This is a genomic window from Streptomyces sp. NBC_00080, from assembly GCF_045041255.1.
Classification (GTDB): Bacteria; Actinomycetota; Actinomycetes; order Streptomycetales; family Streptomycetaceae; genus Streptomyces; species Streptomyces coriariae.
In genome coordinates this window covers 1,432,979-1,885,860 of record NZ_CP108235.1, presented here as the reverse complement: position 1 = coordinate 1,885,860, position 452,882 = coordinate 1,432,979, and the positions used below count along the sequence as shown (strand labels likewise).

The following is a 452,882-nucleotide window of genomic DNA, read 5'->3' as shown; positions in this document are numbered from 1 at the left end:
GTCCCCGCGCGGGCTGCCGGTAGAACTGTCCGCCCGCCTCGGCGGCGGAGTCGATCAGGACCACGCGCACGCCACGGGCAGCGGCCGCCAGGGCGGCGGCGAGGCCGGCCGGGCCGGCGCCGATCACCCCAAGTACCGGGCGATGCGAGGTCATCGTGGCTCCGCCCCTCCGCCATCCGCTTGCTCGGGACCCGCTTCCTCGTGGCCCGTCCCCACCTGCGTACGGACGTCCGCGCCCGGCACCGCCGCCACCAGGCAGGCCCGTCGGCCGGACCGGCCGTCGACGGTCACCAGGCAGTCGAAACACACGCCGATCCCGCAGAAGACCCCGCGCGCCCGTCCCTCGCCCCGCGTGGTGCGCCAGGCCGTGACACCGGACGTCCACAGTGCGGCGGCGATCGTCTGACCGGGCAGCGCCTCGATCTCCCGGCCGTCGAAGGTCACGGTGAACGGTGCGCCGGGGCTGGCGCGGGTCAGCTTCAGGGGATCCATGGCGGGGCCTCCTCGGCGAAGCGGTCAAGGGGGTCGGGACGGTCGAAACGGTCGGGGCGAAACGGTGCCAGGTCCAGCTCCGGGCGTCGGCCGGTGAGTGTCTGCGCGATGAGGTGGCCGGTGCCGGTGGCGAGCCCGATGCCCGCGCCCTCGTGCCCGCAGGCGTGGAACAGCCCGGGCACACGAGGGTCGGGTCCGACGGCGGGCAGATGGTCGGGCAGGTAGGGGCGGAAGCCGAGGTAGGTGCGCATCGCCCGTACGTGTTCCAGGAAGGGGAACAGGCGCGTCGCGCCCGCCGCCAGGGCGCGTACGACCGGCAGCGAGAAGGACCGGTCGAAGCCGACCCGTTCACGGCTCGCGCCGATCAGCACGGGCCCGGCGGCGGTCCCCTCGACGACCGGTGAGGTCTGCAGGGCGGCGGAGTCGCTCGCCACGTCGGCCACATAGTCCGCGGCGTACACCTTGTGCCGTACCTGGCGCGGCAGCGGCTCGGTGACCAGGACGAAGCCGCGACGGGGGAGTACGGGCAGCCGGACCCCCGCCAGCGCGGCGACCTCGGCCCCCCAGGTCCCGGCCGCGTTCACCACGGCCGGCGCCAGGACGTCGCCCCGGTCGGTACGTACGCCCCGAACGGCACCCGCAGTGTCGCGCAGTACCCGTATCACCGTGCGGCCCGTCTCCAGGCGGGCGCCCGAGGCCCGTACGAGGTGGGCCGCGGCCAGGGTGGGCATCACCTGGGCGTCCTGCGGGTACAGCACCCCGCCCGCGAGGCCGCGTGCCAAATGCGGTTCCAGCTCGTGGAGTTGATCCGCCCGGACATGGCCCGCCGACACCCCGGCCGCGCGCTGACCGGCCGCCAGCCCCGTGAGGGCGGTGAGCGATGCGGGCGTGGAGGCGACGACGAGACCGCCCTTGGGTTCGTACTCGACGGCCGGGCCCAGCTCTTGCGCCAGCTCGCCCCACAACCGAGCCGACAGCAGAGCCAGTTGGAGTTCGGGCCCCGGCTCCTTGTCGGAGACCAGGATATTGCCCTCGCCCGCGCCGGTCGTGCCGCCGGCCACCGGACCCCGGTCGACCAGGATCACGTCCAGTCCGGCACGGGCCGCGTACAGCGCGCAGGCGGCGCCCACCATGCTGGCGCCGACCACCACGACGTCACCGCTCGGTCGCTTGGTCACGCCAGTAATATGTCACATGGCGCAGAGGTGGGGAAGAAGGCCGGAGCAGCGGGACACGCCCGGTCGAACCGGCTCGCTCAGTCGAACTCACTGGGCTCCGGCGCCGGCGTGCGGCCCTCCTGTACGTCCTTGAGCCGTGTGGTGCCGTGGCTGACCGCGTCCTCGGTGCTGTCGTGGTCCGCTCCGTCGGTGCCGCCGTTGGTGACCGTGATCGCGTCGTCCCCGACCCGCACGACGGCGACGTCCATGGTGAGGGTGACCGGGGTGCCGCCGGAGGGGCCCGCCACCGTCACGGTGAGGCCCTGCCGGGCGTCGCCCGACTTGGGCAGGGAGGCCTCGACGACCTGCACGGTACGGGTCGAGCCGTCGGAGCCGACCGCGTTGAACTGGTCGCACGCGGTCGGCAGGGTCTTGAGCCAGTCGAACGACTGGTCCAGGCTCGCCGGTTGGTAGGCGGCGACCTGGTAGAGCAGCCGGGAGTTTCCCTCGGTGAAACCGGTGAGCGCCGACGGGCCGGGCGGGGGCCCCAGGAGGTCTTCGTCGTAGAGCCCGTCGAGCAGGCGCTGGCAGTCGGCGGCCTGCGTCTTGCCGGTGAGGAACTGCGCGGCGTCGACCGTGCCGATGAGCATCCGGTTCCGCCAGCTCGCCGCGGTCTTCACCTGCGTCCAGTTGTCCTCGAGGTCTCCCGCGGTGATCAGCGCCGTCTGGGCGCCGGCCGAGGTGAGCGGCGTGATGGTGGGGGACGCGGTGGCGGTCCGTTGGCCGGCGGACGAGGTCGCGGTGCTCGAGTCGGTCGACGCGCTGTCGTCCCCGTCGTCGGAGCAGGCCGCCGTGGCCAGCAGCGTTCCGACGGCCAGGGCGACGGCCAGCACACGGACCGGACGGCCGGGACGCGTCGGCCCGGCCGGACCGGACGGCCCGGCGGGACGGGGTGGGGTGGACGGTCGGGACGACAGGCGAGGGCTGGTCACTAATTCCTCCTGAGGACGGTTCGGGGACGGGGCGGGGCGGGGCCGGTCCCCGCGTGGGCGCGCCCCGGGCGGGTTCCCGAGGGATTCCTCTCGTCGACCTGGGTGCTTCCCGGGCACCTTGTGGGCTCTTGTGGTGCTGCCTCTGCCCCTACACGGCACCACCGGCCGGGCCGCTCGACCAGCGCACTGATCCGTACGGGTGAAGCGGCCGACGGGAGGGGGCGCCGGGCCGAGCACGGGCGGAGCAGGCCGGCCGGCCGGAAAATTCGAGGTGGGCCGGGCCGGAGCCGGGGCATCATGGCGGTTCTGCCGCCCGGCCACGGGGGCAGGTGATCACCACCAGGGAACGACCGGGGGCTCCTGTGACCGTCACCAACCTCCTGCTGTCCGGAATCGTCGGCTCGACCGCGTACGGGCTCGCCCACGAAGGCTCCGACGTGGACCGCCTCGGCATGTTCGCCGCCCCCACCGAGGACCTGCACGGCCTGAGCCGGCCGAAGGAGTCGCACGTCAGCACGGCACCCGACCGCACCCTGCACGAGGCGGCGAAGTGGTGCCGACTCGCCCTCGGCGGCAACCCGACGGTGATGGAACTCGTCTGGTTGCCGGACGAGTTGTACGAGGTGCGCACCCCCCTCGGTGACGAACTCATCGACCTCCGTGTGACGTTGCTCAGCGCCCGCCGGGTCCGGGACGCCTACCTCGGCTACGCCACACAGCAGTTCCGGAAACTGCAGAACCGCAGCCAAGGCCCCCTCGCCGCGGAAACCCGCAAACGGACCGCCAAGCACGCCCGTCACCTCAAGCGACTGTGCACCCAGGGCTACGAGCTGTATGCCACCGGGTGGTTGACGATCCGCGTCGACGATCCCGACAGCTACCACGCGTTCGGTGAGCAGGTCGCGGCCGATCCCGAAGCCGCGCTGCCGCTGCTACGGGGCTTCGAGGAGGCGTTCGCCGAGACGCGCAGCGTGCTGCCCGAACAGCCCGACGAGACGGCCGCCGACGCATGGCTGCGCCGGGTGCGCAGGCAGTTCTACACGGCGACGCAGGCCATGCCCGGATGACCGACGGACCCGCTCGCCCCGCGCCGGGAGGCGGAGCCAAGCCGGCACAGCCGCGGGGCGCGTGCGATAAATGGGGTGCGGCGCGGGCCCGTTCACCCCTACACTCGCCGGAACCGAGCGCGGCCCACGACACGGGCAGCGCGGTACCGAGACGAACGAGGGGAGCCCGGCCATGCGTGACCACACCGCTGTCGTCGCTCCCCGCTCCCGCTACGAGGTGATCCTCGTGTCTCCGTCCGTCCGGTGCTCGCTGCGCGGCCGGCACCGGATGTCCTGACGAACGCCTGAGTTGGACAATGCGCCGCTGATGTGCGGTATCTGACGGCACATCAGCCTATGTGCGCATCGGCACGTCCCACACGTGTCCCGACGTACGTCCGGAAATCGCGCTGCCCGTTCTCGGAAACACCCCGAAAGGCCAAGGGCCGTGCGCAACCACCTCGACCGTCATCTCTCCGCCGTGCGCAACCTGGGCATCCTCGCCCACGTCGACGCCGGCAAGACCACCGTCACGGAGCGGATCCTGTATGCCACCGGGACCACGCACAAGCGCGGCGAGGTCCACGACGGCACGACCATCACCGACTTCGACCCCCAGGAGCGGGACCGTGGCATCACCATCTTCGCCGCGGCCGTCAGCTGTGACTGGGACGGTCACCGCATCAACCTGATCGACACCCCCGGGCACGTCGACTTCGCCGACGAGGTGGAGCGATCCCTGCGGGTGCTCGACGGGGCGGTCGCGGTGTTCGACGCCGTCGCGGGCGTGGAACCGCAGAGCGAGTCCGTGTGGCGGCAGGCCGACCGGCACGGCGTGCCGAGGATCGCGTTCGTCAACAAGCTGGACCGGGTGGGCGCCGACCTCGATGCCGCGGTGGCGTCGATCCGCGAACGTCTCCATCCGGTCCCGCTGGTCGTGCAACTGCCGATCGGCACGGAGGACGGCTTCACCGGCGTCGTCGACCTGCTGCGCATGCGGGCGCTGACCTGGAGCGACGGCGGCGAGACGGCGGTCGAGGACGATGTGCCGGAGGGCCTTCGGGAGGAGGCGCTGCGCCGGCGCCGGCTGCTGGAGGAAGCCGTGGCGGAGCGGCACCCGGCCGCGCTGGAGGAGTTCTGCGACCGGGAGACACTCTCCGTCGAGACCCTCTCCGGTGCCCTGCGCGAGCTGACCGGGACGGGCGACGCGGTGGTCGTGCTGTGTGGCTCGGCCTACCGCAACCGCGGGATCGAACCGCTGCTCGACGCCGTCGTCGCCTATCTGCCGTCGCCGTCGGACGTGCCGCCGGTATGCGGTACGCCGGGTGGCGTCGCCGGTATGCGAAATACCAAGGGCGGTATGCGTGACGCTGCCGACGGTATGCACGGCACTGTCCACGGTATGCACGAAACCGCCGACCGCCAGCGCGAGAGTGCCGACCGTCAGCACGAAACCGCCGACCGTATGCAGGATGCCGTAGGCGAACAACGCCCCGCCGACCCCGCCGCACCGTTCGCGGCGCTCGCGTTCAAGGTCGCCGCGACCCCCACGGGCCGGCTCACCTATCTGCGGGTGTACTCGGGCACGATCGAGAAAGGAGACGCGGTATGGGAGTCCGGCGCGCGGCGTATCGAGCGGATCGGCCGGATCCTGCGGGTGCAGGCCGACCGGCACGCCCAGCTGGAGCGCGCGGTCGCCGGGGACATCGTGGCCGTGATCGGGCTGAAGTCGGCCCGTGCCGGTTCGACGCTGAGCGCGCCGGGGGCGCCCCTCGTGCTGGAACCGCCGGGGGTGGCCGACCCGGTGGTCTCCGTGGCGGTCGAGGCACGCACGAGCACCGACGCCGACCGGCTGGTCTCGGCGCTTGCCCGGCTGGCCGAGGAGGACCCCTCGCTGGTCGTCCGGACCGACCCGGAGACCGGTCAGACGGTGCTGTCCGGCATGGGGGAACTGCACCTGGAGGTGGCGGTGGAGAAGATCCGGCGCAGCCTCGGTCTGGACGTCAACGTGGGTCGTCCGAGGGTGACCTACCGTGAGACGGTCGCCCGCGGGGTGTCGGGTCTGCTCTTCCGGCATGTCAAACAGGACGGTGGGGCCGGGCAGTTCGCGCAGATCGTGCTCGATGTCGAGCCACTCGACGCGGAGGAAGCGGGAGACGGTGCCGAAACCGGTTTCACATTCCGGTCTGCGGTCGTCGGTGGACGGGTGCCGCAGGAGTACGTCCGCGCGGTCGAGGCCGGCTGCCGGGACGCCCTCGCCGAGGGCCCCGTGGGCGGGCATCCGGTCACCGGGCTGCGGGTCACCCTGACCGACGGGGCGACCCATGTGAAGGACTCCTCGGAGATGGCCTTCCGCACGGCCGGCCGGCTCGGGCTGCGGGAAGCCCTGCGCGGCTGCGCGATGGTCGTGCTGGAACCCGTCGTAGAGGTCACGGTGACCGTTGCCGAGGACGCCGTCGGCGGAGTCCTCGGCGACCTGGCGGCACGGCGCGGGCGGGTCACCGACTCGGCTGTGCGCGGCGGTTCGGCGGTGGTCACCGCCACCGTGCCGCTGGCCGAACTGTTCGGCTACGCGACCCGGCTGCGCAGCCGGACCCAGGGCCGGGGGACCTTCTCGGCCCGGCCGACGGGGTACGCCCCGGCGCCGGCGACGGCGACGACGCGGTAGGCCCAGGCCTTCCCGCGAGGTCGCAGGCCAAGGCCGCCTCGGTGGTTCGTGCCACGAACACTGACGTTCGTGGCACGAACCGAAGGCGCGGGTCACCCCTGCGGTGTGTGCGGCGCGGGCCGTGTCCGGTCAGGGTCGTCCACGCCGCACGGACAGGTCAGGGATACGACACCACGGTCGACGGCACCGTCGACGTACCGGAGGTCGGCGCCCCGAGGTCGTTGATGACGTGCTCGTACTGGCCCTGTCCGCACAGGGAGACCACCAGCAGGTCGTGGAACTTCACGCCCGGGGCCTTCGGGGCGGCGAAGCCGTGGTGCTGGACGATCGTCGGGTCGACGTTGTAGTAGCAGTAGCTGCCCAGACCCCAGCCCTCGTGCGAGGTGACGTGGGCACCGACCTTGTAGGCGGCGTAACCCTTTACCGAGCCGTTCTGGATCGACGCCTGGTTCGGCGCGTCGTAGGCCTTCTCGTTCTGGAAGAAGATCGTGCGGCCGCGCTGGCCGTTCCACTGCACGTCGTACTTGTTGAAGTGTTCCACGAACAGGCCCGTGGCCAGCACGTCGTGGCCGTTGACGACGACGCCGTAGTCGGCCCGGTTGGTCTCCCAGCCGACGCCCTCGCCGTGGTCGGCGCGCCAGACCCAGGTGTGGTCGACGATCGTGTGACGGTTGTTGATCACCATGCTGGTGGTGGCCTTGCCGGCGCCCGCCCCGCCGATCCGGACGAACACGTCCTGGACGGTGGTGGGGTTGGCGGAGTGGTCGCGCGACGCGCCGGACGGACCGACTTCCAGCAGGACCGGGGAGTTGACCGGTCCGGCGTCGACGAGGAAGCCGGCCAGCCGGACCCCGTCGACGTCGGCCACCTTCAGCGCTCCGACGCCGTTGTCCGGGATCAGGGTGGCGTAACCCAGGCCCAGCACGACGGTGTCGGCGCGGTTCACCTGAATCGGCCGGTCGAGGTGGTAGATCCCCGGCGTCAGCAGCAGGTTCAGGCCCTGCGCGAGTGCCTGGTTGAGCGTGGCGGCGGAGACGCCCGGCTTGGCGACGTAGAACCGCGACAGGGGCAGTGAGCTGCCGCGCGGTGTGCCGTTGCCCCAGGTGACCCCGCGCGCGTTGGTGCGCTTGGCGGGCAGGAAGACGCGGAAGGCACCGGCGCCGTCGACGTACAGGAACGGCTTCTCACGTGAGACCGGGGTCGTGTCGAGCGTGGTGTACGGCGGGTTGGGGAAGCTCTGGGCGGGCGCGCCCTCCACCCCCGAGAACACCATGTTCCAGACGCCGTTGAGCCAGCTGCCGATCGCGCTGTCCCGGGTGTACCACTGCTGCTGCGAGTAGGGGCCGATCTCGCCGTCGACACGGCTGTCGGCGATGTAGCCGCCGCTGGCCCAACCGTAACCGGACGGGGCGAGGTCGAGGCCGCCGCGGATGTGCATGCGGCGGAAGGGTGCGGCCTGCGCGACGGCCCACCGGTTGGTGCCGCTGACCGGGACGAGCGCGAGGTTCTCCGCCGAACGCCAGAAGTTCTGCGTGGCGTTGCCGCCGAACCAGCCCGCGTCGACGGTCACGTCACCGTTGATGGTCGTGTCGTCGGGGGAGAGGCCGAGGCCGGCGATCGAGGTGTAGAAGCCGAGTTGGGCGTTGAGGCCGTGGTAGGTACCGGGCCGGAACAGCAACGCGTAGCGGCCGGTGCCGAACTGGGCCGACTCCTGCTGCCGGAACACCCCGTCCAGCCGGGCCTGGATGTCCGGGGTCGACGGGTCGAAGACCAGGACGTTCGGTCCGAGGTCGCCACCGCCCGGAAGGGCGCGCAAGCGCTTTCCGCGCGGGGCGGCGGAGGCCGGCGCGGCGGCGAGTCCGGCGAGGGCGGGGGCTGCGGCGGCCGTGGCGGCTGCGGCGAGGACTGTTCTGCGGCGCACGGCGGGCGGTTGCGACGACGGAGTGTGGGGCACGGGCGGCTCTCCTCGGTCCAGGCCGCTCCAAGTGAACGGCTGATTTAAGGAAGTGAACGGTCGCTGGGTTGAGAGCGCTCTCTCAGCGCTGAATGCTTCAACTACCTGAACGTGCGCGTCAAGTGGTGGGACCGGAGTTCCCCGGACTGTGCCGGAACACTTGACGCGGCCCTTTTCCGAGGTTTAACTCACGTCCTAAATTAAGCCCTGATGACACCGGGAGCCGACCCATGCGCACCATCCGAGCCGCGGCCACAGGCGCCGTCGTCATGTCACTCGCCCTCGCGGCCACGGCCTGTGGCGGCGGCACCTCGACGGACGGCGAAGGCTCCAACGACTCGCCGAAGACCCTCACGTACTGGGCCTCGAACCAGGGCGCGAGCATCGAGGTGGACAAGAAGGTCCTCCAGCCGGAACTCGACAAGTTCGAGAAGCGGACCGGGATCAAGGTGAAGCTGGAGGTCGTCCCCTGGTCGGACCTGCTCAACCGGATCCTCACGGCGACCACCTCCGGCCAGGGCCCCGACGTCCTCAACATCGGCAACACCTGGTCTGCCTCGCTCCAGGCCACGGGCGCGCTGCTGCCCTGGGACGAGGCGAACCTGGCGAAGATCGGCGGCAGAAACCGTTTCGTCGAATCTGCGCTCGGCTCGACCGGAGCACAGGGCAAGGACCCGGCCGCTGTGCCGCTGTACTCGATGGCCTACGCCCTGTACTACAACAAGCAGATCTTCGCCGATGCCGGTATAGCCCAACCACCTGCCACGTGGGCCGAGTTGGTGGCCGACGGCAAGAAGATCCAGGCGAAGGGCAAGCAGGTCCTGGGCGCCGAGGGCGCGAACGTCTCGGAAAACGTCCATCACGTCTTCGTCTTCGCCAAGCAGCACGGCGCCGACTTCTTCACCGCCGACGGAAAGCCCGACTTCACGTCCGACGGCGCGGTCTCGGCGGTCAAGCAGTACGTCGACCTGATGGCGAAGGACAAGGCCATCCCGCAGGGCAACGCCGAGTACGCGCAGAACCAGTCCGTGAGCGACTTCGCCAAGGGGAAGACGGCGATGCTGCTGTGGCAGACCGCGTCCGCCAACCTCAAGTCCCAGGGCATGAGCGAGGACAAGTACGGCATCGCCCCGGTGCCCGTGCAGTCCGGCACCCCCGGCCCCGGCGCCCAGGTCAACTCGATGGTCGCGGGTATCAACCTGGCGGTCTTCAAGAACACCGACAACCTCGAGGGCGCCACCGAGTTCGTGAAGTTCATGACCGGCGACGAGGAGCAGAAGATCCTCAACAAGGCCTACAGCACCATCCCGCCGGTCGCCTCCGCCCAGTCGGACCCCGGGTTCAACTCCCCCGCGAACGCGGTGCTGAAGGACACCCTCGCCAAGAGCGCCGCAGCGCTGCCGCAGGTCGCCGACGAGTCGCAGTTCGAGACGGTGATCGGTACGGCCGTCAAGGAGCTGTTCGCCGACGCGGCGGCCGGCCGTGCGGTGACCACCGAGTCGGTGAAGGCCAAGCTCGCCAAGGCCCAGCAGCAGATGCCGACGAAGTGAGCCGGACGAAGTGAGCCAGATGACCACCACAGCCGAGGTCGAAAAGCCTCGGACAGAGCCTGGATCCGAGCGGGCCCCGCGCCCGCGTCCCGGCCGGATCCGTCGCATCGGACTGCCCTACCTGCTGCTCCTGCCCGCCCTGGTTCTCGAACTCCTCGTCCATCTGGTGCCGATGGTGATCGGCATCGTGATGAGCTTCAAGGAGCTCACCCAGTTCTACATCCGTGACTGGGGCACGGCGCCCTGGTCCGGCCTCGACAACTACAAGGTGTCGGTGGACTTCGACGCCCCGGTCGGCGAGGCCCTGCTGCACTCGTTCCTCGTCACCGTCGGCTTCACCCTGCTCTCGGTGGGCCTGTGCTGGCTCATCGGCACCGCTGCGGCGATCTTCATGCAGGACACCTTCCGCGGCCGGGGCCTGCTGAGAGCGCTGTTCCTGGTGCCGTACGCCCTGCCGGTCTACGCGGCCGTGATCACCTGGGTCTTCATGTTCCAGCACGACAACGGCCTGGTGAACCATGTCCTGCACGACCAGCTGCACCTCACCGACAAGCCCTCCTTCTGGCTGATCGGCGACAACAGTTTCTACGCGTTGCTCACCGTGTCGGTGTGGAAGGGCTGGCCGTTCGCCTTCCTCATCGTGATGGCCGGCCTCCAGAACATCCCCGGCGAGCTGTACGAGGCGGCAGCACTGGACGGCGCGGGCAGGTGGCAGCAGATCCGCCGCATCACCCTTCCGTCCCTGGGCGCGGTCAACCAGGTCCTGCTCCTCGTCCTGTTCCTCTGGACGTTCAACGACTTCAACACGCCGTTCGTCCTGTTCGGCAGGGCCGCACCGGAGGCCGCCGATCTCATCTCGGTCCACATCTACCAGGCCTCCTTCGTGACCTGGAACTTCGGCACCGGATCGGCGATGTCCGTCCTGCTGCTGCTCTTCCTGCTGGCCGTGACGGGTGTCTACCTCGCCGTCACCTCGCGCGGACGGAGGGCTTCACATGCGCGCTGACTCCCCGATGGCACCACCGCGCTCGTTCCTCTGGTCCCGGCGGATCTTCCTCACCCTGCTCACCGGTTTCGTGCTGTTGCCGGTGTACGTGATGGTCTCCAGCTCCCTGAAGCCGCTTGCCGACGTCACGGGCAAGTTCCGCTGGCTGCCCAGCGGTCTGACGATCCGCCCGTACATCGACATCTGGTCGACGGTCCCGCTGGCCAGGTACTTCGTGAACTCGCTGGTCGTGGCGGGCGCGGCCACGGTCTGCTCCGTGGTGATCGCCGTGTTCAGCGCCTACGCGGTAAGCCGTTACGACTTCCGTGGGAAACGGGTCTTCACGGTCACCGTGCTCTCGACACAGATGTTTCCCGGGATCCTCTTCCTCCTCCCGCTGTTCCTGCTCTACGTCAACATCGGCAATGCCACCGGCATCGCACTGTTCGGCTCGCGCGGCGGCCTGATCCTGACGTATCTGACCTTCTCCCTCCCCTTCTCCATCTGGATGCTGATCGGCTACTTCGACTCGGTGCCGCGCGACCTCGACGAGGCGGCGCTGGTGGACGGCTGCGGTCCGCTCGGCGCGCTCTTCCGGATCGTCGTACCGGCCGCGATCCCCGGCATCGTGGCGGTCGCCGTCTACGCCTTCATGACCGCCTGGGGCGAGGTGCTGTTCGCCTCCGTCATGACCAACGACACCACCCGCACGCTCGCCGTCGGACTCCAGGGCTACTCCACCCTCAACGACGTGTACTGGAACCAGATCATGGCCGCCTCGCTGGTGGTCAGTGTGCCGGTGGTGGCCGGCTTCCTGCTGCTCCAGCGCTATCTCGTCGCCGGACTGACGGCCGGAGCCGTGAAGTGAGCAACCACCCCGATTCCGAGAGGACTTCAGTGACCATCGACTTTGCCGCCCTGCCCCAGGACTTCCTGTGGGGAACCGCCACCTCGGCGTACCAGATCGAGGGAGCCGTGGCGGAGGACGGCCGTTCGCCGTCGATCTGGGACACCTTCTCGCACACACCCGGAAAGATCGCGGGCGACGACCACGGCGACGTCGCATGCGACCACTACCACCGCTGGCGCGACGACATCGGCCTGATGCGTCAACTCGGTTCCAATGCTTACCGTTTGTCGATCGCCTGGCCCCGGGTGGTGCCGGGCGGCGACGGTCCGGTGAACCCCAAGGGCCTCGGCTTCTACGACAAATTGATCGACGGCCTGCTGGAGGCGGGCATCACCCCGTCCGTCACCCTCTACCACTGGGACCTTCCGCAGGTGCTCCAGGACCGCGGCGGCTGGCCCGAGCGGGAGACCGCGGAGCACTTCGCCGCGTACGCGTCGGTCGTCGCCGAGCGGCTGGGCGACCGCGTCACCCACTGGGCCACCCTGAACGAACCGCTGTGCTCGGCCTGGATCGGCCACCTCGAAGGCAAGATGGCCCCCGGCCTCACGGACCTGACGGCGGCGGTCCGTGCTTCCTACCACCTGCTTCTCGGCCACGGACTCGCCGTCCAGGCCATCCGGGCGGCGGTCCCGCACGCCGAGATCGGCATCGTCAACAACCTTTCCACCGTCCACCCGGCCACCGACCGTCCCGAGGACATCGCCGCCGCCCGCCGCATGGACGGTCACACCAACCGCTGGTGGCTCGACCCGGTACACGGCCGAGGCTTCCCGGCCGACATGCGGGAGGTGTACGGAGTCGAACTTCCGGAGCAGCCAGGCGACTTGGCGACGATCGCCGCGCCGCTGGACTGGCTGGGCCTGAACTACTACTTCCCGGCCACGGTGAGCGACGACCCCGACGGGCCCGCCCCGCGCGCCCGTTCCGTCCGCCGGGACGGCGTCCCGCGCACCGGGATGGACTGGGAGGTCGACGCGAGCGGCATCGAGACACTGCTGCTCCGCCTGACCGACGAGTACGGAGCGCGACGGCTGTACGTCACGGAAAACGGTTCCTCGTACCCCGACATCGTCCGTCCGGACGGCACCGTCGACGACCCGGAGCGTCAGGCCTACCTGACGGGCCACCTCGCCGCCTGTGCCTCCGCCGCCCGCAAGGGCGCCCCGCTGGCCGGCTACTTCGCCTGGTCCCTGCTGGACAACTTCGAGTGGGCGTACGGCTACGACAAGCGCTTCGGCCTCGTCCACGTCGACTACCGCACCCAGGCCCGCACGATCAAGGGCACCGGACGCCACTACGCGGAGATCATCCGTAGCCACCGGGAAGGGGTGGTGAAGGCCGCCTGAGGGCGCGGGGCACGGCGGGCGCGGGTGTGGGAGCGCGCGCCCGCCACGCCCCAGGTCCCTGAATGTCATGTGCATGACAGTCCGAACGCTCCTGCCACCTGTCGTCCACCGAGGAGACCTGACTTCCACCGAGGAAACCGTCTGTACCGAGGAGAGCCGCATGTCATCACGTACCGCTCGCACTCCCCGCACCCTCCTGACCGCCGTCGCCGCCCTGGCCCTGCTGGGCGCGGGACCCGCCGTCGGGGCACCGGTCGCTGCCGACGCACCCGCCTGGGACGCCGACCGCGCCGCGGCCGCGTACGCCGCGAACCCGGCCGCCGTCACCGCCTCCGGCAGTGAGAACGGCGGTACCGCCCCCGGCCTCGCCTTCGACGGCAACGCCGCCACCCGCTGGTCCAGCGACTTCGCCGACGACGCCTGGATCCGCCTCGATCTCGGCACGACCCTCCGGGTCGACCGGGTCGTCCTGGACTGGGAGGCCGCCTACGGCAAGCGCTACGTCCTGGAGGTGTCGAAGAACGGCACCGACTGGACGCCGTTCTACACGGAGACCGCCGGCACCGGAGGCTCGGTCACCGCGCACGCGTACCCCCAGGAGGTGACGGGGCGCTACCTCCGGCTGCGCGGCCTGGAGCGCGCCACGCCGTACGGCTATTCGCTCTACTCCCTCAAGGTCTACGGCGGCGAACCGGCCCCCGCCTCCACCGTGCGTGCCAACCTCGCCCTGAACCACCCGGCCTACACGAACTACTACCAACACGCGGGCAATTCACCGGCGTTCGTCACGGACGGCGGCCACCCGGCCAACCTGAAGGACGACGCCACCCGTTGGTCGAGCGACTGGAACGCGGACCGCTGGGTCGGTGTCGACCTCGGTGCGACGTCGACGATCGACACGGTCGAGCTTTACTGGGAGGTGGCCTACGCCGTCGACTACCAACTCCAGGTCTCCGACGACAACCGCACCTGGCGAACCGTGTACCAGCCGTCCGCCGCCGAGGTCGCCACGCGCCGGGCGAACGTGACATCCCCGTCCGAGGCGGTCGGCGTGCACGACAGCGTGCGGCTGCCCCAGCCGGCGACCGGGCGTTACGTCCGGATGCTCGGCAAGGAACGCCGCTCCTTCCACAACCCGGCCCCCGCCACCGCGCAGTTCGGCTATTCCCTCTACGAGTTCGAGGTCTGGGGCACGGGCGGCAGCGCCTCAGCCGCCTACCCCGCCCTCCCCGGCGAGCAACAGGGCACCTACCGGACGACGTTCTTCGACGACTTCACCACCGTCTCCCTCGACCGCTCCAAGTGGCGTGTCGTACGCACCGGCACGGAGATGGGCTCCGTCAACGGAGAGGCGCAGGCGTACGTCGACTCGTCCGAGAACCTCCGCACCGAGAACGGCGCTCTGGTCCTGCGGGCCAGATACTGCAAGGGCTGCACCCAGGCGGGCGGCGGCACCTACGACTTCACCTCCGGCCGCGTGGACACCCACACCAGGTTCGACTTCACCTACGGCCGGGTCAGCGCCCGGATGAAGCTGCCTGTCGGCGACGGATTCTGGCCCGCCTTCTGGTTGTTGGGCAGCAACGTCGACGACCCTTCCGTGTCCTGGCCCGCCTCCGGCGAGACCGACATCATGGAGAACATCGGTTACGCCGACTGGACCAGCTCCGCCCTGCACGGCCCCGGCTACTCCGCGGACGGCAACATCGGAGCCCGCCAGACCTACCCGAACGGGGACCGGGCCGACGCCTGGCACACGTACGCCGTGGAGTGGACGCCGACCGGCATGCGCTTCTACGTCGACGACCGCCTCGTCCAGGAGACGACCCGCAACAAGCTGGAGTCCACCCGCGGCCCATGGGTCTACGGCCACAACCAGTACGTGATCCTCAACCTCGCCCTCGGCGGCGCGTACCCGGCCGGCTGGAACCAGGTCACGACCCCGTACTGGGGCCTGCCGCAGTCGAGCGTGGACCGGATCGCCGGCGGGGGAGTGCAGGCGGAGGTGGACTGGGTGCGGGTGGAGCAGAAGGGGTAGCTGCGGTCGACACCGGACGACGGCAGTGGCGGGATCGGCGGGAGATCGCGTGGCGGATCAGCGGAAGGGGGTGACCGTCCTGCCTACTCCGCCCGCTCGCACCTCCAGCGCAGGCAGGCCCCCGTGACGAGCAGTGCGGCGGCGAGGGCGGACGTGACGCAGCCGGCCAGGAACACGTCGGACTTCTCGTCCGCGAACATACCGGCGGCGGTGAGGGCGAGAAACACCCCGAAGGCCTGCGGGCCCGTCCCCGAGGGCATCGGGCGGTGTACGAGGGGCGGGTCTCGGCTCCCCTGCGTACGCGGCCGAGGGCGCCTTCTCCCCGGCTGCCGCCCGCGCGGCGCCGGCCGCCTTCCCGTCGCCGGTCCTGCTCCTGGCGGGGGAGACGGACCTGGCGGCTCCCCTCCCACGCGTGATGGGGGAGCGGAACCGTTCCCGAAAACGGAACTGGTCGTGCAGCCGGGAGCGAGCCCCTGTCCCTGGAGACGATTCCGTGCGGTCCGTGTCGATCGTGAGGCCACCCGGTGGCAGTTCTGGAAGGCCAGGGTCACGCCGAAGTGGCGTTCCAGGCCGCCGCGGATGGCGTCGCCGGCGAGGGCGCGCAGGAGTCGGCCGCGCTCCTGCTCGGACGGGGGAGGAGTCCGGCTGTCGGTGAACTCGCCGATTCCCGCGTGCAGTTCGGTGGCGAGGCGGGCGATGAGGTCGTAGGCGTAGGGGAGGGACGTGCGGACCGTGTCCACGAAGTCCTCCTCGCGGATGTCACCCGCCTCGACGCGCGCGGGGTCTTCGCGGGGTCCTCTCAGGCCAGTGACACCGGGCCGGGGACGAACTCCGGGTCCACCTGGGCGGCCAGGTCCTCACCGGTCGCCGCGTCCGCCCAGGCGCGGGCGTTGCGCAGGTGGAACTCCACGGCGTGGCGGTGCAGGGCCGGCCAGTTCTTCTCGCGGGCGTCGACCGTCTCGCGCAGGAGGCCGATGGCGTGGCGGTTGACGTCCTCCAGCTCGCCCTGGGGATTGCCCCGTTCGGCCGAGCGGACCCAGGGGGAGACGACGAGGTGGGTGAGGAGGTCGTCGCCCACCTCCTCCTTGAGGAAGAGCAGGTCGTCCTCGCCGGTGACCTTGTTGCCGACCACGGCGAGGGGGATGCCGAACTCGCGGGCGTGGTCGCGGTACTGGCGGTAGACGGAGACCCCCTTGCGGGTGGGTTCGGCCACCAGGAACGTCATGTCGAACCGGGTGAACAGACCGGAGGCGAAGGCGTCCGCACCGGCCGTCATGTCCATCACCAGGTACTCGCCCGGTCCGTCCACCAGGTGGCTCAGGTAGAGCTCCACCGCGCCCAGTTTCGAGTGGTAGCAGGCCACCCCCAGGTCGCTCTCGTCGAACTCGCCCGTCACCATCAACGGCACGCCGCCGACCCGCTGGACGTGCCGCGTGTGCAGTGGGTCTTCGCCCAGCAGACGCAGCAGCCGGGAGCCCCGGCCGGGCGGGGTCGTCTTGACCATCGCCGCGCGGGAGGTGATCCGCGTGTTCGTGCCGCGCAGCAGGTCCTTGATGTCACCCAGATGCGCGGCCAGGGGCGGGGCCTCGAAGGGCGCCGTGTCCGCCGCGGGGTCCAGCGTCTGGGACAGATGCTGGTTGATGTCGCCGTCCACGGCCAGCACCGGTGCGCCGGATCGCGCCAACTGCCGGGCGAACAGGGCCGACAGGGTCGTCTTGCCGCTGCCGCCCTTCCCCACGAACGCGACGCGCATCACAGCACCCCCTTGTTGAAAATGAAAGTCATGTGGCTAGATTTAGGGGCGCGCTGTGATCTCTGTCAAATCCGGGAGGGATGGTTAAGTGATCAACTTGCTCCGCTTAATGCATATGATGCGCAAGTGCGTGACTACTGCATCAGGCCCGCGGGCCCCGAGGACCTCGACGGCGCCCGAGCCGTCATGCTCGACACCGTCTACCGCGATTTCGGCACCGGTTACGTGCCCCGCTGGCACGGCGACATCATCGACCCCGTCGCCGCGTACCTCGTCCCGGCCCGCCACGCCCTGCTGGTCGCGCTCGACGGCGAGAACGGCGAGGTGGTCGCCACGGCGGCGCTGGACTCCCGAGGTCCCGCGCACCCGCCGAACCCACGCCATGTCGCCGACCGCTACCCCTGCGGCACGACCGCGCAGCTGCGCCGCGTCTACGTCCGCCGGGAGCACCGCCGACGCGGCCTGGCCCGGCGCCTGGTCGCCGAACTCCTCGCCTTCGCGGTCGCGGACGGCGGCTACGGGGCCGTCTATCTGCACACGGACCCGGCCGTGGAGGGGGCCGAGGGGTTCTGGCGCTCGCTCGGCACGGTCGTGCACGACGAGCGGGAGGGAGTGACCGACGGCCAGGGCATCGTGCACTTCGATGTCCCCCTCGATGTCCCTCTCGGCGTCCCCCGCGAAGTCCTCCTCCCCGCTGCTCCCTCCCCTGTCGCCCCCTCCGCACCCGCTGCCTCTTCCTCTTCCTCCTCCCGCCCTCGTCCCACAGGCCGGTAACTCCATGCGATTCCCCCGCCGTCCCCGCCCTTCCCGCGGTCCCCGGCCTCCCCGGCTTCTCGCCGCGGTCTTCCTCACCCCGCTGCTCGTCGGCTGCTTCGCCTCCTCCGGTGGCGACGACGATGCGGACTCCGGCGCCGACGACGGCTCCCGGCTGCGCGTCGCGCTCGCCTTCCCGCCCGCCGAGAACCTCTCCCCCTACGGCGCCGACGCGACGATCCTCAGCCGACTCGGGGTCACCGAGGGGCTGACCGCGCTCGACGCCAACGGCGCCGCCGCTCCCGCACTCGCCGCGTCCTGGCGCCGAGTGGACGACCGCAGCTGGCTGTTCACCCTGCGCGAGGCCGCTTTCCAGGACGGTACGGAGGTCACGCCCGCCGCTGTCGCCGCCTCCCTCACGCACGCCACCGAGGCCCAGCCGGTCCCGGCCGCGCTCTCCGGCGTCACCCTCACGGCGAAGGCGGAGGGCAGAACCGGCGTGCGCGTCACCACCGCCGCCCCCGACCCGGTCCTGCCCCTGCGCCTGTCGAGCCCCGGCCTCGCCGTCCTCGCTCCGAAGGCCTACGGGAAGAGGGGGGCCGTCGATCCGGTCGGCACCGCCACCGGACCCTTCGAACTCACCGAGGTCACCGGCGCCACCGCCGCCGACCTGGACCGCTTCGACGACTACTGGGGCGGCCGGGCGCAGGCCTCCGGCGTCGAGGCGCGCTTCATCGCCGACGGCACCGCCCGCGCCAACGCCCTGCGCACCGGACAGGTCGACCTCGCCGAGGCGATACCCGTCGCCCAGGCGGCCACCCTCGACGCGGACACCCGCCGTGAGACCGCCACGACCCGCACCACCAGCCTGCTGCTCAACGCGAAGTCGGGTGTCTTCAAGGACCCGGCCCTGCGGGCCGCCGCGCGGGCGGCCGTCGACACCTCGGCCCTCGCCGAGGGTGTCTACGAGGGGCACGCGGACGCCGGCGCCGGCATCTACGGCCCCGCCGTCACCTGGACCGAGGGCAAGCGTGTCCAGCCCACCGGGCGGGCGAGGGCCGGTCGTCCCGGCGGTGACTCGCTCACCCTCGCCACCTATGACAACCGGCCCGAACTCCCGGAAGCCGCACAGGTGTTGAAGCAACAGCTGGAGAAGGCCGGCTTCAAGGTGAAGTTGGAGGTGCGTGAGTACTCGAGGCTGGAGAGCGACGCGCTCGCGGGGAAGTTCGACGCCTTCCTCGGCGCCCGCAACAGTCTCCTCGACACCGGCGACCCCGTCTCCCTCCTGGCCAGTGACTTCACCTGCGGCGGCGGCTACAACCTCGCCCTGCTGTGCGACAAGGGTGTCGACCGGGCGGTCGCCGAGGCGCAGACGGTGGCCGACACCGGTGAGCGGCAGGATGCCGCCCTGGCCGCCGAGGCCGCGATCCTCGGCACCGACGCCGTCGTCCCGCTGGTCCACCAGCGCGTCATCACCGGCGTCGGCGCCGAGGTCGAGGGGGTGCTCCTCGATCCGTACGAGCGCACGCTCGTAGGTGCCGGGACCCGGCGCTGACGGCATGAGGAGCAGGCTGGGCGCGCTGCTGTGGCGTGCCGTGCTGGCCGCACTGCTGGTGTGCGGCATCGGGCTGCTGCCCTGGCTGTCGCACACCGACCCGGCGCTGACCGTGTTGAAGGCGCGGTCCGCCGACCGTGACGCCACACCCCAGGTTCTCGCCGACATCCGAGACCAACTCGGGCTGGACGAAGGCCCGTTGCGCCTCCTCGGGCAGTGGCTCGCCGGGTTGCCGCGCGGGGACGCCGGACGGTCGTGGATCTCCGGTGCCGATGTGCTGCCCGGGGTCATCGAGGCGCTCGGCGCGTCGCTGCTGCTGATGGCGGTGGCGTTGGCGGTCGCCCTGGTCACCGCCGCCGGCGTATGTGCCCGCACCCTGTACCTCGGCGCCCGGCGGCGGCTGGAGGGCCGCCCCGCCGGCGGCTCCGGTTCCGCGGTGCTCGCCGCGCTGCCCGAGTTCCTCACCGCTTCCGTGCTCGCCACCGTTGTCGGCGTGCAGTGGGGATGGCTGCCCGCTCTCGGCTGGTACGGCCCGCAGTGGACGGTGTTGCCCGCGCTGGCCCTGGGCCTGCCCGCCGGCGCGGTGCTCGGACGCCTTCTCGACGACCAGTTGCCGGCCGCCTTCGCCGAGCCCTGGGCGGTGGCCGCCGCCGCGCGCGGACTGCCCGGCCGGAGCATCGCCCGCAAGGCGCTGCGCCGCTGTGTGCCCGGACTGCTGCCCAACCTCGGGCTGTTCGTCGTGGGGCTGACCGGCGGATCCGTCGCCGTGGAGCAGATCTTCGACATCCCCGGGCTCGGCCGGACCACCCTCCAGGCCGCGATCGCGCAGGACCTGCCCGTCCTCCAGGCCGGCACCCTCGTCCTCGTCGTCCTCGCCGCCGTCACCACCGTCGGCGCCCGGCTCGCCGCCCGGCTGCTCATCGGCCCCGCGCTGCGCGACGGCGCATTGCATACGCTCCACCGGCCTTCGCCGCCCGTCCGCAGGATCCTGCCTATTGCATACGGTCTTCTGCTGTCCGTCGTCATCTCCCTCGGTCTGCCCCGCGATCCGCTCGCCCTCGACACCGCGACGCGCCTGCGACCCCCCTCCGCCGCCCATCCGTTCGGCACCGACGCGCTCGGCCGTGACGTCCTCGCCCGGGTCGCGCACGGCGCCCTCGACACCCTGCTCCTCGCCCTCGCCATCAGCGCGGTCGCACTGACGGCCGGAGTGCTGCTCGGGCTGCTGCCCCGGTTGTCCGGGCCGCTCGTCGACACCGTGAACGCCGTACCGCCGGTGCTCGCGGCGCTCCTCGTCGCCGCGGTCTGGGGGAGCGGGTCCGCCACGCCCGTGCTCGCCGTGGCCGTCGTGGCCTGGGCGCCGCTCGCCGCGCACACCTCCGCGCTGCTGCGCCAGGAACGGGCCACCCTCCACCTGACCGCCACCCGCGCCCTCGGCGCAGGCCCCGGATATCTGCTGAGGAGCGAGCTCCTGCCCGCCGTCCTCCCGCCCGTGGCCCGGCACGCCCTCCTCCGGCTGCCCGGCATCGCCCTCGCCCTGGCCTCGCTCGGCTTCCTCGGCCTCGGCGCCCAGCCGCCGTCCCCCGAGTGGGGCCTGCTCCTCGCCGAGAACCAGCCCTACGCCGAACGCGCACCCTGGGCCGTCCTGGCCCCCGCGACCGTCCTCGCCGTCCTCGGCGCCCTGGCGGTGACCGCGGCCGGCGGACTGCGACGACCGAGGCCACGGCGACCTCGTACGGCGGACCCGATCGCCGAGGAACGGCCTTCCACGCGACCGGAGTTGGTGGGAGCCGGATGACGGCGACACGGCTTTCCGCGCGTCGCGGCGCGAAGGGGGCGGCTGCGCTCTCCCCCCTCCTGCGCCTGCTGATCCTGAGCCAACTCGCCTTCAACATCGGCTTCTTCGCCGTCCTGCCGTTCCTCGCCGGGCATCTGGGCGACACGGTCGGCATGGCGGGCTGGCTGGTCGGGTTCGTGCTGGGGCTGCGGACCTTCAGCCAGCAGGGGCTGTTCGTGGTCGGCGGGGCCCTCGCCGACCGCTACGGCGTCCGGCCCGTGGTCCTTGCCGGGTGCGTGCTGCGCATCGCCGGGTTCGGCTGGCTCGGACACGCCGAACAGACCTGGACGGTCATCGGGGCGGTGCTGCTGATCGGGTTCGCGGCCGCGCTGTTCTCACCGGCCGTCGAGTCCGAGGTGGCGCGGCAGGCCGTCGTGCACGAGGAGTCGGGCGGTGGGCCGCGGACCCGGGTGCTCGCGCTGTTCACGGTCGCCGGACAGGCCGGGGCGTTCGTCGGGCCGCTGCTCGGCGCACTGCTCCTCGCCGTCGACTTCCGCGCGGTGTGCATGGCCGGAGCCGGCGTCTTCGTCCTCGTCCTGGCCGCTCACGCCCGGCTGCTGCCGCAGCACATCCCCGGCCGCTCCCGGATCCAAGTGCGCGGCGGAACAGGCCCGTTGCTCCGCAACCGCCGCTTCCTCGCCCTGTGCTGCGCGTACGGCACCCATCTCCTCGCCTACAACCAGCTCTACCTCGCCCTGCCCGCCGAGGTGGAGCGGGCGGCCGCCTCGCAGGCACCGCTCGCCTGGCTGTTCGCGCTGTCGTCGCTGCTGGTCGTGACGGCCCAGTTGCCGGTCACCCGGTGGGCGGGGGAGCGGATCGACCTGCGCCGCTCGATGGCGGCCGGGCTCGTGCTGATCGCCGTGGGATTCGCGGTGGTGGCCGTGGCCCGGCCCGCCGGACGGACCGGGACGGCCGGGCTGCTGCCCGCGGCCTGCTTCGTCCTGCTGCTCACGCTCGGTCAGATGCTCGTCGTGCCCGCCACCCGTGCCTGGGTGACCGACCTCGCCGAGGAGGGCCGGCTCGGCCTGTACACCGGGGCACTGTCCTCGGTCTCCGGGCTGGTCGTGCTGCTCGGCAGCGCGGCCACCGGCACCCTCCTGGACGCCGGGCTGCCCCCTGCCGTCCCCTGGCTCCTCCTGGCCGCCGTACCGGCCGCGGCCATCGGGCTCCTTCCCCGGCGGACGTGAACCCGGGAACCCGAAAACCCGGGAGACGCGGAAACGCGGGAAACGCGTGAGCACGCGAACGCGGTGGCGGGGAAACGCGGTGGCGGGGGAACGCGTGAACGCGGGCGCGCAGGAACCGGGAGAACGTGAACACCGCGGCGGCGGTCGACGTATCGGTCGAGCGTGGGAGGATCCCTCACCATGAGTGCGTCCCCGGGCGTCCGGAGTCTGCGCGCCGCGGTGTTCGCCGCGGTGTGCGTGCTGCTGGCCGCCGCCGGGCACGGGCTCGCCACGGGTGACACACCGCCGCCGTGGGCGGACGGCGCCGGATTCCTGGCCGTTTTCACCGCCGGGTGGCTGCTCGGCGCCCGGGAACGCGCCCTGCCCGGGATCGGCGCGGCCATGCTGGCCACCCAGGCGGGCCTGCACGTCGCCTTCGACGCGGCCCGCTCCCGTACGGCCGCGCGGACCATGCCCGCGATGCCCATGACGTCCGCGCACGGTACGCATGCGCACGGTATGCACCTGCACGCCCACACCGCCTCGGCGATGACCGCGCACGCGACGGCGGCCCATGTCCTCGCGGCGCTCGCCGCCTCCTGGTGGCTGCGGCGCGGTGAGGCCGCCCTGTGGTCGCTGCTGCGCTGGGCGGCCGCCTTCCTGCCGGGCCTCGGGGCCTGGTCGCGGGTGACCCCTGCCCCGCCGCCCGTGCCGTCGGTCCGTCCCGCAGCCTCGGCGCCCGTCCCGCTCCGGCAGCTGCTGCTGCGCCATGCGGTGAGCCGCCGCGGACCGCCCGCCCCGATCCCGTACGCCATCTGACCCCGAGCCGGCCCCGAGCCGGATCCCCATCCTTCCTGTACGGAGATCACCTACTCATGTCCACGACACACCCCGCCCTGCGCCGCGCCGGTCTCGGCACCGTGCTCGCCGCCGCCGCGGTCCTCGCCGCCGCCGGTGCCGCCTCCGCGCACGTCACCGTGCACCCCGAGAGCTACGCCGAGGGCGCCACGGACGGCGTCCTCAGCTTCCGGGTCCCCAACGAGGAGGACACCGCGAGCACCACCAAGGTCCAGGTCTTCCTCCCCACCGACCACCCCGTGCTCGGCGTGCTGGTCCATCCGCAGGACGGCTGGACCGCCAAGGTGACGACCACGAAGCTCAAGACGCCCGTCAAGACGGACGACGGCACGATCGGCGAGGCCGTCTCCGAGATCACCTGGACCGGCGGGAAGATCGGCGCCGGCCAGTACGAGGACTTCGACGTCGCCTTCGGCCGGCTTCCCGACGACGCGGCTCAACTGGCCTTCAAGACCCTCCAGACCTACTCCGACGGCAAGACCGTCCGCTGGATCGAGGAGGCCGAGGCGGGCGCGGACGAACCGGAGGACCCGGCGCCGGTGCTGAAGCTGACAGCGGCTGCGGCGGACGACAGCGACGGCACCTCCGACGCGGCCTCCAAGAGCGCGGACGGTGCGAGCGGCGCGGACGGCACCCAGAGCGGCACGGTCCAGGTCACCGCGGCCGACGCCGGTGACTCCACCGCCCGCGGACTGGGCGTCGCGGGGCTGGCCGTCGGCGTGCTCGGCCTCGCGGCGGCCGGCTTCGCCGTCGTACGGACGCGGTCGGCTCGGTCGTAACCACGCGGGAAGCCCATGGGGCAGGGCCCGGACCGTGAACCCGGTCCGGGCCCTGCCCCATGGGAGAGGGGGAGCTACACGAGCTCCAGGACCTTCGGCGCCGGAGCCTGCGCGGCGATCCGCGAGGTCCGCCACAGCCACAGCACGTCCCGGCCGAAGGACCACACCAGCGAGCCCAGCGCCAGCAGGACGACGGCGAAGTTGGCGGCGTACGGCAGCAGGTTCGCGCCCGCCAGCAGCAGCAGGACGCCCTGGAGCGCGGCGACCGTCTTGCGGGCGGTGCTCGGCGGGAGCGGGGCATTGAGCCAGGGGGCGACGCGGGCCGCCGCGACGAACACGTAGCGCATGCCGCCGATCAGCAGGACCCACGGTCCGAGCGCCATCGAGACGTACACGCTGAGCACCAGGATCAGGAACGCGTCGACCTCCATGTCGAAGCGCGCTCCCAGCGCCGTCGAAGTGCCGGTGCGGCGGGCGACCTTGCCGTCGACGCCGTCGAGTATCAGGGCCACGGCCGTCAGGCCGACCAGCAGCGTCACGGGCGGCGTGCTCTCGAAGGAATCCGCGACCAGCGCGGTCACCCCGCCGACCAGCGTCGCCCGGCCGAGCGTCACCCGGTTGGCCGGGCCGAACGAGCGCAGGCTGGAGCGGTGCAGCGCCCGGGAGAGCACCCCCCAGGTGGCGATGGCGAAGACGAGACCGGTCACCCAGCCCGCCGGCCCGAGGCCGATCGCCGAACCGAGCAGAGCCAGCAACAGGATCTGAACGCCCGCTCCCACAGCGGTCTCCTGCTGGACCAGCCTTGCGTCGTAAGTGTTGTTCAGGGCCACCGCACATTCCTCCGGCCAGATGACAAAGATGATCAGTGCCGCGTACTGTGCGCGGACTGTGCACACCTCGGTACGTGGGCCGGTTGCCGATCGTTCAGGAGGATGCCGATGTCTGTCACCGCTCGTGCGTTCTGGGTCAGCTCTCCGGGTGAAGGGGAGATCCGCGAGATCGTCCTTCCCGACCCGGCCGAGGACGAGGTGCTGGTGCGCTCGCTGTGGTCCGGTGTCAGCCGTGGCACGGAGACCCTCGTCTTCCGCGGCGGGGTGCCCGAGAGCCAGCACGCGGCGATGCGGGCGCCGTTCCAGGAGGGCGACTTCCCGGCGCCCGTGAAGTACGGCTACCTCAACGTCGGGGTGGTGGAGAAGGGACCGGCGGCGCTCGTCGGACACACGGTCTTCTGCCTCTACCCGCACCAGACCCGGTACGTCGTCCCGGCGTCGGCGGTGACGGTCGTACCGGACTCGGTGCCCGCGCCGCGGGCCGTCCTCGCCGGCACCGTCGAGACGGCCGTCAACGCGCTGTGGGACGCGGCGCCGCTGGTCGGCGACCGGATCGCGGTGGTCGGCGGCGGCATGGTCGGCTGCTCGGTGGCCGCGCTGCTGGCCCGCTTCCCCGGCGTCCGCGTGCAGTTGGTGGACGCCGACCCGGCACGGGCGAAGGTCGCCGAGGCCCTCGGTGTCGACTTCGCCTCCCCCGAGGACGCCCGGGGCGGTCTCGACCTCGTCGTGCACGCCAGCGCCACCGAACAGGGCCTGGCCCGCTCCCTGGAGCTGCTGTCCGCCGAGGGCACCGTCCTCGAACTGAGCTGGTACGGCGACCGGAAGGTCTCCCTCCCGCTCGGCGAGGACTTCCACTCCCGGCGGCTGGTCATCCGCAGCAGCCAGGTCGGCACCGTCTCCCCGGCCCGACGCTCCAGCCGGACGTACGCCGACCGGCTCGCGCTCGCCCTGGAGCTGCTGGCCGACCCGGCGCTCGACGCCCTCGTCACCGGAGACAGCGCTTTCGAGGAGTTGCCGGACGTGATGCCGAAGCTCGCGGCAGGCGCGATTCCGGCCCTGTGTCACCGCGTCGGGTACGGGCAAGAGCGCCTGACCTGAGAAAAGAGTGAGATCGGGCTGAACACGGGGAAGTGAAGGTCCGTACTACACGGCATCCCCCGGGCGGCCAACGGCCGGGGGGAGCAGAGGCGCCGCACCTGGAGGGTCGTCCGTTGTTCAGTGTCACCGTCCGCGATCACATCATGATCGCCCACAGCTTCCGCGGCGAGGTCTTCGGACCCGCGCAGCGCCTGCACGGAGCGACGTTCCTCGTGGACGCCACTTTCCGCCGTGAGCAGCTGGACGACGACAACATCGTCGTCGACATCGGGCTGGCCACGCAGGAGCTCGGCGCCGTGGTCAGCGAGCTGAACTACCGCAACCTCGACAACGAGCCCGACTTCGCCGGGGTCAACACCTCGACCGAGTTCCTGGCCAAGGTCGTCGCGGACCGGCTCGCGGAGCGGATCCACAAGGGCGCGCTCGGCGAGGGCGCCCGGGGCATCGCCGCCATCGCGGTCAGCCTGCACGAGTCGCACGTCGCCTGGGCGAGTTACGAGCGTGCGCTGTGACCGACGTGACCATGGAAAAGGCGGCCGTGCCCAAGGCCCCGCTCGCGTACGTGCCCGCGCAGGCCGCGCTTCCCAAGATCGGCGGGATCATCCCCATGTCCCTGCGCTCCGTGCAGTTCGTGATGCCCGGCGGTGTCGACGACCCGGCGAACCCGAGCGGCGGCAACGCCTACGACCGGCGCCTGTGCCTGGATCTGCCCGGCTTCGGCTGGCAGGTGCACAAGCACCAGGTGTCCGGTTCCTGGCCCCGCCCGGAGGCGGCCGCCCGCGCGGAACTGGCGCGGACGCTGCGGGAGTTCCCCGACGGCACGGTCGTCCTCCTCGACGGGCTGGTGGCCTGCGGGGTCCCGGAGATCATCGCTCCCGAGGCGGAGCGACTGCGGCTCGTCGTCCTGGTCCACCTGCCGCTCGGTGACGAGCGGGGCCTAGCCCCCGAGGTGGCGGCCGAACTCGACGCCAAGGAGCGGGCCGTGCTGCGGGCCGTCCCGGCCGTCGTCGCGACCAGCGAGTGGGCGGTGCGCCGCCTCGTCTCCCACCACGGACTCGCCCCCGAGCGCGTGCACGCCGCCGCCCCCGGCGCCGACATCGCCCCCCTCGCCTCCGGCACCGACGGCGTGTCGCGCCTGCTGTGCGTGGCCGCCGTGACCCCGCGCAAGGGCCAGCACCGGCTGGTGGAGGCACTGGCCGCGGCGAGAGACCTGCCGTGGAGCTGCGTGTGCGTGGGCGGACTCGGGCAGGACCCTGAGTACGTCGCCCATCTGCGCGGCCTGATCGCCCGTTACGGCCTTCAGGACCGGCTGGAGCTGGCGGGCCCGAAGGCCGGCGCCGAGCTCGACGCCGCCTACGCCTCCGCCGACCTGATGGTCCTCACCTCCTACGCGGAGACGTACGGCATGGCCGTCACCGAGGCACTCGCCCGCGGCATCCCCGTCCTCGCGACGGACGTCGGCGGGCTGCCCGAGGCGGTCGGCCGCGCCCCCGACGGCGGTGTCCCCGGCATCCTCGTCCCGCCGGAGGACCCGGCCGCCCTCGCGGTCGAACTGCGCGGCTGGTTCGGCGAGGCCGACGTGCGACGTCGTCTCAAGGCCGCCGCGCGGGGCCGCCGGGCGGCCCTGAACGGCTGGGCGACCACCGCCCAGAGCCTGGCCGGCGTCCTGGGCCGGCTTCCCAGCGAACCCCGGAGGGCTGCATGAGGAAGACGACGGCGACGCCGGCCGACGTGGCACGACGCGTGGGCGGCATTCCGGCACAGCCGGTCCGGAAGGAGGCTGGTTCCGTGATGGAGTCCCTGATCCCCGACGGCGGCTCCGCGGCACACGCGGTGACACCGGGCGCGGAGTCCGCGGCGCGGTCGGCGGGCTCGGGCCCGGTGATGCAGGCGGCGGCCTCCGGTACGGGTTCCGGTTCCGTGCCGCACGCCGTGGCGGCCGGTGCGCAGTCCGCGGTGGAGTCGCCGGGTTCCGGTGCCGACGATGCGGTGCTCGGCGTGATAGCGGGCGCCGGACCGGTGAGCCGGACCGGGGAGCGGCCCACCGTGCGGCTGCGCGACGTCGGGCCGGACGAGCAGCCCCGTTACGCCCCCGAGTGGCTTGAGCTGCGCGAGCCCGCCGACGCCGCCGCCCGGTCGATGGAGCTGCTGGACCCGCTGCGGATCCGGCTCGCCAACCTGCCCGGACGCGGCGGCCTCGCCATCCACGACCTGGGATGCGGCACCGGCTCGATGGGCCGCTGGCTGGCGCCCCGCCTGGACGGTGCCCAGCACTGGATCCTGCACGACCGTGACCCCTACCTCCTGCACTTCGCGGCCGTCGCCTCGCCCCGGGCGGCCGGCGACGGCAGCCGGGTCACCGTCGAGACCCGGCGCGGCGACGTCGCCCGCCTCACCCCGGACGCCCTGCTCGGCGCCTCGCTGGTCACCGCGTCCGCGCTGCTCGACGTCCTCACCCGCGAGGAGGTCGAGACGCTCGCCGCGGCCTGTGCCGGCGCCGGCTGCCCGGCGCTGCTGACCCTCTCGGTCGCCGGACGCGTCGAACTCAGCGCGCCGGACCCGCTGGACGACGAGATCGCCGCCGCCTTCAACGACCACCAGCGGCGCGGAGGTCTCCTCGGCCCCGACTCGGTGACCGTCGCCTGCGAGGCGTTCGCCGCCCACGGCGCGACCGTCAAGGTGCACCCGAGCCCGTGGCGGCTCGGCCCCGAGAACGTGGGCCTGACCGCCCAGTGGCTGCGCGGCTGGGTCGGCGCGGCCGTGGAGGAGCGCCCCGAACTGGCCGAGCGCGCCGAGGCCTACCTGGCCGCCCGGCTGGCGGCCTGCGCGGCGGGCGAACTGCACGTCACCGTCCACCACAGCGACCTGCTGGCACTGGCCCGGCCCACGGGCGGCCTGTGATGAGCGCGGAGACGGTGAGCCCCCGGGTGACGGTCGCGCCGCCGGCCGACTGGACGGAGGGAGCCAGGACGGTCGCGCGCCGGCCCCTGCGCAGCCCCTCGGTGGCCCGCACCGGCGCCGCCGTGTCGGAGGCCCGGATCGGTGTCATCGTGACCGGGCCGCGGGCGTCGAAGCCCTCCCGGCTGCGCGCCCTGCTCGGCAACCGGGCCGTCCGCACGCACTTCGGGACGGTCGCCGGAGTCGCCATCCTCAGCGTGCTGCTGTGGCGGCTGGGCACCGGCGTCTTCATGGACGGACTGCGCCGGATCGACGGGCCGACGCTGCTGGTGGGGCTCGGGATCGGCGCGGTCACCACGGTGTTCAGCGCCTGGCGATGGGCGCTGGTGGCCCGCGGGCTGCGCATCCGGCTGCCGCTCGGCCCGGCCGTCGCCGACTACTACCGGGCGCTGTTCCTCAACGCGGCCCTGCCCGGCGGCGTCCTCGGCGACGTGCACCGCGCGGTACGGCACGGGCAGAGCGCCGGTGACGTCGGACGCGGCGTGCGGGCCGTGGTCCTGGAGCGCACCGCGGGACAGCTCGTGCTGGCCGTCGCGGGCGTAACGGTCCTGCTGACCCTGCCCTCCCCGGTCATGCAGGACGTACGGCACATCGCCCCGCTGGGCCTGCTGGCCGGCGTGGGCGCGCTCGCCGTCGTCCTCGCCGTCCGGATGAACTCCTCGGCACCGCGGCGCGGCGGCCGGCTGCGGGCGGGACTGGCCGAGGCACGCGAGGGACTGCTGTCGCGGCGCAACGGGCCGGGCGTCGCCGTGTCGTCGGCGGTCGTACTGGCCGGGCACCTCGGGATGTTCGTCGTGGCCGCGCGGGTCGCCGGCTCCGACGCCTCGGTCCTCGAACTGCTGCCGATCGCCGTCCTCGCCCTGCTCGCCATGGGCCTGCCGCTGAACGTCGGCGGCTGGGGCCCGCGCGAGGGCGTCACCGCCTGGGCGTTCGGCGCCGCCGGGCTCGGCGCGAGCACCGGTCTCGCCGTCGCCGTCGTGTACGGCGTGCTCAGCTTCGTGGCGGCGCTGCCGGGGGCGGTCGTGCTGGTCGCCCGCTGGTACGCGGGGCTGCGGGCCGGGGCCGCCGCGAAGACGGGCCCCGGGCTCGACGAGCGGCGTCACGACGACGTCGCGGCACCCGCTCCGGAGTCGTCACCTGCGCCGGACTCACCGGTCGCGGCGGTACGGATTTCGGTTCCCGAAGCCGTCGGAGTTGCCGTGGTCAGCAAGGAGAAATACGCACCGAAGGAATCCGCCAGGCTCGCCAGGAGTTCCTTCCCCTTTTCCGCGGACCCCAGGGAAGGACGGCCGATGACGCCCGAATCGGTATAGGCGGACATTCCCAGCGTGAGCAGATGACGGCGGTCGTCCGCGACGAAATCGGCCGACTCATAACCGGGCCGGACGAGTTCGGGGTGGGCGTGCAACAGGATCGACGTCTCGATCTCCCCGGCGTGCATGTCGGTGAGCAGCGAGGTCGACACCCCGGACCGCTCCAGCGCCGCCTCCCAGTCCTCCGGGGCCGGGAAGAGGGCCATCCGCTCACCCGCGGCGGAGGACTCCTGGACGACGTTGCCCAGGACGTAGTTCCCGCCGTGTCCGTTGACCAGCACCAAGGCCTCGACGCCCGAGCGGCGCAGCGACGCCGCTATGTCCCGTACCACCGCGTGAAGGGTCACGGAGGAGATGCTGACGGTTCCCGGCCAGGCCGCGTGCTCGTGCGAGCAGGCGATGGTCACCGGCGGGAGGAGGTGCACCGGGTACGCCCCGGCGATCTCCCGGGCGATGGCACAGGCGACCAGTGTGTCGGTGGCCAACGGCAGGTACGGTCCGTGCTGTTCGAAGCTTCCGACGGGCAGGACCGCCACCTGTGTCGAGACGCCGGCGCCCCGGGTCCTCACGTCTTCGGACGTGTCCGTCGGCACCAGTCCGTACGCCGCCGACCGTATTTCCGAACCACTCATTTCTTCCCGGCCCTTCGTCTCTGCTTAGGAACCAGATCATGACAGAAAAAATTGGCGTACTCGGCACGAAGACCCCGCAGCGCACCGGTGTGGAACGCGTGGTGAATGCACCCCTGCCCACCGTGTACGGGAAATTCCAGGCGGTCGGCTACATGGACCACGACCGCGGTGACGAGCAAGTCGCCCTGGTCTACGGCGAGATCGGCACCGAGGACGTACTGACCCGGCTGCACTCGGAATGCCTGACCGGCGACGCGTTCGGCTCCCAGCACTGCGAGTGCGGCGACCAGCTGGCGTCCGCGCTGCGGGCGGTCGTCGCCGAGGGCCGCGGCGTGGTCGTCTATCTGCGCGGGCACGAGGGCCGGGGGATCGGGCTGCTCGGCAAGCTGCGGGCGATGGCGTTGCAGGCGGAGGGCCTGGACACCGTCGAGGCCAATGTCGCGCTCGGCTTCCCGGTCGACGCCCGCGACTACAAGGTGGCCGCCGACATCCTGCGCGACCTGGGCGTCGACTCCGTCCGTCTGATGTCGAACAACCCGCGCAAGCGCGAGGCGCTGGTGGACAACGGCATCCGGGTCGCCGAGGAGGTCCCGCTGCTGATCGAGCCGTGCGAGAACAACATCACCTACCTGCGTACCAAGCGGGAGCGCCTGGACCACCGGCTGCCCCACCTGGACGCGGTGGCGCACTGGTCCTGATCGGGCGTGGGACCGCCGCCCCGACGGGTAGGGATCACGGCGGCCATGGCGTACGACAGCCCCGGTCCCGGCGTACGGGCCGGTGCCGCCGTGACAAGGAGCCGCTCGGGTGAACACGCATGCCTCGGTAGTCGTCATCGGCGGCGGGGTGATGGGCACGAGCATCGCCTACCACCTCGCCGCCGCGGGCGTCCATGACGTCCTGCTGGTGGAGCGCGACGAACTCGCCGCGGGCTCGACCTCGAAAGCCGCCGGCGGGGTGCGCGCCCAGTTCTCCGACGAGCTGAACATCCAGCTCGGGGCGCGCAGCCTGGAAAGCTTCGGGCGGTTCGAGGAGGAGACCGGGTACGACATCGGGCTGCACCGCGTCGGCTACCTGTTCCTGCTGTCCACGCCGCAGGAGGTCGCCTCCTTCGAGGCGGGCGTGCGGCTCCAGAACGCGCTCGGGGTGCCCAGCCGCATGATCGACCCGACCGAGGCGCGGCGCCTCTCCCCGCTGATCCGCACCGACGGGTTACGCGCGGCCGCGTTCTCGCCCGACGACGGGCACTGCACTCCGGAGGCCGTCGTCCACGGGTACGCGGCCGCCGCCCGCCGGTACGGGGCGCGCATCCTGCGGCACACCGCGGTCACCGGCATCGAACGGCGGGGCGCCACGATCACCGCCGTGCAGACCACCCTCGGCCGCGTCACCACCGACACGGTGGTCTGCGCGGCCGGCGCCTGGTCCCGGGCCGTCGGCGCGATGGCCGGCGTGGAGCTGCCGGTGCAGCCGCTGCGCCGCCAGATCGCGGTCACCGAACCGGTCCCCGGCCTGCCGCCGGACCTCCCCATGACCATCGACTTCACCAGCAGCCTCTACTTCCACGGCGAGGGCCCCGGTCTGCTGGTCGGCATGTCCGACCCCGACGAACGGCCGGGCTTCGCCACCGACACCCACGACCGGTGGATCCCCCGGCTCGCCGCGGCCATGGAGCGCCGCGCCCCCGCCCTTCTCGACCTGCGCCGCACGGGTGGCTGGGCGGGGCTGTACGAGGTCACCCCGGACCACAACGCGCTGATCGGCGAAGCGTCTTCGGTATCCCGCTTTCTGTATGCGACCGGCTTCTCCGGTCATGGTTTCCTCCAGGGGCCGGCCGTCGGCGAGGTCGTCCGCGACCTGTGTCTCGGCCGCGTACCCTTCGTGGACGTCACCCCCCTGAGCGCCGACCGTTTCGCGGCCGACGCCCCGCGTCCGGAGGCCAATCGCGTATGACCGAACTGCACCTGTGGCTGCGGCACGAGGTCCGCACCACCGAACGGCGCACCCCGGTCGTCCCCGACGACGCCCGCCGCCTCGTCGAGGCCGGTGTGGAACTGACCGTCGAGGACTCCCCGCAGCGCGTCTTCCCGGCGCGGGAGTACGAGGCCGTCGGTGCGCGGATCGCTCCAGCCGGCTCCTGGGTGTCCGCGCCGCCCGAGGCGGTCGTCCTCGGCCTGAAGGAACTCCCGGACCGACCTGCGCAGCTGAGGCACCGTCACATCTTCTTCGGGCACGCGTACAAGCAACAGCCGGGTGCCGAGGAGCTGTTGCGTCGGTTCGCCGCCGGGGGAGGGGCGCTCCTGGACCTGGAGTACCTGGTCGACGACGACGGTCGCCGGCTCGCCGCCTTCGGTTTCTGGGCGGGCTACCTGGGCGCCGCCCTGGCGGTCCTCCAGCACCGGGGCCGGCTGACCGCCCCCCTGCTTCCCACCGGCAAGGACGCGTTGGACGAGACGCTGCGTCCGGCAGTCGGGGACGAGGAGTTCACCGCCCTCGTCGTCGGCGCCCTGGGCCGCAGCGGCCGGGGGGCGCGGGCCGCGTTCGCCACGGCGGGAGCCGAACCCACCTGCTGGGACCTGGCGGAGACCGGCGACCTGGACCGCCCCGCCCTGCTGGCCCACGACGTGATGGTCAACTGCGTCCTCGCCACGGCCCCGGTGCCGCCGTTCGTCCGTGAGCAGGACCTCGACGACCCGGCCCGCCGGCTGCGCACCCTCTCCGACGTCACCTGCGACGTGGGCTCACCCCTCAACGTCCTGCCGGTGTACGACCGCACCACCGAGTGGGCGGACCCCGTGCGCCGGCTGCGCAAGGAACCCCCGCTCGACCTGATCGCCATCGACAACCTGCCGTCCCTGCTGCCGCGCGAGTCCAGCGTCGACTTCTCGGCGGACCTGACGCCCCGGCTGATGGACTTCGGCGTCGGCGGACCGTGGGGCCGCTGTCTGGACCGCTTCGAACGGGCCTCCCGTGAACTCGGAGTGGGAGAAGAGGAGTTCGGTCGTGACTGAGCTGGTTCCGGCGACGGGCACCGTCCACTGGATCGGTGCCGGCCTCTCCACGGGCAGCGGTCTGGCCGCCCTGTGCGAGCACACCGACGGCGTACGGCTGTGGCACCGCACGGTGGAGCGGGCGGCCGAGGCCCTGGACCGGCTGGGTCTGACCGGACGCGCCGAGCCGCTCGCCTACACCCTCGACGCGCTCACCGGGCGACTGGCGCCCGGGGACGTCGTGGTGTCGATGCTGCCCGCGTCCGAGCACGCGGCGCTGCTGGCGGCGTGCGTGACCCGGCGGGCCCACTTCGCGTGCTCCAGCTATGTCTCCGACGCGGTGCTGGAGCAGGTGCCCGCGGCCACCGGGGCCGGGCTCGTCGTTCTCACCGAGGCCGGGCTCGACCCGGGCATCGACCACCTCTTCGCGCACAGCCTGGTGGCGCGCGCCCGGCGGGCGATCGGCGACGACACGGCGGCCACGTATCGCCTCACCTCGTACTGCGGAGGCGTCCCGGCCGTTCCCGACGACTTCAGGTATCGCTTCAGCTGGGCACCCTTCGGCGTCCTCAACGCCCTTCGCTCGCCCGCGCGTTACGTCGAAAACGGCACCGAGACCCTGGTCGGCCGGCCCTGGGAGGCCACCCGGGAGCACCTCGTCGAAGGCGAGACCTTCGAGGTCTACCCCAACCGCGACAGCGTTCCGTTCATCGAGCAGTACGAGCTGCCGCGGGCCTGGAAGCCGCGGACCTTCGTACGCGGCACCCTGCGCCTGGACGGCTGGCTGCGGGCCTGGGACGCGGTCTTCGAGCGGCTGAGGACGGACGACGACGCCGGTATCGCCGCGCTGGCCCAGGAGTTGGCGGCGGCCCACCCGACCACGGACACCGACCGCGACCGCGTGGTCCTCGCCGTGTCGCTGGAGGTGCGGGTGCCCGGGAGCGGTACGGGTGACGGCGGCGACGCTGGCGATCAGGCCGACGGCGCAGGCAACGGCGCGGTGTGGTCAGGGAGTTACCTCCTGGACCTGGAGGGCGACGAGGAGGAGAGCGCGATGGCACGCTGCGTCTCCCGACCGCTCGCCCTCGGAGTCCGGCACATCCTGGACGGCTCCCTGTCACCCGGGCTGAGCCGCGCGGCCGAGACGGCACCGCGCTCCGAGGAATGGCTTCGTGAACTCAGGTACCAGGGGATCGAGTTCACGCTGCGGGTCGCGGGCTGACGGGCCCGTCAGTCGGTGATCGCCTCGTGGACCAGTCGCTTGAGCTCGGGGTAGAGCTTCAGGGACTTCCGCGGCCTCAGCTGGGTCAGGAACTGGACGCTCAGATCGCGGCTCGGGTCGATCCAGAACGTGGTCGTGGCGACGCCGCTCCAGCCGTAGGTGCCGAGCCCGGAGGGGGCCTGGGTGCGGCTCGGGTCGGTCACCACGGACACCCCGAGACCGAAGCCGACACCGTCGTTGCCGGGTTCGTCGTGGGCCGGGCGGCTGCCGAAGGTACGCAGGTCGGCCCCGCCGGGGAGGTGGTTGCGGGTCATCAGGTCGACCGTCTCGGGCTGGAGCAGGCGCACGCCGTCGAGCTCGCCGCGGCGGCGCAGCAGCTCACTGAAGCGGTGGATGTCGTACGCGGTCGCCACCATACCGCCGCTGCCCGACAGGAACCGGGGGCGGCCGAACAGCGGCAGGCCCGGGATCCGCTCGATCCCCCCGCTGTCGGCGTCGCTGTACAGCTCCGCCAGCCGGCCGGCCTGTTCGTCCGTGACCTGGAAGCCGGCGTCCGGCATGCCGAGCGGGCGGAAGATCCGCTCGGCGATGAACTCGTCCAGCGGCCGGCCGGAGACGACCTCGATGATCCGGCCCAGGACGTTGGTGGCCACCGAGTAGTTCCACTGCGTGCCCGGCTCGAACTGGAGCGGCAGCCGCGCGTACGCCTCCACCGTCCCGGCCAGGTCCGAGCCCGGCAGCACCGCCGACTCCAGACCGGCCTCGCGGTACAGGGCGTCGACGGGGTGGCAGTGGTAGAAGGCGAAGGTCAGGCCCGCGGTGTGGGTCATCAGATGCTTCACCAGCAGGGGCTGCCCGACCGGGCGGGTGGTGAGGTCGGCGCCCGAGCCCTCCACGTACACCCGCTGGTCGGCGAAGGCCGGGAGGTGGTCGGCGACCGGGTCGTCGAGGCCCAGCCTGCCCTCCTCGACCAGTATCAGTGCGGCGACCGAGGTGACCGGCTTGGTCATCGAGTAGATCCGGTAGAGGGTGTCGGCCTCGACCGGCAGTCCGGCCGCGATGTCACGGTGGCCGTGGGCGGTGAGGTGGGCGACCCGGCCGCCGCGGGAGACGGCCACGAGGAACCCGGGCAGGCGCCCCTCGTCGACGAAGTGGGCGACGTGCTGGTCGAGCCGGTCCAGCGCCTTCGCGTCCAGCCCGACCTCGCTCGGGTCGACCTCTTGCCGCAGCAGTGCCATGGTTTTCCTCCGGTGCGCTTGTTCAAGGTGCGGTCCCGGCCTACCCCGCCCGGCCGACCTCAGACCTCATGGTCGCGTAGGGAACGCGTGTGCGGACCCCTTTCGGCACCGTGATCGGTGTGCGTTGCGTCGCTTCCACCAGCCGGGGGACCGACGGGAAGGTCGGCGGGGGCGGTCCGTGAACCGCCCGGCAGTGCCCGGCAGACCGGGAGCGCCGCCGCGGCCACGAACGCCAGTACGACCAGGGGTGAGCGCGTCGCCCCGAGGTCCATGAGCACGGTCGCCGAAGCCACCCCCAGCACCGGCCCGACGTTCATCGCGGTCTGCTGCAACCCGCCGGCGACCCCGGCCGACTCCGCGGGGGCCTGCCGTACGACGACATGGGTCGCCGCGACCATCACGGTGCCGAACCCGGCGCCCACCAGCGCGAACCCGGCGCAGAGAGCGACCGGCGCCGAGGCCCGGGCGAGGACGAGAAGACCGGCGGCGAGGACGACCATCGCTCCGGCGACCGTGGCGCGGGCCCCGGAGCGGCGCAGCAGGACGGCGGAGGCGGGCGCGGCGGCCACCAGCAGCACCGCCAGCGGAAGGCTGAGCAGCGCGCTGCGCAGCGGGGTCAGCCCCAGGTCGTCCTGGAGTACGTAGACGCAGGTCAGCAGTCCGCCGTTGAGGGCCGCGGACGCGATGACGAGGACGCCCAGCGCCCCGCCCACCGCCCGCGAACCCACGACCTCCGGTGGCAGCAGCGGGGAGCCCGTCCGGCGCTCGTGCCGTACGAAGGCGGCGCCGGAGAGGAGGGCGACCGGCGCCGACCACGTCATGCCGGGGAGGGTGACGAGGGTGTGCACCAGGCAGGCCAGGGCCACGGCGAGCAGCAGGGCGCCGGGCAGGTCGAGCGGGACGCCGGTGGCCGGACCCGAGCGGTCCCGTCGGCCCCGGCCTTCGGGGCGGTCCCGGGAGGCGAGGGCGAGCAGGCCGAACACCGGCGCGGGCACGATGTTGAGGAGGAACACGGCCCGCCAGCCGAACTCGGTGGCCAGCGCGCCGCCCACCACCGGTCCGGCCGCCGCGGCCACCCCGATGGACGCGGTGCGCACGGCGATCGGCGTCCGCAGCCGTTCGGGCGGGTACGCGGCCCGCAGCATCCCCAGTGTGGCCGGCTGCAACAGCGCTCCGAACACCCCCTGCACGATCCGCAGCCCGATCACCCAGCCGATGTCCGGCGCCAGTGCGATGCCCGCCGACGCGGCGCCGAAGCCGAGCATGCCGAGGGCGAAGGTGCGCCGGTGTCCGTAACGGTCCCCGAGCCGTCCCGCGAACACCAACAGGCCCGCCACCGCGACGAGATACCCGGTGCTGGTCCACTGGACCTGGGTGAAGGAGGCGCCCAGGTCGCGGCGCAGGGTGGGCTGGGCGACGGTGAGCACGGTGCCGTCCAGGGCGACCACCATGGCACCGGCCACGCTGCTCGCCAGCGTGAGCGGCAGGGAGGGGCGGGAACGCTTCACCGGCCGGCCTCCGGACCGAGATGCGCGTCCAGGGCGGTCCGCAGAAGGGGTACGAAGTCATCTGTGCCCGTGGCGAGTTGGAGGCTTCCCCAGCGCCAGAGCTGGGCGATGCCGTGCAGGTTCGCCCACAGCGCGCCGGCGACCGACCGGGCGTCGGCGTCGGGCCGGACCCGGCCGACCAGGTCCACCAGGACACCGAACAGAGGAAGGCTGGTGTCCCGCAGGCGCAAATGACCGCTTTCCAACAAGTCATGACGGAACATCAGCTCGTACATACCGGGATTGCCCAGCGCGAACTCCAGGTAGACGCGCGCCAGTTCGGTCAGCTGATCGCGGGGCCCGGCGGTGCTGTCGCCGAGGGTCGCCGTCACCCGGGCGCCCAGCTGGGCGAAGCCGCGGTGGGCGATGGCCGACAGCAGCTCAAGATGGGTGGGGAAGTGGCGGCGCGGTGCACCGTGCGAGACGCCGGCCCGGCGTGCGATCTCCCGCAGGGTGAGCGCTCCGGCGCCCTCCTGGGAGACCAGGTCCACGCCGACGTCGACGAGACGGGTCCGCAGATCGGGGTCCGGCTTCTCGGAGGCCGGCTCTTTGGATACCGGCTTTGCGGGGTCACTCATAGACACTGTCTACCAGGTTCGCGTAGACAGTGTCTACTCATGACCTGGCCCGGACGCCGGATCGAGGCGGGGGAAATGCGGCTCGGGGAATGCAGCCCGGGGCGGCGCCGGTTGTGTCGACATGACTCAGGACACGACGCAGAACGCGCTGCTCGCACTGCTCTCCGAGGGCCGCGGTGGGGTACTGGTCACCCTCAAACGCGACGGCCGCCCCCAGTTGTCGAACGTCAGCCACCGCTACTACCCGGACGAGGGCGTCATCCGGATCTCCGTCACGGACGACCGTGCCAAGACCCGCAACCTGCGGCGAGACCCCCGGGCGTCGTACCACGTCACGGCCTCCGACCGCCGCGCCTACACGGTCGCCGAGGGCGCCGCCGACCTCTCACCGGTCGCGAAGGACCCCTACGACGCCACCGTGGAGGAACTGGTCCGCCTCTACCGCGATATGGCGGGCGAGCATCCCGACTGGGACGACTACCGCGCCGCCATGGTCCGCGACCGCCGCCTGGTGCTGCGCCTGCGGGTGGAGCGGGCGTACGGCATCCCCAAGGGCACCAACGACGGTTAGCCGACAGACCCGTTGCGGGCGTCGCCGGCATCGCCGGCGTCGCTGCGGGCCTCCAGGGCGTGCAGGACGGCGACCATGTCCGCGCCCGCGTGACCCAGGGCCACGGTCTCCTCGAACAGGGCGTGGCAGGTGTCGAGGAGCGGTGAGGCCAGGCCGCACGCGCGTGCGGCGTCGGCGATGAGGCGGTTGTTCTTCAGGACGTCCTGCGCGGCGGCCTGTACCGCGAAGTCGCCCGTCAGCAGCTTGGGCGCCTTCATCCGCGACACCCCGCTCGCCAGCGGGCCGGCCGCCACGACGTCCAGGAACAGCCGCCGGTCCAGTCCCTGCCGCTGCGCGAAGTGGAACGCCTCGGTCAGGCCGGTCACCTGCGTGATCAGGAACAGGTTCACCGCGAGCTTCATCAGCAGCGCGCCGGGCGCCGCACCGCAGCGGAACGTCTCGTGACACATCGGGGCGAGCAGCGGCCGTACGGTGTCCACGGCCACCTCCTCGCCCGCGAGCATCGCCACCAGCCGTCCCTGCTCGGCCGGGACCCGCGAGCCGGACACGGGCGCCTCGACGTAGCGCCCACCCGCCGCGCGCACGTCCGCCTCCAGTGCGCCCGAGTACTCCGGCGAGGTCGTGCCCATGGTGACGACCACGCGCCGGTCGACCCGCGGGCCGAAGCCCGGGGTGCCGCGACCGAGGACGGAGTCGACGGCGGCCTCGTCGGCCAGCATGAGGATCACGACGTCGGCGCGGGCGAACACTTCGCCGGGGTCCGCCGCGACCTCGGCGCCGGCCGCCCGCAGAGCCTCGGCGGGAGCCGCCGAACGGTTCCACACCACGAGGGGCGTCCCGGCGCGGGCCAGCCGCAGCGCCATGGGGCGACCCATCACGCCCAGACCGATGAATCCGACCTGCATGGCGCCTGCCTCTCCCTGTGTCGTAGGACCGCGGTGCCCTATGACCGCGGTCATAGTAGCGAATCCTATGACGACGGTCATAGGATTCTCCTTTCGCAGGATGCGGCGAGTGCCCCACCCCGGAGGAGGCCGACCATGCCGGTGCCCGAACGCGGACCCCGTGAGCGGATGGTCTTCAGCGCGGCCCAGCTCATCCGCCGCGACGGAGTCGGCGCGACCGGAATGCGGGAGGTCGCCGTCCACGCCGGTGCGCCCCGGGGCTCGCTCCAGCACTACTTTCCCGGCGGCAAGCAGCAGCTCGTCAACGAGGCCGTGGACTGGGCGGGCCGCTACGCCGGCAAACGCGTGGCCCGATTCCTGGACGAGTCGGCGAGGGCCGGCCGGCCGACTCCCGCCGGGCTCTTCGCCGCGATGGTGCGCCAGTGGACGGACGAATACGCGGCGTCCGGGTTCGCCACCGGCTGTCCCGTCGCCGCCGCGACCGTCGACTGCGCGGCCTCCGGCGACGCCACCCGGAAGGCCGCGGCCGTCGCGTTCGCCGCCTGGACCGGCCCGGTCGCCGAGGCCCTGACCGGCATGGGCGTCCCGGCGGCCCGGTCCGGCCCACTCGCCACCCTCATGGTCAGCGCCCTGGAGGGAGCGATCCTGATCGCCCGGGCGGAACAGGACGTCCGGGCCCTGACGGCGATCGTGACGGAGCTGGCTCCGCTGCTGGACGCGGCCGTCGAGCGGGCCGTTCCCGGCGTTTCCCAGGGCTGAGCGTCACCTCTTGCCCTTCACCCCTCCTTGCCCGACACCCCTTGCCGGTCACCCCTGCCCGTCCTTCCACTCGTCGCCCGCCCTGCCCCACCGGCCCGCACGGCCGAGCCCCCGGCGCCGAGAAGGCGGCCGGGGGCTCGGGAGTCGCGGAACCGGGAGCCACGGAAATCCCGTTTCGGAGAGTTGTGCCGTCACGTTTCAGGGAGCGGCGACGTCATGGAGTACCGGCGGCGAATCTCCGCGGCGGACCCGGGGTCAGGCGGTAACCGTTTCCGGCTGTGACGCCTTGCGCGCCCCCCGCTCACCCAGCTGCTCCGTCGGGATCTTCGCGGTCTCCCGGGCCGACAGGGCCGCGATCACCGGCGGGACGCACAGCGCCGCGGTGAAGAGGGCCACCGAGGACCAGCCGTCGCCGTCCGGGCCGGCGATCTGCGCGGCGAAGGTGACCGCGAAACCGGCCACCGCGAAGCCGATCTGGGTGCCGATCGCCATGCCGGACAGGCGGACCCGGGTGGAGAACATCTCACCGTAGAAGGAGGGCCACACGCCGTTCGCGGCGCTGTAGACCACGCCGAAGGTGGCGATGCCCAGCAGGAGGATCAGCGGGTAGGAGCCGGTGGAGATCGCCCACAGGTAGGCGAACATCATCACCGCGCTGCCGGCCGCGCCGATCAGGTACACCGGACGGCGGCCGATGCGGTCGGAGAGCGTGGCCCACGCCGGGATGGCCGCCAGCGCGACCACGTTGGCCAGCGCGCCCACCCACAGCATGGAGGTGCGGCTCATCCCGACCGAGTCGCTGGTCGCGTAGGCCAGCGCCCACACCGTGAAGATGGTGCTGACCGAGGCGACGAGCGCGCCCGCGACCACCCGCAGGACGTCCGCCCAGTGGTCGCGCATCAGTACCGCCAGCGGCAGCTTGACGACCTCACCGGTGGCCTGCTGGGCGGCGAAGGCCGGGGTCTCCTCCAGCTTGCGGCGGATGACGTAGCCGGCGACGGCGACCGCGATGCTCAGCCAGAACGGGACCCGCCAGCCCCAGGACAGCAGCTGCTTCTCGGGGAGGGCGGCGATCGGGATGAAGACGAGCGTGGCGAGGAGCTGGCCGCCCTGGGTGCCGCTGAGGGTGAAACTGGTGAAGAAGCCCCGCCGCTCCGACGGCGCGTGTTCCAGCGTCATGGAGTTGGCGCTGGCCTGCTCCCCGGCCGCGGAGATGCCCTGGAGGACGCGGCACAGCACCAGCAGGACGGGTGCGAGCGTGCCGACCTGCGCGCGGGTGGGCAGGCAGCCGATGAGGAACGTCGAGACGCCCATCAGGATGAGCGTGAAGACCATGATCTTCTTGCGGCCCACGCGGTCGCCGAAGTGGCCGAGGAAGAGCGCGCCGACCGGCCGGGCCGCGTAGGCGACACCGAAGGTGGCCAGCGACAGCAGGGTCGCGGTGGCCGGGTCGGACTCGTCGAAGAAGACCTTCGGGAAGATCAGTGCTGCCGCGCTGCCGTAGATGAAGAAGTCGTAGTACTCCAGAGCGCTGCCGATCCAGGCCGCCGTGGCGGCTTTCTTCGGCTGGCCGGGAGGTGCGGCGGGGACGGACACGGCGTGCTCCTTCGAGGGAACTCCAACGTACGTGGAGTGGGGCAAGGGGAGTAGGGCCGGTCCCCTGGGGTGCGGGGCGGCTGCGCCGGGTGCGTGCCCGGCTAATTAACCCACTGGGTAGTTAGTAGCGGATGGCTACGGATGTTGCGCTGATGTTTCTCCGCTGTCAATAGGCGGCGCCGAAGGATCTTTGACGGAGGCCCCGCGTCGTTCCACCGGGGCCGTGGGGTCCGGGTCGGCGCCGCTCGGCACCCGGGTCGGCGCTCCGGGTGAGCCCGTGGAGGCGGCGCGCCGGAGGGTCCTCTGCCGCAGGCCGGCCTGCCGTACCGGTCTGCGGCACCGGTCGGCCGGGTCGGTCCGGCGGATAGGTCCCCCGGTCAGTCCGTCGCGCGCTCCGCCGTCAGATAGGCGATCACCATGTCGCCGAGCATGGTGCGGTAGTGCTCCCGCCGGGCCGGGTCCACCAGGTCGCGGCCGAACAGGGCGCCGAACGTGTGCCGGTTGGCCACCCGGAAGAAGCAGAAGGAGCTGATCATCGCGTGCAGGTCCACGGCGTCCACCTCGGCCGTGAACAGGCCGGACTCCCGCCCGGAGGCCAGGATGCGGCCGATCACGTCGAGTGCGGGGGAGCCGATCCGTCCGAGCTTCTCGGAGGCGGCGATGTGCTCGGCCTCGTGGATGTTCTCGATGCTCACCAGGCGGATGAAGTCGGGGTGCTGCTCGTGATGGTCGAAGGTCAGCTCCGCCAGCCGGCGGATGGCCGCGACCGGGTCGAGATGCTCGACGTCGAGCTGTTGCTCGGCCTCGCGGATCACCCCGTACGCCCGTTCCAGGACGGCGGTGAAGAGCTGCTCCTTGCCGCCGAAGTAGTAGTAGATCATCCGCTTGGTGGTGCTGGTGCGGGCGGCGATGTCGTCGACCCGGGCCCCGGCGTAGCCGACCCGGGCGAATTCCAGCGTCGCCACGTCGAGGATCTCGGCCCGGGTCCGCGCGGCGTCGCGCAGGCGCCCGTTGCCGTGGGGTCGTGCCGGTTCGTCGACGCTGGTCATCCAGGTTCCTTCGGGCGGCGTGGGTGCAGTGTCGAGATTCTAGAAGCCCGCCCCTGCCCCGTGACGTGAGAGGGCTTCCCTCAAAGTCCGCCTTGGTGTTATGACTAACTCACCAGTTCGTACATTAGTCAGCCGATCAGGAGGTCCGCCGTGGCCGTCGTCTTCAAGGACTCGTATCTCGTCGGACTGATCGGCTCCGGCGTCGGTCCGTCCCTCAGCCCGGCGCTGCACGAGCGGGAGGCCGACCGGCAGGGCCTGCGGTACCTGTACCGGCTCATCGACATCGACGTGCTGGGCCTGGGGCCCGAGGCGGTGGGCGACCTGGTGCGCGCCGCCCGTGACCTCGGTTTCGACGGGCTCAACATCACGCACCCGTGCAAGCAGCTGGTCCTCCCGCACCTCGACGCGCTCGCCCCGCAGGCCGAGGCGCTCGGCGCGGTCAACACCGTGGTCTTCGAGGACGGCCGGGCCATCGGTCACAACACCGACGTCACCGGATTCGCCGCCTCCTTCGCGCGCGGTCTGCCCGACGTGCCGCTGGAGCGGGTGGTGCAGCTGGGCGCAGGCGGGGCGGGCGCCGCGGTCGCGCACGCCACCCTCACACTGGGCGCCGGCCAGGTCACCGTCGTGGACGCGCTGGCCGACCGGGCCGCGGATCTCGCCGGTTCCCTCGACCGGCACTTCGGACCCGGCCGGGCCGCGGCCGCGACGCCCGACCGGCTGGCCGATCTGCTCGCACAGGCGGACGGCGTCGTGCACGCCACTCCCACCGGCATGGCCGCCCACCCCGGCCTGCCCTTCCCGGCCGGACTGCTGCGCCCCGATCTGTGGGTCGCCGAGGTCGTCTACCGTCCGCTGGAGACCGAGCTGCTGCGCACCGCGCGCGCGGCCGGCTGCGCCACTCTGGACGGGGGCGGCATGGCCGTCTTCCAGGCCGTGGACGCCTTCCGGCTGTTCACCGGCCGCGAGCCGGACGGCGTCGGCATGCTGGCCGACTTCGCGGAGATGGCCCGTGGCGCCGAGCGCTCGGCGGGCCATGCCGTATGACGGCCGCACGCCATTGCGTACGACGGCCGCGGGCCACGCCCCGTGACAACCGGATGTCCTGCCCATGTCCCGCCCCGCGCCCCCGACGGGTCGCGGCACAGCCCTCGAAGGAGCATGACCGTGCGTACGTCGATAGCCACCGTCTCCCTCAGCGGATCCCTCACCGAGAAGCTCACGGCCGCCGCCCGGGCCGGTTTCGACGGCGTCGAGATCTTCGAGAACGACCTGCTCGCGAGTCCCCTCACCCCGGAGGAGATCCGCGCCCGCTGCGCCGACCTCGGCCTGGGCATCGATCTCTACCAGCCGATGCGGGACATCGAGGCGGTGCCGGCCGAGGAGTTCGCCCGCAACCTGCGCCGCGCCCGGCACAAGTTCCAGCTGATGGACAGGCTCGGCGCGGACACCGTCCTGGTCTGCTCCAGCGTCTCCCCGCTCGCGGCCGACGACGACGCGCTCGCCGCCGGTCAGCTGAGCGAACTGGCCGACCTGGCGCAGGACTTCGGCATCCGCGTCGCCTACGAGGCGCTCGCCTGGGGACGGCACGTCAGCACCTACGACCACGCCTGGCGCATCGTCGAGGCGGCCGCCCACCCCGCGCTCGGCACCTGCCTGGACAGCTTCCACATCCTGTCCCGCAGCTCCGATCCGAAGCACCTCGAAGGCATCGAGGACATCCCCGGCGAGAAGATCTTCTTCCTCCAGCTGGCCGACGCCCCGCTGCTCGGCATGGACGTCCTGCAGTGGAGCCGCCACCACCGCTGCTTCCCCGGTCAGGGCGGCTTCGACGTCGCGGGGCTGGTGAGACACGTCCTGCGTACCGGTTACGACGGACCGCTCTCGCTCGAGGTCTTCAACGACGTCTTCCGGCAGGCCGAGGCCGGCCCGACCGCCGTGGACGCCCGCCGCTCCCTGCTGATCCTCCAGGAGGAGGCCGACGTCCGGGCCCTGCCCGCGCCCGCCGCCCCCACCGGGGTCGCCTTCGCCGAACTGGTCACCCACGACGCCGAACCCCTCGCCGCCCTCCTCACCGCCCTCGGCTTCGCCCGCACCGCCCGCCACCGCGGCAAACCCGTCGAGCTGTGGGAGCAGGGCGAGGCCCGCGTCCTGGTCAACACCGGTCCGGCCGTCCTCCCCCGCGTTCGGCTTCGCTCGCGCGGGGGGACCCCCGTCGACGGCACCACCCTCACCGCGCTCGGCCTGGAGTCACCGGACCCCGCGGCGGCCGCCCGCCGCGCCGAGGCACTGCTCGCCCCCGTCCTGCCCCGTCGTCGCGCCGCCGAGGACGCCCCGCTCGACGCCGTCGCCGCCCCCGACGGCACGGAACTCTTCCTGTGCGCGACGAACCGGCCCGGACTGCCCAACTGGCGCGCCGACTTCGCGGCCGTACCGCACGCCCCGGCCGCCTCGGACGCCGTCCGCATCGACCACGTGGCACTCACCCAGCCCTGGCACCACTTCGACGAGGCGGTGCTCTTCCACCGCGGTGTCCTCGGCCTCGACGCCCAGGAGAGCGTCGACGTCGCCGACCCCTACGGGCTGCTGCGCAGCCGCGCCGTCACCAACACCGACGGCAGCGTCCGCCTCCCGCTCACCGTCGGCGCGGCCCCCGGGGACGACACCGCGCACGCCCGGCACATCGCGCTGGCCACCGACGACGTGGTCGCCGCGGCCCGCCGGTTCACCGAGGCCGGCGGACGCCTGCTGCCCATCCCGGCGAACTACTACGACGACCTCGCGGCCCGCTTCGAGTTCGCCGACGGCGAGCTGGACACCTACCGCGACCTCGGCATCCTCTACGACCGGGACGCGCACGGCGTCTTTCGGCACTGCTACACGCACACCGTCGGCCGGGTCTTCTTCGAACTCGTCCAGCGCGACGGCGGCTACCAGGGATACGGCGCCGCCAACGCGCCGGTGCGGCTGGCCGCCCAGCACGCCGCGCGCTGACCTACTGCCGGCTGACCGTCCTGGTCACACCGGCGACGACGGTGGTGGCCAGGATCCAACCGGTCACGATGAGGACGTACGACAGCGTCTGGTACCAGTCCCTCGGCGCGAACGCGCTCTCCTGCCCGAAGGAGATCACGGGCAGCAGCAGGTCGAGGGTGTAGAAGACCGGGTTGAATTCGGGCGCCTCACCCGCCTTGAGCGGGGGCGGGTGGTGCCCGGCGTACGTGATCGAGCCGACCGCCAGCAGGGACAGCAGCCAGACGGCCGCGCGCAGCGGACGGAAGCCGTAGCCGACGGCCGCGTCCTGGAGGTGGCCCCACACCCGGCCGTACCAGGGCAGGGTGCCGCGATGCCGGCGCTGCTTGGCCAGTTGCACCACCCGGGCCGCACGGTCGTCGCCGATGCGGCGGTAGGCGCCCGTCAACTGCTCGTAGGCGTGCGGGTCGAACGCGCCGTCGTCGCGCTCCAGCATCGGCAGCCGCCGCTCGGCGGGCTCGTGCGGGGTGAGGAAGGTGTAGGTGAGATCCAGCAGCCGGACCTGGTCGGGCAGCATCTCCGGCTCCAGCTGGAGCTGGCCCACCTCGGCGCGCCGCAGATTGAGCCGGCCCTCGATCGGCGGGCCCTCGCGCAGCCAGAGCTCCCCTATGACGCAGCTGCTGGCCCGCAGCGCGGTGCCGCCCGGATTGGACAGCGAGGAGCGCAGCAGGTCCACCCGGCCGGGGATGCGGGAGCCGCGCAGATCGATCCGGCCGTGTGCGCGCAGCCGCCGGCCCAGCAGGTTGGCCCCCACGTCGAGGGACTCCGCGTTCAGCACGTGCGCGCCGGGGTTGTTCAGTTCGGCGTCCTCCAGGTCGATCGAACCGGTGACGGAGGCGCCGTCGAGCCGGATCAGGCCCTGGGTACGCAGCCCGCGGGCGCAGAGGTCGTCGTCGATGAAGACCTGGTTGAGCTGGAGGACGGGCTCCGAGGGGTCCGCCGCGGTGACCTCCGCCCCGTCGAGGTACAAGGCACCCGAGATCTGCGCCCTGCTGAGGTGTACTCGGCCGCCGACCCGGCAGCGGGTCAGCCGCAGGCCCCCGTCGATCCGGGTGTGCGACGCGTCCAGGCCGGGCAGCTCGGAGTCGCGCAGACTGACGTAGTTGAGCTGGGCGCCCACCAGCCGCGGGGCCTCGTCGAAGCGGCAGTGGATCATGCGGATCATGCTGTCGACGACCGCGTGGCGCAGGTCGAGGAGACCGGTGACGCGTGCCCCGGCGACCTTGAGGGCGGCTATCTCCCCCGGTTCGCGGGGGCCGTTGAGGAGCAGCGCCCGCAACACGGCCGCCCGTACGCTGCGTTCGGGACCGTTCTCCTCGCCCCGCGCCCGGAAATCGACGGTCGCACCCGTGGCGAAGGCCCGCCAGAGTCGCTGTTCGGCCGGTGTCAGATCGTTGATCTCCATCAGCCGCGACTCTGGCGGGCCTCGCCGAGCGGTGTCAACCGGCTATGGCCGGATGTTCCATTCGGCGATCACGGGCCGTCCGTGCTCCGTCGACAGACGACTGACCGTGCCCGTCGCCAGCTGGAACAACCGCCCCTCGGCGGGCGGGAGTCCCAGCCGACGTGCGGTCAGGACGCGCAGGAAGTGTCCGTGGGCGACCAGCACGGCGTCACCGCCGCAGTTCTGGAGGGCCGCGTCCACCCGCGACAGCACCCGGTCGGCGCGCCGGCCGACCTCCTCGGGCGACTCGCCGGGATGACCGTCAGGGCCGGGCGGCACGCCGTCCGTCCACAGGTCCCAGGCGGGACGGGTGCGGTGTATCTCGACGGTGGTGATGCCCTCGTAGGCGCCGTAGTCCCACTCGTGCAGGGCGGGTTCGGGTACGGCCCCGGCGACGCCCGCGAGTTCGGCGGTGCGGACCGCGCGGTGCAGCGGGCTGGTCAGGGCGAGGCAGAAGGCCCGGCCGGAGAGGAGCGGAGCGAGCGACTTGGCCTGTTCCTCACCGTGTTCGGTGAGGGGCAGGTCGGTGAAGCCGGTGTGCTGTCCCGACACGCTCCACTCGGTCTCCCCGTGGCGGACCAGCAGCAGATCCCCCACGGCCGGGCCTACTTCTCCGCCGACTCGACGGCGTGGCCGCCGAACTGGTTGCGCAGCGCCGCGATCATCTTCATCTGCGGCGAGTCCTCCTGGCGGGAGGCGAACCGCGCGAAGAGGGACGCCGTGATGGCGGGCAGCGGTACGGCGTTGTCGATGGCGGCCTCGACCGTCCACCGGCCCTCGCCGGAGTCCTCCGCGTAGCCGCGCAGCCTGTCGAGGTGCACGTCCTCGTCGAGGGCGTTGACGGCCAGGTCGAGCAGCCAGGACCGGATGACCGTGCCCTCCTGCCAGGACCGGAAGACCTCGCGCACGTTCTCCACGGAGTCCACCTTCTCGAGGAGCTCCCAGCCCTCGGCGTACGCCTGCATCATGGCGTACTCGATGCCGTTGTGGACCATCTTCGAGAAGTGCCCGGCGCCCACCTTGCCCGCGTGGACATAGCCGTACGGGCCCTCCGGCTTGAGCGCGTCGAAGATCGGCTGCACCTTGGCGACGTGCGCGACGTCGCCGCCGACCATCAGGGCGTAGCCGTTCTGCAGGCCCCAGACGCCGCCGGACACACCGGCGTCGACGAAGCCGATGCCCTTGGCGCCGAGCTCCTTGGCGTGCTTCTCGTCGTCCGTCCAGCGGGAGTTGCCGCCGTCGACGACCGTGTCGCCGGACTGGAGCAGGCCGCCGAGCTCGTCGATGACGGACTGGGTGGCCTCGCCGGCCGGGACCATCACCCAGACGGTGCGCGGCGCTTCGAGCTTGTCGACGAGTTCGGCGAGACCGCTGACGTCGGAGACCTCGGGGTTGCGGTCGTAGCCGATGACGGTGTGGCCGGCGCGGCGGATGCGCTCGCGCATGTTGCCGCCCATCTTGCCGAGACCGATCAGGCCCAGCTGCATCGATGTCATGTCAGTTCACTACTTCCTGAGTTCGCGGTAGGCGGCGACGAGAGCGGCGGTGGAGGGGTCGAGGCCGGGGACCTCGGCGCCCTCGGTGAGGGCGGGTTCGACACGCTTGGCGAGCACCTTGCCGAGCTCCACGCCCCACTGGTCGAAGGAGTCGATGTCCCACACGGCGCCCTGCACGAACACCTTGTGCTCGTAGAGGGCGATCAGCTGGCCGAGCACCGACGGGGTCAGCTCGGGGCTGAGGATCGTGGTGGTGGGGTGGTTGCCCTGGAAGGTGCGGTGCGCCACCTGCTCCTCCGGCACGCCCTCCGCCCGGACCTCCTCGGCGGTCTTGCCGAAGGCGAGGGCCTGCCCCTGCGCGAACAGGTTGGCCATCAACAGGTCGTGCTGCGCCTTGAGTTCGTCGCTCAGCTCGTCGAGGGGACGGGCGAAGCCGATCAGGTCGGCCGGGATCAGCTTCGTGCCCTGGTGGATCAACTGGTAGTAGGCGTGCTGCCCGTTGGTGCCCGGAGTGCCCCACACCACCGGCCCGGTCTGCCACTGCACGGGCCGGCCCTCGCGGTCCACCGACTTGCCGTTGGACTCCATGTCGAGCTGCTGGAGGTAGGCGGTGAACTTCGACAGGTAATGGCTGTAGGGCAGCACGGCGTGCGACTGCGCGTCGAAGAAGTTGCCGTACCAGATGCCCAACAGGCCGAGGATCAAAGGGGCGTTGGACTCGGCGGGCGCGGTGCGGAAGTGGTCGTCGACGATCCTGAACCCGTCGAGCAGCTCCCGGAAGCGGTTCGGGCCGATGGCGATCACCAGCGACAGGCCGATCGCCGAGTCGAAGGAGTAGCGACCGCCGACCCAGTCCCAGAACTCGAACATGTTGGCCGTGTCGATGCCGAAGTCGGCGACCTTCTCGGCGTTCGTGGACAGCGCGACGAAGTGCTTCGCGACCGCCTTCTCCTCACCGCCCAGCCCCTTCAGCAGCCAGGTGCGGGCCGAGGTGGCGTTGGTGATCGTCTCGATGGTGGTGAAGGTCTTGGAGGCGACGATGAACAGGGTCTCGGCGGGATCCAGGTCGTGGACCGCCTCATGGAGATCGGCGCCGTCGACGTTGGAGACGAACCGGAAGGTCAGCGAGCGGTCCGTGTAGGCCCGCAGTGCCTCGTACGCCATCGCGGGACCCAGGTCGGAGCCGCCGATGCCGATGTTGACGACATTGCGGATCCGGCGGCCCGTGTGACCGGTCCACTCGCCGGAGCGCACGCGCTCGGCGAAGCCGCTCATCCTGCCGAGCACGGCGTGGACCTGGGGGACGACGTCCTCGCCGTCGACCTCGACGACGGTGCCCGTGGGGGCCCGCAGCGCGGTGTGCAGGACCGCGCGGTCCTCGGTGATGTTGATCCTGTCGCCGCGGAACATGGCGTCGCGCAGCCCGAACACGTCGGTGGCGGCGGCCAGTTCACGCAGCAGAGCGAGCGTCTCGTCGGTGACCAGGTTCTTGGAGAAGTCGATGCGCAGGTCGCCGACGCGCACCACGTACCGCTCCGCGCGCTCCGGGTCCGCCGCGAACAGCTCCCGCAGGTCCGTCTGCCACCGGGCACGGTGGTCCTTCAGCGCGGTCCACTCGGGCCGCTGGTCGAGCCGGGGGGTGTCAGACATGGGAGGGGGTCTCCTTGGTGCCCTCGCCGCGCAGGGCGACGGCGTACATCTCGTCCGCGTCGAGGCGCCTGAGCTCCTCGGCGATGAGTTCTGAGGTGGCGCGGACCTTCAGCGCCAGGGTGCGCGAGGGCTGGCCGGGCAGCGTGAGCGTGGCGAGCGGGCCCTCGGGGCGGTCGATGACGATCTCGCCCTTCTCGGTGCCGAGCCGGACGGCCGTGACGACCGGGCCCGCGGTGACGACCCGGTCGGCCACGACGTTCAGCCGGGCCTCCAGCCAGCGCGCGAGCAGCTCGGCGCTGGGGTTGTCGGCCTCGCTCTCGACGGCCGCCGAGATGATCGGCACCTGGGCCTGGTCCAGGGCCGCCGCGAGCATCGAGCGCCACGGGGTGAGCCGGGTCCAGGCGAGGTCGGTGTCGCCGGGCGCGTACGACTTCACGCGCGCCTCCAGGGCCGTCAGCGGCCGCTCGACGGCGTACATGTCGGTGATCCTGCGCTGTGCGAGCGCGCCCAGCGGGTCCCTGGCGGGGTTCATCGGCGCGTCCACCGGCCACCACACGACCACCGGCGCGTCCGGCAGCAGCAGCGGCAGGACGACGGAGTCGGCGTGGTCGGACACCTCGCCGTACGTCCGCAGGATGACCGTCTCGCCGGTGCCCGCGTCGGCGCCCACCCGTACCTCGGCGTCGAGACGGGCGTTGGTGCGGTCGCGCGGGCTGCGGGCGTGCCGCTTGATGACGACCAGGGTGCGCGAGGGATGCTCGTGCGAGGCCTCCTCGGCCGCCTTGATCGAGTCGTAGGCGTTCTCCTCGTCCGTGACGATGACCATCGTCAGGACCATGCCCACGGCCGGTGTGCCGATGGCGCGGCGACCCCGCACCAACGCCTTGTTGATCTTGCTTGCCGTGGTGTCGGTCAGGTCGATCTTCATGGCCTGCGCCAGCTCCGTCCGTCTCGTGCGAGCATCTCGTCGGCTTCCTCGGGTCCCCAGCTTCCCGAGGCGTACTGCGCGGGCTTGCCGTGCCGTGCCCAGTACTCCTCGATCGGGTCGAGGATCTTCCAGGACTCTTCCACTTCCTGGTGGCGCGGGAACAGGTTGGCATCGCCGAGCAGCACGTCCAGGATGAGCCGCTCGTACGCCTCCGGGCTGGACTCGGTGAAGGACTCGCCGTAGGCGAAGTCCATCGTGACGTCCCGGATCTCCATCGAGGTGCCCGGCACCTTGGAGCCGAAGCGGACCGTGATGCCCTCGTCCGGCTGGACGCGGATCACGATGGCGTTCTGGCCGAGCTCCTCGGTGGCGGTGGAGTCGAAGGGGGAGTGGGGAGCGCGCTGGAAGACGACCGCGATCTCGGTGACCCGTCGGCCCAGGCGCTTGCCGGTCCGCAGGTAGAACGGCACGCCCGCCCAGCGGCGGTTGTCGACGTTCAGCTTCACGGCGGCGTACGTGTCCGTCGTGGAGGACGGGTCGATGCCGTCCTCCTCCAGGTAGCCGAGCACCTTCGCGCCGCCCTGCCAGGCGCCCGCGTACTGCCCCCGCACGGTGTGCCTGCCCAGCTCCTCGGGCAGCTTCACCGCCCTGAGCACCTTGAGCTTCTCGGTGAGCAGCGCGTTCGCGTCGAAGGCGGCGGGCTCCTCCATGGCCGTCAGGGCCATCAGTTGGAGCAGGTGGTTCTGGATGACGTCACGGGCGGCGCCGATGCCGTCGTAGTAGCCGGCCCGGCCGCCGATGCCGATGTCCTCGGCCATCGTGATCTGCACATGGTCGACGTACGACCGGTTCCAGATCGGTTCGAACATGGTGTTGGCGAAGCGCAGCGCCAGGATGTTCTGGACGGTCTCCTTGCCGAGGTAGTGGTCGATGCGGAAGACCTGGTCCGGCTCGAACACGTCGTGCACGACCGCGTTCAGTTCCTGCGCGCTGGCGAGGTCGTGCCCGAAGGGCTTCTCGATGACGGCCCGCCGCCAGGACCCCTCCGGCCCCTTCGCCAGCCCGTGCTTCTTGAGCTGCTCGACCACCTTGGGGAAGAACTTCGGCGGTACGGAGAGGTAGAAGGCGAAGTTGCCGCCCGTGCCGCGGGAGGAGTCCAGCTCCTCGACGGCGTCCCGCAGCTGCTTGAACGCCGTGTCGTCGTCGAAGTCGCCGGGGACGAACCGCATGCCCTCGGCGAGCTGCTGCCAGACCTCCTCGCGGAACGGCGTCCGGGAGTGCTCGCGCACCGCGTCATGGACGACCTGCGCGAAGTCCTGGTCCTCCCAGTCGCGGCGGGCGAAGCCGACGAGCGAGAAGCCCGGCGGGAGCAGACCGCGGTTGGCGAGGTCGTAGACCGCCGGCATCAGCTTCTTGCGCGACAGGTCGCCGGTCACGCCGAAGATGACGAGGCCGGAGGGGCCCGCGATACGCGGCAGGCGCCGGTCGCGGGCGTCCCGCAGGGGGTTCTCCCAGGCCGCGTCGAGACTGCTGGTGCTCATTCCGCGTCAACTCCCTTGCTCATCAGCGACTTCGTGACCGCGTCCAGAAGGTCCTGCCACGCCACCGCGAACTTGGCGACACCCTCGTCCTCCAACCGGGTGACGACCTCGTCGTAGGAGATGCCGAGTGCCTCGACGGCGGCGAGGTCGGCACGCGCCTGGGCGTAGCCGCCGGTGACCGTGTCACCGGTGATGTCGCCGTGGTCGGCGGTGGCGTTCAGCGTGGCCTCGGGCATGGTGTTGACCGTGCCCGGTGCGACCAGATCGTCCACGTACAGCGTGTCCTTGTATGCAGGATCCTTCACACCGGTGGATGCCCACAGCGGACGCTGCTTGTTCGCCCCGGCGCCGCCGAGCGGGGTCCAGCGGTCGCCCGCGAAGACCTCCTCGTACGCCGCGTAGGCCAGCCGCGCGTTGGCGAGGGCCGCCCTTCCCTTCAGCGCGAGGGCCGCGTCGGTGCCGAGCACGGTCAGCCGCTTGTCGATCTCGGCGTCGACACGGGAGACGAAGAAGGAGGCCACCGAGTGGATCGTGGACAGGTCCAGGCCCTTGGCGGCGGCCTTCTCCAGGCCCGCCAGATAGGCGTCGATGACCTCGCGGTAGCGCTCCAGCGAGAAGATCAGCGTGACGTTGACGCTGATGCCGAGGCCGATGACCTCGGTGATCGCCGGGAGACCGGCCCGGGTCGCCGGGATCTTGATCATGACGTTGGGGCGGTCGACGAGCCAGGCGAGCTGCTTGGCCTCGGCGATGGTGGCGGCGGTCTGATGGGCCAGACGGGGGTCGACCTCGATGGAGACCCGGCCGTCACGGCCACCCGTCGCCGTGTATACAGAATGCAGGATATCGGCTGCGGACCGCACGTCGGCGGTCGTCATCATCCGTACGGCCTCGTCCACCGTGACGTCCCGCACCGCCAGGTCGGCGAGCTGCTCCTCGTACCCTTCGCCCGAGCCGATCGCGGCCTGGAAGATGGACGGGTTGGTGGTGACGCCGACGACGTTCTTCGTCTCGACGAGTTCGGCGAGGTTGCCGGAGGCGATCCGCCTGCGCGACAGGTCGTCCAGCCAGATGGAGACGCCCTCGTTCGACAGGCGGTCCAGTGCTCCCGCGGTCGCGGTTGCTTCGGTCACTTCGATCATCTTCTTTCCGGCGGTCGGATCAACCACGCGCTGCGGCAAGGGATTCCCTGGCCGCGGCGGCGACGTTCTCGGCGGTGAAGCCGTATGCGGCGAACAGGGTCTGGGCGTCGGCGGAGGCGCCGAAGTGTTCGAGGGAGACGATGCGTCCGGCGTCCCCCACGAACCGGTACCAGGTGAGGCCGATGCCCGCCTCGACCGCGACGCGGGCCTTGACCGACGGCGGCAGGACGCGGTCGCGGTACTCACGCGGCTGCTCCTCGAACCACTCCACGGACGGCATCGACACCACCCGGACGCCGATGCCCTCGGCCTCCAGCGCCGCGCGCGCGGCGACGGCCAGCTGCACCTCGGAGCCGGTGGCGATCAGGACGACCTCGGGGGTCGCGGTCGAGGAATCCACCAGGACGTAACCGCCCCTCGCCGCGTCCGGGTCCGGCGCGTACGTCGGCACGCCCTGACGGGTGAGGACCAGACCGTGCGGGGCCGGCCGGGTGGCGTGCCGCTTCAGGATCTCGGCCCAGGCGATCGCCGTCTCGTTGGCGTCGGCCGGGCGGACGACGTTCAGGCCCGGGATGGCGCGCAGCGCGGCCAGGTGCTCGACCGGCTGGTGGGTGGGGCCGTCCTCGCCGAGACCGACGGAGTCGTGCGTCCACACGTAGGTCACCGGCAGCTGCATGAGCGCCGACATCCGGACGGCGTTGCGCATGTAGTCGGAGAACACCAGGAAGGTGCCGCCGTAGATGCGGGTGTTGCCGTGCAGCGCGATGCCGTTCATCTCCGCGGCCATCGAGAACTCACGGATACCGAAGTGGACCGTGCGGCCGTACGGGCTCGCCTCGGGCAACGGGTTGCCCACGGGGAGGAAGGAGGAGGTCTTGTCGATGGTGGTGTTGTTGGAACCGGCCAGGTCGGCGGAGCCGCCCCACAGCTCGGGCAGGACCGCCCCGAGCGACTGGAGCACCTTGCCGGAGGCGGCACGGGTGGCGACCGGCTGGCCGGGCTCGAACACCGGCAGCGCGTCCTCCCAGCCCTCGGGCAGCTGACCGGCGAGCACCCGGTCGAACAGCTGGGCGCGCCCGGGGTCGGCGCCGCGCCACTTCTCCAGCTGCTTGTCCCAGGCCGCGTGGGCCTCGGCGCCCCGGTCGAGGGCGGCCCGGGTGTGCGCGAGGACCTCGTCGGAGACCTCGAAGCTCTGCTCCGGGTCGAAACCGAGGAGACGCTTGGTGGCGGCGATCTCCTCCGCGCCGAGGGCCGAGCCGTGGGAGGCCTCGGTGTTCCGGGCGTTCGGCGCGGGCCAGGCGATGATCGTGCGAAGCGAGATGATCGAGGGGCGCCCGGTCTCGGCCTGCGCGCTCTTCAGGGCCGCGTACAGGGCGGGGACGTCGACGTCGCCGTCCTCGGTCGGCTCCACGCGCTGGGTGTGCCAGCCGTAGGCCTCGTACCGCTTCAGCACGTCCTCGGAGAAGGCGGTGGCGGTGTCGCCCTCGATGGAGATGTGGTTGTCGTCGTAGACGAAGACGAGGTTGCCGAGCTTCTGGTGGCCGGCGAGCGAGGAGGCCTCGGCGGAGACGCCCTCCTCCAGGTCGCCGTCGGAGACGATGCCCCAGACGGTGTGGTCGAACGGCGACTCGCCCTGCGGGGCGTCGGGGTCGAACAGGCCGCGCTCGTAGCGGGCGGCCATCGCCATGCCGACGGCGTTGGCGACGCCCTGGCCGAGCGGTCCGGTGGTGGTCTCGACACCGGCGGTGTGCCCGTACTCGGGATGGCCGGGCGTCTTCGAGCCGTGCGTACGGAAGCTCTTGAGGTCCGCCAGCTCCAGCTCGTAGCCGGAGAGGAAGAGCTGGGTGTAGAGGGTCAGCGAGGTGTGGCCGGGGGACAGGACGAAGCGGTCACGGCCCGTCCACTCGGGGTCCGCCGGGTCGTGTCGCATCACCTTCTGAAAGATCGTGTACGCGACCGGCGCCAGGCTCATGGCCGTTCCGGGGTGTCCGTTGCCCACCTGCTGCACGGCATCCGCCGCCAGAAGGCGTGCGGTGTCGACGGCACGCCGGTCAAGTTCGGTCCACTCGAAGTTGTTCGGTGTCTGCGTGCTCATCTTCAAGAAATCCTCGATAGGAGCGGGTCGTCTGCTCTGTTGTGTTCAAACCTAAAAGTCTGACTTTTACGAAGGAAGGTCTCCCTGTGTCAGCCTGTGGTGAAAGTGGGACACCCGTCGGCGACACATGAGCGCCACGGGTCGGCAACTGGGCGGCACGAGAAGGACATGGTGGACACAAGTACCCAAGACGGCGCCGGTGAGGGCATCAGAACCTTCCCCTTTCCCGTCGAACTCAGCGTCGGCGGCGTCGGCATGCAGGTGGGCCCCATGGGCACCGGTCGCACCTGGCACACCGACGCCCCGCTGGACCGTGTGCACCGCATCGACTTCCACGTGGTGATGCTCTTCGACGACGGTCCGGTCCGCCACATGATCGACTTCGCCGAGCATGAGGCGGCGGCCGGCGACGTGCTGTGGATCCGCCCGGGCCAGGTCCACCGCTTCTCGAAGTCGAGCGGGTACCGCGGAACGGTCCTGACCATGCAGCCCGGTTTCCTGCCGCGTGCCACCGTCGAGGCCACCGGCCTGTACCGCTACGATCTGCCGCCGCTGCTGCACCCGGACGAGCGGCAGCTCGCGGGCCTGCGCGCGGCGCTGACGTATCTGCGCGGGGAGTACGACGACGGCGGAGCCGACGGAACGCTGCCCCTGAGTCTGCACACGGCGGTGCTGCGGCACTCCCTCACCGCGTTCCTGCTGCGGCTGGCGCACCTCGCGGCGAGCAGCGCGGAGGCGGCGCGCAGCCTGGCCGACACCACGTTCACGCTCTTCCGGGACGCCGTGGAGCGGGACTTCGCCACCAACCACAGCGTCAGCGCCTACGCCGACGCGCTCGGTTACTCCCGCCGTACCCTCGTGCGCGCGGTCCGCGCCGCCACCGGCGAGACACCCAAGGGCTTCATCGACAAGCGGGTCGTCCTGGAGGCGAAGCGACTCCTGGCCCACACGGACCTGCCGATCGGCCGGGTCGGCGCGGCGGTGGGCTTCCCCGACCCGGCGAACTTCTCCAAGTTCTTCCAACTGCACACGGGAAACACCCCGGTGGCCTTTCGCGCGGAACTGCGCTGAGGCGACCGGGGTGTGTTTCGGCCGGGGTGTGGTTCGGCCGAGGGTGTCAGACCCGGGCGGTGCCCTTCCCGAAGTAGTGGCCCTCGTCCAGGTCCGCGAGGAGACCGGACTGTTCGGGCTGCCAGTCCAGCAGTTTGCGGGTCAGGGCGCTGGACGCGGGGATGTCCCGGCCGACGAGCCCGCCGAGCCAGCCGAAGTGGGCACCCGCCTCGGCGGCCGGGACCGCGACGACGGGCAGGTCCAGGTGGCGGCCGATGGCGGCGGCGATGTCGCGGAACGGCACGCCCTCGTCGTCGACGCCGTGCAGGCGACTGCCCGCCGGGGCGGACTCCAGGGCCAGCCGGTAGAGCCGGGCCGCGTCGAGCCGGTGCACGGCGGGCCAGCGGTTGGCGCCGTCGCCGACGTACGCCGAGACGCCTCGTTCGCGGGCGAGGTCGATCAGCCGCGGCACGAAACCGTGGTCGCCGACGCCGTGCACCGAGGGCGCGAGACGGACCGCGCCGACCCGCACTCCGCGCTCGGCGAACGCCAGGGCCGCCGCCTCGTTGGGCATCCGCGCCGCCGCGGGTGAGTCGTCGACGAACCCGTCGTCCTCGGTGCCCACCCGGCCCGGCGGCAGGCCCGCGGTGCCGGAGGTCACGACGAAGGGCCGGCCGGAGTCCGCGAGCTCCTCGCCCAGCGCCTCGATGGCCCGCCGTTCCGTGCGGGCGGAGGCCTCGAAGTTCGCGAAGTCGTGCTGGAAGGCCAGGTGGATCACTCCGTCGGCGGTGGCCGCTCCGCTCCGCAGGCCGTCGGGATCGGTGAGGTCACCGCGGTACACCTCGGCCCCGGCGGAGGTGAGGAACGCGGCGCCCGCGTCCGAGCGGGCGACACCCACGACCCGGTGCCCGGCGCCGACCAGTTCCCGGACGACGGCGGAACCGATGAAACCGGTCGCGCCGGTGATGAAAACGCGCACAGTGCACTCCTCGATGGATGCCGGCAAGGGGTTTCAGCAAGGCCGCCGGGCCGGGGCCGGGCGACGGCTCCATCGTCCGCAGGGGGAGCCGTCCGGGTCCAAGGCCTGTTTCGCATCGCGTCATACGTTTCAGGCATCACCACAGGTCAGAGGGTGCGGCTACGCTGCCGACCGATGCACGGGCGGATATCCTTGCCGCATGCCCGACCGCGCCCCCGACCCGAACCCCCACCCCGTCCCCGCCCCGGTGACCGACCTCGACCTGCGACTGGTGCGCTACTTCACCGTCGTCGCCGAGCAGGGGCACTTCGGTCGCGCCGCCCAGGCCCTGCACCTCACCCAGCCGTCCCTGAGCCGCCAAGTGCAGCGCCTGGAGCAGCAGTTGGGCGTACGCCTGCTGGACCGCACGTCACGGGGCACGCGGCTGACGGAGGCGGGGGAGGTGTTCCTGCCGCGCGCCAGGGCGCTGCTGGGATCGGCCGCCGAGGCCGCCGCCCGGGCCCGCGCCGCCGCCGAGCCCAGCCGGATCGTCGTCGGTTACCTCACGGCGATCATCGTCACGCCGGCCGTACGCGAACTGCGCCGCAGGCACCCGGACGCCGACGTCCGCACCCTGCACCTGAACTGGAACGAGTCGCGCCAGGCCCTGCTGGAGCGCCGGGTGGACGCCCTGGTCGCCCGGCTGCCGTTCCCGACGGACGGGCTGCACGTCACCGTCCTCTACGACGAACCCCGCGTGCTGGTCGTCCCCCTCGACCATCGGCTGGCCGGCAAGGAGTCCGTCACCGTCGACGACCTGGCCGGCGAACCCATGCCCCGGGTGCGGGACTCCGACCACGCCTGGAGCCGGTTCTGGCGTCTCGAACCGCGCCCCGACGGACTCCCGGTGCCGGACGGGCCGTATGTGGACGAGGTCGAGGACAAGTTCGAACTCGTCGCGGCCGGACAGTCGGTGCTGGTCACGGCGGCCGCCCCCGGATTCGCCCTGCGTCCCGACCTCACGAGTGTGCCCCTCCTCGGCGTCGAGCCGAGCCATGTCGTCCTGGCGACCCGCGCCGACGACCGCGGCCGCCTGGTGACCGCCTTCCGCAAGGCCGCCCGGACCCACCTCACGGGCGGCTTCGTGCCACGCGAGCAGGCCGGCCGCTGAACGTCTCGCAAGCACCCCGCGCTCGGCGCACGCGCGGCGCCGGGAGCCGACCCGCAGGCACAGGTCGGCCGCCCGGCGCCGCGCGGCCGTCGGTCAGTGGCCGAAGGTCAGCCAGTTGACGTTCACGAAGTCCGCCGGCTGGCCGCTGGTGAAGGTCAGATAGACGTCGTGGGTGCCGGTGACGGAGCTGATGTTCGCCGGGACCGTCCGCCACGACTGCCAGCCGCCGGTGTTGGCCACCGCGAAGCTGCCGACGGGCGTGGCGGTACGGCTGTCGAGGCGCACCTCGACCAGCCCGCTGACCCCGCCGGCCGCACCGCTCGCGACCCGGGCGCTGAACTGGGTCGCCGCCGAGGAACCGAAGGTGACGCCCTTGTAGAGCGCGTAGTCGCCGTTCGCGAGGGAGCCGATGTCCTGGCCGCCGCCCGTGTCCGTGGTCGTCTCGGTGACCGTGCCGGAGTGGCTGTCGTACGACTCGGCCTGGATCGTGCCGTAGGCGTCACGGCTGCCGGACGGCGGGGGCGTGGTACCGCTCCCACCGCCCGCGGCCTGGAGTACCTGCACGTAGTCCACGACCATCGGGTGGCCCGGCACGGTGTCGCCGTCCAGACCGCCGCCGAAGGCGTCCGGGAAGCCGCCGCCCATCGCGACGTTCAGGATCACGAAGTAGCCGTGGTTCGTGGCGTTGGTCCACGTCGTCGCGTCGACCTGGTTCGCCGTGACGGTGTGGTAGTTGACGCCGTCGACGTAGAACCGGATCGCCTCGGGGCTCACCGAGCGGTCCCACTCCATGCTGTAGGTGTGGAAGCCGGACTGGCAGGTGGTGTTCGGACACGCGACGGAGTTGCCGATGCCGGTGGTCTCGTTGCACGGGCCGCCCGGGTTGGTGCCGCAGTGCATCGTGGACCAGACCTTGTTCAGGCCCTGGACGTTCTCCATGATGTCCAGCTCGCCGACGCCCGGCCAGTTCTGGTAGTTGCCGCGGTAGGGCGAGCCGAGCGCCCAGAATGCGGGCCAGTAGCCCTCGGCGGCGGTGCCGGTCACGTTCGGCATCTGGATGCGGGCCTCCACCCGCAGCTTGCCGCCGGACGGGGGCTGGAAGTCGGTGCGGTTGGTCTCGATGCGTCCCGAGGTCCAGCGGCCGGCGGAGTCGCGCAGCGGGGTGATGCGCAGGTTGCCGTTGCCGTCCAGCGACACGTTGCCGGTGCTGTTGGTCATCGTCTCGACCTCGCCGGTGCCCCAGTTGGCAGGCCCGCCCGGATACGAGGTCCCGGTGCTGTACTGCCAGTTGGAGGTGTTCACCCCGGTGCCCGCGGCGCCGGTGAAGTCGTCGAGGAAGACCTGCGTCCAGCCGGACGGGGGCGTGGGCGCGGAGGCGTTCGCGGGCAGGGTGACGGCCGCCGCCGCGGCGGCCGCCAAACCGAGGGTACTGAGCACGGCGACGAGCGCGCGTCGCCGTCTGGGTATGCCGGAGGTTGCACTCATGGGGGGGTGCCTCTCGGGTACGGAGTGATGGGCGCGGGTGATTTCGAGAGTGCTTGAGAGCGCTCTCAAAGTGGGCCCAATGTGCTCTCCGTCCCGGAGGCCGTCAAGACTTAAAGCAAGGAAAGTCCTTTCGTCGCAAGGAAGTTCACGGGTTGAACCACGCAAACGTGCTAAAGCGCGCTGCCCGCGGTCCAGTCCGCCCAGGAGAGGTTCCAGCCGTTGAGCCCGTTGGCCGCCTCGACGGTCCTCTCGCCCGAGTTCTTGACGATCACCACATCGCCGAGCATCGAACTCGCGTAGAACTCGTAGCCCGCGACGGAGCTGTCGTTCGCGCCCTTGGCGTCGTGCAGGCCGACGCAGCCGTGGCTGGTGTTCTGAGTGCCGAATATCGAGGTCGAGGCCCAGTAGTTGCCGTGGATGAAGGTGCCGGAGGTGGTCAGTCGCTGGGCGTGCGGGACGTCGGAGATGTCGTACTCGTCGCCGAGGCCGACCGTGGAGGACTCCATCCGGGTCTGCTTGAAGCGCTCGCTGATCACCATGATCCCGGACCAGGTCGTGTGGTCGGAGTCGCCGCCGGAGACGGGATAGGTGGCCAGGGTCGCGCCGTCCCGCTCGACCGTCATCTTCTTGCTGGACAGGTCCACGGTGCTGATCTGTGCGCGGCCGATGTGGAACGTGACGTCCTTCGACTGCATACCGTACACACCATTCGATCCCTCGACGTCCTTCAACCGCAGACCGAGGGTGATCGTCGTCCCGGCCGCCCAGTACGTCTTCGGCCGGAAGTCCAGCCGGGTGGCGCTGAACCAGTGCCCGACGATCTCCACGGCCGGCTCGGCGGTCACCGTGATCGCCTTCTCCACGGCGGCCTTGTCGGTCACGGCGTGCGAGAAGTTGATCGAGACCGGCATGCCCACGCCGGAGGTGGAGTTCGCCTCGGGGGTGAAGTAGCCGACGAAGGTCTCGCCCGGGGACTTGGTGGTGAAGGTGGCGGTCTGCGCGGCGGCGCCCCCCGCCTGCGCGGTGACCGTGTACTTCGTTCCGGAGTACGGGTGGGCCGTGGACGTCCACGTGGTCCCGGCCTCGTCCAGGGAGCCCGCGAGCGTCGAGCCGTCGTTGCCCGTCACCGTCACGGAGGCGAGCGTGCCGTCGGTCACGGTGACCTCGACGGGGCTGGTGAAGGCCGCCTTCCTGGTGCCGTCGGCCGGGGTGACCGAGATCACCGGCTGCTTGACGGCCGGCGAGGCCTTCGTGGACACGGAACCCGAGGTCCCGGTCCCGCTCGTGTTCTCCGAGGCGTCCGCCGATCCGGAGCTGCATCCGGTCAGCGCGACGGCCGGGACGGCCCCGAGCACGCCCAGGATCCCGCGCCGGGACCAGCCCTCCGGCTGCTGTTCGGACCGGTTCGATATGTGCGAGACGCCCACGGCACGCCTTCCTGAGTTGTCCACCTTTGCGCGTGCATCCTGCGCCTCCCAGATGGGGCGATCCTTTGAATCACCGGGTCGCAACCTGAGATTCCTGTGAGGACGGCCTGAGAGACGCCGGCGCCCGCCGGGGTGACACTCCACGGAGTCGTCCGGCAGGGCCGGGCCCCGACCCTGCGCCGACTGTCCTGATCGCCCGGGGGGTGAGCGAAGGCGCGAGGGCTCGTTCGCGCGGGGGAGGGACCGGTGCGGCTCACCGGGTTTCGTGGGCGCGGAGCGGACCGCGGCCGGTGTTCCGTCCGCGGGGTGCGGCGGCTCAGCCGGGCCGGCCGTCGGGCTGCCAGCCGAGGGCCCGGGAGATCCCGCGTGCCGCGAGACGTACGGCCGGTGCCAGCACCGGTACCTGCGCGTCGGCGTGCGGGACGACGACCGACACGGCGGCCGCCACCGCACCGCCCGGTCCGCGCACCGGGGCGGCCACCGACAGGGCGTCGTCGGTGACCTGACGGCTGCTCACCGCGACCCCTGCCCGCCGGACTTCGGCCAGTACCCGGCGCAACCGCGCCGGATCGGTGATGGTGTGGGCGGTGTAGGAGGCCAACGGCCCCGCGCAGTAATCCTCTTGGAGCGCGAAGTCGCTGTGCGCCAGCAGCGCGAGCCCCACGCCGGTCACGTGCAGCGGCCAGCGGGCGCCCACCCGGATGTGCACCCCGACCGCCGAACGCCCCGACAGCCACTCGGTGTAGACGACCTCGGACCCGTCCCGCACCGCCAACTGCACGTTCTCGTGCGTGGCTTCGTACAGGTCCTCCAGGAAGGGCAGCGCGACCTGCCGCAGCGCCAGGCCGCGCGGGGCCAGCGCCGCGACCTCCCAGAGCCGCAGCCCCACGTGGTACACGCCGGACGGGTCCCGCTCCAGGGCGCCCCACTCGGTCAGGGCGCTCACCAGCCGGTGCGCGGTGGTGAGGGTCAGGCCGGCGCGGCGGCTGATGTCGGTCAGGGACAGGGCGGGGTGCGTGTGGTCGAACGCGGCGAGCACGGCCAGCAGTCGGCCGGGCGCGGAGCGGGCGGTCACGGCGGGAGTGCCCTGGTGCATCGGGTCCTCCTCACGGCATCAGGCGAGTCCGTCCTGGGCGATCCGCCGCAGCAGGGTGTGCAGCGTCTCACGGTCGGCCGGGTCGAGCGGGTCCAGCAGTTCGTTCGTCACCCGCAGGCCCGCCTCGTCGGTGCCGCGCAGGAACGCGCGGCCGTCCCGCGTGAGGGCGACGATCCGGCTGCGGCGGTCGTCCGGTGCCGGGCGGCGCTCGGCGAAGCCCAGCTTCTCCAGATCGTCGACCAGGCCGACGATCGCGCTGGGGTCGTAGCCGAGCCGGGCGCTCAGCTCCCGCTGGAGGGCGCCCTCGGAGGTGGCGAGGAAGCGCAGCACCGCGTAGTGGCGCAGCCGCACCCCCGACTCCTGGAGGAACGCGTTGAACAACTGGCCCGAGCGCAGTCCCAGGCGGTACAGCAGGTAACCCGTGTCCGCGTGCAGCCCCCGCATCCACGGCTCGTCCGCGTCGATCGGGGCGGCGTTGCTTGCGTTGTCCTGGCGGGCGATGGCGGGCTCCCTGGGCTCGGTCCCCTTCCGGGGTGGTTCTCGGTACGGATTCCAGCATGACGCACCCGTAGGACTACAACAACTATTGACGTCAACAATTATTGCTCTTAGCTTCGATCTCGTAGTCAGCGCCCGGCGCCGCACTGTGCGCACCCCATGTGAAGGGACACTGTCGTGCCCAGCATCGATCTCACCGGCAAGGTCGCCGTCGTCACCGGCAGCGGCCGGGGCCTCGGCCTCGCCTACGCCCATGCCCTGGCCGCCCGCGGAGCGTCCGTGGTCGTCAACGACGTCGACGAGGCCGTGGCCGAGCAGGCCGTGAAGTCCCTCGTCGCGGCCGGTGGCAGGGCGGTCGCCGAGGTGGTCCCGGTCGGTACGACCGAGGCCGCCGACCGGCTGGTGAACCGCGCCGTGCAGGAGTTCGGCCGGCTCGACGTCCTGGTCACCAACGCGGGCATCCTGCGCGACAAGGTGCTGTGGAAGATGACCGACGACGACTTCGACGCCGTGATCTCCACCCACCTCAAGGGCACCTTCACCTGCGCCCGTGCCGCCGCCGTACGGATGCGCGAGCAGGGCGAGGGCGGCACGCTGATCCTCGTCGGCTCCCCGGCCGGCCAGCGGGGCAACTTCGGCCAGACGAACTACGCGGCCGCCAAGGCGGGCATCGCCGCCTTCGCCCGCACCTGGTCCATGGAGCTGGGCCGCGCGGGCATCACCGTGAACGCGATCGTCCCGGTCGCCGCGACCGCGATGACCGAGACGATCCCCGCCTTCGCCCCGTACATCGAGGCCGTGAAGAACGGCGAGCCGTTCCCGGACTTCCTGCGCAAGGGCGAGGGCTTCGGCACCCCCGAGGACTGCGCGGCGCTGGTGCCCTTCCTGGCCTCCGAGGCCGCCCGGGGCATCACCGGCCAGGCCATCGGCATCGGCGGCGACAAGGTGGCACTCTGGTCGCATCCGCAGGAGATCCGCGCGGCCTACGCCGACGGCGGCTGGACGCCGGAGAGCCTGGCCGACGTCTTCCCCACCTCGGTCGGTGCCGAGCTCCAGACGGTCGGCATCCCGGCCCCCACGTTCCCGGAGGCGTGATGAGCCCCTCCACGAGCCCCGCCGCCCCGCCCGCCATGAACGTCGACGAACTGGTCGCGATCGACGTCCACACCCACGCCGAGGTGTCGTCCAAGGGCCACTCCTCGCTGGACGACGACCTGCACGACGCCTCCTCCGCCTACTTCAAGGTCGAGGGCAAGCGGAAGCCCACCCTGGAGGAGACGGCCCGCCACTACCGTGAGCGGAAGATGGCCGCCGTGATCTTCACGGTGGACGCCGAGTCCGCGACCGGCACGGCGCCGGTCCCGAACGAGGAGGTCGCCGAGGCCGCGGCCGCCAACGCCGACGTCCTCATCCCCTTCGCCTCCATCGACCCCTTCCGGGGGAGGGCGGGCGTGAAGCAGGCCCGGCGCCTGGTCGAGGAGTACGGGGTCAAGGGCTTCAAATTCCACCCCAGCATCCAGGGCTTCTTCCCCAACGACCGTTCGGTGGCGTACGACCTGTACGAGGTGATCGAGGAGACGGGGACCATCGCCCTGTTCCACACCGGTCAGACGGGCATCGGCGCCGGAGTCCCGGGCGGCGGCGGGATCAGGCTCAAGTACTCCAACCCACTGCACGTGGACGACGTGGCGGCCGACTTCCCGCACCTCAAGATCATCCTGGCGCATCCGTCCTTTCCCTGGCAGGACGAGGCCCTCGCCGTCGCCACCCACAAGCCGGGCGTGCACATCGACCTGTCCGGCTGGTCGCCGAAGTACTTCCCGCCGCAGCTCGTGCAGTACGCCAACACGCTGCTGAAGGACAAGGTCCTCTTCGGCTCCGACTTCCCCGTCCTCACCCCCGACCGCTGGCTCGCCGACTTCGACAAGCTGACGATCAAGGACGAGGTGAAGCCGAAGATCCTCAAGGAGAACGCCGCCCGTCTGCTCGGGCTGACCACACCGTAAGGGGCGTGGAAGATGCGCAACGAGGGACTCGGGTCGTGGCCCGCACGCCGGGCCCGCAAGACCCCGCACCGCACCGCGCTGGTCCACGGTGAGCAGTCGACGGACTATCGCACACTGTATACACGCACCACGCGCCTGGCCCACGCCCTGCGCGCCCGGGGTGTGCGGCGCGGCGACCGCATCGCCTACCTCGGCCCCAACCACCCCTCCTACCTGGAGACGCTGTTCGCCGCCGGCACCCTCGGCGCGGTGTTCGTCCCCCTCAACACCCGCCTCGCCGGACCCGAGATCGCCTACCAGCTCGCCGACTCCGGCGCGAAGGCGCTCGTCTACGGTCCCTCGCACGCCGGCCTGGTCGCCGGCCTGCCGGGGAACACGGACGTCCGGACGTACCTCGAGGTCGGCGCCGAGTACGAGAGCGAGCTCGCCGCCGCCTCCGACGAGCCGATCGACACGCCGGTCGCCCCCGACGACACCTGCATCATCATGTACACCTCGGGCACGACCGGCCGCCCCAAGGGCGCCATGCTCACGCACGGCAACCTCACCTGGAACGCGGTCAACGTCCTCGTCGACACCGATCTGACCGCCGACGAACGCGCCCTGGTCTCCGCGCCGTTGTTCCACACGGCCGGCCTGAACATGCTGACCCTGCCGGTGCTCCTCAAGGGTGGCTGCTGCGTCCTGGTCGAGGCCTTCGACCCGGAGGCCACCTTCGGCCTGATCGAGCGGCACCGGATCACTTTCATGTTCGGGGTGCCGACGATGTTCGAGCAGATCGCCCGGCACCCGCGCTGGGCGGACGCGGATCTGTCCAGTCTGCGGATCCTGACCTGCGGCGGCTCCCCGGTGTCGACGCCGCTGATCGCCGCCTACCAGGAACGCGGACTCACCTTCCTCCAGGGCTACGGCATGACCGAGGCGTCCCCCGGCACGCTGTTCCTGGACGCCGAGCACGCGGTCAGCAAGGCGGGCTCGGCCGGCGTCCCGCACTTCTTCAGCGACGTACGCGTCCTGCGCCCCGACCTCACACCCGTCGAGGTCGGCGAGACCGGCGAGGTCGTCGTCCGCGGGCCGCACGTCATGCCCGGTTACTGGGGGCTGCCCGAGGAGACGGCCGCCTCCTTCGCCGACGGCTGGTTCCGCAGCGGGGACGCGGCCCGGGTCGACGAAGACGGTTACGTGCATATCGTCGACCGCATCAAGGACATGATCATCTCCGGCGGGGAGAACATCTACCCCGCCGAGATCGAGGACCTGCTCCTCGCCCACCCCGACATCGTGGAGTGCGCGGTCATCGGCGTGTCCGACGACAAGTGGGGCGAGGTGCCGCGCGCGGTCGTCGTGCCCCGCGAGGGCACCTCGCTCGACCCCGACGAGGTGCTGGCCTCGCTGTCCGGGCGGCTCGCCAAGTACAAGATCCCCAAGTCGGTGGTGGTGGCGGACGAACTCCCGCGCACCGCCTCCGGAAAGCTCCTGAAGTCCCGGGTGCGCTCCCGGTTCGGCACCGACTCCTGAGCGACTCTCCTGCGAACTCTCCTGTGAGGAACGGAAATATGAGCATCACCGTCAACGGTCTCGACGAGCTGAAGAAGCTGGCCGGCAGCGACCTGGGCACCAGTGAATGGATCGAGGTCACCCAGGAGCGCATCGACACGTTCGCGGACGCGACCGGGGACCACCAGTGGATCCATGTGGATCCCGAACGGGCGGCCGCCGGGCCCTTCGGAGCGCCGATCGCCCATGGGTACCTGACGCTCTCCCTGTTCATCCCGCTCTTCACCGAGCTGCTGGACGTCCAGGGCGTCACGACCAAGGTCAACTACGGGCTGAACAAGGTGCGTTTCCCCTCGCCGGTCAAGGTCGGCTCGCGGATCCGCCTGGTGGCCGAGCTGACCGAGGTCGAGGACGTGCCGGGTGGGGTGCAGATCACCGTCGGCGGGGCGATCGAGATCGAGGGGGGCGCGAAGCCGGCCGCGGTGCTGCAGAGTCTGTCGCGCTTCTACGCGTAGGGCCGTGCGGGCCGCCGCGACTCGCCGTCGTCCGGGCGGCGCTGTGGGGAACCGCGGGACCGGTGTGGCCGGTCGCGAGGTTCCCCACGTCCGCGTGGACGCGGGAACGAATCCCGTACCTCTTCTCGGGGCGCTCAGCCGACGACGTCCACGAAGATCGGGTTGGAGTAGAACCAGGTGTCGGCCCACGGGTCGCCGTTGCCCGGCTCGTGCGGGATCGGGCCGCGCGGGTCCACCGAAGCGCCCAGGTAACCGGTTCCGTTCCGGTTGCCGTCGCTGCCGCGCAGACGGAGGTAGCAGGACTCGTCGCCCACCGTGACCGGGACGCGCAGGGTGTAGGTCCCCTTGCGGCCGCTCACGTTTGTTGTCCGGACCACCTTCGTGTCGGGAGCCCGCCAGGTGTCGCGGTCGGACACCGCGCCGCGCACCGCGCCCCGGATCACGTCCACATGGGCCAACTGCGGCAGGATGCCCTGGGGGTTGGGGCGGGAGGCAGTGGTGACGGTGATCTCCAGGGTGAGCTTCTCGCCCTTGCGCACCCGCAGCCGGCCGCCGAGCGTGACGCCCCGCCCGTTGCCGTGCTCCCGCCGCAGCCGGACCTCCAGACCGTCGAGCAGGTGCCCGTGGTCCAGCCAGACCCGGCCCTCGCGCAGGCCCGTCATCACCGCGCGGTAGCCGTAGCGGGTCACGCCGACGTGGGTGCGGCTGAACTGCCCCGGCCAGAAGTCGCTGCCTGCCTGCGTGGTGTCGGTGTTCACCGGATCGGGCAGCCTGCCGGTGTTGTCGAAGTTCTGTCCGGCGGGCCAGTCACCGTTCTTCCAGGTGTCGAAGACGGTCCGGTGGTTGTCGGAGTTGGTGGTGACCGAGAACAGCCGGCCCTCGGCCAGCATCGAGTCCCACAGGCCGCCGACGGTCGCGGTGGCCCAGTCGAAGCCGCCGTAGGTGAGGTAGGCGTCCGCCGGGTAGCCCGCCCAGGACTGGGCGGACGGCTTGTTCTCGTACTCGCCGCGGATGGACGTGGCACCGCGCCAGCCGGGGATCGCCGCGCCCTGGGCGCCCGGCGCGCCCTCCATGCCGATCATGATCTCGGGCGCGGCGTCGCGCCAGGCCCGCATCTCGTGCGGGGAGTCGATGCCGAGGCGCAGCGGGTGGTTGGCGAGGACGAGGACGTCGTCGACATAGCCGCTGCGGCGCTGCTCGGCCAGCCACTTGACCGCCTTGACGGCGTGCGCCTCGTTGCGGGCGGTGTCGGCCGCGCCGGCGGCTCCCTCGGTGTAGCCCAGCAGCTTGCCGTCGTAGGCGAGCTCGAACCGCGTGAGCAGGTCGACCTCGTGCGGGCCGGGGGCGGCGAACACCGTGCAGTGCTCGGCGGCCGGGATGTACCACTCCAGACCCTGGAAGATCAGCTGGCGCGGGTTCGCGGCGCGGGCCCGGAGGATCTCCTTGTGCTCCAGCGCGGCGCCGTGGGAGGCGTGCCCGAAGTTGGAGTGCTCGTTGAAGACCATCCAGTCGAGGCCGTACCGGGCGGCGGCCCGGGCCTGCTGGGAGAACGTGTACTTCGCGTCGTGGCTGTAGACGGAGTGGACGTGGTGGTCGCCCACCAGGTAGGCGAGCCGCGGGTCCTCACCGCCGTGGCCCCGGCCGGTGGCGGCGACGGCCGGGGTGGCCGCACCGCCGAGTGCGAACGCGGCGCCGAAAAGGCCGGCGCGGCGCAGGAGTCCGCGTCTCGACACGCCCTGGGCGTCGAGAACGGCCGGCGGGACGGACGGATCGGCCCAGGCGGGCAGTTGCTGCTCGGTCACGGTGATCCTCGTGCAGAAGGTCAGTGGTTCACGAAGGAGGTCAGTGGTTCATGAAGGAGGTCAGTGGTTCATGAAGGAGGTGACGGGCAGCGCCCGCGAGACGATCCTGACGTCACCGAGGCGGCCGTGCAGGATCTGGTCGATCTGCCCGCCGTACTCGTAGCCGCCGAGCAGCCAGGGCAGCCCGACGGAGGTGATGCCGACGGCCGCCGCCTTCGGATTGCGCACCGCCGGGCAGCCCTCGACGTACAGCGTGGTGTGCTTGCCGTCGTTGACGACGGCGAGGTGCCACCAGGTCTCCAGCGGGGTCTCCTGACCCCAGTTGGTGGCGATGCCCTGCTGGTTCAGCGGACGCATCGCCCACTGCGGTTCCCGGTCGTCGGAGAGGGAGAGGGTGGCGAGCGGCTCGTCGGGGTCGTCGCCGGTCCTGCCCGCCGCGCCGCCTGTTCCGGTCCGGCTCACCAGCCCCGACCAGGCGTGGTGCGACGGGTCCCAGTCGGCCGGGAGACGATAGAACGCCTCGATGGTGTAACCGTCCTCGAAGACGGCCGAGTTGAGCGGGGCGCCGTCGACCGTGCGCAGGTAGGCGCCCTTCAGCGGGGACTTGAAACCCTGGAACTCCAGGCTCCCGTGGCCGGGTTGGTCGGGGTGGTGGTCGGAGGACCAGGTCAGGGCGCCGCCGCCCACCGTGACGAGGGCCAGGTGGTTGCCGCGCCCGGACAGGTCACGGACGGTGCCGCCGACCGCCGTACCGTCGTCGTGGCCGTCGAACCGCCAGTAGGCGACCGTGTCGCGCACCAGCACCTTCGAGACGGGACGGGCGGGACGCGCGGGCACCGGATCGAAGCCCGCGAAGCGCGCGGCGAAGTCGATGCCGACCGTGAACCGGTCCGCGTCGCCGCTCAGTTCGATCTCCTGCCGCTCCAGCTCGTTGAGCCCCTTCGCGGCCCGGCCGAGGATCCACGGGGAGACCGTCTCCACGTCGATGACGTTCCGGTCGAGGTCGAAGCGGTAGAGGCGGATCATGGCGGCGCCGCCGAAGTAGCGGTTCTGATAGTTCGTCAGGTGCAGCTGGACGTCATGACCGGCGGCGTTGCGGCGCGTTGTCCGACCGGCGGGCCAGTAGTGCCCGTTGAGGGTGAGGAAGATCTGGTCGTGGTCCTCGATCAGCCGGTCCCACAGCTGTTGCCCGTACGTCGAAAGGGAGTCGTCCTCGGCGACCAGCTCGTGCGTGGTCAGGACGACCGGTGTCCTCGGGTGCCGGGCGAGGACACCGGCGGCCCAGGCGTACCCCTTCTCCGACAGCCGCCAGTCCAGCGCCAGCACCATCCATTCCCGGCCGCCCGCCCGGAACAGGTGGAAGGTGTTGTAGCCGTCGGGGGAGGCCCCGCCGAACGTGGGCTTCCCCCGGAAGCGCTGCGGGCCGAAGGCGTCCAGATATGGGGTCGCGCCGCGCTGGTCGGTCGTCGACGACTTCACGTCGTGGTTGCCGGCCAGCACGCTGTAGCCGATCCCGCGCCGGTCGAGCAGCCCGAACGCCTCGCTGATCGCGGCGACCTCGTCCTTCGCCCCGTTCTGGGTGAGGTCGCCGAGGTGGGACAGGAACACGAGGTTCTCGTGCTTGCCCTGGTCGAGGAGGTAGCGCAAGGACGCCTCGACCGGCGTCTTGTCGATGCTCGGGCCGTCGAAGAGGTACTGCGTGTCGGGCATGACGGCGAGCGTGAACCGGCGGCTCTCCGGGTCCGGGCGCCACCGGGCGGAGGCCGCCTCGGCCGTGGCCGGCAGCGCGAGTCCGGCCGTGGCGGCCGCGCCGAGCAGCGCGGTGGCCCGCAGGAAACCGCGTCTTCCGGCATCGGCCTGCGCGGCCTCGCCCTGTTCCTGGGCGTGCGAAGTACACACGGGTGCTCCATAGGTAAGTCCGTTGCTGACAACGGGAGTTCACAGGACGCGCAGGGTCCAGCTCCAGCGATGGACACCCGGTGCGACGAGATAGGAGGGGAAGGTGTCGGGGCCGCACGACGCCGTGCCGAGGCCGCGGTGCGCCGCGTCGAGGTGCACCACGCAGCCTGCGCGTGGGACGAGCTCGTCGTGATGGTCGACGGCCGTCAGGTCCTCGGCGCGGTAGCGCGTGACGGAGACCTGGCGCGGCTCGTCCAGAGTGACGGAGAGGCCTGTGGCGTCCGGCGCGCGGAGCGTGAAACGCCGCACACCGTGCAGGCCGCCGCTCTCCTGTGGACGCAGGTACGGGGTGAACAACGCGTCGATCCGGGCGTGGTGATGGCCGACCGGCGCGCCCGCGCTCCGGTCGGGGTACGACTCCCAGGGGCCCTGTCCGAACCAGTCCAGCCGGTCCGGTCCCGCCACCGTCTCGAAGACCGAGCCCACGCGCGCCACGTCGTCGAACTCCGCGGGCAGCTCGGCCTGTTCGTCGATCCGGATGCCGCCCTCGACCGGCGTGAAGACCTGCCGGTGCCGGACGACGCCGGTGGTGCCGGTGTACTCGGCGAGCACGGTGACCCCGTCGCCCTCCTGGTGCACGGACACCAGCCGGCGCACGAGGGTGTGCAGGCCCCACGTCCGCCAGCGCAGCGCCGCCCCGCCCAGCTCGTCGTTGTCGGTCGGCGCCCGCCACAGGGACAACGCGGGCGCGGAGGTCAGCAGCGGGTGCACGAGGAGTCCGTCGGCGTCGATTTCGACGCGGCCGGAGCCCACCGGGTCCTCGACCGGCGCCGGCGCCCGCAACCGCACCTGCGGCGCGCACACCGCAGTGCCCCGCGGAGCCCACGGCAGATCCCGGGCCGTCGTCACCCGCAGCGTCAGCCACGCCTCGCCGCCGTCGTCCGGCAACGCGAACGGCAGCGGCACCTCGACCGTGCCGCCCGGTCGTAGGTCGGGCAGCTCGGCCCGCGCGGTGAGCGTCCCGCCGTGGGCGAGCGACAGCTCCCACTCGCCCGCGAGCCACTCCAGGCCGCGGAAGTGCTGGTGGTTGGAGACCGTCACCCCCTCCGGCCCGACGCCGTGCAGCCGCACCGGAGCGGAGAGTTCCCGGTGCTCGTACATCACCGGTTTCGGGGTGCGGTCCGGGAAGACGACGCCGTCCGCGATGAACGCGCCGTCGTGGTCCTTCTCGCCGAAGTCGCCGCCGTACGCCCAGCGGTGTCCGGGCGCGGCGACAGCGTTGTCATAGAGCCCGGCGCCCCCACGCCCGACCGGTCTTCCGTCGTTCACACGCTGGAGAATGCCGTGGTCCCGGAACTCCCAGATGAACCCGCCCTGAAGACCCGGGGTGGCCTCGATGGCGGCCCAGTGGTCGGCCAGCGTGCCGTTGCTGTTGCCCATCGCGTGGGAGTACTCGCACTGGATGAGCGGCTTGGTCTGCCGCCCGGACAGCGCGTGCGCCACGCAGTCCTCCAGGGACGCGTACATCGGGCAGGCGATGTCGGAGGCGACCTGCGGATCGGCCCAGCCGAGCTTGGCGGCCCCCTCGTACTGCAGCGGCCGGGTCGGGTCGTGCCGGCGCACCCAGCCCGCGGCGGCGTCGTGGTTGGCGCCGTAGTCGGACTCGTTGCCCAGCGACCAGATGATGACCGACGGGTGGTTCTTGTCCCGCAGCACCATCCGCGAGACCCGGTCGACGAAGGCGTTCAGATAGCGCGGGTCGTCGGCGATCTCGTGGGCGTGGTCGTGGGACTCGATGTCCGCCTCGTCGACGACGTAGAACCCGATTTCGTCGGCCAGGTCGTAGAGCGTGGGGTCGTTCGGGTAGTGCGCGGTGCGGATCGCGTTGAAGCCGAAGCGCTTCAGCAGCACCAGGTCGGCGCGCATGTCGTCGTACGACACCGTCCGTCCCGTCAGGGGGTGGAAGTCGTGCCGGTTCACCCCCCGGATGAAGACCCGCTCCCCGTTGACCAGCAGATCCCGACCGACGATCGCCACGTCGCGGAAGCCGACCCGGTGGCGGGAGGTGTCGGCGACGCTGCCGTCGGCGCGGTGCAGCCGGACCGTGAGGTCGTACAGCTCGGGCGTCTCGGCCGTCCAGGTACGCACCTCGGGCACCCGCGCGCCCAGCCGTGCCTCGCCGAGGAAGGCGGAGACACGCTCCTCCTCGGCGTTGGCCAGGTCGAACTCCGCGTCCTGCGCCAGCGGCAGACCGTCCAGCTCCCCGCTCACGTACCAGCCCGCGGGCAGCGCTCCGCCCGCGTCCAGTACCTGGCAGTCGACCCGCAGCGCGCCGTCCCGCGCCGCCCGCACGCTCACGTCGGCCAGCCGCAGCGGGTCGGTGGCGTACAACAGCACCGAGCGCGTGATCCCGGCGTGCCACCACTGGTCCTGGTCCTCGATGTGCGAGGCGTCCGACCACTTGACGACCGTCAGCCGCAGCACGGACCGGCCGCCGGGGCGTACGGCGCCCGACAGATCGAACTCGGCCGCCAGATGCGAGTCCTTGGAGATGCCGACGGGCCGCCCGTCCACATGTACCAGCAGCACGCTCTCGGCGGCCCCGACCTGGAGCACGATGCGGCGCCCGGCCCACTCGGCGGGGATGTCGATCTCCCGCTCGTACACACCGGTCGGATTGTCCGCGGGCGACAGTGGGGGGAATTCTGTATACGGCATACGGACGTTCAGATACTGCGGAAGGTCGGCAGCGCCCTCGATGGTCTGCATGGTCCATGCGCCGGGCACGGATGCCGTCGACCAGGGACCGCCGACCGGCGCGTCCGGAGCGGACAGCAACCGAAACCGCCAGTCGCCGTCCAGGGAGTTTGCTCCGGAGCGCCGGTCGACGGCGTTCATGGGCAGCCGTCCCCACGAGGTCACCTCGGGTGCCTCCCAGGGGCGGAGCGCCAGCAGCGGATCGGTCACTTGATCGCTCCCTTCGCGAGGTCGCCGATCATCTGACGGGCGCCGATCGCGAACACGATGAGCAGCGGGACCAGGGCGAGCAGCGCGCCGGTCATGACCATTCCGTAGTCCGTGGTGCCGTGCGTGCCGTTGAGCTGCGACAGCGCGACCTGGAGGGTCACGTTGTCCGGGTTGGTGAGGGCGATCAGGGGCCAGGCGTAGTCGTTCCACTGGCCCATGAAGGTGAAGATGCCGAGGAAGGCCAGTCCCGGCCGGACCACCGGGAGGGCCACGTGCCAGTACTGGCGCAGGAAGTTCGCGCCGTCGATGCGGGAGGCGTCGAGGAGTTCGTCGTGGATCGCGCCCTTCATGTACTGGCGCATCCAGAAGATGCCGAACGCGTTGGCGGCGGCCGGCACGATCAGCGCCGTCATCGAGCCGATCCAGCCGAGCTTCGCCATGATGACGAACTGGGGGATGGCCTGGAGCTGGGCCGGGACCATGAAGATGAACATGAGCAACACGAACAGCAACCGTTTGCCCGGAAATTCGAACTTGGCGAAGACGAAGGCGGCCAGCGAGTCGAAGAACAGGACCAGGAAGGTCACCGATCCCGCCACCAGCAACGAGTTGAACATCGAGCCGAAGAAATCGATGTTGTCGAAAAGGCTGCGGACGTTTTCCAGGAAGTGCGTGCCCGGCAGCAGCTTGGGCGGGTAGGAGAAGATCTCCGACGACGTGTGCGTCGACATGATCACGGCCCAGTAGAACGGGAAGGCCGAGAGCAGGACGCCGAGGACGAGAGCGGCGTGCAGCCCGATCTCTCTGCGGCGGGACCCGTCGATCCCCTTGGCGCGCCGTGTTTCTTGGGTGGATGCCATGGTGTGCGGGCCTCCCTATTCTTCGCCCCGGCGCTGCACCAGCCGCCAGTTGATGATCGAGAAGAGGACGACGACGAGGAAGATGCCCCACGCCACGGCGGCGCCGTAGCCGAAGTCGTTGTTGTCGAAGGTCTGCTGGAAGAAGTAGAGGACCATCGTCCGGCCGGCGTGGCCGGGACCGCCCGAGAACGTCGAGTCGTTCGAGGTGTTCTGGAGCAGCACCTGGGGTTCGGAGAAACTCTGCAGACCGGTGACCGTCGACACGACGAGCACGAACAGCAGCACCGGCCGCATCATCGGCAGCGTGATCCGGAAGAAGGTCTGCACCGGCCCCGCGCCGTCCATGCGCGCCGCCTCGTACAGCTCGCTCGGGACGGTCTGGAGACCGGCGAGGAAGATGATCGCGTTGTAGCCGGTCCACTGCCAGGTCATCAGCGTCGCGATGGCGATCTTGATGCCCCAGGGGGTGTTCAGCCAGGCGATCTGGTCGAAACCGATTGCCTGGAGGAAGGCGTTCACCAGGCCGAAGTTGGTGGAGAACACCGAGCCGAAGATGATCGCGATCGCCACGACCGAGGTGACGTTCGGCAGGAAGTAGGCGACGCGGTAAAGGTTCTTGAAACGGACCGCCGAGTTGAGCATCACGGCCGTCACCATCGCCAGGAAGATCATGGGGAAGGTGGCCAGCGCCCAGATGACGATCGTGGTCCCGATCGAGCTCCAGAACTCGGAGTCGCTCAGCAGGTACCGGTACTGCGACAGTCCCGCCCATTCCATCGAGCCGAGGCCGTCCCAGCGATGGAAGGAGAGGTAGAGCGAGAAGCCGACGGGGATCAGGCCGAAGCAGAGGAAGAGCAGGTAGAAGGGGGAGATCGCGGCGTAGAGGTGCCAGTACTTGCGGAAGCCCTGCCGGGGCCGGGTGACGGGGACGTCCGCCACGACCGCCGGGGCCTTCTCCAGTGCGGGGAGGGTGGCCATCAGTAGCTCACCCCCAGGTGTTTCGCGATCCGCCGGCACTTGCTCATGGCGTCACTCCAGGCCTGCTCCGGGTCCTTGCCGAGGACGCCGACGTTCTTGATCTCGTCCTTGATGGGCTGCCCGAGCGCGATGTCGAACGGGCTGTTGTAGGCGACCACGATCTTCTGCGCGGCCGGACCGAAGATGTCCATCGTGACCTGACCGCCGAAGAACTCGTCCGGCTCGCGCACCTGCTTCAGGTCGTACGAGGCGGGGGTCGAGGGGAAGAGCCCGGCGTCCACGAACCCCTGCGCCTGATTGCCCGCGTCGAGCATCCAGCTGATGATCTGGAACGCCCGCTCGGGCTCCCGGCACGCCTTGGTGACCGACAGGAAGGAGCCGCCGTTGTTGGAGGGCCGCACGGGCATGTCGGCCACCCGCCAACGGCCCTTGGTCTTCGGCACGCCGTTCTTGAGGTCGCTGGTGGCCCAGGAGGCTCCCAGCTGGCTCGGCAGCTTGCCGTCCTCGACGGCCGACAGCTGGTCCGGGGTGCCGTTGACCAGGTTGGAGACGATCTTGCGCTGTTTGGCCTCCACGGCGAGCGCCCAGGCGTTGCGCACATGCTCCTGGTCGCCGATGAAGTGGCGGTCCTTGTCGACGTACCGCTCGCTGCCCTGCTGGACCACGTTCTCGAAGACGCTGTTGACGTCGGTGAGCAGCGAGGTCCCCGGTATCCGCCGCCTGAGCCGCTCGCCCGCCGCGAAGAACTTCTCCCAGGTGTCGAGCTCCTTCGACACGTCGTCGGGCTCGTAGGGCAGTCCGGCCCTGCGGAAGACGGCGTACTGGTAGAGGTGGGCCACCGGCCCGCAGTCGATCGGGAAACCGACCATCCTGCCGTCGTCCGCGATGCCCTGCTCCCACTTCCAGGGCAGGTACCGGGACTTGTACGCGTCCGCGCCGAGCGTGCGCAGGTCCACGAACTGGTCGGCGTTGGGCAGGTAGGACGCCATGTCCTCGCCCTTCAGGCCCGCGATGTCGGGGACGTGGGCGCGGCCGGCCATCGTGGTGATCAGCTTCGACCGGTAGTAACCGCCGATCTTGACGGCCTGGAGGTCGACCGAGCTGTCGTAGCGGGCCCTGGCGTTCTTGACGACCGTGTCGCCCAGGCCTCCGTCCCAGTACCACAGGACCATGTTCCGGCCGGTCGAACCGGTCGGAACGGCACAGCCGGACGCCAGGCCGCCGAGCGCCGTGGCGGCCGAGCCGGCCAGGCCCGCACGGAGCAGGCCTCTACGTGAGAGCCGCACAGCTCCCACCGCCTTTCGGATCTGTTCGCGTCTTCGCAGACGGGGTGCAATCGAGGGGCATGCGGGGGGTCGTCCTCCGGACACGGGCGCGGTCAGGGCCGCGGGGCGGGCGGGGTGACCGGCGCGTAGCGCACGGGCGGGCCGACGTCCGCCGGGATGCGGTCGGCGAGGAAGCCGTACGCCCGTTCGAGCTCGGGGTCCCGCAGCGCGCGCCACCAGCGGTCGACGCCGTACCAGCCGGGGGCCGCCAGCGCCCCGCCGTGGTGCTGCACCGACAGCCCGGCGGCGAGGACGGCGAACCGCAGCCGCTCCACCAGTGGCCAGCCGCCGAGCGAGGCCGCCACGAAGCTCGCGCCGAACACGTCACCGGCGCCCGTCGCATCCAGGACATCGATGTCGAGGGCGGAGACCTCGGCGTACTCGCCGGTCGTCTGATCGACCGCGACCGCGCCGTCGGCGCCCCGGGTGACCACCGCCACCGGCACCAGTTCCGCGAGGGTGCCGAGCGCGGCGATCGCGCTGTCGGTGCGGGTGTACGCCATCGCCTCGGTCTCGTTGGGCAGGAAGGCGTGACACAGGGCGAGCTGGTCGAGCAGGCCGGTGGACCATTGCTCGGTGGGGTCCCAGCCGACGTCGGCGTAGACCTGGGTGCCGTTCGCGGCCGCCTTGGCGAGCCAGGCGCGCGGTTCGGCCTCGAGGTGCACGAGGGCCGTGCGCGCCTCGGGCGGGTCGCCCATGAGCACGTCCTGCGAGTACGGCGGCTCCTGGCCGTGGGTGACCAGGGCGCGGTCGTGACCGTGCGCGAGAGCGACCGTGACCGGAGTGTGCCAGCCGGCGGCCGCGCGGGAGAGGGCGAGGTCGACGCCCTCCTGGCCGGCGAGCACCTCGTGGCAGTGGGCGCCGTAGAAGTCGTCGCCGAAGACCGTGGCCAGCGAGGTCCTGAGGCCGAAGCGGGACGCGGCCACCGCGAGGTTGGCGATGCCGCCGGGGCCGCAGCCCATGCCGGCCGTCCAGATCTCCTCGCCCGGGGTCGGCGGTCCGCCGAGCCCCGTGAGGACGAGGTCGTAGAAGAGCAGCCCGGTGAGCAGCACCTCGGGCCGGTCGTCGTCCACCGCACATCCTCCTCGCCGGGGGAGCTCGTCCCGTCAGGGGAGCTCGTCAGAACTCTTCAATTCGGTGACCGGAATCGTGCGCCCCTCGGCGACATTGGTCAATACCTCAGCAGAAGTGAGCATAGATTTGATTGAAGATGACGAGTAGTGTTCATGCCGTGCTGGCAGAACGACGACATCAACTCATCCTGCGGGCCCTGCGCTCCGGTGGCCCCGCGGCCGTGACCGATCTCTCCGAGCAGCTGGGTGTGAGCCCCGCCACGATCAGACGCGACCTCGTGAAACTCGAGGAGGACGGCCTGCTCACCCGGGTGCACGGCGGCGCCGTCGCGGAGGAGGGCGACCAGCCCTTCGCCGAGGTCGCCGAAGTGCGGGTGGGCGAGAAGGACGCCATAGCCGCCCATGCGGCGGCCATGGTCGCCGACGGTCAGTCGGTCCTCCTCGACATCGGCACCACCGCCTACCGCCTGGCCCGGCAGCTGCACGGACGCCGGCTGACGGTCATCACCAGCAACCTCGTGGTCTACGAGGAGCTCGCCGACGACGAGGGCATCGAGCTGGTCCTGCTCGGCGGCATGGTCCGCCGCGAGTACCGCTCCCTGGTCGGTTTCCTCACCGAGGACAACCTGCGCCAGCTGCATGCCGACTGGCTGTTCCTCGGGACCAGTGGAGTGCGTCCGGGCGGGCAGGTGATGGACACGACGGTCGTCGAGGTGCCGGTGAAGCGGGCCATGATCAAGGCCGGTGGCAAGGTCGTCCTGCTCGCCGACTCGGCGAAGTTCCCGGGCACGGGCATGGCGAAGGTCTGCGGTCCCGAGGACCTGGACGTGGTGGTGACGAACACGCCGGTCGATCCGGCGACCCGGTCCTCCTTCGAGGAGGCGGGCGTCGAGGTGGTCGTGGCAGGAAAGGTGCAAGCGTGAAACTGACGATTCTGGGCGGCGGCGGGTTCCGGGTGCCGCTCGTGTACGGGGCGCTCCTGACGGACCGCGCCGAGGGCCGGGTCACGGACGTCGTTCTGCACGATCTGGACGACAGTCGACTGTATGCGGTCGCCCGTGTACTGAATGAGCAGGCGGCCGCCGTCCCCGACGCGCCCCGGGTGACCGCCACCACCGACCTCGACGAGGCCCTGCGCGGCGCCGACTTCATCTTCTCCGCGATCCGCGTCGGCGGCCTCGAAGGCCGCGCGCACGACGAGCGGGTGGCCCTGGCCGAGGGCGTCCTCGGCCAGGAGACGGTCGGCGCGGGAGGCATCGCCTACGGTCTGCGGACGGTCCCCGTCGCCGTCGACATCGCCCGCCGGGTGGCCCGTCTGGCCCCCGACGCCTGGGTCATCAACTTCACCAACCCGGCGGGCCTGGTCACCGAGGCCATGTCCCGTCACCTCGGCGACCGGGTGATCGGCATCTGCGACTCGCCGGTCGGGCTCGGCCGCCGCATCGCCCGCGTGCTCGGCGCGGACCCGAAAGAGGCATGGATCGACTACGTCGGTCTCAACCACCTCGGCTGGGTCCGCGGGCTGCGGGTCGCCGGTCGCGACGAACTCCCGCGGCTGCTCGCCGACGCCGACCTGCTCGGTTCCTTCGAGGAGGGCAAGCTGTTCGGCGTCGACTGGCTCCAGTCCCTCGGCGCGATCCCCAACGAGTATCTGCACTACTACTACTTCAACCGGGAAGCCGTGCGGGCCTACCAGCAGGTCGAGAAGACCCGCGGCGCCTTCCTCGCCGACCAGCAGGCCCGCTTCTACGAGGAGATGAAGCGCCCCGACGCCGCGGCCCTGACCGCCTGGGACCGCACCCGCGCCGAGCGCGAGGCCACCTACATGGCCGAGAACCGGGAGACGGCCGGCGCCGGCGAGCGGGACGCCGACGACCTCTCCGGCGGCTACGAGAAGGTGGCCCTCGCCCTGATGCGGGCCATCGCCCGGGACGAGCGCACCACCCTGATCCTCAACGTCCGCAATCAGGGCACCCTCTCCGTGCTCGACGTGGACGCCGTCATCGAGGTGCCCTGTCTGGTCGACGCCAACGGCGCGCATCCGGTGGCCGTGGCCCCGCTGCCCGACCACGCCACCGGTCTGGTCTGCGCGGTGAAGGGCGTCGAGCGCGAGGTGCTGGCCGCCGCCGAGTCCGGCTCTCGTACGACGGCCGTGAAGGCGTTCGCGCTGCATCCGCTGGTCGACTCGGTGAACGTGGCCCGCAAGCTGGTCGAGGGCTATGCCGACGTCCATCCCGGGCTGGCGTACCTTAGGTGAGCCCAGGAGGGAAAGCGCTTTCCCCCGCGCTTCCCTCCGACCGGCGCGTCCCCGGCCCCACGGCCTCCCCGCCCCTCGTGGTCCCTCTCTGGAGATTCCCCATGCATGACGAACGCCGCCGCATCGAGGAGCGCGTCGAGCGCGTCCACAACCAGCGCATCAAGCCCGCGATCTACGCGGCCAGCGTGCCCTTCGAGGTCGAGGCCTGGCAGGCACCGGGGGAGCCCGTCCCCTTCACGGAGGCGGCGGCAGCCGCCTACGAGCCCTTCGCGATGGGCACCCCGTGGGGCCCGCCCTGGGGCACCACCTGGTTCCGGATGCGCGGGCAGGTGCCCGCCGAGTGGGCCGGCAAGCGCGTCGAGGCCGTCATCGACCTGGGCTTCGTGGGTGACTGGCCCGGCAACCAGGCCGAGGCCCTCGTGCACCGCACCGACGGAACGCCGCTGAAGGCGGTCAACCCGCTCAACCACTACGTGCCGATCGGCAACCCGGCGACCGGCGGGGAGAGCATCGACTACCTGGTCGAGGCGGCCTCCAACCCCGACATCCTGGCGAACGACTTCGCTGGCCCGACCCTGCTGGGCGATGTACTGACGGCGGGCGACCGTCCACTGTATACATTCCGTCGCGCCGACATCGCCGTCCTCGACGAAGAGGTCTGGCACCTCGACCTCGACCTCCAGGTGCTGCGCGAACTCATGGTCCACCTCGGCGAGCACGAGCCGCGCCGGCACGAGATCATGCACGCCCTGGACCGGGCCATGGACGCCCTCGACCTGGACGACGTCTCCGGCAGCGCCGCGGCCGTCCGCGAGGTCCTCGCGCCGGTGCTGGCCAGCCCCGCCCACGCCAGCGCCCACACCATCTCCGGCGTCGGCCACGCGCACATCGACTCCGCCTGGCTGTGGCCGATCCGGGAGACGAAGCGCAAGACCTCCCGCACCTTCTCCAACGTCACCTCGCTCGCCGAGGAGTACGACGACTTCATCTTCGCCTGCTCGCAGGCGCAGCAGTACGAGTGGGTGCGCGACAACTACCCGCAGGTGTGGGCGCGCATCCAGGAGTCGGTGAAGAAGGGCCAGTGGGCACCGGTCGGCGGCATGTGGGTCGAGTCCGACGGCAACCTGCCGGGCGGCGAGGCGATCGCCCGCCAACTGGTGCACGGCAAGCGGTTCTTCATCGAGCACTTCGGCATCGAGACCAAGGGCGTCTGGCTGCCGGACTCCTTCGGCTACAACGCCGCCTACCCGCAGCTCGCCAAGCTCGCCGGGAACGACTGGTTCCTCACCCAGAAGATCTCCTGGAACCAGACGAACAAGTTCCCCCACCACACCTTCTGGTGGGAGGGCATCGACGGCACCCGCATCTTCACGCACTTCCCGCCCGTCGACACCTACAACGCGCGGTTCAGCGGCGAGGAGATGGACCGCGCCGTGCGCAACTACTCCGAGAAGGGCGGCGGTACGCGTTCGCTCGCCCCCTTCGGCTGGGGCGACGGCGGTGGCGGCCCCACCCGCGAGATCATGGAACGGGCGCGCCGGCTGGCCGACCTGGAGGGCTCGCCGAAGGTCGTCGTCGAGCACCCCGACACGTTCTTCGCCAAGGCCCGCGCGGAGTACCAGGACGCCCCCGTCTGGGTCGGCGAGCTCTACCTGGAGCTGCACCGGGCCACGTACACCACCCAGGCCCGCACCAAGCAGGGCAACCGCCGCAGTGAACACAAGCTGCGCGAGGCGGAGTTGTGGGCGACCACGGCCGCACTGCACGCACCGGACTACGCCTACCCCTACGCGAAGCTCGACCGGCTCTGGAAGACGGTGCTGCTGCACCAGTTCCACGACATCCTGCCGGGCTCCTCGATCGCCTGGGTGCACCGCGAGGCGGAGGCCGAGTACGCGCGGGTCGCCGAGGAGCTGGAGGTACTGACGGCCGAGGCGGTCGCCGCGCTGGGCGGCGGGCGGCAGGGCGGCGCGCTCCGGGTGTTCAACACCAGCCCGTTCCGCCGTGCCGAGGTGGTCCGTACGCCGCAGGGCGCACCGGCCTACGTCGAGGTGCCCGCGAGCGGCAGCGCGCCGCTGACCGGCGCGGAGCCCCCGCGGCCGGTGACGGTCTCCGGGCATGTCCTGGACAACGGGCTGGTTCGGGTACAGGTCGCGGAGGACGGCACGCTGTCGTCCGTGTTCGATCTGCGGGCGAACCGTGAAGTCCTCGCCGACCAGGGCAACCTGCTGCGCCTGCACACCGACCTCCCGAACTACTGGGACGCCTGGGACATCGACAAGCACTACCGGAACCGGTACACCGACCTGCTGGAGCCGGACGGCGTGACCGTCGTCGAGGAGAACCCGCTCGTCGGCGCGATCCGCGTCACGCGCTCCTTCGGCAAGGGCTCGACGATCACCCAGACCATCACGCTCCGCGCCGGCAGCCCCCGCGTCGACTTCGAGACCGACATCGACTGGCACGAGGCGGAGAAGATCCTCAAGGCGGCCTTCCCGGTGGACGTCCGGGCGCCGCACTCCTCCGCCGAGATCCAGTTCGGCCACATCCAGCGCCCCACCCACACCAACACCAGCTGGGAGGCGGCCCGGTTCGAGGTCTCCGGCCACCGCTGGGTGCACATCGGCGAACCCGGCTACGGCGTCGCGGTCATCAACGACTCCACCTACGGCCACGACGTCTCCCGCACGGTCCGCGAGGACGGCGGTACGACCACCACCGTCCGCCTCAGCCTGGTCCGCGCCCCGCGGATCCCGGACCCCGAGGCGGACCAGGGCCGGCACCGCTTCAGCTACGCGCTGCTCCCCGGCGCGAGCATCGAGGACGCGGTCGCCGAGGGCTACTCCCTCAACCTCCCGCTGCGCGTGGCCGACGCGGCGGACACCACCCCCGAGCCCGTCGTCTCGGTGGACGGCGCAGGGGTCACCGTCGAGGCGGTCAAGCTCGCCGACGACGAGTCCGGGGATGTCGTCGTCCGGCTCTACGAGTCCAGCGGCGGCCGCTCCACCGGCACCCTGCGCACCGGCTTCCCGCTCGCGGGCGCCCAGGTGACCGACCTGCTGGAGCGGCCGCTGGAGCCCGCGGTCGTCGGCGAGGACGGCACGGTCGCCGTCGTACTGCGGCCGTTCCAGATCCTGACGCTCCGTCTGGAGCGTGCCGTCACCGGCCGTTAGCCGTGGCCCCGGGGCGGGCGCGACCCGATGCGCGCCCGCCCCGCCCCGAAGTTCCCTGCGCTGCGGAGGAGTTCAGTCGTGCCGATGCAACCCTGGTTCACCGATGCCAAGTTGGGGATCTTCGTCCACTGGGGCATCTACGCCGTCGACGGCGTCCAGGAGTCCTGGTCGTTCTACGACGACATCGTGCCCCACGACCGGTACATGTCCCAGCTCGACCGCTTCACCGGCGCCCACTACGATCCCCGGGCCTGGGCCGACCTGTTCGCCCGTGCCGGCGCCGGTTACGCCGTCCTCACCAGCCGCCACCACGACGGGATCGCCCTGTGGGACACGGCGTACGGGGATCTGAACCTGGGCCGCGACTATCTGACCGGCTACGCCGAGGCCCTGCGCGAGAGGGGTCTCAAGGTCGGTCTGTACTACTCGCACTCCGACTGGAACCACCCGGACTACGCCACCACCCGCAAGCCGGGCCGTCCGCCGGAGATGGAGGACAACCGCTACTCCGAGTGTTCCGCCGAGGACGAGGACCTCGAGGCCTGGGAGCGGTTCCTCGCCTACCGGGACGGCCAGGTCCGCGAGTTGGCCTCCCGCTACCGGCCCGACCTGATGTGGTTCGACGGCGAGTGGGACCGCAGCGAGGAGCAGTGGCGCATCAAGGAACTCGCCGCGCTGATCCGCTCGTACTCCCCGGACGTCGTCTTCAACGCCCGCATGCTCAGCGAGGGCGACTACGCCACCCCCGAACAGGGCGCCCCCATCGAACCCCCATCCGGGCCATGGGAGTTGTGCCTGACCATCAACGACTCGTGGGGCTACCGGCACCACGATCACCACCACAAGTCGCTCACCCAGCTGGTCCGCTACTTCGCCGAGACCATCGGCGGCGGCGGGAACCTGCTGCTCGACGTCGGCCCGATGGAGGACGGCACCATCCCGCAGCCGCAGGTCGAGCGCCTCGAAGGCCTGGGGGAGTGGATCCGCAAGCACGCGGAGGCCGTGTACGGGACGGTGCGGGGGCTGCCGGCCGGGCACCACTACGGGCCCAGCACCCTCTCCGCCGACGGCCGCACCCTCTACCTCACCCTGTTCGACGTCCCGCGTTCCGAGATCGGCGTCCGGGGTCTGGTCACGCCGGTCCGCGGGGTCACCGTGCTCGGCACCGGAACGGTACTCGCCCACCGTGTCGTCGGCGGACTGCACGAGGCGGTCGGTGTGCTGTGGATCGACCCGCCGGCCGGCTCCGACCTCGACCCGCACGCCACGGTCCTCGCCCTGGAACTGGACGGTGAACTGGAGCTGTACCGGGGGTCGGGGCGCTTCTGAGGCCCTGTCGGCCCGGCCGGAGCCGAGTGGGCCGGGCGGCCGAGCCGGCCGTGCGGCGGGCGGGGAAATGATGCGGGCCGGTCGGTCGCTCCCCGTGACAGCGGCCGACCGACCCGATCCCCCGTACCGCCGGGAATCCCCCGTCGATTCCCGGTCTTCCCCCGTTGATCCCTGTGCTTCCCCCTGGAGCCCCGTGCTTCCCCGGTTGCTCCCCCGTGGGGCCCTTCACTCTTAAGAGCGAGCCGCCCGGCTCCTGATACACCCTTCGTCGAAAAAGTCCCCCGGACCGTGGTCCGGGGGACTCTCAGGGGGCGTTCGCTCGCGTTTCCGGATGCTCAGCCGGTGAAGCCGGCCGTGATCGAGGTGAACTGCCAGGTGCTCTGGCTGATGCCGGAACAGTTGCTCACCACGCCACCGCCCGGGCAGGGCCGGTCGCGGTTGACGGCCCAGTAGGCGAGCCGGGCGATGTGGTGGCTGTTGGCCCAGTCACGGATCTGGGTCCAGATCGCCGGGGTGGTGTTCTCCTGCTGGTCCGACAGTCCGTTCATGCCGGAGATGCCTATGTGGGCGTAGGCGGTCGCGTCGTCCCAGCCGAAGGTGGACTTCAGCTTGTTCTTCAACCCCTCCGTGGCGTTCACGGTGTTGCCGTACATGTCCGACCCGCCGCCGAAGTCGAACGGCATGATGGTGAAGACGTCGATGTCGGCGCCGAGCGACTTGGCCTGCTCGATGAGACGGTTGCCGTAGTAGGTCGGCCCGGTCGTGGACGTCCCGAAGGTGACGATGGTCTTCAGGCCGGGGTTGTTGGCCTTGACCGTCTTGAGAGCGGTGAGGATCCGCGCCTGCACGGCCTCGTTCTCGAACTCGTCCGTGTTCTCGATGTCCATGTCGATCGCCTTGAGGGAGTAGGCGTCGATCACCTTCTGCAGGGCGCCCGCCAGCGCGCTCGCCGAGGAGCAGTTGGCGCCGAGCTTGCTGCCCTGCCAGCCGCCGAACGAGGGCACGATGTCACCGCCCGCCGAGCGGACCTGGTTGATGACGCTCTGGTCGACCCCGCCGGTCAGCGGCCGGTTGCTGTCCCACATGGGGTTGCACCCGCCCCCGTCCAGCATGAACGCCATCGTGAACCACTTGATGCCGGTCGAGCTCATCACCGTGGACACGCTCGGCGGGTCGCCCCAGCCCTCGAACAGGTAGGGCGCGGCCTGCTTGAACCCGGTTCCGCCACCGCCGCCCGCGCTCGTCGTGACACTCACGGAGTTGGACGCCGCGGAGGTGTTCCCCGCCGCGTCGCGCGCCTTCACGGTGAAGGTGTACCCGGTGCTCGCGGACAGTCCGCTGACCGTGGCGGACGTACCGGAGACGGTCAGCACCTTGGCGGACCCGCTGTACACGTCGTAACCCGTGACGCCGACGTTGTCGGTGGCGGCGTTCCAGGACAGCGACACGCTGGAGGACGTCTTGCCGGTCGAGGTCAGCCCGCCCGGCGCGGTCGGCGCCTGGGTGTCCGAGCCGCCCCCGCCGCCCGGCCCGTCCAGGCTGATGTCGTCGGCGTAGTAGGTGCCCTGGGCATACCAGCCGTGGACGTAGATCGTGGCGCTGGTCTGCGAGGCCCCGGTGGTGAAGGACACCGACAGACGGCTGTACGCCGACGGTGACGACGTCCAGGTGGAGGCGCCGCCGTCGACGCCGAGGTAGACGTAGGAGCCGCGCACCCAGCCGGTGAGCGCGTACGTGGTGTTCGGCTGGACCGGGACGGTCTGGCCGCACTTGGCGATGTCGCTCGAACTCACCGCTCCCGCAAGGGACTTGGAGCCACTGTGGGTGGGCGAGGAGACGACGGAGCCGAGGTTGCCGGTGCAGGACCAGGGCGAGAGGGCGCCCGACTCGAGACCGGGATTGGTGAGGATGTTGGCCGCCTGGGCGGTGCCCGGCAGGGCCACGGCCCCGGCGAGGGCGAGACCGGCGGTGCCGAGCAGGGCGAGGAACCGACGCCATGGGCGTCCGAGGGGTCTGGTGCGCACGCGATCTCCCTGAAGGAATGGGGGTGTTCGGGAGTGCAGGGGAGTGCAAGAGGGTGCGCAACAAAGTTGGTATGGACCAATCGGCCTGTCAAGGCGAGAGGCGAAATTGGTCCATACCGGTGGGGGAAATGTCCTGCTTGGCCCTTCCTGGAGCCTTGCGTCTTTCCTAGAGCGGCAGCGCCTGCGCGGCGCCCGCCGTGGTCACCTCGACGGAGTCGGCGGGTGCGGGCACGGCCGACAGCAGCGGCTCGGCGGTCTCCTCCACCCGCTGGTGCGGCAGCGTGACCGCGCGCAGCGGACGCGGCCCCGACACCACCGTGTAGTCCTGCCCCAGGAACGGCGGGACGATCTCGCCAGGGTCCTCGCCGAGTGCCAACTGCACCGCCGCCCAGGGGGCGTTGACGCCGCACAGCGACAGCTGGTGGAGTCCGCCGGCCGGGCGGGTGTTGACGTCCATCAGGACCGGCCGGTCGCCGAACATCCGGAACTGGATGTTGGACAGGTAGTGCAGCCCGAAGCCCTCAGCGATCAGACGCGCCGGCTCCAACCACTGCTCGTGCAGGGTGAACCCCCGACGGCGGCCGTTCTTCGTCCGGCCGATGGACATCCGCAGGATGTTGTCCGGGCCGGTGAGGCAGTCCACGGACACCTCCGGCTGCTCCAGGCGCGGCATGACCAGCCAGTCGATCTGCTCCTCGCCCTGCTCCGCGGCCCGCGTCAGCGCCTCGACCACCATGTCGAGCTGGACGTACGGGGTCGGGAAGCCGCTGAGGTGCATCAGGGAGAAGGGGGTGCGGGTGATCACCCGGAATCCCACCCCGCCCGCACCGGACGCCGGCTTGAAGCACGCGCGGTGCCCGGCCTCCTCCAACTCCTCGACGGCGGCGACGAGTTCGTCGGCGGTCCGGACCCGGAACCACGGCGGCACGGGCACACCGATCGCCTGCACGGCCTCGTACGCAATCACCTTGTCGTGGAAGACGGCGACGGCCTCCGGCGGCGGCGCCAGCAGGGCCGTGCCGACCGCGTCGAAGTCGGCGCGGTGCGCCACGACGGCCGCCTGGTGCAGCCGGGGCACGAACACGTCGATGCTGCGGCGCTTGCACTGCGCGAGGGCGTACTCGACGTACGCGGCCGGGGACAGGCCTTCCGGCTCCAGCTCCGCGGTGTCGGCGGCGGCCAGGACGGGGGAGTCGGCGTCACCGTGCGTGGCGTGGATCTCGACCGCGCGGTCGCTGGGATTTCGTCGCAGCTGATCCGTGAAGAACACGTTCTCCGCGTACGTGCGGTTGAGCCAGACGCGTACGCGAGAGACCATGCAGGCCGCCTTTCACGGTTCGCGGGCAGGGCAAAGCGGGCCCGGCCCGGGCAGGGGAATTGGTGGGTCACCAAACCGCCCTGCGGAAGGGTCGTCCATGGCGGTGGTGTTGGGGCGATCATACGGCTTCCCGGGGGTGCGGCGTGCAACGCCCGTGTTACGGATTTTCCGATCTTGTTCACGTGGGGCGCATGTTCGGGTAGGGCCCCGCTGCGGCGCAGGTGGGGCCGTGTCCGGGCCCGGCGGGCGGCCCGGTCCGACCTTGTACCGCGCGCGTGAATGTGTTCTCGTGGTGGCACTGGTGTATTCGTGGGAACGCGGAGAGTGTGCTCGTGAGCGGGGGCGGAAGGTGACGTCGACGGCCGGTGGCGCCGGACAACTGCTGGCCATCAGCGATCTGCACATCGGCTATCCGGAGAACCGCGCGCTGGTCGAGGCCATGGCGCCGGAGACGGACGAGGACTGGCTGCTGGTCGCCGGCGACGTCTCGGAGAACGTGGCCGACATCCGCTGGGCGCTGAAGACCCTCGCCGGCCGCTTCCGCAGGGTCGTCTGGGTCCCCGGCAACCACGAGCTGTGGACCCATCCCTCGGACCCGGTCACCCTGCGCGGAGTCGCCCGCTACGACCACCTCGTCGAGGTCTGCCGCGACCTGGGTGTCACGACGCCCGAGGACCCCTACCCGGTCTGGGAGGGCCCCGGCGGCCCGGTGGCCGTCGCCCCCCTGTTCCTGCTGTACGACTATTCGTTCCTCCCGGCCGGCTGTGCCACCAAGGAGGAGGGTCTGGCCTACGCGCAGGGCACCGGCATCGTCTGCAACGACGAGTACCTGCTGCACCCCGACCCGTATCCGACCCGCGAGGCCTGGTGCCGGGCCCGCGTCGCCGAGACCGAGCGACGGCTCGCCGAGATCCCCGACGGCCTGCCCGTCGTCCCCGTCAACCACTATCCCCTGCACCGGCACCCGATGGACGTGCTGTGGCACCCCGAGTTCGCCATGTGGTGCGGCACCGGGCTCACGGCGGACTGGCACCGCCGGTTCCGGATCGAGACCATGGTCTACGGCCACCTCCACATCCCGCGGACCACCTGGCACGAGGGCGTGCGCTTCGAGGAGGTCTCGGTGGGCTACCCCCGCGAATGGCGCAAGCGGGCGCAGCCGCCGGGCCGGCTGCGCCGGATCCTGCCCAGGGAGGCCGGGACCGAATGATCGGGGAACTGCTGCCGGAGTCGGTGGTGGCGGTGGAGGCCTTCGGCGAGGAAGGCGTCCGCGAGTTCGGGAACGCGCCGCTGTACCCGCAGGAGGAGGCGCTGGTGGCGCGAGCGGTCGCCAAACGCCGCCGCGAGTTCACCGTCGTACGCTCCTGTGCCCGGCGCGCCATGGAGAAGCTCGGCGTGCCCGCCCAGCCCGTGCTGCCCGGTGAGCGGGGTGCCCCGCAGTGGCCGGACGGCCTGACGGGCAGCATGACCCACTGCGCGGGCTACTGCGCGGCCGCCCTGGTCCGGGCCGCCGACCTGGCGTCCCTCGGCATCGACGCCGAACCCCACGAGCCCCTTCCCGAGGGCGTCCTGTCCGCCGTCGCGCTGCCCGCCGAGGCGGAGCGGATCGGCCGGCTGGCCGCGGGGCGTCCCGAGGTGCACTGGGACCGGCTGCTGTTCAGTGCCAAGGAGTCCGTCTACAAGGCGTGGTTCCCCCTCACCCGCAAGTGGCTCGACTTCAGCGAGGCGGACATCGACCTCGCCCTCGCCCCTGCCTCCGCGACCGGTCCCGCCGAGGGCACGGAGGGCGTCTTCCGTGCCCGGCTGCTCGTCCCCGGACCGGTGGTCGGCGGCCACCGGCTCGGGCACTTCGACGGCCGCTGGAGCGTCCGCCGCGGGCTGCTGGCCACGGCGGTCACCGTGCACCACGTCTGAGGCGGCGACCGCCCCCGGGAGTCACCGGCCCGGGCACCAGTGGTGCAGCAGCCGGAAGAACTCCTCCTCGTTGCCCGCCAGACCCGCGGCGGCCAGGGCCTGTTCCGCCTCGGCCAGGACGGCGGGCGGGACGACCGGGGGCAGCCGGTCCTGCGGCGGACCGTCGGCGCCGCCGCCCTTGCCGTCCCCCTCGTCGCCGAAGGCGGCACGTACGGTGTGCAGCAGCCGCAGGTAGGCCTGTACGGCGGTGCGCTCGCGGTCGGTCAGTACGGCAGTGGGCATCGGTCGGCTCTCCCCGTGTCGGCGTCGTGTCCCCCGCGCCCGACGGCGCGTACGCCCCCATGCGGTGGCGCACCCCCCAGCTTGCCGGGCACCACTGACAATCCGGCCCGACCCGGCTTCGGTTCGCCCGCTTAGCGGAGGTGAAATCTCCCTGAAATCCCCTGGCCGAAAGGGGGTCTACGCTGTTGAGAAGGGCTTTCGGCGGACCGTCGACGGCCGCGGAACAGGAGGCGATCGGGTGGTCGACGTCCCACAGCGGCGCCCTGCGCACGCCACCCGGCTGCGCCCGGTGGGCGACACGGAACTGGAGCTGCGGTACCGGGTCGTGCACGGATACCGGCGTGCGTTCCGCATGGCAGGTGAGGGCCCGGCACTGGTCCTCATCCACGGCATCGGCGACTCCTCGCAGACCTGGGCCGAACTGATCCCCGACCTCGCCCGCACCCACACCGTGATCGCCCCGGACCTCCTCGGCCACGGTGCCTCCGACAAGCCGCGCGCCGACTACTCGGTGGCCGCGTACGCCAACGGTCTGCGCGATCTGCTCAGCACGCTCGGCATCGAGTCGGCGACCCTGGTCGGACACTCGCTGGGCGGGGGAGTGGCGATGCAGTTCGCCTACCAGTTCCCCGAGCGCACCGAACGGCTGATCCTCGTCAGCGCGGGCGGAGTCGGCCGCGAGGTCAACCCGGCCCTGCGGCTGGTCTCGCTGCCGGGTGCCCATCTGGCGCTGTCCGCCCTCCGGTTGCCGGGCGCGCGCTTCCAGGTCGGCCTTGCCGTCGGCCTGATGAAGCTGCTGGACACCGATCTCGGCCAGGACGCCCCCGATCTGCTCCACCTCGTCGACGCCCTGCCGGACGAGACCGCGCGCAACGCCTTCATCCGCACGCTGCGCGCGGTCGTCGACTGGCGCGGCCAGGTCGTCACCATGCTCGACCGCTGCTATCTGACGGCCGGCATGCCGACGATGCTGCTGTGGGGCGACCGGGACAGCGTGGTGCCCGTGCGGCACGCGTACGGCGCCCACGAGGCGATGCCCGGCAGCCGGCTGGAGATCTTCGAGGGAGCCGGCCACTTCCCGTTCCACAGTGACCCCGCCCGGTTCCGCGCGCTCGTCGAGGAGTTCACCCGCACCACGGCCCCTGCCGACTGGAGCCGCGACCACTGGCGCCGGCTGCTGCGCGAGGGCGGGCCCGCAACGGGGGCGGCGGGTGCGCCGGACGGCATGGAACGGGACCTGCGCGGGGCGAGCGAGCGCAGCGCGACCTGACAGCCGTACGAGGGGGCACGAGGGAGCCCGGACGGTATCCGGCCGGGGCGCGCTCCTACGGCCCCAGATAGCCCAGCGAGGCCTCGATCCGGCCGGCCAGGTGGTCCCGCTGGCCCCGTTCCCGTGGCGTCGAACCCGACAGCCAGGTACGGCACTTGCTGGCCAGCAGCAGGCCGAAGCTCTCGGCCTCCCGTTCGTCGGTCAGGTCGAAACGGGTGCGCGCGGCGACGCTGCGCACCGTCGCCCGCAGATCCGCCCCGTCGCTGAGTAAACGGGCCGCGACCGCGGTGCCCTCGACGTGGTGGCCGCAGTGGCCCGCCTTCATGTGCCACAGCTCGTGGCCCAGGATCACCAACTGGTGCTCCGGCGCGGTGCGTTCCTCGATGACGACGAGATCCTGGTCGGCCATGTCGAGCCACAGCCCGCTGGCCGTGTCGGCCGGGAAGGGGGCCATGCGGAAGTGCACGGGGCGGCCGCGCCGTCTGCTCATCCCGTCGCACAGGGCGGTGTACAGGTCGGCCGGCACGGCGGGCGCCGGCAGGGTCAGTTCCGCGACCAACTCGCCGCTGAGACGGCGCATTTCCCTGGCGATGCTCACAGTTCTCCCCCGGATCACGACTCGGGCCGCTTCACGCTCTCCAGGAGCATGTCCAGCCACTCGGCGACCTTGTCGCGGTGCTGGTCGGTGGGCAGCTGGGCGGCCCGCCACGCGATCCCGCGCACGCCGTGGTCCTGCAGCAGCCGTTCCAGCGGGTCCTCGGCGGCCGCGGCCGCCTCCCGCGCGGCGAGCTTCTGGAGCAGCTCCTGCTCGATGTGCTGGAGGGCGCCCGCGAGCGCCTCCGGGTCCTCGGCGGTGAGGAAGCCGGCGTGCACCCGGAAGAAGCGCTGGAGGGCGTCGCAGTGCTCCATCGTGGGCCGCCGGTCGCCGTTGATGAGGGCGCCCGCCTGCTGGCGTGACATGCCGGCGCCGTCGGCGATCTCCTGCTGGGTGTACTTACGGCCGTTCGGCTTGAGCCGGGTGCGGCGCAGCAGGTCCAGACGCTGCAGGAAGCGTGCCTGCACATCGGGCTCACCGGCGGGCCGGCCGCTCAGCAGGGCCTTGACCACCGACTCCGGCACACCGCAGGCGACGGACAGCCGCCCGGTGCCGAAGACCTCCGCGTGCGGCACGCCGAGCCGGTCGGCGAGCGTGGCGACACGGGCGACGACGGCCGACATCAGCACCGTCGCCGCGGCGCCCGGAACCTCGAAGCCATCCTCCGACACCGACAGGTCTCCTAGGTCTCTCACGTCCCTCTCACAGGCACACGATCACCAATACAGACGGTCGCCGTGAACTGCGTGGAGAGTAGCGGGTCTTTCGAACTCACATCCAGGTCTCGCCACAACTGTGGCCAATTTCAGCCGTCAACCAGCACGGAATGCCACGATAGTTGACACCGATCGCGTCGGGGCAGCAGGATCGGGGCGCCGCGTGAAGGCCGCATAGGCAAGAGGGGTGACCTCCCGATGGCATATCAGGCAGGAGGGCAGCGGTCCGCACCGCGGCCCGTCCCCGAGAGTCTCGAGGCCCAGGCGTACCTGCACGACTACGCCACGTACCTGGAGGCCGTCCCCTTTCCGTCCGTCGTCCTCGACCACGGCTGGGACGTCGTTCTCTCCAACGACGCTTTCGCGTCACTTTTCCGGGAGGTGGGCCCGCATCCGACGGCCCTGCCCGGCGACAACTTCCTGCGTTTCGTCCTCTTCCATCCCGACGCCCCCTCGGTCCTCGGCGACCACGAGGCCGGCTGGTGCCTGCCGATGCTCGCCCGCTTCGCCGCGGCCGTGGAGCGCCACGGGCACGACCACGGGCTGCAGGCGATCCGCCGCGACATCGCCCAGGATCCGATCATGGAGGCCGCCTACCGCCACGGGCTGCCGCACTGGATCCGCGCGGTCGGCGAGGAGGCCGTCGAGCACGACGGGGCGGTCCGGCACCTGCTGCACCCCGATCCGCGCTGGGGCGCCACGGAGTGCCGCATCGTCGGCGACACCCCCAGGACCCTGCACGACATGGGGTACACCCGGCTGACGATGGTGCTGCGCTCCACCCGCCCGGCCCCCGTACCCCGCAGGACACGCGGCGCACGCCGCGGCGCGAGCCACCTCAGCGTGGTACCGGCCCCCGAGGCCTGACCGGGCACCGTCGGCGTTCAGGTCGCCGACGGCGCCCGGGTCGGCACCGCGTGCGCGTTCAGCGCGGCTCAGGAGCGTCCGACTTCGTGAGGCGGTCCACCGGGGTTCCTCGCTTCGCCGCCTGGATCTGCTCGTACACATGGGTCCGCAGTTCCGCGAAGCGCGGGGCCACCCGCGTGTGCAACTGGTCGCGCTCCGCCGGGAGATCGACCTTCAACTGCTCCTGGACGACCGTCGGGGAGGCGGACAGCACGAGGACCCGCTCACCGAGGTAGACGGCCTCGTCGATGTCGTGCGTGACGAACAGGATGGTGATCCCGCGCTCCCGCCAGAGTCCCCGGACCAGGTCCTCCAGGTCGGCGCGGGTCTGCGCGTCCACGGCGGCGAACGGCTCGTCCATCAGCAGGACCCGGGGCTCGTAGGCGAGCGCCCGGGCGATCGCCACCCGCTGCTGCATCCCGCCCGACAACTGCCACGGGTACGCGGAGAGCGCATCCTCCAGGCCGACCGAGCGGAGGGCGTCCGCGACCAGCTCCCGTCGACGCGCCTTGGGCAACCCCTTCTGCTTCAGGGGCAGTTCGACGTTCTCGCCGACCCGCATCCACGGGAAGAGGCTCCGCCCGTACTCCTGGAAGACGAATGCCATGTCCGGCGGCGGTCCGGTAACCCGCCGTCCCTCCAGGAGCACTTCGCCGGAGGTCGGTGCGAGCAGTCCGGCCATGCACTTCAGCAGGGTCGTCTTGCCACAGCCCGACGGGCCGACGAGACACACGAGTTCACCCGCCTCGACGGTGAAGGTGAGGTCGCGCACCGCCTCGACCCGGCGCCCGGACCCCTCGTAGACCTTGCGCAGGCCCGACACTGCAAGACGCGGGTGCATGGAACGCCCTTTCGCGAGGTTCACGGGGACCGCCGGGTGGATGCGCGCAGACCGTGGTACCAGCCGAGCACCCGACGCTCGACGAACTGGAAGAGCACCGACAGGACGAAGCCCAGGAGGCCGAGCACCAGGATTCCGGTCCACATGTCGGGGATGGCGAAACCCCGTTGGAACTGCACGATGGTGAAGCCGAGCCCGTTGCTCGCGGCGAACATCTCGCTGATGACCATCAGGATGATGCCGATCGACAGCGCCTGGCGCAGCCCCGCGAAGATCTGCGGGCTCGCCGACGGCAGCACCACGCTGCGCAACCGGGCGGGACCCGAGATGCCGTACGACCGCGCCGTCTCCGCCATCACCGGGTCCACCGCCCGCACGCCCTCGACCGTGTTGAGCAGGACCGGCCACACACAGCCGCTCGCGATGACGACGACCTTCATGGTGTCGCCGATGCCCGCGAACAGCATGATGACCGGCACCAGCACGGGCGGCGGCACCGCCCGCAGGAACTCCAGGACCGGCTCGCACACCGCCCGCACCCGGCGGTAGGAGCCGATGACCGTGCCCAGGGCGACCCCGACGACGGCCGCCGTCGCGTAACCGCCGAGCAGCCGCAGCACGCTCGGCCGCACATCGGTGCGCAGCCGCTCGACCGTCCACACGTCGGGGAAGGCCTTCACGATCGTGCGCAGCGGCGGCCAGTACACGTTCGTACTGCCGTCGGAGGCCACCCACCACGAGGTGACCAGCACGGCCGGCAGGGCGAGCGTGAAGAGCAGCCGCAGCAGGACGCGCCGCCAGGCTCCCGCCCCCGCCCGGCCGGGGGACGTCCCGGTCACACCGACACCTCCCCGCGCACCGACTGGTGCCAGGCCAGCGCGCGCCGCTCCACCGTCCGGGCGCCCACGTTGATCAGCAGCCCCAGCACCCCGGTGACCACGATCAGGGCGTACATCTCGGGTACCGCCTGCGAGGTCTGGGCGACGGCGATGCGCGCGCCCAACCCCGGTGCTCCGATGACCAGTTCGGCGGTGATGACGAGGATCAGCGCGACGGCCGCCGCGAGCCGCACGCCGGTCATGACGTACGGCAGCGCGGTCGGCCACAGCACGTGCCGGACCCGCGCCCAGGTGCCGAGTCCGTAGGAGCGGGCGGTCTCCTCGGCGACCGGGTCGACGTCCTGGACTCCGTACAGGACCTGGATCAGGATCTGCCAGAAGGAGGCGTAGCCGACCAGCAGCAGGACCGAGCGCAGTTCGGTGCCGTACAGCAGCACGGCGAGCGGGATCAGGGCGACCGACGGGATCGGGCGCAGGAACTCGATGGTGGATGCCGTCGCCTCGCGCAGGTGCGGGACGACCGAGACGATCACGCCGGCCACGATCCCGGCGCCCACCGCGATCGCCAGCCCGAGGGCCCAGCCGGTGAGGGTGTCGCCGAGCGCCGTCCAGAAGGCGGAGTCGGCGAGCTCGTCGCCCAGCGCGCCGGCGATGCGGCTGGTCGGCGGGAAGTAGGCCTCCTTGACCAGCCCGAGCCGCGGCACCGCCTCGCCCAGGGCGAGGAAGGCCGCGAGCCCGGCCGCACCGAGTGCGAGGTTCGCGCCTCTCACGGCAGCAGCTTCTCCAGGTCCGGGGTCGACTTGAAGAGTTTGTCCTGCTCGCCGAGCTTCTCCAAGGCCTCGATCGACGAACGGTCGGCCTCGGCAGGCCACTTGGGCAGCGTCACCTGTGCCAGCACCGACGTCGGGATCTTGGTGTAGGTGGTGACGATCCGGCGGACCTCGTCCGGGTGCGCGTCGGCGTAGGCGAGGGACTCCGCGGTGGCCTCCTGGAACTTCTTCACCACGTCCGGGTTCTTCTGCGCGTACTGCGTGGAGGTGAAGTACATGGCGACGGTGAGGTTCGGCGCCACGTCCACCAGCGGCGAGGCGATCTCCACACCGCCCTGGCTCTTGACGGTCGCCAGGGCCGGTTCGACGACCATCGCCGCGTCGATCTGCCCGTTGTCCAGGGCGGCGGGCATCTGGTCGAAGGCCAGCTCGACGAACTTCACCCGGTCGGGGTCGCCGCCCGCCTTGCGCACCGACTCGCGCACCGCGGTCTCGTTGATGTTCTTCAGGGTGTTGATGGCGACCTTCTTGCCCTCCAGGTCCTTCGCGGACTTGAGCGGACTGCCCTGCTTCACCGTGATCGCCCCGAAGTCCTTGCCCTGTACGCCGGTTGAGGCGATGCCGTTGGAAACGGCCTGAACGGGCACGTTGTTGGACTGGGCGACCATGAGGGAGGTCATGTTGCTGAAGCCGAACTGGAACTGTCCGCTGACGACTCCGGGCACGATCGCCGCGCCGCCCTGTGCGGTGGTGATCGACAGCTTCAGGCCGTGCTCCTCGTAGAAACCCTGTTTCATGCCCAGATAGACGGGTGCCACGTCGACGATGGGGATGAGTCCGAGTTTGACGGTCGTGGTACTTCCGGACGACGAACCACCGGTGGACGTACCGGAGTCGTCGGACGAGCCACAGGCCGCCGTGGCGAGCAGGAAAGTGCCGGCCGCGAGACCGGCGAACAGACGACGCAAGGCTCCTCCTGTGCAGACAACGGTGTTCCGACAGGCTGTGCGCACACCGCACAGTAGTGCTCAATTGGCGTGCAGGGAACGTAGAGCCCGCTGTCCGACGGGGTCAATGGGTTTGGCTGACGAAATTGTTGACAGTCTGGGAGGGCGGCATGTCCACCGTGGCCCGAGCACCGCATTTCGTGAGGTCCTTCGAGCGTGGCCTCGCGGTGATCCGCTCCTTCGACGCCGAACACCCCGCGCGCACCCTCAGCGAAGTCGCCCGCGCCTGCGGACTGACCCGGGCGGCCGCCCGGCGCCTGCTGCTCACCCTCGCCGATCTGGGATACGTGCACAGCGACGGCCGGCTCTTCCGGCTCACCCCGCGGGTACTGGAGCTCGGCTATGCCTATCTGGCCGGCCTCACGCTCCCGCAGGTCGCCGAGCCGCATCTGGAGCAACTCGTCGCACAGGTGAAGGAATCCTCGTCGCTGTGCGTCCTGGACGGCGACGACATCGTCTATGTCGCCCGGGTGCCGACCACGCGCATCATGTCGGCCGTCATCACCGTGGGCACCCGCTTCCCGGCGCACGTCACCTCGGTGGGCCGGGTGATGCTCGCCGCCCTGTCCGAAGACGAGCTCGAACTCCGCCTGGGCCGGGCGAAGTTGCGCACGCTCACCCCACGAACGCTGGTCGCGCCGGAGGATTTGCGGGCGGAACTGGCACGGGTGCGGCGCCAGGGGTACGCGCTCGTCGACCAGGAACTGGAGGAGGGGCTGCGGTCGGTGGGCGCCCCGGTGCGCGGCCGGGACGGCACGGTGGTGGCCGGCGTGAACATAGCCGTCCACGCCGGCCGCACCTCGGTGGCGGCGGTCCGCCGGGATCTGCTGCCACCCCTGCTGACGGCCGTGGCACGGATCGAGGCCGACCTGCGGGTCACCGGCCCGACTCCAGGCGCCGCCGCCCCTCGGATCACAGATCCAGGACGAGTTTCCTCCCCCGGCACCGGGACACGCAGATCATCATCGTCTCCCCGGCCTCCCGCTCCTGCGGACTGAGGACGGAGTCCCGGTGCTCCGGCGTGCCCTCGATCACGTCGGTCTCACAGGTGCCGCAGGTGCCCTCCGTACAGGAGTAGAGGACCTCGACCCCCGCCGCCCGCACGGTGTCCAGCACGGAAACACCCGCCACGACGGTCAGCGTCCGGCCGCTCCGCGCGAGCTCGACCTCGAACTCGCCGTCCTCACCGGCCGGTTGCTCCCGCGCCTGGAACCGCTCCACCTGGAGCGCGTCGGCCGGACAGCGCTCCTCCACGGCGTCCAGCAGGGGACCCGGACCGCAGCAGTAGACGAGGGTGCCCTCGGGCAGCCCGTCGAGCACGGAACCGAGGTCGAGCAGGCCCGTCTCGTCCTGCGGGGCGACGGTGACCCGGTCGCCGTACCGCGCCAACTCCCCGGCGAACGCCATGGATCCGCGGGTGCGGCCGCCGTAGAGAAGGCTCCACTCGGCGCCCGCCGCCTCGGCCGCCGCGAGCATCGGCAGGATGGGAGTGATCCCGATGCCGCCCGCGACGAAACGGTAGCGGGCCGCCGGGCGCAGTGCGAAGTGGTTGCGCGGACCGCGCACCCGTACCTTGTCGCCCGGCCTCAACTGCTCGTGCACATGGGTGGATCCGCCCCGCCCGGCCGGCTCGCGCAGTACCGCGACCCGCCACGCGCAACGGTCGGCCGGATCGCCGCACAGCGAGTACTGGCGCTCCAGCTCCGGGCCGAGGACGAGATCCACATGGGCGCCCGGCTCCCAGGCCGGGAGCGGCTCGCCCAGCGGGTGGCGCAGGGTGAGGGCGAGCACTCCTTCGGCGGCGAACTCGCGGCTCGCGACGACCAGTTCGGTTTCGGGCACGCTCATGAGTCGTTTCCTCGCGGCCGGTGTCCTTCGGGGTGGCCGAGCATCCACTCCCACATCTCGATCGGGTCCTGCGAGGTGTGCTCGGCGCCGCAGTGACAGGTGCCGTGCAGCACGTCGGTGCCCGGCAGCCAGTCGATGCGGTAGATCTCGCCGGTGGGACCGGTGCTCACAGGACCTTCTCCACGGGCTTGTCGCCCTCCTCCACCAGCCGGGCGAGGATACGGCGGGCGGCCAGGCCCCCGGTGTCGATGTTGATGCTCAGCTCCTGGTAGCCGGTGCGTTCCGAACCGAGCGTCCGCTGCAGGAGGTTGAGCGCGTCGACGTCCTGCATGACCACCGTGTGGTTGTTGCCCCGCAGGAACTCGGTCACCTCGGCGTCGTCCGTCGCCCAGTCCCGCGAGACCATCCAGAAGTCGTACACCTTGCCGTCGGCGGACGGCGTGATCGCGTAGGTGATCTCGGTGTGGAAACCGTTCGGGTCGCTGCCGTCCGCCTCGGGCAGGACGCCCACCGGCGCGATACGGCTGTGCAGCAGGTACAGACAGGGCGCGTGGTACTCGATGTCCTGCCAGCGGGTGATCCGGCCCTCGATACCGGTCGAACGGGCGTAGAACGGCGGGCACTCGGCGTCGTCCATGTGCCGGCTCACCCGCACGATCCCCGCGCCCTCGTCGACCTCGGTGGTGATCGGTGTCTCGGCGACCTCGGGGGTGCCGATGTAGCCGCCGTGCAGATACGTCTCGTGGGAGAGGTCCAGGAGGTTGTCGACGAGCAGCCCGTAGTCCGCGTCGATGGGCTCCATGCCCTGGACGGTGGTCCAGCCGGGGGCGTCGAGGTGCCGGGCGCGCGGGATCGTCTGCGGGTCGGCGAGCGACGGGTCGCCGATCCATACCCAGACCAGCGAGTCCTGCTCGACGACCGGGTAGGCGGTGACCCGGGCGGTGCGCGGGATGCGTTTCTGCCCCGGCACGTACACACAGGTGCCGGTCGTGTCGTACGTGAAGCCGTGGTAACCGCACACGATGCGGTCGCCGTCGAGCCGGCTCTCCGACAGCGGGAACCGGCGGTGCACACAGCGGTCGTGCAGCGCGACGGGCGTCCCGTCCTCCTCGGTCCGGTAGAAGACGAGCGGCTCACCCAGAATCGTCCGGCCGAGCAACTCCTCCCGCCCGACCTCGGTGCTGTAGGCGGCGACGTACCACTGGTTCCTGGCGAATGCGGTCGTGTGCGGCATGGATGCGGCTCCCGTCTGTCTGCGGTGGTCGCATCGTCGTGAAGGGCGTCACAGCACCGCAATACCTCTTCCGTCTCGCGGAAGGGGGGCAGCTTCTGTCAGGACGAAGGGCCCGGCGCGCGCCGGCGCGGCTCGGTCCCGTTCGTCATGCGGATCTGGATCCGGGCCGGGATTCGGCTTAGGTGGCGGGAGGTGGATTCCAGCCGGCCTCGGGATCGAGGGGCAGTTCCGGGTGGTCGTGCTTGAACGCCTCGGCCTGCTTTTCGAGCTTCGGCAGGGCGTGGTCGGGCGCGCCGGAGCCGCGGAACAGGGTCGCGCAGTATTCGCGGGACAGGAACGCGGCGTCCCACTGCCCGTCCGTGCGCACCCACTGGTAGGTGTGATTGTGCAGATTGAGGAACTGCAGGGTGGCCAGCCGGGGTGGCATCGCGCGGAAGGTGCCCTGGTCGACGGCCTCCGTGAGCAGCCCCGAGATCACCTGTCCGAAGTCGGAACGCTTGCCCAGCAGGGTCTTCAGTTCCGCGCCACTCGGACTGCGGTAGCCGTGCTCGTAGACCCAGATGTGGTCGAGCCTGCGGAAGATGATGCTCGGCAGCGATTCGGACAGCAGCCGCAGCCGCAACAGGGGATCCGTGTCGAGGTCCGCGATCTGGCGGGCGCGGGAGAGCAGCGGTCCCATCACCCGCGCCTGGATCTCGACGAGCAGTTCCTCCTTGGAGTCTTGGCCCGCCGCACCCCCCTCGTACCGTCGACTTTCACGCCGACGTCATCCGGGCCTTCCCTGACGTTCGGTGCCCTTGGAACACTCCTTGCGCGCGCATTGCGTCACGAACCGGCAGGCGCAGCCCCTTCCGTACGAGAGGTGCCTCACCCATGCCCGAAGTCAACCGGCGCCGATTCCTCCAACTCGCGGGCGCCACGACGGCGTTCACCGCTCTCTCCGGCAGCATCGAACGTGCCGCCGCGCTGCCCGCGAACCACCGCACCGGGTCGATCGAGGACGTCGAGCACATCGTCGTCCTGATGCAGGAGAACCGCTCCTTCGACCACTACTTCGGCAAGCTGCGGGGGGTCAGAGGCTTCGGCGACCCGCGCCCGGTCACCCTCCCGAACGGCAAGCCGGTCTGGCATCAGGCGGACGGCGCGGGCAAGGACGTCCTCCCCTTCCACCCCGACGCCGACGACCTGGGTCTCGCCTTCCTGCAGGACCTCCCGCACGGCTGGAACGACGGCCATGTCGCCTTCGACGGCGGCAGGTACGACAAGTGGGTGCCCGCCAAGAGCGCCACGACCATGGCGTACCTGACCCGCGAGGACATCCCCTTCCACTACGCGCTCGCCGACACCTTCACCGTCTGCGACGCCTACCACTGCTCCTTCATCGGCTCCACCGACCCCAACCGCTACTACCTGTGGACCGGACACACCGGCAACGACGGCAAGGGCGGCGGCCCGGTGCTCGGCAACGACGAGGCCGGCTACGGCTGGACGACGTACCCCGAACGTCTGGAGCGGGCCGGGGTCTCCTGGAAGATCTACCAGGACATCGGCGACGGCCTGGACGCGAAGGGCAGCTGGGGCTGGATCCAGGACGCCTACCGCGGGAACTACGGCGACAACTCCCTGCTGTACTTCAAGCAGTACCAGAACGCCGAGCCCGGCGACCCGCTGTACGACAAGGCCCGCACCGGTACCGACGCCCGCACGGGCGAGGGGTACTTCGAGCAGCTGAAGGCGGACGTCAAGGGCGGTCGGCTGCCGCAGATCTCCTGGATCGTCGCCCCCGAGGCCTTCACCGAACACCCCAACTGGCCCGCGAACTACGGCGCCTGGTACATCGCCCAGGTCCTCGACGCGCTCACCTGCGACCCGAAGGTGTGGGCGAAGACGGCCCTGTTCGTCACCTATGACGAGAACGACGGCTTCTTCGACCACCTGCTCCCGCCGTTCCCGCCGGCCTCGGCCGCGCAGGGCCGCTCGACGGTCGACGTGGGCCTCGACGTCTTCCCGGGCGACAGCGGTCACACCGCCGGTCCCTACGGGCTCGGCCAGCGGGTGCCCATGCTCGTCATCTCCCCCTGGAGCAAGGGTGGTTACGTCTGCTCCGAGACGCTCGACCACACCTCGGTCATCCGGTTCATGGAGCGCCGCTTCGGCGTCCACGAGCCGAACATCTCGCCGTGGCGGCGCGCGGTGTGCGGCGATCTGACCTCCGCGTTCGACTTCACCCGCCCGGACACCCGGCCGGTCGCCCTGCCGGACACCGACGGCTACGAGCCCCCGGACCGCGGCCGCCACCCCGACTACGTGCCCACCCCGCCGGCCGTCCCCGTCCTGCCGAAGCAGGAGCGCGGCACGCGGCCCACCCGCCCGCTCACGTACGAGCCCGCCGTGCACGGTTCGGTGGACCCGGCCGCGGGGACCCTCACCCTCACCTTCGCCTCCGGGGCCAAGGCGGGCGCCGCCTTCCTGGTCACCTCCGGCAACCGTGCCGACGGACCGTGGAGCTACACCACCGGGGCGGGGGCGAGCGTCTCGGACACGTGGAACTCGGCGTACTCGGGCGGCTCGCACGACCTGACCGTGCACGGCCCGAACGGGTTCCTGCGCGTCTTCAAGGGGGCGGGCAAGGCGGCCGGGGCCGAGGTGACCGCCCGGCACGTCGACGACGGTCTGGAACTGACCTTCACCCACCGGGGCTACGGCACGGTGGAGCTGACGGTGGCCGACGGTTACGGCGGGCGCCCCACGACCGTCAGGCTGAGGCCCGGCGGATCGCTCAGGCGCACCCTGGACCTGCGGGCGAGCCGCCGGTGGTACGACCTCACCGTCACGTCCGGCGCCGACCCCGCGTTCCTGCGGCGGTTCGCCGGGCACGTCGAGAACGGCCGCCCCGGGGTGAGCGACCCGGCGATCGTCACGGAGTGACCCGCTTGGGCCGCCGCCACGGTAAATGCGCGGTGAACACCGCATCGTGGGGGCTGGTCAGGTCGCGGTGGGCTCGGGGTAGTGTGCCCCGGTGACCACGCATTCGAACACACCTTCAGGCTGGTACCCGGACCCGCACGGGGCGGCCCAGACCTTGCGTTACTGGGACGGCGCCCAGTGGACCGAGCACACGCACGAGGACGGCAAGGGCCAGGCCGCGCCGCAGGTGCCCCACCAGGCGGGGCCGGACGAGCGCGTCCAGCGCCAGGTGCAGCAGCAGGCCGGGGTCGCGGCGGGCGGCCCCGGCGGCGGCACGCTGTTCAGCGAGCCGGTGCTGGTGGTGAACCAGAAGGCCAAGCTCATCGAGCTGACCAACGAGTACAAGGTCATGGACCAGCAGGGCGGTCAGCTCGGCTCGGTCGTCCAGGTCGGCCAGAGCGCGCTGCGCAAGATCCTGCGCTTCGTCGTCAGCATCGACCAGTACCTGACGCACAAGCTGGAGATCCGCGACGCCCACGGGCAGCCGGTGCTGCTGCTGACCCGTCCGGCGAAGTTCCTCAAGTCGCGGGTGGTCGTGACGCGCCCCGACGGGCAGCCGGTCGGCGAGATCGTCCAGCAGAACGTCTTCGGAAAGATCAACTTCGCCATCAACGCGGACGGCCGTCGGATCGGCGCGATCAAGGCGGAGAACTGGCGGGCCTGGAACTTCGCGATCGTCGACCACGCCGACAACGAGGTCGCCCGGATCACCAAGACCTGGGAAGGCCTCGCCAAGACGATGTTCACCACGGCGGACAACTACGTCCTGCAGATCCACTACCAGCTGCCCGAGCCGCTGCTGAGCCTGGTCGTCGCCACGGCCCTGACCGTGGACACCGCGCTCAAGCAGGACGCGCGCGGCCTGGGCTGACGCCCCCGCGCGGAGGTGACACCGCCGGGTTGTCACCTCCGAGCACCGGGGCTACAGCGGGGTGAGGTGCTCCGGCCCGGTCGTCGGCCGGGGCAGCAGGGCCGGTTCGGCCGACGCCGTCTCCGGCCTCAGGGCCAGCACCGCCGCCACGGGGTGATCCTCGTCCTGGACGGCACCGGGTTGCGGCGCGGCCCGGGACAGCAGCACCACACCCCAGCCCGCGACGCCCGCACCGGCCAGCGCCAGGAGCACCCCCGCCGCCCCGCCCTGGAGGCGTTCGCCCAGCAGCGCGAGGCCGATCGCCGCGGCGGCCACCGGGTTCGCCAGGGTCACCATCGCCAGCGGTGCGCCGAGGCCACCCCGGTAGGCGGTCTGCGACAGCAGCAGCCCGGCCGCCGCGAAGGCCGCGACCAGCAGCGCAACGCCGATCACCTGCACGCTGAGCAGCGGGCCCGACCGGTCCGTCACGGCCACCGTCACGGTCTGGGTGAGCGCCGAGGCGACCCCCGAGGCGAAGCCGGACGCGGTCGCGTGCCGCAGTCCCGGCTTGGCGCCGCGCCGGGCCAGCAGCCCGATGAGCGCAGCCGTCGCGCCCGCCACCGCCACCGCCTCCGGCACGCTCAGCACGTCCTCGGGCGCCGGACCCGACGCGGTGACCAGGATCGCCGCCAGGCCGGCCAGGGTGAAGGCGGTGCCCCGCCACTCGGCGGCGCCGACCTTGCGCCCGGCGACCCGCGCCCCCATCGGCACCGCCGCGACCAGGGTGAGCGCGCCGAGCGGCTGCACCACGGTGAGCGGTCCGTACTTGAGGGCGACCACGTGCAGCAGCGCGGCGGCGGCGTTCAGCCCCACCGACGACCACCAGGCGCCGTTGCCGAGCAGACGCAGCAGGCCCGTGCCGGGGTGTCGTGAGGCCAGCCCTTCCTGGGCGACGGCGGCGGCCGCGTAGGCGACGGCCGAGAAGAGGGACAGGACGACGGCGACCAGGGTGGCGTTCATCGGCCCGCTCCCACGAGGACCGGCTCCTCGGCCGGGACGAGGGTGCGGATACCGCGTCCCGTCGTCGTGGCCGTGCGCCGGGGGGCGTGGATCAGCGCGAGCGCGAGGCCGAGCAGGGCGCCCGCCACGATCGCGTCGAGCCAGTAGTGGTTCGCCGTGCCCACGATCACCAGCAGGGTCAGCAGCGGATGCAGCAGCCACAGCCACCGCCACCGTGACCGGGTGGCGACGACGAGGCCGATCGCGACCATCAGGGCCCAGCCGAAGTGCAGCGAGGGCATCGCCGCGAACTGGTTCGACAGATGGTCCGTCCGCGGCGGGCCGTACACCGAAGGCCCGTACACGCGCGCGGTGTCGATCAGTCCCGTTCCCGTCAGCATCCGCGGCGGGGCGAGCGGAAGGGCGAGGTGCAGCACCAGCGCGGCGGCGGTGACCGCGGCCAGCACCCGGCGGGCCCACACGTAGTGGGCCGGGCGCCGCAGGTAGAGCCAGACCAGGAAGGCCAGGGTGGCGGGGAAGTGCACGGTCGCGTAGTAGGTGTTCGCGACCCTGACCAGGGTGTCGCCGTGCAGCAGCAGTGCCTGGACGGAGTCTTCCCGGGGCAGCCGGAGCAGGCGTTCGACGTGCCACACGTCGTGTGCGTTGCGGAAGGCCTCGCCGGTGTGGCCCGCGGCCAGCTGCCGGCCGAGCTTGTAGACGAGGAAGAGTCCTGCGACCAGCAGGAGCTCTCGGACTATGGGCGGCCGCGCCGGTGTGACCGGCTCCGCTTCCCCAGGCTCGGTGCGGGCATTCATCCCCCGGCCCCTTCACTGACGGTGGTGCGTGTGGGTGGTGCTGCCGTGCTCGTGACTCGTGCATACACCATCGATACTGTGTCGTACCGATACGCCAGTGTACCGATACGCCGGCGTACCGGTACACTGGCGTATCGATGGTGTGCGCCACACTGGACAGAGAATCCCGCGGCGGCCTCGAGACGGGCCGAAGGAACGGAAGAGAAGCGAGGGGAACGGCAGATGATGTCGCAGGCAGCGGACGGACCCGAGTCGGTCGCCGCCACGAGCCGCTCCAAGCTCACGCCCGAGCGTGAACAGGAGTTCTTCGACGCCGTCCTCGACCAGGTCCGTGAATGCGGTTACGAAGCCGTCACCATGGAGGGCATCGCCGCCAGCACCCGGTGCAGCAAGTCCACGCTCTACCGGCAGTGGAAGACCAAGCCCCAGTTCGTCGTGGCCGCGCTGCGCTCGCGTCGCGAGGCGCGGCTCACCGGCATCGACACCGGCTCGCTCGCCGAGGACCTGCGCGAGGCCGCGCGGGCCACCGGCCGCTGGTCGACGAACGACACCAAGCTGCTGCAGGCGCTCGGCCACGCCGTCACCGGTGACCAGGACCTCGCGCTGGCGCTGCGGGAGGCGATCATCACGCCCGAGATCGAGGCGCTGCGGGAGATCCTGCGGCGCGGGGTCGAACGCGGCGAGATCGCCCCTGACCACCCGGCGCTGGAGTACATCCCGGCGCAGATGTTCGGCGTGATCCGCGCCCGTCCCGTCGTCGACGGGGAGTACGCGGACCAGGAGTACCTGGTCCGCTTCGTGGAGGCCGCCGTCCTGCCGGCGCTCGGTCTCACCTAGGGGCCGGCCCGGAGACCGACGCGGAGATCAGCACAGGGATCAACACATGGCTCAGGCCACCGTCCACGGGATGACTGGACGGTGACCTGTCTCGCGCCGCACCGTGGGGACGGGGGCGGCGCGCACCACCCGGCCGGGTGGGGCCCCCTTGAGCGGAGGGGTGCCCCACCCGGCCGACCGTGTCAGACGTCCTGTCCGCTGCCGCCGCCCGTCGACACCTTGATGCCCTTGGTGATGGTGTCGATGATCGACACGCTCTGATCGGCGTCGACCCCGAAGCGGAGCACGACCAGCCGCTTGGTGTCCGCGGGCGCGGGGAACGCCAGCGACTCGACATAGCCGTCCGCACCCTTGCTCGTGACCGCCTTCCAGCGCACCAGGTAGCCCTTCTGCCCGGCCACCGTCACCGCCTTGGAGGCGAGCACCTGGTGCGAGGTGATCGCGCCGTACGTCGTGCCGCCGTAGGACTCCTCGGCGTTGGCGGAGATGTCCGCCTTCGCGACCGCCTCGGCGGTCTCGCCCTTGGTCTCCAGCACCTCGACGGGCGCCGAGTACACGCCCCCCTTGGTGCAGGTCTTGGAGGTGTCGCCGGGGCACTTGTAGGAGGAGTCGGAGGTGATCTGCGCGCCCACGCTCAGCTCCTGGCCGGTCCAGCCGTCCGGAATGGCGATGCTGATCCCGTTGAGCGCGTCGGTCACCGCACCGCTCTTGATCTTCGGTGCCTCGGACTCCCCGGGCGAGGGGGAGGCTCCCCCCGAGCCCCCCGAGCCCCCCGAGTCTCCGGAGCCGCCCGAGCCACCGGAGTCGCCGAAGGGCCCGCCCTGGCCGCCGCTGCCGTCCTGGCCGCCCGTGCCGCCGGGCCCGCCCTGCCCGCCCGGTCCCTGGGCCGTGCCACTGCCGCCGCCCGAGCCGTCGTCCTTGGCCAGCGCGTACACGCCGACCCCGATGCTGGCGAGGACCGCCACGGCCGCGGCGACGGCTATGCCCGTCCGCAGTCCGCGCCGCCGGCCCGGGTCCGCCGGCGCCGCGGGATACCCCGGATAACCGGGATACGCCGGGTACGCGCCGTCCGCCGGGGTCTGCGCCGGCGGACCCCATACGGCGGCCGAGCCCGCGGCGCGGGTCTGGTCCGTCCATGCCTTGCCGTCCCACCAGCGTTCGGTGGCGGGACCGTCACTTGTCTGCCCCGGATCGGGATACCACCCGGGAGGAGTCACCTGCGTCATGACCCCACCGTATGAGGCGTCGGTGAAAGCCGGATGAGAGGGAGGGCACTCTGTTGAAATCCGTTACGGGCGCCCGCCGCCCGGCTGGCGTGAATTGGACGTCAATTCGGTGCCCGTCACTCGCCGTTGACGCGGGGGGACCACTTCCGCAGGCCCGCCGGGGCGTCCCGGACCGTCGCGTGTCACCCTGGAGGCGGGACCTGCCCGGACCGCCCTCCGCGCGAGCCCCCGGACGGCTACGCTCGACGTCGGTACGTCGTTCGGGCGACTTGGGGAGGTAGCGGGATGACGGAGGTCAGGCCGACGACGGCCGCCTCGGCTTCCCTGTGGGAGCGCGAGCGGGAAGTCACCGCCATCGCGGAGGCGGTGGAGACACTCTGCGCCGACCGGTCCTCGTCGGGTCACCTGCTGGTGCTTCGGGGCGAGGCGGGATTCGGCAAGACCGCGTTGTTGGCCGAGACCCGCCGTATCGCCGAGAGCCGCGGCTGCGCGGTCTGGTCGGCCCGCGGCGGCGAGACACTGAAATCCGTCCCCTTCAACGTGGTACGGCAGCTGCTTCAGCCCACCCTGCTGTCCCTGCACCCGGAGGAGGCCCGCGAGTACCTCGGCGACTGGTACGACATCGCCGGTCCCGCCCTCGGCATTCTGGAACCCGGCGAGGGCCACGCCGACCCGCAGGGCGTCTGTGACGGCCTCGTCGCCGCCGTGACCAGGCTGGCCAGGCGCGACTACCCGCTCGTCCTGCTGATCGACGACGCGCACTGGGCCGACCAGGAGACCCTGCGCTGGCTCGTCGCGTTCGTCGAACGCCTCGAGGAACTCTCCGTCCTGGTCGTGGTGGCCCGCCGGCCCGGCGAGGTCAAGGGCGACGCCGCCCGCCACCTCGACGCCATCGGCGTGGCCGCGGGCCGCGCCGTCACCAGCCTCAGCGCCCTGACCCCGCCCGCGGTCGCCGGCCTCACCCGGGCCACCCTCGGCCCGCACGCCGACGCCGCGTTCTGCCGCGAGGTGTGGGCCGTCACCGACGGCAACCCCTACGAGACCGTCGAACTCCTCGCCAAGGTCCGCGACAGCGAACTGGAGGCGAGCGAGTCCTCGGCGGGCGAACTGCGCGCCCTGAACCGCGCGGCCCGTGGCGGCGGCCTCGTCGACCGCCTGGAGAAACTGGGCGTCGACGCCACCAAGTTCGCCATGGCCGCCGCGATCCTCGGCGCCGACATCTCCGTCGCCCAGGCCGCCCTGCTCGCCGGACTCGGCCGCGACGACGCGGCGCGCTGCGCCGAGCTGCTGCGCAACGCCCGCATCCTCACCGAGCCCGTCCCCGGGGCTGTCCCGGCGGGCGACGGCGATCTGGAGTTCGTCCACCCGCTGATCGCCTCCGCCGTCTACGACTCCATCCCCGGAGGCCTGCGCACCGCGATGCACGGCATCGCCGCCCAGGTCGTCACCGACGCCGGCAAGGGCCTCGCGGCCGCCTCCCGGCACCTGCTCCAGGTGCACGCGGAGGGCGACGAGGAACTCGTCGAGCAGCTGCGCGAGGCCGCCCGTGAACACCTCGCCGTCGGTGCCCCCGACGCGGCCCGCCGCTGCCTGGAACGGGCCCTGAGCGAACCGCCCGCCCCCGAGGTGCACGCGCACGTGCTCTACGAACTGGGCTGCGCCACCCTCCTCACCGCCCCCGCCAGGACCATCGACCACCTGCGAACCGCACTCGCCATGCCGGGACTCGACGGCACCGAGCGCGTCGACGCCGTCTACCGTCTCTCCCAGGCCCTCCTGCACAACGACCAGCTGGAGGAGGCCGTCCGCACGGTCGAGGCGGAGGCCGCCCGGCACGCCCCCGGACCCGCGCGGCTGCGACTGCAGGCCGTGCAGTTCATGTGGGAGGGCGTGCACGCCGGGGAGGCGACCACACCGCGCCGCTCCGAGCGGCTCGCCCAGCTGGTCGAGACCTGCACCGGCCGGGACAACGCCGAGCGCGCCCTGCTCATCCTGCGTGGCTTCGACGCCATGACCCACGGCGAGAACGCCGAGGAGGTCGCCGAGTTCTGCGACCGCGCCCTCGTCAACGGCGGTCTCGCGCCCGGGCTCGGCTGGACCGACCAGGAGTGGGGCATCGAACTGCTGATGATGCTGGCCAGCTCCTACGCCTACACCGACCGGCTCGACCGCGCCGACGCCCTCTTCAACGAGGCCCTGCGCGCCTACACGTCCGCCGGCTGGAGCGGCGGCCACCTCGCGCTGGCCCACGCCTACCTCGGACTGGGCCTGCGCCGCCGGGGCCGTCTGAAGGAGGCGGAGGAGTCCCTCAGGGAATCCCTGCGGGTCGCCGAACGCGTCGGCCGCGGCCTGCCCCTGTACTGGTCGGCCACCTGCAACCTCATCGACACGCTGCTGGCCCGCGGCCATGTCGCCGAGGCCTGGGAGACCGCCGAACAGTACGGTTTCGCCCCGCCGTACCCGTCGACGATCGTGCTTCCCGACCCGCGCTCGGTGCGCGGCCGGCTGCTGCTGGCCGTCGGCCGGGTCAAGGACGGCATCAACGAACTGGAGGCGGCCGAGAAGGCGGCCGCCGCGCGCGGCCACCTCAACCCGGTGATGGTCCCCTGGGCCGTCGAACTCGCCCGAGCGCTGGCCACCGAGGACCCGGACCGGGCCAACCGGCTCGTCTCCGAGGCCCGCCGTCAGGCCGAGCGCTTCGGCACCGACACCGCGATCGGGGAGGCCCTGCGCTGCGCCGCGGCCCTGGAGACCGGCCAGCGCGCGGTCCGGCTGGCCCAGCAGGCGGTCACCTTCCTGGAGTCCTCGCCCTGCCAGTACGAACACGCGGCCGCCCGCGTCGAGTACGGCGTCCTCTCCCGCTCGGTGTCCGAACTCGGCCGGGGCCTGTCACTGGCGCGTTCCTGCGGAGCGGACGGCCTGGTGGACAAGGCCCAGCAGGCACTGCGGGGGATGGGCGCGCCGCAGGTGGGCCTGGTACCCGGACAGACCCGGAGATAGCCGCGGCAGGCCGCCGGTGGAGGTGACACCGGCGGCCTCCCGCGGCGGCCCGCGCACGGCGTGCGGGGCATCCGCCGTCAGGAGCCCAGCAGTTCCTCGGTGAGCCGCGCGAGGCGCGCCCGGACCTGCGGGTCGTACGTCGCCTCGTGCGCCCGCGCCGGACGTGTTCCGTCGAAGAAGCCGCCCGTGCCCGACTCCTGGGTGGCCAGCGCCAGGACACCCGGCGCGCCGTCGGCGACCGTGCTCCAGGGCGCGACCCCGCCCTCGCGGACCATCGCGGTGTCCATGAACGTCGCCGGATGCAGCACGTTCACCGACACCCCGCTGCCCGTCGGCTCCGCCGCCAGGGCGAACGTGTGGGCCGCCAGCGCGAACTTGGACCGGCAGTAGGCGGCGAACCCGTCGTAGCCCCGGGTGAACCCGGGGTCGTCGAAGTCGACGGGTTCCTGGCCGACCGAGCCGACGTTGACGATCCGCGCGGGCGCCCCCGCCCGCAGGGCGGGCAGCAGGGCGCGGGTCAGGGCCACCGGTGCCAAGTAGTTCACCGCCAGCCGCAGTTCGTGACCGTCGGCGCTCACCTCACGGCCCGAACCGGGCGAACCGGCGCCCACCCCCGCGTTGTTGACGAGCACATCGAGCGCGGGGTGGGCCTCGGCGACCCGCTCGCCCAGCCCGCGCACCTGCGCCAGCGAGGCCAGATCGGCGACGAACCCCGCCGCCTCGCCCTCGGCACGCAACTCGGCGACGAGCCGCTCCGTACGGCCCGGGTCACGGCCGTGGGCGAGGACGAGATGGCCGGAGCGGACGAGTTCGAACGCGACGTACCGGCCGAGGCCGGAGGTGGCGCCGGTGATCAGGATGGTGGACATGCCCCCACCGTAGGCACGGCACACCGGTTTCCGGGTGATACCGCCGGAGCCACCACCGGCAGGATCACCCTCGGCTTTCCTCGGCCGTACGCGCCTCAGCCGGCCCCGTCCTCCTCGGCCAGCACCCGCTGGGCCGTCGCGAACGCCGAGTTCGCCGCCGGAACCCCGCAGTAGACGGCCGTCTGGAGCAGTACGGCGCCGATCTCCTCGGACGTGAGCCCGTTGCGCCGGGCCGCCCGAACATGCATGGCCAGCTCTTCGTAGTGGCCGTGCGCCACCAGCGCGGTCAGCGTGATCATGCTGCGCTCACGGCGGCTCAGCGTCGGGTCGGTCCAGATCTCGCCCCAGGCGTAGCGGGAGATGAAGTCCTGGTAGCGCGCGGTGAACCCGTTCTGCCGAGCCTGCGCCCGGTCCACGTGCGCGTCCCCGAGCACCTCCCGGCGCACCTCCATGCCCCGCTTGGCGCCGCCGTCGAGATGGGTGCGCAGCACGGTCAGTACGGCCTCGGGGCACTCGGCGGGCGCGAGATGCGAGGCACCCGGGAGCTCGACCAGTGCGGCGCCGGGCACCGCGTCCGCGATCTCCCGCAGATGCGCGGGCGGCGTCGCCGGATCCTCACGCCCCGCGACCACCACGGTCCGTACGGCGATCTCCGGCAGCCGCTCGCGCAGATCGAACGCGGCCAGCGCGTCACAGCACGCCGCGTAGGCCTCCGGATCGGCGTCGCGGTGGTCGGCGACCAGCCCCGGCACGGTGAACCCGGGAGTGAACCAACGGGCGTTCGCACCCTCGGCGAGCCCCGCCAGTCCCTCGCGGCGCACCAGCGCGGCCCGCTCCTCCCAAGGCGAGGCCCCGTTGAAGTGGGCCGACGAGCAGATGACCGCCAGTGCCGACACCCGCTCCGGGTGATGCAGCGCCAGCTGCAGACCCACCGCGCCGCCCAGGGACACGCCCGCGTAGGCGAACCGCTCCAGGCCGAGCGAGTCGGCCAGCGCCAGCACCAGGTCGGCGAGGTCCCCCACGGTGGCCCCGGGACCGATCAGGTCGGCCGCCGAACCCCCGTGCCCCGGCAGGTCCCAGCGGACCACCCGGTGCGTGGCGGACAGCTCGGGCGCGACCTTGTCCCACAGGGCGTACGAGGTACCCAGCGAGGGGCCGAGCAGCAGCGCCGGAGCGGAAGTCGGACCCTCGGCGAGGTGGTTGAGCAGCTTCTCGGTCAACGTCGCTCCAGCGCACGGTCGGTGAGGATTCCGGCGGAGCCGGTGTAGCGGGCGGGATCGGTGAGGTCGCCGAGGTCGACGTCCTTCAGGTCGGGCGCCGTCGCCAGCAGTTCGGCCAGCGGACGGTCCTCGGCGTAGGTGCGCCGGGCGAGCTCGGTGAGCAGCTCCTTGGCGCGGGCACGGCCGAGCACGGCCGACAGCGCCGCGGACAGCCGCTCGGAGACGATCAGCCCGTGGGTGAGGCCGAGGTGCGCCCGCATCGCGTCCGCGTCCACCCGGAGCCCCTCGGTCAGCTCGGCCGCGTCCCGGGCCGCCCCGCCGGTCAGCCGGAGCAGCTCCCTGAGCGGCTCCCACTCGGCGTGCCACGCCCCGGCCGGCCGTTCGTCCTCGGCGGCCAGGGACCCGTACAGCGTGGCCGCGAGCTGCGGGGCACGCCGGGCGGCGGCCGCGATCAGCGTGGACCGCACCGGGTTGGCCTTGTGCGGCATGGCCGAGGAGCCGCCTCCGCCGCTCTCCGCGACCTCGGCGATCTCGGTGCGGGCGAGGGTCAGGACGTCGGTCGCGACCTTCCCCAGCGCGCCCGCGGAGAGGGCCAGACATCCGGCCAGGTCGGCGATCGGCGTGCGCAGCGTGTGCCACGGCAACAGCGGTGCCCGCAGGCCGAGTTCACGGGCGAAGGCGGCGGGCAGCGCGGTCGCGTCGGGGGCGCCGTACGCCGTGAAGGCCGCCAGCGTCCCGGCCGCGCCGCCGAGTTGGGCGGGCAGCGCGTCCCGTACCGCCGTCACCCGGTCCCGCGCGTCCAGCACCAGCGACCGCCAGCCGGCCGCCTTCAGTCCGAAGGTCGTCGGCACGGCGTGCTGGGTGAGCGTCCGGCCCGGCATCGGCGTGTCGCGGTGCGCGGCGGCCAGTCGGGCCAGTGCCCGCTGGACGCGGTCGAGGTCGGCCAGCAGAAGATCGAGGGTGCGCACCGCGACCAGCATCGTCGCCGTGTCCATGATGTCCTGGCTGGTCGCGCCCCGGTGGACGTACGGGCCGTACTCCTCGCCGACCGCCTTCGTCAGATCGGCGACCAGCGGGATCACCGGGTTACCGCCGCCGCGCGCCCGCCCGGCGAGGGAGCGCACGTCGAACCCGCCGTCGCCGGCCGCCGAGGTGACCGCCGCTCCGGCGCCCTGCGGGGCCAGCCCCAGCGCCTCCTGGGCGCGGGTCAGCGCGGCCTCCGCGTCGAGCAGCGCCCGCAGATAGGCGCCGTCGCCGGTCGCGGCGGCGGCGGGGGAGCCGGTCCACCCGGGGGCGAGCAGGCCGGCGTCGTCGTGCGCAGTTGTCACTGGAACTCCAGGAAGACCGTCTCGCCTTCGCCCTGAAGGCGGATGTCGAAACGGTAGGTCCCCAACTCGCCGCGCGTGGCGATGAGCGTGTCGCGCCGCGCCGGGTCCACCCGCGTCAGCAGCGGGTCGGAGGTCAGCGCGGCCTCGTCGTCCGGCAGGTAGATCCGGGTGAACAGGTGCACCAGCAGCCCACGGGCGAACACACAGACACTCAGATAGGGAGCGCTGTGCCCGCGCGCGCCCGGTCGCAGCGTCCGCGCCGACCAGTGACCGTTGGCATCCGTCTGAATGCGGCCCCAGCCGGTGAACTCCACGCCGTTGCGGCCGAGGAAACCGCCGCTCGACGCGTCCCGCCGCATCGAGCCGTCCACCCGCGGCAGATTGCCCTCGGGGTCCGCGCCCCACAGTTCCAGGAACGCGTCCGGCAACGGGTTGCCCTCCCCGTCGTACACATGGCCCTGGAGCGCGATCGTGTCCGGGTGGCCGAGCGGGGCGATGTCACCACCGCCGGGAAACGGCAGAGCATGGCCGTAGAAGGGGCCGACCGTGTGCGACGGAGTGGGGAGCACGGTCTCCGGACGGCTCGTGTCGATCTTCGTCATGGCAGGTCAGCGTCCTTCTTCGATCCAGGTGGCGTGCGGCCCGTCGAGCACGATGTCCCAGTGGTAGCCCATCGAGAACTCCGGCACCGACAGGCTGTGGTCGTACGTGGCGACCAGCCGCTGCCGGGCCGCGTCGTCCGTCACCGACTGGATGATCGGGTCGTAGGGGAACAGCGGGTCGCTCGGGAAGTACATCTGCGTCACCAGCCGCTGGGTGAACGCCGAGCCGAACAGCGAGAAGTGGATGTGGGCCGGCCGCCAGGCGTTGACGTGCTGACGCCACGGATAGGGGCCCGGCTGCACGGTGGTGAAGCGGTAGAAACCGCTGTCGTCCGTCAGCGTGCGGCCGACGCCCGTGAAGTTCGGGTCCAGCGGAGCGTCGTGCTGCTCACGCTGGTGGGCGTAACGGCCCGCCGAGTTGGCCTGCCAGATCTCGACCAGCTGACCGCGGACCGGACGCCCGTCGCGGTCCAGCAACCGGCCGGAAACCGTGATCCGTTCACCGATCGGCTCGCCGTTGTGCTGCCGGGTCAGGTCGTTGTCGATCTCGGTGATGTCCCGTTCGCCGAAGGCGGGGGAGACCAGCTCCACCAGCTCCGGGTCCTTGCTGACGTCGATGGCGACCGGCGGCTGTTTCGGGTGGCGCAGGACGGAGGAGCGGTACGGCGCGTAGTCGCGGCGCGGCTGGTGCTCGACCGGCGCGCCGTCGGCGATCCGCTTCTCGTACGCGGCGTGCTCGGCCGCGATCTCCTGGTCGATGTCGGCTTGCGTGAGAGTCATGGGAGTTCCTGGGTTTCTTATCGTTCGAGGACGAGGGCGAGGCCCTGGCCCACACCGATGCAGAGCGTGGCGACCCCGACGCCGCCGCCCCGACGGGCCAGCTGGTGGGCGACCGTACCGGCGAGACGGGCACCGGAGGCGCCGAGCGGATGGCCGAGGGCGATCGCGCCGCCCTGCGGGTTGAGGACCGCCGGGTCGAACTCGGGCCACTCGGCCACACAACCGAGCACCTGGGCCGCGAAGGCCTCGTTCAGTTCGAGCACCGACAGATCGGCGAACCCCCTGCCCGCCTTGGCGAGCGCGCGGTTGACGGCCTCGACGGGGGCGAGCCCGAAGTACTGCGGGTCGATCGCGGACACCCCGGTGGCGCTGACCCGGGCGAGGGGCTCACGTCCGGTCGCCCTCAACCCCTCCTCGTCCACGAGCAGCAGGGCCGCGGCGCCGTCGTTCAGCGGCGACGCGTTGCCCGCCGTCACGGTCCCCTCCTCGGTCCGGAACGACGGCCCGAGCTTGGCCATCGCCTCCAGCGAGGCGTCCGCCCGTACACATTCGTCGGCGCCGAACACGACCGGGTCGCCCTTGCGGCGCGGGATCGACACGGGCGCGAGCTCGGCGTCGAACAGACCCGCCTGCTGGGCCGCCGCGGCCTTGCGGTGGCTGGCGAGGGCGAACTCGTCCTGCTGCTCGCGGCCGATCTTGTGCTTGTCGGCGATCAGCTCGGCCGACTCGCCCAGCGGGATCGTCCACTGCGGGTCCATCCGCGGATTGACCATCCGCCAGCCCAGCGTCGTCGAGTACAGCTCGCCGTGTCCGGCGGGGAACGCCCGGTCCGACTTGGGCAGCACGTACGGTGCGCGGGTCATCGACTCCACACCGCCGGCGACGGCGACGGAGGCGTCGCCGGCCGCGATCGCCCGAGCCGCCTGGATGACCGCCTCCAGACCGGAGGCGCACAGCCGGTTGACGGTGACACCCGGTACGGAGGTGGGCAGGCCCGCGAGCAGCGCGCCCATGCGGCCGACGTTGCGATTCTCCTCGCCGGCCCCGTTGGCGTTGCCGAAGTACACGTCCTCGATGCGGGAGGGGTCCAACGCGGGTGTACGGGCGACGAGTTCACGGATGGCGTGCGCCGCGAGGTCGTCCGGGCGCACCGAGGCCAGAGCGCCGTTGTAGCGGCCGATCGGGGTGCGGACCGCGTCGACGATGTAAACGGTCCTGAAACCGTTGCTCATGACTGGACCTCCTCGGCGAGACGGACCTTGGCGGCCGTCTTCGTGACGATCTCCTCGGCGGTGACGCCCGGCGCGGTCTCCACCAGCACCAGACCCTCCTCGGTGACGTCGAGGACACCCAGGTCGGTGATGATCCGGTTCACGCAACGCTTCCCGGTCAGGGGCAGCGCGCAGTCCGTGAGGATCTTGGGGCTGCCGTCCTTGGCGGTGTGGGTCATGACGACGATCACCGTACGGGCCCCGTGCACCAGGTCCATCGCCCCACCGATCCCGGTGATCAGCTTGCCGGGGATCGCCCAGTTCGCCAGGTCGCCACGCTCGGAGACCTGCATCGCACCCAGCACGGCGACGTCGATGTGCCCGCCGCGGATCATGCCGAAGGACAGCGCAGAGTCGAAGAAGGACGCGCCCGGCAGGACCGTCACGGTCTCCTTCCCGGCGTTGATGAGGTCCGGGTCGACGGCGTCGTCGGTGGGGTAGGGGCCGGTGCCCAGGATGCCGTTCTCGCTCTCCAGCACCACCTCGACGTCCGCCGGGAGGTAGTTCGGGATCAGGGTCGGCAGCCCGATGCCGAGGTTGACGTACTGACCGTCCCGCAGCTCGCGCGCGGCGCGGGCGGCCATCTCCTCACGTGTCCAGGCCATCACTCGCTCACCGTTCCCTCTGCTCCCTCTGCCGCGGGCGCGGAGACCGTCCGCTGCTCGATCCTCTTGTCCGCCGCCTGCTCCGGGGTCAGCGCGATCACGCGCTGCACGAAGATGCCCGGCAGATGGACCGCGTCCGGGTCGATCTCACCGGGTGCGACGAGCTCCTCGACCTCGGCGATCGTGATCCGTCCGGCCATCGCGGACAGCGGGTTGAAGTTGCGGGCGGACTTGTTGAACACCAGGTTGCCGTGCCGGTCGCCCTTCGCGGCCCTGACCAGCGCGAAGTCGGTGCGGATACCGTGCTCCAGCACATACTCCGCGCCGTCGAACTCCCGGACCTCCTTCGGCGGCGAGGCCAGGGCGACACCGCCCTCGCCGTCGTAACGCCACGGCAGCCCGCCCTCGGCGACCTGGGTGCCCACGCCCGCGGGCGTGTAGAAGGCGGGGATCCCGGCCCCGCCGGCCCGCAGCCGCTCGGCCAGCGTGCCCTGCGGGATCATCTCGACCTCGAGCTCGCCGGACAGGTACTGGCGGGCGAACTCCTTGTTCGCGCCGATGTAGGAACCGGTTACCCGGGCGATCCGACCGGCGGCGAGCAGCACCGCGAGGCCCGACTCCATCGCGCCGCAGTTGTTGGAGACGACCGACAGTCCGGCGACGCCCCGCTCGTACAGAGCCTGGATGAGCACATTCGGCACGCCGCTCAGTCCGAATCCACCCACTGCCAGGGACGCGCCGTCCGGCACGTCGGCCACCGCCTCCAGGGCCGTGGCGACCACCTTGTCCATCCGTGAAGCCCCATCTCTTCCGCGCGCCCCGGCCCGTCAATTAATCAGGGCACTGATTATTTCTCCGAGGTTTCCCACACGCTGCCACCGCAGGGTGGAGCAGTCAAGACCCCAGGCCGGGGGTTCGACCAGGGTCACACGGGCACAAGACCAGGCCGGTCGCACGCGGTATCGTTCAGTGCACCGACGAAATCTCACGCTGAGGAGCGCACATGGCCGCGGTGGATCTCACCAGCCACCCCGGGCACCTGGCCCGGCGGCTCCAGCAGGCGCACTACCTGCTGTGGAACACGATGGTCTCCGAGGAGATCACCTCGCCGCAGTTCGCGGTCCTCAACGCGCTCGTCGCCGAGCCGGGTCTCGACCAGCGCACGGTGGGGGAGCGGGTGGGCCTCGACCGCTCCACCATCGCCGAGGTGATCAGCAGGCTCATCCGCCGAGGGCTGCTCGACAAGGTCCGCGACCCGCAGGACGGGCGCCGCTACCTGCTGGGGCTCACCGACGAGGGACTGCGCACCCACCGCCGGCTCACCGTCCGCACGGCCCGGATGAACCAGGTCTTCCTGTCCCCGCTCTCGGCCGCGGAACAGACCCTGTTCCTCGAGCTCATCCAGCGCGTCTCGGACGCGGCGGAGGGCCTGCGCAACCCGGGGGAGCCCCTGGTCGCGCCGTCCTGATCGAGACCTCTGGGCGCGATCGGGCCGGCGGATCAGCGTGCCTGCGCGACATCAGGGTGCCTGGGCGGCATCGGGGGCCTGTGCGAACACCACCCACACCTGGCCCTCGGCGAAGGCGACCGGGGCGCCGTCGGCGGTCGTGAAGTCCGTGCCGTCCGTGGCCGTCGCCCGCTTCCAGTTCACGTCGTGGACCCGTCCGTCGCGCAGCACCCGCGCCCTTCCCGAGCCCACCGTCTCGGTGTACGGCGTGTTGTTGCCGAGGAAGTCGTGGAAACCCGACGCGCGCACCTTCACGTACTGCACGACCACCGTCGCGGGGGCCACCTGCGTCCCGTCGGTCGTCACCGTCGGCGCGCCGTCCGTGGAGACCAGCCAGCGCGCCCGGCTCACGGACCAGGTGAAGGTGAAGCGGGCCGCCGGGTAGCGCACGGTGAGCGAGGGCTGCGCCGTACCGCCGGAGGGCGCGGTGCCGTAGCGGAACCCGGTGGTCAGCGCGGCGGAGCCCGGTGCGGAGGGCATCAGGCGACCCGGGCGCACGTAGAGGTTGTGCGGCGCGGCCCTCTTTGTGCCCCGGTAATAGGCCCCGGCGCCCGCCCCGTCCTCGGGCGTGACGGCGTCCAGCGGCGCCCGGTCGATCAGCGGCAGCAGCTTGCCCTGCGCCCCGGAGAACGCCAGCACCGGCCGCGTGAACTGGCCCAGCAACTCCAGATCGGACTCGCGGGCACTGCGCACGGGACCGACGGCCTTCGGCACCTTCGTCGCGTACACGGCCATCATCCGGCTCAGCCCGCCCTCGACCTGCTCCACGTAGACGATGTCCGCGGAGTCGAGTCCTGTCTGCGGCCGCGCGCCGGGGGCGTTGTCGATCTTCACGGCGAGCACGGAGCCGGCGACGGCGGTGGGGCTGGTGCTCCCGCTCGGGCTCGGCTTCTGCGACGCGCTCCGGCCGTCGTCCCGCGACGGCTCGCGGGACGTCGTGCAGCCGGCCGTGAGGACGAGCGCCAGCATGGCGGCCAGCAGCGCAGCGGCGACCGTGGAGGGTCCGGCACGCATCGCGCGTGCCGGACGACCCGGATGGCTCGGGCGATCCGGATGTCTTCGACGCGTCGGATGTCTCGAACGACCTGTGCCTGTCATGGCCACCCCCGTTTCGTGTATTTGATTGTGCGCTCATCCGTTCGAGAGTGGCTATGCGTGGCGGCAGGCGGCAGGCGGCAGGCGGCGGGTACAAGGGGCCGGGGGTGCGGCGCAGCCGGGGCAGGGGGCTGCGGGCGTCGTGGTTCGGGGCCGGGCGGTCGGGTACCCGGGCCGCAGCCAGGACCCGGTACCCCCGGACCAGCCGGGACGGACCGGTCGGCGGAGGGAGCGCGGCGCGATGAAGGCAGTGACCTGGCAGGGCAAGCGCGACGTACGGGTGGACACCGTGCCCGACCCGACGATCCAGGAACCGACGGATGCCGTCATTCGCATCACGTCCACCGGCCTGTGCGGCTCGGACCTGCACCTGTACGAGGTGCTCACCCCGTTCATGACCCCGGGCGACATCCTCGGCCACGAACCCATGGGCATCGTCGAGGAGGTCGGTGCCGGAGTGCCCGACCTCAAGGCCGGCGACCGGGTCGTGGTGCCCTTCCAGATCGCCTGCGGCAACTGCTGGATGTGCCTGAACGCGCTGCCCACCCAGTGCGAGACCACCCAGGTCACCGGCGAGGGCATGGGCGCCGCCCTGTTCGGCTACACCCGCCTGTACGGGGCGGTGCCCGGCGCCCAGGCGGAGTATCTGCGGGTGCCGCAGGCCCAGTTCGGCCCCATCAAGGTGCCCGAGGGACCGCCCGACGACCGCTTCGTGTACCTCTCCGACGTCCTGCCCACCGCGTGGCAGGCGGTCGCCTACGCGGACATCCCCGAGGGCGGCAGCGTCGCGGTACTCGGCCTCGGCCCCATCGGCGACATGGCCTGCCGTATCGCCCAGGTGCGTGGCGCGGGCCGGGTGTTCGGCGTGGACCTGGTCGGCGACCGGCTGCGCCGGGCCCGGGCGCGGGGCGTGGAGACGTACGACCTCCGCAGCTTCGACACCGAGAAGGAACTCATCGCCGCGATCCGCGACGAGACCGACGGTCGCGGCCCGGACGCGGTGATCGACGCCGTCGGCACCGAGGCGCACGGCAGCGCGGCCGCCCGCATGATCCAGAACGCCGCCGCCATGCTGCCGCGGAAACTGAGCGGCCCGCTCTCGGAACGCTTCAGCGTCGACCGGCTCGCCGCCCTGCACACCGCCATCGAGCTGGTGCGCCGCGGCGGCACCCTCTCGCTCGTCGGCGTCTACGGCGGCATGGCCGACCCGCTGCCGATGCTCACCATGTTCGACAAGCAGCTCCAGATCCGCATGGGTCAGGCCAACGTGCGCCGGTGGTGCGACGACATCCTGCCGTACCTCACCGACGAGGACCCGCTCGGCGTCGACGACTTCGCCACCCACCGCGTACCGCTGTCGGAGGCCCCACACGCGTACGAGATGTTCCAGCACAAGCAGGACGGTGCGGTGAAGGTCCTCATGACACCGTGAACCGTGAAAGCGGTTGGGAGCGGTGGGGACAATGGGTGAGGGCGCAACCGGTTACGGATGAGGTTGCCGCGTGAAACCGATGGTGGATCAATCTCTGCGCCGGAAACCGGTTGTGGATCAGGCTCGCACCCGAAACCGGTTGTGGATCAGGGCGCACTAGAAACCGGTTGTGGATCAGGTGGCGCCTGACACCGGTTGTGCATCAGGCGCTGTTCCCGAAACCGCTTGTGGCGCCCGATCGATCCTCCTCGGAGGCGCAACCGCTTGTGGATCAGATGGTCGCTCGTGGCCGCTCATGGCCGCTCGTGGCCGCTGGGGGATCACGTCGCGGGCGGCGCCCCGAGGATCTCCGCCAGGTCGTAGCGCACCGGTTCCTCGAGTTGCGCGTATGTGCAGCCGTCCGGGGTGCGGTCGGGGCGCCAGCGGCGGAAGCGGGCGGTGTGCCGGAACCGTGCCCCGTTCTCCATGTGGTCGTACGCCACCTCGACCACCCGTTCGGGTCGCAACGGCACCCAGGACAGGTCCTTCTTGCCCGACCAGCGGCTCGGCGCCCCGGGCAGCCGTGCCGTCTCGTGGGCGGATTCCTCCGACCAGGCCGCCCACGGATGGCCCGCCGCGTCCTCCATGCGCAGCGGCTCCAGCTCCTCGATCAGCTCCGCCCGGCGTTTCATGGAGAAGGCGGCCGACACGCCGACGTGCTGGAGAACGCCCCGATCGTCGTACAGACCCAGCAGCAGCGAGCCGACCACCGGTCCGCTCTTGTGAAGGCGGTATCCGGCGACGACGACGTCCGCGGTGCGTTCGTGCTTGATCTTGAACATGGCGCGCTCGTCCTGGCGGTAGAGCAGGCTGAGCGGTTTGGCGATCACCCCGTCCAGGCCCGCGCCCTCGTACTCCTCGAACCACTGCCGTGCCACCTCGGCGTCGGTCGTCGCCGGCGCCAGGTGCACGGGTGCCGTCACCCCGGCGAGCGCCTCGGTCAACAGCTCACGCCGGTCGCTCAGCGGCACGTCCAGGAGCGACCGGTCGGCAAGCGCGAGCAGGTCGAAGGCGACGAACGACGCCGGGGTCCGTTCGGCAAGGGTGCGCACCCGGGAATCCGCCGGGTGGATGCGCTCCGTGAGGGCGTCGAAGTCGAGTCGCCCCTCCCGGGCGATCACGATCTCCCCGTCCAGCACGCACCGCTGCGGCAACCGTTCCCGCAACGCTTCCACCAGTTCCGGAAAATACCTGGTCAGCGGCTTCCCGGTGCGGCTGCCCAGTTCGATCTCGGCACCGTCGCGGAAGACGATCGCCCGGAAGCCGTCCCACTTCGCCTCGTACTGCATACCCGGCGGAATCGCCGCCACCGACTTGGCGAGCATCGGCTTCACGGGCGGCATCACCGGCAGATCCATGCTCCGATTCTGCGCGAGGATCACGGGGACCGCCCGGTGTGCGGACCGTCCGGTGTACGGGCCGCCGCGAGCTGATGCGAGCTGTCAAAGGTGTGTCTACCGTGGCTCGCATGGGCGATGCGGTGGAACTGGAAGTGGCCGGCCGGACGGTACGGCTGTCCAGCCCCGACAAGGTCTTCTTTCCGGAGCGCGGCTTCACCAAGCTGGACCTCGCCCGCTACTACCAGGCGGTCGCGCCCGGCATCCTGCGCGCGCTGCGCAACCGCCCCACGACACTGGAGCGGTACCCGGACGGCGTGGGAGGCGAGTCCTTCTTCCAGAAGCGGGCGCCGAAGAACATGCCCGACTGGATCCCGACCGCCCACATCACCTTCCCCAGCGGGCGCAGCGCCGACGAGATGTGCCCGACCGAGGAGGCGGCCGTCCTGTGGGCCGCCCAGTACGGCACGCTCACCTTCCACCCCTGGCCCGTGCGCCGCGACGACGTCGACCGCCCCGACGAACTGCGCATCGACCTCGACCCGCAGCCCGGTACCGACTACGACGACGCGGTCCACGCCGCGCACGAACTACGCGCCGTGCTGGAGGAGTTCGGCGGCCTGCGCGGGTGGCCCAAGACCTCCGGCGGCCGTGGTCTGCACGTCTTCGTGCCGATCGAGCCCCGCTGGACCTTCACCCAGGTCCGGCGCGCCGCCATCGCCGTCGGCCGGGAGATGGAACGGCGGCTGCCGGAGCGGGTGACGATCAAGTGGTGGAAGGAGGAGCGGGGCGAGCGCATCTTCATCGACTACAACCAGACCGCTCGCGACCGCACCATCGCCTCCGCCTACTCCGTCCGTCCCCGTCCGCACGCGCCCGTCTCCGCGCCGCTGCGCTGGGAGGAGGTCGGCGACGCCCACCCCGCCGACTTCGACCTCGCGACCATGCCGGCCCGGTACGCCGAACTCGGCGACGTGCACGCCGACATGGACGACCACGCGTTCTCCCTGGAAGCCCTGCTCGAACTCGCCCGCCGCGACGAACACGACCACGGCCTGGGCGATCTGCCGTATCCGCCGGAGTACCCGAAGATGCCCGGAGAGCCGAAGCGGGTGCAGCCGAGCCGGGCCAGGCACGAGGACGCCCCCGCCCGTCACGAGGACGCCCCGGGCGGGCCCGGGGCGTCCTAGAGCGACCGTCCGGTGCCGGCCGGACGGCTGCTGTCACAACTCCTTGATGCGGATGTCCCGGTACGAGACGACGTCCGTCGTGCCGTGCACCTGGATCCCGAGGTATCCGGAGGCGAAGCGCCGTCCGTCCGTGCCCGGGTCGTCCGCGCGCGGCGGCGAGAACTCCTGGCCGCCGGTGTTGTCGAACTCGTTGATCAGCACACCGTTGCGGTAGACCGAGTAGTGCTGGTCGACCACCCTGATCTCGTAGTCGTTCCAGGTCCCCTTCTGGGTGACGCCCGCGCCCGCGAGCCCCACCCGGTCGAAGCCGTACACCGACCCGGTCTTGTACATGTCCCCGTCCGGCCGGTCCAGTACCTGGATCTCGTGCCCGTACTTGATGGCGACCCACTCCGGTCGTGACTCCTCGGCGTGGTCATGGACCCACGGGAAGCGCACGAGCACACCGGAGTTGGCGTTGCCCGTGCCCGGAGCGTCGTCGCGCCACTGGAGCTTCAGCGAGAAGTCGCCGTACTTGCGCTCGGGGAACCACAGCATGCCCAGGCCCTCGCGGGAGGTCCCGCTGGTGATCGATCCGTCGCCGTTCTGCGCGAACGATCCGCCGCCCACCTGCTGCCACTTCGCGAACGAGCCCGCGCTCCCGTCGAGGATCGTGCGGTAGCCCTCGGTCTGGCCGGGCTTGCCGATCCCGGAACGGCCGGCGGCCTCCTGTACGGCGTCGTACTCGCGCTGGTCCAGGATCCCCTCGCCGAACAGCGCGTCGAGGACCGTCTTCACATGCTTGAGGAACAGCGCGTGGGACGTCCACTCCTTCTCGTCCTCGATCAACTCGTTGATCCGGCACCGTTTGTCGGTCAGCCGGTTCGGCACCCCCGAGTCGACCGTGCCGACGATCACCGTCAATCGCTCGTCGTATTCGGGGCAGTTGGGGGCCGGAACCTGGCTCGACACCACGGTGAAGGTCACCGTGCGCGCGGTGGAGGTGTTGCCCGCCTTGTCGGTGGCGCGGTAGGCGAGGGTGTGCGGGCCGGCACGGTCGACCACCACCGGGATGGTGTATGCGATGTACGGTCCACCGTCGAGTGAATACTCGATCCGGTCGACACCCGACCCGTGCTCGTCCGTCGCGCTCACGGTCACCCTGGCGTTGCCGACGTAGGCACCGCCGGAGTTCTTCGTGCCTTCGACGCTCACGCCGGTCACCGGTGGTGCGGTGTCCTGGGGGGTCGCCGCGACCACGGTGAACCGGACGCTCTTCTCGGCGGCCGCGTTGCCCGCCTTGTCGGTGGCCCGGTACCGCACGGTGTGGGCGCCGACCTGGTGCACCATCACGGGCGCGGTGTACGGCTGCCAGGCCCCGGAGCCGACGGCGTACTCGATCGTGTTGACGCCGGATCCGGTGTCGGAGGCCGACACGGTGACGGTCGCCATGTCGATGTACGTGCCGTCGGGGTTCTGCTCGCCGCTCACCGTCCCGGAGGTGTCCGGGGGTGTTGTGTCGTCGGAGGGCGGGGCGACGACCGTGAACGCGACGGTCTTCTCCGCGGAGACGTTGCCGGCCTTGTCGAACGCCCGGTAGCGGACCTGGTGGCTGCCGACCTGGTCGACTACGACCGGTGCGGTGTACGGGATCCAGTCACCCGCAGTGCCGACCGCATACTGGATACCGTCGACCCCCGACCCGCCGTCGTCGGTCGCCCCGATCGCGACACTCGCCGAGCCGACGTACTCGCCCTGCGCGTTCTGCGTGCCGGTGACCTGCGCCGCCGTCTCGGGCGGTGTCGTGTCCTCGCCGCCGCCCTCGGTCACCACGAGGATGCCCTGCATCTGGCCATGACCCGGGATGGTGCAGTGGTAGAAGTAGCGCCCCGGGGTCAGGGTGACCTCGGCGGTGTGCCGGCCGCCGGTGTCGTCGTTCGGGTTGGCCAGGATGTTCAGCGTGACGTCGTCGTTGAACTCCGGGTCGCTGGTCGCGAACGTCAACGTGTGCGGCATGCCCATGGTGTTGCCGGTCGCCACGCTGTTCTCGAAGACGATCGTCGCCTGACCCGCCACCGCCGTCGTCGGCGCCGAAACGTACTGGGTGATGTCGTCGCCGGCGGTCCAGGTGAGCACCTGGGCGGCGGCCGCCGGTTCGGACCGTGCCGGGGTGGGTGCCGCCTGAAGCCCGAGCGTCAGCAGTACGGCGGCCAACAGGGCCGTCCAGATTCTTCGTTGTCGTGTCTGTCGTGTCTGTCGTGTCTGTCGCTTCTGCCGTGTCCGCTGTATCACTGTGCCCCCCTCGCCAGCCGGTCGGCGGCCGGCGTCGGGCCGCCGCCCTGGTAAGTGACCTTCCACAGAGCAGACTTGGCGTCCGAGGTGAAGAAGCCTCGGCCGTAGTCGAGGACGTACAGGGCGCCGTCCGGGCCGAACTTCCAGTCCATGAGGTTCTTGATGCCGTCGTTGCCGACCGGCACGATTCTTTTCAGCGACTCCGAGTGGACCGGCAGCCCGCCCGACCCTTGTGTCCTCGGGTCCATGACCACCGCGTTGCGCGGCTGATCGGCGTCGTAGAAGTCGCCGACGAACCACTTGCCGTCCCAGTACGCGGGCCACCTGGTCGTGCTCGCGCCGGCGGCGTCGTACCGGTAGACCGGACCGTTCATCGCCGCCTGCCCGCCGCCCTTGAGCCACGGCAGCCGGTACGTCGCCTGGTCCTGCCGGTAGGAGGGGATGCCGTTTGCGTCGCGCGGGTAGTCCGGTGCGCCGCCCTGGGGCGAGTACCAGATGTTGTTGCCGGTGACCGGCGGCAGGTTGACCAGGCCGTCGTTGTTCGGCGACTCGTTCTTCGGGTGGTCGCAGTCGTACCAGCCCAGCGGCTGCGACGGATCCGGCAGGTTGCGGTCCCGGTAGGGCTGCTTGTTACCCATGCAGTACGGCCAACCCCGGTTGCTCGCCTGGGTGATGACGGCGAACGTGTCGTACTTCGCCGGCCCCCAGACGGGCGAAGGCTCGCCCGCGTCCGGGCCGACCCAGCCCGCGTAGAGGATGTCGGTGGTGCGGTCGACGAAGATGCGCGCGGGGTTGCGGACGCCCATCACATAGATCTCGCCGCGTGTCTTGCCGCCGCCCTCGTCGGTCTCGCGGCCCGTGAACAGGTTTCCCGCGGGAAGCGTGTACGTTCCGTCGGGTTCCGGATGGATGCGCAGGATCTTGCCGTTGAGGTTGTGAGTGTTTCCGGCCGTACGGCGGGCGTCGGCGAAGGAGACACCCTTGAAGTTCGGCTGCGGGTTGTTTCCGGAGTAACCCCCGCTGAAACCACTGGAGTTGTTGTCACCGGTGGCGATGTACAGGTTGCCCTTCGAGTCCCAGGCCAGCCCGCCCCCGGCGTGACAGCAACTGTGTACCTGCACCGGCCACTTGAGCAGCACCTTCTCGCTGCCGAGGTCGAGCCGGTTGGTGGCGAGGTCGAGTGTGAAGCGGGAGACCCGCCGCTCGGCCATCCGGGTGTCACGGTTGACGCCCGAGTGAGGGGTGTAGTGCAGGTACACCCAGCCGTTCTGCTCGAAGCGCGGGTCGAGCTCGATACCGAGGAGGCCTTCCTCGACCTTGACGAGCTCGTCGCCGCCGCCCTTGTTGCCGAAGACCGTCACTTCCCCGGCCAGGGTGACCTTTTTGGTCGCCGGGTCGTAGACGTGGATCTGTCCCTTGCCCTTGCCCACGTCCGGGTTGTTCCAGTCGGTGATCACCGGCCGGGAGGAGTCGGCGCCGCCCCGCCCGATGTAGAGAACCCGGCCGTCGGGCGCGGTGACCAGGCCGTGCGGCTCACCGATCTGGTCGTTCTGGCCGGGCTGGTTGGCCGGGGTCAGCCGCTCGGCCTTGTAGTTCCCGGTGATGGTGGCCTTGCAGTCGGCCTGCACCAGCCGGGACGTCCAGAGCAGGGCGCCGCGCAGATGCGTACGGAAGTCCGTCTCGTCGTACGACGAGACCGTGCCGCCCATGCCGGTGTAGAAGGAGCGGCCGCCGTCGTAGTCGCGGCACCAACTCACCGGATGGTCGGCGCCGTTGGCGCTCGCGCCCGGCCGGTAGGTCGACTCGCGTACCCGGGCGACGGTGTGCACCTCGCCGGACGGGTTCTTCGCCCAGTTCGGCCACAGGTCGGGGCGCTTCCACTCCAGGGGCAGCCCTCCGGTGGCCGGATGGAGCCGGTCGCCGACCTCGACGGTGGCCCGCTGTACGGCCGTCGGGCTCGACGCGGCGGGACGGGCGCCGATCAGGCCGGTGAACCAGTCCGAGTACGGTTCCGCGCGAGCCGCGTCGTGGACACCGACGAATCCGCCGCCGGCCTCCATGTAGGCCTCCAGGCCCGCTTCCTGCTCCGGGTCGAGGACGTCGCCGCCCCCGGTCAGGAACACGACCGCGTTGTAACCGCCCAGCCGTGTCTCGCTGGTGAAGACCGAGGCGTCGTCCGTGGCCTCGACCTCGAAACGCTGGTCCGCCGGCCCGGACAGGCCGATCCGTTCGATGGCCTCGATACCGGCGTTGACGACCGGTGCCTCGTCCCCGGCCGCGGCCGACCCGTGGAAGATCAGCACCCGTACGTTCGGGCCGCCCGGTGGCGACTTGACGGACATCGTTGTCAGGGGTGGCTCGGGAGCCGGGCGCGCGTCCGCGGCCGGCGCGGAGAGCAGGCCGGCGACGAGCGTTGCGCACGCCACGGCGGTCACCCGGATTCGTCTTCTCGTACTCAACCCTCGTAAGTGCATGGGCACCTCCTCGGTCACAGCGACAGCGCCACGGAAGGTAGACCCCATTTGCATGACTCGCCAATACCTATGACCGCAATGGCATGAACTTTGTCCTGGGTGTGGAGAAACGGCGGAACGACCGGTACCGTCTCACAGGTTCATCACAGGCTCGTCTTCTTCATCGTCGCAAATTCCGTACCAGGGCGGGGAGTTCGGCATGGACAGACGCGGGTTCAACCGCCGGGTGCTGCTGGGCGGTGCAGCCGCCGCGACATCGTTGTCCTTGGGGCCGAGGGCGGTGAGCGCCGACGGACCGGCGAAGGTCGCCCCGGCGGGGGGAGCGGTCAGACACCTCAAGCTGTACGCGGAGAAGCTCGCCGACGGACAACTCGGCTACGGCTTCGAGAAGGGGAAGGCGACCGTCCCCGGGCCGCTGATCGAACTCAACGAGGGCGACACCCTGCACATCGAGGTGGAGAACACCCTGGACGTGGCGGCGAGCCTGCACGTCCACGGCCTGGACTACGAAGTCTCCAGCGACGGAACGAAGTTGAACCACAGTGACATCGAGCCCGGCGGCACGCGCACCTACACCTGGCGCACCCATGCCCCCGGTCGCCGCGCCGACGGCACCTGGCGGGCGGGCAGCGCGGGCTACTGGCACTACCACGACCACGTCGTGGGAACGGAACACGGCTCGGGTGGCATCCGCAAGGGCCTGTACGGACCGGTGATCGTCCGGCGCAAGGGAGACATCCTGCCCGACGCCACCCACACGATCGTCTTCAACGACATGACGATCAACAACAGACCGGCCCACTCGGGCCCCGACTTCGAGGCGACGGTGGGCGATCGGGTCGAGTTCGTGATGATCACGCACGGCGAGTACTACCACACCTTCCATATGCACGGTCATCGTTGGGCCGACAACCGTACCGGCCTGCTCACCGGCCCCGACGACCCCAGCCAGGTCGTCGACAACAAGATCGTGGGCCCGGCCGACTCCTTCGGCTTCCAGGTCGTCGCGGGGGAGGGGGTCGGCGCCGGCGCGTGGATGTACCACTGCCATGTGCAGAGCCACTCCGACATGGGGATGGTCGGACTCTTCCTGGTGAAGAAGCCCGACGGCACGATCCCGGGATACGAGCCGCACGGGCCGCACGGGTCATCCGGGTCTCCCGCCGGGTCTCCCGCGCCGGACGGGACCGGCGACGCGCACGAGCACTGAGGTGCGCAGGGGCGGAGAGCGCTCTCACCTCGGCCGTCCCCCGGAGTTATCCTGAGCCGCAGCCGGCCAGGAGGAGCCCCGAAGTGACCGAGACAGCGTCGCGTCCCACGCTGGAGGCCGTGGCCGCACGGGCCGGGGTCTCCCGGGCGACCGTGTCGCGCGTCGTCAACGGCGGGGACGGGGTCCGCGAGCCGCTCGTCGAGCGGGTCCGGCGGGCCGTGGAGGAGCTCGGGTACGTCCCCAACCAGGCGGCCCGCAGCCTGGTCACGAAGCGCCACGACGCGATCGCCGTGGTCATCGCCGAACCGGAGACCCGGGTCTTCGCCGACCCCTTCTTCGCGCTCCAGCTCCGCGGCATCAGCAAGGAACTGACGGCCCACGACAACCAGTTGGTGCTGCTGCTCACCGAGGGCCGTGACGATCACGCCCGGGTCGCCCGCTACCTCGCGGGCGGTCACGTGGACGGGGCCCTGGTCTTCTCGCTGCACCTCGACGACCCGCTCCCCGGGCTGATCCAGGGCGCCGGCGTCCCGACGGTGTTCGGCGGCCGTCCCGGCTGGAGCGACGGCACACGGGACGTGGTCTACGTCGACAGCGACAACCGCGGCGGTGCCCGCGAGGCCGTACGCCTGCTGGCCGGGCTCGGCCGCACCCGCATCGCGCACATCACCGGCCCCCTCGACCAGACCTCCGCGGCGGACCGGCTCGACGGATACCGGGAGGTCATGGGCGAGGACGACCCGCGGCTCGTCGTCGAGAGCGACTTCACCCCCGGCGGCGCCGAGCGCGCCATGCGGGAACTCCTCGACCAGTGTCCGGACCTGGACGCCGTGTTCGCCGCCAACGACCTCGCCGCCTCGGGCGCCCTGCGGGTCCTGCGCGAACGCGGGCGGCGGGTGCCCGAGGACGTCGCCGTGGTCGGCTTCGACGACATGCTGCCCGTCGCCGAACAGAGCGACCCGCCGTTGACGACGGTCCGTCAGGACATCGAGGAGATGGGCCGGATCATGGCCCGTCTGCTGCTGCGCCGCCTCGACCGGCGCGTCCCCGAGGAGGCACCGGGCGGTGTGGTCCTGCCGACCACTCTGGTGCGCCGAGCCTCGGCCTGACCGGGGCCACCGCCCCGCTCGCATGCGGCCTGCTCGGTCCTCGCAGGCCCGACCCAGCCCGGCCCGTCCCGGCCCCGTGCTCTTCCGGGCCGCCTCACATCTCCTGCGGCACGCTCTTGATCACGGCGAAGCGCGCCCCGTAGGGGTCGGCGAGCTTGGCGATGCGGCCGACGCCCTCGACGTCCGTGGCGGGCATCCGCACCCTGCCGCCCAGCTTCTCCGCCTTGTCCGCGACCGCGTCCGCGTCGGCGACCTCGAAGTACGGCAGCCAGTACGCGCCGGTCTCGGCCTCCGTGGGGTCGTCGGCCAGCGGCACGATCCCGCCGAACATCGCCTCCTCCCCGGCCCCGGACGGATTGACGCAGGTGTAGGTGCCGCCGGGGAAGGGGGCGGCCGAGGTCTCCAGGCCCAGCGTCGCGTTGTAGAAGGCGGCCGCCGCGGCGACGTCCGGGGTGTACAGCTCGACCCAGCACAGCGCGCCGGGTTCGTTCGCCACGTCCACGCCCACGGTCTGTCCCGGCTGCCAGAGTCCGAACGGCACGCCCGCCTGGTCGGCGAGGACCGCCATCGTGCCCCGGCCCATCACGTCCATCGGCGCGAAGAGGACCGTGCCGTGCTTCTGCTCGGCGACCTGCGCCGTGGCCTGCGCGTCTTGTGTCCGGAAGTAGACCGTCCACGAGGGCGGGCCCTGGCCCTGCGCGGTCTGCATGGCGCCCGCCACGGTCTTCCCGTCCAGCTGGAAGAAGCCGTAACCACCGGCGTCGGGTCCCGCCGACCGGAAGCGCCAGTCGAAGAGAGCGCCGTAGAAGGAGGTGGCGCCTTCGATGTCGGACGTGCCGACATCGATCCAGTTCGGAGCGCCGTTGACGAAACGGGTGGTGAGCATCGTGCCCTCCTCGAAGGGGTCCCGTTCTCTGCACTGCCGAGTCTCGCACCGCCCACTGACAATCGCTGCCGGAGCACGACCACCGGCGCGGCTTCGACGCCCGGTCACGGAAGGTGATGAACGGGCGCGAGGTGTCACGGGCGTGCGTCGTGCCTTCGTCCGGCGTGCCGAGAGTGTGCCGGGTGCACCGCGCGCCGCCGTGCGCAGGGGTGGGCGGCAGGAGCATCATCGGGCGGCCGGGGGCCTCGGGAGTCGCGTATATCCGGCGTTGATCGAACGTTTTTCGCCGCCGGGCACGATCCTGGCCATGTATACCGACACGATTCCGACACCCGACCTCGGCTGGCAGCGCGAGGCGCTGTGCGCACAGACCGGGGCGGAGTTCTTCTTCCCCGAACCCGGCAGTTCGGTGCGGGAGGCCAAGCGCATCTGCGGCATGTGCGAGATGCGTTCCGCCTGCCTCGAGTACGCCCTGGACAACGATGAGCGCTTCGGCGTCTGGGGCGGCATGTCCGAGAAGGAGCGCCTGAACCTGAGGCGCACGGCACGCTGAACCGCGCGGTCGCGGCGGCCCCGAATCCGAGTGACCGCGTCGCGGGGGTGCGGTTAGGATCCGGGGGCGTGTCCGGACGCGGCGCCAGGCGCAGGCACAACGCGCAGGCGCATCACGCCGGTTCGCATCCGGTCGTCCGGATGCGTGCGCGGTCCCGTAGAGCAGAGGCAGACTCGCCACCTTCTCAGGGTGGATACGCCGGTTCGAATCCGGTCGGGACCACGGTACGACGAGCACGGGGCGGGGACGGGGCGGGACGGCGACGGATGGGCGAGGACAGCGCAGGGGCGGCGTTCGGCCCGGCGGTCACCGAGGCGGAGCTGGCCGCCTTCCACGACGTCGTGGGCAGGCTGCGGGCGCTGCCCGTCGACGATCCCGTACGGCTGCGGGCCGAGCAGGTCGCCGCGTCCTTCGCGCGGGACGGACGGCTGCGACGGCGCAAGGAGCGAAGCGCCGAGGTGGCGGCCGCCGACGCGGCGGCGATGGCGGCGACCGCGACCGGGGCCCTGGACCGGCGCGAGGACGCGCCCCTGCCGGCCGCCGGACGCGGAGGGCGTTTCCACCGGCCGCGCAGCTGCTACGTCTGCAAGTCGGCCTATCGGGAGGTCGACACCTTCTACCACCGGCTCTGCCCCGCCTGCGCCGCGGACAACGAGGCCCGCCGCTCGCTGAGCACCGACCTGAGCGGGCGCCGTGTCCTGCTCACCGGCGGCCGGGTGAAGATCGGCTTCCAGCTGGCGCTGATGATGCTGCGGGACGGCGCGCAGACCGTCGTCACCTCCCGTTTCCCGCACGACACCGTCCGCCGGTTCCGCGCCGAGCCCGGCAGCGCGCGGTGGCTGGACCGGCTCACCGTCGTCGCCGTCGACCTGCGCGACCCGCGCCAGGTGCTGGGCCTGTGCGAGGAACTGCGCCGGGAGGGCGAACCGCTCGACATCCTCGTCAACAACGCGGCGCAGACCGTGCGTCGTCCGCCGGAGTCCTACGCCCTGCTGGCCGCCGGAGAGCGTGACGCGCTGCCCGAGGGGACGCGCCGGGCGCCCGGGTTCACCCCGATGCGGATGCTGGAGGGACTCGGCGGCTCGGTCTCCGCGTTGCCCGCGGCCCTGCGGGAGGCCGACGAGGCCGGACTGCTGCCCGACCCCTCCCCGGAGAACTCCTGGTCGGCCCGGCTGGGTGCGCTCGACCCGGCCGAGGTGCTGGAGACCCAGCTCGTCAACGCCCTCGCGCCCGCGCTGCTCTGCGACCGGCTGCTGCCGCTGCTGCTGGCCTCGCCGCATCCGCGCCGGTACGTGGTCAACGTGACGGCCGTCGAGGGCCGGTTCGCGGTGCGCAACAAGATGCCGGGGCATCCGCACACCAACATGGCCAAGGCCGCCCTCAACATGCTCACCCGCACCAGCGCGGCCGCGCTCGCCGAGCAGGGTGTGCACATGTGCGCCGTCGACACCGGCTGGATCACCGACGAGAACCCGGCGCCGAAGAAGGCCCGGATGGCGGGCGCGGGCTTCCGTACCCCGCTGGACGTCGTGGACGGCGCGGCCCGCGTGTACGACCCGATCGTGCGCGGCGAGGCCGGCCACCCGGTGTCGGGCGTGTTCCTCAAGGACTACCGGGAGGCACAGTGGTGAGTGAGGAGAACGCGACGGGGCCGCGTGCCGAGCCGGGGTCGAGGCAGGGGCAGGGGCAGGGACAGAGGTCGGAGCCGGAGCCGGGGTCGGGGTCGGGGTCGGGGTCGGAGCCGGGGTCGCTCGGCTTCGCCGGAGTGCCCCACGTGGTGCCCCGCCCCCTCGCCGATCTCGCCCCGCTGCTCGACTGGCTGCGGGCCGGACGCCCGGCGGGCGAGCGGCTGGACTTCGCCGCGGGCACCGCGCTGCCCGACGGGCGGCTCGACCTGTGCAAGCAGGGACTGGGGGCCGACGGCGCGGCCCTGGTCGCCAGGGCCCTGGCCGACGGGCCCTCGCCCGTACGGCATCTGCTCCTCGGTACCGATGCCCTCGGGGACGAGGGCGCCGCCACCGTGGCCGCCACGAGGGCGCCGGTCGAGACGCTCTACCTGGGGTGCAACGGCATCACCGCGGGCGGCGCCTGCCGTATCGCCGACCAACTGCGCGCCTCCCCCCAGGTGGTCACGGGGGTGTGGCTCAAACGCAACCCGCTGGGCCGGGGCGGTGGCCGGGCGGCGGCCGAACTCGTGCAGTCCGCCCGGACGTTGCGCACGCTCGACCTCGTGCAGACCGGACTCGACGCGGCGGGCGTCACCGTACTCGCCGACGCGCTGCTGGCCGCCGCGGGCAACGGACGGCGGGTCGAGCGGCTGTTCGTCGGCGGCAACCCGCTGGGAGAGGCGGGCGCTCAGGCGCTCGCGGCGGTGGTCGCCGCCGGGGCGATCGACGAACTGTACGTGTCCGCCGCCCGGTTGGGCGACACGGGCGCGCTCCGGCTCGCCGACGCCCTGGAGCGGGCGCCGTACGGACGGCTCACCCGGTTCTCGGTGGCCAGCAACGGCATCGGACCCTCTGCCGCGGCCCGGCTGGTCGGCGCGGCCACCGTCGCCGGTGTCACCCTGCTGGACCTCGGCCGGGTCCGGGCGGCGGCCGTGCTCGGTGCGGCGGACAACCGGCTGGACCTGGCGGCCGCCGAGAGCATGGGGCGGACGCTGGCGGCCGGCGAGCACCGCCTCGCCCACCTCGTCCTGCGCCACACGGGCCTGCGCAGCCGTGAGGCCCACCGCATCCTCGACCACGCGCCCCGCGCGGCCACCGCCACCCGCTTCGTCCTGGGCCGGGGCGTCGCCGCCACCGTCAAACGCCGCCTGGCGGCCCTCAGCGCCCATGTCCCGCCCCCGGCCGTCCCGCCCGACGTGGCTGCCGTACGCAGCGTGCACCGCACGGCGGCGCCGGAGGCACCCGCGGTGGACTGAGGCCCGTCCGCCGGGTCCCGGTCCACCCGGTCCGTCCCGCCGGTTCAGCGCCGCATCCCCGTGAACACCCCCATCCAGAACTTCTGTTGCTGCTCGGACGCGCCCACCAGGTACGTCGCCCGCAGTTTGGCCGGCAGATGCGTGACCAGGCGGGCCACCACGGTGTGATGCCTGCGCAGTTGGGACAACTCCGCGTTGGCGAGGATCTGGTGGACGACGTCGCTGTCGTCGCCGCCCTCGTCGGAGCGGGCGGCGGCGCGGCGCAGCCGGGCCTCCCACGCGTCCGCGTCCCGGGCCAACTCGCGCAGGCCCGTCACGGGGCGTCCCTTCAGGCGGTCGATCAACGCGGTCAGCGGTACCGGCGCGTACTCGCCGTCGCCGAGGTAGACCGTGGCCATCTCCAGCGGCAGCCCGCGCCGGTGCAGCTTGATCAGCCGCTCCAGGGTGCGCTTGGTGATCCAGGCGCGGCCCTCCTCGTCGATGTCGTGCTTCCACCACTCCAGCACCGTCTCGGCATCCGCCCCGTAGCGTGCCAGCAGCCACTCGTTGGCCGGGATGTCCTCGGGCGACACCTCCAGGGAAGCCGTGAACCGGGTCGCCTGCGCGATGTTGTTGCGGGACACCAGCAGCTTGCGGCCCAGGTGGTACGGCGGATTCTGCACGGCTATCTGGGCCCGCAGGTTCTCGATCCGCTTCCCCGCCAGCGACCACTCCTGGGTGATCTCCATCAGCTTGGCGAACGCGGCCTTGTCCTTGGGCCGGTTGTACTCGTCCCACACGATCGCCTTGGGCTCGGCGCCGGTGAACTTCGCCGCGAGGAGGTTGTCCAGCGTGCCGTCCGGCGACGGTACGGGCGCGCAGAGGTCCTCGACGTTGGTCACCGGCAGCGAGAAGTACAGGGCGTCCCGCCCCAGCCCCGCGCGGACCGTCTCGCGCACCAGTTCCGTCTTGCCGCACCCGTGCGGCCCATGAGGTCGAGCAGCTCACGCTCGGCGCCCGCGTGCCCGCGCCGGGCCGCCAGCAGCGAATTGAGCAGGGCGGAGGACGTCACCGCGTCGACGGTCTCCTGATCGGCGGGGACCGCGCCTGCCACCAGGTGCACGCACAGCCGCTCCTCGGGCACGGGCGGGTGACGCATGCGCTTCAGCTCGCCGTACACGCGGGTGTCGGTCCGCGTGAACGTCTCGTACGACACCGGCTCCAGCCCGTGGGCCGTCAGGTCCTCGACGTACAGGGCGTGCACCCGGCGCGGGTCGACGCCGGTCGGGCGGCCGTTCAGCAGGGGCAGTTCCTCGCGGCCCAGCCGCACCAGTGCCACATGGTTGATGGACACCTCGGCGGCCAGCTCGAACACCGGATCCTCGCGCAGCTCCGGCTCGGCGAGGAGATGCCGGTGCACGAGGTGCCGGGCCTCGTGGAAGAGGACGAACTTGACGCCGTCCAGGCCCAGTCCGACGAAGAAGTCCGGGTTGTACAGCAGCAGGCAGGTGCCGTCGCCGGAGGCGACCACGGCCGCCGTGTCCACCGCCGTCGTCGGGATCTGGTGATGGCACTTGGTGTACAGCCAGGACGCCACCGCCGACTCGGTCAGCCCGAAGTCCAGCAGCGCGGCCTCCTTCAGCCGCCGGGCCCGGGCGACCACCTCGGGGTCCGCCGGGCGGTACGCCTCCAGTGCCCTGCGGTCGGCCAGGTCGACCACGGGCGGACGTCGCCGCCCCCGCTCCCCGTACCCCATGTCGAGCCCCCCGTGCCCTTTTTGCGCGCTTCCCCCAGTGCCTCATTGGTACCAGGCCCCACCGACAACGGGCCAAGGCATTACGCTCTGGGGCAAGGGCGGGGTCGTAGCGCAGAGGCAGCCGCACCGGTCTCCAAAACTGGATCACGCTGGTTCGAATCCAGCCGCCCCGCCCCCCTTCCACACCCGGTGCCTCAGGCGATGGCGCCCGCCGTCACGACGAGCTCCGGCGTCGTCCCGTGGAACGTGCCGATGAGCTGCGCCAGCACCGCCCAGGCCTCCTCGCGCCCGCCCAGGTGGTCCCGCACGAGCGGGCGCAGGGCGTCCTCGGCGTCGCGGACCCGGGCCGGGAACATGACATGGCCCAGGGACAGCACCTCCAGGACCCGGGAGGCCGGACCGTGGGCGGTCGCGTACTGGGCCGGGCCGTCGAGTACGCCCGCCTGCCGCAGCCGGTGGGTGAACTTGGGGTGCGAGCCGAACCGGGCGCGCAGCGCGGGCGGGCAGTCCGGGCGCACCGACAGCGCCCAGCGCGGGTAACCGGGCAGCGCCAGCTCGTCGTGGGCCGCGCCGACCGTCTCCCAGTCGTCGCGGGTCAGCACCATGGAGGCGGCCGCGCGGGCGGAGGGCATGGAGTCCGCCCTGCGCAGCGCGCCGACGAGGCCGTGCCGGACGTAGCTCTCGGGGACGTCGGGCTCCTGCCGCTCGTGGATCGAGCGCACCGACAGGGGCTTCGTGCGCCCGGGGCCGAACGGCACCCCGCGGGCGAGGGCCCGGCGCAGACCGAGGTCGTTGCCGACGAAGCGCCACACGATGGAGTTCAGCGCGGGGTCGTCCTGCTCCAGGACCCAGAGCACCACCGAGGCGGGCGCGGTGGGCCAGGTCCACGCGCGGTTCAGGCTGCGCTGGAGCGTGGCCGCGTTCTCCGTGGTGGCCGGGGGCAGACCGATCCGCGCGCGGATCCGGTCGGCGGTGTCCTCGTCGGTCAGTCCGAGCAGGAAGCCGACCGCCTGCTGGACCGTGTCGCTGTCACCCATGGCGGCATGATGCCGCAGGTCGCGAACGGCCCGCACCGGGAAATCGATTCCCTGTGCGAGCCGTCGACGCGACCAGTGGGGGTGGGGCGGGTCAGCCGGCCGCGCGCGCCGCCATCCGCGCCTTGCGCGCCGCCAGCTTCTCGTCGAACTTGGACGCCTCAGAGTCGAGGCCGCCCATGTACAGGCCGATCTCCTCCTGCGCCTTCTGGCCCTCGGGGCCGAGACCGTCGACCTCCATGACCTTCAGGAAGCGCAGCACGGGCTGGATGACGTCGTCGTGGTGGATGCGCAGGTTGTACACCTCGCCGATCGCCATCTGCGCGGCGAACCGCTCGAAGCCGGGCATGCCGTGGCCGGGCATGCGGAAGTTGACGAGGACGTCGCGCACGGCCTGCATGGTCAGATCGGGGGCCAGCTCGAACGCGGCCTTCAGCAGGTTGCGGTAGAAGACCATGTGCAGGTTCTCGTCGGTCGCGATGCGCGCCAGCATGCGGTCGCAGACCGGGTCCCCGGACTGGTGGCCGGTGTTGCGGTGGGAGACGCGGGTCGCCAGCTCCTGGAAGGCGACGTAGGCGACCGAGTGCAGCATCGAGTGCCGGTTGTCGGACTCGAAGCCCTCGCTCATGTGGGACATGCGGAACTGCTCCAGCTTGTCCGGGTCCACCGCGCGCGAGGCGAGCAGGTAGTCGCGCATCACGATGCCGTGCCGGCCCTCCTCGGCCGTCCAGCGGTGCACCCAGGTGCCCCAGGCGCCGTCGCGGCCGAAGAGCGAGGCGATCTCGTGGTGGTAGCTGGGCAGGTTGTCCTCGGTGAGCAGGTTCACGACGAGCGCGATCCGGCCGATCTCGGTGACCTTGGACTGCCCCTTCTCCCAGGCCTCGCCGTCCTCGAAGAAGCCGGGGAAGTTGCGGCCGTCGCTCCACGGCACGTACTCGTGGGGCATCCAGTCCTTGGTGACCTTCAGATGCCGGTTGAGTTCGTTCTCGACCACTTCCTCCAGCGCGTGCAGCAGCTTGGCGTCGGTCCAGACGGCGGGGCTACCGAGGTGCGGGGAGGTGATCGTCACGAGAACTCCAGGGGGACGTGAAGCGGAGTGGAACACTCCGGCGAGCGAGGCCGGAACTTGCGGAATCGTAGGCTACGTATCCGTAGGTTACGAAACCGTAGGTTAAGAACAGCGTAAACATCCCTGATCAGCCGCGTTGCGTCAAGTAGATCGGGGCATGTCGAACAGCCCCGGGAACCGCAGGTCCCAGGGCTGAAAGGGTGACGGGATCACCCGCTCAGGCGTACAACTCACGCAGCCGCACCGAGAGGCATGTCACACATCCCTCGAGTTTCTCGAACTCGCCGATGTCGACGACGACCGGCTCGTGACCGAGATCGGCGAGCAGGTCCGCCGTCTTCGGCGCGGCGGCCGAGATGAGCACGTGCGGGCCGCCGAGCAGCACCACGTGCGAGCCGGCCTCCTCGGGCACCGACAGGAAGCGCGGGAACAGCGACGGCCGGTCCACCTTGGGGATGTGACCGATCACCGTGCCGTCGGGCAGCGCCGTGACCGCCGACTTCAGGTGCAGCACCTTGCTCACCGGTACGGCCACGACCCGCGCGCCCAGCGGCTCGAAGGCGGCGCGCACCTGCTGGACGCCGGCCGCGTTGGTACGGCCGCCCCGGCCGACGTAGATCGTGTCGCCGACCTTGAGCACGTCACCGCCGTCCAGGGTGCCCGGCTCCCAGATCCAGTTCACCGAGCAGCCCAGGCGGGCCACGGCCTCCTCGACCCCGAGGGTCTCGTCGCGCCGGGACTCGGCGCCGGAGCGCGCGATCAGGGCGACGTTCCTGTACATCACCACCGTGTCCTCGACGAACACGGAGTCCGGGCAGTCGTCGGCCGGGTCGACCTCGACGGTCTCCCAGCCGTGCGCCCGCAGGGCCTCGGCGTACGCCTCCCACTGCTCCAGGGCGAGCTCCACGTCGACCTTCTCCCGCTCGACGTGCGTCACCAGGCCTTCGGCGAGGCGCGGGCTGGGGCGGCGGATGAGGGCCTTCTTGCTGGGCACGTCCAGGTCTCCGAATCGGGTGGCACAGACCGGCGCCTCGGACGCGGCGCCGGTCAGCCATCATGCAGGGCGGGGCCACCAGGACAAAACCCCGCAGTAACAATGTGCTCCTCCTGAGACCATGCGAGGACGTCCGGCCTAGGCCGGATCCGCCACCTCCGCCGCCGTCGTCTCCCGCAGCTCCCCGTCCAGCAGCAGCCAGCGGGTGATGCCGAGGGACTCCAGGAACGGCAGGTCGTGGCTGGCCACGATCAGCGCGCCCTCGTAGGACTCCAGGGCGGTGGTGAGCTGGCGCACGCTCGCCATGTCGAGGTTGTTGGTCGGCTCGTCCAGCATGAGCAGCTGGGGTGCAGGCTCGGCCAGCATCAGGGCCGCCAGGCTCGCCCGGAAGCGTTCCCCGCCGGACAGCGTGGCCGCCTTCTGATCGGCGCGGGCGCCCCGGAACAGGAAGCGGGCCAGCCGGGCCCGGACCCGGTTGTTGGTGGCGCCCGGCGCGAACCGGGCCACGTTCTCGGCGACCGTGAGCTCGCCGTCGAGGATGTCGAGGCGCTGGGGCAGGAAACGCAGCGGCACGTGCGCGTGTGCCTCGCCCGCCTCCGGCGCCAGCTCCCCGGCGATGGTGCGCAGCAGCGTCGTCTTGCCCGCGCCGTTGCGCCCGACCAGCGCGACCCGCTCCGGACCGCGCAGGTCGAAACCACCGTCCACGCGCGCGCCGTACGCGAGCCGGAGGTCCTGGAGCAGCAGGACCTCGCGCCCCGGCGGCACGGCCGTGTACGGCAGTTCGACGCGGATCTCGTCGTCGTCCCGTACGGCCTCCACCGCGTCGTCGAGACGCTCCTTGGCCTTGGCGAGCTTCTCCTCGTGCATGATCCGGTACTTGCCCGCCGACTCCTGCGCCGCGCGCTTGCGCGCCCCCATCACGATCTTCGGTTCGCGCTTCTGGTCGGACATCTTCTGCCCGTACCGCTTGCGGCGGGCCAGCGTGACCTGGGCGTCGACCAGTTCGCGCTTCTGTTTCTTCAGGTCGGCCTCCGCGACGCGCACCATGCGCTCGGCGGCCTCCTGCTCGGTGGCCAGGGCCTCCTCGTAGGCGGAGAAGTTGCCGCCGTACCAGGTGACCCCGCCGGAGCGCAGGTCGGCGATCTGGTCGACGAGGTCGAGCAGCTCGCGGTCGTGGCTGACCACGATCAGTACGCCCGGCCAGGAGGTGACCGCCGCGTACAGCCGCCGCCGGGCGTACAGGTCGAGGTTGTTGGTCGGCTCGTCCAGCAGCAGGACGTCGGGCCGGCGCAGCAGCAGCGCGGCCAGCCGCAGCAGGACCGACTCGCCGCCCGACACCTCGCCGATGGTGCGGTCGAGATCGATGTGGCCGAGCCCGAGTTCGCCGAGGGTGGCCAGCGCGCGCTCCTCGACGTCCCAGTCGTCGCCGAGGGTCTCGAAGTGGCGTTCGGAGGCGTCACCGGCCTCGATGGCGTGCAGCGCGGCGCGCTGCGGGGCGATGCCGAGCGCCGCGTCGACCTTGAGCGTGGTGTCGAGGGTGACGTTCTGCGGAAGGTGTCCGACCTCGCCGGCGCGGCGCACCGTGCCGTCGGAGGGGGCGAGTTCCCCGGCGATCAGCTTCAGCAGGGTCGACTTGCCGGAGCCGTTGACGCCGACGAGTCCGGTCCGGCCGGGGCCGAAGGCGACGTCGAGCCCGTCGAAGACGGGGGTGCCGTCCGGCCAGGAGAAGGCGAGGGAGGTACAGGTGACGGAGTGAGTCAAGGCGGGCCTCGTGGTTGCGTGTGCGGTCAGGGCGACACGTGTCGAGACACCGGAAAGCGGCGACCACCCGCGGCAGCGGGGGAGCACGGAGACATGAAGGAAGTCCTGCTCCGCAAGGACGGCTCGAAGGCCGAGGTCGCACGCGGCGCACACACTCCAGAGGTGTGGCGCGGTGTCTCATGACCTCAGACGAGCAACGTCCTTCTCCTATCGACGGCAACAGAACCGTTCTCAACGGTAGGAGGGCCCGGAAGGGCTGTCAACGGATTAACAGGCGTCGCGCATCAGCTCCGCCAGGTCGTGGTCGAGGTCGAGCTGCCGGTACTCCGTGCCGGCGGGCACCAGCTCGCTGGTGGCCTGCAGGAAGTCACGGATCTCCGCCGTGTGGACGTGCACGACGGCGGTGCCCTCGGGCGCGTGGAACTCCAGCACGGTGCGGCCGTACCCGTAGGGCCGCACCCGGACGTCGCCGTGGCCCTCGGCGTCGTGCACACCCGCGGCGAGCAGGTCACGGGCGAAGGTCCAGCAGACCTCGACGCCCTCCAGGGTGGCCGGAGCCGGGAAGGTCATGCGGACGGCGAAGGGGTCCCGCCGGTCGTAGGACAGGGTGGCGGGGATGGTCTGCATCCGGGGTGCGGCGGCGACCAGACGTGCCTCTACGGACTGCTCGATGACGGTGGACAACGCCTTGCTCCCTCGTGACGGCGGGACGATCTTCCGGGCGGTGCGTCCGGACACTGGAAGAGACGCCGGAAGCGGCCGATCCGTGCACACCCTTTGCGAGTGACCTCGGTCACCGTCTTTCATGCACACGAGTGACTCACCTCTCCTCCCGCGCCTCGTGCGGCGGTTGAGGCGGTCGCGGGCATCTGGACGCGACCGAAAGCCGTGGGCTAGCTTCGCCCGCCATGAGGCGCTTGGGGAAGACGCGACGCACGGTTCGTACGGCACGGGGGAGCGGCCGGGTGGCGGCGGCGGCCTGCGGGGCGGCACTGGCCCTCCTGACCGCCCTGCCCGCCCAGGCGCACACACCGGGGACCGCGGCGCCGCACTGGGACCTCAAGGACACCGGCACGGCCTCCGTACGGTTCCGGGGCCTCGCCGCGGTCGACCGGCACACCGCCTGGGTGTCCGGCACCCAGGGCACCGTCCTGCGCACCACCGACGGCGGCGCGAGCTGGCGAAACGTCTCGCCGCCCGGCGCCGCAGACCTCCAGTTCCGGGACGTCGAGGCCTTCGACGCGCGCCGCGCGGTGGTGCTCGCCATCGGCGAGGGCGAGGCGTCGCGGGTGTACCGCACCGAGGACGGCGGGACGACCTGGACGGAGTCCTTCCGCAACACCGACGCCCACGCCTTCTACGACTGCCTGACCTTCTTCGACCGCCGTCACGGCCTCGCCATGAGCGACCCGGTGGACGGAAAGTTCCGCATCCTGTCCACCGGCGACGGCGGCCGCTCCTGGAAGGTGCTGCCGAACGACGGCATGCCGGCCGCCCTGGACGGCGAGGCGGGCTTCGCGGCCGGCGGCCAGTGTCTGGTCGCCTCCGGGACGAAGGACGTCTGGCTGGCCACCGGCGGGGCCGCACGCGCGCGCGTGCTGCACTCCTCCGACCGCGGACTGACGTGGACGGCCGCCGACACCCCGATCCCCGCAGGGGACCCCGCGCGCGGGGTCTTCGCCATCGCCTTCCGCGACCGCACCCACGGCCTCGCCGTCGGCGGCGACTACCGCGCCGACCAGCCCTCCCCGCGGGCGGCCGCCGCGACCGGCGACGCGGGCCGCACCTGGCGACCGGCCGGCACACCCCCGCCCGCCTACCGCTCCGGCGTCGCCTGGCTCCCGCACAGCCGCTCCGCCGCCCTCGCCGTAGGACCCACCGGCACCGACCTGACCACCGACGCCGGCCGGACCTGGCGCACGCTCGACACGGGCTCGTACGACACCGTGGACTGCACCGCCGATCTCGGCTGCTGGGCCGCCGGCGAGAAGGGGCGCGTGGCTCGCCTGGAGAACTGAGCCGCTTCCGGGGTACCCGGTGGGTGCGAACGCGAAAGGAGTGAGCGCCCATGCCACGCGGTTCCGGCCCCAAGCGGGAGCGCCAGTACGAGCACATCAAGGAGAGCGCGCAGGAACGGGGCGAGAGCGCCGGACGCGCGAAGGAGATCGCCGCCCGGACGGTCAACAAGGAACGCGCCCGGTCCGGAGAGTCCAAGACCGCGAGTCGCACCTCCACCCAGGACATGTCGTCCGGCAAGCGGGGCGGCCAGCGCTCCGGCAAGGGCTCCCAGGGACCCACGTACGACCAGCTCTACGAGGAGGCCAGGCGACGGGGCGTCAAGGGCCGTTCGGACATGAACAAGAGCCAGTTGCAACGCGCGCTCGGCGACAAGAACTGACGCGTCGGCGGCGGAACACGATCGCGGGTCCGTCCCCGGGAGTCGTACGCTCGTCCCCACGATGACGACCGTAGAGATTCCGGCGGGCTGGCCCGCGACCGAGGAAGCGGCCCGCGCCGTCCAGGACGAGCTGCGGGCCCGCGTGGTGCTCGACGAACCGGGTCCGCCGCCGGGCACGGGGTACGTGACGGGTGTCGACGTCGCCTACGACGACGAGCGGGACGTCGTCGCGGCGGCGGCCGTCGTGCTGGACGCGGCGAGCCTCGACGTCGTCGCCGAGGCCACCGCCGTCGGGCGGATCTCCTTCCCGTACGTGCCCGGCCTGCTCGCCTTCCGCGAGATCCCCACCGTGCTCGCCGCGCTGGAGGCTCTGCGCCGGCCGCCCGGCCTGGTCGTCTGCGACGGCTACGGCCTGGCCCACCCGCGCCGCTTCGGCCTCGCCAGCCACCTGGGCGTCCTCACCGGCCTGCCCACCGTCGGCGTCGCCAAGAACCCCTTCACCTTCAGGTACGACGATCCCGACGCCCCGCGCGGATCGGCGTCCCCGCTGCTGGCGGGCGACGACGAGGTGGGTCGTGCGCTGCGCACGAGGGCGGGTGTCAAGCCGGTCTTCGTGTCCGTCGGCCACCGCGTCACCCTGGACGACGCCTGCGCCCACACCCTCGCCCTCACCCCGCAGTTCCGCCTCCCGGAAACGACCCGGAGGGCCGACGCACTGTGCCGGCGGGCCCTTCAGGAGGCGACCACCCGCCACTGACCGACCTCCTGGTGGGCGGAGTCGTAGACCGCCGACCCGTCCCCGGCCTCCAGGGCGTAGTGCTTCAGGTTGCCACCCCAGTAGCGCAGGATGCGGCTCAGCTCACCCACCGGGTCCTGGGCCGACGCGCCCTCGTCCACGGTGACTTCGAGAACGAACTTCATACAGCTCCCCTTCCGTGCCGATCAGTCACTTCCATCGTTTCATTGAAGTGCTTGTTGGCACTTGGCGGCCGATGCGCCCTGCGGCACCGGGGGAGCGGCGCGAAAAGTCCCCAATCGGGGTACGGGCGCGGGGCGAGCGGCCGGGCACCCGCGGACGTCCGGGCGGGCCGCCCGGGTGCGCGGGCCGAGTACGTCGTCTGCGTACGTGTCCGAGTACGTCGTCTGAGTACCCGTACGGATGTGCGGCCCGTGCTCCGCTCGGCAGGCTGGGCCCATGACCACGCACCGTGCCCCCAAGCCCCTGGCCGACCCGAACCGGCCCGTCGAGCGTGCCGTGAACGCCGCGCTGATCCTCGCCGTCCTGGCGGGTGTCGGCTGGATCGCGGGCATGATCTACACGCTGGTGCAGTGGCCGGTCTGAGGCCGGGGACCCGGCACGGGGACGGTCAGCGGCGGGACGCGACGCGGAAGCGGACACCCGCCCGGGTCAACCGTCCGGTCAGCGCGTCGCCCATCGCCACGGCCGTCGTCACCTGCCCCGCCGTCGGCGGGAGGTCGTCGCAGGCCAGGGCCAGCGCCGCCTCGGCGAACATCTTCGCCGTCTCGTCGTAGCCGGGATCGCCGCCCGCCACCTCGGTGCACACCCGGCGCCCGCCGCCCTCGCCGACGAACCGCACCGAGAACCAACTCCGCGCCCGCTTCTGCGCGCTGGGCCCCTCCCCGGGCTTGAGCCGGTCCGACAACCAGCGCCGGGCGGGCGGCAGCTGGGCCGCCGCGGCGAGCGTGCCGACCGCCGCGACCCCGCCCACGGCGACGGGCAGCCGTCGTACGGCCGCGTAGTGCCGGTAGCGGAAGTCGGGCCCGTACCGCGGCAGCGCCCTCGCCGACCGCAGCACGATCTGCGGGTCGATGGTCGGCAGCGGCAGTGCCCAGGCGCCTACCTCCGGGGCGAACCGGGGCGGGCCCACCGGCGCGGCGGCCCGACGGCCCATCAGCCGCGGTTCGTGCCGGCCGCGCTCCCGCGCGGCGGCCAGCATCTGCCGGCCGCGCGCGAACTGGCCCAGCGCGGAGGCGAAGGTGCCGCCCGAGAAGGTGGCGTCCACGGACACGAAGCCGTCCACGGTCAGGGGCACGCCCTCGGGAAGCTGCCGGACGGTGAAGTACACGCCCAGGTCGTGCGGGACGGAGTCGAAGCCGCACGCGTGGAGCAGCCGCGCACCCGTCTCCCGCGCGCGTGCGTCGTGCCGGACGTACATCAGGTCCACGAACTCCGGCTCGCCGGTGAGGTCGAGGTAGTCGGCGCCGGTGTCCGCGCAGGCCGCCACGAGTTCCTCGCCGTACGACACGTACGGACCCACCGTCGTGGCCACCACGCGCGCCTGCTCGGCGAGCGCGCGCAGGGACGCCGGGTCCGAGACGTCGGCCCGCAGCACCCCGACGTCCCCGCCGAGCCGCTCGCGCAGCCGCTCCAGCTTCTCCCCGCCCCGGCCTGCGATCGCCCAGCGCAGACCGTCGGGCGCGTGGGCGGCGAGGTACTCCGCGGTGAGCGTTCCCACGAAGCCGGTGGCCCCGAAGAGCACGATGTCGTACGGACGGTCCGACCTTTTCAGCCTGCTCATGACACCCCTTCGTCGTTGCGCAGCCCGCGCCGCTGTCGGTGGCTGAGGCTAGCGTGAGCAGTGCGGAGACCGACGGCAGGTGCCCCTAAAGTGTCTAAGCGCTTGCTCGCTCACCTCTTGTGCCCACTGGAACACGTTCTTAACATCACTGGTGTTACATCGGTTGTGTCACAGCAAGGGGGCTGGATGACGACGGGACGGACGGCCGGTCACGGCCCGCTGGCGGGCGTGCGCGTGGTGGAACTCGCCGGGATCGGCCCCGGCCCCTTCGCGGGCATGCTGCTGGCCGACCTCGGCGCCGACGTCGTCCGCGTGGACCGCCCCGGCGGTTCCGCTCTGGCCATCGATCCCGCCCACGACATCACCAACCGCAACAAGCGCTCGGTGATCGTCGACCTCAAGGCACCGGACGGCCCCGCGCGCGTGCTCGACCTCGCCGCGCGCGCCGACGTGCTCATCGAGGGCAACCGGCCGGGTGTCGCCGAACGCCTCGGCGTCGGCCCCGGGGACTGCCACGCCCGCAACCCCCGTCTGGTCTACGGCCGGATGACCGGCTGGGGCCAGGACGGCCCGCTCGCCGACCGCGCCGGTCACGACGTCTCCTACATCGCCGTCACCGGCGCGCTCGGCCTGATCGGCACCCCGGACCGGCCGCCGCCCGTCCCCGCCAACCTGCTGGGGGACTACGCGGGAGGCTCCCTCTACCTCGTCGTCGGTGTCCTCGCCGCCCTGCACCACGCGCGCATGAGCGGCACCGGCCAGATCGTCGACGCGGCCATCGTCGACGGCACCGCGCACCTCTCCGCGATGATCCACGGCATGCTCTCGGCCGGCGGCTGGCAGGACCGGCGCGCCGCCAACCTGCTCGACGGCGGCTGCCCGTACTACGGCACCTACGAGACCGCCGACGGCGGGTACATGGCCGTCGGCGCCCTGGAACCGCAGTTCTACGACGCGTTCGTGGACCTTCTCGGCCTCGAGGACCTCCGCGAGGCCCGCACGGACTGGACACGCTGGGGCGAACTGCGCGAGGCCGTCGCCGCCCGCTTCCGCTCCCGCACCCGGGACGAGTGGACGGCCCGTTTCGAGGGCTCCGACGCGTGTGTGTCGCCCGTGCTGTCGCTGCGCGAGGCCCCGCGCCACCCACATCTCGCGGCCCGCGGCACCTTCACCGACCACGACGGCATCACCCAGCCGGCCCCCGCGCCCCGGTTCTCCGCCACGCCCACGGCGGTGCGCACCGGGCCCGCGCGGCCGGGCGCCGACACGCGCGAGGTGGCCCGTGACTGGGACGTACCGGAGCTCGTGACGGACCGTGTGAGGACGCCCGCCGAGACCGCGGCGGGTACCCCCGCGGAGGCGAACGCGACGACCACGGCGACCACCACCGAGACGACCCCTGTGACGACCACTGCGACGACCCCTGTGAAGGACTTCCCGCACCAGGGCGACTGACCCCGCCCCGCACGGCCCACCCTCCCGAAAGGCTTACCAGTGAGCACCGAAGCGTACGTGTACGACGCGATCCGCACCCCGCGCGGGCGCGGCAAGGCGAACGGCGGCCTGCACGGCACGAAGCCCATCGATCTCGTCGTCGGCCTCATCCACGAGCTCCGAAGCCGCTTCCCCGGCCTCGACCCGGCCGCCATCGACGACATCGTGCTGGGCGTCGTCGGCCCCGTAAGCGACCAGGGCTCCGACATCGCGCGCATCGCCGCGATCGCGGCAGGACTTCCGGACACCGTGGCGGGCGTGCAGGAGAACCGCTTCTGTGCCTCGGGTCTGGAGGCCGTCAACCTGGCCGCCATGAAGGTCCGTTCGGGATGGGAGGACCTCGTCCTGGCCGGCGGGGTGGAATCGATGTCCCGGGTGCCGATGGCCTCGGACGGCGGCGCCTGGTTCAACGACCCGATGACCAACCTGGCCGTCAACTTCGTGCCGCAGGGCATCGGCGCCGACCTCATCGCCACCATCGAGGGCTTTTCCCGCCGCGATGTCGACGAGTACGCGGCCCTGTCGCAGGAGCGGGCGGCGACGGCCTGGAAGGAGGGCCGCTTCGACCGCTCCGTGGTGCCGGTGAAGGACCGCAGCGGCCTCGTCGTCCTCGACCACGACGAACACCCCCGCCCCGGCACCACCGCCGACTCGCTCGGCAAGCTGAAGCCGTCCTTCGCCGACATCGGCGAGCTGGGCGGCTTCGACGCGGTGGCGCTCCAGAAGTACCACTGGGTGGAGAAGATCGACCACGTCCACCACGCGGGCAACTCCTCCGGCATCGTCGACGGCGCCTCCCTGGTCGCGATCGGCTCCAGGGAGGTCGGCGAGCGCCACGGGCTCACCCCCCGCGCGCGGATCGTCTCCGCGGCGGTCTCCGGCTCCGAGCCGACGATCATGCTCACCGGCCCCGCGCCCGCCACCCGCAAGGCCCTCGCCAAGGCCGGCCTGACCATCGACGACATCGACCTCGTCGAGATCAACGAAGCGTTCGCGGCGGTCGTCCTGCGCTTCGTCAAGGACATGGGCCTGTCCCTGGACAAGGTCAACGTCAACGGCGGCGCCATCGCCCTCGGCCACCCGCTCGGCGCCACCGGCGCGATGATCCTCGGCTCGCTCGTCGACGAACTGGAGCGCCAGGACAAGCGCTACGGCCTCGCCACCCTCTGCGTCGGCGGCGGGATGGGCATCGCCACCATCGTCGAGCGCGTCTGACCACCCCGGCGGAACTCAGAGACTTCTACGGAGACCCTGTCATGACACAGAGCACCACCATCCGCTGGGAACAGGACCGCACCGGCCTCGTCACCCTCGTCCTCGACGACCCCGACCAGTCCGCGAACACCATGAACGCGGCCTTCCGCGCCTCCCTCGCCGCGGTCACCGACCGTCTGGAGGCCGAGAAGGACTCCATCCGGGGCGTCATCCTCACCTCCGCGAAGAAGACGTTCTTCGCCGGCGGCGACCTGCGCGACCTCATCCGCGTCACCCCCGAGACGGCCCAGGAGCTGCTGGACGGCGGACTGGAGATCAAGCGCAACCTCCGTCGCATCGAGACCCTCGGCAAGCCGGTCGTCGCCGCCCTGAACGGCGCGGCGCTCGGCGGCGGCTACGAGCTGGCCCTCGCCTGCCACCACCGCGTCGCCCTGGACGCGCCCGGCTCCAAGATCGGCTGCCCCGAGGTCACCCTCGGCCTGCTGCCCGGCGGCGGCGGTGTGGTGCGCACCGTCCGGCTGCTGGGCATCACCGACGCCCTCCTCAAGGTCCTCCTCAAGGGCACCCAGTACAGCCCGCGGCGAGCCCTGGAGAACGGCCTGGTCGACGAGGTCGCCGACTCGCCCGACGAACTGCTCGCCAAGGCCCGCGCCTTCATCGACGCGAACCCCGAGTCGCAGCAGCCGTGGGACAGGCCGGGATACCGCATCCCCGGCGGCACCCCGTCCAACCCCCGGTTCGCCGCCAACCTGCCCGCGTTCCCGGCCAGCCTGCGCAAGGAGACCAACGGCGCCCCCTACCCGGCTCCGCGGAACATCCTCGCCGCGGCCGTCGAGGGCGCCCAGGTCGACTTCGAGACCGCGCAGGTCATCGAGGCCCGCTACTTCGTCGAACTGGCCGCCGGGCAGACGTCGAAGAACATGATCCAGGCGTTCTTCTTCGACCTCCAGGCCGTCAACTCCGGCGTCAGCCGCCCCCGGGGCGTCGCACCGCGCCAGGTCCGCAAGGTGGCCGTCCTGGGTGCCGGGATGATGGGCGCGGGCATCGCCTACTCGTGCGCCCGCGCGGGCATCGACGTCGTCCTCAAGGACGTCTCCCTGGAGGCCGCCCTCAAGGGCAGGGCCTACTCCGAGAAGCTGTGCGCGAAGGCCGTCTCGCGGGGCCGTACGACCCAGGAGAAGGCGGACGCGCTGCTCGCCCGCATCACGCCCACCGCCGACCCCCAGGACCTCGCCGGCTGCGACGCGGTGATCGAGGCCGTCTTCGAGGACACCTCCCTCAAGCACAAGGTGTTCCAGGAGATCGAGCAGGTCGTCGCCCCCGACGCCCTGCTGTGCTCCAACACCTCCACCCTGCCGATCACCGCCCTCGCCGAAGGCGTCGAGCGTCAGGACGACTTCATCGGGCTGCACTTCTTCTCGCCCGTGGACAAGATGCCGCTCGTCGAGATCATCAAGGGCGAGCGCACCGGCGACGAAGCGCTCGCGCGCGCCTTCGACCTGGTCCGGCAGATCAAGAAGACGCCGATCGTCGTCAACGACTCGCGCGGCTTCTTCACCTCGCGGGTGATCGGTCACTTCATCAACGAGGGCGTCGCCATGGTCGGCGAGGGCATCGAGCCCGCGTCCGTGGAGCAGGCGGCGGCCCAGGCGGGCTACCCGGCCAAGGTCCTGTCCCTCATGGACGAGCTCACGCTCACCCTCCCGCGCAAGATCCGCAACGAGTCCAGGAGGGCCGTGGAGGAAGCGGGCGGTGTCTGGCCCGGCCACCCCGCCGAGGCCGTCATCGACCGCATGGTCGACGAGTTCGGCCGCACCGGCCGCAGTGGCGGAGCCGGCTTCTACGAGTACGGCGAGGACGGCGGGCGGGCCGGGCTGTGGCCGGGCCTGCGGGAGCACTTCACGCGCGCGGGCGCCGAGATCCCCTTCCGGGACATGCAGGAACGCATGCTCTTCGCCGAGGCGCTCGACACCGTCAAGCTCCTCGAAGAGGGAGTCCTGACGTCCGTCGCGGACGCCAACATCGGCTCCCTCCTCGGCATCGGCTTCCCCGGCTGGACCGGCGGAGTCCTGCAGTACATCAACGGCTACGAGGGCGAAGGCGAGCTGGGCACCGGGCTCCCCGGATTCGTGGCCCGCGCGCGTCAGCTCGCCGAGCGCTACGGCGACCGCTTCACCCCGCCCGCGCTGCTGGTGGAGAAGGCGGAACGGGGGGAGACCTTCACGGACGGGCGCTGAGCCACCGGGCCGTCACGGGGAGCCGTCCGCCGGCGGCTCCCCGAGCCACTCCCGCAGCTCCTCCGTCAGCGACCGCTGGAAGGCCGTCAGCAGTGCCTGGACGACCAGGGGCTGCATGTGCGCCGACAGCGACCTCACCGCCTGCGCGTCGCGCTCCGGCACCTCCTCGCGCAGCAGCCGCGACAGCTCGTGGGCCGCGGCGCGCGCGTGGTCGAGGAGGACGGTCCGGGCCGCGAGGATCGCCTCCGGCGACAGCGGCACGTCGAGGAGCCGCACGCCCAGCCTCAGCAGCCCCGCGTCGACGCGGTACGCGTCCTCGTCCGCCGGGTCACCGGTGTCCAGCACGCCCATCGCGGCGAGCCGGTCCACGTCCTCCTCGCCGAGCGCCCGCCCGGCCCGCCGCTGCAGTTCCGCGCGCGGCACCGTCTCCACCGCGACCGGCGCCCACGAGGCCACGACGGCCCGGTGCACGGCGAGGTCGTGGGCGTCGAGACCGGGCGGCAGCCGGTCCAGATAGCGTTCGATCGCCGCCAGTGTCAGGCCCTGCCGGCGCAGCTCCTCGATCAGCGCCAGGCGCGCCAGATGCCCGGCACCGTAGTGCCCCACCCGGCGCGGACCGATGACCGGCGGCGGCAGCAGCCCCTTGGTGCCGTAGAACCGCACCGTCCGTACCGTGACGCCCGCCCGGGCGGCCAGCTCGTCGACCGTGAGGGCCGGATCCTCGGTCTCGATCGTCATGTGCAGCAGTATCGCTGTCACACCGGTGCTGTGAAACCGGTCGACTCCCGGTGGACACCGTGTGAGAAGCGACGCGCTGTGACACGGACCACCGCATGACCGCCGGTGCCTCGGGGAAGCCGCTGCCTTGGTCTGTGCCCCTACCCGGGAGCCGCGGGCCACGACCGTACGGACACCCGGGCACACCCCGCCCGGGCGCACCAGAGAGTGGTACCACCCGTGAGCAAGGACAGCGTGCGCACGGCCGACGTCGCCGCCCACCCCCGGGCGACCGCGACACCCGCGGACGCGGGCGACGCCGGCTACAGCAAGGACCTCAAGCACCGCCACGTCAACATGATCGCCATCGGCGGTGCCATCGGCACCGGCCTCTTCCTGGGCGCCGGAGGACGCCTGCACAACGCCGGCCCGGCCCTCGCACTCGCCTACCTCGTCTGCGGCGTCTTCGCCTTCCTCGTGGTCCGCGCCCTCGGCGAGCTGGTCCTCTACCGGCCCTCCTCCGGCTCCTTCGTGTCCTACGCGCGCGAGTTCCTCGGTGAGAAGGGCGCCTATGTCGCCGGGTGGATGTACTTCCTGAACTGGTCGACGACCGGCATCGCCGACATCACCGCGATCGCGCTGTACACGCACTACTGGAGCATGTTCACGAGCATCCCCCAGTGGGTGCTCGCGCTCGTCGCCCTCGCGGTCGTGCTGGCCGTGAACCTGATCTCGGTGAAGATCTTCGGCGAGATGGAGTTCTGGTTCGCGATCGTCAAGGTCGCCACCCTGGTCGCCTTCATGTGCGTCGGCGTCTTCCTGCTCGCCACCCAGCACCCGGTGGACGGCCGGACGCCCGGCCCGAGCGTGATCACGGACCACGGCGGTCTCCTCCCGCACGGCGTGATGCCCGTCGTCCTCGTCATGCAGGGCGTGATCTTCGCCTACGCCGCGCTGGAGCTGGTCGGCGTCGCCGCGGGCGAGACCGCCGAGCCGGAGAAGGTCGTCCCGCGCGCGGTGAACTCGATCATGTGGCGCGTCGGCCTCTTCTACGTCGGCTCCGTCGTCCTGCTCGCGCTGCTGCTGCCCGGCTCGGCCTACTCGGCCGACGAGAGCCCCTTCGTGACCGTGCTGTCGAAGATCGGCGTCTCGGGCGCCGGTGACGTGATGAACCTGGTGGTCCTCACCGCCGCCATGTCCTCCCTGAACTCAGGCCTGTACTCCACCGGCCGCATCCTGCGCTCCATGGCCATGGCGGGTTCGGCCCCGAAGTTCACCGCCAGGATGAACCGCAGCCAGGTCCCCTACGGCGGCATCCTGTTGACCTGCGGTGTCTGTGTGCTGGGTGTCGGGCTGAACTTCCTCATGCCCAGCCAGGCCTTCGAGATCGTGCTGAACATCGCCTCCCTCGGCATCATCAGCACCTGGGTGATCATCATGGTCTGCCACCTGGTCTTCGTCCGGCGTGCCAGGGCGGGCCTCCTCACCCGTCCCGACTTCCGGCTTCCCGGCAGCCCGGTCACCGAGATCGTCACGATCGCCTTCCTGGTCGCCGTCCTCGGCCTGATGGGGAACGACCCCGAGGTCGGTCGCAAGACGCTGCTGCTGATCCCGGTGATCGCGGCCGCCCTGGTCGGCGGCTGGTACGCGGTCCGCAGCAGGGTGTCCAGGGCGACGGACGCCGAACTGACGGAGCTGTCCCGGCCCACGGAGTGACGGACGAGGCGGCAGGCGAGGCAGCGGCTCGGAGCCACTGTCAGTGGGATCGCCTACCGTGGCGTCATGTCGGAGATCACTTACGTCCGGGGTGACGCCACCGTTCCCTCGGTGAAGGGCGTCAAGGTGATCGCCCATGTCTGCAACGACCTCGGGGGGTGGGGAAAGGGCTTCGTCCTGGCGCTGTCCCGCCGCTGGCCGGAGCCGGAGGCCGCCTACCGTGCCTGGCACCGCGAGCGCGCCTCGAACGACTTCGGCCTGGGCGCGCTCCAGCTCGTCCGGGTGAAGCCCGACGTCTGGGTCGCCAACATGATCGGCCAGCGCGGCACCCGGACGGGCAGCAAGGGCGTCCCCGTGCGCTACCCGGCCATCGACACCGCCCTGGCCCGCCTCGCCGACCACGCGATCGAACTCGGCGCGTCGGTGCACATGCCCCGGATAGGCTGCGGTCTGGCCGGCGGCAAGTGGTCCCGCGTCGAACCGCTCGTCACCGAGCGGCTGGTCGAGCGGGGCGTCGCGGTGACGGTGTACGACCACGGGGAGGGGTAGCGCCCATGAGCGCCGACGACGAGAACACCGGGAACACGAGCACCGGGAACACAGGCGACACGAGCACCGGGAACACCGAGCACGCCGAGGGCATCGACGTCCTGGTGCTGGGCGGGGCTGGCGTGGACACGATCGTGTACGTACCGGAACTGCCGCTCCCGTACGCCGACAGCTACATGATCGACAGCGGTATCCGCGCCCGTGCGGGACAGACCGGCGACTTCGTCGCCCTGGGCCTCACCGCCCTCGGTCTGCGCACCCACCACCTCGACTTCCTGGGCGACGACCCCGAGGGAGACCTGGTCCGCGCCCTGCACCGGGACAAGGACATCGCCCTCACCGCCGTCCCGCAGCCCGCCGGGACCAAGCGGGCGGTCAACCTGGTCGGCCCGGACGGGCGGCGGCTGTCGCTGTACGACAACAGCCGCGGGCGCCCGGACGACCGCTTCCCCGAGGACACCCTGCGGCGCCTCGCCACCGCGGGCCGCCACGCGCACGTGTCCATCACGCACCCCTGCGCCGAGGCCCTGCCCGTACTGCGCGAGGCGGGCGTCGGCATCTCCACGGACCTGCACAACTGGGACGGGGAGAACCCCTACCACGAGGCCTTCGCCTACCAGGCGGACGTCGTCTTCGTCTCCGTGACCGCCCTGACCGACCCGGAGACGACCATGCGCCGTATCGCCGAGCGGGGCCGCGCCGAGGTGGTCGTCGCGACGGCCGGCGCCAAGGGCGCCTATCTGCTCACCGACGGCGAGCTGACCCACGTCCCGGCAGCCGTCCCGCCCGGCCCGGTGGTGGACTCCAACGGCGCGGGGGACGCCTTCGCGTCCGCCTTCCTCTTCGGCCGGCTGGGCGGCGAGCCGCCGCACCGGTGCGCCGAGTACGGCGCTCTGGCCGGCGCGTACGCCTGCACGGTGCCGGCCACGGAGAGCGCCGCCCTCTCGCGCGACGCACTCCTGGCCCGGGCGGCTGCCACCGGGCGGTAGCACCGGTCCGGGCCAGGTGCCCCTGCGTCCGGCGGGAGTTCGGAGTTCGGGGCGGCAGCGGGCGGCGACGAGGCTCAGCGCTCGTGCGCGTCGTTCGTCGCCGCGATCTTCTTCCAGGACTTCGGCTGCGCGGGAGCGGCCGACACCTTCGCGATCGACGCCGTCCGCGCCGCGGGAGCGGCCGGTTTCGCCGGCTGGAACAGCCAGGTGTCGAACAGGGGGCCCAGTTCCTTCCCGGAGATCTGCTCGGCGTACTTCTGGAGATCGGCGACGCTCGCGTTGCCGTACGCGTGCTTCTTCGGCCAGCCCTTCAGGACGGCGAAGAAGGCGTCGTCGCCGATCTCGCCGCGCAGCGCCTGGACAGCCAGCGCGCCCCGGTCGTAGACGGCGATGTCGAACTGGTTCGCCGCGCCCGGGTCGCCGGGCCTCACCGTCCAGAACGCGTCGTCGGCCGGGTGCGAGGCGTACACGTAGTCCGCGAGTTCCTGCGCCGTGCCCTCGCCCTCGTGCTCGGACCACAGCCACTGCGCGTACCGGGCGAAGCCCTCGTTCAACCAGATGTCCTTCCACCCCGCCACGGAGACGTAGTCGCCGTACCACTGGTGTGCCAACTCGTGCACGACCACGGAGACGTTGGAGCCGTTCGCGAACTGCCGGGGGCTGTAGAAGGGCCGGGTCTGCGTCTCCAGCGCGTATCCGGTGTTCGTGTTCGGCACGTACCCGCCGAGCGCGTCGAAGGGATACGGCCCGAAGTACCCGCCGAGCCAGTCGGCGATCTCCCCGGTCCGCTCGATGCTCGCCCGCGCCGCGCCGGCGTTGTCGCCCAGGTCCTTGCTGTAGGCGTTCACGACCGGGATCCCGTTCTCGGTCGTCCCGGTGGTGATGTCGAACTTCCCGACGGCGAGGGTGGCCAGATAGGTGGCCTGCGGTTTGCTGGAGCGCCAGTTGTAGCGGGTCCAGCCCAGTCGTGAACTCGTCGACTGGAGCGTTCCGTTGGAGATGGCCTGCGAGCCGTCGGGCACCAGCACCGACACGTCGTAGGTGGCCTTGTCGAGCGGGTGGTCGTTGCTGGGGAACCACCACCAGGCCGCCTCGGGCTCGTTGGCGCCGACCCCGCCGTCCGCGGTGCGGTGCCAACTGGTGAAGCCGTATGCCTGCTTCGAGGACGGGATTCCGCTGTACCGCACCACGACCGTGACCGTCGCGCCCTTCGCCAGCGGCGTCTTCGGCGTGATCTCCAGTTCGTGCTCGCCCGAGGTCGTGAATGCCGCCACGGCGCCGTTGACCCGTACCTCGCTCACGTCGAGCAGGAAGTCCAGATCGAACCGGGACAGGTCCTGCGTGGTCTTCGCCAGGATCGTCGCCGTCCCCTCCAACTCGTCCGTGACCGGCTGGTACTTGAGCCGCAGGTCGTAGTGGGAGACGTCGTATCCGCCGTTGCCGTACGCCGGGTAGTAGGGGTCGCCGATGCCCGGGGCGCCGGGGGAGGCGCTCGCGGCCGATGCCGGGATCGCCAGCAACACGGACGCGGCAGCGAGTGCGCCCGGCGCGATGATTCTGCGGTGCACGATAACTCCAAGTCGTAGATTCACGCGGTCTGTTCGGAGCCTATTGACTCCCTGTGTCCCAGGGCCTGCCCACCGCCACCCCTGTCACACGATCGCCATTCGGCCGTCACGGGCAGCCCCTCCGCAGGGGCGATTTCCGCCACAGCTGACCCACAGCTGCCCTCTTCTGCACGGGAGTTGACCCGAGTACCGTCCCGCGCATGTCGACACGCATGCGCTTCACGATCTGGAGACCGCTCGCGACCGCCGCCATCACCCTCCTGGTGGCCTCCTTCCTCACCCCGGCCGCGGCCCACAGCTCCCCGCGCGAGAGCCGGCCCGTGTATTCGTACGAGAACGCCATCCGGGAGGCCGTCTGGGTGGACACCGGACTCGACGGCGACAGCGACGGGAAGAGGGACCGCGTCGCCGTCGACATCGTCCGCCCCCGCGAACTCGCCGCACAGGGCCGCAAGGTGCCCGTCATCATGGACGCCAGCCCCTACTACTCCTGCTGCGGACGCGGCAACGAGAGCCAGCGCAAGACGTACGACGCCGCCGGGAACGTCGTCCAGATGCCGCTCTTCTACGACAACTACTTCGTGCCGCGCGGCTACGCCTTCGTCGGCGTCGATCTGGCCGGCACCAACCGCTCCGACGGCTGTGTCGACGTCGGGGGGCGCTCCGACATCCGGTCCGCCAAGGCCGTCGTCGACTGGCTGAACGGCCGTGCCCGGGCGTACACCACCCGCACGGGCACCACGACCGCCGAGGCGGGCTGGACCAACGGCAGAACCGGCATGATCGGCAAGAGCTGGGACGGCACCATAGCCAACGGCGTGGCCGCCACCGGCGTGAAGGGCCTGAAGACCATCGTCCCGATCGCCGCCATCTCCTCCTGGTACGACTACTACTTCGCCCAGGGCGCCCCCCTCTACGACTCCGGACCCGACTGGCTCTCCGACTACGTCGACAGCCCCGAAGCCCGCGCCAGGTGCGCCGCCGTCCAGCAAGAACTCGTCGACGAGGCCCCGCGCACCGGCGACCTGACGTCGCTGTGGACCGAGCGCGACTACGTCGAGGACGCGCGCAGGGTGAAGGCGAGCGTCTTCCTCGTCCACGGCCTGCAGGACCTCAACGTCCGCACCAAGCACCTCGGCCAGTGGTGGGACGCCCTCGCGAGGAACGGGGTCGAGCGCAAGATCTGGCTCTCCCAGACCGGCCACGTCGACCCCTTCGACTTCCGCCGAGCCGCCTGGGTGGACACCCTGCACCGCTGGTTCGACCACGAACTCCTCGGCTACGACAACGGCATCGACCGTGAACCCATGGCCGACGTCGAACGTCACCCCGACCAGTGGGTCACCTCCACCGTCTGGCCGCCGCACGGCACCCGGACCGCCACCCTGCGCCCCTCCACCGGTGTCCTGCCCGGCGTCGGCACCCTCGGCCTGCGCAAGGGCACGGGCACCGCCGTCTTCACCGACGACCCGCGGCTGAGCGAGACCGAGTGGGCCGCGCAGATCGACACCCCGACCCCCGACAAGGCCGGATTCGTCACCGGGCCCCTCACCCGTGACCTGCGTCTGTCCGGCTCCTCCCAGGTCACCGTCACCGCCACGCCCACCACCGCGACGGCCCACCTGAGCGCCGTCCTCGTCGACCTCGGTCCCGACACCGTCCGCGACTACGCGGCGAGCGGCGAGGGCATCAGCACGCTCACCGACCGCACCTGCTGGGGCGCGAGCACCGCGGGCGACAGCGCCTGCTTCCGGGAGACCGCCGCCAAGGCCGTCGACGTCGGTCGGACGGTCGTCAGCCGCGGCTGGGCCGACCTCGGCACCTACGCCGACCCAGGCAAGGGCGTTGCGCTCACCCCGGGCAGGGCGTACACCCTCACCCTCGACCTGGCGGCCACCGACCACGTCGTCCCGGCCGGTCACCGGCTCGCCCTGATCGTCGCGGGCACCGACCGGGACCTCATCGACCCGCCCGCCGACACCCCCACCCTCACCCTGGACCTGTCCCGCACCTCGGCCCGCGTCCCCTTCGTCGGAGGCGCCGACGCCTTCGCCCGCGCCACGTCCGGATCGGCGGCGGCCGCGACCCCCGACGCCCGGTCCCTGGACGGCGTACGGACACCGCACCACAGGTACCGGATCCCGTAGTCCCGCAGGCGGGGTCAGCAGGCGGCCGGAAGCACCAGCCCGGCCGCCTCCTCCGCACAGCCCCACGCCACCGTCACACCCGCCCCGCCGTGCCCGTAGTGGTGCACCACCGTCCGCCCGTCCGGCAGCTCCGCCCGCTCCAGCCGAACCGTGCCCCGGACCGGCCGCAGGCCGACCCGGTGCTCCAGGACCCGCGCCCCGGCGACCTCCGGCCGCAGGGCCGCGCAGCGCCGCACGATCGCCTCGGCCACCTTCGGATCCGGTTCCAGCGACCACACGTCGTCCTGCGCCGTACCGCCCAGCAGCAGCCGCCCGGCGTGCGGGAACAGACAGGCGGTCTCGCCGTCCGGGCCGGTGGAGACGAGCCAGGTGTCGATGCCGGGGTTCTCCACGACGACGAGCTGCCCCCGTACGGGCCGCACCGACGGGTCCGCCACCAGCCGCCCGGCGTCCAGCCCGGTGCAGTTCACCACCACCGGCGCCTCGGCCTGAGCCAGGTCGGTCACCGTGCGCTCCTCGACCGTGCCGCCCGCCCGCAGCAGCCGCCGCCGGAGCCAGGGCAGATAGGCCGACATGTCGATCAGCGGCAGCCGGGCCCGCACTCCGGGCCCCGCGCCGTACTCACGCGCCGTCGTCCGGCGCAGCCCGGCCAGCCGGCCCGCCGCCCAGCCCTCGACCTCCTCCAGTTCCGTCTCGCCCAGGATCCCGTCGACCAGGCGCACCCCGGTCTCCCCGGGCCGCTCGGCGAGCTCCTCGTAGATCTCCAGTGAGCGCAGCGCCCACGCGCGCGCCCGCGCCATCGGCTCGATGCGGTACGGCCACCACAGCGCGCCGGCCACCGCCGAGGTCGTCCGCTCGACCGGGTCGCGCGTCCAGACCCGGACCCGCAGGCCGCGCTCGGCGAGCACGACGGCCGTCGCCAGCCCGATGACCCCGCCGCCCACCACGATCACGTCGCCGCTCAACCGAGTGTCCACGCCCGGACGTTAACCGACCGCACCGCCGCACAGCGAGATCGCGGGGAATCCGGCGCGACCGCACCCCCGGACGGCCACTAGGATCTACGACCTGATGACTGCCACCCTCGTCGCCAAGAACCTCGCCGCCGGCCACGGCGACCGCTCCCTCTTCTCCGGGCTCGACCTCGTCGTCGCCCCCGGGGACGTGATCGGGCTGGTCGGTGCCAACGGTGCGGGCAAGTCCACCCTGCTGAAGCTGCTCGCCGGGCTCACCGCGCCCGAGCAGGGCGAGCTCAGGCTCTCCCCGCCGACCGCGAGCGTCGGCCATCTGCCCCAGGAACCGGAGCGCCGCCCCGGCGAGAGCGTGCGGGACTTCCTCGCCCGCCGCACCGGCGTCGCCGAGGCCCAGCGCACCATGGACGAGGCCACCCAGGCCCTGGTCGACGGAGCGCCCGGCGCCGACGACGCCTATGCGACGAGCCTCGAGCGCTGGCTCGACCTCGGCGGCGCCGACCTCGACGAGCGCGCCGAGGAGGTCACCGACTCGCTCGGCCTCGGAGTCGGCCTCGACCAGCCGATGACCTCCCTGTCCGGCGGTCAGGCCGCCCGCGCCGGCCTCGCCTCCCTCCTCCTGTCCCGCTACGACGTCTTCCTCCTCGACGAGCCGACCAACGACCTCGACCTCGACGGCCTGGAGCGCCTGGAGCGCTTCGTGAAGGGTCTGCGCGCCGGGACCGTCGTCGTCAGCCACGACCGCGAGTTCCTCACCCGCACGGTCACCAAGGTCCTCGAACTGGACCTCGCCCAGCAGCAGATCAACCTCTACGGCGGCGGGTACGACGCCTACCTGGAGGAGCGGGACGTGGCCCGCCGGCACGCCCGCGAGGACTTCGAGGAGTACGCCGACAAGAGGGCGGCCCTCCAGGACCGCGCGCAGACCCAGCGCTCCTGGATGGACAAGGGCGTGAAGAACGCGCGCCGCAAGGCGGGCAACGACAACGACAAGATCGGCCGCAAGTTCCGCAGCGAGGCCAGCGAGAAGCAGGCCGCGAAGGCCCGGCAGACCCAGCGCATGATCGAGCGCCTGGAGACCGTCGAGGAGCCGCGCAAGGAGTGGGAACTGCGGATGGAGATCGCGTCCGCGCCACGCTCCGGCGCGGTGGTCGCCACCCTGCGCGAGGCCGAGGTGCGACGCGGCGACTTCACCTTCGGGCCGGTGTCCCTGCAGATCGACTGGGCGGACCGGGTCGCGGTCACCGGCGCGAACGGCGCGGGCAAGTCGACCCTCCTGGGCGCGCTCCTCGGCCGGGTGCCGCTGGACGCCGGACAGGCCACCCTGGGCTCGGGCGTCCTGGTGGGCGAGGTCGACCAGGCGCGGCAGCTGTTCCACGGCCCCGAGTCCCTGCTGGACGCGTTCCGCACGGCCGTACCCGACACCGAACCGGCCGAGGTGCGCACCCTGCTGGCCAAGTTCGGCCTGAAGTCGGACCATGTCACGCGTGCGGCGGCCACCCTGTCACCGGGCGAACGCACCCGCGCGGCCCTCGCGCTGCTCCAGGGCCGGGGCGTCAACCTCCTGGTCCTCGACGAGCCGACCAACCACCTCGACCTCCCGGCCATCGAGCAGCTGGAGTCGGCCCTCGACGCCTACGAGGGCACGCTGCTCCTGGTCACCCACGACCGGCGCATGCTGGACGCGGTCCATGTCACGCGCCGCCTGGAGGTCGCGGACGGCAAGGTGACCGAGCGCTAGGGCGCCCGAGGCGGGTCCTCGCCACCAGGACGGCCGAGGACTGCCGGGGCCCGGCGGGCCGGGCCCCGGCGTCGTGCGGCGCTGTCAGCGCCTGCCCTTCTTGGGGTCGACGAGGCCCGCTCGGCGCAGAGCGTCGGCCATCGCGCTGTTGCCCGGAGGCGGCGCCTGGCGCGAACCGCCGCCACCTCCGCCGCGCTGGCCGCCCTGCTGCCGCTGCTGCGGCGGGCGCCCGCCGCTCCGCTGCGGTCGGCCCCCGCCGGAGGACTGGCCCTGACCGCCCTGCGGGGCCGCCTCGTCGTCCAGCCGCAGCGTCAGCGAGATCCGCTTGCGCGGGATGTCGACGTCGAGGACCTTCACCTTGACGATGTCACCGGGCTTGACGACGTCCCTGGGGTCCTTGACGAACGTCTTCGACAGCGCGGACACGTGCGCCAGGCCGTCCTGGTGGACACCGACGTCGATGAACGCCCCGAAGGCCGCCACGTTGGTCACGACGCCCTCCAGGACCATCCCTGAGGACAGGTCGGAGATCTTCTCCACGCCCTCCTTGAAGGTGGCCGTCTTGAAGGCGGGCCGCGGGTCGCGCCCGGGCTTCTCCAGTTCCTTGAGGATGTCCGTGACGGTCGGCAGACCGAACGTCTCGTCCACGAAGTCCGTCGGCCGCAGTGAGCGCAGCACACCCGTGTTGCCGATGAGGGCCGCCACCTCCTGGCCGGAGGTCTTCACCATGCGCCGCACCACCGGGTACGCCTCCGGGTGCACGCTGGAGGAGTCCAGCGGGTCGCTGCCGCCGCGGATGCGCAGGAAGCCCGCGCACTGCTCGTACGCCTTCGGGCCGAGCCGGGCCACCTTCTTCAGCTCGGAACGCGAGGTGAAGGGCCCGTTGGCGTCCCGGTGCGCCACGATGTTCTCGGCGAGTCCGGTGGAGATGCCGGACACCCGGGACAGCAGCCGCGCCGAGGCCGTGTTGACGTCCACGCCCACGCCGTTCACACAGTCCTCCACCACCGCGTCCAGCGAACGCGACAGCTTCACCTCGGACAGGTCGTGCTGGTACTGGCCGACACCGATCGACTTGGGGTCGATCTTCACCAGCTCGGCGAGCGGATCCTGGAGCCGGCGCGCGATCGACACGGCGCCGCGCAGCGACACGTCCATGTCGGGCAGCTCCTGGGAGGCGAAGGCGGAGGCCGAGTACACGGAGGCCCCCGCCTCGGACACCATCACCTTGGTGAGATTCAGCTCCGGGTGCCTGGTGATGAGTTCACCGGCGAGCTTGTCGGTCTCGCGGGACGCCGTGCCGTTGCCGATGGCGACCAGGTCGACGGTGTGCTCCTTCGCCAGCCGCGCGAGCTTGGCGATCGCCTCGTCCCACTTGTTCGCCGGGACGTGCGGGTAGATCACGTCGGTGGCGACGACCTTGCCGGTCGCGTCCACGACGGCGACCTTCACGCCCGTACGGAAGCCGGGGTCCAGGCCCAGCGTCGCGCGCGTGCCGGCCGGGGCGGCGAGCAGCAGGTCGCGGAGGTTGGCGGCGAAGACGTCGACGGCCTCGTCCTCGGCGGCCGTCCGCAGCCGCAGCCGCAGGTCGATGCCGAGGTGGACGAGGATGCGGGTGCGCCAGGCCCAGCGGACGGTGTCCGTCAGCCACTTGTCGCCCGGCCGGCCGCGGTCGGAGATGTCGAACCGGCGCGCCACGATCCCCTCGTACGACGAGGGACCGGGCTGCTCGGAGGGCTCCTCCGGCTCCAGGACGAGGTCGAGGACCTCCTCCTTCTCGCCGCGCAGCATCGCCAGGACGCGGTGCGAGGGCAGCGCGGTGAACGGCTCGGCGAAGTCGAAGTAGTCGGCGAACTTCGCGCCCGCCTCCTCCTTGCCGTCGCGCACCTTGGCCGCGAGCCGCCCGCGCCCCCACATACGCTCGCGCAGCTCGCCGATCAGGTCGGCGTCCTCCGAGAACCGCTCGGTGAGGATCGCCCGCGCGCCGTCCAGCGCGGCCTGCGGATCGGCGACGCCCTTGTCGGCGTCGACGAACGCGGCGGCCGCCGCGAGCGGATCGACCGTCGGGTCGCCGAGCAGTCCCTCGGCGAGCGGTTCGAGGCCCGCCTCGCGCGCGATCTGCGCCTTGGTGCGCCGCTTGGGCTTGTACGGCAGGTAGATGTCCTCCAGCCGCGCCTTCGTCTCGGCGCCGAGGATCTGCGCCCGGAGCGCGTCGGTGAGCTTGCCCTGCTCGCCCACCGACTCCAGGATCGCCGTCCGCCGCTCCTCCAGCTCCCGCAGGTAGCGCAGCCGCTCCTCGATCGTGCGCAGCTGCGCGTCGTCGAGCATCTCGGTCGCTTCCTTGCGGTAGCGGGCGATGAAAGGCACCGTCGAGCCGCCGTCGAGCAGCTCCACGGCGGCCTTCACCTGCCGCTGCCGTACGCCGAGTTCCTCGGCGATCCTGCCTTCGATGGACCCTACTTCGATGGACCCGGGTGTCGTCACGATCCCGTACCGCCTTCTCCACTGAGGTTGCGCGGCAATTGTGGCAGGTGACACCGACACTCGGGGATCAGGGCGCGGCCATCAGGCCCTGCGGCTCCTGGTGGAGCCCGACGCACCGCCGAAGAGCCGGGCCAGCGCCCGGAAAGGCAGGGTCACCACAGTGGCGACGGCGCCACCGATCTGGCGCAGGACGTCTGCGATCGCACGGAACACGAGCTTCCCCTTTACGTTTCTCGTCTGGCGTTCTTCGTCGTCCGGCGGCTCCGGCCGACAAGGACCGGGTACCTCGAGATCGTCGGGCCATGCCGGCGGGTCGTGGCAGGAAAGGTGGGGAACCCGTCATTGCCGCCCCGCGCCCCGCCCGCGAAGAATCGTCCCCATGCCGCAGCGAACCGTTCCCACCGTTCTCATCGTGCTCTTCGACGGAGTCCAGAGTCTCGACGTGACCGGCCCCCTGGAGGTCTTCGCGGGCGCCGAGCGGCACACCCCGGGCACCTACCGGATCCGTACGGCCTCCCTGGACGGCGCTCCCGTGCGCACCTCCAGCGGGCTGACCCTCGTACCGGACGAGGCCCTCACGCGCGCGTGCGCCCCGCACACGCTGCTGGTCCCCGGCGGCCGGGGCACCCGCCGCCCGGACGCCGCGCCGCTGACGGACTGGCTGCGCGTGCACGCCCCGCGCGCGGAGCGCCTCGTCTCGGTCTGCACCGGCGCGACCCTGCTCGCCGCCGCGGGTCTGCTGGACGGCCGCCGGGCGACGACCCACTGGGCGTACTGCGACCGGCTCGCCCGCGACCACCCGGCCGTGCGGGTCGACCCCGACCCGATCTACGTCCGGGACGGGCACGTCCACACCTCGGCCGGCGTCACCTCCGGCATCGACCTGGCCCTCGCCCTGGTCGAGGAGGACCTCGACCGTGACGCGGCCCTGACCGTCGCCCGGCACCTGGTCGTCTTTCTGCGCCGACCCGGGAACCAGGCCCAGTTCAGCGCGCAGTTGGCCGCCCAGACGGCCGAGCGCGCGCCCCTGCGGGAGGTCCAGCACTGGATCACCGAGCATCCCGCCGCCGACCTGAGCGTCGAGTCGCTCGCCGCCCGCGCCCTGCTCTCCCCGCGCCACTTCGCCCGCGCCTTCCGTGACGAGACCGGCATGACGCCCGGCCGCTATGTCGACCGGGTCCGCCTGGAGCACGCCCGCCGTCTGCTGGAGGACACGGCCGACGGCGTCGAGGCGATCTCCCGCGCCAGCGGCTACGGCACCCCCGAGGCCATGCGGCGCGCCTTCGTCAAGGCGCTCGGGACGCCCCCGGCGGAGTACCGCCGCCGGTTCCGTCCCGCACCCGTCCACTGAAGCCGTCAGCCCGATGAGAGGAACCCATGCAGATCGCCGTCGTCGTCTACGACCGCTTCACCGCCCTCGACGTCGTGGGCCCGTACGAGATGCTCTCCCGCGCCCCGGGCGCCGAGATCGTCTTCGTGGCCGAGGAGAGCGGGCCGGTCCGTACGGAGACCGGCTTCCTGGCCGTCACCGCCGACCGGGCGCTGTCCGAGGTCCCCGCCCCCGACGTCGTGATCGTCTCCGGGGGGCCCGGCCAGAGCGCGCTGATGGAGCACGAGCCCCTGCTCGACTGGCTCCGGACCGCCGACGCCACCAGCACCTGGACGACGTCCGTGTGCTCCGGCTCCCTGCTGCTCGCGGCCGCCGGTCTGCTCGAAGGCCGCCGCGCCACCTCCCACTGGCTGGCCCTGGACCGGCTCGCGGAGTTCGGTGTCGAGCCGACCGGCGAACGCGTCGTCTTCGACGGCAAGTACGTCACCGCGGCCGGCGTCTCGTCCGGCATCGACATGGGGCTCGCCCTCCTCGGCCGGATCGCGGGCGACGACCATGCCCGGTCCGTCCAGCTGGGCACGGAGTACGACCCGCAGCCGCCCTACGACGCCGGCGCCCCGCACAAGGCACCCGCCCACCTCGTGGAGAAGCTGCGGGCCCGCAGCCGCTTCATCCTGACGTAGTCCAGGTGAAGCGCGGATCCCTGCGCTCCAGGAACGCGGCGACGCCCTCCGCGGTGTCGCCGCTGCCGCGCGCCTGGGCGCTCCAGTGGGCGTCCCGGTCCCCGCGGCCGTTCGCGAACTCCTTGGCGGCGGCCTGCGTCAGCTGCGAGCGGGACACCAGCACGCGGGTGAACTCCGCGACCCGTTCCGCGAGTCCGTCGACGGGCAGCACCTCGTCGACCAGACCCGTGCGCAGCGCCCGCTCGGTGTCGATCAACTCGCCGGAGAACAGCAGGTACTTGGCGGTGGCCGGGCCGACCAGGGACACCAGGCGCCGGGTGGCGGTGGACGGGTAGACGATCCCGAGCTTCGCCGGTGTCACCCCGAACTGCGCGCCCTCCTCGGCGAACCGCAGGTCGCAGGCTGCGGCGAGCTGGGCGCCACCGCCGACGCAGTGCCCCCGGACCGCCGCCAGGGTCGGCTTCGGGAACGCCGCCAGGGCCTCCTCGGCACGCACCGCCAGCTCCTGCGCCTCCTCCGGCGACTCCCGGAGCGTGGAGATGTCGGCCCCGGCGCAGAACGTGCCGCCCGCGCCGGTCAGCACCAGCGCCCGCACCGCCGGGTCGGCGGCCAGGGTGTCGAGCAACGGGGGCAGCGCCGCCCACATCGCGGCTGTCATGGCGTTGCGCTTCGCCGGGTGGTGCAGGACGACGGTGGCGACCGCGTCGGTGACGCCGTGCAGCAGATCGGGCTCCATGCTCCGGATGCTAACCACCAGCTCGTCCGCATGATCGGAAGGGCCGATGTGAGAGGCACGACACCGGCGGCAAAGGGAACCAGAGCCGACCAAAGGGAACCAATGACGGCCAAAGGGGAGGAGCGGCGCCGCCGAACCCGTACAACCCGAAGAGTGCGCGAAGTCGGCGCGGAGAGGACAGAAAACGGTCCCGCGGTCGACTCCGTCATCCGGGGCCGGTCGGAAACGTTCGATAACTGCTGACTTCTGTTCAGTCATCAGGAGGGGAGGGCCTCGGCACCAACACTTCACGTGTGGTGACAATCGAGCGCGAGGGTGGCGACCGGACGATGGACGATCAAGGGCGCGGGCCCGACCCACGCCCAGAGGGCGCCCCGGGGGACCCTTCCGAATCCTCTGCGGAAGCCGTGCTCCGGCCGCTGCCCTACGAAGGCGTCTGGCGCTTCACCGCGCCCGCCGTGGACGCCTCGGTCCCGCAGGCGCGACACGCCGTGCGGGACCTGCTGTACCGCCAGGGGGTGCCGGTCTCCGACGACCTGGCCCAGGGCCTCCTGCTGATCGTCTCCGAACTGGTGACCAACGCCGTCCGGCACGCGGCGGTGCTGTCGCCGGTGCTCGCCGTGGAGGTGGCGGTCGGGGCCGAGTGGGTGCGGGTGTCGGTGGAGGACAACCATCCCTACCGTCCGACCGCCCTGGAGGCCGACCACGGCCGCACGGGCGGCCGGGGACTGCTGCTGGTGCGGGAGATCACCCTGGAGGCGGGCGGGGTCTGCGACGTCGAGCACACCGCGGGCGGCGGCAAGGTGATCTGGGCCGCCCTGCCGCTCAAGCCCGTGCGGGTGCCCTGAGGGTCACCAGCCGGCCGAGGGCCCCGTCAGTTCTCTGACCGCCGGGCGTGCCGCGTCCAGCACGGTCATGAACCAGGACGAGAACGGGTCTCCGGCGTGCCGCTCCGTCAGCTCGGCGGGCGTCACGAAGGCCGTGGCGCCGACCTCCTCCGCGTCCGGCCGCAGTGGGGACTGCACCAGCCCCACGAACAGGTGGTTGTACTCCTGCTCGACCAGACCCGACTCCGGGTCCGGGTGGTTGTAGCGGACCGTGCCCGCCTCGGCGAGCAGCGACGGGGAGACGCCGAGCTCCTCGAAGGTGCGCCGCGCGGCCGCCGCGAACGGCGCCTCACCCGGGTAGGGGTGACCGCAGCAGGTGTTGGACCACACACCGGGGGAGTGGTACTTGCCGAGCGCCCGCTGCTGGAGCAGCAGCCGGCCCCGCTCGTCGAAGAGGAACACGGAGAAGGCGCGGTGCAGCTGCCCCGGCGGCTGATGGGCGGCCAGCTTCTCCGCGGTGCCGATCGTGACGCCGTTCTCGTCGACCAGCTCCAGCAAGATCGCGTCCGCGGTGCCGTTCGACGACGTCTGTGTCGCGGTGGCAGGTGTGATCGGCATACCCATCCTTAGCATCGGTCCTCGCGTCCCCAGTCTGCCGTACGCGTCCGGCACTCCCGGCACTTCACGCGAAAGCGCGCATGTCCCGCGCGGCAAGGGGCCCGGTAGGTGATCTTGCCCGCACCGGGAGCGGGGAACCGTCCGGAACACCTGTGCGGATCACGCGGCATGGACGGCCGGCGCACGCTCAGTGACAGAGTCGCGCCTCGTGTTCCGCGTGCCCGCTCGGCTCCAGCTGGAAGGTGCAGTGCTCCACGTCGAAGTGGTGGCCCAGGCAGCCCTGGAGCTCGTGCAGCATCTTCTCGTGGCCGATCGCGTTCAGAACGTCCGAGCGCACCACCACGTGCGCCGACAGCACCGGCATCCCGGAGGTGATGGTCCACGCGTGCAGATCGTGGACGTCCTCCACCCCGTCCAGGGCGAGTATGTGGGACCGCACCTCCGCCATGTCGACGTCCTTGGGAGCCGACTCCAGCAGTACGTCGAGCGTCTCGCGCAGCAGCTTCAGGGTGCGTGGCACGATCATCAGGCCGATGACGAGCGAGGCGATCGGGTCGGCGGTCTGCCAGCCGGTGGTCAGGATCACCACCGCCGAGATCAGCACCGCCACTGACCCCAGCGCGTCCGCCGCCACCTCCAGGAACGCCCCGCGCACGTTCAGGCTCTCCGACTGGCCGCGGATCAGCAGCGACATCGAGATCATGTTCGCGACCAGGCCGATCCCGCCGAACCAGATCATCAGCCCGCCCTCGGTGGTGGCGGGAGTGAAGAACCGCTGGACCGCCTCGTACAGGACGTAGCCGCCCACGCCGAGCAGCAGCAGACAGTTGGCGAGGGCGGCGAGGATCTCGGCGCGGGCCAGTCCGAAGGTGCGGTTCGCGCTCGGCGGCCGGGCCGCGAAATGGATGGCGAGCAGCGCCATGCCCAGGCCCAGCGCGTCCGTCGCCATGTGCGCGGCGTCCGCGACCAGTGCGAGGGAGTCCGCGAGCACCCCGCCGACGATCTCGACGACCATGACGCCGAGCGTGATCGACAGGGCGACGCGCAGCCTGCCCCGGTACGCCGCCGCGGCCGTGCCGGTGGCCGGCACGTGGGTGTGCGTATGGCCGTGGTCGTGCCCAGCCCCCATGGAAGCAGCCCTTCTGTGGTCCGTCGTGGGCCGTCGCGTTCTGCCCCGCGATCACAGTGAACTACGGGTGGGGGGTATCCGGCAACGCGGCACTGAACACCGTTGTCATGTGCCCTGACCTGCGGAAACGAAGTGCAGGTCAGGGCGCCCTCACCTGCTGCCCGGCGGGGTGCGGCTGTCGGCCCGGTGGCGCGGCGGGAAAGCGCCCGGGACGCCGACGCGCCCCCGCGGCCCGGTCGTGACCCCCGTCCTGGCGCCCGTGCGAGATACGGCCTGTGCCCCCGATGCCCCGAAGTCTGCGGTGTATCCGTTCCGGCGGGGATGAGCCGTGTCATGTCGGAAGGTCCCGTCCCGACCGGTACGGGCGCCCCGGCCCGGTGGACAATGTCCTGGATGTCGGCTCTTGGGGGCGCGGTTTGTCGCCCGGGCCGCCGATCACCGATGATGATCTCGGCAAAGGCCGGTTCAAGCCGAGTTCAAGCCTGCTGCCGGACTGCGTCGATCTGCCTGAACGGGCGGTGAACACGGCGTTCCCGGCATCCGATAGCCTCTGCCGACATGCCGCCCGCCTGGTGCGGCCACTGGTGAAGTCGCCGGTGCGTCCCAGGGGCGCCTCCATCGTGTACATGACCGGCGTGAACGCGCCGGACCCAGGGAGTGAGTTCGGTTGTCGACCGCCATCCTCACCGGCTCGCCGGTCCCCGGATCGTCGATCGAGGGCGATCTGCGGTCCCTCGGCTTCGACGTCCGGACCGCCTCCGACGCCGGTGACGCCGAGGCCCTCCTCGCCGCCGTCCCCGGTGACCAGCGCGTCGCCGTCGTGGACGCCCGCTTCGTGGGTCACGAGCACGCGCTGCGCCTCGGCCTGACCGACCCCCGCTTCCCGCTCGGCGCGATCCCGGGCGCGGTGACCGCGCAGCCGGCCGGCCGGCAGGCCCTGACCCGCGCGATGGCCAGGGAGAACTCGGCGAGCGCCGGCACCGCCCACGGCGGTGCCCTCGCGTCGGCGAGGTCGAGCGTGGAGGACGTCGACAGCCTCGCGGACCGGGTGGTCGCCGCCCTCGACGCCGACGGCGCCGACGTGCACCGCCCCGAACTGGGCAGTCTGGTCGCGGAGGTCCCGGCCGACCCGCAGGCCCGCAACGAGGCCCGGCAGGCCGTCGCCGCCGTCGACGACGAGGCCGTCCGCCTGAAGTCGGCCGTGAAGGCGCGCGACGGCTTCTTCACCACGTACTGCATCAGCCCGTACTCGCGCTACATCGCCCGCTGGTGCGCCCGCCGCGGCCTCACCCCCAACCAGGTCACCACCGCCTCGCTGATCACCGCGCTGATCGCGGCGGCCTGCGCGGCCACCGGCACCCGGGGCGGGTTCGTCGCGGCCGGCGTGCTGCTGATCGCGTCCTTCGTCCTCGACTGCACCGACGGCCAGCTCGCCCGCTACTCCTTGCAGTACTCCACGCTCGGCGCCTGGCTCGACGCCACCTTCGACCGCGCCAAGGAATACGCCTACTACGCGGGTCTCGCGCTCGGCGCGGCCCGGGGCGGCGACGACGTGTGGGCCCTGGCACTGGGCGCGATGGTCCTCCAGACCTGCCGGCACGTCGTGGACTTCTCCTTCAACGAGGCCAACCACGACGCCACCGCCAACACCAGCCCCACCGCGGCCCTGTCCGACAAGCTCGACAGCGTCGGCTGGACGGTCTGGGTGCGGCGGATGATAGTCCTGCCCATCGGTGAACGATGGGCCATGATCGCCGTTCTCACCGCTGCCACCACCCCCCGCATCACCTTCTACACGCTGCTCGTCGGCTGCGCGTTCGCGGCGACCTACACCACGGCGGGCCGGGTCCTTCGCTCGCTGACCCGCAAGGCCAGGCGCACGGACCGGGCGGCGCAGGCACTGGCGGACCTCGCCGACAGCGGCCCGCTCACCGAGCTCCTGGTCCGCACGCTCCCCGTCGGCATCCGCATCCCGGCCCCGCTCAGCGCGGTCGCCGGCGTCCTCCTGCTGGTCCTCGCGGCCTCGCTCGACGGGCCGGGCTTCTCGCTCCTCCTGGCCGCGGTCCTGTACGTCCTGCTCTCCGCCGACGCCCTCCTGCGTCCCCTCAAGGGGGCCCTCGACTGGCTGGTCCCGCCGCTCTTCCGGGCCGGGGAGTACTGCACCGTCCTCGTCCTCGCGGCCAAGGCCGATGTGAACGGAGCGCTTCCCGCGGCTTTCGGGCTGGTCGCCGCCGTCGCCTACCATCACTACGACACGGTGTACCGCATCCGCGGCAACGCCGGAGCGCCGCCGGCCTGGCTGGTGCGCGCCATCGGGGGGCAGGACGGGCGCACGCTGCTCGTCGTCGTGCTGGCCGTGCTGCTCACCGCCTCGCAGTTCACGGTCGCGCTCACGGTCCTCGCCGTGGTCGTCGCCCTCGTGGTGCTCCTCGAGAGCATCCGCTTCTGGGTCGCCGCCCACCGGGCAGGCGCCCCGTCCGTACACGATGAAGGAGAACCCGCATGATCGGCCTCGTGCTGGCGGCCGGCGCCGGACGGCGTCTGCGCCCCTACACCGACAGCCTGCCCAAGGCGCTGGTGCCGGTGGGGCCCGCGGGCATAGAGGGCGAGCCCACGGTCCTGGACCTGACGCTCGGCAACTTCGCCGAGATCGGTCTGACCGAGGTCGCGGTCATCGTCGGCTACCGCAAGGAGGCCGTCTACGAGCGCAAGGCGGCGCTGGAGGCCAAGTACGGCCTCAAGCTCACCCTCATCGACAACGACAAGGCCGAGGAGTGGAACAACGCCTACTCCCTGTGGTGCGGCCGTGACGCCCTCAAGGACGGGGTCATCCTCGCCAACGGCGACACCGTCCACCCGGTGTCCGTCGAGCACACGCTGCTCGCCGCCCGCGGTGAGGGCAGGCAGATCATCCTCGCGCTCGACACGGTGAAGTCCCTCGCCGACGAGGAGATGAAGGTCGTCGTCGACCCCGACCTGGGCGTCCAGCGGATCACCAAGCTGATGGACCCGGCGGATGCCACCGGCGAGTACATCGGTGTCACCCTCATCGAGGGCGACGCGGCACCGGCACTGGCCGAGGCGCTCAAGACCGTGTGGGAGAGCGACCCGCAGCAGTTCTACGAGCACGGCTACCAGGAGCTCGTCGACGGCGGCTTCCGCATCGACGTGGCACCGATCGGCGACGTCGCGTGGGTCGAGATCGACAACCACGACGATCTCGCCCGTGGACGGGAGATCGCGTGCCAGTACTGACCCGGCTGATCCCCTCACCGGTCGTCGTGGACATCCGCCCGGGTGCCCTCGACGACCTGGTCGGGGTCCTCGCCGACGAGCGCATCTCGCACTCGGGCAAGCTCGCGATCGCCGTCAGCGGCGGCTCGGGCGCCCGGCTGCGCGAGCGCCTCACCCCGGCCCTGCCCGGCGCCACCTGGTACGAGGTCGGCGGCGGGACGCTCGACGACGCCGTCCAGCTGGCCACCGACATAAAGGCCGGCCACTTCGACGCGGTCGTCGGCCTGGGCGGCGGCAAGATCATCGACTGTGCCAAGTTCGCCGCGGCACGCGTGGGCCTCCCGCTGGTCGCCGTGCCGACGAACCTCGCGCACGACGGTCTGTGCTCGCCGGTCGCCACCCTCGACAACGACGCGGGGCGCGGCTCCTACGGTGTGCCGAACCCGATCGCCGTCGTGATCGACCTGGACGTCATCCGCGAGGCCCCGGTCCGCTATGTGCGGGCCGGTATCGGTGACGCCGTCTCCAACATCTCCGCCATCGCGGACTGGGAGCTCGCCAACCGGATCAAGGGCGAGAAGATCGACGGCCTCGCCGCCGCGATCGCCCGGCAGGCCGGCGAGGCGGTGCTGCGCCACCCGGGCGGCATCGGCGACACCGACTTCCTCCAGGTGCTGGCCGAGGCGCTGGTGCTCAGCGGTGTCGCGATGTCGGTGTCGGGTGACTCCCGCCCGTCCTCCGGCGCGTGCCACGAGATCAACCACGCCTTCGACCTGCTCTTCCCCAAGCGGGCGGCCGCCCACGGCGAGCAGTGCGGCCTCGGCGCGGCCTTCGCGATGTACCTGCGTGGAGCCCACGAGGAGTCGGCCTACATGGCCCAGGTGCTGCGACGGCACGGACTTCCGGTCCTGCCGCAGGAGATCGGCTTCACGGTGGACGAGTTCGTCCGTGCCGTGGAGTTCGCCCCCGAGACCCGGCCCGGCCGCTTCACGATTCTCGAACACCTCGACCTCAAGACCGAACAGATCAAGGACATCTACGCCGACTATGTCAAGGCCATCGGTAGCTGAACTCAGACCGGTCGTCCACCCTCCGGGGGTGAAGGACCGGCGCAGCGGTGAGCACTGGATGGGACGCCTCTACATGCGTGAGGTGTCCCTGCGGGTCGACCGCTACCTGGTCAACACCAGGGTCACGCCCAACCAGCTCACGTACCTGATGACCGTCTTCGGCGTGCTCGCCGCCCCGGCCCTGCTGGTGCCGGGGATCACGGGCGCCGTGCTCGGCGTGGTGTGCGTCCAGATGTACCTGCTGCTGGACTGCGTCGACGGCGAGATCGCCCGCTGGAAGAAGCAGTACTCGCTGGGCGGGGTCTACCTGGACCGGGTCGGGGCGTATCTCACCGACGCCGCCGTGCTGGTCGGCTTCGGCCTGCGTGCCGCCGACCCGTGGGGCGCCGGACGCATCGACTGGCTCTGGGCCTTCCTCGGCACGCTGGCCGCGCTCGGCGCGATCCTGATCAAGGCGGAGACCGACCTCGTCGGCGTCGCCCGGCACCAGGGCGGTCTGCCGCCGGTCAAGGAGTCGGCGTCCGAACCGCGCTCCTCCGGGATGGCGCTGGCCCGCCGGGCCGCCTCGGCGCTCCAGTTCCACCGGCTGATCCTCGGCATCGAGGCGTCCCTGCTGATCCTGGTGCTGGCGGTCGTCGACCAGGTGCGCGACGACCTGTTCTTCTCCCGGCTCGGCGTGGCCGTGCTGGCCGGCATCGCGCTGCTCCAGACCCTGCTGCACCTGGTGTCCATCCTCGCGTCGAGCAGGCTGAAGTGAGCGCGCCCGGGAAGGTCGGCGCGGTCGTCATCACCATGGGCAACCGCCCCGACGAGCTGAGAGCACTGCTGGACTCGATCGCCAAGCAGGACGGCGACCGGGTCGAGGTGGTCGTGGTCGGCAACGGCTCGCCCGTCCCGGACGTCCCCGAGGGCGTCAGGACGATCGAGCTGCCCGAGAACCTCGGTATCCCCGGCGGCCGCAACGTCGGCATCGAGGCCTTCGGACCCAGCGGCCGGGACGTCGACGTCCTGCTGTTCCTGGACGACGACGGTCTCCTGGCCCACCATGACACGGCCGAGCTGTGCCGCCGGGCCTTCGACGCCGATCCGAAGCTGGGCATCGTCAGCTTCCGGATCGCCGACCCGGAGACCGGTGTCACCCAGCGCCGCCACGTACCCCGGCTGCGCGCCTCGGACCCGATGCGCTCCTCCCGGGTCACCACGTTCCTCGGGGGCGCCAACGCCGTGCGCACGAAGGTCTTCGCGGAGGTGGGCGGACTCCCGGACGAGTTCTTCTACGCCCACGAGGAGACCGACCTTGCATGGCGGGCCCTCGACGCGGGCTGGATGATCGACTACCGGTCCGACATGGTGCTGTACCACCCGACGACCGCGCCCTCGCGGCACGCGGTGTACCACCGCATGGTCGCCCGCAACCGGGTCTGGCTGGCCCGGCGCAACCTTCCCGCTCCGCTGGTCCCCGTCTATCTCGGGGTCTGGCTGCTGCTCACCCTGGCGCGCCGCCCCTCGGGGTCCGCGCTGAAGGCGTGGTTCGGCGGTTTCCGGGAAGGCTGGAGCACTCCGTGCGGACCTCGTAGGCCCATGAAGTGGCGTACGGTGTGGCGGCTGACCCGACTGGGCCGGCCCCCGGTGATCTGACAAGCTCGTCCCTGAGGGCACCCCGGGCCGTACCGCGGGCCCCCCGGCTCATGCCGGCCTCGTCAAGGCTGCGCATCCCGAAGACGAAAGTTTCCTACCTGTGAGTGAGACAACGCATGACGTCGGAGTCGCGGTGACTGCGCCTCCGTCGCCCGACGAGGGCCTCACGGCGGCACAGCTGGCCGCCAAGTACGGGCTGGCCGTGAGCGGCGCCCGGCCTGCGCTGCGGGAGTACGTCCGGCAGCTCTGGGGGCGCCGGCACTTCATCATGGCGTTCTCCCGGGCGAAACTGGCCTCCCAGTACAGCCAGGCCAAACTCGGCCAGCTGTGGCAGGTGGCCACGCCGCTGCTGAACGCGGCCGTGTACTTCATGATCTTCGGCCTGCTCCTCAACGCCGGCCGGGGCATGTCGAAGGAGGTGTACATCCCCTTCCTCGTCACGGGCGTCTTCGTGTTCACCTTCACGCAGAGCTCGGTGATGACCGGCGTCCGGGCGATCTCGGGCAACCTCGGCCTGGTCCGCGCCCTGCACTTCCCGCGCGCCTCACTGCCGATCTCGTTCGCCCTGCAGCAGCTTCAGCAGTTGCTGTACTCGATGCTGGTGCTGTTCCTGGTCGTGATCGGCTTCGGCAGCTACCCGGACGCCTCCTGGACGCTGATCGTCCCGGTGCTCGCCCTCCAGTTCTGCTTCAACTCCGGTCTGGCGCTGATCTTCGCCCGGGCCGGTGCGAAGACCCCGGACCTGGCGCAGCTGATGCCGTTCGTGATGCGGACGTGGATGTACGCGTCCGGCGTGATGTTCTCCATCCCCGTCTTCCTCGCGGACAAGCCGCAGTGGGTGGCCAACATCCTGCAGTGGAACCCGGCCGCCATCTACATGGACCTGATGCGCTTCGCGCTCATCGAGGAGTACGGCGCCGAGAACCTTCCCGCGCACGTCTGGGCGGTCGCGGGCGGCTGGGCCCTCCTCGTCGCCGTCGGCGGCTTCGTGTACTTCTGGCAGGCGGAGGAGAGGTACGGCCGTGGTTGAGCCGCTCGCGGGACAACGGATCCCGACCGTCATCGCCGACGAGGTCCACATCGTCTACCGCGTCAACGGCGCCAAGTCCGGCAAGGGCAGCGCCACCGCGGCGCTCAGCCGCATCGTCAAGCGCGGCCGCCGCGAGGGCGAGGAACGCGGGGTGCGCAAGGTGCACGCCGTGCGCGGTGTCTCCTTCGTCGCCCACCGCGGCGAGGCCGTCGGCCTGATCGGCTCCAACGGCTCCGGCAAGTCCACGCTGCTGCGCGCCATCGCCGGTCTGCTGCCGCCGGAGAGCGGCAAGGTCTACACCGACGGCCAGCCCTCGCTGCTCGGCGTCAACGCGGCCTTGATGAACGACCTCACCGGCGAGCGCAACGTCACCCTCGGCGGGCTCGCCATGGGTATGTCCCGCGAGCAGATCAAGGAGCGCTACCAGGAGATCGTCGACTTCTCCGGCATCAACGAGAAGGGCGACTTCATCACCCTGCCGATGCGCACCTACTCCTCCGGCATGCAGGCCCGGCTGCGCTTCTCCATCGCCGCCGCCAAGGACCACGACGTCCTGATGATCGACGAGGCCCTGGCCACCGGCGACGCGAAGTTCCGGGGGCGCTCCGAGGAGCGCATCCGGGAGCTGCGCGAGCACGCCGGCACGGTGTTCCTGGTGAGCCACAGCAACAAGTCGATCAGGGACACCTGTGACCGCGTGCTGTGGCTGGAACGCGGCGAACTACGGCTGGACGGCCCGACCGAAGAGGTCATGAGGGAATACGAGAAGTTCTCGGGCAAGTAGCGCGATTCGGCCAGGGCCCCGCCGGAACTGTCCGGTGGGGCCCTGCGTCTGCAAAGGAAACGTCAACTCCGGGTCAGCCTAGGAATCTTGACGCCAATCGGTGTGTTGTTGTGATGTCCCGGACACCCCCGCGAACCGCGCCGCGTTGTACAACGTAAGCTGGACCGGCCCCCGAATCGCGCCAAGTGGGGCGAAATCGCGCAGTGCCCGCCGTCGGAGGCGCTGCGCGGGCGGCTCGGCGGCGTGTCCGAAATAGTGTGTATTAGGTCGGCAGTGTAGAACGGGAGATGTGACGGCGATGGCTACGGAAACTCCCCAGGTCGACGCGAGCCGTGCCGTCCCCGCCCCAGGCGGTCGAGGATGACGGCGCCCGCCGCGTCACGCACCGGCGCCCCGGAGCGCGACACGCTCGACAAGGCCGCGGACGAGAACTTCCCGGTGGCCCCCTTCTTCCTGCCCAGGGCCTGGCGCGACGACCTGATGGCCGTGTACGGCTTCGCCCGGCTCGTCGACGACATCGGCGACGGTGACCTCGCCCCCGGCGGCGCGGACGCCCGGCTGCTCGGCGTGTCGGCCACCGCGGCCGAGGACCGCCTCGCCCTGCTGGACGCCTTCGAGGCCGATCTGCATCGTGTCTTCGACGGATCCGACGGCTCGCCCCGGCACCCCCTGCTGCGGCGTCTCCAGCCGACGGTCCGCCGTCGCTCGCTCGGCCGCGAGCCCTTTCTCGGCCTGATCGCCGCCAACCGGCAGGACCAGCTCGTCACGCGCTACGAGACCTACGACGACCTCCTCGCCTACTGCGAGCTGTCGGCCAATCCCGTGGGCCGGCTGGTCCTCGCCGTCACCGGCGCCGCCACCCCCGAACGGATCCGCCGCTCCGACGCGATCTGCACCGCGCTGCAGATCGTCGAGCATCTCCAGGACGTGTCCGAGGACCTCGGCCGCGACCGTGTCTATCTGCCCGCCGCGGACATGAAGCGCTTTCACGTCAAGGAATCGGATCTGGCCACGAACACCGCGGGCGCGTCGGTGCGCGCACTGGTCGCGTACGAAGCGGAACGCGCCCGCGAACTGCTGAATGAAGGCGCCCCCCTGGTGGGTAGCGTTCACGGCAGGCTGAGGCTGTTGCTCGCGGGTTTCGTGGCAGGGGGAAGCGCGGCGATCAAGGCGATCGCCGCCGCCGGGTACGACGTACTTCCCGGCCCGCCCAGGCCCGGCAGGCTCCGGCTGCTGCGCGAGGTGGGCGTGACCCTGCGAGGAGAGGGGTGATCCGGGCCGTGGAGCCGTCACCGCACGTGTCCGCCCCGGTACTCGCCGCCTACGGCTACTGCGAGACCGTCACCGGACAGCAGGCCCGTAACTTCGCGTACGGCATCCGGCTGCTGCCCACGCCCAAGCGCCGCGCGATGTCGGCGCTGTACGCCTTCTCGCGGCGTGTCGACGACATCGGCGACGGCGCACTGGACCGCGAGGTCAAGACCGCCAGGCTCGAGGAGACCCGGGCGGTGCTCGCCCGGGTCCGCGCGGGCGAGGTCGAGGAGGACGACACCGACCCCGTCGCGGTCGCCCTCGCGCACACGGCCCGGGCCTTCCCCATCCCGCTGCGCGGCCTGGACGAGCTGATCGACGGCGTCCTGATGGACGTGCGCGGCGAGACCTACGAGACCTGGGACGACCTGAAGGCGTACTGCCGCTGTGTGGCGGGCGCCATCGGGCGGCTCTCGCTCGGCGTGTTCGGCACCGAACCGGGGGCGCGCGGCGCCGAGCGCGCGCCGGAGTACGCCGACACGCTCGGGCTCGCGCTCCAGCTCACGAACATCCTCCGAGACGTCCGCGAGGACGCCGAGGGCGGCCGTACCTATCTGCCCGCCGACGACCTCGCGAAGTTCGGCTGCTCGGCCGGGTTCGACGGGCCGAAGCCGCCGGAGGGATCCGACTTCCCGGGACTGGTGCACTTCGAGGTGCGGCGGGCCCGCGCCCTCTTCGCCGAGGGCTACCGGCTGCTTCCCCTGCTGGACCGGCGCAGCGGCGCCTGTGTCGCCGCCATGGCGGGCATCTACCGCCGTCTCCTCGACCGCATCGAGCGCGACCCCGAGGCCGTGCTGCGCGGCCGGGTCTCGCTGCCCGGCCGGGAGAAGGCCTTCGTGGCCGTGCGCGGGCTGTCGGGCCTGGATACCCGGCATGTGTCGCGGCGGACCGTCAGGAGGCACCCCTGATGGACCCGACCGGTGACAAAGTGGGCCAAGGTGATTCCACCGGCGAAAAGCGGCACGCAACCCTCCGGTGCGGCGCGGCGTCCCTGACTGCGACGGCCAGCGGTGCAGAGTTCGAACACCATGGCCGGTCCGCACGGGAGGGTGCAGGATGAACGACGAGCAACTCGCGGACGCCTCGGAAGCGTCCGGCCCTTCGGGGCGCACCGCCGTCGTCGTCGGGGGAGGGCTCGCCGGGGTGACCGCCGCGCTCGCGCTCGCCGACGCGGGCGTACGCGTCACCCTGCTCGAAGGCCGGCCCCGGCTCGGCGGCCTGGCCTTCTCCTTCCGGCGCGGCGAACTGACCGTGGACAACGGTCAGCACGTGTACCTGCGTTGCTGCACCGCCTACCGCTGGTTCCTCGAGCGCATCGAGGGCAGCGCGCTGGCGCCCTTGCAGGATCGTCTCGACGTGCCCGTCGTCGATGTGGCCAGACCCGAGGGACGGCGGCTCGGCAGGCTGCGGCGCGACGCGCTGCCCGTGCCCCTGCATCTGGGGCGCAGCCTCGCCACGTATCCGCATCTCTCGCTCGCCGAACGCGCCAGGGTGGGCCGTGCCGCGCTCGCGCTCAAGGGGCTCGACCTCGCCGATCCGCGGCTGGACGCACAGGACTTCGGCAGCTGGCTGACCGCGCACGGCCAGTCGGCACGCGCCGTCGAGGCCCTCTGGGACCTGGTCGGGGTCGCCACCCTCAACGCGGTCGCGGGCGACTCCTCGCTGGGGCTCGCCGCGATGGTGTTCAAGACCGGCCTGCTGTCCGACCCGGGCGCCGCCGACATCGGCTGGGCCCATGTCCCGCTGGGTGAACTGCACGACCGGCTCGCCCGCAAGGCGCTCGACTCCGCGGGCGTGCGTACCGAGGTCCGTACACGCGTCACCTCCCTCTCTCCTGACGAGAACGGGACGTGGAGCGTTCAGGTTCCCGGCGAGACGCTCCGCGCGGACACGGTCGTCCTCGCCGTACCGCAGCGCGAGGCGTACGACCTGCTCCCCGACGGGGCGCTCGACGACGCCGAGCGGCTGCTGGAGATCGGCACCGCGCCCATCCTCAACGTGCACGTCGTCTACGACCGCAAGGTGCTCGACAAGCCCTTCTTCGCGGCGCTCGGCACGCCCGTGCAGTGGGTCTTCGACCGCACCGCCGCCTCCGGGCTGCGCGAGGGCCAGTACCTCGCCCTGTCCCAGTCCGCGGCGCAGGACGAGATCGACGAACCCGTGGCCGCGCTGCGCGAGCGCTACCTGCCCGAGCTGGAACGGCTGCTGCCGGGCACGCGCGGCGCCGCGGTGCGGGACTTCTTCGTGACCCGGGAGCGCACGGCGACGTTCGCCCCCACCCCCGGCGTCGGGCGCCTTCGGCCCGGCGCCCGCACCAGAGCCCCCGGCCTGTACCTGGCCGGAGCGTGGACCGCCACAGGGTGGCCCGCGACCATGGAGAGTGCGGTCCGCAGCGGTGTGAGCGCGGCGGACGCCGCGCTGAGCGCCCTGGGCCGGCCCCGCCCCCGCCGCCTCTTCGAGTTCGAGGAGGCGGCCTGATGCTCGATCAGCACGGCTCGGCACACCCCCGCACCCTCTCCAGCACCGCAACAAGAGGAGAAAACGTGCCCACTGTGCCCCCGGCCACGCCGGCCGCTCGGAGGACCGCGGTGGACGTGACCGCGCTTCTGGAGCGCGGCCGCACCCTGGCCACACCGGTGCTGCGGGCGGCCGTCGACCGTCTGGCACCGCCCATGGACACGGTCGCCGCCTACCACTTCGGCTGGATCGACGCCCACGGCAACCCGACGGACGGCGACGGCGGCAAGGCCGTGCGTCCCGCCCTCGCCGTGCTCTCCGCCGAGGTCACCGGGGCCGCTCCCGAGGTCGGCGTCCCCGGCGCGGTCGCCGTCGAACTGGTCCACAACTTCTCGCTCCTGCACGACGACCTGATGGACGGCGACGAGCAGCGCAGGCACCGGGACACCGTCTGGAAGGTGCACGGCCCCGCCCAGGCCATCCTGGTCGGCGACGCCCTGTTCGCCCTCGCGGGCGAGATCCTCCTCGAACTCGGCACGGCCGAGGCGGCCAGGGCCACCCACCGCCTGACCGTCGCCACCCGTGCCCTCATCGACGGCCAGGCCCAGGACATCTCCTACGAGCACCGCGACCGGGTCAGCGTCGAGGAGTGCCTGGAGATGGAGGGCAACAAGACCGGTGCCCTGCTGGCCTGTGCCAGTTCCATCGGCGCCGTGCTCGGCGGGGCGGACCAGCACACCGCCGAGGCCCTGGAGAAGTACGGCTACCACCTCGGCCTGGCCTTCCAGGCCGTGGACGACCTGCTCGGCATCTGGGGCGACCCGGAGGCCACCGGCAAGCAGACCTGGAGCGATCTGCGCCAGCGCAAGAAGTCCCTGCCGGTGGTCGCCGCGCTCGCGGCGGGCGGTTCCGCCTCCGAGCGGCTCGGGGAGATCCTCGCCGCCGACGCCAAGAGCAGCGACTTCGAGACCTTCTCCGAGGGGGAGTTCGCGGCCCGCGCCGCCCTGATCGAGGAGGCGGGCGGCCGCGACTGGACCGCCGGGGAGGCGCGCCGCCAGCACGCCGTCGCCCTGGACGCCCTGAACGCCGTGGACATGTCCGAGCAGGTGCGGGACCGCTTCACGGCGCTCGCCGACTTCGTCGTCGTACGAAAGAGATGATCCCTATCGGTCGAATAGCCCTCGCGTAGTCGCCGGCCGGTGTGCGAGGAGAGAGCACCGGCCGACGGCGGACCCACAGCAGACGCAAAGCCATGCACACTGCACGAAGGGGAAGCCATGACAGCGACGACCGACGGAAGCACCGGGGCCCTGCCGCCCCGCGCTGCCGCGGCCAGCGAAACCGACATCACCATCCCCGTGGCGGCCGGGGTACAAGAAGCCGCCACCCGCGCGATGCAACGCGCCACCGACTTCCTGCTCGCCGGGCAGGACGCCGAGGGCTGGTGGAAGGGCGACCTCGAGACGAACGTCACGATGGACGCCGAGGACCTGCTGCTCCGTCAGTTCCTGGGCATCCGCGACGAGGCCACGACCCGGGCCGCCGCGCTCTTCGTCCGGGGCGAGCAGCGCGAGGACGGCACGTGGGCCACCTTCTACGGCGGTCCGCCCGACCTCTCCGCCACCGTCGAGGCGTACGTCGCCCTGCGGCTGGCGGGCGACGCCCCCGAGGCGCCCCACATGCGCCGGGCCTCCGGGTGGATCCGCGAGCAGGGGGGCATCGCCTCCGCCCGGGTCTTCACCCGGATCTGGCTGGCCCTGTTCGGCTGGTGGAGGTGGGAGGACCTGCCCGAACTCCCGCCCGAGCTCTTGTTCTTCCCCAAATGGTTCCCGCTGAGCATCTACAACTTCGGCTGCTGGGCACGGCAGACGATCGTGCCGCTCACCGTGGTGTCGGCGAAGCGCCCGGTGCGTCCGGCGCCTTTCCCGCTCGACGAGTTGCACGCCGATCCCGCACATCCCAACCCGGCCAAGCCCCTCGCCCCGATGGCCAGCTGGGACGGGCTCTTCCAACGGCTCGACAAGGTGGTGCGCGGCTACCGCTCGGTCGCGGTGCGCAGGCTGCGCGGCGCGGCCCTGAACGCCGCCGCCCGCTGGATCATCGAACGGCAGGAGAACGACGGCGCCTGGGGCGGCATCCAGCCGCCGGCCGTGTACTCGGTGATCGCCCTGCACCTGCTCGGCTACGACCTCCAGCACCCGGTGATGCGGGCGGGACTCGAGTCGCTGGACCGGTACGCCGTGTGGCGCGAGGACGGCGCACGGATGATCGAGGCCTGTCAGTCGCCGGTGTGGGACACCTGTCTGGCGACCATCGCGCTCGCCGACGCGGGACTGCCCGCCGACCATCCCCAACTGGTCAAGGCCGCCGACTGGATGCTCGGCGAACAGGTCGTCCGACCGGGCGACTGGTCGGTGAGCAGGCCCCAACTGCCGCCGGGCGGCTGGGCGTTCGAGTTCCACAATGACAACTACCCCGACATCGACGACACCGCCGAGGTCGTCCTCGCGCTGCGCCGGGTCAAGCACCACGACCCGGAGCGGATGGACCGGGCCGTCGCGCGCGGGGTGCGCTGGAACCTCGGGATGCAGTCGAAGAACGGGGGCTGGGGAGCCTTCGACGTCGACAACACCAGCCCGTTCCCCAACCGGATGCCCTTCTGTGACTTCGGCGAGGTCATCGACCCGCCGTCCGCCGACGTCACCGCGCACGTGGTCGAGATGCTGGCGGTCGAGGGGCTCTCGCACGACCCGCGCACCCGGCGCGGTATCGAGTGGCTGCTGGCCGAACAGGAGCCGGACGGCTCGTGGTTCGGGCGCTGGGGCGTCAACTACGTCTACGGCACGGGGTCGGTGGTGCCGGCCCTCACCGCGGCGGGCCTGCCCGCGCAGCACCCCGCGATCCGACGGGCCGTCGCCTGGCTGGAGCGGGTGCAGAACGACGACGGCGGCTGGGGCGAGGACCTGCGCTCCTACCAGGACGCCACCCGCTGGAGCGCCCGCGGCGCCTCGACGGCCTCCCAGACCGCCTGGGCGCTGATGGCGCTGCTGGCGGCCGGGGAGAGGGACTCCAAGGCCGTCGAGCGGGGCGTCGGCTGGCTGGCGCAGACCCAGCGGGAGGACGGCTCCTGGGACGAGCCCTACTTCACCGGCACCGGCTTCCCCTGGGACTTCTCGATCAACTACCACCTCTACCGGCAGGTCTTCCCGCTGACCGCGCTCGGCCGGTACGTCCACGGAGAGCCGTTCAGCAAGCAGTCCGCCACCCACGCGGCTTCCACCGAGGCCAAGGGGGGCTGATGAGCACACAGCCCGTCCCGTCGCCGCTGCTGATCGCCTGCGCCCTCGGCATCGAGCACCTCGCCCTGCGCATGGGCGACCGCGGCGGAGCCGACGGGCCGGTCACCGTCCTGCGGACGGGCATGGGACCGAAGGCGGCGGAGCGCTCCGTCACCCGCGTCCTGTCCGACCCGGTGTTCGCCGGGGCGGCCGTGCTGGCCACGGGGTTCTGCGCCGGCCTCGCCCCCGGTATGCACCCCGGCGACCTGGTCGTCGCCGAGGAGACCCGCGACCCGCGCGGCAGCGTTCCCTGCGTCGGCACCGAGCTGCTCGTCAAGGAACTCGCCCGCACCCTGCCCGGGTGCACCGTCCACACCGGCCCCCTCACCGGCTCCGACCACGTCGTTCGCGGTCACGAGCGGGCCGACCTGCTCGCTACCGGCGCCATCGCCCTGGACATGGAGTCGGCGGCCACGCTGCTGAGCGCCGTGCGCGCGGAGCCGCGCCCGGTTGCGGCCGTCCGGGTGGTCGTGGACGCTCCTGAACATGAACTCGTCCGGATCGGCACGGTACGCGGTGGAATATCAGCCTTCCGCGTCCTTCGCTCGGTCCTGCCTGCTTTTTTCGAATGGCACCGTAATGTTCTGCTCCCCCGGAGGTGAGCCACATGGCCATGCCACTGCGCCAGTCCATCAAGGTCGCTACATACCTGGTCGAACAGAAGCTCCGCAAGCGGGAGAAGTTTCCGCTCATCGTCGAGCTGGAACCGCTCTTCGCCTGCAATCTCAAGTGCGAGGGCTGCGGCAAGATCCAGCACCCGGCGGGAGTGCTCAAGCAGCGCATGCCGGTCGCCCAGGCCGTGGGCGCGGTGCTGGAGTCCGGTGCGCCGATGGTGTCCATCGCGGGCGGTGAGCCCTTGATGCATCCTCAGATCGACGAGATCGTGCGGCAGTTGGTGGCCAAGAGGAAGTACGTCTTCCTCTGCACCAACGCCATGCTGCTGCGCAAGAAGCTGGAAAAGTTCACGCCCTCTCCCTACTTCGCCTTCGCCGTGCACATCGACGGGCTGCGGGAGCGGCACGACGAGTCGGTGGCCAAGGAGGGTGTGTTCGACGAGGCCGTGGCGGCCATGAAGGAGGCCAAGCAACGCGGCTTCCGGGTGACCACCAACTCGACCTTCTTCAACACCGACACCCCGCAGACCATCATCGAGGTGCTCAACTACCTCAACGACGACCTCAAGGTCGACGAGATGATGATCTCGCCCGCCTACGCCTACGAGAAGGCTCCCGACCAGGAGCACTTCCTGGGCGTGGAGCAGACCCGCGAGCTGTTCAAGAAGGCCTTCTCGGGAGGCAACCGGCGCCGCTGGCGGCTCAACCACTCGCCGCTGTTCCTCGACTTCCTCGAGGGCAAGGCCGACTTCCCGTGCACGGCCTGGGCGATTCCCAACTACTCGCTGTTCGGCTGGCAGCGGCCCTGCTACCTGATGAGCGACGGGTATGTGCCGACGTACCGCGAGCTGATCGAGGAGACGGACTGGGACAAGTACGGCCGCGGCAAGGACCCGCGCTGCGCCAACTGCATGGCGCACTGCGGCTACGAGCCGACCGCCGTCCTGGCCACCATGGGCTCGCTGAAGGAGTCCCTGCGCGCCCTGCGCGAGACCGTCAACGGAAACCGGGAGTGACCTCATGACCGCCGTCTCCCTGGGCGTCCCCGGGATGCCGGTCCGGCCGGTGGCGTCGCGACGCGAGTCGCGGCGGATCCAGGTCGGACCGGTGGCGGTCGGGGGCGGGGCCCCGGTGTCGGTGCAGTCGATGACGACGACGCGTACGTCGGACATCGGCGCCACCTTGCAGCAGATCGCGGAACTCACCGCGTCCGGCTGCCAGATCGTCCGCGTGGCCTGCCCCACGCAGGACGACGCGGACGCCCTCGCGACCATCGCCCGCAAGTCGCAGATCCCGGTGATCGCGGACATCCACTTCCAGCCGAAGTACGTGTTCGCCGCGATCGAGGCGGGCTGCGCCGCGGTCCGGGTGAACCCCGGCAACATCAAGCAGTTCGACGACAAGGTCAAGGAGATCGCGCGCGCCGCGGCGGACCACGCCACCCCGATCCGGATCGGGGTGAACGCCGGTTCGCTGGACCGGCGGCTGCTGCTGAAGTACGGCAAGGCGACTCCCGAGGCCCTCGTCGAGTCCGCCCTCTGGGAGGCGTCGCTCTTCGAGGAGCACGGCTTCCGCGACATCAAGATCTCGGTCAAGCACAACGACCCGGTCGTGATGATCGAGGCGTACCGGCAGCTCGCCGCGCAGAGCGACTACCCGCTGCACCTCGGCGTCACCGAGGCCGGCCCCGCCTTCCAGGGCACGATCAAGTCGGCGGTGGCGTTCGGCGCGCTGCTCTCGCAGGGCATCGGCGACACGATCCGGGTGTCGCTGAGCGCCCCGCCGGCCGAGGAGGTGAAGGTCGGCATCCAGATCCTGGAGTCCCTGAACCTCAAGCAGCGGCGGCTGGAGATCGTCTCCTGTCCGTCCTGCGGGCGGGCCCAGGTCGATGTCTACAAGCTGGCCGACGAGGTCACGGCGGGCCTCACCGGCATGGAGGTCCCGTTGCGGGTCGCCGTCATGGGGTGCGTCGTGAACGGGCCCGGCGAGGCGCGGGAGGCGGACCTGGGGGTCGCCTCCGGCAACGGCAAGGGCCAGATCTTCGTGAAGGGCGAGGTCGTCAAGACCGTCCCCGAGTCGAAGATCGTGGAGACCCTCATCGAGGAGGCGATGAAGATCGCCGAGCAGATGGAACAGGACGGCGTCGCGGCGGGGGAGCCGGCCGTCACCGTGAGTTGAACAGCACGGACCGAAGGGGGCCCGACGTGACGATCCTGGAGAACATCCGGCAACCACGCGACCTGAAGGCGCTGTCCGAGGCGGAACTCGGTGAACTGTCCGAAGAGATCAGGGAGTTCCTGGTGCACGCGGTCGCCAGGACCGGCGGACACCTGGGGCCCAACCTGGGTGTGGTCGAACTGACCGTCGCGCTCCACCGGGTCTTCGAGTCGCCGGTCGACCGCGTCCTGTGGGACACCGGACACCAGAGCTACGTGCACAAGCTTCTGACCGGGCGTCAGGACTTCTCCAAACTGCGCGGCAAGGGCGGCCTGTCCGGCTACCCCTGCCGTGAGGAGTCCGAGCACGACGTCATCGAGAACAGCCATGCCTCCACCGCCCTAGGCTGGGCCGACGGCCTCGCCAAGGCCCGCCAGGTGCAGGGTGAGAAGGGCCATGTGGTCGCGGTCATCGGCGACGGTGCGCTCACCGGCGGCATGGCCTGGGAGGCGCTGAACAACATCGCGGCCGCCAAGGACCGGCCGCTGATCATCGTCGTCAACGACAACGAGCGCTCGTACGCGCCGACCATCGGCGGACTCGCCAACCACCTGGCCACCCTGCGCACGACCGACGGCTACGAGAAGGTGCTGGCCTGGGGGAAGGACGTACTGCTGCGCACCCCGGTGGTCGGCCACACGGTCTACGAGTCGCTGCACGGCGCGAAGAAGGGATTCAAGGACGCCTTCGCGCCGCAGGGCATGTTCGAGGACCTCGGCCTGAAGTACGTCGGCCCCATCGACGGGCACGACATCAAGGCCGTCGAGTCCGCGCTGCGGCGGGCCAAGCGCTTCCACGGGCCCGTGCTGGTGCACTGCCTGACCGAGAAGGGCCGCGGGTACGAGCCCGCCCTCGCGCACGAGGAGGACCACTTCCACACCGTGGGTGCGATGGACCCCCTCACGTGCGTGCCGCTCGCGCCCGCCGGCGGCCCGTCCTGGACGTCCGTCTTCGGCGAGGAGATCGTGCGGATCGGCGAGGAACGCGACGACGTGGTGGCGATCACCGCGGCGATGCTGCATCCGGTGGGGCTCGGCGGGTTCGCCGAGCGCTTCCCGGACCGCGTCTGGGACGTCGGCATAGCCGAACAGCACGCGACCGTGAGCGCGGCCGGGCTGGCGACCGGCGGCCTGCACCCCGTCGTCGCCGTCTACGCCACCTTCCTCAACCGGGCCTTCGACCAGCTGCTGATGGACGTGGCCCTGCACCGCTGCGGGGTCACGTTCGTGCTGGACCGGGCCGGCGTCACCGGCGTGGACGGTGCCTCCCACAACGGCATGTGGGACATGTCCGTGCTCCAGGTCGTCCCGGGGCTGCGCATCGCGGCCCCCCGCGACGCCGAGCAGTTGCGCGCGCAGCTGCGGGAGGCGGTGGCGGTGGACGACGCGCCGACCCTGGTCCGCTTCCCGAAGGAGTCGGTCGGACCGGAGGTGCCGGCCGTCGGCCGGGTGGGCGGCATGGACGTGCTGCACCGCGGCGACCGCGCGGAGGTGCTGCTGGTGGCCGTCGGCGTGATGGCGCCGGTGTGTCTCCAGGCCGCCGAGCTGCTGGCGGCCAGAGGCGTCGGCTGCACGGTCGTCGACCCCCGTTGGGTGAAGCCCGTCGACCCGGCCCTGCCCGGCCTCGCCGCCGCGCACCGGCTGGTGGCCGTCGTCGAGGACAACAGCCGTGCCGCCGGGGTCGGATCGGCGGTGGCGCTGGCCCTGGGCGACGCCGACGTCGATGTGCCGGTACGGCGGTTCGGCATCCCCGAGCAGTTCCTCGCGCACGCCAAGCGCGGCGAGGTGCTCGCCGACATCGGCCTCACCCCCGTCGAGGTGGCCGGCCGGATCAGCGCGAGCCTGGCCGCCCGGGACGTCCGGTCCCTCGACGCTGCGGTGACCGGCCCAGTCAAGGAGAAAGCGGAATGACCACGGAGTTCGACCTCGGCGCCCTCCTGGCCGAGCGCGGAGCCGAGCGCTACGAGCTGCACGGCAGATACCTCAACCACCAACTGCCGCGCATGCTGCACACCATCGGCTTCGACAAGGTCTACGAGCGCGGTGAGGGCGCGTACTTCTGGGACGCGGACGGCAACGACTACCTGGACATGCTCGCCGGGTTCGGGGTGATGGGGCTGGGCCGCCACCACCCCGTCGTCCGCAAGGCGCTGCACGACGTCCTCGACGCCCGGCTCGCCGACCTGACCCGCTTCGACTGCCAGCCGCTGCCCGGGCTGCTGGCCGAGAAGCTGCTCGCCCACAGCCCGCATCTGGACCGGGTGTTCTTCGGCAACAGCGGCACCGAGGCGGTGGAGACGGCGCTGAAGTTCGCCCGGTACGCCACCGGCAGGCCGAGGGTCCTGTACTGCGATCACGCCTTCCACGGGCTCACCACGGGCTCGCTGTCGGTGAACGGCGAGTCCGGTTTCCGGGACGGGTTCGCGCCCCTGCTGGCCGACACGGCGCTCCCGCTCGGCGATCTCGACGCTCTGGCCGGTGAGCTGGGCAAGGGAGACGTCGCCGCCCTCATCGTCGAGCCTATCCAGGGCAAGGGGGTGCACGAGGCGCCGCCCGGCTATCTGCGTGCCGCGCAGGAGCTGCTGCACCGGCACAAGGCGCTGCTGATCGCGGACGAGGTGCAGACGGGTCTCGGCCGGACCGGCGACTTCTACGCCTACCAGCACGAGGACGGCGTCGAGCCGGACCTGGTATGCGTGGCCAAGGCGCTGTCCGGGGGCTATGTGCCGGTCGGTGCCACGCTCGGCAAGGACTGGATCTTCAAGAAGGTCTACTCGTCGATGGACCGGGTGCTCGTGCACTCGGCGAGCTTCGGGTCCAACGCGCAGGCCATGGCGGCCGGGCTCGCGGTGCTGTCCGTGCTGGAGAACGAGCAGATCGTGGCCAATGCGCGGGCCACCGGCGACCTGCTCAGGTCCCGGCTGGCGGCACTCGTCGACAAGTACGAGCTGCTGGCCGACGTCCGCGGCCGGGGTCTGATGATCGGCATCGAGTTCGGAAAGCCCAGGTCTCTGAAGCTGCGCAGCCGGTGGGCCATGCTGCAGGCGGCCCGCAAGGGACTCTTCGCGCAGATGGTGGTGGTACCGCTGCTGCAACGGCACCGGATCCTCACCCAGGTCTCCGGTGACCATCTGGAGGTGATCAAGCTCATCCCGCCGTTGATCGTCGGCGAGCGGGAGGTGGACCGGTTCGTCGACGCCTTCACCGCCGTGATGGACGACGCGCACGGTGGCGGCGGGCTGATGTGGGACTTCGGCAGGACGCTGGTGAAGCAGGCGGTGGCCAACCGCTGAGCCTCCCGGGAGCACGGCGACCGTGAGGACCGCCTGGGGCTGGGGGCTTTTGCCTCTGAGGCAACAAATTTGCCGCAGAGGCAATTACGGCGTGCAATGGACTCATGAGCTCGCCCGAGTCCGAGGACCCGGCGGAACACGCCGGGGCTCTTCCCGCCGTCGCCCCCCGGCTGCGCGCCCTGCGCCGCCGGGCCGCCCTCACCCTGGAGGCCGCGGCCCGCGCCGCCGGCCTGTCGGCCGCCCATCTCTCCCGCCTGGAGACCGGGCAGCGCCAGCCCTCGCTGCCGATGCTGCTCGCGCTCGCCCGTATCTACGGTACGACGGTCTCGGAACTGCTCGGTGAGACGTCCGCCGACCGGGACGCCGTCGTCCGTGCCGCCGCCATGGAGCCGACCCGCGCGGGCGGCTGGACGTACTGGCAGGCGGGCGCCTCCGGGCGCGGGATGCAGGCCCTGCGTGTCCACGTGCCCTACGGCTCCCAGGGAGACGTCGTGCGCGTTCACCCCGGGGAGGAGTGGCTGCACGTCCTGCGCGGGCGGCTTCGGCTGCGCCTCGGGGACACCACCGAACTGCTCGGGCCCGGTGACAGCGCGCACTTCGACTCGCTGACCCCGCACCGCATCGCGGCCCAGGACGACGACGGGGTCGAACTGCTCTTCGTCCACACCCTGTTGCAGAGCCCCACGGCCACGCTGTGCCTGGGCCCGACCCCTTCGGACATCGGAGAGACACCATGAAGGACATCGAGGAGAAGTTCCCCCGCACCCTCTGGATCCGGCTGATCATCTACATCGCGGTGGGGCACGCCTTCGCGGCGTTCCTCTGGCTGCTGTTCGAGGTGGGCGCCAACCAGTAGAGCCCCGGAAGCCGGTGCGGCCCCCGCGGCACGGAGCCGGACGCGGTGCCGGACGGGTGTCGGTCGCCGCGCCGGACGCGGTGTCAGTCGAGCAGCCGGTCCCGCAGCCGCTCACGGGTCTCGGGGGAGAGTCCGAGACCCTCCTCCAGATAGGCGTCGACGCCGCCCCAGGTCTCCTCGATGGTCTCCTCGGCCGCCGCGAGGTACTCCGCGCGCGCGTCGAAGAGGGGGCTGAGCAGCTCCATGACCTCGGGGGAGTAGGCCGCAGCGGAGGTGGCGCTGCGGCGGACCCGGTAGCGGCGGTGCTTGGCGTTGGACTCCAGGTAGTCGGCGAGGATGGCCTCGCGCTCCACGCCCAGGGCGAGCAGCGTCACCGCGATGGACAGGCCCGCGCGGTCCTTGCCCGCCGCGCAGTGCATCAGGGCCGGGACGCTGTCCTCGGCGAGCGAGTGCAGCACCCGCGCGTGCTCGGCCGTCCGCTCCTTGATGATCGAGCGGTAGGAGGCGATCATCCGGCCGGCGGCCTTGCCGTCACCGAGGATCCCGCGCAGCTGGTCGATCTCGCCGTCGCGGACCATCTTCCAGAACTCGGAGCCGTCCGCCGGGTCCGACAGGGGCAGGTTCACATTGCGCACGCCCGGGAGCTCGACGTCCGGGCCCTCCAGCTTCTGGTCCGCGGCATTGCGGAAGTCGAAGATCGTGTGCAGGCCCAGGCCGGAGAGGAACGCGGCGTCCTCGTCGGTCGCGTGCGCGAGATGGCCGCTGCGGAACAGCACGCCGTGCCGCACCCGTCGGCCGTCGGCGGTCGGCAGACCGCCCACATCCCGGAAGTTGCGGACACCGGCCAGTTCGGGCTCGGTCGACGGGATCTGCTGCGTCACGGGGCCTGCCTCCCTGTCGGTCGCGTCGGCGCGGCTCGTGTGGCCGACGGGACACCTCCACGACGATACGACATGGGTTCCCCGGGCAACGGGTTGTCCACAGGGCGGTACTCCGGACGTCTGACCAGGTGAAGAGTTGTCCGCCGAAAGTTGCCCGGCAGGCCGACCGCATTCGATGATGTTGGTGCTTGATCGCACCTGTTCGAATTAGTGGGGGTTTGATGCCCGAGATCGCCGACAACGGCCGTACCTGGCTCCTTTCGGGGCCGACGAGCAGCTACGCCCTCCACCTCACCGAGGCCGACGAGCTGGTCCACCTGCACTGGGGTCCGGGCATCGCACTCGGGGACGCCGAGGCGCTCGCCGCCCTCCCGCCGTCGGAGCGGGGGGCGTCCTTCGAGTCCCCGCTCGACGGCCGGGAGGAGTACCCGGTCGAGGGCGGCCCCCGCTTCGTCCGGCCCGCGCTGTCGGTGCGCACGGACGAGCGGCGCGGCACCGAGTGGTCCTACGAGGGCTTCGAGGCCGACGGCGACGGGCTGCGGCTGCGGTTCCGGGACGCCGGGCTGGCCGTCACCCTGCACTACCGGATGCGCGGCGACGTCGTCGAGCGCTGGACGACCCTGCGCAACGACGGTGAGGGGCCGCTGGAGCTGCTGCGCGCCGACTCCGCCACCTGGACCCTGCCGGAGCGCGACGACTGGCGGCTGTCGCAGCTGCACGGCCGCTGGGCCGCAGAGTCCCGGCTCACCCGGTCTCCGCTCACCTACGGCGAGCAGGTCATCGGCAGCCGTCGCGGCCACACCGGGCATCAGCACCTGCCCTGGGTCGCCCTGGACACCGACGCGACCGAGGAGCGCGGCGAGGTCTACGGCTGCGCCCTCGGCTGGTCGGGCACCTGGCGGATCGCCGTCGCCCAACTCCCGGACGCGCGCGTGCAGATCACCGGGGGTGTCGGGTACGACGACTCGGGGCTGCTGCGGCTGGCCGCGGGGGAGTCCTTCACCACCCCCGTCTTCGCCGGCCTGTGGAGCGACGCCGGCTTCGGCGGGGCGAGCCGCACCTGGCACGCCTACCAGCGCGCGTATGTCGTCCCGGACGCCGAACAGGACCGGCCGGTGCTGTTCAACTCCTGGGAGGCCACCTACTTCGACATCTCCGAGGAGCAACAGGGCGCGCTCGCCCGGCGGGCCGCCGCGATCGGCGTGGAGCTCTTCGTCGTCGACGACGGCTGGTTCGGGGCGCGCACCGGCGACCACGCCGGGCTCGGCGACTGGCGGCCCAACCCCGACCGCTTCCCGCACGGGCTGAAGCCCCTCGCCGACCAGGTGCACGACCTCGGCATGCAGTTCGGCATCTGGGTCGAGCCCGAGATGGTCAACCCGGACAGCGAGCTGTACCGGGCGCACCCCGACTGGGTGCAGTTCCAATCCGGACGAAGGCGGACGGAGTTCCGCAATCAGCTCGTGCTGAACCTCGCGCGCGAGGACGTCCAGGAGTACCTCTGGGAGCAGCTCCACGGGCTCCTCTCCAGCGCGCCCGTCGACTATGTGAAGTGGGACTTCAATCGCTGCTTCACCGACGCCGGCTGGCCGGACGAGCCCTACCCGCAGCGCCTCTGGGTCGATCACGTACGGGCCCTGTACGCGCTCCTGGACCGGTTGCGGGAGGCTCACCCCGGGGTCGCCTTCGAGTCCTGCTCCGGCGGCGGCGGGCGCATCGACCTCGGGATCATGAGCCGCACCGACCAGGTGTGGACCTCCGACAACACCGATCCGCTCGACCGGCTCGACATCCAGCACGGCTTCAGCCAGATCCACCCTGCCCGGGTCATGGCGGCCTGGGTCACCGACAGTCCCAACGCCCAGCTCAACGGTCGGGTCAGCTCGCTGCGCTTCCGTTTCGTCAGCGCCATGGCCGGCGTGCTCGGTGTCGGCGGGGACCTCTCGCAGTGGAGCGAGGAGGAGCTCGTCGAGGCGCGCCGATGGGTGGACCTCTACAAGGAGATCCGGCCGCTCGTGCAGCAGGGCGACCTCCATCGGCTGCGGCCCCCGGCGGGCGGCCTGAGCGCCGTCCAGTACGTGCGCGGTGACGAGAGTGTCGTCCTCGCCTGGCTCCAGGCGCAGCGGTTCGGCGAGCCCGTCCCGGCGCTGCGGCTGCGCGGACTCGACCCGACAGCATCGTACGAATGCCGTGAAACGGGCGAAGTCCACCGGGGGGCGGTGCTGCTTCATCACGGGCTGCGCACCGGACTGCGAGGCGACCTTGATGCGACGGTTATCCGGCTGCGTCGCATCTGAGGTTTCTGTCCGAATTGAAGCCTTAATTCCAACTCGCTCTGGAATAAAGGAACCTGGAGAGCTGTCACGTGAGCAGCGTCATATCCGTGACCGTACGTCGTCCGTCATGTTCACGTAATCCGCATGCTTTTCCAGGGTGCTTGGCGGTGAACGGGCCCCCTGTCTCACGGAGTGTGACCGGGGATTCGCACAGCGGATCAAGAGAAAGGCGTTAGCGGCGCAACCTCTGCTTGTCCCTGTGCGTCCTGGTCGCTTACGTTCCACACCAATCCGGACGGACGCCGAATCCTGCCACCGCCCGGAGTCCGCACACTCACCCGTATCTGGCAGGAGCGGGGGACCCACAGGCACAACCGCCTGTTCCGGTCTCCGGAACAGGCTTTGGGGTAAAGCCGCGCCTCGGCGCGGCCGGGCATCTCCAGTCCGCACCCGACAGCTCACCTCGCAGGCGCCGGAGAGGAATTCGCCATGCCCGCGAAGGGTAAGCACCGCCGTCCGAAGACCCAGCGCTTCACTCGTTCCATAGCCGTCGCCGGAACGGGCGGCGCCGCGCTCGCCCTCCCGCTCATAGGTGCCGCCGGCGCACACGCGGCCCCCGCGCAGTCCGTCGCGCAGTCGGCTTCCCAGGCCGTTCCGGAAAAGGCCGTGCAGTCCGTGCCGGTGGCGCAGAAGACGGCCACCGCCACGACGGCCACGTCCTACACCGTGCGCTCCGGTGACTATCTGTCGAAGATCGCCGACGAGCAGAACGTCAGCGGCGGCTGGCAGAAGCTGTACCAGGACAACCGTCAGGCCGTCGGCAGCGACCCGTCGCTGATCCACCCCGGGCTGAAGCTCTCGATCGGCAAGAAGGCCGCGAGCACCGGTTCGTCGTCCGGCTCGTCGTCCGGTTCCTCCTCGTCCGCCCCGTCGAAATCGAAGGCGTCCGGAACCAAGTCGTCGTCCTCTTCGTCCTCTTCCTCCTCGTCGTCCGGTTCGTCCTCCTCGAAGGCGGTCACCCAGGCCGCCGAGAGCGGTACCGGTTCCTCCAGCGGTTACGCGCTGCCGGTGGCGGGCGCCACCGTCGGCACCGCCTACCACACGGCCGGCAGCATGTGGTCCAGCGGCTACCACACCGGCACCGACTTCGTCGTCCCGACCGGCACCTCCCTCAAGGCCGTGGGTGCGGGCACCGTCGTCTCCGCGGGCTGGGGCGGCGCGTACGGCAACCAGGTCGTCATCAAGCTCGCCGACGGCTACTACGCCCAGTACGCCCACCTGTCCCAGCTCTCCGTCTCGGCCGGCCAGACCGTGACCGCGGGCCAGCAGGTCGGCCTCTCCGGTGCCACCGGCAACGTGACCGGCCCGCACCTGCACTTCGAGATCCGCACCACGCCGGACTACGGCTCCGACGTGGACCCGATCGCCTACCTCCGCTCGCACGGCGTCTCCGTCGGCTGACCTCCTCCGACTCCGACGACCTCCCGCCTGACAGCGGCCGAAGGCCGGACCCCGATCCCCGGGTCCGGCCTTCGGCACGTCCGGGGACGGCAGGGCCGGGCAGGCGGTGTCGGACTTTGCGCGTTCATGATCGTTCTATTGCGTTCAGTACGACCACCTGAAGACGTACTACGTCGGCTACGGCGCCAACACCAACACCAACACCACGACCCGGCTGCGCCGCTATGTCGGTGAGGCGGGGGTACGTCCGCTGATCCACGACTACACCGAGCCGCTGCTCGTCGCGAACGAGCCGAACCACGTCCGTATCGTCTCCGACGGTTCGGCCGTCCGCTGGTGGAACAACGGCCGGCTCGTCTTCGACCACACCGACCCGGAGCCCTGCACGGGCGGGCACTTCGCCTTCCGCACCACCTGGAGCCATTTCCGGATCAACGACTTCCGGGCGTGGTCCCTTATTCCCTGATTGGCGAAGTCTTTAAGGGTGTCTTATCTCACCGCCCGTCAACCCCTTCCTACGATCGCGTAGGTCACATTCGAAGGTGAATGATGAACTGCTGTGGCAGACGATTCGAAGAGTGACGACAGATCAGTGATCGGGTCGTACGTGGCGGTGGGGGACAGCTTCACCGAGGGCGTCGGCGACCCAGGTCCCGACGGGGCGTTCGTCGGCTGGGCGGACCGCTTCGCGGTCCTCCTCGCGGACCGGCGGCCCGAGGGCGACTTCAACTACACCAACCTCGCGGTCCGCGGGAAGCTGCTCGACCAGATCATGGAGGACCAACTCCCCAGGGCCGTGGAACTCGCCCCGGACCTGGTCTCCTTCTGCGCGGGCGGCAACGACATCCTCCGTCCCGGTACCGACCCGGACGAGGTCGCCGAGCGTTTCGAACGCGCGATCTCGGCCCTGACCGCCGCAGCCGGCACGGTCATGGTGACCACCGGCTTCGACACCCGTGGCGTCCCCGTGCTCAAGCATCTGCGCGGCAAGATCGCCACCTACAACGGGCACGTCCGCGCCGTGGCCGACCGCTACGGCTGTCCGGTCCTCGACCTGTGGTCGCTGAAGTCCATCCAGGACCGCAGGGCGTGGGACGGCGACCGGCTCCATCTCTCCCCGGAGGGGCACACGCGCGTGGCACTGCGTGGTGGGCAGGCCCTCGGCCTCGAGGTACCGGCCGACCCGGAGCAGCCCTGGCCGCTGCTCCCGCCGCGCGGCACCCTGGACGTACGGCGCGACGACGTCCAGTGGGCGCGCGAGTACCTGGTGCCGTGGATCGGACGGCGGCTGCGCGGGGAGTCCTCCGGCGACCACGTGACCGCCAAGGGCACTCTGTCGCCGGACGACATCAGGATGCGGATAGCCGCCGTGGCCTGAACCGCCGACCGGGTGGGCGCGGCCGGTCGCGGACGACGCACGGCCGGCCGCTCCACCAGTGAGGTGATCGCACGGGAGTGGTGCCCGGGCGGGGCCGGGCACGGGTGCTGGGATGACCGCACCCGCACCTGGCACCGCCCGACACCTCCAAGGACCGGTCCCGCATGCCCTTTCCCCGTACGCCCGTCGCCGCGGCCCTCGTCTCCCTGCTCGCCCTGGGCGTCCCCGCACTCACCGCGCCCACGGCGGCCGCGCTGCCCGCCCACCCCGCTGCGGCGGCCCGTTGGTTCGCACCGGACAGTCCCGCCACCGTCACGGTGACCGGCGAGGGCAGCGCGAGCGCGCCGCCCGACCTCGCGGTCGTCGGCGCCGGCGTCGAAGCCTCCGCCAAGACCTCGCAGTCCGCGCTGGACGCGCAGAACGAGGCGGCCGCCGCGCTGCTGGCCGCCGTCCGCGCGCAGGGCGTCGCCGACCGGGACATCCGTACGGAGAGCATCTCCCTCGACGCCGTCTACGACCACACGGGCGGCGCGGCCCGTCTGGCGGGCTACCGGGCCACGCAGTCCTTCTCCGTGAAGGTGCGCGAGGTGACCAAGGTCGGCGCGGTCGTGCAGGCGGTCACCGACGCCACGGGGGAGGCCGGGCGGATCGGCTTCGTGGCCTTCGACGTCTCCGACCCCGCCCCGCTGCGGGCCGGCGCACGCGAGGCCGCGCACGCCGACGCCCACGCCAAGGCCGAGCAGTACGCCCGCCTCGGCGGCCGCCGCCTCGGCCGGCTCGTCTCGCTCAGCGAGGACACGTCCAGCTCCCCGCGCCCGGCGCCGTCGGCCGCGGACACCCCCGGTGCGGGCCTCGGCGGTGTGCCCGTCGCGCCCGGTGAGATCCGCGCGACGGCGACGGTGACGGCGGTGTACGAGCTGGACTGAGCCGCCCGCCGGAGCCGGTCACGGGCCCGGCCGAGCACCGGACCGCCGTTCCGGCCGCGCTCGCCGTTCCGGCCGCACCCTCGCGTCGTCGCTGCCCCCTCGCGTCCCTGCCGCGCTCGCGCGGTTGCTGTGCCGCGGTCGGGTGGTGGGCAGTCCCGGTGGGTTCCGGGAACGTGGCGGGAGCCGGTCTCTCAGGACTTCTGGGTGCTCAGCGTCTCGGGGCCCAGACCGAGTTCACGGGCCAGCGCCTCGTCGACCCACTCCTGGGCGCGGGCCCGGGACACCGTGCCCGCGTAGGACGTCAGCTGTACGGCGAGTCCGTCGAGCAGGGCCGTCAGGCGCAGGGCCGTGCCGGCCGGGTCCGGGCAGCGGAACTCGCCCGCGGCCACGCCCTCCGCGATCACCTCGGCCAGCGCCGCCTTCCACTCCCTGTCGAGATCCCGCGCGACCTCCCGCAGCGCGGGCTCGCGCAGCGACACCGCCCAGCCCTCGATCCACAGCCGCCAGCCCTTGGCCTGACCCGTGGGCGCGTACCAGCGCACCGCCGACCGCAGTCGGCGCAGTGCGGTGGTACGGCGGCCGACCAGCTTGCGCAGCCGCGCCAGGTCGCCCTCGGCCGCGTAGGCGAACGCGTCGGCGACCAGCTTCTCCTTCGTCGAGAAGTGGTAGAGCACCAGGGCGTTGCTCACACCGAGGGCCGCGGCCACGTCGGCGATCCTGACCGCCGCCACGCCCCGCGCCTCGATCTGCTCGATGGCCGCCCGCAGCAGCTCCTCGCGCCGCTCGGCCACACTCAACCGGACCCTCACCACGCCGTCACCCTAATCCGTCGGCGTGCGCGGCGACGGGCCGGTCCGTGGCGGCGGACGCTCACGGAGCGGGCCGGTACCGCCCGAAGCGTTCCGCGATCACCGGCAGCCGCTGCTCGGCGATCGTGTGCGCGGCGGCCCGCGGTGTGGTGCCGTCCGTCTCGGCGCGGGCCAGCACCAGTTCCACCAGGGCGCGCATCGAGCGGCGCGTGTAGGCGAAGGCCTCCGCCGCGTCCGCGCCGATGTCGCCGAACAGCGTCCACCACCACCAGGCGTTCGTCCCGGAGTTGACGACGACGTCCGGCAGCACGCTCACCCCGCGCGCGTGCAGCAGCTTCTCCGCCTCCGGCAGGACCGGCATGTTGGCCGCCTCGGCGATCCACCGGGCGCCGATCCGCGCCTGCTCCTCGACCCCGATGGCGTACGACACGGCGGCCGGCACCAGCACCTCCGCCTCCACCGACAGCCAGGCGTCACCCGGCAGCTCGAGGTCCGCGGGGCGCAGCACGGCGCGGTCCACCGTGCCGTGGGCGTCCCGCGCGGCCAGCAGCGCCTCCACGTCGAGACCGGCCGGGCAGGCGATCGTGCCCTTGACGTCGGCGACGGCCACCACCGTCAGCCCCGCGCGCGTGAGGAACCGGGCAGTGGCCCCGCCCATGGTGCCGAACCCCTGGAGGGCGACCCGCGTCCCTGCGTACGCCACCCCGTCCCGGTCCAGCGCGGTGAGCACGGACTCGGCGACCCCGCAGCCGCCGACCAGCTCGTCCAGGCCGATGCCGTCCACCTCGACGGCGAACGCGGCGGCGAGCCGCTCGCGCGCGGCGGAGGCGTCGTCCAGCAGCGGGTAGACCGCCTGCACGGACGACACCAGCCCCGCTTCGGCGGCCGCCCGGTCCACCAGGTCCTGGGTCAGCCCCAGGTCCTCGCCGGTGGTCCAGCAGCTCTCCACGTACGGCCGCACCGCCCGCAGGTACCGCACCAGCAGTCCGTACGCCTCCGGGTCCCGGGGATCACAGTCGATGCCGCCCTTGGCTCCGCCCAGCGGGACGTAGCGGGCCTCGGGGTCGTAGTGCAGCGCCTCCTTGAGGCTCATGCCGCGGGCGAGGCCGGTCACCTCCTCCAGGGTGCAGCCCGCCCGCATCCGCAGCCCGCCGCTGCACACGCCGCGCACGAGCCGGTCGACGACCAGGTGGCCCTGGCGCCCGGTGACGTGATCGGTCCAGGTGAGCGACAGGAAGGGGGCGGTCATACGGACTCCGCGACCGGCGGGCCGGTACGGCCGAAACGGCTGGTACTGAACAGTGGGTCAGTATCGGAACGCAGGGACGCCGTGTCAAAGCAGGCTCGCGGCGGAATGGCCGGGGTGACCACCGGCGTTGTCGGAGCGGGCACCCATAATGGAATGCCTCAGCGACTCCACCTGGAGGTACCGTGTCCGGTTTCCGTTCCCTGAGCTCCGGGCTCCGCGCTCTACAGCCCGCGGCCTTCGGCGCGGATCCGAGTGGCGAGCGCCTGGCGCGCATCCGCAGATCGCCCCACTTCAAGGACGGGGTCTTCCAGAACCCCGGCGGACCGGCGCGGACCCGTCCGTCGGGTTCCACGCTCGACTTCGCCAAGGTCTTCTTCGACAAGGAACAGCGCCCCCGCCGCGCCCCCGCGGGCACCGTACCGGTGCACCCCACCACGCTCGCCGACCTCGCCAAGCCGCCGGCCACGGGGCTGCGGCTGACCTGGATGGGGCACTCCAGCGTGCTCGCGGAGATCGACGGGCAGCGTGTCCTGTTCGACCCCGTCTGGGGCGAGCGCTGCTCCCCCTTCCCCTTCGCGGGGCCCAAGCGGCTGCACCCGGTCCCGCTGCCGCTGGCCGCGCTGGGCCCGGTCGACGTCGTCGTCATCTCGCACGACCACTACGACCATCTGGACCTGCCCACGATCAAGGCGCTCGCGGACACGGACACCCTGTTCGCCGTGCCGCTCGGCGTCGGTGCCCACCTCGAGCACTGGGGCGTGTCCGCCGACCGGCTGCGCGAGCTGGACTGGCACGAGGCGACGAAGGTCGGCGGGCTCACCCTGACCGCCACCCCGGCCCGGCACTTCTGCGGCCGCGGTCTGCGCAACACCCAGCACACCCTGTGGGCCTCCTGGGTCGTCGCGGGCGACGAGCACCGGATCTACCACAGCGGTGACACCGGCTACTTCGAGGGCTTCCGGGAGATCGGCGCCGAGCACGGCCCGTTCGACGCGACCATGATCCAGATCGGGGCCTACTCGGACTTCTGGCCCGACATCCACATGACCCCCGAGGAGGGCATGCGTGCCCACCTGGACCTCCAGAGCGGTACCGGCGGAGTGATGCTGCCGATCCACTGGGGCACGTTCAACCTCGCCACCCACGCGTGGACCGACCCGGGGGAGGGCACCCTGGCCGCCGCGCGGGCCGCCGGGGCGCGGGCCGCCCTGCCCAAGCCCGGCGAGCCCTTCGAGCCCGCCGCCGAGACCGTCCCGGGCGAGCCGTGGTGGCGGGAGGTGGCACTCGCGCCGGCCGCCGGATGGCAGCCTCTGGTCGCGACGGTAACCAAGGCCAAAGCCGATACTGAGAGTGATGAAAGTCGGGGTGTCGTCGAAGGCGGCGACGCGCCGGAGGCTGTCCCGGCGGGCTGACGGGGGCCGGAGGCGTTCGACCGTGCGGGCCGGGGAGTGAAAAGCTCCCCGGCCCGCACAGTCGTTTCCGGACCATCTCCGACCAGGTCTGATCGCGTGCTTTCCGTGTTGTCCTCCGGGTGGCGCGGCCTTATCGGTCTGTCGTGCGAAGCCTCATACCAGAGCGGGACGCTCGCTGGGTGACTTTGTCAACTGCCCACCGCACCTGACACGTTGCCGACTACTGTGAGTGGCCGTCGGGCGACGCCGGGCCGAATTCTTCGGCTCTCCCGACCGACAGCCAGGCTCGACGGACCAGTACGAGGACACCGATGTCTCACCTCCGCGCACCCGCCACACGCGCCGACCGCCGTGAGGGCGGACGGCACGGGCGGCCGGTCGCCCGCCCCGCACCGGCGTCGGCCGAGACACACATACGGCCCCAGCTGCTGCGGCTCGCCGTGCTCCCGCCGACCGCGGTCGCCCTCAGCGCCTGCGCGGTCGTCCTGTTCACCGTGCGCTCCACCCACGTCCGGCCCGGCGTGACCCTGTGGGCGGTCCTCGCCGGTGCCGTCGCGGTGACCGGCGTCGGCATCGTCATCGCCGCCGTGGCCGCGGACCGCGCCGCCCGCTCGGTCAGCGACCGTGTCGCGGCCCTGCGCCGCGGCAGCGCGCGCGGCGAGGCCGAGCTGCGTGCCGTCATCGAGGCGCTGCGCCGCGGCGAGGTCCCGCCCCGGCGCACGTCGCGCGGCGGACCGCCCGGCGACGCCGACGACTTCGAGCTGCTCGCCGCCGACCTGGCCCGGGCCCACGAAGGGGCCGTCACCGCCGTCGTACAGGCCGCGCAGCTGTCCAGCCAGGCCGGCAGCGAACAGAAACTGGAGGTCTTCGTCAACCTCGCGCGGCGCCTTCAGTCCCTGGTGCACCGCGAGATCTCGATCCTCGACGAGCTGGAGAACGCGATCGAGGACCCCGATCTCCTCAAGGGCCTCTTCCACGTCGACCACCTCGCCACCCGCATCCGCCGGCACGCCGAGAACCTCGCCGTCCTCGGCGGGGCCGTCTCCCGGCGGCAGTGGAGCAACCCGGTCTCCATGACCGAGGTGCTGCGCTCCGCCATCGCCGAGGTCGAGCAGTACGCACGGGTCAAACTCGTCCCGCCCATCGACGGCGAACTGCGCGGCCACGCCGTCGCCGACGTCATCCACCTGCTCGCCGAACTCGTCGAGAACGCCACGGTGTTCTCCGCCCCGCACACCCAGGTGCTGTTGCGCGCGAACCTCGTCACCTCCGGACTCGCCGTCGAGGTCGAGGACCGCGGGCTCGGTATGCCCGTCGAGGAGCAGAGCAGGATGAACGCTTTGCTCGCCGACCCCGACCAGGTCAACGTCGGCCGTCTGCTCGCCGACGGCCGCATCGGCCTGTTCGTCGTCTCCCAGCTCGCCCGGCGGCACGGCATCCGGGTCCGTCTCCAGAGCAACATCTACGGCGGTGTCCAGGCCGTCCTCGTCGTGCCGCAGGCACTGCTGGGCTCCGCTCCGGGCGTCCCCGGGGCAGTGCCGCGCGGACCGGACACCGACGGCGGCGGCCTGCCCCTCGTGCCCGCCGCACCCCCCGCGGTGGCCGATCCGGTACGGCCGCCCCTGCCGCCCGCCCCGCAGTCCCACGCCGCCCGGACCCCCGATCCCGGACAGCCGCGCGGCCCGCGCCACACCGCGGACGTGGGCCGTCCGACGGGCTTCGCGCATCCGCAGGACGCGCCGGGCCCGGGCGGGCCCTCGGCGCCGTCCCCCGGACGGGACACCGACGGCGCCGGACGCTCGTTCGGCCCGGCGCGGGCGCAGGGCTCAGGCACGCGCCCCGGCCCCTCGGCCGGCTCGCCGGAGGCCTGGAACGTCCCGGGCACGGTCCAGAACCCCACCCCGGCTCCCGCCCCGACCCCGGCCCCGTCCCCGGCACGGGACACGTCCGGGTCCGGGGTGCCCGTGGTCGCCCCGCCCTCGCAGGGTCACCCGAGCGGCGCCGGCCCGGCCCACGCCGCCGCGCCGCCCCCGCACCCCGCCCCCGCCGAGCCGATGCCGCAGCGGCCGGGCGCCCCCGCGCCGCTGCCCGTCCGGGGCGCCCGAGCGGCACGGGCCAACCCGGCCGAGGCCGTGCCCGGCATCCGGCGCGCCGACCGGCCCGTCGTCGAGGAGCACGCCGGCATCGCGCCCACCCCGCGCGTCGGCGCGGTGCGCGGCACCATGGGCAAGCCCCAACTGCCCCGCCGCCGGGCCCAGGAGCACCTCGTGCCCCAGCTGCGCGGCGGCCCCGCCCCGCGCCAGGACTTCGAGCAGCCCGCCGGCCACGACCCCGGCCTGATGGCGGCCTTCCAGCGCGGCATCGGCCTGGCCGAGGCCCAGCAGAGCCTGGAGGCGGACGTCCCGGACCCGGTACCGCCGCGCCCGCCGGCCCCTCTCGAAGTCCTGCTCGACCCGGCCGCCCACCCGGCGTCGGACCACGGCCGGCGGCCCGGAAGCCACGGTGCCGTGGGCGACACCGCCCCGGTCGGGGGCCCGGAACAGGCCCGGCCGGCACCCCTCCCCGTCGCCGCCGACGTACGACCGCCGCACCCGTCCCGCATACCGCAGGCGCGCCCCACGCCCACCGCCGCGCCGCCCGAGGCGTACGGCGCGGGTGACGGGCCGGACCTGCCCGGTCCCGAACGATCCACCGCCCGGCACGACGGGAGCGCACCAGCCGGATGAGCACGGTCACCCCCACCCCCAGCGCTCCCGCAGACCTTCGTACCCCAAGGAGTCGATCCACCATGGCGAGCGATGCGCCGACCGGCCAGGTATCCGATCTCGACTGGCTGATGAGCGGCCTCGTGCAGCGCGTACCGCACACCACGAGCGCGGTGCTGCTCTCCTGCGACGGACTGGTGAAGTCGGTCCACGGCCTCGACCCGGACAGCGCCGACCACATGGCCGCCCTGGCCTCCGGCCTGTACTCCCTCGGCCGCAGCGCCGGCGTCCGGTTCGGCGACGGCGGGGACGTGCGGCAGGTCGTCGTCGAACTCGACTCGACGCTGCTGTTCGTCACCACCGCGGGCTCGGGCGCGTGTCTCGCGGTGCTCGCCGGCCGGGAGGCCGACGCGGCGGTGCTCGGTTACGAGATGTCGATGCTCGTCAAGAGCGTCCGGCCGTATCTCATGACCGCGCCCCGGCAGCACGCCGTCGAACCGTCGGTGATGGGGCCTTGAGCGTGGCGGCGGCCGGCGACGGGCCCTGGCTCGACGACGCGGCCGGGCGGCTGGTGCGCCCGTTCACGGTCAGCGGGGGCCGGACCAAGCCCAGCGTCGCCCTCGACCTGATGTCGCAGGTGATGGCCACCGGGGCGACCCCCCTCGGCTACCTCGGTCCCGAACACGCGACCGCGCTCCACCTGACCCGCGCGCCCGTGTCGGTGGCCGAGATCGCGGCCCATCTGAAGCTGCCGGCAGCGGTCACCAAGGTGCTGCTCTCCGATCTCCTCGACTGCGGGGCGCTGACCACCAAGCCCCCCGAGTACCACCACATCCCCACCGACCGGGCCCTTCTGGAGGCAGTGCTCGATGGACTACGACGACAGCTCTGAGTACGACGCGTACGACGAGCACCGCGAGTACGGCGCCCGCGACGGCGGCGGCTCCGACCCCTTTCCCACGGCGCTGAAGATCCTGGTCGCGGGCGGTTTCGGGGTCGGCAAGACGACCTTCGTCGGCGCCGTGAGCGAGATCGCGCCGCTCAGCACCGAGGAACTGCTCACCACGGTCAGTGCCGCCACCGACAACCTCGACGGCATCGAGAACAAGGTCGAGACGACCGTCGCCATGGACTTCGGCCGCATCACCCTCGACCCGAGCCACGTCCTCTACCTGTTCGGCACACCCGGCCAGGAGAGGTTCTGGTTCATGTGGGACGAACTGTCCGAGGGCGCCCTCGGAGCGGTCATCCTCGCCGACACCCGCCGCCTCGAGGAGTGCTTCGCGGCCGTCGACTTCTTCGAGGAACGCGGACTCGCCTTCATCATCGCCGTCAACGAGTTCGACGGCTCCCACCGCTACAACCCCGAGGAGGTGCGCGCCGCCATCGACCTCGCCCCGGACGTCCCCGTCGTGCGCTGCGACGCCCGTATCTCCGCGTCCGGGGTCCAGACCCTGCTCACCCTCGTCAAACACCTCATCGCCCACGCACCGGCCGCACCCCAGCCGAGCCGCGGCGCCCACATGTGATCCCCGCACCCGACGCCCCGGAGCCGCATATGACGTACGTCCACAGCGACGGAACCCGGCCATGAGCTACGACCCGCCGCGCCCGGCCGGTCGTCTGTTGCTCACCCCGGAGGACAGGGAAGCCCCCGCCCGTGCCCGCAGGCTGCGCAGACTCGGCCTCGGGGCACAGCCGGAGCCCGCTCTGGACGCCTTCGCGGACCGCCTGGCCGAGGTGGCCGGTGCGCCGTACGCCATGGTCAACTTCCTCGACGAGGAACGGCAGTTCTTCGCCGGGCTGCACACCCCGCAGGGCGGCCGGGCCGCGCGCGGCGGCAAACCCGAGGTGGGCCGCCGACTGCCCCGCGACTACGGCTACTGCCCGCACGTCGTCGCGCGGCGCAAGGCGCTGGTGCTCGAGGACGTGGGCGACTACCCGCGCTTCGCGGGCAACCCGGTCGTCGACGAGTACGGCATCCGCTCCTACCTCGGCGCCCCGCTCATCGACACGAGCGGCATGGTGCTGGGCACGGTGTGCGTCGCCGATCTCACGCCCCGGCCCTGGGGGAAGGCCGGCCTGGCGACGATCAAGTCGACGGCCGCCGAACTCGCCGGACACCTTCAGCGGCGGGAGACCGACGGGTTCCCGGAGCCGTGAGGTACGCGGGTCAGGGGGCCCGCCAGATGTTGTCGAAGGCCGCGTCCTCGATGGACCGACGCTGTCGTACGGCCTCGAGTTCCGCCACCGCGTCGCCGACCGCTGCCAGGACCGTCACGACCGTGTCGCCGGGGAGGTCCGGGAAGCCGTCGGCGGGCTCCTCGCGCAGACCCACGGCGGCGCCCAGCGCGGCGAGGACCGGCTCGTCCGCCGCCCAGCGCCCGGTGGCGTGGCGACGCGCCGGTGAGTCGAGCGGCTCCGTCCCCGCCGACCGGAACGGGAGCCGGCCGTGACGCGCCCGGCCGGTCAGCCCGTCCGCCTCGAACCGGGCGGAATAGGCCGCGGCCAGGCCGCTGCCGCGCCGCCACAGCCAGTCCTCGACCGACTCGTACGGCGCCGCCCGTACGAGTGACGCCGCGGCCTCGGCCAGGAGGCGGTCGTCCGGTGCCGGCGCCGTGCCGGGCACGAGGAGGTCGCCGTCGAGGGTCACCGCTCCGGTCCCGACGAGATCGATCACCTCGGCGCCCGCGAGGGCCAGGGACAGTTCGCCCTGCCCTGCGGGGCGTACGGGCGCCACGTCCATCGCGACGAGCAACAGGTCCCGTGCTGTGGTCATCGAGGGCTCCATGTCAGTCGGCCGGCCTGGTGAGGGTTGCGGTCCAGGGTGGCACGCCCCACCGTGGTGTGCGGGAAGCCGGTCCGGGCGAGCGGGCCACCCGTGTGAAGCGGAGCTGTGGCGGCGCTTAAGAAAAGCTCGATGGACCGGGCCGGTGAAGTGCGGCAGATTGCTGGGCGAATCCACATGTCTTCCCGGATGCGGGGCCCTTCGGGCTGCTCGCGCCCGGGCCCTCACCACAGGAGCCGTAGCGTGAAGGCGCTGGTCAAGGAGAAGGCGGAGCCCGGACTGTGGCTCGCGGACGTCCCCGAGCCGGCCGTCGGGCCCGGCGACGTGCTGATCAGGGTGCTGCGCACCGGTATCTGCGGCACGGATCTGCACATCCGGTCCTGGGACGGCTGGGCGCAGGCGACGATCAGCACCCCGCTCGTGCTCGGGCACGAGTTCGTCGGCGAGGTGGTCGGCACCGGCCGCGATGTCGCCGACATCCAGGTGGGGGACCGGGTCAGCGGTGAGGGGCACCTCGTCTGCGGCAAGTGCCGCAACTGTCTGGCCGGGCGCCGCCATCTGTGCCGGGCGACCGTCGGGCTCGGCGTCGGCCGTGACGGCGCCTTCGCGGAGTACGTCGCCCTGCCCGCGTCCAACGTGTGGGTGCACCGGGTCCCGGTGGACCTCGACGTGGCGGCGATCTTCGACCCGTTCGGCAACGCCGTGCACACCGCGCTGTCCTTCCCGCTCGTCGGCGAGGACGTGCTGATCACCGGCGCCGGGCCGATCGGCCTGATGGCCGCCGCCGTCGCCCGGCACGCGGGTGCCCGCAACGTCGTCGTCACCGACGTCAGCGAGGAGCGGCTGGAGCTGGCCCGCAAGATCGGTGCGAGCCTCGCGCTCAACGTGTCGCAGGAGTCCATCGCCGACGGGCAGCGTGAGCTGGGGCTGCGTGAGGGCTTCGACATCGGTCTGGAGATGTCCGGCCGGCCCGCGGCGCTGCGCGACATGATCGCCAACATGACGCACGGCGGCCGGATCGCCATGCTGGGGCTGCCCGCCGAGGAGTTCCCGGTCGACTGGGCCCGGATCGTCACCTCGATGATCACGATCAAGGGCATCTACGGCCGAGAGATGTTCGAGACCTGGTACGCGATGTCGGTGCTGCTGGAGGGCGGCCTCGACCTCGCCCCCGTGATCACCGGCAGGTACGGCTACCGCGACTTCGAGGCGGCCTTCGCCGACGCCGCGAGCGGCCGCGGCGGCAAGGTCATCCTCGACTGGACCGCGTGAGCCACCTGCGTTTCCCGCTTTCCTGCGTTTCCCGCGTTCCTGCTTCCTGCGCTTTTTAGGAGCTTCCTGATGTTCGACTCCGTGCGCGACGACGTGCGCGCCACCCTCGACGAGATCCGCGCCGCCGGTCTGCACAAGCCGGAGCGGGTCATCGGCAGCCCGCAGTCGGCGACGGTCGCCGTCACCGCGGGCGGCCGGCCCGGCGAGGTCCTCAACTTCTGCGCCAACAACTACCTCGGCCTCGCCGACCACCCCGAGGTCGTCGCCGCCGCCCACGCGGCCCTCGACCGCTGGGGCTACGGCATGGCGTCGGTGCGCTTCATCTGCGGTACGCAGGAGGTGCACAAGGAGCTGGAGGCCCGTCTTTCGGCCTTCCTCGGCCAGGAGGACACGATCCTGTACTCCTCCTGCTTCGACGCCAACGGAGGGGTCTTCGAGACGCTCCTCGGGCCCGAGGACGCGGTGATCTCGGACGCGCTCAACCACGCCTCGATCATCGACGGCATCCGGCTGTCCAAGGCCCGCCGGTTCCGCTACGCCAACCGTGATCTGGCCGACCTGGAGCGGCAGTTGAAGGATGCCTCCGACGCGCGGCGCCGGCTGGTCGTCACCGACGGCGTCTTCTCCATGGACGGCTACGTGGCGCCCCTCGCCGAGATCTGCGACCTCGCCGAGCGCTACGACGCCATGGTCATGGTCGACGACTCGCACGCGGTCGGCTTCGTCGGTCCCGGCGGTCGCGGCACGCCCGAGCTGCACGGCGTGATGGACCGCGTCGACATCATCACCGGCACCCTCGGCAAGGCGCTGGGCGGCGCGTCCGGCGGTTATGTGGCCGCCCGGGCGGAGATCGTCGCGCTGCTGCGCCAGCGCTCCCGCCCGTACCTCTTCTCCAACACCCTCGCCCCGGTCATCGCCGCCGCCTCGCTGAAGGTCCTCGACCTGCTGGAGTCGGCCGACGACCTGCGGGTGCGGCTCGCCGAGAACACCGCGCTGTTCCGCCGCCGGATGACCGACGAGGGCTTCGACATCCTGCCCGGCGACCACGCCATCGCGCCCGTGATGATCGGCGACGCGGCGAAGGCGGGCCGGATGGCCGAACTGCTCCTGGAGCGCGGGGTGTACGTGATCGGCTTCTCCTACCCGGTGGTCCCGCAGGACCGGGCCCGCATCCGGGTCCAGCTGTCCGCCGCGCACTCCACGGACGACGTCAACCGCGCCGTCGACGCCTTCGTCGCGGCGCGGTCGGAACTGCAAGCGTCCGAGCCGCAGGCGGTCTGAACACAGCGGGGCCGGGGCCGACGGCGGTCCCGGCCCGTGGCTGATCGGGCCGGGAGGCGGTCTGAGGGGCTCGGACATATTGCGATAATCGATCCATGATCGAAGCGCGGCGGCTCCACATCCTTCGTGCGGTGGCCGACCACCGCACGGTGACCGCGGCTGCCGCCGCGCTGTATCTCACCCCGTCCGCCGTCTCCCAGCAGCTGACTGCCCTGGAGCAGGAGACCGGCCATCGGCTGGTCGAGCGGAGTGCCAAGGGCGTACGGCTCACCCCGGCAGGCGAGATCCTGCTCACCCACACCAACGCCGTCCTGGCCCAGCTGGAGCGGGCCGAGGCGGAGCTGGCCGCCTACAGCTCCGGAGCGGCCGGCACGGTCACGGTCGCCGCCTTCGCGACGGGGATCGCCCTGGTCGTGGCGCCCGCGGTGGCCCGGCTGGCCGGTACCGCCCCGGGGATCCGGATCCGCGTCCAGGACGCCGAGGGCGACGCCAGTCTGCCGATGGTGCTCGACCGGCAGGTCGATGTCGCGGTCGCCGTCGAGTACCGCGGGGCCCCGGCCGCCGACGATCCGAGACTGGCGCACGTCCCGCTCTACGCCGAGCCCTTCGACGCGGTCGTCCCGGTCAGTCACCGTCTCGCCGACGCCCCCGAGGTTCCACTCGCCGAACTGGCCAAGGACCCGTGGATCGGTCCCTACCCGGGCAACCCCTGCCATGACGTGGTCGTCCTGGCCTGCGAGAACGCCGGATTCCAGCCCCGTCTGGAGCACTCCTCGGACGACTTCCGCGCGGTCGTCGCCCTGGCCTCGGCCGACGCGGGCGTCGCGCTCGTCCCGCGTTCGGCGCTGCGCGGCATGGACCTCACAGGGGTGGTCGTACGGCCGGTCGACGGGGTGGCGCCGACCCGGCGGGTCTTCGCGGCCGTCCGCCGGGGAGCGGAGGGGCATCCGCTGATCCGGCCGGTGCTGGAGGCGCTGGGCGAAGCCGCACGCGTGTGAGCCTTGTGAGCTTTCCGTAACCTCACCGTCCCATATCAGGGATAGCATCCCGGATATGGGACACGAGACAGGCGGAGCGGAGAGGGTCGGGGTGCCGGACCCCGTCGATGTGCGGATCGCCGGGCGGCTGGCCGAGTTGCGGGCCGAACGCGGTTGGTCGCTGGGGGAGTTGGCGGAACGCAGCGGGGTGAGCCGGTCGACCCTGTCGCGGGCCGAGCGGGCGGAGACCAGTCCGACCGCCGCGCTGCTGAACCGGCTGTGCCATGTCTACGGGCGGACCATGTCCCGGCTGCTCAGCGAGGTGGAGGCGGAGCCCGCGCCGCTGGTGCGCGCCGACGAGCAGTCCGTCTGGGAGGACCGGGCCTCCGGGTTCGTCCGGCGCTCCGTGTCGCCGCCGCACCCCGCGCTGCGCGGCGAACTGGTCGAGGGCCGGCTCGCCGTGGGCGCCGACATCGCCTACGACCGGCCGCCCGTGGCGGGCCTGGAACAGCACATCTGGGTGCTGGAGGGCGCCCTGGAAGTGACGGCCGAGGACACCGGGCATCAGCTCGGCGTCGGGGACTGCCTGCGCCTGCGGGTGTGGGGCCCGACCCGGTTCCGGTGCACGGGCGACGAGGACGTGCGGTACGTGCTGGCGGTGGTGCTGCCATGACCGTGACCCGGCTCGACGCCCCCCGACTGCGCGCCCGCGCGGCGGAGTTGGCCGACCTGCTGGTCGACGCGGTGGACGACGGCGCCTCGCTCGGCTTCCTCGCCCCGCTCGACCGGACGGCGGCCGAGGGCTGGTGGAAGGACCGGGCGGAGGGTGTCGCCGCCGGGCAGCTCGCGGTCTGGGCGGCGCAGGACGGGGACCGTGTCGTCGGCACCGTCGGCCTGGCCTTCCCCGACAAGCCCAACAGCCGCCACCGCGCCGAACTCGTCAAGCTGATGGTCCACCGGGACGCCCGCGGGAAGGGCCTCGGCCGCACCCTGCTGACCGCCGCCGAGGAGAGCGCCGCCGCGGCCGGTGTCACCCTGCTGCACCTGGACACCGAGACCGACAGCCCCGCCGAGCACCTGTACCGCATCGCCGGGTGGACCAGGGCCGGAGTGATCCCGGACTACGCGGCGAGCCCGGCCGGGGTCCTGCGCCCGACCACCCTGTACTACAAGAATGTCGGCGTCGGGTGACTGTCAGTGGCAGCGGCTACCGTGCGGAGCATGCCGGACGCCGAAGACGTACGCCGTATCGCCCTGTCCCTGCCGGACACCACGGAGAAGATCTCCTGGAACATGCCCACCTTCCGGGTCGCGGGGAAGATGTTCGCCACGCTGCCCGAGGAGGAGACCTCCCTCGCCGTGCGCTGCCCCAAGGAGGAGCGCGACGAACTGGTGCTCGCCGAGCCGGGGAAGTTCTGGATCGCCGACCACGAGGCACAGTTCGCCTGGGTGAGGGCCCGCCTCGCCGCCCTGGAGGACGAGGACGAGCTGCGGGACATCCTTGCCGACTCCTGGCGCCAGGCGGCCTCGCCGCGCCTGCTCGACGCGTACCCGGAGCTGGGGGCGGCCCCGGGGGGCTGACGGTGCCCGGCGGCCGGGCGCGGGAAACGGGTGCGCGACCATAGACCCGAGTGCGGTATGGTTTCCATGCGTGTTCGGCCAGGGGAAACCCCAGGTCAGGCGGGCAACGGGACGTGGCGCAGCTTGGTAGCGCACTTGACTGGGGGTCAAGGGGTCGCAGGTTCAAATCCTGTCGTCCCGACCAGCTTCATCGCAGGTCGGAAGGTCGTTTCCACGAAAGGGTGGAAGCGGCCTTCGTTGTTTTCCACGCGGTCGGCCCGGACAGACGCGGCGCAACGCGGTGACGTGTCCGCGCCGTCCCGTGCTGTGAGTCGGCCGGACCGGCTGTGGATTCCCCCAACCCCGAGTGACGACCCCCGGCCCCGCTGCCAGGATGAGGCGCCATGACCGCAGGGCACGGCAAGGCCGACAAGCATGACAAGCACCTCGGACTCCACGACTTCGCCAAGGCCGAGAGGCACCGCACACCGCACGGCGCGGCACGCGCGAAGCGGGCCGGCAAGGCGGCACCCGCCGACGAGTCGACGACCGCGCTGGCGCTGGCCGCGCGGGGCGGTGACGCGGCGGCCGTCGAGGGGTTCGTACGCGCCCTGCACCACGACGTCCTGCGGTACGTGGCCCATCTGAGCGCCGACCCGCAGGCGGCGGACGATCTGGCGCAGGACACGTTCCTGCGGGCCCTGAGCGGCCTGCACCGGTTCGAGGGGCGTTCCTCGGCGCGGGCGTGGCTGCTGTCCATCGCGCGCCGGGCGGTGATGGACAGCTTCCGGTCCGCCGCGGCCCGGCCGCGCCTGTCGGACCGGACCGACTGGCAGACGGCCGTCGAACTGGCCCAGCCACGCGGACTGCCCGGCTTCGACGACGGTGTCGTCCTGCTGGATCTGCTGGCCGCGCTGCCGGAGGACCGGCGGGAGGCGTTCGTGCTGACCCAGTTGCTGGGGCTGCCCTACGCGGAGGCGGCCGAGGTGAGCGGCTGCCCGGTCGGCACCGTCCGCTCCCGGGTGGCCCGCGCCCGCGCCACACTGGCCGGCCTGCTCACCGAGACGAGCGATCCTGCGGTCGCCGCAGCCCCCGCAGCTCGTCGACCTTCGTCAGCCGGGCCACACCGAGATAGACCAGGACGAGGGTGAGGGAGCCGGCCGCGAGGGCGGCCGCGGTCGACACGGTGCCGCCGCCCAGCGCGCTCGCGCACACGGCGTCGGCCGCCCACCCCGCGACGGCGGCGAGGCCCGCCGCCACCAGCAGCTTGGTGTACGTGCGCCGCAGCGCGCCGTCGTCCAGACGCCCGCCGGTCCGGCCGCGCAGCCGGCGCGCGGTGAGGGCCAGCCCCGCAAGGTAGGACAGCGTGTAGGCCCCCGCCATGCCGGTCACCGCCCAGCGGTCGGGCAGCAGCAGGTGGCAGGCGGTGGCCAGGGCGATGTTCACCGCCGCGATCCAGAGCGCCATGAGGAACGGCGTGCGGGTGTCCTCGAAGGCGTAGAAGCCGCGCAGGAGGAGGTACTGCGCGGAGAACGGGATCAGGCCGAGTCCGAACGCCTGGAGCATGTGGCCGAGCGGCTGCGCGGAGGCCGTGTCGGCCGCGCCGTGCGCGAACAGCAGGGTGGCGATCCGCGGACCGAGGGCCAGGAACAGGAACGCGGCCGGGACGACGACGACCCCGCTCACCCGCAGCCCGCGCGACAGATCGGCGCGCACGTCCGCGAGCCGCCCCTGGGCGACGGCGCGGCTCATGCGCGGCAGCAGCGCGGTCACCAGGGAGACGGTGACCACCGACTGCGGCAGCATCCAGATGGTCTGCGCGTAGGTGTACGCCGTGTAGCCCGCGCCGGCGTCCGGCAGCCTCTGGTCCACCGTGGTGGCGTAGTTGGTCACCACGGTCAGCGAGACGAGGTTCGTCAGGACGAGCAGCAGGGTCCACTTGGCGGCGTGCACACCGGAACCCAGGCCGGAGCCGCGCCAGTCGAACCGCGGGCGGAAGCGGAACCCGGCGGCCCGCGCGAACGGGACCAGCGCGAGGGCCTGCACCGCGATGCCGACGGTCGTCCCGACGCCCAGCAGTCGGACCTGGGCGTCGGTGACGTCGGCGACCTCCGTCGGCACGGTCATCAGCCCGAGGTAGGCGCCGAACATGCCCAGCAGCACGACGTTGTTGAGGACCGGCGTCCACATCATCGCGCCGAACCGCTCGCGGGCGTTGAGCACCTGTCCGTAGATGTTGAACAGGCCGTAGAAGAAGATCTGCGGGAGCAGGAACCGGGCGAAGACCACGGTGAGCCGGTACGCCGCGTGGTTGTCCGGGGTGTCGCGCATGTACAGCGAGACGATCTGCGGGGCCGCCCACACCGCCACTGCCGTCCCCACGGCGAGGACCGACACGACCAGGGTGACGAGCCGCTGCTCGTAGGCCCGCCCGCCGTCCGGGTGGGTCGCCCTCGCCCGCACCAGCTGCGGCACCAGCACGGCGTTCAGCGCGCCGCCGATCAACAGGGTGTAGAGGCTGGTCGGCACGGTGTTCGCGGTGTTGTACGTACTGGCCAGCAGGCCGGTGCCCAGGGCGGCGGCCTGCAGGACCTGGCGGATCAGCCCGGTCGCCCGGGACGCGATCGTGCCGAGGGCCATCAGCACCGACGAGCGCGCCGCCCCGCCCTTGCCGACCTCGTGTTGCTCGGACTGCCGCTGTGTTGTCGCCCCCATCGGGCCAACCTACGTCAGAAGGCTCCGGGAGCCCCAACCTCCTTGCTCGTAGCGGTGGTTGGCGCCTCAGGGGGTCACCTGCGGCTGCGCACCCGCTCGCCGCGCGGCGGGCTGATGAACTGGAGCTCCAGCGTGAGGGGCGGCGCCGCGATCCCCGGGCCGCCCGCCGCCGCCCAGGTCAGGATCTCCTCCGTGCAGTCGTCGTCCATGGCGAAGCCGACCCAGGTGGCCCGGCCGCCGGCCCGGCGTCCGTCGGCCGAGGGCTGGACGACGATCACGTTGGCCTGGTCGCAGGGGCCCAGGCAGTCGGTCGTGCGGACCTCGAAGGCGCCGGCGGAGTCGGCGGCGGCCGCCCGCAGCCGCTCCAGCTGCCAGGCGTGGTCGTAGCCGGGGTGTTTGCCGCCGTCGCCGCAGCAGCAGCCCCTGCACACCACGAGGGTGCAGGGACGACTGCGGGCGGCGCCCACCAGGGCGCGACGGCCGGCCGGCGCGGGGATCACGCTCAGGAGGCCGAGAGGCCGACGTGGGCCAGGGCCTGCCGCAGCAGGAACCCGTGCCCGCCCGGCATCTCGCTCTGCACCGCGAGCGAGGCGGCCTCCTGCGGGCTGAACCACACCAGGTCCAGCGCGTCCTGGCGGGGACGGCAGTCGCCGGTCACCGGCACGATGTAGGCCAGCGACACCGCGTGCTGACGGGGGTCGTGGTACGGCGTGACGCCCTGCGTGGGGAAGTACTCGGCCACCGTGAACGGCTGGAGCGAGGTCGGTACCCGGGGCAGCGCCACCGGACCGAGGTCCTTCTCCAGGTGGCGCAACAGGGCGTCGCGGACGCGCTCGTGGTGCAGGACCCGGCCGGATACCAGGGTGCGGCTGACCGTGCCCTCCGGTCCCATCCGCAGCAGCAGGCCGACGCTGGTGACTTCGCCGCTGTCGTCGACGCGCACGGGCACGGCCTCGACGTACAGGATCGGCATACGGGCGCGTGCCATCTCGAGCTCGTCGGAGCTCAGCCAACCCGGCGTGGTTTCGGTCAAGTCAGACATTGCTTGATCATACTTTCAGTGTCCGTCGGGAAGCCGGTAGGCCCGGCGGGCGTTGTCGGCTCCGGCCCAGCGTGCCAGGCGAAGCGCGTCGGGCAGGCCCAGTTCGTCGGCGTCCACCCGGTCCTGGAGCAGATCCCCCAGTCCCCTGCGGAAGGCCAGCGCGCCGAGCCCGTAGAACTCCGCCACACCATAGGCGTCCGAGCTGTACAGCAGTTTGCGGAACGGTGTGATCTCCAGCGCCTCCTCCAGGACCGCCCGCGCTCGTGGGGGACCCACATGATGCAGGGTGAGCCCCACATCCAGGTAGACCTGCTCGAACACCGCGGCCAGATAGGCGGCCTGGCGCTGGTAGGGCCAGCAGTGCAGCAGCAGGACCGGGATGGTGCCCGCCGTCAGGTGCAGCCAGTCCGTGAGACGGCTCGGGTCCACCCGGTGCAGCCGGATGTCGTTGTCGCCGAAGCCGGTGTGCAGTTGGAGGGGGAGCCCCAGGTCGACGGCCGTCCACAGCAGGTGCCGGACCAGCACCGGGTCCGCCAGCCGTCCGCCGCCCGCCAGCCAGCGCCGGGCGGCCCGGGTGACCTCGGCGTCCGGGGGCCGGGCCGGGTCGAGGTCGAAGCCGGTCCGGTAGGCGGCCACCGACTTGACCGCCACCACCCCGGGCCGCCGCACCGCGTCCAGGGCGGCCGCGCGGAACGCGTCGGCGTACCCGTCGGCCTCGACACCCCGGGTGGCCACGGCCTCCGCGACGGATTCCAGCCGGACGACCTCGTGGGCGACCGCCGGACCGCCGGCCGCGGCCGCCGCGGCCAGCTCGGCGGGCGTGGTGATGCGGTGCGGGGCGAACCCGGTGTCGACGCAGAACACGCGGGTCCGGGCGGCGGCGAGGAACCGCCGGTTCACCTCCCGCGGACCCAGTTCGGCGCGCCGGGCCAGGTAGACGTCGGCCGGGGCGTGCCGCTCCAGGTCGAGCAGCGGCGCGCAGTGGCGGCGTACGGCCACCCCGGCGGGTGTGTCGAAGGCCGAGTGGCCGGGCCACCGGTCGCCCTCGGTGAGCAACGCCTCGAAGCCAGGCCGGTCCAGGGGGTCGGTGACGACGCCGTGGCAGTGGTGGTCCACCAGCTCCAGCTCGGCGAGGGCCTCGTGGACCGGTCCGCCGGTCATGTCAGTACTTCCAGCGGTAGGCCGCGGCCACCCGCTCGTCGTCGAGCCCGTCGACGGCGTCGATCTCGCCCTGCCGTACGGCGCTCACGGCGTCGGCGAGGACCGGGCCGAGCGCGGTCCGCAGGACCTCGTCCCCGCGGAACTCGGCGAGCGCCTCGGCGAGCGAGGTCGGCAGCCGGCGCACGCCCCGGGCGGCGGCTTCCCCGGCGTCGAGCCGGGCCGGGTCCCCGTCGCTCTCCTCGGGCAGGACGGCACCCGACGCGAGCCCGGCCAGCCCGGCGGCGATCAGGCAGCCGAGGGCGAGGTACGGGTTGGCGGCCAGGTCGACCGGCTTGACCTCCAGATTCGCCTGTTCCGCGCGGCGGCCCGCCGTACCGCGCACCAGACGCAGCGCGCACTCGCGGGTCTCCAGGCCCCAGGCGGTGAACACCCCGGCCCACTGGGACGGTTTGAGGCGCAGATGGCTCGCCGGGCTGGGCGCGGTCACCGCCGTGAGGGCCGGGAGCCGGGCCAGCACCCCGGCCGCGAACGCCTCCGCGTCGGCCGTCATGCCGTGCCGCCGCACTCCGCCCGCGTGCAGGTTCGTGCCGTCCCGCCAGGCGGAGAGATGGACGTGCCCGCCGTTGCCGACGCCCTCCGCCACGACGGCGGGGGAGAAGGACACCCGCAGGCCGTGGCGCCGGGCCAGCGCGCGGATCGTCTGGCGGACGAGGACGCTGCGGTCGGCCGCCGCCACCGGGTCGAGCGCGCCCACCGAGATCTCGAACTGGCCGGGCGCGTACTCCGGATGGATCTGGTCGACGTCCACGCCCTGCGCCGCGCAGGCGGCCAGCAGCTCGACGGTGTACTCGCTCAGCTCGATCTGCCGGGTCGCGCCGTACGCCGGTCCCGTGGCCGCCGGGACGAACTCGCCCGCGGGCGCCGAGTCCAGGCCGACCGCCCACTCGATCTCGATGGCCGTCTTGAAGGCGAGCCCGTGCTCGCGGGCCGCCCGTGCGACGACACGGCGCAGAAAGGTGCGGGAGCAGCCGGGGTGCCGTTCCCCGTCCTGGGTGACGCGGTCGACCGGCGCCCAGGCCCAGCCGGGCTGCCCGGCCAGGGCCACGAGCCGGTCGAGGTCCGGGTACAGACGCAGATCACCGTCCGGGGAGCCCAGCACATCGGTCGCGACGATGTGGTCGTTCGCCAGGAACGTGTCGAACACCGGAGACATCCCGACGCCCCAGGCCGCCGCCGAGGCCAGCCCGGCCGTGGGGATCGTCTTCACCCGGCCGATGCCCGCCGTGTCGACATAGGCCAGGACGATCCCGTGCACGCCTCTCGCCGACAGCTCGCCGGCGAGCGCGCCGGCCCGCTCGACCTCTCCGGGACGCCCGCCGGGGACGGGATCGGCAAGGGTGGTCATACGTCCTCCACGGTCGCTGCGTCCGTTGCGTGCCGTACGTCCGTCAGGGTTTCACGGCCACCGCGCCGTACTGCGGCACCACCGCGAGGGAGTCGGCCTCGCCGCGCCAGCGCGAGCAGGACACCAGGCCCGGCTCCAGCACGTCCAGGCCCTCGAAGAACGCGGCGATCTCCTTGCCGCCGCGCGCGGTGATCGGCGGGGTGGCGTTCTCGTTCCAGAACTTCATCGCCGGGATCTGGCCCTCACCGCCCACCTCGCTGTCGTGGGTGGGGTGCGTCAGCACCAGGAAGCTGCCGGACGGGACGTCGGCCATCACCTTGCGGACGATGTCCCGGGCCGCGTCGAGGTCCAGGACGAAGTTCAGGATGCCCAGCATCATCACCGCGACCGGGCGGGTGAAGTCCAGGGTGCCCGCCGCGCGTTCGAGGATCTGGGCCGGGTCGTGCACATCGGCGTCGATGTAGTCGGTGACGCCCTCGGTGGTGCCGGTCAGCAGCGTACGGGCGTGCGCCAGCACGATCGGGTCGTTGTCGACGTACACGATCCGCGACTCGGGCGCGACGCGCTGCGCGATCTCGTGGGTGTTGTCGGCCGTCGGCAGCCCGGTGCCGATGTCGAGGAACTGCCGCACCCCGCGCTCCTCGGCGAGGAACCGCACCGCCTGCCCGAGGAACCAGCGGTCCGCGCGCGCGATCTCCCGGATGAGCGGGAACATCCCGGCGACATGCTCGCCGACCCGCTGGTCGACCTCGTAGTTGTCCTTGCCGCCGATCCAGTAGTTCCACACCCGCGCGTTGTGCGCGACGCTGGTGTCCAGCCTTGCCGACCCGCTCACCCGAGAGCCCCTTCTCACGTCCTGCCCGTGTCACGGGCCTGCGTCCGCCATTGTGCCGCCGGATGATCACCGTTGTCCCCGGTAGGGTGAAATCCGGTGATCCCGTACAGGAAGCAGGCCATGCCCTACTCGCACGCCCCCCGCCCGACCGCCTCCGCGTCCCCGGCGGGTCCCGTCGACATCCGGCTGGTCGTCACCGATATGGACGGCACCCTGCTCGACGACGACAAGAAGGTGCCCGAGGGCCTGTGGGAGACGCTGGCGCGGCTGCGGGAGCGCGGGGTGCTGTTCAGCCCGGCGAGCGGGCGCCAGTACGCCACTCTGGCCGCGGAGTTCGCCGAGGTCGCCGAGGGCATGGTGTTCATAGCGGAGAACGGCACCTACGTGGTTCGCGACGGGGAGGAGCTGAGCTCCGATCCGCTGGCCCCGGGAGTGGTCGCGCGGGTCATGGAGGCCGTGCGCGGTCTCACGTCCGAAGGCGTCGACGTGGGCGCCGTCGTCTGCGGGAAGCGGTCCGCCTACGTCGAGCGGGCCGACGAGGCGTTCCTCGCCGAGGTGGGCCGGTACTACGTGCGGCACCGGGTCGTCGAGGACGTCACCGCCGTCGACGACGACATCATCAAGGTCGCTCTCTTCGACTTCGGGTCCGCCGAGCGGACCACCGCACCGGCTCTCGCGCCCTTCGCGGGCACCCACCAGGTCGTCGTCTCCGGCGAGCACTGGGTCGACGTCATGAACCGCACCGCCAACAAGGGCGCCGCGCTGCGCGCGCTCCAGCGCGAGCTGGGCATCACACCCGCGCAGACCATGGTGTTCGGCGACTATCTCAACGACCTGGAGATGCTGGACGCCGCCGACTGGTCGTTCGCCATGGCCAACGCCCACCCGGAGGTCGTCCGCCGGGCCCGCCACCTCGCGCCCTCCAACAACGACAACGGGGTGCTGCGCACCGTCACCCGCCTGCTGGACCTCTGACTTCCCGGACGGCACGCCGCGAGCCCTGCCCTGCGGGCAGACGGCGCTGCTTTGCGGACACGCCCTAGGCTGCGCGGTATGACCGAACCGGCCGTTGTCGCCCGCCTGACCCGCGAGATCACCTCGGGACTCGAACCCGGCCGACTGGCTGTGTTCTACCAGGATCTGCACCGCCATCCCGAGCTGTCCTTCCAGGAACACCGCACCGCCGGGAAGCTGGCCCAGCGGCTGCGCGAGGCCGGGTACGAGGTGACGGAGGGGGTGGCCCGCACCGGTGTCGTCGGGGTGCTCGCGAACGGTGACGGGCCGGTGGTGTGGCTGCGGGGAGACATGGACGCGCTGCCCGTGCGGGAGGCGACCGGGCTGCCGTACGCCTCGACCGTCGACGGCCTGATGCACGCCTGCGGCCACGACCTGCACGTCACCTGGCTGGTGGCCGCCGCCGAGGCGCTCGCCGCCGCCCGCGGGACGTGGTCCGGGACGCTCGTCGTGGTCGGGCAGCCCGCGGAGGAGGCCGGGGGCGGCGCCCGGGCGATGGTGGCCGAGGGGATCCACGCCCGCTTCCCGCGCCCGGACGTGCTGTTCGGCCAGCACGTGGCGCCGGGACTGGCCGGGTTCTACCCGCACACCCCGGGCCTGACGCTGTCGGCCTCGGACGACGTCGACGTCGTCGTGCACGGTGTCGGCGGGCACGGTTCGCGGCCCGAGTCGACGGTCGACCCGGTCGTGACGGCCGCGTACATCGTCACCAGGCTCCAGACCGTGGTCGCGCGCGAGGTGGCGGCGAGCGAGTCGGTGGTACTGACGGTGGGGAGCTTCCACGCCGGTACGAATGCCAACATCATCCCCGCCGAGGCCCGGCTCGCGCTGAACGTGCGCACCCAGGACACCCGGGCGCGCGAGCGGGTCCTCGCCGCGATCCGGCGGGTCGTCGAGGGGGAGTGCGCCGCCGCGGGGTGCCCGGTCCCGCCCGAGGTCACGGTCCACGCCGGCTGCCCGAACACCGTCAACGACGCGGCCCTGGACGGCGAGATCGCCGCCGTGCACCGCGAACTCTTCGGCGAGCACACGGTGTTCGACTTCGGGCAGGCGCTGGGCAGTGAGGACTTCTCGCTGCTCGCCCCGGCGGGCGTGCCCTACGACTACTGGTACGTGAGCTCCACCCCGGCGCCCGTGTGGGAGGCGGCGCCGGGGGAGGAGCTGCGGGAGAAGTTCGCGGGCGTGCCGGGAAACCACAGCCCGTTGTTCGCGCCGGACCTGTCCGTGCTGGTGCCGGGAGTGCGCACGCTGGTGTCCGCGGCGCTCTCCCGGCTCACCGGCTGAGGCGCGGGCGGCCCGCGCGGGGCATCAGGGCCTGAGCGGATCGTGGCCGATCGTCATCAGACGGTGGCGTGCGCGGGTGTCCTCGGCCCCGGGCTCGTCCTCCAGGTCCGCCTGCGCGGTGACCGTGTCCACGACCCGGTACATCACCCGGACGTCGTCGTCGGTCAGGTCGATGCGCCGCTTCTGGAGGATCGCCAGCACATGCTGCCCGGTGGGGGTCCCCGCCTCCTCGGGCAGGGGCTCGGCGTTCTCGTCGGCGTCCCGCACCCGCAGCCAGGCGGCCAGCTCCTGCGAGGTCATGTTCACCACGCGGTGGAAGTCCTCCCACAGCGCGTCGAGTTCGAGTGCGTCGGTCATGACGGGTGTTCCGCTCCTTCTGTGGATCAGTGCTCGCGCGGCCAGTTCTCCGCCTCGAACATCCACCGCTGCTTCTCCAGCTCGGCGGTGATGCCGATGAGCAGGTCCTGGGTGACCGGATCCGCCTGCTCGGTCGTCGTGATCCGCTCCCGCAGCCGTGCGATGGCCGCCCCCAGCGTCTCCGCGATCACCTGGACGACGTCCTCGTCGCGCAGCCAGCCGTCCTTGGGGGAGGGCAGGGTGAACGCCGAGGCGATCGTCTCCGGGCGGCCGTCGGGCGGCAGGCCCAGCGCCGCCGCGCGCTCCGCGACCGTGTCGGCGTACGAACGGGCCGTCGAGACCACCTCGTCGAGCTGGAGGTGGATCGAGCGGAACCGGGGCCCCACGATGTTCCAGTGCGCCTGCTTCCCGATCAGGGAGAGGCCGAGAAGATCCACGAGGGTGGTCTGCAACGCGTCGAAGGTGACCTGGCGGGCCGGTTCGGGCAGGGGGCTCTTCACGACAGTCATGCGGTGCTCCTCGTCGTCGCGTCGTGTCTGGCGGTACGGAGCAGTTCCGCGCGTTCCTCCTCCCCGGTCCCGCCCCACACACCCGACGTCCGTCCGATCGCGAACGCGTACGACAGGCATTCGGCACGCACCGTGCAGCGGGCGCAGACGCGTTTGGCCGCCGCGGTGTCGCGCAGGGCGGGTCCGCTCGTGCCCACGGGGAAGAACAGCTCAGGGTCCTCGCCCACACAGGCGGCACTGCGCAACCACTCCATGCCGGCGCGGGTGCCCCGGTCACACCACCGCAAACAGCGGCATCTCCGTTCCTTCTCAGGAAGCGGGCACACCGTCCAGGAAGCGCGTCACGTCCGCGAACACCTCGGCGCGGTTCGTCTCGTGGAAGACCTCGTGCCGGGCCCCCGGGTAGATCCGCTCGGTCAGCGCGCCGCCGCTCAGCCGTTCGACGCCGGTCCAGCTGCCGGGCAGCGGGACCAGCCGGTCGTCGTCGCCGTGCAGCCACAGCAGGGGCAGCGGGCCGGTGTCGCCGCCCTCGGCCACGGTCTCCAGGGTCCGGACGAACGCCTCCAGCGTCGGCCGCTTCATCGGCCCGTGCCAGACCAGTTCGTCCGCCGCGTAGGCCGCGCCCACGGCGGGGTCGCGGGAGAGGGCGGCGGGCGAGACGGGGAGGTCGGGGATCTGCTCGTGCGCCAGCAGCCGGCCGGGAAGCTCCCAGCCGCCGATCACCGGGCCGGACAGCACGAGCGCGGCGAGTGTGCCGCCGTACCGCTGGGCGTACCGGGCCGCGATCAGGCCGCCCATGGAGTGACCGAGCACGATCAGGGGGAGGTCCGGGTGCGCGGCCCGGGCGAGCCGCGCCGCGGCGTGCACGTCGGTGACCACGTCCTCGAAGTCCTCGATCACCACGCGCTCGCCCGCCGACCTTCCGTGCCCCATGTGGTCGGGGGCGAAGACGGCCGCGCCGTGCGCCGTCAGGACATCGGCGAGCTCGCCGTAGCGTCCGGCGTGCTCGCCGTAGCCGTGCACCACAAGGACGATCCGGCGGGGCCGCGCAGGGGACCACTCGTGTACGACGATCCTGCCGCGGGTCCCGGTGAGGACGTGTTCGGTCATCGCTCCTCCAACTGCGTCGGCGAAGGCCTCCGGGGATCTTCCCAGGGGGTCGGGCCGGGGTCTACAGTCGAAAAACTAGCAGTGCTAATCAAGGAGTCCTGACGTGCGCCCCGTCCACTTCGCGGCCGCCCGCCGCACCCCCGTCGGCCGACTGCGCGGGGCCCTGTCCTGCGTACGGCCCGACGACCTCGCCGCGACCGTCATCCGCGGCCTGGTCGCCGAGGTGCCCGCGCTCGACCCGGCCCGTATCGACGACGTCTACTGGGGCGCCGCCAACCAGGCGGGCGAGGACAACCGCAACGTCGCCCGGATGGCCGCCCTGCTCGCCGGCCTCCCCGAGACCGTGCCCGGCGCCACGGTGAACCGGCTGTGCGCCTCCGGGCTCGAGGCCGTCACGACCGCGGCCCGCACGATCGCCGCGGGCGAGGCCGACATCGTGCTGGCCGGCGGCTCCGAGTCGATGAGCCGCGCCCCGTTCGTGCTGGCCCGCCCCGACGAGGCCCTCCCGCACCGCGTCGAGACCGTCGACACCCGGCTCGGCTGGCGCCTGGTCAACCCCGCCATGAAGGAGCTGCACGGCCTGCTCGCCATGGGGGAGACCGCCGAGGAGGTCGCCACCCGGTACGGCATCACGCGCGAGCGCCAGGACGCGTTCGCCCTGCGCAGCCACCGCCTGGCGGCGCTGGCCCGGGGGGACGGTCACTTCGACGACGAACTCCTGCCCGTACGGCGCCCGGACGGCGTGGTCGTCGACGCCGACGAGGGCATCCGCGAGGACACCTCGCCGGAGAAGCTCGCGAAACTGAAGCCCGTGTTCCGGGAGGGCGGCTCGGTCACCGCGGGCAACGCCTCACCCATGAACGACGGCGCCGCCGGGCTGCTCCTCGTCAGCGAGGAGGCACTGAACGAACTGGGGCTGGAATCCCTGGGCCGCTATGTCGCGGGCGCCTCCGCCGGCGTCCACCCCGACGTGATGGGCATCGGCCCGGTCCCCGCCACCCGCAAGGTGCTGGCCCGGGCCGACTGGAGCGTCGACGACGTCCAGGAGGCCGAGTTCAACGAGGCGTTCGCCGCCCAGGTGCTCGCCTGCGTCGACCAGCTCGGCATCGACCCCGGCCGGGTCAACCCCAGCGGCGGTGCGATCGCCCTCGGCCACCCGCTCGGCTGCTCGGGGGCCCGCATCCTCACCACCCTCCTGCACCGCATGCGCCGCACGGGAGCGCGGCGCGGGCTGGCCACGATGTGCGTGGGCGTCGGACAGGGCAGCGCGGTACTCGTGGAGCGGCACTGACGGGCACTGACGGGCACTGAGCGGCACCGGGACGCGCTGCGCGGCGCCGACGCCGTCGGCCGGGACCGCCGGGAGAGAGGCCGGCGGGGCGGGAACGGCCATCAGGCGAGACGGCTTCGGGCCGTCCGGTAGGTGTGCGTAGCATCGGTCTCCGCATGAACACGATGAACTTGTGGCACATCACCGGCTGGGAGTTCGCGGCGCTGGCCCTCGCGGCCCTGCTCGTCGGCTTCTCCAAGACGGCCGTCAGCGGGGCCAACACGGTCAGCCTCGCGATCTTCGCGGCGATCCTGCCCGCCCGCGCCTCCACCGGCGTCCTGCTGCCGATCCTGATCGCCGGCGACGTCCTCGCCGTCCTCACCTACCGGCGGCACGCCCACTGGCCCACCCTGTGGCGGCTGTTCCCGGCGGTCGCGGCCGGCGTGGTCTTCGGGACGGTGTTCCTGGTGTGGGCCGACGACGGGACGGTGCGCACCTCGATCGGCGCGATCCTGCTGCTGATGGCGGGCGTCACGGTGTGGCGGCGCCGCACGGCCGACGCGGACGGCGAACCCGACGCCGTGGCCACCCGGTCCGGCCGCGTCAAGGCCCGCTCCTACGGTGTCCTCGGCGGCTTCACCACCATGGTCGCCAACGCCGGCGGGCCCGTGATGTCGATGTACCTGCTCTCGGCCGGCTTCCGCAAACTCGGCTTCCTCGGCACCTCCGCCTTCTTCTTCCTGATCGTCAACGTCTCGAAGGTGCCGTTCAGCGCGAGCCTGGGACTCATCGACGGGGAATCCCTCCTCCTGGACGCGGCACTCGTCGCGTTCGTCGTCCCCGGCGCGCTGCTCGGCAAATGGGCCGTGCCCCGTATCGACCAGCGGCTCTTCGAGCGACTGGTGATCGCGGCGACCGTGGTGGGCGGTCTCCAACTCCTGCTGCGCTAGCCGTACGGCCCGGACAGCAGCTGCCGACGGGCGGCGACGAGCCCCAGGCTCGTGTGCCCGACCATCCGGTTGAACAGCTCGACCTGCATCACCGGCCAGGCGGCCCCGGCCATGTCGAGGCGCGTGTCGGAGCTCTCGACGATGCGGCGCGCGGTGTCCGCGTCCGTACCGCCGATGATCTTCGCGACGGAAGCCTCCAGCAGTGCCGAAGACGGCTGTGCCGAAAGAGCTGCCGAGCGTGCGGAAGAAGGTGACACCGGAGGTGGCGGTGCCCAGGTCGGCGTACTCGACGGTGTTCTGCACGGCGATCGTGAGCACCTGCATGGACAGGCCGGTGCCGAGCACGAACATGTACAGCGATTCCAGCCACGCGCCCGTGCCGGGACCCATACGGGACATCAGATACAGGCCGACGCCCATCACCAGCGACCCGACGATCCGGGAGGTTACTCCTGCCCCGGATTGCGGCGCAGCAGATAGGTGTCCATGATCCAGCCCTTGCGTTCGCGTGCCTCGGCGCGCAGCCGCTCGATGCGGGGGCCGGCCTCGGCGATCGGGCCGGAGACGAGGATCTCGTCCGGGGTCCCTATGTAGGCGCCCCAGTAGATGTCGACGTCCTCCTCGGCGTAGTACCGGAAGGCCTGGTGGGCGTCCAGCATCACCACCACGTCGTCCACCCCCTCGGGGAAGCCCTCGGCGAGCCGCCGGCCCGTCGTGATCTGCACCGGACGCGCCACCCGGTTCAGGCCCGTGCGGTGCCGGGCGACGAGCGCCGAGACGCTGCTGATGCCGGGGACGACGTCGTACTCGAAGGTCACCGCGCCCCGGGCCAGCACCTCCTGGAGGATGGCCAGCGTGCTGTCGTAGAGCGCCGGGTCGCCCCAGACCAGGAACGCGCCGCTCTGGTCCTCGCCGAGTTCCTCGGTGATCAGCCGCTCGTAGATCCCGGCGCGGGCGCTGCGCCAGTCGCCGACGGCGGGGGAGTAGGCGGCGCCGCCGGCCCGGCGGTCCCGCTCCGGGTCCCGGGCCTCGACCACCCGGTAGGCGCCGTCCGGCAGATGCGTGTCGAGCATGTCGTGGCGCAACCGCGTCAGGTCACTCTTCACCTCGCCCTTGTCCAGGACGAAGAACACGTCCGTGCTGCGCAGCGCCCGGACCGCTTGGAGGGTCAGCTGGTCGGGGTCGCCCGCGCCGATACCGATGACATGAATCTTTCGCACGTCACGAGTCTGCCGTACGCCACCGACAGTGACCGGGCCGGGTCAGCGCAGCCGGGGCGCCCGCGCCCTCGCGTCCACGGCGGCGCCGGTCCGCTCGACGGTGTCCGCCAGCTCCCGCGCCCAGCCGGCCAGACCGGCGAGATCCATCCCGTACGGCCGGTCCTGCCCCGCGCCCGCCGCCCACTCCTGCACCGCCCCGGCCCCGCGCCGCAGCAGCCGAGCCCCGCCCGCGAGGTTGCCCCGGGCGGCGTGCGTCAGGCCCACCGCGAGCTGCGCGAGCCCGCGCCACAGGGTCCGCTCCGACTCCGGGCCCGCCTTCCAGGCGTCCTCGAAGACCTCGTGGGCGTGGAAGGGCTTCCCGGCGTCCAGCAGGGCCTGCGCCTCGGTGACGGTCGCCTCCGGGGCGCGGACGACGCCCTCGGGCTGCCGCTCCACACCGGGCGTGCCGTACGGCAGGGGCCGGCCGAGCCCGTCCCGCGGCCGGGCGTTGCGCGCCCGCCCCTCGCCGTCCCGGTCCCGGGGACCGGCGGGCCGGCCGCCGCTCGTACCTCCTGTGCTGTCCAAACGGTCCATACGGCGATTGTCCCGCGCCCGGGCCCTCTACGGCGCACCGCCCGGTGTGGGGTAAAGTGCTGTTCGCGCGATCACACGGCGAACACCGTGTGAAGCGCACCGGGACGTGGCGCAGCTTGGTAGCGCACTTGACTGGGGGTCAAGGGGTCGCAGGTTCAAATCCTGTCGTCCCGACCAGCTTCACGGCAGGTCGGAAGCCGCTTTCTCGTCATCGAGAAGGCGGCTTCGGTGCGTTCGGGCACGTCGCCGGTCCCGTCGGCCGCCTTCGCCGCCGCGGTAAAAGCCCTTGCCCTCAAGCGCACTTCAAGGGCAAGACTCCCGTTCGAGCCGGAGGACACCGGCCGAACGGGAGGATCCAGCATGAAGTACCGCACCATAGGCACCGACCCGGCCACCCGGCGCGAGGTCAGTGTGCTCGCGCTCGGGGCGATGCTGTTCGGGTCGGTGACGGACGAGGAGACGTCCTTCGCGATTCTCGACCGGTACGTCGAGGCCGGCGGGAACTTCGTCGACACGTCCGACAACTACGCCTTCTGGGTCGACGGCGGCCAGGGCGGCCAGAGCGAGGAACTGATCGGCCGGTGGCGGCGCAGCCGGGGCGTCGGCCACGAGATCGTCGTCGCGACCAAGCTCGGCGCCCGGCCGCTGGCGCCGGGCACCAGCTACACGGACAACGCGGAGGGCCTTTCCGCGAAGGTGATCCGGGAGTCCGCCGAACGCAGCCGGGACAGGCTCGGCGTGGAGAAGCTGGACCTGCTCTACGCCCACATCGACGACCACGCCGTCCCGCAGCGCGAGACCGTCGAGGGCTTCGCGGAACTCGTCGCGGAGGGCACGGTCGGCCTGCTCGGGGTGAGCAACCAGGCCATGTGGCGGGTGGAGCGGGCCCGCGCCCTCGCCGCCGCGGCGGGACTGCCCGGCTACGAGGTGCTCCAGTACCAGCACAGCCATCTGCGCCCCCGCTGCGACGTCCCCGGCGAACTCTTCCCGGACGGCAGCCTCGGGCACGCCGGCGCCGAACTCCTCGGCTATCTGCGGGCCGAGCCCGGCCTCACCCTGGTCGCCTACTCGCCGCTGCTCGCCGGCGCCTACGTACGGCCGGACAAGCCCCTGCCGCCGGACTACGACCACCCGGGCACCCCGGCCCGGCTCGCCGTGCTGCGCGAGGTCGCCCGAGAGACCGGCGCGAGCCTCAACCAGGTCGTGCTGGCCTGGCAGTTGGGCGGGGAACTGCCGATCGTCCCGCTGGCCGGGGCGTCGTCGGTGGCGCAACTGGAGGAGAACCTGGCCGCCGTCGACCTGGACCTGACCGCGGACCAGCGCTCCCGGCTGGACGCCGCGCACTGACGGCCGGGCGCCGGCCGGGGCGCCCTGCGGCGGTCCCCCCGGGAGCAAGGGGGGAGGCTACGCTGAGATCATGCCGTCCAACCGCCGTACCGCCAGACAGGCCGACCTGCTGGAACGCCTCGTCGCGCTACTGACGGCGGAGGGGTTCTCGGACCTCACCCTGGACGACCTCGCCGAGCGGCTGCGCTGCTCCAAGACGACCCTGTACCAGCTCGCCCGCAGCAAGCAGGGGCTGGTCGTGGAGGCGGTCAAGCACTACTTCCGCGGGGCCACCGAGGCGGTCGAGAAGCGGGTGGCGCAGACCGTCGACCCCTCGGACCGCGTCCGCGTGTACCTGACCGCCGTGGCCGAACAGCTGCGCCCGCTCTCCCGCCGGTTCCTCGACGACGTGGCGGACTTCCCGCCGGCCCGCGAGGTGTACGAGGCCAACACGCGGATGGCCGCGGAGCGGGTGCGCCGGCTGATCGCCGAGGGCGTCTCGGACGGCGCCTTCCGTGAGGTGCACACGGCGTTCGTCGGCGAGGTCGCCGCCGCGACCATGCGCCAGATCCAGCAGGGCGAACTCAAGACCCGCACCGGGCTGACCGACGCGGAGGCCTACGAACAGCTCGCGTCGCTCATCGTGCACGCCGTCTCCTCCTGAAGCGTCCGAAGCGGGCCGAAGCGGGCCGGAACGGATCGAGGGGGACACTCTCCGGCCGTGGTCGGATGCCGCTCAGCGCCCCATTGCCGTACTGTGAATGATACGTTCGTACGCACTTCAGTATCACTTCCAGTACTCACCGGTACTCCTACGTGGAGGTCACCATGCCTGCCACTCGTGCCCTGCCGACCGAGGAAGCCGTCGAGCTCATCCAGCTCACGCGCACCCTCGCCGCCAAGGAACTCGCACCCCGGGTCGCCGACGCGGAGGCGGACGAGGCGTTCCCCCGGGACGTCTTCCGCACCCTCGGGCGCAGCGGTCTGCTCGGGCTGCCCTTCGCCGAGGAGGACGGCGGGGCGGACCAGCCCTACGAGGTCTACCTCCAGGTGCTGGAGGAGGTCGCCGCGGTCTGGTCGAGCGTCGCCGTGGGCATCTCCGTGCACGCCCTGTCCTGCTTCCCGCTGGCCCGCTTCGGCACCGAGGAACAGCGGCGCAGGTGGCTGCCGGACATGCTGGGCGGTGAGCTGCTCGGCGCCTACTGCCTGTCCGAGCCGCACGCCGGCTCCGACCCGGCGGCCATGCTCACCCGCGCGGTCCGCGACGGCGACCATTACGTGCTCAACGGCACCAAGGCCTGGACCACGCACGGCGGTTACGCCGACTTCTACACGGTCATGGCCCGCACCTCCGACGACCGGGCGCACGGCATCTCCTGCTTCCTGATCCCGGCCGGCACCCCGGGACTGAGCGCCGACCCGCCGGAGCGGAAGATGGGCCTGACGGGCTCGGCGACCGCGACCATGCGGCTGGAGAACGTCCGGGTGCCCGTCGAGCGCCGGATCGGGCAGGAGGGGCAGGGGCTGAAGATCGCGCTCGCCTCCCTCGACTGCGGACGGCTGGGCATCTCGGCCGTCGCCACCGGCCTCGCCCAGGGGGCCCTCGACCACGCGGTGCGCTACGCGCGGGAGCGGGAGACCTTCGGCAAGCCGATCATCGAGCACCAGGGGCTGGCGTTCGTGCTCGCCGACATGAGCGCCGCGATCGAGTCGGCGCGGGCCACCGCGCTGTCCGCCGCCCGGTTGAAGGATCTCGGCCTGCCCTTCACACGGGAGGCGTCGATCGCCAAACTCGTGGCCACGGACAACGCCATGAAGGTGACCACGGACGCCGTGCAGGTCCTCGGGGGGTACGGATACACCCGTGACTTCCCGGTGGAGCGCTACATGCGCGAGGCCAAGGTCATGCAGATCTTCGAAGGAACCAACCAGATCCAGCGCATGATCATCTCCCGTGCGCTGGACCGTGACGAGGGCGGTGTCCTCACCGTCCTCGGCAAGGAGTGATGATGCAGCTCGAGAACACCGCCGCCCTTGTCACCGGCGGTGCGTCCGGCCTCGGCGCGGCCACCGCGAAGGCCCTCGCCGAGGGCGGCGCCCAGGTCTTCGCCCTCGACCTCAAGGACGGCATCGACAAGGCACCCGAGGTGCCCGGCGTCACCTACGTGCCCGCCGACGTCACCGACCCCGAGCAGGTCGGCGCCGCCGTCGCCACCGCGGCGGGCTCCGGTGTCCCGCTGCGCACGGTCGTCAACTGCGCCGGTATCGGGCCGTCCGCGCGGATCCTCGGCAAGAGGGGCGTCCACGACCTCGGCCTGTACGCCAAGGTGATCCAGATCAACCTGATCGGCACCTTCAACGTGCTCGCGCTCGCCTCGGAGGCCATCGCCGCGACCGAGGCCGACGAGAACGGCCAGCGGGGCGTCATCGTCAACACCGCCTCCATCGCCGCGTACGACGGACAGATCGGCCAGGCCGCCTACGCCTCCTCCAAGGGCGGGGTCGTCGGCCTGACCCTTCCCGCCGCCCGCGACCTCGCGCAGTACGGGATCCGGGTGTGCACCATCGCCCCGGGCATCGTGGAGACGCCGATGCTGGCGACGGTGTCGGAGGAGTTCCGCGCCTCGCTCGCCGAGGGCGTGCCGTTCCCGCGCCGCCTGGCCCGGCCCGAGGAGTACGCCCGGCTGGCCCTGGCGATCGTCGACCACGACTACCTCAACGGCGAGACCATCCGCATGGACGGCGCGCTGCGGATGGCCCCGAGGTAGGTCCCGGGGTGTCCTCGGCGGCCCTCAGGGTCTGACCAGCAGCTGGAAGTCGAACGCGTACCGGGACGCGCGGTAGATGTGCGTCCCGTACTCGACCGGCCGGCCGGTGTCGTCGTACGCCGTGCGCTGCATGGTCAGCAGGGCCGCCCCCTTTTTCTCGGCCAGCAGCTCGGCCTCCTCGGCGGTGGCGGAGCGGGCGCCGATGGTCTGGCGGGCGCTGTGCAGGGTGATGCCCGCCGAACGCAGCAGCCGGTAGAGGCCCGTCGACTCCAGGCGTTCCGTGTCGAGGTCCAGCAGGGCCGGGGGCAGGTAGTTGCACAGGAACGCCACCGGCTGTCCGTGCGTGGCGCGCAGCCGCTCCAGCAGGGTGACCTCGCTCCCCTCGGGGACGCCGAGCGCGGCGGCCACGTCGGCGGGCGCCGGCACGTGCTCGTTGCGGACGACGTGCGTGGTGGGTCCCTGTCCGGCCGCCTCCAGGTCGTCGTAGAGGCTGCTCAGTTCCAGCGGCCGTTTCACCTGGCTGTGCACGACCTGGGTGCCGACTCCCCGTCGGCGCACCAGGAGTCCCTTGTCGACCAGGGACTGGATGGCCTGGCGGACCGTCGGGCGGGACAGGCCGAGGCGGGTCGACAGGTCGATCTCGTTGCCGAGGAGATTGCCCGGGGCGAGCGCTCCCTGTTCGATCGCCGCCTCCAACTGCTGGGCGAGCTGGTAGTAGAGCGGCACGGGGCTGGTGCGGTCCAGGGCGAAATGCAGCAGGTCGAGCGCGGAGCCTGGCACGGCACGGGATCGGTCGCCGGTCTTCGCCATCGGGGCACCTCCTCGGGTCGGTGGGATCGGGTGGAAGAGCGCGGGGGTGCGGGCGGCCCGGCTCAGCCCGGGCGGCCGGATGTGAGGCGGGCCAACTCCCGCCGGGCGAGGGCGACACGGTCCTTTTCGAACGTCTCCGTGCGTGTGAGGGGTACGTACGGTCGCAAGGGGTAGAGATCGATCCCGGTACGACCCATCGTGATCACGTCCCGTGGCTGGACCGACTCGGCCATGTGCGACGCTCCTCACGGTGATCGTGGGCCTGGCGTCCCCCAGGTGTAGGTCCAGGGGGCCCGCACTGTCAAGGGTTTGTACTTACATTCGGACCTGCTCGTGAAATGATGTCTTAACAAAGTATTGACAGTGAGCTCGGCAAGGGATTGGATCCGGCATCAGCAGCGCACGCCGGGTCCGAGACACCTGAACAGTCGCGGACCCGGCCCCATGGCCCCAATCTGAGTAGAAACGGGCCCCGGATCTTCGCGATCGCCTCCCCTTTTCCCGTCGTTTTCTCCGTCGCACAGTGAGGTGCAGGAAAGATGGACAGCTCTTCTCCCTCCCGCTCGAGCAGAATCGCCCCGGTCGTGGCCATGGCCGCGGCGGTGGCCCTGACCCTCGCAGGCTGCTCCAGCAGTTCCGGGGGCAAGAAGTCCGAGGAGAGCGCGGACGGCGCTTCCGCGGGCAAGGCGAGCACTCCGCAGATGACGGTCGCCCTGGTGACCCACCAGTCGCCCGGCGACACCTTCTGGGACATCGTCCGCAAGGGCGCCGAGGCGGCCGCCGCCAAGGACAACGTCAAGCTGGTCTACTCCGCCGACCCGAACGCCGGGAACCAGGCCAACCTGATCCAGAACGCGATCGACCAGAAGGTCGACGGCATCGCGGTCACCCTCGCCAAGCCGGACGCGCTGAAGGACGTCATAGCCAAGGCGAAGGCCGCGAAGATACCCGTGGTCGGTCTCAACTCCGGTGTCAGCGAGTGGAAGAACCTCGGCCTGATGGAGTTCTTCGGCCAGGACGAGACCGTGGCCGGCGAGGCGCTCGGCAACAGGCTCAACTCCGAGGGCGCCAAGAAGGCCGTCTGTGTCATCCAGGAACAGGGCAACATCGGCCTCACCCAGCGCTGTGCCGGTGTGAAGAAGACGTTCTCGGGCACGACGGAGACCCTGTACGTCAACGGCACCGACATGCCGTCCGTGAAGTCGACGATCACCGCCAAGCTGAGCCAGGACAAGGCCATCGACTACGTCGTCACCCTCGGCGCCCCGTTCGCCCTGACGGCGGTGCAGTCGAAGGCCGACGCGGGCAGCAAGGCCAAGATCGCCACCTTCGACCTCAACAAGGACCTGACGAGCGCCATCGACAAGGGCACGATCGAGTTCGCCGTCGACCAGCAGCCCTACCTCCAGGGCTACCTGGCGATCGACTCGCTGTGGCTCTACAAGAACAACGGCAACTACATGGGCGGCGGCGAGCAGCCGGTGCTGACCGGTCCGGCCTTCGTGGACAAGACCAACGTCGACGCGGTCGCCTCGTTCGCCGCGAAGGGCACCCGGTGATGAGCATGACCCACCATGCCGAGCCGGCGGTGACCACACCGCCGGCCCCCGGCCGCAAGGAGAGCGACGGCCGGACCAAGCAACGCCCTCTGGCCCTGCGGCTGTTGGCCCGCCCCGAGGTGGGGGTGTTCCTCGGTGCGGTCGCGGTGTACGTGTTCTTCCTGATCGCGGCGCCGCCGGTGCGTGACGGCAGTTCGATGGCCAACATCCTGTATCAGTCGTCGACGATCGGGATCATGGCGCTGCCGGTGGCGCTGCTGATGATCGGCGGCGAGTTCGACCTGTCGGCCGGTGTCGCCGTCATCACCTCGGCGCTCACCGCGTCCATGCTCAGCTACCAACTCACCATGAACGTGTGGGTCGGTGTGGTCGTCGCCCTGCTGGTGTCCCTCGGGATCGGCTTCCTCAACGGCTGGATGGTCGTGAAGACCGGGCTGCCGAGCTTCCTGATCACGCTGGGCACGTTCCTGATCCTGCAGGGTGTGAACCTCGCGGTGACCAAGCTGGTCACCACCAACGTGGCCACCGACGACATCAGTGACATGGACGGCTTCGGTCAGGCGAAGAAGGTCTTCGCCTCGTCCTTCGACGTCGGCGGCGTCCAGGTCAAGATCACCATCGTCTACTGGCTGGTCTTCGCCGCCATCGCCACCTGGGTCCTGCTGCGGACGAAGTACGGCAACTGGATCTTCGCGGTGGGCGGGAACAAGGAGAGCGCGCGGGCGGTCGGCGTGCCCGTGACGTTCACGAAGATCTCGCTGTTCATGCTGGTCGGTTTCGGTGCCTGGTTCGTCGGGATGCACCAGCTGTTCACGTTCAACACCGTGCAGTCCGGCGAGGGTGTCGGGCAGGAACTGATCTACATCTCGGCGGCGGTCATCGGCGGCTGTCTGCTGACCGGCGGCGCCGGGTCGGCGATCGGCCCGGTGTTCGGCGCCTTCATGTTCGGGATGGTGCAGCAGGGCATCGTCTACGCGGGCTGGAACCCCGACTGGTTCAAGGCCTTCCTCGGCGTCATGCTCCTCGGCGCCGTCCTCATCAATCTGTGGGTCCAGCGCACGGCCACCCGGAGGTGACCCCAATGACCACCGACGGAACCGGCACGCACGGCGCCATCCTCGCGGACACCGCCCCCGAGGGCGGTGACAGTCCACTCGTAGAACTGCGCAACGCGGGCAAGTCCTACGGCAACATCCGTGCCCTGCACGGGGTCGATCTCGCCGTCCGGCCCGGCCAGGTGACCTGTGTCCTCGGCGACAACGGCGCCGGCAAGTCCACGCTGATCAAGATCGTCTCGGGGCTGCACCAGCACACCGAGGGCGAGTTCCTCGTCGACGGCCACCCCGTGCGGTTCTCCACCCCGCGCGAGGCTCTCGACAAGGGCATCGCCACCGTCTACCAGGACCTCGCCACCGTGCCTCTGATGCCGGTGTGGCGCAACTTCTTCCTCGGCTCCGAACTCACCAAGGGCCCCTGGCCCCTGCAACGCCTCGACATCGAGAAGATGAAGCAGACCGCCGACGAGGAACTGCGCCACATGGGCATCGTCCTCGACGACCTCGAACAGCCCATCGGCACCCTGTCCGGTGGCCAGCGCCAGTGCGTCGCCATCGCCCGCGCCGTCCACTTCGGCGCCCGCGTGCTCATCCTCGACGAACCCACCGCCGCCCTCGGCGTCAAACAGTCCGGCGTGGTGCTGAAGTACATCGCCGCCGCCCGCGACCGCGGCCTCGGCGTCATCTTCATCACCCACAACCCCCACCACGCCTACATGGTCGGCGACCACTTCAGCGTCCTGCGCCTGGGCACCATGGAACTCTCCGCCTCCCGCGACCAGGTCAGCCTCGAAGAACTCACCAACCACATGGCCGGCGGCACCGAACTCGCCGCACTCAAACACGAGCTGGCCCAAGTGCGTGGCGTCGACGTCGAGGAGCTCCCGGAGGAGAAGGACCTGACCGCGCCCGTGGCGAGTCCCGGGGAGAAAGCGCCGTGACACGGCGCAGCCCGCCGGTGTACCGGAGTCGGAGTCGGAGCCGATCCTGATCGCGGAGCTGCGGCCCGGCAGCCCGGCGGCCCGGTGCAGAGCCGTTGGCGATCATGGAGCAGGACAGGTACCCGTGCGAGCCGGACCGGCCGCTGCCCGTAGCGGCGCGCACCCGGAAGTTCCTGCGCCAGTGCGGGGCCTGACCCGGGACCGGGTCGCCACGCGCGTCGCGCCGTCGCCGACAGGCGGCGGCGCGCCCGCGCTCGTATCGTGGTGGTGATGGGCCGCATGCGGCCCGTGCCCCCTGGTGCGGCTGTGGCCTGCGGCGGAAACCTCCTCATACGGGAGCGAGCCCATGACACACTCGTGCATCCGACTGCGCAGGGGGATCGTCGTCGCCGCCGCGGTGGGGGCGCTGGTGGTGCCGGCCGCGGGCGGGGCGACGGCCGTGCCGGCCTCGGCCCCCACGGCCGCCACCGGCACCGAACCGCCTTCGCCGTCCTCGTCCGGGGACGGCGTCGTCGAACTCACCCCGGCCGTACAGCAGCAGGTCGACGACGCCGTACAGCGGGTCATGAAGCAGGCGAGCATCCCCGGCGTGTCCGTCGGCATCTGGACACCCGGCAAGGGCGAGTACGTGAAGTCCTTCGGCGTCGCCGACAAGAGCACCGGCCGGGCGATGGACCCCGGGCTCTACATGCGCATCGGCAGCGAGACCAAGACGTTCACCGTCACCGCGATCCTCCAGCTGGTCGACGAGGGGAAGATCGGCCTCGACGACACCATCGGCGAGTACATCGACGGCGTACCGAACGGCGACAAGATCACCCTGCGTCAGCTGGCCGGCATGCGCAGCGGACTGTTCAACTACTCGGCGGACGAGGACTTCTTCAAGGCGCTGACCTCCGACCCGCAGCGGCCGTTCACCCCGCAGCAGCTGCTCGACTACTCGTTCAAGCATCCTGTGCTGTTCCCGCCGGGTGAGAAGTTCTACTACTGCAACACCAACCTGATCCTGCTCGGCCTGGTCGTCGAGCAGATGAGCGGTTCGCATCTCGACGACTACGTCCAGGACCACATCCTGGACCCGGCCGGACTGGACCACACCCTGTTCCCGACCGGCAACGAGTTCCCGACCCCGCACTCCCAGGGCTACACCGACCAGACCGCGACCGGGAAGGTCGAGGACTCCGCCGACTGGAACCCGTCCTGGGGCTGGGCGGCCGGCGCGATGATCTCCCGGCTGGAGGACCTGCGGATCTGGGCACGTACCGTGGCCACGGGCGTGCTGCCCGACGGTGAGCGGATGGTCAGCCCCGCCACCCAGAAGCAGCGCCTGATCACCCCGCCGACCCCCATTCCGGGCGCCGGCTACGGGCTCGGCATCTTCAACGTGCAGGGCTGGATCGGCCACAACGGCTCGCTGCCCGGCTACGAGTCCCTGACCATCTATCTGCCGTCGGCCCGGACGACCCTCGTTGTCGTGCTCAACACCGACATCAACTACAAGAACGAGGAGCCCAGCACCCTGTTCGGCGACGCGATCACCACGATCATCTCCCCGGACCACGTCTTCAACCTGCCGGCGGAACCAGCGGCGAGGTGAGGACGTTCAGACTGGTACCAGGTGTGTGCAGTCGTGGACGGGGAGGGTGAGATGCAGGAGGAAGAGCAGGCCGGCACCGCGGAGGTCCGGCGCCGGGCCCGGTTCGGCGCGCTGCCCGAGCGAGTACCCCCGCAGGACATGGTCGAGGAGCGGCCGGCCACCCCGCGTGACCCTGCCCGGGACGCCTACGACCCGGACGAGTTCGCGGTCCGCTACGGCCTGTGAGCCGGTGAGGGCGGCCGGGGAAGACCTCTCCCCGGCCGCCCTCGGGCGCAAATGCGCCGCGCTCAGGAGGCGCGGACCTCCGCGATCGTCACCGGCCGGTGCTCGCGCAGGGACAGCGTGCACGCCTCCGCGATCCAGCCCGCCTCCAGGGCGTCCTCGATCGTGCACGGGGAGGTACGGGTGCCGGCCACGACCTCGGTGAACGCGGTGAGTTCGGCGCGGTAGGCGGCGGTGAAGCGGTCCATGAAGAAGTCGTGCGGGGTACCGGCCGGGAAGGTCACGCCGGGCTCCACCGAACGCAGCGGCAACTTGTCCTCCAGGCCGACGGCGATCGAGTCCGTGAAGCCGTGGATCTCCATGCGGACGTCGTAACCCCGGGCGTTGTGACGGGAGTTGGAGACCACCGCGATCGTGCCGTCGTCGAGGGTGAGGATCGCGCCGGTGGTGTCGGCGTCGCCCGCCGCCTTGATGTAGTCGGCGCCCCGGTTGCCGCCGACGGCGTACACCTCCGTCACCTCACGGCCGGTGACCCAGCGGATGATGTCGAAGTCGTGCACGGAACAGTCCCGGAAGATGCCCCCGGAGGCGGCGACGTACGCGGCCGGCGGCGGGGCAGGGTCGAGCGTGGTCGAGCGCACCGTGTGCAGTGTGCCCAGCTCGCCCGAGGCCACGGCCGCCCGCGCGGCGACGAAGCCCGCGTCGAAGCGGCGGTTGTAGCCGATCTGGATGGGGACGTCACTGCCCCGGACGGCCTCGAGGACCTCGACGCCCTCGCTCATGGTCCTGGCGACGGGCTTCTCGCAGAAGACCGGGATGCCCGCCTCGACGGCGGCCAGGATCAGGCCCGGGTGGGCGTCCGTCGCCGCCGCGACCACGACACCGTCCACCCCGGCGGCCAGCACGGCCTCGGGGGAGTCCGCGACCTCGGCGCCGAAGCGCTCGGCGGCCTTCTTGGCGGCCTCCGCGAACGGGTCGGCCACGACGAGCGACCCGACGGCGTCGAGTCCGGAGAGGGTCTCGGCGTGGAAGGCGCCGATGCGGCCGAGGCCGAGGATTCCGATGCGCATGCGCTCCGCTGCTTTCCTGGTGGTTTTGGTTGCTGTCTGTTGCCGGGGTTCTGCCCCGGGCCCCGTCGCCCTTCGGGCTCGTCCTCGATCGCCGGACGGGCTCAGAACGCGGGCTCCGGATGCCTGGGCGGGGTCGAGATGTTCAGTCCAGCCCGCCGAGCACGTTCTGGTCCCAGTCGATCACCGATCCGGTGACCACGCCTGACCGCTCGGACAGCAGGAACACCACGAAGTCGGCGATCTCGTCCGGCTGGCCCAGCTTGCCCATCGGCAGTCGTGCGGCGGCCTGCTCACGCCAGTCGTCCCCGGCGCCGTGGAAGGCCTTCTGCGTCGCGTCCTCGCCCTCGGTGGCCGTCCAGCCGATGTTGAGGCCGTTGATCCGGACCCGGTCAAAGCGGTGCGCGTGCGCCGCGTTGCGGGTCAGGCCGATCAGGCCGGCCTTCGCGGCGACGTACGGCGCGAGAAACGGCTGACCGCCGTGGGCCGAAGAGGTGATGATGTTGACGACCGTGCCGGGCGCCTCGCGGGCCAGCATGTCCGCGACGGCCGCCTGCATGGCGAAGAACGGCGCCTTCAGGTTGATCGCGATGTGCTGGTCGAACAGTTCGGGGGTGGTGTCGAGCAGCGTGCCGCGGGTGGTCAGCCCCGCCGAGTTCACCAGGCAGTCGACGCGGCCGTAGGAGGCCACCGTCTCGGCCACCGCCCCCTTCGCCTGTCCGGCGTCGGAGAGGTCGGCCCGGACGAAGAGCGCTTTGCCGCCGGCGGCGGTCAGTTCCGCCACCAGCGCCTCGCCCGCTTCCGGTCGCCGTCCGGTGACGGCGACCAGAGCGCCCGCACGGACGGCGGCCCGGGCGACGGCCGCGCCGACACCCTGGCTGCCGCCGTTGACGAGGACGACCTTGTCGTCGAGAAGTCCCATGGAGGAGAGGTCCTTTCAGCTCGTGCGCCGCAGGGCGCGGGCCCGCAGCTCGTCCCGGAGTGCCCGCGGGGTCCACTCCTCGTGCAGCGCCCGCCGTACGAGGTCCGCCTGCGCGGGCGGGGCGAGGCCGTCGACGGGCGGGTCGCTGTCGAGGTTGGTGGGGAAGGGATAGCCCTCGGCGCTCGCGGCGACGACACGCTCCAGCCACTTCTCGTCCACGCCCCGCGCCCGGCGCTCCAGCAGCACGGGGTAGACCGCGTTCGCCACGGCCTCCCGGTCCACGGTCTCCATCGCGCGCCCGAGGGCCGAGGACACCTGGAGCAGGTTGGCCATCCGGCGTACGTCGGTGGTGCGGTTGGTGCCGGCGGCGTGGAAGACGGCCGGGTTGAAGAACGCGGCGTCGCCCTTCGCCAGCGGCAGTTGGACCCGGTTCTTCTCGAAGTACTCCTGGAACTCGGGCCGGCGCCACGCCAGGTAGCCGGGCTCGTACGTCTGTGAGTACGGCAGGTACAGCGTGGGCCCGGACTCCACGGGCATGTCGCAGTGCGCGACGGCGCCCTGGAGGGTGAGCACGGGGGAGAGCCGGTGGACGTGCGCAGGGTAGGCGGCGGCCCGCGCGTCGGAGAGGAAGCCGAGGTGGTAGTCGCGGTGCACGCTCTGCGCCTGGCCGCCCGGGTTGACCACGTTGACCTGGGACGTCATCTGGTAGCCCGGGCCGAGCCAGGCCCGGGCCGCCAGCGCCAGGATGTCGTTGGCGTAGTAGTCGGCGAACGCCTCCGGGTCACGCAGGGCGGCCTTCTCCAGGGCGTTCCAGACGCGGTCGTTGGCGCCGGGTCTCGCGAAGTGGTCCCCGGCGGTCGCGCCCGAGGCGCGCTGCTCGGCGATGAGCGCGTCGAAGACGGCGGTGGCCCGGTCGACGACCGCCGGATCGGGGAAGGCGTCACGGAAGACGACGACTCCGGGACCGTCGCTCAGGGCCCGCACCAGTTCGGCGCGGACCGCGCGGTCCGTTCCGGGGGCGCGCAGCCGCTCGCTGTCGTAGACGAGGACGTTCCCCTGTACCGCCGAGGCGTGCGGGAAGTCGGCGATGTCGGTGGTGCGTTCGACGAGCGGGCGGAAGGTGTCGAGGTCGCAGTCCTGCTCGGTCAGCCAGGCTTGACCTCGCACAGAGGTGAAGGACATCGTCGTCCCTTCGATGGCAATGGCGGCTCAGTGCTGCCATTCTTGTCATGACAAACCCGTCGAACAACCAGCAGGCGGCCATCAAAAACCCCTCAAACAGATTCCGGAGGAGCTTTCCGTGGGCCACCCCTTCCCCATCCGGGAGATCGCACGTCAGGCGGGGCTGAGCGAGGCCACCGTCGACCGGGTGCTGAACGGCAGGGGAGGGGTGCGGGAGTCCACCGTGCAGGAGGTCCAGCGGGCCATCGCCGATCTGGACCGGCAGCGCACCCAGGTCAGGCTCGTCGGGCGCACCTTCATGGTCGACATCGTGATGCAGGCGCCGGAACGGTTCACCACCGCCGTCCGGGCCGCTCTGGAGGCCGAACTGCCCTCGCTGCACCCGGCCGTGCTGCGCTCCCGCTTCCACTTCCGGGAGACCGGACCGGTCCAGGAGCAGATCGCCATTCTCGACCGGATAGCCCGGCGCGGCTCGCAGGGGGTCGTCCTCAAGGCGCCGGACGTGCCCGAGACCAACGCCGCCGTCGGCCGGCTGGTCGCCGCCGGGATCCCGGTCGTCACCCTGGTCACGGATCTGCCGGCCAGCGCCCGTCTCGCCTACGTCGGGATCGACGACCGGGCCGCCGGCGCCACCGCCGCCTACCTCATGGGCCAGTGGCTCGGTGACCGCCCCGGCAATGTGCTCACCAGCCTGAGCAGCGGTTTCTTCCGCAACGAGGAGGAGCGCGAGATGGGTTTCCGCAGCGTGATGCGGGCCCGCGATCCCGAGCGCACGCTGGTCGAGATCGCCGAGGGGCAGGGGCTGGACGCCACGCAGTACGAGCTGGTCCGGGCCGCGCTGGAACGCGACCGGGACATCCGTGCCGTCTACTCCATCGGCGGTGGCAACGACGCCACCCTGCGCGCCTTCGCCGACCTCGGCCGGGACTGCGACGTGTTCGTCGCGCACGACCTCGACCACGACAACACCCGGCTGCTGCACGGGCACCGGCTGTCCGCCGTCCTCCACCACGACCTGCGCCGCGACGTGCGCGAGGCCTGCCACACCGTGATGCGGGCGCACGGCGCGCTGCCGCCGGCCGGGCCCCCGCTGCCGTCGGCGATCCAGGTGGTCACCCCGTACAACATGCCGCCCCCGCCTGCGGCCGGCTGAAGCCGGCCGCAGGCGGGGGCGGGGCGGTGGGCTGGCCGCAGTGCACGCTCAGCGCCGTGGCGCCGGTGTCCCGGCCACCGGGGCGACGCGTGCCGCGCTGCGGTAGGCGCAGACGCCCAGGGCCAGCAGCCAGTAGCTGAGGACGGCCCCCAGCAGGGCGGTCGTGCCCCAGCCGTTCGCCGCGTAGAAGAACGTGGGGTCGTTGCCGAAGAACAGGGAGGGCACGAAGGCCAGGTTGATCCCGGCCAGGACGTAGGCCGAGCGGCCGGTCCAGCGCGGCAGCAGGCGGGCGCGGGTGACGGCCTGGCCCAGCGCGGTCAGGAAGAGCGCCAGCATCAGCTTGGAGATCGCCCCGTAGAGGATGTAGGTGCCGCTGACGTCGATGGTCGGGTCGATCGGGTGGTCGACGGCGATGACCGCGCCGGCCTCGAGGCCCATCGAGACCAGGGTGATCGTGGCGTAGACGAGGCCCGTGGCGAAGGCGAGGGAGCCGGCCCATGCGTGGGCGGGACTCACCCGGCCGACCAGTTCGCGGAACGCCGTCACGAACACGACCAGAAAGGCCAGCGCGACGATCCCGATGAGCAGCCGGGACAGGACGTTGCCGTCCGGCGGCGGGCCGTCGTAGACGAAGTAGAGCGGCACCTGGACGATGAGCGCGACCGCGGTGACGAGGGCGGCGAGGCCGGTCAGACGGCGGGCGATGACTTCGGACATGAGGGTCCCCCGAGTTCTCGGTGTGGCGGATTCGGTGCCGGCGTCCGCGGGTCAGTGGCCGCGTTCGCCGACTCCTGAAGCCTGCCGTTCCCGGGGCTCGCCGTCCCTGGGCCTGAGAACCGGACCGGGGGTGGTCCTGTCGCCACCCCTACGGGTGCACGTCCACCCAGGAGCCGCTCTCCGCGGACCGTGTCATCGCCTCCAGCACGGTCGCGCTGTGCACCGCGTCCGCGAGCGTCGCCCCGTACGGGGTGCCCTCGGCGACCGAGCGCAGGAAGCGGTAGGCCTCCACCACCTTGAGGTCGTCGTACCCCATGGCGTTCGCCGCGCCCGGCTGGAAGGCGCCGAACTCGCCGTCGCCGGGGCCGACGTACACCGTGCTGACGGGCTGGTCCTGGTACGTGGTGCCGCGGCTGACGCCGAGCTCGTTCATCCGCCGGAAGTCCCAGAACACGGCGCCCTTGGTGCCGTGCACGTCGAAGCCGTAGTTGTTCTGCTCGCCGACCGAGACCCGGCAGGCCTCCAGCACGCCCCGGGCGCCGGAGGCGAAGCGGAGCAGGCAGTTGACGTAGTCCTCGTTCTCGACCGGGCCGAGTTCGCCGCCGACGGCCAGGCTGTGGCCCGCCGTCGCTCCCGTCGGACGCGCCCGCTCGGGCACGAAGACCGCCGTGTCGGCCGTCAGGGACGTGATGTCGCCGAGCAGGAAACGGGCCAGGTCGACGCCGTGCGAGGCCAGGTCGCCCAGCACTCCGCTGCCGCCCCGCTCCCGCTCGTACCGCCAGGTCAGGGCGCCGTCGGGGTGGGCGGCGTAGTCGCTGAAGAGGCGGAGGCGGACGTGGGTGACCGTGCCGAGCTCACCGGAGGCGATCAGGTCGCGGGCGGCTTCCACGGCGGGCGCGTTGCGGTAGTTGAAGCCGACCGCGCCCTGCACGCCCGCCTCGGCCACCGCGTCCGCCACCGCCCGGGCGTCCGGGGGAGTCAGGCCCACCGGCTTCTCGATCCAGACGTGTTTGCCGGCTTCGGCCATCGCGACACCGATCTCGCGGTGCAGGAAGTTCGGCGCGGTGATGCTGACGGCCCGTACCCGTGGGTCGGCCGCCACCTCGCGCCAGTCCCGCGTGGCGGAGGCGAAGCCGAACTGCTCCGCTGCCTCGTCGGCCCGGCCGGGCACCTCCTCGGCGACGCTCACCAGCTCCGGCCGCAGCGCCAGCCGCGGGTAGTGGTGCCGCACGCGCGCGTACGCCTGGGTGTGCACGCGGCCCATCCAGCCGAACCCGACGACGGCCACTCCCAGCGCATCCACCATGACAGTCACCACAGCCCTTCCTTGGACCGCTCCATCCACTGACCAGGCCACCCTGCGGGCCGTTTCGCCAGGGTGTCAAGGGTCTCCAGGCCCTTTGACAACCCGTACGACACATGGAACGGTCCAACCATGAGACCACCCACCATCCGTGACGTCGCCGACCGGGCCGGGGTGTCCAAGTCGCTGGTCTCCCTGGTGCTGCGCGGCTCCGACCAGGTGCGTGCCGAGAAGCGGGAGGCCGTCCTGCGGGCCGTGCGCGAGCTGGGCTACCGGCCCAACGAGGCGGCCCGCAGTCTCGGTGAGCGGCGCACCGTGCCCGGCTCCCGGCCGCGCCCTGGCGGGGGGAACCCCATGGTCGGCGTCCTGCTGCACGATCTGCGCAACCCCTGGTACGTGGACCTGCTGGACGGCCTCAACTCCCTGCTGCACGCGAGCGGCCTGCACATGCTGCTGGCCGACGCACGGCTGCACCGGCGGGTCGGCCAGGATCCGGCCGGGCCCTTCCTGGACCTCGGAGCGGACGGGCTGGTCGTGGTCGGCACGCTGCCCGACCCGGCGGCCCTGGAGACCGTCGCCGCCCGGATGCCGGTCGTGGTCGCGGCGGCCCGGGAGCCGGTGCCGGCCGGGGTGGACCTGGTGGCGAACGACGACGAACGCGGCGCCCGCCTGGTCACCGAGCACCTCGTCGGACTCGGCCACCGCCGCATCGCCCACCTGGCGGGCTACGGTGCCGTCGCCGACCTGCGGCGGCGAGGCTTCGAGGCCACCATGCGGGCGGCGGGGCCGGACCGTGCGGCGCTGGTCGAGGCGGGGGACATGACCGAGGAGGGCGGCTACCGGGCCACGGTACGGCTGCTCGCCCGCGCCGACCGGCCCACGGCCGTGTTCGCCGTCAACGACATGACGGCGGTGGGGGTGCTGTCGGCGGCCGAGGAACTGGGCCTGCGCGTGCCGCGCGACCTGTCCGTGGTCGGCTACGACAACACGAGCATCTCCCGGCTGCGCCATGTGTGGCTCACGACCGTCGACGGCGCCGGCCACGAGGTCGGCCGCCGTGCCGCCCGCTGTCTGCTCGACCGTCTCGAACGGCCGGGCGGGGAGGGACGGTTGCAGCTGACCCCGCCGGTCCTGGAGGTCCGGGGGACGACGGCGCGCCCACCCGCGGTCACAGCGTGATCGCGTAGGCCTTCCGCAGCGTCTCGTGGACCGTCCAGGTCGTCCGGTCGCCCTCGCGCAGCACGGCCATGTCGCCCGGACCGACCGTCAGGGTGGGGCCGCCCTCGACCTCGATGGTCGCCGACCCGCTGATCACCACGAACAGCTCGTCCGCCTCGGTGTCGGTGACGACGCCCGGGGTGATCTGCCAGATCCCCCTGACCTGCCGGCCGTCCGCCGACTCCCAGACCACCTTGCCGGTCACCTCGGGTGTCCCGGCGACGATCTGCCCCGGATCGAGCGGCTCGGGCTCGAGGCCGGCGTCGGGGATGTGGACGACGAAACTGTGGGGCGGAGGGCCGGCGAGGCCGCTGTCGGTGCTCATGAGGCGACCCTAGCGAGGCCGTACGTCCGCCGGGCGTGGACACTGTGTGGGCTGTCGGCCCAGGTGGGAGGACACTTCGTCACGACTGGCGACCCGTGCGCGGCGGGGTGATCGTGGTGCCCATGGCGGACGACACCGTGCCGGTCCGCGAGCCGCACCGGCACGACACGCGTGAGGCTCTCCTCTTCGGCGGTGTCTACGGCGCGGTGCTCGCGAGTTCGATGGCCGCAGCGCTCAGCCAGTACGGGCACACCTCCCGCGGCAGCCGCCGCTACGACGCCGTCTGGCTGCTGGTGACCGCGTTCGCCTCGGCGCTCGCGCACGGCTACGTCCACTACATCGCCGAGCGGGGTGCGCACCGCCGAGGGGACGCACTGCGCACCCTCGCCGAGGAGTGGCCCCTTGTCGCCGCCGTTCTGCCGACCGTCCTGATCCTCGCGGGTGCCGGCTGGGGCTGGTGGCCGGCGAGCGGGGTGGAGTACGCCGCGTTCACCCTGAACATCGCCCTGCTGTTCGCCCTCGGCCTGGTCACCGCCCGCTGGGCGCGCCGCCGTTGGCCCGTCGCGGTGCTGATCGGGGCGGTCGACGCGCTGCTCGGCGTGATCGTGGTCGTGGCGAACGCGTTGATCAAGTAGCCCGCACCGCCCTGCGCCGGCCCGTCCAGTGGGAACATGGCGCGGCGGAGGCACGCGCGCAATACGGCGGACAAAATTGTTGACAATCTTGTTTCGCTAGATTTAGGTTCGACAGGCACTCACTCAGGGAGGGCAACCATGCCGAAAGAAGCCCGTCCGAGCACCGGGGAGCAGGCCAAACAGCATGCGCTCGCGCAGCTGCGGCAGGCGATCCTGCACGGCGAGATGGCACCGGCCCAGCGGCTGGTGGAGAACGAGCTCGCCGAGCAGTTCGGTGTGACGCGGGCCAGCATCCGCGCGGCGCTCATCGATCTGGAGTCCCAGGGGCTCGTCGAACGGATCCGCAACCGCGGCTCGCGGGTGCGGGTGGTGACCGTGGACGAAGCGGTCGCCATCACCGAGTGCCGCATGGTCCTCGAAGGGCTCTGTGCTTCGAAGGCGGCCGTCGCGGCCAGCGACGACCAGTTGATCGAACTGACCGATCTCGGCACGGCCATGACCAAGGCCGTCGCCGACGGCGAGCCGGTCACCTACTCCGACCTGAACCACGAACTGCACGTCCGCATCCGGGAGTTCTCCGGCCAGCAGACCGCGCAGGAGCTGCTGGAGCGGCTCAACGCCCAACTGGTGCGCCATCGTTTCCAGTTGGCGCTCAGGCCGGGGAGGCCGCAGCAATCCCTGAACGAGCACCTGACCATGATCGAAGCGATCCGGGCCAGGGACCCCCAGGCGGCCGAGACGGCCGTCCGCGCCCACCTCACCAGCGTGATCGAGGCGCTGCGCGACTGATCACGGCTGCGCGGGGCGGGCGCCCACCTGTCACCAAGGAGATCTGAGAATGACCCAGGCCAACGCGCCCGCCAGCCCACCACGATCGACCCTCGTCGTCACCGCGCACGCCGGTGACTTCGTGTGGCGGGCGGGCGGTGCCATCGCCCTGGCCGCCTCCCGCGGGGAGAAGGTCACCATCGCGTGCCTGACCTTCGGCGAGCGCGGTGAGTCCGCCAAGGCGTGGCGCGAGGGCAGGAAACTCGACGAGATCAAGGCGATACGCCGGGACGAGGCCGAGCGCGCCGCCGCCACCCTGGGCGCCGAGGTCCGCTTCTTCGACGCCGGCGACTACCCGCTGGTGGCCACCGCCGAGCTGACCGACCGGCTCGTCGCCGTCTACCGGGACACCCAGCCGGACGTGGTGCTCACCCACCCCACCGAGGACCCGTACAACGGCGACCACCCGGCCGCCAACCGCATGGCGCTGGAGGCCAGGGTCCTCGCCCAGGCCATCGGCTACCCGGGCGAGGGCGAGATCATCGGCGCGCCGCCGGTCTTCTACTTCGAGCCGCACCAGCCGGAGATGAGCGGCTTCAGGCCCGAGGTGCTGCTCGACATCACCGAGGTGTGGGACAGCAAGCGCAAGGCCATGGAGTGCCTCGGCGCCCAGCAGCACCTGTGGGACTACTACACCGACCTCGCCGTGCGCCGGGGCGTCCAGCTCAAGCGCAACGCGGGACCGAACCTGGGCCTGGCGCACAAGACCATGGCCGAGGCGTACATGCGTCCGTACCCGCAGATCGCCAAGGAGCTGTCATGAGCGGCGTGATCGTCACCGACCCGCCGAAGGCGGAGCTGAAGGACGTCGACGCGCTGGCCGGATTCGGCGTGGCCACGGTCGGCGAGGCGTTGGGCCGGACCGGCCTGCTGAGCCCGGAGATCCGCCCCGTCCAGCAGGGCGTGCGGGTCGCCGGCACCGCCGTGACCGTGCTCAGCTGGCCCGGCGACAACCTCATGATCCACGCGGCCGTCGAGCAGTGCGGCGAGGGAGACATCCTGGTCGTCACCACCACCTCCCCGTCCACCGACGGCATGTTCGGCGAGCTCTTCGCGACCGCGCTCCAGCGGCGCGGGGTGCGCGGCGTGATCACCAACGCGGGCATCCGCGACACCCAGGAGCTGCGGGACATGGGCTTCGCGGCCTGGTCGCGGGCCGTCTCCTCGCAGGGCACCGTGAAGGCCACCGGCGGCTCGGTCAACGTACCGATCGCGATCGACGGCCAGGTGATCCGTCCGGGCGACGTGATCCTCGCCGACGACGACGGCGTGGTGGTCGTCCCGCGCGAGCGTGCCCGCGCCACCGTGGCGGCGTCCGAGGCCCGCGAGGCCAAGGAGGCGCTCTCCCGTGCCGCCTTCCTCGACGGCGAACTCGGCCTGGACCGCTACGGGTTGAGGGAGACCCTGAAGCGGCTCGGCGTGGTGTACAAGACGTACGACGCGTATGCGGGGGAGTCGTCGTGACCTTCGTGCCCGAGGAGCTGCCCTGCCTGCTGATGCGGGGCGGCACCTCCAAGGGCGCGTACTTCCTCGCCGACGATCTCCCCGCCGAACCGGCCCTGCGCGACGAGCTGTTGCTGCGCGTCATGGGCAGTCCGGACGCCCGCCAGATCGACGGCCTGGGCGGCGCGCACCCGCTCACCAGCAAGGTGGCCGTGGTGTCGCCGTCGGCCGACCCGCACGCCGACGTCGACTACCTCTTCCTCCAGGTCGCCGTGGACCGGCCGGAGGTGAGCGACCGTCAGAACTGCGGCAACATCCTCGCCGGTGTCGGCCCGTTCGCCGTGGAGCGCGGGCTGGTCGCCGCGGGGGAGGAGGAGACCGCCGTCCGTATCCGCATGGTGAACTCCGGCGACCACGCGACGGCGACCTTCCCGACGCCGGGCGGTCGCGTGGACTACACCGGCGCCGCCGAGATCTCCGGGGTGCCGGGGACGGCCGCGCCCGTGGTGATCGAGTTCCCGCCGGGCACCGGCACGCTGCTGCCCACCGGCAACGTCCGCGACGAGATCGACGGGGTGGCGGTGACCTGCGTGGACAACGGGATGCCGACGGTGCTCATCGAGGCCACCTCCGTCAAGGTCACCGGCTACGAGCTGCCCAGGGATCTGGAGGAGGACGTCGCGCTCGCCGACCGCCTGCGGACGATCCGTCTGGCGGCGGGCCGGCTGATGGGCCTCGGCGACGTCTCGGACACCACCGTGCCCAAGCTCACGCTGCTCGCCGCGCCCCGAGGCGACGGCGCGGTCACCACCCGTACCTTCATTCCTGTGCGCTGCCACCCCTCGATAGGGGTGCTCGGCGCGGCCAGCGTCGCGGCCGGACTGCGAATCGAAGGCAGTGTGGGGTCGGAGCTGGCGAGGATCGACGCCGGAAGTGACCGAATTCGCATAGAACATCCCACGGGATTCCTGGATATCGAAAGTAGCCTCGGGTCAACCCCCGACGGTCTGCCCTGCACCCGTCGCACCGCCGTGGTGCGCACGGCCCGAAAGATCTTCGACGGCACCGTCTTCCCCAGGTCCGCCGAGACGGCTCCCCTCTCCCCCCGCTCCCTTGGAGGTCAACGATGACTCCGCCGCTCGGCGACATCGCCCACATCGGCCATGCCCAGCTCTTCACCCCGGACCTGGACGCCAGCGTCGGTTTCTTCACGGACTACCTGGGGCTCACCGTCAACGGGCAGCACGGCGACACGGTCCACCTGCGGACCTTCGACGACTACGAGCACCACAGTTTGGTGCTCACCGCCCGCGAGCAGCCCGGCCTCGGCCGGCTGGCCCTGCGGACCTCCAGCGAGGAGGCCCTGCAGCGCCGGGTCGCGGCCGTCGAGGCGGCGGGCGGCGCCGGCCACTGGGTCGAGGACGAGCCCGGCCTCGGCAAGCTGTACGTCACCACCGACCCGGACGGCCACGAGCACGCCCTGTACTGGGAGAGCGAGCACTATCGGGCCCCCGACGGGCTGAAGCCGGCCCTGAAGAACCAGCCGCAGGCCAAGCCCAACCGGGGCGTGGGCGTACGGCGCCTGGACCACATCAACTTCCTCGCCGCCGACGTGCTCGCCAACTCCGAGTTCCAGCAGAACCTGCTGGGCGCCCGCCCCACCGAGCAGATCAGGCTCGACACGGGGAAGGTCGCGGCGCGCTGGCTGACGTACACGAACAAGTCGTACGACGTCGTCTACACCTCGGACTGGACCGGCAGTTCCGGGCGGCTGCACCACATCGCGTTCGCGACGGACACCCGTGAGGACATCCTGCGCGCCGCCGATCTCGCGATCGACTCGGGCGTGTTCATCGAGACGGGCCCGCACAAGCACGCCATCCAGCAGACGTTCTTCCTGTACGTCTACGAGCCCGGCGGCAACCGCATCGAGCTGTGCAACCCGCTCACGCGCCTCGTCCTGGCCCCCGACTGGCCGCTGGTCACCTGGACCGAGGAAGAGCGCAAGAAGGGGCAGGCCTGGGGTCTGCGGACGATCGAGTCGTTCCACACGCACGGCACACCGCCCGTGAGCTGAGTTGGGATTTTCGGGTGCGCAGGGCGTCGGACCAGCGGATCAACCGATTGTCGATGAGATTGTTGACAAAAGTGTTGACTCTATCCGGGTCGATCCTTAGCGTCTTGCGCACACCGGGTCAGCCGCACGAGCCGCGCCGGCCCTCTTCACTTGTCCCCTCCAGGGAACGCCTCCTGGACGAGAGGAAAACAACGATGTCCTCCTCCCCCGCGCTGTCCGCCCGCGGCAGCAGACTGGCCCTCCTGGTCGTCGGTCTGTGCTGGCTGGCCGTGCTCTTCGACGGCCTCGACATGTTCATCTACGGCTCGGTGCTGCCGCACCTGCTGGAGACGAAGACCTTCGGCCTCACCCCGGACACCGCCGGTGACCTCGGCAGCTACGCCACCTTCGGCATGCTGATCGGCGCCCTGACGGCGGGCACCGTCGCCGACCGGATCGGGCGCAAGAAGCTGATGGTCGGCTGCGTGATCCTCTTCTCGCTCGCCTCCGGCGTGTGCGCGATGGCGGGCAGCGTCGAGGTCTTCGGTCTCGGCCGGACCCTGGCGGGCGTCGGCCTCGGCGGCCTGCTGCCCACCGCGATCAGCATGGTCTCCGACTACGCCCCGCGCGGCCGCGGCGCCATCATCATCGGCCTGCTGATGACCGCCCACCACGCCGGCGGCATCCTCTCCGCCTATGTCGCCAAGTGGCTCATCGACCCGGTCGGCTGGCGCGCCGCGTTCTGGGTGTGCGTGCTCCCGCTGCTCTTCGCCCCGGTGCTCGCCAAGCTGCTGCCCGAGTCCCTGAGCTTCCTCGTCGCCAAGGGCCGCACCGACGAGGCCCGCGAGCTGGCCACCCGCTACGACGTCGAACTGCCCGCCGACAAGTCCGGCAAGCAGGGCGCGACCGACCGCTGGAACGCGCTGAAGGACCTCTTCCGCGGCGGCGAGTGGACCCAGACCCTGCTGTACTGGCTGGCCTCCTTCGGCGGTCTCCTCCTCGTCTACGGCGTCGCCACCTGGCTGCCCACCCTGATGCGTGCCGAGGGCTACGAGCTCGGCTCCGCCCTGTCCTTCGTGGTCGTCTTCAACCTCGGCGGCATCGTGGGCATGCTGGTCGCCGGGCGCGCCGCCGACCGGTTCGGCGCCCCGCGCATCTCCGCCGTCTGGTTCGCGCTGACGGCCGCCGGCGTGTTCCTGCTCAGCGTCCACATGCCGATGAGCGTGACGATGATCGTCGTCTTCTTCACCGGCGTCTTCCTCAACAGCGCCCAGACGATGATCTACGCGACGGTCTCCATCCGCTCCCACGCGGACAACCGGGCCACCGCCGTCGGCTGGACCTCCGGCATGGGCCGCTTCGGCGCCGTCTTCGGCCCGTGGCTGGGCGGCCAGCTGCTCGCCTCGAACCAGGGCGACTGGGGCTTCACCGCGTTCGCGATCGCCGGCCTGTCCTCCATGGTCTTCATCGGCATCGCCGCGCTGCGCACCTCCCGGCAGGCACCGCGAGGCGCCGACCAGGAGCTGGTCGGCGCCCACTGACCAGCGGCGTCGCCGCCTGGGGCAAGGACGGACGCCGGCCGCCGCACACAGGGTGCGGGGCCGGCGTCCGGCGTTCCACGGCGGTCCGCCCGGGGTGCGCCCGGCCGCGCGGGGCGTCATCCTCGACGTATGAGCGAGCGCTGGGAGGTGCGACAGGCGGGTCCGGCCGACACCTCACACCGGGTGCTGATGATTCCGGGTGCGCTGTGCACGACCGCGTTCTACGCGGATCTGATGGCCGAGCCTGCGCTCGCGGGCCTCGGGACGATCGCGGCGACCCTGCCGGGGTTCGGCCGTACCGAGGCGCCCGAGGACGTGTCCTTGGAGCACTACGCCCGGCTGATGGCGGACTTCGCCGCCGAGAACGGCTGCGACACGGTCGTGGGCCACAGCCTGGGCGCGAACGTGGCGATCGAGATGGCCGCGGCGGGTCTGTTCACGGGGCCCGTGGTGCTGCTCTCCCCTGCCTTCTCGCGGGGGGACGAGTCGAGGCCCCTGTCCGTGCTGAACACCGTGGCGCGGGTACCCGGGCTCGGCACCGCGGCCTGGGCGGGCACGCTGAAACGGCTGCCCCGGGAGATGGCGGACGAACTGCCGCCGCGCGCACGGGCGCTGGCGGCGGTGATGGGCGACAACGATCCGGCGGCCTGCCGCCGGATCGTGCGGCAGTACTACGCCTATCTGGACCGGTATCCGTCGCTGGTCCCGAGGCTGTGCGAGGCCGGGGTCCCGGCCTGGGTGGTGCGCGGGGACCACGACGAGATCGGCCTGACCGACGCGGAGCGGCGGGGACTGGAAGCCTGCCGGAACGTCCGGACGGTCGCGGTGCCCGACGCGGGGCACTTCGCCCTGGTGGAACAGCCCGCGCTGGTCGCCGCCGTCGTCCTGGAGGCGGTGACGGCGGCGGTGCGCTGAACGCCGCGCCCGCTCCCGCCGTGCTCAGTCGTCGGAGCCCATCTGGTCCTCCGCCGACAGGTGTTCCACCGTCCGGCCGGTCTCGGTGAACGTGCGCGTCACATGGCCCGAGGAGTACACCCACAGGATCCGCAGCGGGCGGTCGCCGACGTTGCGGAACAGGTGAGGGATCGGCGACGGCACGTACGTGGTGTCGAACCGCTCCAGCCTCGTCACCTCGCCGTCCACCCACACCTCCGCCTCGCCTTCGAGGACCGTCACGTGCTCGTCGCAGTTGTGCGAGTGCAGCGGGGCCCCGGAACCGACGGGGTAGACGCTCATCCCGCTGGTGATCCGGTTCTCCCCGTTGGCCGACGCGGTGGTGACGAGCGGCGTCGTCACGACCGCGCCGCCGCGGTCGAGCAGCGGGACGGACGCGGCCTTGATGATGGTGGTCATGTCGGACGACGTTAGGTCGCCGCCCGGCGAATGGGGGGCCTCCGGCGTGCAGTTTTACGTTGCGCTCCGAGGTGGGTGAGCTTCTCGGACACGGCTGTACCTTCACCTGGCACCGCACGGATTCACGACCCGTGCACGTAATGCGCCGGAAAGAAAAGGCAGGTATCGGCCGGATGAGGCTCCCCGTTCTCGACGAAGAGGAAATGGATGCGCGGCAGCAGGAGCTGGCCGCGCGGATCGCCGGCCGCCGTGGCGCGGTGCGCGGTCCCTTCCGGGTCTGGCTGCACAGCCCGGAGATGTGCGAACGGGCCGAGTCGCTCGGCGCGTTCGCCCGCTTCGACTGCTCGCTGCCCAAGCATCTGCGCGAGTTGACCCTGCTGATGGCCGCCCGCAACTGGGACGCCCAGTACTCCTGGAACGCCCATGTGCACCAGGCCGTCGAGGCCGGCATTCCGCCGGCCGCCGTGCAGGCGATCGCCGAGAAGCGCGAGGCGGTCTTCGACAACGAGGCCGACCAGGTCTTCTACCGGTTCTGCCGGGAGATCCTCGACGATCACTTCGTCACCGACGCCACCTTCGCGGCGGCACTGGAGCACTTCGGCTCCAAGGGCCTGGTGGACACCATCGGCGCGCTCGGCAACTTCACCATGCTCGGCATGTGTCTGAACACCTTCCAGGTGGACCTTCAGGCCGACAAGGAGCCCCCCTTCCCGGACATCCGCGGCTACGGACGTGTGGCCCCCGAGGGCGACCGGCCGTGACCGCCGTACTGCGCGCCCGGGGCGTCACCAAGAGCTTCGGCGGGGCGGCCGCGCTGAAAGGCGTCGACCTCGACCTGTACCCCGGCGAGGTGCACGCCCTGATGGGCATGAACGGCGCCGGCAAGTCGACCCTCGTGCAGGTGCTGTCCGGCGTCCACCAGGCCGACGCCGGCACGATCGAGGTCGACGGGCAGGAGCAGCACGGGCTGAGTGTGCGCAGGGCGCGCAGGCTGGGCATCTCCTCGGTGCCGCAGCGCCGCGAACTGGCGATGGGCCTGAGCGTCGCCGAGAACATCCTGCTCGGCGACCTGCCCACGCGGGGGCGCGCCGTGCGGTGGAAGGCGGTCCGGGAGGAGGCCCGCACGGCCCTCGCCGCCCTGGGCATCGCCATCGACGTGGAGCGGGCCGCCGGTTCGCTCACCGTCGCCGAGCAGACCATGGTGGAGGTGGCCCGCGAGGTCCGTCGCGGTGGCCGCGTGCTGATCCTGGACGAGCCGACGGCGTGTCTGAGCGCCAAGGACGCCCACCGGATCCGCGCCCTGGTGCGCACCCTGCGCGACGAGGGTGTCGCCGTCGTCTACATCTCGCACTACATCGACGAGGTCATGGCCGTCGCGGACCGCCTCACGGTGCTGCGGGACGGGGCCGTCGTGACGAGCGCGCCCGCCGCCGAGTTGGACGACGCGGGACTGGTGCGCGCCATGGTCGGCCGGGACGTCGTCTCCACCCGCCCCGAACGTCCCACGCCGAAGGACGAAGTCGGCCTATCCGTACGGGGGTTGAGCCAGGGTCAGGCCATCCGGGACTTCACCGTCGAGGTGCGCAGGGGCGAGATCGTCGCGGTCCTCGGGCCCGCCGGGGACGCCCAGTCCCGGCTGTTCGACCTGCTGTCCGGACGGCAGCGTCCGGAGAGCGGCGATCTGCGCGTCGACGGCCGGGCCGTGCCCTTCGGCCGGGTCCCGGCCTCGCTCGCCAGCGGTCTGCGCTGCGTCACCGGCGACCGCCGCTCGCTGGGCCTGGTCCCGGGCATGTCGCTGGACGAGAACCTGATGCTCGCCGACGACCGGTTCGCGCGCCGCCGGCTGCACCGGCGCGGTCAACTGGCCCGCCGGGCCGCCCCGTTGCGCCACAGCTACGGAGTCAGGACGCTGGCCGGGAACCCGCCGGTCAGCGCGCTGTCGGGCGGCAACCAGCAGAAGGTGCTGCTGGGCAAGTGGCTGGAGACCTCCCCGGCCGCGTGCTTCCTGGAGGACCCCACCAACGGTGTGGACATCGCGGCCATGGCCGACATCCACACCCTCCTCGACGACCTCGCCTGCCGGGGAGTGGCCGTACTGCTCGCCTCCTCCTCCGCCGAGGAGGTCATGCGGCTCGCCGACCGCGTCGTCGTCGTGAGCGCCGGCCGCACGGTCGCCGAACACGACATCACCGCCATCACCCGCGACGAACTCGTCGCCACGGCCCTCGGAGGACAACCGCAGTGAGCGTCAAGACACTTACCGATGCCCCTGGCGTGTCCGACCCGCCCGAGGCGCCCAAGTCCCGTCTCTCCGTGGGCAAGGTGCGCGATCTGCCGCACGCCGGCCTGATCGCCGTACTCGTCCTGGTCGTGGTGTTCACCGCCGCGCAGAGCGAGACCTTCGCCACCGACCGCAACATCGTCAACATCCTCGGCCAGGTCAGCGTCAACGCCGTACTCGCCGCGGGGCTCACCCTGTTGATGACCGCGGGCGGCATGGACTTCTCCATGGGCAGCAATGTCGCCGTCACGGCCGCCGTGTCGGCGAAACTGCTCGCCGACGGCCAGCCCACCGGGTACGCCGTCGTCGTCGCGCTGCTGCTCGGCACCGCCATCGGACTCGTCAACGGGCTGGTGGTGACCTTCACCAACGTGGCGCCGTTCGTCGTGACGCTCGCCTCGGCCACCCTGCTCGACGGCGTCGCGCTCCTGGTCCACGACGGCTCCACCATCTCCATCGGCACCCGGATGTTCGCCCTCGGCAACGACAAGGTGCTCGGGGTGCCGTATCTGCTGATCGTCGCCGTCCTGGTGCTGATCGCGACGGCGCTCGTCATGCGGTTCACGGTGTTCGGCCGGGACGCCTTCGCCATCGGCGGCAACGAGCACGTGGCCCGCCTCAGCGGCATCAACGTCACCGCCCGCAAGCTCACCCTGTACGGCCTCACCGGCACCCTCTCCGGACTCGCCGGCCTGATGCTGCTGTCCCGCCTCGGCTCCTCCAGCCCCGGCGGCACCGCCGGCCTCTCGCTCCAGCTGGCCGTGGTCGCCGCGGTGGTCATCGGCGGCACCTCGCTGGCCGGCGGACACGGCACCGTCATCGGCACCGCTCTGGGCCTGGTGCTGCTCGGCGTGGTGGCCAACGCACTGAACCTCCTGGACTTCTCCAGCAACTACCAGCCGGTCTCCGTCGGCGCCGTGCTGCTCGTCGCGGCCATCGCCAACGAGATGCACAAGGCCCGCTCGGGCTCGCCGCGTCACTGACCTTCCCGCTCGTTCATGCCTCGTCCTGAAAGGCGTTTCCCATGAGACTCTCCGCCCGTTCGCGCAGGGCACTGTTCGCCACCGTCACCGGCTCCACCCTGGTACTGACCGGCTGCGGCAACGGCGACAGCGGCAGTGCCAGTACCGACAGCGTCTCCCTCGGCTTCGTCAACGGTGGCGACACCAACTTCCACAGCTGTCTGCAGAAAGCCGTCGAGGGCCAGGCGAAGACCGCGGGAGCGAAGGTCTACACGGCCAACTCCCACCAGAACGCCGGGACCGAGCTGTCCAACATCGAGGACATGATCTCCCGCAACGTGAGCGCGCTGATCGTGCAGACGGTCAACGTCGACGCGCTCAAGGGCGACATCGCCAAGGCGAAGGCCTCGGGCATACCGATCTATCTGACCTCGGTGTCCACCAGCGACGCCGACGACATCCTCGGCGCGGCCGTCGTCGACCTCAAGAAGGTCGGCAGCCTCGACGCGGGCTGGATCGCCCAGGACGCGGGCACGAAGCCGGTCCAGGTCGGCATCGTGGCCGGGGCCCCGGGCGCGGCCTCGGACCTGCTGGTGGGCGGTTTCAAGGGTGCCCTTCCGGCCACGGCGAAAGTCGTCGCCAACCAGCCGGGCATGTTCAATCCCGCGAAGGCCCAGGACGTGGCGGAGAACATGATCCAGGCCAATCCCGACCTGGACTACGCGTTCGTCGCCAACGAGGAGATGGCCTTCGCCGTGCGCAAGGCGTTCGACGCCGCCGGTGCGAAGGACGTCAAGATCGTCACCGTGAACGGGACCGACGAGGGCCTGACCGCCGTCAAGAGCGGCGAGTTCTCGGCCACCGTCGCGAACTCGGCGAAGACGATCGGCGAGACGGCCGTGAAGAACGCCGTCGGGCTCCTCGGCAAGGAAAAGGTTGACAAGATTGCCAACATTCCTCTTCTGTTGGTCACCGAGGACAACCTGAGCGAGGCACCCCAGTACTGCCCGAAGTGAGGGCCCCACCGGGAAGCGGTGCCTGCCGGCGCCCGGTTGTCCCGAGCCGCAGGAATGCTCCCGTTCTCGACGCCGCGGGCGGGAGCCGCAATCGGAGGAAACATGGACCGCTTGCTGCTGATGCACAGTTTCGTCACTGTCGCTCAGGCCGGAAGCTTCAACGGAGCCGCCAAGAAACTGGGCTCCTCCGGGTCACTGGTGTCACGGCACGTGGCCGAGCTGGAACGTCAGGTGGGGGTCCGCCTGGTCAACCGCACCGCCCGCTCGGTGAGCCTCACCGAGCCGGGGCTGAGGTACGCGGAATTCGCCGCCCGCATCCTCGAAGAGATCGACGCCCAGGACGCGGCACTCGCCGACTCGCACGACCGCGCCGAAGGCACCCTCAGCATCATCTGTCCGAAATGGATAGGCAGCCTGGACCTGGGTGACGCGATCGCCGCCTTTTCCGCGGCCCATCCGAAGATTCAGGTCCGTTTCGAACTCGGCGGCATGTCCGACCGCACCTACGATTTCCTGGACAGCGGATTCGACGTCGCCTTCCACACCCGCGACCTCCGCGATTCCAGCGTCCGCCTGAAGAAGATCTCCTCCCTGCCGTTCGTGCTGTGCGGCTCGGCGGACTACATCGAACGCCAGGGCGGTCTCGCGCATCCCAACGACATCGCGGGCCACGACTGCCTGGTGCACGTCAACGACCCGGTCTGGCGCATCGGCCACGGCCACGCCAGCACCCTGCACAAGATCCGCAACATCGCCTTCTCGTCCAACTCCTACCTGGCCCTCCAGAAGGCCGCCGTGCACGGCCGGGGCATCGCCCTGCTCCCGCAGCGCCCGGCCTACGACGACCTCGTCTCCGGTGCCCTGAAGGTGCTGCTGCCGGAACTCGCCGTACCCGACCGCCCGCTGTACGCCATCTACGGCCCCGGACAGGACACCCCGCGCAAGATCAGCGTGTTCCTGGACTTTCTCTCCGAATGGTTCTCGCAGAACCCGATTCCCGCGATCCGGCAGCCCTGACGGCAGGCGCAACCAAGAGTTGCGCATTTGGTCGAGCCGGGGCCATTGAGGCCCCAGCCACCCCAAACCTACGCTCACCAGGCGACCCGGAAACGAGGAATCCATGGGAATCCAGAGAATCGAATCGGTCACCTACGGCATCGACGACCTCGACGAATGCGTCCGGTTCTTCGAGGACTTCGGCCTGTTCCTGGTGGAGCGGACCGAAGAACACGCCGTGTTCGAGACCCGCACCGGGCAGACCCTTCACCTCGACACCGCCCCGAGCCCCCTGCTGCCCCCGCCGGTGGAGGACGGACCCACCCTGCGCGAGGTCGTCTGGGGCGTCGACACCCGGGAGGAACTCACCCGCCTGGCCGCGGCCGCCGGCCGCCGGCGCGCGGTGCGCGAGAGCGCCGACGGCGTCTTCCACACCGTCGACCTCAGCGGCTTCGGCGTGGGCCTCACCCTCGCCCGGCCGAGGCCGGTCACCGTCGCCGCGCGTCCCGCCAACGTGACGGGCGGCGTCCACCGGTGGAACACCGCACTGGAGCCGCTCACGCGCGCGTACCCGCTGCGCATGTGCCATGTGGCGCTGAACATCGCCAAGGCGGGCAAGGACGAGGCCGTCGCCTTCTACACCGACGTCCTCGGCTTCCGGCCGACCGACATCGTGGAGCCGATGGGCGTCTTCATGCAGGCCCCGGGCGACGACGACCAGCACACCATGCTCCTGTGCCACCGCCCGGACCGGATCGGCGTCAACCACATCGCCTACGAGGTGCCCGGCTTCGACGACGTCGTCGAAGGCGGCAACCACATGATCGAGAAGGGCTGGCGGGAGGCCCGCCGGCTCGGCCGCCACACCGTCGGCTCGAACGTCTTCCGCTTCCTGCACGCCCCGTGCGGGGGCCGCGTCGAGTACGCCGCCGACATGGACCGCGTCGACGACACCTACGAGACCCGCGTCCACGAGACCACCCCGCCGCATCACATCTGGGCGCTGCGCACGAACCGCGACCAGGACGCCACCACCGCCTCCTGAGCCGCTTCAGCCTCATCGACTCTCCAGCCTGAGAGGGCACCCACCCATGACCACCGACCACGGCTACCCCGCCGTCCGCCTCCACATCGCGGGCGAGTGGTGCCAGGGCGGCACCGGACGTACCGCCCCGATCGTGAACCCGGCCACCGAGGAGGTGATCGGGGAAGTACCCCTGGCCGACCCCGCCGACCTGAACCGCGCGCTCGAAGCCGCCGCGGCCGGCTTCAAGGTGTGGCGCGCGACGCCCGTGGCCGAGCGCACCGACATCCTGCACACCGCCGCCGGCCTGCTCACCGAGCGCGCCGCCGAGGTCGGGCGGATCATGACCCTGGAGCAGGGCAAGCCGCTCGCGGAGGCGACCGGCGAGGCCCGCCGGGTGGCCGGCACCCTGCGCTGGCACGCCGACGACGCCCGCCGCGCCTACGGCCGGATCATCCCGGCCGAGCCCGGCACGGTACTGACCGTCCGCCGTGAGCCGATCGGTCCGGTCGCCGCCTTCGTGCCGTGGAACTTCCCGGCGGGCGGCCCGATGCGCAAGATCTCCGCCGCGCTCGCCGCCGGCTGCTCGATCGTCATCAAGGCCTCCGAGGAGACCCCGGCGACCGCCATGGAACTGGTGCGCTGTTTCACCGACGCGGGGCTCCCGGCCGGCGTGCTGAACCTCGTCTTCGGCGAACCCGCCGAGGTCTCCGCCCACCTGATCGCCTCCCCGCTGGTCCGGCTGGTCGCCTTCACCGGCTCGGTGCCGGTCGGAAGGCTGCTGGCCGCGCAGGCCGGCCAGGTCATGAAGCCGTCGCTCATGGAACTCGGCGGCCATGCCCCGGTGATCGTCTGCGCGGACGCCGACCCGGTGCGGGCCGCCCGCAAGGCCGCCCGGGCGAAGTTCGTCAACGCCGGCCAGGTCTGCACCTCACCGAGCCGCTTCCTCGTCCACGAGAGCCTCGTGGCGGAGTTCACCGCCGAGTTCGTGAAGGCCGCCGAGGCGGTGGTCGTCGGTGACGGTCTCGAGCCCGGCACCACCATGGGCCCGCTGGCCAACGAACGCCGGCTGAGGTCCCTGGAGCGGCTCATCGCCGACGCCGTCGCGCGCGGCGCCAAGGTCCTCACCGGCGGCGAGCGGCCCGACCGGCCCGGATACTTCTTCGCGCCGACCGTCCTGACCGACGTACCCGAGGACGCGGAACTGCTGCACGAGGAGCCGTTCGGGCCGATCGCGCCGATCGTGCCGTTCGGCGACCTCGACGAGGCCCTCGCCGTCGCGAACGCGCTGCCGTACGGCCTCGCCGCCTACGGCTTCACCGACTCCGCCGCGACCGCGGAGAAGCTGTCCGCCGAGCTGGAGGCCGGGATCCTCTCCCTCAACCACTGCGGCGGCTCCGTCCACGAGGCGCCCTCCGGCGGCGTCAAGGACAGCGGATACGGCCGGGAGGGCGGGCCCGAGGCACTGGACGCCTACCTGGTCACCAAGCGCGTCCACCACCAGCTGGCGCCATGAGGTACGCGCGACTCTCGGTCGACGGACGGGCGCGGTGGGGCCGGGTGGGGGAGACGGACGTCGAGCTGCTGTCCGGCTCCCCCCTGGAAGGCGACGCCGGTCGGCCGGATCCCGAAGTCGTCGGGACCGTCCGGCGCGACACGGCCCACTGGCTGCCGCCCGTCGTCCCGCCCGTGTTCTACGCGGTCGGACTGAACTACCCCCGGCACATCGAGCACGCGGCCAGGCTCGGCAATCCGGCCGCCGTCCTGCCGGACCGCCCGGAGGTCGGCTACCGCGCCAACAGCGCGCTCACCGGGCACCGTTCACCGATCGTGAAGCCCGCGGAGGTCGAGGGGCGGTTCGAGGCCGAGCCCGAACTCGTCGCCGTCATCGGCCGCACGATCCGGCACGCCTCCTACGAGGAGGCCCGCGCGGCGGTCTTCGGCTGGACCATCGGCAACGACGTCAGCGCCCGCACCTGGCAGCACCAGGACCGCACCTTCTGGCGCAGCAAGAACAGTGACACCTTCAAGCCGATGGGGCCGTGGATCGAGACCGACGTCGACGCCCTGGCACAGACGACCACTTTGCGGGTCGACGGCGTGGAGCGGGCCTCGTTCCCCACCGGCGACATGGTCTTCGACCCCTTCGACTTCATCGTCGAGATCACCCGGCACATCACCATGCGGCCCGGGGACGTGCTGTGGATGGGCGCCGAGTCGACCTGCGGGATCGAGCCCGGGGACACCGTGGAGGTCGAGATCAGCGGCATCGGTGTGCTGTCCAACCCCGTTCACCTCGAAGGGAACCATCAGTCATGAGCGCGGAACCCCGCTACATCCACCACGTCAACTTCCCCACCACCGACTCCGACCGCACCGCCGAGTGGTACACGAAGGTCTTCGGCATGAAGCGGATCATGCCGAAGTCCAACACCCGGGTCGTCCTCATGACCCGCGGCAACTTCGACCTCCACTTCACCCCCGTCGAGGAGATGGAGCGCATGGCGCCCTATCACTTCGCCGTCGAGGTCGACGACTGGGACGACTTCCTCGCCCACCTCGACGAGCTGGGCATCCGGCACACCCGGACCATCGAGCGCCCCGAGAACCAGTCGAAGTTCTGCTACATCCACGACCCCGACCACACCATGATCGAACTCGTGTACCACGCCAAGCGCCCCCGCTGACCGCCCACGCTGAGGAGTTCCCTCCCATGCCTCTCGCCGACTCCGACGGCACCTCCCTCTACTACGAACGCCACGGCAGCGGTCCGGCGATCCTGTTCGTGCACGGCAGCGGCGGCCACCACGCCGCCTGGTGGCAGCAGGTCGCCGCGCTGCGCGACGAGTTCACCGTGGTCACCGTCGACCTGCGCGGCTTCGGTGGATCCGACTCGTCCATGCCCGAGTTCGACGGCCAGGACTTCCCCGGTGACGTCGTCGCCGTCCTCGACCAGGAGGACCTGACCGACGTCATGCTGGTCGGCCAGTCCATCGGCTCCGTCGCCGCCCTGCGCGCCGGCCTGCTGCGCCCCGAACGCGTCTCCTGCGTCGTCCTCGGCCACTCCCTCGGTGGCATCAGCCACCCGGAGCTCAAGGAGCTGGCCGCCGCCGACCGCGCCGAGGCGGTCAAACTCCCGGTCATCGACAGGCTGTTGACCAAGCCCTTCCAGCGGGACCGCGCCGACCTCACCTTCCTGTTCCAGCAGATGGGCACCTTCAACGTCGCCAGGATGCAGGACCTGCGCAACCTCGACACCAACGGCCCCTCCCTGGAGGAGATCGAGGCCTCGGGCGTCAAGGTCGCCTTCCTCGCGGGCGAGAAGGACGCCGTGCTGAGCGTCAAGACCGTGACCCGCGCCCACGAACTGCTCGCCGGATCGCACCTGGAGATCGTCCCGGGTGCCCCGCACTCCATGTACTGGGAGACGCCCCGGGCCTACAACGAGGCCGTGGCCCGTCTGCGCCGCACCCTCATCGCACCGAAGGAAGCCGTATGAGCAGCCTGACCCTGGCCGCCGCCGAGGAGATCATCGAGGCCGCCACCCAGCGGGCCCGGGCCGTGGGCAAGGCGGTGAGCGTCGCCGTCGTGGACGCCGGCGGCTTCCCCGTCGCCATCCGCCGCCCGGACGGGGCCCGCCCCCTCACCCCGGACATCGCCCGCGCCAAGGCGTACACCGCGGCCGTCATGCAGCGGCCCGGCCCGATGCTGAAGAAGTGGCAGGAGAGCCAGCCCGTCTTCTTCGCCCAGCTCTCCCAACTGCCGGGCGCGGCAATGCCGATCATGGCCGCCGAGGGCAGCGTCACCATCAAGAAGGACGGCGAGATCATCGGCGGCCTCGGTATCGCCGGCGGCACCGCGGACGAGGACCAGACCATCGCCGACGAGGTGCTCGCCTCCCTCGGCTACGAGCTGGAGTTCGCCGCCTGGGGCGTCGCGGGCGGCCCGGCCGGGCCCGGAAAGGACGCGTGACCCATGGCGGACACGTTCAACTACCGCATCGACCACCACGGCAGCCTGGTGCGTCCCACCGAGCTGGTCGCCGCCCGCGCGGACGGTGACCCGCAGGCACGGGCGGCCGCCGAACGAAGGGCGGTCGAGGAAGCGGTCGTCTTCCAGCGCCGGCTCCGTTCGACCGTCGTCACCGACGGCGACTTCCCCCGCGAGGACTTCCGCGGCGCCGTCCTCGACGCCGTGACCGGTTTCCGCCGTACCGACGAGGTCGGTGCGGACGGACTGGCCGGCTGGGTCGCCGAGTCCCTGCCCAAGGCGAACGGCCCGCTGCTCGCCGACGCGGCCGACCGGCTCACCGCGCTGACGGTGATCGCGCCGAAGGTGTCGCTGCCCTCCCCGGCCTACCTCGCCGCGACCACCTACCGCCCCGGCCTCGGGGTGTCCTCCGCACGCGAACTGGGCGAGGCCCTCGCGGAGATCGTCCAGGCCGAGATCGAACTGCTGGTGGCCAGGGGCGTACGCCTGATCCAGCTCAACAACCCGCTCCTGCTGGGCCAGTTGGCGACGGACCCGGCCGACCCGGGCGCACTGTCCTTCGAGGACGCTCTCGCCGTCGAGGCCCTCGCCGTACGCCTGGAGACGCGCCCCGAGGGCGTACGGATCGGGGTCGCCCCCGGCTACGCCGCCCCCGGGGCCGTGGACCGGGCGCGCGCCGAACGGCTGTACGGCGCGGTACCGGCCGACCGCTGGATCCTGCCCTTCGACCAGGGCACCGACGCCGAGCTGGACCTCGTCAGGGCGCTGCCGGAGGACCGGGACGTCTGCCTGGGCGTGGTCGACGCGACCGTGCCCGCACTCGAGGACATCGACACGGTGATGGCCCGCATCGACGCCGCCGGTGAGTTCAAGGACCTCGAGGACGCGGCGGTGTCGCCGTCCCGGGGCTTCGCCGACGTGGCGAGCCGGCCGCTGCTGACCACGGAGGAGCAGCGCAGGAAACTCGTGCTGGTGGAGACGGTCGCCCGCTACGTGTGGGGCAACGAGTTCTGACAGCGGCGGACAAGGGCCGGGCGACCCAAGGGAGTTGCCCGGCCCGGGCCGTACAGGGGCTCGCGCTGCAGCGCCTCGCCCTACAGCGCCTCGGCGAAGGTGACCGTCCGGTCCGTCAGCAGCGGCCACACGGTGGCCACGATCAGCTTCTGGAAGTGCTCGGCCGCCTTGTGCGCCTCGAACCCGGCCCGGTCGGCGTACCGCTCGTACAGCAGGAACCCGCCGGGCTGCCCCTCGACCGCGTGCACCTCGTACCCCTGGTTCGCCGGCTCGGCACGGGTGTGCTCGCGCACCCGGAGGAGCGCGGCGCGCACGGCGCCCTCGTCGGCGGGGGCGCAGCGGTAGTGGGCGACGACGGCGTAGGACATGTCCGGTTCTCCTCGGTGGGTCGGCGGAGACCGCTGTCAGGCCTCCGGCCTGCCGATTCCAGCATGGATCGGACCCGCGACCACCCGCGCGCGGCGCAATCAATGCCTGCTGCCACAGAGCTGGCGGCACCGCCCTGACGTGGTGTGTTGTCACAGTCCGCACCCTGGCCGACAAAGGAAGTGACCCGAGATGCGTACCCTGGAAACCCTCGTGGGCGGGGAGTGGGTGGCGAGCGCCGAATGGATCGACGTCCTCGACCCCGCCGACGTCCGGACCCCCGTCGCCCGTGTTCCGGCCCTCACGGCCAAGGACGTCACCCGTGCCTTCGACCACGCCGAGCGCGGGTTTGCGCTCTGGAAGCGCACCAGCCCCTTCGAGCGGGCCAGGATCTTCACCGACGCGGCCCGGCTGATCCGCGAACGGGTAGAGGAGATCGCCGCCGACGTGACGGCGGAGAACGGCAAGACCCTGACCGAGGCGACCGTCGAGACCCTCAAGTCCGCCGACTTCCTGGAGTACTACGCCGGTCTCGCCCGCCAGGGCTACGGCACCCTCCTGCACGACGTACGGCCGAACCACCGCACCCACACCCAGCGCGAGCCGATCGGCGTGATCCTGGTGATCAGCCCCTGGAACGACCCGCTGATCACGCCCGCCCGCAAGCTCGCCCCGCTGCTCGCGACCGGCAACGCGGCCGTGTTCAAGCCGGCCACCGAGACGCCCGTCTCCGGCCTGCACTTCGCCCGCGCCCTGCACGACGCCGGCCTGCCCGCGGGGGTGCTGAATGTGGTGACCGGCCGGACCGCGGAGATCGAGGAGGCTCTCCTCGACGACCCGCGGATCGTCGGCATCACCTTCACCGGCTCCAATGCCGTCGGGAACCGCATCCGTCGCCGTCTCGCCGACCGCAACGTGCGTTTCCAGGGCGAGTTGGGCGGCAAGAATGCCTCGGTGGTGCTGAAGGACGCCGATCTGCCCGCCGCCGCGAAGGCCGTCGTGGCGGCTTCGTTCGGGCAGGCGGGCCAGCGCTGCACCGCCACCAGCCGGGTCGTCGTCGAGCGGCCGGTGTACGAGGAGTTCACCCGGCTGCTGGTCGCCGAGGTCGAGGAGCTGAAGGTCGGCCCGGGCAGCGACCCGGCGACCACCCTGTGCCCGCTGTCCAGCCCCAGGCAGCGCGACAGCGTCCTCGCCCATCTGGCCGGTGCGGTCGAGCAGGGAGCCACCGTCCTCACCGGCGGCCACGCGGACACCGACGGCGAGCGGGCCCACGGCTGCCACGTGCAGCCGACCGTGCTCGCGGACGTCACCCCGGAGACGGCGATCTGGCGCGAGGAGGTCTTCGGGCCGGTCCTCGTCCTGCGCGCGGTCGACGGCTTCGACGCGGCCGTCGAGGCGGTCAACGACTCCGGCTTCGGCCTCGCCGCCGCCGTCTTCACCCGCGACCTGGCCTGCGCCCACCGCTTCGCCGACGAGGCCGAGTGCGGACAGGTCGCGGTCAATACCACCACCACCGGCTGGGACGTCCACCTGCCTTTCGGCGGGTTCCACGACTCGGGCACGGCCTACAAGGAGCAGGGAGAGGAAGTCCTGCGCTTCTCCACGCGGGTCAAGACGGTCGCCGTGCACTTCGGCGGCTGACGATCGTGAGCAGCGACTACAGAGAGAGGAGGTGCCGATGGCGGACGAGACGATCGGCATCGTCGGCGCCGGGATCGTGGGTCTGGCCACGGCCCGCGAGATCGCCCTGAGCAGGCCCGGCACCCGGGTCGTGGTCTTCGAGAAGGAGCGGGAGGTCGCGCTCCACCAGACCGGCCACAACTCGGGCGTCGTGCACGCGGGCATCTACTACACGCCCGGCAGTCTCAAGGCCGAGCTGACGGTACGGGGAGTGGCCCTGCTCCGCGCGTACTGCGAGGACCGCGAGCTGCCGTACCGCGAGATCGGCAAACTGGTCGTGGCGGTCCGCGAGGACGAGCTCGGCCGGATGAACGCCCTGTACGACCGGGCCAGGAACAACCATGTGCCCGAGCTGCGGAAGGTCTCCCGCGAGGAGATCCGGGAGATCGAGCCGAACGCCGGCGGTGTCGCGGCCCTGTACTCCCCGCGCACCGCGATCACCGACTACCCGGCGATCGCCCGTGCCTTCGCCGAGGACGTGGCCGGCTCCGGGGGAGAGGTGCGGACGGGCTTCCCGGTCACCTCCCTCACCGAGGTGCCCGGCGGCATCGAGGTGGCTTCAGGGCCGCGGCGCGAGCGGGTGGACCGGCTGATCCTGTGCGCGGGCCTGCACTCCGACACCGTGGCCGGCCTCGCGCAGGACCGGCGGGAGCCGCGGATCGTCCCGTTCCGGGGCGAGTACATGCTGCTCAGGCCGGAGAAGACGGACCTGGTGCGGGGCCTGATCTACCCGGTGCCGGACCCCCGTTACCCGTTCCTCGGCGTCCACTTCACGCCCCGCGTCGACGGCTCGGTGGAGGTCGGTCCCAACGCGGTCCTGGCCCTGGCCAGGGAGGGGTACACCCGCACCCGGATCTCCCCGAGGGACCTGCTCGGCCTCGCCGCCTACCCCGGCGTCTGGAAGATGGCGGCCCAACACTGGCGCACCGGCGTCAAGGAGTACCGCGGGTCGTTCTCGGCGGCGTCCTTCATGAAGGACGCCAAGCTGTACGTTCCCGCGGTCGGCGTCCAGGACGTCGTACGCGGTGGCGCGGGTGTGCGCGCCCAGGCCCTGGACCGGGACGGCACCCTGGTGGACGACTTCCGTATCCATCGAGTGGGCCGGGTCACCGCCGTCCGCAACGCGCCCTCGCCGGCCGCGACCGCTTCCATGGCGATCGCCGAGCACATCGTCGAAGCCGTTTTCGACCGCGCTTCCGACAACAGCTGAGAAACAGGCCGCCGACGCAGGCTGAGAAACAGGCCGCCGACGCAGGCTGAGAAGCAGGCCGGGAAACCGGTTCCGCAACGGGCCGCCGACGCAGGCCGAGAAACAGGCTGGGAAACCGGTTGCGCAACAGGCCGCCGCACCAGGCGGAGGAACCTGTTGCGCAACCGGCCGAGAAGCCTGGTGAGCAGCAGGCACGGAAACCGCTTTCGGCGACCGCTTGCGCAACCTGAAAGTGCCCTGCGAACAGCGCACTTTCACGCAACAACAGCTTGCGCTCCCAGAGGCTCCGCAAGGCCGTTGCGGCCCCCTAGCGTTCCCTCCGCAACGCCTCACCACGTGCCCTACCGAGAGAAAGAAGTACGGGACATGTTCGTCGTCGACACGCAGATCCACATCTGGCTGGAAGAGACCCCGGACCGCCCCTGGGTCCCGGGCGCCCGGGAGCGGATCCGCCTCAACGGCCACCGCGAGGACCCCTTCTCCTACGAGGAGGCCCTCGAGCTGATGGACGAGGCCGGCGTGAACCGCGCGCTGATCCTGCCGCCGTCCTGGGAGGGCGACCGCATCGACTACGCCCTGGAAGCCTGTGAGGCGCACCCGGACCGCTTCGGCATCATGGCCCGCATCCCGCAGAACAAGCCCGAAGAGGGCAAGGCCATGCTGAAGGACTTCGCGCAGAACCCGCACATCAAGGGCACGCGACTCACCTTCCACCGGCCGCAGGACCGCAACTGGATGATCGACGGCACCAACGACTGGTACTGGCCCGTCGCCGCGGAGCTCGGCATCCCCACCATGGTGCACGCCCCGATCTGGAAGCGTGAGCTCGGCGAGATCGCCGCCAAGCACCCCGAGCTGAAGATCATCATCGACCACATGGGCATCATGGCGCGCTGCGTCGACGACGCGATCGGATACTGGGTCGCGGAGACCGCGGACCTCGCGGCCCACCCGAACATCTACGTCAAGGTGTCCGCGCTGCCCGGCTACTCGACGCAGCCGTTCCCGAACAACAACATCCAGAAGTACGTGCGCGAGATGGTCGACAAGATGGGCCCGCAGCGCTGCTTCTACGGCACCGACATCACCCGCCTGCTGGGCCACGGCATCACCTACACCGACACCATCGAGCAGTTCACCAAGCACTGGGACTTCACGCCCGAGGAGCTGGAGTGGATCATGGGCCGCGGTATCTCCGAGGTCCTGAACTGGCCGATCGAGGGCTGAGGAAGCACGCGAGATGACCGACACCACCACCGCACCGGACGCCGACGGCGGAGACGCTCTCGTCACCGCCTTCAACGCCGTCGGCGCCGACTACCTGTTCTGCTCGTCCGGGTCCGAGTGGGCCCCGGTATGGGAGTCCCTCGCCCGGCGCCACCGGGACGGACTGCCCTGCCCGCGGTACCTGGACCTGACCCACGAGACCGTCGCCGTGGGCATGGCCACCGGCTACGGCCTGGTCAGCCGCCGGCCGCAAGGCGTGCTGCTGCACGCGGCCCCCGGCCTGCTCCAGGGCTCGATGGCCGTCCACGGGGCGCTGCTCGCCGGTGTCCCGATGGTGGTCAGCTCCTCGGAGTCGACCACCTACGGGGACGGCCCCGGGCAGGACCCGGGCGGCCAGTGGTACCGGAACCTGTCCATCGTGGGCGGCCCGCACGGCGTCGCGACCCCGTTCACCAAGTGGTCCACCGAGGCCGCCAGCGTCCACACCCTGCCCACCATGGTCACGCGGGCGGCCGAGCTGGCCTGGCGGGCCCCGGCCGGCCCGGCGTACCTGAACGTCCCGCTGGAGATCCTGCTGGAGGACTGGGACGGCCGCGAGGCCAAGCCCATCGTGCCGCCGGGCTCCACCCACAGCTCGCCCGAGGAGGTCGACCCGGTCGCCCGGCTGATCCGCGAGGCGAGGAACCCGGTCATCGTCACCGAGACCGCCGGCCGGGAGGCGGGCGGCTTCGAGGCGCTCGTCGCCTTCGCCGAGGCCTGGAACATCCCGGTCGTCGAACCGGACTCCGCGGTGTGCGGCAACTTCCCGCGCACCCACCCGCTGCACGCCGGCAGCGACATCGGCCCGTGGATGGACGAGGCGGACCTCATCCTCCTCGTCAACTGCCGTGCCCCGTTCTACCCGCCGTCGCGCCGCCCCTCGAAGGCACAGGTCGTCGTCATCGACGAGGTGCCCCAGCGTCCGCACGTCGTCTACCAAGTCCTTTTCGCCGACGCGTACTTGGAGGGCAACGTCGCCAACACGCTGCGCCAGCTCGCCAAGCGGGCGAAGGATCTCGACGAGGCCGCCGTCGCCGTACGGCGCACCGCGCAGGACGAGCGGCACGCCGCCGAGCGGGCCGCCGTCACCGACGCCGAGACCAGGGCCAAGGCGCAGCGGCCGACCGAGGGCGTCGACCCGGTGCTGGTCGCCGCCACGCTGCGCGAGCTGCTCGACGGCGCGGACGGCATCGTCGTCGACGAGACCATCACCCACAGCCGCGTCGTCAAGCGGCACCTGCGCACGGCCGCCCCCGACTCGTACTTCTATGTGCAGGGCGGCCTCGGCCAGGGCATCGCGGTCGCGCTCGGCGTCAAACTCGCCGCCGGGGAACGGCCGGTGGTCCTCACCATCGGCGACGGCGCGTTCGCCTACAACCCGCTCGTCCCGTCGTACGACGCGAGCAAGGCGTACGAACTCCCGCTGCTCATCGTGGTGTTCAACAACCGCGTCTACAAGTCGATGAACCTCAACCACCGCAGGTTCTATCCCGACGGAGCGGCCGCCGAGACCGGTGAATGGCTCGGCACCGACCTGCACCGCCTGCCCCGACTGGCCCAGTTCGCCGAGCCGTTCGGCATGCACACCGAGACCGTCGACACCTCGCAGGCGCTGGGGCCCGCCCTCGAGCGCGCCCTCAAGGCCGTGGCGGAGGGCACCACCGCCGTCGTCGACGTCCTCGTCACCCGCTGAACCAGGAGGCACCGCCACCATGTCCACCCCACCCACGAAGATCCTGGTGCCCGCAGAGGACCTGCGCACCTTCTCCGCGGCCCTCCTCGAGAAGGGCGGTCTGAGCGCCGAACACGCCCGCACCACCGCCGACGTGTTCGTCTGGGCCGCGCTGCGCGGCGTCGACTCGCACGGCATCGCCCGGGTCCCCGCCTATCTGGACCTGCTGGAGAAGGGCGTCGCCAACGCCGACGCCCGGATCACGGTCGAGTCCACCACCGTGGCCGCGGCCGTCCTGGACGCCGACCGCGCCCCCGGCCCGGTGGCCCTCAGTGCGGCGGCCGACGAGGCCGTGACCAGGGCGCGGACGACCGGCATCGCCGCGGTGGGCGTACGCCGCACGGTGCACACCGGCGCGATCGGCTACTACGTGTCGAAGATCGCCGAGCAGGGCCTGGTCGGCATCGGCTTCGTCGCCGGGATGCCGAACATGGGCTACACCGGCGTCAGGGGAGCGGCGGTCGCCACCAGTCCGCTCGCCATCGCCGTCCCCACCGACTCCTCGTCGGCGCATGCACCGCTGCTCCTGGACATGGCCACCGCCACCGTCGCGCTCGGCAGGATCCGGCAGGCGAAGGCGAGCGGCACCCCGCTGCCGGAAGGCGCTGCCGCCACCGAGGACGGCACCCCGACCACCGATCCGGAGAAGGCGGTCATGCCGCTCCCGCTCGGCGGGGCGAAGGGATCCGGCATGTCCCTCGCCTTCGAGCTGCTGACCAGTGTGCTGGTGGGGGCGCCGATCTTCGCGTCGTTCCACTCGGACGACGCGGCCGGCCGCAAGCACCGCCAGAACGCCCTGCTCATCGCCGTCGACCCGGCCGCCTTCGGGGGCGCGGACGTCTTCGCCGAGTCCGTGGACGCCACGCTGGACACGCTCAAGGGCCTGCCGGCCGCGGACGGCGCGCAGGGCGTGTTCTACCCGGGCGAGCGCAGTGCCGCCGTGGCCGCCGACCGCGGGGAGAAGGGCGTCCCGGTGGCGCCCAAGGTGTGGCGCGACCTGACCGAGCGTGCCGAGAAGCTGGGTGTCGCCCTGCCGGAGGCCGCCGGCTAGGGGGCTGTGGCTGCCCGGGGCGGCGACCCGGGGAGGGGGTGGTGGCCGGGCACGCCGGTGCGGCGGAGGGCGCCTTCGGACCACCCGGGCGGTGTCCGGTGCGGCGGACGCGCCCTCCCGCCCCCTCGCGGCCTCAAGAGGCCTGTGAACCACCTGCGTCGGTCGCCCGTCGAAGATGACGGGCGATCAGTGCGTAGGTGGTCCGGGCCCGTTCGTCGTCCTTGGTGTCGTAGCCGTGGTCGGCCCCGGCGAGGTCATGGTGCTCGACGAGGGCACCGGCCGCGCGCAGCCGCTCCGCGTACCGCACCGCCTCGTTCCTGAGCAGGTCGTACTCGGCCGTGATGACCAGCGCCGGAGCGATGCCCGTCAGGTCGGCGGTGTCGGAGGCGTGGGCGGGCGAGACGAGCCGGTGGGCGCGCTCGCGCGGATCCGGCACGTACGAGGTGTCGAAGATCTCGGCCATCCAGGGCCGCAGCATGGGCTTGGCGACCGCCGCCTTCTTGTCCTTCGCGCTGGTGGCGAGGTCCAGCGGCGGGTAGTGCAGCACCTGGAGGGCGATCGCGGGCCCGCCCTGTTCCAGGGCCTGGCGGGCCACGGCCGCCGTGAGTCCGCCGCCCGCGCTCTGTCCGCCCACGGTGAGCCGCCCGCCGTCCCAGCCGTGCTCCGCGCCGTGCTCGGCGACCCAGCGCACCACCTCGAAGGCCTGCGTCGGCGGGGCCGGGAACGGGTGTTGCGGGGCGACGACGTACTTCACGTTGACCACGAACACCCCCGCCTCGGCGGCCAGCCACCGGCAGAGCCCGTCGTCGAGCTCCGGCATCGACACGACGTAGCCGCCACCGTGGAAGTTGACGTGGACGGGCGCGGGCGCCGCCGTCCCGGCCGGGGGCGCGTACACCGTGACCTGTGCCGGGGCGACGGAGGTCGGCACCGTCAGCTCCCGCACCGCGCGGGGGTGCTCCGGGAAACGGGCCTGCCCCTCGGCGGTGGAGCCGGAGCCACCGGAACGGCGGCTCGCCAGCCCGGTGAGGCCCTGCATCGTCTTGGCGGCGAGGGCGGCCACCGCCGGTCTGGCCAGGAGGGACATGCGCGTTCCGTTCGTCGAGCCGTGCCGTCGATCATCAGGATTCCTGTTGAAGAGAACGGGGTGAAGCTAGCACGGCGAGACCCGCGCGCGCACCGGTCCGTCAGTCGCGCCGGGCCACGATCCGGTACGCGTTGGACACGCCGAGCCGGTGCGCGAGCGGACGCACCGCGAACCGGTCGAGCAGGGTGCCCACGATCAGCGCCGGGATCCCGGCGACCAGCAGCGCCCCGCGCAGCGTGCGGCGCAGCGCGCCCGGCGGCCCGGGCAGCCACGGCGCGTCGTCGCGCGGCGCCGCGTGGTCCAGCGCCAGCCACACGGCGGCCAGCAGGTCGACCGGGTCGTGCGGCTCGGCGTGCTGCTCCGCCACCACCGTGAAGCCGAGCCGCGTGAGCCGCTCCCGCAGATTGGCCACCGGCACGAAGTGCAGATGCTGCGGCTGGAGCCAGGGCAGCCACCAGCGGCCCAGCAGCCGCGCGTAGCGGCTCTCCGGGTCCGGCACCTCGATGAGGAGATGGCCGCCGGGGCGCACCGTCCGGTGCGCGGCGCGCAGTTCGCGGTCGGGGTCGGTGCTGTGCTCCAGGTAGTGGAACATGCTCACCACGTCGTAGCGGGCGGCGAGTTCGGGCGCCAGCTCGGGGAACGCGCCCCGGTAGCCGCGCTCCACCCGGCCCTCCCGCTCGGCGAGTTCGACGCCGTCGGTGAAGTCCAGCCCGTCGAACGTCGTCCCCGGCAGCACCTCCCGGGCGGCCGCGCAGAAGTGACCGTGCCCGGTGCCGACGTCCAGCCAGGTCTTCGGCGCGGGGTCGTGCGCCAGCATCGACCCGGCCCGCCCCCGGTACATCTTCGTCCGGCCCCCGAAGGTGTCCCCGAGCTTCTTCTCGCCCAGCCCGTCGTAGAAGTCCCGGTAGTAGAACTCCAGGCCCTCGGCGCTCAGCCGCGGGTTCTGGAAGGTGTGCCCGCAGCCCTCGCAGCGGTCCAGGACGAAGCGGCCCGGCTTGTGCTGGAGCAGGTCGGTGGTGCGCAGCCGGGTGGTCAGCGCCGCCGAGCCGCACCACGGGCAGCCGGTGCGGCGGGGCTCGAAGAAGCGGTCCAGGCCGGCGGCGATGTCCGCCCGGTAGGCGGGACGCGCCTCGGCGATCCGCTCGGCGGGCTTGCTGTCTTCGCTCATCTGAACTCCCGGGCCAGGTCTTCGAGATGGGCCGCGGCGGCGGACGGACCGCCCGCGGCGCGGAACGCCGTACGGATCCGGCCGGCGGCGGCACGGTGTCCGGGTTCGTCCAGCACGGAGTCGACCGCCGCGCCCAGTTGCCGCGCGCTGACCCGGCCGAACCGCACCCGCACCCCGGCTCCCGCGTCGGTGACCTGCCCGGCCACGACCGGCTGGTCGTCGCGGATCGGAGCCACGACCAGGGGGACCCCGTGCCACAGGGCCTCGCACACGCTGTTGTGCCCGGCATGGCAGACCACCGCGCCGGATCCCCTCTCCAGCCTTGCCAGCAGGGCGAGTTGGGGAACCGACGGCAGGATCAGCAGGTCCTTGTCGTCGCCTCGCGGCTCCAGCGTGCCGCCCGGGTCGACGATCACGCCCTGCACCCGGTCGGCCCGCTCCCGCAGCACCTCCCGGCAGACTTCGAGGAACCGTCCGCCGACGTCGGTGTTCGCGGTGCCGAGCGTGACCAGCACGGTGGCGCGGCCGCCGTCGAGCCACTCCCAGGGGAAGTCGGCGACGGACGGCCGGGCCGTGATCGACGGGCCCACCCAGCGCACGCCCCCGTGCGCGTCGCCCGCCAACTCCGGTGTGCTGAAGGCCAGGACGAGATGCGGCGAGAAGCGGGGGTCGGCATCGCCCGCCGGATCGCCGATCGCGGACCGCAGTGCGGCCAGACGCCCGTCGAGCCACTCTCTGACCTTGGGCAGCCCGGCCAGCGGATCCGTGAACTCGGCCGAGGTGGTCGCCGAGGTCGCCCACGGCAGGCCCAGCCGCTCCGCGACCAGCGCGCCGGCGAAGGCCTGCTGGTCGGCGACGACGACGTCCGGCCGGAACGCCTCGACGGCCGCCCGTACACCCGGCGCCATCGCCTCCGCGAGCGGCAGCAGGTACCACTCCCACAGGAACTTCAGCGCCTCCGGACCGCGCAGGTCGGCGGGCCGCTCTCCGGGCGGCGCCCCGCCGCAGGCGAACACCGCCCCGGCCGCGGGGCCCGCCAGCCGGCCGACCAGCTCCGGATCGGCGCAGGCCCACGCCACCCGGTGGCCCCGTGCGGTGAGTTCGGCGGCGACGCCGACGGCCGGGTTGAGGTGACCCACCAACGGCGGCACGACGAAGAGGAACCGGCTCACCCCGTCGCCTCCGCCGCCACCCGCCCGGCCTCGTCGACGAGGGACAGGATGTGTCCGCCGACCGTCCCCGAGGCCTCCACGAGGACCGAGTGCTCATGCCCCGGGATCACCACCGTGCGGCAGTCCGGCAGCACCGCCCGGAGCCAGGGCGCCAGTTCGGCCAGATCGGAGTCGGCGCCGTACAGCCCGAGCACCGGGCAGCGCACCGCGGCCATCCGCTCGTCCGTCAGCACCCGGCTGGCCGGGATGTCCCGGCCGAGGGAGGTCTCCCGCGCGAGCCGGGCCGCGCCCTTGGCCAGGCGGGCCGTGTTGTGGCCGCGGTTCGCGGTGATCCAGGCGATCGCGTCGGACTCGTGGTGGGCGAGCTGGGTCATGACCCGGTCCAGGATCCCGCCGAGCTTCACCGCCCAGGCGGCGGTGGCCGGTTCGGACTCGACGAGGCTGACACTCGCCGCCCGCTCGGGGTGACGGGCCGCGTAGCCGAACGCGATCGTGCCGCCGTAGGAGTTGCCGACCAGGTGCACCGGGCCGGTCACCCCGAGCCGGTCGAGCAGCGCCTCCAGGTCGTCGATGTTGTCGTCGAGCGTGTAGCCCGCGGCGGGGCGCTCGCTGCGGCCGTGGCCCCGCAGGTCGTACATGACGACGTCGAGGCCTGCGGCCGCGAACGCCGGGGCGACGGTGAAGTAGTAGCTGGCCAGGCTGTCGGTCAGCAGGCCGTGCACCAGGACCACGGTGGCGGTGGCCGGCCGGCCCTGCCGGGGGCCGATCCGCTGTACGTGCAACCGGACGGAGCCGGTGTCGACCATCACCATGGCTCAGCTCGCCTCCGCGGCCTTCAGGCTCGTCACGACGTACTCGACGAGCCGTCCGACGGTCAGTTCGATGATCTCGTCGAACTCCATGCCGGCCAGGAACTCGGCGAAGTTGACCCGGTCGCCGTACCGCTCCTGGAGCAGACCGGCCAGGGTGACGAGGTCGATGCTCTCCAGCTCCAGGTCGCGGTTGAAGGTGGTCTGCAGGTCGATCTCGATGTCGTCGAGCCCGTACTCGTCCTGCAGGAGTTGCGTGAGCATGGCGGTGAGATCGGCCAGGACGGACCTCTCGTCGGCGGTGACGGGGCTGCGGGGCGTGGGGGGTGTCATCGGGCGTCGTACTCCTTCGCGGTCGGGTGTCCCGTCGTCCAGGCCACCACGTACGAACGGTCTGGCAGCCGGGGCGGGTTGGCGGCCGGTGCGCAGTGCACGGGGTAGGCGCGTCCGAGGCGGCCCGCGACGGTCAGCCGGTCGCCGGCCGGTGTCGCGTCGAGCACCGTGAAGTCCCGCGGCCTGCCGTCGAATCCGGTGCCCTCCGCCTTGGCGACGGCCTCCTTCGCCGCCCAGAAACGGGTGAACCACAGGGCTTCGGAGCTGCCGGAGCCGGCCGACAGGGCGCGCAGCAGCCGTATTTCGTCCTCGCCGAGGGCGGCGGCGAGGGTCTGCGGGGTGCGGTCGGTGACCTCCTCGATGTCGATCCCCGGGCCGGGGCCCGGCGTGTGCGGCCGGACGATCGCGACGCCCGCCTCCGCGCAGTGGGCCAGCGAGACGTCCAGCGCGGGCAGGACGCGTCCGTGCACGCCGGTGACGTACGGCCGTCCGGCCTCGTCGTTGCGCACCCGCAGCTCGGCCGGGAAGACCGGGCCCTCGCCCTGGTCCCACAGCCACTGCCGTACCGCGTCCTTGACCGCGATCCGGCCCAGCAGCCACTGCCGGCGCCCGCGCGGCGCGTGCTCCGCGTACTGCGAACGCTCCGCTCCACCCAGGGAGTTGCGCATGATCAGTTCACGGGACGCCAGGTCCGGCCACCGCTCGTGCAGCAGTTGCCAGCCGCCCGGACGGGTCTCGGACAGCGTGTGGTGCTCCGGGAAGCGCTCGACGGGCCGCGTCTTCGGGTCGTTGTCGAACCGGCGGTCCTGCCAGCCGTACACCTCCGCCCACACCGTGCCCCCGACCGTCAGCTGGACGTCGGCCTCCAGGAAGGCGTCGGTGAGCGAGGTGATCCGCACCAGGCACCCCACCTCGGTCCCCGGCGCCGGATGCGGTCCGTGGAAGCGCATCTCCCGCATTCCGACCGGGAACACGACGGTCCGCTCGCTACGGGTCGCCATGATCCAGTAGCCGAGGAGCTGGCCGACGTTGTCCAGCAGGGCGCCGGGCGCGGACGGGGTGGTGATCACCCCGCGTACGTGGCGGTCGCCGATCGCGCCGAGTCCGGTGACGCCCCGGAACGCCGGGCCGTGGAACATCCAGCGCTCGTCGTAGAGCTGGGCGGCGGTGTGGTCCGGGGCGCGCTCGGCGCCGGGGCCGTCGGGCCACGGGGCGGGCGGCGGTGGGTGGGCGGCGGCCAGTTCGACGGTTGCGCGGGCCCGGGGGCCGAAGGACACGGCCAGCCGGTCGGGACCTTCGGGGGTCACGGTGACCGGCACGTCGACGGCGGGGGTGGCGGTGAGCCATTCCTCGAACCGCGCACCGTGCACGGCGACCGGCACCGTGCCGGGGGCCGAGTCCCGCGCCGCGTCCGCCGCCGCGTCCACGATGTGCTGCACGATCGTCGTCGCCGGGACGACCGGCCACCGGTCGGCGACCTCGGGCCAGCCGGGCCGCTGCGGGAAGAAGCAGTGGTCCAGCAGGTAGGGCATGGCGTCGGGGGAGACGTGGACGACGCTGTGCCACGGGCCGGTCCCCCGTGCGGCCGTGGGAGCGCCGGCCCTCGCGGTCATGAGGGCGGCCGCCGTGTCCGCCGTCTCGTGGAGCAGGGCGGACAGTTCGGCGGCCATCGGTGAACCCTCGGCCAGGGCGTCCAGCGGCGACGGGCCGACGGCGTCCGCCGCACGGACCGGCGCGCGCAGCTCGGCCCGCAGCGCGGTGAGCCGCTGCGGCGCGAGGGACACCAGGGCGCCGCCCAGGTCCAGCCGTACCGGCGGCCGTGCCGCCCGCGCGGTGGCGACGGGCGCCGGGCAGGGCCCGAGGGAGGGAGCCACCGCCGCCCCGGCCGTCCACAGCGCGGTGGCCACCCTGCGGAGCTGGGCGAGGCCCGTGCGGTGGGGGGAGTTGGCGGCGACGACCAGGTGGTCCCGGCCGCCCAGGGTGTCCCCGACGAGGGAACCGAGCTGACCCGGGCCGACCTGGACGTACACCCGGTGTCCGGCCGCGTACAGCGCCTCGGTCAGCTGCCGGAAGCGGACGGGTTCCAGCAGATGGCGGACGAACAGGGACCGTATCCCCGCCTCGTCCTCGGGGAAGGGCGCGGCGGTCGTCCCCGACCAGAGGGGTGTGTGCGCCGGATGCAGCCGGAACCGGTCGGCGGCCTCCTCGATCGGTCCGAGATGCGGTTCCAGCATCGGCGTGTGGAAGCCCGACCGGAACGGCAGCACCTGGCTGAGGACACCCTGGGCGCGGAAGGCCCGTACGAACTCCTCCACCGCCGCTTCCGGTCCGCACACCATCGACTGGCCGGGCGCGTTGTCGTGGGAGAGCACCAGTCCCGCGGTGGCCGGGCCCTCGTCCCGCAGGGCGGCCAGGACCCGCTCGGCGGACGCGCCGATCGCCCCGAAGGCCAGCCCCGGAACCGTCACCGAGTCGGGGTCGAAGTCCGCCATGAACGCGTCGACCTCGTCCCCGGAGTACAGCCCGGCCGTCGCCATCGCCGTCCACTCGCCCACGCTGTGCCCGGCGACCGCGGCCGGCACGATCCCGGTGCGGCGCAGCGCGGCGTCGAGCAGCCGGCCGACGGCGACCACACCGAAGCCGTGACGGCCCACGTCACCGGCCCGGCCCTCGCCGACGGACGGGACGGGCAGCCCGAAGTGGGCGGCCACGTCGTCGACCTGCGGGGTGAAGTCGCCCTCCAGGCCGGGGAAGAGGAACGCGGGTCCGCCCGCTTCGGCGCCCAGCAGGGGGCTGGGCCGGAACCAGACGTCGCTGCGGCCGTGCCAGGCGCGCTGCTTGCCGACCGCGCGGCGGGCCAGGGCGAGCCGCTTCGCGGTCGGGTCGACGATGCCGAGGCGGGCCGCTCCCGCGTCCGGGTGCGGATGGGAGGGGGCGAGTCCGGCGGCCCGTACGGTGTCGTCGTCGGCGTCCAGGAGGGCGGCGAGCCGCGCGGGGGAGTCGGCGGCGAGCAGCAGGACCCGCTCGGGTTCGGTGACCGCCAGGGCCGGACGGGGCGGGGCGGTCGCGCGCGGTCCGCGGACCCCGGGCGCCTCCTCCAGCACCACGTGCGCGTTGATCCCGCCGAACCCGAACGCGTTGACGGCGGCCCGGCGCACGGGCTGCCGTTCGGTGGGCTCCCAGTCGGCCGCCTTCTCCAGGGTGCGGAACCGGGTGCGGGCCAGGGCGGGGTGCGGGTCGTCGCAGTGCAGCGTCGGGAGCAGCATGCCGTGGTGGACGGCGAGCGCGGCCTTGACGAGCCCGGCCACCCCGGCGGCGGGCATGGTGTGCCCGATCATCGACTTGACCGACCCCAGCACCGCTTCAGCCTCGCCGGGGCCGAACACCGCGGCGAGGGTGGTCAGTTCGGCCTCGTCGCCCGCCGGGGTCGCGGTGCCGTGCGCCTCCAGCAGACCGATCGAACCGGGCTCGGCCGGGTCGAGCCCGGCGGCCCGCCACGCCTGCCGGACAGCCTGCGCCTGACCGCCGGGATCGGGGTTGACCAGCCCCGCGGCCCGGCCGTCACTGGCCACCCCGGTGCCCCGGATCACCGCGTAGATCCGGTCGCCGTCGCGCTCGGCGTCGGCCAGCCGCTTGAGGACGACGACGCCCGTCCCCTCGCCGATCAGGATGCCGTCGGCGTCCCGGTGGAAGGGGCGGCTGCGCTGGCTGGGCGAGAGGGCGCGGAGCTGGGAGAAGACGCTCCACAGCGTGATGTCGTGGCAGTGGTGGACGCCTCCCGCGAGCATCAGGTCGCAGCGCCCGGAGCCGAGTTCGGCCACCGCCTGGTCCACGGCGACCAGCGAGGACGCGCAGGCCGCGTCCACGGTGTACGCCGGACCGCGCAGGTCCAGCCGGTTGGCGATCCGGGAGGCGGCGAGATTGGGCACCAGGCCGATCGCCGACTCGGGACTGTCCGGACCGAGCCGCTCGGTGAACGCCGTCCGTACGCGGCCGAGTTGGTCGGAGGTGAGGTCGGGCAGCAACTCATTGAGCGTGCGCACGAGTTGACCGGCCGTGCGGACCCGCTGGTCGAGCCGGACCAGGCCGGGACCGAGATAGCCGCCCCGGCCGAGGACGACGCCGACGCGCCCTCGGTCGGGGAGCCGGTCCGGGCCGCCCGCGTCGTCCAGGGCGGCCGAGGCCACGTGCAGGGCGATCAGCTGGTCCGGCTCGGTCCCGGCCACCGAGTGGGGCATGATCCCGAACCGGGTCACCTCCACCTCCGCCAGCCCGTCCACGAACCCGCCCCGCCGCGCGTAGACCCGGTCCGCGACGGCCGGTTCGGAGGCGGTGCCGGGACGGTAGTACTCGGCGTCCCAGCGCCCCTCGGGCACCTCGCCGATCGCGTCCACGCCGTCCCGCAGATTGCGCCAGTACGCGTCCAGGTCGGCGGCGCCCGGCAGCAGGACCGCCATGCCGACGATGGCGACGGGCCGGTGAGGCGCGGTCACGGCCGCCGTCACCAGCCCGAGGCGGTGTGGACGACGGCCGTGGCGGACTCCTCGCCCCAGGCCAGCTCCCGCAGCAGCGCCGCGGTCCCCTCCTCGGGATCGATCAGCCGGATGCCGCGCCGGGCGTACTCCCGGGCCAGCTCCACCCCCACCATGCCGGCGTGCCCGGCCGCGGGCGCCCACGGCCCCCAGTGCACGGTCACCGCGCGGTGCCCGGTACGGGCGGCGAAGGCCGCGCCGAGGGTCTCCAGCGCGTCGTTGGCGGCCGCGTAGTCCACCTGGCCCCGGTTGCCGAGGACGGCCGAGATCGAGCCGAACAGCACGGTGAACGCGGGTGCGACGGGGAGTTCCTCCAGGGCGGTGAGCAGGGCGTCCGCGCCGGTCGCCTTGGTGCCGTAGACGCGCTGGAAGGACTCGGCGCTCTTCTCCGCGACGAGCCGGTCCTCGATCACCCCGGCCGCGTGCACCACGCCGTCCAGCCGGCCGTGCTCGGCGTGGATCTCCTTCACCGCCTGGAGCACCGCCCCGGGCTCGCGGAAGTCGACGGAACGGTAGCGGGCCCGGCCGCCGAGCGCCGTGAGTTCGGCGAGGGTGGCGGTGATCTCCCGCTGGGCCAGCAGGAGTTCGGCGGCACGGTTGATCTCCGTCGGTTTGCTGCCGCCGCGCGCGGCCAGAGCGGCACGCAGCTCGGCCGGGGTGCGGGCGGCAGCGGTGTCCGCGGCTTCGGGGCCGTCCGGCGCGGGGGTCCGGCCGAGCAGCTCCAGACGGCAGCGGGCGGCACGGGCGAGCGCGGCGGCGAACTGCGCGGTGATGCCCCGCGCCCCGCCCGCGAGCAGGACGACCGAGTCCCGGTCCAGTCCGAGCGCCGCCGCCTCGGCGGCTCCGTCCCCGGCCGGTCCTGCGCCCGTGCTGCCGAGCGCGCCGAGCGGCGCCTCCACCAGCTCGAAGCCGTGCCGTCCGGCCGCCGTCCGCAGGACGACCGGGGTACGGTCCGGCGCGACGGCCTCCGCGACCACGGCGTCCGCGACGGCGGACGGCGAGGTGTCGGAGAGGTCGACGACCCGGGCGATCAGCTCCGGGTACTCACGTGCCACCGTCCGGAACAGACCGCGCAGCCCGGCGGTGCGGGGGTCGGGTGTCCCGCCGTCGGCGGTGCGCACGGCCAGCAGCCAGCGCGGGCCGCGTGCCAGGGCCGCCTTCAGGACGGGGAACGCGTCCGGCAGGACGGGGCCGTCGTCGGCGCCGTCGAGGGCGCCGAGGTACAGCACGCCCTCCACCGGCCCGTCCGCCTCGGTCAGGACGTGGTCCCGGGCCCGTACGGCGACGTCGGCGCCGTGGGACACCAGCCGGGCCGCCGCCTGCGGGGCTTCCCCGAGGAGGATCCAACGGGTCCCGGAGAGCGCGCCGGAGGGGACGGCGGAGGGGACGGCCGAGGCGTCGGTGCCGACGTCGAGCAGGACCGGCCGCAGCACATGCCTGCGGGGCGGCTCGCCGTTCACCTCCGGTGGGGCCTGCCCAGGCGTTCCGGGCTCCGTGCCCGGTACCGCCACCGCTCCCGCCGCCGCCGTGTCGGGCTCGGCGGTGGGCGCGGGCGCGGCCGGTCCGCCCAGCCTGGCGGTCAGCCAGTCGGTCACCGCGGCGGCGGTCCGCGCCTTCGCCAGCTCCTCCAGCTCGTCGTCGTCCATCGACGCGAGGTCCGCGCCCGCCCCGGCACCCAGACGTCGGGCCAACTCGCCTGCGATCTCCGCCCGCTTGATGGAGTCGATGCTGAGGTCGGCCTCGAGGTCGAGGTCGGGCTCGATCATGTCGACGGGGTAGCCGGTGCGCTCGCTGATGATCTCCAGGACGACCTGCCGGACATCGACGGGCCCGGTGGCCCGGGGCGGCGCGGAATCCCCGGTCGGTTCCGTCGCCGCGGCCACCGCCGGTTGTGCCGTGGGGAGTTGGGGAACCGCCTGGATCACCTGCGGCACCGCGGCCACGGGCGCCGCCGGCGGCGCGCCCGCGGTGGCCCCGAAGTAGGTGAGCAGCACGTCCCGTTGGGCGGCGATCATCTCCCGGCTGGTGCGCAGGAATTCGGAGACGAGTGCATCCCGGTCGGACGGGCCGCCGTGCGGGGGGTTCGTCGTCACAGTCGCCACGGTCCTCTCGAGGGGTTCCACGACTCGGCGGGCCGGTGCGAGCGCACCGGGAAGGAGGGCGCCGGCGGCGGTACGGACCAGCTGTCCGTCGACCGTCCAGCCGGCCCGCTTCGGCACGGGGGTCCGTACCGCGTCGATCGCGTCCCGGCCGCGCAGCAGCCACCCGGCGCGTACCGGCAGGCCCGCGACGGCGAGCCGGGCCAGCGCGTCGAGCCAGCCGTGCAGACCGCCGCCGGGGCGGGGCTCGCAGGCCACCGTGCGGTGCGGACGGTCGCCGAGGATCTGCCCGACCAGCCGCGTCAGCACCGACCCGGGTCCGGCTTCGACGAAGATCCGCGCGCCCGCCGCGTACATCGCCTCGATCTGCTCGGCGAAGGCGACCGGGGCGCCGATCTGCGCGGCGAGCTCGGTCCGTACCCCGTCGGCGTCGGGGGGATACGGCGCGGCCGTGCGATTGGACCACACCGGGAACTCGGGCGCGTGCACCGGCCGGGCCGCGAGTGCCTCGGCGAAGCGGCCGGCGGCACCGGCGACCAGGGGGCTGTGGAAGGCGCAGGCCACGGGGATCCGCTTGGCCCCGACACCGGCCTCGCGCAGCAGCCGTACGGTGTCGGTGACGGCGTCCGAGGGGCCGGAGATCACCGTCTGCTCGGGCGAGTTGCGGTTGGCGACGACCACGGAGTCCGGCGCCCGCACCGCCTCCAGGGCCCGCGCCACCTTGTCGGCACCGGCCGCGACGGCGGCCATGGTGCCGGGATCGCCACCGGCAGACCCGGCAGACCCGGCAGACCCGGCAGACCCGGCAGACCCGGCAGAACCGGCCGCCCCGGCGGCTTCGAGGATCGCCGTCGCCCGTTCCGCGCTCAGGTCCAGCAGTGTCTCGGGGCTCAGCGCGCCGGCCGCGCAGAGGGCGACCAGCTCGCCGTAACTGTGTCCGGCGGCCATGTCCGGCCGCACCCCGGCCGCGGTGAGCACGGCGTGCGCGGCGAGTCCGGCGACACCGAGCGCCGGCTGTGCCACCCGTGTGTCGGTCAGCGCGGCATGCTGACGGTCGCGTTCCGCGTCGTCGAAGGCGGCCGGCGGATACAGGGTGTCGGCGTGGGCCCGTCCGAGTTCCAGGTAGGGCCGCAGCTCGGGGAAGGTGACGAACAGGTCCGCGAGCATGCCGGTGCGCTGGCTGCCCTGGCCGGGGAAGAGGAAGGCGACCTTGGAGTCCCCGGGGTCGACTTGGGGGTCGTCCGGTCCGGCCCGGTGGATGCCGTGTGCCGGGTCGTGCTCGGCCGGATCGGCCGACACCCGTCGCAACTTGCCGACAAGGTCGTCCACGTCCGTCGCCACGACCGCGACCCGCGCCGGTTCACCGCTCGCGTCCGACCGCCGGGCGGCGCCGAGCGCCAGGTCCCGCAGCCGCCACGGCCGGCCCTCCGCCTCCGCGGCCCTGAGGAGTTCGTCCACCGCCCGGCCGGCCGCGGCGGCGTCCCGGCCACGGAAGACGAACAGTTCGGCGGGCCAGGCGTCCGCGCCCCGTACCGGCGGCACGCCGCCGGCGTAGGCACTGAGCACCACATGGAAGTTGGTGCCACCGAAGCCGAACGCGCTGACCCCGGCGAGGCGTTCCTCGGGCGGCGCCGCCCAGGGCCGCGCCTGTGCGTGGAAGGCGAAGGGGCTGCTCTCCCGGTCCCAGGCCGCGTTGGGGTCCTTCACGTGCAGTGTGGGCGGCCGGACGCCGGTGTGCAGGGCGAGCAGTGTCTTGATCAGCCCGGCGAGTCCGGCGGCGCACTTGGTGTGCCCGATCTGCGACTTCACCGAGCCGATCGCGCAGCCGCCCGGTTGCGCCCCGGCCTCGCCGAACACCTCGCTGAGGATGCGCAGTTCGGTGCGGTCGCCGACCACCGTCCCGGTGCCGTGCGCCTCGAGGAGACCGACCTCGGCCGGGGAGACGCCCGCGTTGCGGTAGGCGCGTTCCAGGGCCGAGCGCTGGCCCTCGGGCCTGGGCGCCGTGAGTCCGAGCGAGCGGCCGTCGCTGGAGGAGCCGAGGCCCTTGATCAGGCCGTAGATCCGGTCGCCGTCGCGTTCGGCGTCCGCGAGCCGCTTCAGGACGACGCAGGCCACGCCCTCGCCGAGGGCGATGCCGTCCGCCGAACCGTCGAAGGCGCGGGAGCGGCCGGTCGGGGACAGGGCGTGCACGGAGGAGAAGAGGACGTAGTCGTTGATGCCGTTGTGCAGGTCGGCGCCGCCGCAGAGAACCACGTCGGAGGTGCCGCCGACGAGTTCCTTGCAGGCGACGTCCACCGCGGCCAGCGAGGAGGCGCAGGCGGCGTCGACGGTGTAGTTGGCGCCGCCGAGGTCGAGCCGGTTGGCGATCCGCCCGGAGATGACGTTGGCGAGCATGCCGGGGAAGGAGTCCTCGGTGAGCTGCGGGAGCTGGTCGTCCAGGCCCGCCGGGACGTTGCCGTAGTAGGAGGGCAGGACCGCCCTCAGGGTGGCCGCGTTCGACAGGTCGCTGCCCGCCTCCGCGCCGAACACCACCGAGGTGCGGGAGCGGTCGAACTCCCGCCCCCCTTCGCCGTATCCGGCGTCCTCCAGGGCGCGGCGGGCCGCCTCCAGGGACAGCAACTGCACCGGCTCGACGCTGCCGAGCGAGGCGGGCGGGATGCCGTACCGCAGGGGGTCGAAGGGGATGCGGGGCAGGAAGCCGCCCCACTTGGAGGGAGTCGACTCGCCGTGGTGGACGGCCGGATCCCAGCGGTCGGCCGGTACCTCGCCGACCGCGTCCACACCCCCGACCACGTTCGCCCAGAAGGTGGGCAGGTCGGGTGCCTGCGGGAACATGCACGCCATGCCGACGACGGCGATGTCGAGCGGGGCCGGGACGGCCGGCTCCCGGAACGTCTCCTCGCGGCCCAACTCGGCTGCCCGCCCGGTGAGATGCTCTGTCGCGCCGGTGGTCACCGACTCGTGCAGCGCGGAGACCGTGGTGGTCGCCGAGCGCAGCACGGCCACCGCCCCGGCCATGAACATCCCCTCGTCGAGCTGGCGTTGCTCGTCGACGGGGGTGAGGGAGCCGTCGGTGTCCCGGGTCACGCCCTTGCTCGCGAGGCGCAGCCGGCCGACGTTGAGGCGCTCCAGGGCCTCCCAGATCTGTCGGTCCCCGGCGCCCTCGGCCCGCAGCCGGGCCTCCTCGTCGCGGTAACCGGCGGCGAACGGGCTGGGCACGCACCGGGTGGCGTGTCCCGGCGCCGACTCCAGGAGCGTGGTGCGCTCGGCGGCCATGACCTGCTGTTGGAAGAGCGGCCGGATCGCGCCGCAGGACACGGCCTCTTCGGTGAACAGGTACGCGGTGCCCATCAGCACGCCGACGGCCGCTCCGCGCGCGGTCAGTGGCGCGGCGAGCGCGGCGACCATCGCCGCCGACCGTTCGTCGTGGACACCGCCCGCGAAGAACACCTCGACGTCCTCCGCCCGGTGGTCCTCCGACCAGTCCTCCAGGACCGCCAGTTGGGCCTCCCAGAGCGCGAAACTCGCACGCGGTCCGACGTGTCCGCCGCACTCCGAGCCCTCGAACACGAACCGGCGGGCCCCGGCCTCCAGGAACTGCCGCAGCAGCCCCGGCGACGGCACGTGCAGGAAGGTCCGGATGCCGTCCCGCTCCAGCGCCTGTGCCTGGGACGGCCGGCCGCCCGCGATGATCGCGTGCGTCGGCCGCAGCTCCCGTACGGCCTCCAGCTGTGCTGCGCGCAGGTCCTCCGGAGCGAAGCCGAGCACGCCCACGCCCCAGGGTCGGCCGGCCACCGCGTCCCGGGTCTCGGCGAGCATGGCCCGCGTCCGCGCGCCGTCCGCCAACGCCAGGGCGAGGAAGGGCAGTGCCCCGTCGGCCGCCACCGCCGCGGCGAACGGGGCCCCGTCGCTCACCCTTGTCATCGGCCCCTGGGCGAGGGGGAGCCGGGTGCCGAGCGCCCGGCTCATCGGTGACCCGGCCCGCAGGGCCCGTCCGGCCGTGTCGTCGCGTACGGCGTCCAGGACCGCGTCCCGCACCGCCCGCAGGGTCCGCCGCACGTCGCCCCAGCGTTCGGCGAACCGCGCGGCGAGGAAGCCGTCCTGGCCCACCGGGAGCAGCTGCTCGCGCGGATCCTGCGCGCCCAGCAGCGCCGCCACCGCCTGTGCTCCCGCGCCCTCCGGGAGCTGCGGGGCGTCGGGGCCGCGCCGCAGCAGGACCCGGTGTCCGGCGAGGACGACGGTCTCCGAGCCGTCCAGGGTGCGCAGCGCCGCGGCGGCGGGTTCGGGCAGCGCGGACTCGGCGAGCAGCGCGAGCTGGCTGTCCAGGACGACGCCTGCCGCACCGCCGGCCACCGCGGCGGCGGCCGTGCGCGGGCCGATGCCGCCGCACGCCCACACCGGGGCGGCGACCTCGGGCGCGGCGAGGAGCTGCTGGAGCAGGACGAAGGTGCTCAGTTCACCGATTCGGCCACCGCTCTCGGCGCCGCGGGCGATCAGGCCGTGCGCCCCGGCGCGTAACGCGTCCCGCGCGCCCGCCAGGTCGGTGACCTCGACCAGCACGCGGTAGCGGGCCGAGAGGGTGTCGATCGGCCAGGACGCCCCGTCGGTCTCCGGTGTCAGGATCACCGTGTGCGGGCCGTCGGGTTCCAGGTCGGCAGGGGTGAGCCGGCAGTGTGCGCCGACCCGGACCCCGAAGGTGCCCGGGGAGGCGCGGCGCAGGCGGGACAGGGCCTCGCGGGTTCTTCGGTCACCGGATCCCAGGTCGAGTACGCCGAGCCCGCCGGCCCGGTCGATCGCCAGGGCGAGCCCGGCATCGGGTTCGCCGAAAGGAGTGATGCCGATGATCATGTCCTCGGAACGCACAGCAGACGTCATGATTCTCCGAATCAAGGGTGAGACTGCACGGTGGGGGGTTCGGGACAGCAATGGCGGCTCACCGGATTCCCGCGGGCAGGGGTCCACCGCGGAACGCCGTTCTAAAGCGCGTGCTCGAAACGCGTTGAAAGGTAGTGCGCTTATTACTCACTGGTCAACGTTCGAACGATCGGGCGGTATCCAGCCGCAATGATTCGGTCAGCCATGGGCCGAGGGCCAGGGTGTAGGAAATCGGATGAATTCCTTTCGGGCCCGGCCTCGTTCACCCTCCACTCACACTGTAGAAACATGAACGAACGCAGGAAATGAGTTCCTCTGGACCGCTTGTCCGAATCGACACGCACATTCCCGGCGTCGGCCGGGTGGCGGGGAAAATTCTGTGTGTCGGTCCTGGAGTGACCGGGAAAGGCTTGTGCGGACGACGGTGCCCGAGCCGACCTGTGAGACGGGCCTTGACGCCGACCGGACCGCCCCGAAGACTGGAACGACTACGGAGTCGAGCCGGTCTTCGGGAGGTCGTCGACCGGCTTGACTGCGTGGTCACCCGTCCCTCGGCCCTCTCCACGAGGCCGGGCGCCTCACACGCTGTAACCACCGTCCACCCCCAGGGCCTGGCCCGTGATGAATCCGGCCCGGTCCGAGGCGAGGAAGGACACCGCCTCCGCGATGTCCGCCGCCTCCCCGAACCGGCGCAGCGGGATGTTCCGCCGGGTGACCGCGAGCGCTTCGTCGTCCAGTTCGCCCGACTCGATCAGCCGGCCGGCGATGCCGTCGGTGAGCATGCCGGGCGCGACGCAGTTGACGCGGACCCCGTAGCGCCCCTCCTCGGCGGCCAGGGCGCGGGCGACCGCCTCGACCGCTCCCTTCGCCCCCGAGGACAGTCCGTCGCGCACCGGGAAGCGCCGGGTGGCGACGGTGGTGACCGCGACGATGCTGCCCCGGCTCCGGCGCAGTACGGGCAGCGCCGGATGGACGAGATTGAAGAACGCCCCCGCGTCAGCGTCGAGTTGGGCACGGTACTCGCCCGGCGTCACCCGGCTCAGATGCCGCATCGGGACGTGCGGACCGGCGGCGTACACCAGCGTGTGGATGCCGTCGTGTGCCTCGGCGGTCGCGGTCACCGCCCGGGCCGTCGCCGTCTCGTCGGTCAGGTCCAGGGGGAGCGGTGCGAGCCCCTTCGTCTCGTCGGCGAGGGCCTGCGCCGCCTCCCGCCGGGCCCGGTAGGTGAACACCACCGCGCTGCCGCGTGCCGCCAGCGTCCGTACGACCGCCGCGCCGATGCCGCCCGTGCCTCCCGCGACGAACGCCACCCCCGGCCGACCGGAGAAGTCCTCCATGCCTCACCGTCCTCCCTGTCTCCGTGCCCGATGCCCCGCCTGCATGACCTCGCTCGTCCCGGCGTGGATGCGGGTGCTGCGCGTGTCCGCGTCCAGCCGGGCGATCGGCTACTCCAGGAGCATGTATCCCTGTTTGCCGAAGAGTTGAAGACATCGGTCGACACCGATGGTGCGCAGCTCGGTGCGGAAGGGCTTCCCTTCGCCGTGTGGGTGCCGAAGAGCCGGCCCGAGGCGAGTTCGGCGACGACACGATCGAGCAGGGTCTGTCCGGTACGACTCGGCAGCCAGGTCGGCGAGTTCGAACGACATCCTCCGGAAGGGCGCGACCGTCCGGCCCAACGCCCGGCGCTCCATGGCGTGACCGATCGCGGCGTCCGGCGCGGCCCGCGTCCTGGTCGTCGGTGAAGAGCGTGCGGCGCACGGGTGGCTCCGCGGCGAGGTCGTCGACGAGGGCGTCCGCCCGGGCCCCGGCCACCACCCCGCCGACCGGGCCGAGCCGGCGGGCCTCCTCGGCGTCGGTCGTCTCCGCGAGCAGCGCCGACCGTTTGGCCTGCCGGCAGCCGACGAGTCTCGCCGGCAGTCGGCAGTCGGCAACCACTGGCCCTCGGCAGGCGACCAGCGGTCAGCGGCGCCCCCTGCCCGGCCGGGGCCGAGAGGCGTGTGCCGGTCCGCCTCGGTCGCCGCCCGGGCGAAGCCGCGCACAGGCCGGGCCATGCGGGCTCGCGCCGCCGCCTTGCCGCCGACCCGGACGGCAGGCCCGGAAGGCGTCGGTGGTTACGACGGCGTCGGTGGTCAGGACGGCGTCGGTGGTCAGGACGGCGGCGGTGGTCCGGCCTGTGCGTCTCGACCGGTCGGGTCGACCGGACAGGGGCGCGGGAGGTGTGCCGAGGGCCGTACGGGTCCGGGGTGACGTCGCACGGAGTGTTGACCCCGTGACCGATGTGACAATCGGCCCATAGTGCCCGTATGACGCGTACCCGTACGGCGCTGCTGTGCGCCGCCGCTCTCCTCGCCTCCACCCTCCAGACGGCGGCCGCGGCCGCCACCGCCGTCCCCGATCACCAGGACCGGGCCTGCGCCGCCACCCCGAAACCGCGGGGCCAGGCGCGCGAGGTACTCGCCCTCGTCCGCGCCGCCCGCAAGGAACTCGGTCTCAAGGCCGCCCTGGTCAAGGTCACGGTCGACGGGCGTGAGCTCGTCACCGGCGCGGACGGCGAGTCCCTCACGGATGTGCCCGCCACGCCCGCGATGCACTTCCGGACCGGCTCGGTCGGCATCGCCTTCATGGGCACGGTGCTGCTCCAGCTCGTCCAGGAGCACAAGGCACGCCTCGACGACCCGGTCTCCCGCTGGCTGCCCGACCTGCCGCACGGCGACAAGATCACCCTGCGGATGCTCGGCGACTCGACCTCGGGCCTGCACGACTACGTCACCGACCCGGTGTTCCTGAAGAAGCTCTACGCCGACCCCTGGCAGCACTGGACCCCCGAGGAGGTTGTCGGGATCTCCCTCAGCCATCCCCTGTGGTACCGGCCGGGCACCAACTGGAGCTACTCGCACGCCAACTTCGTCCTCCTCGGCCGCGCCCTGGAGAAGATCTCCAAGACCCCGCTCGACCGTCTCCTGCGGCAGCGCATCATGAAGCCCCTCAAGCTGCGCAACACCCGCAGCAACGACAACGCGCTCATCCCGCCGCCCGTGCTGCACGCCTACGACGACGAACGCGGCACCTACGAGGAGTCCACCTACTTCAACCCCTCCTGGACCACCGCCCCGGGCGCCATCCTGACCCAGGACATCTGTGACCTGGCCCGCTCCGGGCAGGGCATCGGCTCGGGCGAACTTCTCTCGAAGCGCTCCTTCGACACCCAGCTGGACCCGGGTACGGTCGGCCTCGGACACCCCACCGCGAACTGCCCCGCCACGGTCTGCCTGCCCATGACCGAGGACTTCCACTTCGGCATCGGCGTCGTCGTCAAGAACGGCTGGGTGGTGCAGAACCCGTCCTTCTTCGGCTACGCGGCGGTGATGGCGTACGAGCCGCACCAGCGGCTGTCCATCGCGGTGTCCACGACGGTGGGCCCGGACGCCCCCGAGGGCAACACCGCCCAGACGATCACCGAGCGGATCGCGGACCTGCTCGCCCCGCAGTACCCGCTGTCCGGCTGACCCTCCCGTCGGGCCCGGCGCGCACGCCGTCCAGCCCGGTCAGCGCCCGGCGCGCACCCCGTCCATGGCGATGGCCAGGACGCGGTCGCGCTGGGCGTCGTCCACGAAGGCCGTCGCGGTGATCCCGGCGACCATCCGCAGCAGATCGCCGAAGTCCATGTCCGCGCGGGCCGCCCCGGCCCGCTGGGCCCGCTCGAACAGCGGGCCGCCCGCCGCGTACATCGAGTCACGGCAGGCCTGGAAGATCTCCGACTCGTCCTCCAGTGCCTCGCGCACCGCCCGCTTGGTGACCATGTAACCGGCGAACCGCTCGAGCCAGGCGGTGAGCGCCTCCCACGGCTCCAGGCCGGCGAACTCGACGGCAGACCGGCACAGCGCGTTGACCTCGTCCGCGTACACGCTCTCGAACAGTGCCCGGCGGGTCGGGAAGTTCCGGTACAGCGTGCCGATGCCGACGCCGGCGCGCCGGGCGATGTCCTCCAGGGACGCCTCGGAGCCGTGCTCGGCGAACGCCTCGCGCGCGGCGGCCAGCAGCGCGTCGTAGTTGCGGGCCGCGTCCCTGCGGACGGGGCGCTGGGCCGCGACGATCTCGCTGACGGGGAACTGCTGATCCGGCACTGCTGCCTCCTGGGCGGGACTCGGTTGAAACGGAGGGATGCCTCCGCTACAGTGGAGGGGTGCCTCCACTTTAACAGTCCGAGGCCTCTTCTCCTCTTTCCGGGTCCTTCCGAGAGGCTTGTCATGCCCCGCAAGTCCACCCGCCTCACCTTCGCGGTCCTCGCGACCGGTGCCGGCGTGTTCTCCATGCTCCAGTCGCTGATAGCGCCGGCCCTGCCGACCGTGCAGCACGCGCTGCACACCTCGCAGTCCACCGCGACCTGGGTGATGACCGCGTATCTGCTGTCCGCGTCCGTCTTCACGCCGATCCTCGGCCGGGTCGGCGACCTGATCGGCAAGAAGCGCACCCTCGTCGGGGTTCTGCTCGCCGTCCTGGCCGGCTGTCTGCTCGCCGCGCTCGCGCCGAACATCGGCGTCCTGATCCTCGCCCGGGTCGTCCAGGGCGTCGGCGGCGCCCTGTTCCCGCTCTCCTTCGGCATCATCAGGGACGAGTTCGCCCCCTCCCGGGTGCCGGGCAGCATCAGCAACCTGTCCGCCGTGATCGCCGCCGGTGGTGGCGTCGGCATGGTCGCGGCCGGACCGATCGTCTCCGCGCTCGACTACCGCTGGCTGTTCTGGATCCCCGTCGGCATCGTCGCGGCCGCCACCCTGATCGCCCTGCGCTATGTGCCCGAGTCGCCCGACCGGGCGGAGGGCAAGGTCAGCTGGCTCGGCGCCGTGCTGCTGTCCGGCTGGCTGGTCGCCCTGCTGCTGCCGCTCAGTCAGGCGGGCAGCTGGGGCTGGGGTTCGGCCCGGGTGATCGGTCTGTTCGCCGTGGCCGTGGCGCTGTTCGCGCTGTGGCTGTTCACCGAGGCCCGCTCCCGCAGCCCGCTGATCGACCTGCGCATCATGCGACTGCCGGCCGTGTGGACCACCAACCTCGCCGCCCTGCTGTTCGGCGCGGGCATGTACGCGATCTGGTCCTTCCTGCCCGGCTTCGTCCAGACCCCGAGCACGGCCGGCTACGGCTTCGGCGCGAGCGTCACCGCCTCCGGGCTGCTCATGCTGCCGATGCTGCTCGCGATGTTCGTCTCCGGTGTGCTCAGCGGCCGTCTCGAGCCCCGCGTGGGCGCCAAGGCGCTGCTCACGACCGGCGCCGCACTCGGTGCCCTCGCCCTGGGCTTCCTCGCCCTCTGGCACGACGAGCGGTGGCAGGTCGCCTTCGTGGCAGGCGTGTTCGGCCTCGGTATCGGCCTGGCCTTCGCCTCGATGGCCAACCTCATCGTCGGCAGTGTGCCCGCCGGGCAGACCGGCGCCGCCACCGGCATGAACGCCAACATCCGCACCATCGGGGGGTCGATCGGGGCCGCCGTCACCAGCGTCCTGGTCACCGGCCGCCTCCAGCCGTCGGGCCTGCCCTACGACTCCGGCTACACCCATGGATTCACCCTGCTCGCGGTGCTCTGCCTGGGCGCCGCCCTCGCCGCCCTGCTGGTCCCGGTCCGCCGCGCGAGCCGTCTGCCGGAGCCGGTCGCCCACCAGGCGCCGACCCCCGCACCCACCCCCGTACGGTAGGCTCTGCCTGTGCGTTCCCGCAGCTCACCGCCGCGGCAACGCCTCGGGACGTGGCGCAGCTTGGTAGCGCACTTGACTGGGGGTCAAGGGGTCGCAGGTTCAAATCCTGTCGTCCCGACTCTACGAATGCGTAGGGCATCGTAGGTCGTGGGTCAGAGGCTGTACCGGAGCGGTTCCGGTACAGCCTTTCGCCTCGGGACCAGCCTCAGGATCAGGATTCGAGGATCCTGCGCTTCTGCTCCTCGAACTCGGCGTCGGTGAGGACACCCTGGGCCTTGAGCTCCCCGAGCTGCTTCAGCTGGTCGATCTTGCTGCTCATGTCGGCAGGCTGGGCGGGCGGGGGAGCGGCGGCCGGCGCCGGCTGCGGCGCGGCCTGCTGATCCTCCTGCTGGGCCCAGCGCCCTTGCTGGCGGCGTGACACGCGGTTGGACACGGCGGTCGCGGTACCGGCCACGACGGCTGTGCGGGCGACCCCGCGGAGGAGACCTGGCACGGCGGTTTCCTTTCTCGCCGGAGACCTGCGGAAGAGACGACTTCTCCGGCCGGCACGCGACGGTCGGCGCGCCGGATACCCCCATTGGACCACCGCCGGATTTCCCTCGCACCTCGGCCCCTGCGCTGAACTGCGTGAATACCGGTGTTCTGCCGGTTTGTGCTTCTCGTGGCAAGCTGATATCCGGGCGACCGAACGGCCACCTGTCAGTGGCGAGATGTAAGTGGGAGGAGCCAGAAATGGCCGCGACCGGAATGCATCACGGACACGGAACGGCAAGCAGCGGCGGAGCGTGGGTGTCCGGCTGGACCGGCTTCGCCGGAGTCATGATGATCTTCGGCGGGGTGATGGCGATATTCCAGGGAATTGCCGCCATAGCCCAGGACGACGTCTTTGTCGTCACCCGTGATTACGCCTACAACTTCAATCTGACGAGTTGGGGCTGGATCCATCTCGTCCTCGGCGTTCTGGTCGCGCTCGCGGGCGCCGCCCTGTTCCGCGGCGCGGCGTGGGCACGCGTCATCGGCGTCGGCCTGGCGGGCCTGTCGATGATCGCCAATTTCATGTGGCTGCCGTACCAACCCGTCTGGGCCATCGTGCTGATCGCCGTGGACGCCTTCGTCATCTGGGCGCTGTGCGTCGGAACGGGCCGGGACGCCCGCACCGAGTAGCCGGTCCTGGCGGCCTCCGAGCAGCCCGTCGACCAGCCGGTCCGACCAGCCCGTACGACCAGCCTGTCGATCGTCCCGTCCGGCCGGCCCGTCCGAGCGTCCGCGCCGCCCGCGCCGCCCGCGCCGCCCGCGCCGCCCGCGCCGCCCGCGCGGCCCGGTCGGCGGGCAACGGGCCGTTCGGCGTGGGCGGGCACCCGCGTGGCTGACGGGAGACGTCCCGCCGTGCCCCACCGGTCCCCACGTGTTTTCGTTGTCGGGCGGATTCCTTTGAACGTCCGTCGAATGTCCGCGCCGGCACGCACAGGGAGACACGAGTGGAAACCAGCGGCAACAACGGTCGCCAGCCCCTTGCCCCGCTGCTTCTCAAAGGGCAGAAAGCGCTGGTGACGGGCGCGAATTCCGGCATCGGAAAGGCCACGGCGATCGGCCTGGGGCGAGTGGGCGCCGATGTGGTCGTGAACTACGTGGCGGGGCGGGAAGCCGCGGAAGAAGTGGTTCGCGAGATCGAGGGTTTCGGCGTCCGCGCCTATGCGCACGAGGCCGATGTGTCGCAGGAGGACCAGGTCGTCGACATGGTCGCCCGAATGGTCGAGGAGTTCGGCACCATCGACGTCATGGTCGCCAATGCGGGCCTCCAGCGGGACGCGGCCCTCACCGACATGACCATCGACCAGTGGCGCAAGGTACTGGACGTGAATCTGACCGGCCAGTTCCTGTGCGCACGTGAAGCGGCCAAGGAATTCATGCGGCGCGGTGTCGTTCCGGAGGTGTCCCGGTCCGCCGGGAAAATCGTTTGCATGAGTTCGGTCCACCAGATCATCCCCTGGGCGGGCCATGTGAACTACGCGTCGTCCAAGGGCGGGGTGCAGATGCTCATGGCGACCCTCGCGCAGGAGCTCGCGCCGCACCGGATCCGGGTGAACGCCGTCGCTCCGGGAGCCATCCGCACGCCGATCAACCGCAGTGCCTGGGAGACCCCCGAGGCCGAGGCCGAACTGCTCCGGCTCATCCCCTACCACCGCGTCGGCGACCCGGACGACATCGCGAACGCGGTGGCCGCTCTGGCCTCCGACCTCCTCGACTACGTGGTGGGGACCACCATCTACGTCGACGGCGGGATGACGCTGTTCCCCGGATTCGCCACGGGTGGCTGAGACCCGCCGCGTGTCCGCCATCCCGGACGAGCCACCGAGGACCATGTGAACAGCGCGATCGACCAACTGCTGGCGGACGGCCCCGCACAACTGCTGCCGGCCCGGGAGCTGATGGCCTTCACCCTGGGCTCCCACATCCTGCTCGTGCCCTTCGGCGTGGCCCTGCCCGCCATCACCCTCCTGATGCACTACCGCGGGCTGCGCAAGGGCGACGCCGTCGCCCTGCTGCTCGCGCGGCGCTGGTCGGCGGTCATGGCCGTCCAGTTCGCCATCGGGATCGTCACCGGCACGGTGCTCTCCTTCGAACTCGGCCTGCTGTGGCCGGGGATGATGGGCCGGTGGGGTGATGTCTTCGGCCTCGGCTTCGGGGTCGAGGCCTGGGCGTTCTTCCTCGAGGCCATCCTCATCGCCCTCTACCTGTACGGCTGGCGCCGGCTCAAGCCGTGGACGCACTTCTGGCTCGGCCTTCCCCTGCCGCTGGCCGCCCTGATGGGGGCGTTCGGCATCGTGGCCGCGAACTCCTGGATGAACACCCCGCGCGGCTTCTCGCTCGACGCGTCCGGCAAGCCCGTGGACGTCGACGTACGAAGGGCGATCTTCACCCCGATGTTCGGCCCGGAGTACTGGCACTTCGTGGTCGGAGTGGTGCTGACGGCCGGCTACGTCGTCGCCGGGGTGTACGCGGTCGGCTGGCTGCGGGGTCGCCGGGACCGCTACCACCGGCTCGGCTTCACCGTGCCGTTCACCGTCGCCGCGATCCTGACCCCCGTGCAGTTCGTGCTCGGGGACTCGATCGCCCGGTCCGTCTTCCACAAGCAGCCGGTGAAGTTCGCGGCCACCGAGATCGTCTGGAAGACCGACACCCACGTGCCGGAGTACATGTTCGGGCGGCTGCATGCCGACGGGACGATCTCCGGCGGGATCAGGATCCCCCAACTGGATTCGATCCTGGCCGGTTTCAGCCCGGACACCAAGGTGACGGGACTTTCCTCGGTCCCGGCGAGCGACCGCCCGACGGCCGCTCAGGCCACGATCGCGCACTGGGCGTTCGACATCATGGTGACCGTCGGCAGCCTGCTCGTCCTGCTCGCCCTCTGGTACGGCTGGTGCCGGCTCCGCCGCCGTGACCTGCCCGGGTCGCCGTGGTTCTTCCGGTGCGCTGCACTGGCCGGCGGCGCCTGTCTGCTCACCGTGGAGTGCGGCTGGATCACCACCGAGGTGGGTCGGCAGCCCTGGATCGTCTACCAGAACATGCGGGTCGCGGAGGCGGTGACGGACACCCGGGCCCCGACCCTGTGGACGATGCTCGGCCTCGTCGTGGTGCTCTACGTCCTCGTGTTCGGCGCCTTCCTGACCGTCCTGCTGAGGATGAGCAGACGATGGCGGCTGGCCGACGAGGGCGCCGCCACGGCAGCCGCCCCCGGGGACGTGGAGGGCGACACCCCCTACGGGCCCCGGCCGTTGTCCACGACCGGCGGAAAGGACGGAGGCGGCACATGACCGAGGACGCCGTCGCCTGGGTGCTGCTGGCCGTGGTGACCGCCTACGCGTGTGCCGGCGGCACGGACTACGGCGCCGGATTCTGGGACCTGCTCGCGGGGGGCACCCGGCGGGGCAAGCGCCCCCGGTGGCTCATCGACCACGCCATGGAGCCGGTGTGGGAGACCAACAACGTCTGGCTCATCTTCGTCCTGGTCATCATGTGGACGGGCTTCCCGGTCCTGTTCCAGACGGTCTTCACGGCCATGTGGCTGCCGCTGGCACTGGCGGCCGTCGGACTCGTCCTGCGCGGCGCCGGGTTCGCCCTGCGCAAGCCCACGCAACGGATCGCCGGGCGCAGGGTCTACGGCGCGGTCTTCGCCGTCTCCTCGCTGCTGACGCCCTTCTTCCTCGGCGCGGCGGTCGGCGGGCTGGCCACGGGCCGGGTGGCTCCCGGCACCGAGGCGTCGGCCGACGCGTGGTCCAACGGGACCTCCGTGATCGCCGGCCTGCTGACCGTCGCCGCGACCGCCTTCCTCGGGGCGGTCTTCCTGACCGCCGACGCCCGCCGCTTCGACGCCGCCGACCTGGTCGGCTACTTCCGTCTGCGGGCCTGGTGCAGCCTCGCCGTCCTCGCCGTACTGGCGTGCGTCGGCCTCGTCGTCACCCGTGATGACGCGCGCTACGTCCACGACGGGCTGACCAGCGGCATCGGTCTCGCCCTCGTCCTGGTCGCCGTCGTCAGCGCGCTGGCCACCGCCGTGCTGCTGTACCGCACCGCCACGGGATGGGCGAGGATCACGGCCGTCGGCAGCGTGGCCCTCGTCGTCGTGGCGTGGGGGCTGGCCCAGCGGCCCTATCTCATCCCCACCTCGCTGACCGTGTCCGAGGCGGCCGGCGCGACGACGACACTGCGCTGGCTGCTGCTGGTCACGGCCGTCGCCGTGGTGCTCGTCGGACCGCCCCTCGTCCTGCTCTACCGGCTGGACACCGCCGGGACCCTCCAGCCCCTCACCGAGGCGGACCTGCGGCGGACGGCGGTCGGACGGGAGCCCGAGAGCCCGTGAACGGCGGCGGGGAGTCGGTGCGCGGGGCCGGGCAGGCACCGCCGATCGTGCTGGTCCTCGGGGTGTCCGGTTCCGGCAAGACCACCGTCGGCAAGGCGGTCGCCGAGGGGCTCGGAGTGACGTTCGTCGAGGGCGACGGCTTCCACAGCGCCGCCAACATCGCCAAGATGACCGCCGGCCACGCCCTGGACGACGCCGATCGCGGCCCCTGGCTGCGGGCCCTCGCCGACCGCCTCCGGCGCTCCGCCGAGGCCGGGGAGGGGCTGGTCGTCGCCTGCTCGGCCCTCAAGCGGGCGTACCGCGACGAACTCCGGGCGGCCGCGGGCGCCCGGCTCTGGTGTCTCTACCTCGCCCTGGACCGGGACACCGCACGGGACCGGGTGTCCCGGCGCACCGGTCACTTCATGCCCGCCCGGCTGGTCGACTCGCAGTTCGCGACGCTGGAGCCACTGGAACCGGACGAGCCGGGCCTGACCCTGGACGCCACAGCAGCTCTGCCGGCCGCCCTCGCCCGGGTGCGGGCCGCCGTCGCCTCCTTCGGGCGGTCCACGGGCGGCTGACGGGTCACGCGCTCAGGAGTACGGCGAGGTCCCCCGGCCGCGGCGCCGGGCCGCCGGCCCGGGTGACGGGGAGAAGCCGGCCGTCACCGCGCACCAGGAACAGCATCCGGTGTCCGGCCGGCAGGATGCCGTCGCAGCGATGCGTCACGACCCGGGCGCCCCGGGCGTGACGACGTGCCAGTTCGGGCCCGGTCAGGTCCGGATCGAAGAGCACCTCGCCGCCCGCGTAGGGAGTGATGACGCCCTGGCTTTCCGCGGGCGGCCGCAGCCGGTGGACCGTGCCCTCGACGCTGCCCGCGAGATGCGTGGCCGCCAGCGCGTTGAAGTCGTCCTCGACGGTGAGGAGCAGGACCCCGGTGAGGCCTTCGAGCTCGGCGCCCTCGCCCGTGGCCGCGGCGAACAGTTCTCCCGGGGCGAGTTCGATCCCGGCGGCCCTGATGCTGTCCCGCTCCGTCTCGCGCCCCGCCCACATCACCACCTCCAGCCCCGCCGACCGCAGGGCCCGCCCCAGATCCACCACCCATGGATCGCCGCCCACGAGCAGTGGTCGGGAACGCGTCGAGCGCACCACGCCCAGCCGCCCGGCCACCGCCGCCGCGCTCAGCCCGTACAGCGTGACGGTGGCGACGATCACCACGAACGTGGCCGACAGGATCTTCGCCGCGCCCCCGACGCCCTGGTCCACGAGCGTGGCCGAGAACGTCGAGGCGGTGGCGGCCGCCACGATCCCGCGCGGCGCCATCCACCCGAGGAAGCCCCGTTCCCCGGCCGTCAGATCGGTTCCCCAGGCCGACACGGCCGCCGCCAGGGGGCGGGCCACGAGCACCAGGACGGCCACGAGCCCCAGCGTCGGCAGCACCACATGCCGCAGGGACTGGGGGCTGACGGTGGCCGAGATGGAGATGAACAGCAGACCGATGACCAGAGCCACGAGGGTCTCGAAGAACGGCCGCCGCGCCGTGACGCTCCCGCCGGACAGATTCGCCACCGCCAGCCCCATCAGGACGGCGGCGATGAGTCCGGTGTCGTCCCGGACGATGTCGCAGGCGGCCGCCACGCCGACCACCGCGGCGAGCTGCACCGTGGTGGCGAGCACCTCACCGAGCCGGAGCCTGCGCAGCGCCACGGTCAGTACGGCCGCTCCGACGATGCCCCCCGCCACCCCCACCGCCGTGCTGACGGCGAAGGCGCCGATCCGGCTGCCGAAGCCGCCGGGCCCGCCGGCCGTGACGGCGTGGAAGACCAGCGCGCCCAGGATGCCGCCCACGGGATCGATCAGCGACCCCTCCCAGACGAGGATCCGCCGCAGGCGCTCCGTGGGGCGGACGAAGGCGAGCAGTGGCCCGACGACCGTCGGCCCGGACACCACCAGGATCGCTCCGAGCATCACGGCCGCGCCCTGCGACATCCCGAGCAACGGCATGGCCACCAGCACCGCCGAGACGCCGCTGACCAGCGCGCCGAACCAGATCAGCCGCACCACGACCCGGCGGGTGTGGTCTCTCAAGCCCCTCAGGTCCAGGCCGAGGCCGGCGTCGTAGAGGATCACCGCGACGGCCAGCGAGACCAGCGGGGAGAAGGTGCTGCCCAGCAGCCGCTCGGGGTCGACGTCGTCGGTCAGGGCGCCCGCGGTGAATCCGACGGGCAGCAGAACGATCAGCGCGGGGATGCGCAGACGGTTCGCCAGCACCTGGGAGCCGACGGCCAGCACGATGATCAGGCCGAGGCCCAGGAATACCTGGTCTTCCGTCACGGCGACGGTGTCTCTACGTCCTCGGCGGCCGCAGGTCGTCCGTCTCGTCCAGCGCGGCCAGGACGGCCGGTACCGGGATCCGCCCGGAGGCGACCAACTGTGCGCCGCCGCGGCGCAGGGCGGTGGCGAAGGGCGCGGCCCACAGGTTCTCGTAGACCAGGATCGCCGCGGAGTTGCCGGCTCCCAGAGCGCCGCCCGCCTCCTCGATGTCGTCCTGGCCCAGCAGGCCGGAGGAGGCGCCCTCGAACACGGCCAGGTCCAGGACCCCGTCGCCGGTGAGATCGGCGATCTCCAGCCCGACCACGGATCCGTCCTCCTCCTTCCGGACGAAGAGCAGATCGAGGATCCGGATGAGGCCGCGGTCCACCAGATCGACCAGCAGGGGAAAGCCCTCGCCGGTCATGCGGTTCCCGGGGAACTCGACGACGACATAGTCGATCGGTCCCATTTCGACGAATTCATCGCTCACTGCTTCACCCCTGGGTGGTCACGGCGTTCAGCGGCCCCCTGTTTTCGGACTTCATTGCAGCATCGGACGGAGGCGGCCGCACCTCGGTACACCGCTCACCCACGCCGCTCCTACGCGCCCGCCCGGCCGCGCGTGCGGCGTTCGCTCACTCAACGACGCGGCGGTCCCCGGACCCGGCGACTCGGCGTGCGGGGGCCGGGAACCTGCCGGAGGGTGGGGGCATGCGGACGAGCGGCGAGCTGAGCGAGGCCGACTTCCGGCGTCTGTACCGGCACCTGCGCGACACGTTTCCCGGCGGCGCCGGGCGCCGGGGCGCCCTGGACACGATCACCGCGGAGCACGTGCTGGCCGCCGTACGCGAGGTGCGGTCGGGGCGTACGGTGTCGCTCGCCTCGCCTGTGAACACCCGCAGCGGACCTGACGACGCAGATCCGGCCGAACACCGGCTCACCGCCCCGGCCGACGGCGGACCCGGCCCGAGGGGACTGGAGTTCGCCCGGGACCGCTTCGCCATGAACGTGCACAGCGACGTGAACAGCCACCTCGACGCACTGTGCCACGTCGTCTACGACGGCACCCTGCACGGCGGCGTACCGGCGGCGGACGTACTGTCACCGGACGGCGCGAGCGCCCTGTCCGTCGACCTCGCCCGCGACGGCATCGTCGGACGCGGGGTCCTCCTCGACATCCCCCGGCTGCACGGCGTCCCCTGGCTCGAACCCGGAGCGCGGGTGCGGGCCGAGGACCTCGCCGCCGCCGAGGCACGGCAGGGCGTCCGGGTCGGCCGCGGCGACATCCTGCTCGTACGGGTCGGACACCGCCGCCGCCGCGAGGAGCTCGGCCCCTGGGACGTGGCCGACGCGCGTGCCGGACTCCATCCGACGGCCATGGAGTTCCTGGCCGAGCGGGAGGTGTCCGTACTCGGCGGTGACGGCAACAACGACAGCGCGCCCAGCGCGGTTCAGGGCGTCGCGTTCCCGGTCCATGTGCTGGGCATCCACGCCATGGGACTGCACCTGCTGGACTATCTGCGGTTCGAGGACCTCACGCGGGTCTGCGCGCGTGAAGGCCGCTGGTCGTTCCTCTGCGTCATCGCCCCGCTCCGGCTGCCCGAGGCCACCGGCTCTCCCGTCAATCCCCTCGCGGTCCTGTGACACGGCTCGATCGGCGCGCGTACGCGCACGAGCCGGCGGCGCCGCCCGGCGCCTCGGTTCACCCGACGGGCCCGACTCGCCGGAAGCATCGCCCGGAGATACGTTGGTGGTCGGGTCGGACGGCCCCTTCACTCGGCAGGACCGGCGCATGCTCCGAGGACGGTGGCCGGCATGACCGACGCGCAGTACTACGACGTCATCATCATCGGTACAGGTGCGGGCGGTGGCACTCTCGCCCATCGGCTGGCACCCACCGGAAAGCGGATCCTCCTTCTCGAACGCGGCGGCTATCTGCCCCGTGAGCGGGACAACTGGGATTCCACCGCGGTCTTCGTCAAGGGGAAGTACCGTGCCCCGGAGTTCTGGTACGACAAGGACGGGAAGGAGTTCCCGCCCGAGGTCAACTACTACGTGGGAGGCAACACCAAGTTCTACGGCGCCGCGCTCTTCCGGCTGCGCCCCGAGGACTTCGGCGAACTCCGCCACCACGACGGCGTGTCGCCCGCCTGGCCCCTGAGCTACGAGGAGTTCGAGCCGTACTACACGCAGGCCGAACACCTCTATCTCGTCCACGGCCGGCACGGCGAGGACCCCACCGAGGGCCCCACCAGCGCCCAGTACGCCCATCCGCCGGTCCAGCACGAGCCGCGCATCCAGCAACTCGGCCACGACCTGGAGAAGCAGGGACTGCATCCCTTCCACCTCCCGATCGGGGTGAACCTCACCCAGGACGAACGGGGCCGGGCCACCCACACCAGCGCCTGCATCCGCTGCGACCGCGTCGACGGATTCCCCTGCCTGGTCGGCGCCAAGTCCGACGCACAGGTCATCTGCGTCGACCCCGCTCTCGAACACCCCAACGTCGAGATGGTCACCCACGCGAACGTGCGGCGGCTGGAGACGGACGCGACCGGCCGGAGCGTCACCTCGGTCGTCGCCACGGTGGGGGAGCCGGGCGACCCGGACGCCGCCACCGTGGAGTTCCGCTCCGACCTCGTGGTGGTCGCCTGTGGCGCCGTCAACTCCGCCGTCCTGTTGCTGCGTTCGGCCGACGACCGGCATCCGCGGGGACTGGCCAACAGCTCGGACGTGGTGGGCCGGCACTACATGCGGCACAACAACCTGGCCCTGATGGCCGTGTCCAGGGAACCGAACGACACCCGGTTCCAGAAGACCCTGGCGCTGCACGACTGGTACCTGGGATCCGACGACTGGGACTACCCCCTCGGCGGCATCCAGATGCTCGGCAAGTCCGACTCCGAGCAGATCCACGGCGAAGCGCCCCGCTGGGCCGGGGCGGTGGCCCCCGACATGCCGTTCGAGGTACTCGCCCACCACGCGGTCGACTTCTGGCTGTGCGGAGAGGATCTGCCCGCCGCGGGCAACCGCGTCACCCTGGACCGGGACGGCGGCATCCACCTCGCCCTGGACGAGAAGAACAACGTCGCCGGACTGAACCGCCTGCGGCACAAACTCCAGGGCATGCTCGGTCACCTGGGCATGAACGAACACCATCTCCTGTCGCACAGCATCTATCTGCACAAGGGCATGCCCATCGGCGCCACCGCGCACCAGGCGGGCACGGTCCGCTTCGGCGACGACCCCGCCAGCTCCGCCCTCGACGTCCACTGCAAGGCCCACGACCTGGACAACCTCTACGTCGTCGACACGAGCTTCTTCCCGAGCATCGGGGCGGTCAACCCCTCGCTGACCGCCATCGCCAACGCCCTGCGCGTCGGCGACCACCTCGCGGAGCGGCTGGCCTGACACCTGCCGGTCCGGCCGGCGGTGTCGTCAGTGCGGGGCGGTGGGCGGGGTGTCCGTGCCGGGGTCCACGCGCGGTGGCGCCGGGGTCGTGAAGGAGAGGCCGGAGAAGTCGCGGCCCTGGAGAACGGGGCCGTTGAACGTGCCGCCGCTGATCTCGTTGTGCACATCGCCGTTGTGCGACGAGCCGGCCAGCTGGTGCCACCGCACGAGACCCGCCCGGAACTCCGCGTCCCCCGCCGCCCGCACCGCCAGTGCCGTGCTCAGCGCGCGGGCCAGTGCCGCGTCGTGCGGGTGCGCTGCCAGCCGGACCAGTTCCGGTTCCGCCGAACCCGCCGCCGGGGCCCCGGTGTTGCCGTCATTGTCACCGTCACTGTTGCCGTCACCGCTGCCGTCGCGCCGGAACGGGCGTCGGACCAGTTCGCTCAGCGTCTCCCAGGCCTGTCGGCCGGCCTCGCCGCCGGCTCCTCCTGCCAGAGCCGCCAACAGCGCCACCGATATCGGCTCCACCCCGCACCGCCCTCTCGTGTCCGATGGGTGGGGTGGCGGCGTGTGCTGCCACCCCCCGGTGCGCCGATCGACCCTCAGCGGGTCACATCATGATGCACCGGTACGTGCCGACCGCCGCCGTCGAGGTGGGCTCGGCCGCCGAGGCATTTGGCGCGGTCACGCCAAGAATAGCGAGAGTGGCGAGACCGGTGACGACGGCCAGTCGACGCATTGTGCTCACGTGAACGAGATCCCTCCATGTTTGACAATGATCTTGCGGAGGGGAACATATCTGATCGTGAGGCGATTGGTGAAATTGAATGATATTCACTGGTTGCGCGTTTAATTACCGCCTGGTTCGAACGTGAGTCCCGGTAAGGTATGCGCTGTCGAGGCGCCGCCTACCGTCCGCCGTACGTCCGTCAGGACGCTTTCCGTCCGGGCTTTCTCGTCGACGTCGTGCGTGCGCTCGGCCAGTGACAGGGCGGCCTCCAGATCCTGCCCCGCGGAGTCGAGCCGCCCGGCTGCGAAATGCGCCTGACCGAGGTGGCGCAGGGCCTGTATCTCCTGGTGGGCGGCGCCGATCAGGCGGGCGATGTCGAGGGCGTCCAGGAAGTGCCGCACGGCCCTCTCGGGTTCCCCCGCTTTCCGGTACGCCTCGCCCAGACCGATCAGCGTGTCGGCCTGACTCTTCCGGTCGGCCAGCGCGCGGAATTCCGCGAGGGTCTCCTGGTAAAGGGGGAGAGCCGCGGCGATGTCACCCGATTCCGTGAGGACATCGGCCAGGCTGCCGCGCACCGTGGCGCGGTCGTAACGGTTACCGGAATGTTCGAGGAATGTCAGTGATTCCTCGAACGAGCGGCGCGAGGATTCCAGGTCTCCGCGACGCAGATACAGATCGCCGATGTTGTTGAGCGTCTTTCCGAGCGCCGCGTGATCGCCCGCCTCGGTGAATCCACTCAGCGTCTTCTCGAAATGTTCCAGCGCACGGTCGTACTCCCCGAGAAAGAGCAGGGTGACCGCCATGTTGTTGTGCAGGCGCGCGCGGTCCAGGGAATCTCCTGACATCGCGGTGATCGCGAAGGACTTCTGGAAGAGGACGAGCGCCGCCTGATGATCGCCCACATGCCAGTTCAGGGTGCCGAGCGTGCGCAGCACCTCGGCCTCCGCCTCCTCGTCCCCCGTCGCACGGGCGATCCGCAGAGCCCGGTCGCCGCTCTCCGCCGCCTCCGGGTAGCGCGCGGTGTGCGCGTGGACGGCACTGAGATGCAGCAGGGCCCGGCACAGCGCGGCCTGCTCGCCGGTCCCGGTCCAGTGCTCGACGGCGGTCACCAGGACGGCCTCGGCGTCGACCCAGTGGCACTCCTCGTCGAGGAAACCGGCCATGGCATAGGCGAGTCGGGCGGCCGCCCCGGGACGGCCCTGGCCACGTGCCCGGCGCTCGGTGGCCAGCAGGTTCGCGCGCTCGGCGGCCAGCCAGGACCGCGCGGCCCCGGCGTCGGGCCAGTCGGGCGGCGCTGCGCCGGTGCCGCGCTCGCGCGCCGGCGCGGGCCTCGTACGGCGGGGGTACGCGAGACGGTCGGCGCGGTCGGCGGCGTCGACGTGGAAGTCCGTCAGGCGCCGCAGGACGTCGGCACGCTCCGCGTCGGTGTCGTCGGCGAGGGACCTGGAGTGGCCGTACTCGCGCAGCAGATCGTGGAACCGGTAGCGGTCCGGGGTCGGCTCGCGGAGCAGATGGCAGGCCAGCAGCGACTCCAGCACGCGCTCCGCGGCGGCCGGGCGCAGGTCCAGCGAGGCGGCCGCCGAGTCCACCGTGAAGTCCGGTCCGGAGTGCAGAGCGAGCCTGCGGAACGCGGCGCGCTGCTCCGGCGTGAGGGTCCGGTAGGTCAGGTCGAAGGCCCGCAGCAACTCCTGCTCGGCATCCCGGATCTCGCCCAGCCGTCCTTCGGTACGGGTCAGGCGGTCGGCCAGCGTGCCGAGCGTCCACGCCGGGTGGGCGCGGAAGCGGCTCGCGACCAGCTCGATCGCGAGCGGGAGATGGCCGCATAATCGAACGATCGTGGTGATCTCCCGCATGTCCAGGGTGCGTTCCTCGCCCGCGCAGGCGCGGAACAGGGCGATGGCGTCGTCGGTCGGCAGCACGTCGAGCGGGATGTGGCGGGCCTGCGGCAGACCCGCCAGCCGGCGTCGGCTCGTGATGATCGTCAGGGTGGGCGAGCCGCTCGGCAGCAGCGGGCGGATCTGGTCGGCGCTCACCGCGTCGTCCAGGACGATCACCGCCCGTCGCTCGGCCAGCATGGTCTGCCACAGGGCGGTACGGCCCTCCAGCTCGACCGGGATGGTCTCCGCAGGCGCGCCGAGCAGACGCAGCAGGGTGGCCAGGGCCGCGCCGGGACCCAGTGGTTCGCCGACGGGGGAGTGGCCACGCAGGTCCACGTACAGCTGGGCGTCGGGGAACCGCTCGGCCAGCCGGTGCGCGCCGTGCACGGCCACGCTGGTCTTGCCCACCCCGGCCATGCCGCTGACGGTGCTGACGGACTCCAGGCTGATCACCCGGCCCTGCTCCGCCGCCGCGTCGACCGCGGCGCTCAGGGCCCGCAGTTCGGCGAGACGGCCGATCAGGGGCGGCTGATGCGGCAGGTTCCTCGGCGGACGCGGGCGGGCAGGCGGCGGGGCCGCGACCGGGCGGGCCGGGCGGGGCACGGCCGGGCGGCCCCGGACGAGATCGGCGGCCGGCACCCGATCGAGGATCCCGCGATGGATGCGGTCCAGCTCGGCGCCCGGGCGGGAGCCGTACTGGGTCATCAGCATCCGGCGGGTCTCCTGGTGCAACCGCAGCGCGTCGGTGTACCGGGCGCCGCCGTAGTACGCCAGCATCAGCTGACCCGCCAGCGTCTCGTCGCCCGGATACCGGTCGACGAGGGCGGACAGCTCGGCGGTCACCGCCGTGTACCGGCCGAGCCGGAGGGAGGCGGCGATCCGGGAGACGGCGGCGCCGAGCCGCCGCTCCGCCAGCGCCCGGCGGGTGGTCTCGGCCCACAGTCCGGGCAGCCCGGCCAGTGCCTCGCCCCGCCAGAGGCCTTCCGCGCGGGCGAGGAGCGCGGCCGTCCGCTCGTCGTCGCCGTCCGCCGCGACCGCCCCGGCCCGCGCCACGAACTGCTGGAACCGGTGCCAGTCGACGGCCTCGCGGGCCGCTTCCAGCGTGTAGGTGTGGGCCCGGCTGACGATGCGTGGCGCGCTCGCGGACGACGGGTCGGCCAGCCGCAGCCGCCTGCGCAGCCGCGAGACATAGCTGTGCGCGCTCTCCCGTGCGTGCGGCGGCGGTTCACCGTCCCAGAGCCGGTCCATGAGCACGCCCAGCGCGACCGGCCGGCCCACGTCCAGGGCCAGCAGGCCCAGCAGGGTCCGCTCCTTGTCCGAACCGAGCTCCACCCGGCGGCCGTTCGCGCGCAGACCCACCGGGCCCAGTACCTGGATTTCCACCAGCGCCTCCCGCTGGTCCGGCCGTTCGACGACCACGGCACCGGGGACGGTCATGCCATGGAGCGAAGAGCATGACAGGGAGGGCAGGGGCTTCCAAGAGGGGCCGGTGTGCTGGCCGAATCGCTTCCTTGCCGGAGCCCCGGCGTCCGTGGCCTGCATCGTCGAGGGCCCGCCGGGGGTAGGACCACCTTGATCGATGTAGCGGGCAACCGGTCGGAGGGGGACGAGCGGTATGAGTGCGGCGCGGGAGGACGACCAGGGGAGAGCGAGCAGCAACACCATCGGTGGATCGGCCCGGTTCTACGGACCGACCGTCCAGGCCCGTGACGTCCACGGCGGCATCCAGGTCCGGACCGCCCCGCCGCAGCCACCACCGACGCCCCGCCAACTGCTGCCGGTACCGGCGCACTTCACCGACCGGCGGGACGAACTGGAAGCCCTGGACAGGCTGCTCACGCGGCATGTGGACGCGGGGTCACGGCAGCCGCTGATCGTGGTCAACGGTCCGGCCGGCATCGGGAAGACCACTCTGGTCTCCCGCTGGCTGCGCCGGCACGAATCAGTCGTCCCCGACGGGCAGTTGCACGCCGATCTGCGCGGGCACGCGGCGGCCGGACCGGCGGATCCGGGCGAGATCCTCGGCCGGTTCCTGCGTGCGCTCGGCGCCTGGGCGGTCCCCGTCGACCTGGCGGAACAGGCGTCCCTGTGGCGGTCCGTCACCGCGGACCTGCGTATCGCGGTGGTGCTGGACAACGCCTTCTCCGCGGCACAGATCCGGCCGTTGTTGCCGGGCGGGCCCGGCAGCCTCGTCGTCGTGACCAGCAGGCACCGGCTGACCGGGCTGCGGCTGGACGGAGCGGAGTTCCACCGGCTGCGGGCGCTGGGCCCCGCCGCCGGGGTGGAGCTGTTCCTGCGGGGTGTCGGCGAGCGCCCGGTCGCCGGGGAACTGCCCGCGGTCCGCCAGGTCGTGGACCTCTGCGCGGGTCTGCCCCTCGCGGTGTGTCTCGCCTCCGCCCGGCTCGCCGCCCGCCCCGGACAGCCGGTCGCCGCACTGGCCGACGCGCTCACACCCGACGTCGGCCGGCTGGCCGCGCTGGAAGTCGAAGGGGAGGCGACCGTGCGCAAGGCCCTGGACGCGTCGTACGCGGTGCTGGGAGCGGAGGCCGCCCGGATGTACCGGGCCCTCGGGCTGCTGCCCCTGCCCGAGTTCGACGTCCGGACGGCCGCCGCGGCCTGCGCGGAGCCCCTCGACTGGGCGGAGCGCCGGCTGGACGAACTCGTCGAGGCCAACATGCTGGAGGAGGTCGGCCCGGACGCGCTCCGCTTCCACGACCTCGTCCGCCTCCACGCCCGCGACCGCGCGGCCCTGGCCGACACCGAGGCGGACCGGGAACGCACCCTGCGGCGCGTCGCCGACTGGCATCTGGTGACCGCGACCGAGGCCCAACGCCTCATCACCCCGATCCAGTTCACCCTGCCCCGGACCTACGCGCACCCCTTCCCGCTGCCCCCGCCCTTCACCGACGACCGAGGCGCCCTCGGCTGGCTGCACGAGCGACGCGGCCACCTCATGGCGATCCTCCGCCTGGCCGTCGAGCGCGGCTGGAACGCCACGGCCTGGCAACTCGTCGACGCCATGTGGCCGTTGTTCCTGCGGCTGCGCCACTACGACCTGTGGATCGAGGCCCACCGCATCGGTCTGGAGGCCGCCCGCCGCGACGGACACCGGGAGGCCGAACGTCAGATGCTCAACTCCGGGGCCATCGGGCTGAGCGCCGCCCGCCGGCTGGACGAGGCCGTGGAGTGGTACACGGCCGCCCTGTACGCGGCACGCGACGGGGAGGACCCCCGCGACGAGGGAAAGGCGCTGCTCGGCCTCGGCAACTGCCACTTCGAGGCGGGGCGGTTCGCCGAGGCCGTGTCACGGCTGAACCGCGCCGTGGCGATCTGGGAGGAGTGCGGCTACCCGCGCGGGGTGGCGCTCGCCCGGATCACCCTCGGCGAGGTCGCTCTCGCCGAACACGACCCCGAGCGGGCCGTCACCTGTTTCGCCCGGGCCCGGCAGGGACTCGTGGAGGCGGCCGACCCGCACGACACGGCCAGGGCCCTCGCCTTCCTCGGCCGGGCCCGCGCCCGCGCCGGCGACCACCCCACGGGCATCGCCCACATGACGGAGGCGCTCGCGGTGTTCACCGCCTCCGGAGCCGTCCACTGGCAGGCCCGCACCCTGGAGATGCTCGGCGACACCGCACGGGAACGGGGCGAGGACACGGCCGGCGAGGAGTTCCACGCCCGCGCCCTCGCCCTGTACGAGACCACCAGCCCGGCGGACGCCCGCCGGCTCCGGCGCACGTAGGTGCCGACGTGCTCACCCGCCGCGCACCACGCGGATGTCGTGGATGTCCCGCAAGGTGTGCCCCGCCACCAGCCAGGCGTGCAGGCACGACGCCAGCAGGGGCTGGTCCGGGGGAACCCGGTGCGCCAGCGGCAGGACCGTGCGGCTCGTTCCGTCCACGACCGCCCAGCCGCCCCCGGTCAGCGGCGCCGCGGCCAGCCGGCATCCCGGATGGGCGGCCGTGAGGTCGCCCAGTCGGCGCACCGCCTCGGCGTACGGACGCGGAGACCTGTCGTGCAGTACATCGGCGCAGACCGGCCACCGGATCCCGGGGCACGGTCCGGCCTCCGCGGCGACGTGCTCGTCCGCGCCGGCCGCCGGCCCGCCCGTGCCGGGCGGGTCCCCGGGCGCCAGGAGACCGACCCGGGCCAGCACGTCGTGGTCGCCCGCGGCCGAGCGGACACGGAGCGACAGGTCCGCCGCCGGGGCGCCCCGCGGAACCCGGGGGCACGGCGGCGACACCCGCAGCCGTACGGAGACGAAGCGCATCACGCCGGCACCTCCCGCCGCCCGCGCGCCCAGGTGTCCAGCGGGGGCGGCTCGGGCAGCGGGACCGTCACCGGTTCGTGGGCGGGCCGGCCCAGACCCATCAGGCGGTACATGAGCCGCCGCATGTTGCGGTTGAAACGGCCGGGTTCCGAGGTGATGCGCGAGGCGATCGCCGCGTACTCCTCCCGGCGGTACTCGGCCGCCGTGTACTGGAGCTGGCCGACGAGCGGGTGGGCGGGCGAGAGCGCCGGCGCGGTCACGGCGAGCGTGGCGGCGGGCGAGGCGGGGTTGATCTCCCGGTCCGGTGAACCGGCCAGCAGGATCGGCGCACCCGTGAGCGTGCCGTACAGCGTCACCGAACCGTGGTCGCCGATGATCCAGTCCGCGGCGATCAGGACGCTGCGCCAGTCCGCCTCCGGGGGCACGAGGGCGGCACCCGGCTCGGCGCAGCGCGCCAGCCAGGCCCTGACCTGCCAGGAACCGTGCCCCGACCACACGTTGGGATGGACCAGGATGACGGACCGGAACCGTCCCGCGGGCAGTTCGGCGGCCAGCCGGGGCAGCAGCGCGTCGAACCGGCCGAAGGACGAGCGCGCGCCCCAGGTCGAGACGACCACCACCAGTTTCTCGCCGTCCGCGAGGCCGAGGGCCCGGCGGTAGCGGGCGCGCAGCGGCAGGCTCGCCGCGATCCGGTCGTGCACCGGATCGCCGACCACATGGGTGAGCGGGAGCACCTCCGGGCAGTGCCGTTCCAGGTCGGCCAGTTCGGCGTGGTGGGGCACCGCCACGGCGGCGGGCAGCCGGCCGCCGGGGACGAGATCCTGTCTGCGCAGCCCCGCCACCCCCGGCTGCCGCACCGAGACCAGCCGCTTGAGGTAACCGGCCCCGTGCGACATGGCGATCACCGGCCCGGAGATCTTCTCGACGCCCCGCGGACCGGCGGCGAGAGCCAGGTCGAACCGCATCCGCACCGCCTCGTCCCACGGCAGCACCGCGCCTCCCAGCCCTTCGAGGAAACGCGGGACCTCGTCGCCGAAGACGTGCGGCGGAGCCGTGAACACCACCTGCACCCTGAAGTCGGCCTCCAGCAGCGACAGCACCTCGACCAGCCGCTTGCCGTAGGTCAGGGTGTGCACCACGACCAGGACCAGCTTGCGTTCGACGAGCGTCAGCCACTCACGCTCCTCGACCGACGACTCCGTACTCTTGCGCAACGCCGACATCAAGACCCCCGTCGTCCGTGCGGGACCGGCTCGGCCCCGTCTGCCGGGCGTTTGCCCCGCCCGCTGGACGGAAGGCCTGCCGGGACCTTGCGGAAACCTTGCAGCGGGCGTCACGAGAACACGTGCACCACTTCGATCTCGCCCACGATATGGGCGTTGAACTCGTCCAGCTCCTCGGCCGGCACCCACAGTTCGAGGATCGTCCGGCCGCCCGCCTGCCGGACCGGATACCTGCGCAGGAACGCGGTGTCGACCTCGAACCGGGTGACATAGCCGGCGCCGTCGTGCTTGACGTTCCAGTCCCGGGCGATCCGGATGGCGTAGTCCTCGTCGAGGACCGGGTAGAAGATCGGCTGCTCGGGCAGCCGGGGCGGCCAGGCCCGCCGGCCGAGCTCACGGACCAGCTCCAGCTCCCTGGGTCCGGTGGGACGCCACAGGGTCGTGGTGGCCGGGGGGTGTCGCCTGGTCATGGGATGCGCTCTCCGGGTGCGGCGACCGCGGGCGCGGTCGGCTACGGGCCCCGACGCTACCGGGCGGTCGACGGAGTCGGCCACGGACTTTCGGCTACCGCCGCTCGAAGCGCGCGACGACCTCGGTGAGATAGCAGCGCAGCATCGCCTTCGCCTCGTCGAGGAGGTCGGTGTCGCCCTCCGGGGCGCGCCGGAAGGCCTCCTGGGCGAGGGCGTCGGCGGCGAGGATCGCCGCGTGGCAGGCCCGCCCGAGCGCCTCGTCGTCGGGGGCGACGCCGAGCGCGAGCAGCACCCGGCGGACGCCGTCGGCCATCCGCCGCTTGTGCTCACGGTCCGCGGCCCGGGTCCGCTCGGTCAGCCCGCTGCCGAACCACAGGGCACGGAAACCGTGTTCGGTGCGGTAGACGCGGGCGAAAGTGTCGAGGAGCACGCCCACGGGATCGTCCCACCGCTCCCGCGCCGCCGTCCGGACCAGCTCGTCCATGACGTCTTCGAGGCGGGCGAAGTAACCCGTGGCGAGGGCGTCGATGATCGCGTCACGGTCGGGGAGGTACTGGTACAGCGAGCCGACCGACACCTTCGCCTCGGCCGCGACCCGCGTCGTGGTGAGCGCCTCGACGCCGTCGCCGACCAGGATGCGTTCGGCGGCCTCCAGCATCAGGGCCAGACGGGCCTTGCTGCGCGCCTGCCGCGGCGTGCGGCGCAGGGGAGCGCCACCGCCCGGACCCGCGGTCGCCTGGACCAAGGACTGCCTCCAAACATGAACGTGACTTTGTTTCACGTTTACGCTACCTTCGCGCCCATGACCGCCTCAAGCTCGGCGCTGAGACAGGAGCGGGCCGCCGTCGCCGACGTCTGCCGGCGCCTGGGGGCCGAAGGCCTCCTCATCGGCACGGCCGGCAACGTGAGCGTACGCGTCGAGGACCGGGTCGCGGTCACCGCGACCGGAGCGGTCCTCGCCGAACTCACCCCGGACCAGGTGACCGTGGTCGACCTCGACGGCGAGGTGGTGGCCGGAAGTCTGCGGCCGACCTCGGAACTGGAGCTGCACCTCGGGGTCTACCGCCGCTACGGAACCGGCGCGGTCGTCCACACCCACGCCCCGATGGCCACCGCGGTCTCCTGTGTGCTCGACGAACTTCCCTGTATCCATTACCAGTTGCTCGCTCTCGGCGGCACGGTGCGGGTCGCTCCCTACGCCACGTTCGGCACCCCCGAACTCGCCGAGTCGGTACTCACCGCGCTCGACGGCCGAAGCGCCGCCCTGCTGGCGAACCACGGCGCCGTCACCCACGGGACGACCCTCGACAAGGCCGTCGAGAACGCGCTGCTGCTCGAATGGGCCTGCGGTGTCTACCAGCGCGCGGCCGCCATGGGCCGCCCCCGCTTCCTCGACGAGCAGCAGCAACTCGCCGTGATCGAGGCCGCGATCGCCCGCGACTACGGCACCACCCACCCCGTACCACCCGCGCAGGAACAGAGCCGATGAAGCCGATATGGCGACGAGGCCGATGAAGGGGGATAGCCGATGAAGATCTTCACCATGGGCGTGCATGTCCTGGACGTGCTGGTGCGGCCGGTGCAGGAGATACCCGAGGGTCAGGGCGCGACGCTGGTCGACGACATCCGGATGACCGCCGCCGGGACCGCGGGCGGCACCGCGCTCACCCTCGCCAAGCTGGGCGCGCAGGTGCGCAGCGCCGGCGCCATCGGCTCCGACCCGACCGGCGACCTGCTGGTGGGGTTGCTGGACCGGGCGGGCATCGACACCGAGTTCCTCGTCCGCCGCACGGACACCGCCACCTCCGCGAGCGTGCTGCCGATCCGGCCCAACGGAGACCGCCCCTCGCTGCACCTGCTCGGCGCCAACATCACCTACGGCCTCGACGACGTCCCCTGGGACGCCCTCGCCGAGGCCGACCATCTGCACCTGGGCGGACCGGAGTTGATCGGCGTCGAGGTCGCCACGCGCATCCTGTCGTACGCCAGGGAACACGGTGTCGTCACCTCCGTGGACCTGCTCGCCCCCGGTGTCCTCGGCAGCTTCGACCAGATCGAGGCGGCCCTGCCGTACATCGACCATCTGCTGCCCAACGAGGACCAGGTCCTCGGCTTCACCGGCGAGAGCGACCTGCTGACGGGCGCGCGCAAACTCCTCGGCGCCGGCGCGGGCGTCGTCGCCGTCACGCGCGGCGGCGACGGCGCGCTCGTGGTGACCGCGGACGGCGCGGAACCGGTCCCCGCCTTCGTGGTCGACGTCGTCGACACCACCGGGTGCGGCGACGCGTTCTCGGCCGGCTATCTGCGGGGTGTGAGCCTGGGCCGTACGCCGAGCGACGCCGCCGTCCTCGGCAGCGCCGCCGCCGCACTCGTCGCCCAGGGGCTCGGCAGCGACCACGGCGACTTCGACCTCACCGCCGCCGACGCCTTCGCCGCGGTGGCCAAGTCCCGCACCTGACGGGGATCGGAGAGTGGGAGGGGCCGGCGGCCGGGAGGCGAAGGCTGCCGGACCTCGCTTCCATGTTCACCGGAGCCCCACGGGTGGTACGCCACGAGCAGGCGGGCGCGGGTCACGACACCGGCGTCGGCCGTACCGCTCTCGCCCACCGCCCGCACGTGCTCGTCCTCGTCGAGGAGTGCGCGCCGGGTGTGCGGGCGCTGCCGACGGAGAAGAGGACATGGCGATGAGTGAGGCTTCGGACACCGCACTGCTGCTCGTACGGGTCGTGCTCGGTGGGGTGATGCTGGCGCACGGCTGGAACCACTGGCGCGGCGGAGGCGGCATATCCGGTACCGCCGGCTGGTTCGGCGGGCTCGGGCTGACCCGCCCGAGACTCCAGGCATGGCTCAGTGTCCTCACCGAACTCGGCGCGGGCGTCCTGCTGTTGGCGGGCTTCCTGACCTCGCTGGCCTGCGCGGCGGTGCTGTCCGTGATGCTGGTGGCGGGCCTGCTCGCACACCGCCGCAACGGCTTCTTCGTGTTCAAGGAGGGCTACGAGTACGTCCTCGTCCTGGGCGTCCTCGCGGTGGCGCTCGGGGCCTGGGGGCCGGGGGAGTACGCGGTGGACGAGGCCGCGGACATCGGGGTGACCGGATGGACGGGCGCCGGTGTGGTGCTCGGGGTCGGTGTCGTCGCGACGGCCGGGCTGCTGGCCGTGTTCTGGCGCCCCCGGCAGGAGAGTTGAGGAAGCTCCCCGTACGCGTCGGGTTCATCGGAGCGGACGGCCGGGAAGCGCCGATGGCCCGCCGGATCGCCGAGGCGGGCTTCGCGACCACCCTGTGGGCCAAACGGCCCGTCCGGGCCCCGAGAGCGCCACGGGCACCGTCGAGTGCGGCGGTGTCCCATGGTGCCCGCCCCGCGGCCCCCCGGCCGGGCCACCCCGACGGCGGCCCCCGGGCGTGCCCATCGGTACACGGTACGTGTGACGCCGCGGCCGCCCTCGAACCGCTCTGCGCCGCCTCGGTGACCCTCCCCCGGGTGGCGCCGGTACTCACCTGGTGGACGCCCCCTTGACGGAGGCTCGAGGCGGATCGACACTCGATCCGGGAATCCTAGTGAACGGGTAGGGAAACAATGGGGCGACCGGAGCCGACCACCGGCCGAGCGGGCCGCACGGCGTGGTCGTCACCCCTTCTCACCTCCCGCCGTCACATCGACCTGAAGCGCGTCTGCAGCGCCATCAGGTTCCAGGACTGAGCCTTTCCCGTCCCCGCGCCGAACCGCACCGGCGGTGTCCCGAGGACGCGGCCGCACCCGGCACGTGCGGACGAGGTCCGCACCTCCCTCTTCGACGTCGCATCCGCCGCGCGCACCGGTACACCGGACCCGCCCTCGCACCCGTGCTCAGCGACGACTGGTCCGGGCGGATCGTCAGCAGTCACGGCCCCGACATCGCCCGGGACCTGGCGCGGCGCTTCGGCGGCGGCCGGCCCACCCTGTACCCATCACGAACGTCGAGAGGCCGACGAGGAACAGATGTCTGCGGCCGCGTACGTCACCCGGACTTCCGCCCGGCACCAGGGCGAGCCCGAACGCCGATGAGTAGTCGGAGACGATCCACTGCACGTCCGTCGCGCCGGCGGACAACGACTGGCGCAGGGCGGGGACGGCGATGTCGAGGACCGACTGGTCCGGCGGGGTCGTCGCCCCGGCCGCCAGGCAGACCGTCAGTACCCGCCGGGCCGCGCGATCATCTCCCGGAAGCATGCCGTCATGCTCACACCGCCCGGACGCTCCTGTCCCCGTCCCGGCCGGCCTGTTCGCGCGATGGAAACACGCCGGGCGGGTCCGCCCGTGGACGGCGGACCCGGTGTGGCCGGGGACGCGTCCCCCTCCCCCGAAGGCGACGCGTCCCCGGCGCTTCCCCCGGCGCCGGACTGTGGTTCGCGGGTGACCGCACGGCTCACCAGCACATGACCGCCGTCTCGCCCGAACCCCAGCCGGAGTACAGGCGTACGCGGACGAAGTAGCGGCGGTCCCTGACGAGCCGGACCCTGATCGTGGCGTTGTGCGGAGTGCCTCCGTCGTCGTGCCCCGCGAGGAAGCGGGGCTCCCCGTCCCGCTCCTCGAAGACCACGACCATGGAGTCGCTCTCCCCGAACGTGGCGAAGGTGTACTCGCGGGTCCCGCGCGGCTCGACGGTGAAGTCGACCTGCTCGCCCGGCCCCAGCGACAGCGGCACCGAACGGAACGGCACCAGCGCCGGCGGCCGCGCCCCCTCGGGCGGCGGATACCAGCCGAGGACGAACTCCTTGTCCAGCGGCGACAGCCCGCCGGACGGATGCACACCCCCGCGGAACTGCTCCGGTTCCAGGATCAGCCCCGCCGAGAAGGGATACTCCATGACGGACTGCGAGTCCCACACCGACCCGTTCACCTCGGCCGGGTCCAGCTTGCGCAGGATGTTGAACCAGGTCCGGTCCCGGCTCCAGTGGTTGGGCGGGCCCGCGAGATCGGCGTACACGGCCTCGTCGTCCCAGTGGAGGCCGGCGAACGGGCTCTGGTGCTCGTGCTGCATCCCGAGCGCGTGCCCGATCTCGTGCAGGGCCGTCGCGCGCTCCCCGGGCGCGGTCAGGTCCCAGCCGAAGTTCATGGTCCGCTCGTTGAGACCGGCCGACAGCGCGTCCCGGCCCACCGCCGACCAGGAGCCGTCACCCGGCTGGAACCCGATGCGCAGCTCCGCCTCCGAGCGGTCGGCCACCTCGGCGAAGGACACCCCGATGCCCAGCTCCCGCCATTCGCGAAAGCAGTCCCGTACGACCTCCCGCTGGTCCTCGCCGCCGACCCAGGACACCCAGCGGGTCCCCCCGGAGCCCGGCAGGGCGATGACCGACCCGTCGCTCTCGCCGTCGAGGAAGCAGTAGTGCAGCACCGTGCCGTTGACCCACATCCGCCGCCCGCTCATCAGCGCGCCGAGCCGCTCGACGGCCAGCCCCGGCGCGAAGGCGGGGGCCGACTGCTGGGCGAGCGAGCAGTAACGGGCGGTCATGGGTTCCAGGTTGCCGTGCGGGACCGGCGGCCGGCCTGAGTCGGGGGCTACTCAAGTCACCCTGTATCAGGCGTGAGTATGCCGACTCCTCATGATGTGACGAGCTTCGAACCCCAGGACACGACCCTGCGACTGCCGTGGCCGTTCACCGGCCGGGACGAGGAACTGGCTCTCGTGCGCCGCTCGTTGGCGGTGGGCCGGCCCGGCATGGTGATCACCGGACCGATGGGCTGCGGTCGCACCAGGCTGGCCATGGAGGCGATCCGCGGCACCGACTGCGCGCGGGTGGCCGGCACCCCCGGGACCCGCGACCTGCCGTTCGCCGCCTTCGCCCACCTGCTCCCCGAGGGCGTCACCCTGCACAGGGCGGTCCAACTCCTGTCCGGTATAAGGCAATTGCTGGTCGACGACGCGCAGCTGCTGGACGACGCCTCCGCGGCCCTGCTCCACCAGTTGGCCGTCCAGGGCCGTACCCGGCTGCTGGTCCTCGTCACGGACGGGACCCGCCCGCCCGGCGCGGTCGCCCGCCTGTGGACCGGCGAACTGCTGCCCCGCCTCGCCCTGGAGCCCCTGCCCCGCGAGGACACCGCCCCACTCCTCGACGCCGGCGCCGGTGGCCCCCTGGAGCCCCTCGCCGCCAACCGCCTGCACCGTCTGTGCGAGGGCGATCTGCGCCTCCTGCGTGATCTGCTGGACGCGCTGCGCGAGCAGGGCCTGCTGACCAGGGACGCGGACACCGATGAGCGGACCTGGCGCGGCCGCGTCCCGGTGACCCCGGCCCTTCGGGAACGCGCCGCCGCCGTGCTCGCCCGCACCTGCCCCGACGAACGCGAGATCCTCGACCGGCTCGCCTTCGCCGAACCGCTGCCGCCGGCGGCGGACACCCTGGACCTGAGCATCCTCGAACGCCTGGAGGCGGACGGCCTCCTCGACGTCGGCGACGACACGACCGTCCGTCTGGCCCACCCTCTGCACGGCCCGGTCCTGCGCGCCGAGGCCGGCCGGCTGCGCGCGAGGCGGCTCACCGGCCGGCGAGGGTCCACCGCGTCCGCCCTCGACGCCGAGGCGGCCGAGCTGACCCGCCGCATCGAGCGGGCCGACGTCCGGACGACGCCCACGCCCGTGGGGGAGTGGGTCGTCGCCGAGGGGGAACCGGTACCGGCGCGGTACGCCGCCGTCCGCGCGCGGTTCTCACGGCTGCGGGGAGAACTGCGCGAGGCGGCGGCCTGGGCGCGGGAGGGCCTGGCCGCCGCCCCGCAGGACCGCGCCTGCCGCACCGAACTGGCTCTGGCCGCCGCCCAGTCGGGCGCGACGGGCGCACCGATCGAGCTCCTCGCCGAACAACCCGGCACCGCCGCCTGGCCACCGGCCGCCCGCGGAGACCTCGACACGGCCCTGAAGACACTCGAAACGGCAGCGACCGGGACCGGGACCGACGCCCCCGGCACCGGCACCGCTGACCCCGGCGAGGTCAGCGACCCCTGCAACGCCAGTGACTCCTGCAACGCCAGCGGCCCCTACAACGCTCGCGACCCCTACATCGCCTACGACGCCGTACGCCTCGGCGACCCCCGGCACGCGGTCCGGCTTCTCCCCTCCGACGGCTGCCTGGCCCGGCACGCCCGGGCGCTGGCCGACGGTGACGGACCGGCGCTGGACCTGGTGGCCGCCGAGCTGGAGGAGCGCGGATTCCTTCTCTTCGCGGCCGAGGCGTACGCCCAGGCGGTACGCGTCCACCGGGACGCCGGTGCGGCCCGCACCGCCCGTACGCGCGCCGTCGCCCTGGCCCGGCGCTGTCAGGGCGCCCGCACCCCGGCCCTGTCCGGTCTCGTCCTGGGCGAACTCACCGCACGCCAACGGCAGATCGTCACCCTCGCCGCGGCCGGCCTCAGCAACCGGCAGATCGCCGAACGCCTCACCCTGTCCGTCCGCACCGTCGGCAACCACCTCTACGGCGCCTACACCCGGCTCGGCGCGGGCGACCGCGGCGCCCTGCCGTGGCTGGTGGAGCAGCCGGCCTGAACGCGCCGGGCCCAGGGCCGCCTCACGCCGCGCCGAACGCCGTGAACGCCCATCCCGTCGCCTGGTGCAGCGCGTCGTCCGGCAGCGCGGCTCGGGCGTCCCGCAGGGCCTCGGCCAGGGAGAGGCCCGCGCTGATGCCCTTGTGCAGGGCCAGCATCAGCGGGACGACCGCCGCGTCGTTGACGGGTGCGCTGCTCGCCAGCACACCCGCCGTGCCCAGCGGCAGCAACGCCGTGACCAGGCCCAGGAGTTCGTCCGCGCCGACCGAGGCGAGCCGGGCGGTGTCGCAGCTGGAGAGGATGATCCGGTACGGGCTGCGGGCGAGCCGCTCGAAGTCGTGGACGATCAGCGGGCCGTCCGCCATCCGCAGGGACGAGAACATCGGGCTGTCGCCGCGGAACGTGCCGTGCGCGGCGATGTGCGCCAGCGCGGCCCCGTCCAACTCCTGGAGCACCCGCGACACATGGGCGTCCTCCTGCTCCAGCACGATCGGCCTGCCGTACCGCCCGGCGACCTCCGGCACCTCGGCCCCGCAGGACGCCAGCCCCGGCCCCCGTACGAGGACCTGCCGGCCGCCCGGCGGCGGTTCGGTCGCCCGCGCGCGCAGCCAGCCGCTGGCCGACGGCGACACACTCACCACCCGCTCCCGCAGCGACGGCAGCAGCGCCCACGGCACCCGGTGCAGCCGGGCCGGCGGCACCACGACCAGCGGACCCGGGCCCAGGTGCCTCGCCGCATCGCCGAGCAGCAGCTCCTCCAGCCTGCGCCCCGCCGCCTCCACCACCGGCAGCCGGGCCTCCGCGCCGGGATGGGCCAGCCGCCGCAGCCCGGCCTGTACGTGTTCGGCCTCCCGCTCCGCCTCGGCCAGCAGCCCTCCGGGGAAGCGGCGCACCCGCCCGCCCCCGCACAGCAGCACCTGAACCCGCCCGTCCAGTACGGCCAGTTCGACCAGCCGCCCGTCGCCGAGCCGCTCCAGCAGCCGGCCCGCGTCGAACCGGTCCCCGCCGAACCGGTCGCCGCCCCAGGGCGTGACCCCGCGGATGTGCAGGGTCCGGGAGCGGATCTCCCGCTCCAGGCGCCGCTGTTCACGTTCCAGCGTCGGGACCGGCCGGCCGTCCATCCGGGCGGCCTCCGCGCGGGCGGCGATCACCCGGAACGCGGTCAGTCCGCTCAGCAGCGCAGGGTCGGCCGGCGGCCGGGTGGGCGGCGTCGACAGCGCCGTGGCCCGCCACCGCTCGCTCCACACCAGCAACTGCCGCGGCCCGCCCCGTTCCAGGCTGACCTCCTGGGCCAGCGCGGCCAGCTCGGCGCCCTGCGCGGTGGCCCGGGCCCGCAGCTCCGAGGCGCCCAGCGTCGTCCGGTGGTCGTCGAGGACGTCGAGTCCGCGCCGGCAGGCCTCCAGCACGCCCCGGCCCGAGCCGGTCGCCCGCGCCCACAGCGCCTGCGCCGCCCAGCCCGTCATCCGTGCCAGCGGCGGCCCGCTGCGCCGGCTGCGGGCCGCGATCTGGAGGTACCGCTCGGCGTCCGTGGTCCAGTTCAGGTCCAGCGCGATCCGGCCCGCCAGCAGCCAGGCCTGCGGTGCCGCCGGCGCCTGGAAGGAGGCCAGCCGTTCGGCGAGTCTGGCGGCGTCCGCGACCAGTCGCCCCGAACCGCGTCCGGTGGCCACCCGCGCCTCGATCAGCACCAGCCGGGCGTGCGTCTCCCACCAGGTGCGCCGCTGTCCCGCGAAGAGCCGCTCGGCCACCGCCGCGCGGGCGATCGCCGTTCCCGGATCGCCCGCCAGCCGCGCCGCTCTCGCGGCCGTCAGCAGCAGTTCCGCCTTGCGGGTGGACTGCCCGCCGATGCCGTCCAGCACTCCGATCGCCGCGTCCGCCTCGGCCAGCGCCTCCGGGGCGAGACCGGCGGCCATCAGGACCTCGCAGCGCCGGATGTTGAGCATGAACGTCGGCGTGCCGAGCTTCGCGTACCGCTCCTCCGCCTCGTCGAGGAGCCGCAGCGCGGCCGGTACGTCCCCGGAACGGAAGGCGGCGAGGCCCCGGCTCTCCACCGCGTCCGCCTTGTCGTGCTCCTGGCCGGTGGTGTCCCACAGCGCCTCGGCCGCCGTGAAGTCCGCCTCGGCCCGCTCCACCGCCCCGAGGGCCAGGTGCACGGTGGCGCGCAGGGTGAGGGCGCGCGCCGTCCAGATGACGTCGTCGGCCTGACGCAGCACGGGGATCGTCCGGCGTACGTCCTCCAGTGCCTCGCGATGGTGGCCGAGGACCCACAGGGAGTAGGCCCGCCGGTACATCACGCGGGCGCGGGTGTGGCCGGTCCCGCGCTCGACCCCCCGCTCGAAGGCGGCGAGCCCCTGCCGGGTGCGGCCCGCGTGCACCAGCGCCACGCCGAGCGTGCCGAGGACGTCCGCCTCCCGCTCGGCCGAGTCCGCGCGCGCCGCGAGGTCGCGGGCGCGCCGCAGATGGTCCAGGGCCAGACGCATGTCGCCCCAGTCCCGCTGCCAGATGCCGATCACCTGGTGGGCGACCGAGGCGTGCAACGGCGTCGGATCGGTGTCGAGCACTCCTTCCGCCCGCGACAACGCGTCGCCCGGGGCGGCGAACACCATCGGCAGCAGTTCGAGAACCGAGTCGTTTCCCGCTGTCACTCCACGGATGGTAGTGCTCCGGCCAGCGCGCCACACCGGTTCGGCACCGTATCAACCAGTAACAATTGGACGTCGTGTCAACGGAATCGGCATCGTGAGGGGGCGCGCGGCCGCAACCGCACCACCCTCATCTGCCGTCGCACCACCTGTATCAGACGGCCGTCCCGCGGGTCTTGCTGTCGACCACCGGCTGTAGGGGAGGACACGCCATGGCACCACAGCGATTCCACGAGCAGTTCGAGCATCTCCAACGTGCGCTGCCCGACGTCCCGTTGGCGATGGGACCGGACGACTCCGCCGAGTTCATCTACGAGAAGGGTGTCGTCCTCGCACGCGACGGCGAGGAGGCCCGGACCGTCGAGGACGCCGTCCGCTCGCACTTCACCGCCACCGAGGGCCTGGTCCCCGACCATGTGCGCCGGGCGGGCCCGGAGACCAACCGCTCCGGCATCACCCGGATCCGGGTGGGCGACCCCGGCGAGGGCGGCCGGGGCGCCGACCACACCGTCGCCGGTGCCCTGCGCGCGTTGCGGGAGACGGAGGGCCGGGCCGGCCGGCGTCTGATCAGTCGCAACCACCTGGTGTCGATCGCCGTCAACGCCTGCCCCGGCGACGAACCGGTGCCCGCCCCGCGCAGCGCCCGGCCCAACCCCGCCGCGGCACCGGCGGCCCGTGCCGTGCAGGGCGCGGACGGTGCGGAGAGCTCCGGCGCCGTCGGCGTGCTCGTGATCGACACCGGCCTGACCCACGACTACCGCTCCTACCCGCTGCTGGCGCGCACCGAGGGCGACGCCCAGGTCAGGGAGACCGACGAGGACGGGATCCTGCAGCAGTACGTCGGCCACGGCACGTTCATCGCAGGGCTCGTCGCGGCCGTCGCGCCGGACACCGACGTCACCGTGCGGGGCACCCTCAACGACGCCGGCGCGATCCTGGAGTCCGAGTTCGGCGAGCGGCTCTTCGACGCCGTCGAGGACGGCTGGCCGGACATCATCAGCCTCTCCGCGGGCACCTCCAACGGCCGGGTCGACGGCCTGCTCGGCGTGGCCGCGTTCATGGAGGAACTCCGTTCCCAGGGAACTCTGTTGGTCGCGGCCGCCGGCAACAACGGCAGCGCCGCGCCCTTCTGGCCCGCCGCCTACGCCTCGCTGCCCGAGTACGCCGACGCGGTGCTGTCGGTCGGCGCGCTGCGCGGCGACGGCGAGTTCGGCGCCTGCTTCAGCAACCACGGCCCCTGGGTGAAGGTCTACGCCCCCGGCGAGCGGCTCACCAGTGCCCTCACCGGCTTCGACAGCCCCGTCCCGTACGTCTACCAGCACTCCACCTACGAGGCCTGCCGCTACGGCTTCAGCTACTCCTGCACCTGCCGCTCCCCGCGCCACACCGGGGTGTTGAGCGAGGCGCAGCAGATCACCCCGGGCAAGCCGGACCAGGTGATGTTCGAGGGGCTGGCGTCCTGGAGCGGCACCTCCTTCGCGACGCCGCTGGTGGCCGGGCTCGTCGCGGCCCACATGAGCGCGCACGGGCTGACCGATCCTCGGGCCGCCGCCCGCCGACTCCTCGCCACCGGTTCCGAGTTCGCCGAGGTGCGGGGTGCGCACGTGCCGGCACTGCTTCCGCCCACCTGGCAGCCGGCCCCGGTGGGTCCGGCGTGAGGTCGGCATGACGTCCGAGAGGTGCCCCGCCACGGCGTACGATGACAGGCCGTACACGAGGGGTGGGGCCGTGGACCGTACTGATGTCGGCGCGCTCGTCCAGTCCGCCGTCGACGGTGACACGGCGGCCTGGAAGGCGCTGGTGGACGGGCTGAGCCCATTGGTGTGGTCGGTCGTGCGCGCGCATCGTCTCTCCGACGCCGACGGGCACGAGGTGTACCAGACGGTGTGGTTCCGCTTCGCCCAGCATCTCGGGCGGATCCGCGAGCCGCACAAGGCCGGTTCGTGGCTCGCGAGCACCGCGCGCAACGAGTGCCTGAAAGTGATCAAGAGCTTGAGGCGGCTGACGCCGACCGACGATCCGCTGCTGCTCGACCGGGCCAGCGAGGATCTGACTCCTGAGCAGTCGGTCCTCGACTCGGAGGAGGCGGCCGCGCAGAGCGAGCGGGTCCGGTTCCTGTGGCAGGAGTTCGAGGCGCTCGGCGAGCGCTGCCGACAGCTGCTGCGGGTCCTGATCGCCTCGCCGCCGCCCAGTTATCAGGAGGTGTCGGCCGCCCTGGGCATCGCCGTCGGCAGCATCGGACCGATGCGCCAGCGATGTCTGCGCCGCCTGCGCGCCCGACTCGACGCACGGGGAGCCCTGTGAACGGCATGAACGGTATGAACGGCGTGAACGACGACGAGCCCGACGACATCTTCGGCGAAGTCCCCTTCGTCGACGAGGAGTTCGACCACGACCGGCTGGAGGAGGAACTCCGCCAGGCCGCCGCCATCCTGGACCCGGTCCCCGCCGAGCTGCGGCGGGCCGCCATCGAGGCCTACGCGCTGCACGACCTGGACGCGCGGATCGCCGAGCTGACGTTCGACTCGTTGGTCGACGCCATCCCGGTGCGGGGAGCGGTGGACGTGCCGCGGATGCTGACCTTCCACACGGGCGGGCTGACGGTCGACGTGGAGGTGACCGACGAGGGACTGATGGGGCAGCTGCTGCCGCCCCAGTCGGCCTCGATCGAGGTCCTGCACGGCCCCCGGGCGGGCGCCTCGCTCACCGCCGACGACATGGGCCGCTTCGCCTGCGACGTGCCTCCCGGCGGCCCGTTCGCCCTCCGGCTGCGGACCGACGCGGAGGTCGTCGTGACGGAGTGGCTGCGAGCCTGAGACCGATGACGACGGACGGCCTCCGCGGCCCCCGGACGACGGTCCTCCACCGCGGGGCACCCGGCCGTCCGGGACCGCGAGCCGCAGCCCCGGCAGTCGTCAGGCGGACAGGGTGTCCACGAGGGCCGCGAGTGCCGAGGCGAGCCGGGTGAGGCCCGGCCCGGCCGGTCCGCCCGGCTCGGTCATGTACGTGTCCCGCCGGATCTCCACCATCAGCGCGTTCACCCGCGGTTCCTTGCCGTAGTGCTCCAGGGGCACGTAGGCACCGGCGAACGGGCTGTCGAGCCCGGTTTCGCCGACCGTCTCCCCGAACGCCTTGCGCGCGGCGGCGAGCAGCTCGGGCGGGGTGTGGAAGGCGTCGGTGCCGAGGCAGACCGGCGGCCGCGGTCCCTCGCCGTGCAGCTCGTAGGGCAGCGGCTCGGTGGGGTAGGAGTGCACATCGACGACCACGGCCCGTCCGACGGCCGCCAGCCGCTCGGCGACGGCGTCGGTCATCGCCCGCGCGTACGGCCGGAAGTAGCGGGCGACGAGCGGCTCGGGGTCGGTCTCCTGCGGTCGCAGCACCTCGCGGTGCGTGGTCCGCGTGTACACGGCCCCCATGCCGACGGCCCGCATCTCCTCGCGCTCGTCCGGGAACCGCTCCGGATCGACGACCAGCCGCGACAGCCGGTTCACGAACCGCCAGGGCGTCACTCCCGCCAGCCGCGCCGCCGCCTCGGCGATCTCCGCGGTGTGCGAGTCGGTGATGTGGTCCAGCTCCCGCTCCAGCGCCCCGTCGTCCAGCACGATGCCCGCCCGCACCCCGGCCGGTATCTCCCGCGCCGAGTGCGGCACATGAAGGATCACCGGCGAGTCGGCGGCGCCGGGGAGGAAGGAGAAGGACGGTGCGTCAGAGGTCATGAGGCTGCTCCGGGGGCGTGGACGGTGGGAGTGGCGCGTGATCAAGATGCCATATCGGCCCGTCCGGGCGCCCCGTGCAGTCGTCGCCGTCACGGAAGCCGGCTTCCCGAGGGCCGACGACCGAATACCGGTGGCCGAGGGGCTTTCGAGCGGTGCCGGACACACGGCCGCCCCGGCCGGGAGGGACCCGGCCGGGGCGGAGGTGGTGTTGCGGTGCGTCAGCTCAGGGACGCCAGGGCCTCGTTCCAGGTGGCGGACGGGCGCATGAACGCCGCCGCCTTCGCCGGGTCGGGCTGGTAGTAGCCACCGATGTCGGCGGGCTTGCCCTGGACGGCGTTCAGCTCGTCGACGATGGTCTGCTCGCTCGCCGCGAGGGTCTCGGCGAGCGGGGCGAAGGCCTTGGCCAGGTCCGCGTCGTCGGTCTGCGCGGCCAGCTCCTGCGCCCAGTACAGGGACAGGTAGAAGTGGCTGCCGCGGTTGTCGATGCCGCCGACGCGACGGGTCGGGGACTTGTCCTCGTTCAGGAAGGTCGCCGTGGCGCGGTCCAGCGTGTCGGCCAGGACCTTGGCACGGGTGTTGCCCGTGAACTCGGCGTACTGCTCGAAGGAGGGCACGAGCGCGAAGAACTCGCCCAGGGAGTCCCAGCGCAGGTAGTTCTCCCTGACCAGCTGCTGGACGTGCTTCGGCGCGGAGCCGCCGGCGCCCGTCTCGAACAGGCCGCCGCCCGCCATCAGCGGGACCACCGACAGCATCTTGGCGCTGGTGCCCAGCTCCAGGATCGGGAAGAGGTCGGTCAGGTAGTCGCGCAGCACGTTGCCGGTGACGGAGATGGTGTCCTCGCCGCGGCGGATGCGCTCCACCGACAGCTTGGTCGCCTCGACCGGGTTGAGGATCCGGATGTCCAGGCCCTCGGTGTCGTGCTCCGGCAGGTACGCGTTGACCTTGGCGATCAGGTTCGCGTCGTGGGCGCGGGTCTCGTCCAGCCAGAACACGGCCGGGTTGCCGGTGGCGCGGGCGCGGGTGACGGCCAGCTTCACCCAGTCCTTGATCGGCGCGTCCTTGGTCTGGCAGGCGCGGAAGATGTCGCCCGCGGAGACCGTCTGCTCGATCAGCGCGTTGCCGGCCCGGTCGACGAGGCGGACCGTGCCGGTGGTCGGGATCTCGAAGGTCTTGTCGTGGCTGCCGTACTCCTCGGCCTTCTGTGCCATGAGGCCGACGTTCGGGACGGAGCCCATGGTCGACGGGTCGTAGGCGCCGTGGGCGCGGCAGTCGTCGAGCACGGCCTGGTAGACGCCGGAGTAGGAGGAGTCCGGCAGCACCGCGAGGGTGTCGGCCTCCTGGCCGTCCGGGCCCCACATGTGACCGGAGGTGCGGATCATGGCCGGCATCGAGGCGTCGACGATCACGTCGGACGGGACGTGCAGGTTGGTGATGCCCTTGTCGGAGTCGACCATGGCCAGCGCCGGGCCCTCGGCGAGCTCGGCGTCGAAGGAGGCCTTGATCTCGGCGCCCTCCGGCAGGGACTCCAGGCCCTTGTAGATGCCGCCCAGACCGTCGTTCGGGGTCAGGCCGGCCGCGGCGAGCGTCTGGCCGTACTGCGCGAAGGTCTTCGGGAAGAAGGCGCGGACCACGTGACCGAAGATGATCGGGTCGGAGACCTTCATCATCGTGGCCTTGAGGTGCACGGAGAACAGCACGCCCTCGGCCTTGGCCCGGGCGATCTGCGCGGTGAGGAACTCGCGCAGCGGCGCGACGTGCAGGACGGAGGCGTCGACGACCTCGCCCTCGAGGACCGGTACCGACTCGCGCAGCACCTTGGTGGAGCCGTCGTCGCCGACCAGCTCGATCCTCAGGGAGCCGGCCTCGGAGATCACGACCGACTTCTCGGTGGAGCGGAAGTCGTCCACGCCCATGGTGGCGACGTTGGTCTTGGACTCCGGCGACCAGGCGCCCATGCGGTGCGGGTGGGTCTTCGCGTAGTTCTTGACCGACGCGGGGGCGCGGCGGTCGGAGTTGCCCTCGCGCAGGACCGGGTTCACGGCGGAGCCCTTGACCTTGTCGTAGCGGGCCTGGATCTCCCGCTCCTCGTCGGTCTTCGGGTCGTCCGGGTAGGCCGGCAGCGCGTAGCCCTGCGCCTGGAGCTCGGCGACCGCGGCCTTGAGCTGCGGGATCGACGCCGAGATGTTCGGCAGCTTGATGATGTTGGCCTCGGGCGTCTTGGCCAGCTCACCGAGCTCGCTCAGCGCGTCCGGGATCCGCTGGTCCTCGGTCAGGTACTCCGGGAACACGGCGATGATCCGCCCGGCCAGCGAGATGTCCCGCGTCTGGACGGCGACACCCGCCTGCGAGGCGTACGCCTGGACCACCGGCAGGAAGGAATACGTCGCCAGGGCCGGGGCCTCGTCAGTGTGCGTATAGATGATGGTCGAGTCAGTCACCGGGTGCTCCGCTCCACGTCTGCAACATTGCTCGACATCAAGATATCTCGTGACCGGCGTCGGCTCGACAGGGGTCTCCTCACACCCCGGGATGTCCGGGTGGTCCGGCGGGGCAACCGAAGCGTCCGTTCTCGTGGTCATGCAGGTGACAGCGTCGACCTCATCCGACGGCCGGACCGACCACCCGGCCGCCCGAGCGAAAGCGGACCATGAGATATCGCAGCAGAGTGACGGCCCCGGTGGCCGCACTGATCGGCACGACGGCGGTTCAGGCCGGGGGAAACCCGGCGTACGCGGGCGTGAGGGCCGATGACGCCCCGGCCCCCGAGACCGTTCCCGAGACGGCTCCCGAGACCCTCGGCGACCCTGTCTTCCCGGCCCTCGGCAACGACGGCTACCGCGTCGACGCCTACCACCTCGACTTCTCCTACGACCCCTCGACCGCCCTGGTCGACGCCTCGGCGACCCTGGAACTGCGCACCACCCGGGCCCTCACCCGCCTTTCGCTGGACGCTCTGGGTCTGGACATACGCACGGTCCGCGTCGACGGCCGCACGGCCACCTTCGAACAGGTGGACGAAAAACTGCGGATCACCCCGGCCCGGCCGCTGCCCGCCCGGGCCCGGGTCACCGTGGGCGTGACGTACACGGCGGACCCGCGCCGTGCGCTCGCGCACACCGCGTGGGTGCCGACGGCGGACGGGTTCGCGATCTGTCCCCAGCCGGACTCGGCGCACACCGTCTTCCCCTGCAACGACCACCCGTCGGACAAGGCGGACTTCACCTTCCGCATCACCGTCCCGTCCGCCCTGCGGGCCGTCGCGAGCGGCTCGCCGGTGTGCACCGAGGATCTGGCCGGCGACCGGACCGCGTACACCTACCGCTCCCGCTCGCCGATCGCCACCGAGCTGGTGCAGATCACCGTCGGCGACTATGTCGTGAAGGAGCGTCGGGGGCCGCACGGACTGCCGCTGCGCGACGTCGTCCCGACCGCGCGGGCCGAGGCCCTGGAGCCCGCCCTCGCGCTCACCCCGGGCCTGGTCGAGTGGATCGAGGAACGGCTGGGGGCCTACCCGTTCGAGACGTACGGACTGCTGCCCTGCAACTCCGACGACCCGAGCGCCTTCGACTTCACGGGCCTGGAGACGCAGACCCTCACCCTGTACAAGCCGAACTATCTGCTCCAGGCGGAGCCGAAGATCGGCTCGCACATGATGCACGAGCTGGTCCACTCCTACTTCGGCAACAGTGTCAGCCCCGCCACCTGGGCCGACCTGTGGCTCAACGAGGGCCACGCCGACTTCTACGGGCTGCTCTACCGCTACGAGCGGGGCTGGGCGGACTCCCTGGGCCTGACCACCTTCGAGGCCCGGATGAAGGACACCTACGCGCGCGGCGACCAGTGGCGCAAGAGCTCCGGCCCGGTCGCCGCGCCGAACGCGGCCAACCTCTTCGACAGCCAGCGCTACCTGGGCGGCGTCCTCGTCCTGTACGCGCTGCGGCAGCTCATCGGCGAGGACGCCTTCCACGCGGTCGAGCGGGCCTTCCTGGCCCGCCACCGCAACTCCTCGGCGTCGACGCAGGACTACATCGCCATCGCCTCGCACACCTGCGGGCAGGACGTGTCGGGCTTTCTGCAGGACTGGCTGTACGGCACGACGACACCGAGGATGCCCGGCCATCCGGACTGGACGGTCTCCCCGGTGACGCCGTCCCTCACCGCCCCGCGCCGGCAGGCGGGCGCGCGTTGGCACGAGAACTCGGCCACGCTCTGACCCGGCGGCCGACGCCCTCGGCCGCCGTCAGTCGTGCAGGGCGGTCATCCCGCCCTGCACGAAGTCGTCGCCGGTCCGCTGCTGCGGGATGACGACCGTGCCCGACTGCAACGCCACCGTGCGGGCCGGCGCCGGGATCCGGATGCCCTCCTCGCGGTAGCGGCGGTGCAGCCGCTTGATGAACTCGTGCTTGATCCGGTACTGGTCGCTGAACTCGCCGACGCCCAGGATCACCGTGAAGCCGATCCGCGAGTCGCCGAACGTGTGGAAGCGGATGGCGGGTTCGTGGTCCGGGAGGGCGCCGTCGACGCCCGTCATGACCTCCGCGATGACCTCCGAGGTCACCCGTTCCACCTGCTCCAGGTCACTGTCGTAGGCCACGCCCACCTGCACCAGGATCGTCAACTGCTGCTCGGGACGCATGTAGTTGGTCATGTTCGTCTTGGCGAGCTGCCCGTTGGGGATGACGACGAGGTTGTTGGAGAGGGCGCGCACGGTCGTCTGACGCCAGTTGATGTCCTCGACATAACCCTCCTCGCCGCTGCTCAGCTTGATGTAGTCACCGCGCTGGACGGTCTTGGAGGCCAGGATGTGGATGCCCGCGAACAGGTTCGCGAGGGTGTCCTGGAGGGCCAGCGCGACGGCCAGACCGCCGACGCCCAAGGCGGTGAGCAGCGGGGCTATGGAGATGCCCAGAGTCTGGAGCACCACCAGGAAACCGATCGCCAGGACCAGGATCCGGGTGATGTTCACGAAGATCGTGGCCGACCCGGCGACTCCGGAGCGCGAGGAGGTCACCGACTGCACGAGCCCGGCGACGACCCGCGCCGCCGACACGGTCACCACGAAGATCAGCAGCACCGTCAGGCACTGGTTGACGGTGTGCTGGACGGCCTTCGTCAGCGGCAGCACCGCTGCCGCGGCCGCCGCGCCACCGGCGATCATCGACCACGGCACCACCGTGCGCAGCGCGTCCACGACGACGTCGTCGCCGCTCCACCTCGTGCGCTTGGCGTGCTTCGCCAGCCAGCGCAGCAGCGTGCGGGACAGGAAGGCGGCCAACAGGCCGGTGGCCAGGGCGATTCCGGCGATGACCGAGTCGTCCAGGGTCAGGGCGCGGTTCACCGGTCACCTCCGGGAAGTCGATCCGCGGCACGGGGGGTCGCCGACGGCCGGATGTGAAGTCTCGTCACGATGTCACCTGTTCGGTTCCGGGATGTGCGGTCGCGCCCGCCGTCAGCGCAGCGGGCGCGACCGCTCATCCTGCCGTATCCGGCACGGGAGTTCGTACCCGAGGATCCGGTCGCGGTGGCGGGATCCCGCAGCTCAGACGATTCCCTCGGCCAGTTCGGCCTGCTCGCGGTCCGATCCGTAGGCCGCCGTGGTGGGCGTCCCGTACGAACGGCGGGCCACGAACCACCACACCGTGGCGAGGAGCAGTACGACGGCCAGCGCCACGGACGCGTAGTTCATCGTGTCCACCGTCACCGGCGACGACTGGGGCAGGCAGAACAGGACCGTCACACAGGCCACCCACACCACGGCGACCCACCCGACCGGACGGCTCCAGCGGCCCAGATGCCACGGCCCCGGCCGGAAACGGTCCCCGGCGCGCAGCCGCAGCAGCACCGGGATGGCGTACGCGGGCGTGATGCCGATGACGTTGATGGCGGTGACCGCCCCGTACGCCGTCGCCGAGTACAGGGACGGCAGGGCGAGCACACCCGCGACCGCCACCGACAGCCACACGGCGGCGACCGGCGTCTGGGTACGGCTGCTGACCTTGCGCCACAGATCCGAGCCGGGCAGCGCCCGGTCCCGGCTGAACGCGAAGACCATCCGGCTGGCGGCGGCGACCTCGGCGTTCCCGCAGAACAACTGGGCGGTGATCACCACGACCAGCAGCGCGCTCGCGCCGTCGGTGCCCAGCCCGTCGAGCAGGATCTGCGCGGGCGGCACGCCGGTGGCGGTGGCGCGGGTGGCGGCGTAGTCCTGGACGGCGAAGGTCAGCCCCGCCAGCAGCGCGAAGCCCGCGAGCCACGACACCCAGATGGAGCGCACGATGCCCTTGGCCGCCGCCACCGAGGCGTTGGAGGTCTCCTCGGAGAGGTGGGCGGAGGCGTCGTAGCCGGAGAACGTGTACTGGGCCAGCAGCAGCCCGATCGCGGCCACGTAGACCGGGTTGTGCCAGCCGGTGTCGTTCACGAACTCGGTGAACACGAACGACGGCGACCGGTGGTGGTCCGGGACGATCCACAGCGCGCCGACGATCAGCCCCACACCCGCCAGGTGCCACCAGACGGAGACGGAGTTGAGGACGCTGACCAGGCGGACCCCGAACAGGTTCAGCACGGCGTGCAGCAGCAGGATCGCCACGAAGATCAGCATCGTCTTCTCAGGCGTCGGCTCGAAGCCCCAGCGGAGATGGGCGAACGCGCCCACGAACAGCGCGGCGCCGTAGTCGATGCCGGCGATCGCGCCGAGCAGGCCGAGCAGGTTCAGCCAGCCGGTGTACCAGCCCCAGCGCCGGCCGCCGAGCCGGTCGGCCATGTAGTACAGGGCGCCGGAGGTCGGATAGGCGCTGGTGACCTCGGCCAGCGCGAGCCCGACGCAGAGCACGAACAGGCCGACGCCCGCCCAGCCCCAGAGCATCACCGCGGGGCCGCCCGCGCCCATGCCGAAGCCGTACAGGGTCATACAGCCGGACAGGATCGAGATCACGGAGAAGCTGATCGCGAAGTTGCCGAAGCCCCCCATCCGGCGGGCCAGCACCGGCCGGTAGCCGAGTTCGCGCAGCCGCTGCTCCTCGTCGGGACCGGGTACGACGGGAGTGGCGGGTACGGCGGGAGTGGCGGGTAAGCCGGGCAGATCCGAGGGATCGGAGACGCTGGACATGACAAACCTCCGGAGAAGGACGGGCCACGGGGAGCGCGGGGCAGCTGGGGAGGGAGTGGGAGGAGTGCAGGGGGAGGGGCGGAGGGGCGGAGGGTGATGAGCGAGGGACGCGGACGGTGTCAGGAACCGGGCCTCCGCGCCGGCGGCCGGCTGCGCGTACGGGCCTGGAGGAACACCTGCACGGCCTCCGCGTGATCCCCCGGGGCCGGGGCGCGGTACGCCCAGGGAAGCGGCGTGCAGTACGGGCCGATCGCGTCGAACACCTCGGCCGCGTCGGCGAAGCGGAGCGCTCCCCACAGGGCGTGCGCCAGGTGGTTGAGGTCGAGCGGCGAGCGTTCGGCGGGACCGGCGCGGTCGAACCACCCCTCCCGCGCCCGCAGTGCCTCCCGGGTCGCGTCCTCGGCCACCCAGTGCAGGTCGAGGGCGGCGCCGCGCCCGTCACCGCGCCGGTAGCGCTCGGCCCGCACGTACAGCGGCAGGACGTGCAGCGCGGAACCGGGTGGTGCGGTGCCCGCGACCCGGTGCGCGAAGCCCGCCGCCCCGGCCAGCCGCCCGGAGCCCGCCTGCGTGTACAGGAACTGGAGCATGCGGTGGTGCGCCTCGCGGTTGTGCGGATCGCGTCGGCCGGCCTCGTCCAGCAGCCCCCACGGGCCCGGCGGGAGGCTCGGCTCGGGCGGCGCCGCCCGGTGCTCCGCCCACAGCAGTCTGCGGTCCAGCTGGGCCAGCGCCAGCAGGCACACCCACGGCACCGGGTCCGGCGGCGCCGACCGGGCCGCCGACTGGCTCAGGTCCCAGGCCTCGATCCACAGTTCGTGCGTGCGCAGATGGCGCTCGCGATGCGCCCGCAGCGCCCGCTCGACGGCGACCCGGGCCTGCATCACCGTGGCGGGCACACTGTGCGGCTCCTCGGCGAGCCAGGCCCGCACCACGTCCGTCCCGGCCGCCGCGGCGGCCAGCACCTGGGTGCGCCGCGTCCACTGGCACCACGCCGTGGTGCGCTCCAGAAGGACGCGCATCGACAGCCAGCGCCCGGTGCGGACCTCCTGGAGAGCGGCCCGCAGCTCGCCGTCGTGCCCGGCGGGGTCGTAGGCCGGCCGTGCTCCGTCTCTCGTCATCAGCCACCTGCCCGCGGGCGTGGTACCGGCACGACGGCAGAGTGGAGTAACAACAGCCCTCCTCGGGGCGGCGGATGGAGCGGCGGATGAGGAGATCGCGTCGGTCGGCCGTCACTATAGAGGCGCCGCAAACGCGTCACACTCGTTTCCCGCTCGATCCAACTCTCCTTTTGCACAACTCATTTGACTGGCCATCAGCCAGCGAACGAGGGTCGGGTCGCCGCTGGTCGGGGGCCTCTTGACGGGACCCGTGGCCCGACGGCAGGCTGGCGCCCCGTGATCACCGACCGATCACCGAGGGAGGGCACGATGACGGGTCCGGTACTCGCCGTCGACCAGGGCACCTCCGGCACCAAGGCCCTGGTGATCTGCCCCGAACGAGGCGTGATCGGCACCGGGTTCGCCGCCGTGCACCCCCGCTACCCACCCGGCGGGCTGGCCGAGGTCGACCCCGGCGCGCTGTACGACTCGGTCGTCGCCGCCGGCCGTCACGCGCTGGCCGAGGCCCGCGAGCCCGTCGTGGCGCTCGGCCTCGCCAACCAGGGCGAGACCGTCCTCGCCTGGGACCCGGCCACGGGCCGTCCGCTCACCGACGCCCTTGTCTGGCAGGACCGCCGGGCCGCCTCCGTCTGCGCCGAACTGGAGCCGCACGCAGACGAGTTGCGCCACCTCACCGGCCTGCCCCTGGACCCGTACTTCGCCGCCCCCAAGATGGCCTGGATACGACGTCACCTCACCACCGAGGGGGTCGTCACCACCAGCGACGCCTGGCTCGTCCACCGACTGACCGGCGCCTATGTCACCGACGCCGCCACCGCGGGCCGCACCCAGCTGCTCGACCTGGACCGCTCGCGGTGGTCGCCGCGCGCCCTCGACCTCTACGGCCTGTCCGGCGAACGGCTCCCGGACATCGTCGACAACGCCCGACCGGTCGGCACGACCCGCGCGTTCGGCCCGGAGATCCCGCTCACCGGCCTCGCCGTCGACCAGCAGGCCGCCCTGTTCGCCCAACGCGTCACCACCCCCGGCGTCGCCAAATGCACCTACGGCACAGGGGCGTTCCTGCTGGCGCCGACCGGCGACACGGCCCGCCGCAGCGCCTCCGGACTGGTCGGCTGCGTCGCCTGGCGGCTCGGCGGACGTACCGCCTACTGTCTCGACGGCCAGGTGTACACCGCCGCCTCCGCCGTGCGCTGGCTCACCGGCCTCGGGGTCATCCAGGGCGCCGCCGACCTCGACACCGTCGGCGCCACCGTGCCCGACAGCGGCGGCGTCACCTTCGTGCCCGCCCTCGCCGGACTGGCCGCCCCCTGGTGGCGCGGCGACCTGCGAGGCTCCCTCACCGGACTCGGCCTGGACACCACCCCTGGGCATCTGGTGCGCGCCCTGTGCGAGGGCCTGGCCGCACAGATCGTGGAGCTGGCCGAGGCCGCGGCGGCCGACCTCGGCACGCCCGTGTCCACCCTGCGGGTCGACGGCGGCCTGACCCGCTCGGCCCTGCTCATGCAGACCCAGGCCGACCTGGCACAGTGCCGCGTCGAGGTGTCCCCGCTGCCCGACGCGACCGCCCTCGGCGCGGGCGCCCTGGCCCGCCTCGGCGTCACCCCCGGTCTGAGCGTCGCCGACGCGCTGCCCGACAGCAGGCCCTCGGCCGCGTACGAGCCGCGCATCCCGGCGGCGGAGGCGGCGCGGCGGCTGGGCGAATTCCGAGGAGCCGTAGCTGTGTTGCTGGAGAGGGAGCCGGTATGACGGTGACCTCCGACGGGCCGCTGCCCACGGCGCCGTACGACGTGGTGATCGTCGGCGCCGGGGTCGTCGGCTGCGCCATCGCGCGCGAACTGGCCCGCCGGCCCCGCCTGAAGGTGGCCCTCGTCGAGGCCCAGGACGACATCGGCCAGGGCACGTCCAAGGCCAACACCGCGATCCTGCACACCGGTTTCGACGCGGTCCCCGGCTCGCTGGAGGCCCGCCTGGTCCGTGAGGGCGCCGCCCTGCTAGCCGCGTACGCCGCCGAGTCGGGCATCCCCGTCGAGCCGGTCGGCGCGCTGCTCGTGGCCTGGGACGAGGAGCAGCTCGCCGCCCTGCCCCGCCTGGCGGAGAAGGCCGAGCGCAACGAGTACCAGGACGCGCGTCTGATCGGGGCCGCCGAACTGTACGCACGCGAACCACACTTGGGGCCCGGCGCGCTCGGTGCCCTGCACGTGCCCGGCGAGAGCGTCATCTGCCCCTGGACGACCCCGCTGGCGTACGCCACCCAGGCCGTGCGGCACGGCGTGGACCTGCACCTCGACTCCCCTGTCCGACAGGTGGACCGGCAGGGCGACACGCATCTGATCGACACCGGCCGGGGCACCCTGCGCGCCCGCTTCCTCGTCAACGCGGCCGGTCTGCACGCCGACGCGCTCGACCGGCTGCTCGGCCACGACGACTTCACCGTCACCCCGCGCCGCGGCCAGCTCGTCGTCTTCGACACGTTCGCCCGCGATCTCGTCCACCACATCCTGCTGCCCGTGCCCACGGCACTGGGCAAGGGCGTACTGGTCGCCCCCACGGTGTACGGCAACGTCCTGCTCGGCCCCACCGCCGAGGACCTGGACGACAAACGGGCCACGCATTCCACGGCCGACGGCCTCGCGGGACTGCGCGCGCGGGGCGGCCGCATCCTGCCCGGCCTCCTCGACGAGGAGGTCACCGCCGTCTACGCGGGACTGCGCGCCGCCACCGAGCACGACGACTACCGCATCACCGTCCACCCCGGTCGGGCCGGTGTCACCGTCGGCGGGATCCGCTCCACCGGTCTGACCGCGTCCCTCGCCATCGCCGCCCACGTCGTGGGCCTGCTCGAGACCGGGACCGGCCTCGACGCGGGACCGGTGCGCGAACTGCGACCGGTCCGGATGAACCGGCAGCGGACCGGCCCCGAGTACGGCATCCTCGTCTGCCACTGCGAACGCGTCTCCCGGGGGGCGATCCGCGACGCCCTCGCCGATACGATCCCGCCGCGCACCCTCGACGGACTGCGCCGCCGCACCCGGGCCCGCGCGGGCCGCTGCCAGGGCTTCCACTGCGGGGCGGCCGTGCGGGCCCTGCTGGAGGAGGCGCGGACATGACCGGCCCGGAATCGACCGGAGCGCAGATGACCGACCCGGAAACGACCGGAGCACGCCGGGTCGACGTCCTGGTCGTCGGCGCGGGCCCCGCGGGCCTCGCGACCGCCGCCCGGCTCGCCGCCGCCGGAGCGGGCCGCGTCGAGATCGTGGACCGGGAGACACGGGCCGGGGGAGCGCCGCGGCACTGCGCGCACGGCGGCTACGGCACCCTGCTGCATCCCCTCACCGGCCCCGCGTACGCCCGGCTGCTGGTCACCGCGACCCGAGAGGCGGGCGCGACCGTCCGCACCGGTGTGACGGCCCTGGACTGGGCCGGCCCCCTCGCCCTGCACACCCTCGGAGCCGAAGGGCCCGGGACGATCACCGCACGGGCGGTCGTCCTGGCCACCGGTGCCCGCGAACGCCCCCGAGCGGCCCGTCTGGTGCCCGGCACCCGCCCGGCCGGCGTCTACACCACCGGCGAACTCCAGCAGGCCGTACACCTCTACGGGCAGCGGATCGGTACCCGCGCGGTGGTGGTCGGCGCGGAGGACGTCTCGTACGCCGCCGCCGACACCGTACGGGCCGCCGGAGCCACGGTCGTGGCGATGCTCACCGACCTCCCCGGCCCGCAGACCACCCCGGCCCGCGCCGCCGACTCCCGGCTGCGCCATGGCACTCCGCTCCTCACCGGCACCGCGGTCGCCGAACTGCTGGGCCAGGGCCGCCTGTCGGGAGTGCGGGTGCGGCACCGCCACGGCCGTACGGCCGTACTGCCCTGCGACACCGTCGTGTTCACCGGCGACTTCGTCCCCGAGCACGAACTGGCCCGGCGCGGCGGGCTCATCCTGGACCCCGGCACCCGCGGCCCGGCCGTCGACGGTGCCCTGCGCACCTCACGCCCCGGTGTCTTCGCCGTCGGCAGCGTGCTGCACGCCGTGGAGAGCGCGGCGACCGCGGTCCGTGAGGGCACCCACGCCGCCGGTGCCGTCCTCGACCACCTCGCGGCCACCGGTCGTCCTTCGGGCGCCGAGCGAGCCGAGCGAGCCGAGCGAGCAGACCGCGCCGACGCCGTGCCGCTCCTCGTGGACCCGCCGCTGCGCTGGGTCGCCCCGAACCGCGTCACTCCGGCGGACCGCCTCCCCTACGTCCTGCGCACCGCGACCCGACTGACCCGCCCCGTCCTGCACGTCACCCAGAACGGGCGCGTGCTGCACAGGGAACGGCTGTGGACGGCCGCCCTGCCGAACCGCACCCTGCGCCTGCCGGCCGGCTGGACGCACCGGGTCGACCCGGGGGACGGTCCCGTCCACGTGAGCGTCCGGGCGTGAGGCGGCCCAGGCCTCGCGGGTGCCTCAGATGACCTTCATCCGTACCAGCACACCGAGCGTCAGCGCCCCCGGCACCAGCGGCAGCCACACCGTGATGATCCGGTAGCCGAGCACCACGGCGGTGGCCAGGGCCACCGGACCGCCCGCCGCCACCAGTGCCACGATCAGCGCCGCCTCCACCGAACCGATCCCGCCCGGCGTCGGGACCAGCGCGACCGCCACCGTCGCCGCCAGGTACGCGACCGCCATGTGCGCCACCGGCACCGGCAGCCCCAACGCCTGCCCCACCGCGGCCAGACCGGCCGCCTGGAGCACCGGGAACGCCAGCGAGCCGCCCCACAGGGCCAGCGCCCGGGCCGGACGGGAGTGCACCGAGCGCGCCTCGCCCAGTGCGGTGCGCAGGAAGGAGCACACCGCCGACCGCAGCCGCCGCACGAGGGCGAGCGCGCCCGCCACCACCAGCACGGCCGCCCCGAGGACGCCCAGCAGCGGGCCGAGCGCCCCGCCGGGCAGCAGGGAGCCGATCCGCAGCGCGTCGGGGAAGACGAGCAGCAGCACGGTCAGCAGGCCCACCCGGGCCACGCCCTCCGCCATCAGATACAGCGCGAGGGCCGCGGAGGAGCGGGCCAGGGGCACTCCGCACACGGTCATGAACCGCAGGTTGACCGCGCTCGCGCCCAGCCCTGTCGGCAGCAGGTGGTTGGCCGCGCCGGCCGCGAACTGCGCGGCCAGCAGCCGACGTCCGGGCAGCCGCTCCACCACCGCGCCCTGCCGGGTGACGGCCGCCGCCACCCACGTCAGACAGGTCGCTCCGAGTGCGGCCAGCAGCCAGGGCCACTGCGCGCTCCGCAACTGCGCGAAGCCCTCGACGAGAACGGACCGGTGCCGCACCGCGACCACGGTGACGAGCAGGAGCGGAAGCAGACAGAGGACCTGACGCACCGGCACGCGCCGGGCCGGCCTGGCTGGGGGGAGGTGAACGGGAACAAGGGGAACGGGAACCACTGTCACACTCGGAGAGGTTCTCGGCACGGCGCCAACGGCGGGTTGCGGAAGCGGGGACGGAACATTACGTACGGTCATCGGGTCCCTCGTCTGATCCTGTGCCTGGTCCGCTGTCCGACGGGATGCGGCAAGAAGGTTGACCTCAAGGTTGCTTGAGGTCCTACGGTCACTCCCATGAGCATGGAGAGCACCGCCTGGACGCAGCTTTACAGCGTCATGAACGCCCGGCAGGAACGCCGCCCCTTCGACCGGGTGACATTGCGCCGCATCGGCGCATTCGCCCGCCCGCATCGCCGCCGGATCGCCACTTTCGTCCTGCTGGGGGTGCTGACCGCGCTGCTGGCCGTCGCCACCCCCGTCCTCGCCGGACGGGTCGTCGACGCGATCGTGTCGCACGGCGACGCGGACGCGGTCGTCCGGCTGTCGCTGCTCATCGCGGTCATCGCGGTGCTGGAGGCGGCGCTCGGCATCCTGGGCAGGAGGCTTTCGGCGACGCTGGGGGAGGGACTCATCCTCGATCTGCGCACGGCCGTGTTCGATCATGTGCAGCGGATGCCGGTCGCGTTCTTCACACGTACCCGTACGGGAGCGCTCGTCTCCCGACTCAACAACGACGTGATCGGCGCCCAGCGCGCCTTCAGCAACACCCTCTCCGGCGTGGTCTCCAACCTGGTCACCCTGGTGCTCACCCTTGCCGTCATGCTCACGCTGTCCTGGCAGGTCACCCTGCTCGCGCTGGCGCTGCTGCCGGTCTTCGTGCTCCCGGCCCGGCGGATGGGCAGCCGGATGGCGGGCATGCAGCGCGAGGCGGCCACGCTCAACGCGGCGATGGGCACCCGGATGACCGAGCGCTTCTCCGCGCCCGGCGCCACGCTGATCAAGCTGTTCGGCCGACCGGAGGAGGAGTCGGCGGAGTTCGCGGCCAGGGCCGCCCACGTCCGGGACATCGGCGTCCGTACGGCCACCGCCCAGTCGGTCTTCATCACCGCTTTGACGCTCGTCTCCGCCCTGGCCCTCGCCCTCGTCTACGGCCTCGGCGGCCATCTCGCGCTGAACGGCACCCTCGAACCGGGCGCCGTCGTCGCCCTCGCCCTGCTCCTGACCCGTCTGTACGCCCCGCTGACCTCCCTCGCCGGGGCCCGGGTTGAGGTGATGAGCGCGCTGGTCAGCTTCGAGCGGGTCTTCGAGGTGCTCGACCTGAAGCCGCTGATCGAGGAGAAGCCGGACGCCCGCGAGGTGCCGCCGGGCCCCGTCTCCGTCGAGTTCGACGAGGTCCGCTTCGGCTACCCGTCCGCCGACAAGGTCTCCCTGGCCTCCCTGGAGGAGGTCGCGGCCCTCGACTCCCGCGGCGGCGCCGAGGTCCTGCACGGCGTCTCCTTCCGCGCCGCTCCCGGGCAGACCGTCGCCCTCGTCGGCTCCTCGGGCGCCGGCAAGTCGACCGTCGCCCAGCTCCTGCCGCGCCTGTACGACGTCGACGCGGGCGCCGTCCGCATCGGCGGGGTCGACGTCCGTGACCTGAGCGCGAGCTCCCTGCGGGCCACCCTCGGCATGGTCACCCAGGACGGCCACCTCTTCCACGACAGCGTCCGCGCGAACCTGCTGCTGGCCCGTCCCGGGGCCACCGAGGACGAACTGTGGGACGCCCTGCGCCGCTCCCGCCTCGACGACCTCGTCCGCTCCCTTCCCGACGGCCTCGACACGGTCGTCGGGGAACGCGGCTACCGCCTCTCCGGCGGTGAGCGCCAGCGCATGACCATCGCCCGGCTGCTGCTGGCCCGCCAGCGCGTCGTCATCCTCGACGAGGCCACCGCGCACCTCGACAACACGTCCGAGGCGGCCGTCCAGGAAGCCCTCGCCGAGGCCCTCGCGGACCGTACGGCGATCGTCATCGCCCACCGGCTGTCGACCGTGCGCGCCGCCGACCTGATCCTCGTCGTCGAGTCCGGCCGGGTCGTGGAACGCGGCACCCACGACGAACTCCTCGCGGCCGGCGGCCGGTACGCGGAGCTGCACCGGACGCAGTTCGACCAGCCGGGGATGACGGAGGCGGCCGTGCGCTGAGGGGGTACCGGCGCGGCGCGCCGAGGGCCCCCGCTCCCCTCGGCGCCGTCCGGAAGGTCAGCGCTTGGCCAGCAGATCCGCCGGGAAGGCGCCGGCGGCGAGCGCGGTGCGTACGAAGCCCGTGCCGAGCTCGGTCAGCCGGGCCACGCCCTCCGCGCCCAGGTGTGCGTACGGGGCGCGGTCCAGCCGGTCCGTCTCCCGCTCGATCTCCTGGCGCAGCGCGCGGCCCTGCTCGGTCAGCTCCCCGTCCTTCTCCAGCAGGCCGCGCTCCCGCAGCCGGCCGGCCGCCGCGTCCCAGTCCTCCCGGCTCCAGCCGCGGGTGTCGAGCACCCACTTCGGAGACATGCCCTTGCCGGTAGCCGTGTGGGTCACCATGGCTTCCAGGCCGTCGAGTCCCGCGGCCATCAGCACGGCGAGGTGCCCGTCGCCCCGGTGCTCGCGCAGCAGCGTGGCCGCGTGCCAGTACGCCAGGTGCGGCTCCTCGGGGACCGGCAGGTCGGCGTGGGCCGAGTACAGGGGCCGGGCGCCGCGCGAGCAGGCCTCGGTGGCGCGCAGGGCGAGCCGTGCCGCCTCCGCCATCTCCGCGGACGCGACCACGTCCGCGCCCAGCTGGCGGCGCAGCGTCGAGTCGACGGCGCGCGTGCGTGCGGCCAGGACCTGTTCGGGCGTGGCCGACTCCCAGACCGCGGGCACGTGGCGGGCGACGAGTGTGTGCTTGTAGTTGTAGAAGGTCGCCGTCACCGCGCCGGCTCCCACCGGCCCCAACGCGGCCGCCCGCACGGCGAAGTTGACGGCCCGCGGGTGGGTGACGCCGAGCGCGCCCAGCTCCCGGCCCACGTCGGGGGAGAAGTAGTGCGTCGCGTGCAGCGAGTTGAGTGTGCTGTGGCAGTGGCGGCCCGCGCGCGGGTCCGGAGCGACGGTGGTCATGCCGGGCACGATACCGACCGGTCGGTAACTTTTCCAGGCCGGTGCACGAAGGTCGCACGGGGCTCCGCTCGGCCGCCGCGCCGCGCTTTTCCCCATAAAGGTCTGTCCGTTGCGGATCCGGACGCGGATTGGTCCAGGAAGAGAAATTCTCCGATCGGGTGATCGACCAATCCGTCCCGTGTTCAGGCCCGGATTCCCCACGTGACGAACAGCGAGAAGAAACAGCGCAATCCCGGTGACCGGACGCGGCCGGCGCTCGGTGCGTTCAGCGGCGTCATCGCGGGATTCGCCGCGCTCGCTGTCGCGGAACTGGTGTCGGGGTGGGTGCGTCCGCAGGCCGGTCCGGTCGTCGTGGTCGCAGGTGCGGCGATCGACCGCACGCCCGCGTCCGTGAAAACGTGGGCGATCCGGAATTTCGGGAGCAACGACAAACTCGTTCTCCAGCTCGGAATCCTTGTCGTACTCGCGCTGTTCGCCCTCGCCCTGGGGGTTCTCGCGCTGCGATATCGGCGGACCGGGTCCGCCGGAGTGCTTCTCTTCGGTGCCGTGGGCGCGGCAGCGGCGATCAGCCGCCCGGATCGCACGGGACTCACCGACACGCTGCCCTCCGCCGCGGGTGCGGTCGTCGGAGCCGGCCTTCTGTTCCTCCTTGTCGGCCGCCTCCGGATCCGGGGACCGGCGCCGAGCGGGCCCGGGGCCGCGGAAGGCGACACGTTCCGGAGGCCGCAGCGGGAACGCCGCGAGTTCGTGCTCGCGGCGAGCGCGGCCGTGGCCGCGTCCGTCGGGGCCGGAGCGCTCGGCCGGGCCCTGGTCGGGTCGAGCGGCCGCGACGCGGCCGCCTCCCGCAAGGACCTCGTACTGCCCGCCCCGGACTCGCCCGCCCCCGAGGTGCCCGCAGGCGCACAGGTGCGGATCCCCGGGGTCAGCTCCTTCACGACGCCCAACCAGGACTTCTACCGGGTGGACACCGCGCTGGTGGTGCCCAAGGTCGATGCGACCGCCTGGCGGCTGCGCATCCACGGCCGAGGGGTCGCCCGCCCGCTCACGTTGTCCTTCGACGATCTGTTGCGGCGGGACCTGATCGAGCGCGACATCACGCTCACCTGTGTGTCGAACGAGGTCGGCGGCCCGTACGTGGGCAACGCCCGGTGGATCGGCGTACGCCTGGCCGACCTGCTGGCCGAGTGCGGGGTCGAGCCTCCCTCTGCGGGAGGACCCGCCGACCAACTGGTCGCCCGGTCGGTGGACGGGATGACGTTCGGCAGTCCCGTCGAGGACGTGATGGACGGCCGCGACGCGCTGCTCGCCGTCGCGATGAACGGCGAACCGCTGCCCTTCGAGCACGGCTTCCCGGTCCGCATGCTGGTGCCCGGCCTCTACGGCTACGTCTCCGCCTGCAAGTGGATCAAGGACATCGAGCTCACCACGTTCGACGCCTACGACCCCTACTGGGTCACCCGCAAGTGGGCCCGCAGGGCGCCGGTCAAGACCCAGTCCCGCATCGACACGCCCAAGCCGTTCGCCCGCCCCGAGGCCGGCACCGTCATGGTCGCCGGGGTCGCCTGGGCCCAGCACCGAGGCATCGACAAGGTCGAGATCCGCGTCGACGACGGCCCCTGGCACCAGGCCCACCTCGCCGCCGAGGACTCCCGAGACACCTGGCGCCAGTGGTCCTACCCCTGGCAGGCCACCAAGGGCGCCCACACCCTCACCGTCCGCGCCACCGACCGCACCGGCGCGGTGCAGACCGCGGAACGCGCCCGCACGGTGCCCGACGGCGCCAGCGGCCGGCACTCCGTCGTGGTCACCGTCGCCTGACCGTCCCCGAGCCCCTCTCCGAGCCATTGTCCCCCGACCACACTCCCACCCCCCCGTAGGAACGCAGCGCTCGCTGCGGCAACCAACAGGAGAAACCCCATGAACACCCGTATCCGCCGTGTCGCCCTGACCGTGGCCGCCGCCGCCGTTCTGCCGCTGGCGCTGAGCGCCTGCTCGGACGACGGCAGCGACTCCGCCGGCGCCGACTCCGCCGGCAAGACGTCGGCCTCGGCGACCTCCTCCGACGACGGCATGGGCGGCTCCGGCAGCGCCTCCACCGCGGACCAGCCGTTCGGTCCGGCCTGCTCGTCGGTGCCCACGAGCGGGGCCGGCTCCTTCGACGGGATGGCCCAGGACCCGGTGGCCACCGCGGCGTCCAACAACCCGGCCCTGTCCACGCTGGTGACCGCGGTGAAGAAGGCGGGCCTGGTCGACACCCTCAACAACGCCCAGAACATCACCGTGTTCGCCCCGACCAACGATGCCTTCGCCAAGATCCCCAAGGCCACCCTGGACAAGGTCCTGAACGACAAGGCCCAGCTGACGAAGATCCTCACCTACCACGTGGTGGGCCAGAAGCTGACCCCGAAGGACCTGGAGAACGGCTCCTTCGACACCCTGGAGAAGTCGAAGGTGACCACCTCGGGCTCGGGCGAGTCCTACACCGTCAACGACTCCGCCAAGGTGGTCTGCGGCAACGTCAGGACTGCCAACGCCCACGTGTACATCATCGACACCGTCCTGATGCCCACCGGCTGACGGCACGTCGGCCGCCGGGCACCACACCGGTGGTGCCCGGCGGCCGAACGCTGCTCCGCCTCGCTCCGGGTTCACGGCCGCCCGCAACGACTCCGTCGGCAACTGCCGCACTCCGCAGGCACCATGCCATCACGTGACCCGGGCGCCGACTGCCGGGCCCACCACCTCGCCCCGGCTCCGTCCCCCACCCGCCGCCCGCGCGGTGCTACGGCACGCGTGACGGCTTGCCCGGGTCCTGACCGTGCGGCGCGGAGAGTTCCGCGGCGAACTGCGCCCCGGTCAGCAGCGCGAGGTTGGACAACCACAGCCAGACGAGGAAGACGACGACGCCGGCGAGCGAGCCGTAGAGCCTGCTGTACGCGCTCAGGCCCGAGGCGTACCAGGCGAAGCCCGCGGAGACCACGAGCCACAGCGCGGCTGCCAGAACGCCGCCGGGCAGACTGTGCCCGCGCAGGCGGGCCGGGGGCGGGCCGGTGTGGAAGACGACCACGACCAGGAGGGCGACCAGGCACAGCAACAGCGGCCAGCGCAGCACGCTCCAGGCCCAGGTCGCGGTGGCGTCCACGCCGACGACCCGGCCCGCCGCCTCGGCCAGCGGACCGGTGAGCAACAGGACGAGGGAACCGGCGAGGAGCAGTCCCAGCAGCGCGAGGGCGGTCAGCAGGATGCGGGGCGCCTTGCGCCAGGGCGAGCGCCGGTCCTCGGTCCGGTGCATGTGGTGCAGGGCGCGACGGAAGACGGCGAGATAGCTGGAGGCCGACCACAGCGCACTCGTCGCTCCGGCCACCAGCAGCGGCCACGCCCCCCGGTCGGCGCCCAGCGCACGGGACAGCACGGCGTGCAGGTCGGCGCCGGACTCGGCCGGGGCGTACATCGTGACGTGGCTGACGAATTCCTCCGCCGTGTCCGGGCTGATCAGCCCGAACGCGAGGACGGTGACCATCATCGCGGGGAGCACGGCGAGGATCGCGTAGTACGTCAGTGCCGCCGCGTAGTCCGTGATGTCGTCGTTCCACAGGGACACCGGTGTACGCCGCAGCGCCGGCCACCAGGCGGCGGGCACCCGGGGCCGGAAGGCGCGGCGTACTCCGCCGGCGTACGGGTCAGCGGACATGGCACCTCCGGTGCGTCCGGGTACTGCGGCGCGGGCGGGTGTGCGTGGTGCACGGCGCGGCCGTGTCCTCGGCCATGCCGCCATCATCCCTGCGAACGGTGTGCTCATGTCCCTCCACCTCTCCCCCGGATCGACTCCCGCACACCCGCGCCGAGCCGCTTGTCCGCTCGGCGTCGTCGACGGTGACAGGTCCGGGGAGGGGGTGTCTCAGGAATCCGAGGGACGGATGATCTGCCACTCCTGGTCGTCGGTGTTGGAGCAGGTGAAGAGCGTGAGGTGTTCTCCGTTGCCGCCGGTGCTGTATCCGGCGACGTCCAGGCAGGCGTTGTTGCTGGCGTAGTTGCGGATCCAGTAGTTGCCGTCGTCCTGTTTGTCGAGCCACCACAGCTGGTTGTCGGCGGTCGTTCCGGCGCAGGCGTACTCCAGGATCGGCGACCTGATGGGCTTGGCGCCGTAGTCCGGCAGATCCACGCACAGCTGGTCCTCGACGTTGCGGATCTGGAAGAGAGCCGAACCGCCGGGGCCCAGCTTCGGGTACTTCACCTCCAGGTTCCACCGCTGGCTGCCGGCGGTGTTCTCGTCGCAGGTGGCCTGTACCACCCGGCCCGCCGAGTCGGCGTCGTCGCCGGCGGGGAGGTCGGCGCACATCTTGGTGGTCGGGTTGCGCAGCATGATGGCGGACGCCGGCAGCACGCTCGGGGTCTTCTTCTTGACCGGTGGAGACGCCGCGCCGCCGCCTCCGCCGTTCTGTGCCGAGGCCGACGCGGCAGGTGTGTCCGCCGCGGCGGGCGGGGCCGACACGGCAGGTGCCGACGGCGGCGCCTGCGGAGCCGAAGGGGAGGGCGCCAGCGTGCTGACGGCGGCCTCCTGCAACTCCCGGGCGGTGCTGGTGACCTGGGGCTTGTAGGCGATCCACAGCATCACGAAGGCGATCGTGAGCGCCAGGAGGATCCCGGACAGCCTGGTGAGCCAGCCGGGCAGGAAACTCCGCTGCACATAGGTGCCCTCGACGGCGAGCGGCGTCACCCCCGACCGTTTCACCGCGAGGGTGTACGGCCGCTCCGTCTTGGACCCGAACCAGATGATCTGCCGAGGCTTCAGCGTGGCCTTGACGAACGCGGCACGGCCGGGCTCGATCTGGAAGTTGCTCGGGTGGATCTCGTACGACAGCTGGTCACCGTTGTCGCTGCCGCTCAGCGACCCGGTCAGTTTCGTGTTGCCCAGGTTGTCGACAGCCAGCTTCGGCCGTCCCCGGAAACGGCCCTTCACCGTCGGGGGGACGAGTTCGGCCCGTATCTCCGTGAAGGGCGAGATCGTCAGATTCCCCTCGGGAACGGTCGTCGACTCCGGATGCTCGGTCGGCGTGATCCGAATCGCGTACGGGTTCGGGCCGGCCGTCGCGTCGGGCGTGCGCGGCGGTGCGAAGGTCAGCTCCACCGTCCCCGTCGTGCCCGGGTACAGCCGCAGGGAAGCAGGCTCCACCGTGGTCCAGGGCGCGAGGTCGCCGACGGGCTCGAAGCGGTACTCGTCGACGACGTCACCGGTGTTGCGCAGTCGCAGCCGCACGGTCGTGCTGTCACCGGGATCCACCGTGGCCGAGGAAGGTTCGAGGGAAGTCCAAATACTCACTGCTCGACGCTACGGGGGCGGACGGCATCCGTCAGGAGCCGTCAGGGCAGGCCGAGTTGCCCCGACGGGCACCGGCGGTCCCGGAAGTACCCAGGTGAGAGAGGTGTACGAGGTCTCGATGCGCCGGCACCTCCTCCCTCCGCCGGCACGTCCGGCACGGGCCGCACCCTCGGGCGGCGGACGCCGGGCTGCGCGGCGCCTGCCGCAGGCCGTGCGCTGTCCCTGTGCGAACGGAAGGCCGGGCGCTTCGGGGCGCCGTTGTCAGTGCCGGATGGCACTATCCGGCCATGAGCGGAGAGTCTTTCAACTGGCAGGATTTCCTGGGGCGTTGGCAGGAGGAGTGGGTCCCGCGCGCGGACGAGGACGAGGAGGCGAAGGACGAGGACGACGGCGGGCGGAGCGCCTTCCACCTGGGCAGGCCCGGGGCGCAGGAGCCGGCGATCGCCGCGGCCGAGGAGCGGCTGGGGCGGCGGCTGCCGACCTCGTACCGGGAGTTCCTGGCCGCGAGCGACGGGTGGCACGTGGAACAGACGGCCGGGGTCTACCAGCTCGGCGGTGTCGCGGACATCGGCTGGTTCGAGGATCCGTACGACATGACCCCGCTGTACGAGGAGAATCTGGGCGACCACCCGCGCGAGGAGGACGTCCTGCTGGCCGGGATGTGGCAACGGGCCCTACGGCTGGAGACGGACTCCGACATGTCGTACGCCCTGCTCGACCCGGGCGACAGCGACCAGGACGGAGAGTGGGCGCTGTACGTCCACAAAGGCTGGAGCGGTGAATTCCCGGACCGCTACCCGTCGTTCCGCGCGTACATGGAGGCCATGTACCGCGGCTTCCACGCCGACCGGGCGGAGCGACCCGACTTCGTCAACGCGACCACGCGCGCCCAGGACGCCCAGGTGGAGGAGGCCCGCCTGCTGGCCCTGCGTGGACGGTACGAGGAGGCCCTGCCCCTGGTCGAGGAGGCGCTGTCCTTCGGACGGCCGCACAGCGGCGTCCTGTTGAACCAGCTCCGGCATCTGTCGGCTCCGCGCAGCTCCCGGGACTACGGCTTCCTGGTGGCCGACCCGCGCTACCTGCCCGAGATCCTTCCCGTGGCGGCCATGACGCCGGCCCGCGGCGAATGGCGGCTGGGCGGGGACGACCACTGGCTCGGGATGGTGACCGCCCGCGGGGTCCCCCGGGAGGCCGCCGAGGCCGTACTGGGCGCGGTGCGGGACGGCACGCATCGTTACGCGCCGCCCGGCCCGTGGGGCCGGGCCGTCTCCGAGGCCCGGGAGGCGGCCCGCTGGGGGGCGACCGACGCCGCGTGGCGGACCCTGCGGGACGCGCTCCCGCGGTGGGAGGCGCCCGGGCCCTCGCTGGTCGCCCCGATCGGCCTGCTCGCCGATCCGGTCCTGGGTGCGCTGATCACCCCGGAGCGTGGACGCGAGATCCTTGCGACGCCACGGGACGGGGAAGCGGGACCCGCTCCCGAGCCGGTGCCCGATCTCGACCCGCCGGGCCTCGCCTGGCTGACGGAGCCGGCGCCGAACGGCCGGTCGCCCGAAGGCTATCGCTGTGTCTGGGTGGAGGGGATCGACCCCGCCCGCCTGCCCGCACTGATAGGAGAGGAGGGCGCCGAACTGAGCGCGCCCGCGGATCCGCGCGAGGCGTCCAGGCGCGCGCCCAGGCCCCACGAACGAGAGGGCGTGGAACTCTGGGAGGACCGGGCCGTGGTGGCCGTCGGCCGCACCGCCGAAGCATGGGCCTTCGCCTTCGACGGCTGCTCCCACCACCTCGGCACGCTGTTTTCCTCCCCCGCCCGGGCCGCCTCCGCGTCCGGCCGCGCGGTGGTCGTGTGGCGCGACCCGAGGCACTCGTCCCCGGGCGACCGGCCGGCCGCGTTCCACCTGTCCGTGGCCGAACAGGGCGAGGAGCTCTACGCGTTCACCGTTCGGGGTGCGGAGATCCGGCGCTCCGGCGCGATTCCCGAGGCCCTGGACCCCGCAAGGCTGTTCCGCCCGGAGGACGGCGAACAGGACAACGAACTGCGCGTGTTGGAGGCCCTGCACACCGAACTCGGGCTTTCGCTGCCCCGCTTCGCGCTGACCCAGGGCAGGCTCCACACCTTCACCACCCGGTCCTGGACCCGGGCGCCACGCGAGGGGGAGGGGTTCGCCTACGTCAGCGTCGGGGGACGCCGGCCCTGAACCCTGCGCCGGAGATGTGGTCCCGCATCACCGACCTCGTCTCACGCGTCGACGCCGGATCCTGACGGTTCCGGCAGACGACGGCGTGGGAGAGGCGACGACAGGTCGTCTCCGCCACGGGCACCATGACCGGGCAGCCGGGTCGGCCGCAACGCGCAGGATCGCCCTCGACGCCGTGCGCACAGCCGGCTCGTCGAGCGCGGTGGTCCGGACGCATGAGGCTGGTTGCCGCGGTGCTGCCGCCCGACCCGTCCACGCCTCGGGCGGCAGCACTGAGGACGTCGGCTACGGCAACCGCTGGTCGACGTCCCGCGGGTCGAGTGCCGAGGCGAGCCTGGCGGCAGCGGCGTACGTGGGGCGGCACCCGACGCGGCCGGGAGGGTCCTTTGCCGCTCGAGGAGGCGCGGCGCTCCCCGTCGCCGGAGTCGTCACCCGCCCTGGTGCGCGGTGCCTGATCCGTCGCCTTCCGCCGCCACGGCAGCCCGCATCCGCTGGTCCTCGCGAGCAGAGCCGACGTCCCGTTCCAGGGGTGTGCGGCTCACGGCTGTCGCGAGGTCCTCCAGGGCCCGCTTCTGCAGTTCCGCCCCGCGCCGCACCACCGGACTCCGGTCCTCGGTGGCGGCGTCCTCCCACGCGTGCAGCGCTTCCTCGACGCGCCCCCAGTCCGGATTCCTGTGCTCGCGCACGTCGACTGCCGCCTGCGCGGTGTCCGCCTCCAGAGCCTCGGCGAACCGCTCCGCCTCGGGGACGGAACGGCTGTCGGCCCGCGGGACGTGGCTCTCCATGAGCATCGCCGCCCGGCCGAACCCCTGGAGCGCCTCCTGCGCCTCCTGCGCCTCGCGCGCGGTCAGGCCCCTGGGGCGGACCGGTTCCTGCCTTGCCTGGTCGTATGCCTCCTGCCAGGCGGCCCGTGCCTCCCTGCTTGCCAGGAGTGCCCTGCGCAGGTCGGCGTGATGCTCCCGGGTCGGTTCGGCGTGGTTGCGGAGCACCGCGGCCGCGTAGCGGCCGTTGGCGGCGAGCCAGTCCGCAAGCCGGCCCGCCAGCTTGGGCGTCTCCCATGCGGGGAACACCACGTACGCCAGCATTGCCAGGGCCCCGCCGAGCAGGGTGAGCACCACGCGCTCCGGGACCGTCTGCTCCCATGCCTCGCCACCCATGCCGAGCAGGAAGACGACGTACGCGGCAGTGAAGCACTGGGAGTAGGCGTAGCCGGTACGGATCAGCGTGTACGACAGGCCCGCCGAGACCACCGCCAGCGCGGCGAACACATGGGCGTCCGGGCCCAGGGCCCGCACCATCGCGGTGGCAAGCGCGACCCCCGCCAGGGTCCCGGCGAGACGGGCCACCGCCCGCGCGTACGTCCGGTGGAAGTCCGGCCGCATCACCATCACCGAGGCGATGGGCGCCCAGTAGCCGTGGCCCAGGGGGAGCCGGGTGGCGATCAGGTAGCCGAGCGTGGCCACCGCCGCCACGCGGACGGCGTGCCGGAACACGGGCGAGTCCCGCCGGAGCTCACGGCGGACCGCCCGGACGACGACCGGGACCAGCCGGAACATCGTCGGGCGCATGAGGAACTGGGTGCCCGCGGGGCCGGGCGGCGTGGGCGTCCTCCCGCGCGCGCCGCCGCAGCCGGCGATCTCCAACGCCTCGCCGAGCAGTTCCACGAGCCGCTCGGCGGCCTGCCGTGCGGGTCCCTCCAGCACCTCGTGCGCCTCGTCGACGCGCAGGACGTCCGTGCTCCCGGGCCGCACCTCGGCGGGAGTGCCGCGGCGGATCGACCGGGCGGCCGCATCGAGGACGTCGGCGGCCGCGTCGAGCAACTCCCGTGCGCGGTCCCGCCCGGGTCCCTCCGCCGGGGCGCCCACGTCCGGGTCGGCGAGCGCGGCGACGACCGGCCGAATGCGCTCGGCGAGGCCCCGGGGGCCGTGGAGGACGGAGGGACGGGTGCGAGCCTGTGACGGCGTCACGGCGGCCGCGTCCCGGGCCGTCATCAACGGCTCGGGGTCGAACGGGGCGGTCGGGTCGTGCCGCAACCGGCGAGCGTAGTCCGCCACGGCGGCCAGGGCGTCGGCGAGCGCGTCACGATGCGCTCCCCAACGCCGGATCGGGAACAGCAGGATCAGCACGGCCTGCGTCACGCCCCCGAGTGCGATGACCCCGGCGTGCTCCAGGGCTCGCCCGACGCTCGTGGGCAAGGTGATGGTCACCAGCATGCTGCCCACGGTCGTCGCTGCGACGATCCCAGCGGTGGATCCGACGGCCCACGCCATTCCCGCGGCAAAGGCCCATACGGCCAGCAGCGGGAGGAACGTCACGAGTCGCCCCGCCGCCAGGTAGCCCACGAAGGTGCTGAGCGCCAGACCCGCGCCCGCGCCGAGCGCGATCACCTTGCGTGGACGCCAGGTGCGTTGGAAGGTGGCACCACCCGCGGAGTAGGCGCCGAGGGCGGCGGACGCGGCATACGCAGGGGAGACCAGCCACAGCGCCGACCCGACGACGATCGCCACCCCAGCGGCCGTGCGCAACGCGAGCAGGGGCTCCAGCCGCGTCTCCTCGATCGTGAGCCCGGATCGCACCACCTCCCCGAAGGCCCGCAGCCACCTCACCCTTGTGAGCCTAGCCGGAACGCCCTGCCGGGGCGCGTCGCCCTGGTTGAGGTGCGGCAGCCGTCGGGCAAGGAAGCCTCCCACACGGCCCGGGAACATGACGGCGGACGCACGCACCGATCGGTCGGCGGAGTCTTCGTACGCGGACGACCACCGACCACCAACGCATCTCCGGCGCGGGTCACCAGCTAGTCGCCGCCGTCGTCCTGGAGCATGTGGCGCCGTTCCTGTTCGCGCTTGGAGTAGGCGGCCGCCCGGATCGCCTCGTCGCTCTCCAAGCCTGATCCCAGCGCCCCGCCCACCGTGGCGACCGAGGCGACGAACCAGGACAACGTCCAGTATTCCGCGGCGTCGAGCGGGGTTCCTGTCGTGGAGGCGAACACTTGGCCGTTGAGGATGAACAGGGCCCACACCAAGTTGATGACGATCAGACCCAGGTAGCAGACGACCACCCCGATACCCACCGTCATGACCGTCGAGGTGTTGTAGAGCCTCGCCCTTTGCCTCGCCTCAGGCGAGCGCTCTGCCGTTCGGTGCCACAGGTTCGCGTCCACGATCAGCCAACCGATCATGAGCACGACAGACCCGACCGTGGCGATCACGAGGCGCGGCGCGCTCAGGGACTCGGCCAGGCTCCAGATGGTGGAGTTCACGGTGGCGACGGCTCCTGTGGCCAGTGCGGCCGCCAGGGCTTTCGACAGTCCCGGCACCAAGCGCCACGGCCGGTTGGCGCGGACCATGCCGACGAGCACCCTCACGTAACCGCGCGGCCCGCTGACGACGTACCGCAGATCAGCGGTCTCCTCCGCACCGACCTGGCCCGGGTGAATAGGCGCGAAACGACTGACGAAGGGAGCCGGCAACGGCTGACTCCGGGGAGGTCCCTCCACCCCGGTGGCCCGCGGACCCGCCAGACTGAGCACGGCTTCTTCCACGGCCCGCCGGGCCCTCGTCTGCAGCCGCAAGCCCCCCAGCGTAGGAAGAGACAGCAGTGCCAAGCCGTGTTCGTGACTCAGATCCACCACGAGCTTGCGCCCGTGCGAGTGCAGCGGAAGGTCGGTGAGGGCCACGACGATGTCCCAGTTCTGCGCACTCCCACGGTCCATGATCCGGCGCATCAGGGTGGGCGGGTCCTCGGTCCCCGCGGTGAAGGGCTCACTGACCACCTCGACGTCGAACCGTCGCCCCTGGCCAGACTTGTCGGCGAGCCGAGCAGGAAGTGTCCGGGCCATGCGCTGCGCGATCTCCGTGGGCGCGTCCGGATCCGCCAGGAGAGCCACGACCGTAACGCCCTGAGACGACATCCGCGTGACTCCTTCTCGTCGGCTGCCCCCGCGATCGCCCGTGCCCACAGGATGCCCCCGTCGTATCGCCGACGCCGCGTGACACGCTGGCCCCTCCCAGCAGGTGCGGGCGGTACGGTCAGACCTCCGTCCTGTGCAGGGTCTGCTTGACGAGAACCCCGGGACGGGTGGTGTCCAGCAACGGCGCCACCTGGTCGGCATCCGCCGACAGCGGAGTGTGCGCCGCCTGAGGCCGTGTATCGAAAAATGGAGACCGGGAGGCTCCCGACGCTCGTGGGGGCGGGGCCCGGTGACGGCGCCTGTCGCGCGGTTCCCGGCGCGATCAGGTAATCAGGAACGGTGAACAAGGACGCGACCGACCTCTTCGTGCATGTCCCGGAGGCCCAGCGGCGCTACTTCGAGTCCGTGGCACCGTACGCCCGAAGGCTGTTGCAGCAGGTCGGCGCACCGCACGTACAGGAAATCACCGGACTGCCACCGGCCGTGGCCCTGCAGCAGCGACGCGGGTCGCCCAGCTCGCGCTCGACGGTCGGCACCATCACCACGCTGTCCAATCTGCTGCGCATGCTGTACTCCCGCGCCGGCACCTATCCGCCCGGGGCCGCACGGCTGGAAGCCGAGTCGTTCTCACCCAACACCGCGGCCGGCGCCTGCCCGGAGTGCCACGGACTGGGCGTCGTGCACGACGTCGCCGAGGACCTGCTCGTCCCGGACCCCTCGCTGAGCATCCGCGAGGGGGCGATCGCCGCCTGGCCGGGCGCCTGGCAGGGCGCCAACCTGCGCAGTGTCGTGAACGGCCTGGGGATCGACATCGACCGACCCTGGCGCAGGCTCAGTAAGAAGAACCGGGACTGGCTGCTGTACACGGACGAGCAGCCCTCCGTGTACATCGAGCCGGAGGAGGACCGCGTCGACTACGGCTACCAGGGCAAGTTCTGGAGCGCCCGCAAGCACGTCATGCACGTCCTCGCCGACTCCAAGAGCGAGAGGATGCGCGAACGGGCGCTCCGGTTCGTCAGGAGTGTGCCCTGCCCCGCGTGTCACGGCAGCGGACTGCGGCCCGAGGCGCTCGCCGTGACCTTCGCCGGACGTTCCATCGCCGAGATCAACGCGATGCCGCTCGCCGAGGTCGTGGCGCTGCTGCGGCCCGTCGCGGCGCGGTCCGAGGCGGGCGCCACCACGTCGACCGCCCGATCCGGGGAGACGACCGAGGTCGCGGTCCGGATCTGCGGCGATCTGGTCGCGCGGGTCGACGTACTGCTCGACCTGGGCCTCGGATATCTCAGCCTCGGGCGCCGCTCGACGACCCTGTCGCCCGGCGAGGCGCAGCGCCTGCGGATCGCCACCCAGCTGCGCTCGGGGCTGTTCGGCGTCGTCTACGTCCTCGACGAACCCTCCGCGGGCCTGCACCCGGCCGACGCGGAACCGCTGCTGGACGTGCTGGACCGCCTCAAGGCGGCCGGCAACTCGCTGTTCGTCGTGGAGCACGACATGGACGTCGTACGGCGGGCGGACTGGGTGGTCGACATCGGCCCCGGCGCGGGCGAGGGCGGTGGACGCGTGCTGTACAGCGGCCCGGTCGCCGGTCTTGAGCGGGTCGGGGAGTCGGCCACGAGCCGGTACCTGTTCGGGCGCGCCCAGCCGCTCGATCACCGCCCGCGCACACCGCACGGCTGGCTGCACCTGAGCGGCGTCTCCCGCCACAATCTGAACGACGTGTCCGTCGACGTACCGCTCTGCGTACTGACGGCGGTGACGGGCGTTTCCGGTTCCGGAAAGTCGACGCTGGTGACGCAGGTGCTCGCCGAGGTCGTCCGCGGCCACCTCGGACTCGTACCCGAGGAGCCCGACGAGGCGCAGCTGGAGGTCGACGTCCAGGACGCGTCGGGGGTCGAGTCGTTCGACCGGCTGGTCCGGGTCGACCAACGGCCCATCGGCCGAACTCCCCGGTCCAACCTGGCCACGTACACGGGGATGTTCGACGCGGTGCGCAAACTGTACGCGGCGACGGACGAGGCCGGGGCGCGCGGCTACTCGGCCGGGCGGTTCTCCTTCAACGTGCCGGAAGGGCGGTGCGAGACCTGCCAGGGCGAAGGATTCGTCGCGGTCGAACTGCTGTTCCTGCCCGGCACCTACGCGCCGTGCCCGACCTGCGAGGGCGCCCGGTACAACGCCGAAACGCTGGAAGTCACCTACCACGGCAAGAACATCGCGGAAGTGCTGGCGCTGTCCGTCGACGCCGCCGCCGAGTTCCTGTCCGCCGTCCCGGCCGCCTCCCGCAGCCTGGAGACGTTGCGCGAGGTGGGACTCGGGTACCTGCGGCTGGGCCAGCCCGCGACGGAACTCAGCGGTGGTGAGGCGCAACGCATCAAACTCGCCACCGAACTGCAGCGAGCCCGCCGCGGGCACGCGCTCTACCTGCTCGACGAGCCGACGGCGGGGCTGCACCCCTCGGACATCGCGCTGCTGCTGCGACAGCTGCACCGGCTCGTCGACGCCGGCAACACGGTCGTCCTCGTCGAGCACGACCTGGACACGATCGCCACCGCCGACTGGGTCATCGACCTCGGGCCGGGCGGTGGCGACGCGGGCGGGCGCGTGGTCGCGGCGGGCCCGCCCGCCAAGGTGGCGAGGGCCCGTCGCAGCGCCACCGCGCCCTATCTCGCGGCCCGGCTTGCGCGCTCCTGACGACGGCGCGGGGTGAAGGTTCCCGGTCTCCACCTTCCGCTCCCCGTCCGGCATCTCTGTTCCGTCCGGCGACATGCACCGGGGCGCGACTGCTACAGCAGCCGGTCGAACACCGCGGTCACACCCTCCCAGTGACCGGTCTGCGGGTTCTTGACATCCGGATACATGATTTTGAACGTCTCGGCGAGGGCGACGCTGAGACCGCCGATGATCTCGGGGTAGCGCTCTTCAGCCTCCTGGGTGGGTGTCCTGTCCAGGGGAGGGTGCGTGGCGAGCTGTTCCAGGATCGGCTTCAACTCGACCTCCTCGTCGAGCCGCCGGAACCGGTGGATGCTCTCCTGGAGGCCCTTGGTGATCGGTATGTCCCACGGTTCGACGGTATCCCTGCCGTTGGCCTTGGCCGACGCCTGGCCGACGACCAGGAGGTCGTAGAGCTTGGCGTCGACGAAGTCGCCGTACCGCTTCAGGTCGTTCTTGTCGACGTCGAGGCTTGCGGCAGCGCGGAAGAACCTCTCGAACTTCGACACACCCATCACGGTCATGCCTCTCGCCTCCTCACGGGAACGGACGGCGTCGTTCGCTTCCGCCCGCGCCGCCATCGGCTGTTACCCGGTCGAGATTCGCAGAGCCCCCCGGCTGAGCGCCTCCGCACCCCAGGCCGAAAAGGGGCACCCCCTCTTCCCCTGGCAGAGCAGCATGAAGTGCGCAGGCATCCCTCGGACGGCCGTGCGGCCGTCCGTCCGCAGGAGGATGCACGGCGTTGCACGACGAGCGGGGGCGCGCCATTGTGCCAACGCCTTCAGAGCGTCTCCAGGGGCGTGGGCCCGCTGGGCGGCGGGAACGCCTCGGCGAGAGCGTCGAGCGCTTCGGTGGGCAGGTGGAGGTCCACCGCTCCGCGGTTCTCCCGAACGTGGTCGGGTGATCCGGAACGCGGGATCGCGGTCACCCCCTGTTCCAGCACCCAGGCGAGTGCCACCTGGGCCGGCGTGGCTCCGAGGGCCCGGGCCACGGCGCCCAGGGCCTCGCCCTCCAGCAGCCGCCCCTGCTCGATCGGGGAGTAGGCCATGACCGTCACCCCGGCCTGGCGGCACCAGGGGAGCAGATCCCACTCGATGCCGCGCCGGGAGAGGTTGTACAGCACCTGGTCGACGGCCATGGCGCCGCCGCCGGGGAGGGTGGTCAGCTCGACCATGTCGGCGACGTCCAGATTGCTCACGCCCCAGTAACGGATCTTCTCCGCCTGCATCAGGTCGGTGAATCCCGCAAGGGTCTCCTCGAGTGGCCACCGGCCCCGCCAGTGCAGCAGGTAGAGGTCCAGCCGTTCCGTACGGAGCCGCCGCAGGCTGCCCTCGCAGGCGGCGACGGTGCCCTTCCGATCGGCGTGGCCGGGCAGCACCTTGCTGACGAGGAAGACCTCCTCCCGGCGTCCCTGAAGGGCCTTCCCGACGAGCTCCTCGGCTGCGCCGTCGCCGTACATCTCCGCCGTGTCGACGACGGTCATGCCCAGGTCCACGCCCAGCCGCAGTGCGGCGATCTCCTGTTCACGCCGGGCCGGGTTCTCGCCCAGGTACCAGGTGCCCTGCCCGAGCGCCGCGATCTCCTCACCGGAAGGGAGTGCGACGGTTCTGGCCGATTCCGCAGACATCTCGTGCCTCCTGTCTGCCGCGGATCCGTGTCATGCGCGCACCCGTACCGAGTGCCCGGGTCCGCGTCTCCCTGACAGCCGTGTAGGCGACCGGGCGTTCGCGGCGGCGGGCGTCGTACGCCGGGTGGCACTGGAAGTGCCCGACTTCGACAGGGGGGCGGCACTGGTCCGGCACGGTTTGGCTATCGCCTTCCGGCCCGCGTTCGCCGTTGCCCGCACCTCCGGCCTGCACGGGTGGGACGTCCACGGCACCGTGCCCCGCTGGAGCATGCATCCCGGCACGTCGTGGACCCGGCGACCCAGCTCGGCCCTACGGGCGCTGCTGGACCTGGTCGACCTGCACGTCATCGCCCTGTGACGACCGGGCCGCGGCCCGGACGTCACCCACCGCCCCGTGCGTCCCCGGCGTGAACGCAGCGTCCGGGGCGATGCCGATGTGACGCGGGCGGCGTGCCGACGGGGGTCACCCGGCGCATTCGAGGGCCTGGGAGAAGGCCGGAGTCCCGAGCGTGGTCCAGGTCAGGCCGAGCCACGGCAGAGATACCGGCAGGTGTGAGCGGGGCCTGGTGTGGAAACCCGAGGAGTCCCGACTCCAGGGAGGCGCCATGGACGCCCATGCCACTGCCCAGGGAAGCCCCATCGCCACGGTCAATCCGTACACCGGTGAAAGGGTTCGGGAGTTCCCGGCGCTGAACTCGGAGGACGTAGGGCGCGCGATCGACGCGGCGCATCGTAGCTTTCCGGACTGGCGTGCCCGGTCGACGGCCGAGCGTGGGGCCTTCGTGCAACGCGCCGGCCGGCTCATGAGGGAGCGCAAGGAGGAATTGGCGCGGCTGCTGACCCTTGAGGTCGGCAAGCTGATCAACTCGAGCCGTGCAGAGGTCGACCTCGCGTCCGACATCCTCACCTACTACGGCGAGCACGGCCCGGAGCTGCTGGAAGAGCGATTTCTGCCGGTGCCCGAGGGCACGGCCGTGCTGGTGAACGAGCCGCTCGGCGTCCTTCTCGGTGTGATGCCCTGGAACTTCCCGCTGTACCAGGTGGTCCGATTCGCGGGTCCGAACCTCGTCCTGGGCAACACGATCCTGCTCAAGCACGCGAGCAGTTGCCCCCAGTCCGCACTGGCACTCGAGCAGCTGTTCACGGACGCGGGTGTACCGGCCGGGGTCTATACCAATCTCTTCGTGCGGGGCAGGGACGTCGGGAAGATCATCGATGACTCGCGTGTGCGGGGAGCGTCACTGACCGGAAGCGAGCGGGCGGGCGTGAGCTTGGGCGAGATCGCCGGCCGCAATGTCAAGAAGTCCGTCCTCGAGCTGGGTGGCAGTGATCCCTTCGTCGTGCTGGACGCTCACAACCTCGAGCGCACCGTGTACGCCGCGTTCCTCGGCCGGATGGGCAACACCGGGCAGTGCTGCGTGGCGGCCAAGCGCTTCATCGCCCTTGCCGACGTCTACGACGCCTTCCTCACCGGGCTGCGTGACCGGATGAGCGAGGCGCAACCGGGAGATCCGATCGACCCCGCCACGACGCTCGGCCCGCTGTCCTCCGAGGCCGCGGCCGAACTCCTGATGGAGCAGGTCCGTGACGCGGTGGACAAGGGAGCCACGGCGGTGCTGGGCGGCGGGCGGCCCAACCTGCCGGGCGCCTTCGTCGAGCCGACCGTCCTCACCGACGTCACACCGGGCATGCGGGCCTACCGGGAAGAGCTCTTCGGCCCCGTCGCCGCGGTCTACCGGGTCGAGGACGAGGACGAGGCCGTGGCATTGGCCAACACCTCCCCCTACGGCCTGGGAGGCGCGGTCTTCGCCGCTGACCCGGAACGCGCTCGCGGGGTCGCGGACCGGCTGGAGGCGGGCATGGTGTGGATCAACCACCCGACCGCGTCCCGACCGGAGCTGCCCTTCGGTGGCATCAAGCGCTCCGGCTACGGGCGCGAACTCGGCGACGCGGGCCTCGTGGAATTCGCGAACCGCAAGCTCGTGCGCTACGTGGACGCCGACGCCCCGATAAAGGAGGTGCTGGGCTGACCTGTCGGCCGCGCTCGGCGGATGCCGACCGGCAGAGGCTGGAGCGCTCCTACCGAGGAAGGGACAGCTCGATCTCCAACGGCACCGAGGGCGCACGCCCGGCCGTGTCGTCGCCCGCGTCATGCGACGAATCCTCGCGATGACCGCCGCGATCCGGCACAACGACGCTCGACCGGATCGCCGCCGGCCGTCCGGCATCCACAGGGTGGGCAGATGCTCCTCCGCCGCCCGGCCACCCACTGCGGCGCTGTAGCGTTCCAGCGAGGTATCAGCCGAGTCCGCCCAGCATGATCTTCCACACCCGGGTCGCCACTTGGAGGTTGAGCCGGTCCTCGACGTTCGCGAGGTCGTTGCCGCTGATGTCGCGGATGCGCTGGAGCCGATAGCGCAGCGTGCTGCGGTGGATCGCGAGGGATTCGGCGGTCTCGTCGTAGTTGCCGCCGCAGTCGAAGTACCGGGACAGGGTCTCCACCATGGTCGCGTGGTGCCGGGAGTCGTAGTCGATGAGCTGCCCGAGCCACTCGCGGACGAACGTCTCCAGTTCCCGGTAGTCGTGGCCAGGTCCCAGAATGCGGTAGGGGCCGAGGTCGTCGAAGAACGTCGTGCCGTAGCGCTCGCGGGAGTGGCGGCGCACTTCCAGGGCGCGCTGCGCCTCCTCGTAGCGGTGGGGAATGTCGTCCAGGGAGTCGGAAGGAGCGCTCACCCCGATCGCCCCGGACCGTGTCCCGGTCTCCCGGGCGAGGGCCTCGTACAGCGCGCGGGTGTGCGGCCTGTCGTCGGCGACCAGGACCACGTGGTCGGAACGCCGGGTCAGCAGCGAGCGCATGCCCACGGCAGAGGCCGCCCGGCCCACGGTCTGCGCGAAGGAATCGTCCGCAGTCCGGTTCGACCACTGCACCACGACGACGTAGTGGCTGCGGTGCAGGTCGTACCCGACTGCCTCGGACCGGGCGTAGGCGCTCGCCTCGTCCGTCCCCGCCAGGAGCTCGTCGACCAGCTCGCGGTGCAGCCTCAGCTCCAGTTCGGCCAGATTACGCAGGTGCGCCAGCTCCAGGGAGAGCGACGTGGCGGCGTGTTCCAGCGCGAGCAGGGTGTGCTCGTCGGCCTCGTCCCGGACATCGACCAGGGCCAGCACGCCCAGGATCTCGCCGTGCGGGCGGACCAGGGTGATCAGCCGATGCTTTACCCGCACCGGCCCGACCTCCCGGGCGACGGCGTGCAGCATCTCGTCCTGGCGCATGGGGTCCGGTTCCGGATAGGGGTCGGGGCGGCCGGGGCCGGCCCAGGACCTCAGCCGACCGAAGCGGTCCTCGACCAGCGCGGGGAGCCCGGTGAGCCCGTGGAGTGCGCGGGTCACGGCTTCCTCGCCGCCGCCCGAGGCAGTGGCGTCGGCCATGATCGCGTGAGCGGCCCGCTGGTAGCCCCGCTCAGCCACGACGGAGATCAGCTGCCCCTGGAGGGCTGTGCGTTCGTCCCTCAGCCGGTGCAGTTCCAGCGTGTCCTCGTGTTGGCGGCGGTGTGCGAAGGCGACTGACAGTGCAGCGGCGGTGTGCTGGATGATCGTGGCGAGCAGGGATCGCTCGGCCGCGGTGGGCCGGGAGCGGGACGTCACCACGAGATAGCCGTGGAGTCCCTCGAGTCCGCGTAGCCCCAGGGCCCGGCCCCAGGGTCTGCCGGGTACGGTCACAGGGCCGTCCTGCCCGGCCAGCTCCCGCACCCTCCGGCCCACGGCCGAGGCATGCGTCCGCCTGTTCCTCGGGCTGGGGACCAGGTCGCCGCCCACCTTGAGGTATCCGGCCTCGGCGCTGTATGGCCCCGCGGCGGCTATGTGGTTCATGGCCAGGCGCAGGATCTCGCTTTCGTCCGGGGTGTCGAACAGGGCGCGGGAGAGAACCATCAGGTCGTGCAGGGCATGGGCGGCTTGCGTGGGAGCGGGTGGGCGGGGCCCTCTCCGCGTGGCCGTGGGGTGCCGCCCGCCGTTGCCCCGCGGGAGGCTGCCCTCCCGGTCGGAGCGGCGACGGTACAGGCGGTACAGGTTGTGCGACCGGCTGCCGGCCATGGGATCACTCCGTTCTCCCGTGCCTGTAGGGAGGTGATCGGTGCTCCGAGTACCCGCTGGGGGGCCGGCTCATCCGAGGTGTTCGGATTGTCTTTTCGTACTCGTGGGGCGACCGGACCCGTGTATTTCTGCCTCGCCAGGCGCAGGCGCGGAGCCACTCGGCTCGCCACTCTGGGGGTGTTCGAGAACCTCCGTGCGCACCGGCAGGAAGGGCGGGGCGATGACAGAGCAGCATCGCAGGCCGGTTGCCTCGTACGAGACGTACCGGGAAGCCGAACGCGCCGTTGACCACCTCTCCGACCACGAGTTTCCCGTGGAGAGGGTGGCGATCATCGGCGAGGACCTGCGCCTGGTCGAGCAGGTGACCGGCCGGATGGACTACGGCAGGGCCGCCCTTCAGGGAGCGGCGAGCGGTGCGCTTCCCGGTGCCCTGATCGGCTGGCTGTTCGGCCTTGTGAACTGGCTCGACCCCGTCGTCTCCGCCCTGCTCGTCGCCCTGTACGGGCTGATCTTCGGAGCGATCGTCGGCGCGCTGTTCGGCATGCTGCTGCACACCCTGCAGGGGGGTCGCCGGGATTTCGCATCCATCCGCTCGATGCAGCCGAGCCGGTACGAGGTCGTCGTGGACGAGCAGGTCGCCGACGAGGCTGTGCGGCTGCTCGGCGGGCTGCAGACCACCGGCGGAGGTCCCACCCGTACCTGAACGAACGTGATCCGGACAGTCGGCGCAGGCGCCGTACCGGGAGGAGTTCCCCATGGCCAAGGCAGTGGGCATCGACCTGGGCACCACCAACTCGGTGATCGCCGTGTGGGAGGGCGGCGAGCCGTCCGTCGTGCCCAACAGCGAGGGCAACCGCACGACACCGTCCGTGGTGGCCTTCACCGACACCGGGGAACGTCTGGTGGGCCAGCTGGCCCGGCGCCAGGCGATCCTCAACCCCAAGGGCACCATCTACTCGGCCAAACGGTTCATCGGCCGGCACTTCGACGAGATCTCCGAAGAGGCCAGGGCGGTGGCGTACGACGTCGTCGAGGGCGACGGCGGGGCCGCCCGCTTCAAGGTGCGCGACAAGCTGTACGCGCCTGAGGAGATCAGCGCACAGGTGCTGCGCAAACTCGCCGACGACGCCTCCAAGCAGTTGGGGGAGCGGGTCACGGAGGCGGTCATCACGGTGCCCGCCTACTTCAACGACGCCCAGCGCACCGCCACTAAGGACGCCGGACGGATCGCCGGACTGGAGGTGCTGCGGATCATCAACGAGCCGACGGCGGCAGCCCTCGCGTACGGCATGGACAAGAAGGAGCACGAGACCGTCCTCGTCTTCGACCTGGGCGGCGGCACCTTCGACGTGAGCATCCTCGACGTCGGCGACGGCGTGGTGGAGGTGCGCTCCACCGCCGGTGACAGCCACCTGGGGGGCGACGACTTCGACCGGCGTCTGGTGGATCACCTCGCGGACGACTTCCAGAAGGAGAACGGCATCGACCTGCGCAAGGACCCGCAGGCGCTGCAACGACTGTTCGAGGCGGCGGAGAAGGCCAAGACCGAGCTCAGTTCGGTGACGCAGACGCAGGTCAACCTGCCGTTCGTCACCGCCGACGCCTCGGGCCCCAAGCACCTCACCGACTCGATCATGCGATCCACGTTCGAGCAGATCACCGGCGACCTGGTGGAGCGCTGCCTGGGACCGGTGCAGCAGGCGATGGCCGACGCCAAGGTCGGCGACAGCGACATCGACGAGGTCATCCTCGTCGGCGGTTCCACCCGCATCCCCGCTGTCCAGGCCCTGGTCCGCCGGCTGACCGGCGGCAAGGACCCCAACATGAGCGTCAACCCCGACGAGGTCGTGGCCCTGGGCGCCGCGATCCAGGCCGGGGTGCTCAAGGGCGAGGTCAAGGACGTCCTGCTGCTCGACGTCACCCCCTTGTCGCTGGGCGTGGAGACGCGCGGCGGAGTGATGACGAAGATCATCGAGCGGAACACCACCATCCCGGTGCGCCGCAGCGAGACCTTCTCCACCGCCCAGGACAACCAGCCGGCCGTCGATGTGGTGGTCCTCCAGGGCGAGCGCGAGCGGGCCGCCGACAACCGGGTGCTGGGCCGGTTCCAGCTCACCGACATCCGGCCGGCGCCGCGGGGCGAACCACAGATCGAGGTCACCTTCGACATCGACGCCAACGGCATCCTCAACGTCAAGGCCCGCGACCGGGACACCGGCAAGGAACAGGGCATCACCATCAGCGAGAGCTCCAACCTGGACCGCGGTGAGGTCGAACGCATGGTCCAGGAGGCCGAAAGCAACCGGGGCCAGGACCGGGCACTCCGCGAGGCCGTCGACGCCCGCAACGAACTCGACGCCGTCGCGTACCAGGTCGAGAAGCGTCTCGCGGAACTGGGCGACGCAGCGCCCGCGCACGAGAAGGCACGCGCCGAGATGCTCGTGTCCGACGCCCGGGCGGCGGTCAAGGAAGAGGCGGGCGTGGAGCGCGTGCGGCCTCTGAGCTCCGAACTCCAGCAGGTGCTCGCGGGGCTGACGGCACATCAGGGCGCAGGCGCCACGGGCGACGGTCCCGGCCAGGACGCCGCCGCCGGCGGTCCCACGAGTGGCGGTGGCGATGACGATGATGTCATCGATGCCGAGTTCGACAAGGGCTGAGGCGCGCCATGCCCATCTACCCCCAGGGACCCGACCGGGCCGCGTCGGATCCGGTCGTACCGGTCCCGGAAGGCGCCGGACGCCCTCCGCGCGAGGATTTGCCCGAACCGGGCCCGCCCCGGTCCGAAGCGGCGAACGGCGAACCGGGACCCGACGCCGCCGGCCCCGCGCGTGCCGAGGACGAGTACACGACCGCGATCCAGGAACTGGAGGACCGCTGGCGGCGCGCACTCGCCGACCTCGACAACCTTCGCAAGCGTCACGCCAGGGAACTGGAGCGCGAACGGGCGGTGGAGCGGTCCCGCACGGCGGCCGCCTTCCTGCCCGTCCTCGACAACCTCGAACTCGCCCTGACCCACGCGGGCGCCGATCCGGGCGCGGTCGTGGAGGGCATCCGGGCCGTACGCGACCAGGCGGTGAACGTCCTCGAACTGCTCGGCTACCCGCGGCATGCGGAGACCGGCGTCGCCTTCGACCCGGCCCGGCACGAGGTGGTCGGTGTCGTCCAGGACCCCGACGCCCCACCGGGCACGGTCGTCGAGGTGCTGCGCCCCGGCTACGGGGACGGCGAACGACAGCTCAGGCCCGCGGCCGTGACGGTCGCGAAGCGGGAGTGACCGGTCATGGCACGGGACTTCTACGAGGTGCTGGGCGTCTCGCGGACCGCGAGCCAGGACGAGATCCAGCAGGCATATCGCAAACTCGCCCGCAGGCACCACCCCGACGTCAACAAGGACCCCGGGGCGGAAGAGCGCTTCAAGGACCTCAACGAGGCATACAGCGTCCTGTCCGATCCCAAGACCCGAGCCCGCTACGACCGCTTCGGCGAGGATTTCCGCAAGATCCCGGAGGACTTCGACGAACGGGTCGCGGCGGGAGCGGGCGGAGGCTTCGGCGGTCGGAGGACCGCAGGCGGTGGCGGTCCCCGTGTCCGGTACGCCACCGGCTTCGGCGACGACTTCGGCGCGGAGGGCATCGACATCGAGGACCTGCTCGGCTCCATGTTCGGAGCCGGTGCCGCCCGAGCCGGTGCCGCCCGAGCAGGCGTCCCCGGAGCGGACCAGGAGGCGGAACTGCCGCTCACCGTCGAGGAGGCGTACCGAGGCGGCCGTCGCACCGTCACGCTCGCCGGCCCCACCGGGCAGCCGCGGCGGTACGAGGTCGACGTGCCGCCGGGCGTCACCGACGGGCAGCGCATCCGGCTGGCGGGTGAGGGTGGCCAGGGCAGTGGTGACGCCGCCGCGGGCGACCTGTACCTGCGGGTGCGTGTCCAGCCCCACCCCCGGTTCCGGCTGGACGGCCGTGACGTGCACGTCCAGGTCCCGGTCACCCCCTGGGAGGCGGCCCTGGGTGCGACCGTGCCGGTGCCCACGCCCGGCGGTGGCACGGCCAAGGTCACGGTGCCCGCGGGCTCGTCCAGTGGCCGGCGGCTGCGGCTGCGCGGCGAGGGCATGCCGAACCCGCGGGGCGCGAACGGCGACCTGTACGCCGAACTCCGCGTCATGGTGCCGCCCACCCTCGGCGACCGGGAGCGCGAACTGTTCGAGGAGCTCGCCGCCACTTCCCCGTTCGACCCCAGGAGGACGTGATGAACGACCGACCCGCGGGAGCGGCAGGCATCGGCCGGGCCGGCGTGGGCGCCCGTCCGGTGCGGACGGGCGCCGACCTCACCGCCTCGACGGCTGCCCGGTACGCGCTCGTGCCCGTCCCCAGGCTTTCCCTGGCCGCCGTGGCCCTTCGCTCGGGCCTCCACCCCGATCTGATCCGTCGGTTCGTCGCCCTCGGCCTGGTCGACGCCGAACGCGACGCCGCGGGGCGCCTGGTGTTCGACCCCACGGCCCCGGCGGTCCTCGCCCGCATCCAGCGGCTGCGCACCGGACTCTGCCTCAACTACGCATCCATCGGCCTGGTGCTCGACCTGCTCGACCGCATCAGCCTGCTCGAAGCCGCCCTGCGCGGCCGCGGCACGAGGAGTGAAACACCCCCATGGACATGAACCGTCTCACCCAGAAGTCCCAGGAAGCCCTCCAGGAGGCCCAGACCGCGGCCGTCGGCATGGGGCACACCGAGGTCGACGGGGAACACCTGCTGCTCGCACTTCTCGATCAGGAGGACGGTCTGATCCCGCGGTTGCTGCAACAGGCGGGCACCGAGCCGAAGGAACTGCGCGCTGCCGTGCGTGAGGAACTCTCCCGCCGCCCGAAGGTCACAGGCCCCGGCGCGGCACCCGGCCAGGTCTTCGTCACCCAGCGCCTCTCCCGGCTGCTCGACGCCGCCGAACGGGAGGCCAAACGCCTCAAGGACGAGTACGTGTCCGTGGAGCACCTCCTGCTCGCCCTGGCTGAGGAGAGTTCTTCGACCGCCGCCGGGCGACTGCTCAAACAGGCCGGCATCACCAGGGACTCGTTCCTGAGCGCGCTCACCCAGGTCCGCGGCAACCAGCGCGTCACCTCCGCCAACCCCGAAGTGGCCTACGAGGCTCTGGAGAAGTACGGCCGCGATCTGGTCCTCGAGGCTCGGTCCGGGCGGTTGGACCCGGTCATCGGCCGGGACGCGGAGATCCGCCGTGTCACCCAGATCCTCAGCCGCAAGACCAAGAACAACCCCGTCCTCATCGGCGACCCCGGCGTCGGCAAGACCGCCATCGTCGAGGGCCTGGCCCAGCGCATCGTTCGCGGCGACGTCCCCGAGGGCCTGCGCGACAAGACGGTGTTCGCCCTCGACATGGGCTCCCTGGTCGCCGGCGCCAAGTACCGCGGCGAGTTCGAGGAACGCCTCAAGGCCGTGCTCAGCGAGGTCAAGGCCGCCGAGGGACGGATCCTGCTCTTCGTCGACGAGTTGCACACGGTCGTCGGAGCGGGAGCCGCCGAAGGGGCCATGGACGCGGGCAACATGCTCAAGCCGATGCTCGCCCGCGGCGAACTCCACATGATCGGCGCCACCACCCTCGATGAGTACCGCAAGCACATCGAGAAGGACGCCGCCCTCGAACGCCGCTTCCAGCAGGTCCTGGTCGACGAGCCGAGCGTGGAGGACACCATCTCCATCCTGCGCGGACTGCGCGAACGCCTGGAGGTCTTCCACGGCGTGAAGATCCAGGACACCTCGCTGGTCGCGGCGGCGACGCTCTCCCACCGCTACATCACCGACCGTTTCCTGCCCGACAAGGCCATCGACCTCGTCGACGAGGCCTGTGCCCGGCTGCGTACGGAGATCGACTCCATGCCCGCCGAACTCGACGAGATCACCCGCCGGGTGACCCGCCTGGAGATCGAGGACGCGGCCCTGTCCAAGGAGACCGATCCCGCCAGCAAGACCCGCCTGGAGGAGCTGCGCAGGGAACTGGCCGACCTGCGCGGCGAGGCCGACGCCAAACGCGCCCAGTGGGAGGCCGAAAGGCAGGCGATCCGCCGCGTGCAGGAACTGCGCCAGGAACTGGAGCAGGTCCGCCACGAGGCGGAGGAGGCCGAACGCGCCTACGACCTCAACCGCGCCGCCGAACTCCGCTACGGCCGACTCCAGGAGCTGGAGCGCCGACTCGCCGCGGAGGAGGAGCAACTGGCCGCCAAACAAGGGGAGAACCGGCTGCTGCGCGAGGTCGTCACCGAGGAGGAGATCGCCGAGATCGTCGCCGCCTGGACCGGCATCCCCGTCGCCCGCCTCCAGGAGGGCGAACGCGAGAAACTGCTGCGCCTCGACGAGATCCTGCGCGAGCGCGTCATCGGCCAGGACGAAGCCGTCAAACTCGTCACCGACGCCATCATCCGCGCCCGCTCCGGCATCCGCGACCCTCGACGCCCCATCGGTTCGTTCATCTTCCTCGGCCCCACCGGCGTCGGGAAGACCGAGCTGGCCAAGACCGTCGCCCGGACTCTGTTCGACTCCGAGGAGAACATGGTCCGCCTCGACATGAGCGAGTACCAGGAGCGGCACACCGTCAGCCGGCTCATGGGCGCACCGCCCGGATACGTCGGCTACGAGGAAGGCGGCCAGCTCACCGAGGCCGTACGCCGCAAGCCGTACTCGGTCGTGCTGTTCGACGAGATCGAGAAGGCGCACACCGATGTCTTCAACACCCTGCTGCAGATCCTCGACGACGGTCGCATCACCGATGCCCAGGGCCGCACCGTCGACTTCCGCAACACCGTGGTCATCATGACGTCCAACATCGGCTCCGAGCACCTCCTCGACGGCGCCACCGCCGAAGGTGAGATCAAGCCCGACGCCCGCGCCCTGGTGATGGGCGAGCTGCGCGGGCACTTCCGCCCGGAGTTCCTCAATCGCGTCGACGACATCGTGCTGTTCAAACCGCTCGGCGAGCGGCAGATCGAGCGGATCGTGGAGCTGCAGTTCGACGAACTGCGGCAGCGACTCGCCGAACGCCGCATCACCGTCGAACTCACCCCTGCTGCCCGGGAAGTGATCGCCCATCAGGGCTACGACCCGGTGTACGGGGCCCGGCCACTGCGCCGCTACATCTCCCACGAGGTCGAGACGCTGGTCGGACGCGCCCTGCTGCGCGGTGACGTCCAGGACGGCGCGACGGTCCGCGTCGATGCCGAGCACGGAGAGCTGGTGGTCACCTACGACCAGCCCGAGGACATGAAGGGAGCGCGGGCGGCATGAGCACGATGCAGGCGACGACCGTCCGTTGTCCGAACTGCGGGCGCACCAACCGGGTGCCCGTGGCCGCGGAGGGCCGCCCCAAGTGCGGCCACTGCAAGCAGCCCCTGCCGTGGATGGTGGACGCGGGCGACGCCGACTTCACCGAGGTCGCCGAGCGGGCCGACGTCCCCGTCGTGGTCGACCTGTGGGCCACCTGGTGCGGCCCCTGCCGCATGGTGAGCCCCGCGCTGGAGAAGGTCGCCACCGATCTCGCCGGCCGCATCAAACTCGTCAAGGTCGACGTCGACAGGAACCCGCGGCTGTCGCAGCGTTTCGACGTCCAGGCGGTACCGACACTGCTCGTGCTCGACCAGGGCGAGACGGTCGCCCGGCAGGCGGGGGCGGCGCCCGCCCCCGCTCTGCGCCAGTGGGTGGAACAGTCGATCACGGCCCGGGAAGGGTGATCCGGATGACCCTGCACGCAGACCCCCACCTCGCGCTTGTCCGGCCGGTCCAGCCGCTGACCCCAGAAGGGTGTCAGGAGTGTCTGCTGCTCGGCTCCCCGTGGGTCCACCTGAGGCTCTGCCTGACCTGCGGGCACGTCGGCTGCTGTGATTCCTCGCCGAACAAGCACGCGCGTAGGCACGCAGCTGCCGACGCCCATCCGATCGTGCAGTCGTTCGAGCCCGGCGAGGACTGGCGCTGGTGCTACGTACACGAGGCGTTCGTCTGATGTCCGGCGACCAGTCGTTGCCGGGCGCAGGACCGGTGCCGGAGGAAGCGGACGAGGCCGTCTTCCGGGAGACCCCGGACGTCTACGGCGCGTATCCGCGCCTTACGGAGGACCAGACGGCGCGTCTGGCGGAGCACGGGCAACGCCGGAGCATGGCTTCGAACGACGTGCTGATCCAGGAGGGGGAGCGCTGCGAGACGTTCTTCGTCGTCCTCAGCGGTACCGTCGCCGTCGTCGAGGACTACGGCACTCCCGAGGAGCACGTGCTGCGCGTGCACGGCCCCGGTCGCTTCATCGGCGAACTCGGGCTCCTGCACGGACAGGTGGCCTTCTACACCGCTGTCGCCAGGGAGCCGGGCGAGGTCCTCGTCGTCTCCTTGGACCAGTTGCGCCACCTGGTGGCCCAGGACTCCACCCTCGGGGACGTCGTGCTGCGCGCCTGTCTGGGCCGTCGCGCGCTGCTCGTCGGACAGGGCGCCGGCTTCCGCATCATCGGCTCGCGCTACTCGCCCGACACCAGGCGGCTGCGCGAGTTCGCCGTCCGCAACCGGCTGCCGCACCGCTGGATCGACCTGGAGACCGACGAGGAGGCCGAGGAGTTGCTGCGCCGCTTCGGCGTCGGCCCGGAGGAGACACCGCTCGTCATCTGGCGGGACACCACCCTGTTGCGCAACCCCAGCAACGCGGAACTGGCCCGGCTCATCGGCCTGCCGTCACTGCCCGCCGGAATCCGTCACGGCGACGTCCTCATCGTCGGCTCCGGACCCGCCGGCCTCGCTGCCGCGGTGTACGCCGCCTCCGAGGGACTGAGCACCACGGTGGTGGAGGCGATGGCCACCGGTGGCCAGGCCGGCACGTCGTCCCGCATCGAGAATCTGCTCGGTTTCCCCGCCGGCATCTCCGGCGCCGAACTCACCGAACGCGCCGTGCTCCAGGCCGACAAGTTCGGTGCCAGGATCAGCATTCCGGTGGAGGCGACCGGTCTCCATCTCACGGACGAGGACCACTACGTGGTGACGTTCGCCGATGGCAGCGAGATCGCCGCCCGTGCCGTCGTCCTGGCCACGGGTGCCCGCTACCGCCGGCTCCAGGTGCCCGGCATCGAACGCCTGGAGGGAACGAGCGTCCACTACTCGGCGACCGTCTACGAGGCCCAGCAGTGCCGCACCGACCCGGTGGCAGTCGTCGGCGGAGGCAACTCGGCGGGCCAGGCGGTGCTGTTCCTCGCCGGGTACGCGCCGAAGGTACATCTGCTGGTCCGAGGACCCAGCCTTGACGCCAACATGTCCCGCTACCTGGTCGACCAGGTCGAGCGCCATCCGCGGGTGGAGGTCATGCTGCACACCGAGGTCACCGAGGTCATCGGCCACGAGGTGCTGGAGGAGCTCGACGTGGTCGACAACCGCACGGGCGGGCACCGCCGGCTCGCGGTACAGGGCCTGTTCGTCTTCACCGGCGCCGCCCCCCACACCGAGTGGCTCGCCGGCATCATCGCCCTCGACTCCCGCGGCTTCGTCCTCACCGGTCCGGAGGCCCAGGAAGCCTGCGCCCACCCCGAGGTGTGGCACGGCCGCGGGCGCTCGTGCATGACCCTGGAGACCAGCCTGCCCGGGGTCTTCGCGGCAGGGGACGTCCGTAGCGGCTCGGTGAAGCGGGTGGCCTCGGCGGCCGGTGAGGGCGCGATGGCCATCCACTTCGTGCACCGGCACCTGGGGCACTCGGCCGCACCCGGCACCACGGGCACGTCCGCTGCCGCGGACGGCTCGGACGTCCCCGCACGCCTACGTCACAAAGTGTCCGCATGGCTCGCATGAGGAACGGCGGGCGATGAGATCACGAGAAGGAAGAAGGAGGCGATGGCGATGGCCATGCCCGTCCGGCGCCACCGCGGTGGCGGTCTGCAGGAAAGGCCCGTCTGGGCACCCACCCCTCTCAATCCCCTGGTCGAGTTCGACGATCTGCTCAACCAGATGAGCGGCCTGCTGGAGTCGACGGTCGGCGCGACACCCGCGGTCGCGTGGACGCCTCTCGCGGACGTGTCGGAGTCCGAGGACGCGTTCCACATCGAGATCGAACTCCCCGGTGTGAAGAGCAAGGACATCGACGTCGAGGCCAACGGTCCCGAACTCGTGGTCACCGGAGAGATCAAAGAGCGGGAGCGCAAGGGCGTCCTGCGCCGCAGCACCCGCCGCGTCGGAGCCTTCGAGTACCGTTTGCGCCTGCCCGGAGAGTTGGACACCCACAAGGTCAAGGCCGAGATGCGGGACGGGGTGCTCAGCATCACGGTCCCCAAGGCCGACGTCGCAAAGCCGCGGCACGTCGAGATCAGCGAGACGAGCGCTGGCACCGAGAGCAGCGGCTGAGACGCGAGCGCCGCGGTTCCGGGCACCCGTCCGGCACTGCGGCCGGGCCGGCGAGGCCGGTTCGACACCCCTCACGGCGGCGGAGACGCGCTACGTGGCTCCCCACCGTCGGTGGTTCTTCCTGCCGGTCTCGCCGGCCTTCTTCGTGGCGTACGCGGGAGCGAACTCGCCTGTCTGACGGTGAGCGAGGTCCGAAAACCGCCGACCGCACCGCCCGCCGCCGGGAGCGGGAGCGCGCCGGAGCCCGCCGCTACCGCCAGGGCACCGGACCACCGTTCAACGCTTCAGCCGTGACCTCGACGTCGTCACCGAGATCCCCTCTCCGACGCATCAGATCGTCGCCTCACTCACAGCAGGCCTGCGCGCGCGGACGGCGGACCACGCACGTCCAGACCGATCCGCTGGGAACCGGCCGCTGATGATCCCGCTGGGCGAGGGCGAGGGCGCGGAACAGGAACGGTCTGGGTCAGCGGGCGTTGCTCCAGCCGCCTGTGCCGGAGTACGAGTCGAGCAGGTCCACCACGAAGACCAGAGTCGAGCCCGCCGGGATCAACGGCGAGGGCGACTGGTTGCCGTAGCCGAGACGCGGGGGAACGACGATCTCGCGCCGACCGCCGACCTTCATCCCCCTCAACCCCCGGTCCCAGCCCTTGATGACCCTGCCGCCGCCCAGGGCGAACTTGAACGGCTGGTCACGGTCCCAGGAGGAGTCGAACTCCTTCCCGGTCTCGAAGGTCACCCCGACGTAGTGGACCCTGACCACCGTGCCCGGCTTCACCTCGGCCCCGTTCCCGACGACCAGGTCCCGGATGGTCAGCTCGGCAGGCGCAGCACCCTCCGGGACGTCGACCTCGGGCTTCGTCAGTTCACTCATCGCAGTTCCGTCACTCCCCGTCGCAGACCCTCGTGCGGGCCGACCCGGCACATGGACGCTCCATGCGGCAGAGGATCACGCTAACGCGCATGCGGGTTCTCGGAGCGCACCAGATCCAGTGGCCGCGCACGGCGGTCCGTCGCACGGCCGGCCCACGAGCCCCCGCACGCCCGGGCGGGAAGCGGCGCAGAGGGCCAAGGCCGACGCGCGCCGTTCAGTCGACTCCAGTGGCGGGTGAGGACGTCGGTGGTGTCGGTGTAGATGATCTCGCCGGCCTTGGGGCGCTCGGTGGTGCCGGGTTCGCCGAGCGGGGTGAACTCCGCGGTGCCGTCGGCATACCGGAGGTCCACGTCCCCGGTGGCGTGGTCGAGGTCGAAGGCGCCCGCGGGCAGGGCGTGCCGCACGGAGACGGCGTTGTACGAGTCGACGGCCGGGTTGATGCGCGGCAGGGTGCCCTTCTTCGCGAGTCGGCGGCCGAGGGCGTCGACGCTGGGCCGGATACGGCGGGGGTTGATGCCGAAGGACCGGTAGGCGGTGTGCCATGCCTCGATACGGGGGTCGGTCTCGTCGGCGGGCTGCCAGGTGCCGTCGGCGAGCTGTCGGGGAAGAACGTTGCCCAGAAATCCGGGCGGAACCGCTCGATCAGCGGGGAGGCGTCGGGCCGCACGGTCACTGCTGGTCGTCGTCAAGCGCCCGCCGGCCGTGAGGCGCGGCTCGGGGGCCGGTCGGGTGCGGGAGCGGGGACGCGGTTGAGGCGGAGTGCCATCACCGGGCACGCGGCGACCGCGCGTCGGGCGTGGGACAGCAGGTCCGGCGGGACCGTGGAGTCCCGGAGCACGGGGTAGCCCCATTCGTCCGAGCCGACCAGCTCGGGCAGCAGTTCGGCGCAGAGTCCGTGGCCGTCACAGGCGGCGAAATCGACGGCGAGGACGTGGGTCCGGGTACGGGTCATCGCCATTCCCCTTCCTCCGGGAGGCGGGCGTCGGGCACCGGGAGGACGAGGGGGGCGAACGCGGCTCCGCACGGTCCGGTGTGCGCATGCCGGTGGACGTCGTCGGCGAAGACCCGCAGCGCCGAGGCGGCCAGCCGTGCCGCGCCGTCGGGATGGCTGCACGCGCCGCGTCGCGGGAGCAGTCCGAGACGCTGGTGCAGCCGGTTCAGCAGCTGGGCGTCGGCGCTGCCCCGGGCGAGGGCGGCGAAGTCCTCGGCGACGGACGGCAGGCCGAACCGGCACGGCCCGCACTGCCGGGCGCTCTGCGCTGCCAGGTAGCCCAGCGCGGCTGCCGTCTCGGCCAGCCCGCAGGTGCCCTCGGGCAGTGCCACCAGCACGCCCGCGCCACGGTCCGGAGCCGTGGTGTTCAGCGGCACCGGAAGCCAGCTGCCGAAGAAGCCGCCCGCCAGCACGGCGCCGAGGCGTCCCTGCGAGCCGCCCGCACGGTTCAACGCCGCCGTCACCGTGCTTCCCGCCGGGATCTCGTACACCCCTGGCCGATGCACGGCGCCCGAGACCGTGACCAGCGTGGTGCCCGGTGCCCCGGTGCTTCCGCCCTCACGGAACCATGCGGGGCCGTAGCGGGCGATCAGTGCGAGGTGGGCCAGGGTCTCCACGTTGCCGATCAGGGTGGGCCGTTTTCCGACGCCCTTCTCGAAGGGCCGGGGCGGGGTCGACCGGGGGCGGGCGTCGCCGCCGTTCAGCCAGTTCACCAGGGACGTCTCCTCACTGGAGACGAAGTGATGAGGCAGCGCGTGGACCTGCACCGGAACCGGGTCGAGCCCGGCACGGCGCCGCTCGGCGACCGCCGCGGTGAGCTGGTCCACCTGCGCCGCCCGGGTGCGGGGCAGACACAGATGCACCGCGTTCGCGCCGACCGCGACGGCGGCCAGCGCCGCGCCGTCCAGAACGAGGTGCGGGGCGAAGGAGAGAAGTACCTCGTCCTTGTGGCTGGCCGGCTCGCTCTCCATCCCGTTGGCCACGAGCACGGCCGGGCCGCTCGCCCCGGCGACCGAGCGGAGTTTGCGGCCGGTGGGAAAGCCGCCACCGCCGCGGCCGGTGAGCCCGGCCTCCTCCACGGCGCGCACCAGTGGCATGGCGCTCCCGCGGCTGCGTGCCTGGAGCAGCGGGGGAGGGCCGTAGCGGGCGAGGTGTTCCGTGAGGTCGGCGGTCCGGCCGGTGTCGTACCAGCCGGACAGCAGGCGTTCGCCGTACGGGCCGTGGGGTGCCGCCGGATGTTCTCCGGCGAGGAGGGTCCCAGTGTCGTGGTTCATTCGCCGTCGTCTCCCTCGTGTTCGTCTTCCTGGGTGGGCTGCTGGGGCGTCGGCGACTGGTGGGGGACCGCGGGGGCGGTGGCGGGCGCAGGTGTCGGCGAGGTGCCGCCGGCGCGGTGTGCCCAGCCGGGCTGCAACGGGCCCGCGGCCAGGAAGGCGACCAGCGTCGCGGGCACCAGCAGCAGGGCCGCTGTCGCCCACCGGCGGACCCGGGCCGCCTGCGTCCCGGCCCGGACCAGCCGCCACCACACGGCGGCCACGACGGTCAGCAGACAGGCCGCGTACAGCGCCAGTTGCGGACTCAGACGGGTGTCCGTGCCGGTACCCGCCGCGTGGAAGAGCGCAACCGGCCAGGCCGCGTACGCCAGCCGGTGCACCGCCTTCCAGCGGCGCCGGCCCAGCCGCCCGCGGACCGCGCTGGTGAGAGCGACCGCCAGCAGGAGGTCGAGGGCCACCGCGCCCAGGCCCACCCACAGTGGACGGTAGGAGCCGATGAACGGCACGAAGGCCGTCGGCCAGGTGAGGTGGGCGTAGCTGTCGGCGATGGCGGTGACGATGTGCAGCGCAAGGAAGGCCAGGGTGAGCAGCGACAGGTTGCGGTGCAGCGCGGACACCTCGAACCGGCCCAGGCGCACCGGCGCGTACCGTCCCGCCGCCGCGATGCCGAGCGCGACCGTTGCGGTCAGCAGGACCAGGGAGACCGTGCCGCCGGCCCGGGTGGCGTACCAGAGCGGGCTCGGACCCGAGGCGAGCAGGACGGCGCCGTTCATCGGTCGTCTCCGTCGGCGGGCCAGGCCCCCAGGTACAGCACGCTTTTGTCGGTGCGGACGAGACGGGCCGGAAGGCCGGTGCCGCGCAGCCAGTCGGGGGCGCGTTCGCCGAGGACCAGGGCGGCGGTGGTGGCGGTGTTGGCGTCGACGCAACTGGCAGCGGCGACGCTGACGGTGTGCCAGACGGGCGGCGGGATGTCGCCGGTGGCCGGGTCGACGATGTGGTGGAGTGTCCGGCCGCCGCGCCGCCAGGTCCGCACGGTGGTGCCGGACGTGGCGAGGCCGCCGTCGCGGATCGAGACGACCGGGTGTCCGGCGCCGGCGTCCGGGGCCGCGTGGTCGTCGGCGATCGCGACCCGCCAGCCGCCGTGCGGTGGTTCGCCGGCCGCCGAGAGGTCGCCGCCGAGGTTGACCAGGACCCCGCAGCCCACCGCCGCAGCCGCCCGGTGGGCCGCCCGGTCGGCGGCCAGGGCCTTGGCCGTGGCGCCGAGGTCCAGCGTCGTGCCGGTGGGAAGGCGCAGGAGGCGCAGCGCAGGGTCCCAGCGGACGGTTCGCCAGCCCGCGGCGGGGCGCGGCGCGGTTGTCGGCCCGGTGTCCTCGGGCCGCCGTGCGGCCACCTGGGTGAAGGTGCGGTCGTAGCCGAGGGCCACGACCGCCGGGCCCACGGTGGGGTCGACGGCCCCGTCGGTGAGTTCGGCGGCGCGCAGGGCGGCCTCCACGGCCTCGGCGAGCAGAGAGCTCACCGGCACCGGCCCGGTGCACGCGGTGATGTTGGCGCGGGACAGCTCGGAGTCAGGACGGAACCGGCTGCACGCCGCGTCGATGGCGGCCAGCTCGGCCCGCAGGATCAGCAGTGCGTCGTCGGCGCGGGCCGGGTCCGCGGTGAGGAGCACGGCCGTGGTACCGAGCGCGGCGAAGACCGCGGTGGCGGGCTCGGCGTGGGCCGGACGAGCGGTGGCGGGGTGAGCCGTTCCGGCCGGGAGCGTGGTGCCCGCGGTGCTTCCGTCGCGACCGACGGCACCCGCCGGCGTGGCGTTCACGACGCACCCGACTGCGTCTGCGGGGCTTGCGGGGTCGGCGTGGGCGCCTGCCCCGAGGGCTGCAGTCCACCGGTCGTGCCGGTGGACGTGCCGCTGCCGTGACCGGCGGGTGCGGTGGTCTGGGCGATGCCAGGGATCACATGCGCGTAACCGGCGCCCAGTACGGCGGTCCCCGCGGCGGCCGCGGCCGCCGCCCAGCGGGTCGTGGCGCTCACCCGCCGCCGCCCTCGTTCACGGCGCCGGACGGCGTCCTTCACGGATCGGTCCGGATCTTCGGGCTGCTCAGGAAAAGGCATGGATGAACTCCTCGCCAGGAAGGCCGGTTGTCCCACTCACCAGGCTGCCTCGCGGCCCGTCGGGAACCGGTTCAGGAGTTCTTCACAAGAGGTTAAGATCCCGCCCGCGGGCCGCGCGACGGCCCCTGCGGCGGCAGCGCGGGAAGGTCCAGCACCACGGTCAGCCCGCCGCCGGCCGTGTCCTCCAGTCGTATGGTGCCGCCGTTGGCGGTGACCAGCCGGTGCACGATGGCCAGCCCCAGGCCGCTGCCGGACGCCTCCGGATTGCCGAACCTCCGGAACGCCGCCTCGCGCGCCGCCTCACTCATCCCGGGCCCGTTGTCCGCCAGGCGCAGCAGCACCCGTTCACGCACCGCCTCTCCCTCGATGCGTACCGCCGTGCCTTCCCCCACCGCGTCCAGGGCATTGGCCACCAGGTTGTCGATCACCTGCTCCAGATCCCCCGCCCCCAGGTACGCCGTCAGCCGGGCGCCGCAGCGCCCGGTGAGCGACACCCGCCGCTCCCGGGCCACCGGCTCCCACGCGACGACCCGGTCGTCCACCACCTGGTCCACCCGGACCGGGACCGGCCTGGGCACCGCGTTCTCCGCCCGGGACACCGCCAGCAGCCCGTCCACCAGCCGGGACAGCCGGGCGATCTCCTCCTGCGCTCCGGCGAACTCCGCCGCCGTGGAGTCGTCGGCGCCCGCCGCCAGCAGGTCGAGCCGCAGCCGCAGCGCCGTCAACGGCGTACGCAGCTGGTGCGAGACGTCGGCGACGACCGCCCGGTGCCCGTGGATCAGCGTCTCCATGCGGGCCGCCATGGTGTTGAACGTCGAGGCGAGTCTGCGCACCTCCTGCGGTCCCCGCCCGCCCGGTGCCCGTACGTCCAGCGTGCCCTCGCCGAGCCGCAGCGCGGCGGCGTCCACCGCCCGCAGCGGGCGCCCGACCCAGCGGGCCAGCGCCACCGACAGCAGGACGCCCGCGACCAGGGCGCCGACGCCGATCAGCGCCAGCCACCCCCACATCGCGGTGATCCGGTCGTGCATGCCCTCCGCCGACCGGGACAGCACGGCGACCCCGACCGGATGCACGGTGTCGCCGATCGGCTCCGCGACGACCAGCCGGTCGTCCCGCTCACGCGACACTGTTCCCGGGTGGACGATCACCTGGTGCGTCAGGTCGCCCCAGCTGTCCGCGGCCTGATCGTCCTCATCGCCCTCACCTGTGCGCCCGGGGCAATCGGTGGCCGCCACGACGCGTCCCGCCGCGTCGAAGACCGCGGCGCAGTCCCCCGCGCGCTCAGCCTGTTCCAGCAGTCGACGCATGGCGGCGGGAGACCGATGGTCCGACAGGTTCTCCTCGGCCGTGGCGGCGACCGTCCGGTTCGCCGCCTCGGTCGTGTCCCGGAAGGAGGTCTGCTCGCGCTGCGTCATGGACAGCCCCAGCGGCACCACCGCCAGCACCAGCAGCAGGACGATCAGCGTCATGAAGGTCAGTGCGATACGCCGGGTCATCGCGCACCTGAGTTCGGGTCCTGGCCCGGCTCGGGTACGCCGAGGCGGAATCCGCGGCCGTACACGGTCTCCACCAGCCCGGGTACGCCGAGCTTGCGGCGCAGCGCCGCGATGTGCACGTCCAGCACCTTGGTGGGGCCGTACCAGTGGGCGTCCCAGGCGCGCTCCAGGACCTCCTGCCGGGTGACCACCCGCCCCGGGTCGGCGGCCAGGCACTCCAGGATGTCGAACTCCTTCGGTGTGAGCGCGACTTCGTGGCTGTCGACGGTCACCTTGCGGGTCCGCAGGTCCACCGCGAGAGGGCCGTGCCGCAACAACTCGGAGTCGGACGGCTGGACGCGACGCAGCACGGCCCGGATCCGTGCCAGCAGCTCCGCCAGGCCGAACGGTTTGACCAGATAGTCGTCGGCGCCCTCGTCCAGGGCCGCGACCCGGTCGGCTTCCTCGCCGCGCGCCGTCACCACGATGATCGCCGCGTCGGAGCGGCTCCGTATCCGCCGACAGACCTCGATGCCGTCCAGGTCGGGCAGCCCCAGGTCGAGCAGCACCACATCGGGCTCCGGGACCGCCGCCAGCGCTTCCCGCCCGGTGCCCACGCCGCGTGCCTGGTACCCGGCCCGCTCCAGGCCCAGCACCAGGGAGGCGGCGATACCCGGGTCGTCCTCGACCACCAGAACCAGCACGCCGACATCGTACGGTTTTGTCGGCCTTGCCCGGATCGGCCGGTGGGGTCATGGCGTGGACCGTTCGGCCCTGCCGTCCGGCGCGGTAGGCGCGGTTCCATGGACACCCGGAGACGCTGTTGCGCCCGGGGGAGCGACGTGTCTGGAGAAGAAGCCGAAGGGTCGTTGCCGTGTCGAACAGGAGAGACACCAGGGACGGGCAGGAGCCGAGGGCCCGGGATGTCCGCAGGCTGCTCGAACCGGCGCTGCTGGTCGCGACCGCGGTCGCCCTGCTCAGCGGAGGGATCGCCTGGGCGGCCGGGAGCCAGAGCGTCGCCGACGCCTGCTGGGCGGCCGGCACGGTCCTCGCCGTCGTTCCCGCCGTGGCCTGGGTCGTGGCCGCGTTGCGGAAGGGCAGGGCCGGCGTCGACCTGATCGCCGTGCTGGCGCTGGTCGGGACCCTCGCGGTGGGGGAGTACCTGGCGGGGGCGCTGATCGCGTTGATGCTGGCGACCGGCCGGGCGCTGGACGCCGCGGCCGAGCGCCGGGCCTCCCACGACCTGCGGGCCCTGCTGGAGCACGCACCCCGCTCGGCCCGCCGCCGCACCGGCCGGAACGTGGCCGTGGTCCCGCTCGCCGATGTCGTCGTCGGCGACGTGCTCGTGGTCGGCCCCGGAGACGTGGTCCCCGTCGACGGCACCGTCCTGGCCGGTACGGCGGAACTCGACGAGTCCGTGCTGACCGGCGAGTCCGCCCAGGTCGAGCGCGGCACGCACGAGCCCGTACGCAGTGGCGTCGTCAACGCGGGCGGTGTCTTCGAACTCCGGGCGACCGCCACAGCGCAGGACAGCACGTACGCGGAGATCGTACGGATGGCTCAGCACGCGGGCGCGGAGCGGGCACCGACCGTGCGACTGGCCGAGCGGTACGCGGCGTGGTTCCTGCCCCTGTCCCTGGGGATGGCCGGCCTCGCCTGGCTGCTGAGCGGATCCGCCGAACGCGCGGTCGCCGTCCTCGTCGTGGCGACCCCCTGCCCGCTGCTGCTGGCCGCGCCGGTCGCCGTCGTCTCCGGCCTGTCGAGGGCGGCCCGCCACGGTGTCATCGTCCGGGACGGCGGGGCGCTGGAGCGACTGGGCCGGGCACGCACCCTGGTGATCGACAAGACCGGCACCCTGACCGCGGGCCGCCCGCGCGTCCTGGCGGTCGCCGTCGCCCCCGGGCGCTCCCCTTCCGAGGTGCTGCGGCTGGCCGCCTCGCTCGACCAGGTCTCGGCGCACGTGCTGGCCGACGCGATCGTCCGCGAGGCACGTACCCGGAATCTCACGCTGTCCATGCCCGCCGATGTCACGGAGGAGCCCGGGCGCGGACCCGCCGGCACCGTGGAGGGTCTCCGTCTCGCCGTCGGCAGGTCCGGCGTCCCTCAGGCGGCACTCCCCGACTGGGCCCATGCCGTGGACAACCGCGCCGTTCTCGACGGGGCCGCCATCGCCTGGCTCACCGTCGACGACGTGCTCGCCGGAGCCGTCCTGCTCCAGGACCCGCTGCGCCACGACGCCCCCCGCACCGTCCGCCGGCTGCGGTCGGCGGGGCTGACCCGGCTGCTGATGCTCACCGGCGACCGCGCGGAGCCCGCCCGAGAGGTGGGAGCGGTGCTGGGCCTCGACGATGTCCGGGCCGGTCAGCTTCCCGCCGACAAAGTGGCGGCGGTACGGGCCGAACGCGCACGGGCCGTCACCGTCATGGTCGGTGACGGCGTCAACGACGCACCCGCCCTGGCCGCCGCCGACATCGGCGTGGCCATGGGCGCCCGCGGCTCCACCGCGACCTCCGAAGCCGCCGACATCATCCTCACGACCGACCGGGTGGACCGTCTCGCCGACGCCATGGAGATCGCCGTCAGGGCCCGCCGGATCGCGGTCCAGAGCGCCGCGGGCGGGATGGCGCTGTCGCTGGTCGCCATGATCGCGGCCCTCCTGGGATGGCTGCCGCCCGCCGTCGGAGCCCTTCTCCAGGAAGCCATCGACGTCGCTGTCATCCTCAACGCCCTGCGCGCGCTGCTGCCGGCTCGCGGCGCTCGTACCGCTCTCGAACCGGACGCCGAGCACCTCATCCACCGCTTCGCCGCCGAACACGACGACCTCAGGGACGCACTGGACGCCATCCGTGAAGCCGCCGGACTGCTCTCCGCGCAGGACGGTCCGGGATCGCTGGCCGCCGTGCGCCACGTCGACCACCTGCTCACCACCCGGCTGCTCCCCCACGAACTCGCGGAGGAGCACCAGCTCTACCCCGCGCTGAACAGACAACTCGGCGGACCGGAAACGACCGAAACCATGAGCCGCGCCCACACCGAGATCGCGCGCCTGTCCCGCCGCATCACGACGCACCTGCGCATGGCGGACGAGGCGGGCGGGCTGAGGCCGGAACAGATCGACGACCTGCGGGCCTGCTTGTACGGGCTCCATTCCGTGCTCCGCCTGCACTTCAGCCAGGAGGAGGAGAGCTACTTCTCACTCGCTCCCTGATCCGGACCGCCCGGGCCCCGAGGGGGCAGTGGTCCCGGCGGGACTCAGAGGCAACTGAGAAGTCCCTGTGAAAAGGTGCGCGGGTTCCTCCGAAGATCCATTCCGCGCTTTCCGTCCGACCAACCCCCCATGGAGAAGGCCCGTATGAGTCTCACGATCGTCAACGGACTGCCCGCACACATCTTGTTCGTGCACTTCGTCATCGTGCTCGTGCCTCTGAGCGCTCTGGCACTCATAGCGTGCGCGGTGTGGCCCGGCGCGGCCCGGCGGCTCGGTCTGATCCTGCCCGTCCTCACGCTCGTGACGCTGGCTACCGTGCCGGTGTCCACCCACGCGGGTGAGTGGCTGGAACAGCACGTCGGCAGCGACCCGCTGGTGCGCAAGCACGCCGAACTCGGCGACGGCCTGCTGCCTTGGGCTCTCGGCCTCTTCGTGATCTCGGCCGTCGTCTGGTGGACGGCCCGCCGCTCGGCACCCGCGGCGGACGGCACGTCGGGTGCCGCACGGTCTCTTCCGGTACTCGTTCGGGGCGCGATCGCGATTCTTTCCGTCGCCGTCGCGGTCGGCGCCGTGGTGGACGTCTACCGGATCGGAGACTCGGGCGCCAAGGCCGCCTGGCACGACAACTACTCGAAGACGGCCACGCAGCACGGCGAAGGCTGACGGACGAGGCCTCGCGCGGTACAACGCCAGCGCGTCATTCCCGGGAGTCCGATCAGCGCGCGGCGTCCGGTGCGTGCGAAGCAAGGCGCCGGAGCGTGCGTGCCAGGCGTCGCGCGCCGGACTCCCACTTCTGTTCGGAGCTCTTCGGAGCTCTTAAGCGATCAGGCGCCCTCTCATGCGACTGGCGCGCCGTCGGAAAAGTCAGCGGCGGGTCAGTGTGAGTCCTCAAACACCCAGCGACGGCTGACCACACGTGCGAAACGTTGTAGCCTCCGAATATTGCCCTTGACCTGCAAGAAGCAGGCAGGGAGCAGACAAAACGGGAGTTTCCTCATGCTTCGTACAGTTTTCAAGTCCAAGATCCACCGTGCCACCGTCACCCAGGCCGACCTGCACTACGTGGGATCGGTGACCATCGACGCCGACCTGCTGGACGCCGCCGATCTGCTGCCGGGGGAGCTCGTCCACATCGTCGACATCACCAACGGGGCGCGGCTCGAGACGTACGTCATCGAGGGCGAGCGCGGCTCGGGTGTCGTCGGTATCAACGGGGCCGCCGCCCATCTCGTGCACCCCGGCGATCTGGTGATCATCATCAGTTACGCTCAGGTGACCGACGCCGAGGCGCGGGCCCTGGAGCCGCGGGTCGTGCACGTGGACCGTGACAACCGGATCGTGGCCCTCGGAGCGGACCCGTCGGAGCCGGTACCGGGCTCCGACCAGGAGCGCAGCCCGCAGGCGGTGTCGGTCTGACCGCAGCAGCCCTCGCACGCATCGCACCGGGAGTGCCCATGAGCGACATCGAGATCCGCGACGACCGGGCGGCGGGCCGCCTGGAGGCCCTCGGCGACGGCGGTGAAGTCGTGGGCCGCATCGAGTACTTCGTACTGGAGTCGCCCGCGCCCGCCCTGGTGCCGGTGCACACCGTCGTCGAGCCGGCCCACGAGGGCAAGGGCATCGCCGGGTCGCTCGCGCGTGAGCTGTACGCCGCCTCCGGGCGCGAGGGCATCCCCGTGGCGCCGCTCTGTCCGTACGTCGTGAAGTGGGCCGAGCGTCACCCCGACGAGGCTCCGGCCGCCGACCCCGAGCTGCTGCGCGCGGCCAAGGACTGGCTGCGCGCGCACCCGGGCCGTTTCTGATCCCGGCGACGTGCGCGGCGCCTCGCCGACGGGGGCCGACCGGGTGAGCCCACCCGGGTGAGTGGCCGCGGCCGCCCCGGGTACGCGGGGGATGAGTCCAGAGCCAAGCCTCGCATCCGGCCGGAGGACACCATGACGAACCCGTACGCCGACCCCGTCCACCCCGACCCTGTCGAGCCCGATCCCGTCCAGCCGGGGCCGCCGCCGGGGCCGGTCCCGGGCCCCCCGGAGCCGTTCCCCAGCCCGGTGCCCGTTCCCGAGCCGCCGCCGGGTCCGGACCCGACGCCGCCGCCGCGGCCCGGCCCGCCCCCGGGTCCCTCGCCGTCCCCGATCCCACCGGGTCCGGAACCTGTCCCGAGCCCGGAGCCCGGCCCGCCCCTCACCTGACGGGACCACGGTGGGCGACGCAGGACCGCCGCCCACCGTGATGTCCCGACGTCCTCGAAGGTCTACGCCTTCGTCTCCGACCGGTCGCCTCCCCACAGGGTGTGGAACGCGCCTTCGCGGTCCACCCTCCGGTAGGTGTGCGCCCCGAAGAAGTCCCGCTGGCCCTGCGTGAGCGCCGCCGGCAGCCGCTCCGCGCGCAACGCGTCGTAGTAGGCGAGCGCCGCCGCGAACCCGGGCGTCGGCACGCCCTGGAGCGTCGCGGACACCAGCACCTCACGCCACGGGTCCTGCGCCGCCGCGATCTCCGAGGCGAAGGTCTCGTCGGACAGCAGGCTCGGCAGATCCGCCCGGTTGTCGTACGCGGCGCGGATCCGGTCGAGGAATGCCGCGCGGATGATGCAGCCACCGCGCCAGATCGAGGAGACGGCGCCGAGATCGATGTCCCAGCCGTACTCCTCGCTGCCCGCGGCGATCTCGTGGAAGCCCTGCGTGTACGACACGATCTTCGAGGCGTACAGCGCCTGCTCCACCCGGTCGGCGAAGGCCTGCGCCTCCGCCTTGCCCAAAGCGGACGCGGTCGGTCCCGCCAGGCCGCGCGAGGCCTCGCGCAACTTCGCGTGCCCCGACAGCGACCGCGCGAAGACGGCCTCCGCGATGCCCGACACCGGAACACCCAGGTCGAGCGCGATCTGGACCGTCCAGCGACCGGTGCCCTTCTGTTCCGCCTGGTCGACCACCACGTCCACGAAGGGCCGGCCCGTCGCCGTGTCCACGTGGGACAGCACCTCGGCGGTGATCTCGATCAGGTAGGAGTCGAGGCGGCCGGTGTTCCAGGTGCGGAAGATGTCCGCGATCTGCGCGGGCTCGTACCCGGCGACATCACGCAGCAACTGGTAGGCCTCGCCGATCAGTTGCATGTCGGCGTACTCGATGCCGTTGTGGACCATCTTCACGAAGTGGCCGGCGCCGTCCGGGCCGATGTGCGTGACGCAGGGCGTTCCGTCCGCCGCCTTCGCCGAGATCTTCTCCAGCATCGGGCCCAGCGACTCGTACGACTGCGGCGAGCCGCCCGGCATGATGCTCGGGCCGTGCAGCGCGCCCTCCTCGCCACCGGAGATGCCCGTGCCGACGAAGTGGATGTCCTGCTCGCGCAGTTCGCGCTCGCGGCGGCGGGTGTCGGCGAAGTGCGCGTTGCCGCCGTCGATGATCATGTCGCCGGGTTCGAGCAGCGGGGCGAACTCCCGGATCACCGCGTCGGTCGGCTCACCGGCCTTCACCATGATCACCAGGCGGCGGGGCCGCTCCAGTGCCGCCACGAACTCCTTGGCGGTCTCGGTGGCGACGAACTCGCCCTCGTGGCCGAACTCCTCGACCAGGGCGTGCGTCCGTGCCGCCGTGCGGTTGTGCAGCGCGACCGTGTAGCCGTTGCGTGCGAAGTTGCGGGCGAGATTGCGGCCCATGACCGCGAGTCCCGTGACGCCGATCTGAGCTGAAGTGCTCATACGGTTGGATCCTCCAGGGGTGTGCCCGTGCATTCGGTCAGTGTCGTCCTGGACCATCTTGACGGGTTCCGCGGCCGGATTCCCGCCCGGGGCGTCCGGTGTTCGCCCGCGCGTCGGAGCGGCCGGTTGTCGCCTTGTCATGGCCTGTTCGCCGCCCTTACTTTTGCCCCTCCTGACGCATGTCGAGGGGGATCTCCATGGCCGTACGCGGCCGGCACCGCCGGTATCAGCCGAACAGGATCAACCGGGCCTCGCTCACCGTCACGGCGGGCGGCGCCGGTATGGCGCTGCCGCTGATCGGCACCGGTGCAGCTCAAGCGGCCGACGTGGACACCTGGAACAAGGTCGCCGCGTGCGAGTCGACCAACGACTGGAACATCAACACCGGCAACGGCTACTACGGCGGACTCCAGTTCACCCAGTCCACCTGGGAGGCGTACGGCGGTACGCGGTACGCGCCCCGTGCGGATCTGGCCACCAAGGACCAGCAGATCGCCGTGGCCGAGAAGGTGCTGGACGGGCAGGGCCCCGGCGCCTGGCCCGTCTGCTCGGTGCGGGCCGGACTGAGCCGGGGCGGCGACACCCCCGACATCCACCCGAACGGCACCACGACGAAGTCCTCCAAGCCGGCGTCGTCCCAGCCGTCCGCCAAGGCGGCTCCCAAGACGTCGAAGACGTCCCTGGACGACGTACGGCCGCAGAGCACACCTCAGTCCCGTGCGGGCACCGCGCAGATGTACACGGTGGTGCGCGGCGACACCCTCTCCGGCATCGCGGACACCGAGGAGGTCAAGGGCGGCTGGCGGGGGCTCTACGCCGCCAACCGGACGACCATCGGCGGCGACCCCGACCTGATCCTGCCCGGTCAGCGACTCAGCCTGGAGGGCCGGGCGGCCGCCGCGACCAAGGCCCCGAGCAGCACCGGGCCCCGGACGGAGAAGCCGAAGACCTCCTCGGGCGCCAAGGAGAGCAAGCCGGCCAAGAGCACCAAGACGAAAGACACCGGCCACAAGGCGACGACCGGCCATTCCCTCGTCTCGCCCGTCAGCGCCTCCACCGGAACGCCGTACCACGCCACGGGTTCGTCCTGGTCGAAGGGCTACCACACCGGCGTCGACTTCCCCGTGCCCACCGGCACCTCCGTGCAGTCGGTCAAGGCGGGCGAGGTGGTGAGCGCGGGCTGGGCCGGTTCCTTCGGGTACCAGGTGGTCATCCGGCACAGCGACGGCCGCTACTCGCAGTACGCCCACCTGTCGGCGATCTCCGTACGGGACGGGCAGTCGGTGAGCGGCGGACAGCGCATCGGCCGGTCCGGCTCCACCGGCAACAGCACGGGCCCGCATCTGCACTTCGAGGTGCGGACCGGGCCCGGTTTCGGGACGGACGTCGACCCGGTGGCGTATCTCCGGGCCGGCGGCGTCAGGATTTGACGCGCTCCCGATGCCGGCCCACGACCGGCATCGGGACGTACAGACCCCCGTACAGCGGGGTGTAGAACGACGGAGGCACGTCCCCGCCGGACGGGTCCTCCTCGTAGCGGTCCTCGCCGTCGGCGGTGGCCGGAGCCAGGACGAGCCGTTCCTTCAGTGCGTCTGCCGCCCGTACGTCTGCCGCCCGTGCGTCCGTCTCCCGCGCCTGCGCCGACCGTGCCTGCTCCAAGGCCGCCGACGCTCCGGCGAGCCGCAGGTCCCCCAGTACCGCTTCCGCCGACCGCACGTCCTCCGGACGCAGTGCGCGCGACTGCTCGGGGAACCGGATCCCGTCCGTCGCACCGCCGGTCTTCCCGTCCGCCGGGACGGTGGCCGACACCTCCGCCGTGCCGCTGTCCGCCGGGGTCCGCGCGTCCGGTAGAGCAGCCGCCGCCGTCTCGGGCCGAGCGCCCTGAAGACGCTCCGTCGTGAGCAGGATGAGTCCGCCCGCCGCCACCACACCGCAGCCCAGGGCGAGCACGGTGCCCGTGGTGCCGTAGCGGAAGGTCTCGCCGAACATCGTGATGCCGACCGCGGCCGCCACCACCGGGTTGACCACCGTCAGCGTGGCCAGCGGGGCCGCGAGGCCCGCGCCCCGGTAGGCGGCCTGGGACAGCAGCATGCCGGCCGTGGCGAGCACGCCGATCACGGCCAGGGACGGGATGTCGGCCGTCGAGACACCACCGGTCCAGTCGACCGCGACGGTCTTGGTGAACACCGACGACATGCCGAACGCGATGCCCGACGCGGTCGCCAGCAGCATGCTGCGGACCGCCGGGTGCCGGTGCGCGGCCCGCCCGGCCACCATCAGGGTCACGACCGCGGCCGCGGTGACCACGGCCACGCTGACCCGCTGCGGGGTGCTCAGCGACTGTGCGTCCGCCGCCCCCACCAGGGACAGCAGACCGGCGAGACCGACCGTCGCCATGATCGCGCCACGCCAGGCCGTCGCCCCGGCCCTGCGGCCGACGAACAGGGCGGCCATGGGCAACGCGAACACGATGGTCAGCGCGCCCAGCGGCTGAACCAGACTGAGGGGACCGTAGGCGAGCGCCACCACGTGGAGAACTCCGCCGAGACCGTTCAACGCCACCGCCGCCCACCAGCCCGGACGGCGCAGCGGGGCATACTCCTCGTCGGGCGAGGACAGCGCGACCTGCTCCTGCACGATCGCCCCTGCCGCGTACGCGACAGCGGAGACGAGCGACAGGACCACGGACAACGCGAGGGCGCTCATCAGCTGATCCTCTGCGTGAGGCGGGGGCGCGGGGCCCGGCGCGGCGAACGGTCGGCTCTCATAACCAACACGATGCCCTGTGGATCTGTTCCCGTCGTCGTCCCTGAGCACCCAATGGGTCCTACTACCGATGGAGTACTGAAGGCCCGCTGTCCTCCCTCAGGCGGGTGACGGACCAGGGATCCCCCTGAGCGCGGGCCCTGACGGCCTTGGTACTACTGCACTTCGTGGACCTCGACCCCGATCTCGCCGCGCTGCGCCCGCTCGGCCCCTTCTTCGCCCTGCGCACCCGACCGGGCGGCACCGGAGAGCCGGCCGCGGCGCCGCCGACCCTCGCCCGGGCCTACGGGGAGCCGGCCTGCGGGGAGACCTCCCGGAGCGCGGCACCGCACGTCCACGGGGATCCGCTGGCCTTCCGGGTCCGCAAGGTGACCCGGGCGCTGCGCGCCCCCGAGGACCGGATCGGGGCCTCGGTGGCGCAGCAGGGCCTCGCGGCCCGCCTCTGGTCGGTGACGCTGGGCTGCGCCGTCCTGTACGGGAGCACTCCCGACCTCGCGCCGGGGCTGCTGTGCTGGGACCCGGACGCCACCGCCCCGGACGACCTGTGGCTGACCGAGGTGCGGGACCGGCCGGGGGACGCGGCGACCGTGGCCGCGACGGTCCTCGACGGGCACCTCGAACCCCTCTCCGCGGCGCTGCGCGCCCGCCATCCGGTCGCGCCGGGCCTGCTGCGGGGCAACTCCGGATCCGCGCTGGCCGGGGCCGCCCGGCAGCTGGATGTGTGGGCCCGCACGCACGGCCGCCCCGATGTCGCCGCACGCGCGCGTGCCCTCACCGCGGAGCTGTTCACCCACCCCCTCCTCGCGGACACCGGGACGCTCCTCACCGACACCGGGACATCGGCCGGCACCGCGTTCCGCCGCCGCAGCTGCTGCCTGTACTACCGGGTGCCCGGCGGGGGCGTCTGCGGCGACTGTTGCTTCACACGACCCCCGCGCTCTTCCCCACGCGCCCCGTCTGGGTGACCATGAAGGGAGCCGGTCGCTGAGTGAGATGTGGGGGTTCCGGGTGCGAGTGGGACTGCTGACCCGGGAGTATCCCCCGGACGTGTACGGCGGTGCGGGCGTCCATGTGGAGTTCCTGGCCCGTGAGTTGCGGCGGCTGGTCGACCTCGACGTGCACTGCTGGGGCGAGGGCCGCACCGAGGGGGTCCAGCGGCATCGCCCCTGGTCAGCGCTGGACGGCGCCAACGACGCGCTGCGCACCTTCTCCGTCGACCTCGCCATGGCGGCCGCCCTCGAAGGCCGCGAGCTCGTCCACTCCCACACCTGGTACGCCAACCTCGCCGGCCACCTCGCCAAGGAGCTGTACGGCGTCCCGCACGTGGTGACCGCGCACTCGCTGGAGCCCCTGCGGCCCTGGAAGGCCGAGCAACTCGGCGGCGGCTACGCCCTGTCGGGCTGGGCCGAGCGGACCGCGGTGGAGGCGGCCGACGCGGTGATCGCCGTCTCCCAGGCGATGCGCGAGGACATCCTCGCCTGCTATCCGACGCTCGCCCCGGACCGGGTCCACGTCGTCCACAACGGCATCGACACCGCCCTGTACCGTCCCGATCACGGCACCGACGCCCTCACCCGGATCGGCCTCGACCCGGACCGCCCGTTCGTGCTGTTCGTCGGCCGCATCACCCGGCAGAAGGGCGTGCCCCATCTGCTGCGCGCGGTCCGGGACATCGACCCCGCGGCGCAGGTCGTGCTGTGCGCGGGAGCGCCCGACACCCCCGAGATCGACCAGGAGTTCCGCGATCTCTTCGCCGGGCTGAGCCGGGCCCGTGACGGCGTGCACTGGATCCCGAAGATGCTGCCGCGTCCCGAGGTGATCCAACTCCTCACGCACGCAGCCGTGTTCGTATGTCCCTCGGTGTACGAACCGCTCGGCATCGTCAATCTGGAGGCGATGGCCTGCGGCACTCCCGTCGTGGCCTCCCGGGTCGGCGGCATTCCGGAGGTCGTCGAGGACGGGGTGACCGGGACACTCGTGGAGGTGGACGACGAGTTCGAGGCGGGCCTCGCACGGGCGCTGGACGCGGTTCTCGGTGACCCGGCGGCCGGCCGCCGGATGGGCGAGGCCGGGCGGGCGCGCGCGGTGGGGGAGTTCGGCTGGGACGCGGTGGCCCGGCGGACGGTCGGGCTGTACGAGGAGATCGTCAAACAGGCTTAGTTCCCCCGGCCGGGGGCAACCATGGTTCAACCAGGGTGAGGGGAGCGGCCATGCGTCGTGGTGGGCCATCGGTGCTCGGAATCGTGCTGGCGGGTGGTGAGGGCAAACGCCTGATGCCTCTCACGGCTGACCGCGCCAAACCAGCGGTCACCTTCGGCGGCACGTACCGGCTCGTCGACTTCGTGCTGTCCAACCTGGTCAACGCGGACGTCCTGCGCATCTGTGTACTGACGCAGTACAAGTCGCACTCGCTGGACCGGCACATCACCACCACCTGGCGGATGTCCAGCCTGCTCGGCAACTACGTCACGCCGGTCCCGGCCCAGCAACGGCTCGGCCCGCGCTGGTACCTCGGCAGCGCCGACGCCATCCTCCAGTCGCTGAACCTCGTCTACGACGAGCGGCCCGAGTACGTGGCCGTGTTCGGCGCCGACCACGTGTACCGCATGGACCCGCGCCAGATGCTCAGCCAGCACATCGACAGCGGCGCGGGCGTGACCGTGGCCGGGATCCGGGTCCCGCGCGGCGAGTCCTCCGCCTTCGGGGTGATCACCCCGGGCTCGGACGGGCTGACGGTCGAACGCTTCCTGGAGAAGCCGGCCGACCCGCCGGGGCTCGCCGACGACCCGGAGAGCGTGTTCGCGTCGATGGGCAACTACATCTTCACCACCAAGGCGCTCATAGAGGCGCTCCAGCGGGACGCCGAGGACGAGAGCTCCGTCCACGACATGGGCGGCTCGATCCTGCCCGCGCTCACCCAGCGCGGCGAGGCCCAGCTGTACGACTTCCACGACAACCACGTGCCCGGCGAGACCACCCGGGACCAGGGCTACTGGCGGGACGTCGGCACGCTCGACGCGTACTACGACGCCCATATGGACCTGATCGCCGAGCGCCCCGCCTTCAACCTGTACAACCGCAGCTGGCCCATCTACACCCACTCGGGCCAGCTGTCCCCCGCGCGTTTCAACGCGGGCGGCATCGCCGGTGAGTCGATCATCAGTTCGGGGTGTCTGATCCGCGGACAGGTCACCCGCTCGGTGCTGTCGCCGGGTGTGGTGGTCGACCCGGGAGCGGTCGTGCAGGGCTCGATCCTGCACGACAACGTGCACATCGGACGGGGTGCGGTCGTGCGCGGGGCGGTGCTCGACAAGAACGTGGAGGTCCCTCCGGGTGCGACCATCGGCGTGAACCCGGAGCGGGACGCGGAGCTGTACACGGTGTCGAAGGGCGGCGTGATTGCCCTGGGTAAGGGCCAGCAGGTGTCCTGAACTTAATGCGCTGTTAACTGTGTGTAGCTTGATCGTACTTGACCGTAATCGCTCGGGCGCGCTTGACTGATGGCCTCCACTCTGAGCCGACGCGAGGCAAGCCCTTGACTGCTGATGATCTGCTGGCCCCCCTCGACCTGGCGTTCTGGAACCTCGAGTCGGCCGAGCACCCCATGCACCTGGGAGCGCTCGGCGTCTTCACGGCGCAGTCGCCCACCGCGGGCGCCCACGCCGCCGACCTGCTCGCGGCCCGTGCCGCCGCCGTTCCCGGACTGCGCATGCGGATCCGGGACCTGTGGCGGCCGTTCGACCGCTCGGAACCGTTCGACCTGCGCCGGTCGCTCGCCTTCGGCGGCGCGACCCGGGAGGCGGACCCCGACTTCGATCCCCTGCACCACGTCACGCTGCACGCGCCCACCGCCGACTTCCAGGCCGAGGCCGGGCGGCTCATGGAGCGTCCCCTGGAGCGCGGCCGCCCGCCCTGGGAGGCCCACGTCCTGCCCGACGAGGGCGGCGGTCGCTTCGCCGTGCTCTTCAAGTTCCACCACGCGCTCGCCGACGGACTGCGCGCCCTGGCCCTGGCCGCGGCCGTCCTGGACCCCATGGATCTGCCCGCCCCCCGCCCCCGCCCCGCCGCACCGGCCCGCGGGATCCTCCCCGACGTGCGCAGACTGCCCGGCCTGCTGCGCGGAGCCGTCTCCGACGTGGGCCGCGCCCTCGACATCGGCGCCTCCGTCGCCGTGCACACCCTGGGCATGCGCCCCACCCCCGCCCTCACCGCCGTGTCCACCGGCACCCGCCGCACCGCCGGCGTCGTCATCGACCTCGACGACGTGCACCGGGTCCGCAAGGTCGCCGGCGGCACCGTCAACGACGTGCTGATCGCGGTCGTCGCCGGAGCGCTGCGCCGCTGGCTCGACGAACGCGGCGACGGCAGCGAGGGCGTCGTGCCGCGCGCGCTCATCCCCGTCTCCAAGCGCCGCCCGCGCACCGCCCACCCCCAGGGCAACCGGCTCTCCGGATACCTGATGCGGCTTCCCGTCGACGACCCGGACCCGCTGCGCCGCCTCGCCACGGTCCGCGCCGCCATGGACCGCAACAAGGACGCGGGCCCCGGCCGGGGCGCCGGCGCCGTCGCCCTGCTCGCCGACCACGTCCCGGCCCTCGGCCACCGCCTCGGCGGCCCGCTGGTCGGCCACGCGGCCCGGCTCTGGTTCGACATCCTCGTCACCAGCGTGCCCCTGCCCGGCTTCGGCCTGAAGCTCGGCGGGAACCCGGTGACCGAGGTCTTCCCGTACGCCCCGCTCGCCCGCGGCCAGGCCCTCGCGGTCGCCGTCTCCACCTACCGCGGCCGGATCCACTACGGGCTCGTCGCCGACGCCGAGGCGGTCCCCGACCTCGACCGGTTCGCCCGCGCCCTGACCACCGAGGTGGAGACGCTCATCACGGCCTGCGGCTCTTGACGGGAACGGGTTTGGAGGAGCGGCCCGGCGCTCCGTAAAATTCCTCCTTCGAGGGCGGACTCGGTCGGAGCGCCGCACGGGTGATCAGGGAAGCGGCAGCGCGATGACGGTGACAGAGGACGGCTCGACGGCGGTCACGGAGGAGGTCGTGGACGAGGTCGTGTACGGGCCCGGCATCGACCCGGAGCGGCTCGCCGTCTGCCTCGCCGTGCTGGACGAGCTCGACAAGCTGGACGTCGACCACCCCGACGCGATCGCCGTGCGCCGGGCCACCGCCGGCGTCTACCGCACCGTGAAGCAGCGCCGCCGCCAGGACCGCCGGGCCGCCAAGACCGCCCACGACAAGGCGGTCACCGAGGCCACCGCGACCGGCTCCGCCCAGCGCATCGACGACGAGACCGAGGGCATCCTGCCGTCCTCGGTCACCGAGGAGGGCCGGATCGCCGGGATACTCCAGCGCCCGCGCTCCTGCTACACCTGCAAGACCCGGTACGTCGAGGTCGACTACTTCTACCACCAGCTCTGTCCCGAGTGCGCCCGTCTGAACCGCGACAAGCGCGACGTGCGCGCCGACCTCACCGGCAAGCGCGCCCTGCTCACCGGCGGCCGCGCCAAGATCGGCATGTACATCGCGCTGCGGCTGCTGCGGGACGGCGCGCACACGACGATCACGACCCGCTTCCCCAAGGACGCCATCCGCCGCTTCAAGGCCATGGACGACTCGGGGGACTGGATGCACCGTCTGGAGGTCGTCGGCATCGACCTGCGCGACCCGGCGCAGGCCGTGGCCCTCGCCGACCAGGTCGCCGAGGCGGGCCCCCTCGACATCCTCGTCAACAACGCGACGCAGACCGTCCGGCGGCTGCCCTCCGCGTACGCCGCCCTGGTCGACGGCGAGAGCGCGCCGCTGCCGGCCGGCGAGCTGCCCGCCCACCATGTCATCGGCGCCTTCGGCTCCGGCGCGGTCGACGGGCTGGCCGCACTGCCCGCCGGAATCTCCGGCATCGACGCTCAGCAGGTCGCCGACCTCGCGCTGGTCGCGGGCAACGCCAGCATCGCCCGGCACCTCGACGGCACCGCCATCGACGCGGGCGGTCTGGTCCCCGACGTCGTCGACACCAACACCTGGGTGCAGACCATCGAGCAGATCTCCCCGGTGGAACTCCTCGAGACCCAGCTGTGCAACTACACGGCGCCGTTCATCCTGATCAGCAAGCTCCGCCCGGCCATGGCCGACGCAGCCAGGAAGGCGGCCAGCGGCCGCGCGTACGTCGTCAACGTCTCGGCGATGGAGGGCGTCTTCGGCCGTGGCTACAAGGGCGCGGGACACCCGAACACCAACGCCGCCAAGGCCGCGATGAACATGGTGACGCGGACCAGCGGCCAGGAGATGTTCCAGGCCGACGGCATCCTCATGACCTCGGTCGACACCGGCTGGATCACCGACGAGCGCCCGCACTACGACAAGCTGCGTCTCGCCGAGGAGGGCTTCCACGCCCCGCTCGACCTGGTCGACGGCGCGGCCCGCGTCTACGACCCGATCGTGCGCGGCGAGCAGGGTGAGGATCTGTACGGGGTGTTCCTGAAGGACTACGCCCCCGGCAAGTGGTAGGGCCGTTCTGTGACGCCGGGGGTGGGGCGGGCTGTGCGGGCCGGCCGCGCCCCCTGGCCCCTCAGGTGGGGATGTGTGCCCGGCGCACCTTCGTGCCGCCGTCCACCAGCAGGTCCGCCCCGGTGATCCACTTCGCCTCGTCGGAGCACAGCCAGACCGCCGCTCGTGCCACGTCCTCCGGTTCCCCGATCCGGCCCAGCGGCAAGGCCGCCGCCATCTCCTTCTCGCCCGGCTCCCATACGAACCGTGCCATCTCGGTGCGTACCAGGCCGGGGGAGACGGAGTTCACCCGCACTCCCGGGCCCAGTTCGCCCGCGAGCTGCTGGGTGAGGTGGAGGAGGGCCGCCTTGCTGGTGCCGTAGGCGCCGACGCCGGGGCCGACGTGTCCCGCGCCCTCCGTGCAGATGTTGACGACCACGCCGCCGTGCTCGCGCATCCAGCCCCGCCACGCGCACTGCACCAGCCGCAGCGGCGCCTCCACGTTCACCGTGAAAGCCTCCCGCCAGGCGCCGGGATCGGCGTCCATGAGCGGTCCGTAGGGCTGGTTGGTCGCCGCGTTGTTGACCAGCACGTCCAGCCGGCCGAAGGTGTCCAGGCACAGCTCGGTCAGCTTGCGGGGGTGCCCGGGGTCCCCGACGTCACCGGCCAGTCCGACGCCGTCCAGTTCCCCGGCCGCGCGGCGCACCCCGTCCGGATCCCGCGCGCTGACGCACACCCGCGCCCCGGCGTCGGCGAGCGCCCGTGCCACCGCCCAGCCGATCCCGCGCGTGGCCCCCGTGACGACGGCGGCCCTGCCCCGCAACCCGTACGACGACGTCATCGGCGTACCGTCTCATGACGGCCCGTCAGTCGACAGCCCCGAGACGCGAGTTCCGTGCCGCCACCAGTTCCAGCACGGTGCGCCAGTCCTCCAGGACGCCCGCGTCGAACCCGGGCGCCCGGCTGTCCTCGTCGGCCTGGCGCAGGCTGAGCAGATCGTCGTCGGCGGTGGGCCCGTGCCAGGGGTGCAGGTGGACGAGACGGGAGACCCGGGGGCCGAGCAGGGGGCGTACGGCCCGGGCGGCCCGTTGCGGCCGGCCGCCGGCGTCGGTGGGGCACAGGAGGTGACCGATGGGGTGGACGAGCCCGGTGAGCTGGAGCTCCTTGTCGGCGGGGCGACCGCGGCGCAGCAGTGCCGCCGTCCGGAGCGCGTGATCGTGCAGGTCGACGCCGGGCGCGCCGCGGTCCGGGGTGTCCCGCACGCCCTGGCAGGCGTACAGCAGGTCCATCAGCTCCTCGACGCTGCGCAGCTCCATGCGTCAGTCCTTCCGCGAGACCGCCCTTGCCGGTCGCCAGCAGACCATGGCCTGCTTGCGACCGGACGAACGGCGCCTGAACTGCGTGACGAACGCGCGGGCGAACGCGCGGCCTCCCTGGGCCGCCACGCCCAGCAATATCGCCCGGACGGGTGAATCCAGAAGGTGCATCAGGGTGGAAAAAGGTTCAATTCACCTGCGGTGACATACGGGTGACTTGCCATGGTTACCCCAAATTTTCAGCCCTATCGAGCGGCCACCCGCTCATTTGGTTAATGTGTAGCGGACGGACAGCAGTACGGAGTGCCACCCACACCCACGGTCCGTCATGGGACAGGCCGCTTCACAACGGCTCGCCCTCCAAGAAGTTGCCGGCGCCACCGCGTCCTCGACCGACTTGAGCCAGGCCCGAGGGAGCGTCAGGCGCCGGACCGCAGACTGGCCGGCACGCCCCGAGGGTGACCCGACACATAAGGAGTGCGCGGTGACACCGGAGAAGACGAATCGCGAGCAACGTCCCAAGGAACGTCCGGAGCGGGCCGGCCGTCGGCCCGGCGAGATCGGCAGCCTCGACGTGTGGGCCCGCTCCGCCCCCATCCGCCTGGCGGGCTACGAGGAGGACCTCGCCGAGCCCCACATCCTGCCCAGCGTGGACTGACCGCTCGCGGTCGCCCGGCCTGGGTGTGCGCCAGGCACGCCCACGCCGGGTCCGCTCTCTCCGCTCAGTCGAGCGGAGCCGTCCGTCGCCACGGACGCAGGCTCTCCAACTGCTCGGCCAGCCGCAGCAGTTCGCCCTCCCGCCCGGGCAGGCTCACCAGCTGCACCGCGGTGGGAGCACCGGACGGCAGTGTGCCGAAGGGGAGCGCCATGGCCGGCCAGCCGGTCAGGTTCCACGGCGGCGTCAGCGGCGAGTAGTTCGTGTTCACCAGGACATTGCGCAGCCAGCCCCGCTCGTGCCACGGCGCCGACTTCGGTGAGCGTCGCGCCAGCGCCGGGGTGAGCAGCACGTCGTACTCCGCGAAGAACGGCTCGAGACGTCGGCGCAGTGCCTCCCGTGCCGAGCCGCCCCGCACCCCGGACAGGAAGCGCCGGCCGACGGCCGCGTGCACCCGGGTGCGCCGGGTCAGCAGCCGCGGGTCGAGGCTCGCGGCGTCCACCGCCGTGCCCGCCGTCCAGTGCGCGAGCGAGGTGACGCCCAGCGACAGCGGATACGGCGGCTCGGCCCGTTCCGCATGATGTCCCGCCCGGACCAGCACCCCGGCCGCGTCCCGCGCGGCGCCCGTGTACGGCTTGCTCACCGTGACCCCGGCCAGCGGGCTGCGCACGGAGACGGCGATCTTCAGCGCACCGGGTTCCCCGGCCGCCACGGCGTCGGTGTCCGCGAGGACCGACAGCATCAGCCGCGCGTCCTCGACCGTCGTCGCCAGCGGACCGTTCTCCGACATCCCGAACCAGTCGCCCTCGCCGATCCCGGCCGGCACCACCCCGTGGCCCGGCTTGATGGTCACCAGGCCGCAGTTGGCCGCCGGGATGCGCAGCGAACCCATGCCGTCGTTGCCGAGCGCGATCGGTACCAGGCCCGCGGCGACCGCGGCCGCGCTGCCGCCCGACGAGCCGCCCGCCGTGCGTGAGGTGTCCCAGGGGTTGCGGGCGGTGCCGTGCACGCCCTCCGTGGTGCCGAAGACGCACAGCTCCGGCACGTTGGTCAGGCCGACGACCACCGCGCCGGCCGCCCGCAGCCGGGCCACCGTCACATGGTCGGCGTCGGCCGGCGTGTCCGGCGTCGCGGCCGAGCCGACCCGGGTCGACTCGCCCCGCACCCCGAGGTTGTCCTTGACCGCCACCGGCACCCCGGCCAGCGGCAGTCCGGTCAGGTCGCCCCGGGCGGCCAGCTCGTCGGCCTCGGCCAGGGCGGCTCGGGCCCGCACCGTGCGGAACGCTCCGATCCGGCCGTCCAGCCGCTCGATCCGCGCGAGATGCTCGGCCACCACCTCACGGGGCGTGACCTCCTTCGCGCGGACGGCGGCGGCGATCTCGACGGCGGTCCGGCCGACCCAGCTGGTCACAGGCAGCTCCCTCGGTGTGCGTGCACTACTGGCGAGTACGTAGGAGAACTCTGCCCCGCCGGGACTCCCGCGTCGAGAGGCGGCCGGGACTCAGGGACCCACCTGCCCCCTGAGCCACTCCTCCACCTCGCCCACGTGGGCGGCCGCCGCCGCCCGGGCGGCCTCCGGGTCACGGGCGGCCAGCGCGCGGTGGATCGCGGCGTGTTCGCGGCGGGTCCGGGCGAAGGCGCCCTCCTCCCGGTAGCCGCGCCAGACGCGGGCCCGGAAGGTGCGTGAGGACAGGCCCTCCAGGATCGCCGCCATCGTCTCGTTGCCGGCGGCCGCCGCGATCGCCCGGTGGAACTCCAGGTCGTGCGCGAGGATCTCCTCGGGGTCGTCCGTCGCGTTCATCGCCGCCAGGTGCCCCTCCACCACGGCCAGCTGTTCCGGGGTGATGCGGGCCGCGGCCAGTGCGGTGGCCGTGGACTCCAGGATCCGGCGTACCTGGAGCAGTTCGACCAGACGCGGGCCCCGTGACAGATCGGCCACCACCCCGAACGTCTCCAGCAGGTCCCCCGCCTCCAGCGCGGTGACGTAGATCCCGGAACCGTGCCGGGCCTCCAGCACCCCCAGCACCGTGAGCGCCCGGATCGCCTCGCGCATCGAGCTGCGGGAGATGCCCAGCTCCACCGCCAGATCGCGCTCGGTCGGCAGCCGCTGGCCGGGCTCCAGCGACCCGTCGGTGATCATCGCCTTGATCCGCTCGATGGCGCGCTGCGTCACCGTGCCCTTCGGGACGCCGGTCCCGCTGCGCGGAGTGTCTTCCACGTGGCCTCTCCTGTCGCCGATGCGCCGCGATCCCGAGCGATGTGGTCGGACCACTTGGGCATGCAACTCGCCAAAAAGCTACCCGGGGGGTGTCGGTGAGCGGAAGTGGTCTGATAAATATGCGGCACAACCCGCCGGCGACTTCCGGGCCGCCGACCTCGTGATCCGGAAGGAGAAGGCGGCGTGAGCGACTTCGAAGGGCTGACGGCCCTGGTGACGGGGGGCGGCTCCGGCATCGGCCGGGCGACCGCGGAGCTCCTGGCCGAGCGCGGCGCCCGGGTCGCCGTCCTCGACCTGGACCCGTCGGGAGTGCGGAAGCCCCTGCTCGGATATCCCGCCGACGTCACCGACGACGCCTCCGTGCGCGCGGCGGTCGCGGCCGCCGTCACCGACCTCGGGGGGCTGGACATCCTGGTCAACAACGCGGGTGTCGGCGCCCAGGGCACCGTCGAGGACAACGACGACGCCGAATGGCACCGGGTCCTCGACGTCAACGTCCTCGGCATGGTCCGCGCGGCCCGCGCCGTCCTGCCCCACCTGAGGCGTTCCTCGCATGCGGCGATCGTCAACACCTGCTCCATCGCCGCCACCGCCGGTCTGCCGCAGCGCGCCCTCTACAGCGCGACCAAGGGCGCGGTGTACTCGCTGACCCTCGCCATGGCCGCCGACCACGTACGCGAGGGCATCCGCGTCAACTGCGTCAACCCCGGCACCGCGGACACCCCGTGGGTCGGGCGGCTGCTCGACGCGGCCGACGACCCGGCCGCCGAGCGCGCCGCCCTGGAGGCCCGCCAGCCCAGCGGCCGGCTGGTCGGCGCCGACGAGGTCGCGGGCGCCATCGCCTATCTGGCGAGCCCCCTGTCCGGCGCGACCACCGGCACCTCCCTCGCCGTCGACGGCGGGATGCAGGGCCTGCGGCTGCGGCCGGTGGGCCGGTGAACACGCTCGGGCGCAGCGGCGTCCCGGTCAGTCCGCTCGCCTTCGGCGCCGCCGTCATCGGCAACCTCTTCACCGAGGTCGGCGAGGAGCAGGCGCACGAGGCGGTGGCCGCCGCCTGGCAGCAGGGCATCCGCTACTTCGACACGGCGCCGCACTACGGTCTCGGCCTGTCCGAACGCCGCCTCGGCGCGGCCCTGCGCGAGCACCCGCGCTCGCGGTACACGGTCTCGACCAAGGTGGGCCGCCGGCTGGAGGCCACGGACGGGGGCGGCGACGACCTGGCCGACGGCTTCGCGGTCCCCGCCACGCACCGTCGCGTATGGGACTTCAGCGCCGACGGCGTACGACGCACCCTGGAGGCCAGCCTGCAACGGCTCGGCCTCGACCGCGTGGACGTCGTCTACCTGCACGACCCCGACGACCACGCCGAACAGGCCTTCCGGGAGGGCTATCCGGCGCTGGAGAAGCTGCGCGCGGAGGGCGTCGTCGGGGCGATCGGCGCCGGCATGAACCAGGCGGAGATGCTCACGCGCTTCGTCCGGGACACGGACGTCGACGTGGTGCTGTGCGCGGGCCGGTACACGCTGCTCGACCAGCGGGCCGGCGTCGAGCTGCTGCCCGCCGCCGTCGAGCGCGGCGTGTCGGTGGTCGTCGGTGGCGCCTTCAACTCCGGTCTGCTGGCCGACCCCCGGCCCGGCGCCACCTTCGACTACGCCCAGGCGCCGGCCGGGCTGCTGGACCGGGCCCTGCGGATGAAGGAGACCGCCGACCGGCACGGCATCACCCTGCGCGCCGCCGCCCTGGCGTTCTGCGCCGCCCACCCGGCCGTGGCGAGCGTCCTGGTGGGTACCCGCTCGGCGGCCGAAGTGCGGGACTGCGCCGAACAGTTCACGACCCAGGTCCCCGCCGCCTTCTGGCAGGAGCTGCGGGACACGCGTCTGCTTCCTTCCGAGGAGCCGTCATGAGGGTCGCCCTGCACACCAGGGTCCGTGCGGACCGCGTCGCCGCGTACGAGGCCGCGCACCGGGAGGTGCCGAAGGAACTGACGGACGCCATCCGCGGCGCCGGCGCCACCTCCTGGACGATCTGGCGCAGCGGTACCGATCTGTTCCATGTCCTGGAGTGCGAGGACTACCCGCGCCTCCTCGCCGAGCTGGAGAAGCTTCCCGTCAACGTGGTGTGGCAGGCACGGATGGCCGAGCTGCTCGACGTGGTGCACGACTACTCCGACGAGGGCGCGGGCGCCGGCCTGCCCGTCGTCTGGGAGCTGCCGTGACCGTCGACGCGCACCACCACGTCTGGGACCTGTCGGTGCGGGACCAGGACTGGATCGCCGAAGGCGGCCCGCTCCGGCGGGACTTCACCGTCGACGACCTGGCGCCGGAGGCGCGCGCGGCCGGAGTGGACCGTACGGTCCTCGTCCAGACGGTCACCGTAGCCGAGGAAACCCCCGAGTTCCTCGCCCTCGCGGCCGCGAACGACCTGATCTCGGGTGTCGTCGGCTGGACCGACCTCACCCGCGCGGACGTCGCCGACGAACTGGCCCGGCTGCGGGAACTACCCGGCGGCCGGTACCTCAAGGGCATCCGCCACCAGGTCCAGGGCGAGCCGGACCCGCGGTGGCTGCTGCGGGCGGACGTACAGCGCGGGCTCACCGCCCTCGCCGCCGCCGGTCTCGTCCACGACCTGGTGGTGCTGCCCCACCAGCTCCCGGCCTGTGTCGAGGCGGCCGCCTCCCTGCCCGGACTCACCTTCGTCCTCGACCATCTGGGCAAGCCGCCGATCGCCTCCGGCGCGCTGGAGCCCTGGGCGTCCGACGTCCGGGCCCTCGCGGCGCTGCCCAACACGGTCTGCAAGCTCTCCGGCATGGTCACCGAGGCCGACCCCGGGTCCTGGACCGTCGAGGACCTGCGCCCGTACGCGGACACGGTGCTCGAAGCCTTCGGGCCCGCCCGGCTGATGTTCGGCTCGGACTGGCCGGTGTGCACGCCCACCGCTTCCTACGGTGAAGTCGTGGACATCGCACGGCGGTTGATCGACCCGGGCGCGCACACCGAGATCTTCGAGACCACCGCCGTCCGGGTCTACGGCCTCTGAGCCGACCCCGCCAGCCGCGTCGGCGGCAGATACTCCCGCACGTGACTCCGATGCCAGTACGCGCCCGTCTCCCGCAGCTCGCGCCATGTGGTGCAGCGGTAGCGGAAGAGGCGGGCGCGGATGTGGCGCGGGGGCTCGTCCGGCGGGAACGGGGAGCGGCGCAGCAGCCTCAGCGTGTCGCGGTCGTTCTCCAGCAGCCGTTCCACGAAGGCGGTGAACCACGCCCCGGCATAGGCGGGGGAGAGCGCCGCGAACCACATCATCCAGTCCAGCCGCAGATGGTACGGCGCGAACTGACGTGGCCAGTGCCGGGGATCGCCGGGCTTGCCCTTGAACTCGTACTCCCGCCAGTCGGAGTCCTCGCGCGGCACGTCGTCGAGCGTGCCCTCGATCACCACCTCGTAGCGGATCCGGCTCACGCTGCCGAACGCGCCGTAGGTGTTGACCAGGTGCAGCGGATCGAAGGAGCGGTTCATCACCTGACGGCGGGAGAGCATGTTGACCACCGGGCGGTAGCTGAGGAACAGCAGCAGCGCGGCCACGGCGAGGACCACGATCTCGTACCAGAGCGGGCTGGCGGGGGCCGACCGGTGGCCGGTGGGCAGTTCGACCGCGGACACGGCCAGGACGACGGTGATCCAGTTCAGCCAGGCGAAGTTGCCCGACAGCACCAGCCACAGCTGGGTCAGGATCATCAGGCACCCGGCCGCCGTCGCGATCGGCTGCGGGGCGAACAGCAGGAACGGCACGACGAGCTGGGTGAAGTGGTTGGCCGCCGCCTCCACGCGGTGCAGCGGTCGGGGCAGATGGTGGAAGAACCAGCTCAGCGGGCCGGGCATCGGCTGGGTCTCGTGGTGGTGGTAGAGGCACGTCAGCTTCCGCCAGCAGGCGTCGCCCCGCATCTTGATCAGGCCCGCGCCGAACTCGACCCGGAACAGGATCCAGCGCATCAGGAAGAGCACGACGACCGGCGGGGCCACCTCGTCGTTGCCGAGGAACACGGCGAGGAAGCCGGTCTCCAGCAGCAGGGACTCCCAGCCGAACCCGTACCAGGTCTGGCCCACGTTGACGATCGAGAGGTACAGCGCCCACGGCACCAGCCACAGTGACATCGCCGCCCAGAGGGGCAGCGATGCGTCCAGACCGGCGAGCAGGGCCGCCGAGACCGCGCAGCCCGTCCAGGCGCAGCCCGCGAACAGGCGGTCGGAGTAGCGCCAGTGGAACAGGCTCGGCGCCCGCCGGAAGGGCACCCTCTCGACGAAGCGGGGCACCGGCAGCATCCCCCGTTCGCCGAGCAGTGCCCGGAACTGGAGGGCGGCCGTCAGGAACGCGACCAGGTAGACAGCGGCCAGGGCCCGCTGGAAGACCAGGCGGCTCAGCCAGTACTCGGGTGCGGTGAACCAGTCCACGGCCGTGCGCTCCTTCTCTGCGGTCGGACCATGTCACTGTGCGTGGTCGCGCCCTCCGGTTGCGTGACCCTGGCGGGTGAAGCAGACAATAGTGGGCGAATCACCTCCTGGTGAGGGATCGGGACGATGCACGAGACGATGCGGGAGAACGTGGTGCGACTACCCACTGCCACCCTCCTCACCGCCTGCGCGCTCTCGGCGGCGCTCATCGTCGCCGGACGCGGTGGTGCGGGGGAGAAGATCACGATGCCGGGCGCGGACAGCGTCGTCCCGGCGGCCGAGGGACGCGTCGTCTCCGGCGACCCCTTCGCCGGCCTCTTCGCCGACCCCTCGGCGGCCGACCAGGGCTCCGGTCCGTCCCTCGCCGACGCGGGCGCCGACCCCGGCGCGGCACCCGGCTCCGGTCCCGACGAGGACCCCGGCTCCGGCGAAGACCTCGGCTCCGACCTCGACCGCGGTGTCGACCCCGGTGAGATCGGTCCCGAGACCGTCCCGGAAGTCCCCGATCTGCCCGACGGCGGCGGGCTGATCCCCGACGGGCCCGACGAGTCCGGCGCGCAGGAGCAGTCCGGCAGCATCTTCGGCAGCCCCCTCGACGTGGTCATGGGCTGACCGTGGTCCCGGCGGGTCCCGGTTCCCCGGTCGAAGAATCGGACAAACCCTGGCAAGGTGGCCCCATGGTTGAACGGGGAGCGAGCGCCCTGTCCCTCCCGGACTACTGGCCCGCCCACCCGGATCCGATCCTGGCGCTCAACCGCATGGGCAGTTTCGACTGGGACCTGGACTCGGGGCAGTTCCACATGGACGCCCGCGCCCACGAGATCTTCGACCTGCGCCCCGACGAGTACGACGGCGATCCCGCCACCCTCGCCGTCCGGGTCCCGTCGGCCGAGGGCATCCGCCTGGACGAACTGGTCGCCCAGGCCATCAAGGACGGCAGCGAGAACTACGGCGCCTACTTCCGTATGCGGTTGCGTGACGGCACCCTGCGCTGGACCCACACCCAGGGCTACATCCGGCGCGACGGCACCGGCCGGCCGCGTCGCATCGTGGGCATCGTGCGGGACGCGACCGACGAGCTCAGCGACCTCGCCGCCCGCCGGGACGAGGCCGCCCTCGACGACGCGCGCCGCGAGCAGACCAACGTCGTCCAGCTCACCACGGCGGCCCTGGCGCACGCCCGCACCGTGCACGACGTGATCGACGTCCTCAAGGACACCCACGGCCTCACCCACCTGGGTGCGACCAGCCTCGTCATGGGACTGGTCGAGGCCGGCCGGATCCGGCTGATCGCGGAGGGGCCGGAGGGCAGCTTCGTGCCCGGCACGCTGGTCACCCGCCTCGACGAGCCCTATCCGATGAGCGAGGTGGTGCGCACCCTCACCCCGCGCTTCATCGAGTCGCCGGAGGAGTTCGCGGACGGCTACCCCGTGCTGTGGCCGCACCTCACCGACCTGAAGATCACCTCGGCGGCCTATCTGCCGCTCATCGTGCAGGCCCGCCCGATCGGCGCGATGGGCCTGCTCTACAGCGACCGCCGGGGCTTCACGCAGGAGGACCGCAACATACTCGTCGCCCTCGGCAGCAGCATCGCGCAGAGCCTTCAGCGCGCGATGTTCTACGAACAGGAGAAGGACATCGCGCAGGGCCTCCAGCAGGCCATGCTGCCGCGCACCATCCCCAGCGTGCCGGGCGCCGACGTCGCCGTCCGCTACCGCGCCGCCACCATCGGCGGCTCCCTGGGCCGGGACATCGGCGGCGACTGGTACGACCTGATCCCGTTGCCCGGCGGCCGGGTCGGCGCCGTCATCGGCGACGTCCAGGGCCACGACACGCACGCCGCCGCCGTCATGGGCCAGCTGCGCATCGTCCTGAAGGCCTACGCGGCAGAGGGCCACACCCCGGCCACCGTGATGGCCCGTGCCTCGGTCTTCCTGCACGAGCTCGACACCGACCGCTTCGCCACCTGTCTGTACGCGGAGGCCGACCTCTCCACCGGGGTCGTCCAGGTGGTCCGTGCCGGGCACATCGACCCCCTGCTGCGCGGCCTCGACGGGACCTGCCGGCGCGTCCCGGTGCCCGGCGGGCTGCCGCTCGGTCTGTCCGCCGAGTTCGGCAGCCTCGAGTACCCGGTCGGCACCGTGGAGCTCGACCCCGGCCACACCCTGCTGCTGTGCACCGACGGGCTGGTCGAGCAGCCCGGCACGGACCTCGACGACGGCATGCGGGCCCTCACCGCGCTGATCACCGCGGGCCCCGCTGACGTCCGGAAACTGGCCGACCAGCTCATCGAGGTCGCCGAGGAACGCGGCGGGGACGACGACGTGGCCCTGCTCCTGCTGCGCCGGCGCGGTCCCGACGGCCACCAGGCCGGGAGCCGGCTCCAGCAGCATGTGGCCTCCGGTGACCCGGAGGCCCTGAGCGAGGCCCGGCACATGATCCGCGCGGCCGTCCGCACCTGGGGCGCCCGGGACCGCTCCGACGAGATCGAACTGGTCGCCGACGAACTGATCACCAACGCGCTCATGCACACCGAGGGCGCCGCGATCGTCACCCTGCGGGTGCTCACCGGCACCGACCCCCTGCTGCGCGTCGAGGTGGAGGACTCCTCCAGCGCCCTCCCGCGCCGCCGTGAGGCGGGCGAGTCGGGGGTCTCCGGGCGGGGCCTGCTGCTGGTGGACCTGCTGACCGACGCATGGGGCGTGGAGGCGCGGGGCGGCGGCAAGTGCGTGTGGTGCGAGTTCGTGGTGGCTGAACGGACCTGAGCGCTCCGGTTCCGGATGGCACTCTGGACGTATGCCGGAACTCCCCGAGGTCGAAGCGCTCAAGGACTTCCTGACCGAACATCTCGTCGGCCACGAGATCGTCCGCGTGCTGCCCGTCGCGATCAGTGTGCTGAAGACGTACGACCCGCCCGTCACCGCCCTGGAGGGCCGTGAGGTCACCGCCGTGCACCGGCACGGCAAGTTCCTCGACCTGGCGACCGGTGACGGCCCGCACTTCGTCACGCACCTCGCCCGCGCGGGCTGGCTGCACTGGAAGGACAAGCTCCCGGACGGTCCGCCCCGCCCCGGCAAGGGCCCCCTGGCCCTGCGGGTCGCCCTGGAGACAGGGGCGGGTTTCGACCTGACGGAGGCCGGCACCCAGAAGCGGCTCGCGGTGTACGTCGTTCCCGATCCGCAGCAGGTCCCGGGCGTCGCCCGGCTCGGCCCCGACCCGCTCGCCGCCACCTTCGACGAGGCCCGCTTCGCCGCGCTCCTCGCCGGTGAGCGACGCCGGTTGAAGGGCGCCCTGCGCGACCAGAGCCTGATCGCTGGCATCGGCAACGCCTACAGCGACGAGATCCTGCACGTGGCGAGGATGTCCCCGTTCAAGCTGGCGGCCACCCTGACGCCGGAGGAGACCCACACCCTCTACGAGGCCCTGCGCGGCACGCTCGCGGAGGCGGTGGAGCGCTCACGGGGTTTGGCGGCGGGCCGTCTGAAGGCCGAGAAGAAGAGCGGTCTGCGCGTCCACGGCCGCACCGGCGAACCCTGCCCGGTCTGCGGCGACACCATCCGAGAGGTGTCCTTCAGCGATTCCTCGCTCCAGTACTGCCCCACCTGCCAGACGGGCGGCAAACCGCTGGCGGACCGGAGGATGTCCCGGCTGCTGAAGTAGCCCCGGCCGGTCGGCCGGACGGTACCGGCCCGAACCCGTCCCGTCCTGTCCCGCCGAGACCCGCGTCGACACCGAAGTGACCTGAACTCACTCCGTGTCGGCGTCAGTGGGCCTCGAGCGTCACCAGGTGCTCCCCGGCCGACGTGCGCAGCTCGTAGCGGGCGATCTCGTCGGGGTGCCAGGCCGCGGCGCCCTGCATGGTGTTGGGGCGGGCGTCGTGCTTGGGGACGTTCCAGCTGGTGACCGTCTGCTCGGAGCCGTCGAGGCCGACGGCGATCAGCCGGCAGGAGCGGGGGCCCGCCCCGTCCTTGACCTCGAGCTCCACATGGCTGCCCCACGCCTCGTTCTCGGTGGTGACCTGCGCCCACACCCCGGACTTCTCGTCCGTCGCGGCGACCCGTACGGCGCTCTCGCCCTCGCCGCTCGCGCTGCCCGCCATCATCGCGATCACGGGGCCGGCCAGGGCGACCACCACCGAGGCGGCCACGGCGTACAGTACCCGCCGGCGCACGGCCCGGTGGCGGGTCGCCACCTCGGCGAGCAGCCGGTCCAGCAGCTGCGGGCCGGGTCCGGCGAAGGGGTGCACGGCGCGTGGGGTGGCGCGCCGGTAGAGCATCATCTGCCGTGCGGTGGGGCCGAACTCGGTGACCTGCGCCGCACACTGAGGACACTCCATGAGGTGGTCCTCGAAGCGGAAGGCTTCCGCTTCGTCCAGCACGCCGAGCGCGTACGCGCCGACGTCGCGATGCCTTTCCAGGGACCTCATGCCGAAACCTCGTGCCTTTGAGTGCCAGTGGGGTTACTCCTTGCTCCCACCGGTACGCACCCGGCCGCCGAATCACTCAAGCCACGTACCGAATCGTGACCCAGATGTTCGGAGCGGTCCGGCCCGCGGATTGGTGTGAATCTAAAAAAGATGAATCGCCAGGTGGCCGAGGGGCAGTCCGAGCTGCCAGGCGGGTGTCCAGACCTTGGGTCCCTCGTCCTCGCCGACCACCGGCGCACCGCCGGGAACCGCGTTGAGATCGGGAGCGAGCAGCTCCGTCTCCTCCAGCCAGCGCCAGGCGGCGGCCGCCAGGTCGAGGTCGGGAGCCGGTCCGTCCGACTTCGCTGCCTCGGCCTTCAGTTGAGACATACGTTCGTCGACCCAGTCCTGCCACGGCTGGTCGTACGCCGTGAGCGAAAGCCAGGTCTCCAGCTGAGTCACGACCCGGATGCCGGGCAGTTCGCCGTCGGTGTCGGACAGGAAGATGGTGAGCGCCAGGGCGTCGCGCCCGGCGCGGAACTCGAAGGACGTCGGCGGCATGAGATCGCCGGTCCGCAGCAGTTCGTCGGCGATGTACTCGGCATACAACCAGGCCATGGGGACGGTGAGTTCACCGCCGCCGGTGCCGTCCGTGCTCTGGTGACCTCTGTGCAGCATCCCTTCCTGCCTTCCTCCGGTGCTTGCGCTCGCCCGTTGCCGGGACGCTGGGGACCCGGTCACCGGGCTCCATCCGGAACACGGATAAGGACACCCGATTACTCAAAGGGGGTCCTCGGCAAGGCGCTTTACGGAGGCTTGACCCAGTCGTGGGTTTCAGTGCAGGTCGGCCGCGTATCCCGGAAGCACCCGGCGCAGGGCGCGCAGCGCGTAGTACGCGCGGGACTTCACGGTACCGGGCGGAATTCCGAGGGCTTCGGCGGCCTCCGCCACACTGGCCCCCTGGAAATACACCAGCACCAGGACTTCACGGTGCTCCGGAGTGAGTGTCTTCACAGCCTCGCGCACATCGAGGGCGGCGGCCGCCCGCTCGGCGTGGTCGGCGCAGACGGGTGACGCGTTCTCCAGCACCGCGTCCCCGACCTCCGCGGGTCGCGCCTGCCGGGCCCGCCGCGCGTCGATCGCGAGCCGCCGGCCGACGGTGAGCAGCCAGGGCCGTACGGAGTCGAAGGCGTCGGCGCGCAGGGCCTCGGGATGCTGCCAGGCGCGTACCAGGGTCTCCTGGACGAGGTCCTCGGCGCGCTGGCGGTCGCCGTCGCACAGCCTCAGCAGCAGCGCGAAGAGCGGCCTGCCGTGCTCGCGCTGGAGTGCGGCGAGCTCGTGCTCGGCGGTCGTCTTCCGGGTGGTGAGGGTGGTTCCGGCGGTCATGGGCGTATGGCACCGCAGTGCGCCGGTTCGGGACAGTGCACGCACAAGGATCTGCGGCGGACGGTCGATCGCGTCGACGAACGGTTCGACGAACGGTCCGGGCTACGCCGATCGCGGGCATCGGCCCTGGACGAAGGGAGTGCCGGGGCGGACCACCGCCCCTCATGGATTAGTACTGACACATGGGTAAATATGACAATTCATGGGAAGTGGGGTGAACCGGTGATCGCCCGCAGACACCAGGTGGCCCTGGCCCTGACGGCCCTCCTCGCCTCGGCCGCCGCCTGCCAGGCCCACGACCACCGGGCCGCCGAGCGGCCCGGCCGCCCGGCGCCGGCCCCCGCCCGCGGCTTCACGCTCGTCGCCTCCGGCGACATCCTCCCGCACACCACCGTCATCGACCGCGCCCGCTTCGACGCCGGGGGCACCGGCTACGACTTCCGCCCGATGCTCGCGGGCATCAAACCCGTCGTCTCCGGCGCCGATCTGGCGCTGTGTCACATGGAGACCGTGTACGGCGCGAACGGCGTCTACACCGGCTACCCGGACTTCAAGTCCCCGCCGGAGATCGCCGGGGCCCTGGCCGCCACCGGCTACGACGGCTGCTCCACCGCCTCCAACCACAGCCTCGACGACGGCGCCGCCGGCGTACAGCGCACCCTCGACGCGCTCGACGCCGCCGGCGTACGGCACGCGGGCACCGCCCGCACCGAGGCCGAGGGCAACTCGGTCACGCTGCTGCGCGCGGGCCCGGCGAAGGTCGCCCACCTCGCCTACACCTACGACACCAACGGTCACCCCGTCCCGCCGGGACAGCCCTGGACCGTCGGCCTCCTCGAAGAGAACCGGATCCTCGCCGACGCCAAGGCCGCCCGGAAGGCGGGTGCCGACGTGGTCGTCGTCTCCGTGCACTGGGGTACCGAATGGCAGGACGCACCGGACGACCGCCAGCTCACCCTCGCCCGCACCCTCACCGCCTCCCGCACGGGCGGCCGACCCGACATCGACCTGATCCTCGGGACGCACGCCCACGTCCCGCAGGCCTACGAGAAGGTCAACGGCACCTGGGTCGTCTACGGCATGGGCGACCAGATCGCGGGCGAGATGTTCAACCACCAGGGCGTCCAGGACGCACGCGGCAACCAGTCCACCGTCGCCCGCTTCAGCTTCGCCCCGCCCGCCCGGCCCGGCGGCCGCTGGGAGGTGCGCAAGGCCGAGTTCGTACCGCAGCTGTTCGACATCGACGCCGGCCGGGTGGTCGACCTCGACAAGGCCCTCGCCCAGGGCGCGGGCGTCGAAGGGGTACGCGACCGGATCAAGGCGGTCGTCCTCGGCCGGGGCGCGGCGAAGGACGGGCTGGTGATGGGGAAGTGAGCCGGCCGTAGGCCCTCACGGGGTGGCCGGGGGCTAAGGCACCACCGTCACCGGCCACCGCCCCGCCTTCACCAGCCGCACCGCGACGGACCCCACGATCCGGTGGCCGGCCTGTTCGGAGGCGCCCACCACCACCGCGTCCGCCTTGAGCCGGTCCGCCGCCTTCACCAGTCCGCCGTAGGGGTCGCCGCGGAAGGTGTGGAACTCCCAGCGCACGTCGAATATCCCCCGGGTGCGCTCGGTGGCCTCCCGGATCTGCGCGACCAGGTCCTCGGCGATCTCGTCGGTCGTCTCGGCGACCGGCACCCCGAGCGCCGCGCCCGCCACCAGCACCGGCTGCACGTACACCACGGCCAGCAGCGCGTGCTGGCGACGGGCCAGCCCGCCGGCGTAGGCCGCGGCCCGTAGGGAGGAGTCGGAGCCGTCCACCCCGACGAGGATGACCTTCGGTCCGTCCGTGCCCCGCTCGAACTGGTGCGCGGGCTGCTGCGAGTGCTGTTCCGTCACGGCCAGAGGCTATCGGAAGCCGCAGGTCCGGCCGGTGCGCGGGCCGCTCGACGGGCGCTACGGGCCGGGTGTTCCTAGAGTCGGAACATGAGTGCCACCGTGCGGACCGCCACGGCCGCGGACACCCCGGGCCCGGCACGGCGGCCCGCCGGGCGTGTCCTCGGCCGGGTGCCCGAAGGCTTCGCGACCTTCTTCGGCGCCCTCGGGCTGCTCTGCGTCCTGCTGGCCCTGATCCCGCCGCTGCGCCAATTGCTGCGCCCGGTCGTCCGCTTCCTGGACCTGCTGATCGTCCCGGTCAGCGCCAACCTCGCCTACGCCGTCTTCCTCTTCCTGCTGGCCGCCGCCACCGCCGCCCGCAAGAAGGTCGCCTGGTGGCTGGTCGTCGTCTACCTCGGCCTGCTCGTCCTCACCGACATCCTCGGCGTGGCCGTCGGCCTGTACGGGCAGTCCGTCCCGTCCCTGGTGGTGTGCGCGCTCGCGCTGCTCCTCCTCGTCGTCGCCCGCGGCGAGTTCTACGCCGCCTCCCGCCGCGCGGCGGTCCGGCGGGCGCTCGCCGTGCTGCTCGTCGGGCTGGTCCTGGCGATCCTCGCGGGCTGGGGCCTGGTGGAACTGTTCCCCGGCACCCTGGCGGCGAGCCAGCGCTTCGGATGGGCCGCCAACCGGGTCCTGGGCGGCCTGGTCTCCACCCGCTCCTTCGACGGCCGCCCGCCCCGCCCCCTGTTCTTCCTCCTCGGCCTCTTCGGCGCCGTCGCCCTCCTGAACGCCGCCGCCACCCTCTTCCGCTCCCAGCGGATGGAAGCGGCCCTGCACGGCGACGAGGAAGCCCGCATCCGGGCCCTGCTCAAGGCATACGGCGACCAGGACTCCCTGGGCTACTTCGCCACCCGGCGCGACAAGGCCGTCGTCTTCTCACCCAGCGGCAAGGCCGCCGTCACCTACCGCGTCGAGGCGGGTGTCTGCCTCGCCAGCGGCGACCCCGTGGGCGACCGCGAGGCCTGGCCGCACGCCATCGCCGCCTGGCTGGACGCCGCCCGCCTGCACGCCTGGGCGCCCGCGGTCATGGGCGCCTCCGAGGACGGCGCCAAGGCCTTCGCCCGCGCCGGACTCGGCGCCCTCCAACTCGGCGACGAGGCGATCCTGCCGGTCGCCTCCTTCGACCTCGGCGGCCGCGAGATGCGGGTCACCCGGCAGGCCGTGAACCGGGTGCGCCGCACCGGGGCCTCCTGCCGGGTCCGCCGCCACTGCGCCCTCACCGAGCAGGAGATGGAGGAGGTGGTCGGCCGGGCCGACGCCTGGCGCGACACCGAGACCGAACGCGGCTTCTCCATGGCCCTGGACCGTCTCGGCGACCCCGCCGACGGCGACTGCCTCCTCGTGGAGGCCCTGGACGACGACGGCCGCCTCCTCGCGCTGCTCTCCTTCGTCCCCTGGGGCCGCGACGGCATCTCCCTCGACCTCATGCGCCGTGACCGCTCCGCCCCCAACGGCGTCATGGAGTTCATGATCGCCGACCTGTGCGCCGCCGCCCCGAAGCTCGGCGTGCGCCGGATCTCCCTCAACTTCGCCGTCTTCCGGTCGGCCTTCGAGGAGGGCGCCCGTATCGGCGCCGGACCGGTGCTGCGGCTGTGGCGCCGACTGCTGCTGTTCTTCTCCAAGTGGTGGCAGCTGGAGGCCCTCTACCGCTCCAACGCCAAATACCACCCCGAGTGGTATCCCCGCTTCCTCTGCTACGCCGACGCCGGCTCCCTCGCCCGGGTGGGCCTCGCCTCCGGTATCGCCGAGGGCTTCGTCTCCGTGCCCTCGCTGCGCAAGCTCTGGGGCAACCGCAACGCCAAGGGCGGGCCGCGCCCCGCCACCACCGAGGGCCTGCCGCCACTGGCGGCGCTCGGCCTCGACGGAGGGGACGAGGCCGGGGACACCGGTGCGGACGCGGGCCTGCCCGAGCAGGTCCGCGTCCGGCACCGCAAGCTCGACCGGCTGCGCGCCGAGGGCGTCGACCCCTACCCGGTCGGTGTCCCGCTCCGCACCCACACCCTCGCCGGGATCCGTACGGGGGAGACGGTCACCGTCGCCGGCCGGATCATGCGGGTACGCGACTTCGGCGGCATCGTCTTCGTGACGCTGCGCGACTGGTCGGCCGACCACCAGCTCGCCCTCACCCGCGAGGCGCTCGGTTCCTTCAGGTCCGACACCGACCTCGGCGACCACATCGTCGTCACGGGCACGGCCGGGACGAGCGACAAGGGCGAGCCCACCGTCTTCGTCACCTCCTGGCAACTCACCGCCAAGTGCCTGCGGCCCCTGCCCGACAAGCGGCGCGGCCTCACCGATCCCGAGGCCAAGGTCCGCATGCGCTACCTCGACCTGGTCGCGAGCCCGGCCGCCCGCGATGTCGTCCGCGCCCGCTCGCACGCCGTACAGGCACTGCGCCAAGGCCTGTTGGAGCGCGGCTACCTCGAGGTCGAGACCCCGATGCTCCAGCAGATCCACGGCGGCGCCAACGCCCGCCCCTTCACCACCCACATCAACGCCTACGACCTCGACCTCTATCTGCGCATCGCCCCCGAGCTGTACCTCAAGCGGCTGTGCGTCGGCGGCCTGGAGAAGGTCTTCGAGATGGGCCGCACCTTCCGCAACGAGGGCGTCTCCTACAAGCACAACCCCGAGTTCACGATGCTGGAGGCCTACCAGGCGTACGCCGACTACGACGTGATGCTCGACCTGGTCCGCGAGCTGATCCAGGGCGCGGCCACGGCCGCCTTCGGCTCGCCGGTCGCCCGCAAGGACGGACAGGAGTACGACATCTCGGGCCGGTGGCCGGTCCGGACGGTCCACGGCGCGATCTCCGAGGCGCTCGGCGAGCCGATCGACGCCGACACCCCGCCGGCCGTCCTGTACCGGCACTGCGACCGTGCCGGAGTCCCGTACACACCGGACGACGGCCGGGGCGACGTCGTGCTGGAGATGTACGAACGCCTGGTCGAGGAGAGGACCCAACTCCCTACCTTCTACAAGGACTTCCCCACCGACGTCTCCCCGCTCACCCGGCAGCACCGCGTCGACCCACGGCTCGCCGAACGCTGGGACCTCGTCGCCTTCGGCACCGAACTCGGCACCGCCTACACCGAGTTGACCGACCCGGTCGAACAACGCCGCCGCCTCACCGAGCAGTCCCTGCTCGCCGCCGGCGGTGACCCCGAGGCGATGGAACTCGACGAGGACTTCCTCGACGCCCTCGAGTACGCGATGCCCCCGACCGGCGGCCTCGGCATCGGCGTCGACCGCCTGGTCATGTTCCTCACCGGTCTCACGATCCGCGAGACCCTGCCGTTCCCGCTGGTGCGACACCGCTGACCCGGCCTCCTTCAACTGTTCGGACCGACCGTGACTGCGCCGGGCGGGTGGAATCGTGCCGCCGGTCCGGTGTCGGTGTGGTGGGTCGGGGGCCCGCCGGGCGACTGATGACTGCATGAAGAAGGATCAGTTGTTCACGCGCCGCCGGGCGTTGCTCGCCGGCGCCGCCGCCGTCGGAGCGGTCGGCACGGCCGGAGTGTTCCTGGGGGGCGAGGACGGGAAGCCGGTCCGGGCCGCCGCCCCCGCCGCGGGCGCCCCGGCACAGAGCCTGCCGCTGAAACCCTCCGCCTACCGCCTCCAGCCCCTGACCGGCTACGGCCCCCCGCGCACCGCCCCCGGCCGCACCCCGGTGCGCCACGAACCGCTGCTGAGGATGGCCGGCCGAGGCCGCACCATGGTGCTGACCTTCGACGACGGACCCGACCCCCGGTACACCCCCGGCATCCTCGACACCCTGGCCCACTACGACGTCCGCGCGATGTTCTTCGTGTGCGGGGAGATGGCCGCCGACAACCAGGATCTGCTGGGGCGGATGGCCGACGAGGGCCATGTCGTCGGCAACCACACCTGGTCCCACCCCCTGCTGACCGGCCTCACCCGCCGTCAGATCCGCTCCGAGATGTCCCGCACCAGCGACGTCATCGAGGAGGGCTACGGGGAGCCGCCCCGCTGGTTCCGCGCCCCCTACGGCGCCTGGAACCGTGCCGCCTTCCAACTCGGCGCCGAACTGGGCATGGAGCCGCTCGCCTGGACGGTCGACACCCTCGACTGGACCGCCCCCGGCGCCGGCACCATCGTCCAACGGGTCGAGAAGGGCGCCGCCCCCGGCGTCGTGGTGCTCTCGCACGACGCCGGGGGCGACCGCTCGCAGAGCGTGCGGGCCCTGCGCAGCTATCTGCCGCAGTTGCTGGACTCCGGCTATCACATCACCGTCCCGCACCGGCGGTACACCTGACGCGAGCTCCCCGCCCGCCCGGCCGGTGTCCGCTCAGCGGACCTCGGCCAGGCGGGCGAAGGCGACCACGTTCCCGTCGTATCCGTTCGCCTTGGAGAAACCGCCGCCGCAGGTGATGACCCGCAGTTCGGGGGAGCCCTTGGAGGCGTATACACGGTCGCCGGGGAAGTTGTTCTTCTCGAAGACCTCGATGCCGTAGATCTCGAAGACCGCCGTCTTTCCGTCCCCTCGCGACACCTCGACGCGATTTCCCTTCTTCAGGGCCCCGAGTCCGTAGAAGACGGCGGGGCCCAGTTTGTTGTCGACATGGCCGACGACGACCGCGGTCCCCTTTTCACCGGGCGAGACGCCACCGGTGAACCAGCCGGCCAGATTCGGGTCCTCCGGCGGCGGCGCGCCGACCCAGCCGTCCGCGTCCAGGCCGACCGACGTGACCGGCGCGTCCACCCGGATGGCGGGGATCCGGACCCGGTCCGGCACGGCGTACGGCAGCGCTGCCGGGGTCCGGCCGAAGGCACCGGCGGTGCGGCCGTCCGCGGCCGCCGCCGAGGCGGGTTGCGGCGGGCCGATGTCGAACTCTCCCGACCCGTTCCGGATGAGCGCGAGACCGGTCAGCAGTACAAGCGCTATCACGCCCCACGGGGCGCGCTTCCGCCGCCGCTCCTCTTCTTCCGCCACCTCGGACAGCTCGTACGCAGACATTCGCCATCCCCTTTCGACGCGGCCGTCACCGCGTCCCTTCGCGCATACGAGAACGCTAAGTCCCCGGGTGGGAACCGGCGACGGGGCAGCAGCGAACGGGTGGTCCGATGCCTTTCGGTGAGCCATCCGAGTTGCCGACGGAAGGAATTTTCTGACGGTCCGTGACCTGCGGCAATATCCGATTGTGTGCATTTCGCTCGGCGTGTCCTCTCACCAGGACGGACCATTCCCGAAATGCGGGCGCGTGCACGGCATCTGAGGGTCATTTCGGGAGGTGCTTTCTCGCCGACATGCCGGGGCCGGGCCCCGGGGCGCCTTCCGCGGAGGATCACATGCGCATCACTCGTTTTCTGGCGGCCTCGGTGGTCTCGGCCGCCGCGGTCGCCTCGCTCGGCGTCAGCGCCCCGGCCGCCGTCGCACGCGACGGCATGGGCGCCAACCCGAGCAACATCGTGGCCCTGCCCGCCGTCATCGCCCGCGGGGGTCAGATGACGGTCACCGTCGACGGCTGCCCCGGCGGCGGCACCATGACCTCGGCGGCGTTCCCGCAGGCCAACCTGACGCCGATCAACGGCGCCAACCACACCGCCAAGGGGACGGCGACCATCAACGACAACGCCCGGCCCGGCACCTACGACATCACCGTCAACTGCTCGGGCCGGACCCTGACCCGCCCGGCGGCCTTCACCGTCATCGGCGGTGTCCGCGGCGGTCTCGGCGGCAGCACCACCACCGGCGCCACCCCGACCGACATGGCCATCGGCGGCGGTCTCGTCGCGGCGGCCCTGGTCGGGGGTGGCCTGTTCTGGATGCGCCGCCGCGCGGAGCGCCGCGTCTGACGCCCGCTCCGGAGGGGATCGCACGTCGCACGTGACGCAGGCCTTCGCCCCGGTTCCCACTGGGATCCGGGGCGAAGGCCTGCGCACGGCGGAGCCGTCGGGGGCGAGCCGTCAGCCGCCGTCCTCGGCGGCGCGGCGCCGTGAGAAGTAGTACGCGGTACCGACCGAGCCCACGATGAGCGCGGCGCCCAGCCCGATCTCCTTCAGGTCGAACCCGGCGACGGTGCCGCCCTCGCCGGCGTGCACACCCCGCGGGACCGGGTAGGGCGCCGTGGGATCGACCGGACGGCCGCCGGCGATCGTCAACTCCTTGACGGCGCTGATGCCGCCGCAGGCGAACGTCACCCGGTAGGAGGCGCCCGCCCTGGCGTCCCAGTCGACCGTGACCACGGCGGACGACGAGCCCCGGGGGATGACGACCGCGTCGAAGACCCCCGAGGAGACCGTCACGGAGCTCCGGCAGCCACTGGCGTTGCGGTCCACCTGAACGGTGACCTGCCCGCCCGCCGCGATCGTCGAGGGCAGCACGCTGTAGCCGTTGGACATGACGTAGTGGTTGTCGTCGTCGCTCGCGACGGCGGCCGGTGCGGAGAAGGTCAGGGCGGTGACGCCCAACAGTGCGGCCGAAGCGACGCGTATCGCGCGCATGGTGGATCCTCCGGTCCCCGAGGAGCAGCTGCGGACCTTTTCCGCTTGCGTAATAAATGCACCTCGATGACCGAAACGCTAGGAACATGTGTGCGCTCCCGCGATCGCAGTCGCGCGAATGGGGCAAGCGTGTGGGCCGCCCAGGGGACGCCGTTGCGGCAACCGGGGGACGGCGACGGCGTGGCGGCCGTCCTCTGCCGCCGTTCCCCGGTCGCGGGAGCGTGAGGTGAGCGGACGTCAGCCCTCGATGCCGGGGAACAGATGGAGGAACGGTTCCGCCGACGCGGTGATGCCCCGGCTGTAGGGCGCGTCGAAGTCCCAGATGAGGAAGAGCAGAAAGGCGATCAGCGCGGAGAACAGCCCGGCCAGCACCAGTTCGCGGGTGGTGCGCCGGATCTGCAGCGCGAAGACCATGCCGATGGTGATGGCGGCCCCGGTCAGCAGTCCGAACCACACCACGCCCGGCATGGTCGCCCCGGTCGACTCGGCACGGGCGTTGCGTGCCTGGTCCGCGGCGGCCATCTGGTCGATCAGCGGCTGGTAGGCCTGCGCCTGGAAGTCGGACGTCGGCTCGTAGTCGGTGACGTCCACCCGGATCCGCTGGAGGAGTTCGTCGCCGCGCTCGGTCACCTCGCCGTCGTCGGCCATCGACTTCCACTCGGTGGTGACGACGTGTCCGACATAGGCGTTGACATCCTCCCGAATGCGGTCACGGGCGTCGGCCGGGTAGACGCGTACCCGCTCCGAGATCTCGTGGAGTGCCTGCGCCTCCGCCTGGACGTGGTCCTGGGCCACACTGCGCGCCTCCCAGACGCCGGCGATGGCCAGGCCCAGGACGATGGCGTACACCACGCCGATCCACATCGTCATGTACTCGATGACGTCCGGGGTCTCGGAGGGGTCCTCGTCCTCGGGCGCCCTGCGGTGCCGTAGGAGGGTGATGACGACCACCACCGCGCAGGCGGCGAGCATCGCGAGGGTGAGAACAAGCCATTCCGGCAAGAGATGCCTCCAGGGTCGGCGCTAGCGCGGTCGCAGCGCGGCGACGGCGATCACCGCGGGCACGGTGATGAGCAGGACGTAGGTGACCGGCGACTGGCCGCGGCGGACGGGCCGCTGCCGCGGCGAGGCGTGGTACGCCGGGTAGCTCACCGGGGTCGCGGACGGGCGTGGCGTGGGCTTCGGCTCGGCGGTCGGTGTCGGCTCGGGGGCCGGAGCCGGTGGCGGCGGGGGTGTGGGTGCCTGCCGCGGGGGCGGGGCCGCGGGCCGGGGCGGCGCGGGCGCCATCGGCCTGGGCCGCGGCTTCGGTGCCGTCGGCCCGGGCTCGGGAGGCGGTGGCGGCGGGGGCGTCGGCTTCGGGGTGGGGGTCGGCGTGGGTGTCGGGGTGGGGCTCGGCGTCGGCTTGGGCGGTGGCTTCGGCTTCGGCGGTGTGGGGGTCGGGGTGGGGCTCGGCGTCGGTTCCGGGCACACCGGGGGAGTCGGCCATGAGTGACTCCCCGCGACCGCCACCGCCTCGATGCCGTCCGGGCCGGTCGAGGCGTACGCGCACGCGTCGGCCGCGGCCACCCCGGCCGGGGCGGCCGCGAGGATCCAGGTCGCGGTCACCAGGGCCAGGGTCCTGGTGACGAGGGCGGATCGGGTCGGTTCGGGTCCATGCACGACGGAGATCATGCGGCGTCCCGTACCTGCCCACGCCCACGCCCGGTGGGGATTGCCCCGAACGGGGGAAGTTCACGCCCACGGGTTTGCCGGACGGTACGTTCGCGCATCCGGCTCGCCGTGCGCCTGTGCGATCCGGAGGGGTCCGCCGGGGCCGGTGTCACAGGTCCCGGAAAGTTTTTTGTGCCGTGTTTGAACACAACGACCGTCACCATGCGTACTCAGTGCCGTGCGGCGGCGCAGCAGGGCGCTGCAACACCTTGTGACGATCGGGGAGTTGTTGACGATGAAGACCACCTGGCGGAGCGCCTCACTTGCGGCGAGTGCTGTGGCCGTGCTGGCGCTGACGACGGCGTGCGGTTCTGAGAGCGGCACGTCGTCGAGCCAGAACGTCGGGGCCACGGCCCCGGCCGGTGGCATCGCGGGCGTCGGCGTGGGCAGCGGCGTCGGCAGTGGGGTCGGTTCCGGTGCGAGCGCCAGTGCGACCGGAGGGGCCGCCGCGCAGGGCAGCGCGGCCGAGCTGGCCGTCTCCGCGAACGACGAACTCGGCAAGATCCTCACCGACGGCACCGGCAAGACTCTCTACCGCTTCGACGCGGACACCGCGGAACCCCCGAAGTCGAACTGTGACGGCGACTGCGCGACCGCCTGGCCGCCGGTCTCCGCCGATGACATCGCCGCAGGCGACGGCATCGACAAGTCGCTGCTGGGCGAGGTCACCCGCACCGACGGCACCAAGCAGCTGACCGTTGCCGGCTGGCCCGCCTACTACTACGCCAAGGACGCCAAGGCCGGTGACACCACCGGTCAGGGCGTGGGCAACAAGTGGTTCGCGCTCACTCCCGAGGGCAAGAAGGCCAAGTCCGGCTCGTCCGCCGAGTCCGGCACCGAGCTGGCCGGGCTGTCCGTCCGCAAGGACGCCAACCTCGGTGAGATCGTCGTCGACAAGAACGGCATGACGGTCTACCGCTTCCTCAAGGACAAGGCCTGGCCCGAGCCGGTGTCGAACTGCAACGGTGCCTGCCTCGAGAAGTGGCCGGCCGTCGCGCCGGTCGCCTTCAACGAGACCGAGGGCATCCAGGAGAAGGGCTACATGAACTTCACCCGGTCCGACGGCACCAAGCAGCAGACGATCAACTGCTCGCCGATCTACACCTTCTCCGGTGACAAGTCGCCCGGCGACATCAACGGCCAGGGCGTGGGCGGTACGTGGTACGCCGTCGCGCCGAACGGAAAGCTGGTCGGAGCGCCGGCGCAGTAGAGATCGCCTCCCCAGGGCCGATCCCGCAGCTGCCCCATCGCGCACGACCGTTGGTCCGCCCCCTCCGCGCCGCACGGAGGGGGCGGACCGTTGTGCTTTGCGTTCCGCCGCTCCCTCGTGCTTGTCCGGCCGCCGCTTCCTGTGCGTAGACTTTCGCCGCCCCGCGGACCGCTCCGGAACGCTCCGGAACGAGCCGGGCACCACAAGTAGCCCTTCGGGGCGCGTCGAATCGGCACGTGCCGCAGGCAGTGACCGGGAACGGACGGTCAATTTCCGTTTCTACTCGCCCCTTTGGCGGGCGATCAGTAGCCTCAGCTCGAACACCGGATCGCCTACGCCTTGGAGAGATAGATGGAGCGACCCGCCTGGGCCCCTCGGAGCATCGACATCTCGGTGCCCAGCGTCTCGCGGATCTACGACCACTACCTGGGCGGCTCGCACAACTTCGAGGTCGACCGGGAAGCAGCCCGCAAGGCCATGGAGTTCCTGCCGGGACTTCCGAAGATCAGCCAGGCGAACCGCGCGTTCATGCGCCGTGCCGTGCGGTACGCGGCCGACGAGGGCGTCACCCAGTTCCTCGACATCGGCTCCGGCATCCCCACCTTCGGCAATGTGCACGAGGTCGCCCAGGCGGTGAGCCCCGGGGCCCGCGTGGTCTACGTCGACCACGATCCGGTGGCCGTCGCGCACAGCGAGGCGGTACTGGCCGGCAACGCCGACGCCGACGTCGTGGCCGCCGATCTGCGCAAGCCGCAGGAGATCCTGAACAGTCCGCAGGTCGCGCAACTGATCGACCTGGACCGGCCGGTGGCGCTGCTGCTCGTCGCCGTACTGCACTTCGTGGAGGACGCGGACGACCCGTTCGCGGCGGTGGCCGAACTCACCGAGGCGCTCGCGCCCGGCAGTCTGCTCCTGCTCACCCATGCCTCGTACGAGGGAATCCCACTGTCACCGGAGCGGGCCGGGGGCGCGGTGGACGTGTACAAGGACATCCGCAACCCGCTGATCATGCGCTCGCGTGACGAGATCGCGCGGTTCTTCGAGGGGTACGACATGGTGGAACCCGGACTGGTGCCGATGCCGCACTGGCGGCCGGACACGGCGCCTCAGGACGAGGACCCATGGGCCCTCTCCGGTTTCGCCGGCGTGGGGCGTACGGCGTGACCGCCGAGCCGGACGGGCCGGAGGACAGACTGCGGCGGTTCGCGACGATCTGGAGCCGGTCGGTGTTCCCGGTGACCTCGACGTCGCTGACCCGGTCCGAACTGGAGGAGCAACTCCTTCCGCTGGCACGACGGTTGCGCGGCGCACTGCTGGAGCGCGCCCTCGACGCCGACACGGGCAAGGCGGTCGGCGCCGCCCTCGTCGACGCGCACTGCACCGACCCCGAGGCGCTCAGCCGCTCCCTCGACTGTGTCGACGCCTATCTGGTGCTCTACTGCGGCGAGGACGGCCCCCAGGAGGATCTACGGGCCCGCGCCGCCAGGCTCCAGCACGCCATGGCGGCCGGCTACGCGCAGGCGCTGCGCGAACGCACGCTCGCCGAACAGGAGGCCATCGCCCAGGCCGCGTTGCGGGCCCAGGGCGTGGTCGCGCAGGCGCTGCACGCGAGCGAGGCCCGCTTCCGCGCGGTCTTCGAGGGGGCCGCGATAGGAATCGGCATCGCCGACCTGGAAGGCAACGTCCTCCAGGTCAACGGGGCACTGCTGCGCATGTTCGGCGGTTCGGAGCAGTCCCTGCGCGACCGCAAGGTCCAGGACCTGACGCATCCCGAGGACGCGCCCCAGACCTGGAAGCTGTACGACGAGCTGGTCCGCGGCGAACGGGAGCACTACCACACCGAGAAGGCGTTCAGCCGCCCCGACGGAACGGCCCTGTGGACCAACCTGACGGTCTCCCTGCTGCGTGACGCGGACGGCGCACCGCAGTACTCGCTGGCCCTGATGGAGGACACCACCGAGCGCCGGCTGCTCAATCTGCGGCTGCGCTACGAGGCCACCCACGACGCGCTCACCGGGCTGCCCAACCGCACCCTGTTCTTCGAACGCCTGGAGAAGGCGCTCGGCGCCGGCGCGGGGCAGCGCTTCGGTCTGTGCTACCTCGACCTGGACGGCTTCAAGACCATCAACGACAGTCTCGGGCACGCGGCCGGCGACCGGCTGCTGGTCGAGGTCGCCGACCGGCTCCAGTCCTGCGCCACCGCGCCCGGCGAGATGGTCGCGCGCCTCGGCGGCGACGAGTTCGTGGCGCTGACCACCGGCCCCGACACCCGCCGTGAGGTCGACGACCTGGCCGCGCGCATCATGAACGCCCTGATCGCGCCGGTGCGTATCGACGGCCGGGAGCTGACCGTGCGCGGCAGCATCGGCATCGTCGAGGGGCCTGCGGGGGAGCGCAGCGCGGCGGAGGTGCTGCGCAGCGCCGACATCACCATGTACCGGGCCAAATCGGCGGGCGGCAACCGCTTCGAGCTCGCCGACCCGGAGGCCGACGCCCGCGCGATCACCCGCCACGGCCTGACCACCGCGCTGCCGGCGGCCCTCGACCGCGGCGAGTTCTTCATCGAGTACCAGCCACTCGTCCACCTCGGCGACGGCAGTGTGCGCGGCGCGGAGGCCCTGGTGCGCTGGCTGCATCCGCAGCACGGGGTGCTCGGCCCCGACCGGTTCATCCCGCTCGCCGAGCACACCGGGCTGATCGTGCCGCTGGGCCGCTGGGTCCTGGAGGAGTCGGTCCGTCAGGCCGGCGAGTGGCGGGAGCGGGGCGGCGACACGGATCCCCTGCGGATCAACGTCAACCTCTCCCCGTGCCAGCTCACCCATCCCGGTCTGGTGCAGGACACCGTCGACATCCTGGAACGCGCGGGTGTCGCACCGGAGGCCCTGTGCCTGGAGGTGACGGAGTCGGCGTTGATCGGCGCCGACGACGACCTGCTCAAGCCGCTGCGCCGGCTCGCCGAGATGGGCGTCGACATCGCCCTGGACGACTTCGGCACCGGCTATTCCAACCTGGCCAACCTGCGGCGGCTTCCGGTGAGCGTGCTCAAGCTGGACCGTTCCTTCACCCAGGGCATGCAGCAGTTCCCGGCGGACCCCGTCGACCTCAAGATCGTCGAGGGGATCGTCTCGCTCGCCCACAGCCTGAACCTCGCGGTCACGGTGGAGGGCGTGGAGACCGGCGCGCAGGCCGAGCAGCTGCGGATACTGGGCTGCGACACGGCCCAGGGCTGGTACTACGCCCGCCCGGGCCCGCCGGACCGGCTCCACGAGCTGGCCCTGGTGGACGCGACGGGGTGAGCGGACAACCCGGTTGCGCGAGTGCGGGGGTCACCCACGAGGACGGCCGGGTGACCCACGAGGACGACGACGTCCACCGCGCCGCGGACGACGGCCTGCACTGCCACGCGGACGACGGCGTGGACGAGGGTGTGGACGGCGGCGTGGGCGAGGCGATCGCCGGGGAGCTGGCCCTGACGGACCCCGCCGTGCGTGCCTCCCGGGCCCTCTTCGAGCGGCTGCTCGACCCCGAGTTCGTCGAGGTCGGCTCCTCGGGCCGCCGCTGCACGTACGAGGACATGCCGGCCTGGCTGCCCGAGCACCCGGGCAGCTCGCAGAGCGGCCCTCGCTACCGGCCGTCGGCGATCGAGGGCGTCCTCCTGGCGCCCGGTCTGATCCACCTCACCTACGAGAAGGACTTCGACGGCCGGCATGACCGGCGCAGCTCACTGTGGCGCAAGCGCAGCGAGGAGACGGGCTGGCGGATGTACTACCACCAGGGGACCCCGGTGCCGCCCGAGGCCGCGTAGCGTCAGCCCGCCTCGCGCTCGCGTTCGCGGGCTTCCTCGGCCACGGAGACGGCGGCCCGCACCAGCGCCGCCGCGGCCTGTGAGCGGGACTGCTGCGGCCACGCGATGGCCAGGACGGCAGGAGGCGCGTCCAGGACCGGGCGGTAGACCACGCCCGGCCGGGGATAGCGGTCGGCGACGGACGCGGGCAGCAGGGCGACGACCTCGCCGAGGCCCACCAGCGTGAGCAGCTGGGCGAGGTCCTGGCCCCTGCCGCGTACCTCGTCGATGTGGCGGTGCGCCTCGTCCGGGCGCAGCCCCAGGTCGGCGAGGCGCAACGCGGCCCGGGCGGCGAGCGGATGGCTCACGGCGAGGGCGGCGACGCGCGGCTCGGCGGCCAGGTCCTCCGTGTCCAGGCCGGTGCGGTCGTACGGCTCGTAGACCAGGGCCACATCGGCCTCGCCCCGGCACAACAGCCGGGACTGCTCGTGCCAGGCGCACAGCCGGACGGCGACCGGCACCGCCGCGGGGTCGGACGCGTACCGGGCGAGGATCCCCTCCAGCAGCCCGGCGTCCCCGTCGGCCTTCACCGCCAGCGCGAGCTTCGGCTCGGGGGCCGCGGCCCGCCGGGCCCGTCGCCCCGCGGCCTCCAGCGCGTCGAGCGCGAACCGGGCCTCCACCAGCAGGACTTCGCCCGCCGGGGTCAGCGACACGCTGTGCGTGGTCCGCTCGAACAGGACCGCCCCCAGCTCCGTCTCCAGCTGTCGGATCGCGCGGGACAGCGGCGGCGGCGAGATGCCCAGCCGGTCGGCGGCGCGGGCGAAGTTGAGTTCCTCGGCGACGGCGACGAAGTAGCGCAGCGGGCGGGACTCCATGGGCGGCCCTCCGATCGGTATTGCTCTGAGGGTAACAACCGCGAGCCGATCGATCCTTCAGTTCCGACGCGCGGGGCAGCAGGCTCGACGCATACCGACCGCCGCGAGCTCTGGAGCAGTTCATGATCGTCATCACCACTCCGACCGGCCAGATCGGCCGCGAGGTCCTGGCCCGTGTGCTCGACGCCGGCGACGCCGCGTCACCGGTCCGGGTGATCGTCCGCGACCCCGCCCGGCTCTCGCCGCAGACCCGCGAACGCGTCGAGGTCGTCCAGGGGTCCCACGCCGACCCCGCCGTCCTGAAGGAGGCGTGCGAGGGCGCCGACCGGATCTTCTGGCTGGTGCCGCCGACGCCCGGGGCGGACGGCGTCGAGGGCCACTTCCGTGCCTTCACCGATCCGCTGCGCGAGCTGGTCGAGGGCCAGGGCGTCGAGCGGGTGGTGGCCGTCTCGACCCTCGGCCGGGGCGTCGCCGAGAACGCGGGACAGATCTCGGCTTCCCTGGCCATGGACGAGGCGATCGCCGCCACGGGCGTGCACTACCGGGCGCTGTGTCCGCCGTCGCTGATGGAGAACCTGCTCCGCCAGACGGCGTCGATCCGCGCCGAGGGTGTGTGGTCGGAGGCGCTCGCGCGGGATCGCGTGGTGCGCACCTGCGCCGTCCGGGACGTCGCCGCCGAGGCGGCCCGGCTGCTCCTGGACGACTCCTGGACCGGATACGCCGACGTTCCGCTGGTGGGCCCCGACGCCCTCAGCCCCGAGGGCATGGCCCGGGTCGTCTCCGAGGTGCTGGAGCGGCCCGTACGGGTCTGGCAGATCACCGTCGCCGACCTGAAGGCGAGGCTGACGGGCTTCGGCGCCACGGAGGCCTGGGCACAGGGGGTGGCCGACATGACGCACGCCCAGAACACCCAGGGCTTCTACGGCGCCACCCAGCCCAGCACCCCCGACACCGCGCCCACGAGCTTCCGCCAGTGGTGCGAGGAGGTCCTGAAGCCGGCCGCCCACGGCTGACACCGCCAGGGTCGCCGCCTCGCAGGTGCGGGGTCGGGCGCGGGTGCTGGTCAGCGTTCCAGCAGCATGCGCTGGAGTTCTCGGGCCGCCCTCGGCGGAGCCACATCGCTGCGGTGTGCGAGGGCGATCGCGCGGTGCAGGCCGGGGCGGGCGAGTGGGGTGACCCGTAGGCCCCGGCCCGACCGGGCGGCCACCATCCGGGGGACGACGGCCACCCCCAGCCCGGCCCGGACGAACCCGAGCACCGCGTCCATCTCCCCGCCCTCCACCGCGAAGTCCGGCTCGAACCCCTCGGCCCGGCATGCGGCCACGGTCAGTTCCCGCAGGTCGTAGCCGTGCCGGAACATCACCAGACGCTCGCCCTCCAGGTCGGCGATCCGTACGGTCCGCCGTCCGTGCCCCGGCCGGGAGGCCTCCGGGGAGGACACCACCACCAGGTCCTCGCGCAGCAGCTCCACCGTCGTCAGGGCCGGGGACGGGGTCGGCAGGGGCAGGACGACCAGGGCGAGGTCGAGGGCGCCGCGGGCCAGCTCCCGGACGAGGTCGTGCGAGCCGCCCTCCTCGATCAGCAGCCGGATGCCCGGATAGCGGTCGTGGAAGGCGCGCAGCACGTCCGGCAGCAGACCCGTGCACAGACTCGGCGTCGCCCCGAGTCGCACCCGCCCGCTGCGCAGCTGCACCAGCTCCTGCACCTCGTACCGGGCGGTCTCCGTGTCCGCGAGGATCCGCCGCGCCAGCGGCAGCAGTGCCTCGCCCGCGTCGGTGAGCGTGATGTTGCCGCGCGCCCGCAGGAACAGATCCGCCCCCAACTCCCGTTCCAGCGCCTTGATCTGCTGTGAGAGAGAGGGCTGCGCCACATGCACGAGCTCGGCGGCCCGGGTGAAGTGCCGGGTCTCGGCGACCGCCACGAAGTACTGGAGCTGCTGGAACTGCATGCCCCCAGCCTACGTCCGCGATAGGTGCTGGCTATGGAATCGAGGCGGACCATGTCTTGGACCGATGAGGTGGTCCGGCCCTAGCGTCTTGACCCATGGCTCTGGTAACGCGGACGGACCGACGACCGTCCATGGCGCGCACCGTGTGGGACTCCTCCGTCGGCAAGAAGACGGTGATGGCGGTCAGCGGCATGATCATGCTGCTGTACCTGGTCGTCCACGTCATCGGCAATCTGAAGATCTTCTTCGGCGCGGAGGAGTTCAACCACTACGCCCACTGGCTGCGCACCGTGGGCGAACCGTTCATGCACTACGAGTGGACGCTCTGGCTCGTGCGCGTCGTGCTGGTCGTCGCGGTGGTCGCCCACGCCGTCTCCGCGTACCAGCTCAGCCGCCGCGACATCAGGGCGCGGCCCAGCAGGTACGTGCACAAGAAGCCGCGGGCGAGCTACGCCACCCGCACCATGCGCTGGGGCGGCATCATCCTGGCCCTGTTCATCGTGTGGCACATCCTCGACCTGACCACCGGCACCGTGCACAGCGGCGGCTTCCAGGAGGGCCACCCGTACCAGAACGTCGTGGACACCTTCTCCACCTGGTACGGCAACGTCATCTACATCGTGGCGATGCTCGCCGTCGGACTGCACGTCCGGCACGGCTTCTGGAGCGCCGCCCAGACCCTCGGCGTCGGCAGCCGCACCCGCGACCGCGCCCTCAAGACCGTCGCCGACGTCCTCGCGCTGCTGCTCACGGCCGGCTTCCTCGCCGTACCCGTGGGCGTCATGACCGGAGTGGTGAGCTGAACATGACCGACTTCTCCGCCTACGCGGACTACCGGACCGGTGAGCCGGTCGTCGACACCAAGGCCCCTTCCGGCCCCGTCGCCGAGCGCTGGGACAAGCGCCGCTTCGAGGCCAAGCTGGTCAACCCGGCCAACCGGCGCAAGCACACGGTCATCGTCGTGGGCACCGGCCTCGCGGGCGGCTCGGCGGGCGCCACCCTCGCCGAACAGGGCTACCACGTCGTCCAGTTCTGCTACCAGGACTCCCCGCGCCGCGCCCACTCCATCGCCGCGCAGGGCGGCATCAACGCGGCGAAGAACTACCGCAACGACGGCGACTCCATCCACCGTCTGTTCTACGACACCGTCAAGGGCGGCGACTTCCGGGCCCGGGAGTCCAACGTGCACCGGCTCGCGCAGATCTCGGTCGAGATCATCGACCAGTGCGTGGCGCAGGGCGTGCCCTTCGCGCGGGAGTACGGCGGGCTGCTCGACACGCGTTCGTTCGGCGGCGTACAGGTGTCGCGGACCTTCTACGCCCGCGGCCAGACGGGCCAGCAGCTCCTGCTGGGCGCCTACCAGGCCCTCAGCAGGCAGATCGCCGCCGGCAACATCGAGATGCACCCGCGTACCGAGATGCTCGACCTGATCGTCGTGGACGGGCGGGCGCGCGGGATCGTGGCCCGGGACCTGATCACCGGGAGGATCGACACCTACTTCGCGGACGCCGTCGTGCTGGCGAGCGGCGGCTACGGAAACGTCTTCTACCTGTCGACCAACGCCATGAACTCCAACGCCACCGCGATCTGGCGGGCGCACCGGCGAGGGGCGTACTTCGCCAACCCCTGCTTCACGCAGATCCACCCGACCTGCATCCCGCGCACCGGCGACCACCAGTCCAAGCTGACGCTGATGAGCGAGTCGCTGCGCAACGACGGCCGGATCTGGGTGCCGAAGGCCAAGGGCGACGACCGTCCGCCGAACCGCATCCCCGAGGAGGAGCGCGACTACTACCTGGAGCGCATCTACCCCTCCTTCGGCAACCTGGTCCCGCGGGACATCGCCTCCCGCGCCGCCAAGAACGTCTGCGACGAGGGCAAGGGCGTCGGCCCCGGCGGACAGGGCGTGTACCTCGACTTCGCCGACGCCATCGCACGCATGGGCCGCAAGGCCGTCGAGGCCAAGTACGGCAACCTCTTCGACATGTACCAGCGGATCACCGACGAGGATCCGTACGAGGTCCCGATGCGGATCTACCCGGCGGTGCACTACACGATGGGCGGGTTGTGGGTCGACTACGACCTCCAGACCACCGTCCCCGGCCTGTTCGCGATCGGCGAGGCCAACTTCTCCGACCACGGCGCCAACCGCCTCGGCGCCTCCGCGCTGATGCAGGGGCTGGCCGACGGCTACTTCGTGCTCCCGGCCACCATCAACGACTACCTCGCCCGCAACCCGCACCAGGGCGAGGTGACCCTCGCACACCCCGTCGTCCAGGAGGTGCTGGCGGAGACCCAGGACCGCCTGAACCTGCTGCTCTCGGTCGACGGCGACCGCACCCCGGACTCCTTCCACCGCGAGGTCGGCGAACTCATGTGGGAGTTCTGCGGCATGGCCCGCACCGACGCCGGTCTGCGCAAGGCCCTCGAACGCATCCCGCAGATCCGCGAGGAGTTCTGGCGGCGCATCAAGGTGCCCGGCACCGGCGAGGAGTTCAACCAGTCCCTGGAGAAGGCCAACCGCGTCGTCGACTACCTGGAACTCGCCGAGCTGATGTGCCTCGACGCGCTGCACCGCGCCGAGTCCTGCGGCGGCCACTTCCGTGAGGAGTCGCAGACCCCGGACGGCGAGGCGGCCCGGCGGGACGAGGAGTTCGGGTACGCGGCCGCCTGGGAGTTCACCGGGACGGGCGAGGCCCCGGCCCTGCACCGGGAAGACCTGGTCTTCGAGTACGTCCACCCCACCCAGCGGAGCTACGCATGAGGCTCAACCTGCGCGTCTGGCGGCAGAAGAACGCGGACGCCGACGGCGCCATGTCCACGTACGAGGTGGACGGCATCTCACCCGACATGTCCTTCCTGGAGATGCTCGACACCCTCAACGAAGAGCTCATCCTGCGCGGCGACGACCCGGTCGCCTTCGACCACGACTGCCGCGAGGGCATCTGCGGCGCGTGCTCGCTCGTCATCAACGGCGACGCGCACGGCCCGGAACGGACCACCACCTGTCAGCTGCACATGCGGTCCTTCCGGGACGGCGACACGATCGACGTCGAGCCGTGGCGGGCCGCCGCCTTCCCGGTCGTCAAGGACCTGGTGGTCGACCGGAGCGCCTTCGACCGGATCATCCAGGCCGGCGGGTACGTCACCGCCCCGACCGGCGCCGCCCCCGAGGCCCACGCGACGCCGGTGCCCAAGCCCGACGCCGACTTCGCCTTCGAGCACGCCGAGTGCATCGGCTGCGGGGCGTGCGTCGCCGCCTGCCCGAACGGCGCGGCGATGCTGTTCACCTCCGCCAAGGTCAACCACCTCAACGTGCTGCCGCAGGGCGCGCCCGAGCGGGAGACCCGGGTGCTGGACATGGTGGCGCAGATGGACGAGGAGGGGTTCGGCGGCTGCACGCTGGCGGGCGAGTGCGCGACCGCCTGCCCGAAGGGCATCCCGCTGGTGTCCATCACCGGGATGAACAAGGAGTGGCTGCGGGCCGCTCGGAAAGTCACGAAGCGGTAGCGCCGTAGGGCGGACCGTGGGTCGGACGTTCGCCGACAAGGTGCGGACGGGCGGGGCCGGGAGTGGTGCTCATCCCCGGCCCCGCCAGGCATCCGGGGCACGGGAGGGGGCGGTGACTCCCGGGATTCAGCAGCCGCACATCCACGGGCCCCGCGCAGGTCACGCCGAGGCCAGCCGGGCGCGGAAGAAAGCAGGTGCAGATTCCCCGTGCACCGTCCCCATGCTTCTTCCGCTCGGCGCAGGAGACCTCCATGACCGCCATGCCCGTCGCACCCCCCGCTCTCGCCGTGCCGCCCGGCGGTTCCGGCTATCTCGTCTCGCTCGCTCGCGACCAGGACGACGTCCGGGCCGCGCAACGGCTGCGCCACCAGGTGTTCGCCGGGGAGCTGGGCGCCCGGCTCGTCGGCCCGGAACCGGGTCTGGACACGGACGCCTTCGACGCCTACTGCGATCACCTGCTCATCCGTGACAACGCCACCGGTGAGGTGGTCGGCACCTACCGGCTGCTGCCGCCCGAGCGGGCCGCGATCGCCGGACGGCTCTACTCCGAGGGCGAGTTCGACCTCGGACCGCTCGACGCGATCCGGGCCGGCCTGGTCGAGGTCGGCCGCTCGTGCGTGCACCCCGACCACCGGGACGGCGCCGTCATCGGGCTCATCTGGGCCGGAATAGCCCGCTACATGGTGGACCGCGGCCACGAGTGGCTGGCCGGCTGCTGCTCGATCCCGCTGGCCGACGGCGGCACGCTGGCGACGGCGACCTGGGACCGGGTGCGCGACAAGCACCTCGCCCCGCCGGAGTACCGGGTACGGCCGCTGCGGCCCTGGACCCCCAACGGCACCGGCCCGGCAGCGCGCACCGAACTCCCGGCCCTGCTGCGCGGCTATCTCCGCCTCGGCGCCTGGGTGTGCGGGGAGCCCGCCCACGACCCCGACTTCGGCGTCGCCGACCTGTATGTGCTGCTGCCGATGAGCCGGGTCAACCCGCGCTACCTGCGGCACTTCCTCTCCCTCGTCCCGGCCTGATGAGCGTCTGGCTGCCCAGCGCGCCCTGCACCCCGCGGGCGTGCGTGGAGGCGACGGCGACCCGCACGACCGTGCCCCGGGCCGTGCTGCGACTCACGGCGGTGGTCGTGCTGGTCCTGGTCGGGGTGGTGCTGGCGCCGGTCGGCGGCCGGTTCCCGTCCCGCGTGGTGCGGTACTGGAGCCGGACCGTCGTGCGGGCGGCGGGGGTGCGGGTCCGGGTGACCGGCGCGACCGCGCCCACCGGCACCGGGCTGCTGCTGGTCGCGAACCACATCTCCTGGCTGGACATCCCGCTGCTGGCCGCCGTCCGCCCGGCCGGGATGCTCGCCAAGGACGAGATCCGCAGGTGGCCGGTGGCGGGCACGCTGGTCGCGCGCGGCGGTGTCCTGTTCATCGACCGCGACCGGCTGCGGGCCCTGCCCGCCGCGGTCGCCGGGATCGCCGACGCCCTGCGCGCCGGGCGGGCGGTGGCGGTGTTCCCGGAGGGGAGCACCTGGTGCGGCCGCGCCCATGGGCACTTCCGGCGGGCGGTGTTCCAGGCCGCCCTGGACGCCCGGGTGCCGGTGCAGCCCGTACGCATCCGCTACCGGGACCGTGCGGGAGCGGCCAGCACCGTGGCCGCGTTCGTCGGCGACGATCCGCTGCTCGCCTCCCTGTGGCGGGTGGTGTCGGCGCGGGGCCTGGTGGCGGAGGTCGAGGTGCTGCCCGTGCTCGCGCCGGGCAGCCACCCCGACCGCAGGGCGCTGGCCGCGGCCGCGGGCGCCCAGGTGCTGGACGGCCCGCCCGAACGACAGGTCATGGCCCCGCCCGGTCGGCCCGGCGCCGTGCCCGGCCCGGTGCGCCGCCGCCTCCGCGGTGCGCGCGAGGTGCTCCGGGGGACCGGGGAACGCGCCGGAGTTCCGGTCCGGCACCCGGTCAGGCTTCCGGAGCGGGTACGTGCCGCGGGGGCGGGGCCCGCGGCCCAGGGCGAAGGCCGGGTCGCCGAGCCGGCCGAGTTCGCCAAGTCCGTCGATTCCGTCGGTTCCGTCGAGTCCGCCGACCGGGCCCGGTGGGGCGGGCCGTCGGACGTATTGCGTTCAAGTCGGGTGTCGTCGGCCGACCTTGATGGGATCATGACGCATCCCGACCTCTGAGGGGAGCGTGCGTGAGCGGAAGCCCGGCCGGCCGGACGGTACTCGTGACGGGGGGCAGCGGATTCGTGGCCGCCCATCTCGTACAGCAGCTCCTGGAGCGCGGCTACCACGTGCACACCACCGTGCGCGCGACGGCGAACGAGGCCAAGCGCCGGCCGCTGCGCGCGCTGGGGGACGCTCATCCCGGCCGCCTCGACCTCTTCGAGGCGGACCTGCTGACGGAGGGCTCCTTCGACGAGGCCATGAAGGGCTGCACGGTGGTCTTCCACGTGGCCTCGCCCTTCCTGATGCCGGAGAAGATCAAGGACGGCCCGCGGGACGTGGTGGAACCGGCCCTGGCGGGCACGCGCAACGTCGTGGCGGCGATCGAGCGCACCGAGACCGTCGAGCGGCTGGTCCTCACGTCCACGGTCGGGGCGATCTTCGGCGACTACGCCGATGTGCGGGAGATGGACGACCAGACCCTGTCGGAGAAGTACTTCAACACCACCAGCACCGTGGAGAACAACCCGTACCACTACGCCAAGACGGTGGCCGAGCAGGCCGCCTGGGAGGCCGAGGCCGCCCAGAGCCGCTGGCGCATGGTCTCCGTCAACCCCGGCCTGATCCTGGGCCCCTCCCTCACCCCCGGCTCGGACTCGGGCAGCCTGTTCCTTCTGGACGAGCTCTTCAAGGGCTACTTCTTCTACGGCGCCCCGGACTTCAGCTTCACCACGGCCGACGTCCGCGATGTCGCGGCGGCCCACATAGCGGCGGCCGAACACCCCGCGGCGCACGGCCGCTACATCGTCGCGGCGCAGGAGATGACCTCCTTCCACCAGATGTCGAGAGCCCTGCTGAAGCACCACCCGGGAAACCTGCGCCTGCCCCGGACCGCCCTCCCGCACTGGCCGGTGCGGATCCTCGGCCCCGCCTTCGGCCTCTCCCAGGAGTACATCCGTAACCACCTCGGCATCCGCTTCCGGGTCGACAACCGCAGAAGCACCGAGGAACTGGGCCTCACCTACCGTCCGATCGAGGAGACCTTGGTGGACCACCACCGGGCCTGGCGGGAGCAGCGAGGCTAGCGGAGCGTGCCCAGCACCCGGCGCAGATACGGCGCCGTCGCGCTCTCCTCCGACGCCGCCACCTCCTGCGGCGTCCCCGTCGCGACGATCCGCCCGCCCGCGTCGCCGCCGCCGGGCCCGAGGTCGATCACCCGGTCGGCGCCCGCCACCACGGACATGTCGTGCTCGACGACGACCACGGTGTGCCCGGCGTCGACCAGGCCGTGCAGCTGCCGCATGAGGACCTCGACGTCGGCCGGGTGGAGACCGGCCGTCGGTTCGTCGAGGAGGTAGAGCGTGCGGCCGCGGCGGCCGCGCTGCAACTCGGCGGCCAGCTTGATGCGTTGGGCCTCGCCGCCGGAGAGTTCCGTCGCCGGCTGGCCGAGGCGCAGATAGCCGAGGCCCACGTCGAGGAGGGTGGCCAGACTGCGCGAGACGGCCGGGACGTCGGCGAAGAAGTCCGCCGCCGACTCCACCGTCAGGTCCAGTACCTGCGCGATGTTCCTGTCCCGGTAGGCCACTTCGAGTGTCCCGGGGTTGTAGCGGGCGCCGCCGCAGTCCGGACAGGGCGCGTAGGTGCTGGGCAGGAAGAGGAGTTCCACGCTCACGAAACCCTCGCCCTGACAGGTCTCGCAGCGCCCTCCCGCCACGTTGAAGGAGAACCGGCCGACACCGTACTTCCTGGCCCGGGCCGCGTCCGTCGCCGCGAAGACCTTGCGGACCACGTCGAACAGGCCCGTGTACGTCGCCAGGTTCGAGCGCGGGGTGCGGCCGATCGGCTTCTGGTCGACCGCGACCAGCCGGCCCACGCCGGGCAGGTCCTGCGTGATCTCCCCGACGAGCGTCGACTTTCCCGAGCCCGAGACGCCGGTCACCGCCGTGAACACGCCCAGCCCGAACTCGGCGGTCACCCCGCGCAGGTTGTGCCGGGTCACCGGTCCGACCGTCAACCGGCCCCGGGCGGAGCGGACTTCACGTGCGGGCGCCGGAGAGCGGCCGAACAGGAAGCGTGCCGTCGCCGACTCGGCGACGGAGGCCAGGCCGGCCACCGGGCCGCTGTGCAGCACCCGCCCGCCGTGCTCGCCCGCCCGCGGGCCCACGTCCACCAGCCAGTCGGCGGCACGCATCACGTCCAGCCGGTGTTCCACCACGAACACCGAGTTGCCCGCCGCCTTCAGCCGCTCCAGCACCGTGAGCAGGGCCTCCGTGTCCGCCGGGTGCAGTCCCGCCGACGGCTCGTCGAGCACGTACACCACGCCGAACAGCCCGGAGCGCAGCTGGGTCGCGATCCGCAGCCGCTGGAGCTCGCCCGCCGACAGGGTGGGGGTGGCGCGGTCCAGGCCGAGATAGCCGAGTCCGAGTTCGAGGACGGGAGCGATACGGGTGCGGAGGTCGTCGGTGAGGACACGGGCCGTCTCGGTCGTCCCCTCGAGGAGCCGGGCGAGTTCCGCCAGCGGCAGCGCGGCCAGTTCCGCGATCGTGCGGCCCGCGAAGGTCACGGCGAGCGATTCCGGCCGTAGCCGGCCGCCGGCGCACGCCGGGCAGGGAGCGGCCGTCAGGAAGCGTTCCGCCCTGGCCCGCAGGGTCTGGCTCCTGGAGTCCGCGAAGGTCTTCATCACATAGCGGTGGGCGCTCATATAGGTGCCCTGGTAGGGGCGTTGGATGCGGTCCGCGTCCCGCACCGGGTGGACCGTCACCACCGGCTGCTCGTCCGTGAACAGGATCCACTCCCGCTGCTCGGCGGGCAGTTCGCGCCACGGGACGTCGACGTCGTGGCCGAGCGTGTCGAGGATGTCCCGCAGGTTCTTGCCCTGCCAGGCACCCGGCCAGGCGGCGATCGCACCCTCGCGGACGGACAGCGACGGGTCCGGTACCAGCGACTCCTCGGTGGTGCGGTGGACCTCGCCGAGGCCGTGGCACTCGGGGCAGGCCCCGGCCGCCGTGTTGGGGGAGAAGGCGTCCGAGTCGAGGCGCTCCGCGCCCGGCGGATAGTCGCCCGCCCGGGAGAAGAGCATCCGCAGCGAGTTCGACAGGTTCGTGACGGTGCCCACCGACGAGCGCGAGGTGGGGGTCGAGCGGCGCTGCTGGAGCGAGACCGCCGGGGGCAGTCCGGTGATCTCACCGACCTTCGGCGCGCCGACCTGGTGGATCAGCCGCCGCGCGTACGGCGCGACCGACTCGAAGTAGCGGCGCTGGGCCTCCGCGTAGATCGTCCCGAACGCCAGCGACGACTTCCCGGAGCCGGACACCCCCGTGAACACGGCCACCACGTCGCGCGGGACGTCGACGTCCACGCTCCGGAGGTTGTGCTCGCGGGCTCCGCGGACCCGGACGTACCCGTCCTTCGTGGACGGCTCGGCGCCGTGCGGCTCGGGCGGGCTCGTCATGGGGGGGAACTCCGTACGGGTCTTCGGCTGTGCGGTCGGCCGCTGCCGGGGCGGGACAAACCCCGCAATCGTATGCGCGCGGGGCGAGCGGTGTCCGCTGAGCCGCGCCCGGTGACCTGCGCGATGGCCGTGGTCAGCCGGCGCCCCGCTGCGCGTGCACGATCCCGGCGAGCCGCCGGTAGGAGTCCAGCAGCGCGGCCCGGTCGTAGGTGCTGGTGGTGACCAGGACCTCCTGCGCCCCCGTCTCCTTCAGCACCGTCTCCAGCGCGTCCGCGACCTGCTCCTCGGTGCCCGCGAGATGGCCGGTGAGCCCGGACTCGTAGAAGCCGCGCTCCTTCGCGGTCATCGCGCGCAGCCCGGCCTCCTCGGCCGGTGGCAGGGGCGGGAAGGTGCCGTGGGTGCGGGAGTACGCCATCGACCAGGCCTCCGGGACCAGGAGCCGTCGTGCCTCCTCGGGCGTCCCCGCCACCGCGATCGTGCCGGAGATGACCACATAGGGCTCCGACGCCCAGGGGGAGGGCCGGAAGAGGGCCCGGTAGCGGTCGATGCCGCGCCGCATCTTCTCGCGGCCGCGGAGGTCGCCGATCACCATCGGCAGGCCCGCGCGGGCGGCGATCTCCGCGCCCTCGCCCATGGCCAGCACGAACGGCGCCACGGTCAGGCCTTCCGAGGGCCGGGCGTGCACCCCCGTGGGCGAGCCGCCGAGGAACCAGCCGAGCAGTTCCCGGAGCTGTCCCGCGAAGTCGTCCGCGTCGTCCTTGTCCCGCCCCAGCGCCCTGCGCACCCCGTCGGTGAAGCCCACCGAGCGTCCCAGGCCCATGTCGACGCGGCCCGGGAACAGGGACTCCAGGACACCGAACTGCTCGGCCACGACCAGGGGCCGGTGGTTGGGCAGCATCACCCCGCCGGTGCCGACCCGGATCCGGTCCGTCGCGCCGGCCACGGCCGCGGCCAGCACCGTGGGCGCCGATCCGGCGACCCCGGGCACGCCGTGGTGCTCCGAGACCCAGAACCGGTGGTAGCCCAGCGCCTCCGCCTCCCGTGCCAGCCGCACCGTGTCCCGGAGCGCCTCGGCGCCGGTGTGGCCCTCGCGCGTGCGCGAGCGGTCGAGGACGGAGAAGCGGGCCGAGGCGATCACGGAGCTCATACGGGGTTCAACACCGCGGGGCCCGCTGGATTCCCCGCACGGCGTGATGCCCTGCGCGGGACCCCGCGGGAGTCGACGCGGGTCAGTCCTCGGGGAGCAGCAGGCCGCGCCGGTACGCCGCCACCAGGTGCTGGGGCACGAGACGGCGGACGCCGCCGACGGTGACCGGTACGAGCTGTGGCGTGCTCGCCTTCCACTGGGCGCGGCGGTGCCGGGTGTTGCTGCGGGACATCTTCCGCTTGGGAACGGCCATGGGAAACCTCCTCGGTGGGCTCGGGTGAGCTGCGAGGAAGCTATATGAAAATGGATCCCATGAGCAATAGGCGTCGGCCGGGACCGGCTGTCTAGGGTGGACGGCGTGACCGACAGCAGCAGGCGACCCGTCGCCGTCTTCGACCTGGACAACACCCTCGCCGACACGGCCCACCGGCAGCGGTTCCTGGAGCGCAGCCCGCGAGACTGGGACGCGTTCTTCGCGGCCGCGCCGCAGGATCCGCCGATCCCCGAGGGTGTCGCGATGGTGCTGGCCCGTGCCGAGGAGTGCGAGGTCGTCTACCTCACCGGCCGGCCCGAGCGCTGCCGACGCGACACGCTGGAGTGGCTCGCCGCGCAGGGGCTGCCGGAGGGCCGCGTCCATATGCGGCGCAACGACGACCGCAGGCCCGCCCGGCGCACCAAGCTGGAGGTGCTGCGCCGACTGGCCCGCGACCGGGAGGTGCGCGTCCTGGTGGACGACGACGAACTGGTGTGCGCCGATGCCCGACGGGCCGGTTTCGCCGTCGTCCTGGCACGTTGGACGGCTCCTTCGGGCGCGCTGAAGCAGGCGCAGGAGGGTGAGGGGCGTACCTGAGGCGCGGTCGTGCGGAAGGTGCGGCCGTACGGGAAGAGCGCGGCCCCCCGGGAGGGGTGCCGGGCCGTCAGGCCGACTCGTCCAGGCGGAAGCCGACCTTCAGGCCCACCTGCCAGTGCGCGATGTCGCCGTTCTCGATCTGGCCGCGCACCTGCGTCACCTCGAACCAGTCCAGGTTGCGCAAGGTCTGCGAGGCGCGGGTGATGCCGTTGCGGATGGCGTCGTCGACGCCGTCCGGTGAGGTGCCGACGATCTCCGTGACCCGGTAGGTGTGCTTCGACATCAGGGTGCTCCTCTCGACCGTGACGGCCTCGTCACGTGTGTCACGCGTCACTCCACCGTGCCCCAAGCTGCGGCGGAGCGCGAGGCGTCGGACCGGACGGGTCCCTTCCGCCCGGTCCCTCTTGACCCCCCGCATTGGTCCATACCAAAATCCGGGACACCCGTACGAGCGCCGCGCTCGTCCCCCACGTCGGGCCTCTCGCCCTGTCCGCCGGGCAGAACAGGACCCCCGTGAGACGTCGCCTCCTCGCCCTCCTCTGCGTGTCCGCCTGCTTCCTGACCGCCTGTGGCGTGCTGCCGGGTACGGGGCCCGACCGCCGGACGGTCACGGTGTGGCTGATGAAGGACAGTGCGTCGCAGGAGTTCCTGGACCGGTTCACCGAGGACTTCGAACACGTCCACCCCGATCTCGACCTCGACATCCGTATCCAGGAGTGGACCGGGATCGGCGGCAAGGTGGAGGCCGCGCTGGAGGCCGACGACGGGAACGGGCCGGACGTCATCGAGGTCGGCAACACCCAGGTCCCGCAGTACGTCGACGGCCGCGGACTGCTCGACCTGACCCTGGAGGCCGCCGCGAAATGGGGCCGGGACGACTGGCTGCCCGGCCTCGCCGAACCGGGGCAGCAGCGCTTCCACCAGTACGGCATCCCCTGGTACGCCGCCAACCGGGTCGTGATCTACCGCAAGGACCTCTTCGAGCAGGCCGGCATCACCGCTGCGCCCCGCACCCGCGCCGAGTGGCTGGCCGCCACCGAGAAGCTGAACGCGGACGGGAACCAGGGCATCTACCTGGCCGGGCAGGACTGGTACACGCTCGCCGGGTTCATCTGGGACGAGGGCGGCGACCTCGCCACCGAGGACGGCGGCCGCTGGGAGGGCGCCCTGGACACCCGGGCCGCCCTGCGCGGCATGGACTTCTACCGGCGGCTCCAGTCCCTCGGCGGCGGTCCCGTGGCGGCGGACGAGGAACACCCGCCCCAGGCGGGGGTGTTCGCCGCGGGCAAGGTGGCGCAGATCGTGGCCGTGCCCGGACTGGCCCGCGCGGTGGTGCAGCAGAATCCCGCCCTGGACGGCGAGTTGGGCTTCTTCCCGGTGCCCGGCAAGAGCGCGGACAGGCCCGGCGCGGTCTTCACCGGCGGCTCCGACCTCGTCGTCCCGCGCAACACCGACGTCAGACAGGGCGCCGTCGCGGTGGTCGCCGCACTGACCGGCGCGGAGTGGGACACCGAACTGGCACGCACCATGAACTACGTGCCGAACAAGGCGAAGCTGGCGAAGTCCGTGGCCGTCGAGGAGGGGGTCGCGGCCATGGCGGCGGGGGCCGCGCAGGGCCGCGCGACCCCCAGCACACCCGAGTGGGCCGCCGTCGAGGCGGACAACCCGATCAAGGACTACATGACGAAGGTGCTCACCGGCGCCGACCCGGCGACCGAGTCCCGCCGCGCCGCCCGCCGGATCACGGAGGCGCTGACGGTGACCTTCTGACGGCCTCGGCCGTCCTGCCCGGTGCTCACCACCGGGCAGGGTTCAGCGGGTGCTCGGCGGGCGGGACTCAGCGGGCGGTGCTCAGCGGGCGGTGCTCAGCGACAGCGCGAAGCGGCCCGCGCCGTCCGTCCACCAGTGACTCAACTCCAGGTCGGCGGCGGCAAGTTCCGTGCGCACTCCCTCCTCCCTGAACTTCGCCGACACCTCGGTGCGCAGTTCCTCGCCGGCCGCGAAGTCGACGGCCAGGTCGAGCGCGGGAACCTTCACGGTCTGCTCCGTACGCGAGCGCAGCCGCATCTCGATCCACTCGTTGTCCGCGTCCCAGAGGGCGACGTGGCCGAAGGCCGCGGGGTCGAAGTCGGCCCCCAGCTCACGGTTGACCACGGCCAGCACGTTCTTGTTGAACTCGGCCGTCACACCGGCCGCGTCGTCGTACGCCCGCACGAGCACCCGCTCGTCCTTGACGAGGTCGGTGCCCAGCAGCAGCGCGTCGCCCGGCGCGAGCAGCGCGCGCACCGAGGCGAGGAACAGCGCGCGCTCGGCCGGCAGCAGGTTGCCGATCGTGCCGCCGAGGAAGGCCACCAGGCGGGGCCCCGGGGTGTCGGGCAGTGCCAGTGCCGCCGTGAAGTCGGCGATCAGGGCGTGCACGTTCAGTCCCGGCCGCTCGGCGATCAGGGCCTGCCCGGCCTGGGTGAGGGCGCTCTCGCTGACGTCGACGGGCACATAGGTGTCCAGGCCGGTCAGCGCGTCGATCAGATAGCGGGTCTTCTCCGAGGAGCCCGAGCCGAGTTCGACGAGCGTGCGGGCACCGGCGGCCGCGGCGATCTCGCCGGCCCGGTCCACGAGGATCTCGCGCTCGGCGCGCGTCGGGTAGTACTCGGGCAGTTCGGTGATCTGCTCGAACAGCTCACTGCCGTGCGCGTCGTAGAACCACTTCGGCGGCAGCGTCTTCGGGGCGTCGGTGAGGCCGCGCTGGACATCGGCGCGCAGCGCGGCGTCCGTGGCGTCCTCGGGGAGGGTGCGGGTGATGCGGAACGGGCTCACGTGCCGGTCTCCTCGGTCGGTGCGGATGCCGTGTCGGTGCTCGGTTCCTTGAGCGGGGTGAGCAGGACGTCGGCGCGGCTCGCCGCGAGCAGGGTGCGGTCGGGGACCTCCTGCCAGCGCGGATCGTCGTCGTACGGTTCGGAGGCCACGACCGTGCCCCGGCCGGGCTCCGCCAGGTACCAGAGGGTGTCGCCCCAGACGGTGGCGGTGATGGACTCCCCGTCGGTGAGGAGCAGGTTGAGGCGGGAGCCGGGAGCCGCCGCGGCGACCTCGAGCACCGTGTCCGCCATCGCCTGGCTCCCCGTGTCGCCGGCGCGCAGCCGGGCGAGGACCAGGGCCCAGACGAACGCGGAGTCGTTGCGCGCCTCCATCGACAGCAGGTCCGCGGCGGGCAGCGAACCGGTCAGCGACGCCAGTGAGCCCGGCCAGCCCGCGACCGCCCCGTTGTGGCTGAACAGCCAGGTCCCGGCCGCGTACGGTGCCGCCGCGGCCTCCGCGTCGGCACCGGCCAGCGTCGCGTCCCGTACGGCGGCCAGCAGCGCCCGGCTGCGGACGACCCGGGCCAGGTCGGCGAAGGACAGGTCCGCCCAGATGGGTCCGGCCCGACGGTAGCGGGCCGGCACCGGATCCCCTTCCGCGTACCAACCCACCCCGAAACCATCGGCGTTGACCGTTCCGTAGCGCTGCCGCCGGGGCGCCCACGACTGCCGGTACAGGCTGTGCACGGGCTCCACGAGGAGCCGCCCGAGCGGCTCCCCGTGCCCCAGGTACGCGAGGTGACGGCACATCAGACGGCCCCCGAGCGGGCCGTGCGGAACCCGGAGAAGATCTGCCGCCGGATCGGGTAGTCCCAGTTGCGGAACGTGCCCCGGCAGGCCACCGGGTCCACCGCGAACGAACCGCCGCGCAGCACCTTGTACTCGGGGCCGAAGAAGACCTCCGAGTACTCCTTGTACGGGAACATGCGGAAGCCGGGGTAGGGAAGGAAGTCGCTGGACGTCCACTCCCACACGTCGCCGATCAACTGCCGTACCCCGAGCGGCGACGCACCGGCCGGGTAGCTGCCCGCCGGGGCCGGCCGCAGATGGCGCTGGCCCAGGTTGGCGTGTTCGGGAGCGGGTTCGGCGTCGCCCCACGGGTAGCGCATCGAGCCGCCGGTCGCCGGGTCGAAGCGGGCCGCCTTCTCCCACTCCGCCTCGGTGGGCAGCCGGCGTCCGGCCCAGCGGGCGTAGGCGTCGGCCTCGTACCAGCACACGTGCAGCACCGGCTCGTCGGGCGGTACGACCTCGGTGACCCCGAAGCGGCGGCGCAGCCACTGCCCGCCGTCCCGGTGCCAGAACAGCGGGGCGCGGATGCCGCTGCGGAGCACGTGCGCCCAGCCCTCCTTCGTCCACCAGCGCTCGTCGTCGTAGCCGCCGTCCTCGATGAACGCCTGGTAGGCGCCGTTCGTCACCGGGGTGGTGTCGATGTGGAAGGGGGCCACCTCGCGCCGGTGCGCCGGCCGTTCGTTGTCCAGCGCCCAGGGCTCACCGGAGGTGCCCATGGTGAACGGGCCGCCGGGCACGAGGACTTCGGCCGGACCGGTGAACAGCGGCACCGGGTCCGGATCGGGCGCGGTGAGGGCCTGCGGGCCGGACCGGAGCTGATGGGTGATCAGCATGGTCTCGTCGTGCTGCTGTTCGTGCTGCGCGATCATCCCGAAGGCGAAACCTGCCTCCGTCAGCCGGGTGCCGCCGAAGTCGGCGGACTCCAGGACGTCCATCACCCGGCCGCGTACCTCAGCGGCGTACCGGCGGGCCTCGTCCGGCGGCAGCAGCGGCAGGGAGGGCCGTTCGGCACGCGAGTGCTCGAAGGCGTCGTACAGGCCGTCGATCTCGGGGCGCATCGCCTCACGGCCGGCCACCGTGCGCAGCAGCCACAACTCCTCCTGGTTCCCGATGTGCGCGAGGTCCCACACCAGGGGGGACATCAGGGGGGAGTGCTGGGCGGTGAGGTCGGGCTCCTCGACGCAGCTCGTCAGGAGCGTGGTGCGCTCCCGGGCCGTGGTGAGGGAGGCCAGCACCCGGGTGCGGAGGGTCTCCGCGTCCGGGCCGGGGCCGTCGTCGAGGTCGGGAACGGCGTCCAGCGCCTGCCCGGTGTCCAGGGCGGGGTCGGTCATGTGCGGAGGTCCTTCCCGTACGCGCGGGTGTCCGTGCCGCGCAGGCGGTCGAGCAGGTCGTCGGCGGGGGTGCGGCCCTGTAGGACGTACCGCTCGAGGTAGTCCGACACGGCGTCCGTCACCGCCTCGGTGGCGCCGAGGCGGGGCAGCGCCCGCAGAGCCGTGGTGAAGCAGGTGACGGCGACCTCGTGCAGCTCCGGGTCGGTCAGTCCGTACCGGGCCGCGTCGATCCACAGCGGATTGTGCGGGGCCGGCAGCGGCTGGGCCCGCTCGGCCAGCGGCTTCACCGCGCGATAGACGTTCTCGGCGGCCTCCGGGTCGTCGAAGAGCGCCGTCGTCACGGCGAGCGGCACGATCCAGCCGTCGTCGCCGGGCTGCGCGTCGATCATGCGCAGTTCCAGGTGGCCGCGCGGTCTGACCGGTGGGAACAGCGTCGTGAGGTGGTAGTCGAGGTCCTCCCGGGTCGGTGCTCCCGTCCGGGTCCACTGCCGGAAGGTGAGCCGGTCGGGCACCTCCCACGGCCCGCTGTCGCGTCGGACGCACATCACCGGCGCGTCCAGTACGTGCCGGGCCCAGGCCGCGCGCGGATCGCCGTCCAGAGGGGGTCCGCCCGCGCGGCCGGCGCCGATCTCCGTCCACAGGAGCTGCCGGGTGGAACGCCAGCCGGTGGGCGCGCCGCCGAGCAGCGGGGAGTTGGCGAAGGCCGCCACCAGTACGGCGCCCAGGGTGTGCGACAGCGACCAGCGCCGTCCGTGCCCCAGGGGGCCGGGCTCCTCGTACCCGGCGTCCAGGCAGACCTGCACGGAGGCCGAGGTGCACATCATGGCGCGGCCGGCCGGGCCCGTGCGGTCGAGGCATGCCTCCATGGCGTCGTAACGGGGCTCGTGGAGGAACCGGCGGGGTGTGCGCCAGGGGTCCGTGCCGTGGCCGGAGAGGGCGAGACCCTGCTCGGCCAGGACCGCGCGGACGGCGGTCAGATCGGCGGAGACGATGCCCACGCACTCCATCAGGGAGGCGGCGGGCGGCGAGCTCAGTTCCAGCTGGCCGCCGGGTTCGACGGTGAGCGGTGAGCTCAACGGCAGGGTGCGCAGTGCGGCGTAGGCCGCTTCGAGCCGTTCGGGTGTGACGGGGAGCCGCGGTTCGCGCAGCTCGTGAACGAGCCATTCCACCTCGACCCCGACGGTGCGGGGTGGTCCGGTCTTGAAACAGATGCCCCTGACCAGGGCCTCCACCTCGGCTTCGGTGAGGGCGCTGCGGGTCGGGGTCTCGTCGGTACAGTCGCTGACTGAGTCGGACATGTCGGGATCCTCCTGAGATTCCACCATGCCACCGGTCCGGCCTCGGTGCGGCCGGACAGGCATCGCTCGTCCCACCCAAAACCCTCGAACGGATCCGCACAAGGGTACACAACCGTACATTCGGGACCGAGTTCGAGCTGTTTTCCGGGCGTTCCCGACCGGTCCGCGGGGCGTTTCCCGGCCCGGAAAACCCTGTTGCACGCGATGTCCAGGATCGCTCACGATGCGTGTATGAGCACGACGGGGGAGACGGGCGGGGCGCGGGAGACCGCGCGGCGCGCGGCCATGGAGTCCACGGGGGTGGCGCCATGAGCGCGCGGCTGCGCGGCATCGCGCGGGAGACGGAGGAGATCGTCGCGGCGGGTCGCTACGGCGCGTCCGACGGGCGCGAGGTGTCCCTCTCGGCGGCGATCGACGCCGCCCGGGCGGGGACGCGGATGGCGGGACCGGGACCGGTCGAGGTGCCGGAGGGGCCGGCCGTGGACTCCGCGGCGCGATCCTTCGGCGACATGTTCGTCGAGGTCACCGGCGAGAGCAGCCTGGAGGCGGCCCGCCGGCTGGTCGGCGGCGGTCCGGTCGCCGTGCTGAACTTCGCCTCGGCCCGCAATCCCGGCGGCGGTTACCTCAACGGGGCCCAGGCACAGGAGGAGGCCCTGTGCCGGGCCTCCGCGCTGTACACCTGCCTGCTCGAGGCCCGGGAGTTCTACGACCACCACCGCGCCCACCGCGACCCGTTCTACACGAACCGTGTCATCCACTCACCGGCCGTGCCCGTCTTCCGCGACGACCGGGGCCGTCTGCTCGACGAGCCCTACGGCGTCGGCTTTCTGACGGCCGCCGCCCCGAACGCGGGCGTGGTGCTGCGGACCGTCCCGGAGCGCGCGCCCGAGTTGCCGGGCGTGCTGGCCGTCCGTGCCGGGCGGGTCCTGGAGACGGCCGCCGCGCACGGCTACCGGCGCCTGGTGCTGGGCGCGTGGGGCTGCGGGGTGTTCCGCAACGACCCCGCGCAGGTGGCGGGGGCGTTCCGGGCGCTGCTCGGACCCGGTGGGCGGTTCGAGCGGACGTTCGAGCATGTGGTGTTCGGGGTGCTGGACCGGACGCCGGGAAGCGTGGTGCTGGCCGCTTTCGAGCGGGTGTTCGGCCGGAAGAGCCCTCAGGTCCAGCCGTAGCGCTCGTGCAGGCGGTGCCGGACCAGGTTGAACCGCATCCGGTCCAGCGCACAGGCCTCACGGCGCATGCCGTCCTCGTACAGACGCAGGACGCGGTCGACGTCCACCCAGGAGTCCCGCCCGGACCGGTCCCAGGGCCCGCTGCCGATCGGCACCCACTCGCGGTCGCCGTCGTGCCGCTTGCTCGACAGCTGTACGGCGAGGAAGGTCCCGCCCGCCTCCCGGGCGACGACGAGCACCGGGCGGTCCTTGCCCCGGCCGTCGTTCTCCTCGAAGGGCACCCAGGTCCACACGATCTCGCCGGGGTCCGGGTCGCCGTCGTACGCGGGGGAGTACTCGGTGCGCACCCGGCCCACCTCGCGGGGGTCGGCCTCGGTGGTGGCGGAGGGGCCGGAGCGGCCCGGGACGTCTTCATCGGTAAACGCGGTCACGGGGGCACCCTAAGGGTTGCCCCCGTGACCAGGTTTGTCAGCGGGTCACTTCTCCTCGACCGGCACCCGCTGCGCAGGCGGGCTCGCTACGCCGTTGAGCGGCGAAGTCCCGTTCTCGGCATGCCCGTTCTGGTTCATCGAGGCGAGCAGCTGACGGGCCAGACCGAGTCCCGTCCCGCCCATGGTGAGCGCCTTGGCGAACACGTCCGCCATACCGTCGGCGCCGTTGAGCAGCACCATGTTGTCCACGTTGCCGAAGGCGGACGCGCCCGCCTTCACGATCTCCGGCCAGTTCTCGGCGAGTTGCTGGGCGACGACCGCCTCCTGGTTCTCGGCCAGCGCGGCGGCCCGCGCCTTGATGGCCTCCGCCTCCGCGAGGCCCTGCGCCTTCGCCGCCTCGGCCGCAGCCAGACCCCTGGCCTGCGCGGAGGCCGCCTCGGCCTCACCGGTGGCCCGGGTGGCGGCCGCACTGGCCTCGCCCCGGGTCCTGGTCGCCTCGGCCTCGGCGCCGGCGGCGGCCTTGACCCGGGTCGCCTCGGCGGCGGCCGCGAGTTCCGTCTCCTTCGCCTTGGCCTGCGCCGCCGAGATCCGCGCGTCGCGCTCCGCCTCGGCCAGCGTGCGCTTCTCGTAGGCCTGCGCGTCCGCGGGCTTGCGGACGTCCGCCTGGAGCTGCTGCTCGCGCCGCTGCGCCTCGAGTTCGGCGACCCGTGTCTCCTGGACGACGACCTCCTGCCGGGAGGCCGCGTCCGCGAGGGGTCCCGCCTGACGGGCCCGCGCGCCCGCCTTGTCGCGCTCGGCCTGGTAGCCGGCCTGGAGGATCTCGCTGTCCCGGGTGGCCTCCGCCATCCGGGCGAACGAGGCCTGCTCCGCCTCCGTGGCGAGACGGTTCGCCTCCGCCTGCGCGATCCGCGCGTCCCGCTGTACGGCCGCCGCGTGCGGCATCGCCATGTTCTTGATGTAGCCGGTCGGGTCCTCGATCTCGTGGATCTGCAGCGAGTCCACGATCAGGCCCAGTTTCTCCATCTCGGTACCGCAGGCGGCACGGGTCTGCCCGGTGAGCTTCTCCCGGTCGCGGATCATGTCCTCGACCGTCAACCCGCCCACGATGGACCGCAGATGACCGGCGAAGACGTTGTGCACCCGCTCCGACATCAGCTTCTGCTGGTCGAGGAAACGCCGGGCCGCGTTGGCGATCGACACGAAGTCGTCGCCGACCTTGAAGATGACCACGCCCCGCACCTTGAGCGGGATGCCCTGGTGCGTCACGCAGTCCACGTGCAGTTCGGTCTCGTTCAGGTCGAGCGACAGCTTGCGCACCACCTGCACCCCGGGCATCACCATCGTCCCGCGCCCCGTGACGATGCGGAAACCCATGCCCGCCTCGAGGCCCTCCGTGCGGTGGTTGGAGCCGGAGATGACGAGTGCCTCGTTGGGTTCAGCGACGCGCCACATCATCTTGAACAGACCGATCAGACCGAGGACGGCGACAACCGCCACCCCCGCAACGACGCCGACAACCATCGGCATACGCCCCCTTTTGATGGTGCCCTTTCGGCACCGAACGAAGGGAGTCTGCGCCTGCCCGGGTCAGGGTTGAAGACGTCGGCGAATCCTTGTTGCAATCTTGACGCTTACGTTCCCGAAGACGTACAGAACCGCTCTCACCTGCGCCGGGACGGGCTCAACTGTCGTACGCCCGGGTGACGTAGACCGTCCTGGGCGGTAGGTGCTCCACCACCATCACCACCGTGCCGGACTCGATGCGGCCCGTGCCGTCCGCCGGGTGCGCGAGGAAGTGTTCGGCCCCGCCGCGCACCCGGACGATCACCTCGCCGACGAGTCCGGGCCCGATCGTCCCGGTGACCCGCCCCATGAGCCCGACCATCGACGCATCGTCCATGGTCACAGGGTACGGGCGGAACCCGCTCATCCGGCCGGCGAGTCCGCGACCGCTTCCCGCGGCCAGTGCTCGTGCCAGCGCAGCTCCGCCTCCAGTTGGGCGGCGAGCGAGATCAGCAGCGGCTCGCTGTTCGCCGGGCCGAGCAGCTGTGCCCCGACCGGCAGCCCGCCGGGCGCGAAGCCCGCGGGGACGTTGACGCCGGGCCAGCCCAGCACGTTCCACGGCCAGGCGTAGGGGCAGGCGGCGATCATCGCGCGGTCGGTGGCGAAGCCGCTCAGGTGCAGCATGGCCCCGATGCGGGGCGGCGGAGCGGCCGTCGTCGGCGCGAGGATCACGTCGTACTTCTCGAAGAAGCCGCCGATACGGCGGTGCAGCACGGCCTCGGCCCGCCGGGCCGCCCGCAGCGGGACCCCGCCCAGCAGCCGGCCCAGCCGGGCGGCGCCCCGGGTGCGCCGGTCGAGAAGCTCGGGGAACGGGGCCTCGGCGACCCGCTCGGCGATGCCCGCGGTCGCCCTGGGCACGAAGGTGAGGCCGATCTGCCCGTACGGCGGATCGGCCTCCTCGACGGTGTGCCCGAGGCCCGCCAGCCGCTCGGCGACTTCGAGGACGCGGGCGCGCACCTCGGGTCGCAGCCGGGCGGGTACGGCGGTGAACGGGGGCTTCAGCGACAGCGCGATCCGCAGCCGGCCGGGGTCGCACCGCACCGCCGCCGAGGCGTCGACGGCGGGCGGCCGGTGCGGGTCGTGCGCGTGGTTGCCGCTCGCCGCGTCGAGCAGCAGCGCCGCGTCCGCGACCGTACGGCCCAGCGTGCCGTTGACCGTGATGCCGTGGAAGGACTCGCCGCGTGGCCAGGTCGAGACCCGGCCGCGCTGCGGCTTGATGCCGACCAGATGGGTCCAGGAGGCGGGGA

At 72.1% G+C, this 452,882-nt stretch carries 396 protein-coding genes, 5 tRNA genes, 8 pseudogenes and 1 riboswitch (2 of these 410 running past the window's edge); of the genes and pseudogenes, 229 read left to right on the top strand and 180 right to left on the bottom strand.

All coding sequences use genetic code 11. The features are described 5' to 3' along the window. The 4 genes from OHU34_RS08410 to OHU34_RS08395 all read right to left on the bottom strand — a co-directional run. A protein-coding gene (locus tag OHU34_RS08410; protein WP_405765646.1) for an NAD(P)/FAD-dependent oxidoreductase crosses the window boundary here: on the bottom strand, window positions 1-154 show its beginning. The gene continues 1,253 nt to the left of window position 1, outside the view; only the first 154 of its 1,407 coding nucleotides appear in the window; it begins with the start codon at window positions 152-154; its stop codon lies beyond the left edge, outside the window. After that, the gene (locus OHU34_RS08405; RefSeq protein ID WP_142266977.1) at window positions 151-492 is read right to left on the bottom strand and encodes a (2Fe-2S)-binding protein; all 342 of its coding nucleotides are present in this window, start codon (window positions 490-492) and stop codon (window positions 151-153) included. The genes OHU34_RS08410 and OHU34_RS08405 overlap by 4 nt, the downstream gene beginning before the upstream one ends. Next, the gene (locus tag OHU34_RS08400; RefSeq protein ID WP_405765644.1) at window positions 480-1,670 is read right to left on the bottom strand and encodes an NAD(P)/FAD-dependent oxidoreductase; all 1,191 of its coding nucleotides are present in this window, start codon (window positions 1,668-1,670) and stop codon (window positions 480-482) included. The genes OHU34_RS08405 and OHU34_RS08400 overlap by 13 nt, the downstream gene beginning before the upstream one ends. A 77-nt stretch (window positions 1,671-1,747) precedes the next feature. Further along, window positions 1,748-2,542, bottom strand: a complete 795-nt coding sequence (locus tag OHU34_RS08395) for a hypothetical protein (RefSeq protein ID WP_142268160.1) — start codon at window positions 2,540-2,542, stop codon at window positions 1,748-1,750. A 461-nt stretch (window positions 2,543-3,003) separates the two neighbouring features. Between OHU34_RS08395 and OHU34_RS08390 the strand changes: the two genes are divergently transcribed. Further along, the gene (locus OHU34_RS08390; protein ID WP_142266979.1) at window positions 3,004-3,708 is read left to right on the top strand and encodes a DNA polymerase beta superfamily protein; all 705 of its coding nucleotides are present in this window, start codon (window positions 3,004-3,006) and stop codon (window positions 3,706-3,708) included. Between the two features lie 427 nt (window positions 3,709-4,135). Next, on the top strand, window positions 4,136-6,355 hold the full coding sequence (locus OHU34_RS08385) for an elongation factor G (RefSeq protein ID WP_405765642.1): 2,220 nt from the start codon (window positions 4,136-4,138) through the stop codon (window positions 6,353-6,355). 157 nt (window positions 6,356-6,512) lie between these two features. On the opposite strand, the gene OHU34_RS08380 is transcribed toward OHU34_RS08385, so the two are convergent. Continuing rightward, entirely contained in the window at window positions 6,513-8,309 is a 1,797-nt protein-coding gene (locus OHU34_RS08380; RefSeq protein WP_405765641.1) for a coagulation factor 5/8 type domain-containing protein, read from the bottom strand. Window positions 8,310-8,539: 230 nt separating this feature from the next. Between OHU34_RS08380 and OHU34_RS08375 the strand changes: the two genes are divergently transcribed. The 5 genes from OHU34_RS08375 (at window position 8,540) to OHU34_RS08355 (ending at window position 15,138) form a co-directional block, all read left to right on the top strand. Further along, entirely contained in the window at window positions 8,540-9,859 is a 1,320-nt protein-coding gene (locus tag OHU34_RS08375; RefSeq protein WP_142266982.1) for an ABC transporter substrate-binding protein, read from the top strand. Between the two features lie 19 nt (window positions 9,860-9,878). After that, window positions 9,879-10,865, top strand: a complete 987-nt coding sequence (locus tag OHU34_RS08370; protein WP_020125688.1) for a carbohydrate ABC transporter permease — start codon at window positions 9,879-9,881, stop codon at window positions 10,863-10,865. A 7-nt stretch (window positions 10,866-10,872) separates the two neighbouring features. Continuing rightward, window positions 10,873-11,712 (top strand): carbohydrate ABC transporter permease, encoded by an 840-nt coding sequence (locus tag OHU34_RS08365; protein ID WP_028806141.1) that lies wholly within the window; start codon window positions 10,873-10,875, stop codon window positions 11,710-11,712. Between the two features lie 29 nt (window positions 11,713-11,741). Next, complete coding sequence (locus OHU34_RS08360) at window positions 11,742-13,100, top strand: GH1 family beta-glucosidase (protein WP_405765638.1); 1,359 nt, start codon at window positions 11,742-11,744, stop codon at window positions 13,098-13,100. A 160-nt stretch (window positions 13,101-13,260) separates the two neighbouring features. Next, entirely contained in the window at window positions 13,261-15,138 is a 1,878-nt protein-coding gene (locus OHU34_RS08355) for a discoidin domain-containing protein (protein WP_405765636.1), read from the top strand. Window positions 15,139-15,653: 515 nt separating this feature from the next. On the opposite strand, the pseudogene OHU34_RS08350 reads toward OHU34_RS08355, so the two are convergent. After that, window positions 15,654-15,941 (bottom strand): annotated as a pseudogene (locus tag OHU34_RS08350) (SCO5389 family protein); the annotation flags it as partial. Next, a complete protein-coding gene (locus tag OHU34_RS08345) occupies window positions 15,938-16,891 on the bottom strand; it encodes an ArsA-related P-loop ATPase (RefSeq protein ID WP_405765633.1) in 954 nt (317 codons plus the stop codon). The pseudogene OHU34_RS08350 and the gene OHU34_RS08345, both read right to left, overlap by 4 nt. Window positions 16,892-17,017: 126 nt before the next feature. On the opposite strand from OHU34_RS08345, the gene OHU34_RS08340 reads away from it, so the two are divergent. The 6 genes from OHU34_RS08340 to OHU34_RS08315 all read left to right on the top strand — a co-directional run bounded on the left by OHU34_RS08340 (window position 17,018) and on the right by OHU34_RS08315 (window position 23,839). Beyond that, the gene (locus OHU34_RS08340; RefSeq protein WP_142266987.1) at window positions 17,018-17,665 is read left to right on the top strand and encodes a GNAT family N-acetyltransferase; all 648 of its coding nucleotides are present in this window, start codon (window positions 17,018-17,020) and stop codon (window positions 17,663-17,665) included. A gap of 4 nt (window positions 17,666-17,669) precedes the next feature. After that, complete coding sequence (locus OHU34_RS08335) at window positions 17,670-19,199, top strand: ABC transporter substrate-binding protein (RefSeq protein WP_405765630.1); 1,530 nt, start codon at window positions 17,670-17,672, stop codon at window positions 19,197-19,199. A 4-nt stretch (window positions 19,200-19,203) separates the two neighbouring features. Then, window positions 19,204-20,997 carry an ABC transporter permease subunit gene (locus OHU34_RS08330; RefSeq protein WP_405765628.1) on the top strand — a complete coding sequence of 598 codons (1,794 nt, stop codon included), beginning with the start codon at window positions 19,204-19,206 and terminating at the stop codon, window positions 20,995-20,997. Further along, a complete protein-coding gene (locus OHU34_RS08325; RefSeq protein WP_405765627.1) occupies window positions 20,994-22,223 on the top strand; it encodes an MDR family MFS transporter in 1,230 nt (409 codons plus the stop codon). Before OHU34_RS08330 ends, OHU34_RS08325 begins: the two co-directional genes overlap by 4 nt. A gap of 180 nt (window positions 22,224-22,403) precedes the next feature. Continuing rightward, the gene (locus tag OHU34_RS08320; RefSeq protein ID WP_405765625.1) at window positions 22,404-23,021 is read left to right on the top strand and encodes a hypothetical protein; all 618 of its coding nucleotides are present in this window, start codon (window positions 22,404-22,406) and stop codon (window positions 23,019-23,021) included. Window positions 23,022-23,077: 56 nt separating this feature from the next. Continuing rightward, complete coding sequence (locus OHU34_RS08315) at window positions 23,078-23,839, top strand: YcnI family protein (RefSeq protein WP_230194171.1); 762 nt, start codon at window positions 23,078-23,080, stop codon at window positions 23,837-23,839. A gap of 74 nt (window positions 23,840-23,913) precedes the next feature. On the opposite strand, the gene OHU34_RS08310 is transcribed toward OHU34_RS08315, so the two are convergent. Then, window positions 23,914-24,669 carry a CDP-alcohol phosphatidyltransferase family protein gene (locus OHU34_RS08310; RefSeq protein WP_142266993.1) on the bottom strand — a complete coding sequence of 252 codons (756 nt, stop codon included), beginning with the start codon at window positions 24,667-24,669 and terminating at the stop codon, window positions 23,914-23,916. Between the two features lie 108 nt (window positions 24,670-24,777). Here OHU34_RS08310 and OHU34_RS08305 point away from each other — a divergent pair, with 108 nt between their 5' ends. The 5 genes and pseudogenes from OHU34_RS08305 to OHU34_RS08285 all read left to right on the top strand — a co-directional run. After that, window positions 24,778-25,767 carry a zinc-binding alcohol dehydrogenase gene (locus OHU34_RS08305; RefSeq protein WP_405765622.1) on the top strand — a complete coding sequence of 330 codons (990 nt, stop codon included), beginning with the start codon at window positions 24,778-24,780 and terminating at the stop codon, window positions 25,765-25,767. Between the two features lie 113 nt (window positions 25,768-25,880). Beyond that, the gene (locus OHU34_RS08300) at window positions 25,881-26,279 is read left to right on the top strand and encodes a 6-carboxytetrahydropterin synthase (protein WP_020125703.1); all 399 of its coding nucleotides are present in this window, start codon (window positions 25,881-25,883) and stop codon (window positions 26,277-26,279) included. Further along, window positions 26,276-27,472, top strand: coding sequence for a glycosyltransferase family 4 protein (locus tag OHU34_RS08295; protein ID WP_142266995.1), 1,197 nt, complete (start codon window positions 26,276-26,278; stop codon window positions 27,470-27,472). The genes OHU34_RS08300 and OHU34_RS08295 overlap by 4 nt, the downstream gene beginning before the upstream one ends. Then, complete coding sequence (locus tag OHU34_RS08290; RefSeq protein WP_372481681.1) at window positions 27,469-28,668, top strand: class I SAM-dependent methyltransferase; 1,200 nt, start codon at window positions 27,469-27,471, stop codon at window positions 28,666-28,668. Before OHU34_RS08295 ends, OHU34_RS08290 begins: the two co-directional genes overlap by 4 nt. Further along, window positions 28,668-29,681, top strand: a pseudogene (locus OHU34_RS08285) (YbhN family protein); the annotation flags it as partial. The gene OHU34_RS08290 and the pseudogene OHU34_RS08285, both read left to right, overlap by 1 nt. A 143-nt stretch (window positions 29,682-29,824) precedes the next feature. Here the strand turns inward: OHU34_RS08285 and OHU34_RS08280 are convergent. Then, window positions 29,825-30,670: a creatininase family protein gene (locus tag OHU34_RS08280; RefSeq protein ID WP_308285874.1), complete on the bottom strand. Its 846-nt coding sequence runs from the start codon at window positions 30,668-30,670 to the stop codon at window positions 29,825-29,827. A gap of 38 nt (window positions 30,671-30,708) precedes the next feature. Between OHU34_RS08280 and ribA the strand changes: the two genes are divergently transcribed. From ribA to OHU34_RS08260, 4 genes are all read left to right on the top strand, one after another. After that, the gene (gene ribA, locus OHU34_RS08275) at window positions 30,709-31,368 is read left to right on the top strand and encodes a GTP cyclohydrolase II (RefSeq protein WP_028806143.1); all 660 of its coding nucleotides are present in this window, start codon (window positions 30,709-30,711) and stop codon (window positions 31,366-31,368) included. Window positions 31,369-31,477: 109 nt separating this feature from the next. Beyond that, complete coding sequence (locus tag OHU34_RS08270; protein ID WP_142266997.1) at window positions 31,478-32,623, top strand: FAD-binding oxidoreductase; 1,146 nt, start codon at window positions 31,478-31,480, stop codon at window positions 32,621-32,623. Further along, entirely contained in the window at window positions 32,620-33,681 is a 1,062-nt protein-coding gene (locus OHU34_RS08265; RefSeq protein ID WP_230194169.1) for a saccharopine dehydrogenase, read from the top strand. The genes OHU34_RS08270 and OHU34_RS08265 overlap by 4 nt, the downstream gene beginning before the upstream one ends. Continuing rightward, window positions 33,674-34,882: a saccharopine dehydrogenase family protein gene (locus tag OHU34_RS08260; protein ID WP_230194168.1), complete on the top strand. Its 1,209-nt coding sequence runs from the start codon at window positions 33,674-33,676 to the stop codon at window positions 34,880-34,882. The genes OHU34_RS08265 and OHU34_RS08260 overlap by 8 nt, the downstream gene beginning before the upstream one ends. 8 nt (window positions 34,883-34,890) lie before the next feature. Here OHU34_RS08260 and OHU34_RS08255 read toward each other — a convergent pair whose 3' ends face one another. The 3 genes from OHU34_RS08255 to OHU34_RS08245 are packed head-to-tail and all read right to left on the bottom strand — an operon-like array spanning window position 34,891 to window position 38,245. Beyond that, window positions 34,891-36,120: a serine hydrolase gene (locus OHU34_RS08255; protein ID WP_020125713.1), complete on the bottom strand. Its 1,230-nt coding sequence runs from the start codon at window positions 36,118-36,120 to the stop codon at window positions 34,891-34,893. A 59-nt stretch (window positions 36,121-36,179) separates the two neighbouring features. Continuing rightward, window positions 36,180-37,571, bottom strand: coding sequence for an MFS transporter (locus OHU34_RS08250; protein ID WP_230194178.1), 1,392 nt, complete (start codon window positions 37,569-37,571; stop codon window positions 36,180-36,182). A gap of 53 nt (window positions 37,572-37,624) precedes the next feature. Further along, a complete protein-coding gene (locus OHU34_RS08245) occupies window positions 37,625-38,245 on the bottom strand; it encodes a TetR/AcrR family transcriptional regulator (protein ID WP_142267001.1) in 621 nt (206 codons plus the stop codon). Between the two features lie 121 nt (window positions 38,246-38,366). On the opposite strand from OHU34_RS08245, the gene OHU34_RS08240 reads away from it, so the two are divergent. Beyond that, window positions 38,367-38,816 (top strand): TIGR03618 family F420-dependent PPOX class oxidoreductase, encoded by a 450-nt coding sequence (locus OHU34_RS08240; protein ID WP_230194167.1) that lies wholly within the window; start codon window positions 38,367-38,369, stop codon window positions 38,814-38,816. Here OHU34_RS08240 and OHU34_RS08235 read toward each other — a convergent pair. Further along, the gene (locus OHU34_RS08235; RefSeq protein ID WP_405765615.1) at window positions 38,813-39,721 is read right to left on the bottom strand and encodes an NAD(P)-dependent oxidoreductase; all 909 of its coding nucleotides are present in this window, start codon (window positions 39,719-39,721) and stop codon (window positions 38,813-38,815) included. The two genes, OHU34_RS08240 and OHU34_RS08235, sit on opposite strands and share 4 nt — an antisense overlap. Before the next feature lie 135 nt (window positions 39,722-39,856). Here OHU34_RS08235 and OHU34_RS08230 point away from each other — a divergent pair, with 135 nt between their 5' ends. Continuing rightward, window positions 39,857-40,480, top strand: a complete 624-nt coding sequence (locus OHU34_RS08230) for a TetR/AcrR family transcriptional regulator (protein ID WP_405765613.1) — start codon at window positions 39,857-39,859, stop codon at window positions 40,478-40,480. A gap of 255 nt (window positions 40,481-40,735) precedes the next feature. Here the strand turns inward: OHU34_RS08230 and OHU34_RS08225 are convergent, their stop codons facing one another. Then, window positions 40,736-42,076, bottom strand: coding sequence for an MFS transporter (locus tag OHU34_RS08225; RefSeq protein WP_230194166.1), 1,341 nt, complete (start codon window positions 42,074-42,076; stop codon window positions 40,736-40,738). A gap of 377 nt (window positions 42,077-42,453) precedes the next feature. Beyond that, window positions 42,454-43,125: a TetR/AcrR family transcriptional regulator gene (locus OHU34_RS08220; protein WP_142267005.1), complete on the bottom strand. Its 672-nt coding sequence runs from the start codon at window positions 43,123-43,125 to the stop codon at window positions 42,454-42,456. A 150-nt stretch (window positions 43,126-43,275) separates the two neighbouring features. Here OHU34_RS08220 and OHU34_RS08215 point away from each other — a divergent pair, with 150 nt between their 5' ends. Both OHU34_RS08215 and OHU34_RS08210 read left to right on the top strand, forming a co-directional pair. Further along, window positions 43,276-44,172 carry a shikimate dehydrogenase gene (locus OHU34_RS08215; protein WP_142267006.1) on the top strand — a complete coding sequence of 299 codons (897 nt, stop codon included), beginning with the start codon at window positions 43,276-43,278 and terminating at the stop codon, window positions 44,170-44,172. 120 nt (window positions 44,173-44,292) lie between these two features. Continuing rightward, window positions 44,293-46,119, top strand: coding sequence for a bifunctional sugar phosphate isomerase/epimerase/4-hydroxyphenylpyruvate dioxygenase family protein (locus OHU34_RS08210; RefSeq protein WP_142267007.1), 1,827 nt, complete (start codon window positions 44,293-44,295; stop codon window positions 46,117-46,119). 1 nt (window position 46,120) lies between these two features. Here OHU34_RS08210 and OHU34_RS08205 read toward each other — a convergent pair whose 3' ends face one another. Genes OHU34_RS08205 through tkt form a run of 8 tightly spaced genes read right to left on the bottom strand, consistent with a single transcriptional unit; the run spans window position 46,121 to window position 56,454 of the window. Then, window positions 46,121-47,563: a membrane-associated oxidoreductase gene (locus OHU34_RS08205; protein ID WP_405765608.1), complete on the bottom strand. Its 1,443-nt coding sequence runs from the start codon at window positions 47,561-47,563 to the stop codon at window positions 46,121-46,123. 42 nt (window positions 47,564-47,605) lie between these two features. Then, window positions 47,606-48,199 (bottom strand): histidine phosphatase family protein, encoded by a 594-nt coding sequence (locus OHU34_RS08200; protein WP_142267009.1) that lies wholly within the window; start codon window positions 48,197-48,199, stop codon window positions 47,606-47,608. A gap of 8 nt (window positions 48,200-48,207) precedes the next feature. Beyond that, window positions 48,208-49,089, bottom strand: a complete 882-nt coding sequence (gnd, locus tag OHU34_RS08195; protein WP_054241690.1) for a phosphogluconate dehydrogenase (NAD(+)-dependent, decarboxylating) — start codon at window positions 49,087-49,089, stop codon at window positions 48,208-48,210. A gap of 18 nt (window positions 49,090-49,107) precedes the next feature. Beyond that, window positions 49,108-50,748, bottom strand: coding sequence for a glucose-6-phosphate isomerase (pgi, locus tag OHU34_RS08190; RefSeq protein ID WP_142267010.1), 1,641 nt, complete (start codon window positions 50,746-50,748; stop codon window positions 49,108-49,110). After that, window positions 50,741-51,676 (bottom strand): glucose-6-phosphate dehydrogenase assembly protein OpcA, encoded by a 936-nt coding sequence (opcA, locus tag OHU34_RS08185; RefSeq protein ID WP_142267011.1) that lies wholly within the window; start codon window positions 51,674-51,676, stop codon window positions 50,741-50,743. Before opcA ends, pgi begins: the two co-directional genes overlap by 8 nt. Further along, window positions 51,673-53,217 (bottom strand): glucose-6-phosphate dehydrogenase, encoded by a 1,545-nt coding sequence (gene zwf, locus OHU34_RS08180; RefSeq protein ID WP_142267012.1) that lies wholly within the window; start codon window positions 53,215-53,217, stop codon window positions 51,673-51,675. The genes opcA and zwf overlap by 4 nt, the downstream gene beginning before the upstream one ends. After that, a complete protein-coding gene (tal, locus tag OHU34_RS08175) occupies window positions 53,214-54,359 on the bottom strand; it encodes a transaldolase (protein WP_142267013.1) in 1,146 nt (381 codons plus the stop codon). Before tal ends, zwf begins: the two co-directional genes overlap by 4 nt. Window positions 54,360-54,378: 19 nt before the next feature. Continuing rightward, window positions 54,379-56,454, bottom strand: a complete 2,076-nt coding sequence (tkt, locus tag OHU34_RS08170; RefSeq protein WP_142267014.1) for a transketolase — start codon at window positions 56,452-56,454, stop codon at window positions 54,379-54,381. A 168-nt stretch (window positions 56,455-56,622) separates the two neighbouring features. On the opposite strand from tkt, the gene OHU34_RS08165 reads away from it, so the two are divergent. Continuing rightward, a complete protein-coding gene (locus OHU34_RS08165; protein WP_142267015.1) occupies window positions 56,623-57,525 on the top strand; it encodes an AraC family transcriptional regulator in 903 nt (300 codons plus the stop codon). Window positions 57,526-57,571: 46 nt separating this feature from the next. Here the strand turns inward: OHU34_RS08165 and OHU34_RS08160 are convergent, their stop codons facing one another. Further along, window positions 57,572-58,483 (bottom strand): SDR family oxidoreductase, encoded by a 912-nt coding sequence (locus OHU34_RS08160; RefSeq protein ID WP_142267016.1) that lies wholly within the window; start codon window positions 58,481-58,483, stop codon window positions 57,572-57,574. A 199-nt stretch (window positions 58,484-58,682) separates the two neighbouring features. On the opposite strand from OHU34_RS08160, the gene OHU34_RS08155 reads away from it, so the two are divergent. Then, entirely contained in the window at window positions 58,683-59,633 is a 951-nt protein-coding gene (locus OHU34_RS08155) for a LysR substrate-binding domain-containing protein (protein ID WP_405765605.1), read from the top strand. Between the two features lie 93 nt (window positions 59,634-59,726). On the opposite strand, the gene OHU34_RS08150 is transcribed toward OHU34_RS08155, so the two are convergent. The 4 genes from OHU34_RS08150 to OHU34_RS08135 form a co-directional block, all read right to left on the bottom strand. Continuing rightward, the gene (locus OHU34_RS08150; RefSeq protein ID WP_142267018.1) at window positions 59,727-61,118 is read right to left on the bottom strand and encodes a glycoside hydrolase family 16 protein; all 1,392 of its coding nucleotides are present in this window, start codon (window positions 61,116-61,118) and stop codon (window positions 59,727-59,729) included. Between the two features lie 170 nt (window positions 61,119-61,288). Further along, window positions 61,289-62,545, bottom strand: coding sequence for an Ig-like domain-containing protein (locus OHU34_RS08145; protein WP_405765601.1), 1,257 nt, complete (start codon window positions 62,543-62,545; stop codon window positions 61,289-61,291). A gap of 316 nt (window positions 62,546-62,861) precedes the next feature. After that, window positions 62,862-63,641 carry an IclR family transcriptional regulator gene (locus OHU34_RS08140; RefSeq protein WP_230194161.1) on the bottom strand — a complete coding sequence of 260 codons (780 nt, stop codon included), beginning with the start codon at window positions 63,639-63,641 and terminating at the stop codon, window positions 62,862-62,864. 18 nt (window positions 63,642-63,659) lie between these two features. After that, window positions 63,660-64,085, bottom strand: coding sequence for a MarR family winged helix-turn-helix transcriptional regulator (locus tag OHU34_RS08135; RefSeq protein WP_142267020.1), 426 nt, complete (start codon window positions 64,083-64,085; stop codon window positions 63,660-63,662). A 231-nt stretch (window positions 64,086-64,316) separates the two neighbouring features. On the opposite strand from OHU34_RS08135, the gene OHU34_RS08130 reads away from it, so the two are divergent. Genes OHU34_RS08130 through OHU34_RS08115 form a run of 4 tightly spaced genes read left to right on the top strand, consistent with a single transcriptional unit; the run spans window position 64,317 to window position 68,157 of the window. Next, window positions 64,317-65,234 carry an SDR family NAD(P)-dependent oxidoreductase gene (locus OHU34_RS08130; protein ID WP_272493534.1) on the top strand — a complete coding sequence of 306 codons (918 nt, stop codon included), beginning with the start codon at window positions 64,317-64,319 and terminating at the stop codon, window positions 65,232-65,234. Window positions 65,235-65,269: 35 nt separating this feature from the next. Next, a complete protein-coding gene (locus OHU34_RS08125) occupies window positions 65,270-66,145 on the top strand; it encodes an amidohydrolase family protein (protein WP_142268164.1) in 876 nt (291 codons plus the stop codon). 12 nt (window positions 66,146-66,157) lie between these two features. Next, a complete protein-coding gene (locus OHU34_RS08120; RefSeq protein WP_054241466.1) occupies window positions 66,158-67,663 on the top strand; it encodes a long-chain fatty acid--CoA ligase in 1,506 nt (501 codons plus the stop codon). Window positions 67,664-67,701: 38 nt separating this feature from the next. Beyond that, entirely contained in the window at window positions 67,702-68,157 is a 456-nt protein-coding gene (locus OHU34_RS08115; protein WP_054241465.1) for a MaoC family dehydratase, read from the top strand. A 134-nt stretch (window positions 68,158-68,291) separates the two neighbouring features. Here OHU34_RS08115 and OHU34_RS08110 read toward each other — a convergent pair whose 3' ends face one another. The 7 genes from OHU34_RS08110 to OHU34_RS08080 form a co-directional block, all read right to left on the bottom strand. After that, window positions 68,292-69,959, bottom strand: a complete 1,668-nt coding sequence (locus OHU34_RS08110; protein ID WP_405765597.1) for a histidinol-phosphatase — start codon at window positions 69,957-69,959, stop codon at window positions 68,292-68,294. Window positions 69,960-70,019: 60 nt separating this feature from the next. After that, window positions 70,020-71,858, bottom strand: a complete 1,839-nt coding sequence (locus OHU34_RS08105; protein ID WP_230194158.1) for a LamG-like jellyroll fold domain-containing protein — start codon at window positions 71,856-71,858, stop codon at window positions 70,020-70,022. Window positions 71,859-71,897: 39 nt separating this feature from the next. Beyond that, complete coding sequence (locus tag OHU34_RS08100) at window positions 71,898-74,825, bottom strand: glycoside hydrolase family 2 TIM barrel-domain containing protein (RefSeq protein ID WP_405765593.1); 2,928 nt, start codon at window positions 74,823-74,825, stop codon at window positions 71,898-71,900. Continuing rightward, window positions 74,822-75,685, bottom strand: a complete 864-nt coding sequence (locus OHU34_RS08095; RefSeq protein ID WP_405765591.1) for a carbohydrate ABC transporter permease — start codon at window positions 75,683-75,685, stop codon at window positions 74,822-74,824. The genes OHU34_RS08100 and OHU34_RS08095 overlap by 4 nt, the downstream gene beginning before the upstream one ends. A 15-nt stretch (window positions 75,686-75,700) precedes the next feature. Then, window positions 75,701-76,663, bottom strand: coding sequence for a carbohydrate ABC transporter permease (locus tag OHU34_RS08090; protein ID WP_142267026.1), 963 nt, complete (start codon window positions 76,661-76,663; stop codon window positions 75,701-75,703). Further along, entirely contained in the window at window positions 76,663-77,949 is a 1,287-nt protein-coding gene (locus OHU34_RS08085) for an ABC transporter substrate-binding protein (protein WP_405765588.1), read from the bottom strand. Before OHU34_RS08085 ends, OHU34_RS08090 begins: the two co-directional genes overlap by 1 nt. Window positions 77,950-78,041: 92 nt before the next feature. Next, window positions 78,042-79,061: a carbohydrate kinase family protein gene (locus tag OHU34_RS08080; RefSeq protein WP_405765586.1), complete on the bottom strand. Its 1,020-nt coding sequence runs from the start codon at window positions 79,059-79,061 to the stop codon at window positions 78,042-78,044. 158 nt (window positions 79,062-79,219) lie between these two features. Between OHU34_RS08080 and OHU34_RS08075 the strand changes: the two genes are divergently transcribed. From OHU34_RS08075 to OHU34_RS08060, 4 genes are all read left to right on the top strand, one after another. Then, on the top strand, window positions 79,220-79,984 hold the full coding sequence (locus tag OHU34_RS08075) for a DeoR/GlpR family DNA-binding transcription regulator (protein WP_405765583.1): 765 nt from the start codon (window positions 79,220-79,222) through the stop codon (window positions 79,982-79,984). Next, window positions 79,981-81,318, top strand: coding sequence for a 6-phospho-beta-glucosidase (locus OHU34_RS08070; RefSeq protein WP_405765580.1), 1,338 nt, complete (start codon window positions 79,981-79,983; stop codon window positions 81,316-81,318). Before OHU34_RS08075 ends, OHU34_RS08070 begins: the two co-directional genes overlap by 4 nt. A 101-nt stretch (window positions 81,319-81,419) precedes the next feature. Next, the gene (locus tag OHU34_RS08065; RefSeq protein WP_405765578.1) at window positions 81,420-84,491 is read left to right on the top strand and encodes an alpha-mannosidase; all 3,072 of its coding nucleotides are present in this window, start codon (window positions 81,420-81,422) and stop codon (window positions 84,489-84,491) included. A gap of 78 nt (window positions 84,492-84,569) precedes the next feature. After that, window positions 84,570-85,820 (top strand): alpha-L-fucosidase, encoded by a 1,251-nt coding sequence (locus OHU34_RS08060; protein ID WP_405765575.1) that lies wholly within the window; start codon window positions 84,570-84,572, stop codon window positions 85,818-85,820. Between the two features lie 335 nt (window positions 85,821-86,155). On the opposite strand, the gene OHU34_RS08055 is transcribed toward OHU34_RS08060, so the two are convergent. Both OHU34_RS08055 and OHU34_RS08050 read right to left on the bottom strand, forming a co-directional pair. Then, window positions 86,156-87,844 carry a fibronectin type III domain-containing protein gene (locus OHU34_RS08055; protein ID WP_142267032.1) on the bottom strand — a complete coding sequence of 563 codons (1,689 nt, stop codon included), beginning with the start codon at window positions 87,842-87,844 and terminating at the stop codon, window positions 86,156-86,158. A 166-nt stretch (window positions 87,845-88,010) separates the two neighbouring features. Then, the gene (locus OHU34_RS08050; RefSeq protein WP_142267033.1) at window positions 88,011-89,162 is read right to left on the bottom strand and encodes an ATP-grasp domain-containing protein; all 1,152 of its coding nucleotides are present in this window, start codon (window positions 89,160-89,162) and stop codon (window positions 88,011-88,013) included. Between the two features lie 349 nt (window positions 89,163-89,511). Here OHU34_RS08050 and OHU34_RS08045 point away from each other — a divergent pair, with 349 nt between their 5' ends. Both OHU34_RS08045 and OHU34_RS08040 read left to right on the top strand, forming a co-directional pair. Beyond that, complete coding sequence (locus OHU34_RS08045; RefSeq protein ID WP_405765573.1) at window positions 89,512-90,372, top strand: metallophosphoesterase family protein; 861 nt, start codon at window positions 89,512-89,514, stop codon at window positions 90,370-90,372. After that, window positions 90,369-91,076, top strand: coding sequence for a 4'-phosphopantetheinyl transferase (locus OHU34_RS08040; protein WP_142267034.1), 708 nt, complete (start codon window positions 90,369-90,371; stop codon window positions 91,074-91,076). The genes OHU34_RS08045 and OHU34_RS08040 overlap by 4 nt, the downstream gene beginning before the upstream one ends. 21 nt (window positions 91,077-91,097) lie before the next feature. Here OHU34_RS08040 and OHU34_RS08035 read toward each other — a convergent pair whose 3' ends face one another. Then, the gene (locus tag OHU34_RS08035; RefSeq protein WP_142267035.1) at window positions 91,098-91,358 is read right to left on the bottom strand and encodes a hypothetical protein; all 261 of its coding nucleotides are present in this window, start codon (window positions 91,356-91,358) and stop codon (window positions 91,098-91,100) included. Between the two features lie 238 nt (window positions 91,359-91,596). Between OHU34_RS08035 and OHU34_RS08030 the strand changes: the two genes are divergently transcribed. Further along, window positions 91,597-92,628 carry an alpha/beta fold hydrolase gene (locus tag OHU34_RS08030; RefSeq protein ID WP_142267036.1) on the top strand — a complete coding sequence of 344 codons (1,032 nt, stop codon included), beginning with the start codon at window positions 91,597-91,599 and terminating at the stop codon, window positions 92,626-92,628. A 55-nt stretch (window positions 92,629-92,683) separates the two neighbouring features. Here OHU34_RS08030 and OHU34_RS08025 read toward each other — a convergent pair whose 3' ends face one another. Both OHU34_RS08025 and OHU34_RS08020 read right to left on the bottom strand, forming a co-directional pair. Continuing rightward, window positions 92,684-93,208 carry a toxin-antitoxin system, toxin component gene (locus tag OHU34_RS08025; RefSeq protein ID WP_142268166.1) on the bottom strand — a complete coding sequence of 175 codons (525 nt, stop codon included), beginning with the start codon at window positions 93,206-93,208 and terminating at the stop codon, window positions 92,684-92,686. Window positions 93,209-93,240: 32 nt separating this feature from the next. Continuing rightward, complete coding sequence (locus tag OHU34_RS08020; RefSeq protein ID WP_142268167.1) at window positions 93,241-93,846, bottom strand: helix-turn-helix transcriptional regulator; 606 nt, start codon at window positions 93,844-93,846, stop codon at window positions 93,241-93,243. A gap of 291 nt (window positions 93,847-94,137) precedes the next feature. Here OHU34_RS08020 and OHU34_RS08015 point away from each other — a divergent pair, with 291 nt between their 5' ends. After that, entirely contained in the window at window positions 94,138-94,806 is a 669-nt protein-coding gene (locus OHU34_RS08015) for a hypothetical protein (RefSeq protein WP_405765569.1), read from the top strand. A 58-nt stretch (window positions 94,807-94,864) separates the two neighbouring features. On the opposite strand, the gene OHU34_RS08010 is transcribed toward OHU34_RS08015, so the two are convergent. Genes OHU34_RS08010 through OHU34_RS07995 form a run of 4 tightly spaced genes read right to left on the bottom strand, consistent with a single transcriptional unit; the run spans window position 94,865 to window position 98,263 of the window. Further along, window positions 94,865-95,686, bottom strand: coding sequence for an ABC transporter ATP-binding protein (locus tag OHU34_RS08010; RefSeq protein ID WP_142267038.1), 822 nt, complete (start codon window positions 95,684-95,686; stop codon window positions 94,865-94,867). Between the two features lie 20 nt (window positions 95,687-95,706). Next, window positions 95,707-96,525, bottom strand: a complete 819-nt coding sequence (locus OHU34_RS08005; RefSeq protein WP_405765567.1) for an ABC transporter permease — start codon at window positions 96,523-96,525, stop codon at window positions 95,707-95,709. Further along, window positions 96,522-97,295 carry an ABC transporter permease gene (locus OHU34_RS08000; RefSeq protein WP_405765564.1) on the bottom strand — a complete coding sequence of 258 codons (774 nt, stop codon included), beginning with the start codon at window positions 97,293-97,295 and terminating at the stop codon, window positions 96,522-96,524. The genes OHU34_RS08005 and OHU34_RS08000 overlap by 4 nt, the downstream gene beginning before the upstream one ends. Further along, window positions 97,292-98,263 carry an ABC transporter substrate-binding protein gene (locus tag OHU34_RS07995; protein WP_405765561.1) on the bottom strand — a complete coding sequence of 324 codons (972 nt, stop codon included), beginning with the start codon at window positions 98,261-98,263 and terminating at the stop codon, window positions 97,292-97,294. Before OHU34_RS07995 ends, OHU34_RS08000 begins: the two co-directional genes overlap by 4 nt. Window positions 98,264-98,412: 149 nt before the next feature. Here OHU34_RS07995 and OHU34_RS07990 point away from each other — a divergent pair, with 149 nt between their 5' ends. Continuing rightward, window positions 98,413-99,300 (top strand): IclR family transcriptional regulator C-terminal domain-containing protein, encoded by an 888-nt coding sequence (locus tag OHU34_RS07990; protein ID WP_405765558.1) that lies wholly within the window; start codon window positions 98,413-98,415, stop codon window positions 99,298-99,300. Here the strand turns inward: OHU34_RS07990 and OHU34_RS07985 are convergent. From OHU34_RS07985 to OHU34_RS07970, 4 genes are all read right to left on the bottom strand, one after another. Then, window positions 99,215-100,150 carry a PDR/VanB family oxidoreductase gene (locus OHU34_RS07985; RefSeq protein ID WP_230194149.1) on the bottom strand — a complete coding sequence of 312 codons (936 nt, stop codon included), beginning with the start codon at window positions 100,148-100,150 and terminating at the stop codon, window positions 99,215-99,217. The genes OHU34_RS07990 and OHU34_RS07985 overlap by 86 nt on opposite strands. Next, the gene (locus OHU34_RS07980; RefSeq protein ID WP_020129371.1) at window positions 100,147-100,320 is read right to left on the bottom strand and encodes a hypothetical protein; all 174 of its coding nucleotides are present in this window, start codon (window positions 100,318-100,320) and stop codon (window positions 100,147-100,149) included. Before OHU34_RS07980 ends, OHU34_RS07985 begins: the two co-directional genes overlap by 4 nt. Next, the gene (locus OHU34_RS07975) at window positions 100,317-101,384 is read right to left on the bottom strand and encodes an aromatic ring-hydroxylating dioxygenase subunit alpha (protein ID WP_142267043.1); all 1,068 of its coding nucleotides are present in this window, start codon (window positions 101,382-101,384) and stop codon (window positions 100,317-100,319) included. The genes OHU34_RS07980 and OHU34_RS07975 overlap by 4 nt, the downstream gene beginning before the upstream one ends. Before the next feature lie 178 nt (window positions 101,385-101,562). Continuing rightward, window positions 101,563-102,063 (bottom strand): hypothetical protein, encoded by a 501-nt coding sequence (locus OHU34_RS07970; protein ID WP_405765555.1) that lies wholly within the window; start codon window positions 102,061-102,063, stop codon window positions 101,563-101,565. A gap of 194 nt (window positions 102,064-102,257) precedes the next feature. Between OHU34_RS07970 and OHU34_RS07965 the strand changes: the two genes are divergently transcribed. Both OHU34_RS07965 and OHU34_RS07960 read left to right on the top strand, forming a co-directional pair. Then, complete coding sequence (locus OHU34_RS07965) at window positions 102,258-104,312, top strand: phosphocholine-specific phospholipase C (protein WP_405765553.1); 2,055 nt, start codon at window positions 102,258-102,260, stop codon at window positions 104,310-104,312. Between the two features lie 91 nt (window positions 104,313-104,403). Then, on the top strand, window positions 104,404-105,222 hold the full coding sequence (locus tag OHU34_RS07960) for a phospholipid scramblase-related protein (protein ID WP_142267056.1): 819 nt from the start codon (window positions 104,404-104,406) through the stop codon (window positions 105,220-105,222). Window positions 105,223-105,273: 51 nt separating this feature from the next. On the opposite strand, the gene OHU34_RS07955 is transcribed toward OHU34_RS07960, so the two are convergent. Both OHU34_RS07955 and OHU34_RS07950 read right to left on the bottom strand, forming a co-directional pair. Next, window positions 105,274-106,221 (bottom strand): hypothetical protein, encoded by a 948-nt coding sequence (locus OHU34_RS07955; protein ID WP_405765550.1) that lies wholly within the window; start codon window positions 106,219-106,221, stop codon window positions 105,274-105,276. Beyond that, the gene (locus tag OHU34_RS07950; RefSeq protein ID WP_142267058.1) at window positions 106,218-107,015 is read right to left on the bottom strand and encodes a phosphatase PAP2 family protein; all 798 of its coding nucleotides are present in this window, start codon (window positions 107,013-107,015) and stop codon (window positions 106,218-106,220) included. The genes OHU34_RS07955 and OHU34_RS07950 overlap by 4 nt, the downstream gene beginning before the upstream one ends. Window positions 107,016-107,237: 222 nt before the next feature. Here OHU34_RS07950 and OHU34_RS07945 point away from each other — a divergent pair, with 222 nt between their 5' ends. Then, on the top strand, window positions 107,238-107,852 hold the full coding sequence (locus OHU34_RS07945; protein ID WP_142267059.1) for a TetR/AcrR family transcriptional regulator: 615 nt from the start codon (window positions 107,238-107,240) through the stop codon (window positions 107,850-107,852). 182 nt (window positions 107,853-108,034) lie between these two features. On the opposite strand, the gene OHU34_RS07940 is transcribed toward OHU34_RS07945, so the two are convergent. Then, entirely contained in the window at window positions 108,035-109,078 is a 1,044-nt protein-coding gene (locus tag OHU34_RS07940) for a DUF2510 domain-containing protein (RefSeq protein ID WP_142267060.1), read from the bottom strand. Window positions 109,079-109,363: 285 nt separating this feature from the next. Between OHU34_RS07940 and OHU34_RS07935 the strand changes: the two genes are divergently transcribed. Beyond that, window positions 109,364-112,078: an AAA family ATPase gene (locus OHU34_RS07935; RefSeq protein WP_142267061.1), complete on the top strand. Its 2,715-nt coding sequence runs from the start codon at window positions 109,364-109,366 to the stop codon at window positions 112,076-112,078. 77 nt (window positions 112,079-112,155) lie between these two features. Here the strand turns inward: OHU34_RS07935 and OHU34_RS07930 are convergent, their stop codons facing one another. From OHU34_RS07930 to OHU34_RS07895, 8 genes are all read right to left on the bottom strand, one after another. Next, on the bottom strand, window positions 112,156-112,947 hold the full coding sequence (locus OHU34_RS07930) for an SDR family NAD(P)-dependent oxidoreductase (RefSeq protein ID WP_405765546.1): 792 nt from the start codon (window positions 112,945-112,947) through the stop codon (window positions 112,156-112,158). A 95-nt stretch (window positions 112,948-113,042) separates the two neighbouring features. Next, window positions 113,043-114,167 (bottom strand): 3-oxoadipate enol-lactonase, encoded by a 1,125-nt coding sequence (gene pcaD / locus OHU34_RS07925; protein WP_142267063.1) that lies wholly within the window; start codon window positions 114,165-114,167, stop codon window positions 113,043-113,045. Further along, complete coding sequence (gene pcaB, locus OHU34_RS07920) at window positions 114,164-115,495, bottom strand: 3-carboxy-cis,cis-muconate cycloisomerase (protein WP_142267064.1); 1,332 nt, start codon at window positions 115,493-115,495, stop codon at window positions 114,164-114,166. Before pcaB ends, pcaD begins: the two co-directional genes overlap by 4 nt. Further along, window positions 115,492-116,097, bottom strand: a complete 606-nt coding sequence (gene pcaG / locus OHU34_RS07915; RefSeq protein ID WP_142267065.1) for a protocatechuate 3,4-dioxygenase subunit alpha — start codon at window positions 116,095-116,097, stop codon at window positions 115,492-115,494. The genes pcaB and pcaG overlap by 4 nt, the downstream gene beginning before the upstream one ends. A 6-nt stretch (window positions 116,098-116,103) precedes the next feature. Next, window positions 116,104-116,877: a protocatechuate 3,4-dioxygenase subunit beta gene (gene pcaH, locus OHU34_RS07910; protein WP_054241401.1), complete on the bottom strand. Its 774-nt coding sequence runs from the start codon at window positions 116,875-116,877 to the stop codon at window positions 116,104-116,106. A 17-nt stretch (window positions 116,878-116,894) separates the two neighbouring features. After that, window positions 116,895-118,109, bottom strand: coding sequence for a thiolase family protein (locus tag OHU34_RS07905; RefSeq protein ID WP_142267066.1), 1,215 nt, complete (start codon window positions 118,107-118,109; stop codon window positions 116,895-116,897). Next, a complete protein-coding gene (locus OHU34_RS07900; RefSeq protein WP_142267067.1) occupies window positions 118,106-118,753 on the bottom strand; it encodes a CoA transferase subunit B in 648 nt (215 codons plus the stop codon). Before OHU34_RS07900 ends, OHU34_RS07905 begins: the two co-directional genes overlap by 4 nt. Beyond that, window positions 118,753-119,544, bottom strand: a complete 792-nt coding sequence (locus tag OHU34_RS07895) for a CoA transferase subunit A (protein WP_405765541.1) — start codon at window positions 119,542-119,544, stop codon at window positions 118,753-118,755. The genes OHU34_RS07900 and OHU34_RS07895 overlap by 1 nt, the downstream gene beginning before the upstream one ends. 212 nt (window positions 119,545-119,756) lie before the next feature. Between OHU34_RS07895 and OHU34_RS07890 the strand changes: the two genes are divergently transcribed. Next, window positions 119,757-120,221, top strand: a complete 465-nt coding sequence (locus OHU34_RS07890; RefSeq protein ID WP_142267069.1) for a MarR family winged helix-turn-helix transcriptional regulator — start codon at window positions 119,757-119,759, stop codon at window positions 120,219-120,221. A gap of 51 nt (window positions 120,222-120,272) precedes the next feature. Here the strand turns inward: OHU34_RS07890 and OHU34_RS07885 are convergent, their stop codons facing one another. Then, window positions 120,273-121,274: a DUF3048 domain-containing protein gene (locus OHU34_RS07885; protein WP_405765539.1), complete on the bottom strand. Its 1,002-nt coding sequence runs from the start codon at window positions 121,272-121,274 to the stop codon at window positions 120,273-120,275. 322 nt (window positions 121,275-121,596) lie between these two features. Between OHU34_RS07885 and OHU34_RS07880 the strand changes: the two genes are divergently transcribed. Next, window positions 121,597-122,787 (top strand): zinc-dependent alcohol dehydrogenase, encoded by a 1,191-nt coding sequence (locus OHU34_RS07880; RefSeq protein ID WP_142267071.1) that lies wholly within the window; start codon window positions 121,597-121,599, stop codon window positions 122,785-122,787. Between the two features lie 320 nt (window positions 122,788-123,107). On the opposite strand, the gene OHU34_RS07875 is transcribed toward OHU34_RS07880, so the two are convergent. Continuing rightward, window positions 123,108-124,184: an ATP-dependent DNA ligase gene (locus OHU34_RS07875; RefSeq protein WP_142267072.1), complete on the bottom strand. Its 1,077-nt coding sequence runs from the start codon at window positions 124,182-124,184 to the stop codon at window positions 123,108-123,110. 110 nt (window positions 124,185-124,294) lie between these two features. Here OHU34_RS07875 and ligD point away from each other — a divergent pair, with 110 nt between their 5' ends. Continuing rightward, window positions 124,295-125,353 carry a non-homologous end-joining DNA ligase gene (ligD, locus tag OHU34_RS07870; protein WP_142267073.1) on the top strand — a complete coding sequence of 353 codons (1,059 nt, stop codon included), beginning with the start codon at window positions 124,295-124,297 and terminating at the stop codon, window positions 125,351-125,353. 33 nt (window positions 125,354-125,386) lie between these two features. Here ligD and OHU34_RS07865 read toward each other — a convergent pair whose 3' ends face one another. Together OHU34_RS07865 and OHU34_RS07860 are read right to left on the bottom strand one after the other, a co-directional pair. Next, window positions 125,387-127,546, bottom strand: a complete 2,160-nt coding sequence (locus OHU34_RS07865; protein ID WP_405765535.1) for an OmpL47-type beta-barrel domain-containing protein — start codon at window positions 127,544-127,546, stop codon at window positions 125,387-125,389. A 74-nt stretch (window positions 127,547-127,620) separates the two neighbouring features. Then, window positions 127,621-130,098, bottom strand: coding sequence for a ThuA domain-containing protein (locus OHU34_RS07860; protein ID WP_405765533.1), 2,478 nt, complete (start codon window positions 130,096-130,098; stop codon window positions 127,621-127,623). Window positions 130,099-130,297: 199 nt separating this feature from the next. Between OHU34_RS07860 and OHU34_RS07855 the strand changes: the two genes are divergently transcribed. Both OHU34_RS07855 and OHU34_RS07850 read left to right on the top strand, forming a co-directional pair. Continuing rightward, window positions 130,298-131,308: a multicopper oxidase domain-containing protein gene (locus OHU34_RS07855; protein WP_142267076.1), complete on the top strand. Its 1,011-nt coding sequence runs from the start codon at window positions 130,298-130,300 to the stop codon at window positions 131,306-131,308. A gap of 83 nt (window positions 131,309-131,391) precedes the next feature. Next, a complete protein-coding gene (locus tag OHU34_RS07850) occupies window positions 131,392-132,417 on the top strand; it encodes a LacI family DNA-binding transcriptional regulator (protein WP_405765531.1) in 1,026 nt (341 codons plus the stop codon). 94 nt (window positions 132,418-132,511) lie between these two features. Here the strand turns inward: OHU34_RS07850 and OHU34_RS07845 are convergent, their stop codons facing one another. Then, window positions 132,512-133,303, bottom strand: a complete 792-nt coding sequence (locus OHU34_RS07845) for a VOC family protein (protein WP_405765529.1) — start codon at window positions 133,301-133,303, stop codon at window positions 132,512-132,514. Between the two features lie 307 nt (window positions 133,304-133,610). Here OHU34_RS07845 and OHU34_RS07840 point away from each other — a divergent pair, with 307 nt between their 5' ends. The 4 genes from OHU34_RS07840 (at window position 133,611) to OHU34_RS07825 (ending at window position 136,779) form a co-directional block, all read left to right on the top strand. Next, window positions 133,611-133,856 (top strand): WhiB family transcriptional regulator, encoded by a 246-nt coding sequence (locus OHU34_RS07840; protein ID WP_020129424.1) that lies wholly within the window; start codon window positions 133,611-133,613, stop codon window positions 133,854-133,856. Between the two features lie 150 nt (window positions 133,857-134,006). Next, a tRNA-Glu gene (locus OHU34_RS07835) sits at window positions 134,007-134,078 on the top strand. Window positions 134,079-134,122: 44 nt separating this feature from the next. Next, window positions 134,123-135,487: an SDR family NAD(P)-dependent oxidoreductase gene (locus OHU34_RS07830; protein ID WP_142267079.1), complete on the top strand. Its 1,365-nt coding sequence runs from the start codon at window positions 134,123-134,125 to the stop codon at window positions 135,485-135,487. 143 nt (window positions 135,488-135,630) lie between these two features. Then, window positions 135,631-136,779, top strand: coding sequence for a ribonuclease inhibitor (locus OHU34_RS07825; protein ID WP_405765525.1), 1,149 nt, complete (start codon window positions 135,631-135,633; stop codon window positions 136,777-136,779). Between the two features lie 44 nt (window positions 136,780-136,823). Here OHU34_RS07825 and OHU34_RS07820 read toward each other — a convergent pair. Continuing rightward, a pseudogene (locus OHU34_RS07820) lies at window positions 136,824-137,747 on the bottom strand (AAA family ATPase); the annotation flags it as partial. Further along, window positions 137,657-138,514 carry a DUF2201 family putative metallopeptidase gene (locus OHU34_RS07815; protein WP_405765522.1) on the bottom strand — a complete coding sequence of 286 codons (858 nt, stop codon included), beginning with the start codon at window positions 138,512-138,514 and terminating at the stop codon, window positions 137,657-137,659. The pseudogene OHU34_RS07820 and the gene OHU34_RS07815, both read right to left, overlap by 91 nt. Window positions 138,515-138,612: 98 nt before the next feature. Between OHU34_RS07815 and OHU34_RS07810 the strand changes: the two genes are divergently transcribed. Beyond that, window positions 138,613-138,688 (top strand) — tRNA-Trp (locus OHU34_RS07810). 20 nt (window positions 138,689-138,708) lie between these two features. On the opposite strand, the gene OHU34_RS07805 is transcribed toward OHU34_RS07810, so the two are convergent. The 5 genes from OHU34_RS07805 to OHU34_RS07785 all read right to left on the bottom strand — a co-directional run bounded on the left by OHU34_RS07805 (window position 138,709) and on the right by OHU34_RS07785 (window position 144,056). Continuing rightward, window positions 138,709-139,551: a hypothetical protein gene (locus tag OHU34_RS07805; RefSeq protein WP_200839861.1), complete on the bottom strand. Its 843-nt coding sequence runs from the start codon at window positions 139,549-139,551 to the stop codon at window positions 138,709-138,711. A 91-nt stretch (window positions 139,552-139,642) separates the two neighbouring features. After that, window positions 139,643-140,617: an acyl-ACP desaturase gene (locus tag OHU34_RS07800; protein WP_230194102.1), complete on the bottom strand. Its 975-nt coding sequence runs from the start codon at window positions 140,615-140,617 to the stop codon at window positions 139,643-139,645. 217 nt (window positions 140,618-140,834) lie between these two features. After that, window positions 140,835-141,611 (bottom strand): dimethylargininase, encoded by a 777-nt coding sequence (ddaH, locus tag OHU34_RS07795; RefSeq protein WP_142267082.1) that lies wholly within the window; start codon window positions 141,609-141,611, stop codon window positions 140,835-140,837. 138 nt (window positions 141,612-141,749) lie between these two features. Then, window positions 141,750-143,372 carry an ABC-F family ATP-binding cassette domain-containing protein gene (locus tag OHU34_RS07790; protein WP_405765518.1) on the bottom strand — a complete coding sequence of 541 codons (1,623 nt, stop codon included), beginning with the start codon at window positions 143,370-143,372 and terminating at the stop codon, window positions 141,750-141,752. Between the two features lie 267 nt (window positions 143,373-143,639). After that, window positions 143,640-144,056 (bottom strand): SsgA family sporulation/cell division regulator, encoded by a 417-nt coding sequence (locus tag OHU34_RS07785; protein WP_142267084.1) that lies wholly within the window; start codon window positions 144,054-144,056, stop codon window positions 143,640-143,642. A 224-nt stretch (window positions 144,057-144,280) separates the two neighbouring features. On the opposite strand from OHU34_RS07785, the gene OHU34_RS07780 reads away from it, so the two are divergent. The 3 genes from OHU34_RS07780 to OHU34_RS07770 all read left to right on the top strand — a co-directional run bounded on the left by OHU34_RS07780 (window position 144,281) and on the right by OHU34_RS07770 (window position 146,527). Beyond that, window positions 144,281-145,390 (top strand): WD40/YVTN/BNR-like repeat-containing protein, encoded by a 1,110-nt coding sequence (locus OHU34_RS07780; RefSeq protein WP_405765515.1) that lies wholly within the window; start codon window positions 144,281-144,283, stop codon window positions 145,388-145,390. Between the two features lie 50 nt (window positions 145,391-145,440). Further along, window positions 145,441-145,770, top strand: coding sequence for a plasmid stabilization protein (locus tag OHU34_RS07775; RefSeq protein ID WP_230194099.1), 330 nt, complete (start codon window positions 145,441-145,443; stop codon window positions 145,768-145,770). 61 nt (window positions 145,771-145,831) lie between these two features. Continuing rightward, entirely contained in the window at window positions 145,832-146,527 is a 696-nt protein-coding gene (locus OHU34_RS07770; RefSeq protein ID WP_405765512.1) for an endonuclease V, read from the top strand. Here the strand turns inward: OHU34_RS07770 and OHU34_RS07765 are convergent. Further along, entirely contained in the window at window positions 146,503-146,691 is a 189-nt protein-coding gene (locus tag OHU34_RS07765) for a hypothetical protein (RefSeq protein WP_020129437.1), read from the bottom strand. The genes OHU34_RS07770 and OHU34_RS07765 overlap by 25 nt on opposite strands. A gap of 274 nt (window positions 146,692-146,965) precedes the next feature. Here OHU34_RS07765 and mmpA point away from each other — a divergent pair, with 274 nt between their 5' ends. After that, window positions 146,966-147,112 carry a morphogenic membrane protein MmpA gene (mmpA, locus tag OHU34_RS07760; RefSeq protein ID WP_020129438.1) on the top strand — a complete coding sequence of 49 codons (147 nt, stop codon included), beginning with the start codon at window positions 146,966-146,968 and terminating at the stop codon, window positions 147,110-147,112. Between the two features lie 25 nt (window positions 147,113-147,137). On the opposite strand, the gene OHU34_RS07755 is transcribed toward mmpA, so the two are convergent. Beyond that, complete coding sequence (locus tag OHU34_RS07755) at window positions 147,138-148,310, bottom strand: trans-acting enoyl reductase family protein (RefSeq protein ID WP_142267087.1); 1,173 nt, start codon at window positions 148,308-148,310, stop codon at window positions 147,138-147,140. 186 nt (window positions 148,311-148,496) lie between these two features. On the opposite strand from OHU34_RS07755, the gene OHU34_RS07750 reads away from it, so the two are divergent. Genes OHU34_RS07750 through OHU34_RS07740 form a run of 3 tightly spaced genes read left to right on the top strand, consistent with a single transcriptional unit; the run spans window position 148,497 to window position 153,256 of the window. Beyond that, window positions 148,497-149,765 carry a CaiB/BaiF CoA-transferase family protein gene (locus OHU34_RS07750; protein ID WP_142267088.1) on the top strand — a complete coding sequence of 423 codons (1,269 nt, stop codon included), beginning with the start codon at window positions 148,497-148,499 and terminating at the stop codon, window positions 149,763-149,765. Between the two features lie 39 nt (window positions 149,766-149,804). Next, the gene (locus OHU34_RS07745; protein WP_405765509.1) at window positions 149,805-151,019 is read left to right on the top strand and encodes an acetyl-CoA C-acetyltransferase; all 1,215 of its coding nucleotides are present in this window, start codon (window positions 149,805-149,807) and stop codon (window positions 151,017-151,019) included. Window positions 151,020-151,060: 41 nt separating this feature from the next. Next, a complete protein-coding gene (locus tag OHU34_RS07740) occupies window positions 151,061-153,256 on the top strand; it encodes a 3-hydroxyacyl-CoA dehydrogenase NAD-binding domain-containing protein (RefSeq protein ID WP_230194097.1) in 2,196 nt (731 codons plus the stop codon). Window positions 153,257-153,268: 12 nt separating this feature from the next. On the opposite strand, the gene OHU34_RS07735 is transcribed toward OHU34_RS07740, so the two are convergent. Beyond that, complete coding sequence (locus OHU34_RS07735) at window positions 153,269-153,994, bottom strand: MerR family transcriptional regulator (RefSeq protein WP_142267090.1); 726 nt, start codon at window positions 153,992-153,994, stop codon at window positions 153,269-153,271. Window positions 153,995-154,213: 219 nt separating this feature from the next. On the opposite strand from OHU34_RS07735, the gene OHU34_RS07730 reads away from it, so the two are divergent. From OHU34_RS07730 to OHU34_RS07720, 3 genes are all read left to right on the top strand, one after another. Then, complete coding sequence (locus OHU34_RS07730) at window positions 154,214-155,689, top strand: amino acid permease (protein ID WP_405765506.1); 1,476 nt, start codon at window positions 154,214-154,216, stop codon at window positions 155,687-155,689. A 66-nt stretch (window positions 155,690-155,755) separates the two neighbouring features. Next, window positions 155,756-156,238: a macro domain-containing protein gene (locus OHU34_RS07725; protein WP_020129445.1), complete on the top strand. Its 483-nt coding sequence runs from the start codon at window positions 155,756-155,758 to the stop codon at window positions 156,236-156,238. Window positions 156,239-156,243: 5 nt separating this feature from the next. Continuing rightward, complete coding sequence (locus OHU34_RS07720; RefSeq protein ID WP_405765503.1) at window positions 156,244-157,227, top strand: adenosine kinase; 984 nt, start codon at window positions 156,244-156,246, stop codon at window positions 157,225-157,227. A gap of 74 nt (window positions 157,228-157,301) precedes the next feature. On the opposite strand, the gene OHU34_RS07715 is transcribed toward OHU34_RS07720, so the two are convergent. Then, a complete protein-coding gene (locus OHU34_RS07715; protein ID WP_200839862.1) occupies window positions 157,302-158,795 on the bottom strand; it encodes a M1 family metallopeptidase in 1,494 nt (497 codons plus the stop codon). Window positions 158,796-158,995: 200 nt separating this feature from the next. Here OHU34_RS07715 and OHU34_RS07710 point away from each other — a divergent pair, with 200 nt between their 5' ends. Next, on the top strand, window positions 158,996-160,942 hold the full coding sequence (locus OHU34_RS07710; protein ID WP_142267093.1) for a Xaa-Pro dipeptidyl-peptidase: 1,947 nt from the start codon (window positions 158,996-158,998) through the stop codon (window positions 160,940-160,942). Between the two features lie 14 nt (window positions 160,943-160,956). On the opposite strand, the gene OHU34_RS07705 is transcribed toward OHU34_RS07710, so the two are convergent. Continuing rightward, the gene (locus OHU34_RS07705; RefSeq protein ID WP_230194093.1) at window positions 160,957-161,919 is read right to left on the bottom strand and encodes an FAD-dependent oxidoreductase; all 963 of its coding nucleotides are present in this window, start codon (window positions 161,917-161,919) and stop codon (window positions 160,957-160,959) included. Between the two features lie 94 nt (window positions 161,920-162,013). Between OHU34_RS07705 and OHU34_RS07700 the strand changes: the two genes are divergently transcribed. Then, window positions 162,014-163,654 (top strand): ABC-F family ATP-binding cassette domain-containing protein, encoded by a 1,641-nt coding sequence (locus OHU34_RS07700; protein WP_142267095.1) that lies wholly within the window; start codon window positions 162,014-162,016, stop codon window positions 163,652-163,654. Between the two features lie 84 nt (window positions 163,655-163,738). On the opposite strand, the gene OHU34_RS07695 is transcribed toward OHU34_RS07700, so the two are convergent. Together OHU34_RS07695 and OHU34_RS07690 are read right to left on the bottom strand one after the other, a co-directional pair. Beyond that, window positions 163,739-166,138 carry a Tex family protein gene (locus OHU34_RS07695; protein WP_142267096.1) on the bottom strand — a complete coding sequence of 800 codons (2,400 nt, stop codon included), beginning with the start codon at window positions 166,136-166,138 and terminating at the stop codon, window positions 163,739-163,741. Window positions 166,139-166,219: 81 nt separating this feature from the next. After that, entirely contained in the window at window positions 166,220-166,351 is a 132-nt protein-coding gene (locus OHU34_RS07690; protein ID WP_020129452.1) for an LPFR motif small protein, read from the bottom strand. Window positions 166,352-166,517: 166 nt separating this feature from the next. Here OHU34_RS07690 and OHU34_RS07685 point away from each other — a divergent pair, with 166 nt between their 5' ends. Further along, on the top strand, window positions 166,518-167,489 hold the full coding sequence (locus OHU34_RS07685) for a GlxA family transcriptional regulator (protein ID WP_405765497.1): 972 nt from the start codon (window positions 166,518-166,520) through the stop codon (window positions 167,487-167,489). Between the two features lie 26 nt (window positions 167,490-167,515). Next, window positions 167,516-168,151, top strand: coding sequence for a DJ-1/PfpI family protein (locus OHU34_RS07680; protein ID WP_142267098.1), 636 nt, complete (start codon window positions 167,516-167,518; stop codon window positions 168,149-168,151). Here OHU34_RS07680 and OHU34_RS07675 read toward each other — a convergent pair. Beyond that, a complete protein-coding gene (locus OHU34_RS07675) occupies window positions 168,138-168,887 on the bottom strand; it encodes an enoyl-CoA hydratase/isomerase family protein (RefSeq protein WP_142267099.1) in 750 nt (249 codons plus the stop codon). The genes OHU34_RS07680 and OHU34_RS07675 overlap by 14 nt on opposite strands. 329 nt (window positions 168,888-169,216) lie before the next feature. Here OHU34_RS07675 and OHU34_RS07670 point away from each other — a divergent pair, with 329 nt between their 5' ends. Then, on the top strand, window positions 169,217-169,735 hold the full coding sequence (locus tag OHU34_RS07670; RefSeq protein WP_142268172.1) for an ATP-binding protein: 519 nt from the start codon (window positions 169,217-169,219) through the stop codon (window positions 169,733-169,735). A gap of 3 nt (window positions 169,736-169,738) precedes the next feature. Here the strand turns inward: OHU34_RS07670 and idi are convergent, their stop codons facing one another. Together idi and OHU34_RS07660 are read right to left on the bottom strand one after the other, a co-directional pair. Continuing rightward, window positions 169,739-170,332: an isopentenyl-diphosphate Delta-isomerase gene (idi, locus tag OHU34_RS07665; RefSeq protein ID WP_405765494.1), complete on the bottom strand. Its 594-nt coding sequence runs from the start codon at window positions 170,330-170,332 to the stop codon at window positions 169,739-169,741. A gap of 187 nt (window positions 170,333-170,519) precedes the next feature. After that, window positions 170,520-171,461 carry a cation diffusion facilitator family transporter gene (locus OHU34_RS07660; protein WP_142267101.1) on the bottom strand — a complete coding sequence of 314 codons (942 nt, stop codon included), beginning with the start codon at window positions 171,459-171,461 and terminating at the stop codon, window positions 170,520-170,522. A gap of 667 nt (window positions 171,462-172,128) precedes the next feature. On the opposite strand from OHU34_RS07660, the gene OHU34_RS07655 reads away from it, so the two are divergent. From OHU34_RS07655 to OHU34_RS07560, 20 genes are all read left to right on the top strand, one after another. Beyond that, a complete protein-coding gene (locus OHU34_RS07655) occupies window positions 172,129-173,967 on the top strand; it encodes a DUF5941 domain-containing protein (RefSeq protein ID WP_405765491.1) in 1,839 nt (612 codons plus the stop codon). Continuing rightward, a complete protein-coding gene (locus OHU34_RS07650) occupies window positions 173,964-174,716 on the top strand; it encodes a sugar phosphate nucleotidyltransferase (protein WP_054241363.1) in 753 nt (250 codons plus the stop codon). Before OHU34_RS07655 ends, OHU34_RS07650 begins: the two co-directional genes overlap by 4 nt. Next, window positions 174,704-175,765, top strand: a complete 1,062-nt coding sequence (locus OHU34_RS07645; RefSeq protein WP_020129461.1) for an iron-containing alcohol dehydrogenase family protein — start codon at window positions 174,704-174,706, stop codon at window positions 175,763-175,765. Before OHU34_RS07650 ends, OHU34_RS07645 begins: the two co-directional genes overlap by 13 nt. Continuing rightward, a complete protein-coding gene (locus OHU34_RS07640; RefSeq protein WP_142267104.1) occupies window positions 175,743-176,522 on the top strand; it encodes a CDP-alcohol phosphatidyltransferase family protein in 780 nt (259 codons plus the stop codon). Before OHU34_RS07645 ends, OHU34_RS07640 begins: the two co-directional genes overlap by 23 nt. Further along, complete coding sequence (locus tag OHU34_RS07635; protein ID WP_020129463.1) at window positions 176,519-177,403, top strand: glycosyltransferase family 2 protein; 885 nt, start codon at window positions 176,519-176,521, stop codon at window positions 177,401-177,403. Before OHU34_RS07640 ends, OHU34_RS07635 begins: the two co-directional genes overlap by 4 nt. A 100-nt stretch (window positions 177,404-177,503) precedes the next feature. Then, entirely contained in the window at window positions 177,504-178,433 is a 930-nt protein-coding gene (locus OHU34_RS07630) for an ABC transporter permease (protein WP_142267105.1), read from the top strand. Further along, a complete protein-coding gene (locus tag OHU34_RS07625; protein ID WP_020129465.1) occupies window positions 178,426-179,217 on the top strand; it encodes an ABC transporter ATP-binding protein in 792 nt (263 codons plus the stop codon). Before OHU34_RS07630 ends, OHU34_RS07625 begins: the two co-directional genes overlap by 8 nt. Window positions 179,218-179,577: 360 nt before the next feature. Then, entirely contained in the window at window positions 179,578-180,489 is a 912-nt protein-coding gene (hpnC, locus tag OHU34_RS07620) for a squalene synthase HpnC (RefSeq protein ID WP_405765487.1), read from the top strand. Then, a complete protein-coding gene (gene hpnD / locus OHU34_RS07615) occupies window positions 180,486-181,436 on the top strand; it encodes a presqualene diphosphate synthase HpnD (RefSeq protein ID WP_200839863.1) in 951 nt (316 codons plus the stop codon). The genes hpnC and hpnD overlap by 4 nt, the downstream gene beginning before the upstream one ends. Further along, entirely contained in the window at window positions 181,436-181,588 is a 153-nt protein-coding gene (locus OHU34_RS07610) for a DUF6380 family protein (protein ID WP_372481679.1), read from the top strand. Before hpnD ends, OHU34_RS07610 begins: the two co-directional genes overlap by 1 nt. Next, a complete protein-coding gene (hpnE, locus tag OHU34_RS07605; RefSeq protein WP_142267107.1) occupies window positions 181,585-183,006 on the top strand; it encodes a hydroxysqualene dehydroxylase HpnE in 1,422 nt (473 codons plus the stop codon). Before OHU34_RS07610 ends, hpnE begins: the two co-directional genes overlap by 4 nt. Before the next feature lie 110 nt (window positions 183,007-183,116). Then, the gene (locus OHU34_RS07600) at window positions 183,117-184,145 is read left to right on the top strand and encodes a polyprenyl synthetase family protein (protein ID WP_020129469.1); all 1,029 of its coding nucleotides are present in this window, start codon (window positions 183,117-183,119) and stop codon (window positions 184,143-184,145) included. A 117-nt stretch (window positions 184,146-184,262) separates the two neighbouring features. Next, entirely contained in the window at window positions 184,263-186,284 is a 2,022-nt protein-coding gene (gene shc, locus OHU34_RS07595) for a squalene--hopene cyclase (RefSeq protein ID WP_142267108.1), read from the top strand. Continuing rightward, complete coding sequence (locus tag OHU34_RS07590; protein WP_405765483.1) at window positions 186,284-186,925, top strand: 1-hydroxy-2-methyl-2-butenyl 4-diphosphate reductase; 642 nt, start codon at window positions 186,284-186,286, stop codon at window positions 186,923-186,925. The genes shc and OHU34_RS07590 overlap by 1 nt, the downstream gene beginning before the upstream one ends. Before the next feature lie 5 nt (window positions 186,926-186,930). Further along, complete coding sequence (gene hpnH / locus OHU34_RS07585; protein ID WP_142267110.1) at window positions 186,931-187,953, top strand: adenosyl-hopene transferase HpnH; 1,023 nt, start codon at window positions 186,931-186,933, stop codon at window positions 187,951-187,953. A gap of 4 nt (window positions 187,954-187,957) precedes the next feature. Then, window positions 187,958-189,115, top strand: a complete 1,158-nt coding sequence (gene ispG / locus OHU34_RS07580; protein WP_142267111.1) for a flavodoxin-dependent (E)-4-hydroxy-3-methylbut-2-enyl-diphosphate synthase — start codon at window positions 187,958-187,960, stop codon at window positions 189,113-189,115. Window positions 189,116-189,141: 26 nt separating this feature from the next. Beyond that, window positions 189,142-191,064 (top strand): 1-deoxy-D-xylulose-5-phosphate synthase, encoded by a 1,923-nt coding sequence (gene dxs / locus OHU34_RS07575; RefSeq protein ID WP_405765479.1) that lies wholly within the window; start codon window positions 189,142-189,144, stop codon window positions 191,062-191,064. Then, on the top strand, window positions 191,061-192,446 hold the full coding sequence (locus tag OHU34_RS07570; protein WP_142267113.1) for an aspartate aminotransferase family protein: 1,386 nt from the start codon (window positions 191,061-191,063) through the stop codon (window positions 192,444-192,446). The genes dxs and OHU34_RS07570 overlap by 4 nt, the downstream gene beginning before the upstream one ends. 104 nt (window positions 192,447-192,550) lie before the next feature. Beyond that, complete coding sequence (locus OHU34_RS07565; protein WP_142267114.1) at window positions 192,551-193,183, top strand: helix-turn-helix domain-containing protein; 633 nt, start codon at window positions 192,551-192,553, stop codon at window positions 193,181-193,183. Beyond that, window positions 193,180-193,302 (top strand): DUF6126 family protein, encoded by a 123-nt coding sequence (locus tag OHU34_RS07560; protein ID WP_142267115.1) that lies wholly within the window; start codon window positions 193,180-193,182, stop codon window positions 193,300-193,302. The genes OHU34_RS07565 and OHU34_RS07560 overlap by 4 nt, the downstream gene beginning before the upstream one ends. Window positions 193,303-193,385: 83 nt before the next feature. Here the strand turns inward: OHU34_RS07560 and OHU34_RS07555 are convergent, their stop codons facing one another. Further along, window positions 193,386-194,183, bottom strand: coding sequence for a tyrosine-protein phosphatase (locus OHU34_RS07555; protein ID WP_142267116.1), 798 nt, complete (start codon window positions 194,181-194,183; stop codon window positions 193,386-193,388). A 221-nt stretch (window positions 194,184-194,404) separates the two neighbouring features. Between OHU34_RS07555 and OHU34_RS07550 the strand changes: the two genes are divergently transcribed. The 5 genes and pseudogenes from OHU34_RS07550 (at window position 194,405) to OHU34_RS07530 (ending at window position 200,224) form a co-directional block, all read left to right on the top strand. After that, window positions 194,405-196,480: an alpha-galactosidase gene (locus OHU34_RS07550; RefSeq protein WP_142267117.1), complete on the top strand. Its 2,076-nt coding sequence runs from the start codon at window positions 194,405-194,407 to the stop codon at window positions 196,478-196,480. 304 nt (window positions 196,481-196,784) lie between these two features. After that, a riboswitch (cyclic di-AMP (ydaO/yuaA leader) is annotated at window positions 196,785-196,944 on the top strand. A 4-nt stretch (window positions 196,945-196,948) separates the two neighbouring features. Beyond that, window positions 196,949-197,920, top strand: coding sequence for a peptidoglycan DD-metalloendopeptidase family protein (locus OHU34_RS07545; RefSeq protein WP_405765474.1), 972 nt, complete (start codon window positions 196,949-196,951; stop codon window positions 197,918-197,920). Between the two features lie 145 nt (window positions 197,921-198,065). Then, window positions 198,066-198,386 (top strand): annotated as a pseudogene (locus tag OHU34_RS07540) (DUF6250 domain-containing protein); the annotation flags it as partial. A gap of 126 nt (window positions 198,387-198,512) precedes the next feature. Continuing rightward, window positions 198,513-199,298, top strand: coding sequence for an SGNH/GDSL hydrolase family protein (locus OHU34_RS07535; protein ID WP_142268175.1), 786 nt, complete (start codon window positions 198,513-198,515; stop codon window positions 199,296-199,298). Between the two features lie 164 nt (window positions 199,299-199,462). Continuing rightward, window positions 199,463-200,224, top strand: coding sequence for an SIMPL domain-containing protein (locus OHU34_RS07530; RefSeq protein ID WP_142267119.1), 762 nt, complete (start codon window positions 199,463-199,465; stop codon window positions 200,222-200,224). 191 nt (window positions 200,225-200,415) lie between these two features. Here the strand turns inward: OHU34_RS07530 and OHU34_RS07525 are convergent, their stop codons facing one another. Both OHU34_RS07525 and OHU34_RS07520 read right to left on the bottom strand, forming a co-directional pair. After that, window positions 200,416-201,036, bottom strand: a complete 621-nt coding sequence (locus tag OHU34_RS07525) for a TetR/AcrR family transcriptional regulator (protein WP_230194082.1) — start codon at window positions 201,034-201,036, stop codon at window positions 200,416-200,418. A gap of 58 nt (window positions 201,037-201,094) precedes the next feature. Next, window positions 201,095-202,282, bottom strand: a complete 1,188-nt coding sequence (locus OHU34_RS07520) for a Glu/Leu/Phe/Val dehydrogenase dimerization domain-containing protein (RefSeq protein WP_142267121.1) — start codon at window positions 202,280-202,282, stop codon at window positions 201,095-201,097. Window positions 202,283-202,464: 182 nt separating this feature from the next. On the opposite strand from OHU34_RS07520, the gene OHU34_RS07515 reads away from it, so the two are divergent. The 6 genes from OHU34_RS07515 (at window position 202,465) to OHU34_RS07490 (ending at window position 208,562) form a co-directional block, all read left to right on the top strand. Then, window positions 202,465-203,694, top strand: coding sequence for an MBL fold metallo-hydrolase (locus OHU34_RS07515; protein ID WP_405765470.1), 1,230 nt, complete (start codon window positions 202,465-202,467; stop codon window positions 203,692-203,694). A gap of 311 nt (window positions 203,695-204,005) precedes the next feature. Continuing rightward, window positions 204,006-206,420: an ATP-binding protein gene (locus OHU34_RS07510; protein ID WP_405765468.1), complete on the top strand. Its 2,415-nt coding sequence runs from the start codon at window positions 204,006-204,008 to the stop codon at window positions 206,418-206,420. Between the two features lie 62 nt (window positions 206,421-206,482). Continuing rightward, window positions 206,483-206,917 carry a roadblock/LC7 domain-containing protein gene (locus tag OHU34_RS07505; RefSeq protein ID WP_020129489.1) on the top strand — a complete coding sequence of 145 codons (435 nt, stop codon included), beginning with the start codon at window positions 206,483-206,485 and terminating at the stop codon, window positions 206,915-206,917. 2 nt (window positions 206,918-206,919) lie between these two features. Continuing rightward, complete coding sequence (locus OHU34_RS07500) at window positions 206,920-207,291, top strand: DUF742 domain-containing protein (protein ID WP_020129490.1); 372 nt, start codon at window positions 206,920-206,922, stop codon at window positions 207,289-207,291. Next, on the top strand, window positions 207,269-207,928 hold the full coding sequence (locus OHU34_RS07495; RefSeq protein ID WP_142267124.1) for an ATP/GTP-binding protein: 660 nt from the start codon (window positions 207,269-207,271) through the stop codon (window positions 207,926-207,928). The genes OHU34_RS07500 and OHU34_RS07495 overlap by 23 nt, the downstream gene beginning before the upstream one ends. A gap of 61 nt (window positions 207,929-207,989) precedes the next feature. Beyond that, complete coding sequence (locus tag OHU34_RS07490) at window positions 207,990-208,562, top strand: GAF domain-containing protein (protein WP_142267125.1); 573 nt, start codon at window positions 207,990-207,992, stop codon at window positions 208,560-208,562. Between the two features lie 10 nt (window positions 208,563-208,572). Here OHU34_RS07490 and OHU34_RS07485 read toward each other — a convergent pair whose 3' ends face one another. Further along, window positions 208,573-209,178 carry a GPP34 family phosphoprotein gene (locus OHU34_RS07485; protein WP_020129493.1) on the bottom strand — a complete coding sequence of 202 codons (606 nt, stop codon included), beginning with the start codon at window positions 209,176-209,178 and terminating at the stop codon, window positions 208,573-208,575. Between the two features lie 252 nt (window positions 209,179-209,430). Between OHU34_RS07485 and tdh the strand changes: the two genes are divergently transcribed. From tdh to OHU34_RS07445, 8 genes are all read left to right on the top strand, one after another. Beyond that, window positions 209,431-210,459, top strand: coding sequence for an L-threonine 3-dehydrogenase (gene tdh, locus OHU34_RS07480; protein WP_020129494.1), 1,029 nt, complete (start codon window positions 209,431-209,433; stop codon window positions 210,457-210,459). 69 nt (window positions 210,460-210,528) lie between these two features. Beyond that, a complete protein-coding gene (locus tag OHU34_RS07475) occupies window positions 210,529-211,740 on the top strand; it encodes a glycine C-acetyltransferase (protein WP_142267127.1) in 1,212 nt (403 codons plus the stop codon). A gap of 95 nt (window positions 211,741-211,835) precedes the next feature. Next, entirely contained in the window at window positions 211,836-212,738 is a 903-nt protein-coding gene (locus OHU34_RS07470) for a LysR family transcriptional regulator (RefSeq protein WP_057604307.1), read from the top strand. 55 nt (window positions 212,739-212,793) lie between these two features. Next, window positions 212,794-213,390, top strand: a complete 597-nt coding sequence (locus tag OHU34_RS07465) for a helix-turn-helix domain-containing protein (RefSeq protein ID WP_142267128.1) — start codon at window positions 212,794-212,796, stop codon at window positions 213,388-213,390. After that, window positions 213,387-213,908 (top strand): GNAT family N-acetyltransferase, encoded by a 522-nt coding sequence (locus tag OHU34_RS07460; RefSeq protein ID WP_405765464.1) that lies wholly within the window; start codon window positions 213,387-213,389, stop codon window positions 213,906-213,908. Before OHU34_RS07465 ends, OHU34_RS07460 begins: the two co-directional genes overlap by 4 nt. Window positions 213,909-213,938: 30 nt before the next feature. After that, window positions 213,939-214,298 carry an MmcQ/YjbR family DNA-binding protein gene (locus tag OHU34_RS07455; RefSeq protein WP_230194074.1) on the top strand — a complete coding sequence of 120 codons (360 nt, stop codon included), beginning with the start codon at window positions 213,939-213,941 and terminating at the stop codon, window positions 214,296-214,298. Between the two features lie 107 nt (window positions 214,299-214,405). Next, window positions 214,406-214,482 (top strand) — tRNA-Pro (locus tag OHU34_RS07450). Between the two features lie 199 nt (window positions 214,483-214,681). Then, entirely contained in the window at window positions 214,682-215,428 is a 747-nt protein-coding gene (locus OHU34_RS07445; protein ID WP_142267131.1) for a sigma-70 family RNA polymerase sigma factor, read from the top strand. Here the strand turns inward: OHU34_RS07445 and murJ are convergent. From murJ to OHU34_RS07415, 6 genes are all read right to left on the bottom strand, one after another. Then, window positions 215,334-216,917, bottom strand: a complete 1,584-nt coding sequence (gene murJ / locus OHU34_RS07440) for a murein biosynthesis integral membrane protein MurJ (protein WP_405772181.1) — start codon at window positions 216,915-216,917, stop codon at window positions 215,334-215,336. The genes OHU34_RS07445 and murJ overlap by 95 nt on opposite strands. A gap of 149 nt (window positions 216,918-217,066) precedes the next feature. After that, window positions 217,067-217,492 carry a (2Fe-2S) ferredoxin domain-containing protein gene (locus OHU34_RS07435; protein ID WP_235034592.1) on the bottom strand — a complete coding sequence of 142 codons (426 nt, stop codon included), beginning with the start codon at window positions 217,490-217,492 and terminating at the stop codon, window positions 217,067-217,069. A gap of 2 nt (window positions 217,493-217,494) precedes the next feature. Next, entirely contained in the window at window positions 217,495-218,034 is a 540-nt protein-coding gene (locus OHU34_RS07430; protein ID WP_107095599.1) for an NUDIX hydrolase family protein, read from the bottom strand. A gap of 15 nt (window positions 218,035-218,049) precedes the next feature. Beyond that, window positions 218,050-219,195: an amidohydrolase family protein gene (locus OHU34_RS07425; RefSeq protein WP_142267133.1), complete on the bottom strand. Its 1,146-nt coding sequence runs from the start codon at window positions 219,193-219,195 to the stop codon at window positions 218,050-218,052. A 1-nt stretch (window position 219,196) separates the two neighbouring features. Next, on the bottom strand, window positions 219,197-220,600 hold the full coding sequence (locus OHU34_RS07420) for a glutamine synthetase (protein WP_405765459.1): 1,404 nt from the start codon (window positions 220,598-220,600) through the stop codon (window positions 219,197-219,199). Between the two features lie 43 nt (window positions 220,601-220,643). Next, window positions 220,644-221,435 carry an SAM-dependent methyltransferase gene (locus OHU34_RS07415; RefSeq protein ID WP_230194070.1) on the bottom strand — a complete coding sequence of 264 codons (792 nt, stop codon included), beginning with the start codon at window positions 221,433-221,435 and terminating at the stop codon, window positions 220,644-220,646. Window positions 221,436-221,555: 120 nt separating this feature from the next. Between OHU34_RS07415 and OHU34_RS07410 the strand changes: the two genes are divergently transcribed. Next, a complete protein-coding gene (locus tag OHU34_RS07410; protein WP_142268177.1) occupies window positions 221,556-222,410 on the top strand; it encodes a Cof-type HAD-IIB family hydrolase in 855 nt (284 codons plus the stop codon). 78 nt (window positions 222,411-222,488) lie between these two features. Next, window positions 222,489-223,733 (top strand): amidohydrolase, encoded by a 1,245-nt coding sequence (locus OHU34_RS07405; RefSeq protein ID WP_142267136.1) that lies wholly within the window; start codon window positions 222,489-222,491, stop codon window positions 223,731-223,733. A gap of 24 nt (window positions 223,734-223,757) precedes the next feature. Here OHU34_RS07405 and OHU34_RS07400 read toward each other — a convergent pair whose 3' ends face one another. From OHU34_RS07400 to OHU34_RS07385, 4 genes are read right to left on the bottom strand one after another with little or no spacing between them, the layout of a single operon-like run. Further along, on the bottom strand, window positions 223,758-224,090 hold the full coding sequence (locus OHU34_RS07400; RefSeq protein WP_142267137.1) for a DUF3140 domain-containing protein: 333 nt from the start codon (window positions 224,088-224,090) through the stop codon (window positions 223,758-223,760). Between the two features lie 26 nt (window positions 224,091-224,116). After that, window positions 224,117-224,599, bottom strand: a complete 483-nt coding sequence (locus OHU34_RS07395; RefSeq protein ID WP_054241322.1) for a Dps family protein — start codon at window positions 224,597-224,599, stop codon at window positions 224,117-224,119. Further along, entirely contained in the window at window positions 224,596-224,853 is a 258-nt protein-coding gene (locus tag OHU34_RS07390) for a WhiB family transcriptional regulator (protein WP_057604293.1), read from the bottom strand. Before OHU34_RS07390 ends, OHU34_RS07395 begins: the two co-directional genes overlap by 4 nt. A 55-nt stretch (window positions 224,854-224,908) precedes the next feature. Beyond that, window positions 224,909-225,709, bottom strand: a complete 801-nt coding sequence (locus OHU34_RS07385; protein ID WP_405765454.1) for an alpha/beta hydrolase — start codon at window positions 225,707-225,709, stop codon at window positions 224,909-224,911. A gap of 103 nt (window positions 225,710-225,812) precedes the next feature. Between OHU34_RS07385 and OHU34_RS07380 the strand changes: the two genes are divergently transcribed. Together OHU34_RS07380 and OHU34_RS07375 are read left to right on the top strand one after the other, a co-directional pair. After that, the gene (locus OHU34_RS07380; RefSeq protein ID WP_142267139.1) at window positions 225,813-227,000 is read left to right on the top strand and encodes a thiolase family protein; all 1,188 of its coding nucleotides are present in this window, start codon (window positions 225,813-225,815) and stop codon (window positions 226,998-227,000) included. 155 nt (window positions 227,001-227,155) lie between these two features. Next, window positions 227,156-227,929, top strand: coding sequence for a sulfite exporter TauE/SafE family protein (locus tag OHU34_RS07375; RefSeq protein WP_142267140.1), 774 nt, complete (start codon window positions 227,156-227,158; stop codon window positions 227,927-227,929). 17 nt (window positions 227,930-227,946) lie between these two features. Here OHU34_RS07375 and OHU34_RS07370 read toward each other — a convergent pair. From OHU34_RS07370 to OHU34_RS07360, 3 genes and pseudogenes are all read right to left on the bottom strand, one after another. After that, window positions 227,947-228,457 (bottom strand): annotated as a pseudogene (locus OHU34_RS07370) (hypothetical protein); the annotation flags it as partial. Next, on the bottom strand, window positions 228,376-229,149 hold the full coding sequence (cobF, locus tag OHU34_RS07365; protein WP_405765450.1) for a precorrin-6A synthase (deacetylating): 774 nt from the start codon (window positions 229,147-229,149) through the stop codon (window positions 228,376-228,378). The pseudogene OHU34_RS07370 and the gene cobF, both read right to left, overlap by 82 nt. Window positions 229,150-229,191: 42 nt before the next feature. Further along, on the bottom strand, window positions 229,192-229,722 hold the full coding sequence (locus OHU34_RS07360; protein WP_142267142.1) for a DUF309 domain-containing protein: 531 nt from the start codon (window positions 229,720-229,722) through the stop codon (window positions 229,192-229,194). A 100-nt stretch (window positions 229,723-229,822) separates the two neighbouring features. Between OHU34_RS07360 and OHU34_RS07355 the strand changes: the two genes are divergently transcribed. From OHU34_RS07355 to OHU34_RS07335, 5 genes are all read left to right on the top strand, one after another. Beyond that, window positions 229,823-229,899: transfer RNA gene (locus tag OHU34_RS07355), tRNA-Pro, on the top strand. 183 nt (window positions 229,900-230,082) lie between these two features. Continuing rightward, window positions 230,083-231,069, top strand: a complete 987-nt coding sequence (locus OHU34_RS07350) for an aldo/keto reductase (RefSeq protein ID WP_142267143.1) — start codon at window positions 230,083-230,085, stop codon at window positions 231,067-231,069. Window positions 231,070-231,139: 70 nt separating this feature from the next. Continuing rightward, entirely contained in the window at window positions 231,140-231,712 is a 573-nt protein-coding gene (locus OHU34_RS07345; RefSeq protein ID WP_054241316.1) for a TetR/AcrR family transcriptional regulator, read from the top strand. A gap of 164 nt (window positions 231,713-231,876) precedes the next feature. Further along, complete coding sequence (locus OHU34_RS07340; protein WP_020129520.1) at window positions 231,877-233,055, top strand: acyl-CoA dehydrogenase family protein; 1,179 nt, start codon at window positions 231,877-231,879, stop codon at window positions 233,053-233,055. Window positions 233,056-233,057: 2 nt separating this feature from the next. Beyond that, window positions 233,058-233,816 carry an SDR family NAD(P)-dependent oxidoreductase gene (locus OHU34_RS07335; RefSeq protein WP_028806784.1) on the top strand — a complete coding sequence of 253 codons (759 nt, stop codon included), beginning with the start codon at window positions 233,058-233,060 and terminating at the stop codon, window positions 233,814-233,816. Between the two features lie 24 nt (window positions 233,817-233,840). On the opposite strand, the gene OHU34_RS07330 is transcribed toward OHU34_RS07335, so the two are convergent. After that, a complete protein-coding gene (locus OHU34_RS07330; protein WP_142267144.1) occupies window positions 233,841-234,626 on the bottom strand; it encodes a GntR family transcriptional regulator in 786 nt (261 codons plus the stop codon). A 539-nt stretch (window positions 234,627-235,165) separates the two neighbouring features. Between OHU34_RS07330 and OHU34_RS07325 the strand changes: the two genes are divergently transcribed. The 6 genes and pseudogenes from OHU34_RS07325 to OHU34_RS07300 all read left to right on the top strand — a co-directional run bounded on the left by OHU34_RS07325 (window position 235,166) and on the right by OHU34_RS07300 (window position 240,003). Next, window positions 235,166-236,185, top strand: a complete 1,020-nt coding sequence (locus OHU34_RS07325) for a sugar ABC transporter substrate-binding protein (RefSeq protein WP_142267145.1) — start codon at window positions 235,166-235,168, stop codon at window positions 236,183-236,185. Continuing rightward, window positions 236,185-237,261: an ABC transporter permease gene (locus OHU34_RS07320; RefSeq protein WP_142267146.1), complete on the top strand. Its 1,077-nt coding sequence runs from the start codon at window positions 236,185-236,187 to the stop codon at window positions 237,259-237,261. The genes OHU34_RS07325 and OHU34_RS07320 overlap by 1 nt, the downstream gene beginning before the upstream one ends. Window positions 237,262-237,266: 5 nt before the next feature. Continuing rightward, on the top strand, window positions 237,267-238,181 hold the full coding sequence (locus tag OHU34_RS07315) for an ATP-binding cassette domain-containing protein (RefSeq protein WP_142267147.1): 915 nt from the start codon (window positions 237,267-237,269) through the stop codon (window positions 238,179-238,181). Window positions 238,182-238,279: 98 nt separating this feature from the next. Further along, window positions 238,280-238,375 (top strand): annotated as a pseudogene (locus tag OHU34_RS07310) (2-keto-myo-inositol dehydratase); the annotation flags it as partial. A gap of 152 nt (window positions 238,376-238,527) precedes the next feature. Continuing rightward, window positions 238,528-239,778 (top strand): serine hydrolase domain-containing protein, encoded by a 1,251-nt coding sequence (locus OHU34_RS07305; RefSeq protein ID WP_405765443.1) that lies wholly within the window; start codon window positions 238,528-238,530, stop codon window positions 239,776-239,778. A 51-nt stretch (window positions 239,779-239,829) separates the two neighbouring features. Next, complete coding sequence (locus OHU34_RS07300; protein ID WP_200839866.1) at window positions 239,830-240,003, top strand: hypothetical protein; 174 nt, start codon at window positions 239,830-239,832, stop codon at window positions 240,001-240,003. A 62-nt stretch (window positions 240,004-240,065) separates the two neighbouring features. Here OHU34_RS07300 and OHU34_RS07295 read toward each other — a convergent pair whose 3' ends face one another. From OHU34_RS07295 to OHU34_RS07285, 3 genes are all read right to left on the bottom strand, one after another. After that, on the bottom strand, window positions 240,066-241,070 hold the full coding sequence (locus OHU34_RS07295) for a Gfo/Idh/MocA family oxidoreductase (protein WP_142267149.1): 1,005 nt from the start codon (window positions 241,068-241,070) through the stop codon (window positions 240,066-240,068). 142 nt (window positions 241,071-241,212) lie between these two features. Further along, complete coding sequence (locus OHU34_RS07290) at window positions 241,213-241,989, bottom strand: SDR family oxidoreductase (protein WP_230194065.1); 777 nt, start codon at window positions 241,987-241,989, stop codon at window positions 241,213-241,215. Window positions 241,990-242,004: 15 nt separating this feature from the next. Further along, on the bottom strand, window positions 242,005-243,171 hold the full coding sequence (locus OHU34_RS07285; RefSeq protein WP_405765440.1) for a phytanoyl-CoA dioxygenase family protein: 1,167 nt from the start codon (window positions 243,169-243,171) through the stop codon (window positions 242,005-242,007). 118 nt (window positions 243,172-243,289) lie between these two features. On the opposite strand from OHU34_RS07285, the gene OHU34_RS07280 reads away from it, so the two are divergent. Continuing rightward, complete coding sequence (locus tag OHU34_RS07280; protein ID WP_142267152.1) at window positions 243,290-244,324, top strand: LacI family DNA-binding transcriptional regulator; 1,035 nt, start codon at window positions 243,290-243,292, stop codon at window positions 244,322-244,324. A 48-nt stretch (window positions 244,325-244,372) separates the two neighbouring features. Here the strand turns inward: OHU34_RS07280 and OHU34_RS07275 are convergent, their stop codons facing one another. Both OHU34_RS07275 and OHU34_RS07270 read right to left on the bottom strand, forming a co-directional pair. Further along, window positions 244,373-245,041 (bottom strand): hypothetical protein, encoded by a 669-nt coding sequence (locus OHU34_RS07275; protein WP_142267153.1) that lies wholly within the window; start codon window positions 245,039-245,041, stop codon window positions 244,373-244,375. A gap of 148 nt (window positions 245,042-245,189) precedes the next feature. After that, window positions 245,190-246,347: a Gfo/Idh/MocA family protein gene (locus tag OHU34_RS07270; protein ID WP_405772177.1), complete on the bottom strand. Its 1,158-nt coding sequence runs from the start codon at window positions 246,345-246,347 to the stop codon at window positions 245,190-245,192. A 129-nt stretch (window positions 246,348-246,476) separates the two neighbouring features. On the opposite strand from OHU34_RS07270, the gene OHU34_RS07265 reads away from it, so the two are divergent. Next, window positions 246,477-247,523 carry a LacI family DNA-binding transcriptional regulator gene (locus OHU34_RS07265; RefSeq protein ID WP_405765438.1) on the top strand — a complete coding sequence of 349 codons (1,047 nt, stop codon included), beginning with the start codon at window positions 246,477-246,479 and terminating at the stop codon, window positions 247,521-247,523. Here OHU34_RS07265 and OHU34_RS07260 read toward each other — a convergent pair. Then, window positions 247,513-247,887: a cupin domain-containing protein gene (locus OHU34_RS07260; protein WP_142267156.1), complete on the bottom strand. Its 375-nt coding sequence runs from the start codon at window positions 247,885-247,887 to the stop codon at window positions 247,513-247,515. The genes OHU34_RS07265 and OHU34_RS07260 overlap by 11 nt on opposite strands. Before the next feature lie 122 nt (window positions 247,888-248,009). On the opposite strand from OHU34_RS07260, the gene OHU34_RS07255 reads away from it, so the two are divergent. From OHU34_RS07255 to OHU34_RS07220, 8 genes are all read left to right on the top strand, one after another. Continuing rightward, the gene (locus tag OHU34_RS07255) at window positions 248,010-248,522 is read left to right on the top strand and encodes a hypothetical protein (RefSeq protein WP_405765435.1); all 513 of its coding nucleotides are present in this window, start codon (window positions 248,010-248,012) and stop codon (window positions 248,520-248,522) included. Between the two features lie 138 nt (window positions 248,523-248,660). After that, window positions 248,661-249,311 (top strand): GntR family transcriptional regulator, encoded by a 651-nt coding sequence (locus OHU34_RS07250; RefSeq protein WP_020127395.1) that lies wholly within the window; start codon window positions 248,661-248,663, stop codon window positions 249,309-249,311. Window positions 249,312-249,360: 49 nt separating this feature from the next. Beyond that, window positions 249,361-250,113, top strand: coding sequence for a PIG-L deacetylase family protein (locus tag OHU34_RS07245; protein WP_142267158.1), 753 nt, complete (start codon window positions 249,361-249,363; stop codon window positions 250,111-250,113). Next, complete coding sequence (locus tag OHU34_RS07240; protein ID WP_142267159.1) at window positions 250,110-250,814, top strand: 4-carboxy-4-hydroxy-2-oxoadipate aldolase/oxaloacetate decarboxylase; 705 nt, start codon at window positions 250,110-250,112, stop codon at window positions 250,812-250,814. Before OHU34_RS07245 ends, OHU34_RS07240 begins: the two co-directional genes overlap by 4 nt. Continuing rightward, window positions 250,811-251,923 carry a 4-oxalomesaconate tautomerase gene (locus OHU34_RS07235; RefSeq protein WP_405765431.1) on the top strand — a complete coding sequence of 371 codons (1,113 nt, stop codon included), beginning with the start codon at window positions 250,811-250,813 and terminating at the stop codon, window positions 251,921-251,923. The genes OHU34_RS07240 and OHU34_RS07235 overlap by 4 nt, the downstream gene beginning before the upstream one ends. Beyond that, window positions 251,920-252,870, top strand: coding sequence for a VOC family protein (locus OHU34_RS07230; protein ID WP_142267160.1), 951 nt, complete (start codon window positions 251,920-251,922; stop codon window positions 252,868-252,870). Before OHU34_RS07235 ends, OHU34_RS07230 begins: the two co-directional genes overlap by 4 nt. A gap of 194 nt (window positions 252,871-253,064) precedes the next feature. Further along, window positions 253,065-254,390, top strand: a complete 1,326-nt coding sequence (locus tag OHU34_RS07225) for an aromatic acid/H+ symport family MFS transporter (protein WP_142267161.1) — start codon at window positions 253,065-253,067, stop codon at window positions 254,388-254,390. A 129-nt stretch (window positions 254,391-254,519) separates the two neighbouring features. Next, window positions 254,520-255,305 carry an alpha/beta fold hydrolase gene (locus OHU34_RS07220; RefSeq protein ID WP_230194061.1) on the top strand — a complete coding sequence of 262 codons (786 nt, stop codon included), beginning with the start codon at window positions 254,520-254,522 and terminating at the stop codon, window positions 255,303-255,305. Window positions 255,306-255,329: 24 nt separating this feature from the next. On the opposite strand, the gene OHU34_RS07215 is transcribed toward OHU34_RS07220, so the two are convergent. Then, window positions 255,330-255,743 carry a cupin domain-containing protein gene (locus tag OHU34_RS07215; RefSeq protein WP_142267163.1) on the bottom strand — a complete coding sequence of 138 codons (414 nt, stop codon included), beginning with the start codon at window positions 255,741-255,743 and terminating at the stop codon, window positions 255,330-255,332. A gap of 203 nt (window positions 255,744-255,946) precedes the next feature. Here OHU34_RS07215 and OHU34_RS07210 point away from each other — a divergent pair, with 203 nt between their 5' ends. The 12 genes from OHU34_RS07210 (at window position 255,947) to OHU34_RS07155 (ending at window position 267,026) form a co-directional block, all read left to right on the top strand. After that, window positions 255,947-256,504 carry a carboxymuconolactone decarboxylase family protein gene (locus OHU34_RS07210; protein WP_142268179.1) on the top strand — a complete coding sequence of 186 codons (558 nt, stop codon included), beginning with the start codon at window positions 255,947-255,949 and terminating at the stop codon, window positions 256,502-256,504. Then, window positions 256,501-257,988 carry a sugar ABC transporter ATP-binding protein gene (locus OHU34_RS07205; protein WP_405765426.1) on the top strand — a complete coding sequence of 496 codons (1,488 nt, stop codon included), beginning with the start codon at window positions 256,501-256,503 and terminating at the stop codon, window positions 257,986-257,988. The genes OHU34_RS07210 and OHU34_RS07205 overlap by 4 nt, the downstream gene beginning before the upstream one ends. Before the next feature lie 29 nt (window positions 257,989-258,017). Continuing rightward, the gene (locus tag OHU34_RS07200) at window positions 258,018-259,007 is read left to right on the top strand and encodes an ABC transporter permease (RefSeq protein WP_405765424.1); all 990 of its coding nucleotides are present in this window, start codon (window positions 258,018-258,020) and stop codon (window positions 259,005-259,007) included. Between the two features lie 41 nt (window positions 259,008-259,048). Further along, complete coding sequence (locus OHU34_RS07195) at window positions 259,049-260,002, top strand: sugar ABC transporter substrate-binding protein (protein ID WP_142267166.1); 954 nt, start codon at window positions 259,049-259,051, stop codon at window positions 260,000-260,002. A gap of 102 nt (window positions 260,003-260,104) precedes the next feature. Next, on the top strand, window positions 260,105-261,019 hold the full coding sequence (locus OHU34_RS07190; protein ID WP_142267167.1) for a LysR family transcriptional regulator: 915 nt from the start codon (window positions 260,105-260,107) through the stop codon (window positions 261,017-261,019). Window positions 261,020-261,122: 103 nt separating this feature from the next. Further along, window positions 261,123-262,043 (top strand): VOC family protein, encoded by a 921-nt coding sequence (locus OHU34_RS07185; protein ID WP_142267168.1) that lies wholly within the window; start codon window positions 261,123-261,125, stop codon window positions 262,041-262,043. A gap of 46 nt (window positions 262,044-262,089) precedes the next feature. Then, complete coding sequence (locus tag OHU34_RS07180; protein ID WP_405765419.1) at window positions 262,090-263,538, top strand: NAD-dependent succinate-semialdehyde dehydrogenase; 1,449 nt, start codon at window positions 262,090-262,092, stop codon at window positions 263,536-263,538. After that, entirely contained in the window at window positions 263,535-264,341 is an 807-nt protein-coding gene (locus OHU34_RS07175; RefSeq protein WP_230194055.1) for a fumarylacetoacetate hydrolase family protein, read from the top strand. Before OHU34_RS07180 ends, OHU34_RS07175 begins: the two co-directional genes overlap by 4 nt. Continuing rightward, entirely contained in the window at window positions 264,338-264,709 is a 372-nt protein-coding gene (locus OHU34_RS07170) for a VOC family protein (RefSeq protein ID WP_142267171.1), read from the top strand. Before OHU34_RS07175 ends, OHU34_RS07170 begins: the two co-directional genes overlap by 4 nt. 26 nt (window positions 264,710-264,735) lie before the next feature. Further along, window positions 264,736-265,521, top strand: a complete 786-nt coding sequence (locus OHU34_RS07165) for an alpha/beta fold hydrolase (protein WP_142267172.1) — start codon at window positions 264,736-264,738, stop codon at window positions 265,519-265,521. Then, window positions 265,518-265,994: a heme-binding protein gene (locus OHU34_RS07160; protein ID WP_142267173.1), complete on the top strand. Its 477-nt coding sequence runs from the start codon at window positions 265,518-265,520 to the stop codon at window positions 265,992-265,994. The genes OHU34_RS07165 and OHU34_RS07160 overlap by 4 nt, the downstream gene beginning before the upstream one ends. A 3-nt stretch (window positions 265,995-265,997) precedes the next feature. Further along, window positions 265,998-267,026, top strand: a complete 1,029-nt coding sequence (locus OHU34_RS07155; RefSeq protein WP_405765415.1) for a methionine synthase II (cobalamin-independent)-like protein — start codon at window positions 265,998-266,000, stop codon at window positions 267,024-267,026. Between the two features lie 80 nt (window positions 267,027-267,106). On the opposite strand, the gene OHU34_RS07150 is transcribed toward OHU34_RS07155, so the two are convergent. Further along, window positions 267,107-267,394 (bottom strand): putative quinol monooxygenase, encoded by a 288-nt coding sequence (locus tag OHU34_RS07150; RefSeq protein WP_142267175.1) that lies wholly within the window; start codon window positions 267,392-267,394, stop codon window positions 267,107-267,109. Between the two features lie 190 nt (window positions 267,395-267,584). Between OHU34_RS07150 and OHU34_RS07145 the strand changes: the two genes are divergently transcribed. The 5 genes from OHU34_RS07145 to OHU34_RS07125 all read left to right on the top strand — a co-directional run bounded on the left by OHU34_RS07145 (window position 267,585) and on the right by OHU34_RS07125 (window position 274,331). Next, complete coding sequence (locus OHU34_RS07145) at window positions 267,585-269,033, top strand: aldehyde dehydrogenase (protein WP_142267176.1); 1,449 nt, start codon at window positions 267,585-267,587, stop codon at window positions 269,031-269,033. Between the two features lie 37 nt (window positions 269,034-269,070). Beyond that, entirely contained in the window at window positions 269,071-270,282 is a 1,212-nt protein-coding gene (gene lhgO, locus OHU34_RS07140) for an L-2-hydroxyglutarate oxidase (protein ID WP_142267177.1), read from the top strand. A gap of 366 nt (window positions 270,283-270,648) precedes the next feature. Beyond that, window positions 270,649-271,509 (top strand): amidohydrolase, encoded by an 861-nt coding sequence (locus OHU34_RS07135; protein ID WP_054241279.1) that lies wholly within the window; start codon window positions 270,649-270,651, stop codon window positions 271,507-271,509. A 13-nt stretch (window positions 271,510-271,522) separates the two neighbouring features. After that, complete coding sequence (locus tag OHU34_RS07130; RefSeq protein ID WP_230194052.1) at window positions 271,523-273,241, top strand: thiamine pyrophosphate-dependent enzyme; 1,719 nt, start codon at window positions 271,523-271,525, stop codon at window positions 273,239-273,241. A 19-nt stretch (window positions 273,242-273,260) separates the two neighbouring features. Further along, on the top strand, window positions 273,261-274,331 hold the full coding sequence (locus OHU34_RS07125; RefSeq protein WP_405765410.1) for an Ldh family oxidoreductase: 1,071 nt from the start codon (window positions 273,261-273,263) through the stop codon (window positions 274,329-274,331). Window positions 274,332-274,464: 133 nt separating this feature from the next. On the opposite strand, the gene OHU34_RS07120 is transcribed toward OHU34_RS07125, so the two are convergent. From OHU34_RS07120 to OHU34_RS07085, 8 genes are all read right to left on the bottom strand, one after another. Next, complete coding sequence (locus tag OHU34_RS07120; RefSeq protein ID WP_142267180.1) at window positions 274,465-275,418, bottom strand: alpha/beta hydrolase; 954 nt, start codon at window positions 275,416-275,418, stop codon at window positions 274,465-274,467. Between the two features lie 100 nt (window positions 275,419-275,518). Next, complete coding sequence (locus tag OHU34_RS07115; protein WP_200839867.1) at window positions 275,519-276,586, bottom strand: class I SAM-dependent methyltransferase; 1,068 nt, start codon at window positions 276,584-276,586, stop codon at window positions 275,519-275,521. Beyond that, the gene (locus OHU34_RS07110; protein ID WP_405765407.1) at window positions 276,583-277,758 is read right to left on the bottom strand and encodes a glycosyltransferase; all 1,176 of its coding nucleotides are present in this window, start codon (window positions 277,756-277,758) and stop codon (window positions 276,583-276,585) included. Before OHU34_RS07110 ends, OHU34_RS07115 begins: the two co-directional genes overlap by 4 nt. Further along, a complete protein-coding gene (locus OHU34_RS07105) occupies window positions 277,755-278,570 on the bottom strand; it encodes an alpha/beta fold hydrolase (protein ID WP_142267182.1) in 816 nt (271 codons plus the stop codon). The genes OHU34_RS07110 and OHU34_RS07105 overlap by 4 nt, the downstream gene beginning before the upstream one ends. Before the next feature lie 3 nt (window positions 278,571-278,573). Next, window positions 278,574-278,900, bottom strand: a complete 327-nt coding sequence (locus OHU34_RS07100; protein WP_142267183.1) for an acyl carrier protein — start codon at window positions 278,898-278,900, stop codon at window positions 278,574-278,576. Next, the gene (locus tag OHU34_RS07095; RefSeq protein WP_405772175.1) at window positions 278,897-283,357 is read right to left on the bottom strand and encodes a beta-ketoacyl synthase N-terminal-like domain-containing protein; all 4,461 of its coding nucleotides are present in this window, start codon (window positions 283,355-283,357) and stop codon (window positions 278,897-278,899) included. Before OHU34_RS07095 ends, OHU34_RS07100 begins: the two co-directional genes overlap by 4 nt. Before the next feature lie 44 nt (window positions 283,358-283,401). Further along, entirely contained in the window at window positions 283,402-290,406 is a 7,005-nt protein-coding gene (locus OHU34_RS07090) for an SDR family oxidoreductase (protein WP_405765404.1), read from the bottom strand. A 578-nt stretch (window positions 290,407-290,984) separates the two neighbouring features. Then, complete coding sequence (locus OHU34_RS07085) at window positions 290,985-291,743, bottom strand: SDR family NAD(P)-dependent oxidoreductase (protein ID WP_142267186.1); 759 nt, start codon at window positions 291,741-291,743, stop codon at window positions 290,985-290,987. 966 nt (window positions 291,744-292,709) lie between these two features. On the opposite strand from OHU34_RS07085, the gene OHU34_RS07080 reads away from it, so the two are divergent. Further along, the gene (locus OHU34_RS07080) at window positions 292,710-293,912 is read left to right on the top strand and encodes a serine hydrolase (RefSeq protein WP_142267188.1); all 1,203 of its coding nucleotides are present in this window, start codon (window positions 292,710-292,712) and stop codon (window positions 293,910-293,912) included. A 39-nt stretch (window positions 293,913-293,951) separates the two neighbouring features. Here OHU34_RS07080 and OHU34_RS07075 read toward each other — a convergent pair whose 3' ends face one another. Further along, a complete protein-coding gene (locus tag OHU34_RS07075) occupies window positions 293,952-294,530 on the bottom strand; it encodes a TetR/AcrR family transcriptional regulator (protein WP_020127431.1) in 579 nt (192 codons plus the stop codon). Window positions 294,531-294,653: 123 nt separating this feature from the next. Between OHU34_RS07075 and OHU34_RS07070 the strand changes: the two genes are divergently transcribed. Beyond that, entirely contained in the window at window positions 294,654-296,084 is a 1,431-nt protein-coding gene (locus OHU34_RS07070; RefSeq protein ID WP_142267189.1) for an MFS transporter, read from the top strand. A gap of 44 nt (window positions 296,085-296,128) precedes the next feature. Next, a tRNA-Pro gene (locus tag OHU34_RS07065) sits at window positions 296,129-296,202 on the top strand. A 93-nt stretch (window positions 296,203-296,295) separates the two neighbouring features. Here OHU34_RS07065 and OHU34_RS07060 read toward each other — a convergent pair. After that, entirely contained in the window at window positions 296,296-296,577 is a 282-nt protein-coding gene (locus tag OHU34_RS07060; RefSeq protein ID WP_142267190.1) for an SHOCT domain-containing protein, read from the bottom strand. A gap of 239 nt (window positions 296,578-296,816) precedes the next feature. On the opposite strand from OHU34_RS07060, the gene OHU34_RS07055 reads away from it, so the two are divergent. The 5 genes from OHU34_RS07055 to OHU34_RS07035 all read left to right on the top strand — a co-directional run bounded on the left by OHU34_RS07055 (window position 296,817) and on the right by OHU34_RS07035 (window position 301,508). Continuing rightward, window positions 296,817-297,248, top strand: a complete 432-nt coding sequence (locus OHU34_RS07055) for a hypothetical protein (protein ID WP_142267191.1) — start codon at window positions 296,817-296,819, stop codon at window positions 297,246-297,248. A gap of 314 nt (window positions 297,249-297,562) precedes the next feature. Beyond that, a complete protein-coding gene (locus tag OHU34_RS07050; protein ID WP_142267192.1) occupies window positions 297,563-298,402 on the top strand; it encodes an SDR family oxidoreductase in 840 nt (279 codons plus the stop codon). A 111-nt stretch (window positions 298,403-298,513) separates the two neighbouring features. Continuing rightward, entirely contained in the window at window positions 298,514-299,902 is a 1,389-nt protein-coding gene (locus tag OHU34_RS07045) for a cytochrome ubiquinol oxidase subunit I (RefSeq protein ID WP_235034648.1), read from the top strand. Further along, complete coding sequence (locus OHU34_RS07040) at window positions 299,899-300,948, top strand: cytochrome d ubiquinol oxidase subunit II (protein WP_142267194.1); 1,050 nt, start codon at window positions 299,899-299,901, stop codon at window positions 300,946-300,948. Before OHU34_RS07045 ends, OHU34_RS07040 begins: the two co-directional genes overlap by 4 nt. Beyond that, complete coding sequence (locus tag OHU34_RS07035) at window positions 300,945-301,508, top strand: gluconokinase (protein ID WP_142267195.1); 564 nt, start codon at window positions 300,945-300,947, stop codon at window positions 301,506-301,508. Before OHU34_RS07040 ends, OHU34_RS07035 begins: the two co-directional genes overlap by 4 nt. Window positions 301,509-301,512: 4 nt before the next feature. On the opposite strand, the gene OHU34_RS07030 is transcribed toward OHU34_RS07035, so the two are convergent. Together OHU34_RS07030 and OHU34_RS07025 are read right to left on the bottom strand one after the other, a co-directional pair. Continuing rightward, on the bottom strand, window positions 301,513-303,261 hold the full coding sequence (locus OHU34_RS07030; protein ID WP_405765397.1) for a cation:proton antiporter: 1,749 nt from the start codon (window positions 303,259-303,261) through the stop codon (window positions 301,513-301,515). Between the two features lie 13 nt (window positions 303,262-303,274). After that, window positions 303,275-303,709 (bottom strand): DUF6325 family protein, encoded by a 435-nt coding sequence (locus OHU34_RS07025; RefSeq protein ID WP_142268181.1) that lies wholly within the window; start codon window positions 303,707-303,709, stop codon window positions 303,275-303,277. Window positions 303,710-303,951: 242 nt separating this feature from the next. Between OHU34_RS07025 and OHU34_RS07020 the strand changes: the two genes are divergently transcribed. Next, window positions 303,952-304,884 carry a cyclase family protein gene (locus tag OHU34_RS07020; RefSeq protein WP_405765394.1) on the top strand — a complete coding sequence of 311 codons (933 nt, stop codon included), beginning with the start codon at window positions 303,952-303,954 and terminating at the stop codon, window positions 304,882-304,884. A gap of 171 nt (window positions 304,885-305,055) precedes the next feature. Then, the gene (locus OHU34_RS07015) at window positions 305,056-306,651 is read left to right on the top strand and encodes a GMC oxidoreductase (protein ID WP_142267197.1); all 1,596 of its coding nucleotides are present in this window, start codon (window positions 305,056-305,058) and stop codon (window positions 306,649-306,651) included. 27 nt (window positions 306,652-306,678) lie between these two features. Here OHU34_RS07015 and OHU34_RS07010 read toward each other — a convergent pair whose 3' ends face one another. The 3 genes from OHU34_RS07010 to OHU34_RS07000 form a co-directional block, all read right to left on the bottom strand. After that, window positions 306,679-307,158: a hypothetical protein gene (locus OHU34_RS07010; protein ID WP_405765392.1), complete on the bottom strand. Its 480-nt coding sequence runs from the start codon at window positions 307,156-307,158 to the stop codon at window positions 306,679-306,681. A gap of 82 nt (window positions 307,159-307,240) precedes the next feature. Continuing rightward, window positions 307,241-307,378 carry a hypothetical protein gene (locus tag OHU34_RS07005; protein WP_160160019.1) on the bottom strand — a complete coding sequence of 46 codons (138 nt, stop codon included), beginning with the start codon at window positions 307,376-307,378 and terminating at the stop codon, window positions 307,241-307,243. 101 nt (window positions 307,379-307,479) lie between these two features. Next, window positions 307,480-310,674: a tetratricopeptide repeat protein gene (locus OHU34_RS07000; RefSeq protein WP_142267199.1), complete on the bottom strand. Its 3,195-nt coding sequence runs from the start codon at window positions 310,672-310,674 to the stop codon at window positions 307,480-307,482. A 178-nt stretch (window positions 310,675-310,852) separates the two neighbouring features. On the opposite strand from OHU34_RS07000, the gene OHU34_RS06995 reads away from it, so the two are divergent. Beyond that, on the top strand, window positions 310,853-312,976 hold the full coding sequence (locus OHU34_RS06995; RefSeq protein ID WP_405765388.1) for an ATP-binding protein: 2,124 nt from the start codon (window positions 310,853-310,855) through the stop codon (window positions 312,974-312,976). Window positions 312,977-312,988: 12 nt separating this feature from the next. On the opposite strand, the gene OHU34_RS06990 is transcribed toward OHU34_RS06995, so the two are convergent. The 4 genes from OHU34_RS06990 to OHU34_RS06975 all read right to left on the bottom strand — a co-directional run bounded on the left by OHU34_RS06990 (window position 312,989) and on the right by OHU34_RS06975 (window position 315,942). Continuing rightward, window positions 312,989-313,504 carry a hypothetical protein gene (locus OHU34_RS06990; protein WP_160160020.1) on the bottom strand — a complete coding sequence of 172 codons (516 nt, stop codon included), beginning with the start codon at window positions 313,502-313,504 and terminating at the stop codon, window positions 312,989-312,991. Further along, window positions 313,504-314,727, bottom strand: a complete 1,224-nt coding sequence (locus tag OHU34_RS06985; RefSeq protein ID WP_142267202.1) for a hypothetical protein — start codon at window positions 314,725-314,727, stop codon at window positions 313,504-313,506. Before OHU34_RS06985 ends, OHU34_RS06990 begins: the two co-directional genes overlap by 1 nt. A gap of 110 nt (window positions 314,728-314,837) precedes the next feature. Beyond that, window positions 314,838-315,197: a hypothetical protein gene (locus OHU34_RS06980; RefSeq protein ID WP_142267203.1), complete on the bottom strand. Its 360-nt coding sequence runs from the start codon at window positions 315,195-315,197 to the stop codon at window positions 314,838-314,840. Window positions 315,198-315,291: 94 nt separating this feature from the next. Beyond that, a complete protein-coding gene (locus OHU34_RS06975) occupies window positions 315,292-315,942 on the bottom strand; it encodes a TetR/AcrR family transcriptional regulator (protein ID WP_142267204.1) in 651 nt (216 codons plus the stop codon). A 57-nt stretch (window positions 315,943-315,999) separates the two neighbouring features. On the opposite strand from OHU34_RS06975, the gene OHU34_RS06970 reads away from it, so the two are divergent. From OHU34_RS06970 to OHU34_RS06950, 5 genes and pseudogenes are all read left to right on the top strand, one after another. After that, on the top strand, window positions 316,000-316,686 hold the full coding sequence (locus tag OHU34_RS06970; RefSeq protein WP_142267205.1) for a class II aldolase/adducin family protein: 687 nt from the start codon (window positions 316,000-316,002) through the stop codon (window positions 316,684-316,686). A 39-nt stretch (window positions 316,687-316,725) separates the two neighbouring features. Then, window positions 316,726-317,655, top strand: a complete 930-nt coding sequence (locus OHU34_RS06965) for a carbohydrate kinase family protein (protein WP_142267206.1) — start codon at window positions 316,726-316,728, stop codon at window positions 317,653-317,655. A gap of 62 nt (window positions 317,656-317,717) precedes the next feature. After that, window positions 317,718-317,885, top strand: coding sequence for a hypothetical protein (locus tag OHU34_RS06960; protein ID WP_160160021.1), 168 nt, complete (start codon window positions 317,718-317,720; stop codon window positions 317,883-317,885). After that, window positions 317,882-318,382 (top strand): DoxX family protein, encoded by a 501-nt coding sequence (locus OHU34_RS06955; protein ID WP_230196656.1) that lies wholly within the window; start codon window positions 317,882-317,884, stop codon window positions 318,380-318,382. The genes OHU34_RS06960 and OHU34_RS06955 overlap by 4 nt, the downstream gene beginning before the upstream one ends. 619 nt (window positions 318,383-319,001) lie before the next feature. After that, window positions 319,002-319,142, top strand: a pseudogene (locus tag OHU34_RS06950) (glutathione S-transferase family protein); the annotation flags it as partial. 458 nt (window positions 319,143-319,600) lie between these two features. Here the strand turns inward: OHU34_RS06950 and OHU34_RS06945 are convergent. Then, window positions 319,601-320,686: a M12 family metallopeptidase gene (locus OHU34_RS06945; protein WP_230196651.1), complete on the bottom strand. Its 1,086-nt coding sequence runs from the start codon at window positions 320,684-320,686 to the stop codon at window positions 319,601-319,603. 78 nt (window positions 320,687-320,764) lie between these two features. Between OHU34_RS06945 and OHU34_RS06940 the strand changes: the two genes are divergently transcribed. Continuing rightward, window positions 320,765-322,708 (top strand): LuxR C-terminal-related transcriptional regulator, encoded by a 1,944-nt coding sequence (locus tag OHU34_RS06940; RefSeq protein ID WP_405772171.1) that lies wholly within the window; start codon window positions 320,765-320,767, stop codon window positions 322,706-322,708. Between the two features lie 22 nt (window positions 322,709-322,730). On the opposite strand, the gene OHU34_RS06935 is transcribed toward OHU34_RS06940, so the two are convergent. Further along, on the bottom strand, window positions 322,731-325,310 hold the full coding sequence (locus tag OHU34_RS06935) for a CHAT domain-containing protein (RefSeq protein ID WP_142268184.1): 2,580 nt from the start codon (window positions 325,308-325,310) through the stop codon (window positions 322,731-322,733). Window positions 325,311-325,558: 248 nt separating this feature from the next. Between OHU34_RS06935 and OHU34_RS06930 the strand changes: the two genes are divergently transcribed. From OHU34_RS06930 to OHU34_RS06920, 3 genes are all read left to right on the top strand, one after another. Continuing rightward, the gene (locus OHU34_RS06930) at window positions 325,559-327,004 is read left to right on the top strand and encodes a S8/S53 family peptidase (protein ID WP_230196649.1); all 1,446 of its coding nucleotides are present in this window, start codon (window positions 325,559-325,561) and stop codon (window positions 327,002-327,004) included. 70 nt (window positions 327,005-327,074) lie between these two features. Continuing rightward, entirely contained in the window at window positions 327,075-327,650 is a 576-nt protein-coding gene (locus tag OHU34_RS06925; RefSeq protein WP_020127476.1) for an RNA polymerase sigma factor, read from the top strand. Window positions 327,651-327,664: 14 nt separating this feature from the next. Next, on the top strand, window positions 327,665-328,162 hold the full coding sequence (locus OHU34_RS06920) for a hypothetical protein (RefSeq protein WP_142268185.1): 498 nt from the start codon (window positions 327,665-327,667) through the stop codon (window positions 328,160-328,162). Window positions 328,163-328,261: 99 nt separating this feature from the next. Here the strand turns inward: OHU34_RS06920 and OHU34_RS06915 are convergent, their stop codons facing one another. Then, complete coding sequence (locus tag OHU34_RS06915) at window positions 328,262-329,062, bottom strand: N-formylglutamate amidohydrolase (RefSeq protein WP_405765382.1); 801 nt, start codon at window positions 329,060-329,062, stop codon at window positions 328,262-328,264. A gap of 218 nt (window positions 329,063-329,280) precedes the next feature. Further along, on the bottom strand, window positions 329,281-331,500 hold the full coding sequence (locus OHU34_RS06910; protein WP_142267217.1) for an NADP-dependent isocitrate dehydrogenase: 2,220 nt from the start codon (window positions 331,498-331,500) through the stop codon (window positions 329,281-329,283). A 209-nt stretch (window positions 331,501-331,709) separates the two neighbouring features. Here OHU34_RS06910 and OHU34_RS06905 point away from each other — a divergent pair, with 209 nt between their 5' ends. Further along, window positions 331,710-333,275, top strand: a complete 1,566-nt coding sequence (locus OHU34_RS06905) for a M1 family metallopeptidase (RefSeq protein WP_142267218.1) — start codon at window positions 331,710-331,712, stop codon at window positions 333,273-333,275. Between the two features lie 27 nt (window positions 333,276-333,302). Here OHU34_RS06905 and OHU34_RS06900 read toward each other — a convergent pair whose 3' ends face one another. From OHU34_RS06900 to OHU34_RS06890, 3 genes are all read right to left on the bottom strand, one after another. Then, entirely contained in the window at window positions 333,303-334,400 is a 1,098-nt protein-coding gene (locus tag OHU34_RS06900; RefSeq protein WP_020127481.1) for a mechanosensitive ion channel family protein, read from the bottom strand. Between the two features lie 201 nt (window positions 334,401-334,601). After that, complete coding sequence (locus OHU34_RS06895) at window positions 334,602-336,170, bottom strand: amino acid permease (RefSeq protein WP_230196646.1); 1,569 nt, start codon at window positions 336,168-336,170, stop codon at window positions 334,602-334,604. 119 nt (window positions 336,171-336,289) lie between these two features. Then, window positions 336,290-337,285, bottom strand: a complete 996-nt coding sequence (locus tag OHU34_RS06890) for a hypothetical protein (protein ID WP_142267219.1) — start codon at window positions 337,283-337,285, stop codon at window positions 336,290-336,292. A gap of 309 nt (window positions 337,286-337,594) precedes the next feature. On the opposite strand from OHU34_RS06890, the gene OHU34_RS06885 reads away from it, so the two are divergent. Genes OHU34_RS06885 through OHU34_RS06875 form a run of 3 tightly spaced genes read left to right on the top strand, consistent with a single transcriptional unit; the run spans window position 337,595 to window position 341,705 of the window. After that, window positions 337,595-339,034 (top strand): FGGY family carbohydrate kinase, encoded by a 1,440-nt coding sequence (locus tag OHU34_RS06885; protein ID WP_405765377.1) that lies wholly within the window; start codon window positions 337,595-337,597, stop codon window positions 339,032-339,034. Then, window positions 339,031-340,395 carry an FAD-dependent oxidoreductase gene (locus OHU34_RS06880; protein ID WP_142267221.1) on the top strand — a complete coding sequence of 455 codons (1,365 nt, stop codon included), beginning with the start codon at window positions 339,031-339,033 and terminating at the stop codon, window positions 340,393-340,395. Before OHU34_RS06885 ends, OHU34_RS06880 begins: the two co-directional genes overlap by 4 nt. After that, complete coding sequence (locus OHU34_RS06875) at window positions 340,392-341,705, top strand: NAD(P)/FAD-dependent oxidoreductase (RefSeq protein ID WP_405765375.1); 1,314 nt, start codon at window positions 340,392-340,394, stop codon at window positions 341,703-341,705. The genes OHU34_RS06880 and OHU34_RS06875 overlap by 4 nt, the downstream gene beginning before the upstream one ends. Before the next feature lie 24 nt (window positions 341,706-341,729). Here the strand turns inward: OHU34_RS06875 and OHU34_RS06870 are convergent, their stop codons facing one another. Next, window positions 341,730-342,653 (bottom strand): lysylphosphatidylglycerol synthase transmembrane domain-containing protein, encoded by a 924-nt coding sequence (locus OHU34_RS06870; RefSeq protein WP_142267222.1) that lies wholly within the window; start codon window positions 342,651-342,653, stop codon window positions 341,730-341,732. A 231-nt stretch (window positions 342,654-342,884) separates the two neighbouring features. Between OHU34_RS06870 and OHU34_RS06865 the strand changes: the two genes are divergently transcribed. Continuing rightward, window positions 342,885-344,771 carry an ABC transporter ATP-binding protein gene (locus OHU34_RS06865; protein ID WP_142267223.1) on the top strand — a complete coding sequence of 629 codons (1,887 nt, stop codon included), beginning with the start codon at window positions 342,885-342,887 and terminating at the stop codon, window positions 344,769-344,771. 57 nt (window positions 344,772-344,828) lie between these two features. On the opposite strand, the gene OHU34_RS06860 is transcribed toward OHU34_RS06865, so the two are convergent. Beyond that, complete coding sequence (locus tag OHU34_RS06860; RefSeq protein ID WP_200839871.1) at window positions 344,829-345,698, bottom strand: SCO6745 family protein; 870 nt, start codon at window positions 345,696-345,698, stop codon at window positions 344,829-344,831. 201 nt (window positions 345,699-345,899) lie between these two features. On the opposite strand from OHU34_RS06860, the gene OHU34_RS06855 reads away from it, so the two are divergent. Both OHU34_RS06855 and OHU34_RS06850 read left to right on the top strand, forming a co-directional pair. After that, a complete protein-coding gene (locus tag OHU34_RS06855; protein WP_230196642.1) occupies window positions 345,900-347,516 on the top strand; it encodes a molybdopterin-dependent oxidoreductase in 1,617 nt (538 codons plus the stop codon). 99 nt (window positions 347,517-347,615) lie between these two features. Further along, a complete protein-coding gene (locus tag OHU34_RS06850; RefSeq protein WP_142267226.1) occupies window positions 347,616-348,275 on the top strand; it encodes a fasciclin domain-containing protein in 660 nt (219 codons plus the stop codon). A 205-nt stretch (window positions 348,276-348,480) separates the two neighbouring features. Here OHU34_RS06850 and OHU34_RS06845 read toward each other — a convergent pair whose 3' ends face one another. Together OHU34_RS06845 and OHU34_RS06840 are read right to left on the bottom strand one after the other, a co-directional pair. Then, complete coding sequence (locus OHU34_RS06845; protein ID WP_142267227.1) at window positions 348,481-349,389, bottom strand: YihY/virulence factor BrkB family protein; 909 nt, start codon at window positions 349,387-349,389, stop codon at window positions 348,481-348,483. 207 nt (window positions 349,390-349,596) lie between these two features. Then, a complete protein-coding gene (locus OHU34_RS06840) occupies window positions 349,597-351,018 on the bottom strand; it encodes an RICIN domain-containing protein (RefSeq protein ID WP_142267228.1) in 1,422 nt (473 codons plus the stop codon). A 287-nt stretch (window positions 351,019-351,305) separates the two neighbouring features. Between OHU34_RS06840 and OHU34_RS06835 the strand changes: the two genes are divergently transcribed. After that, window positions 351,306-353,213: an SMI1/KNR4 family protein gene (locus OHU34_RS06835; RefSeq protein WP_405765368.1), complete on the top strand. Its 1,908-nt coding sequence runs from the start codon at window positions 351,306-351,308 to the stop codon at window positions 353,211-353,213. 428 nt (window positions 353,214-353,641) lie between these two features. Here the strand turns inward: OHU34_RS06835 and OHU34_RS06830 are convergent, their stop codons facing one another. Beyond that, window positions 353,642-355,819 (bottom strand): FUSC family protein, encoded by a 2,178-nt coding sequence (locus OHU34_RS06830; RefSeq protein ID WP_230196639.1) that lies wholly within the window; start codon window positions 355,817-355,819, stop codon window positions 353,642-353,644. Window positions 355,820-356,007: 188 nt separating this feature from the next. Beyond that, window positions 356,008-357,123 (bottom strand): hypothetical protein, encoded by a 1,116-nt coding sequence (locus tag OHU34_RS06825; protein WP_200839872.1) that lies wholly within the window; start codon window positions 357,121-357,123, stop codon window positions 356,008-356,010. 339 nt (window positions 357,124-357,462) lie between these two features. Here OHU34_RS06825 and uvrA point away from each other — a divergent pair, with 339 nt between their 5' ends. Beyond that, window positions 357,463-359,811, top strand: a complete 2,349-nt coding sequence (gene uvrA, locus OHU34_RS06820) for an excinuclease ABC subunit UvrA (protein WP_405765366.1) — start codon at window positions 357,463-357,465, stop codon at window positions 359,809-359,811. Between the two features lie 92 nt (window positions 359,812-359,903). On the opposite strand, the gene OHU34_RS06815 is transcribed toward uvrA, so the two are convergent. Further along, window positions 359,904-360,353, bottom strand: a complete 450-nt coding sequence (locus OHU34_RS06815) for a DUF1931 family protein (protein ID WP_142267232.1) — start codon at window positions 360,351-360,353, stop codon at window positions 359,904-359,906. A 257-nt stretch (window positions 360,354-360,610) separates the two neighbouring features. Beyond that, window positions 360,611-361,456 carry an aldo/keto reductase gene (locus OHU34_RS06810; RefSeq protein ID WP_230196638.1) on the bottom strand — a complete coding sequence of 282 codons (846 nt, stop codon included), beginning with the start codon at window positions 361,454-361,456 and terminating at the stop codon, window positions 360,611-360,613. Between OHU34_RS06810 and OHU34_RS06805 the strand changes: the two genes are divergently transcribed. The 3 genes and pseudogenes from OHU34_RS06805 to OHU34_RS06795 form a co-directional block, all read left to right on the top strand. Further along, complete coding sequence (locus tag OHU34_RS06805; protein ID WP_327486749.1) at window positions 361,386-361,814, top strand: LysR substrate-binding domain-containing protein; 429 nt, start codon at window positions 361,386-361,388, stop codon at window positions 361,812-361,814. The genes OHU34_RS06810 and OHU34_RS06805 overlap by 71 nt on opposite strands. Before the next feature lie 247 nt (window positions 361,815-362,061). After that, the gene (locus OHU34_RS06800) at window positions 362,062-363,486 is read left to right on the top strand and encodes an NAD-dependent succinate-semialdehyde dehydrogenase (protein ID WP_142267234.1); all 1,425 of its coding nucleotides are present in this window, start codon (window positions 362,062-362,064) and stop codon (window positions 363,484-363,486) included. A gap of 58 nt (window positions 363,487-363,544) precedes the next feature. Further along, window positions 363,545-363,739 (top strand): annotated as a pseudogene (locus OHU34_RS06795) (hypothetical protein); the annotation flags it as partial. 15 nt (window positions 363,740-363,754) lie between these two features. Here OHU34_RS06795 and OHU34_RS06790 read toward each other — a convergent pair. Next, window positions 363,755-365,545 (bottom strand): PucR family transcriptional regulator, encoded by a 1,791-nt coding sequence (locus tag OHU34_RS06790; RefSeq protein ID WP_405765361.1) that lies wholly within the window; start codon window positions 365,543-365,545, stop codon window positions 363,755-363,757. A gap of 220 nt (window positions 365,546-365,765) precedes the next feature. On the opposite strand from OHU34_RS06790, the gene OHU34_RS06785 reads away from it, so the two are divergent. Genes OHU34_RS06785 through OHU34_RS06740 form a run of 10 tightly spaced genes read left to right on the top strand, consistent with a single transcriptional unit; the run spans window position 365,766 to window position 375,903 of the window. Next, a complete protein-coding gene (locus OHU34_RS06785; RefSeq protein ID WP_142267236.1) occupies window positions 365,766-366,248 on the top strand; it encodes a general stress protein in 483 nt (160 codons plus the stop codon). A 52-nt stretch (window positions 366,249-366,300) separates the two neighbouring features. After that, window positions 366,301-368,202: a molecular chaperone DnaK gene (gene dnaK, locus OHU34_RS06780; protein ID WP_405765358.1), complete on the top strand. Its 1,902-nt coding sequence runs from the start codon at window positions 366,301-366,303 to the stop codon at window positions 368,200-368,202. An 8-nt stretch (window positions 368,203-368,210) separates the two neighbouring features. Next, window positions 368,211-368,819 carry a nucleotide exchange factor GrpE gene (locus tag OHU34_RS06775; RefSeq protein WP_142267238.1) on the top strand — a complete coding sequence of 203 codons (609 nt, stop codon included), beginning with the start codon at window positions 368,211-368,213 and terminating at the stop codon, window positions 368,817-368,819. Window positions 368,820-368,825: 6 nt separating this feature from the next. After that, window positions 368,826-369,791 (top strand): DnaJ C-terminal domain-containing protein, encoded by a 966-nt coding sequence (locus OHU34_RS06770; RefSeq protein WP_142267239.1) that lies wholly within the window; start codon window positions 368,826-368,828, stop codon window positions 369,789-369,791. Then, window positions 369,791-370,198 (top strand): chaperone modulator CbpM, encoded by a 408-nt coding sequence (locus OHU34_RS06765; RefSeq protein ID WP_142267240.1) that lies wholly within the window; start codon window positions 369,791-369,793, stop codon window positions 370,196-370,198. The genes OHU34_RS06770 and OHU34_RS06765 overlap by 1 nt, the downstream gene beginning before the upstream one ends. Then, window positions 370,189-372,828 (top strand): ATP-dependent chaperone ClpB, encoded by a 2,640-nt coding sequence (gene clpB, locus OHU34_RS06760; RefSeq protein WP_142267241.1) that lies wholly within the window; start codon window positions 370,189-370,191, stop codon window positions 372,826-372,828. Before OHU34_RS06765 ends, clpB begins: the two co-directional genes overlap by 10 nt. Then, on the top strand, window positions 372,825-373,271 hold the full coding sequence (trxA, locus tag OHU34_RS06755; protein WP_142267242.1) for a thioredoxin: 447 nt from the start codon (window positions 372,825-372,827) through the stop codon (window positions 373,269-373,271). The genes clpB and trxA overlap by 4 nt, the downstream gene beginning before the upstream one ends. 5 nt (window positions 373,272-373,276) lie before the next feature. Continuing rightward, entirely contained in the window at window positions 373,277-373,540 is a 264-nt protein-coding gene (locus tag OHU34_RS06750) for a UBP-type zinc finger domain-containing protein (protein ID WP_142267243.1), read from the top strand. Continuing rightward, complete coding sequence (locus OHU34_RS06745) at window positions 373,540-375,354, top strand: FAD-dependent oxidoreductase (protein ID WP_405765352.1); 1,815 nt, start codon at window positions 373,540-373,542, stop codon at window positions 375,352-375,354. Before OHU34_RS06750 ends, OHU34_RS06745 begins: the two co-directional genes overlap by 1 nt. Before the next feature lie 48 nt (window positions 375,355-375,402). After that, on the top strand, window positions 375,403-375,903 hold the full coding sequence (locus OHU34_RS06740) for an Hsp20/alpha crystallin family protein (RefSeq protein WP_142267245.1): 501 nt from the start codon (window positions 375,403-375,405) through the stop codon (window positions 375,901-375,903). 466 nt (window positions 375,904-376,369) lie between these two features. Here the strand turns inward: OHU34_RS06740 and OHU34_RS06735 are convergent, their stop codons facing one another. The 9 genes from OHU34_RS06735 to OHU34_RS06695 all read right to left on the bottom strand — a co-directional run bounded on the left by OHU34_RS06735 (window position 376,370) and on the right by OHU34_RS06695 (window position 383,327). Next, window positions 376,370-376,777, bottom strand: a complete 408-nt coding sequence (locus tag OHU34_RS06735) for an FKBP-type peptidyl-prolyl cis-trans isomerase (protein ID WP_405765349.1) — start codon at window positions 376,775-376,777, stop codon at window positions 376,370-376,372. A gap of 80 nt (window positions 376,778-376,857) precedes the next feature. Beyond that, entirely contained in the window at window positions 376,858-377,466 is a 609-nt protein-coding gene (locus OHU34_RS06730) for a B3/4 domain-containing protein (protein WP_405765346.1), read from the bottom strand. Then, complete coding sequence (locus OHU34_RS06725; RefSeq protein WP_142267248.1) at window positions 377,463-377,729, bottom strand: ferredoxin; 267 nt, start codon at window positions 377,727-377,729, stop codon at window positions 377,463-377,465. Before OHU34_RS06725 ends, OHU34_RS06730 begins: the two co-directional genes overlap by 4 nt. Continuing rightward, window positions 377,726-379,042, bottom strand: coding sequence for an NADH-ubiquinone oxidoreductase-F iron-sulfur binding region domain-containing protein (locus OHU34_RS06720; RefSeq protein ID WP_230196631.1), 1,317 nt, complete (start codon window positions 379,040-379,042; stop codon window positions 377,726-377,728). The genes OHU34_RS06725 and OHU34_RS06720 overlap by 4 nt, the downstream gene beginning before the upstream one ends. Beyond that, window positions 379,039-379,812, bottom strand: a complete 774-nt coding sequence (locus OHU34_RS06715; RefSeq protein ID WP_142267250.1) for a ferric reductase-like transmembrane domain-containing protein — start codon at window positions 379,810-379,812, stop codon at window positions 379,039-379,041. Before OHU34_RS06715 ends, OHU34_RS06720 begins: the two co-directional genes overlap by 4 nt. After that, the gene (locus tag OHU34_RS06710) at window positions 379,809-380,852 is read right to left on the bottom strand and encodes an FAD:protein FMN transferase (protein ID WP_405765341.1); all 1,044 of its coding nucleotides are present in this window, start codon (window positions 380,850-380,852) and stop codon (window positions 379,809-379,811) included. The genes OHU34_RS06715 and OHU34_RS06710 overlap by 4 nt, the downstream gene beginning before the upstream one ends. Next, the gene (locus OHU34_RS06705) at window positions 380,849-381,067 is read right to left on the bottom strand and encodes a hypothetical protein (RefSeq protein WP_142267252.1); all 219 of its coding nucleotides are present in this window, start codon (window positions 381,065-381,067) and stop codon (window positions 380,849-380,851) included. Before OHU34_RS06705 ends, OHU34_RS06710 begins: the two co-directional genes overlap by 4 nt. A 173-nt stretch (window positions 381,068-381,240) precedes the next feature. Then, a complete protein-coding gene (locus OHU34_RS06700; RefSeq protein ID WP_405765337.1) occupies window positions 381,241-382,644 on the bottom strand; it encodes an ATP-binding protein in 1,404 nt (467 codons plus the stop codon). Further along, window positions 382,641-383,327, bottom strand: a complete 687-nt coding sequence (locus tag OHU34_RS06695; protein WP_142267254.1) for a response regulator transcription factor — start codon at window positions 383,325-383,327, stop codon at window positions 382,641-382,643. The genes OHU34_RS06700 and OHU34_RS06695 overlap by 4 nt, the downstream gene beginning before the upstream one ends. A gap of 170 nt (window positions 383,328-383,497) precedes the next feature. Between OHU34_RS06695 and OHU34_RS06690 the strand changes: the two genes are divergently transcribed. The 4 genes from OHU34_RS06690 to OHU34_RS06675 all read left to right on the top strand — a co-directional run bounded on the left by OHU34_RS06690 (window position 383,498) and on the right by OHU34_RS06675 (window position 387,633). Continuing rightward, window positions 383,498-385,831 (top strand): heavy metal translocating P-type ATPase, encoded by a 2,334-nt coding sequence (locus tag OHU34_RS06690; RefSeq protein WP_372481797.1) that lies wholly within the window; start codon window positions 383,498-383,500, stop codon window positions 385,829-385,831. A gap of 144 nt (window positions 385,832-385,975) precedes the next feature. Further along, window positions 385,976-386,494 (top strand): DUF2231 domain-containing protein, encoded by a 519-nt coding sequence (locus tag OHU34_RS06685; protein WP_200839873.1) that lies wholly within the window; start codon window positions 385,976-385,978, stop codon window positions 386,492-386,494. 333 nt (window positions 386,495-386,827) lie between these two features. Next, window positions 386,828-387,247 carry an aspartate 1-decarboxylase gene (gene panD, locus OHU34_RS06680; protein WP_142267257.1) on the top strand — a complete coding sequence of 140 codons (420 nt, stop codon included), beginning with the start codon at window positions 386,828-386,830 and terminating at the stop codon, window positions 387,245-387,247. A 38-nt stretch (window positions 387,248-387,285) separates the two neighbouring features. Continuing rightward, complete coding sequence (locus OHU34_RS06675; protein ID WP_020127502.1) at window positions 387,286-387,633, top strand: GNAT family N-acetyltransferase; 348 nt, start codon at window positions 387,286-387,288, stop codon at window positions 387,631-387,633. A gap of 449 nt (window positions 387,634-388,082) precedes the next feature. Here the strand turns inward: OHU34_RS06675 and gndA are convergent, their stop codons facing one another. Further along, the gene (gene gndA / locus OHU34_RS06670; RefSeq protein WP_142267259.1) at window positions 388,083-389,522 is read right to left on the bottom strand and encodes an NADP-dependent phosphogluconate dehydrogenase; all 1,440 of its coding nucleotides are present in this window, start codon (window positions 389,520-389,522) and stop codon (window positions 388,083-388,085) included. Between the two features lie 197 nt (window positions 389,523-389,719). On the opposite strand from gndA, the gene OHU34_RS06665 reads away from it, so the two are divergent. Beyond that, the gene (locus OHU34_RS06665) at window positions 389,720-390,952 is read left to right on the top strand and encodes a transglycosylase family protein (RefSeq protein ID WP_142267260.1); all 1,233 of its coding nucleotides are present in this window, start codon (window positions 389,720-389,722) and stop codon (window positions 390,950-390,952) included. Here the strand turns inward: OHU34_RS06665 and OHU34_RS06660 are convergent. Further along, complete coding sequence (locus OHU34_RS06660; RefSeq protein WP_405765330.1) at window positions 390,942-392,228, bottom strand: DMT family transporter; 1,287 nt, start codon at window positions 392,226-392,228, stop codon at window positions 390,942-390,944. The two genes, OHU34_RS06665 and OHU34_RS06660, sit on opposite strands and share 11 nt — an antisense overlap. Window positions 392,229-392,455: 227 nt before the next feature. On the opposite strand from OHU34_RS06660, the gene OHU34_RS06655 reads away from it, so the two are divergent. The 5 genes from OHU34_RS06655 (at window position 392,456) to OHU34_RS06635 (ending at window position 398,794) form a co-directional block, all read left to right on the top strand. After that, complete coding sequence (locus tag OHU34_RS06655) at window positions 392,456-393,253, top strand: (2Fe-2S)-binding protein (RefSeq protein ID WP_142267262.1); 798 nt, start codon at window positions 392,456-392,458, stop codon at window positions 393,251-393,253. 43 nt (window positions 393,254-393,296) lie between these two features. Further along, window positions 393,297-394,448, top strand: a complete 1,152-nt coding sequence (gene glgA, locus OHU34_RS06650) for a glycogen synthase (RefSeq protein ID WP_142267263.1) — start codon at window positions 393,297-393,299, stop codon at window positions 394,446-394,448. A 50-nt stretch (window positions 394,449-394,498) separates the two neighbouring features. Next, complete coding sequence (glgC, locus tag OHU34_RS06645; protein ID WP_230196625.1) at window positions 394,499-395,719, top strand: glucose-1-phosphate adenylyltransferase; 1,221 nt, start codon at window positions 394,499-394,501, stop codon at window positions 395,717-395,719. A gap of 104 nt (window positions 395,720-395,823) precedes the next feature. Continuing rightward, entirely contained in the window at window positions 395,824-397,182 is a 1,359-nt protein-coding gene (locus OHU34_RS06640; RefSeq protein ID WP_142267265.1) for a wax ester/triacylglycerol synthase family O-acyltransferase, read from the top strand. 103 nt (window positions 397,183-397,285) lie between these two features. Beyond that, entirely contained in the window at window positions 397,286-398,794 is a 1,509-nt protein-coding gene (locus OHU34_RS06635; RefSeq protein ID WP_230196624.1) for an SDR family NAD(P)-dependent oxidoreductase, read from the top strand. 61 nt (window positions 398,795-398,855) lie between these two features. Here OHU34_RS06635 and OHU34_RS06630 read toward each other — a convergent pair whose 3' ends face one another. Both OHU34_RS06630 and OHU34_RS06625 read right to left on the bottom strand, forming a co-directional pair. Next, window positions 398,856-399,614: an SDR family oxidoreductase gene (locus OHU34_RS06630; RefSeq protein WP_142267267.1), complete on the bottom strand. Its 759-nt coding sequence runs from the start codon at window positions 399,612-399,614 to the stop codon at window positions 398,856-398,858. A gap of 25 nt (window positions 399,615-399,639) precedes the next feature. Beyond that, complete coding sequence (locus OHU34_RS06625; RefSeq protein ID WP_142267268.1) at window positions 399,640-400,089, bottom strand: inositol oxygenase family protein; 450 nt, start codon at window positions 400,087-400,089, stop codon at window positions 399,640-399,642. Window positions 400,090-400,573: 484 nt separating this feature from the next. Here OHU34_RS06625 and OHU34_RS06620 point away from each other — a divergent pair, with 484 nt between their 5' ends. After that, window positions 400,574-400,747, top strand: coding sequence for a hypothetical protein (locus tag OHU34_RS06620; RefSeq protein ID WP_020127513.1), 174 nt, complete (start codon window positions 400,574-400,576; stop codon window positions 400,745-400,747). A gap of 64 nt (window positions 400,748-400,811) precedes the next feature. On the opposite strand, the gene OHU34_RS06615 is transcribed toward OHU34_RS06620, so the two are convergent. Next, entirely contained in the window at window positions 400,812-402,155 is a 1,344-nt protein-coding gene (locus tag OHU34_RS06615) for an amidase (RefSeq protein ID WP_142267269.1), read from the bottom strand. A 90-nt stretch (window positions 402,156-402,245) separates the two neighbouring features. Beyond that, window positions 402,246-402,962: a FadR/GntR family transcriptional regulator gene (locus tag OHU34_RS06610; protein WP_142267270.1), complete on the bottom strand. Its 717-nt coding sequence runs from the start codon at window positions 402,960-402,962 to the stop codon at window positions 402,246-402,248. Between the two features lie 183 nt (window positions 402,963-403,145). Here OHU34_RS06610 and OHU34_RS06605 point away from each other — a divergent pair, with 183 nt between their 5' ends. Genes OHU34_RS06605 through OHU34_RS06590 form a run of 4 tightly spaced genes read left to right on the top strand, consistent with a single transcriptional unit; the run spans window position 403,146 to window position 405,998 of the window. Further along, window positions 403,146-403,901 (top strand): SDR family NAD(P)-dependent oxidoreductase, encoded by a 756-nt coding sequence (locus OHU34_RS06605; protein ID WP_054241209.1) that lies wholly within the window; start codon window positions 403,146-403,148, stop codon window positions 403,899-403,901. Further along, window positions 403,898-404,866: an aldo/keto reductase gene (locus OHU34_RS06600; RefSeq protein WP_405765321.1), complete on the top strand. Its 969-nt coding sequence runs from the start codon at window positions 403,898-403,900 to the stop codon at window positions 404,864-404,866. The genes OHU34_RS06605 and OHU34_RS06600 overlap by 4 nt, the downstream gene beginning before the upstream one ends. Next, the gene (locus OHU34_RS06595; protein WP_142267272.1) at window positions 404,863-405,177 is read left to right on the top strand and encodes an L-rhamnose mutarotase; all 315 of its coding nucleotides are present in this window, start codon (window positions 404,863-404,865) and stop codon (window positions 405,175-405,177) included. The genes OHU34_RS06600 and OHU34_RS06595 overlap by 4 nt, the downstream gene beginning before the upstream one ends. Beyond that, window positions 405,174-405,998 (top strand): amidohydrolase, encoded by an 825-nt coding sequence (locus OHU34_RS06590; protein ID WP_142267273.1) that lies wholly within the window; start codon window positions 405,174-405,176, stop codon window positions 405,996-405,998. Before OHU34_RS06595 ends, OHU34_RS06590 begins: the two co-directional genes overlap by 4 nt. On the opposite strand, the gene OHU34_RS06585 is transcribed toward OHU34_RS06590, so the two are convergent. Continuing rightward, a complete protein-coding gene (locus OHU34_RS06585) occupies window positions 405,986-407,407 on the bottom strand; it encodes a lipase maturation factor family protein (protein ID WP_405765318.1) in 1,422 nt (473 codons plus the stop codon). The genes OHU34_RS06590 and OHU34_RS06585 overlap by 13 nt on opposite strands. 126 nt (window positions 407,408-407,533) lie before the next feature. Here OHU34_RS06585 and OHU34_RS06580 point away from each other — a divergent pair, with 126 nt between their 5' ends. The 3 genes from OHU34_RS06580 (at window position 407,534) to OHU34_RS06570 (ending at window position 411,067) form a co-directional block, all read left to right on the top strand. Continuing rightward, window positions 407,534-408,019 (top strand): hypothetical protein, encoded by a 486-nt coding sequence (locus tag OHU34_RS06580; protein WP_142267275.1) that lies wholly within the window; start codon window positions 407,534-407,536, stop codon window positions 408,017-408,019. Between the two features lie 65 nt (window positions 408,020-408,084). Beyond that, window positions 408,085-410,172, top strand: a complete 2,088-nt coding sequence (locus tag OHU34_RS06575) for a SpoIIE family protein phosphatase (protein ID WP_142267276.1) — start codon at window positions 408,085-408,087, stop codon at window positions 410,170-410,172. Window positions 410,173-410,203: 31 nt separating this feature from the next. After that, a complete protein-coding gene (locus OHU34_RS06570; RefSeq protein ID WP_230196618.1) occupies window positions 410,204-411,067 on the top strand; it encodes an Fpg/Nei family DNA glycosylase in 864 nt (287 codons plus the stop codon). Window positions 411,068-411,170: 103 nt separating this feature from the next. Here OHU34_RS06570 and OHU34_RS06565 read toward each other — a convergent pair whose 3' ends face one another. From OHU34_RS06565 to OHU34_RS06555, 3 genes are all read right to left on the bottom strand, one after another. Continuing rightward, window positions 411,171-411,833, bottom strand: a complete 663-nt coding sequence (locus OHU34_RS06565; RefSeq protein WP_142267278.1) for a zf-HC2 domain-containing protein — start codon at window positions 411,831-411,833, stop codon at window positions 411,171-411,173. Between the two features lie 141 nt (window positions 411,834-411,974). Next, the gene (locus tag OHU34_RS06560) at window positions 411,975-412,490 is read right to left on the bottom strand and encodes a hypothetical protein (protein WP_020127525.1); all 516 of its coding nucleotides are present in this window, start codon (window positions 412,488-412,490) and stop codon (window positions 411,975-411,977) included. 156 nt (window positions 412,491-412,646) lie between these two features. After that, window positions 412,647-413,198 carry a sigma-70 family RNA polymerase sigma factor gene (locus OHU34_RS06555; RefSeq protein WP_230196616.1) on the bottom strand — a complete coding sequence of 184 codons (552 nt, stop codon included), beginning with the start codon at window positions 413,196-413,198 and terminating at the stop codon, window positions 412,647-412,649. A gap of 222 nt (window positions 413,199-413,420) precedes the next feature. Here OHU34_RS06555 and OHU34_RS06550 point away from each other — a divergent pair, with 222 nt between their 5' ends. Further along, a complete protein-coding gene (locus tag OHU34_RS06550) occupies window positions 413,421-414,572 on the top strand; it encodes a CapA family protein (protein ID WP_405765313.1) in 1,152 nt (383 codons plus the stop codon). A 33-nt stretch (window positions 414,573-414,605) separates the two neighbouring features. Here OHU34_RS06550 and OHU34_RS06545 read toward each other — a convergent pair whose 3' ends face one another. Then, on the bottom strand, window positions 414,606-415,079 hold the full coding sequence (locus tag OHU34_RS06545) for a universal stress protein (RefSeq protein ID WP_142267281.1): 474 nt from the start codon (window positions 415,077-415,079) through the stop codon (window positions 414,606-414,608). A gap of 87 nt (window positions 415,080-415,166) precedes the next feature. Here OHU34_RS06545 and lysX point away from each other — a divergent pair, with 87 nt between their 5' ends. Both lysX and OHU34_RS06535 read left to right on the top strand, forming a co-directional pair. Further along, window positions 415,167-418,433: a bifunctional lysylphosphatidylglycerol synthetase/lysine--tRNA ligase LysX gene (gene lysX / locus OHU34_RS06540; RefSeq protein WP_405765310.1), complete on the top strand. Its 3,267-nt coding sequence runs from the start codon at window positions 415,167-415,169 to the stop codon at window positions 418,431-418,433. A gap of 115 nt (window positions 418,434-418,548) precedes the next feature. Beyond that, complete coding sequence (locus tag OHU34_RS06535; RefSeq protein WP_142267282.1) at window positions 418,549-419,388, top strand: polysaccharide deacetylase family protein; 840 nt, start codon at window positions 418,549-418,551, stop codon at window positions 419,386-419,388. Between the two features lie 33 nt (window positions 419,389-419,421). Here the strand turns inward: OHU34_RS06535 and OHU34_RS06530 are convergent, their stop codons facing one another. Next, complete coding sequence (locus OHU34_RS06530; RefSeq protein WP_054241194.1) at window positions 419,422-420,090, bottom strand: class F sortase; 669 nt, start codon at window positions 420,088-420,090, stop codon at window positions 419,422-419,424. A gap of 332 nt (window positions 420,091-420,422) precedes the next feature. Between OHU34_RS06530 and OHU34_RS06525 the strand changes: the two genes are divergently transcribed. Beyond that, on the top strand, window positions 420,423-420,929 hold the full coding sequence (locus OHU34_RS06525) for a hypothetical protein (protein WP_200839874.1): 507 nt from the start codon (window positions 420,423-420,425) through the stop codon (window positions 420,927-420,929). Window positions 420,930-421,040: 111 nt separating this feature from the next. On the opposite strand, the gene OHU34_RS06520 is transcribed toward OHU34_RS06525, so the two are convergent. The 3 genes from OHU34_RS06520 to OHU34_RS06510 all read right to left on the bottom strand — a co-directional run bounded on the left by OHU34_RS06520 (window position 421,041) and on the right by OHU34_RS06510 (window position 423,236). Beyond that, a complete protein-coding gene (locus OHU34_RS06520; RefSeq protein ID WP_230196612.1) occupies window positions 421,041-421,577 on the bottom strand; it encodes a hypothetical protein in 537 nt (178 codons plus the stop codon). 237 nt (window positions 421,578-421,814) lie between these two features. Beyond that, a complete protein-coding gene (locus OHU34_RS06515) occupies window positions 421,815-422,549 on the bottom strand; it encodes a DUF4239 domain-containing protein (RefSeq protein WP_200839971.1) in 735 nt (244 codons plus the stop codon). Window positions 422,550-422,600: 51 nt separating this feature from the next. Then, window positions 422,601-423,236, bottom strand: coding sequence for a hypothetical protein (locus OHU34_RS06510; protein WP_405765307.1), 636 nt, complete (start codon window positions 423,234-423,236; stop codon window positions 422,601-422,603). 286 nt (window positions 423,237-423,522) lie between these two features. Here OHU34_RS06510 and OHU34_RS06505 point away from each other — a divergent pair, with 286 nt between their 5' ends. From OHU34_RS06505 to OHU34_RS06490, 4 genes are all read left to right on the top strand, one after another. Further along, the gene (locus OHU34_RS06505; protein ID WP_142267287.1) at window positions 423,523-424,497 is read left to right on the top strand and encodes an SCO0930 family lipoprotein; all 975 of its coding nucleotides are present in this window, start codon (window positions 423,523-423,525) and stop codon (window positions 424,495-424,497) included. A gap of 351 nt (window positions 424,498-424,848) precedes the next feature. Beyond that, window positions 424,849-425,661, top strand: a complete 813-nt coding sequence (locus tag OHU34_RS06500; protein WP_142267288.1) for an SAM-dependent methyltransferase — start codon at window positions 424,849-424,851, stop codon at window positions 425,659-425,661. Next, window positions 425,658-427,793 (top strand): bifunctional diguanylate cyclase/phosphodiesterase, encoded by a 2,136-nt coding sequence (locus OHU34_RS06495; RefSeq protein WP_230196662.1) that lies wholly within the window; start codon window positions 425,658-425,660, stop codon window positions 427,791-427,793. Before OHU34_RS06500 ends, OHU34_RS06495 begins: the two co-directional genes overlap by 4 nt. Before the next feature lie 95 nt (window positions 427,794-427,888). Further along, window positions 427,889-428,302, top strand: coding sequence for a DUF4440 domain-containing protein (locus OHU34_RS06490; RefSeq protein WP_235034652.1), 414 nt, complete (start codon window positions 427,889-427,891; stop codon window positions 428,300-428,302). A gap of 2 nt (window positions 428,303-428,304) precedes the next feature. Here the strand turns inward: OHU34_RS06490 and OHU34_RS06485 are convergent, their stop codons facing one another. Then, window positions 428,305-429,156 (bottom strand): LysR family transcriptional regulator, encoded by an 852-nt coding sequence (locus OHU34_RS06485; RefSeq protein ID WP_405765303.1) that lies wholly within the window; start codon window positions 429,154-429,156, stop codon window positions 428,305-428,307. 122 nt (window positions 429,157-429,278) lie between these two features. Here OHU34_RS06485 and OHU34_RS06480 point away from each other — a divergent pair, with 122 nt between their 5' ends. Continuing rightward, window positions 429,279-430,169 carry an NAD(P)H-binding protein gene (locus OHU34_RS06480; RefSeq protein WP_405765300.1) on the top strand — a complete coding sequence of 297 codons (891 nt, stop codon included), beginning with the start codon at window positions 429,279-429,281 and terminating at the stop codon, window positions 430,167-430,169. Between the two features lie 50 nt (window positions 430,170-430,219). Here OHU34_RS06480 and OHU34_RS06475 read toward each other — a convergent pair whose 3' ends face one another. Beyond that, window positions 430,220-431,104: a LysR family transcriptional regulator gene (locus tag OHU34_RS06475; RefSeq protein WP_230196664.1), complete on the bottom strand. Its 885-nt coding sequence runs from the start codon at window positions 431,102-431,104 to the stop codon at window positions 430,220-430,222. 131 nt (window positions 431,105-431,235) lie between these two features. Here OHU34_RS06475 and OHU34_RS06470 point away from each other — a divergent pair, with 131 nt between their 5' ends. The 6 genes from OHU34_RS06470 to OHU34_RS06445 all read left to right on the top strand — a co-directional run bounded on the left by OHU34_RS06470 (window position 431,236) and on the right by OHU34_RS06445 (window position 437,839). Continuing rightward, window positions 431,236-431,907 carry a succinate dehydrogenase gene (locus OHU34_RS06470; protein WP_142268190.1) on the top strand — a complete coding sequence of 224 codons (672 nt, stop codon included), beginning with the start codon at window positions 431,236-431,238 and terminating at the stop codon, window positions 431,905-431,907. A gap of 2 nt (window positions 431,908-431,909) precedes the next feature. Then, window positions 431,910-433,868 (top strand): fumarate reductase/succinate dehydrogenase flavoprotein subunit, encoded by a 1,959-nt coding sequence (locus OHU34_RS06465; RefSeq protein ID WP_230196665.1) that lies wholly within the window; start codon window positions 431,910-431,912, stop codon window positions 433,866-433,868. Further along, complete coding sequence (locus tag OHU34_RS06460; RefSeq protein WP_230196666.1) at window positions 433,865-434,614, top strand: succinate dehydrogenase/fumarate reductase iron-sulfur subunit; 750 nt, start codon at window positions 433,865-433,867, stop codon at window positions 434,612-434,614. The genes OHU34_RS06465 and OHU34_RS06460 overlap by 4 nt, the downstream gene beginning before the upstream one ends. A gap of 260 nt (window positions 434,615-434,874) precedes the next feature. After that, window positions 434,875-435,639, top strand: a complete 765-nt coding sequence (locus OHU34_RS06455; protein ID WP_405772166.1) for a GNAT family N-acetyltransferase — start codon at window positions 434,875-434,877, stop codon at window positions 435,637-435,639. Beyond that, window positions 435,639-436,772 (top strand): lysophospholipid acyltransferase family protein, encoded by a 1,134-nt coding sequence (locus OHU34_RS06450; RefSeq protein WP_405765296.1) that lies wholly within the window; start codon window positions 435,639-435,641, stop codon window positions 436,770-436,772. Before OHU34_RS06455 ends, OHU34_RS06450 begins: the two co-directional genes overlap by 1 nt. An 11-nt stretch (window positions 436,773-436,783) precedes the next feature. Further along, window positions 436,784-437,839, top strand: a complete 1,056-nt coding sequence (locus tag OHU34_RS06445) for an NAD-dependent epimerase/dehydratase family protein (protein ID WP_405765293.1) — start codon at window positions 436,784-436,786, stop codon at window positions 437,837-437,839. Here OHU34_RS06445 and OHU34_RS06440 read toward each other — a convergent pair. From OHU34_RS06440 to rpmF, 3 genes are all read right to left on the bottom strand, one after another. Further along, window positions 437,836-440,205 (bottom strand): excinuclease ABC subunit UvrA, encoded by a 2,370-nt coding sequence (locus tag OHU34_RS06440; RefSeq protein ID WP_142267298.1) that lies wholly within the window; start codon window positions 440,203-440,205, stop codon window positions 437,836-437,838. The genes OHU34_RS06445 and OHU34_RS06440 overlap by 4 nt on opposite strands. A gap of 133 nt (window positions 440,206-440,338) precedes the next feature. Continuing rightward, complete coding sequence (locus OHU34_RS06435) at window positions 440,339-441,352, bottom strand: LLM class flavin-dependent oxidoreductase (protein WP_405765289.1); 1,014 nt, start codon at window positions 441,350-441,352, stop codon at window positions 440,339-440,341. A gap of 82 nt (window positions 441,353-441,434) precedes the next feature. Then, window positions 441,435-441,605 (bottom strand): 50S ribosomal protein L32, encoded by a 171-nt coding sequence (gene rpmF, locus OHU34_RS06430; RefSeq protein ID WP_142267300.1) that lies wholly within the window; start codon window positions 441,603-441,605, stop codon window positions 441,435-441,437. Between the two features lie 105 nt (window positions 441,606-441,710). Between rpmF and OHU34_RS06425 the strand changes: the two genes are divergently transcribed. Then, the gene (locus tag OHU34_RS06425) at window positions 441,711-442,202 is read left to right on the top strand and encodes a hypothetical protein (protein ID WP_142267301.1); all 492 of its coding nucleotides are present in this window, start codon (window positions 441,711-441,713) and stop codon (window positions 442,200-442,202) included. A gap of 67 nt (window positions 442,203-442,269) precedes the next feature. Here the strand turns inward: OHU34_RS06425 and OHU34_RS06420 are convergent, their stop codons facing one another. Beyond that, window positions 442,270-442,485: a dodecin gene (locus OHU34_RS06420; protein WP_020127554.1), complete on the bottom strand. Its 216-nt coding sequence runs from the start codon at window positions 442,483-442,485 to the stop codon at window positions 442,270-442,272. Between the two features lie 230 nt (window positions 442,486-442,715). Between OHU34_RS06420 and OHU34_RS06415 the strand changes: the two genes are divergently transcribed. After that, window positions 442,716-443,972 (top strand): extracellular solute-binding protein, encoded by a 1,257-nt coding sequence (locus tag OHU34_RS06415; RefSeq protein ID WP_405765284.1) that lies wholly within the window; start codon window positions 442,716-442,718, stop codon window positions 443,970-443,972. Between the two features lie 81 nt (window positions 443,973-444,053). On the opposite strand, the gene egtD is transcribed toward OHU34_RS06415, so the two are convergent. From egtD to egtA, 4 genes are read right to left on the bottom strand one after another with little or no spacing between them, the layout of a single operon-like run. Beyond that, on the bottom strand, window positions 444,054-445,016 hold the full coding sequence (gene egtD / locus OHU34_RS06410) for an L-histidine N(alpha)-methyltransferase (RefSeq protein ID WP_230196671.1): 963 nt from the start codon (window positions 445,014-445,016) through the stop codon (window positions 444,054-444,056). Then, window positions 445,013-445,804 carry an ergothioneine biosynthesis protein EgtC gene (egtC, locus tag OHU34_RS06405; RefSeq protein WP_142267304.1) on the bottom strand — a complete coding sequence of 264 codons (792 nt, stop codon included), beginning with the start codon at window positions 445,802-445,804 and terminating at the stop codon, window positions 445,013-445,015. The genes egtD and egtC overlap by 4 nt, the downstream gene beginning before the upstream one ends. Continuing rightward, window positions 445,804-447,174 (bottom strand): ergothioneine biosynthesis protein EgtB, encoded by a 1,371-nt coding sequence (gene egtB / locus OHU34_RS06400; protein WP_142267305.1) that lies wholly within the window; start codon window positions 447,172-447,174, stop codon window positions 445,804-445,806. The genes egtC and egtB overlap by 1 nt, the downstream gene beginning before the upstream one ends. Continuing rightward, window positions 447,171-448,472, bottom strand: a complete 1,302-nt coding sequence (gene egtA, locus OHU34_RS06395) for an ergothioneine biosynthesis glutamate--cysteine ligase EgtA (RefSeq protein WP_142267306.1) — start codon at window positions 448,470-448,472, stop codon at window positions 447,171-447,173. Before egtA ends, egtB begins: the two co-directional genes overlap by 4 nt. Window positions 448,473-448,780: 308 nt before the next feature. Here egtA and OHU34_RS06390 point away from each other — a divergent pair, with 308 nt between their 5' ends. Continuing rightward, a complete protein-coding gene (locus OHU34_RS06390; RefSeq protein WP_142267307.1) occupies window positions 448,781-449,641 on the top strand; it encodes a TIGR02452 family protein in 861 nt (286 codons plus the stop codon). Here the strand turns inward: OHU34_RS06390 and OHU34_RS06385 are convergent. From OHU34_RS06385 to OHU34_RS06370, 4 genes are all read right to left on the bottom strand, one after another. Continuing rightward, window positions 449,626-450,072, bottom strand: coding sequence for a type II toxin-antitoxin system PemK/MazF family toxin (locus tag OHU34_RS06385; RefSeq protein WP_142267308.1), 447 nt, complete (start codon window positions 450,070-450,072; stop codon window positions 449,626-449,628). The two genes, OHU34_RS06390 and OHU34_RS06385, sit on opposite strands and share 16 nt — an antisense overlap. 45 nt (window positions 450,073-450,117) lie before the next feature. Next, on the bottom strand, window positions 450,118-451,599 hold the full coding sequence (locus OHU34_RS06380) for a flotillin family protein (protein ID WP_405765277.1): 1,482 nt from the start codon (window positions 451,597-451,599) through the stop codon (window positions 450,118-450,120). Between the two features lie 154 nt (window positions 451,600-451,753). Continuing rightward, window positions 451,754-451,972, bottom strand: a complete 219-nt coding sequence (locus OHU34_RS06375) for a hypothetical protein (RefSeq protein ID WP_020127564.1) — start codon at window positions 451,970-451,972, stop codon at window positions 451,754-451,756. 26 nt (window positions 451,973-451,998) lie between these two features. Next, window positions 451,999-452,882, bottom strand: partial view of an amidase gene (locus OHU34_RS06370; RefSeq protein WP_230196673.1) — the 3' portion only. The gene runs 538 nt beyond the window's last position; 884 of the gene's 1,422 nt are visible here — the last part of the coding sequence; its start codon lies off the right edge, out of view; the stop codon is at window positions 451,999-452,001.

What these genes read in the sequence shown, in the direction of transcription:
- OHU34_RS08125 (WP_142268164.1), top strand. Translation starts at nt 65,270, where the DNA reads ATGAACGTCGACGAACTGGTCGCGATCGACGTCCACACCCACGCCGAG.
- OHU34_RS06720 (WP_230196631.1), bottom strand. Translation starts at nt 379,042, where the DNA reads ATGAACCACGACACTGGGACCCTCCTCGCCGGAGAACATCCGGCGGCA.
- OHU34_RS06380 (WP_405765277.1), bottom strand. Translation starts at nt 451,599, where the DNA reads ATGCCGATGGTTGTCGGCGTCGTTGCGGGGGTGGCGGTTGTCGCCGTC.
- OHU34_RS07325 (WP_142267145.1), top strand. Translation starts at nt 235,166, where the DNA reads ATGGACAGCTCTTCTCCCTCCCGCTCGAGCAGAATCGCCCCGGTCGTG.
- OHU34_RS08335 (WP_405765630.1), top strand. Translation starts at nt 17,670, where the DNA reads ATGCGATTCCCCCGCCGTCCCCGCCCTTCCCGCGGTCCCCGGCCTCCC.
- OHU34_RS08115 (WP_054241465.1), top strand. Translation starts at nt 67,702, where the DNA reads ATGAGCATCACCGTCAACGGTCTCGACGAGCTGAAGAAGCTGGCCGGC.
- OHU34_RS07040 (WP_142267194.1), top strand. Translation starts at nt 299,899, where the DNA reads ATGACCGAGGACGCCGTCGCCTGGGTGCTGCTGGCCGTGGTGACCGCC.
- OHU34_RS07750 (WP_142267088.1), top strand. Translation starts at nt 148,497, where the DNA reads ATGACGACGGGACGGACGGCCGGTCACGGCCCGCTGGCGGGCGTGCGC.
- OHU34_RS07935 (WP_142267061.1), top strand. Translation starts at nt 109,364, where the DNA reads ATGACGGAGGTCAGGCCGACGACGGCCGCCTCGGCTTCCCTGTGGGAG.
- OHU34_RS07090 (WP_405765404.1), bottom strand. Translation starts at nt 290,406, where the DNA reads ATGACGTCTGCTGTGCGTTCCGAGGACATGATCATCGGCATCACTCCT.
- OHU34_RS07260 (WP_142267156.1), bottom strand. Translation starts at nt 247,887, where the DNA reads ATGAGCACCGACAGCGGCCTCGCCGGCCCTCCGCCCCACAGTTTCGTC.
- OHU34_RS07780 (WP_405765515.1), top strand. Translation starts at nt 144,281, where the DNA reads ATGAGGCGCTTGGGGAAGACGCGACGCACGGTTCGTACGGCACGGGGG.
- OHU34_RS07135 (WP_054241279.1), top strand. Translation starts at nt 270,649, where the DNA reads ATGTTCGTCGTCGACACGCAGATCCACATCTGGCTGGAAGAGACCCCG.
- OHU34_RS07445 (WP_142267131.1), top strand. Translation starts at nt 214,682, where the DNA reads ATGACCGCAGGGCACGGCAAGGCCGACAAGCATGACAAGCACCTCGGA.
- OHU34_RS06965 (WP_142267206.1), top strand. Translation starts at nt 316,726, where the DNA reads ATGAAGATCTTCACCATGGGCGTGCATGTCCTGGACGTGCTGGTGCGG.
- OHU34_RS08290 (WP_372481681.1), top strand. Translation starts at nt 27,469, where the DNA reads ATGAGGAAGACGACGGCGACGCCGGCCGACGTGGCACGACGCGTGGGC.
- OHU34_RS07295 (WP_142267149.1), bottom strand. Translation starts at nt 241,070, where the DNA reads ATGCGCATCGGAATCCTCGGCCTCGGCCGCATCGGCGCCTTCCACGCC.
- OHU34_RS06525 (WP_200839874.1), top strand. Translation starts at nt 420,423, where the DNA reads ATGCGCATCACTCGTTTTCTGGCGGCCTCGGTGGTCTCGGCCGCCGCG.
- OHU34_RS07210 (WP_142268179.1), top strand. Translation starts at nt 255,947, where the DNA reads ATGGATGCGCGGCAGCAGGAGCTGGCCGCGCGGATCGCCGGCCGCCGT.
- OHU34_RS08255 (WP_020125713.1), bottom strand. Translation starts at nt 36,120, where the DNA reads ATGGCACTGCTGCGGCAAGAGGTCGACCCGAGCGAGGTCGGGCTGGAC.
- OHU34_RS06555 (WP_230196616.1), bottom strand. Translation starts at nt 413,198, where the DNA reads ATGACCGCCGGAACCACCCTCACCACCCGGAAGACGACCGCCGAGCAC.
- OHU34_RS08010 (WP_142267038.1), bottom strand. Translation starts at nt 95,686, where the DNA reads ATGCACCCGCGTCTTGCAGTGTCGGGCCTGCGCAAGGTCTACGAGGGG.
- hpnH (WP_142267110.1), top strand. Translation starts at nt 186,931, where the DNA reads ATGGCCATGCCACTGCGCCAGTCCATCAAGGTCGCTACATACCTGGTC.
- OHU34_RS07250 (WP_020127395.1), top strand. Translation starts at nt 248,661, where the DNA reads ATGCCGAAAGAAGCCCGTCCGAGCACCGGGGAGCAGGCCAAACAGCAT.
- OHU34_RS06740 (WP_142267245.1), top strand. Translation starts at nt 375,403, where the DNA reads ATGGCCATGCCCGTCCGGCGCCACCGCGGTGGCGGTCTGCAGGAAAGG.
- OHU34_RS07160 (WP_142267173.1), top strand. Translation starts at nt 265,518, where the DNA reads ATGAGCAGCCTGACCCTGGCCGCCGCCGAGGAGATCATCGAGGCCGCC.
- OHU34_RS06675 (WP_020127502.1), top strand. Translation starts at nt 387,286, where the DNA reads ATGAGCGACATCGAGATCCGCGACGACCGGGCGGCGGGCCGCCTGGAG.
- OHU34_RS06860 (WP_200839871.1), bottom strand. Translation starts at nt 345,698, where the DNA reads ATGACCACCGTCGCTCCGGACCCGCGCGCGGGCCGCCACTGCCACAGC.
- OHU34_RS06520 (WP_230196612.1), bottom strand. Translation starts at nt 421,577, where the DNA reads ATGCGCGCGATACGCGTCGCTTCGGCCGCACTGTTGGGCGTCACCGCC.
- OHU34_RS06685 (WP_200839873.1), top strand. Translation starts at nt 385,976, where the DNA reads ATGAGTCTCACGATCGTCAACGGACTGCCCGCACACATCTTGTTCGTG.
- OHU34_RS06790 (WP_405765361.1), bottom strand. Translation starts at nt 365,545, where the DNA reads ATGGCCGGCAGCCGGTCGCACAACCTGTACCGCCTGTACCGTCGCCGC.
- OHU34_RS07290 (WP_230194065.1), bottom strand. Translation starts at nt 241,989, where the DNA reads ATGGGACTTCTCGACGACAAGGTCGTCCTCGTCAACGGCGGCAGCCAG.
- OHU34_RS08235 (WP_405765615.1), bottom strand. Translation starts at nt 39,721, where the DNA reads ATGCAGGTCGGATTCATCGGTCTGGGCGTGATGGGTCGCCCCATGGCG.
- OHU34_RS07560 (WP_142267115.1), top strand. Translation starts at nt 193,180, where the DNA reads ATGAAGGACATCGAGGAGAAGTTCCCCCGCACCCTCTGGATCCGGCTG.
- OHU34_RS08355 (WP_405765636.1), top strand. Translation starts at nt 13,261, where the DNA reads ATGTCATCACGTACCGCTCGCACTCCCCGCACCCTCCTGACCGCCGTC.
- OHU34_RS07425 (WP_142267133.1), bottom strand. Translation starts at nt 219,195, where the DNA reads ATGACCGGCGGACCGGTCCACGAGGCCCTCGCCGAGCTGGAGCTGGTG.
- OHU34_RS07190 (WP_142267167.1), top strand. Translation starts at nt 260,105, where the DNA reads ATGGACCGCTTGCTGCTGATGCACAGTTTCGTCACTGTCGCTCAGGCC.
- OHU34_RS07590 (WP_405765483.1), top strand. Translation starts at nt 186,284, where the DNA reads ATGAGCACACAGCCCGTCCCGTCGCCGCTGCTGATCGCCTGCGCCCTC.
- OHU34_RS06785 (WP_142267236.1), top strand. Translation starts at nt 365,766, where the DNA reads ATGACAGAGCAGCATCGCAGGCCGGTTGCCTCGTACGAGACGTACCGG.
- OHU34_RS06595 (WP_142267272.1), top strand. Translation starts at nt 404,863, where the DNA reads ATGAGGGTCGCCCTGCACACCAGGGTCCGTGCGGACCGCGTCGCCGCG.
- OHU34_RS06745 (WP_405765352.1), top strand. Translation starts at nt 373,540, where the DNA reads ATGTCCGGCGACCAGTCGTTGCCGGGCGCAGGACCGGTGCCGGAGGAA.
- OHU34_RS07405 (WP_142267136.1), top strand. Translation starts at nt 222,489, where the DNA reads ATGACCGAACCGGCCGTTGTCGCCCGCCTGACCCGCGAGATCACCTCG.
- OHU34_RS06700 (WP_405765337.1), bottom strand. Translation starts at nt 382,644, where the DNA reads ATGACCCGGCGTATCGCACTGACCTTCATGACGCTGATCGTCCTGCTG.
- hpnC (WP_405765487.1), top strand. Translation starts at nt 179,578, where the DNA reads ATGACGGCGCCCGCCGCGTCACGCACCGGCGCCCCGGAGCGCGACACG.
- OHU34_RS06535 (WP_142267282.1), top strand. Translation starts at nt 418,549, where the DNA reads ATGAAGAAGGATCAGTTGTTCACGCGCCGCCGGGCGTTGCTCGCCGGC.
- OHU34_RS06920 (WP_142268185.1), top strand. Translation starts at nt 327,665, where the DNA reads ATGAACGGCGTGAACGACGACGAGCCCGACGACATCTTCGGCGAAGTC.
- OHU34_RS06850 (WP_142267226.1), top strand. Translation starts at nt 347,616, where the DNA reads ATGAACACCCGTATCCGCCGTGTCGCCCTGACCGTGGCCGCCGCCGCC.
- dnaK (WP_405765358.1), top strand. Translation starts at nt 366,301, where the DNA reads ATGGCCAAGGCAGTGGGCATCGACCTGGGCACCACCAACTCGGTGATC.
- OHU34_RS06940 (WP_405772171.1), top strand. Translation starts at nt 320,765, where the DNA reads ATGCCGACTCCTCATGATGTGACGAGCTTCGAACCCCAGGACACGACC.
- OHU34_RS06515 (WP_200839971.1), bottom strand. Translation starts at nt 422,549, where the DNA reads ATGCTCGCCGCCTGCGCGGTGGTGGTCGTCATCACCCTCCTACGGCAC.
- OHU34_RS08205 (WP_405765608.1), bottom strand. Translation starts at nt 47,563, where the DNA reads ATGGAGATCAACGATCTGACACCGGCCGAACAGCGACTCTGGCGGGCC.
- OHU34_RS06770 (WP_142267239.1), top strand. Translation starts at nt 368,826, where the DNA reads ATGGCACGGGACTTCTACGAGGTGCTGGGCGTCTCGCGGACCGCGAGC.
- OHU34_RS08305 (WP_405765622.1), top strand. Translation starts at nt 24,778, where the DNA reads ATGTCTGTCACCGCTCGTGCGTTCTGGGTCAGCTCTCCGGGTGAAGGG.
- OHU34_RS07755 (WP_142267087.1), bottom strand. Translation starts at nt 148,310, where the DNA reads ATGAGCAGGCTGAAAAGGTCGGACCGTCCGTACGACATCGTGCTCTTC.
- OHU34_RS06775 (WP_142267238.1), top strand. Translation starts at nt 368,211, where the DNA reads ATGCCCATCTACCCCCAGGGACCCGACCGGGCCGCGTCGGATCCGGTC.
- gndA (WP_142267259.1), bottom strand. Translation starts at nt 389,522, where the DNA reads ATGAGCACTTCAGCTCAGATCGGCGTCACGGGACTCGCGGTCATGGGC.
- OHU34_RS07485 (WP_020129493.1), bottom strand. Translation starts at nt 209,178, where the DNA reads ATGACCACAGCACGGGACCTGTTGCTCGTCGCGATGGACGTGGCGCCC.
- OHU34_RS07890 (WP_142267069.1), top strand. Translation starts at nt 119,757, where the DNA reads ATGGCCGCGGTGGATCTCACCAGCCACCCCGGGCACCTGGCCCGGCGG.
- egtB (WP_142267305.1), bottom strand. Translation starts at nt 447,174, where the DNA reads ATGACCGACCCCGCCCTGGACACCGGGCAGGCGCTGGACGCCGTTCCC.
- OHU34_RS07320 (WP_142267146.1), top strand. Translation starts at nt 236,185, where the DNA reads ATGAGCATGACCCACCATGCCGAGCCGGCGGTGACCACACCGCCGGCC.
- OHU34_RS06845 (WP_142267227.1), bottom strand. Translation starts at nt 349,389, where the DNA reads ATGTCCGCTGACCCGTACGCCGGCGGAGTACGCCGCGCCTTCCGGCCC.
- OHU34_RS06455 (WP_405772166.1), top strand. Translation starts at nt 434,875, where the DNA reads ATGCCCGTCGCACCCCCCGCTCTCGCCGTGCCGCCCGGCGGTTCCGGC.
- OHU34_RS06800 (WP_142267234.1), top strand. Translation starts at nt 362,062, where the DNA reads ATGGACGCCCATGCCACTGCCCAGGGAAGCCCCATCGCCACGGTCAAT.
- OHU34_RS06530 (WP_054241194.1), bottom strand. Translation starts at nt 420,090, where the DNA reads ATGTCTGCGTACGAGCTGTCCGAGGTGGCGGAAGAAGAGGAGCGGCGG.
- OHU34_RS06635 (WP_230196624.1), top strand. Translation starts at nt 397,286, where the DNA reads ATGACGGTGACAGAGGACGGCTCGACGGCGGTCACGGAGGAGGTCGTG.
- OHU34_RS06930 (WP_230196649.1), top strand. Translation starts at nt 325,559, where the DNA reads ATGGCACCACAGCGATTCCACGAGCAGTTCGAGCATCTCCAACGTGCG.
- OHU34_RS07505 (WP_020129489.1), top strand. Translation starts at nt 206,483, where the DNA reads ATGGCGAGCGATGCGCCGACCGGCCAGGTATCCGATCTCGACTGGCTG.
- OHU34_RS07390 (WP_057604293.1), bottom strand. Translation starts at nt 224,853, where the DNA reads ATGGAGTGGTTGCGCAGTGCCGCCTGTGTGGGCGAGGACCCTGAGCTG.
- idi (WP_405765494.1), bottom strand. Translation starts at nt 170,332, where the DNA reads ATGCCGATCACACCTGCCACCGCGACACAGACGTCGTCGAACGGCACC.
- OHU34_RS07550 (WP_142267117.1), top strand. Translation starts at nt 194,405, where the DNA reads ATGCCCGAGATCGCCGACAACGGCCGTACCTGGCTCCTTTCGGGGCCG.
- egtC (WP_142267304.1), bottom strand. Translation starts at nt 445,804, where the DNA reads ATGTGCCGTCACCTCGCGTACCTGGGGCACGGGGAGCCGCTCGGGCGG.
- OHU34_RS06500 (WP_142267288.1), top strand. Translation starts at nt 424,849, where the DNA reads ATGGAGCGACCCGCCTGGGCCCCTCGGAGCATCGACATCTCGGTGCCC.
- OHU34_RS07840 (WP_020129424.1), top strand. Translation starts at nt 133,611, where the DNA reads ATGTATACCGACACGATTCCGACACCCGACCTCGGCTGGCAGCGCGAG.
- OHU34_RS07025 (WP_142268181.1), bottom strand. Translation starts at nt 303,709, where the DNA reads ATGGGACCGATCGACTATGTCGTCGTCGAGTTCCCCGGGAACCGCATG.
- OHU34_RS08220 (WP_142267005.1), bottom strand. Translation starts at nt 43,125, where the DNA reads ATGACCAGCGTCGACGAACCGGCACGACCCCACGGCAACGGGCGCCTG.
- OHU34_RS07975 (WP_142267043.1), bottom strand. Translation starts at nt 101,384, where the DNA reads ATGCCGCACACGACCGCATTCGCCAGGAACCAGTGGTACGTCGCCGCC.
- tkt (WP_142267014.1), bottom strand. Translation starts at nt 56,454, where the DNA reads ATGAGCACGCAGACACCGAACAACTTCGAGTGGACCGAACTTGACCGG.
- OHU34_RS07855 (WP_142267076.1), top strand. Translation starts at nt 130,298, where the DNA reads ATGGACAGACGCGGGTTCAACCGCCGGGTGCTGCTGGGCGGTGCAGCC.
- pcaH (WP_054241401.1), bottom strand. Translation starts at nt 116,877, where the DNA reads ATGACTCTCACGCAAGCCGACATCGACCAGGAGATCGCGGCCGAGCAC.
- OHU34_RS07215 (WP_142267163.1), bottom strand. Translation starts at nt 255,743, where the DNA reads ATGACCACCATCATCAAGGCCGCGTCCGTCCCGCTGCTCGACCGCGGC.
- OHU34_RS07735 (WP_142267090.1), bottom strand. Translation starts at nt 153,994, where the DNA reads ATGACGATCGAGACCGAGGATCCGGCCCTCACGGTCGACGAGCTGGCC.
- OHU34_RS08325 (WP_405765627.1), top strand. Translation starts at nt 20,994, where the DNA reads ATGACGGCGACACGGCTTTCCGCGCGTCGCGGCGCGAAGGGGGCGGCT.
- OHU34_RS08050 (WP_142267033.1), bottom strand. Translation starts at nt 89,162, where the DNA reads ATGGTCTCTCGCGTACGCGTCTGGCTCAACCGCACGTACGCGGAGAAC.
- OHU34_RS07165 (WP_142267172.1), top strand. Translation starts at nt 264,736, where the DNA reads ATGCCTCTCGCCGACTCCGACGGCACCTCCCTCTACTACGAACGCCAC.
- pgi (WP_142267010.1), bottom strand. Translation starts at nt 50,748, where the DNA reads ATGTCTGACACCCCCCGGCTCGACCAGCGGCCCGAGTGGACCGCGCTG.
- OHU34_RS07245 (WP_142267158.1), top strand. Translation starts at nt 249,361, where the DNA reads ATGACCCAGGCCAACGCGCCCGCCAGCCCACCACGATCGACCCTCGTC.
- OHU34_RS07720 (WP_405765503.1), top strand. Translation starts at nt 156,244, where the DNA reads ATGAGCGCCGACGACGAGAACACCGGGAACACGAGCACCGGGAACACA.
- OHU34_RS07950 (WP_142267058.1), bottom strand. Translation starts at nt 107,015, where the DNA reads ATGAATGCCCGCACCGAGCCTGGGGAAGCGGAGCCGGTCACACCGGCG.
- lhgO (WP_142267177.1), top strand. Translation starts at nt 269,071, where the DNA reads ATGGCGGACGAGACGATCGGCATCGTCGGCGCCGGGATCGTGGGTCTG.
- OHU34_RS08265 (WP_230194169.1), top strand. Translation starts at nt 32,620, where the DNA reads ATGACCGAACTGCACCTGTGGCTGCGGCACGAGGTCCGCACCACCGAA.
- OHU34_RS06750 (WP_142267243.1), top strand. Translation starts at nt 373,277, where the DNA reads ATGACCCTGCACGCAGACCCCCACCTCGCGCTTGTCCGGCCGGTCCAG.
- OHU34_RS06390 (WP_142267307.1), top strand. Translation starts at nt 448,781, where the DNA reads ATGAGCGCGCGGCTGCGCGGCATCGCGCGGGAGACGGAGGAGATCGTC.
- OHU34_RS07875 (WP_142267072.1), bottom strand. Translation starts at nt 124,184, where the DNA reads ATGGATCTGCCGGTGATGCCGCCCGTGAAGCCGATGCTCGCCAAGTCG.
- egtA (WP_142267306.1), bottom strand. Translation starts at nt 448,472, where the DNA reads ATGTCCGACTCAGTCAGCGACTGTACCGACGAGACCCCGACCCGCAGC.
- OHU34_RS07080 (WP_142267188.1), top strand. Translation starts at nt 292,710, where the DNA reads ATGACGCGTACCCGTACGGCGCTGCTGTGCGCCGCCGCTCTCCTCGCC.
- OHU34_RS07300 (WP_200839866.1), top strand. Translation starts at nt 239,830, where the DNA reads ATGCAGGAGGAAGAGCAGGCCGGCACCGCGGAGGTCCGGCGCCGGGCC.
- OHU34_RS08250 (WP_230194178.1), bottom strand. Translation starts at nt 37,571, where the DNA reads ATGGTGGTCGCCCTGGACGGCACCGTGCTCACCGTCGCCCAGCCCACC.
- OHU34_RS07145 (WP_142267176.1), top strand. Translation starts at nt 267,585, where the DNA reads ATGCGTACCCTGGAAACCCTCGTGGGCGGGGAGTGGGTGGCGAGCGCC.
- opcA (WP_142267011.1), bottom strand. Translation starts at nt 51,676, where the DNA reads ATGAAGATCGACCTGACCGACACCACGGCAAGCAAGATCAACAAGGCG.
- OHU34_RS07330 (WP_142267144.1), bottom strand. Translation starts at nt 234,626, where the DNA reads ATGGCGAAGACCGGCGACCGATCCCGTGCCGTGCCAGGCTCCGCGCTC.
- OHU34_RS07895 (WP_405765541.1), bottom strand. Translation starts at nt 119,544, where the DNA reads ATGGACAAGGTGGTCGCCACGGCCCTGGAGGCGGTGGCCGACGTGCCG.
- gnd (WP_054241690.1), bottom strand. Translation starts at nt 49,089, where the DNA reads ATGCAGCTGGGCCTGATCGGTCTCGGCAAGATGGGCGGCAACATGCGC.
- OHU34_RS07610 (WP_372481679.1), top strand. Translation starts at nt 181,436, where the DNA reads ATGGACCCGACCGGTGACAAAGTGGGCCAAGGTGATTCCACCGGCGAA.
- OHU34_RS08405 (WP_142266977.1), bottom strand. Translation starts at nt 492, where the DNA reads ATGGATCCCCTGAAGCTGACCCGCGCCAGCCCCGGCGCACCGTTCACC.
- OHU34_RS08025 (WP_142268166.1), bottom strand. Translation starts at nt 93,208, where the DNA reads ATGCGCCGTCTCAGCGGCGAGTTGGTCGCGGAACTGACCCTGCCGGCG.
- OHU34_RS07805 (WP_200839861.1), bottom strand. Translation starts at nt 139,551, where the DNA reads ATGGGTGACAGCGACACGGTCCAGCAGGCGGTCGGCTTCCTGCTCGGA.
- OHU34_RS06625 (WP_142267268.1), bottom strand. Translation starts at nt 400,089, where the DNA reads ATGGAGCTGCGCAGCGTCGAGGAGCTGATGGACCTGCTGTACGCCTGC.
- OHU34_RS07125 (WP_405765410.1), top strand. Translation starts at nt 273,261, where the DNA reads ATGTCCACCCCACCCACGAAGATCCTGGTGCCCGCAGAGGACCTGCGC.
- OHU34_RS07845 (WP_405765529.1), bottom strand. Translation starts at nt 133,303, where the DNA reads ATGCTCACCACCCGTTTCGTCAACGGCGCTCCGAACTGGATCGATGTC.
- OHU34_RS07675 (WP_142267099.1), bottom strand. Translation starts at nt 168,887, where the DNA reads ATGGAGCCCGATCTGCTGCACGGCGTCACCGACGCGGTCGCCACCGTC.
- OHU34_RS06715 (WP_142267250.1), bottom strand. Translation starts at nt 379,812, where the DNA reads ATGAACGGCGCCGTCCTGCTCGCCTCGGGTCCGAGCCCGCTCTGGTAC.
- OHU34_RS07775 (WP_230194099.1), top strand. Translation starts at nt 145,441, where the DNA reads ATGCCACGCGGTTCCGGCCCCAAGCGGGAGCGCCAGTACGAGCACATC.
- OHU34_RS07545 (WP_405765474.1), top strand. Translation starts at nt 196,949, where the DNA reads ATGCCCGCGAAGGGTAAGCACCGCCGTCCGAAGACCCAGCGCTTCACT.
- OHU34_RS07185 (WP_142267168.1), top strand. Translation starts at nt 261,123, where the DNA reads ATGGGAATCCAGAGAATCGAATCGGTCACCTACGGCATCGACGACCTC.
- OHU34_RS07570 (WP_142267113.1), top strand. Translation starts at nt 191,061, where the DNA reads ATGACCACGGAGTTCGACCTCGGCGCCCTCCTGGCCGAGCGCGGAGCC.
- tal (WP_142267013.1), bottom strand. Translation starts at nt 54,359, where the DNA reads ATGATCGAAGTGACCGAAGCAACCGCGACCGCGGGAGCACTGGACCGC.
- OHU34_RS07940 (WP_142267060.1), bottom strand. Translation starts at nt 109,078, where the DNA reads ATGACGCAGGTGACTCCTCCCGGGTGGTATCCCGATCCGGGGCAGACA.
- trxA (WP_142267242.1), top strand. Translation starts at nt 372,825, where the DNA reads ATGAGCACGATGCAGGCGACGACCGTCCGTTGTCCGAACTGCGGGCGC.
- OHU34_RS07495 (WP_142267124.1), top strand. Translation starts at nt 207,269, where the DNA reads ATGGACTACGACGACAGCTCTGAGTACGACGCGTACGACGAGCACCGC.
- mmpA (WP_020129438.1), top strand. Translation starts at nt 146,966, where the DNA reads ATGACCACGCACCGTGCCCCCAAGCCCCTGGCCGACCCGAACCGGCCC.
- OHU34_RS06420 (WP_020127554.1), bottom strand. Translation starts at nt 442,485, where the DNA reads ATGTCGAAGCACACCTACCGGGTCACGGAGATCGTCGGCACCTCACCG.
- OHU34_RS06565 (WP_142267278.1), bottom strand. Translation starts at nt 411,833, where the DNA reads ATGAGGTCCCTGGAAAGGCATCGCGACGTCGGCGCGTACGCGCTCGGC.
- OHU34_RS08150 (WP_142267018.1), bottom strand. Translation starts at nt 61,118, where the DNA reads ATGAGTGCAACCTCCGGCATACCCAGACGGCGACGCGCGCTCGTCGCC.
- OHU34_RS07395 (WP_054241322.1), bottom strand. Translation starts at nt 224,599, where the DNA reads ATGACTGTCGTGAAGAGCCCCCTGCCCGAACCGGCCCGCCAGGTCACC.
- OHU34_RS07905 (WP_142267066.1), bottom strand. Translation starts at nt 118,109, where the DNA reads ATGAGCAACGGTTTCAGGACCGTTTACATCGTCGACGCGGTCCGCACC.
- OHU34_RS07965 (WP_405765553.1), top strand. Translation starts at nt 102,258, where the DNA reads ATGCCCGAAGTCAACCGGCGCCGATTCCTCCAACTCGCGGGCGCCACG.
- OHU34_RS07945 (WP_142267059.1), top strand. Translation starts at nt 107,238, where the DNA reads ATGATGTCGCAGGCAGCGGACGGACCCGAGTCGGTCGCCGCCACGAGC.
- OHU34_RS06810 (WP_230196638.1), bottom strand. Translation starts at nt 361,456, where the DNA reads ATGTCTGCGGAATCGGCCAGAACCGTCGCACTCCCTTCCGGTGAGGAG.
- OHU34_RS06985 (WP_142267202.1), bottom strand. Translation starts at nt 314,727, where the DNA reads ATGTCGGCGTTGCGCAAGAGTACGGAGTCGTCGGTCGAGGAGCGTGAG.
- OHU34_RS07100 (WP_142267183.1), bottom strand. Translation starts at nt 278,900, where the DNA reads ATGACACCCCCCACGCCCCGCAGCCCCGTCACCGCCGACGAGAGGTCC.
- OHU34_RS06435 (WP_405765289.1), bottom strand. Translation starts at nt 441,352, where the DNA reads ATGAGCTCCGTGATCGCCTCGGCCCGCTTCTCCGTCCTCGACCGCTCG.
- OHU34_RS06440 (WP_142267298.1), bottom strand. Translation starts at nt 440,205, where the DNA reads ATGACGAGCCCGCCCGAGCCGCACGGCGCCGAGCCGTCCACGAAGGAC.
- OHU34_RS08020 (WP_142268167.1), bottom strand. Translation starts at nt 93,846, where the DNA reads ATGTCGGCCGTCGTCGCCCGTGTCGCCACGCTCGCCGACCGGCTCGGC.
- OHU34_RS07530 (WP_142267119.1), top strand. Translation starts at nt 199,463, where the DNA reads ATGCCCTTTCCCCGTACGCCCGTCGCCGCGGCCCTCGTCTCCCTGCTC.
- OHU34_RS07900 (WP_142267067.1), bottom strand. Translation starts at nt 118,753, where the DNA reads ATGGCCTGGACACGTGAGGAGATGGCCGCCCGCGCCGCGCGCGAGCTG.
- OHU34_RS07740 (WP_230194097.1), top strand. Translation starts at nt 151,061, where the DNA reads ATGACACAGAGCACCACCATCCGCTGGGAACAGGACCGCACCGGCCTC.
- OHU34_RS06995 (WP_405765388.1), top strand. Translation starts at nt 310,853, where the DNA reads ATGAGTGCGGCGCGGGAGGACGACCAGGGGAGAGCGAGCAGCAACACC.
- OHU34_RS06505 (WP_142267287.1), top strand. Translation starts at nt 423,523, where the DNA reads ATGAAGACCACCTGGCGGAGCGCCTCACTTGCGGCGAGTGCTGTGGCC.
- OHU34_RS07360 (WP_142267142.1), bottom strand. Translation starts at nt 229,722, where the DNA reads ATGGACCGTTTGGACAGCACAGGAGGTACGAGCGGCGGCCGGCCCGCC.
- OHU34_RS06660 (WP_405765330.1), bottom strand. Translation starts at nt 392,228, where the DNA reads ATGAGCGCCCTCGCGTTGTCCGTGGTCCTGTCGCTCGTCTCCGCTGTC.
- OHU34_RS07410 (WP_142268177.1), top strand. Translation starts at nt 221,556, where the DNA reads ATGCCCTACTCGCACGCCCCCCGCCCGACCGCCTCCGCGTCCCCGGCG.
- OHU34_RS08095 (WP_405765591.1), bottom strand. Translation starts at nt 75,685, where the DNA reads ATGGCATCCACCCAAGAAACACGGCGCGCCAAGGGGATCGACGGGTCC.
- OHU34_RS07830 (WP_142267079.1), top strand. Translation starts at nt 134,123, where the DNA reads ATGGGCGAGGACAGCGCAGGGGCGGCGTTCGGCCCGGCGGTCACCGAG.
- murJ (WP_405772181.1), bottom strand. Translation starts at nt 216,917, where the DNA reads ATGGCCCTCGGCACGATCGCGTCCCGGGCGACCGGGCTGATCCGCCAG.
- OHU34_RS08280 (WP_308285874.1), bottom strand. Translation starts at nt 30,670, where the DNA reads ATGAGTGGTTCGGAAATACGGTCGGCGGCGTACGGACTGGTGCCGACG.
- OHU34_RS08035 (WP_142267035.1), bottom strand. Translation starts at nt 91,358, where the DNA reads ATGCCCACTGCCGTACTGACCGACCGCGAGCGCACCGCCGTACAGGCC.
- ispG (WP_142267111.1), top strand. Translation starts at nt 187,958, where the DNA reads ATGACCGCCGTCTCCCTGGGCGTCCCCGGGATGCCGGTCCGGCCGGTG.
- OHU34_RS06580 (WP_142267275.1), top strand. Translation starts at nt 407,534, where the DNA reads ATGCACGAGACGATGCGGGAGAACGTGGTGCGACTACCCACTGCCACC.
- OHU34_RS06470 (WP_142268190.1), top strand. Translation starts at nt 431,236, where the DNA reads ATGGCGCGCACCGTGTGGGACTCCTCCGTCGGCAAGAAGACGGTGATG.
- OHU34_RS08315 (WP_230194171.1), top strand. Translation starts at nt 23,078, where the DNA reads ATGTCCACGACACACCCCGCCCTGCGCCGCGCCGGTCTCGGCACCGTG.
- OHU34_RS07230 (WP_142267160.1), top strand. Translation starts at nt 251,920, where the DNA reads ATGACTCCGCCGCTCGGCGACATCGCCCACATCGGCCATGCCCAGCTC.
- OHU34_RS07565 (WP_142267114.1), top strand. Translation starts at nt 192,551, where the DNA reads ATGAGCTCGCCCGAGTCCGAGGACCCGGCGGAACACGCCGGGGCTCTT.
- OHU34_RS06485 (WP_405765303.1), bottom strand. Translation starts at nt 429,156, where the DNA reads ATGGAGTCCCGCCCGCTGCGCTACTTCGTCGCCGTCGCCGAGGAACTC.
- lysX (WP_405765310.1), top strand. Translation starts at nt 415,167, where the DNA reads ATGAGTGCCACCGTGCGGACCGCCACGGCCGCGGACACCCCGGGCCCG.
- OHU34_RS06935 (WP_142268184.1), bottom strand. Translation starts at nt 325,310, where the DNA reads ATGGTGTTCGCCGCCCCGGGCGACGCGTTGTCGCGGGCGGAAGGAGTG.
- OHU34_RS07265 (WP_405765438.1), top strand. Translation starts at nt 246,477, where the DNA reads ATGAGACCACCCACCATCCGTGACGTCGCCGACCGGGCCGGGGTGTCC.
- OHU34_RS07680 (WP_142267098.1), top strand. Translation starts at nt 167,516, where the DNA reads ATGCAGATCGCCGTCGTCGTCTACGACCGCTTCACCGCCCTCGACGTC.
- OHU34_RS07305 (WP_405765443.1), top strand. Translation starts at nt 238,528, where the DNA reads ATGACACACTCGTGCATCCGACTGCGCAGGGGGATCGTCGTCGCCGCC.
- OHU34_RS08120 (WP_054241466.1), top strand. Translation starts at nt 66,158, where the DNA reads ATGCGCAACGAGGGACTCGGGTCGTGGCCCGCACGCCGGGCCCGCAAG.
- OHU34_RS07725 (WP_020129445.1), top strand. Translation starts at nt 155,756, where the DNA reads ATGTCGGAGATCACTTACGTCCGGGGTGACGCCACCGTTCCCTCGGTG.
- OHU34_RS06725 (WP_142267248.1), bottom strand. Translation starts at nt 377,729, where the DNA reads ATGACCCGTACCCGGACCCACGTCCTCGCCGTCGATTTCGCCGCCTGT.
- pcaG (WP_142267065.1), bottom strand. Translation starts at nt 116,097, where the DNA reads ATGACGAAGATCGACACGAGCCGTCCGGAGACCGTGCTCCCCACTCCG.
- OHU34_RS07880 (WP_142267071.1), top strand. Translation starts at nt 121,597, where the DNA reads ATGAAGGCAGTGACCTGGCAGGGCAAGCGCGACGTACGGGTGGACACC.
- OHU34_RS07475 (WP_142267127.1), top strand. Translation starts at nt 210,529, where the DNA reads ATGTTCGACTCCGTGCGCGACGACGTGCGCGCCACCCTCGACGAGATC.
- OHU34_RS07020 (WP_405765394.1), top strand. Translation starts at nt 303,952, where the DNA reads ATGCGGACGAGCGGCGAGCTGAGCGAGGCCGACTTCCGGCGTCTGTAC.
- OHU34_RS07000 (WP_142267199.1), bottom strand. Translation starts at nt 310,674, where the DNA reads ATGACCGTCCCCGGTGCCGTGGTCGTCGAACGGCCGGACCAGCGGGAG.
- OHU34_RS06895 (WP_230196646.1), bottom strand. Translation starts at nt 336,170, where the DNA reads ATGTCCAGCGTCTCCGATCCCTCGGATCTGCCCGGCTTACCCGCCACT.
- OHU34_RS07045 (WP_235034648.1), top strand. Translation starts at nt 298,514, where the DNA reads ATGGCCTTCACCCTGGGCTCCCACATCCTGCTCGTGCCCTTCGGCGTG.
- OHU34_RS08320 (WP_405765625.1), top strand. Translation starts at nt 22,404, where the DNA reads ATGAGTGCGTCCCCGGGCGTCCGGAGTCTGCGCGCCGCGGTGTTCGCC.
- OHU34_RS06480 (WP_405765300.1), top strand. Translation starts at nt 429,279, where the DNA reads ATGATCGTCATCACCACTCCGACCGGCCAGATCGGCCGCGAGGTCCTG.
- OHU34_RS07520 (WP_142267121.1), bottom strand. Translation starts at nt 202,282, where the DNA reads ATGACCGCCCCCTTCCTGTCGCTCACCTGGACCGATCACGTCACCGGG.
- OHU34_RS07120 (WP_142267180.1), bottom strand. Translation starts at nt 275,418, where the DNA reads ATGTCCCTCCTGGCCAGACCGGCGGTGGCCGCCCTCGCCGCCAAGACG.
- OHU34_RS06475 (WP_230196664.1), bottom strand. Translation starts at nt 431,104, where the DNA reads ATGCAGTTCCAGCAGCTCCAGTACTTCGTGGCGGTCGCCGAGACCCGG.
- OHU34_RS07985 (WP_230194149.1), bottom strand. Translation starts at nt 100,150, where the DNA reads ATGAGCGTGCCCGAAACCGAACTGGTCGTCGCGAGCCGCGAGTTCGCC.
- OHU34_RS06970 (WP_142267205.1), top strand. Translation starts at nt 316,000, where the DNA reads ATGACCGCCTCAAGCTCGGCGCTGAGACAGGAGCGGGCCGCCGTCGCC.
- OHU34_RS06955 (WP_230196656.1), top strand. Translation starts at nt 317,882, where the DNA reads ATGAGTGAGGCTTCGGACACCGCACTGCTGCTCGTACGGGTCGTGCTC.
- clpB (WP_142267241.1), top strand. Translation starts at nt 370,189, where the DNA reads ATGGACATGAACCGTCTCACCCAGAAGTCCCAGGAAGCCCTCCAGGAG.
- OHU34_RS07710 (WP_142267093.1), top strand. Translation starts at nt 158,996, where the DNA reads ATGTCGACACGCATGCGCTTCACGATCTGGAGACCGCTCGCGACCGCC.
- OHU34_RS08165 (WP_142267015.1), top strand. Translation starts at nt 56,623, where the DNA reads ATGGTGGACACAAGTACCCAAGACGGCGCCGGTGAGGGCATCAGAACC.
- OHU34_RS06885 (WP_405765377.1), top strand. Translation starts at nt 337,595, where the DNA reads ATGACGGGTCCGGTACTCGCCGTCGACCAGGGCACCTCCGGCACCAAG.
- OHU34_RS07345 (WP_054241316.1), top strand. Translation starts at nt 231,140, where the DNA reads ATGCCGTCCAACCGCCGTACCGCCAGACAGGCCGACCTGCTGGAACGC.
- OHU34_RS06575 (WP_142267276.1), top strand. Translation starts at nt 408,085, where the DNA reads ATGGTTGAACGGGGAGCGAGCGCCCTGTCCCTCCCGGACTACTGGCCC.
- OHU34_RS07765 (WP_020129437.1), bottom strand. Translation starts at nt 146,691, where the DNA reads ATGAAGTTCGTTCTCGAAGTCACCGTGGACGAGGGCGCGTCGGCCCAG.
- OHU34_RS07510 (WP_405765468.1), top strand. Translation starts at nt 204,006, where the DNA reads ATGTCTCACCTCCGCGCACCCGCCACACGCGCCGACCGCCGTGAGGGC.
- OHU34_RS07990 (WP_405765558.1), top strand. Translation starts at nt 98,413, where the DNA reads ATGTCCACCGTGGCCCGAGCACCGCATTTCGTGAGGTCCTTCGAGCGT.
- OHU34_RS06835 (WP_405765368.1), top strand. Translation starts at nt 351,306, where the DNA reads ATGAGCGGAGAGTCTTTCAACTGGCAGGATTTCCTGGGGCGTTGGCAG.
- OHU34_RS08230 (WP_405765613.1), top strand. Translation starts at nt 39,857, where the DNA reads ATGCCGGTGCCCGAACGCGGACCCCGTGAGCGGATGGTCTTCAGCGCG.
- OHU34_RS07490 (WP_142267125.1), top strand. Translation starts at nt 207,990, where the DNA reads ATGAGCTACGACCCGCCGCGCCCGGCCGGTCGTCTGTTGCTCACCCCG.
- OHU34_RS08240 (WP_230194167.1), top strand. Translation starts at nt 38,367, where the DNA reads ATGACTCAGGACACGACGCAGAACGCGCTGCTCGCACTGCTCTCCGAG.
- OHU34_RS07660 (WP_142267101.1), bottom strand. Translation starts at nt 171,461, where the DNA reads ATGGGGGCTGGGCACGACCACGGCCATACGCACACCCACGTGCCGGCC.
- OHU34_RS07400 (WP_142267137.1), bottom strand. Translation starts at nt 224,090, where the DNA reads ATGACCGACGCACTCGAACTCGACGCGCTGTGGGAGGACTTCCACCGC.
- OHU34_RS07070 (WP_142267189.1), top strand. Translation starts at nt 294,654, where the DNA reads ATGCCCCGCAAGTCCACCCGCCTCACCTTCGCGGTCCTCGCGACCGGT.
- OHU34_RS07460 (WP_405765464.1), top strand. Translation starts at nt 213,387, where the DNA reads ATGACCGTGACCCGGCTCGACGCCCCCCGACTGCGCGCCCGCGCGGCG.
- OHU34_RS06570 (WP_230196618.1), top strand. Translation starts at nt 410,204, where the DNA reads ATGCCGGAACTCCCCGAGGTCGAAGCGCTCAAGGACTTCCTGACCGAA.
- OHU34_RS06890 (WP_142267219.1), bottom strand. Translation starts at nt 337,285, where the DNA reads ATGACGAGAGACGGAGCACGGCCGGCCTACGACCCCGCCGGGCACGAC.
- OHU34_RS07340 (WP_020129520.1), top strand. Translation starts at nt 231,877, where the DNA reads ATGCCTGCCACTCGTGCCCTGCCGACCGAGGAAGCCGTCGAGCTCATC.
- OHU34_RS07150 (WP_142267175.1), bottom strand. Translation starts at nt 267,394, where the DNA reads ATGTCCTACGCCGTCGTCGCCCACTACCGCTGCGCCCCCGCCGACGAG.
- OHU34_RS07770 (WP_405765512.1), top strand. Translation starts at nt 145,832, where the DNA reads ATGACGACCGTAGAGATTCCGGCGGGCTGGCCCGCGACCGAGGAAGCG.
- shc (WP_142267108.1), top strand. Translation starts at nt 184,263, where the DNA reads ATGACAGCGACGACCGACGGAAGCACCGGGGCCCTGCCGCCCCGCGCT.
- ligD (WP_142267073.1), top strand. Translation starts at nt 124,295, where the DNA reads ATGGGCGATGCGGTGGAACTGGAAGTGGCCGGCCGGACGGTACGGCTG.
- OHU34_RS08375 (WP_142266982.1), top strand. Translation starts at nt 8,540, where the DNA reads ATGCGCACCATCCGAGCCGCGGCCACAGGCGCCGTCGTCATGTCACTC.
- OHU34_RS06825 (WP_200839872.1), bottom strand. Translation starts at nt 357,123, where the DNA reads ATGTCGTCTCAGGGCGTTACGGTCGTGGCTCTCCTGGCGGATCCGGAC.
- OHU34_RS07225 (WP_142267161.1), top strand. Translation starts at nt 253,065, where the DNA reads ATGTCCTCCTCCCCCGCGCTGTCCGCCCGCGGCAGCAGACTGGCCCTC.
- OHU34_RS06865 (WP_142267223.1), top strand. Translation starts at nt 342,885, where the DNA reads ATGAGCATGGAGAGCACCGCCTGGACGCAGCTTTACAGCGTCATGAAC.
- OHU34_RS07670 (WP_142268172.1), top strand. Translation starts at nt 169,217, where the DNA reads ATGGACGATCAAGGGCGCGGGCCCGACCCACGCCCAGAGGGCGCCCCG.
- OHU34_RS06915 (WP_405765382.1), bottom strand. Translation starts at nt 329,062, where the DNA reads ATGACCTCTGACGCACCGTCCTTCTCCTTCCTCCCCGGCGCCGCCGAC.
- OHU34_RS06875 (WP_405765375.1), top strand. Translation starts at nt 340,392, where the DNA reads ATGACCGGCCCGGAATCGACCGGAGCGCAGATGACCGACCCGGAAACG.
- OHU34_RS08370 (WP_020125688.1), top strand. Translation starts at nt 9,879, where the DNA reads ATGACCACCACAGCCGAGGTCGAAAAGCCTCGGACAGAGCCTGGATCC.
- OHU34_RS06465 (WP_230196665.1), top strand. Translation starts at nt 431,910, where the DNA reads ATGACCGACTTCTCCGCCTACGCGGACTACCGGACCGGTGAGCCGGTC.
- OHU34_RS07105 (WP_142267182.1), bottom strand. Translation starts at nt 278,570, where the DNA reads ATGGTGATGGTCGACACCGGCTCCGTCCGGTTGCACGTACAGCGGATC.
- ribA (WP_028806143.1), top strand. Translation starts at nt 30,709, where the DNA reads ATGACAGAAAAAATTGGCGTACTCGGCACGAAGACCCCGCAGCGCACC.
- OHU34_RS07350 (WP_142267143.1), top strand. Translation starts at nt 230,083, where the DNA reads ATGAAGTACCGCACCATAGGCACCGACCCGGCCACCCGGCGCGAGGTC.
- zwf (WP_142267012.1), bottom strand. Translation starts at nt 53,217, where the DNA reads ATGAGCACCAGCAGTCTCGACGCGGCCTGGGAGAACCCCCTGCGGGAC.
- OHU34_RS07930 (WP_405765546.1), bottom strand. Translation starts at nt 112,947, where the DNA reads ATGTCCACCATCCTGATCACCGGCGCCACCTCCGGCCTCGGCCGGTAC.
- rpmF (WP_142267300.1), bottom strand. Translation starts at nt 441,605, where the DNA reads ATGGCCGTTCCCAAGCGGAAGATGTCCCGCAGCAACACCCGGCACCGC.
- OHU34_RS07430 (WP_107095599.1), bottom strand. Translation starts at nt 218,034, where the DNA reads ATGTCTGACTTGACCGAAACCACGCCGGGTTGGCTGAGCTCCGACGAG.
- OHU34_RS07155 (WP_405765415.1), top strand. Translation starts at nt 265,998, where the DNA reads ATGGCGGACACGTTCAACTACCGCATCGACCACCACGGCAGCCTGGTG.
- OHU34_RS07175 (WP_230194055.1), top strand. Translation starts at nt 263,535, where the DNA reads ATGAGGTACGCGCGACTCTCGGTCGACGGACGGGCGCGGTGGGGCCGG.
- OHU34_RS08040 (WP_142267034.1), top strand. Translation starts at nt 90,369, where the DNA reads ATGATCGGGGAACTGCTGCCGGAGTCGGTGGTGGCGGTGGAGGCCTTC.
- glgC (WP_230196625.1), top strand. Translation starts at nt 394,499, where the DNA reads ATGCGTCGTGGTGGGCCATCGGTGCTCGGAATCGTGCTGGCGGGTGGT.
- OHU34_RS07275 (WP_142267153.1), bottom strand. Translation starts at nt 245,041, where the DNA reads ATGTCCGAAGTCATCGCCCGCCGTCTGACCGGCCTCGCCGCCCTCGTC.
- OHU34_RS07470 (WP_057604307.1), top strand. Translation starts at nt 211,836, where the DNA reads ATGATCGAAGCGCGGCGGCTCCACATCCTTCGTGCGGTGGCCGACCAC.
- OHU34_RS07815 (WP_405765522.1), bottom strand. Translation starts at nt 138,514, where the DNA reads ATGGGGTACGGGGAGCGGGGGCGGCGACGTCCGCCCGTGGTCGACCTG.
- OHU34_RS07115 (WP_200839867.1), bottom strand. Translation starts at nt 276,586, where the DNA reads ATGAGCGAAGACAGCAAGCCCGCCGAGCGGATCGCCGAGGCGCGTCCC.
- OHU34_RS08065 (WP_405765578.1), top strand. Translation starts at nt 81,420, where the DNA reads ATGCATGACGAACGCCGCCGCATCGAGGAGCGCGTCGAGCGCGTCCAC.
- OHU34_RS06905 (WP_142267218.1), top strand. Translation starts at nt 331,710, where the DNA reads ATGAGATATCGCAGCAGAGTGACGGCCCCGGTGGCCGCACTGATCGGC.
- OHU34_RS06765 (WP_142267240.1), top strand. Translation starts at nt 369,791, where the DNA reads ATGAACGACCGACCCGCGGGAGCGGCAGGCATCGGCCGGGCCGGCGTG.
- OHU34_RS07255 (WP_405765435.1), top strand. Translation starts at nt 248,010, where the DNA reads ATGGCGGACGACACCGTGCCGGTCCGCGAGCCGCACCGGCACGACACG.
- OHU34_RS07465 (WP_142267128.1), top strand. Translation starts at nt 212,794, where the DNA reads ATGGGACACGAGACAGGCGGAGCGGAGAGGGTCGGGGTGCCGGACCCC.
- OHU34_RS07420 (WP_405765459.1), bottom strand. Translation starts at nt 220,600, where the DNA reads ATGACCACCCTTGCCGATCCCGTCCCCGGCGGGCGTCCCGGAGAGGTC.
- OHU34_RS07640 (WP_142267104.1), top strand. Translation starts at nt 175,743, where the DNA reads ATGTCAAGGCCATCGGTAGCTGAACTCAGACCGGTCGTCCACCCTCCG.
- OHU34_RS07455 (WP_230194074.1), top strand. Translation starts at nt 213,939, where the DNA reads ATGCCGGACGCCGAAGACGTACGCCGTATCGCCCTGTCCCTGCCGGAC.
- OHU34_RS08330 (WP_405765628.1), top strand. Translation starts at nt 19,204, where the DNA reads ATGAGGAGCAGGCTGGGCGCGCTGCTGTGGCGTGCCGTGCTGGCCGCA.
- OHU34_RS08090 (WP_142267026.1), bottom strand. Translation starts at nt 76,663, where the DNA reads ATGGCCACCCTCCCCGCACTGGAGAAGGCCCCGGCGGTCGTGGCGGAC.
- OHU34_RS06880 (WP_142267221.1), top strand. Translation starts at nt 339,031, where the DNA reads ATGACGGTGACCTCCGACGGGCCGCTGCCCACGGCGCCGTACGACGTG.
- OHU34_RS07195 (WP_142267166.1), top strand. Translation starts at nt 259,049, where the DNA reads ATGAGACTCTCCGCCCGTTCGCGCAGGGCACTGTTCGCCACCGTCACC.
- OHU34_RS07055 (WP_142267191.1), top strand. Translation starts at nt 296,817, where the DNA reads ATGGCCGCGACCGGAATGCATCACGGACACGGAACGGCAAGCAGCGGC.
- OHU34_RS07240 (WP_142267159.1), top strand. Translation starts at nt 250,110, where the DNA reads ATGAGCGGCGTGATCGTCACCGACCCGCCGAAGGCGGAGCTGAAGGAC.
- hpnE (WP_142267107.1), top strand. Translation starts at nt 181,585, where the DNA reads ATGAACGACGAGCAACTCGCGGACGCCTCGGAAGCGTCCGGCCCTTCG.
- OHU34_RS07650 (WP_054241363.1), top strand. Translation starts at nt 173,964, where the DNA reads ATGATCGGCCTCGTGCTGGCGGCCGGCGCCGGACGGCGTCTGCGCCCC.
- OHU34_RS06990 (WP_160160020.1), bottom strand. Translation starts at nt 313,504, where the DNA reads ATGCGCTTCGTCTCCGTACGGCTGCGGGTGTCGCCGCCGTGCCCCCGG.
- OHU34_RS07015 (WP_142267197.1), top strand. Translation starts at nt 305,056, where the DNA reads ATGACCGACGCGCAGTACTACGACGTCATCATCATCGGTACAGGTGCG.
- OHU34_RS07095 (WP_405772175.1), bottom strand. Translation starts at nt 283,357, where the DNA reads ATGGCGGTCCTGCTGCCGGGCGCCGCCGACCTGGACGCGTACTGGCGC.
- OHU34_RS06815 (WP_142267232.1), bottom strand. Translation starts at nt 360,353, where the DNA reads ATGACCGTGATGGGTGTGTCGAAGTTCGAGAGGTTCTTCCGCGCTGCC.
- OHU34_RS06375 (WP_020127564.1), bottom strand. Translation starts at nt 451,972, where the DNA reads ATGGACGATGCGTCGATGGTCGGGCTCATGGGGCGGGTCACCGGGACG.
- OHU34_RS07860 (WP_405765533.1), bottom strand. Translation starts at nt 130,098, where the DNA reads ATGCACTTACGAGGGTTGAGTACGAGAAGACGAATCCGGGTGACCGCC.
- OHU34_RS08365 (WP_028806141.1), top strand. Translation starts at nt 10,873, where the DNA reads ATGGCACCACCGCGCTCGTTCCTCTGGTCCCGGCGGATCTTCCTCACC.
- OHU34_RS06450 (WP_405765296.1), top strand. Translation starts at nt 435,639, where the DNA reads ATGAGCGTCTGGCTGCCCAGCGCGCCCTGCACCCCGCGGGCGTGCGTG.
- OHU34_RS06945 (WP_230196651.1), bottom strand. Translation starts at nt 320,686, where the DNA reads ATGACCGCCCGTTACTGCTCGCTCGCCCAGCAGTCGGCCCCCGCCTTC.
- OHU34_RS07685 (WP_405765497.1), top strand. Translation starts at nt 166,518, where the DNA reads ATGCCGCAGCGAACCGTTCCCACCGTTCTCATCGTGCTCTTCGACGGA.
- OHU34_RS08135 (WP_142267020.1), bottom strand. Translation starts at nt 64,085, where the DNA reads ATGCGGGGGCTGCACGCGGACACGGGTTACCTGCTGTACCGCCTGGGA.
- OHU34_RS07170 (WP_142267171.1), top strand. Translation starts at nt 264,338, where the DNA reads ATGAGCGCGGAACCCCGCTACATCCACCACGTCAACTTCCCCACCACC.
- OHU34_RS07220 (WP_230194061.1), top strand. Translation starts at nt 254,520, where the DNA reads ATGAGCGAGCGCTGGGAGGTGCGACAGGCGGGTCCGGCCGACACCTCA.
- OHU34_RS06980 (WP_142267203.1), bottom strand. Translation starts at nt 315,197, where the DNA reads ATGACCAGGCGACACCCCCCGGCCACCACGACCCTGTGGCGTCCCACC.
- OHU34_RS07130 (WP_230194052.1), top strand. Translation starts at nt 271,523, where the DNA reads ATGACCGACACCACCACCGCACCGGACGCCGACGGCGGAGACGCTCTC.
- OHU34_RS06960 (WP_160160021.1), top strand. Translation starts at nt 317,718, where the DNA reads ATGTTCACCGGAGCCCCACGGGTGGTACGCCACGAGCAGGCGGGCGCG.
- OHU34_RS07385 (WP_405765454.1), bottom strand. Translation starts at nt 225,709, where the DNA reads ATGACCGAACACGTCCTCACCGGGACCCGCGGCAGGATCGTCGTACAC.
- OHU34_RS07085 (WP_142267186.1), bottom strand. Translation starts at nt 291,743, where the DNA reads ATGGAGGACTTCTCCGGTCGGCCGGGGGTGGCGTTCGTCGCGGGAGGC.
- OHU34_RS08015 (WP_405765569.1), top strand. Translation starts at nt 94,138, where the DNA reads ATGGCATATCAGGCAGGAGGGCAGCGGTCCGCACCGCGGCCCGTCCCC.
- OHU34_RS07270 (WP_405772177.1), bottom strand. Translation starts at nt 246,347, where the DNA reads ATGGTGGATGCGCTGGGAGTGGCCGTCGTCGGGTTCGGCTGGATGGGC.
- OHU34_RS06735 (WP_405765349.1), bottom strand. Translation starts at nt 376,777, where the DNA reads ATGAGTGAACTGACGAAGCCCGAGGTCGACGTCCCGGAGGGTGCTGCG.
- OHU34_RS06460 (WP_230196666.1), top strand. Translation starts at nt 433,865, where the DNA reads ATGAGGCTCAACCTGCGCGTCTGGCGGCAGAAGAACGCGGACGCCGAC.
- OHU34_RS07885 (WP_405765539.1), bottom strand. Translation starts at nt 121,274, where the DNA reads ATGCGTGCCGGACCCTCCACGGTCGCCGCTGCGCTGCTGGCCGCCATG.
- OHU34_RS07285 (WP_405765440.1), bottom strand. Translation starts at nt 243,171, where the DNA reads ATGTCCTTCACCTCTGTGCGAGGTCAAGCCTGGCTGACCGAGCAGGAC.
- OHU34_RS06630 (WP_142267267.1), bottom strand. Translation starts at nt 399,614, where the DNA reads ATGACGTCGTCGTACGGGTTGCGGGGCAGGGCCGCCGTCGTCACGGGG.
- OHU34_RS08155 (WP_405765605.1), top strand. Translation starts at nt 58,683, where the DNA reads ATGCCCGACCGCGCCCCCGACCCGAACCCCCACCCCGTCCCCGCCCCG.
- OHU34_RS07315 (WP_142267147.1), top strand. Translation starts at nt 237,267, where the DNA reads ATGACCACCGACGGAACCGGCACGCACGGCGCCATCCTCGCGGACACC.
- OHU34_RS08345 (WP_405765633.1), bottom strand. Translation starts at nt 16,891, where the DNA reads ATGCGCGTCGCGTTCGTGGGGAAGGGCGGCAGCGGCAAGACGACCCTG.
- OHU34_RS07375 (WP_142267140.1), top strand. Translation starts at nt 227,156, where the DNA reads ATGAACACGATGAACTTGTGGCACATCACCGGCTGGGAGTTCGCGGCG.
- OHU34_RS07700 (WP_142267095.1), top strand. Translation starts at nt 162,014, where the DNA reads ATGACTGCCACCCTCGTCGCCAAGAACCTCGCCGCCGGCCACGGCGAC.
- OHU34_RS06560 (WP_020127525.1), bottom strand. Translation starts at nt 412,490, where the DNA reads ATGCTGCACAGAGGTCACCAGAGCACGGACGGCACCGGCGGCGGTGAA.
- OHU34_RS07955 (WP_405765550.1), bottom strand. Translation starts at nt 106,221, where the DNA reads ATGAACGCCACCCTGGTCGCCGTCGTCCTGTCCCTCTTCTCGGCCGTC.
- OHU34_RS06665 (WP_142267260.1), top strand. Translation starts at nt 389,720, where the DNA reads ATGGCCGTACGCGGCCGGCACCGCCGGTATCAGCCGAACAGGATCAAC.
- panD (WP_142267257.1), top strand. Translation starts at nt 386,828, where the DNA reads ATGCTTCGTACAGTTTTCAAGTCCAAGATCCACCGTGCCACCGTCACC.
- OHU34_RS07335 (WP_028806784.1), top strand. Translation starts at nt 233,058, where the DNA reads ATGCAGCTCGAGAACACCGCCGCCCTTGTCACCGGCGGTGCGTCCGGC.
- OHU34_RS08140 (WP_230194161.1), bottom strand. Translation starts at nt 63,641, where the DNA reads ATGCACCAGGGCACTCCCGCCGTGACCGCCCGCTCCGCGCCCGGCCGA.
- OHU34_RS07970 (WP_405765555.1), bottom strand. Translation starts at nt 102,063, where the DNA reads ATGGGACCGCTGCTCTCCCGCGCCCGCCAGATCGCGGACCTCGACACG.
- OHU34_RS07180 (WP_405765419.1), top strand. Translation starts at nt 262,090, where the DNA reads ATGACCACCGACCACGGCTACCCCGCCGTCCGCCTCCACATCGCGGGC.
- OHU34_RS08245 (WP_142267001.1), bottom strand. Translation starts at nt 38,245, where the DNA reads ATGAGTGACCCCGCAAAGCCGGTATCCAAAGAGCCGGCCTCCGAGAAG.